This is a genomic window from Entomomonas asaccharolytica (assembly GCF_016653615.1).
Taxonomy (GTDB): domain Bacteria; phylum Pseudomonadota; class Gammaproteobacteria; order Pseudomonadales; family Pseudomonadaceae; genus Entomomonas; species Entomomonas asaccharolytica.
On record NZ_CP067393.1, the window covers coordinates 288,358 to 749,730 of the forward strand.

At 36.7% G+C, this 461,373-nt stretch carries 387 protein-coding genes, 10 tRNA genes, 9 rRNA genes, 2 pseudogenes and 1 riboswitch (2 of these 409 cut by a window edge); of the genes and pseudogenes, 233 read left to right on the forward strand and 175 right to left on the reverse strand.

Features of this window, described 5'->3' with window-relative positions:
* The 3 genes from alr to JHT90_RS01330 form a co-directional block, all read right to left on the reverse strand.
* Nucleotides 1–29 carry the start of an alanine racemase gene (alr, locus tag JHT90_RS01320; protein ID WP_201093153.1) on the reverse strand. 1,042 nt of this gene lie to the left of the window's left edge, so 29 of the gene's 1,071 nt are visible here — the first part of the coding sequence; its start codon is at nt 27–29; its stop codon lies beyond the left edge, outside the window.
* A gap of 73 nt (nt 30–102) precedes the next feature.
* On the reverse strand, nt 103–456 hold the full coding sequence (locus JHT90_RS01325; RefSeq protein ID WP_201093155.1) for a RidA family protein: 354 nt from the start codon (nt 454–456) through the stop codon (nt 103–105).
* Nucleotides 457–468: 12 nt separating this feature from the next.
* Nucleotides 469–1,725 carry a D-amino acid dehydrogenase gene (locus JHT90_RS01330; protein ID WP_201093157.1) on the reverse strand — a complete coding sequence of 419 codons (1,257 nt, stop codon included), beginning with the start codon at nt 1,723–1,725 and terminating at the stop codon, nt 469–471.
* A gap of 144 nt (nt 1,726–1,869) precedes the next feature.
* On the opposite strand from JHT90_RS01330, the gene JHT90_RS01335 reads away from it, so the two are divergent.
* Entirely contained in the window at nt 1,870–2,358 is a 489-nt protein-coding gene (locus tag JHT90_RS01335) for an Lrp/AsnC ligand binding domain-containing protein (RefSeq protein ID WP_201093165.1), read from the forward strand.
* A gap of 278 nt (nt 2,359–2,636) precedes the next feature.
* Nucleotides 2,637–3,698, forward strand: a complete 1,062-nt coding sequence (locus tag JHT90_RS01340) for a sterol desaturase family protein (RefSeq protein WP_201093167.1) — start codon at nt 2,637–2,639, stop codon at nt 3,696–3,698.
* Between the two features lie 237 nt (nt 3,699–3,935).
* Here JHT90_RS01340 and rpsT read toward each other — a convergent pair whose 3' ends face one another.
* Nucleotides 3,936–4,205, reverse strand: a complete 270-nt coding sequence (gene rpsT, locus JHT90_RS01345; protein ID WP_201093174.1) for a 30S ribosomal protein S20 — start codon at nt 4,203–4,205, stop codon at nt 3,936–3,938.
* Nucleotides 4,206–4,466: 261 nt separating this feature from the next.
* On the opposite strand from rpsT, the gene murJ reads away from it, so the two are divergent.
* A complete protein-coding gene (murJ, locus tag JHT90_RS01350) occupies nt 4,467–6,038 on the forward strand; it encodes a murein biosynthesis integral membrane protein MurJ (RefSeq protein ID WP_201093176.1) in 1,572 nt (523 codons plus the stop codon).
* Between the two features lie 46 nt (nt 6,039–6,084).
* Here murJ and JHT90_RS01355 read toward each other — a convergent pair whose 3' ends face one another.
* On the reverse strand, nt 6,085–6,915 hold the full coding sequence (locus tag JHT90_RS01355; protein WP_201093178.1) for an aldo/keto reductase: 831 nt from the start codon (nt 6,913–6,915) through the stop codon (nt 6,085–6,087).
* A 244-nt stretch (nt 6,916–7,159) separates the two neighbouring features.
* Here JHT90_RS01355 and JHT90_RS01360 point away from each other — a divergent pair, with 244 nt between their 5' ends.
* The 4 genes from JHT90_RS01360 to JHT90_RS01375 all read left to right on the forward strand — a co-directional run bounded on the left by JHT90_RS01360 (nt 7,160) and on the right by JHT90_RS01375 (nt 11,286).
* Nucleotides 7,160–7,597, forward strand: a complete 438-nt coding sequence (locus tag JHT90_RS01360) for an FxsA family protein (protein WP_201093179.1) — start codon at nt 7,160–7,162, stop codon at nt 7,595–7,597.
* A gap of 179 nt (nt 7,598–7,776) precedes the next feature.
* On the forward strand, nt 7,777–8,070 hold the full coding sequence (locus JHT90_RS01365; protein ID WP_201093181.1) for a co-chaperone GroES: 294 nt from the start codon (nt 7,777–7,779) through the stop codon (nt 8,068–8,070).
* Nucleotides 8,071–8,104: 34 nt separating this feature from the next.
* Nucleotides 8,105–9,751 carry a chaperonin GroEL gene (gene groL / locus JHT90_RS01370; RefSeq protein ID WP_201093183.1) on the forward strand — a complete coding sequence of 549 codons (1,647 nt, stop codon included), beginning with the start codon at nt 8,105–8,107 and terminating at the stop codon, nt 9,749–9,751.
* A gap of 161 nt (nt 9,752–9,912) precedes the next feature.
* Entirely contained in the window at nt 9,913–11,286 is a 1,374-nt protein-coding gene (locus tag JHT90_RS01375; RefSeq protein ID WP_201093184.1) for an OprD family outer membrane porin, read from the forward strand.
* A 10-nt stretch (nt 11,287–11,296) separates the two neighbouring features.
* On the opposite strand, the gene JHT90_RS01380 is transcribed toward JHT90_RS01375, so the two are convergent.
* The 7 genes and pseudogenes from JHT90_RS01380 to lptM form a co-directional block, all read right to left on the reverse strand.
* Complete coding sequence (locus JHT90_RS01380) at nt 11,297–11,557, reverse strand: hypothetical protein (protein ID WP_201093186.1); 261 nt, start codon at nt 11,555–11,557, stop codon at nt 11,297–11,299.
* A gap of 231 nt (nt 11,558–11,788) precedes the next feature.
* Nucleotides 11,789–12,070, reverse strand: coding sequence for a hypothetical protein (locus JHT90_RS01385; protein ID WP_201093188.1), 282 nt, complete (start codon nt 12,068–12,070; stop codon nt 11,789–11,791).
* A 140-nt stretch (nt 12,071–12,210) separates the two neighbouring features.
* Entirely contained in the window at nt 12,211–13,113 is a 903-nt protein-coding gene (gene xerC / locus JHT90_RS01390) for a tyrosine recombinase XerC (protein ID WP_201093189.1), read from the reverse strand.
* Between the two features lie 8 nt (nt 13,114–13,121).
* Nucleotides 13,122–13,802, reverse strand: coding sequence for a DUF484 family protein (locus tag JHT90_RS01395; protein ID WP_201093191.1), 681 nt, complete (start codon nt 13,800–13,802; stop codon nt 13,122–13,124).
* Nucleotides 13,799–14,629, reverse strand: coding sequence for a diaminopimelate epimerase (gene dapF / locus JHT90_RS01400; protein WP_201093193.1), 831 nt, complete (start codon nt 14,627–14,629; stop codon nt 13,799–13,801). The genes JHT90_RS01395 and dapF overlap by 4 nt, the downstream gene beginning before the upstream one ends.
* Nucleotides 14,630–14,638: 9 nt before the next feature.
* Nucleotides 14,639–15,886: a diaminopimelate decarboxylase gene (gene lysA / locus JHT90_RS01405; RefSeq protein ID WP_201093195.1), complete on the reverse strand. Its 1,248-nt coding sequence runs from the start codon at nt 15,884–15,886 to the stop codon at nt 14,639–14,641.
* A gap of 119 nt (nt 15,887–16,005) precedes the next feature.
* A pseudogene (gene lptM / locus JHT90_RS15190) lies at nt 16,006–16,110 on the reverse strand (LPS translocon maturation chaperone LptM); the annotation flags it as partial.
* Between the two features lie 124 nt (nt 16,111–16,234).
* On the opposite strand from lptM, the gene cyaY reads away from it, so the two are divergent.
* The 9 genes from cyaY (at nt 16,235) to cysN (ending at nt 27,021) form a co-directional block, all read left to right on the forward strand.
* Nucleotides 16,235–16,573 (forward strand): iron donor protein CyaY, encoded by a 339-nt coding sequence (cyaY, locus tag JHT90_RS01415; RefSeq protein WP_201093199.1) that lies wholly within the window; start codon nt 16,235–16,237, stop codon nt 16,571–16,573.
* Nucleotides 16,574–16,695: 122 nt separating this feature from the next.
* A complete protein-coding gene (gene gcvT / locus JHT90_RS01420) occupies nt 16,696–17,778 on the forward strand; it encodes a glycine cleavage system aminomethyltransferase GcvT (protein WP_201093201.1) in 1,083 nt (360 codons plus the stop codon).
* Nucleotides 17,779–17,802: 24 nt separating this feature from the next.
* The gene (gene gcvH / locus JHT90_RS01425) at nt 17,803–18,186 is read left to right on the forward strand and encodes a glycine cleavage system protein GcvH (RefSeq protein ID WP_201093203.1); all 384 of its coding nucleotides are present in this window, start codon (nt 17,803–17,805) and stop codon (nt 18,184–18,186) included.
* 156 nt (nt 18,187–18,342) lie between these two features.
* On the forward strand, nt 18,343–21,036 hold the full coding sequence (gene gyrA / locus JHT90_RS01430) for a DNA gyrase subunit A (RefSeq protein WP_201093204.1): 2,694 nt from the start codon (nt 18,343–18,345) through the stop codon (nt 21,034–21,036).
* Nucleotides 21,037–21,086: 50 nt separating this feature from the next.
* Nucleotides 21,087–22,172: a 3-phosphoserine/phosphohydroxythreonine transaminase gene (gene serC / locus JHT90_RS01435; protein WP_201093206.1), complete on the forward strand. Its 1,086-nt coding sequence runs from the start codon at nt 21,087–21,089 to the stop codon at nt 22,170–22,172.
* 2 nt (nt 22,173–22,174) lie between these two features.
* Nucleotides 22,175–23,272, forward strand: coding sequence for a prephenate dehydratase (gene pheA / locus JHT90_RS01440; RefSeq protein ID WP_201093209.1), 1,098 nt, complete (start codon nt 22,175–22,177; stop codon nt 23,270–23,272).
* 61 nt (nt 23,273–23,333) lie between these two features.
* A complete protein-coding gene (locus JHT90_RS01445) occupies nt 23,334–24,092 on the forward strand; it encodes a Nif3-like dinuclear metal center hexameric protein (RefSeq protein ID WP_201093216.1) in 759 nt (252 codons plus the stop codon).
* A 114-nt stretch (nt 24,093–24,206) separates the two neighbouring features.
* The gene (gene cysD, locus JHT90_RS01450) at nt 24,207–25,124 is read left to right on the forward strand and encodes a sulfate adenylyltransferase subunit CysD (RefSeq protein ID WP_201093218.1); all 918 of its coding nucleotides are present in this window, start codon (nt 24,207–24,209) and stop codon (nt 25,122–25,124) included.
* Between the two features lies 1 nt (nt 25,125).
* Complete coding sequence (gene cysN, locus JHT90_RS01455) at nt 25,126–27,021, forward strand: sulfate adenylyltransferase subunit CysN (RefSeq protein WP_201093220.1); 1,896 nt, start codon at nt 25,126–25,128, stop codon at nt 27,019–27,021.
* 159 nt (nt 27,022–27,180) lie between these two features.
* On the opposite strand, the gene JHT90_RS01460 is transcribed toward cysN, so the two are convergent.
* The 11 genes from JHT90_RS01460 to tkt all read right to left on the reverse strand — a co-directional run bounded on the left by JHT90_RS01460 (nt 27,181) and on the right by tkt (nt 40,085).
* On the reverse strand, nt 27,181–27,627 hold the full coding sequence (locus JHT90_RS01460) for a hypothetical protein (RefSeq protein ID WP_201093222.1): 447 nt from the start codon (nt 27,625–27,627) through the stop codon (nt 27,181–27,183).
* A complete protein-coding gene (locus JHT90_RS01465; protein WP_201093224.1) occupies nt 27,620–27,949 on the reverse strand; it encodes a hypothetical protein in 330 nt (109 codons plus the stop codon). Before JHT90_RS01465 ends, JHT90_RS01460 begins: the two co-directional genes overlap by 8 nt.
* Before the next feature lie 102 nt (nt 27,950–28,051).
* Nucleotides 28,052–28,738: a response regulator transcription factor gene (locus JHT90_RS01470; RefSeq protein WP_201093226.1), complete on the reverse strand. Its 687-nt coding sequence runs from the start codon at nt 28,736–28,738 to the stop codon at nt 28,052–28,054.
* Nucleotides 28,739–28,740: 2 nt separating this feature from the next.
* The gene (locus JHT90_RS01475; protein ID WP_201093228.1) at nt 28,741–30,264 is read right to left on the reverse strand and encodes a sensor histidine kinase; all 1,524 of its coding nucleotides are present in this window, start codon (nt 30,262–30,264) and stop codon (nt 28,741–28,743) included.
* Between the two features lie 155 nt (nt 30,265–30,419).
* Entirely contained in the window at nt 30,420–31,748 is a 1,329-nt protein-coding gene (locus tag JHT90_RS01480; RefSeq protein WP_201093230.1) for a vWA domain-containing protein, read from the reverse strand.
* A gap of 399 nt (nt 31,749–32,147) precedes the next feature.
* Nucleotides 32,148–33,500, reverse strand: a complete 1,353-nt coding sequence (locus JHT90_RS01485) for a DUF945 family protein (RefSeq protein WP_201093232.1) — start codon at nt 33,498–33,500, stop codon at nt 32,148–32,150.
* 18 nt (nt 33,501–33,518) lie between these two features.
* On the reverse strand, nt 33,519–35,177 hold the full coding sequence (locus JHT90_RS01490) for a DUF945 family protein (RefSeq protein WP_201093234.1): 1,659 nt from the start codon (nt 35,175–35,177) through the stop codon (nt 33,519–33,521).
* A 130-nt stretch (nt 35,178–35,307) separates the two neighbouring features.
* Nucleotides 35,308–36,372: a class II fructose-bisphosphate aldolase gene (gene fba, locus JHT90_RS01495; RefSeq protein WP_201093236.1), complete on the reverse strand. Its 1,065-nt coding sequence runs from the start codon at nt 36,370–36,372 to the stop codon at nt 35,308–35,310.
* A 51-nt stretch (nt 36,373–36,423) separates the two neighbouring features.
* Nucleotides 36,424–36,759: a hypothetical protein gene (locus tag JHT90_RS01500; RefSeq protein ID WP_201093238.1), complete on the reverse strand. Its 336-nt coding sequence runs from the start codon at nt 36,757–36,759 to the stop codon at nt 36,424–36,426.
* A gap of 131 nt (nt 36,760–36,890) precedes the next feature.
* A complete protein-coding gene (locus JHT90_RS01505) occupies nt 36,891–38,060 on the reverse strand; it encodes a phosphoglycerate kinase (RefSeq protein WP_201093240.1) in 1,170 nt (389 codons plus the stop codon).
* A gap of 30 nt (nt 38,061–38,090) precedes the next feature.
* Nucleotides 38,091–40,085: a transketolase gene (tkt, locus tag JHT90_RS01510; RefSeq protein WP_201093242.1), complete on the reverse strand. Its 1,995-nt coding sequence runs from the start codon at nt 40,083–40,085 to the stop codon at nt 38,091–38,093.
* A gap of 313 nt (nt 40,086–40,398) precedes the next feature.
* Between tkt and JHT90_RS01515 the strand changes: the two genes are divergently transcribed.
* The 10 genes from JHT90_RS01515 (at nt 40,399) to JHT90_RS01560 (ending at nt 51,081) form a co-directional block, all read left to right on the forward strand.
* Nucleotides 40,399–41,517, forward strand: a complete 1,119-nt coding sequence (locus tag JHT90_RS01515; RefSeq protein WP_201093244.1) for a glycosyltransferase family 4 protein — start codon at nt 40,399–40,401, stop codon at nt 41,515–41,517.
* A complete protein-coding gene (gene rfaP / locus JHT90_RS01520) occupies nt 41,517–42,323 on the forward strand; it encodes a lipopolysaccharide core heptose(I) kinase RfaP (protein ID WP_201093246.1) in 807 nt (268 codons plus the stop codon). Before JHT90_RS01515 ends, rfaP begins: the two co-directional genes overlap by 1 nt.
* Nucleotides 42,323–43,057, forward strand: coding sequence for a lipopolysaccharide kinase InaA family protein (locus JHT90_RS01525; protein ID WP_201093251.1), 735 nt, complete (start codon nt 42,323–42,325; stop codon nt 43,055–43,057). The genes rfaP and JHT90_RS01525 overlap by 1 nt, the downstream gene beginning before the upstream one ends.
* Entirely contained in the window at nt 43,054–43,812 is a 759-nt protein-coding gene (locus JHT90_RS01530; RefSeq protein WP_201093253.1) for a lipopolysaccharide kinase InaA family protein, read from the forward strand. Before JHT90_RS01525 ends, JHT90_RS01530 begins: the two co-directional genes overlap by 4 nt.
* Nucleotides 43,809–45,230: a lipopolysaccharide kinase InaA family protein gene (locus JHT90_RS01535; protein ID WP_201093255.1), complete on the forward strand. Its 1,422-nt coding sequence runs from the start codon at nt 43,809–43,811 to the stop codon at nt 45,228–45,230. Before JHT90_RS01530 ends, JHT90_RS01535 begins: the two co-directional genes overlap by 4 nt.
* 461 nt (nt 45,231–45,691) lie before the next feature.
* Nucleotides 45,692–46,906: a bifunctional phosphopantothenoylcysteine decarboxylase/phosphopantothenate--cysteine ligase CoaBC gene (gene coaBC / locus JHT90_RS01540; protein ID WP_201093256.1), complete on the forward strand. Its 1,215-nt coding sequence runs from the start codon at nt 45,692–45,694 to the stop codon at nt 46,904–46,906.
* Nucleotides 46,906–47,361 carry a dUTP diphosphatase gene (gene dut, locus JHT90_RS01545; protein WP_201093258.1) on the forward strand — a complete coding sequence of 152 codons (456 nt, stop codon included), beginning with the start codon at nt 46,906–46,908 and terminating at the stop codon, nt 47,359–47,361. Before coaBC ends, dut begins: the two co-directional genes overlap by 1 nt.
* Nucleotides 47,362–47,639: 278 nt before the next feature.
* Nucleotides 47,640–48,629: an OmpA family protein gene (locus JHT90_RS01550; RefSeq protein ID WP_201093260.1), complete on the forward strand. Its 990-nt coding sequence runs from the start codon at nt 47,640–47,642 to the stop codon at nt 48,627–48,629.
* A 309-nt stretch (nt 48,630–48,938) separates the two neighbouring features.
* On the forward strand, nt 48,939–50,324 hold the full coding sequence (locus JHT90_RS01555; protein WP_201095714.1) for a TolC family outer membrane protein: 1,386 nt from the start codon (nt 48,939–48,941) through the stop codon (nt 50,322–50,324).
* Nucleotides 50,325–50,367: 43 nt separating this feature from the next.
* Nucleotides 50,368–51,081 (forward strand): alpha/beta fold hydrolase, encoded by a 714-nt coding sequence (locus JHT90_RS01560; RefSeq protein WP_201093262.1) that lies wholly within the window; start codon nt 50,368–50,370, stop codon nt 51,079–51,081.
* Nucleotides 51,082–51,104: 23 nt separating this feature from the next.
* Here the strand turns inward: JHT90_RS01560 and zapE are convergent, their stop codons facing one another.
* The gene (gene zapE / locus JHT90_RS01565; RefSeq protein WP_201093264.1) at nt 51,105–52,193 is read right to left on the reverse strand and encodes a cell division protein ZapE; all 1,089 of its coding nucleotides are present in this window, start codon (nt 52,191–52,193) and stop codon (nt 51,105–51,107) included.
* Nucleotides 52,194–52,368: 175 nt separating this feature from the next.
* Between zapE and JHT90_RS01570 the strand changes: the two genes are divergently transcribed.
* The 3 genes from JHT90_RS01570 to JHT90_RS01580 are packed head-to-tail and all read left to right on the forward strand — an operon-like array spanning nt 52,369 to nt 56,070.
* A complete protein-coding gene (locus JHT90_RS01570; RefSeq protein WP_201093266.1) occupies nt 52,369–53,580 on the forward strand; it encodes a pyridoxal phosphate-dependent aminotransferase in 1,212 nt (403 codons plus the stop codon).
* A 56-nt stretch (nt 53,581–53,636) separates the two neighbouring features.
* Nucleotides 53,637–54,836 carry a hypothetical protein gene (locus JHT90_RS01575; protein ID WP_201093269.1) on the forward strand — a complete coding sequence of 400 codons (1,200 nt, stop codon included), beginning with the start codon at nt 53,637–53,639 and terminating at the stop codon, nt 54,834–54,836.
* Nucleotides 54,837–54,852: 16 nt separating this feature from the next.
* Nucleotides 54,853–56,070 (forward strand): hypothetical protein, encoded by a 1,218-nt coding sequence (locus tag JHT90_RS01580; RefSeq protein WP_201093271.1) that lies wholly within the window; start codon nt 54,853–54,855, stop codon nt 56,068–56,070.
* 37 nt (nt 56,071–56,107) lie between these two features.
* Here JHT90_RS01580 and gltX read toward each other — a convergent pair whose 3' ends face one another.
* Complete coding sequence (gene gltX / locus JHT90_RS01585; protein WP_201093273.1) at nt 56,108–57,592, reverse strand: glutamate--tRNA ligase; 1,485 nt, start codon at nt 57,590–57,592, stop codon at nt 56,108–56,110.
* A 128-nt stretch (nt 57,593–57,720) separates the two neighbouring features.
* On the opposite strand from gltX, the gene radC reads away from it, so the two are divergent.
* The gene (radC, locus tag JHT90_RS01590; protein WP_201093275.1) at nt 57,721–58,395 is read left to right on the forward strand and encodes a RadC family protein; all 675 of its coding nucleotides are present in this window, start codon (nt 57,721–57,723) and stop codon (nt 58,393–58,395) included.
* A gap of 49 nt (nt 58,396–58,444) precedes the next feature.
* Here radC and trkA read toward each other — a convergent pair whose 3' ends face one another.
* On the reverse strand, nt 58,445–59,818 hold the full coding sequence (gene trkA, locus JHT90_RS01595; protein WP_201093277.1) for a Trk system potassium transporter TrkA: 1,374 nt from the start codon (nt 59,816–59,818) through the stop codon (nt 58,445–58,447).
* 479 nt (nt 59,819–60,297) lie between these two features.
* Here trkA and JHT90_RS01600 point away from each other — a divergent pair.
* The 6 genes from JHT90_RS01600 (at nt 60,298) to panS (ending at nt 66,707) form a co-directional block, all read left to right on the forward strand.
* A 16S ribosomal RNA gene (locus tag JHT90_RS01600) occupies nt 60,298–61,818 on the forward strand.
* Nucleotides 61,819–61,911: 93 nt separating this feature from the next.
* A tRNA-Ile gene (locus tag JHT90_RS01605) sits at nt 61,912–61,988 on the forward strand.
* A 6-nt stretch (nt 61,989–61,994) separates the two neighbouring features.
* A tRNA-Ala gene (locus tag JHT90_RS01610) sits at nt 61,995–62,070 on the forward strand.
* Nucleotides 62,071–62,319: 249 nt separating this feature from the next.
* Nucleotides 62,320–65,218 (forward strand): 23S ribosomal RNA (locus tag JHT90_RS01615).
* Between the two features lie 187 nt (nt 65,219–65,405).
* A 5S ribosomal RNA gene (rrf, locus tag JHT90_RS01620) occupies nt 65,406–65,521 on the forward strand.
* Together the 16S, 23S and 5S rRNA genes with 2 tRNA genes alongside form the textbook arrangement of a ribosomal RNA operon.
* A 244-nt stretch (nt 65,522–65,765) precedes the next feature.
* Entirely contained in the window at nt 65,766–66,707 is a 942-nt protein-coding gene (gene panS, locus JHT90_RS01625) for a ketopantoate/pantoate/pantothenate transporter PanS (RefSeq protein WP_201093279.1), read from the forward strand.
* An 81-nt stretch (nt 66,708–66,788) separates the two neighbouring features.
* Here the strand turns inward: panS and JHT90_RS01630 are convergent, their stop codons facing one another.
* The gene (locus JHT90_RS01630; protein ID WP_201093281.1) at nt 66,789–67,364 is read right to left on the reverse strand and encodes a TetR family transcriptional regulator; all 576 of its coding nucleotides are present in this window, start codon (nt 67,362–67,364) and stop codon (nt 66,789–66,791) included.
* Nucleotides 67,365–67,478: 114 nt separating this feature from the next.
* On the opposite strand from JHT90_RS01630, the gene JHT90_RS01635 reads away from it, so the two are divergent.
* On the forward strand, nt 67,479–68,990 hold the full coding sequence (locus JHT90_RS01635; RefSeq protein WP_330893032.1) for a SmvA family efflux MFS transporter: 1,512 nt from the start codon (nt 67,479–67,481) through the stop codon (nt 68,988–68,990).
* A gap of 46 nt (nt 68,991–69,036) precedes the next feature.
* On the opposite strand, the gene JHT90_RS01640 is transcribed toward JHT90_RS01635, so the two are convergent.
* On the reverse strand, nt 69,037–69,939 hold the full coding sequence (locus JHT90_RS01640; protein ID WP_201093288.1) for a zinc ABC transporter substrate-binding protein: 903 nt from the start codon (nt 69,937–69,939) through the stop codon (nt 69,037–69,039).
* Between the two features lie 62 nt (nt 69,940–70,001).
* On the opposite strand from JHT90_RS01640, the gene JHT90_RS01645 reads away from it, so the two are divergent.
* Genes JHT90_RS01645 through znuB form a run of 3 tightly spaced genes read left to right on the forward strand, consistent with a single transcriptional unit; the run spans nt 70,002 to nt 72,044 of the window.
* On the forward strand, nt 70,002–70,487 hold the full coding sequence (locus JHT90_RS01645; RefSeq protein ID WP_201093290.1) for a Fur family transcriptional regulator: 486 nt from the start codon (nt 70,002–70,004) through the stop codon (nt 70,485–70,487).
* 5 nt (nt 70,488–70,492) lie between these two features.
* Nucleotides 70,493–71,260 (forward strand): zinc ABC transporter ATP-binding protein ZnuC, encoded by a 768-nt coding sequence (gene znuC, locus JHT90_RS01650; protein ID WP_201095716.1) that lies wholly within the window; start codon nt 70,493–70,495, stop codon nt 71,258–71,260.
* On the forward strand, nt 71,253–72,044 hold the full coding sequence (gene znuB / locus JHT90_RS01655) for a zinc ABC transporter permease subunit ZnuB (protein WP_201093292.1): 792 nt from the start codon (nt 71,253–71,255) through the stop codon (nt 72,042–72,044). The genes znuC and znuB overlap by 8 nt, the downstream gene beginning before the upstream one ends.
* 52 nt (nt 72,045–72,096) lie before the next feature.
* Here znuB and panC read toward each other — a convergent pair whose 3' ends face one another.
* The 4 genes from panC to ssb all read right to left on the reverse strand — a co-directional run bounded on the left by panC (nt 72,097) and on the right by ssb (nt 75,375).
* The gene (gene panC / locus JHT90_RS01660) at nt 72,097–72,927 is read right to left on the reverse strand and encodes a pantoate--beta-alanine ligase (protein WP_201093294.1); all 831 of its coding nucleotides are present in this window, start codon (nt 72,925–72,927) and stop codon (nt 72,097–72,099) included.
* A gap of 170 nt (nt 72,928–73,097) precedes the next feature.
* Nucleotides 73,098–73,436, reverse strand: a complete 339-nt coding sequence (locus tag JHT90_RS01665; RefSeq protein WP_201093296.1) for a zinc ribbon domain-containing protein YjdM — start codon at nt 73,434–73,436, stop codon at nt 73,098–73,100.
* 163 nt (nt 73,437–73,599) lie between these two features.
* Nucleotides 73,600–74,622: an alcohol dehydrogenase AdhP gene (gene adhP, locus JHT90_RS01670; RefSeq protein ID WP_201093303.1), complete on the reverse strand. Its 1,023-nt coding sequence runs from the start codon at nt 74,620–74,622 to the stop codon at nt 73,600–73,602.
* A 213-nt stretch (nt 74,623–74,835) separates the two neighbouring features.
* Complete coding sequence (gene ssb / locus JHT90_RS01675; RefSeq protein ID WP_201093305.1) at nt 74,836–75,375, reverse strand: single-stranded DNA-binding protein; 540 nt, start codon at nt 75,373–75,375, stop codon at nt 74,836–74,838.
* 756 nt (nt 75,376–76,131) lie between these two features.
* Here ssb and JHT90_RS01680 point away from each other — a divergent pair.
* Nucleotides 76,132–76,440: a hypothetical protein gene (locus tag JHT90_RS01680; protein WP_201093307.1), complete on the forward strand. Its 309-nt coding sequence runs from the start codon at nt 76,132–76,134 to the stop codon at nt 76,438–76,440.
* 86 nt (nt 76,441–76,526) lie between these two features.
* Here JHT90_RS01680 and argH read toward each other — a convergent pair whose 3' ends face one another.
* Nucleotides 76,527–77,921: an argininosuccinate lyase gene (argH, locus tag JHT90_RS01685; RefSeq protein WP_201095717.1), complete on the reverse strand. Its 1,395-nt coding sequence runs from the start codon at nt 77,919–77,921 to the stop codon at nt 76,527–76,529.
* 87 nt (nt 77,922–78,008) lie between these two features.
* Here argH and JHT90_RS01690 point away from each other — a divergent pair, with 87 nt between their 5' ends.
* Together JHT90_RS01690 and JHT90_RS01695 are read left to right on the forward strand one after the other, a co-directional pair.
* Entirely contained in the window at nt 78,009–78,965 is a 957-nt protein-coding gene (locus JHT90_RS01690) for a glycosyltransferase (RefSeq protein ID WP_201093309.1), read from the forward strand.
* A 303-nt stretch (nt 78,966–79,268) separates the two neighbouring features.
* Complete coding sequence (locus JHT90_RS01695) at nt 79,269–80,306, forward strand: amidohydrolase family protein (RefSeq protein WP_201093311.1); 1,038 nt, start codon at nt 79,269–79,271, stop codon at nt 80,304–80,306.
* A 45-nt stretch (nt 80,307–80,351) separates the two neighbouring features.
* On the opposite strand, the gene JHT90_RS01700 is transcribed toward JHT90_RS01695, so the two are convergent.
* The gene (locus JHT90_RS01700) at nt 80,352–80,882 is read right to left on the reverse strand and encodes a DMP19 family protein (protein ID WP_201093313.1); all 531 of its coding nucleotides are present in this window, start codon (nt 80,880–80,882) and stop codon (nt 80,352–80,354) included.
* A gap of 138 nt (nt 80,883–81,020) precedes the next feature.
* Complete coding sequence (locus JHT90_RS01705; RefSeq protein ID WP_236254003.1) at nt 81,021–81,398, reverse strand: hypothetical protein; 378 nt, start codon at nt 81,396–81,398, stop codon at nt 81,021–81,023.
* Between the two features lie 254 nt (nt 81,399–81,652).
* Here JHT90_RS01705 and JHT90_RS01710 point away from each other — a divergent pair, with 254 nt between their 5' ends.
* Nucleotides 81,653–82,234 (forward strand): DJ-1/PfpI family protein, encoded by a 582-nt coding sequence (locus JHT90_RS01710; protein WP_201093316.1) that lies wholly within the window; start codon nt 81,653–81,655, stop codon nt 82,232–82,234.
* Nucleotides 82,235–82,354: 120 nt separating this feature from the next.
* Nucleotides 82,355–82,627: a GNAT family N-acetyltransferase gene (locus JHT90_RS01715; RefSeq protein ID WP_201093318.1), complete on the forward strand. Its 273-nt coding sequence runs from the start codon at nt 82,355–82,357 to the stop codon at nt 82,625–82,627.
* A 46-nt stretch (nt 82,628–82,673) separates the two neighbouring features.
* On the opposite strand, the gene JHT90_RS01720 is transcribed toward JHT90_RS01715, so the two are convergent.
* Nucleotides 82,674–83,744, reverse strand: a complete 1,071-nt coding sequence (locus JHT90_RS01720) for a 3-deoxy-7-phosphoheptulonate synthase (RefSeq protein ID WP_201095719.1) — start codon at nt 83,742–83,744, stop codon at nt 82,674–82,676.
* 258 nt (nt 83,745–84,002) lie between these two features.
* On the opposite strand from JHT90_RS01720, the gene hrpA reads away from it, so the two are divergent.
* The 32 genes from hrpA (at nt 84,003) to JHT90_RS01880 (ending at nt 129,572) form a co-directional block, all read left to right on the forward strand.
* Entirely contained in the window at nt 84,003–87,935 is a 3,933-nt protein-coding gene (hrpA, locus tag JHT90_RS01725) for an ATP-dependent RNA helicase HrpA (protein WP_201093325.1), read from the forward strand.
* A gap of 18 nt (nt 87,936–87,953) precedes the next feature.
* Nucleotides 87,954–88,466: an adenylyl-sulfate kinase gene (gene cysC / locus JHT90_RS01730; protein ID WP_201093326.1), complete on the forward strand. Its 513-nt coding sequence runs from the start codon at nt 87,954–87,956 to the stop codon at nt 88,464–88,466.
* Nucleotides 88,467–88,567: 101 nt separating this feature from the next.
* Nucleotides 88,568–89,500, forward strand: a complete 933-nt coding sequence (locus JHT90_RS01735) for an STM4015 family protein (RefSeq protein WP_201093328.1) — start codon at nt 88,568–88,570, stop codon at nt 89,498–89,500.
* Nucleotides 89,457–90,650, forward strand: coding sequence for an STM4014 family protein (locus JHT90_RS01740; protein WP_201093330.1), 1,194 nt, complete (start codon nt 89,457–89,459; stop codon nt 90,648–90,650). Before JHT90_RS01735 ends, JHT90_RS01740 begins: the two co-directional genes overlap by 44 nt.
* On the forward strand, nt 90,643–91,425 hold the full coding sequence (locus tag JHT90_RS01745) for an STM4013/SEN3800 family hydrolase (protein ID WP_201093332.1): 783 nt from the start codon (nt 90,643–90,645) through the stop codon (nt 91,423–91,425). Before JHT90_RS01740 ends, JHT90_RS01745 begins: the two co-directional genes overlap by 8 nt.
* Nucleotides 91,422–92,738 (forward strand): STM4012 family radical SAM protein, encoded by a 1,317-nt coding sequence (locus JHT90_RS01750; RefSeq protein WP_201093334.1) that lies wholly within the window; start codon nt 91,422–91,424, stop codon nt 92,736–92,738. Before JHT90_RS01745 ends, JHT90_RS01750 begins: the two co-directional genes overlap by 4 nt.
* A gap of 3 nt (nt 92,739–92,741) precedes the next feature.
* Nucleotides 92,742–93,596, forward strand: coding sequence for an STM4011 family radical SAM protein (locus JHT90_RS01755; RefSeq protein WP_201093336.1), 855 nt, complete (start codon nt 92,742–92,744; stop codon nt 93,594–93,596).
* A gap of 475 nt (nt 93,597–94,071) precedes the next feature.
* Nucleotides 94,072–94,398 carry a hypothetical protein gene (locus JHT90_RS01760; protein WP_201093338.1) on the forward strand — a complete coding sequence of 109 codons (327 nt, stop codon included), beginning with the start codon at nt 94,072–94,074 and terminating at the stop codon, nt 94,396–94,398.
* 216 nt (nt 94,399–94,614) lie between these two features.
* The gene (tssA, locus tag JHT90_RS01765) at nt 94,615–96,204 is read left to right on the forward strand and encodes a type VI secretion system protein TssA (RefSeq protein WP_201093346.1); all 1,590 of its coding nucleotides are present in this window, start codon (nt 94,615–94,617) and stop codon (nt 96,202–96,204) included.
* Nucleotides 96,205–96,249: 45 nt separating this feature from the next.
* Complete coding sequence (gene tssB / locus JHT90_RS01770; protein WP_201093353.1) at nt 96,250–96,792, forward strand: type VI secretion system contractile sheath small subunit; 543 nt, start codon at nt 96,250–96,252, stop codon at nt 96,790–96,792.
* A complete protein-coding gene (gene tssC, locus JHT90_RS01775; protein ID WP_201093359.1) occupies nt 96,792–98,270 on the forward strand; it encodes a type VI secretion system contractile sheath large subunit in 1,479 nt (492 codons plus the stop codon). Before tssB ends, tssC begins: the two co-directional genes overlap by 1 nt.
* Before the next feature lie 13 nt (nt 98,271–98,283).
* A complete protein-coding gene (tssE, locus tag JHT90_RS01780) occupies nt 98,284–98,706 on the forward strand; it encodes a type VI secretion system baseplate subunit TssE (protein ID WP_201093361.1) in 423 nt (140 codons plus the stop codon).
* Between the two features lie 23 nt (nt 98,707–98,729).
* On the forward strand, nt 98,730–100,526 hold the full coding sequence (gene tssF, locus JHT90_RS01785; protein ID WP_201093370.1) for a type VI secretion system baseplate subunit TssF: 1,797 nt from the start codon (nt 98,730–98,732) through the stop codon (nt 100,524–100,526).
* Nucleotides 100,527–100,545: 19 nt separating this feature from the next.
* Nucleotides 100,546–101,580: a type VI secretion system baseplate subunit TssG gene (gene tssG / locus JHT90_RS01790; RefSeq protein ID WP_201093378.1), complete on the forward strand. Its 1,035-nt coding sequence runs from the start codon at nt 100,546–100,548 to the stop codon at nt 101,578–101,580.
* A 12-nt stretch (nt 101,581–101,592) separates the two neighbouring features.
* The gene (locus tag JHT90_RS01795) at nt 101,593–104,328 is read left to right on the forward strand and encodes an AAA family ATPase (protein ID WP_201093386.1); all 2,736 of its coding nucleotides are present in this window, start codon (nt 101,593–101,595) and stop codon (nt 104,326–104,328) included.
* Nucleotides 104,329–104,336: 8 nt separating this feature from the next.
* Nucleotides 104,337–105,824: a sigma-54 interaction domain-containing protein gene (locus tag JHT90_RS01800; protein ID WP_201093388.1), complete on the forward strand. Its 1,488-nt coding sequence runs from the start codon at nt 104,337–104,339 to the stop codon at nt 105,822–105,824.
* Nucleotides 105,825–105,843: 19 nt separating this feature from the next.
* Nucleotides 105,844–105,984 (forward strand): hypothetical protein, encoded by a 141-nt coding sequence (locus JHT90_RS01805; protein WP_201093390.1) that lies wholly within the window; start codon nt 105,844–105,846, stop codon nt 105,982–105,984.
* Nucleotides 105,985–105,995: 11 nt separating this feature from the next.
* A complete protein-coding gene (gene tagH / locus JHT90_RS01810; RefSeq protein ID WP_201093392.1) occupies nt 105,996–107,216 on the forward strand; it encodes a type VI secretion system-associated FHA domain protein TagH in 1,221 nt (406 codons plus the stop codon).
* Between the two features lie 12 nt (nt 107,217–107,228).
* Entirely contained in the window at nt 107,229–107,738 is a 510-nt protein-coding gene (gene tssJ, locus JHT90_RS01815; RefSeq protein ID WP_201093394.1) for a type VI secretion system lipoprotein TssJ, read from the forward strand.
* Nucleotides 107,739–107,758: 20 nt separating this feature from the next.
* Nucleotides 107,759–109,090: a type VI secretion system baseplate subunit TssK gene (tssK, locus tag JHT90_RS01820; protein ID WP_201093400.1), complete on the forward strand. Its 1,332-nt coding sequence runs from the start codon at nt 107,759–107,761 to the stop codon at nt 109,088–109,090.
* Nucleotides 109,091–109,107: 17 nt separating this feature from the next.
* Nucleotides 109,108–109,977, forward strand: coding sequence for a type IVB secretion system protein IcmH/DotU (gene icmH / locus JHT90_RS01825; RefSeq protein WP_201093407.1), 870 nt, complete (start codon nt 109,108–109,110; stop codon nt 109,975–109,977).
* Nucleotides 109,978–109,991: 14 nt separating this feature from the next.
* Nucleotides 109,992–113,573 (forward strand): type VI secretion system membrane subunit TssM, encoded by a 3,582-nt coding sequence (gene tssM / locus JHT90_RS01830; RefSeq protein WP_201093414.1) that lies wholly within the window; start codon nt 109,992–109,994, stop codon nt 113,571–113,573.
* Between the two features lie 2 nt (nt 113,574–113,575).
* Nucleotides 113,576–114,295 (forward strand): PP2C family protein-serine/threonine phosphatase, encoded by a 720-nt coding sequence (locus tag JHT90_RS01835; RefSeq protein ID WP_201093415.1) that lies wholly within the window; start codon nt 113,576–113,578, stop codon nt 114,293–114,295.
* Nucleotides 114,292–115,317, forward strand: a complete 1,026-nt coding sequence (locus JHT90_RS01840; protein ID WP_201093416.1) for a serine/threonine protein kinase — start codon at nt 114,292–114,294, stop codon at nt 115,315–115,317. The genes JHT90_RS01835 and JHT90_RS01840 overlap by 4 nt, the downstream gene beginning before the upstream one ends.
* A gap of 339 nt (nt 115,318–115,656) precedes the next feature.
* Nucleotides 115,657–116,175, forward strand: coding sequence for an Hcp family type VI secretion system effector (locus JHT90_RS01845; protein WP_201093417.1), 519 nt, complete (start codon nt 115,657–115,659; stop codon nt 116,173–116,175).
* A 518-nt stretch (nt 116,176–116,693) separates the two neighbouring features.
* Complete coding sequence (gene tssI / locus JHT90_RS01850; protein WP_201093418.1) at nt 116,694–119,150, forward strand: type VI secretion system tip protein TssI/VgrG; 2,457 nt, start codon at nt 116,694–116,696, stop codon at nt 119,148–119,150.
* A complete protein-coding gene (locus JHT90_RS01855) occupies nt 119,147–119,923 on the forward strand; it encodes a DUF4123 domain-containing protein (protein ID WP_201093419.1) in 777 nt (258 codons plus the stop codon). Before tssI ends, JHT90_RS01855 begins: the two co-directional genes overlap by 4 nt.
* A 53-nt stretch (nt 119,924–119,976) precedes the next feature.
* Nucleotides 119,977–124,809 (forward strand): hypothetical protein, encoded by a 4,833-nt coding sequence (locus JHT90_RS01860; protein WP_201093420.1) that lies wholly within the window; start codon nt 119,977–119,979, stop codon nt 124,807–124,809.
* Entirely contained in the window at nt 124,806–125,837 is a 1,032-nt protein-coding gene (locus tag JHT90_RS01865) for a hypothetical protein (protein WP_201093422.1), read from the forward strand. Before JHT90_RS01860 ends, JHT90_RS01865 begins: the two co-directional genes overlap by 4 nt.
* Before the next feature lie 168 nt (nt 125,838–126,005).
* On the forward strand, nt 126,006–126,524 hold the full coding sequence (locus tag JHT90_RS01870) for a hypothetical protein (RefSeq protein ID WP_201093424.1): 519 nt from the start codon (nt 126,006–126,008) through the stop codon (nt 126,522–126,524).
* Between the two features lie 1,402 nt (nt 126,525–127,926).
* Entirely contained in the window at nt 127,927–128,133 is a 207-nt protein-coding gene (locus JHT90_RS01875) for a helix-turn-helix transcriptional regulator (RefSeq protein WP_201093427.1), read from the forward strand.
* 122 nt (nt 128,134–128,255) lie between these two features.
* Nucleotides 128,256–129,572, forward strand: coding sequence for an AAA family ATPase (locus tag JHT90_RS01880; RefSeq protein WP_201093429.1), 1,317 nt, complete (start codon nt 128,256–128,258; stop codon nt 129,570–129,572).
* On the opposite strand, the gene JHT90_RS01885 is transcribed toward JHT90_RS01880, so the two are convergent.
* The 4 genes from JHT90_RS01885 to JHT90_RS01900 all read right to left on the reverse strand — a co-directional run bounded on the left by JHT90_RS01885 (nt 129,573) and on the right by JHT90_RS01900 (nt 133,791).
* Nucleotides 129,573–129,809 (reverse strand): Arm DNA-binding domain-containing protein, encoded by a 237-nt coding sequence (locus JHT90_RS01885; RefSeq protein WP_201093431.1) that lies wholly within the window; start codon nt 129,807–129,809, stop codon nt 129,573–129,575. It lies immediately after the preceding gene.
* A gap of 550 nt (nt 129,810–130,359) precedes the next feature.
* Nucleotides 130,360–130,845, reverse strand: a complete 486-nt coding sequence (locus JHT90_RS01890) for an MPN domain-containing protein (protein WP_201093433.1) — start codon at nt 130,843–130,845, stop codon at nt 130,360–130,362.
* 3 nt (nt 130,846–130,848) lie between these two features.
* Entirely contained in the window at nt 130,849–132,492 is a 1,644-nt protein-coding gene (locus tag JHT90_RS01895; protein WP_201093435.1) for a ThiF family adenylyltransferase, read from the reverse strand.
* A 9-nt stretch (nt 132,493–132,501) separates the two neighbouring features.
* The gene (locus JHT90_RS01900; RefSeq protein WP_201093437.1) at nt 132,502–133,791 is read right to left on the reverse strand and encodes a nucleotidyltransferase domain-containing protein; all 1,290 of its coding nucleotides are present in this window, start codon (nt 133,789–133,791) and stop codon (nt 132,502–132,504) included.
* Nucleotides 133,792–133,895: 104 nt separating this feature from the next.
* Here JHT90_RS01900 and JHT90_RS01905 point away from each other — a divergent pair, with 104 nt between their 5' ends.
* The gene (locus JHT90_RS01905) at nt 133,896–135,521 is read left to right on the forward strand and encodes an SAVED domain-containing protein (RefSeq protein WP_201093439.1); all 1,626 of its coding nucleotides are present in this window, start codon (nt 133,896–133,898) and stop codon (nt 135,519–135,521) included.
* 186 nt (nt 135,522–135,707) lie between these two features.
* Here JHT90_RS01905 and JHT90_RS01910 read toward each other — a convergent pair whose 3' ends face one another.
* Genes JHT90_RS01910 through JHT90_RS01930 form a run of 5 tightly spaced genes read right to left on the reverse strand, consistent with a single transcriptional unit; the run spans nt 135,708 to nt 141,423 of the window.
* On the reverse strand, nt 135,708–135,995 hold the full coding sequence (locus JHT90_RS01910) for a PAAR domain-containing protein (protein WP_201093441.1): 288 nt from the start codon (nt 135,993–135,995) through the stop codon (nt 135,708–135,710).
* Between the two features lie 58 nt (nt 135,996–136,053).
* Nucleotides 136,054–136,968: a hypothetical protein gene (locus tag JHT90_RS01915; RefSeq protein ID WP_201093443.1), complete on the reverse strand. Its 915-nt coding sequence runs from the start codon at nt 136,966–136,968 to the stop codon at nt 136,054–136,056.
* A gap of 18 nt (nt 136,969–136,986) precedes the next feature.
* Nucleotides 136,987–138,612, reverse strand: coding sequence for a hypothetical protein (locus JHT90_RS01920; RefSeq protein WP_201093444.1), 1,626 nt, complete (start codon nt 138,610–138,612; stop codon nt 136,987–136,989).
* Between the two features lie 55 nt (nt 138,613–138,667).
* A complete protein-coding gene (locus JHT90_RS01925) occupies nt 138,668–139,486 on the reverse strand; it encodes a DUF4123 domain-containing protein (protein ID WP_201093447.1) in 819 nt (272 codons plus the stop codon).
* The gene (locus JHT90_RS01930; RefSeq protein ID WP_201093449.1) at nt 139,483–141,423 is read right to left on the reverse strand and encodes a type VI secretion system Vgr family protein; all 1,941 of its coding nucleotides are present in this window, start codon (nt 141,421–141,423) and stop codon (nt 139,483–139,485) included. Before JHT90_RS01930 ends, JHT90_RS01925 begins: the two co-directional genes overlap by 4 nt.
* Nucleotides 141,424–142,316: 893 nt before the next feature.
* On the opposite strand from JHT90_RS01930, the gene JHT90_RS01935 reads away from it, so the two are divergent.
* The 8 genes from JHT90_RS01935 (at nt 142,317) to JHT90_RS01970 (ending at nt 153,594) form a co-directional block, all read left to right on the forward strand.
* On the forward strand, nt 142,317–144,515 hold the full coding sequence (locus JHT90_RS01935) for a type VI secretion system Vgr family protein (protein WP_201093451.1): 2,199 nt from the start codon (nt 142,317–142,319) through the stop codon (nt 144,513–144,515).
* Nucleotides 144,516–144,521: 6 nt separating this feature from the next.
* Entirely contained in the window at nt 144,522–145,274 is a 753-nt protein-coding gene (locus tag JHT90_RS01940) for a DUF4123 domain-containing protein (protein ID WP_201093453.1), read from the forward strand.
* A 14-nt stretch (nt 145,275–145,288) separates the two neighbouring features.
* The gene (locus JHT90_RS01945) at nt 145,289–149,395 is read left to right on the forward strand and encodes a hypothetical protein (RefSeq protein WP_201093455.1); all 4,107 of its coding nucleotides are present in this window, start codon (nt 145,289–145,291) and stop codon (nt 149,393–149,395) included.
* Nucleotides 149,392–150,453, forward strand: a complete 1,062-nt coding sequence (locus JHT90_RS01950) for a hypothetical protein (RefSeq protein ID WP_201093456.1) — start codon at nt 149,392–149,394, stop codon at nt 150,451–150,453. The genes JHT90_RS01945 and JHT90_RS01950 overlap by 4 nt, the downstream gene beginning before the upstream one ends.
* Before the next feature lie 153 nt (nt 150,454–150,606).
* Nucleotides 150,607–151,086 carry a hypothetical protein gene (locus tag JHT90_RS01955; RefSeq protein WP_201093458.1) on the forward strand — a complete coding sequence of 160 codons (480 nt, stop codon included), beginning with the start codon at nt 150,607–150,609 and terminating at the stop codon, nt 151,084–151,086.
* 302 nt (nt 151,087–151,388) lie between these two features.
* Nucleotides 151,389–151,712, forward strand: a complete 324-nt coding sequence (locus tag JHT90_RS01960; protein ID WP_201093460.1) for a helix-turn-helix domain-containing protein — start codon at nt 151,389–151,391, stop codon at nt 151,710–151,712.
* Between the two features lie 792 nt (nt 151,713–152,504).
* Nucleotides 152,505–153,059 (forward strand): hypothetical protein, encoded by a 555-nt coding sequence (locus JHT90_RS01965; protein ID WP_201093462.1) that lies wholly within the window; start codon nt 152,505–152,507, stop codon nt 153,057–153,059.
* A complete protein-coding gene (locus JHT90_RS01970; RefSeq protein WP_201093464.1) occupies nt 153,052–153,594 on the forward strand; it encodes a hypothetical protein in 543 nt (180 codons plus the stop codon). The genes JHT90_RS01965 and JHT90_RS01970 overlap by 8 nt, the downstream gene beginning before the upstream one ends.
* Nucleotides 153,595–153,904: 310 nt before the next feature.
* Here JHT90_RS01970 and JHT90_RS01975 read toward each other — a convergent pair whose 3' ends face one another.
* The 6 genes from JHT90_RS01975 to JHT90_RS02000 all read right to left on the reverse strand — a co-directional run bounded on the left by JHT90_RS01975 (nt 153,905) and on the right by JHT90_RS02000 (nt 160,440).
* Nucleotides 153,905–154,786, reverse strand: a complete 882-nt coding sequence (locus JHT90_RS01975) for a site-specific integrase (RefSeq protein WP_236254006.1) — start codon at nt 154,784–154,786, stop codon at nt 153,905–153,907.
* A complete protein-coding gene (locus tag JHT90_RS01980; protein ID WP_201093466.1) occupies nt 154,779–155,006 on the reverse strand; it encodes a hypothetical protein in 228 nt (75 codons plus the stop codon). Before JHT90_RS01980 ends, JHT90_RS01975 begins: the two co-directional genes overlap by 8 nt.
* An 848-nt stretch (nt 155,007–155,854) precedes the next feature.
* Entirely contained in the window at nt 155,855–156,994 is a 1,140-nt protein-coding gene (locus tag JHT90_RS01985; RefSeq protein ID WP_201093468.1) for an alpha/beta hydrolase, read from the reverse strand.
* A 184-nt stretch (nt 156,995–157,178) separates the two neighbouring features.
* Nucleotides 157,179–157,937, reverse strand: a complete 759-nt coding sequence (locus JHT90_RS01990; protein ID WP_236254008.1) for an aldo/keto reductase — start codon at nt 157,935–157,937, stop codon at nt 157,179–157,181.
* A 239-nt stretch (nt 157,938–158,176) separates the two neighbouring features.
* Nucleotides 158,177–159,286 (reverse strand): cupin domain-containing carboxymuconolactone decarboxylase family protein, encoded by a 1,110-nt coding sequence (locus tag JHT90_RS01995; protein ID WP_201093472.1) that lies wholly within the window; start codon nt 159,284–159,286, stop codon nt 158,177–158,179.
* 77 nt (nt 159,287–159,363) lie between these two features.
* The gene (locus tag JHT90_RS02000; RefSeq protein WP_201093474.1) at nt 159,364–160,440 is read right to left on the reverse strand and encodes an alpha/beta hydrolase; all 1,077 of its coding nucleotides are present in this window, start codon (nt 160,438–160,440) and stop codon (nt 159,364–159,366) included.
* A 114-nt stretch (nt 160,441–160,554) separates the two neighbouring features.
* On the opposite strand from JHT90_RS02000, the gene JHT90_RS02005 reads away from it, so the two are divergent.
* On the forward strand, nt 160,555–161,466 hold the full coding sequence (locus tag JHT90_RS02005; RefSeq protein WP_201093476.1) for a LysR family transcriptional regulator: 912 nt from the start codon (nt 160,555–160,557) through the stop codon (nt 161,464–161,466).
* A gap of 966 nt (nt 161,467–162,432) precedes the next feature.
* Here the strand turns inward: JHT90_RS02005 and JHT90_RS02010 are convergent.
* Entirely contained in the window at nt 162,433–163,458 is a 1,026-nt protein-coding gene (locus JHT90_RS02010) for an STY4528 family pathogenicity island replication protein (protein WP_201093477.1), read from the reverse strand.
* A 435-nt stretch (nt 163,459–163,893) separates the two neighbouring features.
* Here JHT90_RS02010 and JHT90_RS02015 point away from each other — a divergent pair, with 435 nt between their 5' ends.
* Entirely contained in the window at nt 163,894–164,409 is a 516-nt protein-coding gene (locus JHT90_RS02015; protein ID WP_201093484.1) for a restriction endonuclease, read from the forward strand.
* A 252-nt stretch (nt 164,410–164,661) separates the two neighbouring features.
* Here JHT90_RS02015 and JHT90_RS02020 read toward each other — a convergent pair whose 3' ends face one another.
* The 3 genes from JHT90_RS02020 to JHT90_RS02030 form a co-directional block, all read right to left on the reverse strand.
* Nucleotides 164,662–165,921, reverse strand: a complete 1,260-nt coding sequence (locus tag JHT90_RS02020; protein ID WP_201093492.1) for a tyrosine-type recombinase/integrase — start codon at nt 165,919–165,921, stop codon at nt 164,662–164,664.
* Between the two features lie 390 nt (nt 165,922–166,311).
* Entirely contained in the window at nt 166,312–166,689 is a 378-nt protein-coding gene (locus tag JHT90_RS02025) for a hypothetical protein (RefSeq protein WP_201093494.1), read from the reverse strand.
* The gene (locus tag JHT90_RS02030) at nt 166,661–169,936 is read right to left on the reverse strand and encodes a peptidoglycan recognition protein family protein (protein WP_201093496.1); all 3,276 of its coding nucleotides are present in this window, start codon (nt 169,934–169,936) and stop codon (nt 166,661–166,663) included. Before JHT90_RS02030 ends, JHT90_RS02025 begins: the two co-directional genes overlap by 29 nt.
* A gap of 322 nt (nt 169,937–170,258) precedes the next feature.
* Here JHT90_RS02030 and JHT90_RS02035 point away from each other — a divergent pair, with 322 nt between their 5' ends.
* Entirely contained in the window at nt 170,259–170,951 is a 693-nt protein-coding gene (locus JHT90_RS02035; RefSeq protein ID WP_201093498.1) for a JAB domain-containing protein, read from the forward strand.
* Nucleotides 170,952–171,111: 160 nt separating this feature from the next.
* Here JHT90_RS02035 and JHT90_RS02040 read toward each other — a convergent pair whose 3' ends face one another.
* The 10 genes from JHT90_RS02040 to JHT90_RS02085 form a co-directional block, all read right to left on the reverse strand.
* A complete protein-coding gene (locus tag JHT90_RS02040) occupies nt 171,112–173,349 on the reverse strand; it encodes a S8 family peptidase (protein WP_201093499.1) in 2,238 nt (745 codons plus the stop codon).
* Entirely contained in the window at nt 173,349–174,407 is a 1,059-nt protein-coding gene (locus JHT90_RS02045; protein ID WP_201093501.1) for an ATP-binding protein, read from the reverse strand. The genes JHT90_RS02040 and JHT90_RS02045 overlap by 1 nt, the downstream gene beginning before the upstream one ends.
* 153 nt (nt 174,408–174,560) lie before the next feature.
* Nucleotides 174,561–175,430 (reverse strand): integrase domain-containing protein, encoded by an 870-nt coding sequence (locus JHT90_RS02050; protein WP_201093503.1) that lies wholly within the window; start codon nt 175,428–175,430, stop codon nt 174,561–174,563.
* A 1,134-nt stretch (nt 175,431–176,564) separates the two neighbouring features.
* Nucleotides 176,565–177,860: a tyrosine-type recombinase/integrase gene (locus JHT90_RS02055; RefSeq protein WP_201093505.1), complete on the reverse strand. Its 1,296-nt coding sequence runs from the start codon at nt 177,858–177,860 to the stop codon at nt 176,565–176,567.
* Between the two features lie 758 nt (nt 177,861–178,618).
* The gene (locus JHT90_RS02060) at nt 178,619–179,326 is read right to left on the reverse strand and encodes a hypothetical protein (protein WP_201093507.1); all 708 of its coding nucleotides are present in this window, start codon (nt 179,324–179,326) and stop codon (nt 178,619–178,621) included.
* 15 nt (nt 179,327–179,341) lie between these two features.
* Nucleotides 179,342–181,099: a hypothetical protein gene (locus tag JHT90_RS02065; RefSeq protein WP_201093509.1), complete on the reverse strand. Its 1,758-nt coding sequence runs from the start codon at nt 181,097–181,099 to the stop codon at nt 179,342–179,344.
* 128 nt (nt 181,100–181,227) lie between these two features.
* Entirely contained in the window at nt 181,228–181,686 is a 459-nt protein-coding gene (locus tag JHT90_RS02070) for a hypothetical protein (protein ID WP_201093511.1), read from the reverse strand.
* A gap of 45 nt (nt 181,687–181,731) precedes the next feature.
* Nucleotides 181,732–181,935: a PAAR domain-containing protein gene (locus tag JHT90_RS02075; protein WP_201095723.1), complete on the reverse strand. Its 204-nt coding sequence runs from the start codon at nt 181,933–181,935 to the stop codon at nt 181,732–181,734.
* Nucleotides 181,936–182,094: 159 nt separating this feature from the next.
* Complete coding sequence (locus JHT90_RS02080) at nt 182,095–182,820, reverse strand: PIN domain-containing protein (protein ID WP_201093513.1); 726 nt, start codon at nt 182,818–182,820, stop codon at nt 182,095–182,097.
* Nucleotide 182,821: 1 nt separating this feature from the next.
* Nucleotides 182,822–183,460: a hypothetical protein gene (locus JHT90_RS02085; protein ID WP_201093515.1), complete on the reverse strand. Its 639-nt coding sequence runs from the start codon at nt 183,458–183,460 to the stop codon at nt 182,822–182,824.
* 360 nt (nt 183,461–183,820) lie between these two features.
* On the opposite strand from JHT90_RS02085, the gene JHT90_RS02090 reads away from it, so the two are divergent.
* The 9 genes from JHT90_RS02090 to JHT90_RS02130 all read left to right on the forward strand — a co-directional run bounded on the left by JHT90_RS02090 (nt 183,821) and on the right by JHT90_RS02130 (nt 194,511).
* The gene (locus tag JHT90_RS02090; protein ID WP_201093522.1) at nt 183,821–185,995 is read left to right on the forward strand and encodes a type VI secretion system Vgr family protein; all 2,175 of its coding nucleotides are present in this window, start codon (nt 183,821–183,823) and stop codon (nt 185,993–185,995) included.
* Between the two features lie 13 nt (nt 185,996–186,008).
* A complete protein-coding gene (locus JHT90_RS02095; protein ID WP_201093524.1) occupies nt 186,009–186,905 on the forward strand; it encodes a DUF4123 domain-containing protein in 897 nt (298 codons plus the stop codon).
* Nucleotides 186,905–190,573 (forward strand): toxin VasX, encoded by a 3,669-nt coding sequence (locus JHT90_RS02100; protein WP_201093526.1) that lies wholly within the window; start codon nt 186,905–186,907, stop codon nt 190,571–190,573. The genes JHT90_RS02095 and JHT90_RS02100 overlap by 1 nt, the downstream gene beginning before the upstream one ends.
* On the forward strand, nt 190,566–191,672 hold the full coding sequence (locus JHT90_RS02105) for a DUF6708 domain-containing protein (RefSeq protein WP_201093528.1): 1,107 nt from the start codon (nt 190,566–190,568) through the stop codon (nt 191,670–191,672). Before JHT90_RS02100 ends, JHT90_RS02105 begins: the two co-directional genes overlap by 8 nt.
* A gap of 106 nt (nt 191,673–191,778) precedes the next feature.
* Entirely contained in the window at nt 191,779–192,885 is a 1,107-nt protein-coding gene (locus JHT90_RS02110; RefSeq protein ID WP_201093530.1) for a DUF6708 domain-containing protein, read from the forward strand.
* 2 nt (nt 192,886–192,887) lie between these two features.
* Complete coding sequence (locus JHT90_RS02115) at nt 192,888–193,115, forward strand: hypothetical protein (protein ID WP_201093532.1); 228 nt, start codon at nt 192,888–192,890, stop codon at nt 193,113–193,115.
* A 331-nt stretch (nt 193,116–193,446) separates the two neighbouring features.
* Nucleotides 193,447–193,665, forward strand: coding sequence for a hypothetical protein (locus JHT90_RS02120; RefSeq protein ID WP_201093533.1), 219 nt, complete (start codon nt 193,447–193,449; stop codon nt 193,663–193,665).
* The gene (locus tag JHT90_RS02125; RefSeq protein ID WP_201093535.1) at nt 193,659–194,003 is read left to right on the forward strand and encodes a hypothetical protein; all 345 of its coding nucleotides are present in this window, start codon (nt 193,659–193,661) and stop codon (nt 194,001–194,003) included. The genes JHT90_RS02120 and JHT90_RS02125 overlap by 7 nt, the downstream gene beginning before the upstream one ends.
* A gap of 223 nt (nt 194,004–194,226) precedes the next feature.
* A complete protein-coding gene (locus JHT90_RS02130; protein WP_201093537.1) occupies nt 194,227–194,511 on the forward strand; it encodes a helix-turn-helix domain-containing protein in 285 nt (94 codons plus the stop codon).
* A gap of 226 nt (nt 194,512–194,737) precedes the next feature.
* On the opposite strand, the gene JHT90_RS02135 is transcribed toward JHT90_RS02130, so the two are convergent.
* The 3 genes from JHT90_RS02135 to JHT90_RS02145 form a co-directional block, all read right to left on the reverse strand.
* Nucleotides 194,738–195,283 (reverse strand): hypothetical protein, encoded by a 546-nt coding sequence (locus tag JHT90_RS02135; protein ID WP_201093539.1) that lies wholly within the window; start codon nt 195,281–195,283, stop codon nt 194,738–194,740.
* Nucleotides 195,284–195,610: 327 nt separating this feature from the next.
* The gene (locus tag JHT90_RS02140; RefSeq protein WP_236254009.1) at nt 195,611–196,492 is read right to left on the reverse strand and encodes a site-specific integrase; all 882 of its coding nucleotides are present in this window, start codon (nt 196,490–196,492) and stop codon (nt 195,611–195,613) included.
* Nucleotides 196,485–196,712, reverse strand: a complete 228-nt coding sequence (locus JHT90_RS02145; protein ID WP_201093545.1) for a hypothetical protein — start codon at nt 196,710–196,712, stop codon at nt 196,485–196,487. The genes JHT90_RS02140 and JHT90_RS02145 overlap by 8 nt, the downstream gene beginning before the upstream one ends.
* A 914-nt stretch (nt 196,713–197,626) precedes the next feature.
* Here JHT90_RS02145 and JHT90_RS02150 point away from each other — a divergent pair.
* On the forward strand, nt 197,627–197,986 hold the full coding sequence (locus JHT90_RS02150) for an MmcQ/YjbR family DNA-binding protein (RefSeq protein ID WP_201093547.1): 360 nt from the start codon (nt 197,627–197,629) through the stop codon (nt 197,984–197,986).
* A gap of 390 nt (nt 197,987–198,376) precedes the next feature.
* A complete protein-coding gene (locus tag JHT90_RS02155; protein WP_201093549.1) occupies nt 198,377–199,738 on the forward strand; it encodes a hypothetical protein in 1,362 nt (453 codons plus the stop codon).
* 1,012 nt (nt 199,739–200,750) lie between these two features.
* Here JHT90_RS02155 and JHT90_RS02160 read toward each other — a convergent pair.
* The 4 genes from JHT90_RS02160 to JHT90_RS02175 all read right to left on the reverse strand — a co-directional run bounded on the left by JHT90_RS02160 (nt 200,751) and on the right by JHT90_RS02175 (nt 203,769).
* The gene (locus tag JHT90_RS02160; RefSeq protein ID WP_201093551.1) at nt 200,751–201,893 is read right to left on the reverse strand and encodes an STY4528 family pathogenicity island replication protein; all 1,143 of its coding nucleotides are present in this window, start codon (nt 201,891–201,893) and stop codon (nt 200,751–200,753) included.
* 239 nt (nt 201,894–202,132) lie between these two features.
* Nucleotides 202,133–203,374: a tyrosine-type recombinase/integrase gene (locus JHT90_RS02165; RefSeq protein ID WP_201093553.1), complete on the reverse strand. Its 1,242-nt coding sequence runs from the start codon at nt 203,372–203,374 to the stop codon at nt 202,133–202,135.
* Nucleotides 203,375–203,612: 238 nt separating this feature from the next.
* Nucleotides 203,613–203,688 (reverse strand) — tRNA-Gly (locus tag JHT90_RS02170).
* A gap of 6 nt (nt 203,689–203,694) precedes the next feature.
* Nucleotides 203,695–203,769, reverse strand: a tRNA-Glu gene (locus JHT90_RS02175).
* A 202-nt stretch (nt 203,770–203,971) separates the two neighbouring features.
* On the opposite strand from JHT90_RS02175, the gene JHT90_RS02180 reads away from it, so the two are divergent.
* Nucleotides 203,972–205,345, forward strand: coding sequence for an MATE family efflux transporter (locus JHT90_RS02180; protein ID WP_236254011.1), 1,374 nt, complete (start codon nt 203,972–203,974; stop codon nt 205,343–205,345).
* Here JHT90_RS02180 and tusA read toward each other — a convergent pair.
* From tusA to speB, 7 genes are all read right to left on the reverse strand, one after another.
* On the reverse strand, nt 205,342–205,593 hold the full coding sequence (gene tusA, locus JHT90_RS02185) for a sulfurtransferase TusA (RefSeq protein WP_201093557.1): 252 nt from the start codon (nt 205,591–205,593) through the stop codon (nt 205,342–205,344). The genes JHT90_RS02180 and tusA overlap by 4 nt on opposite strands.
* 9 nt (nt 205,594–205,602) lie before the next feature.
* Nucleotides 205,603–206,655 (reverse strand): 23S rRNA (cytidine(2498)-2'-O)-methyltransferase RlmM, encoded by a 1,053-nt coding sequence (rlmM, locus tag JHT90_RS02190; RefSeq protein WP_201095727.1) that lies wholly within the window; start codon nt 206,653–206,655, stop codon nt 205,603–205,605.
* A 92-nt stretch (nt 206,656–206,747) separates the two neighbouring features.
* A complete protein-coding gene (locus JHT90_RS02195) occupies nt 206,748–207,644 on the reverse strand; it encodes a sugar nucleotide-binding protein (protein ID WP_201093564.1) in 897 nt (298 codons plus the stop codon).
* Between the two features lie 122 nt (nt 207,645–207,766).
* Nucleotides 207,767–208,405: a glutathione S-transferase family protein gene (locus tag JHT90_RS02200; RefSeq protein ID WP_201093566.1), complete on the reverse strand. Its 639-nt coding sequence runs from the start codon at nt 208,403–208,405 to the stop codon at nt 207,767–207,769.
* 69 nt (nt 208,406–208,474) lie between these two features.
* Complete coding sequence (locus tag JHT90_RS02205; protein ID WP_236254013.1) at nt 208,475–210,793, reverse strand: DUF3141 domain-containing protein; 2,319 nt, start codon at nt 210,791–210,793, stop codon at nt 208,475–208,477.
* Between the two features lie 264 nt (nt 210,794–211,057).
* Complete coding sequence (locus JHT90_RS02210) at nt 211,058–211,498, reverse strand: surface-adhesin E family protein (RefSeq protein WP_201093572.1); 441 nt, start codon at nt 211,496–211,498, stop codon at nt 211,058–211,060.
* A gap of 167 nt (nt 211,499–211,665) precedes the next feature.
* Nucleotides 211,666–212,616: an agmatinase gene (gene speB, locus JHT90_RS02215; RefSeq protein WP_201093581.1), complete on the reverse strand. Its 951-nt coding sequence runs from the start codon at nt 212,614–212,616 to the stop codon at nt 211,666–211,668.
* 148 nt (nt 212,617–212,764) lie between these two features.
* Here speB and JHT90_RS02220 point away from each other — a divergent pair, with 148 nt between their 5' ends.
* On the forward strand, nt 212,765–213,661 hold the full coding sequence (locus JHT90_RS02220; RefSeq protein WP_201093583.1) for a LysR family transcriptional regulator: 897 nt from the start codon (nt 212,765–212,767) through the stop codon (nt 213,659–213,661).
* 34 nt (nt 213,662–213,695) lie between these two features.
* Here the strand turns inward: JHT90_RS02220 and JHT90_RS02225 are convergent, their stop codons facing one another.
* A complete protein-coding gene (locus JHT90_RS02225; RefSeq protein WP_201093585.1) occupies nt 213,696–215,102 on the reverse strand; it encodes a sodium:solute symporter in 1,407 nt (468 codons plus the stop codon).
* A 363-nt stretch (nt 215,103–215,465) separates the two neighbouring features.
* Between JHT90_RS02225 and JHT90_RS02230 the strand changes: the two genes are divergently transcribed.
* The 3 genes from JHT90_RS02230 to JHT90_RS02240 all read left to right on the forward strand — a co-directional run bounded on the left by JHT90_RS02230 (nt 215,466) and on the right by JHT90_RS02240 (nt 217,892).
* Nucleotides 215,466–216,077 carry a CDP-alcohol phosphatidyltransferase family protein gene (locus JHT90_RS02230; RefSeq protein WP_201093587.1) on the forward strand — a complete coding sequence of 204 codons (612 nt, stop codon included), beginning with the start codon at nt 215,466–215,468 and terminating at the stop codon, nt 216,075–216,077.
* Nucleotides 216,078–216,338: 261 nt separating this feature from the next.
* Entirely contained in the window at nt 216,339–216,953 is a 615-nt protein-coding gene (locus JHT90_RS02235; protein ID WP_201093589.1) for a lysophospholipid acyltransferase family protein, read from the forward strand.
* Nucleotides 216,954–216,956: 3 nt separating this feature from the next.
* Entirely contained in the window at nt 216,957–217,892 is a 936-nt protein-coding gene (locus tag JHT90_RS02240) for a phosphatidate cytidylyltransferase (RefSeq protein ID WP_201093590.1), read from the forward strand.
* A gap of 56 nt (nt 217,893–217,948) precedes the next feature.
* On the opposite strand, the gene glsA is transcribed toward JHT90_RS02240, so the two are convergent.
* Nucleotides 217,949–218,983 carry a glutaminase A gene (gene glsA, locus JHT90_RS02245; protein ID WP_201093592.1) on the reverse strand — a complete coding sequence of 345 codons (1,035 nt, stop codon included), beginning with the start codon at nt 218,981–218,983 and terminating at the stop codon, nt 217,949–217,951.
* Nucleotides 218,984–219,383: 400 nt separating this feature from the next.
* On the opposite strand from glsA, the gene JHT90_RS02250 reads away from it, so the two are divergent.
* From JHT90_RS02250 to JHT90_RS02270, 5 genes are all read left to right on the forward strand, one after another.
* Complete coding sequence (locus JHT90_RS02250; protein WP_201093594.1) at nt 219,384–219,968, forward strand: hypothetical protein; 585 nt, start codon at nt 219,384–219,386, stop codon at nt 219,966–219,968.
* A 46-nt stretch (nt 219,969–220,014) separates the two neighbouring features.
* Nucleotides 220,015–220,347: a phage holin, lambda family gene (locus tag JHT90_RS02255; protein ID WP_201093596.1), complete on the forward strand. Its 333-nt coding sequence runs from the start codon at nt 220,015–220,017 to the stop codon at nt 220,345–220,347.
* Between the two features lie 102 nt (nt 220,348–220,449).
* The gene (locus JHT90_RS02260; RefSeq protein ID WP_201093598.1) at nt 220,450–222,666 is read left to right on the forward strand and encodes a LamG-like jellyroll fold domain-containing protein; all 2,217 of its coding nucleotides are present in this window, start codon (nt 220,450–220,452) and stop codon (nt 222,664–222,666) included.
* Nucleotides 222,667–222,784: 118 nt separating this feature from the next.
* Nucleotides 222,785–225,460 carry an RHS repeat protein gene (locus JHT90_RS02265; protein ID WP_201093600.1) on the forward strand — a complete coding sequence of 892 codons (2,676 nt, stop codon included), beginning with the start codon at nt 222,785–222,787 and terminating at the stop codon, nt 225,458–225,460.
* Between the two features lie 461 nt (nt 225,461–225,921).
* Nucleotides 225,922–226,131, forward strand: coding sequence for a hypothetical protein (locus tag JHT90_RS02270; RefSeq protein ID WP_201093602.1), 210 nt, complete (start codon nt 225,922–225,924; stop codon nt 226,129–226,131).
* A gap of 103 nt (nt 226,132–226,234) precedes the next feature.
* Here JHT90_RS02270 and nfi read toward each other — a convergent pair whose 3' ends face one another.
* On the reverse strand, nt 226,235–226,936 hold the full coding sequence (gene nfi, locus JHT90_RS02275; RefSeq protein WP_201093604.1) for a deoxyribonuclease V: 702 nt from the start codon (nt 226,934–226,936) through the stop codon (nt 226,235–226,237).
* 22 nt (nt 226,937–226,958) lie between these two features.
* Nucleotides 226,959–227,876: a DMT family transporter gene (locus JHT90_RS02280; RefSeq protein WP_201093606.1), complete on the reverse strand. Its 918-nt coding sequence runs from the start codon at nt 227,874–227,876 to the stop codon at nt 226,959–226,961.
* A 383-nt stretch (nt 227,877–228,259) separates the two neighbouring features.
* Here JHT90_RS02280 and JHT90_RS15370 point away from each other — a divergent pair.
* From JHT90_RS15370 to mnmC, 4 genes and pseudogenes are all read left to right on the forward strand, one after another.
* Nucleotides 228,260–228,627, forward strand: a pseudogene (locus JHT90_RS15370) (FAD-binding oxidoreductase); the annotation flags it as partial.
* The gene (locus tag JHT90_RS02285; RefSeq protein WP_330893077.1) at nt 228,628–229,542 is read left to right on the forward strand and encodes an FAD-binding oxidoreductase; all 915 of its coding nucleotides are present in this window, start codon (nt 228,628–228,630) and stop codon (nt 229,540–229,542) included.
* A gap of 316 nt (nt 229,543–229,858) precedes the next feature.
* Complete coding sequence (gene glnA / locus JHT90_RS02290; RefSeq protein WP_201093608.1) at nt 229,859–231,262, forward strand: glutamate--ammonia ligase; 1,404 nt, start codon at nt 229,859–229,861, stop codon at nt 231,260–231,262.
* Nucleotides 231,263–231,441: 179 nt separating this feature from the next.
* On the forward strand, nt 231,442–233,454 hold the full coding sequence (mnmC, locus tag JHT90_RS02295; protein ID WP_201093610.1) for a bifunctional tRNA (5-methylaminomethyl-2-thiouridine)(34)-methyltransferase MnmD/FAD-dependent 5-carboxymethylaminomethyl-2-thiouridine(34) oxidoreductase MnmC: 2,013 nt from the start codon (nt 231,442–231,444) through the stop codon (nt 233,452–233,454).
* A 14-nt stretch (nt 233,455–233,468) separates the two neighbouring features.
* Here mnmC and JHT90_RS02300 read toward each other — a convergent pair whose 3' ends face one another.
* The 3 genes from JHT90_RS02300 to JHT90_RS02310 all read right to left on the reverse strand — a co-directional run bounded on the left by JHT90_RS02300 (nt 233,469) and on the right by JHT90_RS02310 (nt 235,834).
* On the reverse strand, nt 233,469–234,293 hold the full coding sequence (locus JHT90_RS02300) for a glycosyltransferase family 2 protein (RefSeq protein ID WP_201093611.1): 825 nt from the start codon (nt 234,291–234,293) through the stop codon (nt 233,469–233,471).
* On the reverse strand, nt 234,286–235,341 hold the full coding sequence (locus tag JHT90_RS02305) for an O-antigen ligase family protein (RefSeq protein WP_201093612.1): 1,056 nt from the start codon (nt 235,339–235,341) through the stop codon (nt 234,286–234,288). Before JHT90_RS02305 ends, JHT90_RS02300 begins: the two co-directional genes overlap by 8 nt.
* A gap of 316 nt (nt 235,342–235,657) precedes the next feature.
* Entirely contained in the window at nt 235,658–235,834 is a 177-nt protein-coding gene (locus JHT90_RS02310) for a hypothetical protein (RefSeq protein WP_201093613.1), read from the reverse strand.
* A gap of 105 nt (nt 235,835–235,939) precedes the next feature.
* On the opposite strand from JHT90_RS02310, the gene JHT90_RS02315 reads away from it, so the two are divergent.
* The gene (locus tag JHT90_RS02315; protein WP_201093614.1) at nt 235,940–236,239 is read left to right on the forward strand and encodes a helix-turn-helix domain-containing protein; all 300 of its coding nucleotides are present in this window, start codon (nt 235,940–235,942) and stop codon (nt 236,237–236,239) included.
* Between the two features lie 410 nt (nt 236,240–236,649).
* Complete coding sequence (gene acnB / locus JHT90_RS02320) at nt 236,650–239,247, forward strand: bifunctional aconitate hydratase 2/2-methylisocitrate dehydratase (RefSeq protein WP_201093615.1); 2,598 nt, start codon at nt 236,650–236,652, stop codon at nt 239,245–239,247.
* A gap of 41 nt (nt 239,248–239,288) precedes the next feature.
* Here acnB and JHT90_RS02325 read toward each other — a convergent pair whose 3' ends face one another.
* Together JHT90_RS02325 and JHT90_RS02330 are read right to left on the reverse strand one after the other, a co-directional pair.
* Nucleotides 239,289–240,107 (reverse strand): EamA family transporter, encoded by an 819-nt coding sequence (locus JHT90_RS02325; RefSeq protein ID WP_236254015.1) that lies wholly within the window; start codon nt 240,105–240,107, stop codon nt 239,289–239,291.
* 178 nt (nt 240,108–240,285) lie between these two features.
* Nucleotides 240,286–240,636, reverse strand: a complete 351-nt coding sequence (locus JHT90_RS02330) for a winged helix-turn-helix transcriptional regulator (RefSeq protein ID WP_201093617.1) — start codon at nt 240,634–240,636, stop codon at nt 240,286–240,288.
* A gap of 117 nt (nt 240,637–240,753) precedes the next feature.
* Here JHT90_RS02330 and JHT90_RS02335 point away from each other — a divergent pair, with 117 nt between their 5' ends.
* Entirely contained in the window at nt 240,754–241,308 is a 555-nt protein-coding gene (locus JHT90_RS02335; protein ID WP_201093618.1) for an NAD(P)H-dependent oxidoreductase, read from the forward strand.
* A 111-nt stretch (nt 241,309–241,419) separates the two neighbouring features.
* Here JHT90_RS02335 and JHT90_RS02340 read toward each other — a convergent pair whose 3' ends face one another.
* The 3 genes from JHT90_RS02340 to JHT90_RS02350 form a co-directional block, all read right to left on the reverse strand.
* Nucleotides 241,420–241,995 carry a hypothetical protein gene (locus tag JHT90_RS02340; protein ID WP_201093619.1) on the reverse strand — a complete coding sequence of 192 codons (576 nt, stop codon included), beginning with the start codon at nt 241,993–241,995 and terminating at the stop codon, nt 241,420–241,422.
* Nucleotides 241,996–242,072: 77 nt separating this feature from the next.
* Nucleotides 242,073–244,334 carry a heavy metal translocating P-type ATPase gene (locus JHT90_RS02345; RefSeq protein WP_201093620.1) on the reverse strand — a complete coding sequence of 754 codons (2,262 nt, stop codon included), beginning with the start codon at nt 244,332–244,334 and terminating at the stop codon, nt 242,073–242,075.
* 76 nt (nt 244,335–244,410) lie between these two features.
* Complete coding sequence (locus tag JHT90_RS02350) at nt 244,411–244,617, reverse strand: heavy-metal-associated domain-containing protein (protein WP_201093621.1); 207 nt, start codon at nt 244,615–244,617, stop codon at nt 244,411–244,413.
* A gap of 95 nt (nt 244,618–244,712) precedes the next feature.
* On the opposite strand from JHT90_RS02350, the gene cueR reads away from it, so the two are divergent.
* Entirely contained in the window at nt 244,713–245,102 is a 390-nt protein-coding gene (gene cueR / locus JHT90_RS02355) for a Cu(I)-responsive transcriptional regulator (RefSeq protein WP_201093622.1), read from the forward strand.
* A 32-nt stretch (nt 245,103–245,134) separates the two neighbouring features.
* Here cueR and ilvA read toward each other — a convergent pair whose 3' ends face one another.
* The gene (gene ilvA / locus JHT90_RS02360; protein WP_201093623.1) at nt 245,135–246,649 is read right to left on the reverse strand and encodes a threonine ammonia-lyase, biosynthetic; all 1,515 of its coding nucleotides are present in this window, start codon (nt 246,647–246,649) and stop codon (nt 245,135–245,137) included.
* A gap of 480 nt (nt 246,650–247,129) precedes the next feature.
* Between ilvA and JHT90_RS02365 the strand changes: the two genes are divergently transcribed.
* On the forward strand, nt 247,130–249,625 hold the full coding sequence (locus JHT90_RS02365; RefSeq protein WP_201093624.1) for an autotransporter outer membrane beta-barrel domain-containing protein: 2,496 nt from the start codon (nt 247,130–247,132) through the stop codon (nt 249,623–249,625).
* A 159-nt stretch (nt 249,626–249,784) separates the two neighbouring features.
* Nucleotides 249,785–252,310: an autotransporter outer membrane beta-barrel domain-containing protein gene (locus tag JHT90_RS02370; RefSeq protein ID WP_201093625.1), complete on the forward strand. Its 2,526-nt coding sequence runs from the start codon at nt 249,785–249,787 to the stop codon at nt 252,308–252,310.
* Between the two features lie 64 nt (nt 252,311–252,374).
* Here the strand turns inward: JHT90_RS02370 and JHT90_RS02375 are convergent, their stop codons facing one another.
* A complete protein-coding gene (locus JHT90_RS02375; RefSeq protein WP_201093626.1) occupies nt 252,375–252,806 on the reverse strand; it encodes a DUF1289 domain-containing protein in 432 nt (143 codons plus the stop codon).
* A gap of 86 nt (nt 252,807–252,892) precedes the next feature.
* On the opposite strand from JHT90_RS02375, the gene msrB reads away from it, so the two are divergent.
* Both msrB and JHT90_RS02385 read left to right on the forward strand, forming a co-directional pair.
* Nucleotides 252,893–253,297: a peptide-methionine (R)-S-oxide reductase MsrB gene (gene msrB, locus JHT90_RS02380; protein WP_201093628.1), complete on the forward strand. Its 405-nt coding sequence runs from the start codon at nt 252,893–252,895 to the stop codon at nt 253,295–253,297.
* Nucleotides 253,294–253,821, forward strand: coding sequence for an O-acetyl-ADP-ribose deacetylase (locus JHT90_RS02385; protein WP_201093630.1), 528 nt, complete (start codon nt 253,294–253,296; stop codon nt 253,819–253,821). Before msrB ends, JHT90_RS02385 begins: the two co-directional genes overlap by 4 nt.
* A 29-nt stretch (nt 253,822–253,850) precedes the next feature.
* Here JHT90_RS02385 and JHT90_RS02390 read toward each other — a convergent pair whose 3' ends face one another.
* Nucleotides 253,851–254,906, reverse strand: coding sequence for an alkene reductase (locus JHT90_RS02390; protein ID WP_201093632.1), 1,056 nt, complete (start codon nt 254,904–254,906; stop codon nt 253,851–253,853).
* Nucleotides 254,907–255,005: 99 nt separating this feature from the next.
* On the opposite strand from JHT90_RS02390, the gene JHT90_RS02395 reads away from it, so the two are divergent.
* Together JHT90_RS02395 and JHT90_RS02400 are read left to right on the forward strand one after the other, a co-directional pair.
* The gene (locus tag JHT90_RS02395) at nt 255,006–255,881 is read left to right on the forward strand and encodes a LysR family transcriptional regulator (RefSeq protein ID WP_201093634.1); all 876 of its coding nucleotides are present in this window, start codon (nt 255,006–255,008) and stop codon (nt 255,879–255,881) included.
* A 119-nt stretch (nt 255,882–256,000) separates the two neighbouring features.
* The gene (locus JHT90_RS02400; protein WP_201093635.1) at nt 256,001–256,924 is read left to right on the forward strand and encodes a branched-chain amino acid transaminase; all 924 of its coding nucleotides are present in this window, start codon (nt 256,001–256,003) and stop codon (nt 256,922–256,924) included.
* A 140-nt stretch (nt 256,925–257,064) separates the two neighbouring features.
* Here the strand turns inward: JHT90_RS02400 and JHT90_RS02405 are convergent, their stop codons facing one another.
* Complete coding sequence (locus JHT90_RS02405) at nt 257,065–257,295, reverse strand: hypothetical protein (RefSeq protein WP_201093636.1); 231 nt, start codon at nt 257,293–257,295, stop codon at nt 257,065–257,067.
* 293 nt (nt 257,296–257,588) lie between these two features.
* Between JHT90_RS02405 and aspS the strand changes: the two genes are divergently transcribed.
* The 19 genes from aspS (at nt 257,589) to JHT90_RS02500 (ending at nt 275,106) form a co-directional block, all read left to right on the forward strand.
* Nucleotides 257,589–259,376: an aspartate--tRNA ligase gene (aspS, locus tag JHT90_RS02410; protein WP_201093639.1), complete on the forward strand. Its 1,788-nt coding sequence runs from the start codon at nt 257,589–257,591 to the stop codon at nt 259,374–259,376.
* Nucleotides 259,377–259,590: 214 nt separating this feature from the next.
* Nucleotides 259,591–260,343 (forward strand): YebC/PmpR family DNA-binding transcriptional regulator, encoded by a 753-nt coding sequence (locus JHT90_RS02415; protein ID WP_201093641.1) that lies wholly within the window; start codon nt 259,591–259,593, stop codon nt 260,341–260,343.
* A 137-nt stretch (nt 260,344–260,480) separates the two neighbouring features.
* The gene (gene ruvC, locus JHT90_RS02420; RefSeq protein WP_201093643.1) at nt 260,481–261,011 is read left to right on the forward strand and encodes a crossover junction endodeoxyribonuclease RuvC; all 531 of its coding nucleotides are present in this window, start codon (nt 260,481–260,483) and stop codon (nt 261,009–261,011) included.
* A gap of 272 nt (nt 261,012–261,283) precedes the next feature.
* Nucleotides 261,284–261,895 (forward strand): Holliday junction branch migration protein RuvA, encoded by a 612-nt coding sequence (gene ruvA / locus JHT90_RS02425; protein WP_201093645.1) that lies wholly within the window; start codon nt 261,284–261,286, stop codon nt 261,893–261,895.
* Between the two features lie 2 nt (nt 261,896–261,897).
* On the forward strand, nt 261,898–262,941 hold the full coding sequence (ruvB, locus tag JHT90_RS02430; protein WP_201093654.1) for a Holliday junction branch migration DNA helicase RuvB: 1,044 nt from the start codon (nt 261,898–261,900) through the stop codon (nt 262,939–262,941).
* Between the two features lie 56 nt (nt 262,942–262,997).
* Entirely contained in the window at nt 262,998–263,426 is a 429-nt protein-coding gene (locus JHT90_RS02435; protein WP_201093660.1) for a YbgC/FadM family acyl-CoA thioesterase, read from the forward strand.
* A 26-nt stretch (nt 263,427–263,452) separates the two neighbouring features.
* Entirely contained in the window at nt 263,453–264,145 is a 693-nt protein-coding gene (gene tolQ / locus JHT90_RS02440; protein ID WP_236254017.1) for a protein TolQ, read from the forward strand.
* Nucleotides 264,146–264,195: 50 nt separating this feature from the next.
* Complete coding sequence (tolR, locus tag JHT90_RS02445; RefSeq protein ID WP_407926488.1) at nt 264,196–264,609, forward strand: protein TolR; 414 nt, start codon at nt 264,196–264,198, stop codon at nt 264,607–264,609.
* The gene (gene tolA, locus JHT90_RS02450) at nt 264,602–265,543 is read left to right on the forward strand and encodes a cell envelope integrity protein TolA (RefSeq protein WP_201093662.1); all 942 of its coding nucleotides are present in this window, start codon (nt 264,602–264,604) and stop codon (nt 265,541–265,543) included. Before tolR ends, tolA begins: the two co-directional genes overlap by 8 nt.
* 2 nt (nt 265,544–265,545) lie before the next feature.
* The gene (gene tolB / locus JHT90_RS02455; protein ID WP_201093664.1) at nt 265,546–266,820 is read left to right on the forward strand and encodes a Tol-Pal system beta propeller repeat protein TolB; all 1,275 of its coding nucleotides are present in this window, start codon (nt 265,546–265,548) and stop codon (nt 266,818–266,820) included.
* Between the two features lie 57 nt (nt 266,821–266,877).
* Entirely contained in the window at nt 266,878–267,396 is a 519-nt protein-coding gene (pal, locus tag JHT90_RS02460; protein ID WP_201093666.1) for a peptidoglycan-associated lipoprotein Pal, read from the forward strand.
* A 13-nt stretch (nt 267,397–267,409) separates the two neighbouring features.
* Nucleotides 267,410–268,150: a tol-pal system protein YbgF gene (gene ybgF / locus JHT90_RS02465; protein WP_201093668.1), complete on the forward strand. Its 741-nt coding sequence runs from the start codon at nt 267,410–267,412 to the stop codon at nt 268,148–268,150.
* A 111-nt stretch (nt 268,151–268,261) separates the two neighbouring features.
* Nucleotides 268,262–268,903 (forward strand): 7-carboxy-7-deazaguanine synthase QueE, encoded by a 642-nt coding sequence (gene queE, locus JHT90_RS02470; protein ID WP_201093671.1) that lies wholly within the window; start codon nt 268,262–268,264, stop codon nt 268,901–268,903.
* A gap of 1 nt (nt 268,904) precedes the next feature.
* A complete protein-coding gene (queC, locus tag JHT90_RS02475) occupies nt 268,905–269,591 on the forward strand; it encodes a 7-cyano-7-deazaguanine synthase QueC (protein ID WP_201093684.1) in 687 nt (228 codons plus the stop codon).
* A 158-nt stretch (nt 269,592–269,749) separates the two neighbouring features.
* Entirely contained in the window at nt 269,750–271,426 is a 1,677-nt protein-coding gene (locus JHT90_RS02480; protein ID WP_201093686.1) for a Na+/H+ antiporter, read from the forward strand.
* Between the two features lie 102 nt (nt 271,427–271,528).
* Entirely contained in the window at nt 271,529–271,975 is a 447-nt protein-coding gene (locus JHT90_RS02485) for a hypothetical protein (RefSeq protein WP_201093687.1), read from the forward strand.
* 104 nt (nt 271,976–272,079) lie between these two features.
* A complete protein-coding gene (locus JHT90_RS02490; protein WP_201093689.1) occupies nt 272,080–273,255 on the forward strand; it encodes an FAD-dependent oxidoreductase in 1,176 nt (391 codons plus the stop codon).
* Complete coding sequence (locus JHT90_RS02495) at nt 273,246–274,052, forward strand: aldo/keto reductase (protein WP_201095733.1); 807 nt, start codon at nt 273,246–273,248, stop codon at nt 274,050–274,052. The genes JHT90_RS02490 and JHT90_RS02495 overlap by 10 nt, the downstream gene beginning before the upstream one ends.
* 97 nt (nt 274,053–274,149) lie before the next feature.
* Nucleotides 274,150–275,106 carry a PDR/VanB family oxidoreductase gene (locus JHT90_RS02500; RefSeq protein WP_201093691.1) on the forward strand — a complete coding sequence of 319 codons (957 nt, stop codon included), beginning with the start codon at nt 274,150–274,152 and terminating at the stop codon, nt 275,104–275,106.
* Nucleotides 275,107–275,237: 131 nt separating this feature from the next.
* Here the strand turns inward: JHT90_RS02500 and JHT90_RS02505 are convergent, their stop codons facing one another.
* The 3 genes from JHT90_RS02505 to JHT90_RS02515 all read right to left on the reverse strand — a co-directional run bounded on the left by JHT90_RS02505 (nt 275,238) and on the right by JHT90_RS02515 (nt 277,782).
* Nucleotides 275,238–276,146, reverse strand: a complete 909-nt coding sequence (locus tag JHT90_RS02505; RefSeq protein WP_201093692.1) for a hypothetical protein — start codon at nt 276,144–276,146, stop codon at nt 275,238–275,240.
* A gap of 39 nt (nt 276,147–276,185) precedes the next feature.
* On the reverse strand, nt 276,186–277,121 hold the full coding sequence (gene paaX, locus JHT90_RS02510) for a phenylacetic acid degradation operon negative regulatory protein PaaX (RefSeq protein ID WP_201093701.1): 936 nt from the start codon (nt 277,119–277,121) through the stop codon (nt 276,186–276,188).
* Nucleotides 277,122–277,185: 64 nt separating this feature from the next.
* On the reverse strand, nt 277,186–277,782 hold the full coding sequence (locus JHT90_RS02515; RefSeq protein WP_201093703.1) for a phenylacetic acid degradation protein PaaY: 597 nt from the start codon (nt 277,780–277,782) through the stop codon (nt 277,186–277,188).
* A gap of 360 nt (nt 277,783–278,142) precedes the next feature.
* Between JHT90_RS02515 and paaG the strand changes: the two genes are divergently transcribed.
* The 8 genes from paaG to paaZ all read left to right on the forward strand — a co-directional run bounded on the left by paaG (nt 278,143) and on the right by paaZ (nt 286,398).
* Nucleotides 278,143–278,934: a 2-(1,2-epoxy-1,2-dihydrophenyl)acetyl-CoA isomerase PaaG gene (gene paaG, locus JHT90_RS02520; RefSeq protein WP_201093706.1), complete on the forward strand. Its 792-nt coding sequence runs from the start codon at nt 278,143–278,145 to the stop codon at nt 278,932–278,934.
* Nucleotides 278,935–279,080: 146 nt separating this feature from the next.
* Nucleotides 279,081–280,382 carry a phenylacetate--CoA ligase PaaK gene (paaK, locus tag JHT90_RS02525; RefSeq protein ID WP_201093709.1) on the forward strand — a complete coding sequence of 434 codons (1,302 nt, stop codon included), beginning with the start codon at nt 279,081–279,083 and terminating at the stop codon, nt 280,380–280,382.
* A gap of 94 nt (nt 280,383–280,476) precedes the next feature.
* A complete protein-coding gene (gene paaA, locus JHT90_RS02530; protein ID WP_201093710.1) occupies nt 280,477–281,475 on the forward strand; it encodes a 1,2-phenylacetyl-CoA epoxidase subunit PaaA in 999 nt (332 codons plus the stop codon).
* 14 nt (nt 281,476–281,489) lie between these two features.
* Complete coding sequence (gene paaB / locus JHT90_RS02535; RefSeq protein ID WP_201093711.1) at nt 281,490–281,771, forward strand: 1,2-phenylacetyl-CoA epoxidase subunit PaaB; 282 nt, start codon at nt 281,490–281,492, stop codon at nt 281,769–281,771.
* A gap of 7 nt (nt 281,772–281,778) precedes the next feature.
* Nucleotides 281,779–282,537: a 1,2-phenylacetyl-CoA epoxidase subunit PaaC gene (paaC, locus tag JHT90_RS02540; RefSeq protein WP_201093720.1), complete on the forward strand. Its 759-nt coding sequence runs from the start codon at nt 281,779–281,781 to the stop codon at nt 282,535–282,537.
* Nucleotides 282,524–283,057, forward strand: a complete 534-nt coding sequence (gene paaD / locus JHT90_RS02545; RefSeq protein WP_201093724.1) for a 1,2-phenylacetyl-CoA epoxidase subunit PaaD — start codon at nt 282,524–282,526, stop codon at nt 283,055–283,057. The genes paaC and paaD overlap by 14 nt, the downstream gene beginning before the upstream one ends.
* Before the next feature lie 25 nt (nt 283,058–283,082).
* Nucleotides 283,083–284,159 (forward strand): 1,2-phenylacetyl-CoA epoxidase subunit PaaE, encoded by a 1,077-nt coding sequence (gene paaE / locus JHT90_RS02550; protein WP_201093732.1) that lies wholly within the window; start codon nt 283,083–283,085, stop codon nt 284,157–284,159.
* Nucleotides 284,160–284,352: 193 nt separating this feature from the next.
* Nucleotides 284,353–286,398: a phenylacetic acid degradation bifunctional protein PaaZ gene (gene paaZ / locus JHT90_RS02555; protein ID WP_201093740.1), complete on the forward strand. Its 2,046-nt coding sequence runs from the start codon at nt 284,353–284,355 to the stop codon at nt 286,396–286,398.
* A gap of 123 nt (nt 286,399–286,521) precedes the next feature.
* Here the strand turns inward: paaZ and JHT90_RS02560 are convergent, their stop codons facing one another.
* Together JHT90_RS02560 and JHT90_RS02565 are read right to left on the reverse strand one after the other, a co-directional pair.
* Nucleotides 286,522–287,877 carry an OprD family porin gene (locus JHT90_RS02560; RefSeq protein ID WP_236254019.1) on the reverse strand — a complete coding sequence of 452 codons (1,356 nt, stop codon included), beginning with the start codon at nt 287,875–287,877 and terminating at the stop codon, nt 286,522–286,524.
* A 55-nt stretch (nt 287,878–287,932) separates the two neighbouring features.
* Entirely contained in the window at nt 287,933–288,298 is a 366-nt protein-coding gene (locus JHT90_RS02565) for a hypothetical protein (RefSeq protein ID WP_201093742.1), read from the reverse strand.
* 284 nt (nt 288,299–288,582) lie between these two features.
* Between JHT90_RS02565 and JHT90_RS02570 the strand changes: the two genes are divergently transcribed.
* On the forward strand, nt 288,583–290,037 hold the full coding sequence (locus tag JHT90_RS02570) for an SLC13 family permease (protein ID WP_201095738.1): 1,455 nt from the start codon (nt 288,583–288,585) through the stop codon (nt 290,035–290,037).
* Nucleotides 290,038–290,098: 61 nt separating this feature from the next.
* On the opposite strand, the gene glpQ is transcribed toward JHT90_RS02570, so the two are convergent.
* From glpQ to JHT90_RS02605, 7 genes are all read right to left on the reverse strand, one after another.
* Entirely contained in the window at nt 290,099–291,160 is a 1,062-nt protein-coding gene (glpQ, locus tag JHT90_RS02575; RefSeq protein ID WP_201093743.1) for a glycerophosphodiester phosphodiesterase, read from the reverse strand.
* A gap of 268 nt (nt 291,161–291,428) precedes the next feature.
* The gene (gene gss / locus JHT90_RS02580) at nt 291,429–293,309 is read right to left on the reverse strand and encodes a bifunctional glutathionylspermidine amidase/synthase (protein WP_201093744.1); all 1,881 of its coding nucleotides are present in this window, start codon (nt 293,307–293,309) and stop codon (nt 291,429–291,431) included.
* A 272-nt stretch (nt 293,310–293,581) separates the two neighbouring features.
* Nucleotides 293,582–293,671: transfer RNA gene (locus JHT90_RS02585), tRNA-Ser, on the reverse strand.
* A gap of 166 nt (nt 293,672–293,837) precedes the next feature.
* On the reverse strand, nt 293,838–294,554 hold the full coding sequence (locus JHT90_RS02590; RefSeq protein ID WP_201093748.1) for a dienelactone hydrolase family protein: 717 nt from the start codon (nt 294,552–294,554) through the stop codon (nt 293,838–293,840).
* Between the two features lie 73 nt (nt 294,555–294,627).
* Complete coding sequence (gene htpG / locus JHT90_RS02595; protein ID WP_201093750.1) at nt 294,628–296,532, reverse strand: molecular chaperone HtpG; 1,905 nt, start codon at nt 296,530–296,532, stop codon at nt 294,628–294,630.
* Nucleotides 296,533–296,749: 217 nt separating this feature from the next.
* Nucleotides 296,750–297,112 (reverse strand): VOC family protein, encoded by a 363-nt coding sequence (locus tag JHT90_RS02600; protein WP_201093752.1) that lies wholly within the window; start codon nt 297,110–297,112, stop codon nt 296,750–296,752.
* Nucleotides 297,113–297,191: 79 nt separating this feature from the next.
* Nucleotides 297,192–297,884, reverse strand: a complete 693-nt coding sequence (locus tag JHT90_RS02605) for a helix-turn-helix transcriptional regulator (RefSeq protein ID WP_201093754.1) — start codon at nt 297,882–297,884, stop codon at nt 297,192–297,194.
* A gap of 231 nt (nt 297,885–298,115) precedes the next feature.
* Here JHT90_RS02605 and JHT90_RS02610 point away from each other — a divergent pair, with 231 nt between their 5' ends.
* Nucleotides 298,116–299,144, forward strand: coding sequence for an AGE family epimerase/isomerase (locus JHT90_RS02610; RefSeq protein ID WP_201093762.1), 1,029 nt, complete (start codon nt 298,116–298,118; stop codon nt 299,142–299,144).
* A 57-nt stretch (nt 299,145–299,201) separates the two neighbouring features.
* Here JHT90_RS02610 and JHT90_RS02615 read toward each other — a convergent pair whose 3' ends face one another.
* Complete coding sequence (locus tag JHT90_RS02615) at nt 299,202–299,735, reverse strand: DUF2569 domain-containing protein (RefSeq protein WP_201093764.1); 534 nt, start codon at nt 299,733–299,735, stop codon at nt 299,202–299,204.
* Between the two features lie 80 nt (nt 299,736–299,815).
* On the opposite strand from JHT90_RS02615, the gene JHT90_RS02620 reads away from it, so the two are divergent.
* The 14 genes from JHT90_RS02620 (at nt 299,816) to JHT90_RS02685 (ending at nt 311,724) form a co-directional block, all read left to right on the forward strand.
* Nucleotides 299,816–300,160: a HopJ type III effector protein gene (locus JHT90_RS02620; RefSeq protein WP_201093766.1), complete on the forward strand. Its 345-nt coding sequence runs from the start codon at nt 299,816–299,818 to the stop codon at nt 300,158–300,160.
* A gap of 121 nt (nt 300,161–300,281) precedes the next feature.
* On the forward strand, nt 300,282–300,500 hold the full coding sequence (gene infA, locus JHT90_RS02625; RefSeq protein ID WP_201093768.1) for a translation initiation factor IF-1: 219 nt from the start codon (nt 300,282–300,284) through the stop codon (nt 300,498–300,500).
* A gap of 175 nt (nt 300,501–300,675) precedes the next feature.
* Entirely contained in the window at nt 300,676–301,863 is a 1,188-nt protein-coding gene (nhaA, locus tag JHT90_RS02630; protein ID WP_201093776.1) for a Na+/H+ antiporter NhaA, read from the forward strand.
* Nucleotides 301,864–302,049: 186 nt separating this feature from the next.
* A complete protein-coding gene (gene rpsF, locus JHT90_RS02635) occupies nt 302,050–302,484 on the forward strand; it encodes a 30S ribosomal protein S6 (protein WP_201093778.1) in 435 nt (144 codons plus the stop codon).
* A gap of 28 nt (nt 302,485–302,512) precedes the next feature.
* Nucleotides 302,513–302,743 (forward strand): 30S ribosomal protein S18, encoded by a 231-nt coding sequence (gene rpsR, locus JHT90_RS02640; protein WP_201093780.1) that lies wholly within the window; start codon nt 302,513–302,515, stop codon nt 302,741–302,743.
* Between the two features lie 106 nt (nt 302,744–302,849).
* Nucleotides 302,850–303,299, forward strand: a complete 450-nt coding sequence (gene rplI / locus JHT90_RS02645) for a 50S ribosomal protein L9 (protein WP_201093781.1) — start codon at nt 302,850–302,852, stop codon at nt 303,297–303,299.
* Nucleotides 303,300–303,400: 101 nt separating this feature from the next.
* Nucleotides 303,401–304,792 carry a replicative DNA helicase gene (dnaB, locus tag JHT90_RS02650; RefSeq protein ID WP_201093782.1) on the forward strand — a complete coding sequence of 464 codons (1,392 nt, stop codon included), beginning with the start codon at nt 303,401–303,403 and terminating at the stop codon, nt 304,790–304,792.
* Between the two features lie 19 nt (nt 304,793–304,811).
* Nucleotides 304,812–305,756, forward strand: coding sequence for a 4-hydroxy-3-methylbut-2-enyl diphosphate reductase (gene ispH / locus JHT90_RS02655; RefSeq protein ID WP_201093783.1), 945 nt, complete (start codon nt 304,812–304,814; stop codon nt 305,754–305,756).
* A 297-nt stretch (nt 305,757–306,053) separates the two neighbouring features.
* Nucleotides 306,054–307,576 (forward strand): 16S ribosomal RNA (locus JHT90_RS02660).
* A gap of 93 nt (nt 307,577–307,669) precedes the next feature.
* Nucleotides 307,670–307,746 (forward strand) — tRNA-Ile (locus JHT90_RS02665).
* Nucleotides 307,747–307,752: 6 nt separating this feature from the next.
* A tRNA-Ala gene (locus JHT90_RS02670) sits at nt 307,753–307,828 on the forward strand.
* A gap of 249 nt (nt 307,829–308,077) precedes the next feature.
* A 23S ribosomal RNA gene (locus tag JHT90_RS02675) occupies nt 308,078–310,975 on the forward strand.
* A gap of 187 nt (nt 310,976–311,162) precedes the next feature.
* Nucleotides 311,163–311,278 (forward strand): 5S ribosomal RNA (gene rrf / locus JHT90_RS02680).
* A 116-nt stretch (nt 311,279–311,394) separates the two neighbouring features.
* The gene (locus tag JHT90_RS02685) at nt 311,395–311,724 is read left to right on the forward strand and encodes a hypothetical protein (RefSeq protein ID WP_201093784.1); all 330 of its coding nucleotides are present in this window, start codon (nt 311,395–311,397) and stop codon (nt 311,722–311,724) included.
* A 195-nt stretch (nt 311,725–311,919) separates the two neighbouring features.
* On the opposite strand, the gene JHT90_RS02690 is transcribed toward JHT90_RS02685, so the two are convergent.
* The 8 genes from JHT90_RS02690 to JHT90_RS02725 form a co-directional block, all read right to left on the reverse strand.
* On the reverse strand, nt 311,920–312,717 hold the full coding sequence (locus tag JHT90_RS02690) for an AraC family transcriptional regulator (protein WP_201093785.1): 798 nt from the start codon (nt 312,715–312,717) through the stop codon (nt 311,920–311,922).
* 12 nt (nt 312,718–312,729) lie between these two features.
* A complete protein-coding gene (locus tag JHT90_RS02695; RefSeq protein WP_201093792.1) occupies nt 312,730–313,326 on the reverse strand; it encodes a LysE family translocator in 597 nt (198 codons plus the stop codon).
* A 138-nt stretch (nt 313,327–313,464) separates the two neighbouring features.
* Nucleotides 313,465–314,193 carry an amino acid ABC transporter ATP-binding protein gene (locus JHT90_RS02700; protein WP_201093794.1) on the reverse strand — a complete coding sequence of 243 codons (729 nt, stop codon included), beginning with the start codon at nt 314,191–314,193 and terminating at the stop codon, nt 313,465–313,467.
* Nucleotides 314,190–314,882, reverse strand: coding sequence for an ABC transporter permease subunit (locus tag JHT90_RS02705; RefSeq protein WP_201093796.1), 693 nt, complete (start codon nt 314,880–314,882; stop codon nt 314,190–314,192). The genes JHT90_RS02700 and JHT90_RS02705 overlap by 4 nt, the downstream gene beginning before the upstream one ends.
* Entirely contained in the window at nt 314,882–315,625 is a 744-nt protein-coding gene (locus JHT90_RS02710) for an amino acid ABC transporter permease (protein ID WP_201093798.1), read from the reverse strand. Before JHT90_RS02710 ends, JHT90_RS02705 begins: the two co-directional genes overlap by 1 nt.
* Before the next feature lie 63 nt (nt 315,626–315,688).
* Nucleotides 315,689–316,585: a glutamate/aspartate ABC transporter substrate-binding protein gene (locus tag JHT90_RS02715; RefSeq protein WP_201093800.1), complete on the reverse strand. Its 897-nt coding sequence runs from the start codon at nt 316,583–316,585 to the stop codon at nt 315,689–315,691.
* Nucleotides 316,586–316,815: 230 nt separating this feature from the next.
* Entirely contained in the window at nt 316,816–318,819 is a 2,004-nt protein-coding gene (locus JHT90_RS02720) for a TonB-dependent copper receptor (RefSeq protein WP_201093809.1), read from the reverse strand.
* Between the two features lie 111 nt (nt 318,820–318,930).
* The gene (locus JHT90_RS02725) at nt 318,931–319,329 is read right to left on the reverse strand and encodes a DUF2946 domain-containing protein (protein ID WP_201093811.1); all 399 of its coding nucleotides are present in this window, start codon (nt 319,327–319,329) and stop codon (nt 318,931–318,933) included.
* A 354-nt stretch (nt 319,330–319,683) separates the two neighbouring features.
* Here JHT90_RS02725 and leuA point away from each other — a divergent pair, with 354 nt between their 5' ends.
* On the forward strand, nt 319,684–321,354 hold the full coding sequence (leuA, locus tag JHT90_RS02730; protein ID WP_201093813.1) for a 2-isopropylmalate synthase: 1,671 nt from the start codon (nt 319,684–319,686) through the stop codon (nt 321,352–321,354).
* 32 nt (nt 321,355–321,386) lie between these two features.
* Here the strand turns inward: leuA and JHT90_RS02735 are convergent, their stop codons facing one another.
* From JHT90_RS02735 to JHT90_RS02745, 3 genes are all read right to left on the reverse strand, one after another.
* Nucleotides 321,387–321,863 (reverse strand): hypothetical protein, encoded by a 477-nt coding sequence (locus tag JHT90_RS02735; protein WP_201093815.1) that lies wholly within the window; start codon nt 321,861–321,863, stop codon nt 321,387–321,389.
* A gap of 91 nt (nt 321,864–321,954) precedes the next feature.
* Nucleotides 321,955–322,404, reverse strand: a complete 450-nt coding sequence (locus JHT90_RS02740) for a GNAT family N-acetyltransferase (protein WP_379971880.1) — start codon at nt 322,402–322,404, stop codon at nt 321,955–321,957.
* Nucleotides 322,405–322,486: 82 nt separating this feature from the next.
* Nucleotides 322,487–323,374: an SMP-30/gluconolactonase/LRE family protein gene (locus JHT90_RS02745; protein WP_201093819.1), complete on the reverse strand. Its 888-nt coding sequence runs from the start codon at nt 323,372–323,374 to the stop codon at nt 322,487–322,489.
* Between the two features lie 261 nt (nt 323,375–323,635).
* On the opposite strand from JHT90_RS02745, the gene JHT90_RS02750 reads away from it, so the two are divergent.
* The gene (locus JHT90_RS02750) at nt 323,636–324,535 is read left to right on the forward strand and encodes an SDR family oxidoreductase (protein ID WP_330893047.1); all 900 of its coding nucleotides are present in this window, start codon (nt 323,636–323,638) and stop codon (nt 324,533–324,535) included.
* 149 nt (nt 324,536–324,684) lie between these two features.
* Nucleotides 324,685–326,058 (forward strand): amino acid permease, encoded by a 1,374-nt coding sequence (locus JHT90_RS02755; RefSeq protein ID WP_201093820.1) that lies wholly within the window; start codon nt 324,685–324,687, stop codon nt 326,056–326,058.
* A 34-nt stretch (nt 326,059–326,092) separates the two neighbouring features.
* Here JHT90_RS02755 and recD read toward each other — a convergent pair whose 3' ends face one another.
* The 3 genes from recD to JHT90_RS02770 form a co-directional block, all read right to left on the reverse strand.
* Entirely contained in the window at nt 326,093–328,126 is a 2,034-nt protein-coding gene (gene recD, locus JHT90_RS02760) for an exodeoxyribonuclease V subunit alpha (RefSeq protein ID WP_201093822.1), read from the reverse strand.
* Nucleotides 328,123–331,776 (reverse strand): exodeoxyribonuclease V subunit beta, encoded by a 3,654-nt coding sequence (gene recB, locus JHT90_RS02765; protein WP_201093824.1) that lies wholly within the window; start codon nt 331,774–331,776, stop codon nt 328,123–328,125. The genes recD and recB overlap by 4 nt, the downstream gene beginning before the upstream one ends.
* A 96-nt stretch (nt 331,777–331,872) precedes the next feature.
* Entirely contained in the window at nt 331,873–332,181 is a 309-nt protein-coding gene (locus JHT90_RS02770) for an antibiotic biosynthesis monooxygenase family protein (protein ID WP_201093826.1), read from the reverse strand.
* A 250-nt stretch (nt 332,182–332,431) separates the two neighbouring features.
* On the opposite strand from JHT90_RS02770, the gene JHT90_RS02775 reads away from it, so the two are divergent.
* From JHT90_RS02775 to JHT90_RS02785, 3 genes are all read left to right on the forward strand, one after another.
* Entirely contained in the window at nt 332,432–333,010 is a 579-nt protein-coding gene (locus tag JHT90_RS02775) for a HutD/Ves family protein (RefSeq protein WP_201093828.1), read from the forward strand.
* A 46-nt stretch (nt 333,011–333,056) separates the two neighbouring features.
* A complete protein-coding gene (locus JHT90_RS02780) occupies nt 333,057–334,127 on the forward strand; it encodes an enoyl-CoA hydratase/isomerase family protein (RefSeq protein ID WP_201093830.1) in 1,071 nt (356 codons plus the stop codon).
* 245 nt (nt 334,128–334,372) lie between these two features.
* Complete coding sequence (locus tag JHT90_RS02785; RefSeq protein WP_201093832.1) at nt 334,373–334,891, forward strand: hypothetical protein; 519 nt, start codon at nt 334,373–334,375, stop codon at nt 334,889–334,891.
* Here JHT90_RS02785 and JHT90_RS02790 read toward each other — a convergent pair.
* Entirely contained in the window at nt 334,885–336,033 is a 1,149-nt protein-coding gene (locus JHT90_RS02790) for a MalY/PatB family protein (protein WP_201093840.1), read from the reverse strand. The two genes, JHT90_RS02785 and JHT90_RS02790, sit on opposite strands and share 7 nt — an antisense overlap.
* A gap of 92 nt (nt 336,034–336,125) precedes the next feature.
* Here JHT90_RS02790 and purT point away from each other — a divergent pair, with 92 nt between their 5' ends.
* The 12 genes from purT (at nt 336,126) to JHT90_RS02850 (ending at nt 348,045) form a co-directional block, all read left to right on the forward strand.
* Nucleotides 336,126–337,307, forward strand: coding sequence for a formate-dependent phosphoribosylglycinamide formyltransferase (gene purT / locus JHT90_RS02795; RefSeq protein ID WP_201093843.1), 1,182 nt, complete (start codon nt 336,126–336,128; stop codon nt 337,305–337,307).
* A gap of 8 nt (nt 337,308–337,315) precedes the next feature.
* A complete protein-coding gene (locus JHT90_RS02800) occupies nt 337,316–337,714 on the forward strand; it encodes a gamma-butyrobetaine hydroxylase-like domain-containing protein (protein WP_201093846.1) in 399 nt (132 codons plus the stop codon).
* Nucleotides 337,715–338,023: 309 nt separating this feature from the next.
* A 16S ribosomal RNA gene (locus JHT90_RS02805) occupies nt 338,024–339,549 on the forward strand.
* 93 nt (nt 339,550–339,642) lie between these two features.
* Nucleotides 339,643–339,719 (forward strand) — tRNA-Ile (locus JHT90_RS02810).
* 6 nt (nt 339,720–339,725) lie between these two features.
* A tRNA-Ala gene (locus JHT90_RS02815) sits at nt 339,726–339,801 on the forward strand.
* Between the two features lie 249 nt (nt 339,802–340,050).
* Nucleotides 340,051–342,954: ribosomal RNA gene (locus JHT90_RS02820) — 23S ribosomal RNA — on the forward strand.
* Between the two features lie 187 nt (nt 342,955–343,141).
* Nucleotides 343,142–343,257 (forward strand): 5S ribosomal RNA (gene rrf / locus JHT90_RS02825).
* 243 nt (nt 343,258–343,500) lie between these two features.
* Nucleotides 343,501–345,525, forward strand: coding sequence for a ribonucleoside triphosphate reductase (locus tag JHT90_RS02830; protein ID WP_201093847.1), 2,025 nt, complete (start codon nt 343,501–343,503; stop codon nt 345,523–345,525).
* A 31-nt stretch (nt 345,526–345,556) separates the two neighbouring features.
* On the forward strand, nt 345,557–345,724 hold the full coding sequence (gene nrdD, locus JHT90_RS15310) for an anaerobic ribonucleoside-triphosphate reductase (protein ID WP_201093849.1): 168 nt from the start codon (nt 345,557–345,559) through the stop codon (nt 345,722–345,724).
* A gap of 28 nt (nt 345,725–345,752) precedes the next feature.
* Nucleotides 345,753–346,502 carry an anaerobic ribonucleoside-triphosphate reductase activating protein gene (locus tag JHT90_RS02840; RefSeq protein WP_201093851.1) on the forward strand — a complete coding sequence of 250 codons (750 nt, stop codon included), beginning with the start codon at nt 345,753–345,755 and terminating at the stop codon, nt 346,500–346,502.
* A 142-nt stretch (nt 346,503–346,644) separates the two neighbouring features.
* Nucleotides 346,645–347,382, forward strand: coding sequence for a carbonic anhydrase (locus JHT90_RS02845; protein WP_201093853.1), 738 nt, complete (start codon nt 346,645–346,647; stop codon nt 347,380–347,382).
* Nucleotides 347,383–347,490: 108 nt separating this feature from the next.
* Nucleotides 347,491–348,045: a GNAT family N-acetyltransferase gene (locus JHT90_RS02850; protein ID WP_201093855.1), complete on the forward strand. Its 555-nt coding sequence runs from the start codon at nt 347,491–347,493 to the stop codon at nt 348,043–348,045.
* Here JHT90_RS02850 and pabB read toward each other — a convergent pair.
* Nucleotides 348,037–349,746: an aminodeoxychorismate synthase component I gene (pabB, locus tag JHT90_RS02855; protein WP_201093857.1), complete on the reverse strand. Its 1,710-nt coding sequence runs from the start codon at nt 349,744–349,746 to the stop codon at nt 348,037–348,039. The two genes, JHT90_RS02850 and pabB, sit on opposite strands and share 9 nt — an antisense overlap.
* Before the next feature lie 9 nt (nt 349,747–349,755).
* Nucleotides 349,756–350,535: an exodeoxyribonuclease III gene (locus tag JHT90_RS02860; RefSeq protein ID WP_201093859.1), complete on the reverse strand. Its 780-nt coding sequence runs from the start codon at nt 350,533–350,535 to the stop codon at nt 349,756–349,758.
* Between the two features lie 400 nt (nt 350,536–350,935).
* Here JHT90_RS02860 and pyrE point away from each other — a divergent pair, with 400 nt between their 5' ends.
* Complete coding sequence (gene pyrE, locus JHT90_RS02865) at nt 350,936–351,577, forward strand: orotate phosphoribosyltransferase (protein WP_201093861.1); 642 nt, start codon at nt 350,936–350,938, stop codon at nt 351,575–351,577.
* Between the two features lie 98 nt (nt 351,578–351,675).
* On the opposite strand, the gene JHT90_RS02870 is transcribed toward pyrE, so the two are convergent.
* The 6 genes from JHT90_RS02870 to thiC all read right to left on the reverse strand — a co-directional run bounded on the left by JHT90_RS02870 (nt 351,676) and on the right by thiC (nt 359,121).
* Nucleotides 351,676–352,005, reverse strand: coding sequence for a DUF3325 family protein (locus JHT90_RS02870; protein WP_201093863.1), 330 nt, complete (start codon nt 352,003–352,005; stop codon nt 351,676–351,678).
* A 3-nt stretch (nt 352,006–352,008) separates the two neighbouring features.
* Nucleotides 352,009–353,583: a PepSY-associated TM helix domain-containing protein gene (locus tag JHT90_RS02875; RefSeq protein WP_201093865.1), complete on the reverse strand. Its 1,575-nt coding sequence runs from the start codon at nt 353,581–353,583 to the stop codon at nt 352,009–352,011.
* A complete protein-coding gene (locus JHT90_RS02880) occupies nt 353,583–353,882 on the reverse strand; it encodes a hypothetical protein (RefSeq protein ID WP_201093867.1) in 300 nt (99 codons plus the stop codon). Before JHT90_RS02880 ends, JHT90_RS02875 begins: the two co-directional genes overlap by 1 nt.
* Nucleotides 353,883–353,888: 6 nt before the next feature.
* On the reverse strand, nt 353,889–356,126 hold the full coding sequence (locus JHT90_RS02885; RefSeq protein WP_236254021.1) for a TonB-dependent receptor: 2,238 nt from the start codon (nt 356,124–356,126) through the stop codon (nt 353,889–353,891).
* Nucleotides 356,127–356,366: 240 nt separating this feature from the next.
* Nucleotides 356,367–357,011, reverse strand: coding sequence for an oxygen-insensitive NAD(P)H nitroreductase (gene nfsB, locus JHT90_RS02890; protein WP_201093869.1), 645 nt, complete (start codon nt 357,009–357,011; stop codon nt 356,367–356,369).
* A 229-nt stretch (nt 357,012–357,240) separates the two neighbouring features.
* Nucleotides 357,241–359,121 (reverse strand): phosphomethylpyrimidine synthase ThiC, encoded by a 1,881-nt coding sequence (gene thiC, locus JHT90_RS02895; protein ID WP_201093871.1) that lies wholly within the window; start codon nt 359,119–359,121, stop codon nt 357,241–357,243.
* A gap of 94 nt (nt 359,122–359,215) precedes the next feature.
* Nucleotides 359,216–359,316, reverse strand: a riboswitch (TPP riboswitch).
* A 226-nt stretch (nt 359,317–359,542) separates the two neighbouring features.
* Between thiC and JHT90_RS02900 the strand changes: the two genes are divergently transcribed.
* From JHT90_RS02900 to JHT90_RS02910, 3 genes are all read left to right on the forward strand, one after another.
* Entirely contained in the window at nt 359,543–362,233 is a 2,691-nt protein-coding gene (locus JHT90_RS02900; RefSeq protein ID WP_201093873.1) for a cation-transporting P-type ATPase, read from the forward strand.
* A gap of 94 nt (nt 362,234–362,327) precedes the next feature.
* The gene (locus JHT90_RS02905) at nt 362,328–363,104 is read left to right on the forward strand and encodes a hypothetical protein (protein WP_201093875.1); all 777 of its coding nucleotides are present in this window, start codon (nt 362,328–362,330) and stop codon (nt 363,102–363,104) included.
* Nucleotides 363,105–363,833 (forward strand): tRNA-uridine aminocarboxypropyltransferase, encoded by a 729-nt coding sequence (locus JHT90_RS02910; RefSeq protein ID WP_201093876.1) that lies wholly within the window; start codon nt 363,105–363,107, stop codon nt 363,831–363,833. It abuts the gene before it with no gap.
* On the opposite strand, the gene JHT90_RS02915 is transcribed toward JHT90_RS02910, so the two are convergent.
* Nucleotides 363,830–364,735: a DMT family transporter gene (locus JHT90_RS02915; RefSeq protein WP_201093877.1), complete on the reverse strand. Its 906-nt coding sequence runs from the start codon at nt 364,733–364,735 to the stop codon at nt 363,830–363,832. The two genes, JHT90_RS02910 and JHT90_RS02915, sit on opposite strands and share 4 nt — an antisense overlap.
* A gap of 124 nt (nt 364,736–364,859) precedes the next feature.
* On the opposite strand from JHT90_RS02915, the gene JHT90_RS02920 reads away from it, so the two are divergent.
* Nucleotides 364,860–365,513, forward strand: coding sequence for a response regulator (locus JHT90_RS02920; protein ID WP_201093878.1), 654 nt, complete (start codon nt 364,860–364,862; stop codon nt 365,511–365,513).
* A gap of 28 nt (nt 365,514–365,541) precedes the next feature.
* Here the strand turns inward: JHT90_RS02920 and erpA are convergent, their stop codons facing one another.
* The 3 genes from erpA to argC form a co-directional block, all read right to left on the reverse strand.
* The gene (gene erpA / locus JHT90_RS02925) at nt 365,542–365,898 is read right to left on the reverse strand and encodes an iron-sulfur cluster insertion protein ErpA (RefSeq protein ID WP_201093879.1); all 357 of its coding nucleotides are present in this window, start codon (nt 365,896–365,898) and stop codon (nt 365,542–365,544) included.
* A gap of 116 nt (nt 365,899–366,014) precedes the next feature.
* Nucleotides 366,015–366,773, reverse strand: coding sequence for a DUF6776 family protein (locus JHT90_RS02930; protein WP_201093880.1), 759 nt, complete (start codon nt 366,771–366,773; stop codon nt 366,015–366,017).
* Between the two features lie 2 nt (nt 366,774–366,775).
* The gene (gene argC, locus JHT90_RS02935; protein WP_201093881.1) at nt 366,776–367,810 is read right to left on the reverse strand and encodes an N-acetyl-gamma-glutamyl-phosphate reductase; all 1,035 of its coding nucleotides are present in this window, start codon (nt 367,808–367,810) and stop codon (nt 366,776–366,778) included.
* A gap of 215 nt (nt 367,811–368,025) precedes the next feature.
* Here argC and JHT90_RS02940 point away from each other — a divergent pair, with 215 nt between their 5' ends.
* The 12 genes from JHT90_RS02940 to JHT90_RS02995 all read left to right on the forward strand — a co-directional run bounded on the left by JHT90_RS02940 (nt 368,026) and on the right by JHT90_RS02995 (nt 381,482).
* Entirely contained in the window at nt 368,026–369,771 is a 1,746-nt protein-coding gene (locus tag JHT90_RS02940) for an O-antigen ligase family protein (protein ID WP_201093883.1), read from the forward strand.
* Nucleotides 369,772–369,815: 44 nt separating this feature from the next.
* Entirely contained in the window at nt 369,816–370,688 is an 873-nt protein-coding gene (gene tesB, locus JHT90_RS02945) for an acyl-CoA thioesterase II (protein ID WP_201093885.1), read from the forward strand.
* A gap of 27 nt (nt 370,689–370,715) precedes the next feature.
* The gene (pcsA, locus tag JHT90_RS02950) at nt 370,716–371,417 is read left to right on the forward strand and encodes a phosphatidylcholine synthase (protein ID WP_201093887.1); all 702 of its coding nucleotides are present in this window, start codon (nt 370,716–370,718) and stop codon (nt 371,415–371,417) included.
* Nucleotides 371,395–371,733: a GIY-YIG nuclease family protein gene (locus tag JHT90_RS02955; protein WP_379971806.1), complete on the forward strand. Its 339-nt coding sequence runs from the start codon at nt 371,395–371,397 to the stop codon at nt 371,731–371,733. The genes pcsA and JHT90_RS02955 overlap by 23 nt, the downstream gene beginning before the upstream one ends.
* Before the next feature lie 12 nt (nt 371,734–371,745).
* Nucleotides 371,746–372,366, forward strand: a complete 621-nt coding sequence (locus JHT90_RS02960) for a CoA pyrophosphatase (RefSeq protein WP_201093889.1) — start codon at nt 371,746–371,748, stop codon at nt 372,364–372,366.
* Nucleotides 372,367–372,431: 65 nt separating this feature from the next.
* On the forward strand, nt 372,432–373,394 hold the full coding sequence (locus JHT90_RS02965; protein ID WP_201093891.1) for a metalloregulator ArsR/SmtB family transcription factor: 963 nt from the start codon (nt 372,432–372,434) through the stop codon (nt 373,392–373,394).
* A 55-nt stretch (nt 373,395–373,449) separates the two neighbouring features.
* Complete coding sequence (gene metK / locus JHT90_RS02970; protein ID WP_201093893.1) at nt 373,450–374,643, forward strand: methionine adenosyltransferase; 1,194 nt, start codon at nt 373,450–373,452, stop codon at nt 374,641–374,643.
* A gap of 181 nt (nt 374,644–374,824) precedes the next feature.
* Nucleotides 374,825–375,826: a sulfate ABC transporter substrate-binding protein gene (locus JHT90_RS02975; RefSeq protein ID WP_201093895.1), complete on the forward strand. Its 1,002-nt coding sequence runs from the start codon at nt 374,825–374,827 to the stop codon at nt 375,824–375,826.
* Nucleotides 375,827–375,845: 19 nt separating this feature from the next.
* Nucleotides 375,846–376,700 (forward strand): sulfate ABC transporter permease subunit CysT, encoded by an 855-nt coding sequence (gene cysT, locus JHT90_RS02980; protein ID WP_201093897.1) that lies wholly within the window; start codon nt 375,846–375,848, stop codon nt 376,698–376,700.
* Nucleotides 376,701–376,709: 9 nt separating this feature from the next.
* Nucleotides 376,710–377,561: a sulfate ABC transporter permease subunit CysW gene (cysW, locus tag JHT90_RS02985; RefSeq protein WP_201093899.1), complete on the forward strand. Its 852-nt coding sequence runs from the start codon at nt 376,710–376,712 to the stop codon at nt 377,559–377,561.
* A complete protein-coding gene (locus JHT90_RS02990; RefSeq protein ID WP_201093901.1) occupies nt 377,558–378,541 on the forward strand; it encodes a sulfate/molybdate ABC transporter ATP-binding protein in 984 nt (327 codons plus the stop codon). Before cysW ends, JHT90_RS02990 begins: the two co-directional genes overlap by 4 nt.
* A gap of 316 nt (nt 378,542–378,857) precedes the next feature.
* Nucleotides 378,858–381,482 (forward strand): autotransporter family protein, encoded by a 2,625-nt coding sequence (locus JHT90_RS02995; RefSeq protein WP_201093910.1) that lies wholly within the window; start codon nt 378,858–378,860, stop codon nt 381,480–381,482.
* 72 nt (nt 381,483–381,554) lie between these two features.
* Here the strand turns inward: JHT90_RS02995 and glmS are convergent, their stop codons facing one another.
* The 6 genes from glmS to JHT90_RS03025 all read right to left on the reverse strand — a co-directional run bounded on the left by glmS (nt 381,555) and on the right by JHT90_RS03025 (nt 390,148).
* Nucleotides 381,555–383,408: a glutamine--fructose-6-phosphate transaminase (isomerizing) gene (gene glmS, locus JHT90_RS03000; protein ID WP_201093912.1), complete on the reverse strand. Its 1,854-nt coding sequence runs from the start codon at nt 383,406–383,408 to the stop codon at nt 381,555–381,557.
* 1 nt (nt 383,409) lies between these two features.
* On the reverse strand, nt 383,410–384,183 hold the full coding sequence (locus tag JHT90_RS03005; RefSeq protein ID WP_201093914.1) for a DeoR/GlpR family DNA-binding transcription regulator: 774 nt from the start codon (nt 384,181–384,183) through the stop codon (nt 383,410–383,412).
* 68 nt (nt 384,184–384,251) lie between these two features.
* Nucleotides 384,252–384,668: a protease inhibitor I42 family protein gene (locus JHT90_RS03010; RefSeq protein ID WP_201093916.1), complete on the reverse strand. Its 417-nt coding sequence runs from the start codon at nt 384,666–384,668 to the stop codon at nt 384,252–384,254.
* Nucleotides 384,669–384,762: 94 nt separating this feature from the next.
* Nucleotides 384,763–387,156 carry an endopeptidase La gene (lon, locus tag JHT90_RS03015; RefSeq protein ID WP_201093918.1) on the reverse strand — a complete coding sequence of 798 codons (2,394 nt, stop codon included), beginning with the start codon at nt 387,154–387,156 and terminating at the stop codon, nt 384,763–384,765.
* A gap of 88 nt (nt 387,157–387,244) precedes the next feature.
* The gene (locus JHT90_RS03020) at nt 387,245–388,699 is read right to left on the reverse strand and encodes a TrkH family potassium uptake protein (RefSeq protein WP_201093920.1); all 1,455 of its coding nucleotides are present in this window, start codon (nt 388,697–388,699) and stop codon (nt 387,245–387,247) included.
* A 192-nt stretch (nt 388,700–388,891) separates the two neighbouring features.
* The gene (locus JHT90_RS03025; protein ID WP_201093922.1) at nt 388,892–390,148 is read right to left on the reverse strand and encodes a Glu/Leu/Phe/Val family dehydrogenase; all 1,257 of its coding nucleotides are present in this window, start codon (nt 390,146–390,148) and stop codon (nt 388,892–388,894) included.
* 393 nt (nt 390,149–390,541) lie between these two features.
* Here JHT90_RS03025 and ffh point away from each other — a divergent pair, with 393 nt between their 5' ends.
* From ffh to rplS, 5 genes are all read left to right on the forward strand, one after another.
* On the forward strand, nt 390,542–391,921 hold the full coding sequence (ffh, locus tag JHT90_RS03030) for a signal recognition particle protein (protein ID WP_201093924.1): 1,380 nt from the start codon (nt 390,542–390,544) through the stop codon (nt 391,919–391,921).
* A gap of 154 nt (nt 391,922–392,075) precedes the next feature.
* Nucleotides 392,076–392,327 carry a 30S ribosomal protein S16 gene (gene rpsP, locus JHT90_RS03035; RefSeq protein ID WP_201093932.1) on the forward strand — a complete coding sequence of 84 codons (252 nt, stop codon included), beginning with the start codon at nt 392,076–392,078 and terminating at the stop codon, nt 392,325–392,327.
* A 14-nt stretch (nt 392,328–392,341) separates the two neighbouring features.
* Nucleotides 392,342–392,863 (forward strand): ribosome maturation factor RimM, encoded by a 522-nt coding sequence (gene rimM, locus JHT90_RS03040; protein ID WP_379971804.1) that lies wholly within the window; start codon nt 392,342–392,344, stop codon nt 392,861–392,863.
* Between the two features lie 17 nt (nt 392,864–392,880).
* Nucleotides 392,881–393,639 (forward strand): tRNA (guanosine(37)-N1)-methyltransferase TrmD, encoded by a 759-nt coding sequence (gene trmD, locus JHT90_RS03045; protein WP_201093934.1) that lies wholly within the window; start codon nt 392,881–392,883, stop codon nt 393,637–393,639.
* Nucleotides 393,640–393,666: 27 nt separating this feature from the next.
* Nucleotides 393,667–394,044 (forward strand): 50S ribosomal protein L19, encoded by a 378-nt coding sequence (gene rplS / locus JHT90_RS03050; RefSeq protein ID WP_201093940.1) that lies wholly within the window; start codon nt 393,667–393,669, stop codon nt 394,042–394,044.
* 122 nt (nt 394,045–394,166) lie between these two features.
* Here the strand turns inward: rplS and JHT90_RS03055 are convergent, their stop codons facing one another.
* The 6 genes from JHT90_RS03055 to JHT90_RS03080 form a co-directional block, all read right to left on the reverse strand.
* Nucleotides 394,167–397,982: a YhdP family protein gene (locus JHT90_RS03055; protein WP_201093947.1), complete on the reverse strand. Its 3,816-nt coding sequence runs from the start codon at nt 397,980–397,982 to the stop codon at nt 394,167–394,169.
* An 11-nt stretch (nt 397,983–397,993) separates the two neighbouring features.
* Nucleotides 397,994–399,454 carry a ribonuclease G gene (gene rng / locus JHT90_RS03060; RefSeq protein WP_201093949.1) on the reverse strand — a complete coding sequence of 487 codons (1,461 nt, stop codon included), beginning with the start codon at nt 399,452–399,454 and terminating at the stop codon, nt 397,994–397,996.
* 15 nt (nt 399,455–399,469) lie between these two features.
* Nucleotides 399,470–400,063 (reverse strand): Maf family protein, encoded by a 594-nt coding sequence (locus tag JHT90_RS03065; RefSeq protein WP_201093951.1) that lies wholly within the window; start codon nt 400,061–400,063, stop codon nt 399,470–399,472.
* Nucleotides 400,063–400,560: a rod shape-determining protein MreD gene (mreD, locus tag JHT90_RS03070; protein ID WP_201093953.1), complete on the reverse strand. Its 498-nt coding sequence runs from the start codon at nt 400,558–400,560 to the stop codon at nt 400,063–400,065. The genes JHT90_RS03065 and mreD overlap by 1 nt, the downstream gene beginning before the upstream one ends.
* Nucleotides 400,557–401,405: a rod shape-determining protein MreC gene (gene mreC, locus JHT90_RS03075; protein ID WP_236254084.1), complete on the reverse strand. Its 849-nt coding sequence runs from the start codon at nt 401,403–401,405 to the stop codon at nt 400,557–400,559. Before mreC ends, mreD begins: the two co-directional genes overlap by 4 nt.
* A 139-nt stretch (nt 401,406–401,544) precedes the next feature.
* Nucleotides 401,545–402,600, reverse strand: a complete 1,056-nt coding sequence (locus JHT90_RS03080; protein WP_201093956.1) for a rod shape-determining protein — start codon at nt 402,598–402,600, stop codon at nt 401,545–401,547.
* A gap of 203 nt (nt 402,601–402,803) precedes the next feature.
* On the opposite strand from JHT90_RS03080, the gene gatC reads away from it, so the two are divergent.
* The 4 genes from gatC (at nt 402,804) to JHT90_RS03100 (ending at nt 407,492) form a co-directional block, all read left to right on the forward strand.
* A complete protein-coding gene (gene gatC, locus JHT90_RS03085) occupies nt 402,804–403,091 on the forward strand; it encodes an Asp-tRNA(Asn)/Glu-tRNA(Gln) amidotransferase subunit GatC (protein WP_201093958.1) in 288 nt (95 codons plus the stop codon).
* A 15-nt stretch (nt 403,092–403,106) separates the two neighbouring features.
* Entirely contained in the window at nt 403,107–404,558 is a 1,452-nt protein-coding gene (gene gatA, locus JHT90_RS03090; RefSeq protein ID WP_201093960.1) for an Asp-tRNA(Asn)/Glu-tRNA(Gln) amidotransferase subunit GatA, read from the forward strand.
* Between the two features lie 12 nt (nt 404,559–404,570).
* Complete coding sequence (gatB, locus tag JHT90_RS03095) at nt 404,571–406,016, forward strand: Asp-tRNA(Asn)/Glu-tRNA(Gln) amidotransferase subunit GatB (RefSeq protein WP_201093962.1); 1,446 nt, start codon at nt 404,571–404,573, stop codon at nt 406,014–406,016.
* A gap of 318 nt (nt 406,017–406,334) precedes the next feature.
* A complete protein-coding gene (locus JHT90_RS03100; RefSeq protein WP_201093963.1) occupies nt 406,335–407,492 on the forward strand; it encodes a response regulator in 1,158 nt (385 codons plus the stop codon).
* On the opposite strand, the gene JHT90_RS03105 is transcribed toward JHT90_RS03100, so the two are convergent.
* Both JHT90_RS03105 and JHT90_RS03110 read right to left on the reverse strand, forming a co-directional pair.
* The gene (locus tag JHT90_RS03105) at nt 407,489–408,367 is read right to left on the reverse strand and encodes a metallophosphoesterase (protein WP_201093964.1); all 879 of its coding nucleotides are present in this window, start codon (nt 408,365–408,367) and stop codon (nt 407,489–407,491) included. The genes JHT90_RS03100 and JHT90_RS03105 overlap by 4 nt on opposite strands.
* Nucleotides 408,368–408,425: 58 nt before the next feature.
* Nucleotides 408,426–408,500, reverse strand: a tRNA-Glu gene (locus tag JHT90_RS03110).
* Between the two features lie 691 nt (nt 408,501–409,191).
* Here JHT90_RS03110 and JHT90_RS03115 point away from each other — a divergent pair.
* A complete protein-coding gene (locus tag JHT90_RS03115; protein WP_201093965.1) occupies nt 409,192–410,412 on the forward strand; it encodes an RtcB family protein in 1,221 nt (406 codons plus the stop codon).
* A gap of 97 nt (nt 410,413–410,509) precedes the next feature.
* Here JHT90_RS03115 and JHT90_RS03120 read toward each other — a convergent pair whose 3' ends face one another.
* From JHT90_RS03120 to JHT90_RS03160, 9 genes are all read right to left on the reverse strand, one after another.
* On the reverse strand, nt 410,510–411,025 hold the full coding sequence (locus JHT90_RS03120; RefSeq protein WP_201093966.1) for a type 1 glutamine amidotransferase domain-containing protein: 516 nt from the start codon (nt 411,023–411,025) through the stop codon (nt 410,510–410,512).
* Between the two features lie 276 nt (nt 411,026–411,301).
* Nucleotides 411,302–412,426, reverse strand: coding sequence for an ABC transporter permease (locus tag JHT90_RS03125; protein ID WP_201093967.1), 1,125 nt, complete (start codon nt 412,424–412,426; stop codon nt 411,302–411,304).
* A gap of 3 nt (nt 412,427–412,429) precedes the next feature.
* Complete coding sequence (gene rbbA, locus JHT90_RS03130) at nt 412,430–415,189, reverse strand: ribosome-associated ATPase/putative transporter RbbA (RefSeq protein ID WP_201093969.1); 2,760 nt, start codon at nt 415,187–415,189, stop codon at nt 412,430–412,432.
* 9 nt (nt 415,190–415,198) lie between these two features.
* A complete protein-coding gene (locus JHT90_RS03135; RefSeq protein ID WP_201093975.1) occupies nt 415,199–416,284 on the reverse strand; it encodes an HlyD family secretion protein in 1,086 nt (361 codons plus the stop codon).
* Between the two features lie 171 nt (nt 416,285–416,455).
* A complete protein-coding gene (locus tag JHT90_RS03140) occupies nt 416,456–416,938 on the reverse strand; it encodes a GNAT family N-acetyltransferase (RefSeq protein WP_201093977.1) in 483 nt (160 codons plus the stop codon).
* 189 nt (nt 416,939–417,127) lie between these two features.
* A complete protein-coding gene (locus JHT90_RS03145) occupies nt 417,128–418,642 on the reverse strand; it encodes a 4Fe-4S binding protein (RefSeq protein ID WP_201093979.1) in 1,515 nt (504 codons plus the stop codon).
* An 18-nt stretch (nt 418,643–418,660) separates the two neighbouring features.
* Entirely contained in the window at nt 418,661–419,512 is an 852-nt protein-coding gene (locus tag JHT90_RS03150; RefSeq protein WP_201093981.1) for an FTR1 family iron permease, read from the reverse strand.
* Nucleotides 419,513–419,540: 28 nt separating this feature from the next.
* Nucleotides 419,541–419,873, reverse strand: a complete 333-nt coding sequence (locus JHT90_RS03155) for a cupredoxin domain-containing protein (protein WP_201093983.1) — start codon at nt 419,871–419,873, stop codon at nt 419,541–419,543.
* Nucleotides 419,874–419,964: 91 nt separating this feature from the next.
* Nucleotides 419,965–420,495 carry an iron transporter gene (locus JHT90_RS03160; RefSeq protein WP_201093985.1) on the reverse strand — a complete coding sequence of 177 codons (531 nt, stop codon included), beginning with the start codon at nt 420,493–420,495 and terminating at the stop codon, nt 419,965–419,967.
* Nucleotides 420,496–420,954: 459 nt separating this feature from the next.
* Here JHT90_RS03160 and JHT90_RS03165 point away from each other — a divergent pair, with 459 nt between their 5' ends.
* Both JHT90_RS03165 and JHT90_RS03170 read left to right on the forward strand, forming a co-directional pair.
* On the forward strand, nt 420,955–421,440 hold the full coding sequence (locus tag JHT90_RS03165; RefSeq protein WP_201093987.1) for a hypothetical protein: 486 nt from the start codon (nt 420,955–420,957) through the stop codon (nt 421,438–421,440).
* Between the two features lie 200 nt (nt 421,441–421,640).
* On the forward strand, nt 421,641–422,384 hold the full coding sequence (locus JHT90_RS03170; RefSeq protein WP_201093989.1) for an amidotransferase: 744 nt from the start codon (nt 421,641–421,643) through the stop codon (nt 422,382–422,384).
* A 34-nt stretch (nt 422,385–422,418) separates the two neighbouring features.
* Here the strand turns inward: JHT90_RS03170 and JHT90_RS03175 are convergent, their stop codons facing one another.
* From JHT90_RS03175 to JHT90_RS03185, 3 genes are all read right to left on the reverse strand, one after another.
* Nucleotides 422,419–422,826, reverse strand: a complete 408-nt coding sequence (locus tag JHT90_RS03175; RefSeq protein WP_236254086.1) for a bacteriohemerythrin — start codon at nt 422,824–422,826, stop codon at nt 422,419–422,421.
* 186 nt (nt 422,827–423,012) lie between these two features.
* A complete protein-coding gene (gene pta / locus JHT90_RS03180) occupies nt 423,013–425,109 on the reverse strand; it encodes a phosphate acetyltransferase (protein ID WP_201093993.1) in 2,097 nt (698 codons plus the stop codon).
* Between the two features lie 18 nt (nt 425,110–425,127).
* Nucleotides 425,128–426,318, reverse strand: a complete 1,191-nt coding sequence (locus tag JHT90_RS03185; RefSeq protein ID WP_201093994.1) for an acetate kinase — start codon at nt 426,316–426,318, stop codon at nt 425,128–425,130.
* Between the two features lie 346 nt (nt 426,319–426,664).
* Between JHT90_RS03185 and JHT90_RS03190 the strand changes: the two genes are divergently transcribed.
* A complete protein-coding gene (locus tag JHT90_RS03190; protein WP_201093996.1) occupies nt 426,665–427,150 on the forward strand; it encodes an FKBP-type peptidyl-prolyl cis-trans isomerase in 486 nt (161 codons plus the stop codon).
* A 142-nt stretch (nt 427,151–427,292) separates the two neighbouring features.
* On the opposite strand, the gene JHT90_RS03195 is transcribed toward JHT90_RS03190, so the two are convergent.
* The 3 genes from JHT90_RS03195 to JHT90_RS03205 all read right to left on the reverse strand — a co-directional run bounded on the left by JHT90_RS03195 (nt 427,293) and on the right by JHT90_RS03205 (nt 429,148).
* A complete protein-coding gene (locus JHT90_RS03195; RefSeq protein WP_201093998.1) occupies nt 427,293–428,168 on the reverse strand; it encodes a DMT family transporter in 876 nt (291 codons plus the stop codon).
* An 8-nt stretch (nt 428,169–428,176) separates the two neighbouring features.
* Complete coding sequence (locus JHT90_RS03200) at nt 428,177–428,914, reverse strand: YciK family oxidoreductase (RefSeq protein ID WP_201094000.1); 738 nt, start codon at nt 428,912–428,914, stop codon at nt 428,177–428,179.
* 63 nt (nt 428,915–428,977) lie between these two features.
* Complete coding sequence (locus JHT90_RS03205) at nt 428,978–429,148, reverse strand: DUF2897 family protein (protein ID WP_201094001.1); 171 nt, start codon at nt 429,146–429,148, stop codon at nt 428,978–428,980.
* A gap of 107 nt (nt 429,149–429,255) precedes the next feature.
* On the opposite strand from JHT90_RS03205, the gene JHT90_RS03210 reads away from it, so the two are divergent.
* From JHT90_RS03210 to JHT90_RS03235, 6 genes are all read left to right on the forward strand, one after another.
* Entirely contained in the window at nt 429,256–429,774 is a 519-nt protein-coding gene (locus tag JHT90_RS03210) for a hypothetical protein (protein ID WP_201094003.1), read from the forward strand.
* The gene (locus JHT90_RS03215) at nt 429,771–430,811 is read left to right on the forward strand and encodes a tetratricopeptide repeat protein (RefSeq protein ID WP_201094005.1); all 1,041 of its coding nucleotides are present in this window, start codon (nt 429,771–429,773) and stop codon (nt 430,809–430,811) included. The genes JHT90_RS03210 and JHT90_RS03215 overlap by 4 nt, the downstream gene beginning before the upstream one ends.
* Nucleotides 430,812–430,919: 108 nt before the next feature.
* Nucleotides 430,920–432,371: a toxin-antitoxin system YwqK family antitoxin gene (locus tag JHT90_RS03220; protein WP_201094007.1), complete on the forward strand. Its 1,452-nt coding sequence runs from the start codon at nt 430,920–430,922 to the stop codon at nt 432,369–432,371.
* A gap of 232 nt (nt 432,372–432,603) precedes the next feature.
* On the forward strand, nt 432,604–433,158 hold the full coding sequence (locus tag JHT90_RS03225) for a ferritin-like domain-containing protein (RefSeq protein WP_201094009.1): 555 nt from the start codon (nt 432,604–432,606) through the stop codon (nt 433,156–433,158).
* A 243-nt stretch (nt 433,159–433,401) separates the two neighbouring features.
* Entirely contained in the window at nt 433,402–433,986 is a 585-nt protein-coding gene (locus JHT90_RS03230; RefSeq protein ID WP_201094011.1) for a hypothetical protein, read from the forward strand.
* Between the two features lie 12 nt (nt 433,987–433,998).
* Entirely contained in the window at nt 433,999–434,313 is a 315-nt protein-coding gene (locus tag JHT90_RS03235; RefSeq protein WP_201094013.1) for a hypothetical protein, read from the forward strand.
* 70 nt (nt 434,314–434,383) lie between these two features.
* Here the strand turns inward: JHT90_RS03235 and relA are convergent, their stop codons facing one another.
* From relA to cysM, 3 genes are all read right to left on the reverse strand, one after another.
* Nucleotides 434,384–436,627: a GTP diphosphokinase gene (relA, locus tag JHT90_RS03240; protein WP_201094015.1), complete on the reverse strand. Its 2,244-nt coding sequence runs from the start codon at nt 436,625–436,627 to the stop codon at nt 434,384–434,386.
* 63 nt (nt 436,628–436,690) lie between these two features.
* Nucleotides 436,691–438,049, reverse strand: a complete 1,359-nt coding sequence (gene rlmD, locus JHT90_RS03245; protein WP_201094021.1) for a 23S rRNA (uracil(1939)-C(5))-methyltransferase RlmD — start codon at nt 438,047–438,049, stop codon at nt 436,691–436,693.
* Nucleotides 438,046–438,951 (reverse strand): cysteine synthase CysM, encoded by a 906-nt coding sequence (gene cysM / locus JHT90_RS03250; RefSeq protein WP_201094023.1) that lies wholly within the window; start codon nt 438,949–438,951, stop codon nt 438,046–438,048. The genes rlmD and cysM overlap by 4 nt, the downstream gene beginning before the upstream one ends.
* 550 nt (nt 438,952–439,501) lie before the next feature.
* Here cysM and JHT90_RS03255 point away from each other — a divergent pair.
* The 4 genes from JHT90_RS03255 to recR all read left to right on the forward strand — a co-directional run bounded on the left by JHT90_RS03255 (nt 439,502) and on the right by recR (nt 445,176).
* Nucleotides 439,502–441,982 carry an autotransporter outer membrane beta-barrel domain-containing protein gene (locus JHT90_RS03255; protein WP_201094025.1) on the forward strand — a complete coding sequence of 827 codons (2,481 nt, stop codon included), beginning with the start codon at nt 439,502–439,504 and terminating at the stop codon, nt 441,980–441,982.
* A 177-nt stretch (nt 441,983–442,159) separates the two neighbouring features.
* Nucleotides 442,160–444,103 carry a DNA polymerase III subunit gamma/tau gene (gene dnaX / locus JHT90_RS03260; protein ID WP_201094027.1) on the forward strand — a complete coding sequence of 648 codons (1,944 nt, stop codon included), beginning with the start codon at nt 442,160–442,162 and terminating at the stop codon, nt 444,101–444,103.
* Between the two features lie 98 nt (nt 444,104–444,201).
* On the forward strand, nt 444,202–444,528 hold the full coding sequence (locus tag JHT90_RS03265; protein ID WP_201094029.1) for a YbaB/EbfC family nucleoid-associated protein: 327 nt from the start codon (nt 444,202–444,204) through the stop codon (nt 444,526–444,528).
* 54 nt (nt 444,529–444,582) lie between these two features.
* The gene (gene recR / locus JHT90_RS03270; protein ID WP_201094031.1) at nt 444,583–445,176 is read left to right on the forward strand and encodes a recombination mediator RecR; all 594 of its coding nucleotides are present in this window, start codon (nt 444,583–444,585) and stop codon (nt 445,174–445,176) included.
* Between the two features lie 111 nt (nt 445,177–445,287).
* Here recR and JHT90_RS03275 read toward each other — a convergent pair whose 3' ends face one another.
* Entirely contained in the window at nt 445,288–446,232 is a 945-nt protein-coding gene (locus tag JHT90_RS03275; RefSeq protein ID WP_201094033.1) for a 2-hydroxyacid dehydrogenase, read from the reverse strand.
* A 146-nt stretch (nt 446,233–446,378) separates the two neighbouring features.
* On the opposite strand from JHT90_RS03275, the gene folX reads away from it, so the two are divergent.
* The 4 genes from folX to cysS all read left to right on the forward strand — a co-directional run bounded on the left by folX (nt 446,379) and on the right by cysS (nt 450,475).
* Nucleotides 446,379–446,750, forward strand: a complete 372-nt coding sequence (folX, locus tag JHT90_RS03280; RefSeq protein ID WP_201094035.1) for a dihydroneopterin triphosphate 2'-epimerase — start codon at nt 446,379–446,381, stop codon at nt 446,748–446,750.
* 129 nt (nt 446,751–446,879) lie between these two features.
* Nucleotides 446,880–447,206: a hypothetical protein gene (locus JHT90_RS03285; RefSeq protein WP_201094037.1), complete on the forward strand. Its 327-nt coding sequence runs from the start codon at nt 446,880–446,882 to the stop codon at nt 447,204–447,206.
* Between the two features lie 204 nt (nt 447,207–447,410).
* Nucleotides 447,411–449,087: a glutamine--tRNA ligase/YqeY domain fusion protein gene (locus JHT90_RS03290; RefSeq protein ID WP_201094039.1), complete on the forward strand. Its 1,677-nt coding sequence runs from the start codon at nt 447,411–447,413 to the stop codon at nt 449,085–449,087.
* A complete protein-coding gene (cysS, locus tag JHT90_RS03295; protein ID WP_201094041.1) occupies nt 449,087–450,475 on the forward strand; it encodes a cysteine--tRNA ligase in 1,389 nt (462 codons plus the stop codon). Before JHT90_RS03290 ends, cysS begins: the two co-directional genes overlap by 1 nt.
* Nucleotides 450,476–450,523: 48 nt before the next feature.
* Here cysS and JHT90_RS03300 read toward each other — a convergent pair whose 3' ends face one another.
* The 3 genes from JHT90_RS03300 to JHT90_RS03310 form a co-directional block, all read right to left on the reverse strand.
* Entirely contained in the window at nt 450,524–452,161 is a 1,638-nt protein-coding gene (locus JHT90_RS03300) for an AAA family ATPase (protein ID WP_201094043.1), read from the reverse strand.
* Nucleotides 452,162–452,247: 86 nt separating this feature from the next.
* Complete coding sequence (locus tag JHT90_RS03305; RefSeq protein WP_201094048.1) at nt 452,248–452,538, reverse strand: hypothetical protein; 291 nt, start codon at nt 452,536–452,538, stop codon at nt 452,248–452,250.
* Between the two features lie 1,086 nt (nt 452,539–453,624).
* The gene (locus JHT90_RS03310) at nt 453,625–454,287 is read right to left on the reverse strand and encodes an alpha/beta hydrolase (protein ID WP_201094049.1); all 663 of its coding nucleotides are present in this window, start codon (nt 454,285–454,287) and stop codon (nt 453,625–453,627) included.
* Nucleotides 454,288–454,475: 188 nt separating this feature from the next.
* Here JHT90_RS03310 and JHT90_RS03315 point away from each other — a divergent pair, with 188 nt between their 5' ends.
* The 4 genes from JHT90_RS03315 (at nt 454,476) to JHT90_RS03330 (ending at nt 459,300) form a co-directional block, all read left to right on the forward strand.
* Nucleotides 454,476–454,697, forward strand: coding sequence for a YgdI/YgdR family lipoprotein (locus JHT90_RS03315; RefSeq protein WP_201094050.1), 222 nt, complete (start codon nt 454,476–454,478; stop codon nt 454,695–454,697).
* 218 nt (nt 454,698–454,915) lie between these two features.
* Nucleotides 454,916–456,331 (forward strand): acetyl-CoA carboxylase biotin carboxylase subunit, encoded by a 1,416-nt coding sequence (locus JHT90_RS03320; RefSeq protein ID WP_201094051.1) that lies wholly within the window; start codon nt 454,916–454,918, stop codon nt 456,329–456,331.
* Between the two features lie 17 nt (nt 456,332–456,348).
* Nucleotides 456,349–458,154, forward strand: coding sequence for a sodium-extruding oxaloacetate decarboxylase subunit alpha (gene oadA, locus JHT90_RS03325; protein ID WP_201094053.1), 1,806 nt, complete (start codon nt 456,349–456,351; stop codon nt 458,152–458,154).
* A gap of 114 nt (nt 458,155–458,268) precedes the next feature.
* Nucleotides 458,269–459,300 carry a YiiG family protein gene (locus tag JHT90_RS03330; RefSeq protein WP_201094055.1) on the forward strand — a complete coding sequence of 344 codons (1,032 nt, stop codon included), beginning with the start codon at nt 458,269–458,271 and terminating at the stop codon, nt 459,298–459,300.
* A gap of 64 nt (nt 459,301–459,364) precedes the next feature.
* Here JHT90_RS03330 and JHT90_RS03335 read toward each other — a convergent pair whose 3' ends face one another.
* The 4 genes from JHT90_RS03335 to metG all read right to left on the reverse strand — a co-directional run.
* Entirely contained in the window at nt 459,365–459,988 is a 624-nt protein-coding gene (locus JHT90_RS03335; RefSeq protein ID WP_201094057.1) for an NAD(P)H-hydrate epimerase, read from the reverse strand.
* A 58-nt stretch (nt 459,989–460,046) separates the two neighbouring features.
* The gene (locus JHT90_RS03340; protein WP_201094066.1) at nt 460,047–460,382 is read right to left on the reverse strand and encodes a hypothetical protein; all 336 of its coding nucleotides are present in this window, start codon (nt 460,380–460,382) and stop codon (nt 460,047–460,049) included.
* Between the two features lie 2 nt (nt 460,383–460,384).
* Nucleotides 460,385–460,882, reverse strand: coding sequence for a hypothetical protein (locus JHT90_RS03345; protein WP_201094068.1), 498 nt, complete (start codon nt 460,880–460,882; stop codon nt 460,385–460,387).
* A gap of 112 nt (nt 460,883–460,994) precedes the next feature.
* Nucleotides 460,995–461,373 carry the 3' end of a methionine--tRNA ligase gene (gene metG / locus JHT90_RS03350; RefSeq protein WP_201094070.1) on the reverse strand. 1,652 nt of this gene lie beyond the right edge of the window, so only the last 379 of its 2,031 coding nucleotides appear in the window; its start codon lies off the right edge, out of view; it ends in the stop codon at nt 460,995–460,997.

A 461,373-nucleotide genomic window follows, 5' to 3' on the forward strand; every position in this document is an offset into this window, starting at 1 on the left:
AGATCAATAATAGCTTGAGCAGGGCGCATGATTAATTCTCAATCATATTTAACAAGAGGATCAAAAAGATGATTAGCTATCAAAAAGTGATAGCTAACTAGTTTAAGGTAATGTGGCAACTATACTGATTTCAATTAATAGTTCAGGCTCACACATTTTTGCTTCAATGGTGGCTCTTGCTGGTGTAACACCTTCAGGTAGCCATGTGTCCCAGACACGATTCATGTTTTCAAAGTCTTTTTCAATATCTTTTAGATAAATAGTAGCTGAAAGAATACGTGTTTTATCAGTACCTGCTTCGCCTAATAATTTTTCAATAGTTGCTAAGGTTTGTTTAGTTTGCTTTTCAATATCACCTTGTACATCTTCACAAACTTGGCCTGAAAGATAAGCTAGACCATTATGGATAACTACTTGGCTCATGCGTTTATTAGCATGTAGACGTTTAATTGACATAGTAACTCCTAATTATTTTTTATAGCGTGAAATATCAAAGCCTTCGGTGCTAATTTCAGGCTTTTGGCCTGCTAATATATCACTTAAATAGCGACCAGAACCAGCCGCCATTGTCCAACCCAAGGTTCCATGCCCTGTATTTAGATAAAGATTTTTGATAAGCGTTTCACCAATAATAGGTGTTCCATCTGGTGTGGCTGGTCTTAGACCCGTCCAGAACTCAGCTTTGGAGATATCTCCACCTTGCGGATAAAGGTCTTGTGTCACCATTTCTAAGGTTTCTCTGCGTTTAGGATTTAATGATAAATCAAAACCAGATATTTCAGCCATGCCGCCCACACGAATTCGATTATCAAAGCGCGTAATAGCTACTTTGTAGGATTCATCTAAAATAGTAGAAACAGGTGACATTTCAGCATTGGTAATAGGTATAGTGAGTGAATATCCTTTTAATGGATAAATGGGCACGTAAATACCAATTGTGGCTAGAAATTTTGGTGTATAGCTACCCAAGCATAAGACATAACGATCTGCTTGGATAAGTTCATCATTAACCCAAACGCCATTTATACTATTATTGCTTATATGTAATCGATTGATAACACTATTGAATTTGAATTCCACGGCTAAGTCTTTTGCCATGTTAGCAATACGTGTAGTAAATAAATAACAATCGCCTGTTTCATCATGGGGTAATCGTAAAGCCCCCATAAGTTTGTCAACCACAGGAGCAAGAGCAGGTTCTACTTGCACAATACCTGCTCGGTCTAGGACTTCATAAGGTACACCAGACTCTTTAAGTACTTTGATGTCTTTAGCCGAAGCATCCAGTTGTTGTTGGGTACGGAATAATTGGGTAGTACCTAGGGTTCTTTCTTCGTAGGTTAAGCCTGTCTCATTGCGTAATTGATCTAGGCAATCACGGCTATATTTGGAGAGGCGTACCATTCGTTCTTTATTGACGGCATAGCGACTGGCTGTACAGTTACGCAGCATCTGTATCATCCAGCGGTACTGTAGCGAATCTGTTGTGGCATGAATAGCTAGTGGTGCATGCCGTTGTGGTAGCCATTTTAATGCTTTAAAAGGTATTCCAGGGGCAGCCCATGGTGAGGCATAGCCTGGAGAGATTTGCCCCGCATTACCATAGCTCGTTTCTAAAGCAGGGCCAGATTGGCGATCTACTACGGTAACTTGCATGCCTTTTTTCGCAAGATAATAAGCGAGTGTTGTACCAGTAACACCACTACCCAATATAAGTACCCGCATAAATTACCTCTTAATATCAATAGTTATTTTTATAAACAAGATTAATAACTAGTATATAAGGAAATATCTAGTTTATTTTTCTGTTTGATTATAAATATTTAGTGTTTATTATGGTATTTATTAATACAAATAGTGGATATTGTGATGAGAACTCAAAAAGAAAGTCGTCGCGATTTAGATAAAATTGATCGCCATATTTTAAAGATCCTGCAACAAGAAGGGCGTATCCCTTTTACGGAGCTCGGTGAAAGGGTAGGCTTATCTACTACACCCTGTACAGAAAGAGTGAGAAGATTGGAGAGAGAAAAGGTAATATTAGGTTACTACGCTCAACTTAATCCTAAGCATTTAAAGTCTAATCTGTTAGTTTTTGTGGAAATTAATCTTTCTTATAAGTCAGGTGATATTTTTGAGGAGTTTAGAAAGGCAGTTATTAAATTACCTCAAGTACAAGAGTGTCATTTGGTATCGGGAGATTTTGACTATTTACTCAAGGCGCGAATATCAGAGATGGCCTCTTATCGAAAGTTGTTGGGAGATATTCTATTAAAATTACCCCATGTTAGAGAGTCTAAAAGTTATATTGTGATGGAAGAACTAAAAGAAACATTAAATTTGCCTATTATGGAGTGATAGGTTGTTTAAGAGAGATACTGTAAATAATAATTTTTTAGGCGTGTATCAAAGAAAATGTATTTAATGATGCTAACAGTATCTATAAAACAGTCACAAATGTTATATTTTCAGGGCTATAAATAGATAAAGAATATATTAAAAAATTGAATTAACTATTGATAAATATTTTAAATTTAAATCAAGTTTATTAGGAAGCTAATAGTTAGTTATAAGATGGTATGGTAATCATCATCTGTCATTTGCTTGATTAGCTATTTTAATTAGAGGGACTTTTTATGTCTTTTTCATTTTGGAGTGATTGGTCAGCGTGGTTAGGTATTCAGGTAGTAGAACCTGTGCTGACTTTTTTACATTTGAATGGACTAACAGATACACCGCAAGAAATTGCTTCTGCATTTATGACAGGGGCTTTACAGCTTTGTTTAATAGCAATTTTATTTAGACCACTAGAAAATTGGTTTCCAGCAGAAAAATGGGAACATAGACGCTATGCAAACAAGGATTTCCACTTAACATGGATTATGATTGTGGGATTATTCCCTCTCTTTATGTTTCTAATATTAACCCCATTAGTAAATCTATTAACAGGTGGTGTTACTACTGCTGGAGATGTAGAAGGTTGGAGTCTAAGATCGCAGTTTCCTTGGTTTGAGAATAACGTAATTATATTTTTCTTAGCATATTATCTAGCTTATGATTTTGTTTATTATTGGATGCATAGGGTAGCGCACTTTTTGCCTTGGTGGTGGGCTATGCATAGTGCGCACCACAGTCAGAAGCAACTAAGTTGTTGGTCTAATGATAGAACGATCTATTTAGATGGTATTTTACAATCGTTTATTTTAGCTAGTGTAGGTGTGTTTTTTGGGGTTAGAGCCGATGAATTTGCATGGTTTATGTTGTTTAGTGAGCTAGTTCAAAATCTTTCCCATGCGAATGTGCGTTTTGGGTTTGGGCCTATTTTAAATAAAGTTTTTATTGATCCAAAATTTCACCGTTTACATCATATGCGCTTTAATCCTGATCGTCCATCCTTACATAATTGTAACTTTGGCCAGTTGTTACCTATCTGGGATATTATCTTTGGTACAGCGCTTTATAAAGAGCCGCCTCATCCTACAGGGGTAGATGATCCTATGGTGGACAAAGATAATGAGCTAAATATATTACAATTTCAAATCGAGGGGCATAAACGCTTTTGGCATGCGGTAAGGAAAAAGGCTGGTTGGAAGTTTGGAGAGGTGATTTTTAGTGAAAAATATGAACCTATCCATGTGGACAACTCAGTTCCCCATGCAGCAGCTGATGAGTTAATTAAGCATAAAGCAACCGATTAACTATATATAGTTTATTATTTTCTATAGTGTATAAAAAGCCAATAGTACGTAGTGTATGTTGGCTTTTTTATCCAATAGCGATTGGACAAACTCTCTTGGAGCAATAGAGAAATATATTGTTTGTACAGTTAATATAAGAGGATGGATAATAAAAAGGACAACACTTTTTAAATATATTATTTTAATAAACAACAAAACCGACAATAGAGTCGGTTTTATTTTAAATCTTTTTAAAGATTAAGCAGCGCTTAATGCTTTTAAGTGCGCGTTTAAACGGCTCTTATGACGTGCAGCTTTATTCTTGCTGATAATGCCTTTGTCTGCAATACGATCAATAACAGGAACTGCTTTCTCATAAGCGGCTTTAGATTTTTCTAAATCTTTAGTTTCTAAAGCTTTAACTACGTTCTTGATATAAGTACGAACCATAGAGCGCAAGCTGGCATTGTGAGCGCGTTGCTTTTCAGCTTGTCTTGCGCGTTTTTTTGCGGAAGGGGTATTTGCCACCTTTCAACTCCTCGAAAAAACTTGATTAATAAAATTAAGGGCGGCAATATTGCCCTTTTTAGAGGGTAATGTCAAGCATTTTGTCCTGACTATTATAAATACTTAAAGCATAGGTTAATATACGCCATATTAACAATTAAATAAAGTTTGCTGTGGGTAAAGAACCTTCTTAAACTTTATGCCTCTAATTGGTTTTAGCTATAAAAAGTAAATTGATGATAAACCTATTATATAGGGTATTACTAGGAACAATTTTCCATTATGACAACAGAGCAAGTGCCAAAAAAAGCAAACAGCAGTGGGTTATTGCGATCTAGTATTATTGTTAGTTTGATGACTTTATTATCTCGTGTATTAGGTATGGTGCGAGATATTATAGTTGCTCGTTATTTTGGTTCAGACTCTGCCGCAGACGCTTTCTTTGTAGCTTTTCGCATTCCTAATTTTTTACGTCGATTGTTTGCTGAAGGGGCTTTTGCACAAGCCTTTGTCCCTGTTCTTTCTGAGTATCGTACCAAGCGTAGTTTAGAGGAAGTTAAAATACTGGTTGATCGCACGATGGGGACATTGGGATTAGTCCTCTCTGGTATCACAATATTTGGTGTGATTTTTGCGCCTTATATTATGATGGTGTTTGCTCCAGGCTTCTACAATGATCCTTATAAAATGGAGCTGGCTGGAGAGTTATTACGAATAACATTTCCCTATTTAATGTTAATTTCATTAACTGCATTTTGTAGTGGTATTTTAAATAGTTATGGTAAGTTTGCAGTACCTGCTGTAACCCCCGTATTATTAAATATTAGTATGATTGCGGCCACTATCTTAATGTCGCCTTATTTTAAAGAGCCTGTCATGGCTCTGGCATGGGGTGTGTTTATAGCGGGTGTTGCACAGTTTTTATTTCAACTTCCTTTTCTAATAAAAATAAAATTATTACCTCGCCCTCGCTTGCATAAAGATGAAGGGGTAAAACGCATTCTATTATTGATGTTACCTGCATTATTAAGTGTTTCTGTTAGTCAGATCAATCTATTATTAGATACCATTTTGGCCTCTTTCTTAAGAGAAGGTAGTGTGTCATGGCTTTATTATGCTGATCGTTTATCTGAGCTGCCATTAGGCGCTTTTGGTATCGCTATAGGTACTGTTATTTTACCTAGCCTGTCAAGACAACATGCTGGCGAAGATCCCAAGGCGTTTTCTGCGACCTTAGATTGGGCGATTAGAATGGTTTTATTAGTAGGCGTTCCTGCTGCATTAGCGTTAGGCTTATTAGCAGAACCATTAATTGCCACACTTTATAATTATGGCAAGATGACAGATTATGCGGTTGAACAATCAGCGATGGCGCTACAAGCTTATTCATTAGGGGTTTTAACCTTTATGCTAATTAAGGTATTGGCACCAGGTTACTTTGCCCGTCAAGATTTAAAAACACCTGTTAAAATAGCCATTGTTTGTATGGTTGCTAATATGGGTTTTAATTTAATCCTTATTTGGCCATTGCAACATGTTGGCTTAGCGTTGGCTACTTCTTTATCTTCTGTACTAAATACATGGTTATTGTTATGGGGGCTTCGTAAAGCTGGCGTCTATGTGCCAAGCGCTGGTTGGCGATTATTTATTCTACGCTTGATCGCTGCTTGTGCTGTTATGGCAACACTTATTTATTGGCTTAATGCGCCATCCGTTGAATGGTTTGCTTGGGGCTGGAAAAAACGTGTATTTGAAATGAGTATTCTGGTGATTGCAGGGATTGTGGTGTTTTTTGCTGCCTTGGGAATATTCGGTATGAGACCAAAACATTTTAGACAAACAGTATCTGCTTAAGAGTTAGCCATCTAATTAGTTAGATGGCTAAGTTAAAGAAGAAATCCTATTCTTCTGTATAGGTATCAGGGTCTTGTTTCGGTTTTATATGTTTATCTAATGTAGATATTAAAACCATATCTTCTTTATCTAGTTCGAAATCAAAAATATTTAGATTTTGTTGCATACGTTTTGGGTGGGACGACTTAGGAATAATACTATTGCCAAGTTGTAAATGCCAACGTAATACAATTTGCGCTGGCATTTTATTATGTTTGGCTGCTATGTTGGTAATAATGCTGGTATTGAGTAGATCAGTGCCTCTACCTAATGGACTCCATGCTTGGCAAACAATATTATATTTAGCCATCCATAAGCGAGTTTCTTGTTGCGGTAAATAAGGGCTTAGCTGAATTTGATTGACTGCTGGAATAATACCTGTTTCATCAATAATGCGGCTTAGATGTGCTATTTTGAAATTTGATACGCCAATGGCTTTAATTAACCCTTTATTGTAGAGCGTAATAAAAGCTTTCCAAGTTTCTACATAGAGGTTTTGACTAGGTAAAGGCCAATGAATAAGGTATAAATCAAGATAATCTAATTGTAGGTCTTTAAGAGTTTGGTAGAATGCATCAATAGTCTTCTGGTAACCATGGGCACTGCCACGAAGCTTGCTAGTAATAAATAATTCTTCTCTAGCTACCTTGGATTGTTTAATACCTTTACCAACAGCTTGTTCATTACCATATCTGGCGGCTGTATCTATAAGCCGAAAACCTTGCTCGATAGCGGTGGTAACAGTTTGTGTACACTCATTTCCTAGTAAAGGCCAAGTGCCTGAACCAATAATGGGCATTGTTACACCATTATTTAATGTTATTGTTTTACTTAGCATATAACTCTCCCTTTAATGTGGAGTTTAAGTTTAAGATAATTGTTTTGGACTTATATTAATAATAATGGTTTAGTACAGGGCAAATATATTATGTAACCCAATATAATGTTAATAGGGTTAATTTAAAATTTTGTAATGTGTTGGTTGATAATTTTAAATATTTATATATTCGTGTTATTAAGTATATGGCATAGTATGGTTATGGTATAAAAAGGATAAGTTATAGCACTAGATAGAGGTTGGTATGCGTTTTTTTGGTATATATTTTATTATTGAGATAGTGCTGTTAGTTGTAGCAGGTAGATTCTTAGGTATTGGTTTAACACTTTTTATTATTTTAGCCACTACTATTTTAGGTGTGTTAATTTTGCGTTTGGCAGGTATTACCACATTAATGGGGATTCGTCAGAAGATTAATCAAGGGGAAACCCCTGATGGCGAAATGATGAATGGTATGCTTTTAGGTTTGGGTGGCGGTTTATTATTTTTACCAGGTTTATTGGGTAATGTAGTTGGTATCCTGCTAGTTATTCCTGCCTCTAGGGGGTTATTTATCCAATTCGCTAAAAAAATGTTAGCTAAATACAGTGTGCGTACACAACAGACTTATGGTTCATCAGATCAATATCAATCACATAAGCCAGATATTATTGAGGGTGAGTGGGAAAGAAAAGATAAATAAAAAAATAATAAATTGACCCTTGAATTATTTTTTTTTGCCCTTATTTAATTTACCAGTTTATTTAATACTTAGTTTTACCTACTAAGTATTTGTTTATTTAGTCGCCATTATTGGTTAAATGACCAATAAGGGTATTTTTAATTTAAATAAGTAATAATTTGTTCAGGAGAATTTTGGATATGAAACTTCGTCCATTGCATGACCGTGTTGTCATTCGCCGTAGCGAAGAAGAGACAAAGACTGCTGGTGGTATCGTATTACCAGGTTCAGCAGCTGAAAAACCAAACCAAGGTGAAGTGGTAGCTGTAGGTACTGGCCGTGTTTTAGATAGTGGTGAAGTTCGTGCAGTTGCTGTTAAAGTTGGCGATAAAGTTGTGTTTGGCCCATATTCAGGTAGCAACACCATTAAAGTGGATGGTGAAGACCTATTAATCATGGGTGAGAACGAAATTCTTGCTGTTATTGAAAAATAATTTAACGGTTTTATAAGATTTGAGGAAAAGATAAATGGCTGCTAAAGAAGTTAAATTTGGCGATTCTGCCCGTAGAAAATTACTAACAGGTGTTAACACCCTAGCGGACGCAGTAAAAGCAACTTTAGGCCCTAAAGGTCGTAACGTAGTATTAGAGCGTAGCTTTGGTGCACCTTTAATCACTAAAGACGGTGTTTCAGTTGCTAAAGAAATCGAATTAAAAGATAAAATTGAAAACATTGGTGCACAATTAGTTAAAGACGTAGCTTCTAAAGCGAATGATGCTGCTGGTGACGGTACTACTACTGCTACTGTACTTGCACAATCAATCGTTACTGAAGGCTTAAAATCAGTAGCTGCTGGCTTAAATCCAATGGATTTAAAACGTGGTATTGATAAAGCGACTATTGCTATCGTTGAAGAACTTAAAAAATTATCTAAGCCTTGTGAAGATACTAAATCTATCGCACAAGTAGGTACTATTTCAGCTAACTCTGATGATTCAATTGGTAACATCATTGCTGAAGCAATGGAAAAAGTAGGTAAAGAAGGCGTTATCACTGTTGAAGAAGGTTCTGGTTTAGAAAATGAACTTTCTGTAGTAGAAGGTATGCAGTTCGATCGTGGTTACCTATCTCCATACTTCATCAACAAACCAGATACTATGGCTGCTGAAGTTGATAGTCCATATATCCTATTAGTTGATAAGAAAATCTCTAATATCCGTGAATTATTACCAGTATTAGAAGCAGTGGCTAAATCAGGTCGTCCTTTACTTATCATTGCTGAAGATGTGGAAGGCGAAGCATTAGCAACGTTAGTTGTGAACAATATGCGTGGTATCGTTAAAGTGGTTGCTGTTAAGGCTCCTGGCTTTGGTGATCGTCGTAAAGCTATGCTACAAGACATCGCTATCTTAACGGGTGCAACTGTAATCAGCGAAGAGGTTGGTTTAAGCTTAGAAAGCACTACTTTAGAGCATTTAGGTACTGCTAAACGTACTGTTTCTAACAAAGAAAACACTACTATTATCGATGGTGCTGGTTCAGAAGCTGATATTGATGCGCGTATCAAGCAAATCCGTGCGCAAATCGAAGAAACTACTTCAGATTATGACCGTGAAAAATTACAAGAACGTCTTGCTAAATTAGCAGGTGGTGTTGCTGTAATTAAAGTAGGTGCGGCTACTGAAGTTGAAATGAAAGAGAAGAAAGCACGTGTTGAAGATGCATTAAGTGCTACTCGTGCAGCGGTAGAAGAAGGTGTGGTACCTGGCGGTGGTGTTGCGTTAGTACGTGCTTTAGAGTCTATCAAAGACCTTAAAGGTGCTAATGAAGAACAAACTGTTGGTATAAACATTTTACGTCGTGCAGCGGAAGCTCCATTACGTCAAATCGTTGCTAACTCTGGTGATGAAGCCTCTGTAGTACTTGATAAAGTAAAACAAGGTCAAGGTAACTATGGTTACAATGCGGCTACTGGTGAATACGGTGATATGATTGAATTCGGTATTATTGATCCTGCTAAAGTAACACGTAGTGCATTACAAGCAGCAGCTTCAATTGCTGGTTTATTAATCACTACTGAAGCAATCGTAGCTGAATTACCTGAAGATAAATCTGCTCCTGCAATGCCTGATATGGGCGGTATGGGTGGAATGGGCGGTATGGGCATGATGTAATATCAGCTCATTAAGCTATCTTCAAAAACCCACCTATTTGGTGGGTTTTTTTATGTTTATCGTTTAATCTAATAGAAAAGGCTCTATACTTAATAAATTATTTTGTGTAAGCTAAAGTTTCTAAAATAATTATATTTAACAAAAATAAAAAAGGTAAAACAATGATAAAAGCTTTATTGCCTATGGCTACTATAGGTATTGGTTTGGGCATAGGAGTGATAAGCCCAGCACAAGCAGTGCAAAGTCAACAAGATGCAAATGGTTTTCTCGAAGACTCTCAGTTTAAAGGGTTATACAAAAATTTTTATTTCTACAGAAATTTTCTCAATGAGCCCAGTAGTAGGCAAAATTATGCAAAGGAATGGGCGCATGGCATTATGTTGGATTATTCTTCTGGCTTTACACAAGGAACAGTAGGCTTTGGTTTAGATGTACAAGGCTTTATGTCGCAAAGGCTGGATAGTGGTAAGGGGCAAGCTGGTGGTGGTATTGGATTAGTCCCTTATAAAGAAGGAACAGATCCTAAACATGGTTATGGTCGTGTGAATGCGGCTGTTAAAATGAGAATCTCTAAAACTGTTTTAAAATATGGCGATATGTATCCAGAGAATCCCATATTCGGTACGGCTAATAACCGACTCTGGCCGCAAACCTCTACTGGGTTTCAGCTAATTAGTAATGAGCTAGATAAAGCTGTTTTTGAAGTAGGCTATTTTACCGCTAAAAATGCTAGAACATCTTCTCATCATACAGGTGATATAGGGTTCTGGAATTTATTGGCAGTTAATCCTCAAACAGGCAAATTAGTGCGTGCTAGAAATGTTAAATATGCAGGGGTTACTTATCGACCATTTGATGGCTTAAGTCTGATTTATTATGGGTCAGATTTTAAAGATGTTTATCGTCAGCATTATGCAGAAATTACTTATAATCAACCATTTAATCCAAAGCTAGCATGGTCGACTACGGGTAATGTTTATCGTACATTGGCGAGTGGTAACGATAAGGCTGGCCGTATTAATAACACAACATGGGGATTAAAAACTTCACTAACCTATGATGTGCATAAATTTACCTTAGCTTATCAGCAATCTAATGGTAATCAGGCAATGCCTTTTGAAGGTGCATATCCAGGTGAATATTCTTATAAATGGTTAGTTAATGCATCTATGTACAATGACTTTGATGCGGCTAATGAAAAATCAGCGCAAGTTCGTTATGACTATAATTTTACCAATTGGGGTATTCCAGGCTTAAGTTTTACCACCCGTTATGTAAAAGGATGGGATGCTGATTACAGCCATAATAATGCAAAAAATACTGCCTCATATATGGGCTATAAATATAAGCATTGGGAATATAATGCTGAAACTAAATATGTGGTGCAATCTGGTAAAGCAAAGGGGTTATCATTTCATGTACGCTATGGCAAGCACCGTACTGAAAACAATTCACCCTTACGAGACTTTGATGAAGTGAGAATAATTACACAGTATCCGTTTGATATTTTGGCAATGGGCAAGGCACTTTTTTAAGTGCCTATTTTTATTTACTAGTATGTTGTTTTAAGATAAGTAATGCTTGTTCGGTTGTAGCAATACAGTTTTCGATATCACCTTGTTTTTGGTATTCTTCTGCTTGTAAGCGTAGTTCATGAACGCGTTCTTTATTGGGTGAACCCATAGTAATAGCTTCAGTGGCTTTATAGCGTTCAATTTTTTTTAAGTTGGTGCTACATAGGTCTGACTCCGCAAAAGCAATCGATGACATCAATGCGGATAGAATAAAAACAATGATTGTTTTCATAATAATTACCTCTTATGTAATTGTTAATTAAATAGATTCCAATTTTTTACAAGAAAGCACTTTTGACTACTAAGGGCTTTTCTTGATGTATATTCTGACTAATGAGTGGCTACAGAAAAAAATATAAATTTAGTAAATGGTCTTAGTATTAGGAAAGCTTTTATTAAAAACTTTCCTTTAGCTAAGTAAATATTTATAGTGTTAGCAAGTAATTTAAAAAATAATCAATTTTTATTTATTGCTATGTTGAGCAATGATAGATAGTGCTTGTTCTGATGTTGCTATACAGTTTTTAGTATCACCCGCTGCTTTATATTCTTTTGCTTTTTCATGTAATTCTTTAAGTTGAGTATTCTCTGGCTCACCCGTAGTCATTGAAAACTGTGCTCTGTAGTTATCAATTTTGTTCAAATTAATATCGCAAAGATTGTGGTCTACTGTTGATGAATGGTTATTGTTAGATGAACAGCCGATAGCCATAAGTGCTAGCGAAATAATAAGTAAGTTTCTCATTTTAATCCCCTCAAATAATTTTATATTTAACCAATAGACAGATTAGTTAATTAATCGTTCAACTATACTTTTTTATTATTAAAACTAAAAAAAGTATATCAGCTTTGATTCAGTAAACTATTAGTCTTTAGATTGAAGGCTTATTTTTTGTTTTTGTGGTGGGCGCGAGGATGAGCCTGATCATACACAGCAGCTAAATGTTGAAAGTTTAGATGAGTATAAATTTGGGTGGTAGATATATCAGCATGGCCTAATAATTCTTGTACTGCACGTAAATCTTGCGAAGACTCTAAAAGATGACTAGCAAAACTATGGCGTAACATATGGGGATGTAAGTGTTGCCCTAAGCCTTTGGCTCCTGCTTGTTGTACACGTAATTCAACCGCTCTTGGTGATAGCTTTGTGCCACGTTGACTGATAAATACAAAATCATCTTTAGGATTTGCTTGTAAACGGATAGTTAACCAAGCTGTTAAGGCTTGTTTGGCTTTTGTACCTACAGGGAGTTCTCTGGTTTTATTGCCTTTACCTAATACACGAACGCTATTGTTGTTTAAGTCTAATTCAGTGAGTGTTAAATTTACTAGCTCAGAAAGTCTTAGCCCAGAAGAATAAAATAACTCTAACATGGCATGATCACGGCAATTTATAAATTCATTATCACTACTAGCTATCGGTGTATCTAGCAACTGCTGTGTACGATCTATATCTAATAGTTTTGGTAAACGCTTTTCTGTTTTTGGAGGCATAATACCTGTACTAGGATCTTTGCTACATAATTGCTCTTTGATAAGATAGCGATAGAGCCCACGTAGCGAAGAGAGTAGTCGTCCTAGGCTGCGCGCAGACAATCCTTGTCTATGAAGTTTACTAATAAATAAGCGAACTTGATGGGTAGTTAGTTCTGCCCAGTTAGTTACATGGTGTTCTTCACATAGGACTATTATTTTTTGAATATCACGTTGATATCCAGCCAGTGTATGTGGTGATACTTGCCGTTCGGTTTGCAAATGTCTTAAGTAGTTTTCTAAAGCAACTTGCATTATTAATCCTACAATAGACGAGGTAGAATACGACAAAGAATATCGCTTATTTGTTGTAAGAAAATAGTGCCCGTTTCTCTTTGATAACGATATTGATCACTACTGCCTAATGCTAATAAGCCTAGTGTATTATTATTTCTGAGGGGTACTAGTGCCGCTGAGTGCACGTTATGATCGTTACCAAATAAAAATTCTAAGGCATTATCTCTAAATTGGCCTGTGGTGATTTTATCTGTATTAATTAAACTACCTAATTTGGTTTGAGCTTCTTCAAGTTTACAGAAACGACCAGCGGGCAAAGTGCTTTCACTAAACAAAATAAAGCTAATTTTTTCTATTTTAAAATCATGTCTTAGGCTGTCTTCTAGGGTAGCAACTAAGCTTTCAAGGGAGGTTGCTTCCAGTAGTTCAAGGGTTAAGCGTCGCGCCTTTTCGAATAGGCGATCATTTTCTCTTGCCATTTCGAGTAGATGATTGAGTTGCTTTTGCAAATCTTGATTGCGAGAACGTAACCGATTAAGTTGGTGTTCAATTAAAGAAATAGCTTTACCTGACTCATGGCGAATACGTATGGTTTGTAATACATCATCATGTTTAATAAAAAAATCAGGATGTTGTCTAATATACTCTGCAACTGCTTCAGCTGTTAACTCATTTGAAGTTTGTTCTGATGGAGTAGGTTGACTCATAATTGTATTTTTCCTTCATAAACGCTTACTGCATTGCCTGTCATGAAAACAGGAGTATCGCCACCTTTCCACTCAATGGTTAATTTACCACCTAGTAATTGTAAGTGCACAGGTGACTCCATCCAATTATTTTGAATGGCAGTTACAGCCGCTGCACAAGCGCCTGTGCCACAAGCTTGTGTTTCACCTGCACCGCGTTCCCATACACGCAATTTAGCATGATGACGATCAGTAATTTCTATAAAACCCACATTAACACGATTAGGAAAAAGGGGATGATGTTCGATTTTTGAGCCTAGGGCTTGTACAGGCGCAGTTTTTAGATTGTCAGTACGAATAACCGCATGGGGGTTACCCATGGATACAGCTGATATGTCAATAGTCTGCTCTTCAACTACGAGAGGATATGTAGTAGCTTGTTGCTCGGCTAGAAAAGGGATTTCTTTAGGGGTAAAGCGAGCTTTACCCATGTTTACCTTCACTTGATGATCTGGCAGAACATGTAGCTCAATAATGCCACTGCTAGTTTCTACAATAATATGTTTTTTGGCGGTTAAGCGCTTGTTGCGAACAAAGATAGCAAAGCAACGCGCACCATTACCGCACTGTTCAACCTCTGAACCATCCGCATTAAATATACGATAACTAAAATCAACGTCTGGTTTGTTAGGTGGCTCAACCAGTAGTAGTTGGTCAAAACCAATACCTGTATGGCGATTACTCCAATGTTTAACTTGCTTAGGCGTAATATGGGCATGTTGCGTGACGAGGTCAATGACCATAAAGTCATTGCCTAGCCCGTGCATTTTAGTAAAATGTAAAAACATGCTTACTCCTTAGGTTGGTAATAAGTACTCATCTGCATAAAGAGAGGCCAATGTTTCACGTTTACGTACAGGATAAACTTTGTCGCCATCTACCATTACTTCAGCCGCTCTACCACGTGTATTATAGTTAGAGCTCATAACAAAACCATAAGCACCTGCTGAGCATACGACTAATAGGTCACCCTCTGCGATGTTTAAGGAGCGATCTTTACCTAGAAAGTCACTGGTTTCACATACTGGGCCTACAATATCATAGCTAGTTGCTTGGCCTTGTTTTTGGATAACAGGCTGTATATCCATCCAAGCATCATAAAGTGCAGGGCGAATTAGATCATTCATTGCTGCATCAACAATAGCAAAGTTTTTATGGGTAGTATGTTTTAAATACTCTACTTGAGTTATTAAAATACCTGCATTAGCAATAATATAACGGCCAGGCTCAAATACTAATGCTAGGTTACGATCTGTTAAGCGTTCTCTTACCGCTTGAATGTAATTTTGTGCTAGAGGAGGTTGCTCATCATTATAACGTACACCTAGCCCACCCCCTAAATCGAGATGCTCAATGGTAATACCTTTGCTCGCTAATTTATCAGTGAGCAATAACAATCTGTCTAGAGCATCTAAAAAAGGTGATAAAGTAGTTAATTGTGAGCCTATATGGCAGTCAATTCCTTTAATCTTTAGGTTTGTTAATGTGGCAGCATACTCATAAACTGATTCAGCTTCAGCGATATCGATACCGAATTTATTCTCTTTTAATCCTGTAGAGATATAAGGGTGAGTTTGAGCATCTACATCAGGATTAATACGTAAAGAAATAGGGGCAATTTTACCCATTTCTGCGGCTATTTTCTGAATACGATCTAATTCATTAGTGGATTCAACATTGAAACAATGAACACCTACCTGTAATGCTGTTTGAATATCATCTACTGTTTTACCAACACCAGAAAATACGATTTTATCTGCTTGTCCACCTGCTGCTAAAACCCGTTCTAATTCGCCAAGGGAAACAATATCAAAACCTGCACCTAACTTAGCAAGGACATTGAGCACAGCAATATTGGAGTTAGCTTTCACAGCATAACAAATTAAATGAGAAGTACCTTGTAAGGCATTTTGATAGCTTTTAAATTGTTGCTCAATATGTTGTTTTGAGTATACATAGGTCGGTGTACCAAACTGTTTGGCAATATCTGTAACAGCTACTTGCTCAGCGTATAACTGGTCATTTTGATAAGTAAAAACAGACATTATTGAGCTGCCTCATTGGTGTATTCTGGTGACGCTTGATCTTGAGTCGTAGCCTCTGTCTCGCTGGTAGCTTGAGAATTAGTCACATTAGTTCGCGTTGGCTCAGTGGTAATCAATGGTGCTGTTTGCTTTTCAGGTAAATAAAGCGGACCTTTTTGACCGCAACCCGTTAATGCAAATGCATAAGTAACTACAATAACAATAGGTAAACGTAATAGTTTCATTATATTAATTCCAGATTAAGCTTTTTATTATATAAAAGTATACCGACCAATTAGCTGATTGACTATTGGTTGTGTGAGCTTTCGTTTAATATAATGGCAATATAATATGACTAGGTAGCCGTTTATGATGTTAGAAGAAACAAAATATCATCAACTTATTGATGAATTACAACAACAAGTAGAAGATATATTAGAAGCTGTAGATTTTGATGTGGATATGGATAATGCTAATGGTGTATTAACCATAGAATTTGAAAATGGCAGTCAGATTATTCTAAGTAGGCAGTCCGCTTTACGTCAATTATGGGTTGCTGCAAGGTCTGGAGGTTACCATTTAGACTATAATGCAGAACTGGCAAATTGGTTGGTGGTCAATAGTAACGAGACAATTAATGAATTGTTACAACGATTATTAAAAGAGCAAGTAGGTGAGCTGGTTAGCTTTAATGCATTACAAAACTAATAGCTAATAGTTGCCATGATTTAAATTCATATATTTTATTTGAAATCATTAGATAATATATAATATATAAATTCATCATCAACCCAACGTAAGTTATCATTAATTAATAAAAAGGAGTGCTTATGGGATTGCATACCCCTTTGTATGAGCAACATTTGGCTCTTGGGGCGGAAATGGCAGAACTCAATGGATGGGACTTGCCTTTGCATTTTGGGTCACAAGTAGAAGAACATTTTCAAGTTAGAAAAGATTGCGGTATGTTTGACGTCTCTTTTATGACAATTGTTGATATAACAGGTAAACAGGCTAAACAATATTTACAGTATATACTTGCAAATGATGTATCTTTGCTAAACGATCAAGGGCGTGTTCTGTATTCAGTCATGCTAAATGATCAAGCAGGCATTATTGATGATATTTTAGTTTATTTAACTAAAGATGGTTATCGCTTGATGTTTAATGCGGCTATCCCTGAACAAATCCTTGATTGGATGGAGCAGCACAAAGGCGATTTTGATGTGAGCTTTTGTGTTCAATCAGATGTTGCCGTACTAGCTATTCAAGGGCCAGAAGCAGTTAATAAATTATTAAAACAGTTGCCGAAACAGTATGTAGATCAGTTATCTGAATTAAAGCCACTCTATAGCTGTTTTGTGGGCGATTGGTTTATCTCTCGCACAGGTTATACGGGGGAGGATGGCGTTGAAATCGTATTGCCTAAAGCGGATGCTGAGCAGCTATGGTTAGAGCTGATAGGCGCTGGTATTATGCCAATAGGTATGCGTGCTAGAGACACGTTGCGCTTGGAAGCAGGCCATAGTATGTATGGCTTAGATATGGATGCTGAAATCTCTCCTCTATCGTGTAATATGGATTGGACAATTGCTTGGCAGCCAGAGGATCGTCAGTTTATTGGTCGTGCTGCATTAGAGAATAAATTGCAGGCAGGCTTACGTAATAAATTAATTGGCCTTGTTTCAGAAGAAAGAGGCACTTTGCATAATGGTCAGCTAGTACGTATTGAAAATGTGGGTGACGGTATTATTACTAGCACTAATTTTTCTCCTACCTTAGGAAAATGTATTGCATTGGCTAGAGTGCCTGTTCAAACAGGGGCAAGAGCGGAAGTGGAAATCAAAGGGAAATGGTGTCCTGTAAGAGTCGTTCCGCCACGATTTGTTTGGCATGGTAAAATTTTAATTTAATGATTGAAAAGGAATAGGTTAAGCATGAGCAATATCCCTAAAGTGTTACGTTATACAGAGAGCCATTCTTGGGTAGGGGTGTTAGAGGATGATATTTTAATGGTAGGGATTACAGACTATGCCCAAAATTCTTTAGGGGATATTGTATTTGTAGAACTGCCAGAAGATGGTATGCATTACCAACAAGACCAACAAATTGGCATGATAGAGTCTGTTAAAACAAGTTCTGATATTTATGCGCCTGTAACAGGTAAAGTCGTTGAAGTTAATCAACAATTAGCCGATAACCCTGAGCTAATAAATGATGATCCTTATACCGCATGGATATATAAAATATTACCTGCTTCTTTAGTAGAAGTTGAGCAGTTGTTAAAGGCGCAAGATTATCAAGACTTAATTGGTGAGTAGCCTGTAAAAACTGGTCATCTATTTGTTTTATCTTGTTATAAAAATGCCTTAAAAAATAAGGCATTTTTATTGTCAAAATACAGTTTGTTTATCTGTTTTGTGGTATCATATTCGGCTTAATCTGTAGATTGTCGCAAAACAAGGAACAGGCTTCTTATGGGCACTGAAATCGCCAAAGAAATTCTCCCCGTCAGAATTGAAGATGAACTAAAACAGTCGTACCTCGACTATGCTATGAGCGTTATTGTTGGGCGCGCTTTGCCCGATGTGCGTGATGGTTTAAAACCAGTGCATAGACGGGTGCTATTTGCTATGAATGAAAATAGCAACGATTGGAATAAACCTTATATGAAATCTGCCCGTATCGTGGGTGATGTCATCGGTAAGTATCACCCGCATGGTGACTCTGCTGTTTATGACACCATTGTACGGATGGCTCAGCCTTTCTCAATGCGTTATATGTTGGTAGATGGGCAAGGTAACTTTGGTTCTGTAGATGGTGACTCAGCTGCTGCAATGCGTTATACCGAAATACGTATGCAGAAATTAACCCATGAAATGTTAGCTGATCTTGATAAAGAGACCGTTGACTGGGTGCCTAACTATGATGATTCCTTAAAAATTCCAGCAGTATTACCCACTAAAATCCCCGCCTTATTGGTAAATGGTTCTAGTGGTATTGCGGTGGGTATGGCTACTAATATTCCGCCCCATAATTTAACGGAAGTAATCAATGGCTGTTTGGCTTTAATTGATGATGAAAATTTAACCATCGATCAGTTAATGGAGTATATTCCTGGTCCTGACTTCCCTACCGCAGGTATTATCAATGGCCGTGCAGGTATTATTGAAGGCTATCGTACAGGTCGTGGTAGAGTTTATATTCGTGCTAAAACTCATATTGAGCCGATTGAAAATGGCCGTGAACAAATAGTTGTTACTGAATTACCTTATCAAGTTAACAAAGCCAGACTTATTGAAAAAATTGCTGAGTTGGTTAAAGAAAAGAAAATTGAAGGTATCAGTGAACTACGTGATGAATCTGATAAAGACGGTATGCGTGTTGTTATAGAGTTACGTCGTGGTGAAATGCCAGAGGTAATTATTAATAACTTATATACCCAAACTCAATTACAAAATGTATTTGGTATTAACGTAGTGGCTTTAGTAGATGGCCAGCCAAGAATTCTAAATCTGAAAGAGATGTTAGAAGCTTTTGTGCGTCATCGTCGTGAAGTGGTTACTCGTCGTACTATTTATGAATTACGTAAAGCACGTGAACGTGGCCATGTGGTAGAAGGTTTAGCTGTTGCATTAGCTAATATTGATCCCATTATTGAGTTGATTAAAAAATCACCAAGTCCTGCTGAAGCTAAAGAAAAACTATTGGCTACTGCATGGGAAGCAGGTCCTATCCAAGCAATGGTAGAGCGTGCTGGTGCAGAAAGTTGCCGCCCCGATGACTTGGAAGAGCAATATGGTATTCATGATGGTAAATACTATTTATCACCAGTACAAGCGCAAGCCATTTTAGATTTACGCTTACACCGTTTAACGGGCTTAGAACATGAGAAGTTAATTGGTGAATATAAAGAAATTTTAGAGCAAATCGGTGAGTTAATCCGTATTTTGACTATTCCAGAACGTTTAATGGAAGTGATTCGTGAAGAGTTAGTCAAAGTACGTGATGAATTTGGTGATGAGCGTCGTACTGAAATTATTGCTTCGCATATGGATTTAACCACAGCTGATCTTATTCCAGAAGAAGAGCGTGTAGTTACTATTTCTCATGGCGGTTATGCCAAGTCACAACCTTTAACAGCTTATCAAGCACAACGTCGTGGTGGTAAAGGTAAGTCTGCCTCAGGTGTGAAAGATGAAGATTATATTGAGCATCTTTTAGTGGCTAATAGTCATGCTACTTTATTGTTGTTCTCTACTAAGGGTAAGGTTTATTCCCTTCGTACCTTTGAAATTCCAGAAGCGTCTCGTACAGCAAGAGGTCGTCCTTTAATAAATATCATCCCATTAGATGAGGGTGAAAAAATTACTACCATGTTGCCAGTGGATGAATTTACTGAAGGCCGCTTTATCTTTATGGCAACCGCTAACGGTACAGTGAAGAAAACCCCATTAGAACAGTTTAGTAAAGTGCGTAAGAACGGTTTAATTGCCCTAGGTTTAAAAGAGGGTGATTTATTAATTTCTGCTGCTATTACTGATGGTAATAGTGAAGTAATGCTGTTTACTGATGAAGGTAAAGTAATCCGTTTTGAAGAGTCAAAAGTCCGTGAAATGGGACGTACAGCTAAAGGTGTACGTGGTATTCGCTTACCTAAAGAAGGTGAAAACGATACCACTGATGATGACGAAAATGCAGTAGTTATTGAAGAAGATAATGATGATGACAATAGCATTGAGTTATTCAGAAGCCATGTTATTGCCATGATTATCCCTGAGGATAATGCCTATATCTTAACGGCTTCTGCACGTGGTTATGGTAAGCGTACAGCGATTGATCAATATCCTTTACGTGGTCGTGGTGGTAAAGGTGTTATTTCCATGATTACCAGTGATCGTAACGGTAAAATTGTTGGTGCTGTGCAAGTACAGGATGGTGAGGAAATTATGTTAATTTCTGACCAAGGTACTTTAGTACGTACCCGCGTAGATGAAATACGTCCAATGGGTCGTAATACCCAAGGTGTTACCTTAATTAAACTATCTACCGATGAAACCTTAGTAGGTTTAGAGCGTGTTCAAGAACCATCTGAAACGGAAGAAGATTTAGATGAAGTTGATCTTGAAAATAATGCAACTAATGATGAAGATAATCCCACTATTCAGTAATGAATAGTGTGGTAAATTAATAAAATCATAAATCGATTGAGTATAAAGCCATGACTAAGCGAGTTTATAATTTCTGCGCAGGCCCAGCAGCATTACCTTTAGAAGTTCTACAACAAGCCCAAACTGAATTATTAGATTGGCATGGTAAAGGCTTGTCGATTATGGAAATGAGCCATCGTGGTGCTGACTATACAGCAGTAGCTGCGGAAGCTGAGCAGGATTTACGTGACTTACTATTAATTCCTAATAATTATAAAGTGTTATTTTTGCAAGGTGGTGCAAGTCAACAGTTTGCACAAATCCCCTTGAATTTAATGCGCCACGATCAAAAAGCTGATTATATTGATACAGGTATTTGGGCAAAGAAAGCTATTGAAGAAGCTTCTCGCTTTGCTGCAGTTAATGTGGCAGCTACGGCTAAAGACTATAACTATTTTGCTATTCCTGGTCAAAATGAATGGCAATTATCTCAAGATGCTGCTTATGTCCATTACACAGCTAATGAAACAATTGGTGGTGTAGAGTTTGATTGGATACCAGAAGTAGGGGATATACCTTTAGTAACTGATATGTCATCTAATATCTTGTCACAACCTATTGATGTGTCTAAGTTTGGTTTAATTTATGCAGGTGCACAAAAAAATATTGGGCCAAGTGGTTTAGTGGTATTAATTATACGTGAAGATTTATTAGGTAATGCTCGTAGTGATTGTCCTACTATGCTCAATTATAAAGTAGCGGCTGATAATGATTCTATGTATAACACACCACCAACGTTCTCTTGGTATCTTGCAGGCTTAATCTTTAAATGGTTGAAAAAACAAGGTGGTTTAGAGGCCATGAAAAAGATTAATGAGCAAAAGAAAGAGTTGCTTTATGGGTATATTGATAGCACAGAGTTCTACAATAACCCAATTAATCCCTCTAACCGTTCTTGGATGAATATTCCATTTAGATTAATTGATGAACGTTTAGATAAAGTGTTTTTAGAAAAAGCAGATGCAAATGGACTATTAAATTTAAAAGGTCACCGTACTGTAGGTGGAATGCGTGCTTCTATTTATAACGCAGTTGGTTTAGATGCAGTACAAGCATTGGTAGACTTTATGAAAGCGTTTGAGAAGGAGCATGGTTAAACATGGCAGTAGAACAAGAATTACAAGCATTAAGGGTGCGGATTGATAGTTTAGACGAGAAGATACTTGATTTAATTTCTGAGCGTGCTCGTTGTGCTCAAGAGGTGGCGAAAGTTAAAACAGCTAACCTTGCAGAAGGCGAGTCCCCTGTTTTTTATCGTCCAGAGCGTGAAGCTTTTGTGCTTAAACATATTATGGAACGCAATAAAGGCCCTCTGAGTAATGAAGAGATGGCTCGTTTATTCCGTGAAATAATGTCCACCTGCTTAGCTTTAGAGCAACCATTGCGAGTGGCTTATTTAGGCCCAGAAGGTACTTTCACCCAAGCGGCAGCCATTAAACATTTTGGTAATGCTGTGGTAAGTAAACCAATGGCGGCTATTGATGAAGTATTTAGAGAAGTAGCAGCTGGTGCGGTGAATTTTGGTGTAGTACCTGTAGAGAACTCTACTGAAGGTGCAGTAAACCATACCTTAGATAGTTTTTTAGAACATGATTTAGTGATTTGTGGTGAGGTAGAGTTACGCATTCATCACCATTTATTAGTGGGTAAAAATACCAAGCAAGATCGCATTACTCGTATTTATTCACATGCGCAATCACTAGCACAGTGCCGTAAATGGTTAGACGCCCATTATCCAAATGTTGAACGGGTAGCTGTTTCCAGCAATGCAGAAGCGGCTAAGCGCGTACAAAGTGAATGGAATAGTGCAGCTATTGCTGGTGATATGGCGGCGAGTTTATATGATCTAACTATTTTGAATGAGAAAATAGAAGACCGTCCAGACAACTCAACCCGTTTCTTTATTATTGGTAACCAAGAAGTACCACCTACAGGTGATGATAAGACTTCTATTATCGTTTCAATCCATAATAAACCAGGTATTTTGCACGAGTTATTAGAGCCATTCCGTAAAAACAATATTGACCTTACTCGTATTGAAACTAGACCTGCACGTAGTAGCAAGTGGAGCTATGTGTTCTTTATTGATTTCTCAGGCCATCATCATGACCCATTGATTAAAGCTGTTTTAGAAGAAATGGGTAGAGGTAGCGTAGGCTTAAAAGTATTGGGCTCTTATCCTCAAGCAGTTTTATAAGACATTAGGCGCTTATATTGTATAATGTAAGCGCCTGATTGTTATTATAGAGGACTGTAAAATGGCTGTTACCCTTACTCAGCTAGTTCAATACCTTGATTATTATCTAAGTTGTGACCAAATCAAAGACTACTGTCCCAATGGCTTACAAGTAGAAGGTAAGCCAGAAATAAATAAAATAATTACGGGTGTAACAGCAAGCCAAGCTTTAATAGATGCAGCTATTGAACAGCAAGCAGATGCTATTATTGTCCATCATGGTTACTTTTGGCGTGGGGAAGAACCTACCATTGTGGGTATGAAGCGTAATCGCATAAAAGTATTATTGGATAATGATGTAAGTTTATTAGCTTATCATTTACCCCTCGATGTGCATCCCATGCTAGGTAATAATGCACAATTGGCTAAAATATTAGGTATTACAATAGATACTACTTTAAATCCTAATGATCCTACCATCATAGGCTTACAAGGCCACCTTGCTATGCCTCAATCTGTAACAGAATTTGCTAGCCGAGTAGAACAAGAACTGAATCGTAAACCAATGGTGGTTGATAGTGGTAAACCAGTGCAAAAAATAGCTTGGTGTACAGGTGGTGGACAAGGTTATATAGATCAAGCAGCCGCTATGGGGGTTGATCTGTTTTTAACAGGTGAAGCCTCGGAACAAACTTATCATAGCGCCATAGAAAATGGTATTAGTTTTATTGCAGCAGGCCATCACGCAACAGAGCGTTATGGTATTAAAGCTTTAGGTGAGCATATTGCTAAACTGCATGGTATAGAGCATGAGTTTATTAATATTGATAATCCGTTCTAACTAAAAGTTCTAAGTAAATAAGTTTTTATTCTCAAAGTAAAACTTTAATCTATGTTAGAGTGTTTACCATTTTCAATAAGTAAACAATCTATAAAGATAAGGTTGTGAGAAATCATGCTTGATAAACTAACTCACTTAAAGCAACTAGAAGCTGAGAGTATACATATTATTCGTGAAGTAGCCGCAGAGTTTGATAACCCTGTAATGCTCTATTCGATTGGTAAAGATTCTGCCGTAATGCTGCACTTAGCCCGTAAGGCATTCTTTCCTGGTAAATTGCCTTTCCCTGTACTGCACGTGGATACCCGTTGGAAGTTTCAGGAAATGTATCAGTTCCGTAGTCAAATGACGCAAGAAATGAATCTTGATTTATTGGTGCATATTAACCCTGATGGCGTTGCGCAAAATGTTAATCCTTTTACCCATGGTAGCGCAAAACATACCGATATTATGAAAACCCAAGGCTTAAAACAAGCCTTAGATAAATATGGTTTTGATGCTGCCTTTGGTGGTGCTCGTCGCGATGAAGAAAAATCACGTGCGAAGGAACGTGTATATTCTTTCCGTGATACTAAACATCGTTGGGATCCTAAAAATCAACGTCCAGAACTATGGAATATCTATAATGGTAAAATTAATAAAGGTGAATCAATTCGTGTATTCCCTCTATCAAATTGGACAGAATTAGATATATGGCAATATATCTATTTAGAAAAAATACCCATCGTACCTCTTTATTTTGCGGCTGAACGTGATGTTATTGAAATGAATGGTACGCTGATTATGATAGATGATGAGCGTATTCTTGAATACTTAACTGACCAACAAAAAGCAAGTATTACTAAGAAAATGGTACGTTTCCGTACCCTTGGTTGTTATCCATTGACGGGGGCTGTTGAATCAAAAGCCACCACATTACCTGAAATTATTCAGGAAATGTTATTAACCAAAACATCAGAACGACAAGGTCGAGTAATTGACCATGATGCTACTGGGTCGATGGAAGAGAAAAAACGGCAGGGGTATTTCTAACATGTCACATCAATCAGAATTAATTAGCCAAGATATTTTGGCTTACTTAGCACAACACGAACGTAAAGAACTATTACGCTTTTTAACCTGCGGTAATGTGGACGATGGTAAAAGTACCTTGATTGGTCGTTTACTGCATGATTCAAAAATGATCTATGAAGATCAGTTAGAAGCTATTACCAAAGATTCTAAAAAAGTAGGTACCACAGGTGATGATGTGGACTTGGCTTTATTAGTAGATGGGCTACAAGCAGAGCGTGAGCAAGGCATTACCATTGATGTAGCTTATCGTTATTTTAGTACAGCTAAGCGTAAATTTATTATTGCAGATACCCCTGGCCATGAACAGTATACCCGTAATATGGCGACAGGTGCTTCTACCTGTGATTTAGCTATTATCTTAATAGATGCTAGACACGGTGTCCAAACCCAAACTAGACGTCATAGTTTTATTGCCTCTTTACTAGGTATCAAGCATATTGTCGTTGCCATTAATAAAATGGATTTAATGGGATATGGGCAATCAGTATTTGAGAAAATAAAAGCCGATTACTTAGAATTTGCGAAGCAACTTAATGTAAATAGTGAAGCGATTTACTTTGTGCCTATGTCTGCTTTAAAAGGTGACAACGTAGTAAACCATAGTGAGCATACACCTTGGTATGATGGTAAATCACTTATGGAAATTTTGGAGACAGTGGAAATTGCAGCAGACCGTAATTTAACTGACTTACGTTTCCCTGTGCAATATGTTAATCGTCCTAACTTAAACTTCCGTGGTTTTGCAGGTACATTAGCTAGCGGTATTGTGCGTAAAGGTGATGAAGTTTTAGTATTGCCTTCTGGTAAGTCCAGTAAAGTAAAATCAATAGTAACCTTTGCAGGTGAATTAGAACAGGCAATTCCGGGTGAAGCTATTACCTTAACCTTAGAAGATGAAATTGATATTTCTCGTGGTGATTTGTTAGTGCATGCAGACTCGGTACCGCAGGTTACGGATAGCTTTGAAGCAATGTTAGTATGGATGGCTGAAGAGCCAATGAGGCCAGGTAAGAAGTACGATATTAAACGTGCTACCAGTTATATTCCTGGCACTATTGCCACTATAGAACATAGCGTAGATGTTAATACCTTAGAGCATAAAGCAGCGAGTGAATTAAAGCTTAATGAAATTGCTAAAGTAAAAGTAGCATTAGATGCCCCTATAGCTTTAGATGGCTATGAGCAAAATCGTACTACAGGTGCATTTATTATTGTTGATCGTTTAACTAATGGTACTGTAGGCGCAGGCATGATTATTGCTGCACCTACAGGCACGGGTATTAATCGACATGGTAATAATGCTCATGTGAGTGTGGCTGAACGTGTACAGCGTTTTGGTCAAAAACCTGTTACTATTTTATTTTCTGGCTTATCAGGTGCAGGTAAAAGTACGCTGGCTTATGGGGTAGAACGTCGTTTATTTGATCGTGGCCGTGCAGTTTACGTGCTAGACGGTCAAAATCTACGCCGTGATTTAAATAAAGGCTTACCACAAGACAGAGCAGGACGTACTGAAAACTGGTTACGTGCTGCTAATGTAGCACGCCAATTTAATGAAGCAGGGTTAATTGCTCTAGCTGCGTTTGTTGCCCCTGATAGCGAGGGGCGTGAGCAGGCAAAAGCAATTATTGGTAGTGATCGGTTAATTACAGTCTATGTAAAAGCTTCTTTAGAAGCCTGTAAAGAACGTGATCCACAAGGATTATATGCGGCAAGTGAAGATAATATTCCTGCTATTTCCTTCCCTTATGATGAGCCTTTAGATGCAGATATTATTATCGATACCCAAACCACTTCAATAGAACAGGGTGTAGAGCAGATAATAAAAGCACTATGGGAAAAAGATTTTATTTAGTTTTAGTTTAAAAATATAAAGTGGCTGTATTTGGTTAATGTTTCTGTTAACCTAATATAGCCATTATTTTTATAAAGATTATTATATTTACTTTTACATAGGGAAGTATAAAAATTACATAATCTTCACTTTTAAGAGAGGTTTGCTATAAAGAAAAGACTATTTAATTTTTTCACCAAGCGCATTATTAAGCACTAGCAATAATCTTTGTTTTTCAGATTCTTCTAATATATTTAAAGCAATGATTACTTTCTTTTCTTGAGCGTTCTGTTCACCATGTATTTTATAAAAAATAGTAATTTTTTTTAGCTCTTTGGTTACAGAAGTAATTTCACTGAATAGAATATTAACTCTACTTCTTGCAGGCGCAGGCTTTACTGCTATATAGTCTTCACCTATGATTACATAATGCATATTATAAGTCATGATAGTGATAATAATAAATAATATACCAATGCCAATAGGCGCTCCACCAGCACCTACCATGGAAACAGCGAAAAGACCTACTATAATTAATAGGATAGCAACCCCTATATTTAATCCAGTATATTTTCGAGCATAAAATATATTGGTATTTTGAGGGGTTTCTGGAGTTGTATTAGTCATTATTATTTTCCTGTAGGTTAGCAGCAGCTTGACGACGGGTTTCTAAGTCAATTTGGGTGGGTTCTTTTATTCTTATTGCACCAAAAATAGCTACCATTCCAAGTGGAACAAAAATAACACTTCCAATAATAACAAGTATAGAACCAACCTTACGCTTACCCATTGCTGCTAAGCCACCACCAATTAGAGATAGCAGCCAGCAAGCTAATACGACCAATATCAAACCTTCTGCACCAGAGGAAGGACTTAGTTCTGTAACATAGTAATAGATATAAAAAACACCAAGTAGATTTAAACCAATTCCAGTAAACATTAATCCCATTGTGGGAACTCCTTTCGTTACTTGAGGATGATGGAAACAATTATATAAATTAACACTTAAAATAAAATTAAATTTTTAATTATTAAACGAAAAAATAACTATTTAATTTTTTTGATATCGATATCCCATACCATGCACGGTTTTTATAAGCTGTGGATTATTGGCATCTAACTCAATGGTTTTTCGTAAATGGGAAATATGTTGATCTAATGTTCGGCTATTGGGGATATGTTCATAGCCCCATGCTGCATTAAATAGCATATCTCTGGTGACTACTTGATTGCGGTAAGTATAAAGACATTCTAGAATTTTTATTTCTCTTAGTGATAGCTCTAGTCGTTGTTCACCTCGCGTTGCACAAAGTTCATTTGGGTAAACAATTAAGTCGCCAAAGGGAAAATGATTATCTGTTTTTTCTGTTGTATTACGTAAACAACGGCGAGCAATGGTTTTTATTCTCGCTCTTATTTCATGGATACCAAAAGGTTTACTAATATAATCATCTGCACCTAATTCTAAACCGACTACACGATCAATTTCTTCATCTTTAGCGGATAAAAATATTATAGGGATATGGTCGTTATGTTTACGAATTTCTCGACATACAGAATAGCCATCTAATTCTGGCATCATAATATCAAGAATAATAAAGTCAGGTTTTTGTTGTTGATATTTTTCTAAAGCTACTTTTCCATTTTCTGCGGTAATTAGTGTATAGCCTTCTCGTGCTAATGCTTTTTCTAAACCTAGGCGAATATTAAGATCATCTTCAGCAATAAGAATTTTCATTATTAATTACCTGTTCCTTGTGAGTCTGTTAGTTGCCAAAGTCGTAAGGTAAAGCATACCCCAGGATTAGTATTTGTAATAAGAATTTCAGCTTGTAGGCTAGTAGCTAATTGTTTGGCAATGGTAAGCCCAATGCCTGTACCAGAAACACCTTCTGTAATAGTAGATTTAATACGATAGAAGGGAGTAAAAATAAGTTTATGTTCTTTATTGGCTATACCGTTACCATAATCGCGTACTTGAATATCAATATAATTAGTATGTGGCATTAAACTAAGATCAACTTGCTTTCCCTGAGCTGCATATTTTTCAGAATTGCTAAGAAAATTACAGATAATTTGGGTAACACGGTCAATATCAGAAGTAACCTTGATATTATCAGGAATAGTTAAAACTAAGTTTATTCCTTTACTCTTAAAGGAGGGTGAGAAAGTATGGGCGATTTGAATAAGTGTTTCACTTAGATTAAAAGTGGTTAAATGTATTTTGGGCGTTTTAGTAAAGCTAAGAATATTTTGTATTAAGCGTGATAAACGCTGACTCTCATTAATAATCACTTCAGTATAAGCTTGTTGATCTGTATTCTCTGCTTCTTGTTCTTCTTTTAATAATTCTGCATAAAGGGTGATATTGGTAAGGGGCGTTTTTAACTCATGAGAAACTTGGCTAACAAAGTTTACTTGTTGCATTGCTTGGCGTGTGGTACGCATATACTCTCTGTAGAGGTTATACAAAATCAAACCAATAGCGATAAGTAGTAATAGGATAATTACTATACCCCATAGATAGATGGCTAAGGTGTGAGTGGGTTCTCCATAATAACTAATTTGCCAATTAGTAAGAGGGTAGGCTAAGTTTTTATTGGCCAGTAGATGTAAATTATTTATATCGGTAGTGCTTTGATAAAGTAGTCGATCATTTTCAGTAATTTTTAAACTACCATTGTCATAGCTAAGGTTTGCGTTATTAATTACATCAGCTAAAAAGTTGACATAGGAAATGCAGAAACCAATCGTTAGACTATCTTTATTAGACCAGTATATAAGTAAGGGTGTTTGATTACTGTAGTTAATATACCAACCCGAATGAGGTCTAATATTTTCATTAGTAATACTTGGTGCATAAAGCGAGTTAGGGTCGTTAATAAGGGGAGTGATAGTAGCGATTAGTTGTTGTTGCTTTTGAGATAAATCTGTTTGTTGGTTAGGGTAGGTAAGTTGGTTATTTTGTAAAATAAACAAGTTATCAACGTCTGTATCATTATCAGTAAATTGTTTTAATGAGTAATCATCAAGTTGTAGAAAATTAGCAATTGCATCAAGACGAGTTGCTTTTTGATTAAGCAGATTTTTAATAAATTTATCTGCTTCATTAATACGGCTTTGGGCAATTTCTTCAATTTGGTAATGTTTTAAAAGTGCTTGATGTTCGATAGTGCGAAAACCAAGATAACCTACTAATCCAAAAATTATTAAACCAATAATTAGGAAAAAAGCATAACTTTTAGGTGCTTTGCTGGTAGTCATCTTTAACCCTTACCGTTGACATATAGCTATTACTCTACCATTTTATACTTTGTTGAGTGGCTTAGACGTACTATTTGTATCGTCGTCAGCCACTTGCCTTGTCTAAAATCTATGCAAACAGCTATAGTTTGTCTATCGACGGTATTATAACTGAATTATTGCTGTTGTTTTTGAGTCTTGTAGTTAGACTCTTTTAATGCTTTCCTTGATGATGCTTTACTTTCTGTACTAACTTTATCAAATAGTTGTTTATTAGCTGCTGCACTTTGCTCGGCTTTCATTCTTGCAGCTGGCGCAGTAACAGGTAACGCTTCCATTTGTGCCGCATTGGTTTGTAGTACTGCTTTAGCTTCTTCCACTTTGCCTTGATCCATTAATTGAATAGCACGTTCATTTTCTATAGCGGCTTTTTGGATTGCTGAGTCAACAACAATTTCATCAACTTGAGCTTGTTTTACTACATCAGCAGATTTGCTATAACGAACAGCTATTTTTTCATCATAGTTTTCAAGTTTTTTACTGCTAAGGTTGTTATAAGAAACCTGTACTTTTGCTAAGTCTTTTTGTTGTTCTGCTGAACCTTTCGCAGGAATAACTTCAAGTAGTACATATTTTTCTTGGTTAGAATACAGTTGGTTTAGTTTTACAGTGATAGTATTACCTGTGATTTCTCCATCTCTACCTAATAGACGAACGGGTTTAACCCCATCCGCTGTTTTAATAATAACTTCTACATCTTGTGCTACTACAGACATAACATCTTTAAATTCTTTGGTGAAGATTTTTTCTAAATCAGCTGAATGGGCTACAAAAGCATGGTTGCCATCGCTATAACCCGCAATCGCTGTCATTAAATCTTCATTATAACCTTCGCCTATACCTATGGTGCTAATGGTAATACCTTTTTTGGCGGCTGTTCTGGCTAATTCAGAAAGTTCTTTGATAGAGGTAGGGCCAACATTGGCTTGGCCATCAGATAATAAAATAATACGGTTAATTTGTTCTTTATCAAGGTGTTTATTAACTTGATTAATGCCTTTGCTAACACCAGCGAATAGCGCAGTCATACCGCGAGGATTGATATTTTGCTTAATTTTAGCAATTAACTTTTCTTTGTCTGTTACTTTGGTGGCGGGAATAATCACTTCCGCAGAACTGTCGTAGGTAATAACCGATAATGTATCTTCGCTACTCAGCATATTAACTGTCATAATAGCAGCATCTCTAGCCTTTTCTATACGATCACCACTCATTGAGGTAGAGCGATCAATAACTAATGCTAAGTTAATTGGGCTGCGTTTTTTTACATCTAGTGGAAAACCAGTTAAAGAGATTTTTAGATAGTTTTTATCTTGTGCATTTTCTAATATCACAGGCGAAGCTAATTCCGATTTAATAATAATTTTAGGTGCAGCCGTAGCACTAACTATTGTCATAAGTGACAATACAGGGATAGCAAGTAGTGAAAATAGTGTTCGTTTCATGATGGTACTCCTTGTGTGTAATGATAGTACCATTATCCCGTTTATGTTTTAATGAGTTGTTTGTTATCTGTATAAGATTGTAAAAGAATTGTAAAAATAAACGGATATGTATTTAGAGTATTGATGAGTGTATTAATTGAAGAAATCAGCGTCCCTGCTATTATTTGTGGGGTTACAAATAATTTTCATCAGCACATCCGTGTAATACAATGTTTTCCTTAGGTGTAATGAATGTATATGAATAGGAAACATTCTAATTACAAGAAATATCATAGAATAATTAAATTAATTTAAGCTTAATTTATAGGTATAAGTTGTTAATTAAAAAACGAGGAAAGGGAACAAGAAGAGATGGATAAAACTAGAGGCTACAAGTTATGTAGCCTCTGTAATATGAAACTAGAATAGGCCGCTAGGTAATATATAATATATATTTTGTTGTAGCTCTGGATCAGGTTGACCATTGCTATAGAATTGACCTTGTTTGAATTCGAACTTACCGGAGAACTTACCATTATTTAAAATAAAACGGTTGTTCTCAGTAATACCCATAATAAATTCATCTTTATTTATACGTAGTTGGCCTTCATTTACTACTTCATCTAATAAACTTTCAGAGAAGCTTGGAGTAACGGTTATTTCTAAGCGATTCATAGCATTCATGGCTAGGCTCATCATGTCCGTTGCCGTATCAGCGGTTGCTAATTTAGCTTCTGCATTTATATTTGCATCACCTTGTTTACTAGTAATTAATGCATGGGCTGTAATGCTAGGTGTGCCTTGTAATGCAGCAATAACAAAAGGTTCTCCTATACGCATTACTTCGCTGTCTGATGGTGTTCTACCTTGTTGTTGAATTTCATCTACTTTCTTGAGGAAATCAACAAAAGGTTTTTTAGGAATACCATTAAAACCAATGCCAAACTCTACTAAATCACTATCTGCTGTAGTAATACGAAGGTCTTGAGGTACTACAATATTAGTGAATTTTAAAGTAGAGTTATAACCTAGATTAGCTTTGTCATCAGTGGAAACTGCATTAAGTGCAATTTTTGAGCTATATATGCCTTCTGGTGATTGTACCAAGAACTTGTCAATATTAAGTGAGGCGTTTCCTGCCCAGTTAATAGCTGCCAATTTATCTTTATCATTACTATAAGCACTATCACCTTTTATTGTAAGGCCAAGTATTTCTACAGATTTTCTAGTTTGGGTAAGTGAGAATTTCGGTACGTTAACATCGGTGATTATGCGATCTCCATTGATATTAAAGTTACCAGTCATTCCTCCCCAGTTTATAGTAGTTGAAGGGTCGGTAGGGTCTGGCTTATTATTAATTTCAGCAGAGTAAAGTTCAATAGATTTCACTCCAGAAAAACCAACATTAGTAGTGACTAATATAGGTTGTTTACCTGCAAATAAACTATCAACAACTTGTTTCTGTTGGTCATTAAATACAATGTTCGTTTGTATTTTTCCTATGCCAAAATAGCTAAAAGGACCATGAGTAATTTTATGTTCTAAAGGAATTTTTTCGCGATCCACAGTTAGCACTGTTTTTGCTGTAGAGGAAAACCACCCTTTTGAATACTCAGTTTTTTCTAATGTTAGGCTTGGATCCATTTGTTTTAAAGCTACTTGAAACTCTTTTATTTGGTTATCAAATTTGCTTTCAATAGCGCTACCACAAAAATATGGGCTGGCAGCACCAACTAAAACAACGATCCCTCCAATAATAATACCCTTATTCAAAATATATGCTCCTATATATTAAAACTGTCTAAATTCTTGTGAATATTTTTGTAAAAAAGTGGGGTCAAGTACTCCGTTGACATGGAAGTCGCTATCTTTAAATTCAACTTCTACGGAGTATTGGCCATTATTATCAATAATAGGAAAACGCTGTTTAGCTTCGCGTTTTAAATCAACTAACTGTTCTTCATCAAGTCCAACTAGTAATGCAATAGCATCAATAAGTGACTCAGCAATATTTATAGAAAGCTTAGCATTTATGCGAGGTAAGGCTCCTATGACTAGCTGTTGAATATTAGTAGTGCTAGCGTCAGGTTTAACAAGGGAAGCTTTAAAACTAATATTCGCATCCCCTTTATTACCCTGTAATTTAAAGTCAGCAGTAACTTCTGGTGTGTTTTGTAAAGTAGCCACTGCAAGATCTTGTCCTGATGATATAAGTTTACTTTGATATTGCATCATAATTGCATAAGTATCATCAGTGCTGTATTTATCAAATCCTTTATTAAAGTTTGATATAAAACTGTGTTTGATAAAATCAATATAGTTCGCTAAAAGGATAGACAGTTGCTCTTTTGGCAAGCCATTAATTTGATAGCTTAATTCACTATTATTAATAAAGTTGTCATAGTTAGCAGCTTGAATATTAATATTAGAGGCTCTATAAAGTTCACGATAGCCTATTTTTTTATCATTATCCATTGATTGCTGTTCTTGATGGTAATCAAGCGCAACTTGGATTGCTTCTTCTGGGTTGTTAAATTTAATATTCTTTGCTGATGCAACTATCTTGGAACTCCAATCTGCTTCTTTTAGGTTGCTTCTTAAGATCCAGAAGGGGTCAACAGCGTCACTATTTATATTAATGCTGTTAGTAGAAAACGAGTAAACATCAGCTTTACCCATAATATTTTCAATTGCAAAGTTACTGGTGTAATTATTATTGTTAGTTTTTATCTGAGTAGTAATATTATTTATTTGAATATTTACAGGTTGGCTTTCATTTAAAAGATCAAAGGTTATTTTGCCAATGCTTGCGTCACTATCCATTTTGAAGTTTTTAGATAATACTAAGTTTAACTCATTATCAAGAAAGCGATCACCTTTACCTTGACTCTTAATATTTTCAATTGAGAGAGTACCATTACCCTCTTTGAAAACAAATTTAGGCAGTGAAAAAGTAGAGCTTACAGTGTTTTTGGTAATATCAGAAGAAAACTCTAGGCCCTGCCAAACAATTTTTACTTTGGGATTATTTGGTAATTCTTTTTCACCAAAAGCAGGAGATTGAATATTTAAATGAGTAGTACCTGAGAAACCTAATTTAGTGGTAATGGAATAAGGTTTTTTACCATCAAATAAGGTCGCTAGTTCCTTTTCTGCTTTTTCTGATATTTTAAATGCACTATCAATTTGCGCTACACCAAAAGTACAGTATGGGCCATGTGTAATATGATGGTTCATTACCACATCACCCACTGTTGTTTTAGCGGATGAGCTAAACCAACCCGAATGGTATTCTAGTTTAATAAGATCTTTTTGGTGAAAAACTTTTTCTAGTTTACTGTTTACAAGCGCTACTTTATTCTCAAATTGTTTTTCTATTATCTTCCCTGTAATAAAGGGCGCAATAATTATTGCAGCAACGATAACTAGTATAACAACTATCTTTTTCATGTCATATCGTCCTTTGGATGGTAAAAAACTAAATCCAGCCTAGGGGCTGGATTTAGACATACCTTATACTATAGCACAGAGCGTTTTTCTTGTTTAAGGTTTTATATACGATATCTGTGCATATTAAGCTTTAATTAATCTTGGGCTTTAAATCACCTTTTGCATAACGATTAGCCATTACTTCTAGAGTCACAGGTTTAATTTTTGAGCCATTTCCAGCTGAACCAAATGCTTCATAGCGAGCTATACAGATATCGCGCATAGCTTCTATGGTTTTAGCAAAATATTTACGTGGATCAAACTCACTAGGATGTTGTGCTAAGAAACGACGAATAGCCCCAGTTGAGGCTAAACGCAGGTCTGTATCAATGTTGACTTTGCGTACCCCATATTTAATACCTTCAACAATTTCTTCTACAGGTACGCCATAAGTTTCAGGGATTTCTCCACCAAACTCATTAATCACTTTTAACCATTCTTGAGGTACAGAGCTAGAGCCATGCATAACTAAGTGGGTATCAGGAATGCGCGCATGAATTTCTTTAATGCGCGCAATAGATAAGGTATCACCAGTAGGTGGTTTAGTGAATTTATAGGCTCCATGACTGGTACCAATCGCAATAGCTAAAGCATCTACTTCTGTAGCTTTTACAAATTGAGCTGCTTCTTCTGGGTCAGTGAGTAATTGGCTATGGTCTAAAACACCTTCTGCACCAATACCATCTTCCTCGCCTGCCATTCCTGTTTCTAAACTACCTAAACAGCCAAGTTCACCTTCTACTGAAACACCACAGGCATGTGCCATATAGACAGTTTGTTGGGTTACACGAACATTGTAATCATAATCTGTTGGGGTTTTGCCATCTTCGCCTAATGAACCATCCATCATGACGGATGAAAAACCTAATTGGATAGAACGTTGGCAAACAGCAGGACTAGTTCCATGATCTTGGTGCATCACAACAGGGATATGTGGAAATTCTTCTACAGCGGCTAAAATAAGGTGTCTTAAAAAAGGAGCACCTGCATATTTTCTAGCACCTGCTGAGGCTTGAACAATAACAGGAGAGTCTGTTTTATCCGCTGCTTCCATAATGGCGCGCATTTGTTCAAGGTTATTTACATTAAAAGCAGGAATGCCATAGCCATATTCTGCTGCGTGGTCTAGCATTTGTCTCATACTAATTAATGCCATCTTTAAAGTATCTCCTACATTTGAAATCTATTATTTAGTAACTGGTCTTATTTATCTACAATTTTGACCAATTATCTCATCATTACCAGCCCAAAATATTTCACCAGTTTGATTTTTAACTCTAAAGGCAAGTTCGCCATTGGAGTAAAGTGTACCAATATCTGTAGTGTATATTTTATTTAGAATATATAGTTTTTGACCATTATCTAAACGTAATTGGATTTTGTTAGCGGTTAAGTCTTCTGCTTTCCATTCTACAATAGTCCCTGTATCACAGGTCCATTGATAATTAGGTACAGTGGTAGGTGTTGTTTCTGTTTCATCATGGCTACAGCTAAGCAAAAATATGACACTTATTACTAAGCTGATTAACTGTAAAATTTTCATCTATTGTTCTCAACGATTAGTATGATTCATTAATAGAGATCATTTGTTAAGTCGAAGTAACTTTATGATTAAAGCTACTTTTTTACCATTAAATAGCAAAACAGTATTATTACCTATTCACTTTTCGTATATCATGCGTTTTTTGCCCGTTGCTCTAAGATAGCTACGGCTGGCAATACTTTCCCCTCCACGAACTCTAAGAAAGCCCCGCCACCTGTTGAAATATAAGATATTTGTTCTGTTACACCGAATTTATCGATTGCGGCTAAGGTATCACCACCCCCTGCAATGGAGAAAGCGTTACTTGTTGCAATTGCCTTGGCAAGTGTTTCAGTACCTTTGGCAAATTGATCAAATTCAAATACACCAACTGGGCCATTCCATAAGATCGTTTTACATGTACTTAATAGCTGTGCAAAATGAGCCGCTGTTTTTGGGCCAATATCCAAAATCATATCATCATCAGTTACATCATTAATGTCTTTAACAGTTGCTTCTGCATCAGCAGCAAAAGCTTTCGCCACAACAACATCAGTAGGTAATGGCACATTCACTTGTTGCGCTATTTGCTTAGCCGTATCCACTAATTCAGGCTCGTAAAGTGATTTACCAACAGGATAACCAGCAGCAGCTAAGAAAGTATTAGCAATACCTCCACCTACAATTAATTGATCACAAATCTTAGCTAAAGAATTAAGTACATCTAATTTAGTGGAAACTTTAGAACCTGCCACAATAGCAGCCATTGGTTTAGCAGGATTGGATAATGCTTTAGCAAGCGCTTCTAGTTCAGCGCTTAATAAAGGACCTGCTGCGGCTATTTTGGCAAATTTTGCTACCCCATGAGTAGAGGCTTGTGCGCGGTGAGCTGTACCAAAGGCATCCATTACAAAGACGTCGCACAGATTAGCATATTGTTGTGCTAACTGATCGTTGTCTTTCTTTTCACCTTTGTTAAAGCGTACATTTTCCAATAAAACAACTTTACCTGCTTCAATTTTAATAGGCGTTTCTAAATAGTCTTTAATTAATGGTACAGGCTGCTTTAAAGCGATACTTAGGTAATTTGCCACAGGAGCAAGACTATTTTCTTCAGAAAATATACCTTCTTCTGGTCGCCCTAAGTGAGAACATGCAATAACAGCCGCACCTTGCTTTAATGCTTGTTTAATGGTGGGTAATGAAGCTACTAATCTCGCGTCACTAGTAATGATACCGTTTTTAACAGGAACATTAAGATCTTCACGAATAAGTACTCGTTTACCCGTTAAATCAAGATCTTCCATTTTTAAAACATGCATAGTGTTAAACCTTTTTTATTAAGTACAGTATTAAAGTAATTGATTGGCAATAGCTACTACGTTTTCAACGGTAAAACCGAATTCTTTAAATAACATAGGAGCTGGCGCTGACTCACCAAAGGTTGTCATACCGATAACACGACCATTAAGACCTACATATTTATACCAGAAATCTACGTGAGCAGCTTCTATCGCTACTCTTGCTGCAACATCACTAGGTAATACAGCTTCTTTATAGGCCATTTCTTGACGATCAAACACAGAGGTACATGGCATTGCAACAACACGTACTTTTTTACCCTGTACTGTTAATTCTTCGTAAGCTTGTGTAGCTAGTTCTACTTCAGAACCTGTAGCAATTAAAATAAGCTCTGGTTTACCTTGGCAGTCTTTTAGGATATAACCACCTTTCTCAATATTGGCAATTTGCTCATTAGTACGTATTTGATGTTGTAGATTCTGACGTGAGAATACTAGGGAAGTAGGGCCATCTTCACGAGCAATCGCTAATTTCCAAGCAACCGCAGATTCAACAGCATCACAGGGGCGCCAAGTATCTAAGTTAGGTGTTAAGCGTAAACTGGCTAGTTGCTCGATAGGTTGATGAGTAGGGCCATCTTCGCCTAAGCCAATAGAGTCATGGGTGAACACGTAGATGACGCGTTGTTTCATCAATGCTGACATACGTACAGCATTACGTGCATACTCCATGAAAATGAGGAATGTTGCGCCATAAGGGATAAAACCACCATGTAAAGCAATACCATTCATCATGGCGCTCATACCAAATTCACGAACACCATAAAACACATAGTTGCCACTGGCATCATCTGGGCCAATGCCTTTACAACCTTTCCATAATGTTAGGTTGGAACCTGCTAAGTCAGCAGAACCACCTAGTAGTTCAGGTAATAAAGGACCATAGGCATCTAAAGCGTTTTGGCTCGCTTTACGGCTAGCAATGGTTTCTGCTTTATTAGCAATTTCAGCAATATATTGATCTGCTTTTTCTAAGAAATCTTCGGGCAATTCACGCCATACTCGGCGTTCAAATTCTGCCGTTAATTCTGGGAATTGCTTTTTGTATTCAAAGAATAAGGTATTCCAAGCTTTTTCTGCATCAGTGCCTGCGTGTTTGTGATCCCAAGCGGCATAAATATCATGAGGGATATCAAAAGGTGCGTGTGGCCAATTTAATGCATCACGGGTAATTGATATTTCATCAGCACCTAGTGGAGCGCCATGACTGCTTTCTTTACCTTGTTTATTAGGCGAACCAAAACCAATAATAGTTTTACAACATATAAGTGTAGGTTTAGTTGTTTCTGCCTTGGCTGTTTCAATGGCTATTTTGATTTCTTCAGCATCATGTCCATTTACATTGCGAATTACTTGCCAGCCATAAGACTCAAAGCGAAGAGCGGAGTCATCAGTAAACCAACCTTCAACTTCTCCATCAATAGAAATACCATTGTCGTCATAGAAAGCGATTAATTTACCTAGCTCTAAGGTGCCTGCTAATGAGCTGGCTTCATGTGAAATACCTTCCATAAGACAGCCATCACCTAAAAATACATAAGTATGGTGATCAACTAATGGGAATTCGGGTTTATTAAATTGGGCTGCCAGTACTTTTTCAGCAATTGCCATGCCTACAGCATTAGCTAATCCTTGACCTAAGGGGCCTGTAGTAGTTTCCACACCAACTGTATAGCCAAACTCTGGATGGCCTGGTGTGCGAGATTTAAATTGTCTGAAATTTTTTAGATCATTAATAGATAGGTTATAACCTGATAAATGAAGTAAAGAATAAAGCAACATTGAGCCATGACCATTGGAAAGCACAAAACGGTCACGGTTAAACCAATCAGGATTTAAAGGATTATGCTTTAAAAAACCACGCCATAAAACTTCTGCAATATCGGCCATTCCTAGGGGGGCACCTGGGTGACCACTATTGGCTTTTTGAACAGCATCCATACTTAAGGCTCGGATAGCATTAGCGCACTCACGATGGCTTGGCATCTTTAAAGATCTCCTACAAACTAATCATTAATATCAAGATAGGTGGTTATTGTCGCCTAGTCTTATTAATAAAAAAAGCCTAAAAGACAAATAACTTTATATAATAAAGTCGCCTATTATACCTAGAATATAACTAGACTGGTTAGCATCTTTGTTTTTGATAGTAATTTGTTTTTAAATCAATATCTTATTATGTTTTTGGGGAGAGATTGGTTATTGTTTGTTGTAAAACAATGTTATGATTTATTCAGACAAATAGACGTATCTGAATTAAACTACTTGGTATAAAGTAGTATGTTTTTTGGAGTAAGTAATGCAATTAGCCTTTATCCTGTATAAGTACTTTCCTTTCGGGGGGTTGCAGCGTGATTTTATGCGCATTGCACAGGAATGTAAGAGGCGCGGCCACAGTATTCGTGTTTATACAATGATCTGGCAAGGGGATATTCCTGAAGGCTTTGAAGTATTAATTGCACCTGTTAAAGCTTTTTTTAATCATAATCGTAATGAAAAGTTTAGAGCTTGGGTGCAGTCAGATTTAGCTAAGCGTCCTGTTGATAAAGTGATTGGCTTTAATAAAATGCCAGATTTGGATGTTTATTATGCCGCCGATCCTTGCTTTGAAGATAAAGCACAAAATTTACGTCATGGATTTTATAAAAAAACGGGTCGTTATCGTCATTTTTATGAGTATGAGAAAGCAGTATTTGATGTTCACTCTAAAACGCATATATTAATGATTTCAGCATTACAACAACCTTTGTTTGTAAAACACTATAAAACTCCTGCTGAGCGTTTTCATTTACTTCCACCTGGTATCGCCACAGATCGTAAAGCCCCTGCAAATGCAGCAGATATTCGTGCTGAGTTTAGACAAGAATTTAATATTAAAGATGATGAGTTATTGATAGTGCAAATAGGTTCAGGCTTTAAAACTAAAGGGCTTGATCGTTCTTTAAAAGCTTTAGCAAGCCTGCCTGCTGAGTTAAGAAAACGGACTAAATTTATTGTAATTGGGCAGGATGAACCGCGTAATTTCTTATTAATGATTAAGAAATTAGGCTTGTCAGAACAAGTTACTATTCTAAAAGGTCGTAGTGATATCCCACGTTTTCTATTAGGAGCTGATGTGCTTATTCATCCCGCCTATAATGAAAATACAGGGACTATTTTATTAGAAGCAATGGTGGCAGGATTGCCTGTATTAGTCACAGATGTTTGTGGATATGCTTATTATATTAAGGAAGCAGAGTGTGGCATTGTTATTGAAAGCCCCTTTGAGCAAGCTAATTTAAACCAAGCATTACAAACCATGCTAGCTGATGAGTCAGTACGCGCTAAATGGCAACAAAACGGCCTAGCATATGCCAAAGATGCTGATATTTATAGTATGCCAGAGCGTGCTGCAGATATTATTTTGGAAGCCAGTTAATGAAGTTAGAGCTATCAGAACCTTTTAAAAGTTTGTGGTTAAACAAGGATCCATTTACTGAAGTAGAAAACTTGCAAGGAGAGGTTTATCGTGAACTAAGTGGACGTAAAACATTACGTACCGAGGTTCAGGGTAAGGGTTACTTCGTCAAAATTCATCGTGGTATTGGTTGGCCTGAAATTTTTAAAAATCTTATTACAGCAAAACTACCAGTTTTAGGTGCTGGACAAGAGTTAATGGCTATTAAGAAACTACAGTCAGTAGGGGTTGATACCATGACGGCAGTGGCTTTTGGTGAAAAGGGTGCCAATCCAGCAAAACAATACTCTTTTATTATTACAGAAGAGCTAGCACCTACGATTAGTCTAGAAGATTTTAGCATAAATTGGATCAATGAGCCTCCTCAGCTAAAGCTAAAATGGGCGTTGATTAATCGGGTTGCAGAAATGGTAGGGAAAATGCATCGTGCGGGTGTAAATCACCGTGATTGTTATATCTGCCATTTTTTATTGCACACAGATATGCCCGTGACAGCAGAACAATTTAAATTATCAGTGATTGATTTACATCGTGCGCAGATACATAGTCAATTACCAACGCGCTGGCGTAATAAGGATTTGGCTGCACTTTATTTTTCAGTGTTAGAGATTGGTTTAACGCGACGTGATTTATTACGTTTTTTAAAAGTATATTTTCAAAAGCCTTTAGCTGATATTTTTAGGGATGAAAAAGAGCTTCTACAGTGGCTTGAAGAAAAAGCGGCAAAGCTTTATAAGCGTAAGCAAAAGTATGGTGAGGCGATTTAATGGCTGAGTGGAAGTTAAATCCTGATTATCAGCATTTACACAATAGCTTTGGTAATCTGGAAGCTGTATTTGCTCTAGAGGGGGAGCGTATTACTAAGGATCGTGTTTCTGAAGTAGTGCGTGTGGAAATAGAGGGAACTCGCTATTATGTAAAGCGTTATTGGGATGCAGGTAAAGGTATTCGTAAGTACCTTGGTAAGCCACGTATTAAACGAGAATGGCAGAATATGCAACGTTTTAAAAAGTGGGGTATTCCTACTGCTGAAGTGGTTGCTTCAGGTTTGGAACGTCGCAAAGGCTTATTTGTGCGCGGTGCTATGGTCACTAAAGAAATTCCTAACACTACAGATTTATCGCAAATGGTGGAGCAAAAGGATTCTCGCCTACATGATTATCAATGGGTAAATAATGTTAGCCTACAATTGGCTAAAGCTACCCGTAAAATGCATGATCATAATTTTGCACATAATGATTTGAAATGGCGTAATTTATTAGTGGATGATCAACAAAATTTATTTTTTATTGATTGTCCTACAGGGGCTTTTTGGTATGGTTATATATTTAGTTTCCGTCGTGTCAAAGATCTAGCTTGTTTAGATAAAGTAGCCAAATACCAGCTTACCCGTACTCAACGTCTGCGTTTTTATCTGCAATATCGTGAGCGTGAACGTTTAAATGATAAAGATAAACAGCGTATTAAACGTATTGTACGACTTTATGAGGGAAGAGAATGAGTGTTTTCATTGCCTCTACTGATGAACAGTTATTAGCTGAAAATGGTCTAAATAGCTTTGAAGCATTATGGGATATTCAATTAGAAAATGTCGATGAGCCCAATAGTGAGCGTGGTGGTTGGAGTACAGTTAGTTATCTGAAATTAGGTGATAGAGGGTATTTTTTAAAACGCCAGTCTAATCATCTAACACGCTCACTGTATGTACCTTTTGGTGAACCTACATTTGCGCGCGAGTTTCGTAATATTGAATACTATCAACGATTAGGTATTCCTGCTGTAACAGCTGCTTTTTTTGGCACTAGAACATTACCTAATGAAAAACAAGCGATATTACTTACCCACGCGTTAGACGGTTGGCAAGATTTAGAAAGTTATTTGCCAGATTGGTTTACGATGGCAGCAGAAACGCAACAAATGATTATTAAAGCTTGTGGCTTGTTATTAAAAAAGTTACATGATAAGAAAGTGTTACATGGTTGTTTCTATCCTAAACATATCTTTCTAAAACCTAGTATTGATGGTTTTGATAGTTGCCTTATTGATTTAGAAAAAACCAGACGATTACATTTTGGTAAACGTGACCGCTTAAAAGATATTGATACCTTAGCACGACGCACCAAAAATCAATGGCGAGAAGACGATTATCGTTTGTTTCTTAGCGCTTATCTTGATAAGTCAAAAGACTCCTTAAAAGTAACTGAATGGTTAAATCGACTTATTAAGCGTAATCAACGCAAGGAGAGTCGTACTTGAAACTGATTGAGCTTACTAATGCAGGCCGTACCCCTGAGTTACCAATATCTATAGTGTTAGATGATGTTAATAGTTTACTAATAGAAAGTTTACTACGTACTTTGCCTAATCAGCGTTATGTAGCAAGAGCTCAATGGCAGAATAAAGTAGTATTAGCCAAGTTATTTGTAGGTAGCAAGGCAAACAAGCATTATCAAAGGGAATTAAAAGGCGTTAATTTATTAGCACAGCAACAAATCAATACGCCTCAATTATTGGCTCACCAAATCACTGAACAAGGTGGCTATTTATTATTTGAGTACCTAGAGAATAGCCAAACCCTTGACCAACAATGGCAATTATTTATTAATCAGCCATTGCTTAATGAACAGCAAAAAACGGTTTTACAGCAGGCATTAGCAGCTATCGCACAACTTCATTTAAAAGGTTTGTGGCAGCAAGATCTACATTTAGATAACCTGTTAGAGCAAAGTGGTATTTTATATTGGATTGATGGTGATGGTATATCTGTAGAACAAGCTGGACAACCATTATCTATTAATAAAGTAATAGATAATTTAGCCATTTTCTTTGCTCAGTTACCTCCGCAACTAGATGACTTTTTACAAGAGTTTATTGAGTTTTACCAAACACAAAATACATCAATTAATTTATCAGTGGCAGATTTACAGCAAGCTATTATTAAAGTAAGAAAGTGGCGAGTTGAAAATATACTAAAAAAAATTAGACGAGACTGCACATTATTTAGTGTAAAAAATACCGCAAATGGTTTTTATGGTGTGGTTCGTACTGAAGAAGAAATATTAGCGCCACTCTTAGCAGAGCCAGATTATTATATTGACCAAGGGCGTTTTATTAAGGGATTTGGTACTACTAATGTGGCTGATACTACTATTAATGGGAAGCATGTTTTAATTAAACGTTATAACATTAAGAACCTTAAACATAAGTTAAGCCGTTGCTGGCGGCCAACACGTGGTTGGCATTCATGGCAAGAGAGTTTTAGGTTAATGATATTGGGTATTCCTACCGCTAAGCCACTTGCCTTATTAGAAGAACGTCGTTGTTGGATGCGTGGTAGAGCTTGGTTTATAACAGAGTATTTAGCAGGGCCAGATTTATTAACCCATTTACAGCCTTATGAATATAGTAGACCGCCAGAGGCGGAGTTAGTGGCTTTAGATAACTTATTTATTAGCCTTATTAAACATCGTATTAGCCATGGTGATTTAAAAGGAACTAATTTGTTTTGGGTAAATAATCAATGGACGTTAATTGATCTTGATGCGGTTAAACAACATAAGTGTATTCATTCTTTTAAACGCGGTTATGCAAAAGATCGTGCTCGCTTTTTACGTAATTGGCCTAAAGATTCGAGTTTATATAAGCTCTTTGATGAGCGTCTTCCTAAATTATAGCAATAAATCAATTAGCCTAACCGTGTTGGTAAAATTAATCCTTGATAAACAAGTATTGAATTAGAAATATTGGTTATAGAGTTAAACAATGCAATAAGTATAAATAAGACAGACAACCGTAAAATATTAATTTTGTATTTGCTGGTATTATCAGCTTTTTAGATAATGTCATAGCAAGCAACCTTAAAAAGGGGCTAGCAACATAACACTTAACAAAGTGAAGGTTTGGCAATTACCACACACTAAAGAATTTGTGTGACTGTTATATTTAATATCACTTTAACAAAGATCTATTTCTGCATTATTGCAACCTTTTATCGAAAAGCTTAAGAAATAGATTAAATACATAGCTGTGACACAAATACACACTAGTTATTGAATTACAGTATAATAAATAGAAAATAATGGTTGTTAATGTGACATTAGCAAAACTGTGAAAACTTATAGATTGAGAGTGAATAATGCAGCGATTACACAGTAAACGTATTGTTTTGGGTGTGGGTGGTGGTATTGCTGCTTATAAAAGTGCAGAATTAGTTCGTAAGCTTAAGGAATATGGGGCAGAGGTTCGCGTCGTTATGACTAAAGCGGGACAAGAGTTTATTACGCCTTTAACGTTGCAAGCATTATCTGGAAATCCTGTTCATACAGATTTGTTAGATCCTCATGCCGAAGCGGCAATGGGACATATTGAATTAGCACGTTGGGCTGATCTAGTGCTTATTGCGCCAGCAACTGCTGATTTATTAGCAAGAATTGCTGAAGGTAGAGCAGATGATTTATTAACCACTTTAATTTTAGCAACAGATGCCAAAATTGCTTTAGCGCCCGCTATGAACCAAGCTATGTGGCGAGACGTGGCGACCCAAAGTAATGTGGAAAAGCTAACAGCAAGAAATATTTTATTGTTTGGCCCTGATGTCGGTTCACAAGCCTGCGGTGATGTAGGGCCTGGTAGAATGTTAGAGCCTAGTCATTTAGCTGAGTTAGTGGCTAATTGTTTTGAAACTAAACTGTTAACAGGTAAAAAAGTAGTAATTACAGCAGGTCCTACTCAAGAAAATATAGACCCTGTGCGTTATATCACCAATCATAGTTCTGGAAAAATGGGCTTTGCTTTAGCAGAAGCTGCTGCAGAACAAGGAGCAGAGGTGATATTAGTGAGTGGTCCAGTTAATCTGGCAACACCTGATAGGGTTGAACGAGTTGATGTTATAAGTGCCAGAGATATGCTTGCTGCATGTGAATCGGTTTTACCCTGTGATATTTTTATTGCTGTAGCAGCAGTGGCAGATTTTAGACCACAAGTTATTGCGGAGCAGAAATTAAAAAAACAAGACTCTAATCAGCATGGTGTGCTATTAGAGTTAATACGCAATCCTGATATTCTAGCCTCTATTGCTAATAGAGATGATAGGCCTTTCTGTGTGGGTTTTGCTGCTGAAACAGAAAATTTATTAGCGTATGCATCAAAAAAATTAAAAGATAAAAATTTAAATTTAATTGTAGCTAATGATGTGGCTAATCCTACGATTGGCTTTAATAGTGATAATAATGTAATTACGGTGATTGATCGGGAGTTGAAAGCTACTCGTTTTGATTTAACCAGTAAGTCAAAGATTGCGAGACAGCTTTTAGCGCTGATTGCTGATTGTTTTTTAAAAGAGAAAAACTAATGTATAAATTACAAACTAAAATTTTAGATAAACGATTAGGTACAGATTTTCCTGTTCCTGCCTATGCAACTGTCGGCTCTGCTGGCTTAGACTTACGCGCTATGCTGCAAGAAGATTGTGTGCTTGAAGCAGGTCAAACGATTTTGATTCCAACGGGGTTGGCTATCCATATAGGTACATCAGAATTAGCAGCGATGATTTTACCTCGTTCAGGTTTAGGGCATAAACATGGCATTGTATTAGGCAATCTGGTAGGGCTGATTGATTCAGATTATCAAGGTGAATTGATGGTTTCCTGTTGGAATCGTGGCAATACAGCCTTTACTATTACTGTAGGAGAGCGTATTGCTCAATTGGTATTGGTGCCTGTTGTACAAGCAGCTTTTGAGTTTGTTGATGAGTTTACTGAATCAGAACGTGGTGTAGGTGGTTTTGGGCATTCAGGTCGCCATTAATTAAATAGTTTATTAACTGAACGTTAGAAATGTTTTTTTACATTCTAAAATATCCTTAAAAAAACCATAAAAAAGCCAGCGAAAATGATCATAACTCCCATTTTTTAGTATAGTTTTCTTAGACTTAAGGCTAAGAAATGGGGGGTTTTCCTGAACGTCAGATGACAGAACGCATAGTTGGGGCTAGCCTAAAATTGAACTCTGTTAAAATCTGCTCATCGAAATTATGTCGGTTAATATGTACTTTAAAATATTCCATATTTATTGGGGATTTAATAATGAAAATGAAAAATAGCTTAGCACTTGTCGCAGGTTCTTTAATCGCAGTAGTTTCTACTGGTGCCTTTGCTCAAGGTCAAGGTGCTGTAGAAGGTGAAGCATTCGTAAAACGTTACTTCACAGACAGCGCTCGTCACATGGATAACGGTCAACTATATGGTGGTAGCTTAGGTTACTTCTTAACTGATGACGTTTCTCTTGCATTATCATATGGCGAATATCACGATATTCGTGGTGATAACCAATATGGTAATAAAAATATTAAAGGTTCATTAAGCTCTTTAGACGCTTTCTATCACTTTGCACAACCAGGTGATTTAGTTCGTCCTTATATTTCTACTGGTGTTGCTCACCAATCTATCAGCAATGCTGATCGCTCTGGTCGTGACCGTGATACTATCCTTAACTTAGGTGTAGGTGCAAAATTATACTTTACTGATAATTTCTTTGCGCGTGCAGGTGTTGATGGTATGTATGGTTTAGGTAATCACCAAGCAGAATATATGTTAACAGGTGCTGTTGGCTTTAATTTCGGTGGTGGCAAGAAAGTTGAGCCAGCTCCAGAGCCAGTACCAGTAGTAGTTGAGCCAACTCCAGAGCCAGAAATTGTACGTGTACAATTAGACGTTAAATTCGATTTCGATAAAGCAACTATCCGTGAAGGTAGCTACGATGATATTAAACAAGTAGCTGATTTCATGAAACAGTTCCCACAAACTACTACTGTAGTTGAAGGTCACACTGACTCTATTGGTTCAGAAGCTTATAACCAAACATTATCAGAAGAGCGTGCTAATGCTGTTCGTAATGCGTTAGTTGATACTTATGGTGTTGAAGGTAGTCGTGTACAAGCAGTTGGTTACGGTGAAGACAAGCCTATTGCTGACAACGCTTCTAAAGAAGGTCGTGCTATGAACCGTCGCGTTGACGCTACTGTAGAAGCACAAGTTGTTCCTCCTCAAGAAACTACTACTGGACAAGCTCAGTAATTAGTTATCCTACGGTAGGTTAAACTATAAAGAATGCCCTGAATTATCAGGGCATTTTTTTATCTAGTTAAAAAATGAATTAACTGATGTTTTAAGTCTCTATCCAAACAGTTTAATAGTCACAAGTCACTAATAAGGAAATTAAGTATTAGACATTGTGATAACTATTTTCTAAACACGTTGTTGAATATATTAAACTACAGTCTTTTAAATAGAAGTAGATAAGTATTACTTTATAATTAACTATTATTTGAGATAGAGGATATGAAACTATTGTGTCAACGTTTGTTTATTTTTTGTATAGCGTTAATGGTGGTTTATGTTAATGCACAAAATAACAGCGCACGTGTTTCATTGAAAAAGACAGGGTTAGTTAGTATTTATTACGATGCAGTTAATAATAATGCTGATTTGGCATCTGCTAAAGCCCAGTATAAAGCAAGACAAGAAGTAGTGCCTCAAGCACGGGCAGGGTTATTACCACAAATTAATGCAAATGCTAATTATGAAAATATAAAAACAGTATTGGATAGACCTGCTACTACAATAAAACGCAATGCCCATGTATATGCAGTAAATTTAACCCAACCTGTTTTTCGTGTAGATCGCTGGTTTCAATTACAAGCAGCCCATGCTGCTAATGAACAGGCTTATTTTGATTTTGCTGTAACACAACAACAACTGATTTTACAAACAGCACAGGTTTATTTTAATATTCTGCAAGCACAAGATGATTTGGCAGCTAATCAAGCAGAAGAGAATGCCTATAAACGTCAAGCAGATGAAGCTAATGCACGTTTTGATTTAGGTTTAGCTGATAAAACAGATTATTTACAAGCAAAAGCTGCTTACGATATGTCACGGGCTAAAAGGATAGTATCAGAGAAAAATGTTGAAGATGCTTTTCAAGCTTTAACAACATTAACTAATCGATATTATGAAGCTATCGAAGGTATTCGTCATAATTTACCTATCAGGCATCCTATACCTAACAATGCAACTGCTTGGGTTGATAAAGCTGTTACACAGAATCTGAGTTTACGTGCTGGGTTTTATAGTGTTGCTGTTGCTGAAGAAACGCTAAAACAACGCAAAGCAGGACACGCCCCTACTGTGGATTTTGTTGCATCTTATCAGCGAGGGGATAATGACGCCTTTAATCTTAATAACTCAGCAGCTAGTCTTGCTCATTATGGTTCAGATGTGGAGCAAACCAGTGTCGGAGTACAATTACAAATGCCCCTGTATTCAGGCGGAATGACTTCTTCTCAGGTGAGGGAAGCGCGTTCCAACTTGATGATGTCTGAGTATGATCAAGAAAGTTTGCGACGTAAAGTTGTACAAAATACGCGAAATTATCATCGAGCTGTTAATACAGATATTGAACAAATTAAAGCATTACGGCAGACTATTATTTCTAGTCAAAGTGCAGTGGAAGCTACTCAAATAGGGTTTCAATCTGGCACACGTAATATTGTGGATGTATTAGATGCACAGCGACAATTGTATGATGCTGTACGAAATTATAATAATGCACGCTATGCATATATTATTGATAGCTTGAGTTTAAAGGAAATGGTAGGTACTTTAAGTCCATTAGATTTACAGGAGCTAGAAGCTTATTTAAATCCTAACTATGAGCCGAGCAAAGATTTTTTACCACCTGAGCTATTAAGAAAGGGTAAATTAAATTAGTTATCCTATTGTTGTTAAATGAAATAATTAAGTTGAAAAGAGAATGATAAGTAGTGAATTACCAACACTAGTATTAATACCTGGTTTATTATGTGATGAGCGATTATGGCAGCATCAAGTTGTTAATTTAGCAGATGTTTGTAAGCCTTGTGTGGCTGATATATCACAAGATAACTCGATTAGAGCAATGGCAAAGAGAGTTTTAGAGAAAGCGCCACAACGTTTTATATTAACAGCCTTATCAATGGGTGGGTATGTTGCTTTTGAAATTATGCGGCAAGCACCTGAGCGTGTTATTTGTTTAGCCTTGATTGATACCATGGCGCGTTTGGACGACGATGAAAGTATAGCGTTGCGTAAAGGGTTAATTAAACTAGCTGAAGAAGGGCGCTTTGTGGGCGTCACACCAAGATTACTACCAAATATCATTTACAAAGATAAATTAAATACGCCTATTGCAGATGAAATTATTAATATGGCGGCACGGTTAGGTAAAGAAACTTTTATTCGCCAACAAACAGCGATAATTACTCGTGATGATTCACTACCTACTTTATCAACCATAAATGTACCTACACTTATTATTGTAGGAGAGGAAGATAAACGTACCCCGCCTGAGGAATCACGTATTATGGCTGAAACTATTGCTAATGCAGAGTTGCATATGTTACCTAAATGTGGCCATTTACCACCATTAGAACTACCACAAGTAACTACTACCTTGTTAAAAGAGTGGATAGTAAAGAATACGCAGTAGTGACTAGGTCACTACTGATATTATTAGGTTTTATGAGGTCTGGTTAAGAATTCATGAGATTGCATTTCTAATAAGCGACTTAGTGTCCTTTGAAAGGCAAATTCAGAGCGAATACCCACATAAAGATCTTTTAATGGTACTTCAGCGGATAAGATAAGTTTAACATTACGATCGTAAAACTCATCCACTAAATAGATAAAGCGAGTGGCCATATCTTCTTTATTAGTATCTAATTGCTCAACATTAGAGATAAGCACCGCTTTGTAAGCTTTAGCAATATCTATGTAGTCATTTTGGCTTCGGGGGCCATCACAAATATCTCTAAACTCAAACCAAACAGCTGTGCTACAAGCTTTTTTAGCATGAATTAGACGATTCTCAATGGTTAAATCAATATCTTCTTTCGCATCAGTAGGATCAAGAATTAGGTTAGCAAAAGTGTGCTCTAATTGTTTCTCCGCTTCCGCATCATTGGGGCAGTAATATAGATTAGCTTTTTCTAAAACGCGTAGTCGATAGTCTATACCACTATCAACGTTAATCACTTCAGTATTTTCTTTTAATAGTGCGATAGCAGGTAAAAAACGTGCGCGCTGTAGACCATCTTTATAAAGACCATCTGGAACAATATTTGAAGTGGCTACCAGTGAAACACCACGCTTAAAAATCTCTTCGAATAATGTGCCTAGTATCATTGCATCTGCAATGTCTGATACAAAAAACTCATCAAAACAGATCACACGCGTTTCTTTTGCTATACGTTCTGCAATAAGGGTAAGTGGGTTTTTATGCCCTTTTAGCTGGGTTAAATCTTCGTGTACTCGTTTCATAAAACGATGAAAGTGGGTACGCATTTTTTCTGGGAAAGGTAAGGCATCATAGAAAATATCCATTAAATAGGTTTTTCCACGACCTACGCCACCCCAAAAATAAAGGCCTTTAATCGGTTTGCGTTTATGGAAGAGTTTGCTAACGAGATTGTTGCTTTTGTTGTGTGCGGCAACTAGATCATCAAAAAGTCTTTGTAAATGGTTTACAGCATTTTCTTGAGCTGGATCTTTAGCAAAGTCTGGACGTTTTAAATCAGCATGGTAACGTTCAAGAGGAGTCATAACTTCTTATACTAATTAAATTTATTAAAAAGGGAATGGTAAATTATACGCTATAAACAAGGAAAAAAGTAAAGAATACTTTTCTATTAGGTTATCTAGTCGTATGATATAAAGGTTTTCTACTATGAAAGGTAGAGTTAATTCTAATATTAAATGTAATCTAAGGGATAATCCCATGAGCTTTGAAAAATCCAACAAACTGGCAAATGTCTGTTATGACATCCGTGGACCAGTTTTAGATCACGCTAAACGCCTAGAAGAAGAAGGTCAACGTATCTTAAAATTAAATATTGGCAATCCTGCCCCTTTTGGCTTTGAAGCACCTGCCGAAATGCTACAAGATATGATTAAAAATCTTCCATCGGCGCAAGGTTATTGTGATTCTAAAGGATTATTCAGCGCCCGTAAGGCAGTCATGCAATATTATCAACAAAATCTAGTAGAAGGTGTGAGTGTTGATGATATCTATATCGGTAATGGTGTTTCTGAACTTATTGTGATGTCTATGCAGGCATTATTAAACAATGGTGATGAAGTATTAATTCCTGCTCCTGACTACCCATTGTGGACAGCTGCTACTACATTGTCAGGTGGCAGGGCTGTACATTATTTATGTGATGAACAAGCAAATTGGTTCCCAGATGTTAATGATATTAAATCAAAAATCACTGAAAACACGAAAGCGATCTTATTAATTAACCCTAATAATCCAACAGGTGCTGTTTATTCTAAAGAGTTACTATTAGATATTATTGAGGTTGCGCGCCAACATAATTTAATTATTTTCTCTGATGAAATTTACGATAAGATTCTTTACGATGATGCTAAGCATACTATTATTGCTTCCTTAGCTTCTGATGTGGTTTTTGTTACCTTTGGTGGTTTGTCAAAAGTTTATCGAAGTGCTGGCTTTAGATCTGGCTGGTTGGTGATTTCAGGTGCTAAACATTTAGCCAAAGGTTATATTGAAGGCATTGATATGCTATCAAATATGCGTTTGTGTGCTAATGTGCCAGCACAAGGAGCGATTCAAACAGCTTTAGGTGGTTATCAGACGATTCAGGATCTAGTAAAACCTGGTGGACGACTATACGAGCAACGTAATAAAACATGGGAAATGCTAAATGCTATTCCAGGGGTTAGCTGTGTTAAACCTATGGGGGCGCTTTATGCCTTCCCAAAATTAGATCCTAAAGTTTATCCTATTCGTAATGATGAAAAATTTGTATTAGATTTATTATTACAAGAGAAAATTTTAGTTGTGCAGGGTACGGCATTTAATTGGATACATCCTGACCATTTTAGAATTGTCACTTTGCCGAGAGTAGATGATTTAGAATATGCTATTAAACGTATTGAAGTTTTCTTAAAGGGCTATAAACAGTAGCCTGTGTATTATAAAGCGACCAAAGTGTCGCTTTATTATTTATATAAGGGAATATTATGAAAAAAAAAATATTATTAATACTATTAATGGTATTTTGCTTACCTACTGTCGCTTCAACAGAAGGTTATCCTGTTGTTTACCGTATTAGTAATTACTATGATACTTCTTTAAAAGTAAAAGTTGATGTAGTAACTAAGCATTTAGGAACTTTTATATTAACAAACTCTAAGACATCACTTTCAAAAGTACCTCAGCCAAGAAAGCAAGTCTATTGCGCTGATGATAATAGACTAGTGGAATATAATAGAACACAACGTTGTAGTTCAATATATTGGTATATAGAGCTTAAGCGTCAGCCAATGGATGGAATTAATGGAGCAGGGCAAGATGATTATTATTTAAATAATGGTCAATGGTTAATTACCGAAGCTTATAACTTTCCACGTTTTCATAATATTTCCAAAGCATTAGTATGTGTTAATGATAAAACTTGTCAGCCCATACCTGTTGATGGGTTACCTTTATTTTTTATTTGGGGTAAGCAACCTACCACCATAAAATTACCTTCTCTAACGGTCAATATTTTTACAGATAGACAAGGGGATACTTTATTAGATAAACAAAAGCTAGTGAAGTGGTTGGAACCGAGGTATGAATATATTGCTCAAGTATTCAATACTGATAAAGGCTATCCTATTAATATTGTTTGGTTAGCCCGTGATACTAATGCCAAAGTTTCTGGTGGCTTGGCAGGCTATCATTCTTTTTTAGCAAATTATTATGTTGAAAATAACCAGCTTGTAAAAAATACGGAAACTATACTATTACATACTTCTTTACATGAGTATGTACACGTGGCCTCTCCCTATCGATATGCAACTTGGATTGAGGAAAGTCTAGCAGAATACTATGCGAATAAGGCAGTAACGCTACCAGAGTTTAATATAAATTCGTTAGCACGTTGGCAAAAAGTTGCTGTAGCACATCCCTCTTTTGCTACAGGCTTATATGAAGCAAATCAAAAATTATTAAATGGCGCTGTAAGTTATTATAGTGTTTTGTATATAAAGGGATCTGCATTCTGGAATGAAATAGATCAGCAGTTATTAAAACAGAATGCTTCGTTAGATCAATTTATTCCTTACTTAGCTGGAACAAATAATAATATTGAATTACCTAAGGTATTTATTGAAAAAGTAGAACCTATCATAGGTAAAGATAGGCTTGACCAATTAATAAAACAATATCTACGTTAGTTTAGATTAAATTTTTATGAGAAATAGGATTTTTTTAATAATATTAGGTTTGGTTATTTGTTGCATTGCAAAGGCAGAAGACAATCAAATTATTTATCAATTAAAAAAAGAATTTTATCCTTCTTTAAGGGTTAGAGTTGAAGTCAATACCAAGCCATTAAATAGTTTTGTATTAGAGCAATCGAGGTATTATCATGGAGATAAACGTCCTGTAAAACAGGTATATTGTGCCGATGATAATTCTAAAATTAGCTATGGTCAGCCCGCTCATTGTGATTTAATTTATTGGTATATTGATGTTAAAAGACAATCTCTTACAGGAATTGGTGCAAGATCTTTAGAAGATTATTATTTAAATAATGGGCAATGGACTCTTGCTGAGAGTAAAAATTTTCCAAGAATTTTGGGTCAGTCAAAAGAGTTAGTCTGTGTTGATGAACATGGTTGTAAACCATTGCCTACAAGAGAACAACCATTTTTATTTTGGGTGTGGGGGAAAGCACCTACTCATGTCACTGTAGCCAATAAACAGTTTGAAGTATTTTCTGATAAAAGTGCTGAACCTATCAATAAACGCATGTTAATGGTTAAAGTTGAACCTAATCTACGATATTTAAATCAAGTTTTTACTTCTCAATTAGGTGATTATATTAAGAAGCCTATCTCTCTAGTGATGTTAGAGCGAAATGATAGAGTCATGGAAGATGCAGGTGGTGTTGCTCAAGATCATGTGGCATTGGTTAATTACTATACGTATGGTTATCAACTTGCCGAAGATTGGGAGGTTCGTTTTCATAAAACCATGTTACATGAGTATGTGCATTTACTAGTGCCCTGTGAGACATTTGCAAGGTGGACATGTGAGAGTCTAGCAGATTATTATGCTTATAAAGCTTTAACGGTTGGTAGATTAAATACAACTGCTATTCATCGTTGGTATAGGCAGAGTATGAGCAGGCCTAATAAATTGGGTATGTATCAAATAGATAAAAGATTTTGGCAAACGGGCAGTTGGAGTTACTATAGTCTGTTTTATGTAAAGGGAGCAGCTTTTTGGAATGAGTTAGACAGCTTGTTGCATAAGAAATATCGTAATTTAGATAGTTATTTGCAGTTATTGGTAATGGAGCCAAATCACTATCAAACAGATTTACCTCAGCCATTTGTAAATAAAATGATAGAAATCATTGGTGAGCAAGACTATAAAAAACTATCAGCAAAATATTTAGAGTAATAATTAAAAAGGGGCTATAAAGCCCCTTAAATAAAACTTAACCTGCGATAGCGGGTAATAGTTTTTCCCATGCTTTAATCTCTTTCTTTGAAGCTCCGCCTAAAGCTTCTAGTGCTTGACGAAAACGATAGCGAGATAAGTCAGGGCCTAAAATTTCCATTGCATCCAGTACAGGTAGCGAACTGGTTTTACCAGTGATAGCCACAAATACCATTGGCATAATATCCCTGAATTTAACTTCAAAGAAATCAGCAATGCCTTGTACACAGAGACTAATTCGATCTTTTTCCCAATGTCTTAACGCTTCTAATTTCCATAACAGTAATTGCATGGCTTGGCGTACTTGTTCAGGAGAAAGCTTTTTATTTTCAAACAGGTTAGTATCTATAGTGACTCCACCCATAAATAAAAAGTCAGCTAAAGGAACGATTTCGCTAAATGTTTCCACTCTATCTTGTAGTAGCGGGATGATTTTAGTGAAATAGGCTTTATTAAATCCCCACGTTTGGACTTTATTAGCAAACTCTTCTACAGATAAGTCGCGAATCCATTGACCATTTAGCCAAGAAAGTTTTTCAATATCAAAAATAGGGCCACCTAAAGAAACACGCTTGATATCAAAATTTTCAATCATTTCACTTAGGGTGAATTTTTCACGTTCATCAGGCATAGACCAGCCCATGCGACCTAAATAATTAAGCATGGCTTCTGGTAGAAAACCCATACGCTCATAGAAATTAATAGAGGTAGGATTTTTACGTTTTGATAATTTACTTTTATCAGGATTACGTAATAATGGCATATAGCAAAGTTCAGGTTGCTCCCAGCCAAAATACTCATAAAGCTTAATTAGCTTTGGGGCAGAGGGTAACCACTCTTCACCACGTAGCACATGAGTAATACCCATTAAGTGATCGTCAACTACATTGGCTAAGAAATAAGTAGGCAAACCATCTGTTTTCATTAGCACTTGCATATCCATACGATCCCATGGAATTTCTACTTCACCACGGAGCATATCGTTAACTACACATATTCCATCACTTGGCACTTTCATTCGGATAACATTTGGCTCATTAGCAGCTAATCTGCTATTTACCTCATCAGGGCTTAAGTGCATACAGTGGCCATCATAGCGTGGCGTCTCTTTATTAGCCATTTGCTCATTACGTACTTGCTCTAAACGTTCAGCAGTGCAAAAACAATGAAATGCATGGCCTTTTGCTACAAGTTCATTGGCATATTTTTTATAAATATCACCACGCTCACTTTGTCTATATGGGCCATGTGGACCTCCAACATCAGGGCCTTCATTCCATTCAATACCTAACCAACGTAATGCATCAAATATTTGCTGTTCAGATTCACGGGTTGAGCGTACTTGATCAGTATCCTCAATACGTAAAATAAATTCCCCGCCATGTTGACGAGCAAAACAAAGATTAAAAAGAGCAATATAAGCGGTGCCCACATGAGGATCACCTGTTGGAGATGGTGCAATACGTGTACGAACAGTAGTCATAGGACTCTCAAATAAGAAAAAATAATGTTAATAAGTTTATTAATGTAAAATTAGCGTAAATAAGGATTATTATCCAATTAAAATATTTTACTATAACCATTACAACAAAAATACCGTAAGGACTAAAGATGAGTATTAAAAATTGGCCTGCAACGGAAAGACCAAGAGAAAAATTATTATCTCAAGGAGCTGCCTCTTTAACAGATGCAGAATTATTAGCAATATTTTTAAGAACGGGTGTAGCTGGTAAAAGCGCTGTAGATTTAGCAAGACAATTGCTTTCAGAGTTCGGTAGTCTACGTGCACTATTAGAGGCAGATTTAAAAACTTTTAGCTCACATCTTGGGTTAGGTGTAGCAAAATATACTCAATTACAAGCTATTATTGAGATGGGCAAACGCCATTTAGCAGAAAAGCTACAAAAAGGAACGGTAATGGATAATCCACAAGTAGTGCGGGATTTTCTATGTACACAGCTACGCGGAGAACCTCATGAAGTGTTTGGCTGTTTGTTTCTAGACAGTAAGTATCGTGTTATAGCTTATGAAAATCAATTTTATGGCAGTATTAATGAATCCACTGTTTACCCTAGACAGATAATTAAACGAGGTCTTCATTTTAATGCGGCAGCTATAATTTTTACTCATAATCATCCATCAGGTATTGCTGAACCAAGTAATAATGACAAAGTTTTAACTAAAGAGTTAATAAAAGCTTTGTCTTATGTTGATATTAAAGTATTAGATCACTTAATTATTGGTGAAGGAGAACCCTTTTCGATGGCCGAGTGGGGGATGATTTAAATAGGTTAACTTAAATAAAATAAAATAAAAAAGCCCAAATAATGGGCTTTTAAAAGAAACCAATACTTACTTCAAATAATCGTTCAACATCACGGATATATTTTTTATCTACTACAAATAAAATAATATGATCCTCTGATTGAATCAATGTATCATCATGGGCAATAATTACTTCATCACCACGTACAATCGCACCAATTGTTGTGCCTGGTGGTAATCCTACACGCTCCACTGTTCTACCCACTACTTTGCTTGACTTTTCATCACCGTGAGCGATAGCTTCAATGGCTTCAGCAACCCCTTGATGTAATGAATGTACACTTACCATATCACCACGTCTAACATGAGTTAGTAAACTACCAATAGTAATATTCTGTGGGCTAATGGCAATATCAATGGTATTAGCTTGAATGAGTTTTACATAAGCTGGGTTATTAACAATAGTCATCACCTTTTTAGCACCCAACTGCTTAGCTAATAATGAAGACATAATATTTGCTTCATCATCATTGGTTAAAGCTAAAAATACGTCAGCTTCAGCTATGTTTTCTTCTACTAACAACTCCTTATCAGAAGCACTACCTTGTAACACAATACTTGTATCTAATTTCTCTGAAAGCTCTCTACAACGAGTAGCACTGTGTTCAATTATTTTTACTTGATAACGGGTCTCTACCGCTTCAGCTAATCGTTCACCAATATTACCACCACCTGCAATGACAATACGTCTATTAGCAGATTCAGCGCGTCTTAACAAATTAATAATAGAACGTACATTACTTTTAGCCGTAATAAAAAAGACAATATCATCTACCTCAATAATTGTTTCACCGTTGGGTAAAATAGGATGGTCGTGTCTATAAATAGCTACTATACGGGCATCAATATTAGGTAAAAGAGTCTTGATTTGTTGTATCTGTTGACCAATTAAGCTACCACCATAATACGCTTTAACTGCTACTAATTGCGCTTTACCTTCAGCAAAGTCAATAACTTGGAAGGCACCGGGATATTCAATAAGACGTTTAATATAATTAGTTACCAACTGTTCAGGGCTAATTATTACATCAACGGGAATGGCTTCATCAGCAAATAATTCATCCCTACTTAAATAAGCAGAGTTACGAATACGAGCAATACGTGTAGGTGTATGGAATAATGTATAAGCTACTTGGCAGGCAGTCATATTCACTTCATCTGTATTAGTAACTGCTACCAATAAATCAGCGTCATCTGCCCCTGCTTGCCGTAAAACTGTTGGAAATGATGCCATACCCTTAATCGTACGAATATCTAAGCGATCACCTAAATCACGTAAACGATCAGCATCTAAATCCACTACAGTAATATCATTTGCTTCGCTGGCTAAATGTTCAGCAAGTGTACCGCCAACTTGACCAGCTCCAAGAATAATAATCTTCATTTATTTATCAATAAATAGTGAGAGTTAAAAATATAAAGGAAATAATACACCTTTATAATCATAATATATATGGCATGCTATATAACAATAGTCATTCTTGCTAGTTATGCTTTCTTAAATAAATCATTTAACTTTTTAAAGTTTGTATAAAAACTAAACAATTAGAAGTTAGATAAAAAATAAACTTTATTTAAATTAGTCGAAAAAAGCTTTTGTTTGCAGAGTGTTAAAAGAATACACTAAAAATAATTTAAAAAAGTAATTGACTGTATGTTGTGATGACGTATAATGCGCGTCCTCGATAGGCAGTAAGCAAAAAGTTGGTTACCAAACTATCACTGTTCTTTAACAATATAAATCAAGTAAATCGTGTGGGTGTTTGTAGTACTGGTAAGAATTATCAGTAATATAAATAACTCGTCATGAATGAGTTTTTAGATTACTGAGCCGTTTTGGCTTCTTATGAAGCAAAAGATTTAAAACTGAAGAGTTTGATCATGGCTCAGATTGAACGCTGGCGGCAGGCCTAACACATGCAAGTCGGGCGGTAACAGGTCTTTCGGGATGCTGACGAGCGGCGGACGGGTGAGTAAAGTCTAGGAATCTGCCCATTAGAGGGGACAACGCGGGGAAACTCGCGCTAATACCGCATACGCCCTACGGGGAAAGGTGCTTAATTGTACCGCTAATGGATGAGCCTAGATCAGATTAGCTAGTTGGTGGGGTAAAGGCCCACCAAGGCGACGATCTGTAGCTGGTCTGAGAGGATGATCAGCCACACTGGGACTGAGACACGGCCCAGACTCCTACGGGAGGCAGCAGTGGGGAATATTGGACAATGGGGGCAACCCTGATCCAGCCATGCCGCGTGTGTGAAGAAGGTCTTCGGATTGTAAAGCACTTTAAGTTGTGAGGAAGGGGTAGTGTAACGAACTACTTTTGACGTTAGCAACAGAATAAGCACCGGCTAACTTCGTGCCAGCAGCCGCGGTAATACGAAGGGTGCAAGCGTTAATCGGAATAACTGGGCGTAAAGCGCGCGTAGGTGGTTTGTCAAGTTGGATGTGAAATCCCCGGGCTCAACCTGGAACTGCATCCAAAACTGACTGACTAGAGTACGGTAGAGGTTAGTGGAATTTCCTGTGTAGCGGTGAAATGCGTAGATATAGGAAGGAACACCAGTGGCGAAGGCGACTAACTGGACTGATACTGACACTGAGGTGCGAAAGCGTGGGGAGCAAACAGGATTAGATACCCTGGTAGTCCACGCTGTAAACGATGTCAACTAGCCGTTGGAGTCCTTGAGGCTTTAGTGGCGCAGCTAACGCAGTAAGTTGACCGCCTGGGAGTACGGTCGCAAGATTAAAACTCAAATGAATTGACGGGGCCCGCACAAGCGGTGGAGCATGTGGTTTAATTCGACGCAACGCGAAGAACCTTACCTAGCCTTGACATGTCCGGAATCTTGCAGAGATGCGAGAGTGCCTTCGGGAATCGGAACACAGGTGCTGCATGGCTGTCGTCAGCTCGTGTCGTGAGATGTTGGGTTAAGTCCCGTAACGAGCGCAACCCTTATCCTTAGTTACCAGCACGTAAAGGTGGGCACTTTAAGGAGACTGCCGGTGACAAACCGGAGGAAGGTGGGGATGACGTCAAGTCATCATGGCCCTTACGGCCAGGGCTACACACGTGCTACAATGGTTGGTACAGAGGGTTGCCAAGCTGTGAAGCGGAGCTAATCTCAGAAAACCAATCGTAGTCCGGATTGAAGTCTGCAACTCGACTTCATGAAGTCGGAATCGCTAGTAATCGCGAATCAGAATGTCGCGGTGAATACGTTCCCGGGCCTTGTACACACCGCCCGTCACACCATGGGAGTGGGTTGCTCCAGAAGTAGCTAGGCTAACCTCGTGAGGCCGGTTACCACGGAGTGATTCATGACTGGGGTGAAGTCGTAACAAGGTAGCCGTAGGGGAACCTGCGGCTGGATCACCTCCTTAAACGAAAGCTGGTACTACAAATACCCACACGAATTACTTGATTTATGATTGCGAAGAACGAATTGGGCGAAGGCCTGAGAAGTTAACAGATTAGGGTCTGTAGCTCAGCTGGTTAGAGCACACGCTTGATAAGCGTGGGGTCGTAGGTTCAAGTCCTACCAGACCCACCAAATGAAGGGGCCATAGCTCAGCTGGGAGAGCGCCTGCCTTGCACGCAGGAGGTCAGGAGTTCGATCCTCCTTGGCTCCACCAGATACCTAATCGAAACAAAAAGCTAGAAGCTAATTCTTTTAAATAAAGAGACTTACCTTCTAACTTTTAAAGTTAGACTGTTCTTTAACAAATTAGATATGCAAAGAAGTAAAGATTAATTAATAATTACTGGTCTAATTATTAATGCTGAGGTGAAAATATTGCGAACTCAAGCGCAAATTTTCGGCGAAACAAATGTCGATTCTTTGGTTGTGTAGCATTAGATTACTAGATAATTTAGGGTTATATAGTCAAGTGAATAAGCGCATACGGTGGATGCCTTGGCAGTCAGAGGCGAAGAAAGACGTGATACCTGCGAAAAGTTACGGGGAGCTGGGTACAAAGCATTGATCCGTAAATGTCTGAATGGGGAAACCCAACTGAGAGAACCTCAGTTATCCAGTACTGAATACATAGGTACTGAGAAGCGAACCAGGGAACTGAAACATCTAAGTACCCTGAGGAAAAGAAATCAACCGAGATACCCCAAGTAGTGGCGAGCGAACGGGGTGCAGCCAGTGTTCAGAAGCATGAGTATTAGTGGAATGGCGTGGGAAAGCCAACCATAGAGAGTGATAGTCTCGTACACGAAAATGCACATGTGGATCTAAGTACACAAAAAGTAGGTCGGGGCACGAGAAACCTTGACTGAAGACGGGGGACCATCCTCCAAGGCTAAATACTACTGACTGACCGATAGTGAACCAGTACCGTGAGGGAAAGGCGAAAAGAACCCCGAGTAGGGGAGTGAAATAGAACCTGAAACCGTATGCGTACAAGCAGTGGGAGCGGACTTGTTCCGTGACTGCGTACCTTTTGTATAATGGGTCAGCGACTTATATACAGTAGCAAGCTTAACCGAATAGGGAGGCGTAGCGAAAGCGAGTCTTAATAGGGCGCCTAGTTGCTGTGTATAGACCCGAAACCAAGCGATCTATCCATGGGCAGGTTGAAGGTTAGGTAACACTGACTGGAGGACCGAACCGACTACCGTTGAAAAGTTAGCGGATGACCTGTGGATCGGAGTGAAAGGCTAATCAAGCTTGGAGATAGCTGGTTCTCCTCGAAAGCTATTTAGGTAGCGCCTCATGTATAACTTCTGGGGGTAGAGCACTGTTTCGGCTAGGGGTCATCCCGACTTACCAACCCGATGCAAACTCCGAATACCAGAAAGTTTTAGCATGGGAGACACACGGCGGGTGCTAACGTCCGTCGTGAAAAGGGAAACAACCCAGACCGTCAGCTAAGGTCCCAAAATTTTGGTTAAGTGGGAAACGATGTGGGAAGGCATAGACAGCTAGGAGGTTGGCTTAGAAGCAGCCATCCTTTAAAGAAAGCGTAATAGCTCACTAGTCGAGTCGGCCTGCGCGGAAGATGTAACGGGGCTCAAACCAAATACCGAAGCTACGGGTTCATCTTATGATGAGCGGTAGAGGAGCGTTGTGTACGCCTGTGAAGGTCAATTGAGAAGTTGGCTGGAGGTATCACAAGTGCGAATGCTGACATGAGTAACGACAATGGGTGTGAAAAACATCCACGCCGAAAGACCAAGGTTTCCTGCGATACGTTAATCGAAGCAGGGTTAGTCGGCCCCTAAGGCGAGGCTGAAAAGCGTAGTCGATGGGAAATAGGTTAATATTCCTATACTTCTAATAACAGTGATGGAGGGACGGAGTAGGCTAAATCAGAGTGGCGTTGGTTGTCCACTTGAAAGGCTGTAGGTAGATCTCTTAGGCAAATCCGGGAGATTATTACTGAGAACTGATGACGATTCATTTATTTTAAATGGAGAGTGATTGATGCCATGCTTCCAAGAAAAGCTTCTAAACTTATGTTATTAGGAACCGTACCCCAAACCGACACAGGTGGTCAGGTAGAGAATACCAAGGCGCTTGAGAGAACTCGGGTGAAGGAACTAGGCAAAATGGCACCGTAACTTCGGGAGAAGGTGCGCTGGTGGTAGGTGAAGTTCCTTGCGAATGGAGCTGAAGCCAGTCGAAGATACCAGGCCGCTGCAACTGTTTATTAAAAACACAGCACTCTGCAAACACGAAAGTGGACGTATAGGGTGTGACGCCTGCCCGGTGCCGGAAGGTTAATTGATGGGGTTAGCTTAGGCGAAGCTCTTGATCGAAGCCCCGGTAAACGGCGGCCGTAACTATAACGGTCCTAAGGTAGCGAAATTCCTTGTCGGGTAAGTTCCGACCTGCACGAATGGCGTAATGATGGCGGCGCTGTCTCCACCCGAGACTCAGTGAAATTGAAATCGCTGTGAAGATGCAGTGTATCCGCGGCTAGACGGAAAGACCCCATGAACCTTTACTGTAGCTTTGCACTGGACTTTGAACCTGTTTGTGTAGGATAGGTGGGAGGCTTAGAAGCTTAGACGCTAGTTTAAGTGGAGCCGACCTTGAAATACCACCCTGACATGTTTGAGGTTCTAACTCTGGCCCGTAATCCGGGTTGAGGACAGTGTATGGTGGGCAGTTTGACTGGGGCGGTCTCCTCCTAAAGAGTAACGGAGGAGTACGAAGGTGCGCTCGGCGTGGTCGGAAATCACGCTAAGAGTATAAAGGCAAAAGCGCGCTTGACTGCGAGACAGACAAGTCGAGCAGGTACGAAAGTAGGTCTTAGTGATCCGGTGGTTCTGTATGGAAGGGCCATCGCTCAACGGATAAAAGGTACTCCGGGGATAACAGGCTGATACCGCCCAAGAGTTCATATCGACGGCGGTGTTTGGCACCTCGATGTCGGCTCATCACATCCTGGGGCTGAAGCCGGTCCCAAGGGTATGGCTGTTCGCCATTTAAAGTGGTACGCGAGCTGGGTTTAGAACGTCGTGAGACAGTTCGGTCCCTATCTGCCGTGGACGTTTGAGATTTGAGAGGGGCTGCTCCTAGTACGAGAGGACCGGAGTGGACGAACCTCTGGTGTTCCGGTTGTCACGCCAGTGGCATTGCCGGGTAGCTATGTTCGGAAGAGATAACCGCTGAAAGCATCTAAGCGGGAAACTTGCCTCAAGATGAGATCTCACTGGGGATTTAATCCCCTAAAGGGCCGTTGAAGACTACAACGTTGATAGGTTGGGTGTGTAAGCGTAGTGATACGTTGAGCTAACCAATACTAATTGCCCGAGAGGCTTGACTATATAACCCCAAGTTATTTGGTTAAGAATCGAAGAAAGACATAAAGTAAAAGTTGAAAATGAGCAAATGAGTTCGTTTGCCGAAGCTAAGAGTAGACACAAACGTTAATTAATCAAATACTTTGCAACAAGCATATCTAATTTAGGTGATGAGTATAAATAACCAAACTACTTACACCATAAAGAATTGCTTGAGGAAAATAGAGCGTTGGAACCACCTGAATCCTTCTCGAACTCAGTAGTGAAACGACGTATCGCCAATGGTAGTGTGGGGTCTCCCCATGTGAGAGTAGGTCATCCTCAAGCTCCTAAATCAAAGCCCCCTGATCTTATAAAGATAGGGGGCTTTTTAGTTATTGAGACTTTTAAGTCAGAATAGTAAATAGGATTTACAGGCTTTAACACTCCCAGTATATTATTCTTATGCTTAGGTAGTCTTTTGCTGATATAAATAGAAAAATAAATAATGTTTACATTGAATATTTATGATTCTATTTATATTATCTGCATTTGTTTGGGATTAGCTAATTAAATAGCTTGAGGCGATGTTTTGCTAAAAGTTTTAAGTAAAGTTTGTCAATTATTTCCTTTATGGGCAATTGCTATAGCTGTTGTTGCTTGTTATGCCCCTATTCTATTTACACCCTTTAAACCCAATATTGGCTATTTGTTAATGTTTGTTATGTTTACTATGGGTGTATCTTTAAGTTTTGCAGATTTTAAATATGTCTTTTCCAAACCTAAAGCAGTTATTGTGTGTACGGTATTGCATTATATTGTAATGCCATTTACTGCACTAATTTTATCCAAGATTTTTCAGATGCCTACTGATTTGGCAGTGGGGTTGATTTTGGTGGGTAGTGTTTCTAGTGGAACTGCTTCTAATGTGATTATTTATTTAGCTAAAGGTGATGTAGCACTTTCAGTAACTATTTCTGCTGTATCAACTTTAGTGGGGGTTGTAGTTACCCCTTTACTTACGCTATTGCTAGTAGGTCAGTCAGTACAAGTAAATGCATGGGAGATATTTGAGCATATAGTTTTAATAGTGCTTGTACCTATTATATTGGGTTTAATTGTTCATTCTTTACTTAATAAAGTGGTAAAAAAAGTTGAACCAATACTACCCTTTTTATCTATGTGCTGTGTAATATTTCTAATTGGCATTGTGGTTGCAGCTAGTAGAGATCAAATTGCTAATGTGGGAGTTATTATTATGCTAGCAATTATATTACATAATGCAATTGGTTTATTAGGTGGCTATTGGGGAGGAAGAGTATTTGGTTTTGATGAGTCTACTTGTAGAACAATGGCTATTGAGGTAGGGATGCAAAATTCAGCTTTAGCGGCCACTTTAGGACAAACTTATTTCTCTGCATTAGCCTCTTTACCTGGTGCCATTTTTTCTGTTTGGCATAATATTTCAGGTTCGATATTAGCAGGTTATTGGCAGGGGAGACCTGTTAACAAAAAGAATAAAAAGGAAATATGATAGGAGCGATTATTACCGTAGGATCTAATTGGGTTAATAACTTTAAAAGAAATAGATTTGAGTAACTGTTTAATTATAATTTTATTCTTTTTGACAAATAATTTTGATAATGTGTTTTTTTATTGTATCAATATCAAATCTAAATTCTTCTATCACGGCTAAACTATCAAAACCACAACTAAGGGCGATTAGTTGCCATGCTAGTTCAGAGCAGTTCCTAGTGGTAATAAGTTGTTGTTGTTTAGCTTGTCCAATTAGTTTGGTTGTAGCTTTGTGCCATTCTTGAATGGATTGTTTGTAAGCTAATTTTATATCTGGATCACGTTCTGCAAGAAAAACAGCTTCATTCCATAGTCTTCTCATTACAGAGCCTATTTCTCCTTCAATAGGGCTAATGATATTAGTAATTTGGTTAATAATGGATTCATTTTGATGCGTTTGTTGGGCTTTTGTAATTAAGTTTTCTGTTACCTTTGCTAAGGCTTCAGCTTTTAGTTGGCCTACCGATTTAAAATGGTGGTGGATTTGGCCTACGGCAATATTTGCATCATGCGCAATACGCCTAGCTGTTATTGCAGCTATGCCTTCTTGGGTAATTATTTTCATGGCAGTTTCTAAAATAGCATTGTATCTTTCATTTTTTTTTAGGTAAGCCATTTCTATCTCCAACATCTTATGGGGTTTGATAATTATGCAATAAATATGGACGTATGTTCAACTTTTATATAGAATATCTAAGTTGAACTTATGTTCAGAAAATTTTAAGAGGGTATGATGAGTAATAAATGGCTAATTTTAGCGTTGATTATCCTTATGTATTTACCAGTATCGATTGATGCTACCGTTTTGCATGTGGCTGTACCAACATTGAGTTTGGAGCTTGGATCTTCGGCGAATGAATTACTTTGGATTATAGATATTTATTCACTGATTATGGCAGGTTTGTTATTGCCGATGGGGGCTTTGGGAGATAGATTAGGCTATAAAAAATTAGCTATTTTGGGATTGGTTATTTTTGGTTTTGCTTCTATTAGTGCGGCATTCGCTGCAACTTCAATGATGCTAATTGTTGCTAGAGCTTTGTTAGCTATTGGTGCAGCTATGATTTTGCCTGCTACTTTGGCTGGGGTTCGTAAAACATTTTTAAATGATGAAGAAAGAGCTGTTGCTTTAGGTATTTGGACTACTGTAGGGGTGGGAGGAGCAGCGATAGGCCCTTTAGTTGGTGGTTATTTATTACAGTATTTTTATTGGGGATCAGTATTTTTAATCAATATTCCTATTGTTATAGTTACTATCATTGCTATTGTGTTTATTGTTCCTAAGCAACCACAGAATAATCAACAAAAATGGGAAATTGGTAAAGCCTTAGTACTTATTACAGGTATTTTATTGTTGATTTATGCTATTAAATCTGGATTAAGAGCAAATAGTTCGTTAGGGATCATTGTTTTAATCGGAGTTGTTGGTTTTGTTATTTTATTTATTTTTATCAGAAAAGAGTTAGCGAGTTTAACACCTATGGTGGATTTTAAATTGCTTAAGCAAAGAGTGATGGCGATAGGTGTGGTAATGGCGATGACTGCAATGATTAGTATTGTGGGATTCGAGTTATTAATGGCACAAGAGTTGCAATTTGTTCATGGCAAAACGCCCTTACAAGCTGGTTTATTTATGTTGCCTTTGATGTTGGCGAGTGGATTAGGTGGGCCATTGGCTGGTTGGTTAGTATCAAGGCTAGGGCTTCGTCTAGTAGCCACGGTTGGTATAGGGGTGAGTGCTTTAAGTTTCTTTGGTTTGTCTTTATGTGACTTTATGCGTTTTCCTTATTTAGCTTGGTCATTAATGATTTTATTAGGGTTGAGTATAGGTACTGCTTTGTTAGCTTCAACTGCAGCTATTATGTCATCAGCACCTTCTAATAAATCAGCATCAGCAGGAGCAATCGAAGGGATGGCCTATGAGTTGGGTGCTGGCTTTGGGGTTGTGTTATTTGGGGTGATGTTAACTATTATTTTTAGTAATAATATAGTTATTCCAACAGGCATATCACAAGAGTTAGCCATACAAGCTACTAATTCTATTAATGAAGCCTTATTGGTAGCTAGTAGATTAGAAGGTGAAAAAATATTGAGTGATAGTCTGATTATGGCTGCAAAAGAGGCTTTTATTAATGCGCATGTGGTGGTATTGGCAACTGCAGGTTTTCTATTAACTGTATTAACCTTTTTTGTTTGGAGGTTTTTACCCGTGAAGATAGATCCTAGTATGCAGAATCATTAATAGAGAACTATAGATAAGGTAATCGCTTATCTATAGTTATGTAGGGCTATTGTTTACATGTTTGTAATTGTTCTGCTAGAGATACTAGAAGTTTTGGATAACCTTGGTTATTCATTGCTATTTCAGCACCCATTGCATCAAGCATGTATACATTAACAGGTAAACCTTGAGTTAATGTATCCGCTAGTTTTGGCTTTACAGGTGGTTCATAAAAAATACAGCTATTACCTGCTTTTGCTAGCCGTTGTTTCATTTCTGCAACATGCTTTACGCTAGGTTGAATGCTGGCATTTAAACTAAATACACCGCTGTGTTTTATATCGTAAGTTTCTTCGAAATAGTTGTAAGTTTCATGAAATACGAAGAAGGGTTTTAGTTTGATATTTGTAAAACTATGACGGATAGCCTTGTCTGTAGTATTTAGATCTTTTCGAAATTCTCTTAGGTTTTTTTGATATTTATCTTTATTAGAAGGATCTAGGGTAGATAGATCTTCAGTCATTTTAGTAGCAATAGTTATGGCATTAGTAGGGTTTAACCATAGATGAGGGTCTAAACTACCTGCTTGGTGTTGGTGGTCATTGTCATCATGTTCTTCGTGTTGTTCACTAAAATGACGTAGTTGAATGTTTGCAAGTTGCTGAATAGCAACAGTTGGCTTGGTGCGTTTTTGCACTGTTTTGGTTAAAAAAACTTCCATATTAGGGCCTATCCAGTAGAATAGGTCTGCATCTTGAATGCGTTGTAGGTCGTTAGGTTTTAAGGAGTAATGATGGGCAGAAGCGCCAAGTGGAAGTAGAACATCTGGCTCGTTAATTCCATTTTGAATAGCTGCAGCAATAAGCTGTAAAGGTTTAATGCTAGTGAGTAATTTAATTTCTTTAGCTTGTGCAGTAATGGATGTACTTATAAATAATAAACTAAAGAAAAAAAGTTTAATAGTGCGCATGTAGCTCCTCCCAATAATATGTTATATAATAACATAACAAAATATAGCATTGAACTTTCTTTATGAATACTCCATTTAAATCGCATGACAAACACGATCATCAACAATGCATTGATAATGCTTTGCAACAAGCAGAGCAGTTATGTCTTGAACGTGGAGTTCGTTTAACTTCTTTGCGGCAAAGAGTATTGGCACTTATTTGGCAAAGTCATAAGCCGTTAGGAGCATATGATATTCTTAATGTGTTAGCCACAGAGGATGGGCGTAATGCTGCACCACCTACAGTATATCGTGCATTAGATTTTTTATTAGAAAATCAGTTAATTCATCGTTTAGCTTCACGAAATGCATTTGTAGGATGTTCTCATCCTGCACATATTCACGAAGGTTATTTCTTGATTTGTAGTCAATGCAATAATGTACTTGAGTTGGAACAGACTACTATTAATAAGGCAATAGAAACAGCAGCAAAGAAAGCTGATTTTTTAATTACAGGCCAAACTGTAGAAGTCGTTGGACTATGCAATAATTGCCAAGAGCGTAATTGATAATGATGAAAGAGTTATTGGTTGAGCTTAAGCAAATTAATGTTAAGCTACGAGAACAAAGTATTCTCGATCATATTAGTTTATCTATTTATGCAGGACAGATTGTTACTATTATTGGCCCTAATGGCGCAGGTAAAACAACTTTATTACGAACCCTGTTAGGGCTAGTTAAACCTACATCTGGTAGTATATGGAAAAAAGAAGGGCTAACTATTGGTTATGTTCCTCAAAAATTACAACTTAATCCTAGTTTGCCATTAACGGTTAAACGATTTTTAAAGCTAATACCCCATGTCTCAAATGAACAAATTAGTTCAACTATGGAAGAAGTTGGCGCTTCCCATATTTTGAATCGTTCAATGCAAAGTATCTCTGGTGGTGAATTACAGAGAGTTTTATTAGCAAGGGCATTATTACGTAAACCGCAATTGTTAGTATTAGATGAGCCTACTCAGGGTGTTGATATTAATGGTCAAGTGGAGCTTTATCATTTAATAACTCAAATATGCAATCACTATAATTGTGGTGTATTAATGGTTTCCCATGATTTACATTTGGTAATGGCTAATACCAATCAAGTAATTTGTTTGAATCAACATATTTGTTGTTCAGGCTATCCAGAGCATGTGAGTAATGACCCTGCCTTTAAAGAGTTATTTGGGGTTAATGCGAATAGTTTTGCTATCTATCACCATCACCATGATCATCAACATAACTTGCATGGACAGGTTATTCAAACACATCAGTGTGGGGATGGTTGTAAACATGCCTGATTTTTTACTTTATGCTTTAATTGCTGGTTTATCTTTGGCGGTTGTTGCTGGGCCACTAGGTTCTTTTGTGGTGTGGCGAAAAATGGCTTATTTTGGTGATACTTTGTCCCATGCCTCATTGTTAGGGGTAGCGTTGGGGTTTATGCTAAAAATAAATCTTACTTTTGCGGTGATTGTTTGTTGTATATTAATCGCTATTTTATTAGTCAGTTTACAACGTAAACAGCCTTTAGCATCGGATACTTTATTGGGGATATTAGCACACAGTACTTTATCATTAGGTTTAGTGGTATTAAGTTTTATGCCTGATGTTCGTGTAGATTTAATGGATTATTTATTTGGTGATATTTTGACTATTACCCCTATAGATTTATATTGGATTGTGGGTGGTAGTTTATTTGCTCTGATCCTTATTATTTTATTGTGGCGTCAGTTGTTATCTATTACAGTCCATGAGGAGTTGTCAGCAGTAGAAGGCATGCCAGTTACAGTGATTAGGTTGGCATTAATGTTATTGGTGGCTATTGTGATTGCAGTGGCTATGAAAATAGTAGGGGTGTTATTAATTGCTTCTTTATTGATTATTCCAGCCGCCACTGCACAGCGTCATGCAACAAGTCCTGAACAAATGGCTATAGGGGCTAGTATATTAGGTATGTTAGCGGTGTGTTTAGGGTTAACTTTTTCTTATTATTCTAATGTACCAACAGGCCCTGCTATTGTGGTTTCAGCAGCAGCGTTATTTTTATTGAGCTTTTTATTCCCTCGACGTGTGCTTGCTTAGTATTATTTTATAAGTATTAATTTGCACTAGCTGTGACTAGTGCAAATCGATGTTATAAAGTGATTTCAATATTGTCAATTAAGCGTGTTTTACCTAAACGGGCAGCAGCTAGAATCACTAAGTTTTTATCTTCTGGTTTAGCAGCTTGTAAGGTATTTGCATTACGAAGTTCAATATATTCTACTTGCCAGCCTGAATCATTAAGTTTTTGCTTAGCATCAGCTAATAGATTTTGGTAATGATTACTGCCAGCTTTGATTGCCTGCTGCAAGCCTGTTAATGTTTGATAAAGAGTGGGTGCTTGTAGTCGTTCAGCATCGGTTAAATAACCATTACGGCTGGATAAAGCAAGACCATCTTTAGCACGACCTGTATTTACGCCTATAATTTGCACAGGCATATTTAGGTTTGCTACCATTTCTTTAATAATAAATAATTGTTGATAATCTTTTTTGCCAAAACAAGCTATATTAGGTTGTACTATATTAAATAGTTTATTGACGACAGTAGCAGCCCCTCTAAAATGTCCAGGCCGTGTGATGCCACAAAGTTCATTTTGGATAGTTGAGGGTTCTATAAAAACAGTTTGTGGAATAGGGTAGAGTTCTTTTACTTCTGGGGCAAACACCACAGAAACACCTGCTTCTACTAACTTTTCCATATCCTGATCGAGGGTTCTTGGATAAGAGTCAAAGTCTTCACCCTCCCCAAATTGAATTGGATTAACAAAAATACTAACTACCACATAATCAGTTAGTTTTTTTGCTTCTTTAACGAGCTGTAAATGACCGTCGTGGAGATTGCCCATCGTGGGTACGAAACCAATAAATCCTTTATCTTTGCGCCATGTGCGTAATTCTTTGATAGTATGAAGCAATTGCATAAAAAACCTTAGATAATGCTGAGCTATAATTATTGGATTCTGCTATTTATTAGAAGAAAGAGTGCGTATTGTACTCCTCTTCTAATATAAATTGTACGACAAGGATTAGAATAACTACCTAGCGTTTAGTGTAATAGTATTCTAATTATTTTTTAGAATAGTATTAAAAATTAAGCCTTTTTCATAAATTCTGATTTTAATTTAAGACCAACACCATCTACTTTACAATCTAAATTATGGTCACCTTCACAAAGGCGGATATTTTTGATTTTTGTGCCTTTCTTGATGACTAAAGAAGAACCTTTTACTTTAAGGTCTTTAATTAAAATAACAGCGTCACCATCTTGTAGGATATTTCCATTAGAGTCCTTTACTTCTAGCTCACCCGATGGGGCTGAACTTTCTTCGCCTGCTGCCCATTCATGGGTACAGTCGGGGCATACAAATAATGTACCATCAAAATAGGTGTTATCCATGCTACATACGGGACATTGAGGAGGCGTATTCATAATTATTCCTTATCAGTCATAAAAACAAATTATTATAGCTGAAATAACACTAAATGAGTGTTATTTAGTAGGAAATAGCAGGAGTTTGTTAGGCTGGTTACGAGTAAATGGTAATCGTGAGGCTAAGTAATTTTTAACCTCACAGCAAAGTAAATAGAAATAATTAATGTTTATGCATATCTACGACCATACGGCCTAAGATTTCACCTTTTTCCATTTCTTCAAAAATATTATTCACTTCATCAAGGCTACGAGTCTTTACAATAGGTACTACTTTGCCTTCTGCTGCAAATTGGAAAGCTTCTTCTAAATCTTTACGTGTACCCACTAAGGAGCCTATTACTTCAATACCATCTAATACTGTTTTTACTATAGAAAGATCCATGGTTTCTGGTGGTAGCCCAACAGCCACAACTTTTGCGCCTGCACGTACTGAATTTACAGCTTGATTAAAAGCTGTTTTAGAAACCGCAGTCACTATAGCAGCATGGGCTCCGCCTGTTTTATCTTGAATAGCTTGAGCTACATCTTTTTCTTTTTTAGCATTGAAAATTAGGTCTGCACCAATTTCTTTAGCAAGTTTTAATTTATCATCATTAATATCAACAGCAATAACCTTAGCGTTAAATACATTCTTTGCATATTGGATAGCTAAGTTACCTAAACCGCCACATCCTGAAATAAGAATCCATTGGCCTGGTTTAATATGAGATACTTTCACTGCTTTATAACAGGTAACGCCTGCGCAGGTAACACTGCTTGCTTGTGCAGGGTCTAAGCCATCAGGTACTTTTACTGCATAATCAGCTTCCACAACACATTTTTCAGCCATTGCGCCATCTACTGAATACCCAGCATTTTTGGCTTCACGACAAAAGGTTTCTCTACCTGTTAGACAATATTCACAAATACCACAACCATGATAAAACCAAGCAATACTTACCCGATCGCCTATTTTTAAATGAGTAACGTCAGGTGCTACTTGGGAAACAATACCAATACCTTCATGACCGATGATGCGACCAGGTACTTTTCCAAAATCACCCTTCGCCACATGTAAATCGGTATGGCAAACGCCACAGTATTCAACATCAACTAATGCCTGACCTGATTTAATCTCAGGATCTTTTACTGTTGTTATATCTACATGACCAGGATTAGTTTTACTAACAATAGCAGCTTTCATGGTAATTTCTCCATAGGGGTTATTTTTAGATGTAAGTAAGTTGTTATTTTTAGGTAATAACAGCAGATACTAGCCTATGCCTGTTGATTAGAAATAAATACTATACGATGGGATAAATTAAGAAGTTTAGGTGTAGGTAATTGTAAGAAAAGAAAGGATTTATTTAACCTTCTTCCACTATAACTTAGTGGAAGAAAGAAGTGGTAGTAAAATCTAGAACGGAATATCGTCATCAAAATCGTCAAAGTTTGGTGCAGGTTGTTGTGGCTGCTGTTGAGGACGATTTTGTGGTTGTTGCATAGGTTGTTGTGCTGGCGCAGGCTGCCCACCATATTGATTACCTGCAGCTGCTTGTTGTTGATAAGGTTGTGGTGGAGGTTGATAACCACCAGCATCGCCACCTTGGCGGCTATCTAGTAATTGCATTGTGCCGCCCATATCAACAATGATTTCTGTAGAATAACGATCTACACCTTGTTGATCCGTCCATTTACGGGTTTGTAAACGACCTTCTACATAAAGTTTAGAACCTTTATGTACATACTGACCAACAATTTCAGCTAGTTTGCCAAAAAATACTACGCGATGCCATTCTGTACGCTCTTGTTGTTCACCAGTATTTTTATCTTTCCATGTGTCAGATGTAGCTAATGAAACAGTAGCTACAGCATTGCCATTAGGCATATAACGCATTTCTGGTTCATTACCAATGTTGCCTACTAAAATAACTTTGTTAATACCTCTAGCTGCCATGATGGTTCCTTTTACTTGCTATATTTTGAATATAATTAGACGACATATTACATTACTCTGAATAAGCAGCCAATCAAAAAATAGTAATGATATATGTGCTAATTTATATCAAGGTAGTTGATTGTACTACTATGTTGGTTAGTTCTTCTCTAGCTGTTGTGACTTAGCTAAGCGTGATTCTTGGTTAGCAACTTGTGAGCGGTATTTCTTTGGATAGTTCTGTAATTAATAGGATGATTTTAAGGGTTAGTTAGAGTGTGCATAGTTGAGTGTTTAGCATTTGTTGGTTAGCTCAGATAGAGTAAACAATGAAATGCTTATTCTAGATAAGAACTATTATAGTCATGAAAAAATTATAATACGGTAGTGATTTATATAGCTTTCTATTTGATTATAGAGGATTATGTCATGGTTATGATTAGATAGAGTAAAAATTATGATTAAGTCAATAGTTCATACCACTACTTAAGTCTAATCAACATAGTAAAAAACTTGCTGATTAGTGTTATCTAGTCTTACAATAAAAAAGACTATAGCAAAATCTATAGCATGGGCGTCGCGGCCCTTTTCTTTCACACACGACCCACTGCTAGGGCTATCTAGCAGTAGGATGTATAGCTTTGCCTGATTTATGGCGGACTATGCACGGGACATCCTTCGGGATGTGCCGATTCCGTGTGTGTCGGTCCGCGAACCTGTGCATGGTTCCGCCTCCTTATCGGGTTAGGGAGGCTAAACAATTACAGGAGTTAACCGATGAGCAAAGCGACGAACGTCCCCCCTTGTTTTATTCCCTTGAACTTTACTTCACAGTCAAATAAAGAGAATGTACTTTACTATAATGCTAATGCAGCTGCTGAAGATATTTTTGAGTGTGCAACAGGTAGGTTGCTGGCAGTAATTAATTTACTGGAAAGTCTTTATGAGTTTGATAAGTGTGAAGCTACAGCAGTACAGGCAATATGTTCTGCTTCAAGTTTATTGTTAAATGATGCTTTTACCCTTTTACAAGAAATGAATCCCGTTGCTACTAGACTGAGAAATGAGAATAGAAAAGATTATTGAAGAAGACTAGCCTTAAATATTTTATAAGCTGAAGAATACTACAAGTTAAGGACTATTTTTACTGGAATAGTCCTTTTGTTAATAGGCTAACGATTAGCTAATAACTCTTTAGCTTGTTCAATAGCTGCTTTAACTTGGGCTGGTGCGGTACCCCCTAAATGGTTACGAGCATTCACTGAACCTTCTAGAGTTAGCACGGCAAATACATCTTGTTCAATCTTATCACTGAATTGTTTTAATTCAGCTAGGCTCATTTCTGCAAGGTCTTTGTTATGCTCGACACCATAACGTACCGCATGGCCAACGATTTCGTGACAATCACGGAATGGTAAGCCTTTGCCTACTAAATAGTCGGCGAGATCTGTAGCTGTGGAAAAACCACGCAAAGCAGCTTCACGCATATTTTCACGACGGGCTTGGATGGCGGGTACCATATCAGCAAAAGCACGTAGAGAATCTGCTACAGTGTCTACTGCGTCAAATAGTGGTTCTTTATCTTCTTGGTTGTCTTTATTATAGGCTAGTGGCTGGCCTTTCATTAAGGTTAATAAACCTGTTAAGTCACCAAAAACACGTCCTGACTTACCACGGATCAGTTCTGGTACATCTGGATTTTTCTTTTGAGGCATAATTGAGCTACCTGTACAGAAACGATCAGGTAATTCAATAAAACGAAATTGTGCACTAGTCCATAAGACTAACTCTTCTGAGAAGCGAGAAAGGTGCATCATAATTAAGCTAGCAGCGCTACAGAATTCAATAGCAAAATCTCTGTCAGATACGCCATCTAACGAGTTGCCAGAGACAGCTTCAAAGCCAAGTAAGTCACAGGTAATTAAACGGTCAATTGGGTAGGTTGTACCTGCCAATGCAGCACTACCAAGTGGCATACGATTAACACGCTTACGGCAATCTACTAAGCGCTCAAAGTCACGGCTTAACATTTCAAACCATGCTAATAAGTGATGACCAAAAGTAACAGGTTGAGCGGTTTGTAAATGGGTAAAGCCAGGCATAATAGTATCTGCTTCTCGCTCAGCTAGCTGCAGGATACCTTGTTGCAGTCTGGTTACTTCAGCTTTAATGCGATCAATTTCATCACGTAGCCATAAGCGGATATCTGTGGCAACTTGGTCGTTACGACTACGCCCAGTATGTAGTTTTTTTCCTGTTACACCAATGCGTTCAGTTAGTTTAGCCTCGATATTCATATGAACATCTTCTAAATCTACACGCCATTCAAACTGGCCTGCTTCAATTTCTTGTTGAATTTGGCTAAGCCCTTCAATAATAGCATCGCGTTCTAAAGCAGTTAAAACACCTACTTCAGTAAGCATTTTAGCGTGGGCAATTGAGCCCATAATATCGTGTTTATAAAGACGTTTATCAAAATCAACGGAGGCTGTAAAACGAGCAACAAAGGCATCTACTGGCTCATTAAAACGACCACCCCATGACTGATTTGTTTCTTTAGTCATAATTAAACTCTGCAATTGGATTATTTTTCAGTACAATTGTCATATGATACCAGATGTGTTTTTACGACGCAGATTTTTAGTAAGGTGATTATGAAAGTTTTATTTCTTGTTCAAAAAGAGCAGCGAATTATTTTAGATAGACTGTATGAAAGTATAGAAGCTAATTGTGATTGTGATACTCGCTGGTTAACAGATGATGAGCAAGCAAATTTAAAAAGTTACTTTAAAGAGAAGGTAGATATTGCCCAGTATGATCGTATTTTGTTTTTCTTACGCTTTAAAAAAGAAATAAAACAAGTGGGTTTTATACGTTCTGTACCTAATTTAGTTATTTTAGAGCATGATGCTTGGCAGAATTTTGCTACTGGTAAGTATCATGGCAAGTTTAGTCAATATTATCGTCATTTACCTTGGGCTAGAGTATTAGTTTCTGGTTATGGTATTGCTAAAAAACTACAGCAAGAAGGTGTGGATGCGGTTTTTGTACCTAAAGGCTATGATGAGCAATTGCTTTGTAATAAAGGGCTAGAACGTGATATTGAATTAGGCTTTGTGGGGAGTATTCGCAACGAAGCCTATAGTTTACGCAAGCAAACATTAGAGGCTGTAGCGAAAGCTGAAAATTTGGTTATTACTAAAACTAAATCAGGCGAAGACTATGTTAATACATTAAATCGTATTAAGTTTTTTGTAAGTGCTGATGTTGGTTTTGGCGAGTATATGATTAAAAACTTTGAAGCAATGGCCTGTGGTTGTGTACTTATTGCTTATGATCAAGGCGTTGATGAAAACCAAGCGTTAGGTTTTATAGATATGCAGAATATTGTGTTGTATCGTAATCTACAAGATATCCAACAAAAATTAAAATTGTTAAGGGCAAATCCACAACAAGCAGAACAAATAGCTAAAGCAGGACAGCAGTTGGTAGAAAGTCGTTATAGTTATAAGCAATTAGGTAAAACAACGGTAGAAGCAATGGCTACTCCCTTACGTGAACGTTCTAAAGACAGCTTTTGGAAAAGACTATTTTATAGTTTAAGGGGTTAAGTATTTAATTGACTTTAATATATAAGACAAGGTAGCAACTGAATGGCAATGATCACTACGAAATACAAAAGTATCACGCTATTCTTTTTCAAGCTACTAATTACCATAAACCTAGGGCATACCTTTATTATTCTTGCCTAATAGTATGAGCACTATATCTATTTGATTTATCGAGTGCACATGGATTTTTGCAAAGAAAAGGAACAAATTAAACCTAATATACAATAGTAATTAAAATAACTTAACGTAATACTGAAGTAAGTATACATTTGTTAGTTATTGTAAATTTCTTAGGTTATATTTATGTTCAATTTGACTAAGTATAAAAAAATAGCTCATTTATTATTTACCATTTTTTTATCTTCTTTTATATTTTCTGTAAATGCCCGCGATTATCATTATGCAGATGCTCATTTACATTATGTGGACTTTTTCCAAGATACAGATGGTATGGATAAATTGCTTAAAGCAATGGATAAGGGAAAGATTGATCATGTAATGATTAGTGGTGTGGCTGTGGCTAAAAAATGGCATGAAGACGAACCACAGAAACCACGCTATTATGCGGGTGATGACGCGGCTGTATATTGGTATAGTGCGACAGACATTATTATAGTTGATGCCGTTAAAAATTTACCTGAGCAACAAAGAAAGCGTTTTCATCCGTTTTTAACAGGATTTAATCCAGTAGATAAATTAGCCGATCAACATATTGAGCGTATGTTGCAGATGAACCCTGGATTTTGGCAGGGAATTGGTGAGATATTTACCCGCCATGACAATTTAACGGCTCTAACTACTGGCGATATACCGCGCGCTAATAATGAGGCATTAGATCGTGTTTATAATTTAGCGGCAAAATATGATTTGCCCGTTATGCTACATAGCAATATTACTTCTCAGCGAGAGCGTAAGCCTCTGTATTTAGAAGAGCTAGAGGAAGCAGTAAAAAAACACCCAAAAACACGATTTATTTGGGCTCATGCAGGTACGAGCGCAGAAATCCATCGTCATCAACAGAAGTTGGATTTTCTATTGCCAGAGTTAAAACGTTTATTAAAAACGTATCCTAATCTCTATATTGATTTGTCATGGACTGTGTTAGAACCTTATCTTCTTAATAAAAATAAAAAGCCTAATTCTAATTGGGTAGCCTTAGTAGAAGAATACCCAGATAGATTTTTATTAGGTTCTGATGTTGTGGGTAAGTTTGATAATTTACCTAGCTATTTGGAAAGTTTTAATCCCTTTTTGGATGCATTGTCTGAGGATGTTGCGCATAAAGTAGCAAAGGATAATTTTTTAGCTATTCTTCCTAAAGCTGTAAAGGCTCAACAGTAATAGTTTTATAGGCTATGTACTACATAGCCTATACATTGCTTTTTGTTATTCTCGATTAATTTCTTTGCCTAATATTTTTTCGGCGGCTTGGAACATTTGTTCAATCGATAATACAGTAAGATTAGGTAGACCTTTTAACCAATTAGCATTTAGCTCTATTAAATTTTCTTTGATATCAAAGAAATCGTCATTATTTAAAGCATCACGGGTTGGGTTTTTACCAAAATAATCACCATCTAAGAATCTGGCTAGTTCAAATTCATCGTAGGTGTCTACTACAAGCGCTTGCTGATTAAAAAAAGCTAAATGATCCATAGCTTGCATTTTTTCAAGACCATCACGTATAACGGCATTCAGTTCATCATTCCAACCACTGTTATAAACAAACTGAGAAAACCCACCATTTTTAATTTGTGAGCAATAGTAGTCTACATAGTAACTAGTCTGTGCTTCTGGACAAAGTTCTCCAGCAAAGCCTTCCTCCCTTAATAAGTTGATAAAACTGATATTGGAGTCAATAATATCGTAGGGATCAATGCTATTAAAACTATTTTCAGAAACAATAACTTTGTCCATTTCTTTTCCTTGGTTGTGTAAAGTAAGATGGTTTATTGTGGATAACTGATTAAAAAATGTAAAGATATACAATACATAACAACATAAAGTAAAAAGTATGGCTAAATTTAAGAAACTATAGGAGTAGTTTGGTTATTTTTAAAGAGAAGAAATTTCTTCTGCATCTTTATACTTTTCAATAATATTATTTATTTGTAGCTTCAGCTCTTGGAGATTGATATATGCATCATCACAAAATTCTTGTGAAGGTTGGTAATCGGGCTGGCCAATTTGTTTGATTTCTGCCGCATACTTTTTCTTAAAAGAGGCTTTTGGTTTTATTTTGCTGAGTTCAGTTACTGCCGCATGATTTTTTTTATTAGTAAATTCACTAATATAGTTCGATATTTCCCGTAAATATTGACTATTTGCCTCCTCAATAGCTTGTTGTGAGCAAATTTGTGTTGATTCTGCTACAACTACAAATGGAGTACACAAGCTAAAAAAGGTAATGAGGGAACATAACTTATAACGCATTAGAACAATACCTTGCCTTAAAATAATCTCTACACGAAACATTCTTTTAAATAGGGTTAGCTTCATAATATCATTGTTTAAATAAATATGGCTGAAAGGAATACAAGTCATTTAGTTATCGTTCATGAATATATCTATGCTGTTATTTTTATTGATATTATTTTTATGTGATGAGTATAGGGCTTTCTTTTTTAGAAGATTGGCTTCAGTATATAGAAAGGGTTAAGACTTTATATTATGGTTAGGAGAAACACATGTCTGATAAAAAATTATTAATGATTGTAGGTGATTATGTTGAAGATTATGAAACAATGGTGCCTTTTCAAGCCTTATTAATGTTAGGTTATACAGTGCACGCTGTTTGCCCAGATAAAAAATCAGGAGATAAGGTAAAAACAGCTATTCATGATTTTGAAGGAGATCAAACTTACAGTGAAAAACCAGGTCATGGTTTTGCATTAAACTATGATTTTGATAAAGTAGATGTAGCTGAATATATTGCTCTAGTGATACCTGGAGGACGTGCGCCAGAATATTTACGCCTTAATAAACGGGTTATTGAAATTGTTCAGGAGTTTGCAAAAACTAATAAACCTATCGCGGCTGTATGTCATGGTCCACAATTGCTGGCGGCAGCAGGTGTGTTACAGGGTAAAAAATGTAGCGCTTATCCAGCCTGTGAGCCTGAAGTTGATTTAGGAGGTGGCAGTTATCAAAATATACCTGTTGATCAAGCGGTGGTTGATGGGAACTTAGTGACTGCACCAGCTTGGCCTGCGCATCCTGATTGGTTAGCTAAGTTTATTAAACTTTTAGGGGCAGGTATAGTTATTTAAATAAATATCCTACTATTTATAGGTGAATTATTAGACATAGGTCTCATTATTCACCTTTTTCGGTTCTCTTTCTATCAAAATACATCATAATACTGAAAAAAATGATAGGGGGATTGTGGCATGACTGATAGCGCAGTAGAAATAATACATGATGCAATTGAACACCAATTTAAAGTAAATATAAATGAGAAGTGTGCTTATCTAGCCTATGCTAATATGGGAGATAGGACAATTGACTGCTATCGAACCTTTGTTCCTGAAACGTTAAGAGGTAAAGGAATTGCTGCTAAATTAACCAACGCAGTATTAGATTATGCTGAGCAGAACAGTCTAAAAATTATTCCCACTTGCTCTTATGTGGAAAAATATATGCAGAGTAAGGGATTGATTTAATAGCATAAGTTAGATGGCAAGCGATACCATCTAACTTGATAAAGCATTAATTACGTTTTGGAAGTATATCTTTCAAACGATTATGCATTGAGCGAATTGATTTTTCAGTGGTTTCCCAATCAATACATGCATCAGTGATGGAAACACCATATTTTAATTGCTTTAAGTCTTTAGGAATAGGTTGACTTCCCCAGCCTAAGTTACTTTCTACCATGAGTGAAACGATAGATTTATTCCCTTCAACGATTTGATTGGCTACGTTTTCCATTACTAAGGGTTGCAACGCGGGATCTTTATTTGAGTTAGCATGGCTGCAATCAATCATAATATTTGGTTTAATTTTTGCCTTAGCTAATTCTTGCTCACACAATGATACGCTCACAGAATCATAATTAGGCCGACCATTACCACCACGCAATACTACATGACCATAAGGGTTGCCACGAGTGGTAACAATAGATACACCACCTTTTTGGTCAATACCTAAAAAACGGTGTGGATTAGAGACAGATTGCAACGCATTGATTGCCACAGTCAAACCACCATCTGTACCATTTTTAAAGCCAACCGCAGAGGATAGACCAGAAGCCATTTCACGGTGAGTTTGTGACTCAGTCGTTCTAGCGCCAATAGCTGACCAGCTAATAAGGTCTTGTAAATACTGGGGTGAAATAGGATCCAATGCTTCCGTAGCAGTAGGTAAGCCCATATCAGCTAAGTCTAATAGTAATTGACGACCAATTTTTAGACCATCTTCAATTTTGAAAGAATCGTCTAAATAAGGATCATTAATTAAACCTTTCCAACCTACAGTAGTACGTGGTTTTTCAAAATAAACGCGCATAATAAGATAAATTGTATCTTGCACTTCTTCAGCAAGTACTTTTAGGCGCTCAGCATATTCTTTAGCCGCTTTTAAATCGTGAATAGAACAAGGGCCAACCACAATAAATAAACGGTGGTCTTTACGGTCTAAAATATCACGTACAACTTGACGACCAGTAGAAACAGTTTTTAAAGCAGTAGCCGTTAATGGCAACTCTTTTTTCAGTTGTTCTGGTGTGATCAAAGCATTATTTGATACAACATTTAAGTCTTCAATTGGTAAGTCAGTCATCATATTACTCATTGGGCATTTTTATGCACACAAAAAATCCATTAAATAGTAGTTGAAAGATATAGACAATAACATATAACTAACATTTTCCTCTAGTATGCTGTAGCAAGAAAATTATTTTTATTGATGGAGTTAATAGATTTTTTAATAAAATAGTTAAAAGCTTTAGCAATAATATAATAAATTATAAAGTTTATTTTTATCAGTATCTGTAAAGGTATTATAATAGTTGCTTTTGCATTACTTGATACTCGATAGATGACTACTGAACAACTACTAGATAATTCTTTATTAAAACGTATCGAGCAAGCTATGGTGGTTGACCGTCATTTTTTGCGTAGGGAGTTTTTTGCTTTAAAAAAACAGCCTGATGAAGCAAAATTGGTACGTTGGACTGAACGTTTGCAATGCTCCTGTCAAACAGTGGCTAATCGCCAGCAAAGTATACCTAAAATTAATTATGATGATGCTTTGCCTATTGCGGCTAAAAGAGATGAAATAAAAAAAGCCATTTTAGAAAATCAAGTAGTGGTAATAGCAGGGGAAACAGGTTCAGGGAAAACCACCCAACTACCTAAAATTTGCTTAGAAATAGGCCGTGGTATTCAGGGGATGATAGGTCATACTCAACCAAGAAGAATTGCAGCCCGCAGTGTGGCTAGTCGAGTTGCTGAAGAGTTAGCCAACCCTTTAGGTGAGTTAGTAGGTTATCAGGTAAGGTTTGAAGATCAAAGCACTGATAAAACCCTGATTAAGTTAATGACAGATGGTATTTTACTATCAGAGACACAGCATGATCGTTTTTTAAATCGTTATGACACCATTATTGTGGATGAAGCTCACGAGCGTAGTCTAAATATTGATTTTTTATTAGGCTTTCTAAAAACGTTATTACCAAAAAGACCTGATTTAAAACTAATTATTACTTCTGCTACTATTGATTTGGAACGTTTTGCCAAGCATTTTGATAATGCGCCTATTATTGAAGTATCTGGCCGTACTTATCCTGTAGAAACTTGGTATCGCCCTCTTGTGAGTGAGTTAGATAGTGAAGGTAATCCTTTAGAAGATGATCTAACAGTCGATCAAGGAATTTTAGCCGCTATCACAGAGTTAGAACAATATGAAAAAGCTAATCAACGAGCCTTAGGTGATATTCTAGTATTCTTACCGGGTGAAAGGGAAATTCGCGATGCAGCAGATATCCTGCGTAAAGCTAATTTACGCCATACAGAAATTTTACCACTTTATGCGCGACTAACACCTGCTGAACAGCAGCGTATTTTTCAATCTCACGCAGGGCGACGTATTATTCTTGCCACCAATGTGGCAGAAACTTCAATCACTGTAACGGGTATTCGTTATGTAATAGATAGTGGTACAGCAAGAATTAGCCGTTATAGTTATCGGGCTAAAGTACAACGTTTGCCTATAGAGGCTGTTTCCCAAGCGAGTGCTAACCAACGTAAAGGACGCTGTGGGCGAGTAGAAGCGGGTATTTGTATTCGGTTATACAGTGAACAAGATTTTTTAAGTAGACCTTTGTTTACTGATCCAGAAATATTGCGTACCAACCTAGCGGCTGTTATTTTACAAATGCTTCATTTGCGTTTGGGCAAAATTGAGGATTTTCCTTTTATTGAACCGCCAGAAACAAAAGCCATTAAAGATGGCTTTACCTTATTGCAAGAAATCTCAGCAGTTACTTTAAAGGGAGAGCTAACTAATTTAGGTAAACAATTGGCGCGTTTACCTATTGATCCACGTTTAGGTCGTATGCTAATTGAAGGGGCAAGACGTAAAGTATTGAATGAGTTGTTGATTATTAGTAGTGCTCTTTCTGTACAAGATCCAAGAGAGCGGCCAATGGAAAGGCAGCAAGCAGCTGATCAAGCTCATGCTCAATGGAAAGATCCAGATTCGGATTTTGCTGCATTAATTAATCTTTGGCGAGGCTTTGAAGAAAAGCGGCAAGAGTTAGGTAGCAATCAATTGCGTAACTGGTGCCGTAAAAATTTCTTAAACTATCTGCGCCTAAGAGAGTGGCGAGATGCCCATCGACAATTATTATTAATTTGTCGAGAAATGAAGTTGTTAAATCAGCAAAAACATGCAGATAACGAACAAACAAATTTAAATTATGAAGCAGTACATCAATCAGTCCTATCTGGTTTATTAAGTCATCTTGGCCAAAAAACAGAAGATAATGATTACCTTGGTGCTAGACAACGACGATTTTGGATACACCCATCCACAGGCCTAGCTAAAAAACGCCCACAATGGATTATGGCGGCTGAGTTGGTGGAAACGACGAAACTGTTTGCCCGTATAGTCGCTAAAATAGAGCCAAGTTGGTTAGAAACTCTAGCAGCCCATCTATTAAAGCGAACTTATCTTGAGCCTCATTGGGAAAAAAGGCGTGGTCAGGTGGTTGCCTATGAGCAGGTTACATTATATGGTTTAATTATAGTTGGAAGACGAGCTGTTCATTATGGCCCCCATGATCCACAAGCTGCTCGAGAATTATTTATTCGTGAAGGCTTAGTACAAGGTGAAATTTTATCCAAAGCAAAATGCTTAAAAGCTAATCATCAATTAATGGAAAAGTTAGATGATTTAGAAGCTAAAGCTCGTCGTCGCGATATCATCGCTGATGAAGAAACCTTGTATCAATATTATGATAAATATATACCCCAAGATATTTATCAAACAGCAAGTTTTGATAAATGGTATCAAACAGCTAGCAAGAATAATCCTCAGTTATTAATAATGACTGAAGTCGACATTTTAGCAAGGGAAGCTAATGAAGTAACTGCAAATCATTTCCCAGACCACTTACAGCTAGGTGATTTAACGCTACCACTCAGTTATGAGTTTGAACCCGGTAATCCTCGTGATGGTGTTACAGTAAAAGTTCCTGCCCCACTATTACCGCAGTTAGCGAAAGAGTGTTTAAATTGGTTAGTGCCTGGCTTATTAGAGCAACGTTGTATTGGGCTAGTACGTAATTTACCTAAAGCCATTCGTAAAAACTTTGTACCTGTTCCTGATTTTGTTAAAGCCGCATTGGCAACTATTAACTTTGCTGAGGGGGATTTATACCAAGCGTTAGCTCAGCAATTATTAAGAATGACAGGGGTACGAATAAGTGATGAGGCTTGGTTAGAGGCAGAAGCTAATCTTGCTGATCATTTACGAATGAATATTGAGGTAGTAGATGCACAGGGTAAGTTTTTAGGTGAAGGTAGGGATTTAACAGCACTGATAGTTCGTTTCAGTAAAGAAAGTCAAGCAGCCTTAGCGCTTCCTAAACAAAAACAAGCTACCAAAGCTATTACTGCGGATGAATTTGATAGTTTGCCGACCACGCAACAACATAAAGTGGCAGGATTAACTATGACAGTTTATCCTGCGTTATTTGAGGAAAATGGCGTTGTAAAAGAAGAACGTTTTGCCACTCAAGCAGAGGCAGACTATCAACACCGCCAAGCGTTACAACGATTGTTATTACAACAGTTAGCAGAGCAAGCAAAGTTTTTACGTAATAAACTACCTTTGCAAACAGAATTAGGGCTTTATTTTAAAGATATTGGTCGAGTAGATGCTTTACTAGAAGATATTTTATTAGCCAGTGTTGATGAAACCATCCTAGCTGATCAAAAAATACTGCCCCGTGATGCAGCTAACTTAGCTAATTTGGCAGAAGCTAAACGTGGTAGTTGGTTTGATAATGCAGACCGCTTAGTAAAGCTTGTGTTAGGTATTTTAAAGTTACATCATAGCTTACAAAAACGCTTAAAAGGTAAAATAGATTTAACTCAAGCCGTGGCTTTAGCGGATGTCAAACAACAGTTAGCTAATTTAGTTAATCTACATTTTGTTAGAAATACACCTGTTGAATGGTTAAAAGAGTATCCACGTTATTTAAAAGCGATTGAACAACGCCTTGATAAATTAGCAGCACAGTTACAGAAAGATCGAGTTTATAGCAGTGAACTGAGCGAATATTGGCAACAATATCAAACACGTTTAACTAAACATTTAAAAGAAGGCAAACGAGATGTAGCCTTGCAGCAATACCGTTGGATGTTAGAAGAATATCGCGTCTCACTTTTCGCTCAGCAATTAGGTACTAAAATGCCTATTTCGGATAAACGATTAGCCAAACAATGGCAGTTAGTAGAGAGCTAAGATTAAGTTGAGTTAACTATGGATATATCACAGAGTAAACCACAAGCATACTGGATAACTGGACTTTCTGGAGTGGGTAAAACAACGTTGGCTAATGCATTAGCAGCAAGTCTTACAGCACTTAATATTGAAAACAAAGTATTAGACGGTGATGAGTTAAGGAAAACCTTATGTGCTGATTTGGGATTTTCTAAACAAGATCGTGACACTAATATTCAGCGCATAGCCGAGTTAGCTTATTCTTTACAGCAACAAGGAGTTGTTGTTATTGTGAGTGTGATTAGCCCCTATCTTGAAGTGCGCCAACAAGCCATTAAAAAACTACAGGCAACCGAAATTTATTTAGAAGCACCTTTAAGTGTTTTACAAAAACGAGACTCGAAAGGATTATATGCCAAAGCCATAGCAGGGGAGTTATTAGATTTTACAGGAGTGAGTGCGCCCTATGAAGTTCCTAAAAACCCAGCATATTTTTTTAGAACAGATTGGCTAACGGTTGAGGAGTGTGTCAATAAAATATTACTGTCATAATATTGCGATAAATTAATATATTATTAAGTATAAATTTATACACTAGCACAATTATTTTTAATAACAATAGTAGGATTTTATTCAGCAGGAAGGGGATTATTATGACTATAGGTAACCATTTAGATAAATTTGCTGGCTATAAAGTTGAAGATTGGCAGGCAGGACAACCACTTAAAAATCTAGAAAATACTATTTATCGTATTGCTGTTGATTACGACGACAAGCAAACTTGGGATGAAAAATTTCAGCAATACCTAGCAGAACCCAATGCTAAAGAAACGAGGGGATTAGTATTAGGTGCTTATTCAGAAGAAATGTTTGAAGTAAGTTGCGATGATCCAATTAATGCTGTGATTGCAGCGAAAGACCAATTACCTTTATTAGATACCTTATTTGTAAATGATATTACCTATGAAGAAAATGAAATTTCATGGATTGTTAATACTGATAATGCTCCTTTAATTCATGCTTTTCCTAAATTAAAACATTTTGGTACTCGTGGTGGTAATGATTTAGGTTTTACTAATTTAAACGCACCAGAGTTAGAAACATTAATTGTTCAATCAGGTGGTTTAGCTTCTGAAACAATTAAAGAAATAGCCAATGCTAATTTACCGAAACTAAAACATTTAGAAATTTATTTAGGCACAGAAGATTATGGTTATGGTGGTTCAGTAGAGGATTTACAGCCAATTCTACAAGATCGTTTTAATCAACTAACCTATTTAGGCTTAGTGAACTGTGATGAGCAAGATAATATTGCTAAAGCAGTAGCTAATGCACCTGTAGTCACTCATTTAGAAACTTTAGATTTATCGTTAGGTACATTGGGTGATGAGGGAGCGCAAGCTCTATTGGATTCTAAAAATTTAGATAACTTAAAACACCTCGATTTAAATCATAACTATTTATCAGAAACAATGGTTGAAAAATTAGAAGCTTTTGCAGCAGCTAAAGGCTTTACTATTGATGTCTCTTCTGATGCTGATTATGACGAAGATGATGACTGGCGTTATGTCAGTATTGGAGAATAATCCTCAGCAGGTGGTGCTTATTGCACCACCAACTAGCCGACGTGTTACAGCCTTCCAAAACTCTTTACAACAGATCAATTGGCCGCCAGCAAAGGTTATTGGTTATAACCATATTATTGAGTTTCCTGATTTATTAAAAGAAACAATAGCTGAAGGTGATGTAGTACGGATTGAAACATCAGGCGAATGTTGCACTACAGATCGTTTTTTATTGCAGCTAGCTAGGCAAAATGATCCATATAAGTTTGATGCAGATATAGCAGATTTGCAACTGGAACAGGGCGAAATTATTCCTTCTAATCATTGGTATGCAGGACTACAGTCGTTTTTTGCTAGTTTACAAAAACAGCTTGCACAAGCGGCTAAACATTTTTGTACCATTGATTTTAACGAAGGATTGCAGTTATTCGATAAAAGGCAAACAGCGAAAGTTTGGCAACAAAAGGGTTTGGCGATACCAAAACAAATAACTGAACCAATAGTAAGTTTTGAACAGTTATTAGCTGTATTAAAGCAACAAGGCTTAAATCGTGTTTTTATTAAGTTGGCTCATGGTAGTGGTGCCAGCGGTGCGATAGCATTAGCGATCAGCAAAACCAATATGCAAGCTATCACTACAATTGAAATGGCGGATACTAAACAGGGGCTACGTTTTTATAATAGTAGTAAGTTAATTCGCTATAATGACTGGCAAACTACCGCTATGATTATAGATAAGCTAGTTCAGTGGCATGATTTACAAATAGAAGCTTGGATTCCTAAAGCCAATTATCAAGGCAAGGTGTTTGATATTCGAGTCGTAGTCATTAATGGTCAAGCAAAGCATACTTTAATTCGTTTAGGTAAGCAGGCTATTACAAATTTACATTTAGGTAATGGACGGGGAGATCTTGAACAAATTAAGAACTATTTGGGTAATAGTTGGCAATTAGTACCAGAGTTGGCTGAACAAGCCATGCACTGTTTTCCTAATAGTTTATATGCAGGGGTGGATATTTTGGTTAGCCAAAATAATAAAAAACCTTATTTATTAGAGGCAAATACGTTTGGTGATTTTCATCCTAATACTTATTATCAGGGGCTAGATACTTATCAAGCAGAATTATTGGCATTGCTAACACGTCATAAAATTGGAACTAATAATGATTAATGTAAAAGAATTGGTAGCAAATAAAGTAGATATCATTTTTATTACTTTTGATAGTTTACGATTTGATGTATTACAAAATGCCAAGCTGCCTCAGCTAGATAAATTTGTAGCTAATTGGGAAGCAAGACATTCACCTGCTACTTTTACTTATGCGGCACATCATGCTTTTTTTAGTGGTTTTTTACCTACCCCTATTGATAATCCTACTGCCCCCAGATTGTTTGCCTCTGCATTTGCAGGCTCGACTACCACGCAATCTAATACCTTTACTTTTGCAGAAAGTACGTTGCCTAAAGCTTTACAGAGTTTGGGTTATACCACCTGTTGCATAGGTGGCGTAGGCTTCTTTAATAAACAAACAGAATTAGGGAGTGTGTTGCCTAATTTATTCCAACAGTCATATTGGAATATAGAAATGGGAGTGACTGGCAAAGATTCTACTCAATTGCAGGTTGAACAAGCTCTCAAATTTATGCAGCAAGATAATACGCCAAAGTTTTTATTTATTAATGTGGCTGCCACACATCAACCTACTTGTATCTATCATCCAACTTTGCAAGAAGATTCAAAGGAAACACAGCAGGCAGCCTTAGAGTATGCCCAACAACATATCGCTTATTTATTAGCAGAACAGCAAAAGCGTTGTAAAACATTGGTTATTTTAACTTCAGATCATGGTGAAGCGTTTGGTGAAGATGGTTATTATGGCCATCGTTTAGCACATGATACAGTTTGGACAGTACCCTATACAGAATTTGTTTTGGATGTAGTATGAGTTTACAAGCATTAATAGAGCAAGGTGAGTATTACAAAGGCTATACCTATGCCTATCCCCATAAAACCAGTTATCGTCATTTTGAACCTATATCATTAGAAAGTGCTTGGTCTGTGGAAGATAAATCACAATTGTTTCTGTATGCCCATATACCCTTTTGTGGTATGCGTTGTGGTTTTTGTAATTTATTTACTACTGCTAACCCTAAATTAACCTTAACCAAAGCTTATATTGAAGCGTTAACTATACAGGCAAAAGTAACTTATGAGGCATTAGGTGAGCAAGCAAGGTTTAGCCGTTTTGCATTAGGTGGCGGAACGCCTACTTATTTATTGGCTGAGGAGTTACAGCTGTTGTTTGATGCGTTAGCGGTCTTTAAGTTGGATTATGCCGCTATTCCTTCTAGTGTGGAAACCAGTCCTGCAACAGTAACCTTGGATCGCTTAGCTATTTTAAAAAATTACCATATCAAACGTATTAGTATGGGCGTGCAAAGTTTTTCTGAGACCGAAATTAAATCCGTAGGACGTGGGCAAAGTAACCAAGAAGTAATACAGGCGATAGAAAAGATTAGAAAATTTGATTTTCCTCTATTAAATTTAGATTTAATTTATGGTTTAGCTCATCAAGATCCAAAGAGTTGGGCAAAGTCTTTGCAAACAACATTAAGCTTTGAACCAGAAGAAATTTTTTTATATCCACTTTATGTAAGGCCTTTGACGGGTATCGGGAAATTTGGTTTTAGTTGGGATGATGAACGGTTAAGACTTTATCAGCAAGGACGCGATACATTACTCAACGCAGGCTATGAACAAATAAGTATGCGCTATTTTAGAAAGCCAATGGTAAATCAAATTGAACCGGCTGATTATTGTTGTCAACAAGATGGCATGGTAGGTTTAGGTTGTGGCGCGCGGTCTTATACTAGAGAATTACATTACTCCAATGAGTATGCGGTAGGACGTAAAGGTATTAAAGCTATTTTAGAAAGTTATAACAGCAGAACAGAAGCTGATTTTAAGCAAATAAGCTATGGTTTTAAAATGGATGAAGATACCCAAAAACGCCGTTTTATTTTGCAATCCATTTTGCATATGTCAGGGCTATCTATCGAACTTTATCAAAAATGTTTTGCTAGCTCACCTTTTACAGATTATCCACAATTAGCTAAGTTAGTAGCATTACAACTGATTGAGGATAAACAAAGCTGTTGGAAATTAACCCAAAGAGGTTTAGAACTCGCTGATTTAATAGGCCCATGGTTTTATGCGCCAGATATTGAGCAACGTATGAATAGCTATCAGTTGGTATAGTAAATGATTAACTTAACTGTTATGTACCGTGGTGCTTTAGAAACATGTAATTACGCTTGTGATTATTGTCCTTTTGCAAAGCGTAAGGAAACGAAGCAGAAGAAAATAGAAGATATTGTTGGATTAGATAACTTTATTAATTGGATAGCCAAGCAAACAGATATCAACTTTAATGTTTTTTTTACACCTTGGGGAGAAGCATTAGTCTTTAAACGTTATCAACAAGCAGTTAAACAATTAACAGTAATGCCGCATGTTAATAAGGTTATTTTTCAAACTAATTTAAGCGGTAAGTTAGATTTTTTAGCTGAGATCAATAGTTTAAAACTTAGATTATGGTGTACTTATCACCCAACAGAAGTACCTAGAAAAAAGTTTATTGATAAAACTAAACAATTAGACTGTAACAATGTTAAATACAGTGTAGGAATGGTAGGGAAACCTAATTTATTTGATGAAATTAAACAGTTACGTAATGAGTTAAATCCTAACACCTATTTATGGATTAATGCTTATGTTGATAATAACCAGCATTATATCTATACAGAAGAGCAAAGGTTGTTTTTAAGCACCATTGATTCATTGTTTTCATTTAATAAATCTTATGTTTCAAAAGGCTTACTTTGTTTTGCTGGTGAAAATGCAATTGTTGTAGATGAGTTTGGTAAAATTTATCGTTGTCATTTTATTAAACAAGCCATCGGCAGTATTCATGACAATAATTGGCAGCAGATATTACAAGAAAGACCATGTACAAGAGCTAATTGTGATTGTCATATAGGCTATATTTTTGTTAAGTCACTTGATTTTAAAAGAATATTTGGTGAGCAAACACTTGAACGCATTATGTTAGATTGATGAATGCGTTTTTATATGAGTAAAACTCATGATTATATATTTATTTATTCATGCTTAATGGTGGCAGCTAGTAAGTAAAATTTGATTATTTTGGTTTATTTTAAGGAATAATTAATGTATTTACTCTATTGTTGTCATAAGGGATTAGTAATTAGGTTAGTGATGTTTAGGTAACCTTTTTTGCTGGTTTGTTAACTTAAATTAACAAAACTTAATTTAAATGTGGAAGTATTATTAAAAGTAAGGATATACTATTACTAAATAATTAAGCCTATTGTCTAATGGAAATTTAAAGAAATTAAACAATAGTTGAATGGTTTGATTTCATAGCAACATGGGCCTATGAAATACATGAGTAATAACTTTATTCAAATTTGGTCGAGTAGTAGTGATTGATATTAATAATGGAATAGCAAAACTTTATGGGAAGATATTCTATCTTTTGAGTAAGTTATTTTGTATTAGTATAGTATTAATGTTAACTGCTTGCAGTTTATGGAATAAAACACAACAAGATGAGTTTGTTCATTTAAAAGGGCAACATATTTTAGTAGTGATTGATAGTTTTAGTAGAAACCCTGATGTAATTGAAGATTGGGTTGATTATAAACGTTATACATGGCACCAATGTAAAGCCACAGGTCGATCTTCTATTGAGGTTAGGGATAATGGTACATATTATTTAAAACCTGGAGTCATTTGTTGTGATGTCCAGTTTGAAACCGATAGGAAGAATATTGTTTTTGGCTATAAGGGTCTGAATACATGCCCCGTTAATAATAGTTTAAAACAACAAAAATGAAAGCTTAGTGGCAAGGTATGATTTAAATAATGAAAGATTGTTTTTAAGATCATAAAGTTATAGTAGCCAAGAAAGGATATATTATATGATAGCTGTACATATAAATTATAAAAGATACAAAATTGATGTATTGGGCCATGTTGCTATACAGAAAATTAATAATATGATGTTGGTTATCAATTAATAATCTTTATTTTTCAGGGAAGCAGGGTAAAGATGTCTTTTGTTAACCCGTTACTTAAAAATTATTCATCTCTATTAGAGCCTATCAGTTCTCACAGCTTTGTAGGTGAAGACGTTCGTTATTCTGCTACTTTCGAAGAAGTTGAAAGCATGTTATCAGGATCAACTTCACTTTTTAGTAGCACAGGAACTGATTGGCAGAGAATAATTGAATTAAGTGAAAAAATATTGACTACGCAAGCAAAAGATATGCGCGTGCTTGCTTGGTTCTGTTGGGGACTTTTTAAAACTGATACGTTTACTGGATTGCATGCAGGTCTTTATTACCTCAATGAATTAATTGTTAAGTGTTGGGATGACATATTTCCTAGTAAACAAAGAACGAAAATGTCAGCTGTTGAGTGGTTAAGCTCTAGATTGGAGCAGCTTTTTCAAGAGACTATAGATGTTAAAGAGCAGATTTCTTTATTTGAAGCAGTATTGGCAGAATTAATACGTTTAGATGCGTTTTTAACAGATAAGTGGCAGGATAAGTCTCCTTTATTATTACCTACTTGTCGCCGTATTGAGAGGATGATTGCAGAGACTACCAAAGTTGCTGATAAAGATAAAGAATCCAAAAGTGTAGTAGAAAAGGTTATTACGCAAGCTAAAGAGATAGTCACAGGTACAGCAACTCCTCAATCAACCGTTACAGCACTAGATAATGAACGAGATGCTAATAAATTATTACGTAATTTGCAGGATAATGGTCGTACACTCTGTATATGGTGGTTAAACCAACGTTCAACGGATATTAAAGCGTTACGTTTAAATCGTACTTTATTATGGATTGCTATAGAAGCATTACCTGATAGTAAAGATGATGTGACTACATTACGACCTGTGCCTTTAGATAAAGTGAATAGTTATAAAGAGAGGCTAGCACAAGGGCGTTATTCAGATTTAATAATAGATGTAGAAATAAGTATTTCGAAAGCACCGTTTTGGTTAGATGGCCAATATATAGTTTGGCAATGTTTACAGGCACTTCGTATGGATGTTGCCATGTTAGAACTAGAGGTACAGTTAGCATTATTTTTACAACGAGTTCCTCGCGTTACTGAATTAAAGTTTCATGACAATACACCTTTTGCTGATGAAGCTACAATCGCTTGGATTAATGATTATGTATTGCCAAGATTAACTAATCAAGCTGGGCAGATTAATGCTCATATTATTTCAAGTGGTACAGGTCAAGATAGTTGGGATGAAGTGCTACAGGAAAGTATTACTAAACTATCACGAGAAGGTTTAAAAGAGTCAATGGCACCTTTAGTAGCAGGTTTAAAGGCAGCTACTGGAGGGCGAGAAAAGTTCTTCTGGCAGTTATGTATGGCTAAACTCTGTTTTGCTAATAAGAAGTATGAGTTAGCAAAAACTCAATTGGAAAATTTGGATGAGCATATTTATCAGTTGGGAATTGATCAGTGGGAGCCCTCATTAGCTTTAGAAGTAGTTTACTTGTTATATAAGTGTTGTGAGCTGTTACCACAATCCCAACAAGTAAGAGAGTCAAAAGAGAGATTATATAAAAGACTATGTTTTTTGGACATGGATTTAATTGTGGATGAAGGTCAATGATTTTATTGTTTTTTATCCAAAGTTTAGTAACCAATGGAGAGATTTATGGCTAAGAAAGAAAGCTCAGTAGCACCTAAAGAGCGGATTAACGTTACATTTAAACCTGCGATAGGGGATGCTCAAGAAGAAATTGAAATTCCTTTTAAAGTGATGGTATTAGGTGATTTTACTCATCGTCCTGATGACCGTGTTTTAGAAGAAAGAAAGCCGATTAGTGTTGATAAAAATACATTTAATGATGTATTGGAAAAACAGAATTTAAGTTTAGATATATCCGTACCTAATCGTCTGCAAAATGAAGATCCAGATAGTGAATTAGCAGTAAGTTTGAAGTTTAAGAATATGAAAGACTTCGATCCTGCAAGTGTTGTTGAGCAAGTGCCTGAGCTTAAAAAGCTAATGGAATTAAGAGATGCGTTAGTAGCATTGAAAGGTCCATTAGGAAATGCGCCTGCTTTCCGTAAAGCAATTGAGAGCGTGTTATCTGATGATGACTCTCGTGAAAAAGTGCTTAAAGAGTTGGGCATGGCTGCAGAAGCTGCGGCTAATGGAAAAGACTCTGGTAAAGATAAGAAAGGAGATAAATAATGAGTGCTAGCTCACAAGAAGCGAAGTCCAAGTCAGTTGCTACAGAACTTGGTATTCTTGACCGTATTATTGCAGAAACAAAGTTAACCCCAGAGGATGAAGCGTATAACGTTGCGAAACAGGGGATTGCTGTATTTATTGAGGAGTTGTTAAAACCTCAAAATAAAAATGAACCTATTAAGAAAGCCTTAGTTGATCGCATGATCAGCGAGATTGATGAAAAATTAAGTCGGCAAATGGATGAAATTCTTCATCACTCTGAAATGCAAAGTTTAGAATCAACATGGCGTGGTTTAAAACTATTAGTTGATCGTACCGATTTCCGTGAAAACAATAAGATTGAAATCTTAAATGTTTCTAAAGAAGATTTATTAGATGATTTTGAAGATGCTCCTGAAATCTTTAAATCTGGTCTATATAAACATGTATATACAGCTGAATATGGACAATTCGGTGGTATGCCAGTAGGTTCTATTGTTGGTAACTACTATTTTGGCCCAAGCTCTCCAGATGTTAAGTTAATGCAATATTTGTCCGCAGTAGCTTGTATGGCTCATGCTCCATTTATTGCTGCAGCTGGTCCTCAGTTCTTCGGTTTAGAAGCTTTCACTGGTTTACCAGATATGAAAGATCTTAAAGATCATTTTGAAGGTCCATTGTTTACTAAATGGCAAAGCTTTAGAGAGCAAGAAGATTCTCGTTATTGTGGTTTAACATTACCTCGTTTCTTATTACGTAATCCTTATGATCCAGAAGAAAATCCTGTGAAAAGCTTCTGCTATAAAGAAAATGTATCTGAAAGCCATGAGCATTATCTATGGGGTAATACTGCATTTGCTTTTGCAACACGTTTAACAGATAGCTTTGCTAAATACCGTTGGTGTCCAAATATTATTGGACCACGTAGTGGTGGTGCAGTTGAAGATTTACCATTACATCATTTTGAAAGTATGGGTGAAATCGAAACTAAGATTCCTACTGAGGTATTGGTTTCTGACCGTCGTGAGTATGAGTTAGCAGAGTCAGGCTTTATTGCATTAACCATGCGTAAAGGCAGTGACAATGCTGCATTCTTCTCGGCTAATTCTGTACAAAAACCAAAATTCTTTGGTATCAGTGAAGAAGGTAAAACAGCAGAGCTTAATTATAAGTTAGGTACTCAATTACCATATTTATTCGTAATTAGCCGTCTTGCGCACTATGTAAAAGTATTACAACGTGAACAATTAGGATCTTGGAAAGAGCGTACAGATCTTGAGCGTGAACTTAATAAGTGGATTAAACAGTATATTGCTGACCAAGAAAATCCAAGTGCTGAAGTACGCGGTCGTCGTCCTTTACGTGCAGCGCAAATTATTGTGACTGATGTTGAGGGTGAACCAGGCTGGTATCGTGTGACTGTTAATGTTCGTCCTCACTTTAAATATATGGGGGCTGATTTTACCTTATCGCTAGTTGGTAAATTAGATAAGGAATAATGAGGGTGATGGAATGAGTAAATATGGTAGTCTCTTTGAGCGTTTAGCAGGTGTCCCTGAAACCAGAAAAAAGCTTGATGATGAGACTGCCATTACTCTTTCTATTGCTGATCATTTGGCAAAGATGCTTAGTACCAGAGCAGGTAGTGTACAAACATTACCTGATTATGGTTTGCCTGACTTAAATGATTTAAATCTCTCATTACATGACTCGTTACAACAGTCACGAACAGCGATTGAAAGGTTTGTTGAGGCCTATGAGCCTAGATTGTCTGAAGTTAGGGTTGTTCCTTTACCTAGAACTCATGATCCATTAAACCTATCTTTTACTATTGAGGGAATGATAGATGTAGGTGGGATGAAAAGAGAAGTATCTTTTTCTGCTGCTTTGAATGGTTCAGGACAAGTGAAAATAAAGAAACGTTATTATAGTTAATAGAAGGTTTCCAAGGAGTTTCAGTGTCGTTTAATTATTATTACCTACAAGAGTTAACAGCCCTGCGTCGTATGGGCAAGCAGTTTGCGCAAAGAAATCCTGCGTTAGCTCCCTTTATTGGTGATGGTAGTCGTGACCCTGATGTTGAGCGTTTATTAGAAAGTTTTGCTTTTTTAACTGGACGTTTAAGACAACGTTTAGATGATGAACTTCCTGAGTTAGCTCACTCACTAATGAATTTATTATGGCCCAACTATATGCGGTCATTACCTGCATTTAGCATCATAGAGTTTGATGCTGTGCAGGAAACAGAAGATTGTATAACCTTACCGCGGCAGTCTATGGTTAATTCTGTTCCTGTTGATGGTACTGTTTGTCAATTTCAAACCTGCTTTGAAACAAAAATATATGCCTTACAATTAGATAGCGTTGATTATGCCATTAAAAATGGTGGGGCTATTTTTAGTCTAAAGTTACTATTGAATGGTGAAGGTGATTTAATTGGTGCGCCCCTTGATAGTTTAAGACTACATTTGTCTGGTGAGCGTTATATTAGTCAAATGTTGTACCTTTGTTTATTACGTCATCTTGAAGATATACAGTTGATTCCTTTAAATGAAAAAGGTGAACCTTTTACAGATAGCAACGGCAATATTTTAGGCGCTAAAACAATAGGGCCTGAGAATATTAAAGCTGTAGGGTATGCTGAAAATGAAGCCTTATTACCTTACCCAGCTAATACTTTTCGTGGTTATCGCTATATTCAAGAATATTTTGCATTTCAAGATAAATTTTTATTTGTTGATCTTGAAAAGTTAAATGTCTTAAAGACATTACCTGAGGATATTTTAGAGCGAGCAAAAGGAATAATGGTTCGTTTTAATATTCGTAAAGCCAATATGCAGCGCATTCAGCCGACCACAGAAAATATTCGGTTGTATTGTACGCCTGTGGTTAATTTATTTTCACACAGTGCGATGCCTATTAACTTTACAGGTACTGATAATGAATACCATATTCTTCCAAGTATTAATACACCTGGCCACTATGAAGTGTTTTCCGTTGATAAAGTAGTTGGTTGGAGTAATACCCGTAATGAATATAAAGATTATGTGCCATTTGAGTCTTTTGAACATGACGCTAGTTTTGATGTAGATGAAGTAAAGCCGTATTATTTTATTAGAAAAGAAAAATCTATTACCCATGACGGGTTAGATACGTATTTACGTTTTGCTAGTAAAGATAGCACTATTTTCTCAGGTGATACCTTATCAATTGATTTAAGTTGTACCAATCAAAACCTTCCTAAGCAATTAAGAGTAGGTGATATTTGTGTAGCTACTGAAAGTATTCCAGATAATCTAGTGTTTAGAAATATTGTTCCTCCTACTACTAGTTATGCACCACCAATAGAAACAGGTTTCTTATGGCGTATTATTAGTAATATGTCATTGAATTATTTGTCATTAGCAGATGTAGAGCCCTTAAAGGTTGTATTAGAAACCTATGACTTCCCACGTTATTACGATCAACAAAGAGAACGGGTTAGTCGTAGATTATTAGCAGGTTTAAAAGACATAAAATATAAGCCTGTTGATCGATTACATAAAGGGTTACCTTTACGCGGTATTAGAACAGAAATAACCATCGATCCAGAAGGTTATATTGGTGATGGCGATTTATTTTTGTTTGCTTCAATGTTGAATGAGTTTTTTGTGCTCTATGTTAGCTTAAATTCATTCCACGAATTAGTAGTACATAGTACCCATAACCAAACTTATAAATGGCCATTACGTATAGGGCAGCAGGCATTATTATGATGTTAGGAATGGTAAGGGCATGACTGCTAAAAATATTTATTATCGGGAAAATGTTAAAGAACATCTTCCTGAATTGCCTTTGTGGCATAAACAAAATGTTAGGAAGTATTCGTTATTTCAAGGTGTGTTATTAACGATAGATTATTTACGTAGTATTACATCTGATACGGTTACTGATGAAGAATTATATGAGCGTATTGAGTTTGTAGCGAATCCTAGCTTGGGATTTCCTACCTGTGATATTGAATATATAGAATTTTTTATTGAAAACGAACAAGTTCGCGTAAAAATGAGAATCAATCCATTAGGGTTGATTGGTGCTAACTCACCAATGCCAGTGTTCTATAGTGAGCAAGCGCTTGGAGATAGTACAGAGGAAGATAATACTACACGAGATTTTTTAAATTATTTTAATGATCGTTTACAAAGATTGCTTTTGCCTATTTGGAAAAAATATCGTTATTACGCTTTTTACCAATCAGGCGCAATGGATGTTTTTTCAGCAAAGTTATTTTCATTAATAGGTTTAGGACATGAGGCTTTTAGAAAATCAGATAATCTAAACTGGAAACGATTATTACCTTATTTAGGAATGATCAGCTTACGGGCACATTCAGCAGTATTGGTTGAGGCAGTATTAAGATATTACTTTAAACACTCAGATATTTTTGTAGAGCAATGTATTGAGCGTAGAGTAAATATTGCAGAAGACCAATTAAATAGGTTGGGTTTAAGTAATAGTGTAATGGGAGATACTCTCGTAATAGGTACAGAGGTACGTGATAGAGGCGGTAAATTTCGTATTCATATCCTGAAACTGACGTGGGAACGCTTTCATCAATTTTTACCTATTTATAAAGAATATGGACAATTAAGCACACTGGTCGGCTTTATATTGCGAGATCCTTTAGATTATGACATTAAGTTGCAACTATTAAAGGATGAAATAAGAGATTTAACAATAGGTGATCAAAGTGATTGCCTCTTAGGTTGGACAAGTTGGCTAGGCAAAGAAAAGGCCGATGGCGAAATTTTATTAAAGAACCAAATGTAAAAGGGATTATTGATGATTAATATCGATTTGCAACAGTTAATCCAAGCATTAGATGCTCAAACAAGAAAAGACCTTGAAAAAGCTGCTGAAGGTTGTGTAGTGCGTGGAGGAAGTAAAGTACTGATAGAGGACATGCTGCTTAGTATGGTAGCTACACCTGAAAGTTTAATTAATAAAGCAATAGTGGATGCTGATATTGAATTAGGTGAGTTATTATCTGTGTTACAACCGCGTGCAGAGTCAAGTGAAACACAAAATCCAGTATTTTCAGTTGAGTTGGTGCAATGGCTACAAGATGCCTTATTGCTTGCTAATTTAGAATTAGAAAGAAATTATGTAGATCAAGCTGCCCTAATTTTAGCCTTATTACGTAATAGTGTACGTTATGTAGGTACTAAATATTACAAACTGCTTGCTACGATTAATGAACAACGTCTGAAAGATTTCGTATTAGCTGATCAAGTGGAACAGCAAAGTTCTGCTAATATCATTAGAGAAGGTGCTGAGTCATTTTTAAAGAAGTTTACCCATAATTTTACTCAGTTAGCACGTGATAACAAATTAGATCCAGTGCTATGTCGAGACGATGCCATTCGCCAAATGATAGATATTTTGGCACGTCGGCGCAAAAATAATCCAATTATTGTGGGTGAAGCTGGTGTTGGTAAAACAGCAGTGGTAGAAGGTTTAGCTATTCGTATTGCAAAAGGCGATGTACCTGAAATTTTACAGAATGTTGAATTGTTAACGCTAGATATGGGGTTATTACAAGCTGGCGCTAGTATGAAAGGCGAGTTTGAGCGTCGCTTAAAAGGTCTAATTGATGAGGTAAAAGCCTCACCCAAGCCTATTATTCTGTTTATTGATGAAGCACACACAATGATCGGTTCAGGTGGTGATGCTGGTGGTTCTGATGCTGCTAACTTATTAAAACCTGCACTAGCTCGTGGTGAGCTTTGTACCATTGCAGCAACGACATGGTCTGAATATAAAAAATATTTTGAGAAGGATGCAGCGTTAGCGCGTCGTTTCCAAGCAGTTCAATTACATGAGCCAACCATTGAAGAAGCCGTGACTATTTTACGTGGCTTGGCACCTGTTTATGAGCATAGTCATGGGATTTATTTAAGAGATGATGCTGTTGTTGCGGCGGCAGAATTATCAGCACGTTATTTAGCAGGTCGTCAATTACCAGATAAGGCTGTTGATCTACTAGATACAGCCAGTGCGCGTGTGAAAATTAGTCTTGCTTCAGCACCAGAGCAAATTGAAACCCTAAGTAATCGTATTTCCATTGATGAAAGACAATACGAAGCATTAACCCGTGATAAATTAGCAGGCATTAAAACTGATCAAGATGTGCTAGATGCTTTAGAGAAAACCTTAGCAGAAAATAGAGCTAAGCTCGAGCAATTAAATGAGCAGTGGCAATATCAAAAAGAGCTTGCTGAGCAACTGTTGGGTTTAAGAAAACAATACAGTCAGTTGCAGAAAGTTAAAGCTGATTTAGAAAGTGAATTAGCTAAAGAGCAACAAGAAGTCGCTATTACAGAAGTAACAGATACCATTACTGATGAAATTACAGAACAAGGCGAACATATTGTTGAGGAAGTAATAGAGGCTATCACAGTTAAGGTGACGCCAGAACAAGTTGCAGAGCAATTAAAGCAAGTGCAAGAGGAGCTTAATAAGACTCATGACTTACTTGATAAGGCGCAGGAAATTGACAGTCTAGTTAGTTTTGAAGTATGTCCAAGATTGATTGCAGAAGTGATTAGCAATTGGACGGGTATTCCAGTTGAACAATTAGCTAGAGAACATAACGCACGAGTAATGCAATTTGCTGATGATTTAAGAGAAAGGGTAAGAGGACAAGAACAAGCAGTCGTTGCCTTAGATAAAGCTATTCGTACTTCAGCGGCAGGCTTAAATCGTCCAGAAACACCTGTTGGTGTATTCTTATTTGTTGGTCCTAGTGGTGTAGGTAAAACAGAAACAGCATTGGCACTCTCTGATTTACTTTATGGTGGTGATCGCTTCTTAACAGTTATTAATATGTCAGAGTTCCAAGAGAAGCACACAGTTTCTCGCTTAATTGGTTCGCCACCTGGCTATGTGGGTTATGGTGAAGGTGGCATGTTGACGGAAGCAGTGCGTCAAAAACCTTATTCAGTTATTTTGTTAGATGAAGTAGAAAAGGCAGATCCTGATGTAATGAATCTGTTTTATCAGATTTTTGATAAAGGTATGGCTAATGATGGCGAGGGCAGAGAAATTAACTTTAGAAATACCCTGATTATTATGACTTCCAATCTTGCAAGTGACCGAATTGTAGCCCTCTGTAAAGACGGGGCACGGCCTTCTCCAGAAGCGTTAGAGGATGCTATTAGACCTGCCTTAAGCCATCATTTTAAACCTGCATTGCTGGGTCGGATGAAAGTTATTCCTTATTACCCTGTAGATGGTGCAGTGCTACATGAGTTGATCGAATTAAAATTAGGTCGTTTAGCCCATCGCATGCAACAGCGTAAACTTGAGTTAACTTATGATAAGCCATTGGTTGATGTATTAGCAGAACGTTGTACTTATAGCGATAGTGGTGCTCGTCTTATTGATTCGTTATTAGATCAATATATTGTGCCTCATATTACTGATCGTTTACTGTCAGCAATGGCAACTAAGGAAGAATTAAAACGTGTCAATATTGTGGTAGGTGAAGATAAAGCTGTGGTTTGTGAGTTTTATTGAGATTAATTATGGATAATGTAGCTGCTAAATTTTATTGCTCATTAATTGAGGCAGAAAGTACACAAGATTTAATTGCTTGTGTACTTGCTGTGGCTACTACATTAACATCAGCAGAATTAGCACAGCTATATTTGTTAGATCAAAGTAAAACTAAATTAAATCTTTACGGGCAATCCTTTGTAGGTAAGCTGCTATTAAAACAAGATATTGCCTGTGATTATTACAATGATGTATTACTTCACTATTGCTTAACTCAGAATAAGTCGATTATTACAGAGGATCTAAATACTCTGCTTTTAGAACATAATTTTTTACCACCCAGCACAGTAAAAAGTTGGCGCAGTTTATTAGTAATACCATTACTGAATAAGCAACAGCATATATATGGCTTGCTAGTTTGTGCAGGTTATAAGGTTATAGATTGGCATGATAAGCTGGCATCTTTAGAATCTTTTTGTCGGTTAATGTTAATTCAGTATAATCGACTAATAACATTGCAGGTTAAACAACAACAGCCTCTAAAAGTTGAGAAGGAAAGTGCAATAACTAATAACCACTATGGTTTAGTGGGTAGTAGCCAAGCAATGAAAAAAGTTTATTCATTGATTAGTAAAGTGCTGCATACACCTTATACTGTGTTAATAACAGGTGAAACAGGAACAGGGAAAGAGCTTGTAGCGAAAGCTATTCATCAATACAGTTCGAGAAAGAGTAAACCTTTTATTGTACAGAATTGTGCTTCTATGCCAGAAGCCTTGTTGGAAAGTGAGTTGTTTGGTTATTGTAAAGGGGCTTTTACTGGCGCAGATAAAGATTATTTAGGTCTATTTAGAGAAGCAGATGGTGGTACCTTATTTTTAGATGAAATAGGGGATATGCCGCTAGTGTTGCAGGCTAAATTATTAAGAGTATTGCAAGAAAGTGAAGTAAGACCATTGGGAAGTAGTAAAACGTATAAAGTAAATGTACGTATCATTGCTGCGACTCATCGTCATTTATTAGATGAAATCAGTAAGGGAAATTTTAGAGAAGACCTTTATTATCGTTTAGCTAAGTTTCCAATAGAGTTACCCCCATTAAGAGATAGGGATGATGATATTGTTGAATTAGTTGATTTTTTTATAAATAAAACCTGTCAGTTTTTAGATCGAAAGAGAAGCGTTGTCACTCAAGATTTTATGGATAAATTATTAAGTTATTCTTTTCCAGGAAATATTCGTGAGTTAAAAGGATTATTAGAAAGAGCTATTTTATTAGCTGATGATGAGCTATTAGAAGAGCAATATTTACAATTGGATGTTAATAAACAGCGAAATGATCAGGATAATAATTTTAAAGACAGTGTTGCTAATTATGAGCGTGAGCATTTACTAAAAAGCTTACGAAGTAATCAAGGAAATCAGACTAAAACAGCTAAACAGTTAGGAATTTCTAGGCGTACGCTGATATATAAATTGCAGAAATTTAATATATCAAAAGAAGAGTTTTTGGTTTAATAAGAGGGTAATAGATCCAATGGTTACTATTAATAAATTAATCATGTTGTTGTTATTAGGTGTTTTTATCAGTGGTTGTGCTGGTAATTATAAAACGAGTGATGATAGATATCGACCTATCGGTCAGCCACCTATAGTCATTGATAACAAAACAAAATAAAGGTAATTATTGTGGAACTTATTTTAGAGATTGTCAGTGATCAGCAGTTTGCTGATAACACTGTAGTGAGCAAAGAGTTTAAAAGTGCAGGTGGGGTGATTGGTCGTGCACCTGATTGTGATTGGATTATTGCTGATCCAAAACGTTATGTGTCAGGTCATCACGCATTAATTTCTACAAAAAATAATCAGTTTTATATTACGGATACCAGTAGTAATGGCACTATTCTAAAAAATACGGGTTCAAAATTGCCTGCAGGTGAACCATTTCTTATTGAGCATGGCGCTGTGTTCTCTATGGGGGACTATGATATCCGTGCTCGTTTAGTTTATGATCCTGAAGTATTTGAGAATGTTGTGGGGAAACCCGTAGAGGCAGGTAGTATTATTCCTGATGATGCTTTCTTAGATTTGGATCCAATTAAAGCGATTGAACAACAGCCATTCCAATATGTAGATATGGATGAGTTGGCAGACTTTATGAAGGCTAATGATCAGCAAGATGGAGAACAGCGTAAGGATTATGCAAGAGTGGATATTGAGAGTTTAGAAATCCCTCAATTAGTAGAGGATAAAATGCCTGAGCCAGTAAAATCTGTACCGACTCCTGCATATGTTCCACCGCCAGCTACTCCGACTAATTTTTCCAGTGATTTTTGGGATAAATTTGCAGCAGAGTTAGGGATTGATATAGCAAAATTAGATGAGACTGAAAGAGAACAATTAGCTATTCATACGGCTAAATTATTTAAACAGTGCATTGCAGGTATTCAACAAAGTTTGCGGACACGTTCTGATTTGAAAAATGAGTTACGCTTGCCTATTACTACCGTACAAGCAACAGGTAATAACCCATTACGTTATACCGTTGATGCAGAAAGTGCTATTAATGATTTATTGAAAAAGCATAATCCTAATCAATTAACCCCTGAGCAAGCCATTAATCGTGCTTTCAGAGATTTGCAAGCACATCAGGTGGCTTTATTAGCTGCTTGTCGTGGTGCTGTACGTACTGTTATTCATCAGTTTTCACCTGCACAATTAATTTTAGCTTTTGAGCAACGTGGTGATAAGGGAGTAATCAAAGGCAGTGCTTGGAAATGGCGAACCTATTGTCGTTATCATAACTTGTTGCAGCAAGATGCAGAGTGGAGTGATCGTTTATTTAGTAAAGACTTCACCACTTATTACGAAGAACAAGTACGTTTATTAGCTTCATTGAATGATGATTAAGGAGTAATACAGATGGCAAGATTGAGAATAATGAGCTTATTGTTGATGGCAGTTTTATTGTCTGGTTGTTCTTGGATGAATCCTTATTCAGATATTACTAAAGTTAATATTCGCTTGAATGGTAGTGATTATCTTAACCCTGATTTAAGAGGCAGACCATCACCAGTCGTAGTACGCATTTTTGAGTTAAAAAATGCAGTTAACTTTACCAATGCTGATTTTTTTAGCCTATATAATGACGCAAAAAATGTATTGGGTGATGATCTAGTTGCTGTAGAGGAAATGGAATTAACACCGAGACAAAAAATACATCTACGTTATCGTATAGCAGAAACAAGCCAATATGTAGGTATTATTGCGGCATACCGTGATTTATCAACAGCTACTTGGCGTTATGTGGTGAAAACTGTACCCAAAGAAAAGCTTTATGTGAATGTAGTGTTAACTAGTGATGGTATTTATCAAAATACAGATCCTAGAGCCTATAAGGTTAACGAAACATTGCCAATGAATGAAAGATAATTGAGGCAGGCATTATTATTATGAGTATCCAAAAAGTAGTTTGGCGAGAAGGGATGTTGTTAAGACCTCAGCACTTTCAACACAGTGACAGGTATTATAATCATCAATTAGCGGTGCGCACTCAGTTATTATCCAGTAATACTTGGGGATTTATTTCTTTGCAGATTGATCCACAGTATTTAAATATGGGCAAGATCGTTGTCAATGAAGCAAAGGGGGTATTACCTGATGGTTCATTTTTTGATATTAGGCAGGAGTTAGAGCCATTAACTTTAGATATTCCTACTAATACCAATAATAAACCTGTTTATTTGGCATTACCCTTAACCACAGACAATCACATCGAGACTAGAGAAGCTGCACAGACTGATGTATTAGCACGTTATGTTATGCGTGAAGTGGAAGTGGTTGATTCAAATACAGCGGATTCTAATATTATTACTATTAACTGTTGTCAGCCTGATTTTAGATTAATTTTAGGTGATGAAGAAAACAACAGTGCCTTTGTCTGCTTGAAAATTTGCCATATTTTAGACTGTAGTTCAGATAAAACTATTGTGTTAGATAGTGAGTATGTACCTACTTATTTAAATTTACATGCCTCTTCAGTTTTATTGTCATCTCTAAAAGAGGTGATCAGTATGTTGGTTCATCGTGGTGATCGTTTAGCAGAACGAATTAAAGCCAGTGGTAAAACACAAAGTGCTGAGGTGGGCGATTTGTTAATGTTGCAATTAATTAATCGGGTTGAACCATTATTACGCCATTATTTAAGAGCAGATAAAGCACACCCAGAAGATGTCTATAAAGAGTTGCTTTATTTATATGGTGAATTGGCTACCTATGCGAGTGAAAGTAAGCGTCCTAGTGTTGATTACTACTATATGCATAGTGATCAAGGATTATGTTATAGAAGGTTAATGGAAAGGCTTCGTCAAGTATTGTCAATGGTTCTTGAACAACATGCTATTGAGTTGTTATTACAGCAACGTGCTTATGGTATTCAAGTATCACCATTACACGATCATACTATGTTGAGTAATTCGAAATTTATCTTGGCGGCAAGCGCTTCTTGTGATCCTGAATATTTACGTAAAAATTTACCTGCATACTTGAAGTGCGGCCCTGTGGAACGTATTCGTCAGTTAGTGAATTTGCATTTACCAGGTGTGAAGGTGAAGTCATTACCTGTAGCGCCTAGACAGATACCTTTCCATTCAGGAAAAATTTATTTTGCTTTAGAGCTAAGTTCTGATGATCTTGCACAGTTTGAAAGTTCAGGTGGTTTTGCTTTCCATGTGTCAGGTAGTTTTGACAATCTTGAGCTTAAATTCTGGGCAATTCGTAACTAAATCAGAGAAGAAAGTATATGGAAAGAGATGATAAAACGGTCATTAGTAGCAGATTTAATGACAGCAATACCAGTTCAGTACCATTATTAACTGATATTTCTGATGCACCAAACTATGCCTCACTTGATGACAAAATGGTGTTTGCAGCAAGATTGCGCCCTGTTGATGAAAATATTGTAGGGTTAAATCCTCTTATTTCAGCAGGTGCTCATATTCTTTCTGAAGTAGTACGGTTACGTAATAATGCGCCACCTGAAGATTTAGAATCATTACAGCATAATTATATTGAAGCGATTAAACGTTTTGAACGTGTAGCGTTACAAAGTGGTGTGGAAAATAGCCAAGTAATGAGTGCGCGTTATGTAATGTGTACCATATTAGATGAAGCGGTTGTTTGTACTAGTTGGGGGGTGGAAAGTGCTTGGGCAAAATATAGTTTACTTGCCTCCTTCCATAACGAAACCTTTGGTGGTGAAAAAGTTTTCCAGTTATTAGATCGTATTACACGTAACCCTGTTAAATATTTACCATTAATTGAGTTAATTTATGTTTGTTTATCTTTAGGTTTTGAAGGTAAGTATCGAGTAATGAACCGTGGTACTCTGGAACTTGAAGCTATAAGAGATAGCTTGTACCGTCAAATTAAGCAACTACGTGGTGATGTGCCAAAGGCTTTGTCTCCACAGTGGCAAGGGCTACAACCATACCGTAGAGGTTTGATTAAAATTGTACCTTGGTGGATGGTGGTTATCTTTACTATTATTTGTTTAGTTATTATGTATTCTGGTTTTGCTTTTGTGTTAAATCAAGAGCGTAAGCAAGCATTAGAACCTTACCATACGCTAGATACTACGTTAACTTCAGAAACTAAAAATAACACACAGTGATAAGGGACCTTTCGATGAAAAGATTTTTTAGAAAATTAGCTGTATTTTTCAAAAAGAGATGGGTTTGGACACTGTGTATTGCACTATTTTTAGCATTACTTGTATGGTTCTTATTCCCCTATTTTGGTTTTGGAGAGTCAAAGCCATGGGAGTCAAGCACATCTCGTTTAGTGACTATTTGTATTATTTTCCTATTATGGGGACTGCTATTAGTTTTCCTAAATTGGCGAGAAACGGCTAAACAAAAGAAAAAGCTCACTTCTGATCAAGTTCAAGAGAAGTTAATTGTTGAAGAAAAAATATATGAAGAACGTCAAGCAGTAACTTCTTTATATAAAAAGGCGATGCAAACGCTTAAGAAGTCGAGTATTTATAAAGGTAGAAGTCAGGGATGGAAACATGATTTACCTTGGTATTTATTAATAGGTCCTGAGTCTAGTGGTAAAACTAGTATATTAGATTTCTCTGGATTAAATTTTCCACTTAATCAAATTGAACAACGTCTCACTAAAAATATTGAAGGTACACGTTATTGTGAATGGTATTTTGCTGAGAATGGTGTAGTAGTAGATACTTCTGGTCGCTATTTTTCACAAGAAAATAGTGAAGTTGATAGTGCAGGTTGGTTGACACTCCTCAATTTATTACGCCGTCGTAAAAGAAGTAGACCGCTGAATGGTGTGTTAGTGAATGTACCCATTGATGATTTGCTAAGTCATGATGAAGTTCATTTAGAACGTATTGCTCGCCAAACACGTGCAAGGTTACATGATATACAGCAGCGTTTAGGTACAGAATGCCCTGTTTATATTTTGTTTAGTAAAGCTGATCATATCATTGGCTTTAATGAGTTCTTTGATAATATTTCGCAAGAGGAAAGTGCTCAAGTATTAGGGGTAACTTTCACTAAAGACCAAAAAGTAGTTAGTGCTGATCTAACTCGTTTTGAATTTGAAAGATTATTGGAGCGTTTGAATAAACAAGTTGTTAATAATTTACATCAAGAGCGTGATATTCAGCGTCGTGGCAAAATATTAGATTTTCCTTATCAATTTAATTTGATTGCTGAACAGCTATGTTTATTTATTGAATTGGCCACTACAGGCAATCGTTATCAAGAGGCTAGTCATTTACGCGGTTTTTATTTCATGAGTGTTCCTCATGTGATAGAACATCTTGATGAGCATACGGTTAGAATTGGTAGAAATTTAGGGCTTTCTAGTAAAGCATTACCTGTTTATCGTCAAGGCAAACCTCGTTTCCTTTATCAATTGTTTACTTCAGTTATTTTCCCAGAGTCAGAGTTAGCGACGCTGGATGAAACAGAAAGAAAACGTCTTAGTTGGAAACAAAGAAGTTTATATATTGGTTCTGTAGCTACTTTGGCTGGCATTGGGTTACTTTGGGGATATAGTTTTTCAGCTAATAATAATTATTTAAAGGAAACTAATGAGCTAGGTGTGATGTTAACTAAACAACATGCTGAATTAATTCCAAAAGGTGATTTAGCGCAGTTAGAGTCTGTATTAAATACCAGTTATAAAGCTTATAAAGTATTTCCTAGTGATAAAGATTTATCAATCAGTCATCAACTAGGGCTTTATCAAGGTGAAAAAACAACACCTGCTGTTTTAGCAACATATAATGATGAGTTATTAAAACAAATGTTGCCTGCGGTAGCTCGTCAATTGGAAACGCAGATTAGATCAAATTTTACCAATAGAGATAAACTGTTAAATAGTTTACGTGCGTATCTCATGTTAAATTATGAGCAGCATCGTGATAGAGAATATTTAGCAGCAACAATGAGTGACTATTGGGCGAATATCTATCCTAATAATACAGAGCTACAAGATGACTTAGAGGGTCATTTTGATAGGCTATTAGCGCTAGATTTTATTTATCCACTTAATGATGAACTCGTTGCACAAGCTAGACGTATTCTAAGTAATGAACCTTTAGCTAATCTTGTTTATAACGCAATGAAGCAAGATGCAAAAATATTACCTGATTATGTGTTATCGCAGCATCTAGGTTCTCAAGGCTATTTGATTAAAGGCGCTGATAAAAAGATAGCAGGCTTCTTTACTAAGTCTGGTTATAATCAATATTTCTTATCTAAGAAAGCACTGGATTTTATTACCAAGACATTAAGGGATAATTGGGTCTTAGGTAGTGCTGATACTTTATCACCTGCTGAACTGCAAAAAATATTGGTACAAGTAGAACAGTTATATTTTATTGATTATACAGATCAATGGAGTAATACAATTGGTGGTTTAAAAGTAGCTAATGTTAACTCTTTCCCAGAAAGTGATTCACAGCTAACAGGTTTAACTGCTGCTAATAGTCCGTTCTTATTATTGTTAGGTGAAATTAAGGAGCATACCAAATTACCAGGTATTATTCCTGAGCCTGATGAAGATGATAAGGATGTTATTGCTGATAAAACGGGTGACATTAATACCAATAGTTCTGCCAAACAAATGGCTAAACAGGCCACTAAAAAAGCAGCTATTAAAGGGGTTAATGCTGGTATAGATGGAGCGAAGAAATTAGCAGCAGCAGCTGTGCCTGAACAAGGTAAGAAGCGGATGGTGCAAATGTTTACACCTTATCATCGGTTACTATTAGATGATGGTTCTCCTAGTTCAGACTATGCCGCTGCTTCGCAAGCGCTGAATGAGCTCAACCAAAAAATATCAATGCTTTCTAGAGATAGCGCTCCTGAGCAAGCTGCGCTAGCATGGGCAAAAGATCGAATGGAAGGGCAACAAGATGCTTTATCAGCTGTACAAAATGCTGTTAAGCGTTTACCTGCGCCGTTTGATAAGTGGTATACCCAAATAGCTGATGATAACTGGCGTATCATTTTGGCAAGTTCTTATAACTACATTAATCAAGCTTATAAGGCTAATGTGTATACCTATTACAACAGCTCTATTAGAGGTCGCTATCCATTTAATGGGAAAGCTAATACAGATGTAGCTATGTCTGATTTTGTTCGCTTCTTTAAAGTAGGCGGCATCATGGACAGTTTCTATGAAAGTAATTTAAAGCCTTTTGTATCAACAAATGGTAGTTACTATCAAGTGAAAACGATTGATGGTCGTGGTTTACCTATTAGTAGTGCCTCATTAGCTCAATTTAGAGTTGTTCGCGTGATACAGGCTGGCTTATTTAGCGAAAATCCAGAACATCCAACAGTAAGTTTTAAACTTGAGCCGCATTTCTTAGAGGTAACATTAAGTCGAGTTATTTTACAAATTGGAGATCAAAAAATAGAGTATCGTCATGGTCCTATTTTATCTAATCGCTTTACTTGGCCAACGGAGAATGCAGATACCAGTATAGTGTCTGAGAAATTTGAAGATTTATCTGGTAATCGTACTTTATACCAAACAGAACCTGGTGCATGGTCACTGTTTAGATTTATTGATCAGATGGAAATCTCTTATGCCTCTGGACGTGATGTGATGATCTTAAAAACTAACGTAGATGGTAAATATGCTAACTACTTGTTATCAACACAACGTTCACCTAATCCATTTGATGTAAAAATATATCGTGCATTTGCTCTAAGGGATAATTTATAGGAATGTTACTACGAAGTGCAGCAAGGACAGATCAAGGCAAAGTAAGAGAAAAAAATGAAGATGCTTTTATCAACTACCCAGATCGAAAAATCTGGGTAGTTGCTGATGGTATGGGAGGACATGATAACGGTGAGATAGCTAGTCGCATGGTGGTTGAGGCACTAGCAGATCTCGAGTTGAGTCAGGATTTTGATGAGCGTGTTAAACAAATAACCCGTTGCTTAAGGTACGTTAATAAGCAGCTTACTCAGCAGGATAAAACCGTTGTTAAAGGGCAACTACCACCTATAATGGGTACAACGGTTGTTGCTTTATTGATAGAAGATTATCGAATGGCCTGTATTTGGGCTGGGGACAGTCGTTGTTATTTATTTAGAAAAGGTAATATCTATCAAGTCACAAAAGATCATGCTGTTTGGCAAGAGCTAATGGATGAGCAACAACTTTCTATGCAGGAAGCACAACAGCAAAAAGGTAGCTTTGCATTAACGAGAGCTGTTGGTGCTGATGAAGAACTAAGTCTAGGAATAGTAGAAATGGAAATTGCGGCTGGTGATAGATTTTTGCTTTGTTCAGATGGAATTTATCAGTATGTTAGTTATGATCAACTCTATCAAGCGATGAGTAAAGCATCACCTCATTTGGCCATTGAGCAACTATTTCACGACGTATTAGCTACAGAAGCAAAAGATAATTTAACCGCTATTATAGTAGTTCCATGAGCGAGAAAAGTGAATTAACATCAATGGCTAACGATCAGCCAATTTTACTGATTGAGTCAGCAAATAAAGCTGCTGATGAAGAAATAACAGGCTCTTTATCTATTAGTGAAAATCCTATCATTAGCAAAGATGATGTTAAGCAGCCAGTAATAACTACCAATGAAATAAAAGCCAAAGCACTGCCTGATACTTTAGCAGGACGGTATAAACTGGAACGTATTTTAGGTGTGGGTGGTATGGCTGTTGTATATCGTGCCTATGACAAGTTAGCAGCACACTTTAAACATCCTTACCCTTATGTTGCTTTAAAAATGTTTAAAGAGGAGTTTGCAGGTTTTGCTGACGCGAGTTATTTACTTTATAGCGAATATGCATTGCTGACATCTTTAAATCATCCACACATTGTTAGAGCTTATCAATTTGATATTGATGCTGAAAGTGAGCGTGCTTTTTTAACTTTAGAATTTTTAAGGGGGTTAACACTTGATCAATGGTTGATGGAAAATCCATTAGGGGTTAGTTTTAAAAAAGTACAACCCATGTTATTAGAAATTATTGATGCCATGTGTTATGGCCATCAACATCATACTATTCATGGTGATCTTAAGCCCAGCAATATTATGCTAACTAATCAAGGTTGTATATTATTTGATTACGGTTTAGGACAAGTATTAGTTGGTGAACTTGCAGAATTACCTAAAATATCTAGAAAACGCTTTAATGCGTGGACACCCAAATATGCTGCGCCTGAGCTGCTAGAGGATGTTTCATTAACAACAAAAACAGATATATTTGCTTTATGTTGTATAATTTATGAATTGCTAACAGGCAAAAATCCTTACTATATTGATAAAAAAACTAAATACTCTGTTAGCCCCTCTAAACCTAAAGACTTATCAAAAAAACAATGGCAGGCATTAGCTTGTGGTTTAGCCACTAGACCTGAAGATAGAACAGTAACTGCAGAAGAGCTTAAAAAAGTTTTTCAATCTACTGCTAAAAACTTCTTTTTTTGGTCTTAATACTATTGTGCAATAAGATGCACGTAAACTCTACAAATAGTCTTGATTTATATTTAACCTATTGAAATTATTGCGTTTAATGTGTTGTGCAAGCTTTTGTACGTTATGTGAAAAGAATTGCTCAACTTTTCTTGTTTTTGTTGGAAGTTTTAGTAAAAAATACTTTTTATTCTTTATTTAATGATTGGAAAATAAAATTTACCTTTATTTATCAATAAATTATGTTCTGCTAAATGTTATTTTTAAAAGATGGCATAGGCTTTGCTTTATAGATAATACCCTTAATTCAAAAACAAGTACTTTTTTATTTCATTCATTTAATTAATTTAGGAGAATACTATGCCAACTCCCGCGTATGTAACACTAGTCGGAACTAAGCAAGGTTTAATTACAGCTGGTACATTTACTGAAGACTCAGTAGGTAACATCTATCAAGAAGGTCATGAAGACGAAGCACTTGTTCAAGCGTTTAGTCATGAAATTATTATTCCACGTGACCCGCAATCAGGTCAACCTACTGGTCAACGCGTACACAAACCATTAATGATCACTAAAGTGTATGACAAATCATCTCCATTGATTTTCAATGCATTAACTTCAGGTGAGCGTTTAAGCGAATGTACAATTAAATGGTACAGAACTTCTTCAGCTGGTGTACAAGAGCATTACTTCACAATTAAATTAGAAGATGCTGTGATCGTAGACGTAAAAGCATACATGCCTAACTGTCAAGATCCTGCGATGTCTCATTTCACTCACTTAGAAGATGTGTATATGACTTATCGTAAAATCATTTGGACTCACGAAGTTGCAGGTACTTCAGGTTCAGACGATTGGAGAGCACCTATCTCTGCTTAATTGTCAGAGTAGTACTTCTATAGAACTAAACTCCAGAAGAAACCCTCTTGCAGTTAATTTAACTGTAAGGGGGGTTTCTGTTATAGGTAACCAGTAATAGTGAAAAAAACTAATAAATATTATTAGTGAATAAAGTTTTGAATAGTGTTAACAGAAATCTAAAAGTTTTTTTATAAGAAATTAATATAGATTACCAGTCTATAAAGAAGATTAATGTTCTTAGTAATAGTGTATATTTTCACTATTTGATAGTTAGATTGTGAGATTAGTTAAAGAAAAGTTCACCTAAAAATTAAAGAGTTAGTTAAGTGTCATGAGTATTTTTCTATATATTAATGAGTATTAATCAATATAAAACAATGGTTTGCTTATTTAGTAATAAAGTAATACTAGCTATACTAACGTCTAATAAAAATATTATTTAAAGCATAATTAAGCTTATTTTAAGTATGTTTATTTACAATAGAACAATACCAAAACTAGGCTTAATTGAAGTTACTGTTTAAAGGAGTTGCAGTATGTTTTCCCAATCAAACGTCACACATTTCCAGCTGTTTTGGGATGAATCAAGTACATCAAAATCAACTAACAACTCACCTCAAACATTATCTAACGCCCCTTTAGCACAAAGCACTGTATCATCAAACAATACAGCAGATCTTAGTGAAGCATTAGCAGGTATTAGTGATAAGTTTTCTAGCTTGTCAGATGGTATTAAATCACTGGATCCATTTTCCACATTAGCAGCAGCTAATGAATTAAAAGCTTCATTAAGTAATAGTAATGAAGAGACAGCCCAAACAGCCCTAGACAAACTCCAGATATTATCCTTTACAGGAATAGAAGGCATCTCCACACCCTATGCCTTTGAAATAACCTTAATCAACAAACATATTCGTTTTGATATCACCCAACTCCTTAGCAAACCAGTATTTCTAGGATTTACCCCACAAGGCAAATCAGGTAATGGAGTGCATGGTGTAGTACAGGCAGTTAAGCGTGGGCCTATTAGCCAACACTATGCTATATTCTCCATCGTCATAACCCCTCGTTTTAGCCACCTAATGAAACGAGTCAACCAAAGAAAATTCCTTGCCAAAACAGTACCAGAAATTATCACCACCATACTTTCAGAGCACGGTATGCAACAAGGCTCAGAATCAGGTTTTGAATTCAAACTCAAAGAAACCTATCCCCCTAGAGACTTCTGTGTTCAATATGATGAAACAGACTACCATTTTGTGTCGCGTCTTTGTCAAGAAGAAGGGATAGCTTATCACTTTCAACATACGCCAAATAACCACAAAATGATCTTTACCGATGCTATGCCATTCTTCCCAAGTGTGGCAGAAGCTGTAAAATTTATGAACGACACAGGCATGGTAGCTGATAGCCAAGCCCTTAAATACTTTGACGTATCCTTAGCCTCTAGAACTCAGACAGCGGCATGGCGTGACTACAACTTCACCAACATGAAAATCCCTGAAGGTACTAGTCAAGGCCAACAAAGTCAAAAGGGTAATGAAGCCACAGAACCAAATCTAGAACATTACGACTATCCAAGCTCTGGCATGGACAAAGCTAGAAATGAACAACTAGCCAAAATAGAAATAGAACGCCTAAGAACAGACCATCTACTAGGCGAAGGCTACAGCGACATACCAGAACTACACAGTGGCTACTACATCACCATCCAAGACCATCCTAGTCTAGACACCATGGATGCGGAAAAACCTTGGCTAATTACCCAAATTAGACACAAAGGCTACCAGCCACAAGTACTAGAAGCCTTTGCAGGGGCAGGTAGTGCAGCCAGTACTACACTACCAAGTCAACTGCATAAATACCTCGATATAGATACAGAGTTAGAATTCCCTGTACAAAACCAACAACAAGGCTACTTCAACGTCTTTAATGCCATTCCACAAGAAATAACCTATAGACCTGCTAGAAGACATCCCAAAAGCAGAATCAGAGGTTCACAAACAGCTATTGTAACAGGCGCACCAGGTGAAGAAATCTACTGTGATGAATATGGACGAATCAAAGTTCAATTCCATTGGGACAGAGAAGGAACGATGGACGAAAACTCAAGCCATTGGATACGAGTAGCTAGCAATTGGGCGCATAATGGTTATGGCACGGTAGTAATCCCTAGAGTAGGTATGGAAGTGATGGTAGACTTCTTAGAGGGAGATCCAGACCAACCACTCATTAAAGGAGCAGTGCATAATGGAGTGAACAAAGTACCTTATGAGCTACCTGCTAACAAAACTAGATCAGTATTCAAAACCAGTTCAAGCAAAGGTGGTAATGGTTCTAATGAGTTAAGAATAGAAGATAAAGCAGGCCAAGAACAAATCTTTGTGCAAAGCCAAAAAGACTTTGATCAACTAACAAAAAATAATCACACAGTACAAGTAAATAATAACAGTCATCTACAAGTTAATAATGAGCACTCAGAAACTATCAAAAAGAATCGATACACCAAAAACGAAAGTGAAGAACATCATTTAACCCAACTGGATCGTAAAACCCAACTACTAACCAATGATCATACAACCATCGGAATAAGCCAACATACAACTATTGGCACAGTACAAACTATCGAAGCAGGCCAAGAAATTCATCTTAAGGCTGGGATGAACCTAGTTATAGATGGTGGTCTTTCCCTTTCCTTAAAAGCAGGTGGTCAACATGTAGTATTAAACCCAATGGGTATTTGGATGACTACTCCACAATGGACAGATGGTGTACCAATGGAAGGAACTCCTGCTGCACCTTTGTTACCACTAAATCAGGATAAAGCCGTTGAAGTAACTTCTGCGCCTGTAGTAAGCCATAAAATAACACAGGCTCAGCAACAGCATACTCCTATTGTTCTGTTATGTGGTAAGAAACAAGGTGGTACCCCTGCTGATTGTCCATTAAGTGACTGTCCTTGTCGTAAAAAGGAACAAGGAGCAATGGCATGACCCAATATTTATTACTAGATCAACAAAGTGGTACATTAGAAAAAGTCTTTAGTGGTAAATTTCAAAAGCCACAAGTAGATTATTTATTTAAAGATACGGAGCTTGCCGATTATAAAGAGCAAAGCCCTTTATTAATTGAAGATACCACTGCTACTAGTAATTATCGTTCTTTTTTAGAAAAGAATGCGGGTCTTATAGTGACTAGTAGTTTTCCAAAAGAAAGGGTTATACAACAGCTAAAGCATATACTTGTAGTTTATGTAACTACTGAGCACAAGGGGTTATTTCGTTACTATGATCCTTACATATCCAGTTATTTTTTCACAAGTTTAGGTGAACAAGAGACAGCTCAATGGTTAGGGCCTATAAGTCGTGTTGATTGGTACAACATTACATGGCGTAATAGAGTTTTTGAATCTGATAAATGGCAGTTTTGGGATAATAAATTGGTTAATGATTGGCAAATTAACCAACAAAAAGCACAGCCAACGCCCATTTTAGGAAAAAACCAACACCTAGCTTTGCAAGATATGCAGGAAGAAAAGTTTGCCTATCATTGGCAACAAAACTTAACAGAAAATACCAATAATGCTGGTATAGACCAAGTTATTTTATGGGTTAAACAAGGTATACAGGATGGTTTTAATTCTGAGGTTGATTTAAAGCAATATCTAGCTATCAGAGCAAAATATCCAACTAAAAGTAAGCCAGAAGAATGGCCAACGGATAATTTAGAGCATCGATTAATTTACTTAGAATATTATTTTGCATAAGGCACTAAATAATATAGTAAAAGCTTAAATGAATTAAAAATGGAAGTACAACAATGAATGATAAAGTTAATGGTTACTGTACAGAAATAGCTTGTGATGACCCTAGTTTTATAATCCAAGTAATGGGTAAAGATCACCCAGAAGAACAAAAGCTGTTTGTAATGGATGATCAAGGTAATATATATTATCCTGATAATAAAGAATTATTGGAAGAAGTAAATCCCACACCTACAACCTATGCTAAAGGCAAACTACTTAGTACCTTGCATATGTGGAGTTGGGAAAATCTAAAAGATAAAAGTGGTTTAAGATCTTATTTAGAAATTACTAATACAGGAGGCGCTCCAATTATTTTTGGATTAAGTATGGATGTTGTGAAAACATTAAAGAAAGAAGATAAACAAATTAATCAAATAGTTCCTATCATGCCATGTACTCAACTGTATAATGTTGATAACAGTACAGTAAGTATCCCTGACTCAGGTGCTCCAGTATTAGCTCGTGAAGGATACCTTTATATTTTAGTAGCAGGTAGTTTTTACCGTGAAATAAAAATAGAGCAAGAGGAAGGAACATTATGTCCTATTTATAAAGATGTACCATTATTTAATCAGCAATACTATGATAATGAAGAGCTTATTATAAAAGCAGATGAGCGACAAGCAACAGGTGCTCCATTAAAAGAAATTTGGGTACAAAGTGTTTGTAACAATATTGATATATCAAATGAAGTTAGCTTTTTTTATTCAGAGGTTCAATTAAGCGCTGCACGGCTAAATTTATTAATTATTACAGGAGGGAGTGCAAATCATCCAAAGACAACAGTAGCCCTTGCACAAGAATGGTCAACGGTTACTAGAGACCTTTTCAAAGGTAATGAACTACTAGAGGCATCAGCACTAACCTATGTTAGGCGTGGTTTTGGTAATTATGCAGGGGCTGTACAAAGCAGGCATGCAGATCTACCAAGAGTCCGTACTACAATACAAAAAATTAAAACCACAGCTTTTCCCGCCACAGAGATGGCACCACAGCGGGGAAGGGATCATTTATTTGAAAATTTATTAGATTTTCCTAGTAAATATATTTATGACGAGCAAAATAGCTACCTAACAGACGCTATAACTTTTTCTAGAGAGTTTTTAGATCAAGCCAAAGAAGGTAATGAATTACCTAATGGCAAAACATTAGAGTTGGGGGCATTACAATATACCCTAGAACAACGTACTCGAATCAAAGCAATGGTAGCTAAACTGCTTAGTACACAGTCAATTTTTAACTCTTCAATGGTACCTAATTCTCCTACAGCGAATACAACAAATTCGCCAGTATCAAATGAAAATCCAAATGAACAGGAAAAGCCAGAGTCAGTTAGCTACTTTATGAGTTCAATCAATAAGGTAATAGGTGAAATACAACGAGAAAATCCTGCTATATTTAATGATAAAGAAGACAATTCAATATGGGATGCGCCATCTGCACAACCTTTTATTAATGCTTTACAAGATGCCCAAGATCGTAAAATATACTGTGTATGTGTAGATGATAGTCACTATCGTATACGTCATTCAGTACAAGCCGCTAGTCGTAGTCAAGAAGTAATGGGTAAAATGATAGCTGATATAGCGCAACGTCAGTATTTTGATAGTGCTTTACTGATACAACAAGTAATATCTCCCAGAAAAATCAATGATAAAGACAATCCCCATAGCAGTGCACTAAATAAATTAGATGCAGAAGGTGAGAAAAAATTAGCTTATCATAGTGGGGTACTTGAAAGAGCGGTGATTGCGGCACGTTACGATGAAGTTATGCACTATTTACTGACTTCATTTCAATCATCCTGTCAGCTCAGTATATGGGCAGACCACCTAAGTTTAAATAGCAAAGAACATTATGCAGGAGCCTATTGTTTTCTAGCTACCACATTGGGTATGTTAGGGACACCAACGCCAGAAATTGACCCCTATATGAGCCCAGACCATCGTATCTATTATGGTAAAAGATATATAGCCATGACTACCAAAGATGCTAAGGCAAATTTTAGTTTTCTTAGGGCAGTAATTGAAAATCCACAAATGACATTACATAAAATGTTATTTGCACCTTTAAATAGAGATGATCTAGCAGATACAAAACAACAAGTAGCGGCCACTCCAAACTATGGATTAGGTTGGGCTAGACCAGATTTGCTAGCAGAGTGTATAGAAAGTGGTAATATTCCACAGGATAAACAAAATACCATAGATACAGCAACTATTGTACTAATCTATGGCAGTGAAGCTTCTGCAGGACAAACAGGAACTAGCAACACAGATACAACAATTGCAGTAGCAAAAGGCCTAATAGGCGCTGTTAGTAATGCAGCTAATATTCTTGATGGTTTATTTGTTAAAGCATTTAAAGAACTTGATGCACTAAATAAAACGTTAAATAATATCACCCCACAATTTAATACTGCATTAGCCAGATACACCTCAGCACAACAAAACTATGATCAAAAATTACAAGAGGTTCAGAGTCGACAGCAATTAGTAGCTAATCAACAAGTTGATATACAACAACAGGAACAGCAAACAACTACTAGAAAAGCTGAGTTAGACGGACCAATAAATGATCAAAAACAGCAAATAACAGAACTAAATCGACAAATTTATCGTCAAGAAATCAGTATTTATGCACAAAAACAATGGTTAGTTATTCAAAATATATCAGAGCTAATTGGCGAAGCATCAGCAAATACACGTAATACTACTCAAGCATTCGCTGCTAGAATACGTCTGTTTGATGGTCAAGGTACAATACCAGTATGGCGTGCGTTACTATTCGAAAACCAACGAAATATTCTTGGTGGTATGTTAAAAGATGCCTATATAGCGCCATTCAAACGCTATATAGATGGCTCTATGGTTGACGGTGTGTTAGTGAGAATGCCATTAAAAGGGTTACATTTTGATGACTTAAAAACCCTTGGCGGAATAGTGCCAGATGGACAAGGGGGAGTAAATGCAGGTACTACTCGTTCCTCTGTAGGCGGTGTATCAGCAGATATTATGCCTGAATATGAGGGTGTTATTTTTGCCCGTAAAGGCAGCGAATTAGAACGTCTTATCTCTGAACTAAATGAAGGTGACACAAGTACCCCCATTGTTTCTAGTTTAAATCGTGATGAGCAAAGACAAGCAATCGAGCAGGAAAGAATAAGAGTAGAACGTGCAAGACAGCAAAATCTGGCAGATCAACAACAAATTAGAACTAGCCAAACTGAATATGGTCGAGCGCTAGCCGAAGAACAACGAATCCGTGCTGAATTGGCTGCAGAAATTAGCAAAGGCAGTGGTGCTAACCAAGTAGAAATAGCAAGATTAAATGATGCTTTAAAACAAGCTGAGCAAAATAGACTTTATCAAGAACACCTTGTTAATAATCCAGTTGAACGGCTAAGAATTTCTGAACAACATTTAAGGGTATTAGATGCAGAAAAAGCGTTGGCAGAAGCAAAAACAAGAGTGTTGGAAACACAACAAAGCACAGATCGGGTAGCTATTAGACATGCTGAAGAGGACTTAGATGTTAAACGAAGCCAATTAACAACGGCTCAAGCAGAATTACAAACAGCTATTAATGCAAAAAAGGCACTAAGTAATGTATTAGCAGGAGAAAAAGCTATTTATGATCGATATCTAAACGATATGAGTATTGTTAGTCGAGATATTATGCAACAACGACAAAATATGCGCCAAGTATTGGAGCATCGCCTTTACCGTATTGCTAATACAGGCTATTTTAAAGCGGCTATTGTAGGGTTTCAGGTTTATAATTTTGCTAGGGCGTGGGAAGCATTATTTAATGATGCAACAGGCAGAAATGTTTCAGGAGCACTAGCAGCAGGTATTGATTTAGCTTTTGCAGTAGAAGATTATGTAGCCTTTTTAGCTAAACAAAATATTAATGAAACAGGATTACGTAAAGTAATTTGGAATATAGATACTAATAATGTTCCGAGGATTTTTGGCGCTAAATCCCCTTTTGCTTTAGGCTCAGCTATTTCTCGTTTAGCGGTTGCACAATCTATATTAGGTGTATTTGCTTTAGGCAATAGTCTCTATGATGTAATGACTACTGCCAATCGGCGTGAAGATAGCCTAGTACGGTTTGCTCGTTGGCTAATGGTCGCTTCCAGTGCGCTTGCTATCATTGCCCCTTATTTTGCAGGTGCTACTTTCTTACTATTAACCCCTATGATGTGGGCAGCACTTATTATTGGTTTAATAGCTGCAGGGCTAATTTATCTATTCCAAGATACGCAATTAGAGAGTTGGCTAAAAAATGGCCCCTTTAGTGCCAGTGGTACCTCAATGACTCATCTGCTGGATCCTACTGAAGCTTATTATCGGTTAATAGGTTTATTTGCAGGCATTAATATCGATATTTACCGTATCCATCGCACTGTTTCCACATATGAAACACGTTCTGGCATGATGCGTCAAGTAGGTGTTTCTGATGATATTAGAGTGAATAATCATCTGGTTAGCTTATTAGGCGTGAAAGTGGATTACAAAATAGAATGCCGTTATGTAGGCAGAGCATTAGCCTTTGGGGTGGATGATAAAATAGAAAGGGTGGTAGAAACCCATGATACCCAATATGGTCGTCGTTTTATTACTGCCCCCCATTTAGTGGGCAATGGCGCACTTAGTGAACAACTTTGGACTAAGTTTAAAACCAAGGTACAACTAGCTGTTAATTATCAAGGTAAACGTTTTTATTTCCCAGCGCCTAAAATCGAAAATAGTAATGTACGTTATACGGATGGGTCACGCTATAATACACCTGATTTTAACAATAGTAGTCAACCCTTTTGGCAAGAGAAAGAACGTTCATGAGTAATTATTACGCCCCTACTGCCTATAACTCGCAAGCTATCCCTGATCAACCAGTGGCTACTCAATGGTTAGGGTTAGAAAAATCAACTGCCACTCGCTTACCATGGGGCAATACCCAGCCAGTGGCTTCACAAAATATGTTTGATATTCTGCCACCCTCTCTGTTACGGCGTAATGTGGCGGATTGGCAAGAAGAAAAACAGCTACGGGCAAAGGGTGAGGCTATTACTAGTCGTTTAGATTTAGGTGGCAATTTAACCGAAGAAGTATTTAGTTATGCCCCTTTAGCGATTCGTACCCGTTTTTGGCTATATGCCCATGTTGCTGGTGAAACATTAACTAAATGGTTTCCAGCTATTTTGATTCCAACATATTTAATTTTATTACCAGCTGCTAGAAGTTGGACGGCTTTAGAACTATTCTTTTTTCTTGCACTATATTGGCTACCTTTCCCTATAATTTGGTTAATTAGTTATGCAGTTAAGAACTGGCTACCCTCTAGTTGGTGGTTAGCTACAGGTAGAAAGGGCATCGTATGGGAATTTAACCGTCGAACAGGCATGGTTACTATTGTTAATCACCGTAAAGGGGATTTTAGCGCCCCTTTTTATGAATGGGATGCTTATTTAGGTATGGTACCTACCAGTTCAGGGGTAATGTATTATAAGCTCTCGTTAATTCATCGTTACCAACCCAAAAAGATTATTGATTTAAGCCATATTGCTCCCCTGGGGCCAGATCAAGCTAACGCGTTAGCTGCATGGGATTGTTTGCAAAACTTTATGGATATTAGTCAACCGTTACCCGATATTCCTGCATGGGATTACTACCGCAAAAATGATCCTATGACTGTTAAACATGATCAACAGACGGGTCGAGACCCTGACTACTGGATGGGAATGAGTGATGAACACTTTCAACAACTTTGCAGTGACATGCGTTTACAAGCCCGCCAATTAGATACCATAGGTCGCCCCGATCTAATGAGCTATCATGTACAGGGCTTGCCGCAAAGTAGCAATAAATAACTAGCCATCATAAACTAAGGATAGTGGTAATAAATGATAAATAATAACTACTATATGACTACTGCCTATAACTCCGAAGTGATACCCCCTCAAGCTAAGCCCCAAACAAGGGACTAGCTAAAGCAATTTGCACAAATTCCGCTGCCTTGGGGCTATACCAAACCCGTAGTGCCTAACTTATTTTTTCAAGAGAATTCGCCAGACCATTTGCGTCGCAATGACTATAATCAAACACTACAAAAGCAAATGGAACAAGGCATTAAAGCAGGTACCTATAGCCTAGATCAAACAGGTAACGCCATAGACCAACAGGCTATTCGTTATGCGCCTGTGGCTTTGCGTACCCGTGTTATTGCTTTTAGTTATGGAACGAGCAAGTTTTTAACTTTTTTTGTTGGTATTATTGGTTTCATTGCCGCCATAATGACCACTTATGCTCCAGATATAGTATGTATTAATCATCTGATTTTGTTAACTAATTACTTTATAAAAACGCTTATAATTTATTTTTATTTTTCTTATAAGTTACTTGTTTTTTTGTTTTCTCGCGTTTCAGCAGCTTTGTTTCGAACACGCTGCCATTTTAACCATGCAACTAAATTAGTTAATCCTAATATCTGCATTTGTTCAATAAAACGCTTACGCCAGTTTATAATAGTTCCTAAGCCTAATTTAAGTTTATGTTGATTAGAAAGGGTGTTTAAAATCTCTTCATTATTTTTGCCTTGACAAAGTTCTTTAATAAAAGGTATCCAAAAATCCTTGTGGCGTAGTCTATTAAGTGGAGCTTCTTTAAATATACTAAATTTATAAGCACATTTACCATATTCAAAATAAGGTCTATTTTTATGTACACCTTCTTTTTATTTCTTAAATTGATTCGTTGTTTTATAAAGTGTCCACATTGAGGACAGGTTGCTGTCTGCTGGTTTATACGCTCTTTAACCCAATTGACAATAACTTTCTGCTCTTGGGTAATTTCGGCTGTTAGTGTGTGATCAGTATAATCATGATGCGGTTTCCACCACTGGTAAAGCTTAGGAAAAAGGTCTTGCATCATTTGGTTTAATCTTCTTTCTCTAACAATACAAGCATGTTGCGAAATATTCAGTTGCTGATGAATCTTTTTAATAGGCAACCCTACCAGTCAATACATAATAAAATCAGGCCATAACTCCATACGAGTCATACGTGCAAAGTAAGTCCCAGTCAATTGGCTAAATTCTTTTTTACAAAAATAACACTGAAAACGAGGTTCATCTACAACATTTCTAGTTGTTAATTGTTTAAAGCTACCGTACTCACAATGAGGACATTTAGTTGGAAACTAATAGGGAAAATAACGTATGTAATTTATGAGTGCGTCAGCATCGGCTAATAAATGTTGTGGAATGATTTTATAGTAATCAGGTTGTTGTTTCTTGGTCATGGCTATTTAGCAGAGGTAAGAGGCTTATGTTTTATTGTAAGTTGTTTGAGTGCCTTAAAAGGATCAAGCGCTAATAACTGAGCAATATACATAAACTCCACAATATCTAGTCGTCATGACAGATATTTATATTAAGTAACAGTAAACAACCATAATGGCATTAACTTGTTTGTATTTAAAAGAAACATACTATTACCGTTTACGGTAATCGTCAGTGCCTGCCGTATGCTTAACTGACTTTTGGGTTAACCTATCCATACATGGATACATAGCCTTTAAGGTTATAGCTATCTGGGCATGATGTTATCAACGATAACGATTCATGTTTTTAATTTTATATATAAACAAATAGATGTAAAGCACTTATTGCAAGTGCTTTATATATCAAAATATTTCAATAAAATCAGATAAAAATAAGCCTATCACTGACCTATCACTTAAAATATTTCTCTATACCTATTGACTACCAGAAAATACAAAATACTGTCACTGCGTAAAATAATTTTTCTAGTCTTCAAAAATAAAAAGAGGAAGCTAAATAAAAATGACCAATTTTTATTTAACTAGTCAAAACCCTATTTACTTTATATAGATTTATTGACGGCTATTGAAAGGTTTATTCAAAGCTATATTCATTTTATTTTTTTATTTGGAGTTTTTATGAATAACAAAGAAGAACGCCGTCTTATTAAATTACCAACTGTAATGGAGTTAACGGGATTAGCTAGACCAACTATTTATCTTTATATAAAAAAGGATAAGTTTCCTCAATGTATTAAGGTAGGGAGTAGTAGTTTTTGGGAGTATAACGAGGTTCAGCAATGGATTGCAGATCAAATTAATAATCGAAATCAGCTTAAGCGTTAGTTTTAGCTAATTATCTAACAACATTTAGTTGTCTCCAATGTAAGGAGGCAACTAAATGTATTAATCATTTTATACAAACAAAGTATTGATTATTAATTTTATATATAGGATATAAAATACATATGAATAATTGTGATCATTTAGATTTTTTAGATACTGATAATGAACGATCATTGGTTGATTTATTAAAGCAACTGAACCATAAAAAGATAACTCATCAAGAAAAGGAAAAAATAAACTATATAATAGAGATTGCTCATCAACAATTGATAGCTGGAACTAACTTGTCAAAGAACGATTTTATAAGTTATTTACAAGCATTAGTGATGTGGCATAAAAAATCATTGACTCCTTTAGCTAATAATACTTCTGTTTCAGTAACAGATAATGATAATAACTCATCTATTTATAAAGCATTACTAGTTAATGCCTCAACAGTAACACCACAGAGTATCAGATGGATATGGCCTAACTATTTAGCCAGAGGTAAATTACATATTTTAAGCGGTCAAGCAGGCACAGGTAAAACTACCTTGGCTTTAGCTATTGCAGCAACTATAAGTAAAGCAGGGACATTTCCTGATGGATTTTGTTGTCAGCAACACGGACAAATACTTATCTGGTCAGCCGAGGATGATTTAAATGATACATTATTACCTAGACTTCTTGCTTTACAGGCTAATACAAAAACTATCCATATTATTCAAGGCAGAAAAAATCATTTAACGGGGCAAATAGAACCTTTTGATCCTGCCACAGATATTCATTTATTAATAGACACAGTAAAAGACATTGGTTTTGTTGATTTAATGATTATTGACCCCATTGTATCTATGGTTAAAGGTGATATGCATGAATCAACTGATGTTAGAAGCTCATTACAACCATTAGTAGACTTTGCTAATAGAATTGATTGTGCCATTTTAGGAATTACGCATTTTTCTAAAGGTACCCAACACAGTTCACCTTTAGAGCGTGTAACAGGTTCTTTAGCTTTTGGAGCATTACCTAGAATCGTCTGGGTAACGGCTAAAGATCATGATGAAAATAAACATCTATTGGCCATCGCTAAATCAAATATTGGGCAAGATAATATAGGGATTTATTACCACCTTAAACAAGTAGATTTACCAGAAGGCTTTAGTGCTAGCTGTGTTAATTGGGGAGAGTCTGTCAATAAACAAGCATTACGACAATTAAGCCAACTGGAACAAAAACTAGACCAAAGAACACATACTGAACCAGTCACTACATTACAAAGCATTTTGCAACAAGGCAAATTACCCAGTAATCAAGTAAAACAACTAATGAAAGACAATGGCTTTACTGAAAAACAAATTAGAACTGCTAGAGAAAAACTCAATATACAAATTATTCAAGAAGGCTTTGGTCAAGATATTAAAACCTTTTGGCAATTACCTCATATTTGCCCTGATTAGTCATATATGCCTATAAATACTATGGGCATAATATCTTAGTATTCTAGCATCTCTTAAGCCAAGTTCTGGGTAAGTACCGAGGGAAATACGTACGCCTTTATTTTTAAATTGGTATCTAAAATGCCAGCTTTTTGTGTTATTGGGTGCAATAAAGAGATAAAGCCCGTCAAAATCTTTTAGTGTGTATGATTTCTGTTTGGGTTTTGCTTGACGAACAACAGCATCTGTTAAGGCCATTAGATATCCTCCTTATTATCATGGTAAAAACTTAAAAACCCTTGATTAACAAGCCCATGAATGTAACGAAGATAACATAGATTCGATGTACAAACATAAAATTCTGATGTACAAAATAATGTACAAAAAAACTGTAGTTGGAGGTAGATGTGTGTAGATTTATAAGAAGTGAAATTGGCTATAAAAGCAATATATTTCAAGATGTTATAGCTATACTTGGCTATATGTAAACTTAGAATTGGAGCGGGAAACGTACTCCATACTTGAACATTAAGTCATTGACATATCTACAACTTTTTAAAACTTGAACATCGCAAAGTGCCAATTGCGATGCCAAACTATCATAGTTAAATATTTATAAGTGAGCAAACGAAATTATCTTTATTTTATGCAAATTCTTATAGAAGAATTCATAATTAATCAATCTATATTAACATTCAAAGGATTTGATAAATATTAACACCAATTATTAGTTATCAAATATCAATATAATAATTACAACAAAAAAGGTTATATTTTAAATGACTTTATGCATTTATAAATCTAATATTTAATTAGATATTAAAGTATGCCATTGATAATTTTTACGTTCCAAATATTCTACTGATAATATAGGAAACTTACCTCCATTTCCCATAGTAATAAGTAAAAAACCTTTATATACGGGATCTAGCAATTGTAAATGTTTTTGCCCTGTCATTCTATCTTTTGAAGATGACTTAGGTTTTAACTCAGGATGAGTATGCCAGAGACCTGCAATATAAAATCCTTTTCCAAATAAAAGCTCTCTATCATTAGACATTTGTTTCACATCTGGGATCCAAGAATATCTAGACCTTTTATCTGTTGGGTATGGACCTGTAATCTCATCAATGATAATGTTAGCGTCATCCGGATTTTTGCAAAAGATTTGTCCTCCAGACTCTGTCATATATGGCTTGTTTTGTGCCAGAGAAAACATATATGTCAGAATTTTTTCTGAAAAAATAATTTTTGTCTTCTTATCTGGTAAGATATAAGAGTGGTTATTAATCATTATCTAAAATAGCCTTTTAATTATTATGCAATCAAGTTCTTCAGGAACTTGTGCCCAACTTGCTCTTTCCTTTGCCTTATATTCCTGCTTGAGACAAAAATCCTCACCTCTTACTAAGCTGGTAACCTCTATTTGAGAATGGGATGAAGACTGATTATAATTTAAAGAGTCAATGCAAGCTTCGGCGATAATACTGACAGCTTTAAATGTTTCGATTCCCGAATATGACTGAAATCGACTACTACACCCTGGCTCATTTTGTAAGTAATTATCAGGCCATTCTTGGAACGCAGCTATCTCTTCCCATAAGTCTGTTTCGCAACAACTCCAATATTTATCATTAGGGAAATAAACGACATGAGCAGCAGTAACAAATGGTTCCATCCAACCAGCGATTAATGGTATGGAGTATTCTTTTCGTACTTCATCCAAAATATTTCTTACATTCTCACTACCAGTAAGATCTATCAAAAGATCAAATTTATTTAAGAGACTTTTGTTCTTTTGTAACCAACGTTGTGCTGTAATACGCTCATCTATAATATTGCACGTAGGTAAATAGCGGTTAATATAAACTTTTAACTCAGAAACTTTATATTTATATAATGAGTTCATGCCTAATAAATGTCTGCTTAAGTTAGGTGTATCAAATTTATCATGGTCAACAATGGTAATCTCATTAACACCTTCTCTAACCAATAAGGGAATAATTTGACTACCTAAAGAACCGGCACCGAAACAAACAATTTTTTTGCCTTGATTAGTAATAACTTTATTATTTTTATAGCGTCCATATATCCACTCTATGTCAGCTTTATCACATTCTAATGGTATTAATTTATTGGTTTCATGAATAAAATAAGCATAATTACAATTTGGTGCCCGTAATATTATTAGTCTGTTAGCTTGAATATATTTTTTTGCCAAGTTATCACTAGTGAAAATTGATACAGTGTTAAACAATTCTTTTTTATTTTTAGGCCATTTCTTAGGCTGATAGCTCATATTAATTGGAATTTCTAAAGTCATTAATTTTTTCTGAGTGTTACGATAGTTTTTCAGAATACTCGTTTTATAATTCGAATCTGTCCCCGCAATTATTTGCTTTTTCTCAATTAACGTAGAGTTGTATTCAACAAAATGAGAAGTTCTTTTATCTAAAAGTATTAATTCACTTGGATAATCAATAAGACCGAAGATTTTATTTTTTAATTTGTTTACTCTAATTTTTTTGCGGCGATTCAGATTATCGAACTTATTTACATAGATGGCCCAATAATGTTCTGGCTCAACGTAAAAATCATCTTGAATTGTTCCTAGAATAATTTCTTTTAAGAAATTACCACAAAAACAATCAATTAGCTGATTGATAAATTCTTTTGCTGTTATATTGATATATGGCTCTGTCTGCAAACATACTTTTCCATTATATTCAACATGAGGATATTTTAAAACGGCATCCTTACTTAATTGTATGTAAGGCTCAATAATTTCATTATTAGAAATAACAAGATCAGCGCTAAAAAAAAACTGTTTATACAAGGAAGGTATAAAAGGGATTAAAAGATTTCGTCTAGCATCAATACGCCTACTATCCCAAAGTAGACGTTCATCTGTTTTTAGCCAACTGTAGTTGTCTGTACGCATACACTAATATTAGGCTAACCCATCTTTTGGCACTCGTGCGCTGCTAGTTGTTGGCTTGCTACTGGTTATTCCTATCCCTATTCCCAAACCAACACCACTATTATTTGCTTTATCATCAGCGAGGATCATTTGAGTTGTTCCAAATAATTCATCTAATTTTTCTTTAGATTTTTTTGCTACTAATTCGTCAAGATCACGTTGTAATAAGCTAATCCATCTTGCAAATGTTTCTTGTCTTTTACCACCATCCTCAGGCCAACGATCTGCAAAATTTTCATCATAAGCAGTCGGATTTGGAATGATAGGTAAACCGTTTTTATCAAAATCAATCAGATGAGGTAATTTAAAAGCAATATCCTGTAAAAGATCGAGTAATGATGTAAAAGTACGATTATTTTTTACTAACGCTTCTATACATTGGCCTAAAAGGGTAGAAATAATAACAGATATGGGTTTAGATTCTTTATCAATCAAGTTATCACGTACTTTGATATCACGATGTCTTTTAAAAAGACGAATAGCTAATAACAAAAAATCATTTTGTGAAATAGTTTGATCAGGCACATCCTCTACGCTAGCAGTGACGTTCCTTTCAGAAAACTCGCTTAATGAATCATTACAGACAGCCATTCTTTGTACCAAGGATTTTGAAACTTCGTTTTGTTGTTCAATCCATTTGGCAAACCCTTTTGGATTGCTGGACTTCCAACACTGAAGAGAACAGTCTACAACTAAAACAGCGCTATCTTTATAGGCTTCTAAATAACTAAACCTTTGAGCTGATATTTCGGAATTTACAGGTATTGCAGGCGTTAAATCAATATAAAATCCAGAAGATGGTTTCAATATACGCCAACAACGTTTTTTACTTATAACCTCATATCCAGTTTCTTTAAGAGTATCACCAATTTGCTCAAAGAAAGTAAGAGGAGACCTTTTAGGTGTTTGATACGATTCAATCTGACAAATTGCATCAATATCAAATAAGTCACGGGTTGGCATTCTAATTAAAGTTCGCGTTTTAGCTGAGCCTTGAGTATGTATATCTATTTCACTTTCGGTATAAGGCAAATTACCTGAAAGTGCTTTTGCAATTTTATGATAATAAGACTCAGCTTCTTTTACTTTCTCCTGATCGATTGCGATAAAATTATCAACCCTTATTAACTTTTTATGTAATTCGAATAAAGAGCGACTTTCAGAAAAGTTGGCTGTCAGCGCATCCATTCCAATGCCAGACTTCTTGGCTTTCAGCGTTTCAGCACGATTTTCAAGATCAAGATAATCAACACGATACATATTTAAAACCTCACCATAATAACCTCTTTTTTATTGTGCCAATATACTATATATTAGGTATAATGTAAATTTTAAATACTATATATTGTGTTATGGATGATGGTATGTGTAATAAAATCTTAGTTGAGGCTAAATGTTCAGATGAACTTTTTAGCAGCTTAACAACGTGGAAGAGTTGTAATGGTAGCAAGAAGTTAATTTTTATATACGATCCTAGAGATAATGGCTGGCGGTATAGGATAGTGTTATTCATTGATAGCGTTATAACTAATGCTTTGCATGGAGAGCTGGAACCAAGTAAGCGAACAGATAAAATCAATCCGTTAAAACTGTTGCTAAAAATAGTTAAGCAAGCAGATATAGAAAGTCATTACTGTAAATATGCTAATGATATATGGCCACTAACGGGAAGTGAGATTGCCATTGATCAAATGTTCTTAGAAAATGAAGAATCCACTAATATTGAGACAGTATTATCGAATTTTGCCGAAAAAAGAAAAAAAATATTAAAAACCTTCTTCGATAAAAGACCTAAACTAACATCAAGAGCAATTAACTATATATTTTCACGATCGATGGGTTGTTGTGAATTTGATGGCTGTGCTGAACCTCTCTTTATGGGGAAAGAGGGAGAATATGGAAACTATGGTTATTTAGCCCATATCATTGGTGCCAGTGGTAATGGGCCAAGAAGTGAGCCGTTGGTTTCTAATGATGAAATTGCAGACCCTCAGAACTTTTTATTCTTATGTGATAAACATCATAGGCTTATAGATAAAGTTGATCCTGAATTTTATGATAAGCATGTTCTTCGTAGAATGTTAGAAAAACGCAAAAGACAAAGAGAACTATTAAGTAAAATTCTAAAATACGAAGAAGCAAATAGCTTAGCCATTTTAAGCGATATTGCCGGAATTCCATGTGGTATTAGTAGTGATGAGATTTTAAAAGCAATGCTGGATCATAAACTGCAGCCATCGTGCATTACCCCACATCAAACTTATATTGGCGATATAAAAAATGGTCATGAATTACTAGAAAACAAAGCAGATATATACTGGTCTAACTTTCTAAATACTTATGAACATGAAATAAAAACACTACATAACCTTTTCACTAGTGACTCGTCTAATCTTAGCAGACACCAAAAAGTAGCGATTTTTCCATTAGGTAATATTCCCATGTTATTTCTAACTGGTCATATTATAGGAGAATCCAGACCAATTACTTTATTTCATAGAGATAGAAATCGTGATGGAGGAACTTGGTGTTGGAATAAGGCTGAGACAGTAACTAGCTTTTCATGGTCTCATAATACAGGTGGTTCTCAAGATAATTATTCTGAAGTAGTTCTTACTTTAGAAATTACAGCTAAGTTAAATGATAAATTAATTCCTGAAGGCATAGCTAATCTACCTCGTATTTCTATTACTGCTGATGAGCCACAACAAAATCCTTTTGGCTCTATTAATGACTTTGATTCACTTAGAATTAAGTATCAAGAAGCTATCAACTTTGCCCAAGACAATTTAAAAGCTGAGCATATTCATATTTTATGTATTGCCCCAGCTATAACTGTTTTTGCTTTAGGACAAAAATTTCAACCAAGAAATTCAGCTCAATTGCATATTTACCAAACTGGCAAAGATTATCCTTATTATCCAGTCTTCTCATTTAATCGACAGATAATATCAATGACAAAAAATTCAGATATTAAGATTGAATTTTAATATTAGCGAAGTAGCAGCTTCATCATGTAAAAATGGAAAAACAGACTCTTGCCAAGCATACAGATAAGCAGGACTCATACTGTCAGTTATTTTATTATGAGCCAGTATGTCTAATCTCAATTGCTTAAAACGTTTTTCCACTTTATTTATCCCTTTCAATATATTTATGATTGCACCCTATCATGTTCAACCAATATTAACTGTACCATCAGTGGCAATTAAAACACCGCCACAATCAACCTTACTGCCTTCTATAGCAACTGCTTTTCCGTTGATAAATACTGAAGAGGAACCTGTTGCAATTCTTCTGGTATGAGGTAAATGGTTGGCGTCTGAATGTGGCGCTAAAGCGTCACCAACGCGAGCAACTTTTCGCTTATTAATAGTGACATTTGAGGAGCCTTCGATTACCTTACTTTTATGATAACCATTATGACCCGTTCCAATATCACCGACTAAAATGACTTTTGGCATTTATATTTTCCTTAACTTAACAATTATAAGCCGGCCAAAGGCCGGCTTTTATTTCCATTTACCGTGTAATAATCATCTTGCCGTCAATCAGAGAAAAATAAGGGTTGTAAGTTGAGATACGTTTACCATTTTGGTTTTTAAAACCTAAAGGTGAAAAACCTTTACTATCTTCAAGCTTAACCAGTCGTCCTTTATTCAATACGATGAGTTTATAATCATCCCAATTAATTGGCATCGCTCCAATACTATTTTTGAAATCATCATCTAAATCCAGCGATTTATACCAAGAACCTGGATAATTGGTGGCAGTTTCTTTTTCACTAAATGAAATATGACTCAACTCCAGAAATTTCTTTTCGTTGCCACTATTGATCGTATTCCACACTTCTAAATAAGCCTGACGCAATTTCTCCATATTTACTTCAGTTGGTTCAAATGGGGTTGCTTTAACCCATTTCCATTCAGATAGGCCGCTAACTTGAAACGTCTTACTTACTTGGTAAAACGGGGTGCCAGCGATGGCTTGTTCTTTGACCTGATTTTTTTCATAATCGGCAGTAGTCAATCCTGTAGGTTTAAGATCTTTATCTACACTACCAATCAGTTTAAATAGTTCAAATTCGTCTTTACCTTCTTTATGAAGGTTTACTTTCCTAGCTGTTAGTTGACAATAAGCATTAGGTTCATACTTATTAATACCTTCATTCACAGAAAAGGGTGCCATTTCTAATGCCACTGTATTAGTACCATTTTCAAGAAAGGCAGACACAGTTAAACCTCCCATAACTGGGCCTTTAAAGTGATCATTTCCAATTGCTCTTGCACCATTCACCGTGATGTTACATATTGTATTATTAGCTTTATACCTAACCTCATATTTAACAGGCTGCATTGAATAGGCTCCTTGCATTGAAAAAAATAGAAATAATGATACTGTTGAATTGATTAAATACTTTAATCGTTGTTTCATCATAAGGTTCCTTAGACATATTTAAAAAATGCTTACTTTGTAAGTTGAATCTTCTTTTTTAATTGGTGGTTCAATCTCCCAAATATATTCCACCAACTTACTTCCATCTTTGTTTTTCTGAACACTTGTATTAGATTGATTAGTTATAGCTCCCTTATCATTAATAGTCGTAGTACTATCTTCGTCCTGTTTTTTTTCTCCAAAACCAGCATCGGCCATAAATTTGGCTACAACACCATTATGGTAAAATACTAAGTCTAACCCTTCACTCTCTGTAGGGGTTGCCGCTTCTCTTCTTTCTAAGCCACAACATCCTTCCGCTTCAATTGAACCACCTGCTGATAAATAGCAGGATATATTTAACAATTTACCTCCAACCTCTAAAGATATTTCTCCTCCCAGAGCTAACTTACCTTCGATGTTATCTAAAAGTTTAAAATCAAATTTAGATTCATTGTCATAAAAGAACGATACTCCTACATCAATCGCACCTTCTATCCACAACTCGAATGCTCCTTCAACATAAGCACCATTATCACCTCTTTTGACAGCATCTTTGCCATACGCTGCCATATCTCTGGTAGCAGATACGATATACTGTAAGCCATAGGCTGCGGCAAATGCCTGAATAAGATCGACTTTAAATTTAACGCCTATTAATGGTTCAAGTGATAAATCGACTTTACCCCTCATCATAGGTTTACTGTCAGTTTTATTAACAGCCAGTTCAACACCGCCCGCTACAATGGCAGTAGGTAGTAAAATTTCGGAGTCAAAAATACGATGAGAGGTATCTTGTGCGGATGCCGTAAACAGATCCTCAACCGTTGAAACTACAGCTTCCGCCTGATTTAAAATAGAAAGCTTATTTTTATATTCAATAAACTCCTTCTTTAACTGGTCAGTTTCAGCCTTAATGGAAAGTTTACCTATGTTGTATTCGCTAAACCCTGAAATAGTTAATGCACGAGTAATTGAATGTGAACCCGTTTTTTTAGTCCAGCCAGTATGGCTATCGCGATGACCTGAACTCTTGTGGTGTTGACGCATTATTCCACGACGGGCGTCTTTATCCAGTTTTTCAACCGCCGTTTCTGTGCCAATAACGACGCCCAGCTTTATACTGTATTTGGGGTATACGGTAATATAGTTGACGGTGCTGGGAATGCCTAACATCAGTAAGATATTCTGATAAGAATAATCGGTGGTTCTTTTTTGCTGATCTTTACACTCATCGACTATTAAACGATAACGGGTGTAATCAATGCCGCTATACATATCCTTTATTAGCATCAGGATAATAGCGACAATATTGTATTTGCTGCTTAGTTTAAGTTCACCGTCTAAAGGATCAACATATTTTAGATTACAGGACTGCGGTGTTGAATGAACGAGTTTATATTCAGCTTTTTTTCTGTCAATGCGATGTAAAAAACCCGACGGACAGTCACTTAACCCGCTGACACAGCCTTTTGGTGTAATATTGATTTTAACATCAACGCCGTCACCATCCTCATCCTGAACGCAGATGTTTGGTAACCAGCCCCGTTGTTGATAAATATAGGTCTTTTCGTCTGCTTCAACTGTTACCATACATAAGCACGTATCTGGTTGTTCACAGTTACAGATGGCTTTTCCTACTGTCATAGCAATGTCCTTATCGATTTATCATAAAACTTAAATTGCTTAAAAAATACCGAGATTACTTATCCAATAAAGGTACTGAACCAAACTGTTCAACCAACAACAATTCAGCGTTCATTAGCGCAGATAATTCTTTTGCTTCAAGGCGTGATTTAATCCCGTTGGGAATATCATCAAAACAATAGTAATGGTTGGTTAAACAAAGCTTACCTATCCCTCTGATAATTCGGTCATCGGTAATGTCCAGCGATTGCAGGTAATTAAATATATCGTGGGCAAACTGTGGGTAATCCACCGTCTCTTTGTGATGCCAGCGCTTTAAGACAGCGGCCAGTTTTTGAATATAGCTTTCACTCAAATGACGTTCAAATATCGCCATTTGCCCTAAAGTAAAGGTCAGCATTTTTTTTCGTGAAATCGCATCGTGCGGGAACTGTTCCCGCCGCTCTTTAAAGTCTTTCGTAACGGTAATACCATCCATATCGGTAGTAATCGACTTAATTGGTCCTAAAAAGTGGTAAAGCTGCCAGTCAGTGAGTAAATCGCATAAAACCCAGATATTGCGTGGGTCATAAAAACGAAAAAATACCGCCTTTTCTTCGCCTTCAATCATGGCCTGTAAATGCTTACGCAAATGATGACGAAGCTCTTTTAAACTGGCCGCAGAGGTGCAGTAAAATCCCCAAAAGCTGTCGCGCGTCGTTAGCCACTGTTTAACCTCATCCGTTACCTGAACCAGATAAGGCGCAATTGCAACTAGCTCGTCCTGTACAGGCTCGGCATACAGGCACGATACTGGCGGGTCAAAGGCTTTTAGCATCGGTAACAACTCATCTTCAGCAGCACCATCGATAATGGCATACAGTTTTTCTGTCATAACTGCGCCTCGGCTTTATCTTTATAAGGGCAATGCGAAACAAAAGGTGTACCGTTAGCGGCGGCTACTTTTAAAACCTGTGGATTGGTCGGTGCTACAAATCCGGCAGGTATACCTTCATTTAAATCAATACGGGGAGCGAACATCTTTATACCGCCGGCATCGATGGTAATAAAACTGCCACCTACCCGAAGCGTTAATTTATCTTTACTCTGTACCACAAAGTCATTATTAGCATTGATACCGGCATAACCGCTAACGTGTTGAACAAAATCACCCTCAACGCTAAGATTCTTATCGCCTTCCACCAGTTCAATAAAATTGCCCGTTGTTTTATGCTCCTGCATTCCCTCAACGGTTAACGTCATATTATTGGCAACGGCAATCTGTTCATCGTTACCAATGCTGGTTGTGCGGTCAAAATCAATGCGCTCGCTTTTGCTGTTCAGAACCCGAACGTCCATATCTTTTTGGGCATGAATAAAGATTTGTTGCTTACCGTTTTCATCCTCAAAACGCAGTTCGTTAAACCCTTCGCCTTTGTGGGTTTTGGACTTAATTGACATCTGCGTTTTCGATTGGGGCAATCTCAGCGGCGGTCGGTTGTAACCGTTATAAACAGTACCCGTGATGACGGGCCTGTCCAAATCACCGTTAAGATAGGAGATAATGACTTCCTGACCAATGCGCGGCGTGGCTAAAAAACCATAGCCGTCACCATTCCAGTTTTGTGCTACACGCACCCAACAGGAAGCGTTTTCATCTGGCTGGTCATAATAGTTCCAGTGGAAATGAACCTTAACCGCGCCGTCTTCGTTTACGTAGATTTCTTCCCCTTCCGGGCCGACAACGGTAGCGATTTCGTCACCGTCGGCAAGCGGTTTATGGGTAAACTGCGGCCGCCACTGAGTTTTAGCGGGAATAAAAGTGAAACGGTTAGTTAAACTGGCTGGCCTATCGTCGCTTTCATTACCTAACGACTGCGGTAACGTACCGTGATGTTGAATTCTGACGATTTGCCAGCGGTTATTCATGGCGGAAGAAGGATGTTCACTTATCTCAAAGAACTGGCCGGGCATCAACTCAATACAGTTACTAACCGCTTCACCTGACTCACTTTCTGCCCGTAATGCCTCTAAGCGATACTGGCTAAACTGCTTTGCCGTTGCTTCATCGTGATAACGGCCATAGCTGTCATAAACGGAGTAAAGCGGCAAATCTTTGGTGGTTTTGCTTTTGGCATCTAAAGTTACCAGTGGATGAGAATAGCGGTAATCTTTAACCTTCATTTCGGTTGGTCGCATCTGCGCGCCAAAGGTAAGCTGAGAGATAACCGATTCTTTAGTGGCAGGCTGCGGCTGCGCGTTATAGATTAATTCCGGTCCCAGCTTCATACCCAGCCGGCTGTCGCTGTAAAACAGCTTATCTTCTTCAAACCAGAAAGTGATACCTTCTTCTGCCATTAACCGGGATATAAAGTCAAAGTAAGATTCGCGCTTACAGACCGTATATTCCCGCACTGAATGCGTGTCCATCAGTTGCTTATCAAAGGCAATACCAAAGTCCTGCAAAATCTCATCAACAATATCGGGAACGCTTTTAAAATGATAAATCCGGCTGTCCTGAGTTAGTGTTAACTGCCAGAGCAAGGGCTTAACAACTACAGAATAGAACGTCCGCTTAAAGCCGCTGTCGCCACGATTAAAGGCGGCAACAATGCCGTTAATCGTCCGTTGTTTTTGCCCGTTGCTGTCAACGGTAAAAGTCACTTTTTGTAATAACTGTTCACTGAGATTTATATTCGCGTCGAAACTTGATAAGGTTAAATTCAGTGTATATAACTCAGACAACGCCTCATCCAAATTAAACTCAACCACATCAAATGTACTCTCAGGCAAATTGCCGACTCGGACTGAAAAATATAAGCCCGTTTTCATATAATATCCTTATCATAATAATCTTAATTGCTAGAAATAGCGTTTATTAACACCTGACTTGATTAATAACTAAACTGATGGTCTTTTTCAAATACCTGATAGATAAAAAATAAACACATAATAAATCCCATAGCTATTGAAAGAGATCCCAATAACTATCAACTTAGTATTACTTTTATCTGTTTAATTAATGACGGCCATATTGTTTTTATTTAACAGCCAAATTATTAACACCTTTAACTCTTACCAAAAACGACAAATAGCAAGGAAATCACTTCAAAATCAACTAAATTATCGTTATTCCATTTAGCAATTAAAAATTAAATTTTGTGGTGAAAAATATAACGTAAAAAAAACATTGTCAAATTAATTTCTGAGAGTCATTTACAAAGAAAATATATTATTTTAGAAAAACCCTATTAAAATTTAATTTATTCAAACAATGCAGAATAAATAACTAAAATAATGAACACATACCTTATAAAATTCTAAAAAATAATATTATATCTCGACTACTCATCCATCTGACTAATAATTAATTCCAGAACAAATATTAGACACAACAAAATAGACGACCAGAGGGAGGTATGATCGCCAAACATTTGTTGCATAACTATTGTTCATTTATGTTTCAAAACATACTCTCACAACCTTCATGTATTTTAAAAAAATCCAAAAAATTTTAGTTATCTCGCTCATCAACTAAGCTTTATAGCGAAATAACATCCCGTCTATTTTTACTATAAAAATCATTAAACTAAAGATAACATTTTATCCCCTGAAATATTTTGAAATAAACTCCAAGGCTATACCTTTGTATAACTGTATAAATAACCAGTAAAATCCAATAAATATTACAGAATATTACAAGCTATAAATGGGGGAGGGATAGGATGTTTAGCCCAGCTAATGAAGTCCACTACACATTGGATGTAGGGGGTTTAGGGAATTCTGGACTACAGGTTCTAAGTTTCGACGGAATTGAGGGGATAAATGCTGAGTATGCATTTGAAATAACACTTGTCCATAACCATCTACGGTTTGATATAACCCAACTGCTATCCAAACCTGCTTATCTTTCATTTAACTCAGACAAAAGCCAAGGCGTACATGGCGTAATTCATTCCGTCAAGCGTGGTGCAGTTGGCAACCATTATGCTCAATTCAAAGTAATCTTAGCGCCTAAATTCTCCCACCTTTACAAAAGAGTTAATCAAAGACGTTGGGTCGAAAAAACTGTACCACAGATTATAACTAGCATATTAACTGAGCATGGAATGCAAGAAGGTGACAAGAATGGCTTCGCCTATAAGCTAAAAGAAACTTATGAACCACGGGAATTCTGCGTTCAATATGATGAGAACGATGCTGACTTTATTCATCGCCTGTGCGAAGAAGAAGGATGGGGAATCTCTTATGCTTTTACCAACAGTTCTCACCAAATGGTATTTACGGATGCACAACCATTTCTACCATCATTAGCAGAAGCAATTCATTATGCCAGTGATACAGGTTTTGTAGCAGACTACCCAGTAATCAAACGGTTTGATATTAACCTGAGCAGCGCAACTAAAACGGCTAGTTATAGAAACTACAACTTTACCAATATGAAAATCCCCGAAGGCACTGCCGAAGGACTACTCAGTAAAAAAGCCAATGACGCCACTGAGCCAAACTTAGAAAGCTATGATTACCCTAACCCACATCTAAATAAAGCCAAAGCCGATCACTACTCTAAAATAGAGATTGAACGTTTAAGAGCCAGTCATATTCTAGCGGAAGCGCTTTCAGATATACCTACTCTTCATGCTGGTTATTTCTTCAGTGTTAATGACTATCCACAACTAGATACACTTGATACAACCCAACCTTGGTTAGTTAAACAAATTAGACATCAAGCAAGACAGCCACAGGTACTAGAAGCATGGGGAGGAGAGGGATCAGCTAGCACAACTACTTTAGAAATTATTCAACAAACCCTACAAAAATACTTCCGACACCCTATTGCTGAAGAATTAGAATTTCCTTACGAGGACTATAAACAAGGCTATCGCAACTGCTTAGTAGCTACTCCTCAAGAAGTCACCTACCGCCCTGCCAGATTACATAAAAAGCCACAGGTACTAGGCTCACAAACGGCTATTGTTACCGGCCCTGCTGGAGAAGAAATCTACTGTGATGAATACGGCCGTGTCAAAGTACAGTTTCATTGGGATCGTGAAGGAAACTACGACGAAAACTCAAGTTACTGGGTACGAGTTGCAAGTAACTGGGCGCATGATGGCTATGGTACAGTCGTAATACCTCGAGTAGGAATGGAAGTATTGATTAACTACCTTGAAGGCGACCCCGATCAACCAGTGATTTCTGGTGCGGTTCATAATGGTGTGAACAAAGTCCCTTATGATTTACCTGCCAATAAAACCAGAAGTGTATTTAAAACCTCAAGCTCAAAAGGCGGTATAGGTTCCAATGAACTCAGAATTGAAGATAAAGCGGGTGAAGAACAAATCTTTGTACAAGCCCAAAAGGACTTTGACCAACTAACAAAGAACAACCATACCATACAAGTTTTAAATAATTCCCACCTACAGGTTCAAAACGAACATTCAGAAACCATTGTTAAAAATCGTTACACCAAAAATGAAGCTGAAGAACACCATCTAACACAACTAGATCGTAAAACTCAAATATTGATGAATGACCATAAAACAGTGGGAATGAGTGAACATGAGACGATTGGAACAATCAAGACCACAGAAGCAGGTATGGAGATTCATTTAAAAAGTGGACTACAAACAATTATTGATGGTGGTTTAAGTCTAACCTTGAAAGCAGGCGGTCAACATATTGTATTAAATCCAGCAGGTATTTGGATGACTATGCCACAGTTTACTGGTGGTGTACCTATGGAAGGTGCTCCTGCTGCACCACTACTTCCAATGAATATAGAAAAAACTGTAGCTCCTTCATTAGGGCCAATATTAGGAAGCGGTATGCCATTTGTACAAATGTGTCAAAAACCACAAGGTGGTAGCCCTGCTGATTGTCCATTAAGTAATTGTCCATGTCGTGCAAAACTACTGGGATAACTGATTATGCAAAATTATTTTTTATTTAATCAGTATCAGAACAAACAAATACTAAAAAGGATTTGGCGATATTCTGCGACACCAAAAATAGAATACCTATTTGCCCAAACTGATTTAGACCAAGACAAAACATCAGGTCCGATACTGGTATATGGTGATTTAATAAAACTACTAGCAGAATACAATAACAACCCTACTGATTGGCCTGGACTCTATATTGATAGTAATGCTACTCCAGAGCAGCTACTAAAACATCTGCGGGCATTACTGTTAGTCACATATCCACCAGAAAGCAAAGGCGTATTAACCTACTATGATACACGTACCTTGCATTACTTTTTTAATTTCACAGAACCAGAAATGTTAGCCACTTACCTTGGACCAATACAAACCCTAAAATGGTATGGCAACACATGGATTGACCAACAAAATCTGCAATGGCATGAAATTAATAATTCCACTCAGTTAGAAACACTGCCACCACTACAACCATACCAAGTAATAACGGAACGGCAGCAGGAAGGGCTAAGCTTAGCGAGACAGCATAAATATATTTATGACTGGTCTCAAAAAATGCAAATTTCCATTCAAGAAGTAAACCAATATTTTAACCAAGCAATAGAACTTGGGTTTGATCGCATTGACCACTTAGCGCAATACATGACCTTAAGGAAAAATAATCCACATAAAGCTTTACCAGAAAGCCTAACAGGCAATGCACAACAAAAAATAAATTATTTGCAAAATATTTGGATGTAAGAAAGGGAGTAATCATGAATGACTCAATTTTAGATGGTTCAGGCCAACCAATTTGTAGCAGTGAAAGTGAATTAGCAGTACAAGTAACAGGTATTGGCCATGTTGCGAATCAACTACAAAAATTAGCAATAAGATTTTATGGTCGAGGTGACTCAAAATACTCCAATTGTAATGAAGAAATAAACATAGGCGAGGAGCAAATAGCGAGTACCATTTTCAAATGGCCTGAAGATGTTGCCAACAGTGCAAACCAAAAACAACTAGTGCTAGAAGTACCAACTAAACAAGGCAGTAAAATTACCCTTCCAGTGATAGATAATCTACTAACCTGTGGTAGCCAACCTGATATTTATTTTTTAGGGAATCGTCTTTATTCCATTATGCCTTTATACCATTTTGGACACTATGTGGACGATGAACAAAAAAAGTATACACAATATTATGGTGCCGCACGTTTAGGCTATATCTATATTTTTGTGGGTAATACCTTGTGGCGTGAATTACGAGTAAGCCGTGACCAAGAAGGCAAAAATATTTTTGAAGATATTAACTTAGCAAACTTTAGAGATAGTAATAATCACTATAAAGACAGTAAAAGAAGCCCTGAGGGTGTCGAGTTAAAAGATGTATGGATACCAGGTAGCTTTTATAACAATAGTACACCAAAAGTAAGAATCGCCTTTTCAGACGTACAATGGTCTGGGTCAAGAATTAACTATCTACAAAATAATCAAGCGGCTTGTGAGCAACGATCAATAGCGATAATGCAACTAGAGCAAAATTTACTAGCACAGCTCGAATCAACAAAAGATCAAATGGCACCTAAAATACAAAATAATATAACGCCATTAGTTTCTTTAACATTATTACCCAAAACCAGGGCAAGAAATGAGGCGGTAGAATTTTTAATAGATCATCCCCCTAGATATTTAATAACAAATAACTATATCTCGACACATCAGCAGCAAACACAAACAGCCATTAAAAGTTATTTAGCTGACCAAGATACATCAAGACAGTTTAACTTAGCACCTAATCTCAAGTCAGGTTTTGATACAAGTGCTTGGCAATACAACCAACTTGCTAATAAACAACCCTATGTAAAACCAGAACAGGGTGTGCAACCGCCTGCCAACCAACGTACCATTGATGAAGAAAATATCTACAATAGCCTTCAAGAAGTATGGACAGATCAAACCCCTTTTACTGACACCTTACAAGAAGCGCGTAGCAGAGGGGTTTTAGGTGTTCTTATAGAGGATCCTAATTACCAAATAACCCATGCTAAAGAACGTATCAAATTCCTAACCACTGCTTTTATTAGCGCAACGCAACAAGCACAACAAGATCCAAATTTCCGTATCGCCAGTTTAATTGAAAAGCAGCGTAAAATAGTAGAAGACTTTGAAAAAGGCATTACAAAACAAATGAGTGCTACAGGGCGTCAGCTATTTGATGACGCAGTAGCAGGACCTATCAGAAGAGAACTACATCGTCGTGTAAATCATTTTAAGGCAGGGTTAAGATATGAGCTTAGTACAAATTACATACAACACTATATAGCAGATTATTTTAGTAACTATGATAACCCAATAGACCTAATAGGGCATTTTGCTCACATAGTAGAAACATTAAATGTCATGTCACTGTCTATGGCGAGTTATGATCCACTACTGCCAATAGAAGCAGAAAATGATCCAACTATTTTTAGTGGTAAAACACCTAGCCAAGTCGTACAAGATATTACTACAGATATTAAAAACCCACTCCATCAAATGCTCTACCCAAGTGTTGAGTTTAACAGCCTGCAAGATTCCTATACCCCAATAGCACAAACAGAAAATAAAGGAGATGGGCAATTTAATGAAGGTTTATGGCAAACCATAAGCAATAACGACAGCATCTTAAACCAAGAACCAACCACCTTAAATGGTGCGGCTATCAGTAAAATTAGAGAACAAGGCGATGTTCTGCTTACCACAGGCCAATTCCCTAACTTTAAAGTGATGAATGCAGCTATCTATAGCTTAATTGCGCAAATGGCTGATGCACGTAAAAGAGCGCAAGACAATATTTTAGCGCAACAAACGGAATACCAAACAGCCCAAAAAGAACTACAAGCCGCAGAGCAAGAACTTAATGTTTATAAAAAAGATCAACAACGGGTGGTTAATAGCCAAAATATAAAATTAAGAGATTTAGAAAAACATCAAACTAGAATTGCTAACGCACAAAAAGCACTCCAAGAAATTGAACAAGTCTTTCAAAATAAACTACAACAACTGGGCGCAATAAAAGCCAGAATACCGCTTAAAGAACTACAACTTTTACGTATTACAGGGGGAGAGTCTTTCCATAATCTACAAATAAAATTAGAAACAGACATTAGAATTAATGGCTCAACCAGCAAAAGATACTATGTACTGGGCAATATCAACCATGTTCCTAAACCAACAGTCGATGTGGGTCGTAAATTTAGCTTATTTGATGAAAATGTACTCTTTGATAAAAATACCCGAGGTCGTCGTACTGATATTTACCTAGTGGTTATGCCAGATAATGACCCCTATGTGGTACAACGTAAACAACAACTAGCCCAACAAATCCCCGAACTAGAAGCAGATATTAGGAAAAGCAGCTATGCCGTAGCCCATATCGAAGGTCAACTACTCGACCTCAATGACAAACATATTATAACTACTCGCTCGGTGAACAATGCCAGTACCCAAGTGGCTACCAGTCAAAGCAAAGAACTGCAAACCGGTACTTTATTTAGGCAATCGGAAAAAACCATTAATAGCCGCATTAATGCCATTGCACAAAGAATTGAAAGATCAGGTAGAGTACCGCCTGTTTTATTAGGCTTAGAGTTAATTAATATAACTATTGTAACAAGTAGCTTGTCAGATACTGTTAGGACTAGGGGTGGTTGGCGTGCAGGTTTAGGATTTGGCGTGGCATTAGCTGATACCACAATGGCAACTATTGCAGTATTAGAAACCTTACAAGCACAACATAAGCTTTTTGCTGAACATACCCCTATTGCACGTGGGTTAAAAACGTTAGGTGATAAAAATAGCTTTCTCGTTGCGCGAGGGCTATCAAAAGCGGTTAATCGGATGATTCCCCTTGGGATTTTTGCCATTGCCAATACCCTATTAAGCGCTTGGGATGCTTATAATGCCTTTAAATATGGTGATGGCGCCGTCTATGGTCATATTGCCTTTGCTTTGGCAGGTGGTGCTACGGTAATGAGTCTTCTAGCCGGTGCAGGGGCTTCGGTATGGCTTGGTCCAGGCGGCTGGATTGCGGCTTCTATTCTATTCATTGCTGCCGGTATTGTTCTATTATGGAAACTTGCTGATACCGAATTAGAACAATGGTTTAAACAAGGCCCCTTTGGCGCTCAACAAAACTACCCTGCCTTAAAACAATCCGATGAAGCCTTAGCCGTATTATTAAATATGGTTTTTCAACCTGATATTGGTATTGAAGCAAACCCCTTCCAAAGAGAGGCGCAAAATCGCTTAAAAGAAGATTCAGTGACACAACTAACGCCAGCACAAATTGCCATTTTAAGCAATGTTAGTAAGGCCAATACTTGTATTATTTTAAACTCAGCATTAATGGGCTTTGCTAATACCGATACAGTGATTCGTTATGCCTGTCGCTTATACCAATACCGACAAGAGACTAAAACGACTAAAATAACCACTTATATAAGAACGTATACCCCTATTAGCCATGAAATATTGCATACTGAAATCACTCCTAACGGCGCTATAATCTTTACCCATACTCCTAAAGCAAGTACCCATCGATCAGGTCATTTTAATATCTACCAAATAGGCTATTTATGGCTAGGGGCCACTCAAGTAGTTAGTGAATTTGTTAAAACAGAGGACGAAACCCTACCACGTTTTTACTATTTCCCTGCGCCCCCTTTTACCGATAAAGTACAGTATAATCCCGCCCAAGACAGTCAGTTATCATTAACTATGCCCGCCACTGATAATGGCATTGTAACAGTCAGTGGTGGCGGTGAACTTACTCGGTGGACACAACGACTAAAACAAAATTTTTGGAAAAAATTACTGATTGATGGAAATAATATTCTATGACGGAGATAGCTAACTATTATGGGAAATATGCTTATCGTAGCAGCCACCCCAGACAACAACCAGCGCAAACCGCACCACCCAAATCAACGTATGGTTCTCGGCTACCTTGGGGCTATACTGAACAGCATATGCCCCTTGATATGCTCAGTAATGGCGAGCAACAACTTGCCTTAGAGGAAGAGCAGAAATTAGCCCCTTATCAACCCAATATTCCCCCTGAGCATTGGACTATCTATAACCATGAGTATTTACAAAATCATGGTTATCGTAAAATCTCAGTAGTGCTGCACTATATATTGGGTTCTTCTAAAATGATGGCTATATTTGTCAGTTTCTTAGCGATAGTTACATTTTTTGTGATGTATTTTGCACTTAAACCTGAATATTCATTTATAGATTGGTTTTTAACATTTTTGCCAGCAACTTTAGTTTTCCCTGGTATTTTCTATTATCTTTGGGGTATTGCTCTATTAGTTAAAAAATACTGTCCACAAATCCTAACCTTAAAGGCTAAAGGCAACGCCGCTTTAAAATGGCGTTTAAATCGCCGCACAGGTATGGTCAGTAAATTTGAATTGGATAATGGCAAACTGGTTGAAAAAACTGCCCCCTTTGATGAATTTGATGGCTATTTAATGGTTATTCCTCACCGTCATGGTTTTGCTTATAACTTCATCTTTAGTCATCGTTATCAAGGTTGGGAAGTGGATTTAGGGCAACTAGTCGGCTTTTTTACCAATCGAGGCACACTACAAAATGGTTGGGAGTTTCTGCAAAACTATATGGATATTAGCAAACCACTACCTGAATACATAGCATTAGAAGTCTATCGTCACTTAGACCCAGTAACAGCAGAGCATGATAAACAAACAGGTCGTAATCCCCGTTATTTAAGAGATATGCCCAAAAAAGAGCTAATCGACTTTGCCGCCAAAGTCGCCTATCCCTATAATGATGCCATGGATCATCGCCCCTGTTTATTTGCTGAAAAAGGCTATGTTAAATATCTAGCCGCCTGTGGTTGTTACTTAGATACCCTAGAACCCCAACAGCCATAAGACCAATGATAATAAAACAACTACCAATAAATAACTACTATGGGGAATTTGCTTATCGTAGTACCCACCCCAGAAAACAACCTGTGCAAACCTCTCTTTACAGAATACCATAAGGTTACTTTACATCTATATTTAACAGACATGAGAAATAAAATGAAAAAAATCATTCCAATTTTAATAACATTATTTTTTATAACAGGTTATGCACATAGCGAAGATTTTTCAATAACAGGAGGAGATAAACTAGATAAGTATGTAAATGATTCAAAGTTTATTAAAGTAAAACCTAGTGGTGAAGAAGTTACATATGTATTTAATGCAAAGCCTAATGCTTTTTTTGGTGTAAAGGTTGGAGATTTAGAAGTTTTAGGAGGATATGTTTCATTTAGAAATGAAAAGCTGTGTCATGCCACACTCTCTATAAACAAAAGATCAGCATTCGATACTTTATTAACAAGATTAAAGGGTTCTGATCTTATTAAAAATACAGATAAAAGAGAAGGGCTTTTTGAAAAGGGTACTAGTTATATATTTTTATCACTTGAGGGGGATACTCGTATGGTACAGGTTATTTATGATAGATTTGTAGATAATGTTATGTTTGCAGTCTTAGACGCTAATTTCTGCCCTTAATGGTATTTTAATCATAAGTGGAGCATGCGAGTTAACAGGTTGAGCGCAAAAGTAAGAATCAAGGTAGGAAACATACCATTAACTTTTTATAAATCTACCCTTGCTTAATCTCCACCAAAGGCTTTGTAAAATAGCTTCCTGAAGTCGAATACTATTCTAAACCAAGCAAATAGTAGCTATTTATCATATTAGCTACTACATTCCCTGTATCATAAATATGAAAAAAGGCGATCAGGGAGAGGGATCGCCAACACAGTACATAGATTTTCATTTAACATTTTAGTTTGAACTGACAGATTACATTGAGCCGTAGTTGGGGTCAACAAGTTAATAAAGGAAGATATTTCTTTTTTAATCTAATTAATTATTGGCTAGTTATGGTTTCAACACGAACAACTGCGTATCACGACATGATTAAGTTGCTTAAAAAAGCGCGTGAGACGAAAAAATTATCTCAACGTGAATTTGCACAAATATCAGGCTGGGGACAAACCAGCATATCAAAATATGAGCGCTGTGAAATTCGATTGGATATTATCGACTATTATAAATTAGCCCAATTATTAGAAGTTGAAGATGATGAAATCCTGAAAGTGCTTCATAAACATTGTAAACAAGCCAAATAAAATTACTCAAGGATACCCCATCAAAACTCCCATTCTCCGCACCCTATGACAACAATAGTTAAATCAACGATCGGTATAAACGATCAATAACCCAAAATTGATCTGTAAAACCAATTTTTAATTTATTGACATTTTTAGTATAAATAAGCCACACATTTACTGTGTAACCTAAAAATAATATGCATTCACTTCCCACCCGCTGCTGTGGGCTTTTTTTAGGTTATTGAATCACATCAAAAAACTAATATAAAATACGTTTATACTTTAAAAGCCGAAAGAAATATTCTCTTATAGGTTCAAAACGCTCTTATTACAGGAAAGATGATTATGTCATTCCGGGCTTTTACAGGTACTTGCGTTTTTACTGTTATTAGCTATATAAACGGGTTTATTCTTAATAGCTTATTTTACACAACGCTCATCAAATCTATCGTGAATAGAATGCATATCTATAATATAAGGAAATAACATGGTAAGGGATGCTAAACACAAGACTCTTATTCCTGAATCTTTTCATCAACAAGTAGATGAGCTAATCGCTTATCTTGATTTTTTCCATTTGAAACCGTCAAATGCTGTCCGCATTGCGATTCTACCAACTTTTATGAGACAGGTTTTTTCACACGCCCCGATAAGCAATTTCCTCAGTACTATTGCACTGATTGTAAGACCAATTTTAGTCAATTAACCAATACCATTTTTTTACGTTCATGGCATCTGGATCAATGGGGTAACGTTGGTAGGCTTTATTTGTCTGGAGCGCCAGTCAGTGAAATAGCAGACCTATGCGAAATGTCTATGAAAGCCGTCAGGCATCGCTTTAAAGCCATTAACCAGTTAATGCAAGAAAAATATCCAACGCTTTATCACTGGTGGCATAACCATACAGAACGAACAGATCTATCTTTCGCCAACATTCAACAACAACAAGCAACTTACTTTTTAAAATGGCTGGAAGAGATCATCAACCGACAAGATTACACCTGTCCCCACTGCAACAAACAATTATATAAAGCCCACTCTAAAAGCCCCAGACCTCAGTTTGTTTGCTATCACTGCAACTATCATTTTAATGCAATTAGTGCAACGCGATTTAAACGTATGCACCGTATTGATTTATGGATACCTTACGCAAAAGCATTATGTATAGGTTATAGTAATAGTGATATTGAAAAGCTTATTAACTTGCCCAATAAAATGACCAAACAATGGCGACCTGTTTTTATTCAGCAGATGCAAGATCTTAAATTAAACGAATTAGTCCAGTGGCTAATCTGGCAACGTAAACGCCGCTATGCTCAAATAACTAAATTACAACAAAGGTTTAATGGCTTTCTCTATGATTAAAGATATTATACCAGGACTTATGTGGGCAATGCCTTTCATCATGTTAATAAGCTTTGGTAGTGTGTTCAGTGAGAAAGATAATAGAATTATTGAATTTTATAAACGAGTTTTTATCATTCGCCCAAAATTGCTAGCCAGTCTGGGATTAATTTGTCTCACTCTTATTTTTTTCTTATCACCACAGCTTTATTACGATAATAGTCATGGTTTTACAACAACCATTTTCACTAAAAGTAGCTATGTAACAGTAACAGGCAATCCACGCTATTCAATTCTGATGTGGGCTGGCGTAATATTAGTATTGTTTCCTGTATTATGGCTTTATATAAATCTATTCATTGATAAGTTTGTACTAAAAAGACAACCTACTAAATATCAGGTTATAAAAAAACTACTTTATAAATCTCGAGATAAAAAACTGATTGAAGAATCACTAAAAGCAAATAAAGATATAGCTAAGTATCTTGACAAAAAAGATCTAAAAAATCTTAAAGAATTAATGAAGCAGTATGAAAAAGATAAAAAGACTAATTGATTTAAACATAAATAATCTCTTTTACTTAACAACGTCAATTAGCCATTTTCCCTTATCCTATCATTACCTATACTCTAATAGGAAAAACATTATTGCTCTTATTTCCACATATTATAAAAAATACTTGATATCAAATTAGTCTAATTTTAACCAATATTTTTCATTAACAGCTTGTCGGAAAGGCTTAAATTACCCTAAATTAACTTTCTCAAAGTCATCCCGAATTCCCGCTATGTTAGACTCTCAAAATCGTCTAGACATAGCGTGAATTCTGCATCAGCTCAATATTACGCACTTTTTTGACGCACATTTAGCGCAAATAAACTTCCGTGATACTAGGTCTAAAATGCCCCATCTCCTGACTTACCGTTTGTAATGCTTGTTCTCTGTTTAAACCACAGTGTACTTGCAGCTCCACCATCCGCCTTTTCGCATAACTATGCCGTAATCCATGAGCACCGTTTGACCAACCTAATGCCCGTTTTGAGGCCGTCGAGAAAGAACTGGACCAACGATTGCCACCATTAATCCCATAGTGCTGTTGATAGTGAATATGCCTATCCGTTATGGTTATTGGCTCAGCTAATCTTAGTTCCTCTAAGCGATTAGCTAAATGGTAAGGTATTACTACTTCCCGTATCAGGCCACCTTTACCCTGTACCGTATAAAGCACACCTTCACGTCCTACAAACTTACTGGCTAAAGCAGGTCGCGTATCAGCAATTCTCTCAGTAGCAGGGAGGAGGGTAAAGAGTTCATGAGCACGTAAGCCACTACTGTAAGCTAACTCAGTTGCCATTGCATTAGCGGGAGATTGTGCTTCAACAATTAATTCAACCTGTGCCTGACTGTAGGCACGCGAATTAAGCACTTGGGTATATTCAGACTTAATTACAGGTAATCGCTTATCTGGTTCAAGTAAATGACTAACCTGTTGCATCATCAACTGAATAGCCTGACGCTCCATATCCAGTGTTTTTTGTCCTACATCCTCAGCTCGTTGCTCCAAATAAACTAACGCCATAGCAGGTGTTAACTGACGCAGACTAATACGACTATCAATACAATACTGTGCAACCTGTTTTAACGCTCCCTCATAATTACGTACCGAACCAATTGAACGAACAATAGAACCCTGTAACTGCTTCATCACAGAACCAGCTTGTTTATCTGCATTAGCAAATTTACCCATGCTGCTTAGCTAACCAACGGCTAATCGTACTAGGCGCTACCTTAATATGACGTTGCTGTAACCAACGCTGTAAATCAGCCACACTTGCACCATTAGCATACAAAGCCAATAAAGCACTTTCATAACGTATCAACTTAGAAACACGTCGCTTACGTCTAATACCTTGTTGCTGTTTTAAATCAGCCACCACAACCTCAGCATCAAATACCGTTATAACCATAAAACCCTCTCTTTATCTCTTCCTCTCTTTACTCATCTTTTTCTTCTTTCAACCTTGTAAGAACAACAAAACCTAAACAACAGATTCAGCGACTACTTAAAGCCTATTCGCCCCAGTTTCACCTTAACGTAGTGCGGCTCGGACCGTTCACGCCTTAACGTTTCGTTTTGAGAGAACGAACAAACTCAACTAGCCGTTGCAGCGGCCTATAAAAAGTCTCCTAAGAAAATTAGTGATAAAAAAACATGCCAAAAAAAGCAATAAAATACGCACCCCAAAAATAGGCTTATACAATTGCTTGGCTTGTTTAATTAGTATGCGGAAATATAGCAATAGAGAATCGAATTAGCGTTAAGTTATAAAGCTAACTAACAAAGATAATGACAAATAAAAAACGTATTACTTAAAAAACTACTACTTAAATTAAGTAATCACCTTGACAAAAATAACGCTCCCTCTGTTAAAAAAACAGCCCACGTAAACGGGAGTTGGATCGTGGGAATCCCGTTCAGATAATACTAAACAGAATGGTACAATACCCTCAAGGGGTTACGCGCACACAACGGGTGCATAACGTAACTATTATTATAGACAGGCAAAACCAAAATGCAATAGTAAAATTATAAAATAACAATTATAAACAACAGGTTATACTTTAATTTTAAACGACATTGGAGGTTAACGGACGATAATGAAGCTTGATAGGCGATAAAAATATTTTTTGTTTCAGCCTCTATTTTTTTAATTTATTTATTAACGTTTAGGATCTTATATCTAGTAAAAAATACCGTCTAATAGGTTCTTTAAACGGTATCTTTATAAAGAAAATTGTTTGTATATCAAAAATCCTACTTATCCAAGCCTTTCTCTTGCAACCAACTCGCTAAATGATCAGCCACTTCGCTATTGTTCAGATCCTGCATCATAAAATGCGTGTTACCTTTAATACCGACTTTGGGCAGATGCACCACACGCACATCACCACCATGGTTATTAATTATATCAGCCCATTGGTTTGCTAGTGCTAAACGAATTCGCCATTGATCTTCGCCTTGAATTGTAGACGGGGTATCGGCTATATTGTCGCCAAAATAAATTATAATCGGCATCTTAGTGAGCTTGGCAAAATCTGCTTGGCTTACTTTGGCAGGCATGATATCGCCAAATGCACTTTCAATCGTTGCTGGCACTTCTCCTTCAGGAAATGGAAAATTTCCTGGCTCGATGGCAACGATAGCTTTCACGTTTTTAGTCGCTTTAATACCTGCAAACCAACCAGCAATACCTCCTTGTGAATGGGTAATCAATACACCATTGCCAATACGTTTAAACAAAGCTTTCAGGCTATCGGAAATGATATCCACATCAAACGCTCCCGTGTTCGGGGTCATTTGCCGGAAAAATTGATCTAAGCTTATCGCATCCTGTGGGAAAGCAACACCGTTGAAAAACTTAGGATACTCACCCATACGAAATTGAGCGAACCAAAACTGATCGTCAGCTATAGCTGAAATAAAACCGTCTACGGTGGAGCGACCAGACCAACCGCGACGGGGCTGATCAACTAAATACACGGCATAATTTTTGCGTAAGAAAATATTGTTCCAACCTTCACGCCCATCAGGAGTAGTTTGCCAAGTCCTCATTGACTGCCCAGCTCCATGCAAGAACACCAACGGCAACTGTTTGGCATTACTTGGAATTTGGTAGGCTATTGTGGCGTGATCACCGTGCAAAGTTTGTCCACCGTTGGTAATATTGGCTTTAAACACATCCATAAAATCATTACTGGTTTTACCTGTGGTGATATCAGGACGAGGATTGTAAGTACCTTCACTTGTTTTTACTGTTCCCCCTACCGCAAAACTGCCTTGTTGTTCAATAAGTAAAGGATTTAAAGTTAAAGGCTCCGCTGTAGCGTAAGAAACTGTCAGAGCCAGTATAGTTGTAGTGGCAAATTTTTTGATTAGAGTGTCAGTAAGTCTCATCAATTTCCATTTCCTCAGTTTTTTAATCAACCCCACTTTGCTGCCGCAATAAGGATACCAAGCACATTACACATCAACTGGTGGAGCATTTGTATTTATTCCCTTAAGCAAAACTCTAACTGACCAAACAGGTAATCAGTATCAGAGCTTTTTAAATTCCATTGATCTATACTTTCATCAAAAATTATACTTCCATTTTATGGTTAGCTAGCCACTTCACCATTTCAGGGTCATGGTGACTAAAGAATTGGCTAGTGGCGGTATCAAGTGTAGCGATTTGTGCCATATCATCCGCAGACAGTTCAAAATCCCAAATAGCTTGATTTTCAAGCATACGTTCCTTGCGAACAGATTTTGCAAGGCTTGCTATACCGCGTTGTGCCAGCCAGCGTAATACCAATTGTCCTATCGTTTTACCGTATTTTGCGCCGATTTGGTTTAATACAGGCTGCGTAAACAAGCCGTTTTTACCTTCGGCGAATGGTGCCCATGCTTGTGCTTGAATATTTTCTTTTTGCATATAAGGCACCGCATCAAATTGCTGTTGAAATGGATTCACTTCAATCTGATTGACTGCTGGAGAAACCTTATTGAATGCTGTCAAATCAGCCAAACGGTCTGAGTAAAAATTGCTCACACCAATAGCGCGAATTTTACCTACCGCTTGCAATTCTTCCATCACCCGCCATGCTCCATGCACATCACCAAAAGGTTGATGAATCAAATACAAATCTATGTAATCCAGTTGTAAACGATTCAGGGAGCGTTCAAACTGTGCTTTCGCTCCTTCGTAATTAGTATCTTGCACCCATAGTTTAGTGGTTACAAACAATTCGCCACGATTAATATCGTGGTTGCGAATAGCATTCCCAACTTGAGTTTCGTTCTGATAACTCGCTGCGGTGTCAATCAATCGATAGCCCGAATCGATGGCGTCACGCACTGCACGTTCACACTCAGTGGGTTCAGCCATTTGAAATACACCGAAACCTAAGACTGGCATTTCGATACCGTTGTTTAATGTGATAACTTGCTTCATTTTTTAATTCCTTAGTTTGTTTATATAAAGCTATTGTGACCAAACAAAACTATGATGATTAGATAGATATAAGTAGTCACGGAGCTCAGTATTTACGTTTAGTTGTTGCAACGGGTAGATACGCCTACCCGCTGGTTCAATTCTTACAATCTATTTACTTCCGCCCACACGTTGCGCAAGTTCTGTGCTTGCGATGAATTCACTGTTTCTGTAAGTTGCTTAAAACTAGTTTCTGTCAGACCCAGATTTTTCATTAAGCTCAAATGTGAGCGTAGTTGGGCATTTACACTTTCGCCTAAGCCCACTAAGCTACCAATGGTAGTAAGCTCACGTTCCACATCGCCTAAATTGTCACGGCTAAATTGATAGCCGAATAATTGAGCCTTGATTGCATAATCCACTACTGGAGCAAACTCAAAAATTGGTGTTTGGGTTGGACGATTGGTAAGGCTAGCCAATTTTTCGGTGCCAAGTTGGTAATAATCCACATTGCCCAATTCGGTAGCTAGTTTACCTTGCGGATCGTTAATACCCTGTTTAGCACGATTCTCAAGCACAGATTTTAGTGTAATAAGTCCATTCAGTGTTTTTGGTGCGCCAATATAAGCAAACTGGTGTGATACTGCTTCTTTCAGTTCACTAACCGTCAAGCCGGCTTTTAGGCCCTGCTCAATAGCCGTTTTTACTGTTGCTTGATCGCCTTGGGTAACAGCAATTGCCAACGGTATAATGGAGAGTTGTTTGGCGCTAAGATGATTGCCTGAAATTTTGTCAGTTTTTACTATATTTTCAGCTTTTTCAGGCTGTACTTTTTCGAGCCAGGTTACTGCATTTCCCTGCACAGGGCTAATAGCGATATGGCTCATTGCGGTAAATTCGCCTGCGCCGTGCCAATGTTTCACATTCGGTGCAATCCAAACAACATCACCTTTAGTAATGGTTTGCATCGGTTTGTCCCATTCCTGAAAACGTCCCGAACCGTCGGTAACAATCAAATACTGGCCTTGACTGTGGGTATGCCAATCGGTAAAGCTGTTTGTTTCAAAATGCACAATGGCTGGAGCAACATCACCATTACTAGGAAGCGTTGGCAAACGGGCAAACGCTGCTTTGCCACTAAAATGACTACTATCTACCGACTGTAGTGTTTGCTCGGTTTTAGGCGTAAGTTGAGTGTGGATAGATTCTGCCATGGCAAACTGAGTGGATGACGCAATAATAAACGCGGTCAAGATATTGATTGCTTTACCCATTTTTTTATCCTATGTTGTTTCTTATTCAATGAACGCCACCTCAAATTTTTCAGATGGCGTTGCTTATTTTCCAATCATTACTTTAAATTTTTACCGTAGAAACTGGTTAATTTATCGGTAATTTGCTGCACATAAGGTTGTTTCCAATAAGTCTCTATATGGCTTGCATTGGGGACTAGGAATAACTCTTTATTATCCGTACCACTTGCATTAGCGAAAACCTCTTGAGTCATATACAGCGAATCTGCTTTTTCACCTGCGATCATTAACAACGGTTGGCTAATCAAATCCACGTTGGTATTGACATCGAATTCCATTAAATCCTGAAGGCTGTCTACGGTATTATTGGTTTGCGAATTAGGGTGGGCGTGGGTTTGAGCATAATACTCATAGCCCTGGCGATACATTTCAAACGGCAAGGCGGCCACTTGTTCCCGTGTCATATTTTGACCAAAAGCAGGAGTATATTGAATTTCACCACCCGCAGCTTCTGTAGCACGAACTTTGGCAATATCTGCTAATCTTTGTTGAGTCGAATCCATCTGACTACGCATAAAGCCATTACGACGCGCATCGCCTGTATTGAACATGCTTACAGTTGCTATGGATATAAAGCGTTTGTCGGTTTGTGCTGCTTTGATGGAGTAACCACCACCGCCACAAATGCCTAGCAAGCCTAAATGATTGGCGTCTACGCCCGGATATTGTGTGATGTAATCTGCTGCTGCACGTATATCTTCAATACGATTTTGCGGTTTGTCAGTGTAACGTGGTAAACCTGAGCTACCACCTTGATATGCTGCATCAAAGGCAATAGTGATGTAACCTTGTTCTGCTAGCTTTTGTGCATATAAGCCGGCTACCTGTTCTTTCACTCCTCCATTCGGGTGGGCAACGACAATAGCAGGATATTTATTTGCAGGATTATAATTAGCAGGTGTGTAAATGTTGGCTACCACTTCGATACCCGTTTGATTTTGGGTGTATTTTACGGTGTGAATATTCACCCGACCTGCCACGTTTTCAGTAATGGCATTATCGTAAGTTAGTGTGAACGGGTTGCTTTTATAATCTGCGGCCATGGAATGACCTCCTAATGTTACGCTTAATACACCTGCCAGAAGGGTTGTTTTTAGGGGATTCAATATCTTCATTAATCTGTCCTTTATTATTAGTCGATGTGTTTTATTTTAGGCGGACAGTATTAGAATGATAAGATAAGGGAATCACAATGACTTTGTGAGAAAAATTCACTAATGAGGTAAGCTATGGATGACAGCAAACAATTCAATGATCTATACGCCTATGTGCAGGTGGCTACATTCGGTAGTTTTACCCAAGCAGCAACTATATTAGGCGTGCAACCTTCTGCGCTAAGTCACCGAATAAAAGACTTGGAGAAGCGTTTAAAAATAAAACTGTTAAATCGCACTACCCGATCTGTTTCTACCACCGAGGCAGGCCAACAATTACTGGAACGAACAGCCCCGATGTTTGCCACCATTCAGCAAGAACTAAGCGCGCTTTCCGATTACACCAATAAAATGAGTGGTAAGATCCGTATTAATAGCCCAGAGCGCCCTGCATTTGAGTTGATATATCCCAAAATTAACGGCTTCTTGGCAGAAAATCCTGACGTGGAGTTGGAGATTTTTATTAACAATCGTTACTGTGACATTGTTGCTGAGCGTTTTGATTTTGGTGTACGGTCAGGACAGGATGTGGCACAAGATATGATAGCAGTGCGTATTTCAGATGAAAATACGATGACAATGGTAGCTTCACCTAGCTATATCGATCAATTTGGCAAGCCAAAAAGCTTGAAAGAGCTCATCCATCATCGCTGTATCGTACTGTCATTCAATCCAGAGTATCGTTTGAGTGAATGGGAATTTATCGAAAATAATCAACTAATTAAAATCAGAGTGCCCGAAAAACTGATTTTCAGCTCAATAAGCCTGGTCAAGCAAGCTGCAATCGATGGCTTAGGAGTAACATGGATACCAAGTACAACTGTGCAAGCCGATGTAGAGGCGGGGCAATTAGTTGAACTCTTTGCAAAATCAAATATTACCTACCCCCCAACGTATATTTATTATCCAAAAAACAAACATAAAACAAATGCAATGGCAGCACTGATTGACTTATTACGACAGGAAAACCATAAAAGCAATGACTAAAACTGACATTTCTAAATGATTAAAATAGTCATAACGTCTGTAGTTATTTGTACTAGCTCAAATCTGATATTGTTAAGCACTTTCTTTTTTCTTTGGGCTTACCTTTACACAATGTCTGCTATTTGCATTGAGCCAACTGTAAGTTCTGATTATAACCAGAATAATAAAGAGGCCAGATCCAATAATAAGTATCCTTTTATCCTTTTTTATAAACCTTTTAAGCCTTTTCAGGATAAGCGACATTGCAACAGCAATGTCACCTTTGCCCTTAAAATCCCTTACCTTTACAAACCATTAATAAAACTCTTACCCTTATAGTTTATTTAGAGTCGCCTTTTATTATCCCTTCAAGAAACCGACTTATTACCCATATCAATGATAATTTAACAATAAGGTTTACCTAGTTTGAAAGCAATCAAATCAAAAGATATATTCGTTTATTAACCATTACATAAATTTTTCAGATAAATAGTCATATTCCATACTAATTAGATAACAATACATTTATTGATGGCTTGGTGGAAGACTATGGAAATATTGAAACCATATGGTTTCACCTTTTCTATTAACGTCTTTTATCGTTATATTTCACTATTCATCAGTAAAAACTCATAGCAATTTCCTTAATAGAGACTAATAGAAAATGTGACTCTATATAGAGTCAAAATTTCCATAAAAGGCTATTGCAGTCAACCTATTAAATTTACTGATAAAATTGATAATAGTTACCTTAAAGAATACTAACAGTTTTATTTAGTACAGCATTACTAAACATGTTCATTAAGCAAATTACCCATCACTGATTTATGGACTTTCAAACCTTTTCCTTGCCTTTATAATGAAGTGAAAAGATTATGGTTGATTGCTGTTAAGACACATAATATGCCTAACAGCCACCTATCCTATAAAATACATTGTTCAATCACTAAACGCTTATAAACAATTATTTTATTGCCTTATACCCAATCAGCTTTTAGTGTGAGAGGCGTTTTTAAGCATCTGCTTAATCTCTTTTAAATAGTGCTGTGCCTGTATTCTATCCGTAGGCTTTGCACAAGATACAACAGGCGCTGGTGTAGCAATACACTCACTTGTTCGAAGTTTAGACTGCAACAACTTAGACTCTATAGAACCAGACTTAATGTTAGAGGGTGATTGGGTGGATACAGAGTGTTGTGAACTACGCAGCAAATTCAATTCACCCTGCAAAGCTTTTTGAATAATCCCATGCAAATAAGCGGCAGGATTACGAATAGCTTGCTGTTCACAACGCTGTTGCCACTCATCAAGTACCTGTTGCTGTTGAACAGGCTCAAGGGTACTCAAAGCCAATAAACCACTATCTTGTTGAGCCGTGCTCAGTGCTAAAAAACGCGCAGGTAATTTTAAATTATCTCTTAACCCTTGTAGTAGTATATTTTTATCTTTACTACTACTAATATACTTCCGATGACGAAGACTATTGCTATCACAGCTTTTCAAGCTTGCTTTTGATTTCGTATAAGGTTGTTTATTATTCCGAAGCAAGTCCTTATCGCCATCTTTGGTATTGGAAGTTGTGGATAACTTTTTTGCTCCCGCTTCGTATTGTCTTAACCGTTCTGTTAAAACTTCTAAACGTGTCGGTAATTTCCTTTCAGCCACATGAGGGTCATTAATTAACTCATTTAATGTATACTCAGCCACTTTTTGAATGGTTTTACTCTGATGAGTGGTCGCATTAGATAATAAAATCAGATAATCAGCATCCGTTTGTAAACGCTCATAGATAGACAAAGGCTCATCATGTAATAAATAAACATTGCCCTGAATCATCCCTTTGTCATGGCGACGCTTACTCGTCAAACTTAGCCAGCCAGTAAGTCGCAAAATAGTTAAGGCTCTTGCTACCGTCTCCGTAGAAGCTTTACCCGTTAACGGACTAGTGGTTAAATAAGGCTGTAACTGCTCATAAGTAGCTAAACTAGTCACTCCATCAGCTTCCAACAACATCCTTAACACCTACCAAGCATTACGCTCTATCGGCGTTAAGCGATTATCCAACAACAACGCTCTGGGAACAGATTCATAACCCTTACCATCAAAAATATAACTGTCTGTACTCATCATCTTATCCTTTATAACTGTTAAAAACTAAGTAATAAAGGACGATAAATAACCAACACAAAGCGATCAGCAGAAAATCCGAAACACAGCCTGCTGTATTTATTTAGGTAAGATAAAACTTAAATAAAGGACGTTGTGGAATTCGTTATAATTTGATTGCGATATGAGTAAAATATTTTGTACGATGTTCTTTTGTATTCTGTTGTAATCAAATCTGATAGTCTGTTCTGTGTCAAAAGCGGATGTTACGATCACCCTAGACATCTTATTTATCTGAAACATTAGACATTATCTTATAAATATCGATTTAGGGAACAAAAAATGAGAGGTATAGGTAAAATTTTAACAAGTGGTGAGCTTTTTGTTGACTGGAGCAAAAATACGTTTCAGGTTATTAATAATAATGAACTCATTTACATTCAATCATTAGATATTTTGGATGTCCATGGTTGGGGAAGTTTGTATGAAAAATATGTCGGTCAACTTTATCAAAAACAGGGATATGAAGTTATTTTTCATGGACTTAATAAAGGTCTCCATGACAAAGGAATAGATCTCATAATGAATAAGGGAAATGATGTCATTTATGTACAGTGTAAATATAAAGCACATTCCAAAATATCTCAAAATTTGATTGAAAAAATTTTGTATAGTGCAGGAAATTTTATCAGCAGAACACACAAAAGTGGCCAAGCATTTCTTTGGCTTATCGTGCCTGATGAAAATAAATGTTTTACAATTAACACCAAATCAAAACTCAGTTCTCGTGCTTACTTTGAACATCATAATAAGACACAAAACAAAGTAAAATTGCGAGTAGTTGAAATAAAAATGTAAGTTAAATTACATTGTATTATATGGCCGTTATAGGTTCGTCATGAGAGCAGCTGTATTTAAACATAATATCCCTAATCGCTCCCAGCAAACTGTCAAACCAAGTGGCGACTATTACAAATCATAATAAAACTCTATCTAATAAAAAATGCCCTTTATTAAAGGGCATTCAAAGATTTACTTTATTTTAATATATTTCGATCAATCAATTAGTTATGAATTCACATCAATATATTGTAACTCTTAGTCCTATGTCTAACACATACCCAACTCATTTAACTTATTAGCCCAATCCTGCATCATCTTTTTCCGTTGTTCAATATACATAGCGTGATTATACGTAGTACTAACACTGTCCTTATCTTTATCAGAATGGGACAATTGCGCTTCTATCCATTGATGTTCATATTGCATTTCATGTAAAGCTGTTGAAATAGTGGCTCTAATACCATGTCCTGTTAACCTATCCTTATATCCCATACGTATCAATGCTGAATTCAGCGTATTCTCACTCACCATCAACTCAGGATGATAGCGATGGCATAACAAATAAGATTGTGAAGGATACCTTGAACTTATTAGCTTTTTGACAACCTCTTGAGCCTGTGTTGATAAAGGAACAATATAAGGAGGTATTTCAGATTTATGAGCCCCTGTTCTAATTAACTTATTAATCTGTTTTAAATTTTCAGGGGGAACACACCAGATACCTTTAGCCAAGTCAAACTGCTCAGGTTTAGCTGCACGTAATTCTCCTGTTCTAACGCCTGTTAATAACAACAGCTTGATACCTAACAAAGTTTGTTGCAGACCTTTATAATGACTAAATGCCTCAAATAATGCAGGTAACTCCTCTAACGTGAGGAATGGATTATGCTTAGTTCGACGACTACCACGTGCTAACATATCCAAATCAGCAGCAGGATTAGTGTCTATAATACCCTCAGCGATAGCCAGTCGAAACATCTCATTAAACCAAGCCCTGACTTTCTCCGCGACACTTAACGCATCTCTTGACTCAATATTCTGCTGAATGAGCAACGTATGCTTCTTAGTAATCAAATCTAAAGGTAAATCCCCTATAACAGGATTAATATCGTTTTTCAAAGCCCTATCAATTTGCTTACAGGTACTTTGTCTTTTGGCTGTGATTGATGACACCTCATCGCCATAAAGCTTACCAAACTTCCATGACTTCCAGTGTTCAGCAAACTCTGAAAAAATAGGTGCCTGAGAACTTGCTAACGCATCAGAATCTAATGATTCTGATGGATCATGGATTAAATCATTTTTATATAAAAACCGCTTATCTTCAGCTAATTGCCTAGCCTCTTTTAAGCTCAAGAATGGGTATTGACCCAAGGTTAAATTACACCTTTTACCCTTCTTCATAATTCTGAACTTAAATGATTTGGTTCCTGCGGGGGTAATATTAATAGATAATCCCTGAATATCGTATAATTGATAATCGGTTTTTCTAGGTTTAGCGTTACGAATAATTGCATCTGTAAGCATGATAAATGTCCTCAAAACAAAATAAGTAATGTTTGAATTATCAAGCTTAAAAAGTTGAAAACACTGAAAAATGCAAAATGCCAATTGCAGATTTCAAAATGCCAAATGAAGTGCCAAATTGAGATGGTATCCCTTGGATTCTAATAGAAGTTAATGGTGTTAAAGCTGCCAGAAAAATCTCTCGAACCTCGGAGTTACTTGACTTAATGGACTTTAATGGAGTTCTTCATAAGAAGATTTGGAGCGGGAAACGCAACTCACAAATACCTTCACAACATGATGAAATATTAGAATTTTTAATTCATCTTTCCCAGTGAGTGGACTTATTTTAGTCTTGTTTCGCCTTTACTTCAAGTCGCGTTATATTATGGTTGATTTCCAACGTTACTATTAATCTTCTTCATACTCTTCATAGTGTACATATTCTAAACATTTTCCTTTTCTACAGCCAAATCCTTCTTGTTCTTTTCCAAAACCATAGATAAAACCAGAACCACCAAGATTTATACTATATTTTCTTTTAACATCATTAATTAAAAGATACCCTTTTGTTTCACAAGGATAAATATCAAAATAGCTCATCTCAGCCCCAGTTATAAAAGGCTCTGCTGTTAGAAAAAAATCTTTAATATTTTCTTTATTTAAATCCCATGCATTACATAATTTCTTTGAGTATTCATCACTCTCTTTTATTTTCTTTTCTATAGTTAATATCTCTATCTTTGGTATAGATTCTGCATTAGTAATTTCTGGAATCAATATTGCCATTACTATCAGCAGGAGGATAAAGACCTTTACCTTCCCCACTTGTTTTATAGGCAATACATTGATGTTGGTATAAGTCTTCGTCATTTAAGTTAAACTCCGCTTGTAATATTTTCACTATTTTCTTGATTGATTTTAACTGTTCTGGTGTGGCATCATCCCATAGTTTTGTAACTTTATCCCACCAAGCAACAACTTCGATACCTATACTATCAGAATTATAAGGGTAACGTTCAGGGTAGGATTTTTTGATTTCCTCTCGATGTTTTTCTGTAAAACTTTTAGTAGCATAATTAGAAGGACAACTATTTGATAGCTCACAACGAGGTCTGATTTTTCCAACATGATTAGCATATTTTTTTAAACTAACTACTTGATGAATAGTACCATCTTTATCAATAACAAAGTGCGCGCCAATATTGTCTGTATTACTAGTCGATTTCCATGTATTTTCTATCACATTCAATGCACCGCCTTTAGAATAAGTTCTATGAAGCACGATAGCATTTGGTCCTATAATAGGTCCTCGTTCCAATTTAGTGACCTGACTTTTAATAACCCCTGCATCTTGTATAAACCCATCACTATCGACATAGTAATGATAAGTTTCTTCAAAATTATCTATGAAGGCTATCGGATGAAAATGAAAAGCCAACGCCTTACCTTTTAGCTCTGGCACCTCATCCCAAAAGACAAGCTTTGTAATGCGTTCTTTTTCATGTTCAACCAGTTTTTGACTTTCCTTATCTGCCAGTATTTCAGTGCCTAACCGCTTCCATTTATCAGCGGTTCCTTTGGCTTGCCATTCAGTAGGATGATAAGCAATTAACTTTGACCATTTATCGCACAGTACAGGGTCTTTTAAAGCATTCCTTAATTCTGATAACGAGAGTTTACCGTCGCCATCACCCCCATTTTCTTTACTGTCCATTTCTTTACAGATATCTTGATAGAAAGGTGTCATGTCCTTTTGGTCAATAAAACCGTCTGTTTTAGTGCTGACAGAACCATCGGTAGCGATATTTTCTTCCTTAACGATTTTAAAGCCAAGCTTTGTCCAGTCATATTGGCTAATAGCCTGAGTTTTAGCAGGGGAGAGGTAGCCTGTTATAGATTGTCGATTTTCATGGAGTGTGATTTGATACTGCCCATTAACCTGTTTAATATTATCAGGAGAGAGAATATGTGTTTGCTGGGTTTGATAATAGGCTTTTTCTAGTTCTGCGGTTGTCTTGGGTTGCGCTGCTATGCTGTCTTTACTGAGCGCATTTTTCTGTAGTACGGTTCCTTGCGGGATTTGGATATATTGTTTGCCACCTGTTAAACCTGCTTCATTATTTAGAAACTTTGTTAGTTCGGCTTCATCAGTGGTAGTAAAGACTTCAATATGGACTTGTTTCCTAGGTTTATCACTTTTATCCCCTGTAGGCGAAGAAGGAACCTCATACAATCCTAAATAACCTATCGGGTCACCTGCACTGATTTTGACAGGGTAAGCAGTTTCTACTGTTTCAAAACGAGTTGGCTCTGCCTTAATCGTTGACATATGTTTACTATCAACTATTGCCCAAAAAGTATTAATACCTTTTTCGGTAAACTCCTTTTTATCCTTAGTTAGCTTACACTCAGCCATCAGATAGATTGTTTTATCTAAGGTGACTTCTTTTATCTTTTGATTGATATAAGTAACTTCATCACCCACGGCTAATTTAACACCTAATGTAGCCCCTGCTATGCCTTTACTGGTGGGTGCTTGCCGAACATCCATTGTGGTGATTGCACTGGCAGTGACTTGTTGTGCCCAGTAACGGGGATATTCCCGTTTAGGTGAAGGTAATTCTTGTGCATAAATATCCCTTTTACCTGTACTGATTTCCTTATTAATCGCCAACCAGAAACCATCTTCCCCTACAGTCACCTCTTTTTCATTTAAAGTAATATTTCCTGAGTTGTCTGCTATGGTGCCTTGTATTAAGCAATATTTACCATCTTCGGTTTCTTTAGGCTGACCAATAAGGTTAATAATAGCGTCTTTACTAATAGAACCAAGTACCGTGTCTTTATCTTGTGCTGAGTCCTCAAGGTCTTTCGTTTCCATAAATTTATTACGGACTCTGATACTTTTCAGCATTTTATACTGTTTGGTGACTTCACCTTGTTTTGTAGGATACTCTTCATAAGGCAATAAATGCATATACAAACTATAAAAGGTCAGCTTATTGGTTTTAGGCACTGGAGGTGGCGTAGTATCCGTATAAAGTTCTTTGTTGTCTGTGGTTACAGGTACATAACCCTCTTCATCGGTAAGTGCTATCCAGAATTCTTTATTAGCTAACCATATACTACTCAGTAATTTATTATCTGCACTTTGCATTTTTAAAGCGGTCGAAGCAGTGACTTTACTGTAGTGATAGCCATTAATCACTTCTGTTTGAACTTCTTTTATCTGTAATGCTGTTTTCTCAGGGACTATGATTTTTTCACTGTTCTTTTCGCTAGCATCACCCACAGTTTTATAGCCTGTATAAGCTTTGGCTAACGTAATGGTTTTATCTGTCCAGTCCTGTGGGCTAATATCATTGAATAAGTCAGTTTTTTGTTCAGTACTGGCTTGAACACTGCCATCTTTTTTAAAGCCTGCAAACCAAATTTCTTCATCTTTGGCATAGGCATTTGTTTGAGGTTTAATGGTAGTATTTGCTTCTACGGCTTTTAGTACTTTAGCCTTGGTTAAGTAATACTCAGTACTTCCTATCTTCTTCGTAGTATTATTAACTTGCAGTATTTCTAACATCAACCCTTTAGGCATCACCTTTCTGTCTTTACTATAGGCATCATCACTATAAGAGGCAAAACCTGTAGCCTGCGTTCTAATATGCTTACCCTGCCATATATCATTCAACTTAGTGGGGTCTTGTGTTGCCTGTTTAACAGGTTCAGAAGGAGAGACATACTCGTGCTTAACCAAACAAAAGGAACTGGAATATTGTAAGGTTGTAGTATTCAGTATACTTTCTGGATACTTTTGATTAATGCGATAAGCAATAACCTCGCCATCCGCTATACAACGAACTGGCTGCTCCAAAACACAATGAGCAATAGTATTATTAGTAAAATGAATACCACCATGCCAGAACTGATAACTACCCAATAAATAATGCCCTGATGTTTCTTGAGATAAAATACCGTAAAGCTCTGCGGCTTTATAATCACTGCCATCTTCTTTGCTTATTGGATATTTAACATTCATTATTTGCCCTATTAGTTCTTTATATTCCTTAAACCTTAATTGACTGAGCAAACCTAGCTCTACACAACAAAGGAAATACCAACTCATAAGGACTTTAAAGGCTATCAACAACTCATGGAAATTAGACTAAAGTCTAATAAATTAAAAACATCTGAATTAAAGCCGAATAGATACTGATTAACTGATACAAATAAACTTCTACTACCAAACTACGGGTAAATTATACTTTATAAACAATGATTTTTAATCAAAGCCTGTTACTTACAATACCCTATAAACTGTGTTATATTTTTGATAAATACTCCTAACAAAAAATGAACTTATGGATATTAAGCTCGGTAAAAACGATAAGCGTTATGTACATGGAACAGAAGATGTTTATGACATAATGCAACGCATTTTGCGCCGTGAAAACAAGATAGACAGAGAAAAAGAACACTTCTGGATTATCGGTATGAACGAAGCGGGTTACATCCTCTATATCGAACTGATTGCGTTAGGTACTGTAAGATCTGTTGATGTAGAACCCATGAATGTATACCGCGTTGCTGTGATGAAAAATGCAACACGAGTAATTGCTATCCACAATCACCCATCAGGACGTCTTATTCCGTCTAAATCCGATTTAGACATCACTGACAGACTGATTCAAGTAGGACGTATACTAAATATTCATCTCATAGATCATCTAATTATCAGTACAGAAAACTACGAAAGTTTCAAATCAATGGGTGTCATGGACGAATTAGAGAAAAGCCTTAAATATGTGCCTACTTATCAGGTAGTGGAGCAGATTAGGAAAGAAGAGAAGAAGATTGCGAGGGAAAAGTTAGCATTAGAAAAGGATAAGACAAAAGCTGCTAAAGAAGATGCAAAAATAAAAAAAGAAAGACTAGAAAAGCTTCAACTGATTATGGTAAAAACTCTTCTTGATAAAGGTGTCTCAACTGAAAATATCGCAAAAATTATGGAAGTTACTCCAAAGACAATTGAGAAAATTATCTCTAACTTATAAAAAGCATAAGTTTAGTAAAATAATTTAGCACAATGCATGAGTGTTACCTCATGCTGCTTTAGTTAAAATTTGAGCTAGTACAACTAAAATACAAAATTCTTAGTATTTTTTACTATTAAACTTTATTTTAGATTATATAAACAATTCATATAGTTAGTCATTATTCAAATTCTATATCTTGGTTCATTGTTTGATGAATATCAACTTTAACATTAACATCAAGTTCATTGACTATCCAACCATTCAAATTACAGTTTTTAATAAATTCATCTATTCTATTTATACCATTAATTTCTTTTAATGTAACAACTACACCAAAGCGAACACCTTCACCATCTTTAGGGTTTAGTCTATTATTAGTTTTAATTTCCATTCCCCAGTTTTTATTCTCATACGATTTTCTTGCTTGAGTACCCTTTTTTTTCTTTTCAGCTACATATTTAACATTATCCCATTTTCGAAAATTTGACCTGGCATCAGATTCCAACAGATAACATTTTTCTGAGCTTTCCTCAGCATCTTGATTCTGCTTATCACCTTTAATATCTTGAATTTTTCCTTTATCATTAATTCTTCCAAAATGGAGATTTAACTCAGTATTTGTATAATCAACGCCTTGAGTTCTATTGCATTTAGGAAAATAGCACATTGTTGCTTTTGCAATATATGGATATTTATCATCTTTTATTGGAACAGGAAAATTATAATTATAGGTATTCCACTTTTCACTAACATCTGACACCAAAAATTTAATCTCATCATTTTTTGTCTTAATAATATCTTCTATTCTTATCGGTACTATTCCATGACCGTACAATGCTATTTCATCAAAGGTAGGTTCATCATCCCAACTTCTAGCTGAATCAATAATAATTGCTTTGGCTAGCTCCCTATTAATATTTAAAATATCAATTAAGTAAGATAGTTTTCTAGCAATCCAAGGTGCAGCAAAAGAGGTTCCTGAAACCTTCGTTTCTCCTAACGGTTCATAAGCTCTAATATATTTTTCACGACTTCCACCGTAGTAGCTGACATCTGGTTTGGCAAAAAATGATAAAACAATTCCTTTTCTTGTATATTTTGTTGATAACCCATCTTTTGTTACTGCATTTACTACTATACTATTAATTGAATCTGCTGGAGAGCCTATTTTATTAACATCTTCATTAGATTTATTTGTTCCAGCAACGACAAAAATAACATCATTTTCATATTGAATTTGATCTAATATTGCGGCTTCTGCTGAGATAAAATTATCATTGATTTCTTGATTGCTACCTAATGAGATATTCCAAACTTTAATATCCTTATTCTTTGCTATAATTTCTTTAATCTGTTTTATAATAGTAAAAGAGGAGAATTGTGAGCCAGTTGATACACCAAAATGTCGCACTTTGAATCTTCCACACCCATCATCAAGCCAAGGATTCAGTCTTGGTCCATCAACAATAATAGATGATACTGCTGTGCCATGCTTATAATCATTGAGATTCCTTGGAATACTGTCGTCAACCATATCGTAATATTCAACCCAATTGTTAAAATAAACACGATTGTCAAATAAGGTGTCAATGACTCCTATAGTCGGTTCTATAGTAGGGTTAGGAATGCTAAATGAGTTTTCTTTATACTCTTTAATAAATTCTTCAGGAGATAGTTGAGATAAATCCGTCGTTGCCATTGAAATGAGATAAGGTGCTTTTTCAAACAAGAGTTCTGTTTGGTTTCTATCCAAAAATACTGTTTGATTATCTAATATTCTACTTGATAAAACTTCAATCCCTAGCTTTTTTAATAATTCTTTTGTATCTGTTTTCGTATCATATAAAGTAATGATACTTTGCGCTGTTTGTTCTTCAGGTTTTTCTATTTCAAAATTATCGATATATGAAATATCGGCAATCACTTGTTTAAATTTAGATTTACTGATGGAAAATTTAGAGAATGGTATGCTGTCAATTCTCTTTCTATTCTCAAAAATTGCCTTATCTATTTTCCCTTCAAATACTTCATTTAAAATAATATTTACTTTATTAAGTAAAGTAATACTTTCTTCTAAATCATCAATATTTAGAAAATAAGTGATAATATGTTTAGTTCTATCGCTATTAAATTTAGCCCCAACAATAGCATAATTAGGGTTATCTTCTTTAAATAGTCCAGATATTCTATTGCTTTTTGCTGCAATTTTATTATACAAAACACTAATTAGAATACCATCAAATGGTCTTGTTTCATTTATCCAAAAGTTTTTAATTTGTTCTATTTTTTTTTGTAACCTGAGTAGGTGTTCACTAGTGACTATTTTGTGTCCATTCATGCTAGCACCACCACCACCGCCGATTCTAGATGCTTGAACAAATCTTTTTCCTTTTAATTCCAACACATTATTTGCCATTATTTATTTTCCTTGCTTAACTTTCTTGCTACTGTACTTTTAGGTTCACCTTTCAGTTTTTCAATATCTCTTATTGTAAAGCCTTGTGCATGTAATTTTTCGAAGGTGATTTGTTCAAGATTCCCAATTACACTATTGTATAGCCTCCTCAAGTAATCATAACCATTATTCTCATCACTAAACGCCAAAGAAGTTTTGATAATATTTTTTAGTTCACCAGGATATGGTATTTGATTCGACATATTTAGTATTTTCTTAAATAGCCGGACATCTTTAGAAATACTCTTAAAATTCTTTGAAAAAGCTGAAAAATAAAATTCAGCAACTTCTATTAAATCTTCTTTGCTATATCGATTAAAATTAATTATGGCATCAAACCGTCTGGAAAGTGCTTTATCAAAGTTTTTGTATAAATTGGTTGTTGCAATGATTACAATTTCTTTATTTAGATCGGTCAGTCTATCTAGTTCCCTTAAAATAGCAGAGGTCACACGACCCATTTCACGCACATCATTATTATTTACTCTATCTAATGCAATAACATCTATTTCATCAAACAAAATCACAGTTTTCTCAGGGAAAGGAATTTTATTAATCTCGCTAAATACATTTGCAATATTTTTATTAGTCTGACCTAATTTACTATCGACCAAATTATCAAAATCCACATAATACAATTTTCTATCAAGCAATCTAGCAATATGCTTTACAGCTTCCGTCTTACCTGTACCTGGAAAACCTTCAAATAAAAATTTGTTTATACCAATTTTATGATTAATCGCATTAATTACTCCTTTGATGTCATCCGTTATTTCAATCGGCAAATTAAGTGGCTCTATTGCTTTAACATTTATTGATTTTAAAAATTCACTTTCGAAATCACTTGCCTGTGGAATATAAAGATTAGACTCAGCAATTAATCCCATAATATATTCAGCTAATTGATCATCACCAATGCTATCGAAGCTTCGGGCAATTTCTATTGCTTCATTTCTAAAGGCATTTTCATTTCTTTCAATATGATATTTGATCAAATTTAATACATTCTTTTTTTTCACACAACACATCCTTCATCTTCAATAGCTCACCACTGCTTTAGATTACAACAGAAAATGGGACAAAATAAATATTTATGGGACAATTATTATAAAAAAATCTCAAAATAAAGTAAAGTGCATATCTAAAAATAATTAAGTAAAAATGTGCATTTATTATAATGCATAAACTCTCTTCACATACCTCCCCCTACCATCACCATGTCCCAAATCCATTGAAACCATAGCAAGAGCTTCTTTCTCTGAGTATCCTTGCTCCTGATAGTGCTGCATACCATCATGAGCATAAGCATATCTCAAGCTATGAGGTGATATTGTTCCTCTTAATCCTAATGCTGCTGTGTGATTGCGCCAGTAGGTCATAGCTTGCTTAAGGCTCGGTTTATCAATCAATTTACCGTTTTGTTGATTAGCAATATTTATGGCATAGTCAACAGCTTGTTTTACCTTATCTTGATTAATAATCCTTGTTTGTCGAGGTCTACCACCTTTTGTACCATAAACAACTGTAACGGTATCTTTGCCCTGACTAATCGCTTTCTGCCATGTTTTTAAAGACTGAATACTTTGTACGGCTTCCTCACCTCTTAAACCTAAATAACGTGAAAGCTGTAAGCATGCGGCAATCCCTAATTGATCCTTTTCAATGGATGTTTTGACTATTTCGTAAAACTGCTCATCCGTAATAGCTGTTTTAGTTCCTTGCCGACTAGTATTATGAATATTCAGACTTTGATTAGATAATCGTTCTGAGTTAGCTAATTTCTCTCGTCCTGCCTGTGTTAATGTTTTTCTGATAGCAGACATTTCATTTTGCAAAGTACGTTTACTAATAGCTTGTTCCTGTCTACTTTGTATATAGCCTTCAATATGTTTAGTTTTGATATGGTCTATATGCTTAATCTGAATATTATTAGCTTGCAGATAATCAGCCAACCGTTTAACAATCACCTCACGGTCATGTACCGTTTTAAAACTACCTTTTGCCTGTCTGGCTAACTGTTGTAATGTTCGTTTAATCTTCATTTTGTTTTTCCCTTTCTAACCTTTTCTTTCTATCCCTTTAACCCATTAGGCAAATAAAGGAACGCTTTGTACTCTGATGCCTGCTAATTTGAAAAAGGATACTAATTACTTAGCAACACACTCCCTGTTTACTGCCTTTTTCTTGAACGATACCTGCACCAGAGCGAAACAAAGTTGAGGTGTAGGGGATACGGTGATGTACTCAGTACAACCGCCTGTTAAAAACAGGTAATTCCCACTGGTTTAGGTGACCAGCCTAGGTATCGGTCAAATACTCCTTTTATGAACAGAGAATCTATTGTGAATCAATAAACGGTTAAAAATGGGTGTCAGAATATAGCAAAACAGCATAAAGGCTCATTTGCTAAGGGCTGAAACAGTATTGATTAGCGGCGTCACTTTCTAGCTCTACGCTTAAAAGTGACGCCTTAGTGTAGTGCCAGTCTTAAACTTCAGTGTTATTGATAAGCATCAAAAAGAAAGTAGCAGCTAACGGGACTAAGCTTGCGCAAAGTCCCATAGCTTCTTCGGTTTATTTTGCGGAAATAGCCTGAAGATTGAATGGAGCTAGCTTTGACATAAAAGCTAACTATTAGAGATATAACAAAGCATGGTTAGTTTGTTTTAAAACCGACCAATGCCTTTTTTTGAATAAAAAGCGAATGACTTAAGTAATTATTAAATTAAGCAATCGCATTGACTACAATAATGCTTCCTACTGTTAAAACAGCCCACGCGCAGACGGAAGTTTGGGTCACGTGGGTTCTATCAGCTTGACGCTGAACAGAGACTCCTAAGAACCTGTCTCCCTGCCCCCATTGAAGGGGACTACACGCGTTCCACGAACGCCATGCGTATTTTTATTATAAACAGGCAAAAGCAAAATGCAACCCTATTTTTTATATAATAGCCATTATAAACAACAGGTTATTGTAAATTTTTGAACGGCAATAAACGTTAATGTACGTTATTAAACATACATAGAAGATAAAAAATAGGATGGTTTTATAGGTAACTGTTTATGTTTGATAGGGTAGTCACTACGAACTCTAAACCTCTTATGCGTCTCCCTAGTAGAGTGAGAATTAATTCTCACTCTACTAGGGAGAGATATTAAAACGATTAAACAGCTAATTAGCCAACGTTTAACAACAGAACGTTATTCGGTACTGTTACTGCTGTTTTTTCCATTTGCCAGTTATCTAATCTATCCGCCCATTCCTGCATCATCTTACGTCGTTGCTCAATATACTCTGCATGATTATAGGTTGCCCTGATTTGGTCTTTATCGGAATGGGATAACTGCGCTTCAATCCATTCTTTAGGATAGCCTAACTCATTTAAAGCCGTTGAAATGGTGGCTCTAATACCATGCCCTGTCAGTCGGTCTGTATACCCTATACGCTTTAAGGCCGTATTTAAGGTATTCTCACTGACCATCTGTGTTAAATCATAACGATGCGCTAACAGATAGCGTTGTTTATAAAAACGGCAAGCTAACAGTTCTTCAATAATAGCAACTGCTTGTTTAGGTAAAGGCACAATATAAGGCGGTATCTCTTTAGCACTATTCCTGACACGCTTTTGTAACTGTTTGACTTTATCAGCAGGGATTAACCACAGATTGTTTTTTAAATCAAACTGCTCAGGCATGGCCTGTCTTAACTCACCTGTCCTTACCCCTGTTAGTAACAGTAAATAAATCCCCAGTTGCGTTTGTCTGGCGCCCTGATAGCCTTTTAAAGCCCGTAGAAACTCAGGTAACTCATCCAGTTTCAAAAAAGGATTATGCAGAGTAGGCCGTTGTGGTAAAGCCACAATATCTAAATCCCCTGCGGGATTATGCTCAATATAACCCTCAGCAATCGCATGACGAAAGATTTCATTGAGCCAGCTTCGGCACTTCTCTGCAATAGATAACGCCCCTCGTTGTTCTATCTTACGCTGTACTGCTAAAACATCGGCACGGGTAATATCAATTAATGCTTTTTTACCCAATACAGGTAACATATCCTTATGCAGATAACGTTCTATCTGAATATGTGTGCTTTGCCTCTTACTTGCCCGTTCTAAACCTAACTTCCTAAACTTAAACTCCTTCCACGTTTGCGCATACTCAGCAAAGGTTAACCTGTTTCGTAAAACTTTTGCCTCTGGTTTAATAATGCTTTTTCTGCCTGTGCGTGGGTCAATGCCAGAAGCAATTAAATCCTGAGCCTGTTGCCGTAAAGAACGCGCTTTCTTTAAATCCACATCAGGGTATACCCCAAAAGAGATTCGTTTCTGTGTGCCTTCCCAGTAAAAGCGAAACAGCCATTGTTTAGTGCCGTTATGCTTAACGTTAAGGTAAAGACCTGCGCCATCTTTAAGGGTATAGGCTTTAGCGGCAGGCTTGGCACGTCGGATTGATAAATCGGTTAGCAGTGTCATCGTGCTATATCCTCTTGTTCGTTGTTTAAAGGGTTGTAATGTCAAACTGACTAGGAACAAGGAAACAGCACGGTGTAATAACTGAATATTTACCTTACCTAAAACATATCATAGGAAATAAGGTAAAATACCCAATCAAACTGCTGTCTAAGATGAATATAACGGTGGACTTACTACCGCTCGCCGATGGACTTATCGGTGGACTTAAATGTACTTGCTTTAAGTAGATTTTAATAGTCGGTAATAGAAGAAAAAACGCTGATTAGTTCTATTATTTCAAGGAGTTATAGACTTTATTAGAAGTCTTTGGAAGAAGATTTGGAGCGGAAAACGAGACTCGAACTCAGCTTATAACATGTTGTTTTTACTTAAATTAATTTTTACCATAATGCACTTTGGTGCCATTTATGGTGCCACCTATAATATTTTATCTAATAGGAGATTGTCAATGCATTAACTGTATATTACTTTTAATATTATTTATATAAACCAGTTCATTATTATAGACTTCAAGACTAAATATTAAGCACTTCACAATCTTTCTTAAATACAATCTTCATTGAACTACGATTAGTGATTAAAATACCATCAAAATAAGATAAGAAAATGATATTTTATATTCCAGATGAAAATTTAGTAAGTAAATTTGATTTTCTAAGATTAAATTGGATTAATCATTATTGTTTCTATGATTCTTCTATTTCAAGACACGATTAAGTCTAATAGTCAGCAAGAAGCAGACGTTTACTTTTCAAAAATCAGCACAGCTTTAAATTTTTTAGTATTCTGAGTTCTACGATATCTTCTGGTTTCACAGGTATTGACTGATATCCATCTTGGTCGATTCGATAAGCATTAGGATTAATTAATGCATGAAAAGAGGAAACCAATATTTTTCCCCAAGGATATTCTATAAAAGTTTTCACTTCGTTAGGATCAAGTGAACATCTAACAACCAGTGATTCACCAATTGTTCCAAACTTGAGTCCCAGTGGCTCATCTAGTTCAAAACACATGCTGACTTGTTCTCCACCATACAATCCAAGTAAATATTTGGTCCCACTACACCCAAGTTCAATTTCTGTAAAATTGAAAAAAATGCGGCCATTTCTTGCAGAGCATTGGCTATGATCATAGTAACGTTCCCATCTTTCCTCAATAATTAGAACTTCCTCTTGTGAAAATAGATGCCCATGCTCCCTCAAGAACGTTTCCCTTATTTCCTTACCATTTCGAATCAACAATCCCTTTGAGCGAATGCTTTCAGGTACAGCCCTTGTGTAATGAACACCTATTATTCGATTGTTTCTACAATACAAATCAATGTCTTTAACCAAAGCAGAAATATTACTTTGTTCGACTAATGATTCTGAGAAATCTTGAGAAATACATGAGTTTTCAATTGCCCTAAGCCGAGCAACAAATTCATCAGGAAGATCTAAGGGCTTACAAAGATCTATATTCATATCTGACTCTATCCATTATTCTTTTGGTTTTTCAAACAACAATTTTCCTATCAACCAAATTGATTGTCCAAAGTTTGAAATCAATTGTTCACCCTGTCTCATATATGACTTGCTATCATCAATTCCAGCAAGTTCTATAGCATCTTTGATTTTTGAACTAGTTGGATGTGCATCACCTACACGCATATCATATGCACCAACAATTGGCCCAAAAACTTTACGAGCATTCTCCTCTCCAACTTTCTGGCTTAAAACATCCTGTAACAGCTTGTTCGAACCAAGGTTTTCTTTATTTGAATGTGTTGATAGATTACGGAGCTCACGCACATTAAGTCGATCAGAAAAAACTCGAACCAGTTCTTTAGCTAATCGAAGCAATGATGCTTGATCCCTACTTGCAAATCGGGATATGTTTTTAGTCGCATTAGGATAATCGATCTCATGCGAGAAAAGAGAAACTGCATACTCTTGACGAAACCCATGCTCTAACATTGTCATAACCTTATAAAGTAAATTTTCAACAGCATAAGTAGATGCTACTTGCGCTTTTACTTGCGCCTCCAAGAGTTCACTCGATACCTTACCATCTGGTACAACATTATGGGCGGCCCAAATATGCTGCTCCCATGCAGCAAGGCGAGCAATATCACATGCATAAACGGTAATAAGGTCTGAAGTATTTAATCCAAAATGAATACGATTCCCAGATGTGGATCTGATACCACCAGTTTCTGCTGTATACCAATCGAGAGAAAACCCGCGAAAACTTAGAAGTTCGTTCACAACACTTGAGCGAAACCAAAGCCACCGTCCTATATCTTCATTATTTAAATCGGCTGACGCCATACGTGTTCCATCGGTCTCAACAATGAATTGGGGAAGATTTAAATCTGCATCTCCCCGAACACGTATACTTTGACCTTGATGTTCGATCCATTCATCACGCCAAAACTGGCCTTCAATTTGCACACCGTCAAAGCCACTACGATGCCCCTGCGATTTTTCATAATCGGTATTATTATCATCTTCTGGACCCATGACTGGAGCATCATCGTCCTCATCAATATCAGTTCGCCATGTACGAAACAAAGCCCAGCTCCCTCCAAAGATATCATTTAAACTGCGAATGAGGAGCCCAAACCGTCCATTGTCTCGTTGTTCTTGATGGTTAATTAAATTCGCGTACTCACTATTCTCAATAGAGGCTACATTTTCTACTCTTTGACGGTAGTATGAGAGGCGAAGGGATAGATTCCTTGCTGCCAAATAATCAATGAGAAACTCTCGCTTAATTTCAATGAGCTGCTGTTTACCTTTTTCATCAAGTACCTCCCGGATCACTACAACGAAATTCTCTTCTGGCCTAACCCAATTGTTTCCCTCTTTTATCAGTCGAAGTGCAACAATTAAATCAGGATTTAACACCCATAGACTTTCTCCAATTACTGGCTGAGGGTGATCAAATACAAGGTGAGTTCCGATTGGTTCTTTGTCATTGTATTGGTATTGTTCAATAGAGGAATAATAACCATCTTTGTAAGCATAGGGTTGGGCCGTACAACTTATTCCAATATCCTCCCAACTAAGCTGTTCGGCGATTTCTTTATGTTCTGGAGGAAAAGCTACTGATGCACATAAAAACAACTCACAAACATATCCTATTTCTTTTATATCACCTTGCTCATCATTGATAGATGCTCTTAAAGGAACCCAAGTTGCATTCGAAAAAAATCGGCGAGTTTCTTTTTTTTGAAGAATCCAATCTTGATTCATTTTTTATTTTTCCTTAAAACAATTATTACAACACCATGCAAACAGTAATTGTACTATACAATATCAAATGAACATCCAAGAATTCTAGTTGTTTTTTGTGATTAAACGAAAAGGTTTACTGAGGCTAACTAGAATGATTCGGTCAACAAAATATCTTCTTTATTGAAAGGATAAAAAATATAACTAGCTTCTGAAGGATGCTTACCTTCATCCAATAAGGTATTCCAAAAATCACTATTAAAGCAATCAGACAGATATAAATAACGGCATATACTGATTAACTTAGCTCGCCCGTATTGCTCATCAAACTTACCACCAAACGAACGTTCTAATTCATAGAATGTTTGATATTTTTTCTTCATCGCTAATAAATTAAGATGATTTACTACTGTCAGAACAATTTCTAAAGATATATCAAATGAATCAATATATTCATTTATTGCATGACCAAACTCAGCAGCTTCATCATCGTGTAAAATTGGAAAAACAGAATCATCCCAAGCATACAGATAAGCTGGACTCATATTGTCAGTTACTTTACTCTGAGCCAGTATTTCTAATCTCAATTGCTTAAAACCTCTTTCCACTTTATTCATCTCCTTCAACATATTTATGATTGCACCATATCATGTTCAACCAATATTAACTGTGCCATCACTAGCGATTAAAACACCACCACAATCGACCTTACTACCTTCAATGGCAACCGCTTTCCTGTTAATAAATACTGAAGAAGAACCTATAGCAATTCTTCTGGTATGGGGCAAATGATTAGCATCTGTGTATGGAGCTAAAGCGTCACCAACACGAGCAACTTTTCGCTTATTAATGGTCAGTCACATTTTAAGAGCCTTCGATTATAGATAATGAACCAGAGTATTTAAATGAACTCAGAAAAATCTCCAATATCCATTCGCTGAACCATGTAACTAATTGAATTACCAAGGTCAGGTGGTCATTCAAGTGGTCTCCTCTTTCTATAAAAAATATAGTGATTACAATGTCTTATTTTTATTGTTCCTACATTCAATTACTATTCTATAAAGATGTTCTATATTAGTAATTAACTCTGCATGTACTGAGTTAAATTGGCTATCAAGTGGTGGCTTAATGTCTTTAAAACTACCAAAATCACTTTTATTAGCTGTAAAAAATATTATTTTTTGACTAAATCCTTTGTTCCGCAGTACATTACATAAATCGAGGAAGCATTCGATAATTTCACAATCTTTTGGTTCAGATTTTCCTCTTTTTGCTGGAGCCTCACATTTCCGAACCCTATTCATTGCTTTTATGGAATACTCACCTATTCTCTGAATTAAAAAAGAAGTCTTAAGAAAGTCATCGGATAACTGTTTTATTTTATTTGCTATATTTAACTGTTCTATAGGTGGTGTAATATGTGATGTGCCTAAAAAAGAGTTAGCCGTTTTTAAAATGACATTAACATTCCTATCTACTCGCTTTATTTCTTTATTTAGAGTTTCTGTCACAGCATTAATATTATCTTTCCATTCTTCGTAGACATTTTCGCAACTGACTAACCAACAGTCATTCTGATGTTGCTCTAGCAAAATTAATATTATTTCTAAATAATGCTCAGGAAGGTAATCTATATGTATCGAATTTAGCATATTCAATATTGAGCATGTATCAAAGAATAATACTGGTAGCGATTTTTCTTTGATTTCATTACTAATATCTTCAACATTACGGTACATATTATTCTTGTTCCATAAACTCAATTAAACTCTGAGCAAATTCAAATTCTATAACAAGTTCATTGGCCATCCTTTCGCTCCATCCTTGTTCAAGTAATACTCTCTCCAAATAACCACTATCAATATCTTTTTTAGTTCGACATACTTCAATGATAAAACTAAACCATCTCTTTTGATCGAGAGGATGAGAACTCCCCGTTGATTGATTGGCACAAGTTGAAAATGTTCTAAGTAACTTAGCACCGTGCTCACCAAAAACATCAATATCTTCAATTTCCCCTGATGTTACCTCAATATCCACCCTTCTTTTTTTAGCAACTTTTGATAGATATGAACTATAAAATTCATCTAATATCCCATTATATTCTTCATAGCTCAATGAGCCTGATACAATTGGAACGATGTTAGGCACATACCAACAATTGTCTTCCTTTTTGAGAATAACTAGCCCTGCTGATGGTAAATGTTCAGTTTCGCTACGTTCAAAACAATACATTTTATCCTTATTCAGAAAACTGAATTGCTCCTCTTTCTCTGGTACTCGTCTCCAAGGAAACACTATTTGCTCTGATAATTCATTGATAAACTCTACTAACTCAGAATCAGCTAATTTAATATAAAGATCTTTAAACCTCTTCATGTCTTCCTCCATTCAATAAATGCTAGATTCATTATGAAATATTAAAAAATAAAATAGAAGTAACATAGTAACTTATACTCATTACCAACAAATATTTATAGAACTATTATATATAGTTTAGTTTGAATATCACTAAAACAAGATTTGCTTAATTTAACTGTAAATTTTTTATTTTAATGGAGCTCGAAAATAAGTTTCACTGATCAAATTCTTAATTAAAAATAACAAGGTATGGAATTAATTATTTTTTATGAAATATTTTGTAATAAGTTAATAAATAGACTTTTTGTCTTACTGTTTAAATAACCAGTATCATTCCGCTAGAACGAAAAATATTAAGTTACAAAGGGGATTTGGCTGATGTTTAGCACCGCTAATGAAGTCATCTATACGCTGGACGTTCAGGGGTTAGAGGAAGCAGGACTACAGGTCCTAAGTTTTGATGGAATAGAAGGGATAAATGCCGAATACGCATTTGAGATTACCTTAATTCATAATCATCTTCGGTTTGATATTACAAAATTACTTTCCAGATCTGCTTATCTTTCATTTACCGCAGATAAAAGCCAAGGCGTGCATGGCGTAATTCATTCCGTCAAGCGTGGTGCAGTTGGCAACCATTATGCTCAATTCAAAGTAATCTTAGCGCCTAAATTCTCCCACCTTTATAAAAGAGTTAATCAAAGACGTTGGGTCGAAAAAACCGTACCACAAATTATAACTAGCATACTCACTGAACATGGGATGCAAGAAGGTGACAACAATGGCTTCACCTATAAGCTAAAAGAAATCTACGAACCACGAGAATTCTGCGTTCAATACGATGAGAGCGATGCTGATTTTATTCATCGCCTATGTGAAGAGGAAGGATGGGGTATCACCTATAATTTTACCAATAGTTCTCATCAAATGGTATTTAGCGATGCACAGCCTTTTTTCCCATCAATCACTGAGTCAATTGATTATGCCAGTGACACAGGTTTTGTAGCAGACTACCCAGTAATCAAACGTTTTGATGTTGGATTAAGTAGTGCTAGTAAATCAGCTAGTTTTAGAAACTACAACTTTACCACTATGAAAATCCCTGAAGGCACGGCGGAGGGACTACTCAGTAAAAAAGCCAATAACGCTACTGAGCCAAACTTAGAAAGCTATGATTACCCTAACCCACATCTAAATAAAGCCAAAGCCGATTACTACGCTAAAATAGAGATTGAACGTTTAAGAGCCAGTCATATTTTAGCGGAAGCGCTTTCAGAAGTACCTACTCTTCATGCGGGTTATTTCTTTAGTGTTAATGACTATCCACAACTAGATACACTTGATACAACCCAACCTTGGTTAGTTAAACAAATTCGCCATCAAGCAAGACAGCCACAAGTTTTAGAAGCGTGGGGAGGAGAGGGGTCAGCTAGCTCAACCAGCTTAGAAATTATTCAACAAACCCTACAAAAATACTTCCGACACCCTATTGCTGAAGAATTAGAATTTCCTTACGAGGACTATAAACAAGGCTATCGCAACTGCCTAGTGGCTACCCCACAAGAAGTCACCTACCGCCCGCTACGGCTACATAAAAAGCCACAAGTACTTGGTTCACAAACAGCTATAGTCACTGGACCAACAGCAGAAGAAATCTACTGTGATGAATACGGCAGAGTAAAAGTTCAGTTTCATTGGGATCGTGAAGGAAACTACGACGAAAACTCAAGTTACTGGGTACGAGTTGCAAGCAACTGGGCGCATGATGGCTATGGTACTGTAGTCATTCCTCGTGTAGGAATGGAAGTAATGGTCAGCTATTTAGAGGGAAATCCCGATGAACCAATGATAGTGGGAGCCTTACATAACGGTGTTAACAAAGTCCCTTATGATTTACCTGCCAATAAAACCAAAAGTGTATTTAAAACCTCATCTTCCAAGGGAGGAGTGGGATCAAACGAACTACGAATAGAAGATAAAGCAGGTGAAGAACAAATCTTTGTACAAGCCCAAAAGGACTTTGACCAACTCACCAAAAACAACCATACCGTACAAGTTTTAAATAATTCCCACCTACAGGTTCAAAACGAACACAGTGAAACCATTGTAAAAAACCGCTACACCAAAAATGAAGCTGAAGAACATCACCTCACCCAACTAGATCGTAAAACTCAAATAATGATGAACGACCATACAACGGTAGGTATGGCACAACATACCACAATAGGTACTGTGCAAACCATCCAAGCAGGTCAGGAAATTCATATTAAATCTGGCATGAATTTAGTGATAGATGGTGGTCTTAGCCTTACCTTAAAAGCAGGTGGACAACATATAGTGCTTAATCCTGCCGGCATCTGGATGACCATGCCCGTATGGACAGGTGGTGTACCGGTGGAAGGTACACCCGCAGTACCATTATTACCAATGAATAAAGAAAGAGGCATTGTTGCTACAGTTTCACCGAAAACCCAATTAACTTCATTAATGCAGAAAAAATCACGTTGTTTAATTTGTGAAGCTGCTGCAAAATCTTCTGAATGGATAAGTTAATGAGGGAAATTAAGTGAACGAATTATCATTATTAGGCATGAAATATCAGGAAGTATTAAAAAACTTACCTTGGCAAAAAGAGACGATTAGTTTATTGCTAGATGGTATTAATGTAAAAAATATTTTTAAAGTAATATTTTCAGTACAACCAGTTGCAAAATTTGAAGTATTATATCTGCAAACACGTTTTCATGAGTTAAAAGAAGTTTCACCTTGTTTAATCAAAATTGATAGCCCAGCGAGTCCCTACTTACAAAAGTTTTTTGCTCATTTAGATGATGAGTGGGGCTATATAGTTACTAGTGACCGACCTTGGGACGAACAAGTTAAACATCTAAGAGATTTATTAGTTGTTCTAATGCCGCCAAATAATCAACAGGTTATGTTAAAGATAGCAGATCCGTTGGTTGCAACAGAATTGTTTAAAATAGCACAAGAAACAAATAACCAACTATTTGGTCCTTTTAATCATATTCTAACCACAGATATTCTCAACCAAGAATTTCATCATTACCAAAAGTTAACTAAAAATATAATACCATTAACCCTGCCATACACACTTACTGAGTCAGAAAATAACGCACTTGATAAAGTAGATATTAAACGCAGTCAACAAAACCTTTATCAGCATATGCAAACCTATTTTCCTGATTTTTTAAATCATTACCCTAAAAAGCAACGTAGATTAGCAATTAATCATATTATCGAAGAAGCTGAACAGCTAGGTTATAACAGCCCAATGACACAAGCGTTTTATCTAAATATTTATGGCTATTTAGGCGATAACGCACTGCAAGATCATCCCCAAATAACACAACTCATTAAAGAGCAGAATATTGAGTCACTAAAATTAGCTGCACAACGAGCACAGCAAATTTCAGTACAACAAGCAAGTAAAGGAATAGCATAATGACTACAGATGTAGAAACCAAATTAGACACAACTAAGCTAGATCCTAATGAAGTAGCAGCAGGGCTAGATGCAGGGGCAACTACAGAGCCAGCTAGTTGTCCATTAATGGCCGATACAGTTCAACTATTGCCTATCCGTTATGCTTATGTCGAGAACTTAGATCCTTTTAAAGAGGCAAGAAAAAAGCCACTACCAGAAACAACTACAAATACTAATGAGACATCAACAAAAGTAACTACAGAAAATACAGAGTCAGAGCAAACATACTTTGGAGCTAATTTAGAAGAAATTGTTGTTTATCCGCGCCCTCATCCAATAGGTTATCGTTTAATTAGAGATGGATGGTTATATATTGTAGAAGTAGCAACAGACTCTCGTATTTATGAATATGTATTAAAAGATGGTGTGGTTACCCAAAGAACTTATAAGGGAGGAACGATGAGCAATGCCAATCGTTCAACTTATGAAGGTATTGAACAACGCACTGGTAAAGATAAAGCACTTGTATTTAAAAAAGATAGAGTACTGTATGTCGCTTTTTCAGAAGTGCAATGGACTAACAGAAAATGCAATCAAGTGCTAAAAACGGAAGAAAGAAAACTATTGATGCAAGAAATTGACCTAAGGGGTGTTAATTGTGAGCATCAAAATGATCATTTAATCACTAAAGAAATAGCAGAAAAATACATCGCAGAAGTAGCAGAAGAATATAAAGCACCTAGCTATGATGTAGAATTTAAAGAAGAAAAAACAGCTTACAGTTGGGAAAATAAAGATATTTCCAACTTTAAAAAAGTACCAATAGGCAAACTTACAGCCCAAGTTGTTCCAGAATGTCAAAAAGGTAACTACCTATTTATGGTAGTAAATGACTATATAGGAATGATGCAAGACCTAGCTAAAGAACAAGATATGGTGACAGATTGGTTGGGTGATTGGTCAGAAAAAAATGATAACTCATTAAAATATAACGTCGGCAGCTATATAGATTCTACCTTAACCATTACAGCAAATAATGCTACCAGTAAAGGCGCAAGCGATTGGATTAATGAACTGACACCTGAACAAAAAGAAAAACTGTTCGACTATGTAAACTACAAAATAGAATTTGACAGAATAGAGCCATTTCTATGGCACTACAAATATGATGAAACCTATGATCGTTTCGAAAAAGATGGCCGTACTGACAAATTCTATGAAATGGATGCTGAATTATCAGCAAAGAAAAAGGCCATGTTAGCTTCTATAGGAGAAAAACAATACAAAGAACATGAACAAGAAATAGAAGCATTAGAAGAGGCACAAATTAAATACCTACATGGAACATTTTGGGGAACTCGAGGCTTAAATCAGCTTGTAGATACAGTCAAATTAAAAAAATATCTTGATATCGAGCGCCCAAAATATAAACGCTGGCAGAATCGGTTAGGTACAATAACAGCCGCTCGTGTAAAATTATTTACTGAACACTTTTACATGACCACATGGTATTTTGACAGTGATGTAGATGACCAACACAAGGATGTACTATTAATCGAGCAAAGCTGCACACATAATATACTGCGTAATGATTACAGTATTGATACAATAGCCAAGTATTTTAATGAACATCCCTACTATATTTTCCCTGCTTTTCAAACTAACTACACAGCAGAATATTATAATAAAACACGACCTAAAGTAGCTAAATGGCTTAGAGATACAAAGAAAGTGTTGGATGCCTATACCTCAGGGAAAGGAACAGATTTCCAAGAGCTAGAAAAAATCATGGACAAAGCTTACTGGAAAAAAATTCTGGAAGCGCCTGTCTCTATTCAGGATATTCAAAAACTACGACAACTTAATTATAGTCAGGCAATCTACAATACCTTAACAGATATTCTTGATGATCTCAGTAATCCACGTGCTACAGCAGCGGCACAAAAAGCCATCACCAGTAATTTACAACAGTTAGAAAATATGGTGAACAAACTGTCATTAGCACAACGTGCTAGTTTTTTAATTGATATTAAACAACATGGTTATGTTGAAATAAATGAGTCGCCTATGGCGACTAAAAAAGCACAAGCGCATATTGATGTTAGCTTAACAATCCTTAAAAATATCCAAGCGAATAAACAAAAGATTGCCCAATACACTAAACAACGCAAACAGCTTTATAATCCTAATTCTATGGAATCTAAAGGTCTATCCTATAAGGTAAGAAAAGATAAAATAGCCAGTTTAAAAGCAACCATTGCTAAACTGCAAACAGAAAATACTAGCTATATCAAAGCACTAGATAATCGCCAAGCACAACTACAAACATTGGTTAGCCCCCTACAGGCGGGAGAAGTACCCTTTAGCCTGCGCTTTACTGTACCTGCCGAACAGCAAAAAATGCTAAATTATGAAAAACAAATTCTGGCCAGTAAATTTTATGGCAATGATGCAAAAGGAGTATATAGCGCTGTCAAAAGCACCAATGTGCCAATAATTCTTTTATGCTTAAATGTTAAAAATTTAATTACTGTTTGGAATAAATATGAAAAAGATAAAGAGTTAGGGGAAATAGTTAGAGGACCATTAACAGCTAGTATTCTAGGTACTATTAGTGCAACTTTATCTGTAATACAAACCTTTCATACCAGTTTAATTAAACAAGCTATTACTCAGGTAGAGGGTATTTCTTCTAAAACCGCTGGTGCTGTATTAGCTTCAAAATTAAGTAAAGTCAGCTTATTACTTACAGGTTCTGCACAAATTATAGGCGGTATTGCTAGCTATATTACCTTAATTGCCACCCATCAAAAATGGATAGAAGCTATTTACGATGGTGATACCGCCAAAGCCGCCGCTGCAATTAGCGTATTAGCAGGTAACTATGGCAATGCAGGGGTAAGCACTGTAGGAACTATTCATACCGCAATAGCCGCCCGTGGTCTTTATAAAGATATAAAAATAGCTAAAATGGCTGTGCGTACTGCTTGGGCAGTAAGGGGAGCTAAGTTTGCCACCAGTATTGCTAGGTTAACCCCAGTAGGCTTGGGTTTTACGGCGCTGCAACTCATTGGCGAGTTTGCCTATAATTACTATAACCTCTCCGACTCGCAAGAGTGGTTTGAGCGTTGCTATTGGGGGCGTAAAAATAAAGGTTGGAACCAACAGCAACATAACCAAAAATTAGCGGAAGCACTACTAAAACCCTCTATTGCTGATCAAGGTGTAGTAGTAGATAATGGTCAACATTGGCGAGTATTACAACTTATTATTCCTGGCCAGCTAAGTCAAAGTTTACAAGATCGCCCCATTGAATGGGAAGCTATGTGGTTTCAAAATGGTATGGATTACCCTCATAAAGATACCCAAATAGGCGAATACCTTTGGCAACACAGTAAAATTATTAGCCCAGCACCTTTAACTATTGAATGGCGTTTACCTTGGATCGATAAAGCTGATTGGTCAGAAATCTATCATAGTAATACCCTCTTTATTAGGCTCTACCATACCCCAGATATGGCAACGGAACCTTTAAATAGTGATAAGCAAGCTATTGCTTATCGTATCCCTTTGCGCGCATGGGATAAGAAAAATAAAGAGCAGACAGACTTTATAAAACCAGAAAAAGGCTCTAAAATCCCCAAAATTGCTGAAAAAGTAACCTATAAGGGAGAGATTAATGGCTAATACACAAGTACCTATTGCAGGGGATTATAAAAAAACGCCTGTTACTGAGTATTGGTGCTTAGCACCTTTACCTATTCCTACAGGTTATCCTGCTATTCCCCAACAAGTAGATATAAAAAAGGCGACTAAAACTACCTTAGATCATGGTAAAGCCGATTACTGGAATTTTGAGTTTGGTACTCGCTTTGATTTTACTATGTGTTTTGTAGTATTTATAAGTTTTGTGATAGTACATATCTTTTTCTTGTTTACTGATATGAGTTTTTATGGAGGTTTTCAGATAACTTTTATAGAAGTTTCTTATAGTATGTTACCTTATTATTTTTTTGGTGTTGGTGGCACATTTTTATTTTTATTAATAATCACTATTTATTGTTATTTTAAGCAAGCCACCCAAGTACCCTTACGTTTTAATCGAGAAAAAAGACAAGTCTGTGCAGTAGTAGGTAAGCGTATATTAATAGCGCCATGGGAACAAGTAAGCGCCCAAGTAGAATCGGCGTTATTAGTTACTCCCTACAGTGCCACCGAAAATAGTAGTCTAATTATTCAAATACCTGATACTGAGCAAGGTGAAGTAGCCACCTTTACCATGGGCTATGCAGTAGACGCTTTAGCTATTGCTGATTGGGAAGCTATTCGGGTATTTATGGAACAGGGTTTAGATACCCTTAAGCAACAAGCTAAAACCCCTGAACAACTAACCCCCGATGCCCTAAAAAAATTAGAACAAAATCCACAACCAACAGCCGAATACTATGAAAAGCTAACTGAACAATACCAAGAAGGCAGCATAAAATACTTTTATGCCCTTAAAAATCTAAAGAAATACCAAAAAAATGGTTATTGGTTTTGGATTATCTGCCATATTTGCAGTGGTTGGACAATACCTTGTCATGTAGCTGAATGGCTAAATCGCCACCCCTATATTAAGCGCCCTGCGGCAATGAAAAAATGGTCGCAACCCATCCCTCAAGAGCAATGGGCAAAACCTTCAGAAGACTTATTAAAACAAACTCAAACCTTAACCATGGCCTATGGTAAAAAGGGCGTGAACAACTTTCAGGATTATTTTGTTAAACAAACTAAAGAGAAATAACTGTATTAGGTTAAAGCTTAGAGGCTATGAAATTTGTTGTTATTTGCTATAGAAATTTCTTAAGGCACTAAAACTCCTAAATAAGTAACCTATAAAAGAGAGATTAATGGCTAATACACAAGTACTTATCGCAGGGGATTATAATAAAACGCCCGTTACTGAGTATTGGTGCTTAGCACCTTTACCTATTCCCACAGGTTATCCAGCTATACCACAACAACTGGATATAAAAAAGGCGACCAAAACTACACTTGATCATGGTAAGGCAGATTATTGGAATTTTGAGTTTGGTACACGTTTGTCTTTTACTATGTGTTTTGTAGTATTTATTGATTTATTGATATCACATATAGCTATAATATTTGCTTCCAAAGCTTCTTATGGGAGTTTACAAAGAGCCTTTATTTACACGTTTGATGGTTTTTTACCTTATTATATTTTTGGTGTAGGTGGCACTTTTTTATTTATGGTTGTTGTAGCCATTTATATGTATTTTAAACAAGCTAGTCAAGTACCCTTACGTTTTAACCGAGAAAAAAGACAAGTCTGTGCAGTAGTAGGTAAGCGCGTATTAATAACCCCATGGGAACAAGTAAGCGCCCAAGTAGAATCGGCCTTATTAGTTACCCCCTACAGTGCTACCGAAAATAGTAGCCTAATTATTCAACTACCCGATACCGAACAAGGTGAAGTAGCCACCTTTACCATGGGCTATGCAGTAGACGCTTTAGCTATTGCTGATTGGGAAGCTATTCGGGTATTTATGGAACAGGGTTTAGATACCCTTAAGCAACAAGCTAAAACCCCTGAACAACTAACCCCCGATGCCCTAAAAAAATTAGAACAAAATCCACAACCAACAGCCGAATACTATGAAAAGCTAACTGAACAATACCAAGAAGGCAGCATAAAATACTTTTATGCCCTTAAAAATCTAAAGAAATACCAAAAAAATGGTTATTGGTTTTGGATTATCTGCCATATTTGCAGTGGTTGGACAATACCTTGTCATGTAGCTGAATGGCTAAATCGCCACCCCTATATTAAGCGCCCTGCGGCCACGATAAAATGGTCACAACCCATCCCTCAAGAGCAATGGGCAAAACCTTCAGAAGACTTATTAAAACAAACTCAAACCTTAACCATGGCCTATGGTAAAAAGGGCGTGAACAACTTTCAAGATTATTTTGTTAAACAAACTATAGGAAAATAACCATGTCATTCCAAGCCTTAATTGCCGCTTTTGTATTCGCTGCTATTAGCTATGTAAATTTCTTTGTGCTTACTAGCTCTTTTTTTACTATTCTTACAGGTATAGCTACAGCTATTATTGCCCTATTTGCGTTAGTGGCAAGTATTATGATGTTACTCTCTAAACCTCAAGAAACAGAAGAGGTTAATAGCACTGAGCAAGCTACTCCCAATATTAATAATAAAGAATAATGCCCATTGTATTAGATAAAGCTAACTATAAAACGTTTATTCCTAAGAAGTTATATAAAGAGCTAGAGTAGCTAGTTAATTATTTGGAATTTTTTGCTTTTGAACAACCTAGTTTTTGTCCTCATTGTGCTTTCATCAGCTTTTATCGAGCGGGAATCCAACAACGGCTAGATTTAAAACTAGAACGCTATCATTGTGGTCATTGTAAGAAAAATTTTACTCAATTGAGCAATACCATTTTTCATCGTACATATGATTTGGAAAATGGGTCGAAATAGGCTAACTTTACTTTGTTGGCCTTACAAAACGAGAGATTGCCAGTAGTCTTAATATGACCTATAAGTCTATTAGCTTTCGCTGCCATGCTATTGATCGTTATATGCAACAAAACTATCCTAAGCTCTATGACTGGTGGCGTAAATGTCAGGAACGAGAGGATTTGGCCTTTACTAAAGACATTGAGCATCAAGCAACGATTTTTTTAAACTGGTTAGATGAACGCATCAACAAAAAAGACTATTCCTGCCCAAATGCCATAAGCCTATGCTGAAATCTAGCAAAACCGTTCTGCGTCCATTATTTGTCTTTAACCGCTGTCGGGTTTATCACAACGCTTTAGAAGGAACTCGATTAAAAGGACCACCGCAAATTCATTTTTGGTTACTTTATGCTCAGCAGTCTATAGAAGGTAATGGGTGTAAAGATATAAATAGGCTTATTAAACTTGGTAATGCCGCCGCTCAATCTTGGCGACCTATATTTATCCTTCAAATGCAAGATTTAGGACTGACTAAGCTAGTACAATGGATAGATTGGCAGCGTAAAAGACGCTGTGCTCAAGTATTAAAAATCAATAAGTGGCTTAACAGTTTTGACAAGCTAGCCTAAATTCATCCATTAACTCGCAAATTCCCAGTACAGCGACTACATTCAATAAATATAACTTACCTGAAAATTTACAACGAAAAAAGACGGTCATAGGGAGGCATAACCGTCAAGGAGCAAAGAATTTATCGTTTTTCGTTTTGAGTGTTTAGAGTAGTGTTTTAACTCAAAATGTAAATAAGGAAAAATGAATTATTTGCGCTACCTCTAACTTTTGAGCAAATAAATGGTTTCCACCAGAACGACTCCCTATCAGGCGATGATTGCCCTATTGAAGAAAGCTCGAATTCAAAAAAAGCTTTCCCAAAGAGCCGTTGCCAAACTATGTGGCAAAAGCCAATCCTACGTTACCCAATATGAACGCTGTGAAACCCGTTTAGATATTATTGATTACTATGGCCTAGCCAGACTGTTAGACGTCACTGATGAACAAATAATAAAAACACTCCATAGATACTATGATGAACATCCTATTGATAAGATTCTCAATGACCAGAAAAAAACCAACTAAATTTTAGCAACTAATAGTTCACTTAGTCAGATGGACACCAAAATTGCTAAATTCCAATTAAGCGGCAAAACTGAGCTAAAGACCTAATATGTTGACTACAGCAATGTTAGATCCTTCAAAATCTTTAAATAGTGTTTTAATAGCCTCTATTTAGTATTTGGGAACTATCTATCGTCCAAGCGGTTAAGAGAAATAAATTATTTTTGGATAGCACTTTGAATTTTCTTTAGCCTTCGAATTGTTTATCTTCAAAAATATTTAACTGTCTAAAGTTTTCACCTATGAGGTTCTGCACTTCTTCAAAGCTATGTGACAACAATTGCATTTGATGTTCTGATTCTGCCTTATTTTCTGAAAGAGTAACTTTCAAAGATATGCTATTAAAAGTGTCTAAGCATTTTCTAAGTTTTTCATCTTCAATACGAGCTTTTAATTTAATAAGCTTTGCTTTAGTTGCTCGTAATAATTCATCTAAATCATCTGGAACGCTAATTTTTTTCCACTCTGTCCCTTGATTATAATTATGTATATCGTTGAGCTGAATTTCCGCAGTTTTTCTACTTATATTGTCTATAACATCTTGTAATTGAATAAGCGTTTCACGTTGAAATTCTATTCTTTTTAAATAAAGTGTTGCATATTGCTGTTCTTTTCTAGCAGTTCGTTCTCTTTTTAAGAGTCTAAAATCAGCCAAATAACTTGCAAACATTGTCAATAAAGCACCTATTATCAAAGATAATACAGGAAGTAAATCTTTAAAAAACTCCCACATAGTCACTCCCCTGTAGCTATTTTGTCCAAGTATTTTAATGTTTTATTAAACTATGCTAGCATTATTTCAATTTTCTTTATACAAACTGCATTATTTAATTAAAGGCTTGTTTAAGCTATTTTCAGTTAATAACTTACCTATAGCTTAATTAAATAATCTAGCTAATGACTTATCAGCAATAAAAATGATAAATAAGCATAATCAAAAACCTAATTAATTAGTTTTATATATCTATCCCGAATTCCCGCTATGTTAGACGCTAAAAATCGTCTAGACATAGCGGGAATTCTGTATCAGCTCAATATTACGCACTTTTTTGACGCACATTTAGCGCAAATAAACTTCCGTGATACTAGGTCTAAAATGCCCCATCTCTTGACTTACCGTTTGTAATGCTTGTTCTCTGTTTAAACCACAATGTACTTGCAGCTCTATCATCCGCCGTTGTGCATAACTATGCCGTAATCCATGAGCACCGTTTGACCAACCTAATGCCCGTTTTGAGGCCGTCGAGAAAGAACTGGACCAACGATTGCCACCATTAATCCCATAGTGCTGTTGATAATAAATATGCCTATCCGTTATGGTTATTGGCTCAACTAATCTTAGTTCCTCTAAACGATTAGCTAAATGGTGAGGTATTAATACTTCCCGTATCAGGCCACCTTTACCCTGTACCGTATAAAGCACACCTTCACTCCCTACAAACTTACTGGCTAAAGCAGGTCGCTTATCGGCTGTTCTTTCTGTAATGGGGAGGAGGGTAAGAAGTTCATGAGCACGTAAACCAGCGTTATAAGCTAATTCTGTTGCCAGTGCGTTTGGAGGTGTTTGTGCTTGGACAATCAATTCTACTTGTGCTGATTTATAAGCACGGGAATGAAGAATTTGCGTATGTTCAGACTTAATAACAGGCAAACGCTGGTCAGGTTCAAGCAAATGGGTAACCTGTTGCATCATCAACTGAATAGCCTGACGCTCCATATCCAGTGTTTTTTGCCCTACTTCCTCAGCACGCTGCTCCAAATAAACTAACGCCATAGCAGGTGTTAACTGACGCAGACTAATACGACTATCAATACAATACTGTGCAACCTGTTTTAACGCTCCCTCATAATTACGTACCGACCCAATAGAACGAACAATAGAACCCTGTAACTGCTTCATCACAGAACCAGCTTGTTTATCTGCATTGGCAAATTTACCCATGCTGCTTGGCTAACCAACGGCTAATCGTACTAGGCGCTACCTTAACATGACGTTGCTGTAACCAACGCTGTAAATCAGCCACACTTGCACCATTAGCATACAAAGCCAATAAAGCACTTTCATAACGCATTAACTTAGAAACACGTCGCTTACGTCTAATAGCCTGCTGCTGTTTTAAACCAGCCACCACAACCTCAGCATCAAATACGGTTATAACCATAAAGCCCTCTCTTTATCTCTTCCTCTCTTTACTCATCTTTTTCTTCTTTCAACCTTGTAAGAACAACAAAACCTAAACAACAGATTCAGCGACTACTTAAAGCCTATTCGCCCCAGTTTCACCTTAACGTAGTGCGGCTCGGACCGTTCACGCCTTAACGTTTCGTTTTGAGAGAACGAACAAACTCAACTAGCCGTTGCAGCGGCCTATAAAAAGTCTCCTAAGAAAATTAGTGATGAAAATACATGCCCAAAAAGCAATAAAATACGCACCCAAAAAATAGGCTTATACAATTGCTTGGCTTGTTTAATTAGTATGCGGAAATATAGCAATAGAGAATCGAACTAGCGTTAAGTTATAAAGCTAACTGACAAAGATAATGACAAATAAAACAAAGCATAGGTTATTTTGATTTAGACGAATGCTTATTTTTAAATAAAAAACGTATTACTTAAATCAAGTAATCGCATTGACAAAAATAACGCTCCCTCTGTTAAAAAAACAGCCCACGTAAACGGGAGTTGGATCGTGGGAATCCCGTTCAGATAATACTAAACAGAATGGTACAACACCCTCAAGGGGTTACGCGCACACAACAGGTGCATAACGTAACTATTATTATAGACAGGCAAAACTTAAATGCAATAGCAAAACCGAAAAATAACAAATGTAAACAATAGCTTGCTTTAAATTTTTAAACAACAATGTATGTAAAAAGACGCTAATAAACCCACATAGAAGATAAAAAATAATTATTGAATGATTAACTAATACAAATAAATAGATGACTACACTAACTAAACACAAATTTAAAAAAGAAAAATACAAAACACATAGCTAAGGAAGATAATATACTTATCAATTAATTGGAATAAATATACTGTTTGGTCAGCTAAAAACTGAAGGGGATAGCTATGACAAAGCGTAATAAAATCTTTAAATATGCAAAAGAGAAATATGGTAGCAAACTTGACTATCCTTGGAAGAAATACCCAGACTATGCCGTGTTAAGACACACTAACACCCATAAATGGTATGGACTAGTGATAAATATCCAAAAGAAAAAGCTTGGGCTTAAAGGCGAAGATAGTATCGATATAGTAAACTTAAAAATGCCACCTGAGCTTATTGGCTCTTTGCAGCAAAGCAAAGGCTTCTTACCTGCTTACCATATGAACAAAGAACACTGGATAACCATTTTACTAGACGGCACTGTAGCTATGGAAGAAATTTATAATCTAATCGACATGAGTTATAAACTAACAAAAAAATAAGTAAGTGCTTAAGATTACTCTTCAGCAAAAATAGAGGCTGTTAATTAGATTTGCATAGACTATAACTAACACTACTCCATAATGAAATACGATCAAACATGATAGGCAGCTAAGAGCGAGAAGCGGAAACAACAGGCAGCTTGAAAAGCGACTCATTAAATAACTGATTGACAATGAGTATCACTAATTTCACACTCCACCAGTAACGTTATTAGCCAAAATCCCATAACCAGAAGTGGCAGGATATCAACGACAGGCAGCTGGGGCAAACGTCTCAAGATGAGATTTTCCAGGTCATCTACAGCATGTGTAATAAAACAGTTCATCCATCGACTGATGTATATTACTGACTTATAATGTTCTTGTCTTTAGCAAAATGGATGGAAACAAATGGGAAGTTATGCATATGATTATCTTAATGACTCACTGCTTTTAGACGGTACTCTAGTTACACGAATGTACCATGGCATATCAGATGCAGCATTAGAGAAAGAGTTACGTGATTATCGAGAATATTGTCTAAAAGTACTTCCAGAAGTGCGCGAAACCGTAAAGACAGTTAATGGCTCGGTTAGTTGCATGGCGACTAATACAATGTCACTTATTACATATCTTAAGCAAGCAGCATTGTACTTAGAAGAAGCCATTGTATCTGACCCTATCTTTGAACTAACAGATTTCAGAACATCTTCAACAGAAGCCATAACTTCATTCATGGGTATGGCGACAACCCCAAAGATTGACCGTCAAAAATTAGCTGAAGCTGCTATCAGGCTCATTGAATTGCGTCCATTGGTAGCAGGTAGTTACGTTAAACTATATCCTGTAAGCTTCGAATTGGAACGTGGTACAGAGCTCCCCCTTCTCTACTCTGAAGTTGGTTTCGAAGATTGCCTACCACCAAATATCTTGAAGCAATATAAATTAAGTGCCAATGTACATAGTGTTGAAAACGACAATGGACGTATGCTTGTGATGAGAGATTTGTATCTCTGCCGTAACATCAGCATTCATTTTGAAGGTATGAGAGGCGGGTTTGCAATGGGATATATGCTTAACCCTACCGAAGTTAAACCAACAAATAAAAAAAATGTGTACAATTTCATACAAGAGAAAACATCAGAGCCACCATCAAAAGAACTTTTTAATGCATGGGTAAATCAATCCATAAATCAAACAGCTATGAGGCACTACATCGACCTGAGTAAACGGATTGCTTTATGCGATTACATTGGCTGTATGTTTAGTACTGAGTATCCGTTTGAAAGTAATTTACTGAACACTAACCTTGATTCCACCAATATCAAAGCTAATACCTTAAACTGCACACTTCAAATGGATGTTCCATTTCTGGAACAGATATCATCAGGTGATTTAATGTCCATTAGAAATAATGATGGTGAAGCATTCCAATCGTTCCGCTTGGAGCTAGAGAAAGGTTTTCGAGAGGCTAGACATGAATCAGATCCAAATCGTGTACGTGCGATTATTGAAAACACGCAACATGAACTATTTGAAGTTCAAATGAGCCAGATTGCACCACAAGTGAAGCACATCAAAAACACACATTATACTGACGTTGCTATCGCGGTTGCTGGATTAGGATTTAGTGTATTAACAAGCGGTGTTAGTCTACTTGCCACTATGATGGCTTTCGCACATGGCTATAAGTCTTATAATGACTATAAATCGAAAATTACAGCTAATCCATGTCATTTTTTATGGAATGTTAAGCAGAAAGCAAAGATTTAGTTAATGGTGTGTTTACATATATAGGTTGTACTAGCTCAGACCTGATCTGACAGTTACCAGTTTTTATGGGCGCCTGTCAGATTATATCTGGTTAAGATTCATCTCTTAGCTGATAGTTCGCATGAACAGCAATAAAGTACCAAGTTGGACATTTGCCAACATCTGGCTTGGCATTTCACCGACAGCTAAGCCTGATTATAACCAGAATTGCAAAAATATCAGATCGAGTAATAAGTGTCCTTTTATCCCTTTTTATAAACCTTTTAAGCCTTTTCAGGATAAGCGACATTGCAACAGCAATGTCACCTTTGCCTTTAAAATCCCTTACCTTTACAAACCATTAATAAAACTCTTACCCTTATAGTTTATTTAGAGTCGCCTTTTATTATCCCTTCAAGAAACCGACTTATTACCCATATCAATAATAATTTAACAATAAGCTTTACCAGATTTGAAAGTAATCAAATCAAAAGATATATTCGTTTATTAACCATTACATAAATTTTTCAGATAAATAGTCATATTCCATACTAATTAGATAACAATACATTTATTGATGGCTTGGTGGAAGGCTTTGGAAATATTGAAACCATATGGTTTCACCTTTTCTATTAACGTCTTTTATCGTTCTATTTCACTATTCATCAGTAAAAACTCATAGCAACGTCCTTAATAGAGACTAATAGAAAATGTGACTCTATATAGAGTCAAAATTTCCATTAAAGGCTATTGCAGTCAACCTATTAAATTTACTGATAAAATTGATAATAGTTACCTTAAAGAATACTAACAGCTTTATTTAGTACAGCATTACTAAACATGTTCATTAAGCAAATCACCCATCACTGATTTATTGACTTTCAAACCTTTTCCTTGCCATTGTAATGAAGTGAAAAGATTATGGCTGATTGCTGTTAAGTCACATAATATGCCTAACAGCCACCTATCCTATAAAATACATTGTTCAATCACTAAACGCTTATAAACAATTATTTTATTGCCTTATACCCAATCAGCTTTTAGTGTGAGAGGCGCTTTTAAGCATCTGCTTAATCTCTTTCAAATAGTGTTGTGCCTGCATTCTATCCGTAGGCTTTGCACAAGATACAACAGGCGCTGGTGTAGCAATATATTCACTTGTTCGAAGTTTAGATTCCACCCCCTTAGACGCTGTTGACTCAGACTGAATGTTAGATTGTGATTGAGTGGATACAGAGTGTTGTGAACTACGCAGCAAATTCAATTCACCCTGCAAAGCTTTTTGAATAATCCCATGCAAATAAGCGGCTGGATTGCGAATAGCTTGCTGTTCACAACGCTGTTGCCACTCATCAAGTACCTGTTGCTGTTGAACAGGCTCAAGGGTACTCAAAGCCAATAAACCACTATCTTGTTGAGCCGTGCTCATTGCTAAAAAACGCGCAGGTAATTTTAAATTATCTCTTAACCCTTGTAGTAGTATATTTTTATCTTTACTACTACTAATATACTTCTGATGACGAAGACTATTGCTATCACAGCTTTTCAAGCTTGCTTTTGATTTTGTATAGGGTTGTTTATTATTCCGAAGCAAGTCCTTATCGCCATCTTTGGTATTGGAAGTTGTGGATAACTTTTTTGCTCCTGCTTCGTATTGCCTTAACCGTTCTGTTAAAACCTCTAAACGTGTCGGTAATTTCCTTTCAGCCACATGAGTGTCATTAATTAACTCATTTAATGTATACTCAGCCACTTTTTGAATGGTTTTACTCTGATGAGTGGTCGCATTAGATAATAAAATCAGATAATCAGCATCCGTTTGTAAACGCTCATAGATAGACAAAGGCTCATCATGTAACAAATAAACATTGCCCTGAATCATCCCTTTGTCATGGCGACGCTTACTCGTCAAACTTAGCCAGCCAGTAAGTCGCAAAATAGTTAAGGCTCTTGCTACCGTTTCCGTAGAAGCTTTACCCGTTAACGGACTAGTGGTTAAATAAGGCTGTAACTGCTCATAAGTAGCTAAACTAGTCACCCCATCAGCTTCCAACAACATCCTTAACACCTGCCAAGCATTACGCTCTATCGGTGTTAAGCGATTATCCAACAACAATGCTCTGGGAACAGATTCATAACCCTTACCATCAAAAATATAACTGTCTGTACTCATCATCTTATCCTTATTACCGTTAAAAAACTAAGTAATAAAGGACGATAAATAACCAACACAAAGCTATCAGCAGAAAATCCGAAATACAGCTTGACGTATTTATTAAATAGGATGATAAAAATAAACCATGTATATAAACTACTAAAACAACTAAAAAGTAAAACCCATAAAAATGCCCTACAATGTAGAGCATTTAACAGTAATTCATAGACTACGGCAAAAGTACGGGTAAAAAGAACCTGCTAACACATACCTAACTCATTTAACTTATTAGCCCAATCCTGCATCATTTGTTTACGTTGTTTCACATACTTGGCGTGATTATAGGTGGCTCTTATACTGTCTTTATCAGAATGTGATAATTGCGCTTCAATCCAATCTTTAGGATACTCCAATTCATTAAGAGCAGTTGAAATAGTGGCTCTAATACCATGCGCTGTTAATTTATTTTTATAGCCAATTCTATGTAAACCTGTATTTAACGTATTCTCACTTATCATCAGTTTAGGATCAGTACGATGACATAATAAGTAGGGCTGATTTTTATAAGCTATACTTTTTAGCTCCTCTACAACCTCAATAGCTTGTTTAGATAAAGGAACAATATAAGGAGGAACAGCATTATTTTCATTTCTAACAATGCTTTTAAGCTGCTTTACTGCTTCAGCAGGAATAATCCATAAACCATCTTTTAAATCAAATTGACTTAGATTAGCTTGCCGTAACTCACCTGTTCTAACACCTGTTAAAAACAAAAGTTTCAGCCCCAGCTTGATTTGATACTCGCCCTTATAGTTATTCAGTGCCTCAAAAAAATCAGGTAATTTATCAATAGTCAAATAAGGATTGTGGAATGTTCTACGATGGGGTAAAGCTAAAATACTTAAATCCAGCGTAGGATTGACATCTGTAACCCCTTCAGCAATCGCATAGTCAAATATCTCTTTAATCCACGCCCGATATTTTTCGCTAATTGAAAGTGCGCCTCTGTCCTCAATGTTACGTTGAATTAATAAACAATCATACTTTGTCACTTTACAAATCGATCTTTTCCCTATCACTGGAAAGATGTCATTTTTGAAACATCGTTTAATTTGAATATAAGTACTGTTTGTCCTTTCCATTTCGGCATTCGTATGTCCGAGTTTTTTCATTTTCAAAGCTAACCATCTTTCTGCATAAACGTTAAATGAAGTAGTTGATGTAGGTATTTCTTCTCCATCTTCACCTTTTCTCAATTTGGGCAAACCATATTTGAGTATGATTATTTCTTCAGGACAACGGTCTCTTGCCTCTTTTAAAGAAATTTCTGGATAAGGGCCAAGACTAGTTTTGCGACGTTTTTTATTGACTTGTATTCTGATAGTCCATGTAAGCTTACCAGTAGGATGAACCGCTATATAAAGACCATCACGATCAGCAACATAGTAGGTTCCAGTTGAAAGTGGTTTAAGTGCTCTGATTTTTGTATCGGTTAATGACATATCTATTTTCCTTTTGTGAGAAACAGATGTCATAATCGTGAGTTATTCAACTGAAAAAACTGATAAATACAAAAGTGCCACTTACTGTTTTTTTGGTGCCATTTTTGGTGCCACTTGCCCTTAGATTTCAATAGAACTTAGTGGAAGCTAACAGAAGAAAAAACAGAGCTAAGTGACTGATATAACAAGTTTTCAGTGATGAATACGGAGGCTCGTGGAACTCTATAGAAAAGAGAAATGGAGCGGAAAACGAGACTCGAACTCGCGACCCTAACCTTGGCAAGGTTATGCTCTACCAACTGAGCTATTTCCGCTTAAATTGGCGTCCCCTAGGGGACTCGAACCCCTGTTACCGCCGTGAAAGGGCGATGTCCTAACCACTAGACGAAGGGGACAATTACTACTTCGTCTATCAAAGAAGTGGCGCGCATTCTATTAAGATTTTAGAAAGTCGTCAAGTAAAAATTGAAAAAAAGTTAAATTATTTTCTATTTTATAGAAATTTAAATTATTTTTTAAAAGCGCTTGTTCTTATTATTTAAGTTTCGTAAGCTGTAATGTCCTTTTATTCATTTGTTAGTTGAAAGTATGCAAGCTATGTCAAAGAGACAGTTTATTCCTGAGGTAAAAGCATTATTCGGGTTAACAATGCCTATTCTGATTGCTCAATTGGCTTATACGTCAATGGGGTTTGTTGATGCAATTATGGCGGGGCATTTTAGTAAGCATGATTTGGCAGCAATTGCTTTGGGTAATTCTATATGGGTGCCTATTTATTTATTGATGACCGGTGTTATTTTAGCCACTACTCCTAAGGTTGCTAATTTATTTGGTGCACGTAATAACAAGGAGATAGGGCCATTACTAAGACAGTCGTTGTGGATGGCTGCATTGGTGGTTGTGGTGGTTATTGCATTGCTTGTGAGTGCCCATCCATTGTTACTGGTGATGGGGGCAACAGAAGATACTGCTGCCCTTACTATGAAGTTTATTTATGGCATAGCAGGAGGAATGCCTGCTATTGCATTTTATCAGGTGTTTCGTTGTTTAAGTGATGGTATAAGTAGACCTAGACCAAGTATGGTGTTAGGTGTTATAGGGTTAATTTTAAATATCCCTGTTAATTATGTTTTAGTATTTGGTAAGTTAGGATTTCCTGCGATGGGTGGTGCTGGTTGTGGAATAGCTAGTGCTTCGGTAATGTGGTTTATGTTTTTTGGTTTTTTATGGTGGGTTTCTTATGGGCCTGCTTATAAAGAATGTGAAATTTTTAAACGTTTTGATATGCCTGATTGGAAAGCAATAGGAGATTTATTACGAGTAGGCGTGCCTATTGGTATTGCTGTTTTCACTGAGGCCAGTATTTTTAGTATTATTGCGTTGCTAATTGCTAAGTTGGGTGATGATATTATTGCTGGACATATGATTGCACTGAATTTTTCGTCATTGGTGTTTATGGTGCCTTTATCTATTTCGATTGCAATTACTGTTCGTGTTGGTCAAGCAATGGGACGTAAAGATCCTATAGCGGCTAGGTTTTCAGCACATACAGGTATTTTACTGGCTTTCTTACTTTCTTGTGTGTCAACTGTGCTGATGTGGATTTTTAAGGAGTATGTGGCAGGGTTTTATACTACTGATAAGGCTGTATTAATTTTAGCGAGTCATTTAATTATTTTTGCGGCTATTTATCAGTTACCAGATGCTATTCAGGTTACTTGTGCTGGCGCATTACGGGGCTATCAAGATACAGGAATTATTATGTTAATTACGCTTATGTCCTATTGGGTTATTGCTATGCCTATAGGTTATACATTGGGGTTAACTAATTATTGGGGAGAGCCAAGCGGACCAGTAGGTTTTTGGATTAGTTTAATTATTGGATTGGCATTTGCTTCGGTTATGTTGGGCGCACGTTTTGTCTATCAAAGCCGCTATCAAATCAGTAAGTCAGTTGTGGCTAATGGTTAGCTATTAGCTTTTTTACGTATCCAATAGTAATAGGTGGTTTCGTCATTATCTTGAGCAATGAGTTGATGTTCTAAAAAATTACAGAACTTAGGAATATCCCTTTGTGTTGATGGATCAGTAGCAATTATTTTAAGTAGTCCACCAACAGGTAGGTCTCTGATTTTGTTGTGTAGTAGCATGATAGGCTCTGGGCAGAGTAACCCTGTAGCATCTAATATATCATCTGGTTGTAGTGTATCTTGAGTCATTCTGTAGCCTTAGTTTAAGCGTTGTAAATGGCAGGTGATTTCTTCTCTATCATGATAAAGTTGTTTGCAGGTAATTTTAACTTTTATTTGCTGGTTAATAAAATGATCCTGCATTTTTTCCACTAGTCTAACAACTTCTTGATAACGTTGCTTCATGGGTAATTTTAAATTGACAATAGCTTCTTTGCACCAGCCTTCAGCTAACCATGTTTGCACCATTGCAGCAGTACGTGCTGGTTTTTCTACAATATCACAAACCATCCAATTTACTGGTTTGCGTGGCTGATAGGTAAAGCCATCTGCACGTATATGTTCTACTTGTCCTGTTTCCATCAGTTGTGGCTGCATGGGACCGTTATCAATGGCTGTTACATACATATGCCTTTTTACGAGTTGCCATGTCCAACCACCTGGTGCTGCTCCTAAATCTACTGCTTTCATGGCAGGAGCCAATCGTGTATCCCATTGTTTGCTAGGGATGAATTGGTGCCAAGCTTCTTCTAACTTTAGTGTAGATCGGCTGGGAGCTTCCCGTGGAAATTTTAAACGAGGAATTCCCATCGGCCATTTAGCACTGTTATGAGGGAGTGCATATCCTACAAAAACTTTTTGTCCTGTAAAAAAGGTAAGGAGTAGTCTAGGTTTATTAGGATCATCTATTAATTTACCTGATTTTTTCAGGTGGCTAATAAGGGGTTTCTCGAATTTTCGACAGAAGGTAGATAGGGCTTTTCCTTCATTGGTATCAAGCATTTCAAGCCAGACACTACCAAATAATGGATACTGTTGTAATGTGTTGAGTATGGTTGAAATTCGATCGCTTTCTGGAAGTTCTATGTATTGACCAATAGCCCATTGTCTGGGAAAGATAAGATCACTGAATAGTAATTTGTTAATTAGTAGACTGGCCTGTATTGAGTCTTGGCAAATAAATTCGGCATAAGCATTATTGGTTTTGCCTCGGGCATAGCCTATAACTCCAAGGGAGTTAGCTTTTTCTGTAATTTCTGCGCAGACTTCACTTTCAAAACCAGCCCGACAATGTAGTAAAAGGGTATTGATCACTGTTAAAACTCTTTTAAGTTGTTGTTTTGTATTTTAGCAGTTTTTGACTAATTACTCGCAATAACATCGTTTACAGTTAGCTTATACTGTTATTTATTAGGTTGTGAGTGGTTGTAGAATAGTTTAAATAATTCAGGAATAGCAGCACGCCAAGCACGCTGTTTAATACCAAAGGTATGAAGAATTTTTTTGCAGGCAAGCACTGCGTATTGGGGTTCTACTGTTGCGTCATTAAAATCTGTGTGTGGTTTGGCAATGATATTTTCGGTTAAATTTTTATCATAGAGGCGGGCTTCCGCTAAGGCAACTTGACCCCATGCTAATGAGGAGGTAGCTTCCATTCCCCCATAGTGATAGGTTCCCCATAGTTCAAATTCGCAATCAAGCTGTTGTAAAATACCTAAAATAACACGCGCAGCATCTTCAACGGGTGTTGGATTGCCACGACGATCATCTGCCAGTTGTACTTCTGGAAGTGTTTCGGCACGTTTGATTAATCGGCCTACCTTACCATCGTTACTGTAATCTAACAGCCAGCCAAAGCGTACAAGTACGTGTTTGGGGCATTCTTCAGCAACGATTTGCTCCATCTGCCATAGTGCTTGCCCTAATATTGAAATAGGTAATGGCTCGTCTTCTTCGTTATAGGCGGTAATACGTGTGCCACCAAAAACACGATAGCTTGAGGGTTGAAATAGAATAATCGATTGTTGATGGCATAGTTTGGCTAAATGTTCTATGGTGTTTATTTGCAAGCTGAGTTTGGTGGTATCTACTTCCCTTGTTTGAAACCAGTCAAAATAATAGGCTAAGTTAACCACGCAATTAGGTTGCACTTCTTGTAAAAGTGTTGCTAAGTTAGCAGGCGTCCAGCCTTCTTTAGGTGGCATAGGTGTGTGAAATTCAACGTTTTCTAAAGCACCCTGTTCCAGTAGGGACTGTCCCAGTAAATTACCACCACCTAATAAGAGTAATCGCATTCGCATAATAACTAGTTTGTCTGTTCGCAGCCATTAATAAAATAATATCAACATTATGCCATGTTACATTAGATTTTGTTAATGGCGAAAGCAAAATTACAATTTGCTTTTATTTTGTGATAATGAATCTATTTTTGGAAAACGACTCTACCTGATGGTCTTTCTTTCATATTAGTTAAGTAGGGTAGAAGATTTTTGGTGTTATTAAATAGGGCTTCAGATTCAGGTGTTTGTGCTACATAGTCAAGCATAGGTGTCAAAATAGCATCTGCCATACTATAAAATGTACCACAGAAAAAAGGCTTATCAGTCAGTTGCTTATCTAATAATTCTAATGTTTCTATTACTTTAGGTTTTATCTCATTAATTGCTTGTTGTCGAATAGTTTTATTGGGCCCTTTAGGAAAGGCAAACTCTACAACATATTGGCGAATGAGTATTTTGTCGATATAAAGGCTCAAGGCATTAGCCCATTCATCAACAAGCGCGATTGTCAAAGGGTCTTTAGGAGTTAAGTTATTTGGCTTAGAAATATTATCTAGAAAGCGGCAAATGGTTGTTGTTTCAAAAATGGCTGTATTATTGTAGATCAATACAGGTACTTTTTTAAAAGGGTGATATTGTTTTAGTGCTTCACTGCCTAAAGTAATGTTTTTACCATCAATTTCTAGGCCATAAGTGTAGTTAATAGCTAGCTCTTCACAATAGAGGCGGACAGTACGTAAGAAGCTACTAAATTCAGGCCCTAAAATATGTGGTGTTAGCATTAATATTTCTCCATTATTTTTAATAAATATTCCTTGCTATATAGATTTCATAGCAAGGAGTATGTTCCATTAAACATTAAGAATATGTTTGATTTTTTCTACTAAACGTTGTTGCTGGGCGCATAGTTTGCCTGTGGTGGTAGCTTTTGTGTCTTCCGCAAGTAGGCTAAAGAATTTTATATAGGTTTCTTTATCTTTAGGTTTGCTAAGCAGTTTAGGTAGTGTTTGTAGTGATTTTTCTGGGTAATAATAGCAGAGTAATTCTTCTCTACCTCTAATTTGGCGGACATCAGCGATTTCAAATGAACCAAGCAGGTGTAGGTATTTTTGTACACTTTCTTTTTTGGTTTCTAAATAGTCAAGGGTAATGTGTTCACCGTCTTTTTCTAAAAGAAGTATGGTTCTCACGACTGCTGCGATTAAACCACCTTTATTAATATCGAGTAGTGCTTGTTGCACAACAGGTTGTTTGGTGGGGTCTTTAATCTTATGCGGTTCTCTAGGTTCCATACTCTTGTTGTCTTTTTGGATAAGGTATATGCCAAAAGGTGAGGTATAGATTGAGAAGAATAGAGATTCTGTGATGGTATCGCGAATATCTCGATAAAGATTTAAGTTGGTTTCAATGGTTTCTGAAATGGCTTCTTCTAATATGGCAAAAGGATTATTAGAGCGATCAGTAGGTAGTCTATTAGCCCTTACTTTAGCAGCTATAGGTTGTAGCATATTCATAAATGGGTTAAAAGCACTAGATACAGCCCATTTTTCTATCCTTGAGGGATGCATTTCACGAATTAATTCTGCCGTATTCTCACTGGCATAAGCTTGAACAATAGGTTGTGCAAATAACTCGTAAGCTTTTTGGTTAAATTCGGAAATGACTTCAACAGCCTTAAAGGGTTGTTCATCCACGCGTTCATATTTATTGAGTTGTTTTGCAATATCTTCTAAACGATATTCTACAAAGGATACTTCATATTCAGGATCTTGTCCGTTTTTGACTGATTTTTCAGTAATCTTCATCCCATATAAACCAGGATTTAGTGCTTCAATGTTATCAAGAACAGGTACCAGTTCTTTGTATTCTTTACGAGCTACTTTACCAGAAACAAAAACACCCAAATGTCCAATACTTTCATGAAGCAGACCTACAATGACTTGACCTCTTGCTTTAATTTCGTCTGTGGATGAATAAATATCAGCTATCCAATTAAAGGCTTGTTGTGGTGGTGTAATATTGTCGCCTAGTGATGCAAAGATAACGATAGGGCAATGTACATTACGAATATCTAACGGACGCCCATCATTGGCGCGGATTTTTCCTGTCCATAAGTCATTGCCAACGAATAGGTTTTGAACAATCCAATCCATTTCCTTACCATTCATTAGGGATAGAGACCCCCACCATTTTTCAAAGTCTAGAAAGCGCGGTGGTTCAGTATCAATTTTGTTATAAACCGCACGGTATTTTGTCCATAGAGTATTGGCAGGATTTAGGTTTTCAAAGTTTTGAACAAGGTAAGCGCCATCAAAATAGCCATTACCAAGATCAGCGGCTAAGGATGACATCCAACTACCACCCATAAGGCCACCTGCATAACGCATGGGGTTGTTACCTTTGCCACTTGTCCAAGCGCCTCCCCAGTAAGAAAGAGGTGAGCCACTTAGTAATAACACTCCAACGTCTTTCGGATTAGCTGCTGCCAACATCATAACAGCCCAGCCGCCTTGACAGTTACCAATAATGATTGGTTTAGAGCTATTAGGATGGAGTTCACACACTTTTTTTACAAAGATATCTTCTACATCTGTTACGTCTAAAATAGTTTGATTAGGTTCTGGTGTAGGAAAGAAAATTACAAAATAAACTGGATGTCTGGCTCTAAGTGCGACACCAACTTGTGAGTCATCTTTAAAGCCACCAATGCCTGGTACTTGGCCTGCTCTTGGATCAATAATGATATAAGGGCGTTTGTTGTTGTCTATAGTTATTCCATCTGGTGGAAGTATACGAGCCAGTGCATAGTTTACAGGTTTATCAAATTTGCGTGCATCCAGTAATATTTCATAATCAAAGTGCAGCAATGGCGGATTACCTTCATCTTTTAGGGCGAGGTAGTTATCACCCCGTTGTCTTAAGGTATCCCAAAATAGAATGCTACGTTCTGTAGAGTCAATAACATAGTTTTGCCATGCTTGGCAAAGCTGCATTGGTTGATAAAAGAAACTGGTATTGATTAAAGGTTTAATATTTCTTTCATAGGTTGATTTTAAACTATGAGAGAATGTTTGTTCGGCGTCTGTTATACGTTTTTGTAATAAAGTTGAGATTTTGCCAGCTGCTACTTGCGAAATGGTAAAAGGTTTGGTGCGCATATCGTTTTTCATTATTTAACTCCATACTCTTTAAGTTTGTTAGTAAGAGTGACTGCTGCAAAGGTTTATTGTATATATGACTACAAAAAGTATTAAAAATTTACTTTTAAATAACAGTTAATAGCTATGAATATCATAGTTTCTTTCATAGTGATATTTATTGTTTTTATTATCAAATAAATAATTATAACTATTTGTGAATAAATGGCGTGCTAAAAGTTATTCAGCTAGGACAAATAAAGGGGCTCTAGAGCCCCTTATAAGATTCTGAAGATATTAGGAACTAGATTGTTCTGGGCTACAAGTAACTTCCCATATTTGCTTTGCATCTGGCCCTTCCAATGGAATAAATTGAGCATGGGGGTCGGCATCTGCCTGCTCTAAGACTTTTCCTTGACCAAAAAAATTCTCATGTAAGTGTTGTTCGCCCATCTTTGCCGTTTTATCTTGGCAATTTATAGTGAATTTTGTGAGGTAAGATAATGGGTAAGGATTAGTTAGTTTGGTTTTTGTAGGGTTGGCTTTTCTATCCTGCATGGATGGAATATTAACGGATATGGTAACTGTTTTAAGATTAGGATTTTCTTTATCGATGGTAATACTGTCTTTGTTGATAAAGATATGGGATTCTTTTTGTGTTTCTAGCCAGTTCGCATTTTCTGCAAGTACAAATGATGAGGTTGTGATCATTAGTAATGTAATAAATACCTTATTCATAAAATAGCATTTTCCTAATATTTTATTTAAGCCTTTACTTTATTATAAGTTAATTCTTTTTAACAGTAGAAAACGTGACTAATAGCACAATTAATGATTTTACTAATAATGTATAGGATTATAGATAATAAAAAAGGCTTATTTTCATAAGCCTTTTTTATTTTTAATTATTTGGTTTTTACACCAGGAAGAACACAAAGCATTTCATAGAGTAAATTAGCACCTAATAGCGCCGTATTACCTGTAGTGTCATAGGGAGGTGACACTTCTACTAAGTCTCCACCAATTAAATCAAGCCCTTGACAACCACGAATAATTTCCAGTGCTTGAATAGTGGTTAAACCTCCTACTTCTGGCGTTCCAGTGCCAGGTGCCCAAGCGGGATCTATACCATCAATATCAAATGATAAGTAAACAGGGCCCCCTTGTACTTGTTGCCTTACTTCTGCCATTAATGGTGCTAATGATTTATGCCAGCACTCTTCTGCTTGTACAACTCGAAAGCCCTGTCTGCGGCTCCAATCAAAATCATCTGCTGCATAGCCTTGGGCGCGTAGTCCTATTTGTACAACACGTTTGCTATCTAATAAACCTTCCTCTTGAGCGCGACGGAATGTAGTACCATGCGCTATTTTTTCACCAAACATATTGTCATTAACATCTGCGTGCGCATCTACATGAATTAAACCAACTTTACCGTATTTTTTATGCATTGCTCTTAGGATAGGCAAAGTGAGAGTATGATCGCCACCTAGTGTTAAAGGAATAATATAGTGTTTTAGAACATTATCGTAATGTTGTTCAATAATTTTGACAGCATCAAGTAGGTTAAATGTATTAATGGCTACATCGCCAATATCAGCGATTGATAAGGAATCAAAAGGAGCTGCCCCTGTGGCCATATTGTAAGGGCGAATCATGACTGATTGGCAGCGAATTTCTCTAGGCCCAAATCTTGTGCCACTACGTAAAGATGTACCTATATCTAAAGGTATGCCAATAAAACCAACGTCTAGACCATTTAAATCTGTAATATGCGGAAGACGCATCATTGTTGCAATACCACCAAAACGTGGCATTTCATTACCACCTAAAGGTTGGTGTAATGTTTTGTTCATCTAATTACCTCATCCGATATTTTTATATTTGTTATATTGTGGGTAATTTTTATAATATGAAAAATGGTGATTAGTAAATAAATAGTTCAGTATTTTATGAAGTTTGTTGTATTATAGTTTTATTAAAACGAATATAAGAGTGGTCATTATGAAAGTACCTAGTTTGAAGTTAATAAATATATTTGTTACTGTGGTGCGTTGTCAAGGATTTGCGCCAGCACAACAAGAGCTTAACTTATCTACTTCAGCGATTAGTAATTATATGACACAGTTAGAAACAGAGCTAGGTATGTTATTGTGCCATCGAGGTCGTGGTGGTTTTAAATTAACCAGTAAAGGTGCTTTATTTTATCAAAAAGCGCTTCATTTACTGGGAGAAGTAGATAGTTTAGGAAATTATTTATCTAATTTAAAAGGTGAGTTAATTGGTAGCCTAAGGATTGGATTGTTGGATGCGATGGTAACTAATGCTCAATTCCCCTTACCAGATATTATTGCAGCTTTTAATAAAGAACATGCTAATGTTCATCTTACCTTACAGATACAGCGTCCTTACGAAATGCAAATGGCTATTTTAGAGGGACAGTTGGATGTAGGTATAGGTGCTTTCCCTAATAAAATGAATGGACTATGGTTTCAACCATTATATGAAGAACAGCAGCGTCTTTACTGTAGTGATTTGCATCCATTATATACACAACAAGAAATATCAAAAGAAACGATAGCTAATCAGCGTGTTGTCAATAGAAGTTATTGGAGTGATGCTGAGCTAGCTAGACAGGGCTTTAAAAGCAGTGCTGCCACAATTGATAGTATGGAACCACAGTTAATACTTATTTTATCAGGCGCTTATATTGGTTATTTGCCAGAGCATTATGCACAATCATGGGTAGATAGTAAAAGACTTAGGATGTTAGACCCAGATTCTTATGGATATAAAGCCCCATTTTCGTTAGTGGTAAAGCGTAGTGGCTTGCATGAGCCAGTTATCCGAGCTTTCCGTAAATTACTAGCTGAGCATTATGGCGCTTCTTTAGAGGGGTAATAAAAAGGCATAGAATTTCTATGCCTTTTTAATATTAAATAACTTCTTTTTCAGTGTTGATTTGTTCTTGTTGAAAAAGGGCAACAGTATTTGTTTTAGTCATATAGCTGCCAATGATGAAACTTAAAAGTCCAATGGCTAAGCTATAGTAAATAGGGCTATTGGCATCTAGTCCATCTTTAATAATAAAGATAATAACCGTAATAAAGCCAAGCGCCATACTTAACATTGCACCAAATGTAGAAGCACGTTTCCAGTAAACAGCACCAATTAATGGGATTAACATACCACCTACCAGTAGGTTGTAAGCGAGAGTTAATGCACTAATTACATCATTTACCATCATAGATATACTTAAAATTAAAACACCAAATATGAAAGTGGCAATGCGATTTAATGTAACACTGGTTTTATGGTGTGTTAAGCTAGGTAATAAGTCTTCAGTAAATACTGTGGATGAAGCAAGTAAGGCGGCACTAGCAGTAGACATCATGGCTGCTAAAGTGGCTGCAATAATAAGGCCGCGAATTCCCATAGGTAGTGCAGATTCTAATACATAGCCAAATGCGTTATTGGCGTCCGCTAGATCTGGCACAATAACTCTTGCACACATACCAATAATTGCGCAGATCAAGCCATAAATCACACAATAAACACCCGCAGCAGTACCTGCATATTTTGCTACTTTTATACTGCGCGCAGTAAAAACACGTTGCCAAATATCTTGGCCAATTAAGATACCAAAGAAGTAGATAAGAAAGTAGGTGATAATGGTTGATATGCCAATGGTTGTAAAATCAAAACTACTGGCAGGTAACTTTTCTGCTAATGCGGACCAACCGCCTGCTTGGTAAAGGCAAATAGGCAATAAAATAAACATTAAACCAATGGTTTTAATGAGGAATTGTACAATATCAGTTAGCGTTAATGACCACATACCACCAATCGCTGAGTATACAACCACTACGCCACCACCAATCAGAACGGCCATCCAGTGATTTAAACCAAATAAGGGTTCTAGAATTTTGCACATAGCAATAACTGAAGTTACTGCTAACATAAGTGCGTAGGCAAGCATAATGATGGCGCTAATTTTTCTAACAACAGGGTTATAACGTTTTTCTAATACTTGCGTTACCGTAAAAACACGCAGTTTTAAAAGAGGCTTAGCAAGTAGAACATTAATTACTATAATACCTGCACCTAGTGCTGCACAAAGCCAAATGCCAGATATTCCATAAGTATAGCCAAGTTTAACAGTGCCTACAGTAGAAGCGCCTCCTAAAACAGTAGCTGCCATGGTTCCCATGTAAAAACTAGGTCCTAAGTTACGGCCAGCCACTAAAAATTCTTCATTATTTTTAGTTCGTTTGAGGCCAATGTAACCTAGAAACAGCATGCTCATTGCATAAATTACAACAATTATAAAATCTAATACCATGGAAAGCCTCTTATAAGTTAATTGTTATATCAAAGAGGTTACTAGCTAACTAGAGAGTATTATAATTATTAACTATCATTATTGAATTAATAAAGTTTTTATAATTATCTCAGTAATCAATTATAACCTTTCTTTGAGAAATATTAGGCAGAATATGAAAGTAATACCTTTATTTTTATAGGTATATTTGAGTTTACCTATGTGTTACTTAATGAAAAATAATAATAAATAAATATTTACTACAAAAAATTATGAAGTATCTAGTAAGTTGTTAGATAATGTAAGTAGTCGACAATAAAAATTTGAGTTATTGTGTGAGCTAAAATAATTGTTCTTTTTTAATAGAGATAAGGATGTAAAAGCATGATATCTGTTTATCAGCTTAAACCTAAATTTCAGGCGTTACTTAGACCATTAGTACAAAAATTATTTGATGCAAAAATAACAGCCAATCAGGTAACTATTGCTGCTTGTATAGGTTCGTTATTAGTAGCATTAATCGTTGTTTTAGCAAGTAGTCATTTGTGGGTATTTTGGTTAATCCCTCTATGGATGTTTATTCGTATGGCGCTTAATGCAATTGATGGTATGTTAGCGAGAGAGTTTGGGCAAAAGTCAAATTTAGGCGCTTATTTTAATGAACTGGCAGATGTAATTGCTGATAGTGCTTTATTTCTGGTTTTTGCTTTTGTTATTTCTGTTAATCCGATGTTAGTGGTATTTGTTGTTATTCTTTCACTGCTTACAGAATATGCAGGCGTGATGGGGCCATTAGTAGGGGCTTCCCGTCGTTACGATGGGCCAATGGGTAAAAGTGATAGGGCATTGGCTTTTGGTGTAATTAGTGCAGGTATAGCTATAGGTTGGTTACCATTAACATGGATTAATCCACTGTTATGGATTATTGCTGGATTGTTAGTTTATACATTAGTAAATCGTATTAGACAGGGTCTAAAAGAAGTTGCTAATAATTAAAAAAATATACTAGCCATGAGGAAATGGAATTCTTTTACTGTGCTTGGTCGGCAATAGTAAATAGTTCTAAAGATAAGGCACTAGTAATTGTAATTAGTAGCAAGTTATCCGTTGTTCAATGTAAGTTATTTTTGTAATGATGAAGTCAATGATAGGGTTATAATTAATAACTTAAATGGAAACTAGGCTAAATCTAATTATATGGTAATGTTAAATAGGTTATTAATAGCCTTAAAGTAATTATTCAGAGGTGTTTCTGGTATGTTGGCAAAGGTTTGTTCCAAGTTACTAATAGGGTTTGCAAAAGCCTTAACAGGGGCGCGTTGTGTATGGAAGGGATGTAATCCTGAGCCAAAACAGCGTATTTATTATGCTAATCATACAAGTCATGCTGATTTTGTATTAATTTGGGCTGCTCTCCCTCCCAAATTACGTAATAAAACTAGACCTGTAGCAGCTGCAGATTATTGGTCAAAAACTAAGTTGCATCGTTTTATGATTCATAAAATGTTCAGGGGAGTATTAGTGGATCGTATTCGTAAAGAAGACAGTAATCCATTAGAACCTATGTTAAAGGCTTTGGCGGAAAGTGATTCACTGATTATTTTTCCAGAAGGAACACGCAACAAAGAAGAGCAGTTATTACCTTTTAAAAGTGGTATTTATAATTTAGCAGAGGCTTACCCTAACGTTGAGATAGTACCTGTTTGGCTGGATAATTTAAAAAGAGTAATGCCAAAAGGACATTTAATACCATTACCTGTTCTCTGTTCATTAACAATGGGTGAACCTATTCAAGTCGAAGAAAATGAAACACGTCAGGCATTCTTAGAGCGAGCTAGAGATACTTTAATTGCACTAGGTAAAGGAGAGTAAAAAATGATTAGTTATGATAAAGATACTTTACTCTTATTTTGTGGAATCGGTGGTATTTTAGTTTTTGCTTCTGTAGTTGGTTTTGTTTTAAAAGTCGTTAAAGGTAATAGCACAGTTATTGAAAATCTTAATGCCCGAATTAATGCATGGTGGGTAATGGTTTTAGTAATAGGTTGTACTTTCTGGTTAGGAAATACAGCGGTTATTATTTTATTCTTTTTAATATCAGGCTTTGCTTTAAGGGAATTTATTACTATAACACCTACCACTTCTGATGATTATTATGCATTGCTATTTGCATTTTATATTGCCTTGCCAGTGCAGTATATTTTTGTGGCTATGAACTGGTATGGTATGTTCAGTATTTTTATTCCTGTGTATGTGTTTTTACTCTTACCTATTTTAGCTTCTATTAAGGGATGTACTAAAAACTTTTTAGAAAGAACAGCAAAGGTACAATGGGGCTTAATGATTACAGTATACTGTATATCCTGTGTGCCTGCTTTATTAACATTAGATATGCAAGGTTATGAAAACCGTAATTTATTATTAATTGCTTTTTTAGTAATAGTGGTTCAAATATCTGATGTATTGCAATATGTATTTGGTAAGTTATTCGGAAAACGAAAAATAGCGCCTAATTTATCACCCTCTAAAACAGTAGAAGGATTTATAGGAGGAATTATTTCAGCTTCATTAATTGGTGCATGCTTATATTGGATTACACCCTTTAGTTTTGTACAGGCAGCAATGATTTCATTAATGATTACCTTACTTGGTTTTATGGGTGGATTAGTAATGTCTTCTATTAAACGAGATCAAGGTATTAAAGATTGGGGATATATGATTGAAGGACATGGAGGAATGTTAGATAGGTTGGATTCTGTATGTTTTGCAGCACCTATTTTTTTCCATGTGGTACGTTATTGGTGGGGATAGTTAGCTTGATATAATTTTAAAAAAGGCTGTATCACTACAGCCTTTTTTATTGGTTTTTAATATTGTTGTGGCGTTTGATTAAATATATTGAGATTGAGAGATTTAGTTATATCTCTTACGATTTGTTGACCACGTACACTATTACCTGCTTCATCTAAGGGCGGGGAAAATACAGCAATTGCCATTTTGCCTGGAGCAATAGCTAAAATGCCACCACCTACACCGCTTTTGCCTGGTAATCCTGTCCAATATAACCAATCACCACTGGTTTCGTATAATCCATTTATTGTCATAATAGCTAAAATATGTGCTACTTCTTCTTCTGTTAATAAACGTTTATTAGTAATGGGATTTACACCATTATTAGCTAGCACAGAGCCCATTACAGCTAGATCATTAGCGGTTATATTGATTGAGCAGGCTTTCGTATAAACATCTGTAGTTGTGAAGGGATCATCATAGAGTCTGTTATAGGATCGAAGTAATATAGCAATTGCTTGATTGTGTTGATTAGTAACTGCTTCTGATTCATAAACTTCTTTATTTAAAGATAATTTGTGGCCTGCAAAATCAGACATAGTATCAACAATACGTTTGTATTTTTCTTCAGCATTATTTCCTTTTACTAAACTTGTGGTTGCAATAGCTCCTGCGTTTACTAAAGGATTCATAGCCGCTTTGCCTGTTTGGTTTTGCTCAATAGCTAATACAGAGTTAAAAGGTAATCCTGTGGGGTTAGCACCAATTTTATCAAATATTTCTTTAGGACTATGATCCTTCATCGCTAAAGCCAGAGTAAAAACTTTAGAAATGGATTCAATGGCAAAGGGTGTTTTGTAATCCCCTAGGTTAATAACTGAGCCATTGACTGTTACTATACTAACCCCTAGTAGATTGGGATCCACTTTTGCTAATGCAGGAATATAATCAGCATTTTTACCGCTATTATTTTGTTGCGCACGACTATAAGCAATTTGTGCTGCTGTATGGATAGAGGTTTCTGAAACACGTGCATAGCTAATAGATGTAATAGCTAGATTACTAGCGATTAAAAGTGTGTAGCATATTCCTTTAAAAAATTTAATAGACATAAAAATTCTCTATATTAAATAAGGTGATTTTAATATTTTTGTTTGGCTAAAATACAATTAACAAAGTTTTATTAAGCTTAAAGAGTCCTATCTGTTAAAACATCTTATGGTGTTTTTAATGTTTAGTTATATTAGTGTAACAAATACCTGATGTAGTAACTAAAATTATTCTTATCTTAGCTGCATTATATGACAATAAATATTATGGCATTGTTCCAGCCTTTCTAACTATTAGCTAGAAATATATTAGATTTATGAAAATAACTTCACAACTTATAGTAAAGATCAAAACTAGAAAACTGCTAGAAAATATCAGTAAATTTATTCTTGTTAAGGCAAAAATACTTTCATAGAAAATCGCTGTAATCTTCTATCATCAGCCTAGTTATAAGTGAAGAAGATGAGATTAATTAATAGTAGACAAGCATGGCATGATGCTTATTATCCTAATATAAAATCCACCACAGCATTTGGTTTAGAAGCATTAAAGTTAGGAATTGTATTAAAGCATCCTTTAAAACACCATAATCATTATCAACTCATTCATCAATGGTTGGCAGGTAAAGTACAGCATAGTATAGATGTATTACCGATACCTTTACAGTGTTTTGGACATTACCTCTATTCGCCGATAGCTACTGTTTATGATTTAGATGTGGCACATGAATTAGTTTGGAGTATTTTGTCTAAACAATTTTCTCAGCATACTTTTAGCAAAGGCAATCAACAAAAAGCTTACTGGCTAGTTAGAGTTGCTTTGAAAGGTTATCAAATGTTAGTGGTTAATAAAAAAGATCATTTAAAGACACCACGAAAAATTATCAAGTATATTAAGGAAAATTATCAAATTGAGTTGCAATATGCAGACTGGAAAAAAGTTTGGCAGCCTCTTTATAACAATATGCTTTTTATTTGTAATGAATTAGATAAACAAGCATTGATGCCGATTGATAAATTAATAGAACAGTTTAAAAAGACTAATTAATAGCTTTCAAAAAAAGTTATTACTTAAATTATTTATGGAATGAAAAATGTCTGATAAAGACCCAAGCTTTTGGCAAAGCTTATATCTTTCGATTTCTATAAGTCCTATCGGGCAGGGCTCAACTTTAGCTACGATTATTGCAGCATTAAGAGTGCTTTATGATGACCAAGAAACAAAAATGATCAGAGTAATATTAGAGGCCTCGCTTTGTGGTTCATTAGCGCTTTGTGTAAGTAGTATTGTGGAAATGTTGAACTTGCCGACAAGCGCAACCGTAACTATTGGTGGCACTATAGGATTTATTGGTGTAACAACATTAAGAGATAAGCTATTAAAAATTATTAATAGAAAAATAGATAACGAAGAGGAGAGTAAATAATGTGATTTTATAAAATTTATTAAAAATTAACCGCCTATAGGCGGTTTTTTTGTATCTAGTAAAAATTATTTGCAGTTTTTAATTAACAACAGGTATTAATTTATGAAAATTAAAAAGTATATACTGCCATTAGTATTAGCTGTTTCTGCTAGTTCAGCTATGGCAGATTATAAATGGTATTACAACCCACAAGCTATTATTGGACCGTTTGACTCGCCTTATGATCTTTGCAACTCTTTAGGTGCGGATATTAAAGATATGAATCCAGTCTATTTAATCACTTGGGGAATGACCTCTCCTGGTCGATGTAATAACCCTGGAGGGACAGGTTTCTTTCGAATCGGTAGCGGTTGTGATTCAGGTAAGAGTTATGACTCTAAACAAATGTCATGTGAACCAGATGAATCTGACGGACCTAAAGGTACTAATAAACGCCCAGAACAATGTGAGGGTGGAGGCATTGCTGATATTAAGGGACAATGTAATCCACAAGCTAATCCAGAAACAAACTCATGTAATCCTGAAACTTTAGGTAATCCTATTTTAATAGCAACAGGTCAGAAAGTAGAAATAACTACCGATATTGAATTACCAAATTCACTTTTAACTTTCTCACGTAACTATTGGAGTAGTAGATTGTTTGCTGATAATTTAGGATTAGCATGGCAACATAATTGGCAAATGAGAATTGAAACACTTCAATCCCGAGATAGGATAAAACTATATCGGAATAATGGTCGAGGTATAATTTTTACCCCGCGTAATGGTCGTTGGGAAAGTGACAGTAGCGATACTGAGGTGATCACAAAGCTAGCTAATGAGCAAGGTTGGGAAGTTCAGTCAAAGGGTGGCGTTATAGAGCTTTACAACAATCTAGGTCAACTGATTAATTATAGTAAAAGAGGCTATCCAACTGTAACGCTTAACTATAATACTATGGGGCAACTCACTACGTTAACAGAAACAAGTGGAAGAAACTTAACCTTGACTTACAATACAAATGATCAAATTACTAAAGTAGCGAGTAATGCAGACCTATCGGTTAGCTATATTTATGATAGTCAGAATCGTCTTACAGGACTAACTAAAGCGGGTAGTAGTAAAACTTACCACTATGAGAATATTCAATATCCAAACTTATTAACAGGTATTACTGATGAGCGAGGAGTGCGTTATGCTACTTGGACTTATAATGATAAGGGGCAGGCAATCAGTAGCGAACATGCGGGTGGAACAGATAGATATCAATTTGAATATTTGCCTGATAATAAAACACGAGTAACGAATCCTTTAGGTAAGTCTGCAGTCTATCATTTTCAAGATATTCGTTTAGAAAAGAAAATTAAAAAGATAGAGGGAGAACCAATAAATACTTGTATAGCTACTGCAAGTTCGTATACGTATAATGCCGAAGGTTTACCAGTTTATGAATACACTAAGAATAATGCTACTATCAATTATGAATATAATGGCCGAGGACTACAAACAGCAAGGAAGTTTTCAGCACAAGGGTTGAAGTATAATATTTATACAAAGTGGCATGATACATTACCATTACCTGTTGAAATTAATCACAATGGACAGAAACAAACCTATCAATATGATAATGATGGAAGATTAATTCAATTTACTGATGGATTTAAAGATTTCAGTCATATAGGTCAAGGTTATGATGTTGCATTATTGCAATTTGATGATTTTATTGATCCAGCAGGTAATGTGTGGAATTTGATTAATAATCCACAAATAGTACAAGATGACGAAGCTGTTGCAAATAATACCCTGTATCTTGATGGAAATGCTTATCTAACAACCAATAATAATGGCGTATTTGACTTCGGTAGAGAAGATTTTACTATTGAAATGTGGGTAAAACCAGAGGCCAAAACGGATTATTCTGCCACTTTATTAGATGGTACTTTTAGACAAGGAGATGGATCTTCATTTTCAACGTATATCACTACTCAAGGATATGTCTATTGGCAAGGTTACAATCATGGTACTAATGAAATGGTTTATTTTAGAGCTAATAAAAAAATATTGGATAATCAATGGCACCATATTGCCTATAGTAGAGAAAATGGAGTTTTAAGAATATTTATTGATGGTCAATTATCAAATTATCAAACAGATAAAAATAATTATTTATTAGATGAAAATGTAGTTATTGCTATTGGTGCAAGTGCAAGCGAACAGAATTATCAATATAATTACAAAGGTAAAATTGATCAGTTACGTGTTACTAAAAAAGCCTTATATACAAAAAACTTTACTCCAAGTCACGAGCCCTACCTTTTTAATGGTAGTCCTACTGAGTAAACATTAATTTAATAACTAAATTTTAATCTTTTAAATAAGACAAAAAGTATCAAGCGCATGATTTATAAATTATGCACTACGGATTGCTTTTGTCTTTTAAATAGTCAAAGGAACTACAATGAAAAAACAAGTGATACCGATGCTGCTTGCATTAGCAGTATCTACAATTCATGCAGAGCAAACAATAAAGTATACCTATAATGATATGGGGCAAATAACGAATATTGATGGACCACGTTATGATGTAGAAGATATTACACATTATAACTATAACAATGATGGGCAATTAACAAGTATTGTAAACCCATTAGGTCATACTGTAATTTATAGTAATTTTGATAACTATGGTAATCCTCAAATGATTACTGATGAAAATGGCATTGTGAGTACACTAACCTATACAACACAAGGTTGGTTAGCCAGTATTACTACATCTGCTTCAAAAACAAGTTTTACTTATGACGCAATAGGACAAATAACTAAAGTCACTTTTCCTGATAATAGTATACTAAGTTATACATGGGATGATGCTAAACGATTAACATCCATTAAAAATAATCTTAATGACAGTATTCATTACACCTATGATGCAATGGGTAATCGTACAGAAGAAGTAATAAAAAAAGGAACAACCATTACTTATCAATTTAAGCGTCAGTTTGATGAATTAGGACGTGTGTTAGCATTGGTTGGATCGAGTAATCAAGTGTATCAATATAGCTATGGTACACATGGTAAACCACTATCAGAAACTGATCCAAAAGGCACACAAATTACCCATAGATATAATCCCGATAATTATTTAACAATGGATACTTATGGTAGTAACTATACTTATCATGATCGAGATGTACATGGCAATGTTACGAGAGCAAAAGATTTTGGTTCTAGTAGTACATGGTATACTTATAGTGACCTTAATCAAATTGTTGAAGAGCAAAGTAGTGCAAGAGGTATTACAAATTACAGGTATGATAAAGCAGGTAATCTACTTAAAGAAACTAATGCTAGAGGGTATATTACCCAGTACAACTATGATTCACTTAATCGCTTAATAACTCAACTATATCCTGATAATACAGAGTTAAATGTAGAATATATTTATGATCAACCTGAAACAGGTTTTTATAATATAGGTTATTTAACAACTATTAATGATAATAGTGGTACTACAGAATATAACTACAATAATTTAGGATTAGTTGCTCAAGAAAAAAGACAATTAAAACTAGATGGAGTGTTATTAGGTAACCAGCAAATAATCAACTATACCTATGATATAGCAGGACGGGTATTAACTACAGATTATGGGTTAGCTACCCTAAAATATACTAGAAATACAGGAGGACAAATCACAGCCATTACTTTAGTTCAAAATGGCAGAACACTTACTTTAGCTAACTATATTACCTATCAGCCATTTGGTACAGGAATTACAGGGTTAAAATGGAAAAATGACTTAACTTTAAATCGTAGTTATGATTTAGATGGACAACTTACCCAACAAATCATAGGATCAGTCACTACTGATTATCAATATGATGTTAATGGTAATATTACACAAATAGCAGATAGTCAATTTGGTATTGTAAACTACCAATACAACGAACTCAATAGACTCACCCAAGAGCAAGCAACAGACACGACCAATTACACCTACAATGTTGTGGGTAATCGAACTAATCGTGAAAATAGCCAAGGCTCTTTACCTATATGGTTCGATGATAGTGGCAATATTTATAATATTTATAGTATTTACTATGCCAAGGACGTAATGAACAATATTACGGGTTACAAAGACAGAACTAAACGTTTCGAATACGATGAAAGTAACCGTTTTTCAAAAGTGATAAAAACAGAAAATAATATACAAACTACATTAGCTCGTTATATTCATAATGCTTATGGTGAACGTACTATTAAAGTAAAAGAAGATAGCAGTATTAGTACTTTTATGTATAACGATATTGGTCAACTGATTGGTGAGACTCAATATAATTCTGCTAAAGAAAAAGTGAAAGAAATCTACTGGGCATGGTTAGATACTTTACCCATTGCACAAATAGAAGTTCCTTTTACGAATGGTATTGCGGGTACACAAATAGTTTATTATATTCACAGCGATCATTTAGATACTCCCAGATGGGCTACTAACCAAAATGGACAAAAAGTCTGGAGTTGGCAAAGTGATGCTTATGGTACTACAATGGCAAACGAAGACCCATTAGGTACAGGCATAAATACTACTATCCCATTACGCTTTGCAGGTCAGTATTTTGATCAAGAAACAGACTTTCACTATAACTATTTTAGAACCTATATTCCAGATTTAGGTAGATACAGCCAAAGTGATCCTATTGGGCTTGATGGGGGATGGAATACTTTTGGATATGTTGAGGGTAATCCTTTGATGAAGTCTGATAAGTATGGTCTATGGGGGATATTTAGCAAAAAATCAAGTAATTGGCTTACTCAAGAGTTAATGGACAAAATAAAAGATTTGGGTGGAGAAAAACTAGCTGATTATGTATCTGGTAGAGCAGATTTGTCTTGTACTGCCAGATGTACTTCGGCAAGTTTGTGTTTAATATGTTGTCAAGTTAATGGTGATTGTAGAGCTGAGTGTGCTCGTAGTTGTACAGGAAATAGTGATTCACCATTATGTAAGGGATTTACTGATTGGATTGATGGTAATAAGTCTTTTTCAAATGAGGAAAGGGTACGACTAAGAAAAGCAGCTCATCAATTAGAAAAGACTCTTGAAGCATATAAATCTAATAGTCCAAATAAATAGATTTACTCTATATTAATACTTAAGAAGTTGAAACTAAATGATGATAATTTAGTTTCAATTTTTTTAAGTATAAATGAGCAAGAAAATTAAAAATGCTTATTGATATAGCATAAAAATATCCAGTTTTGATACAAATTAAATTAAAAATCAAATAAGAAAAAATACTTAAGACCAAACTCTAAATTTACTAAAAATTAGGTAGCTAAATACTGAGTATACGTATTAAGAAATCTATGGGATAGTAAAAAATAAAAAAATCTTCTAATTATTTAGTAACTAACTTTAAGGATATAAGGCAATTGTATATAAATATTTAGAGTTTATCAGAAGTTCATAATTATTTAATATTTATCTAATCATGTTTATTGACTTTATTAATATTTTGGAGATAAGAGTATTGCATTTATTTCCCATTATGTTAAAAATAACAATTAGATTAATAAAAAAGGTAACAAGTAGCTATGAAGATTGGACGACGTGTTAGACGTTCGAGGCTTTTAATTACATCAGGGATTCGATTGGTTATTGTTTGTTTAGTGCTAATTGTTGTTGCATTATTTTTTAATATGATATGGCTAATGGAAACGGCAGCTATTGTAGCTATTCTCGTAGCTATTTTTACTGCCTTTGAATATTGGTCTGTTAAACGTTTGAAATTAAGAAAACGTTAATTTATAGCTATTATGCTATAATTTTATACGTTGTTAAATGTCCTGTTCTTACTGCTTGTACTGTCTTCGTCCATTTGCCTAGTCTAAAATTATATAGAAACAGCTATTCTATATTCCATTCTTTAAAGATACGTTCTTCTACTACTCGTCGTGAGGCTAAACGATCTGCTTGTCTAGTGGGTTCAGGAAGTTTGTATTTTGTTAAGCAATTAGTTACCCAACTAATCGCAGTATTTAAGCAAACACGGTGCCCTATAGAGATAAACAGTGGGTTAATATTATCTTTTGAACGTAATACAGCACCAATTGTTTCTCCTTTATCTTCTAATGGCGTCCAGCTTCCTTTGTGTTCAGGTACAGTTTGATATTTTCCACAGAGTCTTTTTTTAGCTACGCCGATGGTAGGTTTATCTAACCATAACCCTAGGTGAGAGGCTACTCCTAAATGACGAGGGTGAGCAATACCTTGTCCATCTACCATAATTAAATCGGGTTGTTGTTTAAGTTGTTGAAAAGCAGCAATAGCTGCAGGCACTTCTCTAAAAGATAATAATCCAGGTATATAGGGCATTCTGGTTACTTCGCGGTGTAGAGCATAATCCACAACTTTAAGTGAGGGGTATTCTAATACTACGATAACAGCACGGGTAAAAGTGGTGTCATTTTGTTGCTCAAACCCTATATCTACGCCTGCAATATAGTTAATAGTTGCAGGCAGTCGATCTGTTCTTTCTATTTGTGAAGCTAGTTGTTTTTGTATAGCAATTGCTTCTTGAGGATTTTTTGTCCATTGATGTAATATCATTATTCCGCCTTTTATCTTTTATTTAGTTTAAACGTTTGATAAAGCGTGTTAACGCTGCTTCGCCACTTACTAGAAGGATACCTAGTAAAATAAGCATTGCGCCTATAATAAAGTTAATTGTAAGCTTTTCGCCCAGTATTAATACGCCAAAGGTTACACCAAACATGGGGGTCATAAAAGAGAAGACTGCTAAATTATTTGCTAGGTATTGGCGTAATAACCAGAACCAGACTAAGTAGCTAACAAAAGAAACAATAACGCCTTGGAACAATAAACTACTCACTGATATAGCAGTCAAATTAAAGGTAGCAAATTGCCCTGTTGCCAATGCAATAAGTAGTAGTGAAATAAAGGCAATAAATAGTTGATAAAATAAAGTTAAACTGGCTGGTGCTTCAGAGAGTTTAGTTGAGCGCACTACTACAGTAGTCGCTCCCCATGCAATACCTGCAAGTAATCCAAATAAGTCGCCTAATAATATAGTAGTATTCATTTCATTAAAGGAAATGCTACCACCAAAAGCCACTACTACGCCAATAAAACAGACAGTAATACCAAGCCATTGCAAAGGTTTTAAGCGTTCGCTGGCAACAAAAAAGTTCAAACCTAATGCAGAGAAAATAGGCGCTGTATAAAGAAATACTGCCATATGTGAGGCAGAGGTGTATTGTAAACCAAGGGCTATAAATAAGAATTCACTGGCAAATAATAGTCCTACAACCATACCTGCTCTAGAAGTACCTTGCCATGAGGGCTGCCAACCTCCTTTAATAACTAATACAATAGCTACTAAAAAAGCAGCGATACCTGAACGTAGGCTAGCTTGTACAATAGTGGTAATATCTCCCACCACTAGTTTAATAGCGATTTGTTGTAACCCCCACGTAACACAGAGTATTAGCATTACTTGAAACATAAAAAAATCAGCAGATTTACGCATGGCACGCTCTAATGTTTGTTTTAAAAGTGGGAATACTAAAGAAGTCAGCTATAAGTTATCTGATCGTAGTTGGCTGTTAGTATTTGTTTTTACAAAGAGTTATTATGATAACTCTGTTTTATTGTAAAGACGATAGTACCAATAAGATTATTAAGCAAATGGTCATCATCTTTTAAGGTGCTTTGCTTGCAGGAAACTAATGATATTAACTATCGTCTTAGCTTTGTGTTGTTTTAATTATTAATTATCTTAGTAGGATAAAAATGAATACTCATGCTAGAAAACCGCTGCCTAACCTCTTTTTAAATGCATTGAAATTAAGTTTAGGCGATCAAGTATCTACTGCGCAGGCCATAAGAGAACATCATGGGCGTGATGAATCAATGTATGATATTTGTCCTCCTGATGCGGTAGTATTTGCGCGCTCCACAGAAGATGTAGTGAAGGTAGTTAAGTTATGTAATGAGTATGATGTACCCGTTATTGCTTTTGGCGCAGGTTCTTCCATAGAGGGGCATGTATTACCTTTTTCAGGTGGCATAACTATTGATTTTTCTGAAATGAATCAGGTTGTAGCCGTTAATGCCGAGGATTTAACCGCTACTGTACAAGCTGGCGTAACCGTAAACAATTAAATCAAGAAATTCGTCATACTGGTTTGTTTTTCCCCATTGATCCAGGTGCAGATGTTTCTATAGGTGGTATGGCTGCTACACGTGCTTCAGGAACCAATGCTGTCCGTTATGGAACAATGCGTGATAATGTGCTTTCTTTAACAGTAGTTACGGCTGAAGGTAAAGTAATACGTACTGCTAGCCGCGCTAAAAAGTCTGCGGCAGGTTATGATTTAACTGCTATCTTTGTTGGTAGTGAAGGGACTTTGGGTATTATTACAGAGGTAACGGTGAAATTGCATGTGCAACCTGAGGGGGTATCTGCCGCTATTTGTAGTTTTCCCTCAGTACAAGATGCTGTGCAGTGCGTATTTAGCACTATTCAAATGGGCATTCCGATTGCTCGTGTAGAAATTATGGATACTGCTGCGGTTAAAGCAGTTAATCAATATAGTCAACTTTCTTTACAGGAGTCCCCTGTACTATTGTTTGAGTTTCATGGTACACCAGCAGGTGTTGAAGAGCAGGCCATTATGGTACAAGAAATAGCCAAAGAAAGTGGTGGTTTGGATTTTTGTTGGGCAACTCAAACTGAAGACCGTAATAAATTATGGACTGCTCGACATAATGCCTTTTTTGCTTCTATGCAATTAAAACCTAGTTGTCGTGGAGTAAGTACAGATGTTTGTGTGCCTATCTCTAGGTTGGCGGAGAGTATTGATATCACTATTCAGGAATTAGCTAAGTCGACTATTCCTTACACTATTGTTGGGCATGTGGGAGACGGTAATTACCATGTTATTCTACTAATTGATCCACATAATCCAGATGAAATTGCGGAGATGGAGCGTATTAATCACGGTATAGTGCAACGTGCTATAGCAATGGATGGAACTTGTACTGGTGAGCATAGGGTAGGCGTGCATAAAATGGCTTTCTTAGTAGAAGAACATGGTGAGGATGCTTTGGATATGATGCGTGCATTAAAACGGGCTTTTGATCCAAAAAATATCTTTAATCCAGGAAAAATAGTGAGTTTAAGAAATCCATAAGGTTTGTTAGCTATTAGTGGAAAAACCCGTCTACTGTTTATGTTTAACCATGTTATGATAGTCAGATAATTTTATGCACTTATTTGATGCATTATATTCTTTATAAGTATTATTTTGGTGCATTATTTGGTTTTGTTATTAATAGATAAAGTGATGTAATTATCTATGTGGGTGATTCTCTATTAATAATTCAGGATGGCATATAAATTGCTATTCATTAACTAAAGTTAGTACAGGTTAATAGCCTAACAGTTTACTTGGTGTTAGATTTGCTGGGACTGCCTAAATAATCCAGCTATACTTCTTGGAGAATAATATGTCAAAAGCGGTACAACTAATTAAAGAACATAATGTAAAGTGGGTTGATTTGCGTTTTACAGATACTAAGGGTAAACAGCAACACGTTACTATTCCAGCTCATGTTGTTGATGAGGACTTTTTTGAGTCTGGACAAATGTTTGATGGTTCATCTATTGCAGGTTGGAAAGGAATTGAAGCTTCTGACATGATTTTAATGCCAGATGATAGTACCGCAGTAATTGATCCATTTACTACTGATCCTACTCTTATTTTAGTTTGCGATATTATTGAACCTTCTACAATGCAAGGTTATGAACGTGATCCACGTGGTATCGCTAGACGTGCAGAAGAATACTTAAAATCAACAGGTATTGGTGATACAGTTTTTGTTGGTCCAGAGCCAGAGTTCTTTATTTTTGATGAAGTGAAATACAAATCTGATATTTCTGGTTCAATGTTTAAAATCTATTCTGAACAAGGTTCTTGGAATACAGATTCTGATTTTGAAGATGGTAACAGAGGTCACCGTCCAGGTGTAAAAGGTGGTTATTTTCCAGTGCCTCCTGTTGATCACGACCATGAAATCCGAACAGCGATGTGTAATGCCTTAGAAGAAATGGGTTTAGAAGTTGAAGTTCATCACCATGAGGTGGCGACAGCAGGCCAAAACGAAATTGGTGTTAAATTTAATACCCTCGTTAATAAAGCAGATGAAGTACAAACTTTAAAATATGTAATCCATAATGTAGCCGATATTTATGGTAAAACAGCTACCTTTATGCCTAAGCCTTTATATGGTGATAATGGTTCAGGTATGCATGTTCATATGTCTATTGCTAAAGACGGTAAAAACACTTTTGCTGGTGATGGCTATGCAGGTCTTTCTGATACTGCTTTATACTTTATTGGTGGTATCATTAAACATGGTAAAGCATTAAATGGTTTCACTAACCCATCTACTAACTCATATAAGCGTTTAGTACCTGGTTTTGAAGCGCCTGTAATGCTTGCTTACTCAGCCCGTAATCGTTCAGCTTCTATTCGTATTCCCTATGTGAATAATCCTAGAGGCCGTCGTATTGAAGCACGTTTCCCAGATCCAGCAGCTAACCCCTATTTAGCATTTGCAGCATTATTAATGGCTGGTTTAGATGGTATTCAAAATAAAATCCACCCTGGTGATGCGGCAGATAAAAACTTGTATGACTTACCACCAGAAGAGTCAAAAGCAATTCCACAAGTGTGTGGTAGTTTAAAAGAAGCATTAGATGCATTAGATGCTGATCGTGCTTTTTTAACAAAAGGTGGTGTATTCACAGATGAGTTTATTGATGCATTTATTGAACTAAAATCTGCTGAAGAAATCAAAGTAAGAACATTCGTACATCCATTGGAGTACGATTTATACTACAGCGTTTAAGCATTTAGTTGAAATAAAATTATAGTATAGTTTTCAAGGACAATAGTTTTGCAAAAGACTAAATAAAGCAAAACCCCATAAAGTGATTTATGGGGTTTTCTTTTTTAATCATTCTCATCAATCCCATTTAAATTATTCCATGTATAATTAACGGCATATATATTTGAATATTAATAGCAATGACTAAAACAACCTATGCTAACTTAACTTGGGATGAACAAGGTCAACCTGTTTCAACTGAGTTTGATGATATCTACTTTTCTAAAACATCTGGTTTAGATGAAACATATTATGTATTTCTAAAACATAATAATTTATTAGAACGTTTTAGAAACTTAACAAATAATCAGTGTTTTGTTATTGGTGAAACTGGTTTTGGTTCTGGGTTAAATTTTTTATCTGCTTGGCAATTATTTGAAGAAACAGCACCTTATCAGGCTCGATTGCATTTTATTAGTGTTGAAAAATATCCTTTAACTAAAAAAGATTTACAACAAGCATTAAGTTTATGGGATGATTTGGCTGACTACAGTAAAGAGTTAATCAACCAATATATTGCCATTCATGAAGGTTATCAAAATTTTGTTTTTGCAAATAGCAGAGTAGTATTAACCTTATTGGTAGGTGATGTACATGAACAATTACCTAACTTAAATGCTAAAGTAGACGCATGGTTTTTAGATGGTTTTTCTCCTGCAAAAAATCCACAAATGTGGACAGATAATTTATTTAAACAGTTAGCTCGGTTATCTAAACCAGCTACATCCTTAGCTACTTTTACCAGTGCTGGTTTTGTGCGTAGAGGTCTACAGCAAGTAGGCTTTGTGATTGAAAAAGATAAAGGATTCGCTAATAAACGAGAAATGCTTTATGGCTATTTTCAAGGAATAGTAGAGACTAGACCTAACCGTCGTAATATAACACCACCTTGGTATAATCGTCTTACTGAAACTCATTTTGATAATCGAACGGCTATTGTTATTGGCGCTGGCGTGGCTGGCGCTGCATCAGCCGCTAGTTTGGCTGTTAGAGGTTGGCAGGTTACTGTACTAGAGCGTAATCATGATATTGCTTTAGAAGGATCAGGTAATGCGCAGGGAATACTCTATTTAAAATTATCAGCTCATCAAACATTGCAGTCTCGTTTGTTAATAGAGGGCTTTGGTTATACCAGACGTCTACTTGAATATTTAACCAATCAAGGTAAGTTAATTAAGGGAGAAGATTGGCAAGATTGTGGTGTATTACAGTTAGCCTTTGATGATAAAGAGCAAAAACGCCAACAACAATTAGCAGCAGCTTTTTCATCTTCATTGTTATATCCAGTGGATCAACAACAAGCAAATCAGTTAGCAGGCTTAACGGTTAATAATAATGGCTTATTTTTTCCAGAGGGTTGTTGGGTTAAGCCACGTAAGCTATGCCAAGCCTTATTAGACCACCCAAATATTAAAGTGTTGTGTAATCAAAATGTTGTATCGTTGGATTATCAAGCAACAGATTGGCGTGTTTTAAATGATGAAAATATTTTAGCAACTGCTGATATTGTTGTTTTAGCAGGGGCGGCTGATACTAAGCAATTTACAATGACTAATCAGTTGCCTATTAAAGCGATTCGAGGACAAACTACAGAATTACCTATGACGAATTGTAGTCAAGCATTATCAACGATAGTATGCAGTGATGGTTATATTTCTCCAGCTAGAGATAGTAAACATTGTTTAGGTGCTACCTTTAATTTTCATGCTACAGATTTAGTGTTAAGTGTTAAAGAACATCAAGAGAATATTCAAACACTAAAAAAAATCTCTTTGGATTTAGCTGATCGATTACATGTAGATCAGTTAGATATAAATAACTTAGCAGGACGAGCAGCTTATCGTTGCACTGCTACCGACTATTTGCCTTTAGTTGGACCTGTTGCAAATAAAGATACTTTCTTAAAAGACTATCAAGTTTTAATTAAAGATTCTAAAAAGATACCTGATATTCCTTGCCAGTGGATTAGAGGATTATTTTTAAATATAGCACATGGTTCTAGGGGGTTAATAACAGCCCCCTTATGTGGTGAAATATTAGCGAGTTGGATAGAAAATGAACCTTTTCCTATAGAGCAGGATTTAATGGAAGCATGTCATCCTAATCGATTTTATCTAAGAGAACTTAAGTATTTTAGACGTAATCAAGAATGACCTTAGGTAATTAATTATTTTGTTATTATGCGATAAGGGATTTTAAAGTTTTTCCATTTTTTCTTTTGAGATTTACTAAGAAAAAAGGTTATAGGGCTTTTTAAGATTTTAAAAAGTTTGTTAATTGAGTTAATTATTTTTACTTTTTTATAATACTTGGCGTAAAGCGTTTGATGTTTTTGTCTGATATAAGTATAAATATAGTGATAGTCGTTCTGGTTAATTATATTATTTCTTGAGTTAGATCTAATTCTATAAAAGAATAGTGACTCATCTACTCTATAAAATTTTTTATTGTCAGCAAAAAAATTTAACCAAAATTCCCAATCTTCATAACCTTTATGACACGCTAGGTCATAACCCCTATATTTTTGCCAATCAGATTTTTTATAAAGAGCAGAGCAAACGACAACATTGCGTTGTATCATTTCTTCAGGAATAGCCTTTGGAAGTTTAAAAATCCCTGTTTTTGCACCAAAAAACTCCACTTGCGAATAAATTACATCATAATCATTGGTTTCTATTATGGTTAACAATTTTTCCAAGCAATTAGGATGAATTTTATCATCCGCATCCAAAGGAAAAATATATTCAGCTTGAGCAATCTGTATAGCATTATTTCTGGCTATCACAACACCTTTATTGGTCTGCTTTATTAGTTTAATACGAGAATCTTTATTAGCCCAATTTAAACATTTATTATAACTAGCATCTAATGAACCATCATCTACAATAATAATTTCAATGTCCGTCAAAGATGATGATAAAACACTAGATAATGTTTCATCCAAATAATCTTCACAATTATAGACAGGAATGATTACCGATATTTTAGCCATAGTTAGGGTAACTTCCTTTATTTAATTGCAGCTGGGGATATTGAGAGTATTTCTTAGTGGCTAGATAAAAACTTATGGCTATAGGTAGCCATGTCATTAGCCAAATACCATTAGGTTTATCCCATAGGTAGACGCCATCAAATTGCAAAGCTATTGAGGAAAAAACAAAAATACCTAATAACGTTTTACCTAAGGTGGTATTACGATTTTTCCAAGCCTGCCAACCTGTGTGAGCCCATAAAAGTAGGTATAAAAAAAGTCCTGGTATCCCTAGACCAATACCAATATGGAGAAATAAATTGTGACTATGGGAAAATACTAATTGCTCTGATGTTGTTATTTCGTAAGGCGTGGCCAATCCAATACCAGTTAAAGGATTTTCAATGACCATATGCAGTGATGTTAAGAGAATACTAGGTCGGTAAGAAAAGCCTCTTTCGAGAAGTAAGCCATTGAAATAAATTACAAATAAAACACAAGTCAATAAAGTGAATAGGAGAAGCCAATACTTTTTGGCTGTTTTAAAATATAAAGGACTGAACAATAATAAATAGATAGCTAAACTACATATGGCTCCTCTACTTTTTGTCCAGAAAATAAAAGCTAATAATGTAAATAAAGCTAAAAAACGAATACTTTTGATAGAGTTATTTTTATTGTAGGTATAGAGATGTATTACGATAAACGCAATTCCCATTGCATAGCTAGCAATAATGGGGTTTTCTAGTGTGTTAAACCCTGCCATACGATCAGCAATAAGCGGATTGCGTATCGGCCAAAGTAACATGGCAATAAGAGCACAACCAGTTAGCAATAAACTGCTTATAAAAAGTGTATTTTCTAGTTGTTTAGGATTTTTCAGTGCCCATAGTAAATAGCCAAATATAAATAACGTAAGGTAAACAAGTCTTTTAACTGCTCTGAATTCTTGTACATTATCTGCCCAAGTAACAGTAACAGCTGCCCAAATAATTAATAAAATAAAAATCCATATTGCAGGTGTTGTTTTAATGGTTTTAATTAATAAGTGATGTTGACTAATAATCAAACAAAGGGCAGGGAGATAAATAAAAAAATTCAATAATAGGTAATAAAATTTATGGTGAATTATTGCCAATCCAAAAGTAAATATTATTAACCCATACTTAAAAAGATTATTTATAAAGGTTAGTCTTTGAGTATTACTCACCAACGATTTACTCCTTTTTTTGCGAAAAAAGACCGCTAGGGATGGCTAATGAATAGCATCCATATAAATATAGGTATTTGTTTAAATTGGTTTTATTAGGTAATGGCTATAAATATAAAACCGTTATGTCAAAATACTTTTAATTTCTTTAATAGTACTAAGTATTTTTCCCATATTATTCGTTAGAAGGTTTGTGGCACTTCATTTTTTCAAGAATTAATAGCCGCATATAGGTTCCCCCTTTTAAACCTTTGTCTTTTGCTTCTTTATCAAAGCGAAGTGCATCATCTAAAGACAAGCGTACTAAATATTCTTTATATGGTCGCTTTGCTTGTTTCAATTGAGTCGACATGACATAATTTCCTTAAGTGTTGTTAGGTTTTGTTATGTTGTAAATTATCCTATTTAATAGATTTTATTATTCATTTGAATAACAATCAAGGCAAATATATTCCTTATGAGTGTAGGGACGCGTTTAAAAGAAGAAAGATTACGTTTAAAGCTTTCTCAAGAAGAGTTTGGCCAATTAGGCGGAGTAGCGAAAATCGCTCAATTCAATTATGAGAAAAGTAAGCGTAGACCAGACATAGATTATTTAGAAAAAATTTATAAAAATGGTGTTGATATTTTGTATGTGGTTACAGGTAGAAGAGATGATTTTTCTAAAGATGAAGTAGAGTTAATTAATTTATTTAGAGAAGCCCCTCTAAAGAAGAAAATAATTATCCTCAATCTTTTATCAGAAAGTAGTGATTAGTATTTTATAGGTTTTTTGTTTAAATCATTAAAATCATACTAATAAATAATAGTTACTATATAAAAAATTAATAATAGATCAGGGAATTATTAGAAAATTTGTTGTCTATTAAGATGTCTCACTGTTTGTAGGCAAAATCATATTATTTTAAGTGTAAGGATTTTCAATAATACGAAGAAGAGTCTATTGTTATGCTTACTTAACTTTATTTGCATATTGTACTAAAATAGTAGAGATCAGGTTCTTTTGTAGCATAGAAGCTGTTTTCAAAGCGTCACGAGTATTAGCTTGGAACCCTCTTTATTCCACGTAAAACTTTGAAAGCAGCTTCCTAGAAAGGGTCTTAATGGGAAAGTTGGAAATCCTAATCATAAATTATCCAGCCTAAGAATCACAAAGAGGGTAAAACCGTGCTAGAAGCTTATCGTAAACATGTAGCCGAACGTGCTGCAATGGGAATTGTTCCTCAACCACTAACTGCTGACCAAACAGCACAGCTAGTAGAATTATTAAAAAATCCGCCAAAAGGTGAGGAAGCGTTTTTAGTAGACTTAATCAGTAATCGTGTACCACCAGGGGTGGATGAAGCAGCTTATGTAAAAGCTGGATTTTTATCAGCTATCGTTAAAGATAAAACAATTTCGCCATTAATAAATAAAGAGTTAGCTGTTAAGCTCCTAGGTAGTATGCAGGGTGGCTACAACATTGGTACTTTGGTTGAGCTTTTAGATGATAAAGAGCTTGGTGAATTAGCAGCAGAGCAATTAAAAAATACTTTATTAATGTTTGATGCATTCCATGATGTGGCTGAGAAAGCAAAAGCAGGTAACGCAAATGCTAAAGCCTTATTAGAGTCTTGGGCTAATGCAGAATGGTTTACTTCACGTAAAGCATTACCAGAAAAAGTAACTATTGCTGTATTTAAAGTACCTGGTGAGACTAATACAGATGACCTTTCACCTGCTCCTGACGCATGGTCTCGTCCTGATATTCCTTTACATGCCTTAGCCATGTTAAAAATGGCTCGTGATGGCATTGAACCTGTTCAACCAGGTAGTGTTGGCCCTTTAAAACAAATCGAAGCTGTTAAAGCTAAAGGCTATCCAGTAGCTTATGTGGGCGATGTGGTAGGTACTGGTTCTTCTCGTAAATCAGCTACTAACTCAGTGTTGTGGTATTTTGGTGAAGATATTCCTTGTGTACCTAATAAGCGTGAGGGCGGTTTCTGTTTTGGTACTAAGATTGCTCCTATTTTCTATAATACAATGGAAGATGCTGGTGCGTTACCTATTGAGTTCGATGTATCAAATCTTAATATGGGTGACTTAATTGATCTTTATCCTTACCAAGGTAAAGTAACTAAGCATGACAGTGAAGAAGTAATAGCAACTTTTGAGCTAAAAACTCCTGTATTACTAGATGAAGTACGCGCAGGTGGACGTATTCCATTGATAATTGGTCGCGGCTTAACAGAAAAAGCGCGTGCAGAATTAGGCTTAGGCCCTACAGACGTATTTAAGAAACCAGAAGTACCTGCTGATTCAGGTAAAGGTTTCTCTTTAGCACAAAAAATAGTAGGTCGTGCCTGTGGTTTAGTGGGAGTTCGTCCAGGTACTTACTGTGAGCCAAAAATGACAAGTGTAGGTTCACAAGATACAACTGGTCCTATGACCCGTGACGAGTTAAAAGATTTAGCCTGTTTAGGTTTCTCTGCTGATTTAGTGATGCAATCATTCTGTCATACAGCAGCTTATCCAAAACCAATTGATGTAACAACTCAACATACCTTACCTGATTTTATTCGTAACCGTGGTGGTATTTCATTACGTCCTGGTGACGGTATCATCCATAGTTGGTTAAATCGTATGGTATTGCCAGATACTGTAGGTACAGGTGGTGACTCTCATACTCGTTTCCCAATGGGTATTTCTTTCCCAGCAGGTTCAGGTTTAGTTGCTTTCGCTGCAGCTACTGGGGTTATGCCATTGGATATGCCAGAGTCTGTATTAGTTCGCTTTAAAGGTAAAATGCAACCTGGCATCACCTTACGTGATCTTGTACATGCCATTCCTTATTATGCAATTCAACAAGGTTTATTAACTGTTGAGAAGAAAGGTAAGAAAAATATCTTCTCTGGTCGTATCCTAGAAATCGAAGGTTTAGATCACTTAACAGTAGAGCAAGCTTTTGAACTTTCTGATGCTTCTGCTGAGCGTTCAGCAGCAGGTTGTACGATTAAACTTCCAGAGTCAGCCATTGCTGAGTACCTAAAATCAAATATCACTTTATTACGTTGGATGATTGATCAAGGTTATGGCGATGCACGTACTATTGAGCGTCGTGCTAAGAAAATGGAAGAGTGGTTAGCTAACCCAGAATTATTAGAAGCAGACAAAGATGCTGAATATGCAGCCGTGATCGAAATTGATCTCGCTGATGTTAAAGAGCCTATTCTTTGCGCACCTAATGATCCCGATGATGCTCGCCTATTATCAACAGTAGCTGGCAATAAAGTAGATGAAGTATTTATTGGCTCATGTATGACTAATATTGGTCATTTCCGCGCGGCTGGTAAATTACTAGAGAAAGTTAAACACATTCCTACTCGTTTATGGATTGTGCCACCTACCAGAATGGATCAATATCAGTTGATTGAAGAAGGTTACTATAGTATCTTCGGTCGTGTAGGTGCGCGTACAGAGGTTCCTGGTTGTTCATTATGTATGGGTAACCAAGCACGTGTTGAACCAAATAGTACCGTAGTTTCTACTTCAACCCGTAACTTCCCTAATCGTTTAGGTGATGGTGCTAATGTGTATTTATCTTCTGCTGAGTTAGCTTCTGTAGCTGCTACATTAGGTAAATTACCAACTGTAGAAGAGTATATGCAGTATGCAGATACTATTAATACAATGGCGCCAGAGATTTATCGCTATTTGAATTTTGATCAAATGACTAGTTATGTTAAAGCGGCTGAAAATGCCAAAATCGATGTAAAAATAGCCTAAATGATAAGCTACAAAAAATGGCGACTATAAAGTCGCCATTTTTATTGGGGGCGGTTAAAGAAGAAAAATAATCGATATCCAAATACATTTATACACAGACCAATCATAACAGCAATTGAACCTATAATTTCAAGGGTAGTCAGATGTTCATTTAAAAACCATGCACTACTACTCATACCTATTATGGGTACTAATAGTGAAAAAGGTGCCACAATACTGGCTGCATAACGCGACAGCATTTGCGCCCATAACCCATAGGCTAATAAAGTGGCGATAAAGCCTAAATAAAGAACAGCCAGTATTGTAGTGAGATTCATATTCAAAATAGTGGCTTTAATGGTTGTAACACCTTCAAATATTATTGAGCAGATAATTAACGGAATAACGGAAATAACGCCACCCCAAATAGTTAAGTGTAAGGTATTTACTGGCTGTAGTTTCTTAATTAAGATATTGCCTGTTGCCCATGAGAAACCAGCACACAGGGTTAATAGTAGTCCTACAAGTGTAGCATTAGCTCCAGCATCACAGCCAATAATAATCAAGCCAATCACAGCGATGGCTAAACCTAATAGGGTTTGTGGTCTAATAAATTCTTTTAATAAAAAAGCACCCATAATAATGGTAAAAAAGGCCTGAGATTGCATCACTAAAGAGGCAAGTCCAGCAGGCATACCAAAATAAATGGCAGAGAATAGAAAAGTAAATTGGCCAAAACACATCACCATTCCATAGATGATTAACCAAGAAAATTTAATTTTAGGCAATGGAAAGAAAAATGCAGGAATAATCAGGGTGGCAAATCTTAATGCTCCAAAAAGAAGAGGAGGTATAGATAATAGCCCCCATTTAGTAGCCACAAAACTAAAACCCCAAGATAAAATAACTATAAAAATTAGCATTAGATGGCGTAGGGGCATTTAATAAACCTGAATTAAATAAAAAGAAGCTGCTTAATTTACTCTTTATATTATTTTATAAAAAGCTTTTTTAAAAATATTTAGATATTTTATTAGCTTAAGTAAATAGCGAAAAATTCTAAATGTTTGGAATGGCTTTTGCCCATATTGAAATAGCTTCTAAAACAGGCTTAAAAGAGTCTCCAAATTCAGTTAATTTATAAATCACCTTGATAGGTGGTTTTTCACCATATACTTCTCTAAAAATTAAACCATCTTTTTCTAATTGTTTAAGTTGAAGGCTTAAGGTCATTTCTGTGATATTAGGCATATCTTTTTTTAGTTCACTGAATCTTTTTTCGCCATCTTTAAGGTAGTAAAGAATTACACTTTTCCACTTACCACCAATTAAATCCATAGCCATGCTAACAGAGCATGGGTACTGTTTACCATTAAAGAATATTTGACAATTATTTTTTGTAACTGACATTTTGATACCTACTATCTATTTTGATAGATATTGCCATTCATAAATAACATTATAAACTATTTATAGTAACTATAATTTTTATAGTCACTAATTTCAAATAGTATTAAGGAGAAATAAATGGCGTTAATGATACTTGCACATCCTAACTATAAACAATCGATTGCTAATAAGACTATCGCTGAAACACTGCAGAAAAGTGTAGATGATTTGGAACTACGTAATATTTATCAACTGTATCCTGACTATCAAATTGATATTGAGGCTGAACAAGCTGCATTGTTAAAGCATGATTTGATTATTCTGCAGTATCCAATGTACTGGTTTAATATGCCAGCTATTCTAAAAATCTGGTTTGATAAAGTTTTTACTTATCAATTTGCTTATGGGTCGCAAGGAGATAAGTTAAAAAATAAGAAATTACTACCTAGTTTAACAGTAGGACAACCTGAACAAAATTTTCAGAGTGATAATCATTTTTTAATAGATGACTTTATGTGTTCCCTAAAGAAGACAGCAGAGTATGCACAAATGAATTATCTAAAACCAGTGATATTGTATGATATTTCTATAGTAACAGGTCATACTGAATTAGAGATAACACAAAAAGCAAAAGCACATAGCCAAAAATTACATTTGCTTATCAAACAATATGATTCAGTTAAAAAGCATTGAAGCTATGTAGTGTAATTTAGTAATAGTTATGGCTACAAAGAAAATTATCTATGATATTTAGCCTTACCTCTATTTTAGGAGAATATTGATTTTCTAATTATTGTAATTTATTTAGTAAATATCACTTAATTTAAAGATAAGTAAACAACAGGCAGTATCAATTTTATTATATAAAAGCTCTTCTTGTTTTCGAATAGTGGCGGAATATATATATCCCTTATCAGTATTAGAAGGTTCTTTATATAATAGTTGTTGATGTTCCTCGCATAGTTTTATCAACCGCTGAATATCATCCTTAAAAGATACTTTTAAATCTGCATGGCGTAATAGTATATCAATGGTATCTAAACGATGTTGGCAAATATCTAGAAAATGTGTAATTTCAAGATCATTAATTTGATTAGTTTGAGATTGTTGAATTAGCATATTTATTTTTCTATATATATCTAGTAATTGGTCAATGCGTTCTACAATAAGTGATTTTTTTTCATGGGTAATTTTTTGTCTTTTTTCTACTACTTCAGGTATATAGACAGCCAAGAAAATAGTGGTAACTAATGTGGCTATATCAATAATATTAATGGTTTCGACTTCAGCAAGATTAAAGTATTGTGGAATAATAATACCTATCGAGATGATAATAGCGATTAACAGTAAGTATATAAAATATTTTATGACTTTATGCATAATATTAAACCCTCATTGTTAATAAATAGTGGTTTTATTACTTATAGGGATATATATGTTATACATAGCGATATATCCTAACTTAAAGAAATACGTTTGAGTCGTAAAGCATTACCTAATACAAAAATACTGGATAAAGCCATTGCTGCTGCTGCAATAGCAGGCGAGAATAAAATCCCAAAGAAAGGATAAAGAATACCCATTGCAATAGGAATTAATGCCGTGTTGTAGGCAAAAGCCCAGAAGATATTTTGGTAAATATTACGGATGGTTGCTTTAGATAAACTAATCGCTTTAACGACTCCCATTAAATCGCCAGACATCAATACTACATCTGCTGCTTCTATGGCAATATCAGTACCTGTACCAATAGCAATACCAATATTAGCTTCAGCTAGTGCAGGCGCATCATTAATACCATCACCTACAAATGCTAAGCTGCCTTGTTGTTTAAGTGCTTTAATAGTGGCTACTTTACCATCGGGTAATACTTCTGCTACCACTTGGTCAATGCCTAGTTGTTTGGCTATAGCCTGTGCGGTATGCTTGTTATCGCCTGTAATCATAGCTACTTTTAAACCTAAATTATGCAGCGATTTAATAGCGTTTGGTGTTGTTTCTTTAATAGGGTCTGCTACAGCCGCTATAGCTACTAACTGATCATTAATGGCCATATAAAAAGGAGTTTTGCCTTGTTTGGCTAGCTGTAAAATATTTTCACTAAAATGTCCTGTAGCAATACCTTGCTGTTGCATAAAATAGGCTGTACCTACTTTTACAAATTGTTGATTGATAGTAGCTTGTAAACCTTGCCCTGTAATTGTGGTAAAGTCTTCTACAGGTAATAACGGGATATTTAGCTGTTTAACATATTGAATAATAGCTTCAGCAATAGGGTGTTCTGATTTAGCTTCTAAAGAAGCTAGTAGGGAAAGAGCAGTATTTTTATCATAATTTTCGATACAGATAAAATCCGTTAATTCAGGTTTACCTTTGGTTAATGTACCTGTTTTATCTAAGGCAACTATCTGAACATCTCGCAATACTTGTAGTGCCTCACCTTTACGTATAAGAATGCCAGCTTCAGCTGCTCGCCCTGTGCCTACCATAATTGACACAGGTGTTGCTAAACCCATTGCACAAGGACAAGCAACTATAAGAACTGCGACAGCATTTACTAAAGCAAAGCTAAGCGCAGTTTCTTTGGCAAAGAATAGCCAGATAATAAAGGTAATAACAGCAAGTGCCATCACAGTAGGCACAAACCATAGAGTTACCTTATCAATAATGGCTTGGATAGGGAGCTTTGAACTTTGTGCTTGTTCAACCATACGGATAATTTGAGCTAAAACGGTATCACTGCCTACTTTGGTAGCTTTAATGGTCAAAGCACCTTTCTGATTTACCGTGCTTCCAACCACAGGATCATCTATTTGTTTTTTTACTGGGGTAGGTTCACCTGTAATCATTGACTCATCAATGTAACTATTTCCTTCAACCACCACGCCATCAACGGGAATTCGCTCACCTGGTAAAATATCAATCAGATCATTTGGCTGTACCTGTTCAATCGGTATTTCTACTAGTTGACTAGCACGATATATTCGCGCATGACTTACTTGCAGTTGCACTAATCGTTTAATAGCTTGAGATGTGCGCCCTTTTGCTTTTGCCTCCAGTAAGCGACCTATTAAAATTAAGGTAATAATAACTGCTGCCGCTTCATAATAAACGTGAACAGTACCGATAGGTAGTAATTGAGGGATAAAGGTAGCTATTACTGAATAACAATAAGCCGCTAATGTACCTACAGCTACTAAAGAGTTCATATCAGGCGCTAATCGGAGTAAAGCAGGTATTCCTTTCTTATAAAAATTAAAACCAGGAATAAGCATCACAAGGGTTGTTAAAAACCATTGGGTGTACCAGCTATTTTGTTGACCGATAGTATTGTCTACAAAGTGGTGTACAGTTGTAGAAATATGCCCACCCATTTCTAATAGAAAAACAGGTACGGTAAGACAAATAGCAACTAATAAAGCAAACTTAAGTTTATTTATATCTTGTTGTACTTGCTTACTATCATCAATGGCTGATTGGTTTTCTTTAATAACCTGTGCTTCATATCCTGCTTTGCTGACTGCAGTAGTTAATAAATCATCAGCTAAAGGTTTGGCAAGAATAATATGTGCTTTATGAGTGGCTAAATTAACTGTTGCTTCAGTAACACCATCAACTTTTTTTAAAGCTCTTTCAACACGACCAACACAGGCAGCACAACTCATACCTTGAATATTAAGATCAATTTGATGAGAATTAGATAACTTTTGCTGTGTCATAACTCACTCATAAATACAGGGTTAAAATAATAGTAACATTTTAGTTGTTTCAGCTATGTAAGACTTAAGAAGAGTTTTATATTGGTTGTGGTGTAAAGCCTGCTTGTTTAATAATTTGTTCAATATCAAATGGTTTAATAGTACTCTTAATAGATAGTTGATGTTTAGTTAAATCTATCTCAACTTGTGCATTCGGCTCTTTATTCTGTATAGCCGTAGTCAATGTTTTAACACAATGGTTACATGTCATATCAGCAATATAAAATTTAATAACAGTTGTCATAATTTACTCTCCCTCTATAAAAATGTTAGAGTAATTTTAAAGATTACCATCATGGTAAGGTCAAGTATTTTTATAATTGGAATAGTATAGTGGTTATGAATATAGGGCAGGTTGCGAGCGAGACTGGTATTTCAGCCAAAATGATCCGTTATTACGAAACAGTAGGTTTGTTAAATACTGTTCAGCGAACGGAGGCGGGGTATCGGATTTATACAGAGAATGAGGTGCAAACACTGTATTTTATACGTAGTGCTAGAGACTTAGGTTTTTCTGTGAGTGAGATTCAGGAGTTATTAGCTTTATGGCGTGATAAAAATAGGGCAAGTGAGGATGTTAAACGACTTACCCAACAACATATTAACGACTTAGAAAAAAAGGCTAAAAGTTTACAAGAAATGGCAAATACATTGCGTCATTTAGTTTGTCATTGTCAGGGTGATGATCGTCCTGACTGTCCTATTATTCAAAAGCTAGCTAGCAAATAGTCAGTGCAGACTACTTGCTAGCAATGAATTAATTAGGATAAAAATAGTTTGTAGGCATCATTATTGGTTTCATCCCAATAAGGATAACCAATGTTGTTTAGCGCTTCTTTAAATTGTTTCATTTCCTCTGGCGGTACTTGTAAGCCAGCAAATATACGGCCTTCTGCAGCACCATGATTACGGTAGTGGAACATGCTAATATTCCAACGACCTCCTAACTTATTTAAGAAGTTGAATAATGCGCCAGGACGTTCTGGAAACTCAAAACGAAATACATGCTCGTTATTAATAGCTTTATTACGACCGCCAACCAAATGGCGAATATGCAATTTGGCCAATTCATTATCAGTTAAATCCACGATTGGAAAACCTTTTTCTTGTAAGGAGGCAACCAATAGATCACGTGGATCATTTTCTGGATGGGTTTGAACTCCCACAAAAATATGTGCCTCTTTACTGCTGCTGTAACGGTAGTTAAATTCAGTAATTTGACGTTTTCCTAATGCTTCACAGAAACGTTTAAAGCTACCAGGCTCTTCTGGAATGGTCACAGCAATAATAGCTTCTCGTTTTTCACCAATTTCAGCACGTTCAGCTACATAGCGTAAACGGTCAAAATTAATGTTAGCACCTGAATCAATAGCCACTAAGGTTTGACCTTTTACGCCTGTTTCTGCACAGTATTTTTTAATGCCTGCCACACCCAATGCACCAGAAGGTTCTGTGATTGAACGGGTATTATCATAAATATCTTTTAAGGCAGCACATATTTCATCTGCTGTTACGGTAATAACATCATCCACATATTTTTTACAGATTTTAAAAGTTTCTTCACCAATTTGAGTTACTGCCACACCATCTGCAAATAAACCTACTTGGTTTAAGGTAACACGTTTACCAGCTTTCATAGCTGCTTGTAGACAGTTAGAATCACAAGGTTCAACACCAATTACTTTAATTTTAGGGCGTAAGTATTTTATATAAGCAGCTACGCCAGCAATTAATCCGCCTCCACCAACAGGCACAAAGATAGCATCTAAAGGTGCATTATGTTGACGCAGAATTTCCATGGCTATAGTGCCTTGGCCAGCAATAGTATCAGGGTCATCATAGGGATGAACAAAAGTAAAACCTTTTTCTTCCACTAATTTTAAAGCGTGGGCTAATGATTCTGGAAATGCATCTCCATGTAAAACAACACGAGCACCATAGGATTTGACAGCCAATACTTTAATTTCTGGTGTTGTTTTAGGCATTACGATAACTGCTTTAATACCTAATTTTTTGGCAGAAATAGCAACTCCTTGTGCATGATTACCTGCTGAAGCAGCGATAACACCTTTTGCCTTTTCTTCTTCAGTAAGGCGAGCAATTTTATTATATGCCCCACGAATTTTAAAAGAGAACACGGGTTGTAAATCTTCTCTTTTTAGTAGCACAGTATTAGCTAATTCTTCCGATAAATTAAGGGCTTGCTGTAATGGTGTTTCGATAGCGACATCATACACAGGTGCCGTTAGGATATTTTTAACATATTTTTCTAACATGACCGTTCCTATAGCATGTAGTGTAGTAATAAGATGCTAAGTTTAAACTATTTTAGAAAAAATGTTTTATAGAATAATAAAATTATGGGCAATACGTTGTACTAAGTGGTGTTTATCATACAAAAGTAATATTTAAAAAATGTCAATAGTTGTTATTATAAAATTACTGTCAAGTAAGTATTTATTCATAAGGGCAAGTTTTACTCGCAACAGAAATTCTTTATTTTAAGCTACTGTAAGACAACGGTTGTAGTTTTTTTTCTAATAAAGATAGGATGAGTATTTATGTTTTTAGCAAACTTAATACTAAAAGTTATCCATCGAAATTTATAATGGCATTATTCATTGTTTAGGATTGTTAATAAAACATATCACTTGTTTCTTTTACTAAAAGAAAGAGGGGATTAAGTAGCTAGGAAGTTGCTTTATAGTAGTCAGCTACTTATGTCTTTTTGTACTAATAGGAAAGGACAAAGTATTGTGGCAATCATAAATGTAACACCAAAATTTTTATCTTTTATTCTAAGTAGTTCATTTCTAAGTATTACCTGCCAAGCAACTAATTATATTGCTAATGATGGCAATCATCATGACCTGAGCAATGATAGTTACTATTCCACAAATTCTGGTTGGGGAAATGGTGCTATTGTCTCAACCAGTTCAACTGTAGCAGGTGATAATCTTTACCTTGAGTCATCACATTCTCAGTCTGTTGTAGCTTATGCTGCGCAAGGGGGAGAGATTCATCTAAGCAATAGTACTATTAATCACACATCACCTGCAGCCAGCCAGACATATGCCCTTTATTCTCAAGGAGAGCATGTAACCCATGGCTCATCTTATATTACTATCAGTAATAGTACGATTACTACAGCAAACAACTCTATTACTGCTGTCCATGCTGAACATGGTGGGAAAATACATTTAAAAGACAATACCGCCATTAGCACAGGTGGAAATTATGCGTATGGCATTCTAAGTCGAGGAACGGGTAGTAATACTGGAGATGGTTCTAAAATTACTGCGGATCAACTAACAGTCATTACTACGGGTGATAATGCATACGCTATCCATGCAGTAGACTTAGGTGAAATTGATATAGCAAATGCTAATGTATCTACTACTGGTGCTAATAGCATGGGGCTTTATGCTAGCAATGGACTTTTAAATGCTTCTAATAGCTCAATTAATACAACTGGCAGTGCAGCTCATGGCGTTTCTGCTGTAAGTACTACCGTTGAGCTTGATAAAGTAAATATCACTACCAGTGGTAATCTTGCTTATGGTGCAAGAGTAAATAATGCATCTTTGGTAGTCAAGAATTCAACTATCAACTCATCTGGAACAAGTGCTGCAGCATTGGCCAGTTTAGAAAGTAATCAAATAGATATTTCTGCCAGTCACCTTATTGCAGATGATTGGACAGCCATTTGTTTTAGTCATGGTGGTGACTCTACTTTAAATCTCACTGATGGTTCTACAGTTAATAGCAATATTGGCCAAGCTATTTTAGTAGAAGGTTCAACTACAACAGCTCAGGTAAATCTCGATAACAAAACAGTAATAAATGGCACAGCATCAGCAGCCTCAGGTAGTACCTTAGATTTATCTATTAATAATAGTTCAGTGTTAAATGGTAATACCAGTAATGTGAACCAACTTAATTTAGCTAGTTTAGGTAGATGGATTTTCGATACCAACAACTCAATAGCTGCTATGGATAACTCAGGGGGTATAGTTCAATTTAATTCCAGTTCAGTTAACCCTATTAGCCTCACTATCAAAGATTTATCAGGTGCAGGTACTTTTGTTATGAAAACAGATATAGCTAACTTAACAGGTGATTTGCTGGTAGTTACAGATAATAGTGCTGGTTCTCATAAAATCTCTATTGCTAATAATGGCACTAGTATAACGGATGGTACAGAAGTATTAACGGTAGTAGAAACCACTGATGGTATAGGTAAATTCTCACTCACTAATAGAGTTGAGGCGGGAGGCTATGAATACAGTCTACTTAAAGATGGTACAAATTGGATACTCTACAGTGGAGGCAGATTATTAACCAGTACAGCCAATGCAGCTATTGGTTTCTTTAACACGGGTTATCTGTCCAACTATATTGAAAATCAAACCTTATTACAACGATTAGGTGATTTACGTAATCAATCTGAAAAGACCAATACAGGCTTTTGGATAAGGAGTTATGGCGGTAAATTAAATTCATTTAGTGGTCAAGGAACACGTGGTTTTGATATGCCTTATGTAGGAACTCAAGGGGGTATTGATAACAAAGTTGAATTGGCTAATGCAGATTTAATAGTGGGGGGCGTATTAGGTTTTACGCGAGGTAATCCCAACTATGATGGTGGTAACGGTACCATAAAAAACTACCATCTAGGGATGTATGCTACTTATTACCATAATAATGGTATCTATGTGGATGGACTAGTCAAATATAACAATACTCATAATCATTTTAGTGTTAATGATACTGCGGGAACGAGAGTTAAAGGTACAGCTAAAACGCAAGGTTATTCTGTTTCACTAGAAGCGGGTAAGCGTTTTATGGCTCAACCAAAGCTAGGAATCTATATAGAACCCCAAGTTCAAGTTACCTATGCCTATCAAAACGGTGATCGTATGCATGCTAGCAATGGACTCAAAGTAGACCTTAAAAACTACAACTCCACACAAGGTAGAGCAGGTGTTAATTTGGGTTATCAGAGCATGGGGAAATCACCCATTAATATTTATTTGAAAGGTAATTTTACGCGAGAAATGGATGGTCGTACGGCTTATAAATTAAATGGCAGTAAGCATAAATATAGTCTTAGAAGTAATTGGAAGAGTGGTGGTATAGGAGGCAGTATCAACCTAAACAAAAATCATAATATTTATGCAGATGCAGAATATACAAAAGGGGGACGGTTTAATCAACGGCAGCTTAACTTAGGTTATAGCTATCGAATTTAGCAAAGCTTAATTTTCTTATCTGGGTCGTTTAAAGGTATTAAATAAGGCTTCTATATTTTTAACTTGATAAGAATATTTGTTCATTTGATTAATAATTTAGAGAGTCATTATGTCAGCTATTTATGACTTTTTTAAAAAGAGACGTAAGGATAAATTCTTATGAAAGATATAAATAAGAAGTTTGTAATTTCCACCCTTGCTATAAATATTGTATTGATTAATAGCTTATGTTTTGCAACAAATCATATTGCAGATGATGGTAATACCCACATACTAGATACTAACAGTTATTTAGCTACTAATGCAGGTACCTATAATTCTGCATTGGTTTCAGACTGCTCAGAAATCAATGGTTCAAATTTGAGTTTGACTACTGAACACCATCAAGCTGCGGCTGCTTATGTAGCAAATGGTGGTAAAATTACTTTATCAGACAGTACTATTTTTGTTAATGCAGCTATACCTGTGACATCTGCTGCTGTGGCAGATCATACGCATGGTATTTGGGCAACAGGTAGTGATGTTAATGGCGTATCAACAGTGCTTGTTGAAAAAACCGATATTATTGTGCAAAGTGCTCGTAATCATGGGGTATTTGCCCAGAATGGTGGCTATGTTGAATTAAAAGATGTCAATATAAACACCTTAGCATATGGCACAAATGCTCTTTTTGCTCAAGGAAAAGACAGTACTAGTGGCGCTATGGCTACAATTATAGCTGATAACGTTAACATAGAGACAGAGCAAAGCACAGGCTATGGTGCTGAAATAAGAGACAATGCTCAAATGTCGATGAGTAATGCTCAGATTACTACTAAAGGTACAAGTGCATCAGGAGTAATTGTTCAAGTTAATTCAAATGCCAATATTACTAATACAAGTATTAAAACAAGTGGTAATAATGCGCAAGGGGTTTCTTTACTGACTAATTCAGAAATGGCTTTAGATCAAGTAACTATTGAAACATCAGGAACCAACTCCCATGCGGTTTCGATTAGAAACTCAAGTAATATGTTAATTAATAATTCAAAAATTCAAGCCGCTGGATCTGGTGCTCACGCACTTAGACTTGAAGGACAGAATGTAAATGTTGATGTAGTAAATAGTGCTTTATTAGCAGAAAATCATACTGGAATTATCGTATCAGGGAAAAATAATGTTATCAATTTTGATAACTCAACTATTAACAGTGGCACAGGCGTAATCCTTGAAACCACAGGTGATGGCGAGGCCTATTTTAATTTACATAATGGTACGATGATTAACGGTATTATTAAATCAGCAACAGTCGATACAGATAAAATTTATTTAGCCATACATAATAATTCTATCTATACAGGTAACACGGAAAATGTTAATGAAATTAATCTCACCACATCAGGCAAATGGATATTTGATCAAGATAATACAATAGGTTCTATGGATAATACAGGTGGTATAGTTCAGTTTGATTCCAGTACATACTCAGCTCCCTTAACATTAACTACCAATAATCTATCAGGCGCAGGTAATTTTATAATGCAAGCTGATATCGCTAACTTGGTGGGTGATTTATTGGTAGTGAATGACAGTAGTGCTGGTTCACATACGCTCTTCATTGCCAATGATGGAGCCAGTGCCACTAATGGTACAGAAGAGCTTGTGGTAGTACAAACCCCTGATGGTGCCAGCGATTTTGCATTGGCTAATGATGTTGAAGCAGGTGGCTATCGTTATAGAATCATTAAAGATGGAAACAACTGGAAGCTCTATAGTGCAGGCAGATTATTAACTACTTCTGCAAGCGCAGGTGTTGGATTCTTTAATACGGGGTATCTTTCTAACTATATTGAAAACCAAACCTTATTACAAAGACTAGGTGATTTACGGAACCAGCCTGAAAAGACTAATACAGGATTTTGGATAAGAGGCTATGGTGGTAAACTAAATTCATTTAGTGGGCAAGGCGCACTTGGTTTTGATATGGCCTATGCAGGTACCCAAGGTGGTATTGATGGCAAAGTAGAGTTAACCAATGCTGACTTAATAGTAGGTGGTGTAGTAGGTTTTACTAGAGGTAATCCTAACTATGAGGGAGGGAGTGGCACTTTAAAAAACTATCATGCAGGTGTCTATGCAACTTATTATCATGACAATGGTATCTATGTTGACGGACTAGCTAAATATAATAATACCCGTAATCACTTTAGTGTTAACGATACAGCAGGAACAAGAGTTAAAGGCACAGGTAAAACTCAAGGTTACGCTGTTTCACTAGAAGTAGGTAAACGTTTTATGCTTAGCCAAGCCAAGCAAGGTGTATATTTAGAGCCGCAAATTCAAGCAACCTATGGCTATCAATACAGTGATCAAATTCATGCTAGTAATGGCCTTAAAGTAGATCTTAAAAACTACAATACCACCCAAGGTAGAGCAGGTCTTAATCTAGGTTATCAAAGTGTTGGTAAAGCTCCTGTTAATATTTATTTGAAAGGTAATTTTACCCGTGAAATGGATGGTCGTACCGCTTATAAATTAAATGGCAATAAGCATAAATATAGTTTTAAAAGTAATTGGCGAAGCGGTGGTATTGGAGGCAGCCTCAACTTAAAGCAAAATCACAATATTTACGCAGATGTGGAATATGCTAAAGGGGGGCGATTTAATCAACGACAACTTAACTTAGGGTATAGCTATAGAATTTAGTTGTGTATAAGTGCTTATTGATTTGGTGAAAGCTAAATCAATAAGTATCTCTAATAAAGGGATATTAAATATTATATTGCTTCTCTGAAATTTCAAAGAATTCACTATCAATCTGTTCACGTAATTGCCACAAAGGTACTTGATCATAAGGGGCAATTAAACAAATACCATAAGCGTCAATATTTTTAATAAGACGTGAGCCTTTTAGCAATAAGTGATAAGCCCAATAGTAACTAGATTGGTTAGCGCGAAAACGAATATTGTGCTTTATTAATTTTTCTTTTAAGAGTTGTTGGTCTGTAATAATTAATTTATCTTTCATTACTTGTTCAAGTAGTTTTTCTAAACGAAGCCACACAGATTGCTGTTGTTCTTCATTATAGGTATTCCAGTCAATTATCTCATAATCATAGCGTTTACAGCCACGACATACGGTATCACCATACACGGTGGAACAAAGACCAACACAAGGAGTTTTTAAAACATGATTAGACATAAGTTAAGTTTAATTAAATAAGTTTTCAGAATATCATTAATACTTGATAATTTTACTAAGTTACTGACTAAGGAATTATAAACCTTATGACTAAAAAACCAAAAACTTTAGAAGAATGGCAAGCACAATTAACACCTGAACAATTTGCAGTATGCCGCATGCAAGGTACAGAACATCCGTTTTCTGGTAAATATTTTAAAGTACCAGAAAATCCTGGTGTTTATCATTGTGTTGCCTGTGATAATCCTTTATTTGAAACGGCTACTCAGTTTGAAGCAGGTTGTGGTTGGCCAAGTTTCTATCAGCCTATTAGACCTGATGCAGTAGAAGAAAGAGAGGACTTTAGCCATCATATGCATCGTATTGAAGTGGTTTGTAGCGAATGCCAATCTCATTTAGGCCATGTTTTTCCAGATGGGCCTCCGCCTACAGGATTGCGTTATTGCATTAACTCAGTAGCACTAAAATTGATTGAGACTGAAAAGAAATGACAGTAAGACTGGCGGCTGTTCAAGATGATATTACTACTTTACAAGTCGATGCTATTGTTAATACAGCCAATAGTTCTTTACTGGGTGGTGGCGGAGTAGATGGTGCAATCCATAGAGCAGCAGGTAAAGAGTTGCTACATGAGTGCCGCTTACTGGGTGGTTGTAAAACAGGACAGGCTAAAATCACTAAAGGTTATAATTTACCTGCTCAATATATTATTCATACCGTGGGGCCTGTATGGCAAGGTGGCCAACATAATGAAGCTGAATTGTTAGCCAGTTGTTATAGAAATAGTCTACAGATAGCTTTGGATAATAAGTTAGAAAGTGTAGCTTTTCCTTGTATTAGTACAGGTATTTATCATTATCCAAAATTACAGGCAGCAGAAATAGCCGTGCATACTGTTAAAGAGTTTTTAAAAAATAATAATACTTTACAATGTGTTATATTTTGTTGTTTTGGTGAAGAAGATTATTTAATTTACCAAAAGTTACTGGATAATCCTACTCCTCTAACTCTATAGTATTTTAAAGTTAGAGGAGTTTTTGCTTGTTATCCTAAGGTTGGATAATCAATGTAACCCTCAGCGCCACCGCTGTAGAAAGTATCTTTGTCTGGTGTATTTAAAGCTGCATTCTGTTTAAAGCGTTCTGGTAAATCAGGATTGGCTAAGAAAGCACTACCGAATACCACCGCATCTGCTTGATTGTTAGCGATATAATTTTGAGCCGTTTCTTTGGTTAAACCAGAGCCTATTAAATAAGCATTATCAAATAATGGCTTTAGTAAACCATGATAATCTACAGGTGTACCAAAAAGAGCTACATGCAAATAAGCAAGATTAAGTGGATTAATTTGCTTAACTAAATAACTGTAGGTTTGTTGTGGATTATCATCATGGATATCATTAAAGTTCATTTCAGGTGATATTTTAATACCTACACGATTACTGCCTGCTTCTGCAATCATTGCTTGTAATGTTTCTATAACAAAGCGACAACGATTTTCTACAGAACCACCATAATTATCTTGGCGTTGATTACTGCCAGATGATAAAAACTGTTCTGCCAAATAGCCTGAGGCTGCATGTAATTCAACACCATCAAAACCTGCTTGTAAGGCTAACTTGGTAGCTTGGCGATATTCATTAATAACCTGTTTTATTTCCGTCTCTGTCAGTTCATGGGGCGTTACAAAATCTTGCAAGCCTGCATCTGTCCAACTTTGCCCTGCTGGTTTAATGGCTGATGGAGCCACAGGTGTTGCTTTATTAGGTAACAATGAAGGGTGTGAAATGCGGCCACAATGATTAATTTGCATAAATATAAGGCCACCTTTGGCATGTACAACATCTGTAACCTTTTTCCAAGCAGCTACCTGCTGTTCATTACAAATACCAGGACTACGAATGTAGCCTTTACCCATTGCTGAAGGGTATACACATTCACTGATAATTAAACCAGCCGAAGCTCTTTGTGCATAATAGGTAGTTACTAAGTCTGTAGGTACACCGTTATTATCTGCTCGTGCACGTGTCATAGGAGCCATTACTAATCTATTTTTTAGATTATAAGGTCCAATTTTTACCGTATTAAATAAAGAATTCATAATATTCTCCTAAGGTTAATTGCAACTACTGTAGTTTATTTTTAAATTGGAATAAATAGGCTAAAATAGAAATGATTGATCCATATATGGAGCATTGTAATGGAACGTTTAGCAAATATAGGGTTATTTGTTGAGGTGGTTAAAGCTAAAGGGTTTAGGCGAGCTGCTGAGGTGTTAGGAATACCGAACTCCACCTTATCACGCAAAATCGCTGAATTAGAGCAAGACATTGGATTACGTTTATTACATCGTACAACCCGTAAAATAGAGCTGACGGAAGCAGGACGTAACTATTTTGAGCGCTGTAAAAATATTATGGCAGATGTACAGTCAGCTCATGAACAATTAGCGGATATGAGCCAAAGACCTAGTGGCAAGCTCAGGGTTTCACTTCCTACCGACTTTGCTAGTAATTACCTAGTACCGATTATTGTAAATTTTGCTAATAAATATCCAGAAATTAGTTTTGACTTTGAGTTAACACCAAGAAAAGCAGATTTAGTTTCTGAGCCTTTAGATATGGCTATTCGTATAGGTCATCTACCAGATTCAAATTTAATTGCAAGACAAGTGGCTAGCTTACCTATGGGATTATATGCTTCGCCTGATTATTTAAAACGGGCAGGTGAGCCTTTACATCCTAAAGAGTTGAGTTTACATGATTGTATTTGCATGACAGCTAAAGCAAATAGCCATATATGGGTATTACAGCGTAAACAAGAAAAACTAGAAGTCAGAGTTGGTGGCCGTTTTACACTAAATAGTGTTGGTATGTCTTGTAGGCTAGCTGCTTTAAATATGGGTATTGCTTTATTAGCAGAAGAAGTTGTACGAGCAGATTTATTAGCAGGAAATTTAAAACAAATATTACCTGAATGGAAATTGGCGCCATCCCCTGTTTATGTGGTTACTGAAACACGTCTTTTACCCGCCAAAGTTCAATGTTTTATTGATTATTTGACGAGTCGATTGTAATTAAATGCTTTTATTATAGGTAGCTTATTATTAATATGGAGTTGTTTTATAGAACTATTTGATTTAATAATCTCTAATAGAAATATATTCTTGATATTTATTACTAGGAGAACAATAAAATGTCGATGGCAGATAGAGATGGACTTATCTGGTATAACAATAAGTTAGTTGACTGGCGCGATGCACAGACCCATGTGCTGACTCACACATTACATTATGGTATGGGTGTTTTTGAAGGTGTACGTGCTTATCAAACGGCTAACGGACCAGCAATTTTTCGCTTACATGATCATACAAATCGTTTTTTTAATTCTGCTCATATTGTCAGAATGAAACTGCCATTTGATAAAGACATTATTAATCAAGCACATATTGATGTGGTAAAAGCCAACAAATTGCAATCTTGCTATTTCCGTCCAATGGCTTTTTATGGTTCAGAAAAGTTAGGGGTAGCCCCTGCCGTTAATGATGTAAATGTAATTGTTGCTGCTTGGGCTTGGGGTGCGTATTTGGGTGAAGAAGGAATGCAAAAAGGTATTCGCATTAGAACCAGTTCTTTTACCCGACATCATGTAAATATAACCATGTGCAAGGCCAAAGCGAATGGTAACTATCTAAATTCCATTATGGCTAATATGGAAGCAACCAGTGATGGTTATGATGAAGCCTTATTGTTAGATGCGAGTGGTTATGTAGCCGAAGGCTCAGGTGAAAATATATTTATTGTACGAAATGGTAAGCTTTATACACCAGATGCAACCGTAGCATTGGAGGGCATTACCCGTGATACAGTAATGACTATTGCGAGTGATATGGGATTACAAGTTATTGAAAAACGTATTACCCGTGATGAAGTTTATTGTGCTGATGAGGCTTTCTTTACAGGTACTGCCGCAGAAGTAACACCAATTCGAGAGCTAGATCAACGGCAACTTGGGCAAGGTTCAAGAGGACCTATTACTAAAGAAATCCAACAACGCTTTTTTGATATTGTAAGTGGTAAAAATAGCAAATATGAGCATTGGCTTACTTATGTGAAATAATTGTGTATATAGGGCAGTATCTATAACTGCCCTATATTTTCATAGTTAAATCAACTATTCAAATTTTTCTTTAAATAATTGATATCGCCATTTTCTTAAGACTTTAATAACTATCCTGTCTGTGCGTTTAGATAGTAAACCTATAGGTGAATATTCGCAGCTGCAATACCATGCCCATAGAGCCTATGAAAATTCTGGTAGAAGTTGGTTTCTGGGAGGCCTATTAGTCGAGTACTAAAATCAACAACAATACCTATACCATCCAGATCAGGAACTAATCCTGCTAAACACACTATTGCTTTATCACGGTTATTTTTTAGACTAGGTTCAAAGCAAGCCCAACCAACTAAAAAATGAGTAATAGGACTCATAAAAATTATTCCTTTAAAAGTTGTGTACCATAATATGTTTTTGGTGAAGATAAGCAAAGAGATTTGCTCAATAAGGGAGTGGGGTAATGACTTTTCATCGTAAGGTCTATAATCCTGACCATAAAAAGGTATATAATTACTCGTTTATAATTATTTTTAGTTTAAGTTATCCTTTTTAGCAGATTTTATGCTGTAAAATAAGCGATAACAACAGGATATTATTATTTGAGTGGTTTATTCTCAGGTAATCAACATATTAGAATCTATAGTTAATTAAAGAGAAGCGAAAGTTTATGATGCGCAGTCACTATTGCGGGCAATTAAATAAGAGTTTAGAAGGCCAAGAAGTTACTATTTGTGGTTGGGTTCACCGTCGCCGTGATCATGGTGGGGTGATTTTCTTTGACGTGCGTGATCGTGAAGGTCTAGCTCAGGTGGTATTTGACCCTGATCGTGAAGAAACTTTTGCTAAGGCTGACCGTGTACGTAATGAATATGTAGTGAAAGTAACTGGTAAAGTACGCCCACGTCCAGCAGGTACTGTGAATACTAATCTTGCTTCAGGTGAAATTGAGATTTTAGGCTATGAGCTAGAAGTGCTTAATGCCGCTGAAACACCTCCATTTGTATTGGACGATTATTCAGAAGTAAGTGAAGAAACACGTTTACGCTATCGTTTCTTAGATTTACGTCGTCCAGAAATGGCTAATAAGTTAAAACTACGTGCAAGTATTACTTCTAGTATTCGTCGTTATTTAGACGAACATGGTTTTTTAGATATTGAAACGCCTATTTTAACTCGTGCTACACCAGAAGGTGCGCGTGACTATTTAGTGCCTAGCCGTACCCATCAAGGTCATTTCTTTGCGTTACCGCAATCGCCACAGTTATTTAAACAATTATTGATGGTGGCTGGTTTTGATCGTTATTATCAAGTAGCTAAGTGTTTCCGTGATGAAGACTTAAGGGCAGATCGTCAACCAGAATTTACGCAGATTGATATTGAGACTAGCTTTCTAGATGAAAACGATATCATGCAAATTACTGAGGGTATGATCCGTAAACTCTTTAAAGAAGTATTAAATATAGAGTTCGCTGAATTACCACGAATGACTTATGCAGAAGCTATGCGTCGCTATGGTTCAGATAAGCCAGATTTACGTAATCCTTTAGAGTTAGTAGATGTTGCTGATCAATTAAAGGATGTAGAGTTTAAAGTATTTGCTGGCCCTGCTAATGATCCTAAAGCGCGAGTAACTGCTTTACGTGTACCAAACGGTGCTAGTATGCCTCGCAGTCGTATTGATGAGTACACTAAGTTTGTAGGCATTTATGGCGCGAAAGGTTTAGCTTATATTAAGGTTAATGAGCGTGCAAAAGGAGCTGAAGGCTTACAATCGCCTATTGTGAAGAATATCCCAATAGAGAACTTAAACAATATTCTAGATCGTGTTGGTGCGGTTGATGGTGATATTGTATTCTTTGGTGCAGATAAAGCAAAAATTGTAAGTGATGCTTTAGGTGCATTACGGGTGCGTTTAGGTGAGGATTTAGACCTATTAACCTGTAAGTGGGCGCCAATGTGGGTGATTGATTTCCCAATGTTTGAAGAAAATGATGATGGCAGTGTTAGCGCTTTACACCATCCATTTACTGCACCAAGTTGCAGTGCCGAAGAGTTAGAAGCTAATCCTTTAGCTGCCCTGTCTAGAGCTTATGATATGGTGCTAAATGGTGTTGAGCTAGGTGGTGGTTCTATTCGTATCCATAATAAGGAAATGCAACAATCTGTATTCCGTGTATTAGGAATTAGTGAAGAAGAGCAACAAGAGAAATTTGGCTTCTTATTAGATGCATTAAAATATGGTGCGCCTCCACATGGCGGTTTAGCGTTTGGTCTAGATCGTTTAGTGATGTTAATGACTGACTCTAGTTCGATTCGCGAAGTGATAGCCTTCCCTAAAACCCAAAGTGCGGCTGATTTAATGACTGATGCACCAGGTTTAGTAGATGCGAAAGCCTTACGTGAGTTACATATTCGCTTACGTGAGCAACCAAAGCCAGAAGGGCAAACTAATTAAGAGCCTACCTCATTAGGCTATTTTATTTGTCATTTTGAACGAGAGCAGTGCTCAAAATCCTCACATACTAAGTGTATGCTGCGGTTTTTCCGCGCTGTTCCTGTACAAACTGACTGCAACAATTGCGCCTACTGCGATAGGTTCTAAGCTTTAATTTGTGGTACTATTTTAGTAACACATTCATTTTTAAACAGATAAAAATACGGAGTTGTGTATGGCTGGACATTCCAAATGGGCCAACATTAAACACCGCAAGGGTCGCCAAGACGCTAAGCGCGGTAAAATTTTTACCAAGGTTATTCGAGAATTGACAGTAGCTGCCAGCCAAGGCGGTGGTGTTCCTGCTGATAATCCACGTCTTCGTTTAGCCGTTGACAAAGCATTAGCTGTGAATATGACACGGGACACCATTGATCGTGCTATTGCTCGTGGGGCAGGTACTAACGAAGCTGAAAACATGGAAGAGTTAACCTATGAGGGCTATGGCCCTAACGGGGTGGCTATTTTTGTGGAAGCTATGACGGATAATCGTAATCGTACCGCAGCAGAAGTACGCCACGCTTTTAGTAAAGCAGGTGGTAATTTAGGTACTGATGGTTCTGTAGCTTATTTATTTGAGCGTAAAGGCCAAATCTCCTATGAGTCAGGTGTAGACGAAGAGAAATTATTAGATGTTGCATTAGAAGCGGGTGCTGATGATGTAGTAACTAATGATGATGGTTCTGTAGATGTATTTACTACCTTCCAAGATTTTATTTCTGTTAAAGAAGCATTGGTTGAGGCAGGTTATACACCAGCAAATGCTGAGGTGGCGATGATCGCTACCACAGAAGCTGATTTAACAGATGTAGATTCTGCACAAAAGATTATGCGCTTAATTGATGCATTAGAAGATTTAGACGATGTACAAAATGTTTATTCTAATGCCAATATTGCGGATGAAATTATGGAGCAATTGGGCGACTAATTGTTGTATAGCTATTGCCCTATATTTTTATACGTCGTTGAATGGCTTTGCCGTACTAGTTGTACTTTCTTCAGCCATCCACCTCGTTTAAAACCGTATAGCAACAGCTCTATAAAGAGAGATAGAGAGGTAGTAGCGTGACAATTATTTTAGGGATTGACCCTGGGTCACGCATTACTGGCTTTGGGGTGATTAGGCAAGTAGGCCAAAAGGTAGAGTATATTGCCTCTGGTTGTATTCGAACTCCTGAAGGAAACTTAGCAGATAAATTACAAACTATATTTCGTGGTGTGCGTGAGGTTATTCAAACCTACCAGCCTACTACTATGGGTATTGAGCAAGTTTTTATGGCTAAAAGTGCTGACTCAGCACTTAAATTAGGGCAAGCCCGAGGTGCCGCCATTGTAGCAGGTGCTGAAGAAGGCTTGGATATAGCTGAATATAGTGCAAGACAAGTTAAAAAGACAGTGACGGGCTCTGGGGCAGCAGACAAAGAACAAGTAATGTTAATGGTGATGCATTTACTGAAATTAGAAAAACGTCCACAAGTGGATGCTTCTGATGCATTAGCTATTGCTTTATGCCACGCTCATCATAGGCAAACCTTAATTCCACTAGGCTTAGAAAAAGCCAAAAGAAGACGTGGTCGGTTACGTTTATCATTATAAGAATAAGAAAAACAATAGCTCTAATTGCATGTTCTTTTCTATAAGATTTTCGATTTCTAAAAAAATACCTTAATTAAATAAAATATCTATTTATCGCTTAAAAAATTATTTATATTTATCAAAAGGTCAGTTGTAATAACTCTATAAAAGGGTAGACTATAGGGTTTATAAGTTTTGTGTAGCTATCTTGTGGCAATAGTACCTTATATCCTACTTAGTTAGCTTATAAATAATATTATTAGTCATTAGTTTTTTATAGTAAGAGGTTTATTTTGATAGGTCGTTTACAGGGTATTTTAGCTGAAAAGCAACCGCCCCATCTATTAATAGATGTAAATGGTGTGGGTTATGCTGTAGAAGTACCTATGAGTACCTATTATCAGCTTCCTAATATTGATGAAAAAGTCACATTGCATATTCATCAAGTGGTGCGTGAAGATGCTCATTTATTATATGGCTTTTATGAAAAGAAAGAGCGTGAGCTATTTCGTGAACTTATAAGACTCAACGGTGTTGGCCCTAAGTTAGCATTAGCATTAATGTCTACCTTATCTGTTAATGAAATGATAGAAACTGTTCGCCAGCAAAATACTGCTGCCCTTGTAAAAGTGCCTGGGGTGGGTAAGAAAACGGCAGAACGATTATTAATTGAGTTAAGGGATCGCTTTAAGGCTTGGGAAGGTGGCACAGAAGCAACCACTCCATTATCGGCTGAAGTAGCGATGACAAATCCAGCATCTAATGCTGAAATGGATGCAGTAAGTGCTTTAATTGCGTTAGGTTATAAACCACAGGAAGCCAGCCGTGCTGTAGCAGCAGTAGAAAATAAGGATGAGTTAACCAGCGAAGAATTAATTCGTCGAGCATTAAAAGGTAAAGGTTAGTTATGATAGAGCCTGATCGCATATTAGCTGCTGGTGCTCGAGATCGTGAAGATCAACAAGATCGTGCCATTCGTCCGCTTACTTTATCGGATTATATAGGTCAAAAAGTAGTACGCGAACAAATGGAATTGTTTATTAAAGCGGCAAGAGGTAGACAAGAATCGTTAGATCATACATTAATTTTTGGCCCTCCTGGTTTAGGCAAAACGACACTAGCCAATATTATTGCTAATGAAATGGGTGTTTCTGTTAAAAGTACTTCTGGTCCTGTACTAGAAAAAGCAGGCGATTTAGCGGCTTTATTAACCAATTTAGAACCGGGCGATGTGCTGTTCGTGGATGAAATTCATCGGCTTTCACCTGTGGTGGAAGAAGTGCTTTATCCTGCTATGGAAGATTTCCAGTTGGATATTATGATAGGTGAGGGGCCTGCGGCACGCTCTATTAAGTTAGATTTACCGCCTTTTACCTTGGTAGGGGCTACCACAAGAGCAGGCATGTTAACTAACCCTTTAAGGGACAGGTTTGGTATAGTACAGCGCTTAGAGTTTTATGATATTGCTGATCTAGCCACTATCGTAGCTCGTTCTGCCAAGATTCTTGGTATTCCTATTGAACCAGAAGGTTCTCATGAAATTGCCAGACGTTCTAGAGGAACGCCACGTATAGCCAATAGAATTTTACGTCGGGTACGTGATTATGCTCAAGTCAAAGGGCAAGGAATTATTACAAAATATATGGCAGATCAAGCACTTAATATGCTCGATGTGGATGAGCGTGGTTTTGATCATTTAGATAGGCGATTAATGCTAACCATGATTGATAAATTTGATGGTGGCCCTGTTGGCTTAGATAACTTAGCGGCAGCAATTAGCGAGGAACGCAATACCATTGAAGATGTTTTAGAGCCCTATCTAATTCAGCAGGGATTTATTATGCGTACCCCGCGTGGTCGGATGGTAACTCGACATGCTTATTTACATTTTGGTTTAAATATTCCTAAGAAAATGGTTGAATCCTCTACTCCTGATCTATTTAATGAGTAAAATAGCATTCTAATAATTTATTTTTATTCATTACTAAAATTACGGTTTTTTTAAAAATGCAAAGTGACAATAATAATCCAGTTTTTAGTCAGGTATATCGTGTTTATTATGAGGATACAGATGCGGGAGGCGTCATTTACCATAGCAATTATTTAAAGTTTATGGAGCGAGTGCGCACTGAGTGGTTACGCAGTTTTGGTTATTCTCAACACGAATTAGCTAAAGAGGATTTATTGTTTGTTGTGCATTCTGCTTCATTACGTTATGTAGCGCCTGGTAGATTGGATGATGAGTTATTAGTAACAGCTACTATTAAGGAAGTAAGAAGAGCAAGTTTTGTATTTTTCCAACAAGTTTATAGAAAACTTGCAAATGGAGAGAAACTATTGCTTTGTGAGGGGGATATTAGGCTTACTTTAATCGATAAAGTTCTTTTTAAAAGTAAACCTTTGCCTGCTGGTTTTATAGATAAATTCTTAAATTAATTATTGAATATGTGTAGGAGATAACCGTGCAGCCAACTGTTCATGATATGTCTGTGTGGGGTTTAGTTACCCAAGCTACTTGGGTTGTGCAATTAATTATGTTGGCATTATTAGCGGCTTCATTACTGTCGTGGATTATTATTTTCCAACGCAGTAAAGTAATGAATACAGCTAAAAAAGGCTTAGATGAGTTTGAAGATCAGTTTTGGTCTGGCATGGATCTATCAAAACTCTATCGTCAAGTTACTGCTAACCCAGATCCTGATTGTGGGGTTGAGCAAGTTTTTAAATCGGGTTTTAAAGAGTTCTCACGGTTAAGCCAATTACCAGGTATGGAACCAGATGCAATTACGGTAGGTACTCAACGAGCAATGCGAGTGGCTATTGCAAGAGAAGAAGAGAAGTTACAAAACCACTTACCGTTCTTGGCAACTGTTGGTTCAACTAGCCCTTATGTGGGTTTGTTTGGTACTGTTTGGGGTATTATGCACGCCTTTATGGGATTAGCGAATGTACAACAGGCAACACTTTCTACGGTTGCACCAGGTATTGCAGAAGCTTTAATTGCCACAGCGATTGGTTTATTTGCTGCTATTCCTGCGGTAATAGGTTATAACCGATTTGCAGCACGATCAGAAACTTTGTTAGGGCGCTATGAAACTTTTGCAGAAGAGTTCCAAGCTATCTTACACCGTAAAGTGCATTCATTTAACGACTAAAGAGGCATAATAAGGTGTCTAGACGTAATAAGCGCAAACCTGTTGCTGAGATGAATGTAGTACCTTACATTGATGTAATGTTAGTGCTATTAGTTATTTTTATGGTAACTGCACCCATGTTAAACCAAGGGGTAAAGGTCGACTTACCAAAAGTAACCAGTGAACCACTACCTTCTGATACAAAGCAGAAGATTCTTACTGTATCAGTGAAAGCAGACAGTACCTACTACCTTTCCTATGGTGAGGGAGTAGATAATACAGGGGCTGGTAACAAAGCAATTTCATTGCAAGATATGACTAGCCAAGTGACTAAAATTATTACTGCACCAGGCAATGCAGGTAGCCAAGTATTTATTCGTGGTGACAAAACAGCGAGTTATGGATTAGTGATGGCAGCTATGTCAGCTTTACAACAAGCAGGCGTTAGCAATGTTGGATTGATAACAGAGTCTCCTAATGGCTAAGCGTTTCATTTCATCAGAAAACTACACTATCCCTATCATATTAGCTGTGGTAGTTCATGTGCTAGTATTGGCTGGTTTTTTTATTGGTTGGACAAATCATCCTGATATTCCTGCGGCTAAACCCACAATGGTAGCTACCTTATATGAGATAAACTCAAAAAGCCCTGCTACCACGCAAACCTCAGAAAAGTTAGCAGGTGAAGCAGCAAAAACTAAAGCACCCTTATCAAAAGATGATCAAACAGCAACTCAACGTGAAGAACAAAAGAAAATAGCAGAACAGCAAGCCAAAGCAAAAGCAGAAGCTGCTGCTAAAAAGCAAGCTGAAGAGAAGGTTAAAGCAGATCAAGCTAAGGCAGATAAGGCAAAGGCTGATGCTGAAGCAAAAAAAGTAGCAGATGCTAAAGCGAAAGCAGCGGCTGCTAAGAAACAAGCGGATGAAAAAGCGAAAGCAGAAAAGGCAAAAGCTGACAAAGCGAAAGCCGATGCAGAATCGAAAAAGAAAGCGGCAGCAGATGCAAAGGCCAAAGCTGACGCAGCAGCACGAAAGGCTCAAGAAGATAAAGAGGCGGCTGCACTTGCAGATCTATTAGGCGATAAAGTAGAACATGCGGCTACTAAAGGCGATCAAGCAGGTAGTCAAGTAGTAGGTAGTATTGATGATTTGATTAAACGCTTAGTACAAGAAAATTGGACTGAATTAGGTAATCCTGTACCAGGTACTACCGTAGAGTTAATGATTCAGATGTTACCTGATGGAACTATTACCAATGTAACTGTCAGTCGTAGCAGTGGTAATGCTGCATTTGATACTTCGGCAGTGAATGCCGCTAAAAATCTTGGAAGAATACCAGAAATACAGAAATTAGATGCAAATACATTTAATCAGCTTTACCGACAAAGAAAATTCATTTTTACATCGAAAGGTTTATAACAGTGAAAAAGTTTATTCACATTCTCATCTTATATGTCATTGCTTTTATGGGCGCTGCCAATGCGGCAGATGCAATTGTTATTGATGGTGGCAGTAATAAAGCTATTTCTATTGCTGTAGTGCCCTTTGGGGACTCTGGTGCACCTGATATTGCCACTTTGGTAGGCAATGATTTATACAATACAGGTATTTTTGAGCCATTACCTCGCCAAAATATGTTAAGCACCCCTCATCGACCTAACGAGGTTGCTTTTAGAGATTGGAGTGCTGTTAATGCTCAGTTCTTGTTAATAGGTAATGCAAGTAATGTGGGAGGCAAAATACAAGTGCAATATTATTTGTATAATGTTGCCTCACAACAGCAAATTTTTACTGGTACTGCTGTGGGTTCACCTAATCAAACTAGAAAGCTAGCGCATTATGTGGCTGATCAAGTATTTGAAAAGTTAACAGCTATCAAAGGTGCTTTCTCTACAAAATTACTGTATGTAACTTCAGCTGGCAATAATAGTTATACGTTACAAATGTCTGACTATGATGGTGCTAATTCAGTTACCTTGTTAAATTCAAAAGAACCTATTCTTTCGCCACGTTTTTCTCCAGATAATAGAAAAGTGGTTTATGTATCTTTTGAGAGCAAACGCCCACGTATCTATATGCAGGATATTGCGACAGGTACCCGCGATCAATTAACTAATTACGTGGGGTTAAATAGTGCGCCTTCTTGGTCTCCAGATGGTCAAAGATTAGCTTTTGTATCCTCTAAAGATGGTAACCCAGAAATTTATACGATGCGTTTAGATAGCAAGTTAGTACATCGTTTAACTAATAATAATGCGATTGATACTGAGCCTTTCTGGAGTAAAGATGGTAGAAGCATTTATTTTACCTCTGACCGTTCAGGCAGCCCGCAGATTTATAAAATAAATGTAGCAACAGGTAGTACAGAGCGAGTAACAAGTACAGGTAACTATAATGCTAATCCTAAGTTATCTGCAGATGATGGTATGTTGGTGATGGTACATCGTCAAGATGGCTATCGTAATTTTGTGATTGCAACACAAAATTTAGTAACCAATAGAGTGAGTATCTTATCTAATACTAATTTAGATGAGTCACCTACTATTGCACCCAATGGAACAATGGTAATCTATGCAACACGTAAACAAGGTAAAGGCGTTTTGATGTTAGCTTCTATTAACGGACGCGTTCGCATTGAGTTACCAATTGATAATGGAGATATACGTGAGCCTTCATGGTCACCTTTTATAAAATGAGTTTTGCTATAGTTTAATAAGTTTTTTAATGAATATTAATTTTGGAGTTTTAATCAAATGAAAATTACTAAGTTTGCTATTTGTGCATTAATGATGGCCTTTGTAGTAGGCTGTTCTTCTAATAAAGCCAATGATACCTCAGGTTCAACTGATGGTAACTCAGGCTATGATTCTACTGCTGGAGTAGGTGTTGGTACTGGTGATACCAGTGGTTTTAATGGCATGAGTGCTGAAGAAGTAGCTGCTTTAAGAGCGATTACTACCTTCTATTTCAATTATGATAGTTCAGATTTACAACCCGATTCAATGCGTGCTTTAGATGTGCATGCCCATGATTTAATGCAAAATGGTAAGCATGTTGTTTTACAAGGCCATACTGATGAACGTGGTACTCGTGAGTATAATATGGCATTAGGTGAGCGTCGTGGTAATGCGGTTAAACGCTATTTAACTATGCAAGGTGTTTCTCCTTCACAGTTAGAAGTGGTTTCTTATGGTAAAGAACGTCCAGCAGTGAGCGGACATGATGAAGCAGCATGGGCTCAAAATCGCCGTGTTGAGTTAATATTTCAATAAAGGATAGTGACTAATGAGATTGAGGATTTGGCAATTAAGTGTACTTGCATTATGTGGTTTCCCTTTATTAACTTTGGGACAGACAGCAGGCCAGAATAATTCCAATTCTTCTGCTCTGTCAGGTCAAGCACAAGTATTTATGCAGTTACAGCAAATGCAGAATCAGATTAATCAGTTGCAAGGTACTGTAGAGGAACAGCAACTGTTAATTAAGCAATTGCAACAAGAAAGCTTGGATCGTTATCAGGATTTGGATAAACGTTTATCAAATGCTAATAGCCAACCAGCAAAATCAGCCAGTAGTGATAATAGTAAAGCCATTGATGCTAGTCAGCCATTAACACCGCCAGCTAAGCAAAATACTGCAGCAGCAGATCCTGAACAGGAAAAAATTTATTATAATGCTGCTTTTGGTTTGATTCAAAAAAAGGATTATGCAAAAGCTGAACAGGCATTTACTGCTTTTTTAAATAAATTTCCAAATAGCCAATATGCAGGAAATGCTCAATATTGGCTAGCAGAAGTTAATTTAGTACAGGGTGACTCACAAGGCGCTAGTACTAGTTTTAGTAAAGTGATACAGCAATATCCTAATCATTCTAAAGTACCTGATGCGATGTATAAATTAGCAACAGTACAACAGAAATTAGGTAATAATGATAAGGCTAAAGAGTTACTTAATCAGTTAGTAGCAAAATATCCTAATAGTTCAGCAGCTACTTTAGCCAAACGTAGTTTACAAACTTTAAATTAGTTATTGTTTGTATTAAGTAAGGTATAGCTATGTTTTCTCGTAAAATATAGCTATTATTTTTTGTGCATCGGAGTCGGATGGCCTGTTTCGCTGTTACGACCGGGGCTTATTATGAAATTACGCATTACAGAGATTTTTTATTCATTACAAGGTGAATCTCGTACTATTGGTTTACCGACTGTTTTTATTCGTTTAACAGGTTGTCCCTTGCGTTGTCAGTATTGTGATACGACTTATGCATTTAAGGGGGGAGAGTTAGTTGAGCTAACAGCTATAATGGAAAAAGTAGCTTCTTATAACCCACACTATGTCTGTGTGACTGGTGGTGAACCTTTAGCCCAACCAAATTGTATTATGTTACTTAAGCAATTATGTGATGCAGGTTATCAAGTTTCTTTAGAAACGAGTGGTGCATTAGATATTTCAGCGACGGATACGCGGGTGAGTCGAGTGGTAGATTTAAAAACACCTGACTCACAAGAAGTAGCACGTAATCTTTATGAGAATATTAATTACCTCACGAAAAATGATCAGATTAAGTTTGTGATTTGTTCAAGAGATGATTACGATTGGGCAAAAACAAAATTGATTCAATATGATTTGTCTAATCGCGTGGATGAAATTATCTTTTCACCGAGTTTTCAACAAGTAAAACCACAGCAATTAGCTGATTGGATTATTGCTGATAATTTACCTGTACGTTTTCAATTACAGTTACATAAAATTCTTTGGAATGATGAGCCAGGTCACTAATATGTCTACTACAAACTCAATTAAAAAAGCGATTATTTTATTATCAGGTGGCTTGGATTCAGCCACTGTTTTAGCCATGGCCAAAGCTGAAGGTTACCAATGTCATACTATTAGTTTTGATTATGGGCAACGCCATAGAGCGGAACTTAATGCAGCTGAACAGGTCTCTAAACAACTAGGTGCTGTTTCTCATAAAGTAATAAAGTTAGGATTAGGGGATATAGGTGGTTCAGCGTTAACGGATGAATCCATTGATGTGCCAGAAGCTCCTTGTGAGGGTATCCCTATTACTTATGTACCTGCACGTAATACGGTGTTTTTATCGTTAGCACTAGGTTTAGCTGAAGTGACAGAAGCACAGGATATTTTTATTGGTGTGAATGCAGTTGATTATTCAGGTTATCCTGATTGCCGTCCAGAGTATATTGCTGCTTTTGAAAAAATGGCTAATTTAGCCACTAAGGCTGGTGTAGAAGGTAAGCCATTTCATATTCAAGCACCTTTACAGAATTTATCAAAAGCACAAATTATTCAGCGTGGTATAGCTAGTGGTGTAGATTACGCGTTAACTATTTCATGTTATCAGGCTGATGAACAAGGATATGCTTGTGGTAAGTGCGATAGTTGTCGCTTAAGAGCAGAAGGTTTTAAACAAGCTGGGGTTGCAGACCCAACACGCTATGCATAGCTATTGTTTTATACTGTTATAGATTGTTAAATGTTTTGCTGTACAGGTTGTGTTGTTTTCAGCCATTTGTCTGGTTTAAAACTTTATAGTTACAGCTATAAAATAGCAAAGGGATCTAATTGAGAAATTAACTATAGTGTAAAAAGGAGTTAATAATTATGCAGAGTGCTTATATGGTACTCACTTTGTTGATGTTAGTTGGGGTTTCTCAATTAGGGAGTCGTTTATTACCTTTTATTCCTGTTCCTATTTTACAAATAGTTTTAGGTACTATTGTGGCATGGCCAGCTTTAGGGGTGCATGTTGATTTTGAACCTGAACTTTTTTTAATGCTGTTTTTACCACCCTTACTTTTTTCTGATGGTTGGCAAGTACCTAAACGGGATTTATGGAAGTATAAAGGCCCTATTTTTCTACTAGCTGTAGGTTTAGTGCTTTTTACAGTGATTATTGCTGGCTATTTTATTCATTTTTTAATTCCTACCATACCGTTAGCCGCAGCTTTTGCGTTGGCTGCAATGCTTTCACCTACCGATGCGGTGGCTGTATCGGCAGTTACCAGAGGTAAACTGCCCACACCATTAATGCGGCTGTTACAAGGCGAGTCATTAATGAATGATGCTTCTGGTCTTGTAACCTTTAAGTTTGCATTAGCTGCTGCAATCACGGGGGTTTTCTCTCTATTAGATGCTAGTGTAAATTTTGTTATCGTAGCTTTAGGTGGTTTGGCTGTAGGGGTTATATTAAGCTGGTTGTTAGGTCAGCTACGTAGCTGGATGATTGGTCGTGGTTGGGATGACCCTGCTACCCATGTAATGTTCATGCTGTTATTGCCTTTCTTATCTTATGTGGTGGCTGAACACTTCCATGTTTCAGGTATTTTGTCTGCTGTAGCTGCAGGGATGATGCAGAGTTGGGTAGATTTATTACCTAAGCAGACATCAACTAGATTATTAAATCGAAGTGTTTGGACCCTTTTAGAGTTTGTGTTTAATGGTTTGATTTTTATTTTATTAGGTTTGCAATTGCCTGATATTATTAAAAAAATGATAGCTCGTATAGGTCCTGAAAATCAGTTTTCTACAATGATACAGCAAATATTCGTAATATTTCTTATCTTTTTTATTTTGATAGTACTTAGATACCTTTGGGTGCAAGGGAATTGGTATTTAATAAACCGCTTAAATAAAGTGCGCAAAAAATCAGCTAAAGATATGCCTCAGACTAAAAGAGCAGCATTACTTTTAACGTTAGGTGGTGTACGAGGTGCGGTTACTTTAGCAGGTACATTGTCAATACCTTTATTTATAGATGCTAAGCTAGGTATACCTTTTCCTGAACGTGATTTAATGATCTTTATTGCGGTAGGGGTTATTTTATTATCCTTAATTACCGCTTGTATCTCCTTGCCTCTATTATTACGTGGCGTTGAGATGAAAGTTGATGAGGGGCGTAGAAAGGAGTTTCGTGAGGCGTGGCATAAAACAGCAGAGGCTGCTATTCATGCGCTTGAAACCGAGGAAGTAACTTCTGACCCTAGTATTTCCCAGAATGCTGCTTTAGCCAGTATGGTTGCAGAAACTAAGGCTAGAATTATGGCAGAGTATAGGGAACATCTAAATGCTTATGATAATAATACAGAGGAAATGCAAGTTCGTGCTGATCAAAATGATAAAGTAGAAAAAATGCTTCGGTTACGCGCATTACGTGCGCAACGTTTAGAGTTATATCGTTTACGACGTCATCGAGCAATAGGTGATGATATTGTTAGACAAGTGTTAGATGAATTAGATTTGCAGGAAGCTACCTTGAGTGGAGCAACATCCGCTCATTAATTGTTGCAATAACATCAAGCGATTAGGGAGAGATTGTTTTATAATCTACCAATCTTCTCCTTAGTTAGCGTAAAGGTTATTGTAAAGAGGGTGTATAATTAAATGAATCAGCAGGATTATTTTATATTATGGTCAATATATGCCGTAGCTGCATTCATATTGTTGTTAGCTAGTATCTTTTTTACTAATTTCTTATGGCGGCTTATTAAAGAGCCTATTGTTTTAGTCATTGCGATTTTATTATTTTCTCCTACCTTGATTAACCCTGAACCTGCTCAATATGCACCTGCCATTGCAGTAATGGCAATGGATTTTCTAATGCAAGTTGGAGATCATCAAGTAGCTATTGCTAATGAATTATTTTATAGAGTCGAAATAGCATTAGTTATCTATTTTATCTTTGCTATTTTTATTCGTTGGCCACTTGAATATGGTTTTCGTAAGTGGCGACAAAAACGTCAAAGTAATCAACAACAGGTAAACATTGATTCTGTAGAGGAACAGATTGATCAGCCAAGGTCATCTTTCCAAGCTGAAGAGAAACTTTAATAAGTGTAATTAAAGCGTCGTCTGGTAAGTTGTGAATATAGGTACTGTTTTAGTACTAACGAAAGTTTGTTTATATTGTACCCATTATTTTCTAAGGTCATTATATGTCTCAACAAATAGTTACTGATATTGTTATTATAGGTGGTGGAATTGCTGGCTTATGGCTTAATGCACGACTTCATCAATTAGGTTATAGTGCTTTGGTAATTGAGAATAATACGTTAGGCGGTGGGCAATCGGTAAAGTCACAAGGTATTATTCATGGAGGCACTAAGTATGCACTAAATGGTGCATTAACAGGTGCTTCTGAAGCAATATCAGGTATGCCGAAGCGTTGGCGAGACTGTTTGGTAGGAAAGGGTGAACTAGATTTAACAGGTGTTAATATTCTGAGCCATTACCATTATTTATGGTCACCAGGCAGTATTGCAGGTAATTTAATGAGTTTCTTTGCGAGTAAAGCTTTAAGAACTCGTGTAAAACAAGTAAAAAATAATGAATTACCAATAGCCTTGCAAGATAAACAGTTTATGGGTAAAGCCTATCAGTTAGACGAGTTAGTGTTAGATGTTCCTACGTTGATTAGTAGATTGGTGGAGTTGTCAGAAAACCGTGTTTTGGCTGCAAAGTCAGTATCAGCTATTAGTGTAACTAAAGATAAAACAGTTATAAAAGCAGATGATTTTACTATAGAAACACAAGTTTTAGTTTTATCAGCAGGTGAAGGTAATGAAGAACTGATAAAAAGTTTTAATCTTACTAAACCAGCAATGCAACTTAGACCGTTGCATATGGTGATGGTTAAATCACCCAATATTAAGCCGTTGTATGCGCATTGTTTAGGGGCTGGGGTAAAACCTAGATTAACGGTTACAACTCACTATCACCAAGATAGTACGCCTGTTTGGTATTTAGGGGCAGAGCTATCTGAAGCAAGTGGTGTTGCAAGAAGTGAAAGTGAACAAATTGAATTTGCAAAATCAGAAGTAGCGAAGCTTATTCCGTGGATTGATTTATCAAATGCTGAGTGGGCAACACTAAGGGTTAATCGTGCTGAGCCTGCACAAAATAGTTTGATGCGTCCTGATAATGCATTTATAGCAGAACAATTACCTATTATTGTAGGTTGGCCCACAAAATTAGCGTTAGCGCCTGATTTTGCGGATCAATGCATTCACAGTTTACAAAAAAATAATATAAAACCACTTTATCAGCAATCATTGCCTGAACTGCATAAACCTTGTATTGCAAAAAGAGTGTGGGATGAATTATTGCCATGAAAACGTTACACGAGCTACACAGACCTTTAGGTAGTACAGGTATTAAAGTTTCACCAATAGGTTTAGGAACAGTTAAGATTGGTCGTGATCAAGGGGTTAAATATCCAACGCAATTCACTATCCCTAATGATGATGAAGTTAAAAAATTATTAAGAACAGCCCGTGAGTTAGGTATCAATACCTTAGATACAGCTCCAGCCTATGGTAATAGTGAGCAGCGTTTAGGTGAATTATTAACTGATCGTGAGCAATGGATCATCGTGAGCAAAGCGGGTGAAGAATTTATAAATGGCAGCTCTTCTTTTGATTTTAGTGTGGCTCATATTATTTCCTCTATTGAACGCAGTCTTAAACGTTTGCAAACAGATTATATTGATGTATTGTTAATTCATTCCGATGGTAATGATTTATCAATTGTAAATAATCTAGAGTTGTGGGACACTCTAAAAGAGCTAAAACAACGAGGCCTTATTCGTAGTTTTGGTTTGTCAGGGAAGACCGTTGAAGGTGGGATTAAAGCATTGCAGCACAGTGATTGTGCAATGGTAACTTTTAATTTAAAGGAACAGTCTGAGAAAGCAGTTTTGGACTATGCAGCAGAAAATAATAAAGGTATATTTATCAAGAAAGCGTTAGCTAGTGGTCATGTATGTGCTAATACTGATAAATCTCCTGTCGAAGCTAGTTTTGATTTAGTTTTTTCGCAACCAGCAGTTTCATCAGCGATTGTTGGTACAATTAACCTTCATCATTTAAAACAAAATGTAGATGTAGCAATTGCTTGTTTAATTAAGTAGTTATGGCTTATAGCTAAGAATGTAAAAGAATAAACCGATTTAATACGTTTATTAGTAATTAAATATAAAAAAATATTACTGAAAGGGCGGATTGAGCATGACAAAGCAAAAAGCATTTGTATCTGATTTACAAAAAGAAGCAGAAGGTATCTTAGGAATAAAACTAAGACCCATCAAGGGTACCTATTTAGCACCATTTACACCTGGAGCACATATCGATCTGTACTTGCCTAATCAATTAGTACGAAGTTATGCACTGGTTAATTCACCAGATGAACGAGATCACTATAGGCTTGCTGTATTATATGATCGGTATAGTCGTGGTGGTTCTGCTTATATACATCAGTTGATGCATATTGATGAGCAAATAGATATTTCTTTGCCTAGAAATAATTTCCCTTTAAATGAGCAAGCAGAGCATACCGTGTTAATTGCAGGGGGTATTGGTATTCCTCCTATTTTTTGTATGTTAAATAGACTTTTGAAATTAGGTCGTTCAGTTGAATTAGTTTATTGTACAAGATCACGCGCCGAAACAGCTTTTCTTGATGAGTTGGAAAAGTTAAATGTCAAAATCACTTGGCATTTTGATGATGAAATGCAAAGTTATCCTGATTTTGAGAAGTATTTAGTTGGGCATTCAAAAGATACCCATTTTTACTGTTGTGGGCCTGTTTCAATGCAAAGAGCATTTGATCAAGTTTGTAAAAAATTTGGTTATATGCATCTGCATAATGAATTATTTACTGCAGGTGATTTAGTGGTAGGAGACAGCAAGAAGATACCCCATAGTTATCAAGTTTATTTAGCAAAATCCAATAAAACATTTGAAGTAATGGTAGGTAAATCCTTATTAGATACATTTTTAGAGAATGGTATAGAGTTAGATTATGTGTGTCGAGGAGGTGTCTGTGGTAGCTGTAAAACCACAGTGTTGGAAGGCATTCCTGATCATCACGATGGGGTCTTGAGTGATGAAGAAAAACAGGCAAATAATGTCATGATGATCTGTGTGTCTGGTTGTAAAAGCGGTAAGTTAGTGCTTGATTTGTAAGCTAGCTAATTTATATATAGTTTCAATAAGGCTTAATTTAAAAAAGTTAAGCATATTAGTAGTTAAAATTTTCATTTAATCTACTAATATGTTTTGCTCATCTGTAATAACTTGAATAGTTTTTTGGTAAGTTAGATTTTAATCTCGCCCACTTTCTTAGTATTAGTGCAGTGTAGTAATAAATCTCCAGGGAAAACATACATACTCAGTTGGTTTTCAAATGTTTTCATTGCCTCTAGAACATTATCTGTTTCGGTATGTGCTAGTGAAAATGAGGCAATAGCATCTGTTAGCTGATTATTAATAGAGGTAGAAGTAGTTGAATCTTCTCCTGTATTTGCCAATTCTTGTTCATTAAATTCTAAGGCCTCTTTTAACTCTTTACATAAGGTCTCGGCATCCTCTTTTATGGTTGTAGCGATTGCATTATTGGTATCAAAAATATAATCACTAGTTACTTCTAGCTGTTTAATAGCTTGTTCTAACAGAGAGGATGAGTCATTTGCTTGTAATACACTATTCTTAAATTTTAATTGATAGTTAGCACCTGCATCAGCAAAACACTGTGCTACAAACTGAGAACAAACCATTGGCGTTTTGCCTGGTGTTTTATGCTCATGTATATAGTTCGTAATAGAAGCGGTGAGTTTTTTTAAGATGCGTATAACGACTTTTTGAGCTCTAGTATTAAGGGATACTTTTTTATAAATAAGTAATAAACCTACTATATAAAGTCCATATTTGTCATAGGGTTCTGCATTGTTTAAATAGTTTGTCGCTTTATCAATAACAGGTTGCAGGGGAAGATTTGTATCTAGGCGTTGTACATAAATAATGCGTTCTTTAAAACGTTTTGCTGCGTCATTAATAGCAACTTGTGGCGGTGTTTCTTCAATAATTGATTGGTTGTTAGCGTTATAGTACATAGCTGCGTGGCTAACTGGAGCATTAGTAAGAAATGTAATGGCCCAAGAGATAAAGCTACCTTTTTCAGCAGAGAATAATAAAATATCTCCTTCTTTTAAATCATTGATTTGCATAATGTTGTCCCTCTTTTGTTTATGAAAGTTAAGTTGTCTTTATTCTTTAGATATATCGATACCTCCAAAACGCTGATAGAAACTCCTATTTGCTTCTGCAAGTAATCCATCTGCATTTTCTAGATTTTGATGAATCCATTTCTCTGTTGAAGAGGATATTAGGCGATAGATATTTCGACATAATTGTCTAGCGGCTCTCCCTTCCCAATCAGTTGGTAGTAGTTCATCAGGTAGTTGTGGATCACGTAGCTGTAATTTTCGATACTCATGAATAAGCAGTAATCTTATTAAAAAAGCATCAATAGGTTTTATGGTTTTTGCTAGTGTTAATTCTTGCAAGAGAGGGCGAAATGATTGTACAAAAGTTTGATATCCTTGTTTTAGCAAATCAATATCCCAACTATCAGTAACTTGTTGTGTTAATGCTTTAGAGGCTAATATTTCTTGCTGTGTCGTAAAGAAAATAATGCAATCGTCAAGAACTTCTAACTCTTGTAAGGTAGCAAAAATATCAGTGCGATCATATTGTGGGCTACCCATGGTATTAGGTGCTAATAATGCGAAACCTAACCATTCTAGTTTTTCACGAACTATTTTTCGTCGTTCTACAGGTAGTTGCGAGGATATTATTATACACCATGTGCCATCCCATGAAGGTGGATTGCTTGAGTAGACACGTTTAAAGGCTTTTTCAAAACAACTACGCCCATAATTTGTCAACGTATAATAGCTTTTTCTGCCTATCTTAACATTTGTTAGCCAATTATCTTGGGTAAGCCGAAAAATTGAAGTCCTTACTAAACGCTCACTGATACCTAAAGGCTGTAATGCCTGAATTAAACTACCTAACCATATACTACCACCATGGGGTTCAATCACATCTCCAAACAACGTAATAATAAGTGAACTAGCTCTTACTGTAGTTTGTTGTTGGTAATTTTCAATAAGTTGGTCAAGTGTCGTAAGTGATTTCATAAATAATAGTATAAGTGATTGTGAAATAAGTAACTTGCAAGCTAATGACTATATCAGTTTTTATTTACGAAAGAAATTTAGGCTTTAATAATGGGTCTTCAGCCGTTAAAGGTCTGTTTTCTTCTATTGCAGATAAGGGTTCACAAATTTCTATATTTGTTAAGCAACGTTTAGCTAATTCTTGATATTCCTTAGTACCCCGTTGCTTCCATGTTATTTCTTGATCAGTTAGTTTTCGCTTGACCTTAGCGGGAGTGCCCATGATCATTGACTTTTCTTGACAACTAAAACCCGCTTTAACAAAAGAGGTAGCCGCAATAATGCAATGTGCGGCAATGTGTGCACCATCCATAACAACGGCATTCATACCTACTAAGCAATCTTCTTCAAGAATACAACCATGTAGTATGGCACCGTGACCAATATGGCCATTTTTGCCAACAATAGTTTCTGAACCTGGAAAACCATGCATCACGCAAGTATCTTGAAAGTTACTACCTTCCTGTACAATAAGACGACCAAAATCACCCCGCAAACAAGCAAGAGGGCCTATATAGCACCCTGCTTCAATAATAACATCACCAATCAATACAGCTGTTGGATGAACATAAGCTGTTGGATGTATTACAGGAATAAGGTTTTGATAACGATAACAAGTCATAATATATTCTTATTTTAAATTATTAATGAGAAAAATATATAATATATGATATTTATAAAAAAATAATATAAAAATTATGTAATGTATTTTATTTTCATTAATGACTTTATTTTAAAAGCTATAATTCCTATAAATACACTATCTTAAGTGGTTTGTATATACTACTTTTTTAGTATAAACATATTTTTAAAATAGGAATACAATACATTTTTGATGACTAATATCAATATTTTGTATCTAATTAGATAATCTTGATTGATGAATTTATATAAATAATAAAACAGCTGGTATAAACTGTAATCCGTTAACAGCAATTAGTATTAAAATAATAAAAAATTTATTGATAAGAGGGTGATCAAAATGTCTTTTGAACATATTATTTTTAGTCTTGAAAATGGCATTGCAAAGCTAACATTAAATCGTCCAAAGCAATTGAATAGTTTTAATGAAGCTATGCATAAGGAAGTTAAACAGGTTCTAGATAGTTTGCAATGTAATGATAAAGTAAGAGTATTGGTATTGACGGGCGCTGGACGGGGCTTTTGTGCTGGTCAGGATTTAAGTGATCGTAACGCTAAAGCAAGTTCAGAGGCGCCAGATTTAGGTTATTCAATAGAGCAATTTTACAATCCGTTAGTTTTACAGTTACAAGATTTACCCATACCAACTATTTGTGCTGTTAATGGTGTGGCAGCAGGAGCTGGCGCTAATATTCCATTAGCTTGTGATATTGTGATTGCTGCAAGGTCAGCAAGTTTTATTCAAGCTTTTGCAAAAATAGGATTAGTTCCTGATTCTGGTGGTACATGGATATTGCCTCGCTTAGTTGGTTTGGCAAGAGCAAAAGCATTAACTTTATTAGGTAATAAGCTAACAGCCGAGCAGGCTGCAGATTGGGGATTGATTTGGCAATGCGTTGATGATGATAAATTGCTTGAAGAAACAGATAAATTAGCCAATCATTTTGCTACTCAGCCTACCTATGGCCTAGCTTTAACAAAACAAGCGTTAAATGTAAGTTTCGATAATACATTAGAACAACAACTTAATATTGAGCGTGATTTACAACGTTTAGCAGGACGTAGCGAAGATTATAAAGAAGGCGTTGCAGCGTTTATAGAAAAACGTACGCCGTCATTTAAAGGCAAGTAATTGTTAGGGATAAGGGGTTTTTATGAATTAATAAAGCTGTAATTAATAAGCTATTACTTTTTAAATAAATAGTAAGAATAACAATAATAAATGTAAAAACTAAATTAGTTTCACTGTAAAACAAGTACAAAAGAGAGTGTGTAATTATGCAAAAAGTACCATTAGACCCTATTGAAACAGCTAGTATTGACGAATTACGGGGTTTACAAATTAAGCGTTTAAAGCAGAGCGTTAAATACGCTTATGATAATGTTCCGTTTTATCGTCAAAAATTTGGAGAGCTGGGTGTTCATCCTGATGAATTAAATTCTTTAGAGGATTTAAGTAAATTTCCTTTTACAGTGAAAACTGATTTACGTGATAACTATCCCTATAGCATGTTTGCAGTGCCAATGGACAAAATTGTTCGTTTACATGCTTCTAGTGGCACTACAGGTAAGCCAACGGTAGTAGGTTATACGCAAAATGATATTGATGCTTGGGCTAATGTAGTAGCCCGCTCTATTCGTGCGGCAGGGGGCAAACCAGGCGATAAAGTACAAGTTTCCTACGGCTATGGCTTGTTTACAGGTGGTTTAGGCGTTCACTACGGTGCAGAGCGTTTAGGCTGTGCGGTTATTCCCATGTCTGGTGGTCAAACGGAGAAACAGGTGCAACTTATTCTCGATTTAAAACCAGATATTATTATGGTGACGCCTTCCTATATGCTCAATATTGCAGATGAGTTAGAGAAGCAAGGTATATCGGCAGATGAGATTAATTTACGGGTTGGAATTTTTGGTGCTGAACCTTGGACAGGTGATTTACGTCGCGCCATTGAAAAGCGTCTTGGTATTAATGCCTTAGATATTTATGGTTTGTCAGAGATGATGGGGCCAGGCGTGGCTATGGAATGTATTGAGACAAAAGATGGACCAACGATTTGGGAGGATTATTATTATCCTGAAATTATTGATCCTGTCACTTTAGAAGTATTACCCGATGGTGAAATAGGGGAGTTAGTTTTAACAGGTTTGCAAAAAGAAGCATTGCCTATTATTCGTTATCGTACCCGTGATATAACGCGGTTGTTACCAGGTACAGCTCGACCCATGCGTCGATTAGAACGAATCACAGCACGAAGTGATGACATGATGATTATCCGTGGTATTAATGTTTATCCAACGCAAATTGAGGAATTGGTATTAAAAATTCCGCAACTTTCTGAAACCCATGAAATCCATTTAACCCGTAAAGGTAATTTAGATAGCTTAAGCCTGCATGTGGAGTTTAAACCTGATTATCAAGGTTTATCTGATGAGGTTAAAAACAGAGCACTTAGAGAGCTTGCTAAACACATTAAAAATTATATAGGTATTAATGCAGAGATTGTGGTAAGGCCTTGTTATAGCATAAAACGTTCAGAAGGGAAGGCTGCTAAGGTATTTGACCAGCGAAAAGCATCTTAAATTTAAAAAAACCTTAATATGATACTTTTTTAGAATTTTAATTAAAAATAATGTATCATATTAAGGTAAACAAAAATAACAAAGGAGACATCCCATGTATGCACAATTAGTTGATACTGGTGTAAGCAATGTTAAAACTTTTGAAGAAATGTCTGACGAAGAAAAAGCTTTTCAATTGCGTATAGACGAAGAGATTAAAATTGAGCCAAAAAATTGGATGCCTGAGGCTTATAGAAAAACACTGATACGTCAGATATCTCAGCATGCTCATTCAGAAGTAGTGGGTATGTTGCCAGAGGGAAATTGGGTGACACGAGCCCCTTCTTTTAAGCGTAAATTACAGCTAATGGCAAAAATTCAAGATGAATCTGGACATGGCTTATATCTATATAGTGCTATGGAAACCTTAGGTGCAGACCGTGATGAAGAGGTGGCAAAGCTCCATGCAGGTAAAGCTAAGTATTCCAGTATTTTTAATTATCCTACTTTGAATTGGGCAGATGTAGGGGCTATTGGTTGGTTAGTTGATGGAGCAGCTATTGTTAACCAAGTGGCTTTACAGCGTACTTCTTACGCTCCTTATTCAAGAGCAATGATCCGCATCTGTAAAGAGGAGAGCTTTCACCAACGTCAAGGTTATGAAATTTTATTAATCATGATGCAACAAGGTAATGCTGCTCAAAAAGAAATGGTGCAGGATGCTATTAATCGTCTTTGGTGGCCATCATTAATGATGTTTGGCCCTAGCGATCATGATTCGCCTAATAGTGCTCAGTCGATGGCATGGAAAATTAAACGTAAAAGTAACGATGACTTACGCCAACAATTTATTGATCAAACAGTACCTCAATTAGAGTTTTTAGGTTGTACTGCGCCTGATCCAGCATTGAAATGGAATGAACAACGTGGCCATTATGATTTTGGTGAGATCAAATGGGATGAATTTTATGAAGTGATTAAAGGCAATGGCCCTTGTAATCATGAGCGTATTGCAACAAGACGTAAAGCTATTGATGATGGCGCGTGGGTTCGTGAAGCCGCAGTCGCTTATGCAGCAAAACAAAATATGAAAAATAAAAATCAAGTTGCTTAATGAGGAGAATAATAATGTCTGAGTGGACTTTATATGAAGTATTTGTGCGTAGCAAACATGGTCTTAATCATAAACATGTAGGTAGTATTCATGCCGCTGATGGGCGCATGGCGATTGAAAGCGCACGTGATTTATATACACGTCGGAATGAGGGCGTAAGTATTTGGGTTGTTCCATCTACAGATATCACTGCTTCTTCTCCTGATGAAAAAGAAGCCTTATTTGATCCATCAGAAGATAAGGTGTATCGCCATGCTAGCTTTTACGAGCTACCTAAAGAAGTTGGGCAAATGTGAGGTGGCTATGTCAAAAGATAGTTTAGTGAATTATTTATTACACTTAGGTGATAGTGCATTAATTACAGGACAACGGCTTTGTGAGTTATGCGGCAGAGCACCAGCCTTAGAAGAAGAAATTGCATTAATGAACATTGGTTTAGACTTGGTAGGTCAAGCAAGAAACTGGATGGATTATGCCGCTGAAGTTGTGAATGATGGACGTAGTGCAGATGACTTAGCTTTTAGACGTGATGAACGTGCTTATCGTAATTTATTATTAGTAGAACAGCATAATGGTGATTATGCAGTTACTACCTGTAAATTATTTTTCTACGATGTGTGGCACTATCATACTTTGCAAAGTTTAACTAACAGCAACGATAAAAGAATCGTAGCTATTGCAGCCAAGGCGTTAAAAGAAGTTAGTTATCACTTACGTCGCTCTAGTGAATGGGTAAAACGTTTTGCGGATGGTACAGAGGAAAGTAGAAAACGTCTGTTAGTAGCTATTAATGACTTATGGCGCTTTACTTATGAATTAGAGCATCCAAATGAAACAGCCAAACAACTATATGCAGAAGGGGTTATAACAGATCCTCAGCAAGTGGCTAACAATTGGCGTAAAACTGTGACAGAAGTATTCACCAGTGTTGATATTAAAACACCAGAACCAGCTAAATATATGTATTTGGATGGTAGTGAAGGAATGCACACAGAGTTATTAGGTATTATCCTAGCAGAAATGCAGTTTTTACCAAGAGCTTACCCAGATGCAGTTTGGTAATTTGATTGCAGGTGATGCTGGAGCCCGTATGGGAACTTCAGCAGATATCGAGCGTGCGTGGAAGATATTAGAGCAGGTGATGGATCCAGAAGTGCCTGTCGTAAGTGTGGTTGATCTAGGCATTATTCGTCATATTGATTGGCAACAAGGGCATCTATCGGTGGGAGTAACGCCTACTTATTCTGGTTGTCCTGCTACTGATTTTATCGAAGAAGAAATTAAACTGGCGTTAGAAAAGGCAGGATTTATTAAACCCAAATTAGAACGTCAATTAAGCCCTGCATGGACAACCTCTTGGATTACTACAAGGGGCCGTGAAAAACTAGAGGCCTTCGGTATTGCACCACCTGTAGACAGTCCTAATAAAGGAACGCTTTCTCATAATGAACCAACAGTTCGATGTCCACAGTGTGCTAGTACTCATACTGAGGTAATTAGTCAGTTTGGATCTACTGCATGTAAAGCACTCTATCGTTGTCATGCATGTGCTGAACCCTTTGATTATTTTAAGTGCATATAATGAAAAGAATAAACGGAGAATAATAATGAAAAAAAAGTTTCATCAATTAACGGTCACCGATGTGCGTCCAGAAACACGTGACACAGTATCCATTGCTTTTGATGTACCCGAAGATTTAATAGATGATTTTCTTTTTAACCCAGGGCAATACCTTGTGTTAAAAAAAGATATTCATGGCGAAGATGTAAGACGTTCTTATTCCATTTGTAGTGGTCTTTACGATAATGAATTACGGGTAGCTGTTAAAAAAGTAACCGATGGTTTATTTTCTACTTATGCTAATGAACAATTAAAGATTGGCGAAGTTTTAGAAGTTATGCCACCTGATGGTAATTTTTATATTGAGTTAGATGCCAATCGTACTGCTAATTATTTGGCAATAGCCGCAGGTAGTGGTATTACACCCATTTTATCGATTATTAAATCTACCTTAGAGGCAGAGCCAAACAGTACTTTTACCTTAGTGTATGGTAATCGTTCTACGCCTAATACTATTTTTAGAGAGCAGTTAGAGGATTTAAAAAATACTTACCTAGAGCGCTTAAATCTTATCTTTATCTTTAGTCGAGAGCCTCAAGATATTGATCTTTATAATGGCCATGTTGATTCTGAAAAATGTCGAATATTTTTCTCACGCTGGATTGATTTAGCCAATACCACAGCGGCGTTTATCTGTGGGCCACAGCAAATGACAGAGGTTGTTAAACAGCAATTACTTGACGGTGGTATGAGTAAAGAAAATATCCACTTTGAGTTATTTGCAACATCAGCACCCCAGCAAAATGTGAGAGAACGTTCTACAGTTAAGAGTGCTGATAGGCAAATGAGTCAGGTTACGGTAGTGGTTGATGGACGTAGTCAAACAATCGACTTGCCAAGAAATACGGAAAGTATTTTAGAAGCAGCAAATAAGCAAGGAGCTGATTTACCTTTTTCTTGCAAAGCAGGTGTTTGCTCAACTTGTAGGGCAAAAGTGGTTGCAGGTGAAGTAGAAATGGATAATAACTTTGCCTTAGAAGATTACGAAGTAGCGGCTGGTTATGTCCTATCCTGCCAGTGTTATCCACTGAGTGATAAAGTTGTTTTAGATTATGATCAATAAATTTTATTTTATTGCTATTAAAAATTAATTATAACGGTTTCTTAATACAACAATTAATAAACAAATTTTACAGTGACTAGATAATGGAGTGATATAAATCGCTCCATTTTAACTGCAATAAATATATCTAAAAACAATTTAAATAAACCTTAGCACCCTTGTTGTGAGTGTAGGTAATTCGGAGAGTTTGTTAATGTCTGTCATACAAAGTTTTATTGCTGGGCAATGGGTTGGGCAAAAAAAATCACAAGCATTGAGTAGTGCTATTAATGGTAAAGTTATTGCTTATACTCATGAGGAGCTGTTAGATTTTAATGAAGCGTTGGATTATGCTTATAAACATGGACAGTGTTCATTACGCAAATTTGACTTTCAACAGCGGGCTGCACAATTAAAAGCATTAGCTACTTATCTTAATGAGCATAAAGAAGAATTATATAAAGTCTCCTATCATACAGGGGCAACGCGTAATGATAGTTGGATTGATATTGAAGGTGGTATAGCTACTCTTTTTAGCTACGCAAGCATCGGGCGAAGAGAATTGCCATCAGGTAATTTAGTTCATGAAGGTCCTGTTATTCCATTAGGAAAAGAAAATCATTTTGCAGGCACACATATTCTAGTACCTCGTTCTGGTGTAGCTGTACATATTAATGCGTTTAATTTCCCTGTATGGGGCTTATTAGAAAAATTTGCTGCTAATTTTTTAGCAGGTATGCCCTGCATCGCTAAACCAGCTACTGCAACTTGTTATTTAACAGAGGCATTAGTTAAGTTAATAGATAAATCCGATTTTTTACCTGTTGGTAGCTTACAGTTGATTATAGGTTCTACAGGAGACTTGCTAGATAATTTAACTGAGCAAGATGTGGTAACTTTTACAGGTTCAGCGACAACAGCCAACAAGTTACGTAGTAATATCCATTTAATTAGTCGTTCAATTCCTTTTAATGCTGAGGCAGATTCATTGAATGCAGCGATTCTTGCTTCTGATATTACACCTAATGATGCTGAATTTGATATTTTTGTTAAAGAAGTAGTACGAGAAATGACAGTGAAAGCAGGGCAGAAATGCACTGCTATTCGTCGTATTATTGTACCTAAACAATATATCGATGAAGTAGCTAATAGGATTAAGGAAAGACTGGCTAAAATTAAAGTAGGTGATCCTGCAATAGAGGGAGTCAAAATGGGGCCTGTTGCTTCGTTAGAACAAAAACAGGATGTTGAGCAAAATATTGCTAAATTACTAAAAACAAGCGAATTAATTTATGGTGGAAATACAGATTTTTTACCTGTGGGTAATAATCTACAACAGGGTGCATTCTTGCAGCCTACTTTATTATTAAGTAAACAGTCTGCCGCTGATGCCAGTGTTCATTCAATAGAAGCATTTGGACCTGTTAGCTCTCTCATTCCCTACTCATGTGATATTGAAGAAGCGGTTACTATTGCTTCCTATGGCCGAGGAAGTTTAGTGAGTACGCTAACGACTAAAAAACCAGGACTTGCTGCTCAGGCAGTACCAACTGCTGCCCGATGGAATGGACGTATCCTAGTGTTGGATAAAGAGGCAGCATTAGAATCCACAGGGCATGGCTCCCCTTTACCTGTATTAAAACATGGTGGGCCTGGTCGTGCAGGTGGTGGAGAGGAGTTAGGTGGATTACGTGCAGTTAAACATTATTTGCAGCGCACCGCTATTCAAGGTTCGCCTACTATGTTAGCTGCTATTACCAAAGAGTATGTAAGAAATTCAGAGGTTATTGAAACACCTATACATCCTTTCCGTCATTATTTCGAAGATTTACAAATAGGTGAATCATTATTAACCCATCGTAGAACAGTGACAGAAGCTGACATTGTTAATTTTGGTTGTTTATCTGGCGATCATTTTTATATGCATTTTGATGAAATTGCAGCTAAAGATTCACAGTTTGGTAAGCGCATAGCCCACGGTTATTTTGTATTATCTGCGGCAGCTGGATTATTTGTATCAGCAGCTCCTGGCCCCGTATTAGCTAATTATGGCCTGGATAATTTACGTTTTGTTAATCCAGTAGGTATTGGCGATACCATTCAAGCACGTTTAACCTGTAAACGTAAAATAGATCAAGGTAAAACATCACCTGATGGGACAGGGCAGGGTGTGGTAGCTTGGGATGTACAGGTAACTAATCAACATGATGAGTTAGTCGCTAGCTATGATATTTTAACGCTAGTCAGTAAGAAAGAATAATGTAGAAAATACTCACTATCATATCAATTAGATACAGTAGTGAGAGTGGGGGTTAGTTAATAAATGAATAGATTTAACAAAGATGTGTGAGATAATTTTAGTTATCTCACACACTAAAAAGGTTTATAGAATGCTTAATGGGTATTGTACAGTTAAGCGTACTTCATTACGATCATCTAATGCTGATGAACGATAAGTGGCATGACGTACACGGAAGCTTAAATCTTTAGCAGGACCACTTTGTATGGTGTAACGTGCATCTAGATTATATTCCCATTCCTTACCTTTGCCGCTATGTCTGCCATTTGTCCATGAATGGGCAATGTGTCTACCATTAACATATTTGTTAGTAATGCTTAAGCCTGGAATACCATAATCATCAAATTTAATAGTATAGGCCGCTTGCCAAGATCTTTCTCCTTCATTATTGAAGTCAGATACTTGGATAGAGTTACCTAAGTAAATAGCATCTTTACCATCAATTCCATAAGGCATACCTCCTTTTCCTGAAGAGCTTTGGTAACCAACTAGGAAGGTATGGGCACTGATAGTATAAGCACCTGTTAATGACCATGTATCAGAGTCGATTTTATAGACATCTTTCATATCTCCTTGTGCTTTTACCCGATAGTAATCAAAGTTGAACTTAACATTTTGATTATCAGCTATAGGGATGTTATAGCCTACATTAGCGTATTGTTTTTTCCAAAAATCTTTAACATCAGAGGCAAAAACACTCGTGGATAAATCATTAGTGATTTGATATGTAGCACCACCAAAGTAGATTTGTTTTAGACCTTTACCATTGTGTTGCTTATAGCCTAAGATGCCATTACCTTGTGAGTCGTATCCGCTTTGGTTACGCGATGACAGCGCAGTAAAATGACCCAGTGTTAATTGAAGTTTTTTTATCTCATTACTTTCGATCAATAACCCAGTTGCAGACTCAGGTAATAAACGCCCATCATTGGTGTCAAACACAGGTGTGCTAACAAATTGTTCACCATACTTGAAAGTGGTGTTTGAAACTCTTGCCTTTGCTGCTACGCCTGCTCTACCAAAATCTTTTTCTGGTCTGCCATCGCTATCACGAGGGAATAAGTGGCTGCCTGCTCTGCCTTTGCCAGAATCGAGACGCCAAGCATACATACCAATCGCATCAACCCCAAATCCTACTGTACCTTCAGTAAACCCTGAATTATAAGTACTAATAAAACCTAGCCCCCATTCCTCTTGGTAACTTTGTGCTTTTCTAGCTCCATAGGCATTACGACTTGAGTTTCTATAATCACGGTTCATATAAAAACTGCGTGTTAATACATTTAGTTTACTACCTTCTATAAATCCTTTAGCTGATGCTTGAGCACTTTCATTAAAGATACTTTTTTCAGCATCATTATTGGTTTCAGCCGCACTTGCGATAGACATAAAAGATAATGCTGAAATAATAATGGCTATTTTAGTTGGCTTATTAATCATAAAAATCCCCTAATTGCTAATGTTTTAAAAAAGTAAGAATGTCAGACATTTATAGTTATGCCTTTTTTATTAAGATAAGATTGTTATAATCTGCTTTATTGAAAATTCTACTATCGGAAAACGGCAAATTTTTATCATTTTCTACAGTAATATGATTTAAATCAGAAATATTGATATTCTCTACAGTGAAGAACGCTAACTTGTATATCTCTTGATTGTTTAATAATTTGAAATAGGCTACTTGTCCATTATTTTTAATTTTGTTTTTATTTATCAATTGAGCAAAATAAGTTTGTTTCAATGCCACAGAATTAATATTGGCAAAATTATATTCTTTTGCAAATACTTTAGGACTGGTAATAAAAAAAATTAAAGCAAATATACAAAAACAAATACTGTAAGTATATTTGATTGAATTCATATAACACTCCAAAGTTGTTTGCTAACGATTCCAATATAATGACATATTTTTGTTACAAAATAATGACAGAGCTTAATATTCTTACTATTAAGTAAGTTACGAAAGGGTCATGGATACTGTTTGTGATTTTTATTTTACGCTCGAGGCTAAGGTATACTTGCTATATATCTATTTTTTTAAAATAAAATATTGACAGACTACAATTTTTAACATAAGTTCCATTTTGTATTAAAAATAAATTTTAAAAAAATATTTAGGCTGTTTAAAGGTAAATAATTATGACAATGCAAATACCTTCTGCAAGCCATATGAGTAATAGTGCGTGGGTTGGTTTTTTTCTAGGCCCCATATTATTGCTTATATGTGTTTTAACTCCACCTCCAGCGGGGATGACCGTGTCCGCTTGGATGACGGTGGGCTTAGTGTTGCTCATGGCTGTTTGGTGGGCAACGGAAGCTATTCCTATTCCAATCACTTCATTACTACCTATTATTCTAATCCCCTTATTAGGGATTGGTAATATTGGTGTTGCAACAGCACCTTATGCTGATCCAACAATTTATCTCTTTATGGGAGGCTTTGTTATTGGGTTAGCATTGGAGCGCTGGAATTTACATAAACGTATTGCATTGATTATATTACTGGCTGTAGGCAGTAATCCTCGTGCACAAGTTGCAGGTTTTATGATAGCTACTGCTTTTATTAGTATGTGGGTAAGTAATACAGCAACCGCTATTATGATGTTGCCCATAGGTTTATCTATTATTGGCATGCTAACACAAGATAGTGATGAAGAAGAGGGAAGGCGTTTTTCAGTGGCTTTGCTGTTAGGTATTGCGTATGCTGCTAGTATAGGTGGCGTCGCAACTTTAATTGGAACACCGCCTAATGCATTCTTAGCAGGTTATATGAGTCGTGAACATGGTGTTGATGTAGGCTTTGGAACTTGGATGTTACTTGGTTTGCCTGTTAGTATCGTGATGTTGATATTGGCTTGGTGGTGGTTAACACGTAAAACTTTCAAATTATCAACTAATGATTCATCAGAAGCACTACGTAAAGAATTACGAGATTTAGGTCCAATCACTAGGGCAGAAATACTAGTAGGGATAGTTTTCTTGTGTGCCTCAATGAGTTGGATATTCCGTGTTTATCTAGCTAAATTTATACCTGGATTAAATGATACAACAATTGCTATTGCAGCAGCAGTTGCATTATTTATTATTCCTGCCAACCTTAAAAAACATATATTTTTAATGGATTGGGATACTGCAAAAAGACTACCATGGGGTGTATTGCTGTTATTTGGGGGTGGCTTATCATTAGCCGCGGCTATTAAGTCTAGTGAATTAGCTACATGGATTGCTACCCATTTAGGAGCGAACCTTGTGGGAATGTCGATATTGGTTATGATGGTGATTGTTGTTACAGTTATTCTCTTTTTAACAGAAGTAACTTCTAATACTGCGACAGCAGCAACTTTTGTTCCTTTAATGGGCGCATTGGCGCTGGGACAAGATGCATCACCCATGTTATTAGCTATACCGACTGCAATTGCAGCGAGTTGTGCATTTATGATGCCTGTAGCTACACCACCAAATGCTATTGTATTTGGCACAGGTTCGATGAAAATAACTGATATGATGAAAGCAGGATTATTCTTGAATCTTGTAGGTGTTGTAGTAGTGACAGGTCTCTGTTATTTATTGATTGGTATGATTTGGAGTACTGTTGTTTAGCGTATCTTTTAATAAAAAAGGCATGGAGTTTCTATGCCTTTTTTATTTCATCTTATAACGATTATTGCTGATTTTTTAGATAGTTGACCGTCAGATCAGGAAAGTCAGTAAATACGCCATCACTTTTAGCAATATCAAAAATAATATGATGTAACTGATCAAGGCTATTAGCATAATTAGGTAGCCTATCTTTACGTAGAGTATATGAATGCACAACTAATCCATTGCTATGAGCTTCATTTACAAGAGGTGTTAGTTTAATATTTTTTTTAGTTGAGCTTTTATCTACTAGCATAGCGTAGTGTGGACTAATACCATCCGCATATTCAGCAATTTTTTGCATGGCATTAGGTTTGAACATCCAATCATAATTGTAGTTTATTAAGTTTCCATTGTTATCTTTTTTAAACGTTTCTCGCCAACTGGTTTCAGCAATAAGTTGTACTAGTTTTAAGTCCATATTGAGTTGTGGCAGTAATTCCATTTTGATTCTTTTTAATTCATTAGGGTCAAAGCATTGTAGATAGATAAGATCATCTTTGCTTGTGTAGCCATATTGTTTAAGTATTTTTAATACTGCAAGTGAAATATCTTTACCTTCATTGTGATGAAACCAAGGCGCTTTTATTTCTGGATAAATCCCTATGCTTTTACCTGTGGAGTGATTGAGACCCTGAATAAATTCTATTTCTTCAGCGAAAGTATGAATTTTGAATGTTGATTTTTCCATGGGGAAACGGTTGGGATAGTCTTGTTTTTTTATACCATTTCTCATGGTCCAACCTTCAGTAAAATTTAATTGTTTAATTTCATCAAGGGTGAAATCAATAGCGTAATAACGTCCATCTTTTCTAGAACGATTAGGAAATTGCTGATCAACATCAGTCACTCTATCTAAATAATAATCATGTAATACTATGATTTGATCATCTTTAGTCATCACTAAATCTTGCTCTAGATAATCCGCCGCTTGTGCATAGGCTAGCGCTTTTGCAGGTAAGGTATGTTCAGGTAAATAACCGCTAGCACCTCGATGGGCGATAACAATTTTAGCTTGCGCATAACTCAGTATAGGCATAGTTAGCAAACTGATAATTAATAAAATGGAGTTAAGTCGTAACATTGTAATCCTTTATGATGTATTAAATTGTTATATATCATACTGCCTAATAAGAATAGATTAGTTTAATCTTACAACAAAATATGGATTAATCATGTTGTGTTATATAAAGCACGAAACCTTGTAATTTTATTTAAGATTAAACTGTAGATGATTAGGTAAAGTAATAAACTTAGGATTAACTATCATCACTATCTGATAGCTTTCAGGTAGCTAATTAATTTATCCGCCCTATCAAAGTTGATAGGTTTGATTTTAGCATAAGCAAATACTAGCGGGTAATAAATGCTTTATCGTCTATAATTCGTAAAGGTTGCATATCACTGGCTCCTTTAATCACTAGTGAGCGATCAGAACGTAAACAGGCTCCTCCATAATGGCCACCTGCTGCAAAAGTGCTTATTTGTACATAGCGGTTGGCTATTTGTGGTAAACACCAAAGCTGCTGATAGATATTTTCTTGTTCAGCAAATTTTCCTGTGGTTTTATCTAATACTTGTTCATTATGATTAACTAACTCAATGTTACTGCCACAGCGTCCAGCAATAGGTTTAATAGCATAACCGTTTTCTATTAAGTGGTTATTTAATTCAAAGGTAGATTCTAGTAAGTAGCGATGATTAGGAAATAATGACCAAAGTACAGGTAAAATAGCTTTATTACTGGGTATAACAGTCCATAATGGTTCAAATACAAGCACTTCAGGACGCAATAATACATCAATAAGACGAACATGGTTTTCAGGGTGTCCTGTACGAATAGGAGGCGCAATCACTTGTTCTTCACTTTCTTGACGTAATTGCTCCAATACTGTTTCCCATGCCCAAGTTTTCCATACGCATTTAACAGGGTGATTAGTATCATCCACTAAGCGACCTCTTTTATCCCAATGTAGATCATCTAAACCATGTAAAATTTTACTTTCAAAGCCTGCTTGAGTTAAGGCACGTTGCATAAATAGTGCATGATAATTCTCTTCAATATCATTATCTTGCATAATATGCACAAAAGGTTTGGCATCACTGTGTTTCCAAACTTCACTCAAGGCATCAAGCAAATCTTCTGCTGGATTTTTACCTTGGATTAATCCCCCTTGTTCTGCCCATTTTTGTAAAATATAGCCAGCCTCGGTATGGCATGAAGCTGAGTCTGCATTGTATTCATAGACTTTTAAGCCGCGTTCATCCATACAAAGATCTAGCCGACCTGTAATAGTCTGATAGCGACGATTTTTCCAAGAAAGCCGTAAACGAGGCCATAGAATACTGGGAATATTAAAATGTTTGAGCAACTGATCTTCTTTCAATACCTTATCAGTTGCGTGTAGATACATTAAATGTAATTCATTGGTGGCACGAACCAATTCTCGCTCTGCACTTTTAGATATAGTGAAATATTGGTAGGGATCATCGCTATTAATGGTATGTCCATTGGCAGCAATATAGGCGTGTTGTATAGGATCATTTTTATTAAGCCATTCACCACTAAATTGTCCATGTTCAGTTAAGCGGTTACTGTGAATAGCTAAGTATTCAGGTGCGGTGATAGGTTGAGGTAAACTATCTTGAGTATCCTCTGTTTGAATCATCCAACCTAGAATATGGGTATCATTAAAGGTATCTTGTAAAGTATAGCCATTATCTCTAACAACTAATGGTAGCTCTCGAGTCCATTGTTGCCCAGCAGGTAAGCGAGTATGTATAACATTTTGTTCAACGATCCTCACTTTAGACTCTAACACTTCTGTAATAATGGCAACATGGCCTGTGCCTTTAAACTCTCCACCTTCTTGCCAGATCAGTAAGGAACCAGCAACAGGAGGACGCTTACTACCATTGGCAAAAGCCTGTAGTGGTAAGATGGCATCATTAATCACCTGGCGTAAGAAGCGCAGGGAAAAGATCTCATGGGCATTGCCAACATCGGTGAAAACGACACCATAGTTAAGGTAAAGAAAGCGTCGCGCGAATTCTACGCATTGCCATTTATGCCCCATGTACTCATGGCCTAGGTAGCTACGAAAAGAGGAGAAATCAGGATAATCCTTTGGATCCGCCGTTGCGTAATCTGATGAATAAATAGCAACACCGCCAGGAGCATACCCTAATAATGTGCCAAAAGGTTCACTTTTGTTTGTCATTTCTGCTGACATAATATTTGACCTTGTAATAACTACCTATCAAAGTGCTATATCATAAACCAATCAATGACTGGCCTCTAGCTGGAGGAGAGTATTATAAAAATATGCACAATAAATATTGTAATGTTAGAAAACAGTAACTTATTAGATAACTTAACTAATTTTGAGTTCAAGATAACTACAATAATAATTATGAAAAAGAATAGTCTTTGTTAGATGGGCTTGATACTAGCTCAAATGATTTAGAAAAGGGGATGATTGACTGTGTTTAAATTTTATATATTTGGCGGTTAGAGAGGGATTCGAACCCTCGATACGATTTCTCGTATACACGCTTTCCAGGCGTGCTCCTTCAACCGCTCGGACATCTAACCAATTTGGCAAGCTAATTATACACTGATTAGCTTTTTAAGGTGGGCTAATTTAACGGAATCATTAAAGAAAATCAAAGACTTTTTAAGCTTCTTGATAAATTAAATAATTTAATGAATTTTTCAACGATAAATAGCAGGGACTTAGTATTAAATCCCTGCTCATTAATTATTTAAACAATTCATCAAGGAGTGTATTCATAGCGTTAAAAGCACGCTTAGAAACTTTTTCATTATATTGTTTTACTTTAGGATCATTAGCCGTTACATCAGTAAAACCATGAACAGCACCACCATAGTTAAGAAATTGCCAATCTACAGAGGGGGCTGACTTCATTTCATTAAAGAAATCTATTATTTGGTCATCAGCAATCATTGGGTCATTAGCGCCATTAAGTACTAAGATTGAGCCTTTGATATTTTGAGCATCACTAGCATTCGGTGTGTCTAGGTTACCATGAAAAGAAATAGCTGCCTTTATATCTGCTCCACTGCGCGCTAGCTCTAAGGTACAACAACCACCAAAGCAAAAACCAAAAGCAGCAATTTTTTGTTTATCTATATTGTTTTGATTTAATAATATATCCAATGCTTTGTTCATACGTTGCCGAAGCTCTTGACGGTTTTCTTTAAGGGGAGTCATTGCTTCACCAGCTTGTTGACTATTTTGTGGGCGAACTGTTTTTCCATAGAGGTCAACAATAAATACGATATAGCCTTTTTCAGCTTGTTGTTTTGCTAGATCAATGGCTTCTTTGGTGATACCAAGCCAATTTGGTGTCATAAGTAGTGCTGGCAACTTATTGTTAACATTATTAGGGGAAACTAAGACACCTTCAAATGTTTGGTTGTTATATTGATAACTAATATTACTTTGGCTAATCATTATCTAATCCTTTTACTCTGTTAAATAATAGGAGCAAAAAATAAGGCTCTTGGAGAGCCTTATTTTAGGGATATTAGTTGGACAGTTCGATTAGTAATTTGTTTAATCGTTTTACATAGCTTGCTGGGTCTTTTAAATTATTGCCAGCGGCTAATGCTGCCTGATCAAATAACACATGGGTTAGATCATTAAAGCGATCTTCATCGGCTTCTTGGTCTAATTTTTGTACCAGAGGATGGTCAGGATTGATTTCAAAAATAGGTTTTGATTCTGGTATGGCTTGACCTGTTGCTTGTAATATTTGGCGCATTTGTAAGCCCAAGTCTTGATCGCCAATCGCTAAAATAGCGGGTGATTCTGTAAGACGATGAGAAACTCTTACTTCACTAACTTGGTCGTTGAGTGCTTTTTTAATACGCTCAACTAGCGCTTCTTTTTCCTTAGCTACTTTTTCTTGATGTTGTTTATCTTCTTCAGAATCTAGTTTACCTAGGTCTAAATCACCACGGGCAATATCAACAAATTGTTTACCTTCAAATTCAGGTAAATAGTTCATTAACCATTCATCAATACGATCAGTTAATAAAAGTACTTCAATCCCTTTTTTACGGAAGATTTCTAGGTGAGGGCTATTTTGAATTTGCGCATAGCTTTCACCTGTTAAGTAGTAGATTTTATCTTGATCTGATTTAGCACGGGATAGATAATCAGCAAGTGATACTTTTTGTTCTGTGCTATTTTCATTGGTTGAAGTAAAGCGTAATAAACCAGCAATTTTCTCACGGTTTGCATAATCTTCTGCTGGACCTTCTTTTAATACTTGACCAAAAGCTTTCCAGAAGGTTGTGTATTTTTCTGGTTCATTTTTAGCTAATTTTTCTAACATATCAAGCACGCGTTTGGTTAGTGCTGATTTCATGTTATCAATAATAGGATCTTTTTGAAGAATTTCTCTTGATACGTTTAACGAGAGATCATTAGAGTCAACAATACCTTTTACAAAACGAAGGTAAAGTGGCAAGAACTCATCTGCTTGATCCATGATAAATACACGGTTTACATAAAGTTTTAAACCGTGGGTCATATCACGTTGATAAAGGTCGAAAGGAGCACGTGAAGGGATATAAAGTAGCGAGGTATATTCTAGTTTACCTTCAACTTTATTGTGACTCCATGCCAGTGGATTTTCAAAATCATGGCTAATATGTTTATAGAATTCTTGGTAATCTTCTTCAGTAACTTCGGTACGTGGGCGAGTCCATAAGGCACTGGCACGATTAACTACTTCCCATTCAACTTCATCTTTGTTATCTTCTTCTTGATCAAGTTGTTGTTTAGGTAGTTCAATAGGTAGATCAATATGATCCGAATATTTTTTAATAATATTACGTAATCGCCAGCCATCAGCAAATTCTAAATCATCGTTTTTTAGATGTAATACAATGCGTGTACCACGTTCTTCTTTGGTGATATTGGCTATATCAAACTCACCTTCACCTTTTGATGACCAGTGCACACCTTCGTCAGCATTTAAACCAGCACGACGGCTATATACATCTACTTGGTCTGCTACGATAAAAGCACTGTAGAAGCCTACACCAAATTGACCAATAAGTTTTGAGTCTTTCTTTTGATCACCAGATAAGTTTTTGAGAAATTCTGCTGTACCAGATTTTGCAATGGTGCCTAGATTAGCAATAACATCTTCGCGACTCATGCCTATGCCATTATCATCTAAAGTGATGGTTTTGGCCTCTTTATCAAAACTAATACGAATACGTAATGAAGCATCTTTTTCTAATAACTCAGGTTTGGCAATAGCCTCAAAACGTAATTTGTCGCTAGCATCAGATGCGTTAGAAATAAGTTCACGTAAGAAAATCTCTTTATTTGAGTAAAGAGAATGAATCATTAAGTTTAATAGTTGTTTTACTTCTGTTTGGAAACCTAACGTTTCTTTCTGTGCTTCTACACTCATCTAAAATCTCCACTATTGTTAAATCAAAATTGTTAATTCGAAAGATGGTTAACAAAATGGGGATTAGTTGTTCACTTTTCAAGGGTAATTGAGCAATATAGCTATTGCTCTACAGTTTTATACTTCGGTGAATGACTTTGCCATACTAATTGTATTATCTTCAGTCATTCGCCTCCTCTAAAATGGCATAAAAATAGCTATATAGTATTAGTTATCTTTAGTCGTTACTGGCATAGACACGAAGTCTATTTTGGTTATTATCAAGTGCCAGAAAGGCATAACCAAAACAAAGATCAGTAGGCTCTTGTACTATCTTAAGTTTTCCTTGCCATTCTTTAAAGCACTGATCAACAGCTTCTGGAGAGGGGAGCTGAAAAATTAATTCGCAGGCATTATTAATACCTGTTGCTTTGGGTTGTACTTCTTGAATACTCCAAAAAGCCAGCAAATAACCTGACTCTAGTTGAAAGCAAGCATAATTAGGATGGCTCTCAATTGGCTGACATTTGAAAATATCGCTATATAACGCAACAGTTGCGTTAATATCTTCAACGTATAAGATGGTTTGATTAGGTTGCATAGAAAAACTCCTTGTTTGTGGTCTATAAATAGATAAGGAGTATTCTAGTAAGGTGATGTGTCAGTTTCTGTCAGTAGTATTAAAAAAGAGGTTTAGGTATTTGCTGGAAATGATGCCAAGCAGTTAATAAGTCTTCTCGTTTTCTTGGAAATTTTTCATTTAATAGTGCTAATGAAGCAATGCGATCTATACGAAAGTGACGGAACTCTTCTCTTAACTCGCACCACCCACAGATAACAAGGGTATGATGAAAAAAACCAACAGCAAAGGGCCATATAGTGCGTTGAGAGTTTTCTTGATTAGCATTGATGTATTCAATGGTGATTTTTAAGTTTTGGTTAATGGCTTTGCGTAACGTAATTAGTTGTTCATCATAAGGCTTTGTTAATTTAGGATAACCAATTAATAGTGAGGAGTTTAACGTCTCCTGTAGAGGGGCAGGAAGTATAGTACAAATCTTAGTGATTGCTTGCTGAGCAGCATTTGCTAACTGGCTATCAGTCTGACTAACAACCCAACGACTCCCTATAAGCAATGCTTCTACTTCTTCTTGAGTAAACATAAGAGGTGGTAAAGTAAAACCTTGTTGTAATTGATAACCTTTACCTGTCTCACTAGTAATGATAGCGCCTTGCTGCTGTAGCGTGGCAATATCTCGGTAAAGTGTTCGTAAACTAATACCTAATTGTGAAGCAAGTGTTTTGCCAGCCACAGGATGGCGATACTTATGGAGTATTTGTAGTAGTTCTAAGAGGCGTTGTGAGCGAGTCATAAAAAAACTTAATGAATCAATAAAGGTTATATACGTTATCTAAATCTGAACAAGATTAGAAGAATAATTTGTTTTTCTGTAAGATATAGCTATTTCCCTAGCGTTTTATACGTCGTTGAATGACTTCGCCGTACTAGGTGTACTGTCTTCAGCCATCCGCCTCGTCTAAAAAACTAGGGTAACAGCTATATTAAGCTATGAATTATTTTAATAATTAAGGTATTGTTGGTTATGGACATAACTTCCACAAAGCAAAGTATGGTGTCTTTATTGGCTAATTACCAGCAGTTGGTTATTAGCCAATTAGCAGAATATGGTTTGGTTAGTGAGTATTTGAATGAGCCACTTGAAGAAAATGTTCGTTTACTGTGCCAAATGCGTACTATTATTTTTCTTGTAAAAACCGCTAAATTATCAAAAGATAATAATATTGATCTTGCTGAGCAGTTATATGCCAACACAGAGGCACATTATTTAAAAACGGATAAATGGTTACAGCAGTTAAATAATAATAAAGAGGCTAATTTATATAGCTATGCTTTTGTCATTTTAGCGCAAAGTTATCTTTATAAAGCCACTAATAATCCTTTATATACTATTGCTTTAGCTGAAACTTTTAGTCTGGTTGAGGAAAAATTTAAGGGAGTAGATATTTTTAAACCTTTGGCAGATTTAGATTGTCTAGAGCAAAATTCAGCGATGCATTTATTTGAAGCATTAACCTTTGCTTATTATCAAGCTGATGCGATTTATATGCAGCCAGCTATTATAAAGTTAGAGCAGTTAATAACAGAACGATTTTGGCAAAGTGATAAGCAATTATTAGCTGAAAAGGTAACGTTATCAGGTCAGGTATTAAGTTACGAAGCAGGCCATTGGTTTGAGTGGGTTTCCCTAATATGGCGAGTAAAGCAACAAGGGGGAGTGTCATTTACTAGTAGTAATAAACTATATGCTGCTGCGCTAACTCACACTCATTTTTCTGAACAAGGTTTAGTATTAAATGAAATGGACGCACAATTTCAACCATTAGACACCCAGCAAATACGTATTTGGCCAAATTTAGAATATTTGCGAGCAAAAACTTTTATTGAGCAACAAGTACCTGTTAAGGAATTAAATACGTTTATAGCGTTGTTTTTTGATCAGCAAGGTTTACCTAAAGAATATTTAACCAAAGAGTTAGTACAAACTGTTAAATCAACCACGGGATATCATATAGCCGAGAGTTTTATTGATATTTTAGAGACAATTAAATAATAAACGGATCTTATTACAATAAAAACCAATCTATAATAGGATTGGTTTTTGTGTTTTTTAATGAATAAAAGTATTAGCAACTCGTTGCGATTTTAATGTATAGCTAGTCCATAAGATGGCAGCAAAACACATTTGGAAAAGAACTTTGCCTGTTTCAGCATCAAATGCAGGAGCGTTCATAATGGTTGAAACTAAAATAGAATCAAATATTATAGCTATGGGAGTAGCAACTAATATTCCTATAAAAACGGCTTTAAAAAGTTTTTTCTTCGTAAAAAATAAAATGATGACAAAAAACCATGTGACAATCATTAATAAATTAATAATAAACTCTATAGTAATGGCATGCTTAAAGAAAGGTATATAGTGTTCACTATTAGGATCAGTAAGTAATGACCAAGCATCCGTTGTAAAAATAGGCTTATAAATATCTACATAAATTGTATTTGCTATGCGAAATGGAGCTATACAAACAATAATAGCTACTAATATTAGCCAACCGCCAATTCCTTTTGGAGCATCTTTATTATCATTTTGTATAGTTGCTCTAGATTGGCTAGTAGGTGGGGTATAAGGATTATCATTAGACATAATATTCTTCCATGTAAATAAAAATAAGTAATAATCTATAAAATATTCTATTATAGTTGAGAACTATAATAGGAGTAAGCATGAAAGTTACAGATTTCCGTCAGCAATTACAAAATCCTAACCATCAATTTGCAGATACATTGGCTTTTATTGAGCAAAATTATACTTTTCAGCCTACAGCTTTTAAAAATGGTGATGTAGAAAATGCCAAAGGGCAAAATGAGGGCTCTTGTAAAGTATTAGCGCTTGCCATATTAGAGGGATTAACTGATCAAGAGGCTTTATTGGCCTTTGCTGAGCATTATCGCAGTGTAGTAGCTACCCCTGATAATAACGATCATCAAAATATTCGTTCATTACAAAAAAATGGCCTAAAAGCAGTAACTTTTGAACAGTTTCCTTTGCAAAAGCTGAATAATAAGTAAAAAAGTAGCATTTTTTATTGCTTTTTATGGAATAGCTTGTCTTTTTTGGGTAGAATGCGACCGCCCAAGTTATACTTAGGGTTTTTATTTTATTTATTTTTTAAAGTTGAGGTTTTATTGCATGTCTAAAGAAGACAGCTTTGAAATGGAAGGAACTATTATTGATACGCTTCCTAACACTATGTTTCGTGTAGAGTTAGAAAATGGTCATGTTGTGACTGCACATATTTCAGGAAAAATGCGTAAAAATTATATTCGTATTTTGACAGGTGACAAAGTTCGTGTTGAATTAACACCTTATGATCTTTCCAAAGGTCGTATCACCTACCGAGCGCGTTAATTTTTAAACAAATCTTATCGTCTTTACATTTTATAGTAAGGTGGTTTTTTGCTACCTTAACTTTCTCGTATTAACATTTTTTTGCTTGTTATAATTATCTTTGCTAGATAATAATAGACCTTTATATCGCTAGTATATCAATAATAAATCAGTCAAGGATAATTAGTAATCTATTATGAAACAATTACTTATTAGTTTTTTTAGATTGGAAGCGGCATCAGGTATCTTATTAATTATTGCTACAGTTTTAGCATTAGTAGCTAATAATAGTCTGCTTAGTGACTGGTATAATAATTTTTTAAATATACCTGTTATGTTGGCAATTGATAAACTGATTATTGATAAGCCCCTATTGTTATGGATTAATGATGGATTGATGGCTATCTTCTTTTTACTCATTGGCTTAGAAGTAAAAAGGGAAGCATTACAAGGCCAACTCTCAAAAGTGTCACAAGTGGTTTTGCCAACAGTGGCTGCCTTTGGTGGGATGATTGTGCCTGCTGTCATTTATTGGGCATTTAATCATAATGATCCACAAGCCCACAGTGGTTGGGCTATCCCAATGGCAACCGATATTGCTTTTTCGTTAGGTATTTTAGCATTACTGGGAAAAGCTGTGCCTATCTCTTTAAAGTTGTTTTTAATGACATTGGCTATTATTGATGACCTTGGGGCTATTCTAGTAATTGCATTATTTTATTCGGGTGATGTATCAGTAGCTGCATTAGGCTTGGCAGGTATCTGTTTAATTGTATTGATTACGTTGAACTTATTGAAAGTTAGAAGCATAGGTCTTTATTTAATTATTGGTTTTATTTTGTGGGTTTGTGTACTCAAAAGTGGTGTTCATGCCACTATAGCAGGGGTTGCCTTAGCCTTTACTATACCTTTAAAGCTTAGAATGACAAAAGCGGAACATATTCATCCACCACTTATTAAATTAGAACATGCACTCAGCCCATGGGTCTCTTATGTAATTTTGCCCTTATTTGCTTTTGTTAATGCGGGTGTTTCTTTTGCTCAGGTGACTCAAGATCATTTATTAAGTACCGTTACATTAGGTATAGTATTAGGGCTTTTATTGGGTAAAACCATTGGTATTTTTGGCTTTACATGGGTTGTTGTGAAATTAGGTTTTGCTAAACTACCTAAAGATTCTGATTGGTCTCTGCTTTTTGGAATCTGCATACTGTGTGGTATAGGTTTTACCATGAGCCTCTTTATTGGTGGTTTATCATTCCCACCTAATAATGAATATGTAGGCATTGATAGAGTAGGGATTTTGATAGGTTCTTTTTTATCTGCAGTAATTGGTTATTGTGTTATGTATAGAGCGCTTAAAAAGAAAGCCAAAGCATCATGATTTATTAGAGCATTTTGCTTGATAACTTCCTTATTTAGATAGCTTAAATTTTTAGTTGTTGTACTTAATAAATTTTAGTATAATCCCGCCCCTTGCTCTATATGTGAGCATGTGAAACTGAAAATTAACTCCTTGCTTGATACTTGCTGATTACAAGTACAGGCTATTAACCCGTAAGGAGCAGCTATGCGTCATTACGAAATCGTATTTTTAGTGCATCCAGACCAAAGTGAACAAGTACCTGGTATGGTTGATCGCTATAAAAAAATTATTGAAGAAGATGGTGGTAAAGTTCATCGTCATGAAGACTGGGGCCGTCGCCAACTAGCTTACTCTATCAACAATATTCATAAAGCACACTACGTGTTATTAAATGTTGAATGTGGTGCTAAAGCATTAGCAGAAATTGAAGACAATTTCCGTTATAACGATGCGGTTATTCGTAATTTAATCATCCGTCGTGATGAAGCAATTACTGAACAATCTGATATTGTTAAGGCTGAAGAAAACCGCAACTCTCGTGGCGATCGTCGTCGTGATGATGTGATTCTTGAAGATCAAGATGACATTGAAGAAGATGATGATATGTTAGAAGAAGTTGACGCTTCTGACGAAGAGTAATTCCCAGATTAAATGAGGAGCCACTATTATGGCACGTTTTTTCCGTCGTCGTAAGTTCTGCCGCTTCACTGCTGAAGGTGTGCAAGAGATCGATTACAAAGATTTAAATACATTAAAAGCATATATTACTGAAACAGGTAAAATTGTTCCTAGCCGTATTACAGGAACTAAAGCTAAATACCAACGTCAATTAGCGACAGCAATTAAGCGTGCTCGTTACTTAGCTTTATTACCTTATACTGATGGCCACGATCGTTAATATTTAACCCTATCAGTTAATATTAGCTATTATTTATAGTTTTAGATTAAAGCTAATTTGTTTTAACTAACACTAGAAAAGATTGAAATGACGAGGTAAGACTTAAATGGAAGTCATCCTATTAGATAAAGTTGAAAATCTTGGTAACTTAGGTGACAAGGTTAATGTAAAATCTGGTTATGGCCGTAACTACTTACTTCCACAAGGTAAGGCTACAATGGCTACGCCAGAGAATATTAAAGTATTCGAAGAGCGTCGTGCTGAGCTTGAAAAACAAGCTGCTGACAAATTAGCTGCTGCGCAGGCGCGTGCTGCTAAGTTAAATGAGCTTGAAATTTCTATCACTGCCAATGCGGGTGATGAAGGTAAATTATTTGGTTCTATTGGTACTCATGATATTGCTGAAGTTTTAACGAACAATGCTGGTATCGAAGTTCATAAGAGCGAAGTACGTTTACCTAATGGTACTATCCGTAATGTAGGTGAATACAGCATTGATTTACATCTACACTCTGATGTAGATGCTACTATCAAATTAATTGTTGTAGCTGGCTAATTTATACTACTTATTTATAGTCAGTATAAAATATAATAGGCACGTTAGCGTTTTTACGTTAACGTGCTTTTTATTTTTTGATGGTTTGAAAGTAGGCGCAGATGGCAAATATAACACCTGAACAACATGATTTAGAAATAGCAGCTTTAAAAGTGCCTCCTCATTCTATTGAGGCTGAACAGGCTGTGTTAGGTGGAATAATGTTAGAAAACAACACATGGGATCGTGTTGAAGATGTTGTTTCAGATAATGACTTTTATCGTCATGATCATCGTTTAATTTTTAGGGCGATTGCAAAACTAGCTGAGCGTAATCAACCCTTTGATGTGGTTACCTTATCAGAGCAACTAGATAAAGAAGGTGTATTAGAACAAGTAGGTGGTTTAACCTATCTAGCAGAACTGGCTCGTAATATCCCGTCAGTAGCTAATATTAGAGCTTATGCACACATTGTAAGAGAGCGAGCCACATTACGACAGCTTATTAGCGTCAGTAATGATATTGCTGATAGTGCCTATGTTACTAAAGGGCGTACAGGCGATGAAATACTTGATGATGCCGAACGGATGATTTTCCAAATTGCAGAAGGTCGACCCAAGACAGGTGGCCCTGAAGTTATTAATAATATTCTTGCTAAGACCATTGATCGAATAGATGAGTTATTTAATTCCAATAATGCACTAACAGGTATCTCTACAGGCTTTGCTGATTTAGATAAAAAAACCAATGGTTTACAAGCCGCTGACCTTATTATTGTGGCGGGTCGTCCCTCAATGGGGAAAACTTCCTTTGCCATGAACCTAATAGAAAATGCTGCCCTAAGAACAGATAAAGCCGTACTTGTTTACTCTTTGGAAATGCCTGCTGAATCATTAGCCATGAGAATGCTCTCCTCATTGGGGCATATTGAACAAGGTAAAATTAGAACAGGTCGTTTAGATGAAGATGATTGGCCTCGTTTGACTTCAGCAATAAACCTACTCAATGAATGTAAATTATTTATAGATGATACCGCGGGTATTAGTCCTTCAGAAATGCGTTCAAGAACTCGTCGCCTAGCACGTGAACATGGCGAAATAGGTTTGATTATGGTCGATTACCTGCAATTAATGCAACTAGGCAATGGTGGTGGTGAAAATAGAACCAATGAAATTTCTGAAATTTCTCGTTCATTAAAAGCGTTAGCTAAAGAATTTAACTGTCCTGTGATTGCTCTATCACAGCTAAATCGTTCGCTTGAAAGCCGTCCTAATAAAAGACCAGTCAATGCCGATTTACGTGAGTCTGGTGCTATTGAACAGGATGCTGACGTTATTATGTTTATCTATCGAGATGAAGTCTATCATCCAGAAACCGAGCATAAGGGTGTAGCAGAAATTATTATAGGCAAACAACGTAATGGCCCTATTGGCACAGTAAGATTAGCCTTTTTAGGTAAATATACCCGCTTTGAAAATTTAGCAGCAGGTATGTATGATTTTGATGACGAATAGAATATAGGCAGTATGTATTATGCAAATTAAGTTGGCTAATCCCCGTGGTTTTTGTGCAGGTGTTGATAGAGCAATTGAAATTGTCAATCGTGCACTTGATCTATTCGAACCGCCCATCTATGTTCGTCATGAAGTAGTCCATAACAAATTTGTAGTAGAAAATTTAAAAGCCCGTGGTGCAGTATTTGTTGAAGAACTAGACCAAGTTCCTGATGATAATATTGTAATTTTTAGTGCGCATGGTGTTTCCAAAGCAGTTAGAAAAGAGGCAGAAAATAGAGGGCTAAAAGTTTTTGATGCAACCTGCCCATTAGTAACCAAAGTCCATATGGAAGTAGTACGCTACAGCCAAAAAGGGCAAGAATGTATCCTTATAGGCCATGCGGGACATCCAGAAGTTGAAGGTACAATGGGGCAGTATGATTCCAGACAAGGTGGCGCAATCTACCTAGTAGAAAATGAACAAGATGTACAACAACTACAAGTTAATAATCCCTCAGCTTTAGCCTATGTTACTCAAACTACCTTATCTATGGATGATACGGCTAAAGTGATTGATGCATTACGAGAAAAGTTCTCTGAAATTCAAGGGCCCCGTAAAAATGATATATGCTATGCCACTCAAAATCGGCAAGATGCAGTAAAAACATTAGCTGCTGAATGTGATCTAGTACTCGTGGTAGGAAGTCCAAATAGTTCTAATTCAAACCGTTTACGTGAGTTAGCAGAACGCATGGGCACTAAAGCTTACCTAATAGATGGCGTGCAAGATTTAAATCAAGCATGGTTTAATGGTATCACCAATATTGGTATTACTGCAGGAGCGTCGGCTCCAGAAGTACTAGTTCAAGAAGTTATTCAACAACTACAAAACTGGGGGGCGACCAACCTAATAGAATTGGATGGACAGTTAGAAAATATTACTTTTTCTATGCCAAAAGAACTTAGAATAAAAGAATTATAAATATGTATAAAAATACTCATCTTGTATGCCTTGCAAATACAGGGTTTGTTAATTTAATTAAAAATAGTTAAAAAAAGTAATTGACTGTATATTGTGATGACGTATAATGCGCGTCCTCGATAGGCAGTAAGCAAAAAGTTGGTTACCAAACTATCACTGTTCTTTAACAATATAAATCAAGTAAATCGTGTGGGTGTTTGTAGTACTGGTAAGAATTATCAGTAATATAAATAACTCGTCATGAATGAGTTTTTAGATTACTGAGCCGTTTTGGCTTCTTATGAAGCAAAAGATTTAAAACTGAAGAGTTTGATCATGGCTCAGATTGAACGCTGGCGGCAGGCCTAACACATGCAAGTCGGGCGGTAACAGGTCTTTCGGGATGCTGACGAGCGGCGGACGGGTGAGTAAAGTCTAGGAATCTGCCCATTAGAGGGGGACAACGCGGGGAAACTCGCGCTAATACCGCATACGCCCTACGGGGAAAGGTGCTTAATTGTACCGCTAATGGATGAGCCTAGATCAGATTAGCTAGTTGGTGGGGTAAAGGCCCACCAAGGCGACGATCTGTAGCTGGTCTGAGAGGATGATCAGCCACACTGGGACTGAGACACGGCCCAGACTCCTACGGGAGGCAGCAGTGGGGAATATTGGACAATGGGGGCAACCCTGATCCAGCCATGCCGCGTGTGTGAAGAAGGTCTTCGGATTGTAAAGCACTTTAAGTTGTGAGGAAGGGGTAGTGTAACGAACTACTTTTGACGTTAGCAACAGAATAAGCACCGGCTAACTTCGTGCCAGCAGCCGCGGTAATACGAAGGGTGCAAGCGTTAATCGGAATAACTGGGCGTAAAGCGCGCGTAGGTGGTTTGTCAAGTTGGATGTGAAATCCCCGGGCTCAACCTGGGAACTGCATCCAAAACTGACTGACTAGAGTACGGTAGAGGTTAGTGGAATTTCCTGTGTAGCGGTGAAATGCGTAGATATAGGAAGGAACACCAGTGGCGAAGGCGACTAACTGGACTGATACTGACACTGAGGTGCGAAAGCGTGGGGAGCAAACAGGATTAGATACCCTGGTAGTCCACGCTGTAAACGATGTCAACTAGCCGTTGGAGTCCTTGAGGCTTTAGTGGCGCAGCTAACGCAGTAAGTTGACCGCCTGGGAGTACGGTCGCAAGATTAAAACTCAAATGAATTGACGGGGCCCGCACAAGCGGTGGAGCATGTGGTTTAATTCGACGCAACGCGAAGAACCTTACCTGGCCTTGACATGTCCGGAATCTTGCAGAGATGCGAGAGTGCCTTCGGGAATCGGAACACAGGTGCTGCATGGCTGTCGTCAGCTCGTGTCGTGAGATGTTGGGTTAAGTCCCGTAACGAGCGCAACCCTTATCCTTAGTTACCAGCACGTAAAGGTGGGCACTTTAAGGAGACTGCCGGTGACAAACCGGAGGAAGGTGGGGATGACGTCAAGTCATCATGGCCCTTACGGCCAGGGCTACACACGTGCTACAATGGTTGGTACAGAGGGTTGCCAAGCTGTGAAGCGGAGCTAATCTCAGAAAACCAATCGTAGTCCGGATTGAAGTCTGCAACTCGACTTCATGAAGTCGGAATCGCTAGTAATCGCGAATCAGAATGTCGCGGTGAATACGTTCCCGGGCCTTGTACACACCGCCCGTCACACCATGGGAGTGGGTTGCTCCAGAAGTAGCTAGGCTAACCTCGTGAGGCCGGTTACCACGGAGTGATTCATGACTGGGGTGAAGTCGTAACAAGGTAGCCGTAGGGGAACCTGCGGCTGGATCACCTCCTTAAACGAAAGCTGGTACTACAAATACCCACACGAATTACTTGATTTATGATTGCGAAGAACGAATTGGGCGAAGGCCTGAGAAGTTAACAGATTAGGGTCTGTAGCTCAGCTGGTTAGAGCACACGCTTGATAAGCGTGGGGTCGTAGGTTCAAGTCCTACCAGACCCACCAAATGAAGGGGCCATAGCTCAGCTGGGAGAGCGCCTGCCTTGCACGCAGGAGGTCAGGAGTTCGATCCTCCTTGGCTCCACCAGATACCTAATCGAAACAAAAAGCTAGAAGCTAATTCTTTTAAATAAAGAGACTTACCTTCTAACTTTTAAAGTTAGACTGTTCTTTAACAAATTAGATATGCAAAGAAGTAAAGATTAATTAATAATTACTGGTCTAATTATTAATGCTGAGGTGAAAATATTGCGAACTCAAGCGCAAATTTTCGGCGAAACAAATGTCGATTCTTTGGTTGTGTAGCATTAGATTACTAGATAATTTAGGGTTATATAGTCAAGTGAATAAGCGCATACGGTGGATGCCTTGGCAGTCAGAGGCGAAGAAAGACGTGATACCTGCGAAAAGTTACGGGGAGCTGGGTACAAAGCATTGATCCGTAAATGTCTGAATGGGGAAACCCAACTGAGAGAACCTCAGTTATCCAGTACTGAATACATAGGTACTGAGAAGCGAACCAGGGAACTGAAACATCTAAGTACCCTGAGGAAAAGAAATCAACCGAGATACCCCAAGTAGTGGCGAGCGAACGGGGTGCAGCCAGTGTTCAGAAGCATGAGTATTAGTGGAATGGCGTGGGAAAGCCAACCATAGAGAGTGATAGTCTCGTACACGAAAATGCACATGTGGATCTAAGTACACAAAAAGTAGGTCGGGGCACGAGAAACCTTGACTGAAGACGGGGGACCATCCTCCAAGGCTAAATACTACTGACTGACCGATAGTGAACCAGTACCGTGAGGGAAAGGCGAAAAGAACCCCGAGTAGGGGAGTGAAATAGAACCTGAAACCGTATGCGTACAAGCAGTGGGAGCGGACTTGTTCCGTGACTGCGTACCTTTGTATAATGGGTCAGCGACTTATATACAGTAGCAAGCTTAACCGAATAGGGAGGCGTAGCGAAAGCGAGTCTTAATAGGGCGCCTAGTTGCTGTGTATAGACCCGAAACCAAGCGATCTATCCATGGGCAGGTTGAAGGTTAGGTAACACTGACTGGAGGACCGAACCGACTACCGTTGAAAAGTTAGCGGATGACCTGTGGATCGGAGTGAAAGGCTAATCAAGCTTGGAGATAGCTGGTTCTCCTCGAAAGCTATTTAGGTAGCGCCTCATGTATAACTTCTGGGGGTAGAGCACTGTTTCGGCTAGGGGTCATCCCGACTTACCAACCCGATGCAAACTCCGAATACCAGAAAGTTTTAGCATGGGAGACACACGGCGGGTGCTAACGTCCGTCGTGAAAAGGGAAACAACCCAGACCGTCAGCTAAGGTCCCAAAATTTTGGTTAAGTGGGAAACGATGTGGGAAGGCATAGACAGCTAGGAGGTTGGCTTAGAAGCAGCCATCCTTTAAAGAAAGCGTAATAGCTCACTAGTCGAGTCGGCCTGCGCGGAAGATGTAACGGGGCTCAAACCAAATACCGAAGCTACGGGTTCATCTTATGATGAGCGGTAGAGGAGCGTTGTGTACGCCTGTGAAGGTCAATTGAGAAGTTGGCTGGAGGTATCACAAGTGCGAATGCTGACATGAGTAACGACAATGGGTGTGAAAAACATCCACGCCGAAAGACCAAGGTTTCCTGCGATACGTTAATCGAAGCAGGGTTAGTCGGCCCCTAAGGCGAGGCTGAAAAGCGTAGTCGATGGGAAATAGGTTAATATTCCTATACTTCTAATAACAGTGATGGAGGGACGGAGTAGGCTAAATCAGAGTGGCGTTGGTTGTCCACTTGAAAGGCTGTAGGTAGATCTCTTAGGCAAATCCGGGAGATTATTACTGAGAACTGATGACGATTCATTTATTTTAAATGGAGAGTGATTGATGCCATGCTTCCAAGAAAAGCTTCTAAACTTATGTTATTAGGAACCGTACCCCAAACCGACACAGGTGGTCAGGTAGAGAATACCAAGGCGCTTGAGAGAACTCGGGTGAAGGAACTAGGCAAAATGGCACCGTAACTTCGGGAGAAGGTGCGCTGGTGGTAGGTGAAGTTCCTTGCGAATGGAGCTGAAGCCAGTCGAAGATACCAGGCCGCTGCAACTGTTTATTAAAAACACAGCACTCTGCAAACACGAAAGTGGACGTATAGGGTGTGACGCCTGCCCGGTGCCGGAAGGTTAATTGATGGGGTTAGCTTAGGCGAAGCTCTTGATCGAAGCCCCGGTAAACGGCGGCCGTAACTATAACGGTCCTAAGGTAGCGAAATTCCTTGTCGGGTAAGTTCCGACCTGCACGAATGGCGTAATGATGGCGGCGCTGTCTCCACCCGAGACTCAGTGAAATTGAAATCGCTGTGAAGATGCAGTGTATCCGCGGCTAGACGGAAAGACCCCATGAACCTTTACTGTAGCTTTGCACTGGACTTTGAACCTGTTTGTGTAGGATAGGTGGGAGGCTTAGAAGCTTAGACGCTAGTTTAAGTGGAGCCGACCTTGAAATACCACCCTGACATGTTTGAGGTTCTAACTCTGGCCCGTAATCCGGGTTGAGGACAGTGTATGGTGGGCAGTTTGACTGGGGCGGTCTCCTCCTAAAGAGTAACGGAGGAGTACGAAGGTGCGCTCGGCGTGGTCGGAAATCACGCTAAGAGTATAAAGGCAAAAGCGCGCTTGACTGCGAGACAGACAAGTCGAGCAGGTACGAAAGTAGGTCTTAGTGATCCGGTGGTTCTGTATGGAAGGGCCATCGCTCAACGGATAAAAGGTACTCCGGGGATAACAGGCTGATACCGCCCAAGAGTTCATATCGACGGCGGTGTTTGGCACCTCGATGTCGGCTCATCACATCCTAGGGCTGAAGCCGGTCCCAAGGGTATGGCTGTTCGCCATTTAAAGTGGTACGCGAGCTGGGTTTAGAACGTCGTGAGACAGTTCGGTCCCTATCTGCCGTGGACGTTTGAGATTTGAGAGGGGCTGCTCCTAGTACGAGAGGACCGGAGTGGACGAACCTCTGGTGTTCCGGTTGTCACGCCAGTGGCATTGCCGGGTAGCTATGTTCGGAAGAGATAACCGCTGAAAGCATCTAAGCGGGAAACTTGCCTCAAGATGAGATCTCACTGGGGATTTAATCCCCTAAAGGGCCGTTGAAGACTACAACGTTGATAGGTTGGGTGTGTAAGCGTAGTGATACGTTGAGCTAACCAATACTAATTGCCCGAGAGGCTTGACTATATAACCCCAAGTTATTTGGTTAAGAATCGAAGAAAGACATAAAGTAAAAGTTGAAAATGAGCAAATGAGTTCGTTTGCCGAAGCTAAGAGTAGACACAAACGTTAATTAATCAAATACTTTGCAACAAGCATATCTAATTTAGGTGATGAGTATAAATAACCAAACTACTTACACCATAAAGAATTGCTTGAGGAAAATAGAGCGTTGGAACCACCTGAATCCTTCTCGAACTCAGTAGTGAAACGACGTATCGCCAATGGTAGTGTGGGGTCTCCCCATGTGAGAGTAGGTCATCCTCAAGCTCCTAAATCAAAGCCCCCTGATCTTATAAAGATAGGGGGCTTTTTATATTCTATTACAATTAATTTGCTAATATATTATATTTTTCATCAAAATTATTAAAGATTAGGTAAATAATATGGTATATGAATTATTGATTAGTATTGTATTGAGTATAATTACAGGGATATACACAGGATTGGTGATTACTAGGTATACAAAATTTCAATATGCAAAAGATGAAGCATTAAGAAATATTAGGATGATTAGTTGGTATACAAATGAAGATGGCAGTTTAATATTTCAAAGGGTAATAGACCCATACATCCTTACTTTAATAACTGGTGAATTGTTACAAAGTGGTCATAAAAACTCAGTGATCGAATTAGCTTCAATTAACCAACAGATAATTAAATACATGAATATAAAAAATAATAATGAAATGGTTGAAAAATTTGAAGGTATTTAAATAAAAATAAAAGGTTTAAAGCCAAATATGTTTAGAATAATTAGTCTATGTCCTAGATTGTAATTGGGAATATTTGCTATAACTTTTAAAGAAAATTTAATATCTTTTATATGCTACTTGATTATTTCAAGCAGATTTTAAGTATAAATAATTTTATTTAATTTTTATAATTACTTTCTTTTTTGATTTAGTTTTCTATTTATGAATAATTTTCAGCCATTGTGCTGGGGATAAGCCAAAGGTTTTTTTAAAGTGGCGTATCATATGGCTTTGGTCAAAGAAACCTGCATGGATTGCGCTATTTGTAAAACTTTCGCCTTTTATAAGTAGTGATTTGGTAAATTCTAAGCGTCTCATCGTAATATAGCGATGGGGACTTGTTCCAAAAAGTAAGCGAAAGTCTCGAGAGAGACTCCATTTGTCTTTATTTACTTGTTGAGCTATTTCATCTAGTGTTAGTGGATTGGTCATATTATCGGCCATATATTCTTTGGCGAGTAGTGCACTTTTATAGTCAATAATTTTGTTGGAAGTGTGGAATTTACTAGATGATTTATCAAGCATATTGGCTAAATCATACAGTGCGTCTTGAATTGCTAAATCTTCTTGAAGATTTATGGCTTTAATAAGGTTGTAAATAGCCATAAATAGTTGAGGATTTTTTGATATTCCTTCCTTAATAAAAGGTAAAGGTTTGCCTTTTAATATTTGTTGTATTTGTTCTGGTTTAATATAGAGCATATGGTATTGAAAACCGAGTTCAGTACCAGCAAAACCGTCATGTATTTCATCAGGGTGTAGGATCATAGCATGACCAGGCAGGCTATGTTTGGTAGAACCTCTATAATGAAAACTTTGTACTCCTGATAATGTAATACCAATCGCATAGGTATCGTGCCTATGGGGGCTATAGCCACCAGTGGCGAAGAAAGCTTCTATATATTCTATATTGTGACTGGTATTAGGTCTTTTTATCCATGTTTGTTTTTTCATTTGTTAAAGTTCCTAATTGACAATATATTTGTAAAAGTCATAGAACATAAATATACCTGATATAAATAATAGTATACCCATCATTTTATTAAATAAACTGAAGTAATGATGATTGGTTATTTTATTTTTAATAATGCTGCCTATTATTGAATAAGCTAAAGGTGCTCCACCCCCAAAGAGGGAAATGCATAAGGATACGATTAGAATTTTTATACCTATAATATTGGATGTTGGAAACATGATGGTTGTGATAGGGATAACAGCTGTTATATTTTTGGGGTTTAGAAATTGCATTATTAAACCACTCCAAAAATTTAACTTAATCGTTAAGTTACTTTTATCAAAGGAAATGGTGTTTTTTAATATTTTGATTGATAAGTAGAGGATATAACAACTGCCTATTAAAGAAATATAGGGAAGTAATTTTGGAGTAATAAATAGTTCGCCTAAATAGCCTAAAATAATAAATGTTATAAACATGGCTATACTAACCCCTAAGCAGAATTTTATAGATTGTTTGGTGTAGTTATTTAAGCCAGCTATTAAACTGGTAATATTTACTGGGCCTGGGGTATAGGTGATAGCAAACGCGTATATGAAAATTTCCATTATAAACCTTATTTTTTATTGCTTGTTATTTGTAAGTTTATAAAGGTTAAGTGTTTTTGTATTGTACGTTTGTGATTTATATGGAGTTAATGAGTTGTCCTTCAAGTAGTAAGTTACCTTGAAGGACAATATAGTTATTTAATGGCAAAGAATATTTTCAAGAAATTGTTTTGCTCTATTGGTTGAGGGGGTATTAAAAAATTGTTCTTTGGGGCTGTCTTCTAAAATTTGTCCTTGATCCATAAAGATAACTCGATTGGCTACTTTTTTAGCGAAGCCCATTTCATGGGTTACTACTAACATGGTCATACCTTCTTTGGCTAGTTCAACCATTACATCAAGTACTTCATTAATCATTTCTGGATCTAAGGCGGAAGTAGGTTCATCAAATAGCATGCAGATAGGATCCATACATAAAGCTCTGGCAATGGCTACCCGTTGCTGTTGACCACCTGATAGTTGGCTTGGGTGTTTGTGAGCATGATCTTTTAGGCCTACCCGTGTAAGTAGAGTGTTTGCTTTGTTGACTGCTTGTTGTTTGGTACGGTTGAGTATTTTTATTTGTGGGGTGATAAGATTATCAATAATGGTCATATGGGGAAATAGTTCAAAGTGTTGGAATACCATACCAACTTTGGAGCGAAGTTTGGGTAGGTTGGTTTGTGGATCATTAACTTTAATATTATCGATGATTATTTCACCTGATTGTATTTCTTCTAAGGCATTAATCGTTTTTATAAAGGTTGATTTACCTGAGCCAGAAGGGCCACAAATAACGACTACTTCACCTTTTTTAACATCTGTTGAGCAGTCTTTAAGTACGTGGAAACTGCCATAGTATTTATTTATTTTGTTAACGGTTATCATGAAAGTCTCACTTTTCTACTTAGGCGTCTTACTAGTTTTGACGCAATAAAACAAATAATAAAATATACAAAACCTGCAAATAGAATTAATTCTACTAATCTACCATCACGATCTCCCACTTTGTAGGCGGTGCTAAAGAAGTCGGATAAGCCAATGACATATACCAGTGAGGTATCTTGGAAAAGAATAATTGCTTGGGTTAGTAGGATTGGGATCATTTTGCGAAAAGCTTGGGGTAATACAACTATTCGCATGGTTTGTAGTTTGGTAAAGCCTAGCGCATAGCTAGCATTGATTTGACCTTTAGAGATACTTTGAATACCTGAGCGTATAATTTCTGAGTAGAAAGCGGCTTCAAATAGGGTAAAACCGATTAGTGCAGAAAGAAAGCGGATATCTAATGTAGGGTCATCTAGTAGGTTTCGTAGTAATCCTGGAACAATCAGGTAGAACCAGAGTAGTACCATGATTAGGGGAATAGAGCGAAACAGGTTTACGTAACTTTTGGCGAGTAATGCTATGCTTTTTCCTAGAAAGGTTTTGCTGTCATTTAGGCGAGCTAAGGCTAATAGTGTGCCTAAAATAATACCTGCAACAATAGCTACAGCTGTAATTTCTAGGGTGGTTATCATTCCTTTTAATAATAGATGGCGCGCATCGTATATTACATTCCAATCAAACTCGTACATTATTTGTCTCCTGTTATATAACCAGGTATTTGTAATTTTTTCTCTAGCTTATGCATTAGTAACATAACGATAATGTTGACGAGCATGTATAGGGCTGTAATTACTATAAAGGCTTCATAGGGTTGTGCAGTGTAATCAACTAGTTGTTGAGCTTGTCGAGATAGTTCGATAAAGCCAATGGTAGTGGCTACAGAGGAGTTTTTAAAAATATTTAGAAACTCTGAGGTCAGGGCTGGCATAATAATTCGAATAGCTTGGGGGATTCGAACGGTGAAATATATTTGTAAAGTGGTAAACCCTAAGGCTAAACCTGCCGCTGTTTGTCCATCTGGTACAGCTTGAATACCTGTTCTTACTTGTTCTGCGATACGTGCAGAGGTAAATAGTCCTAGGCATATCCAAGCAGTTAGAAACTGGGAATAAAGAGGCGGCATTTGAAACAGAGCATCTCTGGCTGTTTGAGGTAAAAATTCAGGTATAACAAAAAACCAGATAAATAATTGCACCAAAAGAGGGATATCTCTAAATAGTTCAATATAGCCGCTAGCAATGCTTGAGATAATAGGATTTTTGACAGTGCGTAAGGTACCTATGATACCGCCCATTATTAGTGCAAGTATCCATGCTGTAATAGAAAGTACGATGGTTCCAATTAAGCCTGCAATAATCCAATCAATATAGGTAGCATCGCCTGAAGGGACGCTTTGGAAGAACACACTCCAATTCCAACTATAATTAGTCATGATTAATTCTCTTATAATAATTATGTTAGGCTTAGTAGTGTTACTAAGCCTATTTAATTTTTGTTATTCGAAAGGTTTATCGTTGGGTGCTTTGAAGAGAGCCTGCATTTTTTCTGAGAGTGGAAATTCAAGATTTAAGTTTTTAGGTGGAATAGGTTTATTAAACCATTTATCATAAATAGTATTAATTTCTCCTGAGGTCATCAGTTTTGCGATGGTTTCATCTGCGATAGCTTTGAACTCTGGATCGTCTTTACGTACGATGCAACCATAAGCTTCATAGGACTGTGGTTTTCCAACTACTACCCAATCTTCTGGGTTTCTAGCTTTAGCTCTTTCACCGAATAATAATGCATCATCCATCATAAAGGCTACTGCTCTTCCAGACTGTAACATAAGGAATGCTTCACCATGATCTTTGGCACTAATTATGTTCATATTCATGTCTTTATCATTATCCATTTTTTGCAGAATACGCTCTGAAGTTGTGCCTGCGGTAGTAACAACATTTTTACCTGCTAGGTCAGGAAAGTCTTTAATACCTGAGTTGTTTTTAGTCATTAAACGTGTACCAATAATAAAGATAGTATTAGAGAAGCCTACTTGTTGAGCACGTTCTTTATTATGGGTAGTTGAACCACATTCGATATCAATTGAACCATTTTGGAGCAAAGTAATACGGTTTGCAGAGGTTACAGGCAACATTTTTGTTTTTAGGTCTGGCAGGTTAAGTTTAGCTTTAATAGCATTAACTATTTTCATTTCAATTTCTTGTGAATAGCCAATTACATTTTGATTATTGTCATAATACGAGAAAGGAACAGAAGATTCGCGATGGCCTAGTAATATTGTGTTAGTTTCTTTAATTTTATTGAGTGTAGCAGAGTCAGCTAAGGCTACGGAAGATAAGCCTAATGCAGAGATCGTTAGTACAGCAAGGGAAGTTTTTAGTAAACGCATAAAAGCACCTTTTTATATTTCTAAAATTGAGTCATTATTATTTTAAATAGCAAACTTTGTGCCATTGCGATTACTATAAATGGCTTATAAGAGGGCGGTAAACACGACGAAAGTATAGAAAAATACAGCTATTTTATTATTTGTTAGGTTGGGCCGTAGTCGCGAAACATTTGTAGATTATTTTAAGATAAAAAAGGTTAGTAATATCATTACTAACCTTTAGGTTTGAGTTAGAAGTCGAAACTTAGTTTTGTCCAGACTGTTCGACCTGGTTCGGGTATTTGCTGATCTGCTGTAAAACCAAACATATTGGCGCCACCTCTGTTTAGATGTTCTACATAATAGCGATCAAATAAATTATCTACACCTGCGGTTAATTTTAAGTTTTTATTGATTTGGTAGCCTCCGTTAAAGGAGAAAATACCAAACCCAGAGCTTTTACCAAAGTCTTTACCAATAACATTACCTTGGTTGGTAGCAACACGGCTTTGGGAGTCAACAATACGCATTAATGCATCAGCCGACCACTTATCATATTGGTAGTTAAGTCCTAACCTTACTTCTAAAGGAGGGATTTGTGGAAGGGCGCGGCCATCACTACTATTTTTACCCCATGAATAGGCAAGGCTTGCATCGGTTGTCCAATGATCTGTGAGCTTGTAGGTAGCTCCTAATTCACCACCCATAATGCGAGCATCAACATTGCTTACATTATTAGCAGCACCTTGTTGAGTGAAGATAATATAGTCACCTACCCAGCCTACATAACCAGATGCCCAAGCACTTAGGCGTTCATTGTTGTACTGTAAGCCAAAATCGATTTGAGTTGTTTTCTCAGGAGCTAGCTTTTTAAATGCTGTATTTTTATTGGCACCACTAAATAGCTCCCAATAGTCTGGAAAACGCTGAGTATGACCAATACCAGCATAAAGGGTAGTTGGTGAATCTGCTAAGTCATATTCAAAACGCATAAAACCACTAGGCAAGGTTTTGGTTCTTTCTTTACTTAGTTGTTCCGCTCTGGCTCTATAGTGATCGACTCTCGCACCTGTGATAAATCTACTTTGTTCAGTGGTGTACCAAGTTAGTTCACTAAAAGCACCATAGTTACTAATATAGGCGTTTTTAGTCCAACCATCTGTTGTTAACATCATTTGTCTATTTTTTGATCGATGAGTATCGCGTTTGCCATCTATCCCTGCTTGTAATTTAAAATCGGTCCATTCCCAAGTAGCATTTACTTTACCACCCATAGTGCGACGATCAGGATTAGATTCCATCCAGCTTGAAGGGAGATTCATATGACGTAAACGAAAATTATCCATCACATGATTAATATAGTTGTAATAGATTTGTGCTTCTACCTTATCCAGTACTTCACCTATATTGGACTTTTCAAAACGAGCACCATAGGATTCTCTTAGAAATCTAGAGCCATCCATCGTACGATCTGCATAACGGGCTTCACCGTTGCCACGACCTGCGGTTAGTTCTAATAGAGTATCTTGATCAGGTGTTATGCCTACAGCAATATCGCCATTCCATTTACTCCATTTGGAGTGAATACGATTACCATCACCATCATGGTAGTCACCTGCTTTAGATTGATTACCCGTAAAGCGAAGATAGCCATATTGATTACCGCCAACGGCATCTAGGTTCTTATCGAAGCGCCCATCAGTACCCACCAATATACTACCATTAACATGTCCGCCTAGCTCATGAAAACGATGTGGATCACGTTCGAATAAGATAGTACCAGCAGAACCAGTTGGTCCCCAAATTACGGTTTGTGGGCCTTTAATAAGGGTAATACGATCGTAGGTTTCGGGAGAAATATAAGAGGTAGGGGTATCCATTCGTCCACCACAGCCTCCTAAAATTGTTCCTCCATTGGTTAAGATATTAAGGCGAGAGCCAAACATACCACGAAAAACAGGATCGCCATTAGAACCACCTTTACGCACTACAGAAAAACCGGGAATTGTTTTTAGGTAATCAGCTCCATCACTGGCTGGCACTGGCTGACGAGGTTGTTTAGGATCTGTAACTACAGTGAGTGGGGAAGTTTGAGGCGCAGCAGTTATTACAATGGTATCTAAGGTAATATCTGAATTATTTTTTTGCTTATTTTTATCTGATTCATTTGCATAGGCAGGTTTATAACCTAATCCTACAGATAAAATCGTAATAACACATGCTAGATAAGCATGCTTATTGCGAAACATAGCCATAACACTTTATCCTTCTTAATTTAAAGTAATATCTATCCAGCAAATAACCAATTTTTATCCTTAAACAAAAGGACTACTTACACTGCAAGATAATATGTTTTTATAGATAAGTTATATAAATAAAGAAGGAGGAGCACGGCTCAAAGGGCTATTATACAGGGGTGAGAAGATATCACTGAAAAAATAAGGTGTGATATATTGATGTATAACGGGAGCTTGTAAGGCAACTGTTACATTGGTAGTTAGAACAGGTGTATGGAGTAAATCACAATAACCACACAAGTTCATTTGGTGATGGTTGGTTTGTGACTCTGTTTGGTCTGTGTTGGTAGGGTTATGGTGATTAGAGTGATCCATTGCCTCATGTTGAGACATGGTTGTAGAATGAGAGGCAAAAGAAACCATGGCCAATATTTGCGAGGTAACAGGCCCAATAGTGAGCATTAATACTGCAAATAGACCAAGACAGGTTAGGTAGTGCTGTTTTGCTTTGCGACTAAATAACCGCATAACCCCATTATCCCGATATAATATGTTACATTATAGGTTAATGGCTGCTTTCATCAAGCGACATAATGCAGCAGTTATAAAGTTTATTTTATTGCTACTTAATTGAGTTATCTTTTGTTAAATTGCTTATATATCTATTAAATAAGTTATTCTGCTAAATTTTAAAAGATGTTTGCAATTATATTTTAATTATTTTATGGTATGCGCATGAAAACATATCAAACATTGATACTTTATCGCCAATATTGCTGCCTTAATTTAGTTGCGCAGCGACTTAGTCAGTTCTGCTAAAAATAAAACCAAAACTATTTAAGAACTCACTAATTTGATAAGTATTTTGAAGGAATTTTAATTATGTCTATGCAACAAATACCAGCCCATAAATATCGTGCATTTCCTATGGTGGATATCCCAGATCGTACATGGCCATCAAAAACTATTGATAAAGCGCCTATTTGGAGTAGCTCAGATTTGCGTGATGGTAATCAATCATTGATTGAGCCAATGGATGCTGATAAAAAGATGAAGTTGTTTAAAACTTTAGTGGGTGTTGGTCTTAAAGAAATTGAAGTGGCTTTTCCCTCAGCTTCACAAACAGATTATGATTTTGTGCGTGAGTTGATTGAAAATAATCATATTCCTGCTGATGTTTATATTCAAGTATTAACTCAAGCACGTGAGGAGTTGATTCGTCGTACGTTTGAATCATTACGTGGGGTGAAAAAAGCGATTGTACACTTTTATGTGGCTGTTTCTCCTTCATTCCGTCGTATTGTTTTTAAACAAGATAAAGAATCTATTATTCAAACAGCAGTTAACTCTGCAAAATTATTTAATGAGTTGGCAGCGCAGCAACCAGAAACTGAGTGGGTATTTGAGTTTTCACCAGAAACATTCAGTATGGCGGAGTTACCCTTTTCTGTAGAAATTTGTAATGCTGTGTTGGATGTTTGGCAACCAACTCCTGAGAAAAAAGTCATTTTGAATTTGCCTGCTACTGTAGAAAGCTCTATGCCTAATGTGTATGCGGATCAAATAGAATGGTTCTGTCGTCATGTTAATCATCGTGACAGTGTATTAGTGAGTGTGCATTGCCATAATGACCGTGGTACAGGAATTGCAGCCACAGAATTAGGTTTGTTAGCTGGCGCTGACCGTGTTGAAGGCTGTTTATTTGGTAATGGTGAGCGTACAGGTAATGTGGATATTGTTACCTTGGCGTTAAATATGTATACACAAGGTGTTGATCCTAAATTAGACTTTTCTGATATTGATGCTGTACGTAAAGTGGTTGAAGAATGTAATCAAATGACAGTACATCCTCGTCATCCTTATGTGGGTGATTTAGTACATACTGCATTCTCTGGTTCACACCAAGATGCTATCCGTAAAGGATTTGCTGCTCAAACTGAGGATATATATTGGGAAGTACCTTATTTACCGATTGATCCAAGTGATATTGGTCGTAGCTATGACGCAGTTATTCGGGTAAATAGCCAATCAGGTAAAGGTGGTATTACTTACTTATTGGAACAAGAATATGGTATTAGCTTACCACGTCGTATGCAGATTGAGTTTAGCCAAGTAGTACAGAAAGAAACTGATCGTTTAGGGTTAGAAATGACGGCTAAACAGATTTATGACTTATTAAATACTGAGTATTTACAAGCTCATCAACCGTTTCAATTAATAAAGCATCGCTTACAAGAAGAGAATGATATTAGTACGGTTGATTTAGAAGTTAATGTTGGCGGTAAAGTTGAACATTGGCAAGGTTCTGGTAAAGGTCCATTAGAAGCAGTGGTTTCAGCCTTACCCGTTAAAGTAGAAATCATGGATTATAATGAGCATGCTATAGGTGCAGGTAGTACAGCTAATGCAGCAGCTTATATTGAAATTCGTATGGAAGGACAACGCCCATTACATGGTATTGGCATTAATGAAAATATCACTACTGCTAGTTTTCATGCGTTATTTAGTGCAGTAAATCGCGCTATGCAAATAGCTAATGGAAAAGCGGCATAACAGTTATTTAATAGGCAAGGCTAATCCCTTGCCTATTGTTTATTAGTTTCTTCTTTTACCTTTCTTTGTTCTTCATTAATATATTTCATCACATCGCCAATGGGGTTGGATGATTTATTTAATCCTTTAACACAACAGTATATTTTTTTACCGTAAATAGAGTTAGTTTTTAATTCAATTATGGCATCATATACGCTAACTCTTGTTAAAGCTGGAGTGCCAGAGGAAAATAAGCCAACTTCATGTATATTTCTTATATTTGTTATAGGCGTAGTAATTTCACCCTTTTTACCTATGATTATTAGGTTGCCATTTTCAATATATATTTCTTTAATTCTAGAGTAACTAAATAATAAGTAACTACAGATAAAAATATGAATTATAACAGCAGTAATTATATCTATATCACCATCATAGTAAAAAAGTAAAGGAAGAGCAAAACAAGCACAAATCATTATCAATTTATGATGAAGATATTCTTTTTTAGTTAGAAAGTAGCTTCCATCCATATTTATAGCCTTCTTGTTATATATTTATTATTGTACCAGCATATTTTATGATTATTTTTGAATAACAGGGCAGTTATTTTTTAGTTTCAGACTAACTTTTTAAAACCATTTTTATATGAGGTATTCCATCCTCATCATAAACATCTCCCTCAGCTATAAAACCAAAAGAGCTATAAAATTTTTGTAGGTGGGCTTGTGCTGATAAGTAGATAGCTAAATCCTTTGCCCAATGTTTTTTGCAGCTATTGATGGCTTGTTCTAATAATTTATAACCAATACCAGAGCCTCTGGCATTGGGTACTGTGATAACTCGACCTATTGATAAGTAATTATGATGATTTAGAATACGAGCATAGGCACATAATTGATTATCTTGCCAAGCCATAATATGCCGATTTTCAGCCATTAAATCTTGGCCATCAATATCTGGATATACACAATTCTGTTCTACAATAAATACTTCATTACGCAGTTTTAAGATCTGATAGAGTTGTTCACAAGTAAGTTGGCTATGGTGTAAGTCTTGCCAGTTCATTCTAATGCTCGTTATATTAACTAAATTTGATTAGTTAATATAACGTAGCATATTTTTATTTTCTAATATTTTTTGAATTAGCTATTTATTAACCTTTGAAGAGAGGTTCTTTATTGCCAACCACATTAATTTTAGTAGCAAATAAATTTCCTGATTGCGGATTATTATTCAATTGTTTGGCTGTCAGATCTTCTCGTGAAGAGGTTATAAATAGTGTCTTTAATTCATCACCACCAAACGCTACCATCGTAGGCCATTTCACAGGTAATTCAATCTGTTCAAGTATTTCACTTTGTGGTGATAGTTTTACGATAAGTCCATCACCAAATTGTGCTGACCAATAGTTACCTTCACTATCAAAAGCAGCACCATCGGGTTGTCCTTGATAATTATTGCGATCAAAGCGATGAAAGATTTCAGGTCCACCTATAATAGTGCCGTTGTCAGGATTAAGCGGCTGACGGTAGATAACATGATTAGGGGTATCTGAATAAAACATCCATTTTTTATCAGGGCTAAAAGCAAGCCCATTAGAGGTAGTTAATCCCTCAACCACAATTGAAAAGTTTAGGTTAGTGTCAACACAACAAAGTTTTGCATGAGGGGCATTATCAGTTTCCCATACTGTACCACACCAGAAACGACCCCAAGGATCAACCCTACCATCATTAAAACGGCTATCTTCAGTATCAGTTGGATTTTCAGCAATTTTTTGGGTCACTTTACCTTCACTATCAAGTAAGAAAATACCTGAACGCATCGCAGCTATAAAACCACCTTTTTCTCTTAAACCAAAACACCCTACATGTTCATGGGTGGGAATAATGGAGTGTTCTTCTGTTTTGGGATCAAAACGGTGGATAGCTTGCGAAAGGATATCCGTAAAATAGAGTACTTGCTCGGTAGAAGACCAAGTGGGACACTCACCTAAATGAGCATGAATATCAAGAATACTTTTTACAGTTTTAGTAGACATAACGATCACTTCATTAGCAATTTAATAATAACCAGTTTAATACGTTTATGGCTTACATAATCACTTCTAATACTAATTTATTAACCAACAAAATCTTATTGTTAGCCTATTTTGTTGGTTGTTATTTTTTGTAAAGGTTTACTGATGTAAGTGACCAAAGGTCGTATAGGTCGACATAAAATTTAGATGTTAAGTTAAAAATCTAACTATAGCTAAAGGTTACAGAATTCTTTTTTATTTTTAGATATTTGGAGTGTCATCATGTCAGATAAAGATATTTACAAAATGCAAGATCCAACTAAACAGTTTTTTACAGGTGAAATGCCACAACAGGAACAGCAAGAACCAGGTCTGCAAGCTAAAATGCAACCCATTCCAGATTGTGGTGAAAAAACCTATAAAGGACATAATCGTTTAGTAGGTCGTAAGGCATTAGTAACAGGTAGTGATTCAGGTATTGGTAGAGCAGCAGCAATTGCATATGCCCGTGAAGGTGCTGATGTTGCGCTTAACTATTTACCTAGCGAACAAAGCGATGCTGAAGAAGTGGCGAAATTAATAGAAGCGGAAGGTCGCAAAGCGGTTTTAATTCCTGGTGATTTAACTGATGAAGCCTTTAACAAACAAATGGTTGATAAAGCCAGACAAGAGTTAGGTGGACTCGATATTTTAGCATTGGTTGCAGGTAAACAACAGGCAGTGGAAGATATTATGGATCTTTCCACTGAGCAGCTCCGTGAAACTTATGAAACTAATGTATTCTCAATGTTTTGGACGGTGAAAGCTGCATTGCCTCACCTACCAAAAGGAGCAACTATTATCACTACATCTTCAATTGAAGCTTATCAGCCTGATTTATTTTTATTGGATTATGCATCCACTAAAGCAGCTATTTTAAACTTTACCAGAGGCTTAGCTAAACAGCTTGCTCCTAAAGGGATTCGTGTTAATAGTGTAGCACCTGGCCCAATTTGGACAGCTTTACAAATAGCAGGCGGACAGCTACAAGAAAATATTCCAGAGTTTGGTAAATCTACCCCAATTGGCCGTGCAGGGCAACCAGTGGAATTGGCAGGTGTTTATGTATTTTTAGCGTCCCAAGAATCTAGCTATGTTACTGCTGAGGTTTATGGCATAACAGGGGGTACTCACTTAGGTTGATCTGCTTAATATCAATTAAAACATACAGTTTAAGGGAGCATTAGCTCCCTTAAATTTATTTAGTATTCATAAACTATATCAAGAGAATTGGTTAGATAAATGATATTATAACGCGCTTAATTATTAGCGACTGTTTTAGGATAATATGAATGTCTAACCAATCCACCCAGTTAGCACGTGGCTTAACAGCTCGTCATATTTTATTTATTGCGCTCGGTTCTGCCATTGGTACGGGTTTGTTCTATGGCTCTGCCAAAGCTATTCAAATGGCTGGCCCTGCTGTCTTATTAGCTTATTTTATTGGTGGCGCTGCTGTTTTTATCATGATGCGAGCGTTAGGAGAAATGGCTGTACGTGACCCAGTTTCAGGTTCCTTTAGTCATTATGCCACTAAATACCTAGGCCCTATGGCTGGGTTTATAACAGGTTGGACCTATACCTTTGAAATGATAGTCGTCTGTATTGCGGATGTGACTGCTTTTGGTATTTATATGAAGTTATGGTTCCCCCATGTGGATCAATGGATATGGGCATTAGCTATTATTCTAGTTATTGGCGGTATAAATTTATTTCATGTAAAAGCTTTTGGTGAAATGGAATTTTGGCTTTGCTTAATTAAAGTGCTAGCCATTATTGCGATGATTGTAGGTGGTGGTATTTTATTATTAGTAGGCACTAATTTTGGTTATCCAATAGGCGTTAGTAACTTATGGGAGCATGGTGGCTTTATGCCTAATGGTCTTGAAGGTGTTATTGCTTCTCTAGCTATTGTTATGTTTGCTTTTGGTGGAGTAGAAGTTATAGGTGTAACTTCTAGCGAAGCAGATAACCCAGAAAAATCTATTCCTAAAGCCATTAATGCAGTTCCTTTTAGAATTTTATTTTTCTATGTATTTACGCTATTTATTTTAATGTCGCTGTTTCCTTGGAATGAAATAGGTTTGTCAGGTAGTCCGTTTGTGACTATTTTTGAAAAGTTAGGTATTCCTTATGCACCGCATATTTTGAATGTAGTAGTTATTGTGGCGGCTGTTTCAGCGATTAATAGTGATATTTTTGGTGCAGGTCGTGTCATGTATGGTATGGCACAAAATAAACAAGCACCTAGTGCCTTTTTACGTATTAATAAACATGGTGTGCCTTGGGTAACTGCTATTGTTTTATCTATTACTTTAGGTATTGGGGTTTATCTAAACTATCTAATTCCTAAAAGTGTTTTTGTATTAATCGCTTCAATTGCTACTTTTGCTACGGTATGGGTATGGCTGATGATTTTATGTTCTCATCTAATGATGCGTCGTAAAATGACTAAGCAAGAAGTAGCTGAACTGAAATTTCCAATACCTTTCTGGCCCATCGCTCCTATTTTAACAACGCTATTTATGGTGTTTGTAGTGGTGTTATTAGGTTTCTTTAAAGAGACAAGAGTTGCTTTATATGTAGGTATTATTTGGGTTGTATTACTTGTTATTGCATATTATCTTTTTGTGAAGTCTAAACATGTCTCTGCAATAAAATCATAATTTAAAAAAGCCAATTATCTAATTGGCTTTTTTATTAAAATTTTAGACCACTTAATCGCACAGTTAGTCTTTTAATGGTTTCATCAAAAATACGCTGTTCGCTTTCAATTAGTGTAAATTTATGGCGAGCGCGGGTGATGGCAGTATAAAGTAGTTCGCGGCTTAAAACGGGGTTAAGATGATCGGGTAGTATTAGTGCGGTATGAGAAAACTCTGAGCCTTGTGATTTATGCACAGTCATGGCAAAAACTGTTTCCGCTGAACTTAAACGGCTAGGTAATACTTCTCGCAAATTTTGAGTTCCGTCGTTGTAGGGAAATACTACTTTTAATACCGTTTGTTCAGGTGCATTTTCTATAGGAAAAGCGAGAGTAATACCAATATCACCATTCATTAAACCTAGCGCATAGTCATTGTGTGTCATCAGCACCGGGCGACCTTCATACCAGCCTTCAAAATGAGAAATATAGCTATAGCGATACAGTATATAAGCAATGGTATTATTTAATTGATTAATACCCCATTGTCCTTCGCGTAATACGGCTAGTAATTGAAATTGATTAAAGGCAGTTAATACTTGATTAGCCCATTTTTTCCATGCAGGATCATAGACTGGAATATTAGCATCAGGTCGTTGCTTTTTTAAAACGGTTAAATAATGACTATAACCATCCTGCACGTCGCTCCCTGTTAAAATAAATTTTTCAAAGTTAGGGTCTTTGGGTTGGTTAATAGTTAAATGCCCCAGATCAGGGAGAGTTTGTGTTAATAGTTGACGGGCTTGTTTAATATTACCTGCATTTACCCATTTTGCTAGTTGACCAATTCCACTATCACTAGCAAAGCGTCGCGAGTGGCGTAACATAACGGTTTGTTGTGCTAATGGATTTTGCTCATTACTACCTAGCTGTAAATGTACATTATTTAATTGTTCACCTGTTATTGCAGTTAACCAGTTAACTGTTTGTGGGTTATATAAACCTAGTTCTGCATTTCGGCATAAATCACCTAATACTGCCCCTGCTTCTACAGAGGCTAATTGGTCTTTGTCACCTAATAAAATTAATCGTGCATGGCTAGGTAGTGCTTCTAATAGATGGGCAAAAAGCTCTAAATCGATCATGGAGGCTTCATCAATAATAAGAATATCTAAAGCCAATGGATTGGTTTTATTATGTATAAAATGGCGTGTATCGGGGCGACTGCCTAGCAAACGATGTAAGGTACTTACAGTAACTGGAATATAGTTTCTTACATCATCATCAATCGTTAATGAAGCAACTTGTTTCCCAATAGATTCTGTTAGGCGTGCGGCTGCCTTGCCTGTGGGCGCAGCTAGTTGAATATTTAGCGGTTTACCTGCTTTCACCGCAGGAGTTTGTAATAATGCTAATAGGCGAATAACAGTGGTTGTTTTACCTGTGCCTGGCCCGCCAGTAATAATACTAAAAGCGGTTCGCGTAGCAATAGCACAAGCTATTTTTTGCCAATCTGGTGATTCGTTATTATCTTTGAACAGTTCATTTAATCTAGTGGATAAATCATCAGGTATGTCTAGTTGGGTATTTAAACGTTGCTTAATATGGCTGCTTAGCAATTTCTCATAGTACCAGTAGCGCCACAAGTACAACCTACCTTCTTGCCAAACCATAGGGGTTTGGCTTTCACCTTGTGAAGTTAAATCACTGTTGATAATGGCTTGTTGCCAATCAGTAAGATTAAGTTGTGCTAATAACTGAACTGGATACCAAGGTTGTTGTTGATAGCTATAACTTAAGGATAAAGACAGTTCAGGATGTTGTAGGGTTAGTGCTAAATCTAAACATACATGACCATGACTTAATTGATAACTGGTTAATGCTGCGGCTAATAATACACTAGGTTCAGTATTTGGCGATTGTTCTGCTAAGAAAGCTGCAAAAGCATGATCTAATGGGCGAAGCCAACCTGCTGTTACCCATAGCTGTAGCACTATCAGCATATCTGTAGTAGAGGTTAATGGCCGTAAAGTTAGCCATTGTTCAGTTTGTTCAAGCTGTTGTTGGCTAATCGGCAGCAAGGGGTTCATGCTCGCTCCTTAGCATTATTGCTAAATAGATTATCTAGTTTATCAATCAGTTCAAAAGGCACACGTTCATAAAATATACCACCTGTTTCACTTTGATAACCACGTAAAAATAAATAGAGTACGCCGCCTGTATGTTGTTCATAATTATAATCAGCTAAACGAGCCTTAAGCTGACGGTGTAGGGCTAATTGATAAAGTACCAGTTGTAAATCATAACGGTGGCTAAGCATGGCCTCATTCATCGCTGATTGTGTGTAGGCTTGGTTATTTTCTCCTAGCCAATTAGATTTGTAGTCAGCAATATAGTAACGATTATCTTGTGCAAATGTTAAATCAATAAAGCCTTTAAACATGCCATTAAGCATACCTTTTTCTAAAGGTGGGCGAATTTGATTAGGTAAAATATAGCTTTTTACTAAGGTATCTAATTGTTCAAGATTAAGCCAATGGCTAGCGAACATAAACTCCATTTCTGAAAGATAGTGAGTAATCTCAAGCAGACAACTGGTTCTATTAAATAACGGTAGTTGTTGTCTAATAAAACCTTGTAACCAGTCCTGTAATATATCAATCCAGTGTTCCCAACCGCGAATATTACAACGTCTTGCAATAAAGTCTCTGCTTTCGGCTGGGTTGTTTGCCACTTCAGTAAAGCCTCTATTAGCAGCCCAATCCAGTATGCTATGGAGAAAAGAACCTGCTAATGCGCCTCTAGGAAATCCATGAATATCATGGCTAATGGGTACATTGCTTAAGAAGCTACTGGTGTCGTCATCAAATAGATTTTGATTAGCGGCTGTTTCTGGGATAGCTAGCGACTCTATTGACGCTTGTTCTATAGTGGCTGAAGCTAAACGTAATGAGCTATAAGAGGAGATCCACCAAAAGCGAGGAATATTTCTGGCCATTTCTCGCGCTTGAGGTTTTATAACGGTTAGCTGTTGTTCATTAAAGCGTTGTGGGTTACTTTCTGGTAATAGTTGTACTTGTATACTTGGGCAATCTTCTGCAAATTTTTCTAAGCAGCTTTGTACATGACCAGACTCGGTGAAAGGTAAGCCATTATTTAATAAGTAGCCAATAGCAGAAAGGTGTAATACAGAAGCTTTATTGTTGCCATATTTTAAATCAGCAATACCGAGCCAACAGTTATATTTAGCGCGTGTTAGTGCTACATATAATAAACGTAAATCTTCGGCTAAACGTTCTTTATCTGCTTGATTAATAATTTTGGTATTTCTATGTAAGGAAAGTTGTAAATTACCTTGTTCATCGTGATAGCGAATAGGTAAAAAATTTCCATTTACTGCTTTAAATGAACAAATAAAGGGTAAAAATACTAATGGGTATTCTAAACCTTTGGATTTATGAATTGTAATGACTTTAACAAGCTGTTCATCACTTTCAAGACGCACTATATATTCATCACTTTGTTTTTTGTTTTCAGTAAGACGTTCAGCTAAATAACGAATCAATGCTTGCTCGCCATCTAACTCAGTAGCGGCTTGTTGTAATAGTTCGGCGAGGTGTAATAAGTTGGTGAGCTTTCTTTCGCCTTCTTGGTAATTACTTAATAACCGTTGTGGTAGTTTAAAGTCTTGCAAGAAGCGACGTAACATGGGGAGTACCCCTTGCGTGTTCCACAATTCTTTATAGAAACGAAATTGTAAAATACGTTGTTCCCAAATATTTTCATTTTGATTGTAGCTGTCTAATTCTTGTAAGGTTAGATCAAGGGTTGCAGTTGCTAAAGCGGCTCTCAATAGGGGCTCATTTTCTGGTTGACCACAGGCCTCTAACCAGCGTAATAAATCTTGTGCTTCTAGTGTGTCTAATACAGAATCTTTGTCAGATAAATAAACACTTCGCACATTACGAGCAGCTAGTGCATCACGTATTGCTTTTGCTTCTTTACCACTACGAACTAATATAGCAATATCAGAAGGGCGCAGTGGTAATAAATAACCTTGTTGTTGAAAGCCTGCTTTATTTTGTTGACCTAGATTTAATAAACGGACAATTTCACTGGCACAACTTGCAGCAAAATGATTGTAATATTCTGTTATGCTAATAGGTGCATCGCTAGGTTGATACCAAAAGTTTAAAGCAGCTTGTTGTTGATTATTAATAACGAAAGCGTCTTTTTTGCCTTGTGCTTTAACAGGGTAAAAAGGTAAAGGATTATGCTGTGCTGTTTTAAAGTGAAAAGCACCTGTAGCGTTGTGCTGTTCCGCATAATCAAATAAACAATTAGTGGCAGTTACCATCGCTTGACTAGAGCGGTAGTTAGTATCTAATTGGTGTAAACGTTTTTCAATATGTTGGCGAGCTTGCAAATAAGTATATATGTCAGCTCCACGGAAAGCATAAATAGCCTGCTTGGGGTCACCAATTAAAAATAGCCCTACATCTTCTTCTTGTTCTAAATAAACTTTAGACAGAATACGATATTGGATAGGGTCTGTATCTTGAAATTCGTCAACCATTGCTACAGGAAACTGTTGTCGAATAAGTTTAGCTAATCGGTTGCCTGAAGGTCGTTGTAATGCATCATCTAAGCGAGTTAATAAATCATCAAAACCAATTTCAGCACGGCGTACTTTCTCTTGTTCAAAACGTTGTTTCACCCATTGTACGGCATGAGTTAACACAGCTAAGGTTGGATTAGGCAGATTATTTAATGCGATGACTAATTCAGGCATTGCTTCTAAAGCAGGGTGATTGGGAGGTGAGCCTTGTTTCCAAATTTCAGCAAAACCTTCTGTGGATAGCCGTTCAAATCCTACACCCAGATCAAGTTCTATTTGTTGTTGATCTGTTGCCCATTGTTTAAGCTTATTACACCAACCGTCATAAAAACGTTTTTGTAATTTACGTCCATCTACTTGTTTTTTTGCAATGGCTTCATCACAAATCAATCGAAGTTGTTCTGCCCACTCAGCCCAAGGTTGTTTTAATTCAATAATTTTTTGCTGACGTAAATTAAGTTGTTGTTCTAATAGTTCAGCAGGTGGCATTGTCTGTGCTGGTAAGTCTGCTATTAATAAATCAGAGAGTTGATTCTGTAAATTTTTTGGCGTTTGCCAATTTTCTCTTACCCAATCAAAGGCAATGCCTGTTAATGGATAACAAAAGATACGCCAATAATCACGAATAACATTAGCAAGTAATTCACTATGGTCTGGCTCTAAATGCTGGCGGAATAAATTACCACTGTCAAATGCATGCTCTTTAAGCATCCGTTGACACCATGAGTGGATGGTGGATACTGCTGCTTCATCCATCCACTGTGCAGCAATTTCTAATTGCTGGGCACAGGTAGGCCATTCCATTTCTAAATAGTCATTACGTAAACTAATTAGTATTTCATCAGGCTGGGCTAGTTCATCACGAAAGTAACGAGCCGCTTCTGTTAAACGTGTACGAATACGATCACGTAATTCTTGGGTTGCCGCCTCAGTAAAGGTCATGACCAATATTTCAGGCGGCAGTAATGGTCGTCTGAATTTAGTTTTTTCACTGCCATGCCCTAGTACCAACCGTAAGTACAATGTAGAAATGGTAAACGTTTTACCTGTTCCAGCACTGGCCTCGATCAGTTGACTCCCCTGTAAAGGGAAATTTAGGGCAAAGGGTAGTTGATTGGTCATTAGTGATTTATTAATAATCAGGTAAGGTAGTTATTCATTCTACAAAATATTTACTTGTAATGGCTGATTTATTTAATAGCAATCACTAATAAATAGTTATATAACAGCAGTAAAGCATTCTAACTGTGGTGGACCTAAGTAAATTTCACGGGTACTTGGATCGCCAGCATTGGCATGTGCTTTACGAAATGCTTCTGAGTGTGTCCAGTTTTTAAAAGCTTCTTCTGACTGCCACTCTGCATGGGAAGCAAATAATGTGTAACCATCTTGAGTAGAACCTTGTAAAAGATTAAATTTAATAAATCCAGGTACTTCTTTTAAATGGCTATCACGATTTTGCCAAATATTAATAAAGCGTTGCTCTTCACCTTGCTTAATTTTAAAACGATTCATAGCAATGTACATAATGGTGGCCCCTTTTATTTTTAAAAAATATTGATTATTTTATTTAGCAGGAAAAATTAGAAAATAATTGATAACTTGAATTTTATCAAAATATTGTTTGTGTAAACATATAATAATTGTCAACTGATATTATTACTTAAGAAAATGTTAATAAAGAGTTAGTATAATTAGCCTGTAAACCATGTAAGTATTTAAAAAAGAGCTGAGATTATTGGCTTTATTTAATAAATAAAACAGAGAATAGAAAACAATGGGAACAATCAAAAAATTAAAAGATTATCAACAAATGGATTGGCCATGTACTTCTGGTATCAGTACAGAAATTGCTAGAAATGAAGATTCTCCCAGTAAAGAGGTTTTTGATTGGCGTTTAGCAATGGAAGATGTACAAGGCGGCACGTTATCACCCTTTAATGGCTTTATCAGAATATTTTCTGTGTTAGAGGGTGCGGCTGCTAATGTAGTAATTAATGGCCAGTATGAAAATACTTTAAAGACTTATGATCTAGTGCGTTTAGAAGCGGGTAGTGTCACGAATGTAAATTTACTTGCAGGCCCAGTAAAAGATTTAAGCCTTCTGTATAACAATGAGCTTTATACTGGGGCTTACCAATGGTGTCAGGTTGGTAATGAACCTCAAACGTTCAACTCTATGGCCGACACAGTGTTAGTTTTTTCAGCAGCTCCACAAGTAACGGTTATAACAGGTGGCTCTGCGCAAACGTTAAGTCGTTATGATACATTAATCACATCAGGTGGACAGGATATTAGTGTATCAGGTTCATCATCAGCAGATTATGCTTGTATAGTAGAGTTATTAAGACATTAATTTAAGTTAAATACACCTAATTATAGAGAAAATAGAGGTATAGAAAATGCCTGTACATTTTGAAGAATTACCTTGTTTAGATAACTATAAAATAGGTGTAATTACTTTAAACTCACCTAAAAACCTTAATGCACTAAACTATCAAATAACCAAAGCTATGTATCAGCAGTTAGAAAAATGGGCTATCGATACTAAACTAGCTTGTGTTTTCTTACATAGTTCTTCTGCTAAAGCTTTTTGTGCAGGTGGCGATGTTAGGCAAATTGTTGAATCATGTTGTCAGCATTTAGGTGAGCCTGACGAAGTTGCTCACAGGTTCTTTTCCCAAGAGTACCAATTAGATGCCTTTATCCATCATTATCCTAAACCTATTATAGGTTGGGGAGAAGGTTATGTATTAGGTGGTGGAATGGGACTGCTACAGGGTTGTTCAACTCGAATAGTTACTCCAACAAGCAAATTAGCAATGCCTGAAATTAATATCGGTTTATTTCCAGATGTAGGCGCTGCTTGGTTTTTATCTCGTATGCCACAAAAAATGGGGTTGTTTTTTGCGCTAACAGCTAGTCAATTAAATGCTAATGATGCTTTGTATTTTGGTTGGGCAGATCGTTTTTTATTAAATGAACAGAAAAACGATTTATTACAGAGCTTTCAACAAATTAGTTGGGCATGTAATGCGGAGCAACAGTTACAGCAGTTATTGAAGTCACTTGAGCAACAAGCACTTTCACAACTACCCAATGCTGTTTGGCAGCCAAGATTAAAGATTATTAAAGAAGCTTTAGATCAACCTGATTTACCAAGCATATGTAATGCGATTATTAACTTACAAGATAGTAATGATGAAATTTTAACGCAGGCAGCTACAACTCTTGCTAATGGTTGCCCGATGACAGCATGGTTAATTTGGGAGCAATTAAAACGTTTATCACATTGCTCAATTACTGAAGTACTAGAAATGGATTTAGTGATTAGCCAAAACTGCTGTAAGAGAAAGGACTTTATTGAAGGTGTTAGGGCAAGATTAATCGATAAAGACAATAAGCCGAATTGGCGTTGGAAAAGTATAGAGGAAGTTCCCTTTAAAGAAGTGGATAAACATTTTTGTCTATAACAATAAAAATACACTAGTAAAAGAAGATCAATAATTTAATGCAAACAGAAGTGCTTACCAAAATATCTACCTATATTAATAATTAATAGAAGCTATTAGTTTATAATAGTTTTTGATAGGCGTTAGCATTCACCGCATAACTAATAATATTGTCTTATAGTTTAGGCATGGAGAGAGTAAAAAATGATTAAAAGAAAAAATTTAATAGTTTTATTTGTTCTGTTTTTTTTATACTTTTCTCAACAGTGATATATGCTCAAAAAACTGAACGCACCGAATTCGATGTTTGTCTTGATATGGTTGCTCACTTTAACAAACAGGCAGTTGCTACGTTATTTGATGTAGATGATGTTGTGGTTATCAGAGCTGATCAATATCTTAGACCAGGCTGTAATGTGCTAGTGAGAGCAGGTGCTAACTTTAATGAAAAAAATTTGCTTGAGATTTTAGTGTACAAACAAAATAACGCATATGAAATTTATAAGAAAGATTTGCAATCTAGTAAATCTAAAACGGCGGTACAGGTTTTTAATGATAGTAAATCTTCTTGGTATAATGCCTTTTCATGGGCTAAAGAAGGTTACTATGAGTACGTATCAGGCAAATTCCAGTTATTTCATTTTTATACCCAGCAAGGTGATTATATAACCTTTACTTTTTATCTCACTGTACCCAGTAAGTCAGACAAGCCTAACAAGCAAGAGTTAGATGATAAAATGCAGTCACTTATTAATATCATAGCTAAGCAAATGGCTTATTATTGATTATGCAGTTTAGAGCAAGCTATTTTCATTCGCTCAATAGCTTGTTCTAATAATATTCTTGGACAGCCAAAGTTAAGCCGTAAAAATTTATCACAACCAAAATCATTACCGTCTGATAAACCAACACCAGCTTCTTCAAAAAGACGATGAGGATTCTCAATGGGGAGTTGGGTGGCATCAATCCATGCTAAATAGCTAGCCTCGATGGGTAATAATTTCAAGCCTTCAATACTATTAATTTGTTGATAGAGATAATCTCTATTATTTCGTAGATATGCTAATTGTTCTGCTAACCAGCCACTTGTATCTGTATAGGCTGCAATTGCAGCGGTATAAGCCAAAATATTTAAATGGGGAACTATATCCTCCATTGTTTGCATAAATTTTTGACGGAGTTGGGGATTAGGGATAACAGCAATAGATGCACCAAGCCCAGCAATATTAAAAGTTTTAGAGGGTGCCATTAAAGTAATAGAACAGTTAGCTGCCTCATCATTAAGGGAAGCAAAAGGAATATGTTTTAAATTAGGTTCTAATAAAAGGTCACAGTGTATTTCATCACTACAAACGATTAGATTATGTTGCTTAGCAAACGCAAGTTGCTCTAATAACTCCTCATGACTGTAAACAGTACCACCAGGATTTTGAGGGTTGCAGAGCATTAGTAATTTTTCGTGGCCATCTAATTTATTTTCAAGCGCATTCAAATCCATAACCCAACGATTATTTTTATTTACTAAATTAGCATAATATTGCTTACGATTCAGATGCTTAGCTGCTGCCATAAAAGGAGGGTAAATAGGAAAAGGACAGATGCTAGACTCTGAGTCATTGGTAAAGGCACGTAAACTAATGTTTAAACCTGTTACTAATCCTGGTAAAAAGACTAGCCATTCAGGTCGTATTTGCCAATTATAGTGCTTATCAGCCCAATTGATAAAAACCTTAGCTAATTCTTTTGGCTGTCCACCGTAGCCATAAACGCCTTCTGCAACACGCTCTTGTAATGCTTTCATAATAGAAGGTGGTGAAAGAAAATCAGTATCAGCTATCCATAGCGGAATAATATCTCTAGCAGCATATTTTTGCCATTTAAGACTATCTGTATTCGCTCGGTTAATAACTTGATCAAAATTAAACATGCCAATTCCTATTTTATTTCGCTACTAGGTAAGCTCATCATTATATGGCAATATATACATTATTAAAAACTTACCTACAATGAGGCTAACCTATGCTAACACTTGGTACTCCATTATCAGCTACAGCCACTAAAGTTTTGCTTTGTGGTTCTGGAGAATTAGGAAAAGAAGTAGTCATCGAACTACAGCGCTTAGGTTGTGAAGTAATAGCTGTCGATCGTTATGCAAATGCACCTGCTATGCAGGTTGCTCATCGTAGCCATGTCATCAGCATGTTAGATGGAGAAGCATTAAGAAAAGTAATAGCACAAGAAAAACCTCATTATATAGTGCCAGAGATTGAGGCCATTGCTACAGATACATTAGTGGCGTTAGAAAAAGAAGGCTATAACATTATTCCTACAGCTCGAGCTACCCAACTTACTATGAATAGAGAAGGTATACGTCGTTTAGTAGCTGAAGAATTAAAATTACCTACTTCACCTTATTGCTTTGCTACCAATGAAAATGAATATAAACAAGCTATAAAAGAGTTAGGTTTTCCTTGTATTGTTAAGCCTGTTATGAGTTCGTCTGGGAAAGGACAATCCTTAATTCGCAGTGAAGCTGATATTGATACTGCTTGGAAATATGCTCAAGAAGGAGGCAGAGCAGGTGGTGGTAATGTAATTATTGAAGGTTTTATAGATTTTGATTATGAAATTACCTTACTTACTGTTCGTCACATTAATGGTGTGTCCTTCTGTGAGCCAATTGGTCATCGACAAGAAAAAGGAGACTATAGAGAGTCTTGGCAACCACAACCAATGACAGAAACAGCCTTATCACTTTCTAAAGAAATTGCTACCAAAGTAACTGAAGCTTTAGGTGGTAGGGGGGTATTTGGTGTTGAATTGTTTATCAAAGGCGATCAGGTATGGTTTAGTGAAGTTTCACCAAGACCCCACGACACTGGCATGGTTACTTTAATTTCACAAAATTTATCCGAATTTGCGCTGCATGCCCGTGCCATATTGGGACTACCTATTCCTTATATTGAACAATATGACCCCTCTGCTTCATCAGTTATCTTAATTGAAGGGGAGTCTAAACAAGTGAGTTTTTCTAACTTAGAACAAGCACTCAGTGAACCATTAACAGATTTACGCTTATTTGGTAAACCAGAAGTATCTGGTCAAAGAAGAATGGGAGTAGCACTTGCAAAGGCAACAACTATAGAGCAGGCTATTAATAAAGCAAAGCATGTATCACAGCAAGTTAAAGTACAGCTGTAGGACTTATCATGCAAATCCCAGAAACTATTAAGTTAAAAAAAACATCTAACCTACTAGAGCTGGCTTATCAAGGCCAGCTCTATCAACTATCTGCTGAATATTTAAGAGTAAACTCACCGTCAGCTGAAGTACAGGGGCATGGTAACCCTATTCTGCAATACGGCAAAAAAGAGGTGAAACTCATTAAAATAGAGCCTGCTGGACAATATGCTCTTAAATTAACGTTTGATGATGGTCATGATACAGGGCTTTATACATGGGAATATTTATATAAATTAGCCACAGAACAGAAAAATATATGGGATGATTATCTAAAACAATTAAATGAACAAGGAAAGTCTAGAGACCCCAATGAGTCAATAGTTAAACTAGTCAGCCCTAGTCAAAAAAACAATCAAATTAATTGACAAAGCTAAGTAAATCTATATAATTTTGATCCCTTTGTTATTATTTATAGACTTTTGGTTAATTTTGCAGTTAAAAATAAATCGAAAATATCTTAAAAAAGACATTGACAAAGAGATTAAAAGGCGTAGAATGCGCGCCTCATCTGAAGAGTAAAGCTCCAAAGATACAAGTTCTTTAACAATATAAATCAAGTAAATCGTGTGGGTGTTTGTAGTACTGGTAAGAATTATCAGTAATATAAATAACTCGTCATGAATGAGTTTTTAGATTACTGAGCCGTTTTGGCTTCTTATGAAGCAAAAGATTTAAAACTGAAGAGTTTGATCATGGCTCAGATTGAACGCTGGCGGCAGGCCTAACACATGCAAGTCGGGCGGTAACAGGTCTTTCGGGATGCTGACGAGCGGCGGACGGGTGAGTAAAGTCTAGGAATCTGCCCATTAGAGGGGGACAACGCGGGGAAACTCGCGCTAATACCGCATACGCCCTACGGGGGAAAGGTGCTTAATTGTACCGCTAATGGATGAGCCTAGATCAGATTAGCTAGTTGGTGGGGTAAAGGCCCACCAAGGCGACGATCTGTAGCTGGTCTGAGAGGATGATCAGCCACACTGGGACTGAGACACGGCCCAGACTCCTACGGGAGGCAGCAGTGGGGAATATTGGACAATGGGGGCAACCCTGATCCAGCCATGCCGCGTGTGTGAAGAAGGTCTTCGGATTGTAAAGCACTTTAAGTTGTGAGGAAGGGGTAGTGTAACGAACTACTTTTGACGTTAGCAACAGAATAAGCACCGGCTAACTTCGTGCCAGCAGCCGCGGTAATACGAAGGGTGCAAGCGTTAATCGGAATAACTGGGCGTAAAGCGCGCGTAGGTGGTTTGTCAAGTTGGATGTGAAATCCCCGGGCTCAACCTGGGAACTGCATCCAAAACTGACTGACTAGAGTACGGTAGAGGTTAGTGGAATTTCCTGTGTAGCGGTGAAATGCGTAGATATAGGAAGGAACACCAGTGGCGAAGGCGACTAACTGGACTGATACTGACACTGAGGTGCGAAAGCGTGGGGAGCAAACAGGATTAGATACCCTGGTAGTCCACGCTGTAAACGATGTCAACTAGCCGTTGGAGTCCTTGAGGCTTTAGTGGCGCAGCTAACGCAGTAAGTTGACCGCCTGGGGAGTACGGTCGCAAGATTAAAACTCAAATGAATTGACGGGGGCCCGCACAAGCGGTGGAGCATGTGGTTTAATTCGACGCAACGCGAAGAACCTTACCTGGCCTTGACATGTCCGGAATCTTGCAGAGATGCGAGAGTGCCTTCGGGAATCGGAACACAGGTGCTGCATGGCTGTCGTCAGCTCGTGTCGTGAGATGTTGGGTTAAGTCCCGTAACGAGCGCAACCCTTATCCTTAGTTACCAGCACGTAAAGGTGGGCACTTTAAGGAGACTGCCGGTGACAAACCGGAGGAAGGTGGGGATGACGTCAAGTCATCATGGCCCTTACGGCCAGGGCTACACACGTGCTACAATGGTTGGTACAGAGGGTTGCCAAGCTGTGAAGCGGAGCTAATCTCAGAAAACCAATCGTAGTCCGGATTGAAGTCTGCAACTCGACTTCATGAAGTCGGAATCGCTAGTAATCGCGAATCAGAATGTCGCGGTGAATACGTTCCCGGGCCTTGTACACACCGCCCGTCACACCATGGGAGTGGGTTGCTCCAGAAGTAGCTAGGCTAACCTCGTGAGGCCGGTTACCACGGAGTGATTCATGACTGGGGTGAAGTCGTAACAAGGTAGCCGTAGGGGAACCTGCGGCTGGATCACCTCCTTAAACGAAAGCTGGTACTACAAATACCCACACGAATTACTTGATTTATGATTGCGAAGAACGAATTGGGCGAAGGCCTGAGAAGTTAACAGATTAGGGTCTGTAGCTCAGCTGGTTAGAGCACACGCTTGATAAGCGTGGGGTCGTAGGTTCAAGTCCTACCAGACCCACCAAATGAAGGGGCCATAGCTCAGCTGGGAGAGCGCCTGCCTTGCACGCAGGAGGTCAGGAGTTCGATCCTCCTTGGCTCCACCAGATACCTAATCGAAACAAAAAGCTAGAAGCTAATTCTTTTAAATAAAGAGACTTACCTTCTAACTTTTAAAGTTAGACTGTTCTTTAACAAATTAGATATGCAAAGAAGTAAAGATTAATTAATAATTACTGGTCTAATTATTAATGCTGAGGTGAAAATATTGCGAACTCAAGCGCAAATTTTCGGCGAAACAAATGTCGATTCTTTGGTTGTGTAGCATTAGATTACTAGATAATTTAGGGTTATATAGTCAAGTGAATAAGCGCATACGGTGGATGCCTTGGCAGTCAGAGGCGAAGAAAGACGTGATACCTGCGAAAAGTTACGGGGAGCTGGGTACAAAGCATTGATCCGTAAATGTCTGAATGGGGAAACCCAACTGAGAGAACCTCAGTTATCCAGTACTGAATACATAGGTACTGAGAAGCGAACCAGGGGAACTGAAACATCTAAGTACCCTGAGGAAAAGAAATCAACCGAGATACCCCAAGTAGTGGCGAGCGAACGGGGTGCAGCCAGTGTTCAGAAGCATGAGTATTAGTGGAATGGCGTGGGAAAGCCAACCATAGAGAGTGATAGTCTCGTACACGAAAATGCACATGTGGATCTAAGTACACAAAAAGTAGGTCGGGGCACGAGAAACCTTGACTGAAGACGGGGGGACCATCCTCCAAGGCTAAATACTACTGACTGACCGATAGTGAACCAGTACCGTGAGGGAAAGGCGAAAAGAACCCCGAGTAGGGGAGTGAAATAGAACCTGAAACCGTATGCGTACAAGCAGTGGGAGCGGACTTGTTCCGTGACTGCGTACCTTTTGTATAATGGGTCAGCGACTTATATACAGTAGCAAGCTTAACCGAATAGGGGAGGCGTAGCGAAAGCGAGTCTTAATAGGGCGCCTAGTTGCTGTGTATAGACCCGAAACCAAGCGATCTATCCATGGGCAGGTTGAAGGTTAGGTAACACTGACTGGAGGACCGAACCGACTACCGTTGAAAAGTTAGCGGATGACCTGTGGATCGGAGTGAAAGGCTAATCAAGCTTGGAGATAGCTGGTTCTCCTCGAAAGCTATTTAGGTAGCGCCTCATGTATAACTTCTGGGGGTAGAGCACTGTTTCGGCTAGGGGGTCATCCCGACTTACCAACCCGATGCAAACTCCGAATACCAGAAAGTTTTAGCATGGGAGACACACGGCGGGTGCTAACGTCCGTCGTGAAAAGGGAAACAACCCAGACCGTCAGCTAAGGTCCCAAAATTTTGGTTAAGTGGGAAACGATGTGGGAAGGCATAGACAGCTAGGAGGTTGGCTTAGAAGCAGCCATCCTTTAAAGAAAGCGTAATAGCTCACTAGTCGAGTCGGCCTGCGCGGAAGATGTAACGGGGCTCAAACCAAATACCGAAGCTACGGGTTCATCTTATGATGAGCGGTAGAGGAGCGTTGTGTACGCCTGTGAAGGTCAATTGAGAAGTTGGCTGGAGGTATCACAAGTGCGAATGCTGACATGAGTAACGACAATGGGTGTGAAAAACATCCACGCCGAAAGACCAAGGTTTCCTGCGATACGTTAATCGAAGCAGGGTTAGTCGGCCCCTAAGGCGAGGCTGAAAAGCGTAGTCGATGGGAAATAGGTTAATATTCCTATACTTCTAATAACAGTGATGGAGGGACGGAGTAGGCTAAATCAGAGTGGCGTTGGTTGTCCACTTGAAAGGCTGTAGGTAGATCTCTTAGGCAAATCCGGGAGATTATTACTGAGAACTGATGACGATTCATTTATTTTAAATGGAGAGTGATTGATGCCATGCTTCCAAGAAAAGCTTCTAAACTTATGTTATTAGGAACCGTACCCCAAACCGACACAGGTGGTCAGGTAGAGAATACCAAGGCGCTTGAGAGAACTCGGGTGAAGGAACTAGGCAAAATGGCACCGTAACTTCGGGAGAAGGTGCGCTGGTGGTAGGTGAAGTTCCTTGCGAATGGAGCTGAAGCCAGTCGAAGATACCAGGCCGCTGCAACTGTTTATTAAAAACACAGCACTCTGCAAACACGAAAGTGGACGTATAGGGTGTGACGCCTGCCCGGTGCCGGAAGGTTAATTGATGGGGTTAGCTTAGGCGAAGCTCTTGATCGAAGCCCCGGTAAACGGCGGCCGTAACTATAACGGTCCTAAGGTAGCGAAATTCCTTGTCGGGTAAGTTCCGACCTGCACGAATGGCGTAATGATGGCGGCGCTGTCTCCACCCGAGACTCAGTGAAATTGAAATCGCTGTGAAGATGCAGTGTATCCGCGGCTAGACGGAAAGACCCCGTGAACCTTTACTGTAGCTTTGCACTGGACTTTGAACCTGTTTGTGTAGGATAGGTGGGAGGCTTAGAAGCTTAGACGCTAGTTTAAGTGGAGCCGACCTTGAAATACCACCCTGACATGTTTGAGGTTCTAACTCTGGCCCGTAATCCGGGTTGAGGACAGTGTATGGTGGGCAGTTTGACTGGGGCGGTCTCCTCCTAAAGAGTAACGGAGGAGTACGAAGGTGCGCTCGGCGTGGTCGGAAATCACGCTAAGAGTATAAAGGCAAAAGCGCGCTTGACTGCGAGACAGACAAGTCGAGCAGGTACGAAAGTAGGTCTTAGTGATCCGGTGGTTCTGTATGGAAGGGCCATCGCTCAACGGATAAAAGGTACTCCGGGGATAACAGGCTGATACCGCCCAAGAGTTCATATCGACGGCGGTGTTTGGCACCTCGATGTCGGCTCATCACATCCTGGGGCTGAAGCCGGTCCCAAGGGTATGGCTGTTCGCCATTTAAAGTGGTACGCGAGCTGGGTTTAGAACGTCGTGAGACAGTTCGGTCCCTATCTGCCGTGGACGTTTGAGATTTGAGAGGGGCTGCTCCTAGTACGAGAGGACCGGAGTGGACGAACCTCTGGTGTTCCGGTTGTCACGCCAGTGGCATTGCCGGGTAGCTATGTTCGGAAGAGATAACCGCTGAAAGCATCTAAGCGGGAAACTTGCCTCAAGATGAGATCTCACTGGGGATTTAATCCCCCTAAAGGGCCGTTGAAGACTACAACGTTGATAGGTTGGGTGTGTAAGCGTAGTGATACGTTGAGCTAACCAATACTAATTGCCCGAGAGGCTTGACTATATAACCCCAAGTTATTTGGTTAAGAATCGAAGAAAGACATAAAGTAAAAGTTGAAAATGAGCAAATGAGTTCGTTTGCCGAAGCTAAGAGTAGACACAAACGTTAATTAATCAAATACTTTGCAACAAGCATATCTAATTTAGGTGATGAGTATAAATAACCAAACTACTTACACCATAAAGAATTGCTTGAGGAAAATAGAGCGTTGGAACCACCTGAATCCTTCTCGAACTCAGTAGTGAAACGACGTATCGCCAATGGTAGTGTGGGGTCTCCCCATGTGAGAGTAGGTCATCCTCAAGCTCCTAAATCAAAGCCCCCTGATCTTATAAAGATAGGGGGCTTTTTAGTTATTGAGACTTTTAAGTCAGAATAGTAAATAGGATTTACAGCATTTAATGATTGCAAGAAAACTGAATTTTTATAAGAAAAATAATAAAAAGGGTGCTGAGAGGTGGAGTATAGAAAGTTGTAATGAAAGGGTAAAATTATGATTGTAAAATAAGGGATGTGTATAAAAGACAGCTATATATAGAGTTTATTCCCATGAATGATCAGCAGCTCAGACTTCCTAGTAATATTCGTAAACGTGATGGTCATATTGCCATTTTTGATGCTAAGAAAATAGAAAATGCTGTAGCAAAAGCAGGTAAGGCTACAGGTGAGTTTGATGAATCAATAGCTTATCAGGTAACTGTAAAAGTATTAGAAAAAATCTCAGGGAATGATTTATTAAATATTGAATCTGTACAGGACTATGTTGAGCGCACGTTAATGGAAGCAGGATATTTCAATACGATGCGTGCTTATATTGTTTATCGTGAGCAACATAATCGTTTAAGACAAGATCATAAAACTGTAGTTGATGTATCTGCTTCAATGAATGAGTACTTAAATCAGGAAGATTGGCGAGTAAGAGCAAATGCTAATCAAGGTTATTCATTGGGTGGATTAATTTTAAATGTATCTGGGAAGATTACAGCTAATTATTGGTTAGATGAGGTTTATGCACCAGAAATAGGTGAGGCTCATAGGGTAGGTGATTTACATATTCACGATTTGGATATGTTAGCAGGTTATTGTGCTGGTTGGTCATTACGTACTTTATTATTTGAAGGTTTTAATGGTGTACCAGGGCGTGTAGAGGCAGCTCCACCAAAGCATTTGTCTAGTGCATTAGGGCAAATGGTTAATTTTCTGGGAACCTTGCAAAATGAATGGGCAGGGGCGCAAGCATTTAGTTCATTTGATACTTATTTAGCTGCTTTTATTCGTAAGGATAATTTAAGTTATGATAAGGTTCGTCAGTCTATTCAAGAGTTTATTTATAATTTAAATGTGCCTTCTCGTTGGGGTACACAAACGCCTTTTACTAATTTAACCTTTGATTGGGTCTGTCCAGAAGATTTACTTGAGCAAGTGCCTGTGATTGGTGGTGAAGAAATGCCATTCACTTATGGTGATTTGCAAGCAGAAATGGATATGATTAATCGTGCTTACATTGAGGTTATGCAAGCAGGTGATGCCTATGGGCGAATCTTTACCTTCCCTATACCTACTTACAATATTACCCATGATTTCCCTTGGGAAAGTAAAAATGCTACGCGTTTGTTTGAAATGACTGCTCGATATGGATTACCTTATTTCCAGAATTTTTTAAACTCTGATCTTGCCCCTAATTTAGTGCGTTCAATGTGTTGTCGTTTGCAATTAGATGTACGTGAGTTGTTAAAGCGAGGTAATGGTTTATTTGGTTCAGCGGAACAAACAGGATCACTGGGGGTTGTTACTTTAAATTGTGCGCGTTTAGGTCACTTATATAAAGGTAATAAGCAAGCACTATATCAACGTTTAGATGAGCTTTTAGAGTTATCTCGTGATAGTTTAGAAGTAAAACGTAAGGTTATTCAGCGGCATATGGATAATGGTTTATATCCTTACACTAAACGTTATTTAGGTACTTTACGTAATCATTTCTCAACGATTGGAGTCAATGGTATTCATGAGATGATTCGTAATTTTACGGATGATGCTGAAGGTGTCCATACAGAACAAGGGCATAAGTTTGCTGTTGAGTTTTTAGATCATGTTCGTGCTAAGCTGGTAGAGTTCCAAGAACAAACTACTCATTTATATAATCTTGAAGCGACACCTGCAGAAGGAACTACTTATCGTTTTGCTAAAGAGGATAAGAAACGTTTCCCTAATATTTTACAAGCAGGTACAGCAGAAGCACCTTATTATACAAATTCATCACAGTTGCCTGTAGGAATTACGGATGATCCGTTTTATGCATTAGAAATGCAGGATGATTTACAGACTAAATATACAGGTGGCACAGTATTGCATTTATACATGGCTGAACAAGTTTCTTCAGCAGAGGCTTGTAAAAAATTAGTACGTAATGCATTAACTAAATTTAGATTGCCTTATTTAACAGTTACACCAACGTTTTCAATTTGTCCTGTGCATGGTTATTTGGCAGGCGAACATGAATATTGTCCAAAATGTGATGAAACTTTATTACAGCAACAAAGTGCTGAAGTAGCAAAAAGTTGTAGTAGCTGCTAAGCAATAAACTTATTTTTTTAAGAGGTATTATATGACTAAAGAGCAATTACCCATAGAGCAAAGACAACGTTGTGAAGTGTGGACGCGAGTAATGGGTTATCATCGTCCAGTGAGCGCGTTTAATTTAGGTAAGCAGTCAGAGCATAAAGAGCGTCAACACTTTACTGAGTGTGCAGCTGGTAAAAATTGTCATCAATAATTAACAGAATTAACTCGTGGGAGTAAGAATGAGCGCTTTAACTCATCCCTCAATAGCCAACTCTATTACTCCCATTGAGTTATACCCTAACCTGCATGTTGGTGGCTTTGTGCCATTAACTACATTAGATTATCCCAATCATTTAGCATGTGTTATTTTTTGTCAAGGTTGTGCTTGGCGTTGTCGTTATTGTCATAATGTTAATCTTATACCACCCAGAGCAATTAATGAAATAGCTTGGCAAGGTATTATAAGTTTCTTAGAAAAACGTAAAGGACTACTGGAAGGTGTTGTTTTTAGTGGGGGAGAACCCACATTGCAACGGAGTTTGTTGCAATGTATTGAACAAGTAAAGGCAATGGGCTATTTAGTAGGATTACACAGTGCAGGGATTAAACCAAAACTATTTGAACAGGTGGTGAGTAAAGTTGACTGGGTTGGTTTTGATATTAAGGCCTTACCCGTAGATCATCAGCAAATTACTTGTGTGCAAGGAAGTGGTGAAGCAAATTGGTTAAGTTTAAAGCATTTATTAAACAGTGGTACAAACTATGAGGTGCGTACCACTGTTCATTGGCATTTATTTACTATTGAGAAGTTAAAGCATCTAGCTAATAAATTACGAGCGGAAGGTGTTGAGAAATTCGTAGTACAGGTAGCACGACATAAGCATATGTTAGATGCTGAATTAGCTGTAACCCTTCCACCGTTAGAAAAACAACAACTATGGGATTATTTAGCTAGTTTATTCCCTAGCTTTATTGTCAGAGAAGCATAAGGTATAAAATTATTGTTTTTAATATATAAATATTCTGAACAATTACTTAACTACTTTTAATTGTTGTTATTTTTTGCCTGAACAAAATAAAACCTATTTTTTCTAATATTTCACAAAAATATTTTTACCCAAGGAAATTATCATGAAGATAGGTTTATGTATATTATTGGTTGCTCTATTTGTGAGCGGTTTTGTATTAGCCGATGAACAATGGGGATATGAGGGAAAAGTTTCTCCAGAGCATTGGGGCGAGTTATCTACTGATTTTACCACCTGCAAAGTAGGCAAACATCAATCACCTATTAATATTGTTGATTCTAAAAAAGTACATCACGAAAACCTTAGTTTTTATTATGCGTTAACGTCAGAAGAAATTGTGAATAACGGTCATACTGTACAGGTAATTATTAAGAGTGATGATGACTATTTAATTTATAAAGATAATAAATATTACTTAAAACAGTTTCACTTTCATACACCCAGTGAAAACTTAATACACAATCAATCCTTTCCTTTAGAAGTTCATTTTGTACACGCAGATAAACAAGGTAATTTATTAGTATTAGCTGTTATGGCCCAAGAAGGTAAAAATAATACTGAGTTAGCGAAGGCATGGCAGATGGTTTCACCGCAGCAGAACCAAGTGGTGACTGTTGAAGATCCTTTTGATATTAATAAATTTTTACCTAAAGAGAAAAGTTATTATCACTTTGAGGGTTCTTTAACTACACCACCTTGTACAGAAGGGGTGAATTGGATAGTGTTGAAGCATTCTGTAGAAGTGTCCAAGGAACAAATACAGCAGTTTGAAAAATTAATGGGTCATCATAATAACAGATCAGTACAACCTATTAATGACCGACAAGTGGATGACGATTAGCTATTGTTATTAAGAGATGTTTCCATAAAAGAAACATCTCTTATTGTCTGTTAAGATAAATTAGTGATAGCCTTAGTATTGATAACAAAAAATTAAGGTTATAACAAAATGCTAATAGAACCTATTACTAAGCGTTTGAAATTACGCCAATGGCAAGATAAAGATTATCAGCCTTTTTTTAGCCAGTTAAGCGCAGACCCAAAAGTAATGGAGTATTTTCCCAGTACTCTAGATAGGGCAAGTAGTGACGCAATGGCTGATAAAATTCGACAGCTTATAGACAAACAAGGGTGGGGAATTTGGGCCGTTGAATTAAAAGCTACTGGTGAGTTTATAGGCTTTGTTGGGTTACATAAACCTATAGCTGAGCTACCTTTTTCCCCCTGTGTAGAAGTGGCTTGGCGTTTAGCGACCAAATTCTGGGGCAATGGTTATGCACCAGAAGCAGCACAAGCTGCGTTGGAATTTGGTTTTGAAGAGTTAGCTTTAGATGAGATAGTATCTTTTACTACCCTACAAAACCAACGTTCTCAAAGGGTAATGAAAAAATTAGGGTTTGAGTTTTCAGAGGAGTTTGATCATCCTGCTTTACCTGCAGACTCGCCATTACTCAGACACTGTTTATACCGTTTAACAAAAGCAAAATGGCAAGCTTTAGCTTAAGATAACTTTTCTAGCACCACGTACACTGTTAATAAAGAGTATTTGTTGTGCTTGTTGAATATCTTTTTTATAGAGTATTTGTTCAGTTATATATTTTTTATTAAGTAACCATTGTCTGAGTGTACCAGCTAATAAACCACTACTAATAGGTGGTGTTAGCCATTTTCCATTGCTTAAAATAACCAGATTACCATTAACAAATTCAGTTACTTCGCCTTTTTCATTGGTCATTAAACATTCGTATTCAGGCTTTACTTTAGGAAAAAAATCTCTACTTGTGGTTTTATGGTAAAGCAAAATATTTTGACTGTTCATAATGGTATCTGACCATCTAGCTTGTAGAGGGGCAGTGTCTAAAAAGAGTGTAGTTGCTTCACAGTCGATCTGACCTATGCTATTTAATAGTAATCGTACTTTGTAATAGCCATTAGCATAGGTTGCTGCGAGTTGTTGCAGACGAACAGTAATTTGCTGATAACTAAAAGAGAAATTAAAATAATTAGCAGAGTTTTTTAGACGTTTTAAATGTAGCGAAAGTAAAAAGTATTTACCATCCACCAATAATAAACTTTCTAATAACTGTTGTGGAAAATGCTGTGTAGTTAATACTTTAGCCTTGGTAAGTACTTCTTTATATTCATTACTTGCCGTGGAATCCCATGTAATACCTCCACCCACACCATAGCTAGCAATTCTTTTACTGGTATCTACTTTTATAGTACGGATAGCTACATTAAATGTGGCCTCATTATCGGGTGTTACAAAACCGATGGCTCCACAATAAGCTTCCCTTGCTGTGGCCTCTAGTTGTTTTATAACTTCCATGGCGCTAGCTTTAGGCGCTCCTGTAATTGAACCACAGGGAAATAAGGCTTTAAATATATCAAATAACGTGGTGCTAGGTTTTGTTTGTGCGGTAATGGTTGAAGTCATTTGTAGCACGGTAGGATACTTTTCAATAGTAAATAATTTAGGTACTGTTATGGAGTCTAAATTGGCTATTTTACTTAGATCATTGCGTAGTAAATCTACAATCATTAAATTTTCAGCTTGATCTTTTGTAGAGTTGGCTAAGGTTTCTGTTTGTAATTTATCTTCAGCTAATGTTTTTCCTCTAGCAATAGTACCTTTCATAGGTTTAGTGGTGATAGTACCTTGCTGCCAATGGAAAAAAAGCTCTGGAGAAGCTGATAACAGCTGAAATTCTCCCATATCCAAATAGGCACTATAACTAGCCTGTTGGGCTTGGTGAATTTTTTGGTAGTAAGCATAACTTTCAGCGGGATTAAACGCTGTATTTAAACGAACAGTATAGTTCACTTGATAAACATTACCTTTACTAATTTCATGATGGATCGTTTGTATAGCTTGTTGGTAATCACTACGAGAGGTATCTATTTGCCAACCAGCAACTGTTGTTTGTGCATACTGAGTAAATAGTTGGGCTTTTTCAATGGGTTTTTCGAATACCCCAAACCACAATAAAGGCATATCGCCTTTAGGGTGAGTAGTAAAATAAGGAGTAAATGCAGCAGCGGCCTCATATGAGACATAACCTGCTATATAGTAGCCTTGTTTAATGGCCGTTTGTAGCTGATGAAAACAGCTAATAACTTGATCAAGTTGGTGAGTTTGAATGATTTGGAGAGGATGGCAAAAGGTTAAGCTTTTGCCATTAAAATCGAACTGCAAATGAATCAACAATAAAACCTATATTTCAAGCGTCCAGTTATAATCTATTGTTAAAGGCGCATGTTGTGAAAAGCGAGGCTGACGAGATAAGTTAAAGTTTCTAACAATACGACGTAAACCAGGGGTTAGTAGTTGATAATCAAAACGCCAACCAAAATTAAGTGCTTCGGCTTGTTCGCTATCAGGCCACCAGCTAAATAAATCAGTTTCGCGAGTAAGCTCTCTCATTGCGTCAACATAGCCAAGATCTGCAAAGATATCGTCTAGCCAAATACGTTCATCTGTTAAAAAGCCAGGTAATGATTGGCAATCACGCCAGTTTTTAACATCTAATTTTTGATAGGCAATATAAAGGGAAGCACAATAAATATATTCACGGCGTTTACGACGCTGTTTAATAAGGTGTTCAGTAAAATTCTCCATAAACGAGAATTTTTCATCCAATTGCTCTTCACTTTCACGTCCAAATGGAAGGAGTAGAGAAGAAATACTGACTTTATCAAAATCTAATTGTAAATAACGTCCAAAATGGTCAGCTTCTGGAAAGCCTAAACCAAAAATTACTGCTTTAGGTTGCAAGCGAGAGTAGATAGCTACACCACCTTTTTCTGGTTCGAAAGAATCACAGGTGAATAGGTTAAAGCCTTCTAATTGAAACTCAGGTGCTTCCATCTCTCTGTTGGTTGTACGAGTGTCTTGCAAACAAATAACATCTGCAGCTTGCTCTCTGAGCCAGTCAAATAAGCCTAGTTCAGCAGCAGCTTTAATACCGTTAACATTAACACTAACAACTCGCATAATATAAAATGACCTCTTCAAAAACTAATGGGTATCATACTCCAGTTAGGTATATTTTTTTAGGTAAATTCATCAAAATAAGCCTAATTTATGCTCTAGGGCAAATTAGGTTATACAACGTAATATGAAATAGAGAAAAGATATCTAAAAAAATAAACCAATTGCCTAAATCTTACAGCAAAAGATGTTTCTCGATAGCTGAGGGGTATCAATGAGTATCCATCTAGGGCGCGTATTTTATGCTTTATACAAGCAAATTGCAAAGAAAACAAAAGATTATCAGGGTTTTTATTCAGTTGTTGTCAAGTTTTGTGAATTAACGAAGACGATCACGGTAATTATCGTTAAAATAGCACAAATTTTTTGTCATTATCATTATTGGTTTATTATCGGGTGAAGCATGCAAGATTATCAGCGGGATTTTATTCAATTTGCTATCGAACAAGGTGTATTAAAGTTTGGTGAATTTACTTTAAAATCAGGTCGAGTGAGTCCTTATTTTTTTAATGCAGGGTTGTTTAATAGTGGTTTAGCTATTTCTCGTTTGGGGCAGTTCTATGCAGCGGCTATTGTTGAAAGTGGTTTAGAGTTTGATGTGTTATTTGGCCCCGCTTATAAAGGTGTGCCACTGGCTATTGCCACAGCTATTTCGTTAGCAGAGGATTATGAGCAAGATTATCCTTGGTGTTTTAATCGTAAAGAAGCTAAAGATCATGGTGAAGGTGGTGTATTGGTTGGCGCTCCGCTAAAAGGTGATGTATTAATTATTGATGATGTGATGACAGCAGGAACTGCTATCCGTGAAGTAATGCAGATTGTGAAAGCCGAAAAAGCGATTACAGCAGGCGTGATTATTGCGTTAGATCGTCAAGAGCGAGGCAAGGGTGAGTTGTCAGCTATTCAAGAAATTGAAAATGATTTTAGAATGCCCGTTCTAAGTATTGTTACTTTAGATATGATTTTACAATACTTAAGTGAAGATAAAACGCTTAAAGAGTATTTACCATCCGTTAAAAAATACCGTGAAGAGTATGGCGTCTAATTATTAATAGTTAGTTATTGAAAATACTAAAAATATACAGCCCTATAAAAGTAATTTTGTAGGGCTTTTTATGATTAGTTGTTTATTAAAAACACTAACTATGATGTATGGGGTGGTATAGGTTGTTGTTTAAATAGCCAATAAAAACCAGTGATTATGCTTAGTTGCTTGGGTAAGTAGCAGATTAATATAATCACCAACAAATGAGTTAATGTTATAAAACCTAGGTAATAAACAATACCCATACCAACACCTAAGTGTTTTATAGCAACTACAAGCGCTATTACTAATAATAAACAGCCTACACTAATGGCGCTAATATTATTATGGTGCAGAGTACTAGCCAAGGCTTGTATATAATGCTTTTTAATCCCCATACACAGATAGCTAAGCCCCAAAAAAATAATTAAAAATAACATCAAAACCATTTGTTATTTATCCATCACAAGTTGTTTAGGGTTAAGGTTTGCATATACTTTATGATTATTAAGGGAATGTTTGTGATAAAAAATCATATAACTTAACCATGCAAATAATAGAGCAAAAGTAATTGCTATTAATTCAACACTGGCTAGCTGCCAATTACCTTGAGCGATAGACGTTAATAATGAGTCTGTAGTGGTTAGTGCATTAATGATAGGAATGGCTAAACAAGTCATAGTGGCTAATGCAAAAAGTTCATACCATGCTTTTTTATAGGGTCGAATAATACTATAGAGTAAGGTAAGCCCCCATATAATGAAAAAAATATGTGCTTCCCATCTTTGACGTTGCGCTAGTAGCGTAGGTAATAAACGATTTGCTAATAACACACTCGGTAGTGCGACACACAAGCCAGCGATGGTTGTAACATTGAGTATTTGTACTAGACGATGGCTGAAAGATTGTTTATTAGGGGATGCTTTTTTCAATCTTGCTTGTTTTTTGATAGACCACAAAATCAAACCACTGGCAGTCATAAAACAGCCTGCAATACCTGATAAGAAGTATAACCAACGTAACCCATAATTAGCATAGTGACCACGATGAAGTGAGCTGAGGGTATTTTGAGTAGCGGCTGCGGGGCCATTAGCTTTGACTTCAGTTACTATTTCAGCTTGGGTGTTAAAAACTAAACCCAGTGGATTAACAGTATTTGCAGTATCCGTAGTGAGTACAATTTTACTATTGGTTTGATTGGGGCGATAAATGGTTATAAAGCTAAGCTGTTGGTTTGGATATAGCTTATAGAATTGTTCAAGCAGTAAGCTAATTGATGGCATAGGCTGTTTAATACCACTGATTGGCTCACCAAAATCTGGGATGTTAAATGCTTCCTGATATATTTTACCTCGTTGCTGGCCATAGACTGCATCATTACCCCAAGGCATAAAGAAGCCAATTAAAATAATCAGCCCACTAAAGGTTATCATTAAATGAAAAGGTAATGCTATTACGCCACTAATAATATGACCATCCAACCAAGAGCGTTGTCCTTTACCAGTACGCAGCACAAAGAAGTCTTTAAATATCTTTTTATGAGTAATAATGCCTGTGATAAGTGCAATTAACATACAGAGTGTTACTGCACAAATAATAAGACGTCCTGTAAAAGGGGATAAATACCATAATTGATAATGCATGCGGTAATAAAAATTACCCCCCACAGTTGCTCTTGGTTTAATAACTTCACCTGTTGTTGGATCAAATACCAAGTTACCTCGTTGTTTAGAAGCAAACCAATTAACTTTTAAAGTAGGATTGCGATCTGATGGTAAGGTAATAGCTAAAAAAGAAGCCTCTTCTATTTGAGGGGTGAGTTGTTTGAAAACTCTTTCTAGTAGTACAGCTTGATTTTCATCTTTAGGTAACGAGATGGCGTGTAACTCTGGTTGCATCCAATAGGTAATTTCTTCCCGAAAAAAACTGAGTGTTCCTGTGGCAAAGATCATAAACAATAGCCAGCCTACTATTAGGCCAGACCACGTATGTAACCAAGCTTGTGATTGTCTAAAACCTTCTTTCATTAAACGCTACCTGATTGATGAAGGCTGTTAAATAACAAACATAATAGGGTGGGTAACAATACACCTAATAATGCTTTCCAATTCTTATCAACACTAAATACCCAGCAGACAGCTATACAAAGGATAACTAAACATAATAAGTTAGACGTTATGACGGCTTCTGAAGGTGTAAGTGGTAAATATAATGCCAGAAAAATATTACTTGTAGCGGCTAGTGCATAGCCTCCAGCAATAGCAATAAGACATCTAATAGCTACCGTTATACGGTATTTAGTTAAGCTTTGTTGATGTATTTTCATAGCTGATTAAAAATCTACATCAACAGAAAGCATATAAGTACGAGGGTTACCCATGGTTAAATAGTTAGCACCTGCGAAACCGCCTACAGAAGCCCAGTATTTACGGTTTGCAATATTTTCTACTTTGCCTCTAAGGGTTACTTTTTGTTTACCTATATTGATTTGATAACGTGCACCTAAATCCATTCTTGTCCATGAAGGAACATGTAACGTATTGCTTGCATTAACATATTGTTTATCGGTGTACATAAGCTGACTATTAACAGCTAATCCTTCAACATAAGGAATATCCCATTCAGCATTAAGATTTGCCCTGTATTTTGGAACACCAATTACCTTTTTATTTTTAGTGGTATCATCCGCTACTTTGATTTGTTTGGCTTCTATATAAGTTACACCGCCTAATAATCTAACCCCTGTTATAGGCTCGCCAAATAACATTAACTCGATGCCTCTGTTGCGCTGTTTACCGCCTGCCGTAAAATAGCCATTTTCAACCATGCTAAAAGGTTTTTTAGTGGTAAAGAAAGATAAACTACCGCCTATATTGCCACCATCGTATTTAACACCAAACTCAGTTTGTCTGGAGCGGTAAGGCGCTAATGCTTCTCCTGCATTAACAACAGGAGTGCCCCCACTAATAGAAGGAGCAACATCACCCTTAGTCAAACCTTCAATATGGTTGGCATATAAAGAAATTTCAGGGTTAAATTTATACACCACCCCATACATAGGTGTAGTAACACTTTCATCATAGGATGAAGCTCTGTCACCTGTATTATAGTTATAGCTTTTGACCTTTAAATTTTGACGACGCGCACCTACTGTTACTAAAAATTGATCTTCAAAGAAACCCAATGTATCCACTATGGCTGTACTCATCATCTCTGTACGATCAGTCACATGGGGCGCTGATAGATCACCACCAACAATAGAGTTATCGGTAGGCATACTACTGCCAATAGGATTATAGATATTACCTGTGATTGATGCAGATGACCAAGCATAAGCATTACGAGAACGTAAGTTATAACGATTGTGGGAGACAGCCCACTGATGGGAAATAGGGCCTGTCATAAAGTTGCCCATTAACCCTATATCTCCTGAAAAAACTGAGTCTTCCCGTGTGAAAGTAGAACGTCTGGCGCTAAAGGAGCCATCTTCTTGTGCCGTTGGACCCGATAAAATACTGTGTTCAGTTCCTTTACGCATACCTACTGCTGCCCAACCAGTCACATTATCCAGTAAATCCCACTCGCCACGGAAAGTACCAAATGTTTGGCGCTCCATAGAGTAAGTCCAAGGTTGTGCAAAGTTATCTTTGGCATTTGGTACACTGGGGACGCCATTGCCTGTTGGTGTTACACTTGGGCGAGGATCATCAAGACGTTGATCTTGATAACCAAAGTCACTGGAGAGTCTAATATTATCAATTCGATAATCCAGTCCTAATGAAAACACATCAAGTTTACGGTGTTCATCTTCAATACTGGTTTCACCTTTATGGCGAGCAGCGTTTAATCGAATGCCTAATTGTTGTTCGTCACCTAAGCGTCTACTAATATCAGTAGCTGTATACCATTGGCCACCACTCTCAATACCAGAGGATAATCTGGTCAATGGCTCATTACCTGCTCTTTTGGGTAATAGATTGATGGCGCCACCTATACCACTTCCACCAGGGGCAGCACCATTTAAAAAAGCATTAGCACCACGAAATACTTCAACCCGTTCTACAAGTTCAGTGGCTACAAATTGGCGGGGTAATATGCCGTATAGTCCGTTATACATCATATCGTCTGAATAAATAGGAAAACCACGTATTACATAAACTTCTTGAAAGTTACCAAAGCCTCGCGCCACCTGTACACTAGGATCATTGCGTACCACATCAGCAACACTACGGGCCTGTGTATCTTGGATCATTTTAGAGGTATAAGCTGTGCTTACAAATGAGGAATCCATCATATCTTGATTACCCAAAATGCCCATACGAGCACCACGAGCTATTTGTCCACCTGTATACGCTTCGCTTAAACCGCTAGAAGAAGCATCTGCGCTGATGGTAAAGGTATCCATTTGTAATGTATCTGCAGAAGTGTCTGTGGTGTTTTCTAATAGAATCTGTTGTTCAGCTTTAGCTATACCTCCCCATAAAAAGGGCTGAATAAGTATTCCTAATAAAATTCCCTTTGTTATAGAGCTGTTTTGAAGCCTAGTTACTGAATTGATAACACAAGACATGAGGAGGGTAACCTTACCTTGAATTTTGAAGAGTAATAAAAAGCGTGTATTTTAAATGATAATTATTATTGTTTTCAATAGATATTGAATATCATTCTCTATAAAGATATGTTTGGATTGATAAATTTTTATTGGGGCTAAGTTCAGAAGCTATTTAAGTGCAGGGGTTAGAATAATAATGAAAAGAGGATTTATTAAGGGAATAATAATAAGCCACTTTTAAAGTGGCTTATTTAGGTATTACATAAAAGTGAAGATTTTTTCTTCAGGGAAGCGAGACTTAGGTAATTTACTATTAAAGTCATCGGCTGCATGATAACCAAGACTGGCTATAACTACACTAGAAAGCCCTTTTTCTTTTAAGGCTAATACTTCATCTAGTTTTTGTTGATCGAAGCCTTCAATGGGTGTTGAGTCTATACCTAAGGTAGCCGCTGCTAACATTAAGTTGCCTAAAGCAATATAAACTTGTTTACTTTCCCAATTAAATAATTGCTCTGGTGTATTATTATTCAAACCTACGAAAAAGTGGCGACCGCCATCGTTAGCTTTCTTAACCTCTTCATTGGCAAATCGGCCATCTTTATCTTCTTGAGCCAAAATAGCCTGTAAATGTTCTTCTGGCATTGAAGTTTTTGCGCAGAATACGACTACATGAGAAGCATCTGTAATACGTGGATGATTAAAATCACTTACACCAGGTAGGATTTTTTGTTTGCCTTCTGTACTACTAATTACAAAAAAATGCCATGGTTGTGAGTTTACTGAAGAAGGACTATTACGTAGCACAGTAAGTAGTTGCTTTAGTTGATCCTCAGGGATTTTCTTACTGCTATCATAGTGTTTAGTGGTAAAGCGTTTTGCTGAGATTTCACCAATATTCAATTTTATCTCCTCATTGTGAGTGATATTAAATAGTTAAACTTAAATTATAACAGTCTAAAGATTAGCTTTTTAGATTATTTAGCGCTGAATATATTTCTATTAATGTAAATAAAGAAAGTTCTAATGAGAAAAACAGATAATTTTTAATTTAGGTTTGACTATGGTTTTAATCGCTACTGATTAATAGCATGAAAGAGAGGGTTATCCCTCTCTTTCATAATGGGACGTATTAAATTTCTGAATAAATTTTGCCACCTTGTTGTTTAAACTCTGCGGACTTTTCCTGCATTTTCTGTTCTATTTCTGTCACTGCAATTGTTTCCTGTTTAGCAGCATAATCACGCACTTCTTTAGTGATTTTCATAGAGCAGAATTTAGGGCCACACATCGAACAAAAGTGAGCCACTTTAGCAGAATCTTTAGGCAAGGTTTCATCATGAAAACTTCTAGCAGTATCAGGGTCTAATGCTAAATTAAATTGATCTTGCCAACGGAACTCAAAACGAGCCTTAGATAATGCATTATCTCTTATTTGTGCACCAGGATGACCCTTCGCTAAATCGGCTGCATGAGCTGCAATTTTATAAGTAATAATACCTGTTTTTACATCTTCTTTATTGGGTAATCCTAAGTGTTCTTTAGGGGTAACATAGCAAAGCATTGCACAGCCATACCAACCAATCATGGCAGCCCCTATACCAGAGGTGATATGATCGTATGCAGGGGCAATATCAGTAACCAGTGGGCCTAACGTATAAAAAGGCGCTTCATCACAGCAGGCTAATTGTTTATCCATATTTTCTTTAATTAAATGCATAGGGATATGACCAGGCCCTTCGATAATCGTTTGTATATCATGTTGCCATGCAATTTTAGTTAATTCGCCTAGTGTTTCCAGTTCACCAAATTGAGCTGCATCATTTGCGTCTGCCACAGAACCTGGACGCAAACCGTCACCTAATGAGAAGCTAACATCGTAGGCTTTCATGATCTCACAAATATCTTTAAAGTGAGTATAAAGAAAGTTCTCTTGGTGATGGGCAAGACACCATTTGGCCATAATAGAGCCGCCACGGGAAACAATGCCTGTTAAGCGTTTCGCTGTTAATGGGATATGATGTAACCTTAAACCTGCATGAATGGTAAAGTAATCAACCCCTTGTTCGGCTTGTTCAATTAAGGTATCTCTAAATAGCTCCCATGTTAAATCTTCTGCTATTCCATCTACTTTTTCTAGCGCTTGGTAGATTGGTACAGTACCAATAGGTACTGGGCTGTTGCGAATGATCCATTCACGGGTTTCATGAATGTATTTACCTGTAGAAAGATCCATAATGGTGTCAGCACCCCAACGAATCCCCCATGTTAGTTTTGCCACTTCTTCTTCAATAGAAGAGCCTAATGCACTATTGCCAATATTACCGTTGATTTTTACTAAAAAGTTACGGCCAATAATCATCGGTTCTAATTCAACATGATTAATATTGGCAGGGATAATGGCTCTGCCACGGGCGATTTCTTGACGCACAAATTCAGGTGTTATTTGTTTTGGAATGCTGGCGCCAAAACTTTGCCCTGCATGTTGATTATTATAAACGCCAGCTTCTAACTGTTGTTGCAGCTTTAAATTTTCGCGAATCGCTACAAACTCCATTTCATCAGTGATAATACCTTTTCGAGCATAGTGCATTTGGGTTACATTTTGGCCTGATTTAGCTTTTCTAGGTGTACGACTAAGCCCAAAGCGCATAGCTTGTAATTCAGCATTAGCTAATCGTTGTAGACTAAATTGTGAGCTAAGGGTGGTTAATTGCTCAGTATCTTGACGACGCTCTAGCCATGTTGAGCGAATATTTGCTAATCCTTTACGAATATCTATGCTGATAGTTGGATCTGTATAAGGGCCTGAAGTATCATAAACAGTAACAGGCGGATTATATTCATTGCCTGATGCAGTGGGTGTTTCTGCCAGAGAGATTTCTCTCATGGGAACTTTAATATCTGCTTTTGAACCTTGTACGTAAATTTTCTGTGAGTTGGGAAAAGGCTGTACGGAGTTAGTATCAACTTGCGCTGATTGACTTAAAGGGTTTATAGAAGTTTTTTGCATTATGGTCACCACCTATCGTTTATTGTTAATCATGGAGGTGAACCTGAAAAGTGAGCAAGGCAAGCATACAACCAATAGATTGAAAAAATCCATGTCATTGTATTTACTTGTTCCCTCCGCAGGTATTATCCTGATCAGGTTCAACGGGACAAGGCAACTGCCAATCTCAGCCAAAAGGCGCCCCGACAAGAGTGTTTATAAGTTTACAGACTTACACTAATTAATCAATAACCTTAATTGTTATAAAGCTAATTAATAAGTAATTAGGTTACATATAGGGTTACAATTTATTAGATGTATTTTTTCTATTAATACAATTGGTTATTGGCATATTGATCAATCTAACTAATAATTCAAATATGCAAGGTAACAAAAAACGTATAATTTAATCATAAACAGAGTGCTTGATAGATTGGTATTTATGAAAAAAATGACTCAACAAAATACTGATAAGACATGGTATCAAATTGAAACAGAAGAAGTCGTGCAACGACTCAATACTTCTAAACAGGGGCTAGCTATAAGTCAAGTGGATGATTTATTGCAAGAATATGGTAAAAATAGCCTACCCGAGAAAAAGTCTAAGCATCCTATACTACGTTTTTTAGCCCATTTTAATGATACCCTAATTTATATTTTGCTGGTGGCAGCAGTTATTACCTCCATTATGGGGCATTGGATAGATACAGCTGTTATTCTTGGGGTCACTGTTATTAATGCATTGATTGGATTTATTCAGGAAAATAGTGCTGAACAGTCATTAAAAAGTATTCAGGGTATGTTATCTAATACTGCAACCGTGATTCGCGGTGGTGTTGTCCAAGAAATTGATGCAACAGGGTTGGTGCCAGGTGATATTGTCTCTTTAAAACCAGGAGTGAAGATTCCTGCTGATTTACGTTTAATTGATGTGCACAACTTGCAGGTTGAAGAAGCTATTTTGACAGGGGAGTCTATAGCGATTACTAAACAAGCGGATCTGATAACACAAGAGTCTTTATTGGGTGATCAGTTAAATATGGCTTTCTCTGGTACAACAGTTAGTGCTGGTACAGCCATAGGTGTTGTTGTTGCGACTGGTAGTCAAACGCAACTTGGTTTAATCAATCGGATGATGGATGAAACAACCAGCTTACGTACCCCCTTATTACAGCAGATGGATCAGTTAGCTAAGAATATTCTTTATGCGATTGTAGGGCTTATCATTATTCTTTTTGTTTTTGGTTATTTCTTACACAACATTTCATTGGGGGAATTATTAATTGCCCTGATTAGCTTGGCAGTGGCTGCTGTTCCCGAAGGTTTGCCTGCTATTATTTCGATTATTCTATCGATTGGTGTACAGAATATGGCACGCAAAAAGGCCATTATTCGCAAAATTCCCACTGTAGAAACATTAGGTGCTGTAACGGTTATCTGTTCTGATAAAACAGGTACGTTAACGATGAATGAAATGGTGGTAGAAAATATCATTTTAGCTGATGCGGAATATCAAGTAACAGGAAATGGTTATGAGCCTGTGGGTGATATTTTTAATGAAGCTTCGTTACAACAAGTTGATCTTAACCAAGATATTTTGTTGAGTCGTTTTTTACAGGCTGCTTTGCTATGTAATGACAGTGAGCTTAATCAAGATAGTCATGGGCACTGGCATATTATTGGTGGTCCCACAGAAGCGGCTTTAAAAGTATTAGCGCTTAAATCAGGTATTCAAGTTGAGAATGAAAGGATTAGTAAAATACCCTTTGATTCATTGTATAAGTATATGTCTACCTGTAATCGAGTAGGAGATAACATATTTATCTTTCTAACTGGCGCACCTGATGTGTTGTTTAAACTGTGTGATAAACAATTAACTGCGCAAGGTGTAGAGCGTTTCAATCAAGATTACTGGGATAATGAAATAGCTATGTATGCTCGTAAAGGGCTACGTATGCTAGGAGTAGCTTACAAAGAACAAGCAGAACCAGTGGTTAAGTTAGAACATAGCCATGTACAAGAGGGAATGGTATTTCTTGGGGTTGCTGGAATTATGGATCCGCCTCGTTCGGAGGCTATCGAAGCAATAAGGCAATGTCAGAGCGCAGGTATAAAGGTCAAAATGATTACAGGAGACCATCCAGAAACAGCAATGGCTATCGGTGCTATGCTAAATATTGGAAATGGTAAGGATGTGATTACAGGGCAAGAGTTAGAGCAAATAGATGATCAAGCTTTAATTGCGATTGCTGAACAATATGATGTATTTGCCCGTACCAGTCCTGAACATAAGCTGCGTTTGGTGCGAGCATTGCAAGCAAGCGATGAGATAGTAGGCATGACAGGGGATGGAGTTAATGATGCGCCTGCACTTAAACAAGCCGAAGTTGGCATAGCGATGGGTATTAAAGGAACTACTGTTACCAAAGAAGCGGCTGATATGGTGCTGGCAGATGATAATTTTGCCACCATTGCTAATGCTGTTAAAGAAGGCAGAAGAGTCTATGATAACCTTAAGAAAACAACCTATTTTATTTTACCCAGTAATCTCGCGCAGGGGTTAATTGTTGTTATAGCCATTATATTGGGTATGGGAATACCCTTAACACCGCTACAAATTTTGTGGATGAATATGGCAACTTCCATCACCCTTTCTTTTGGGCTAGCTGCTGAGTTAGCTGAGCCTAATGTTATGTCACGACCACCACGTAATGCCAAGGCCTCTATTTTAGATGGCTATGCCATTTGGCGAATCATCTTTGTTGGTATTTTATTAGCAACCAGTGCCTTTATCTTAGAAAGTTATTTAGCCAGTAAATATGACAATGTGAATCTTGTGCGTACCATTATTTTACAGACATTAGTCGCTGGGCAGTGGGTATATATGTTTAATTGCCGTTTCCAAACAAAATTTCCTTTTGATAAGACGATTTTTCAGAATAAATGGCTTTGGGGTGCGACAGGGGCGTTGATAGTATTGCAATTGGCAATTACTTATTTACCCTTTATGAATCGGATTTTTTCAACAGAGCCTTTGCCTTTATTGTATTGGGGAATTATTTTACTGTTAAGTGTAGTAATTTTTATCATAATTGAGTTAGAAAAGGTTATTATGAGTCGTTTTAAATCTTAATAAATTTATTACACACTATTAGCTAAGTATTTTTTATTTATTTAACTAGAGTATACTAAGCCACCTTGTAATTTTTGCGGTTTTGAAGTGATTTATGCGTAATGATCTTAAAGATGAACCTATTGATGTACCAAGTTTAACATTGGATGAGCATGACCAGTTTGAGAATACTGATCATGATTCACGCGATAGAGCAAGGAGTACAAAACTGTCTAGATTATCAAATAGAACCGTTGTTTATATGTTGTTGTTCTTGTTTGTAGTCTATTCTATTGGTATGGTTGTATTGTTCTGGGTATTTAAGCAGGCAGCAGATGATGTGAGATACCAATTAGATGAGAAAACACATACCACCTCTACAATTACAGAAAATAATATGGGCCGATTGCAAGCCATTACAGAACAGTTTAATAGTCAACAAACAGTCACTAAAAATCAGCTTGAAAATATTCGTGCGCAGAATAAGCAATTAGTCACTCAATTAAATCGTGTTTTAGAAACACAGCAAACAATTACCACTAAACAAGAAACTCAAGAAAAGCGTTTAGCTAAGTTAGAAGAGCAATTAGTGGCATTAGCTAAGACTACTAATCAAATAGAGCAAGTAAAACAGTTGCAAAATGAAATAGCTGAATTTAAAAAGATGCAACCAACAATCACTCGTTTAACCAATGATGTTGATGGATTAAAAAAACAAAATGGATCGCAAACGCTTAAAAGCGTTCAAGATGATTTATTGTTATTACGTAGTCAACTAGATAATGTTGCTACTAATAATGATAGCAAACAACAATTAGAAGCATTGCAGAATAAAGTAGATAATCAGCTACAAAAAATGCAACAACAACTCGATAATCGTTCTCCTTATTAAATGACAGAATATCCACATGCGGTAGCTAAATTACGCGCTATTCGAAAAGCGATTAGTACTCGTCCTTTTTTAGCAAGGGGTAATCTAGTTAAGCGTTGTCAGCGTTGTCGTCTTGACGAGAATTATTGTATTTGTAATTGGCAACCCAAGGTTAATACGGCAGTAGGTGTTTGTTTACTGATGTATGATAGCGAACCTTTTAAACCAAGTAATACAGGTTGGTTAATCGCTGATATTGTGCAAGATACATATGCTTTTAGCTGGACTCGAGTAGGTGATATGCAGGCAGTTATAGACTTACTGGATGATGATAGTTGGCAGCCGTATGTGGTATTTCCAGGCGAATATGCTACACCAGATCGAGTTCATCAACAGCTAATTGAAACAACAACAAAAAAGCCCTTATTTATTTTATTAGATGGTACTTGGCCCGAAGCTAGAAAGATGTTTCGTAAAAGCCCTTATTTAGATAATTTACCTGTTTTAAGTTTAACGCCTGAACAATATTCACGTTATCAGTTGCGGCGCTCTACCAATAATATGCATTTATGTACTGCAGAAGTAGCTGCGCTTTGTTTAGAATTAGCAAATGAAAGTCTCGCAGCTTCTGCACTAAATACATGGTTAGATGTTTTTACACAACATTATTTGGCTGCGCGTGAGTGTAGAAAAATTAGTGTAGATGATTTATTACATCAGCAAGCCTTAACATTTCAAATGCAGTCTTAGCTATTGTTCGTTGCTGATGGTTGTTTTTTTGTTGGCCAAATTTGCGCAATAATCATCCCTATAAACATTAATATACAGCCGATATAGCCACGAGTTGTTAATGATTCATCTAAAAATAGCGCACCAAAAATAGCAGCAAATACGGCTTCTAAAGATAAGATAACAGCAGCATGTGATGGAACTGCATCTTTCTGAGCAATGAGTTGTAGGGTAAAACTAATGGCAACTGAAACAATCCCTGTAAAGAAAATAGCCAATAATGCTGGTTGAGTGAAACTGATTTGTAATCCTTCGAAAGGGATTGCCAGCAATAAACTAAATATTGAGCAAACTAAACACTGCATAAAAGCAACAGCAATTGGATCATAACGACTGACTAGTAAACCAGCAATTAATACATGAAGTCCCCATGCAAATGCGCTGCTTAATGTAATTAAGTCACCAAAACCCATAGTAAGATGATCTGTTATGGTAAGTAGAGCCATACCAATAACCGCTAATATGGCACCAATCCATATGCCTAGCCCTGTTTTCTGACCAATTATTAGACCAAGTATAGGAACTAGAATGACATAAAGACCCGTAATAAACCCTGCATTAGTAATAGTAGTATATTTAATGCCAATTTGTTGTAAGTTGATACCTATGGTTAATATGATTCCTAGTAAGAATCCGCCTATAATAGTTCGTTTTGAAAATATTTGTAATAATGTAAGTTTATTTTTTTTTAGATAAAAGATGATAATAGGTAAGAGGGTTAAGGTACCTAAAAGAAAACGTACTCCTGAAAAAGTTAGCGCACCCATGTAGTTCATAGCGACATTTTGTCCAAGGAATGTGCTTCCCCAAATCATGGCAGTGATTAGCATTAGAATATTGGCACGGAGTTTATCGGTTTGCATGATGTTCCATTTATACAAAACGAATAACTTTGCCTGAAAATATGATGATTCGCTAGTGTTATTTATGAAAATATAGTTAAATTGTACAGTCAGTAATCATAATTAAAACATAGGAAGATAGCACGTGAACAAATATGATATCTTAATTGCAGATGACCATCCGCTGTTTAGAAATGCCCTGCGTCATACCCTAGTGTTAGGCTTGGGCTCTGATACTAAATTGGTGGAAGTGGATACTATTTCTAATTTAGAGAAAAGTTTAACGGATAAGTCTGATTGGGATTTAGTATTACTCGATCTGAATATGCCAGGCGCTTATGGCTTTTCTGGATTGGTATTATTACGCGGCCAATATCCTAAAATTCCTGTAGTTATCATTTCTGCTCAAGAAGAACCGTCTATTGTCAATCGTTCTAGGGAGTTTGGTGCTGTAGGCTTTATTCCTAAATCTAGTCCATTAGAAACCATTCAGAAGGCAATTCAACAAGTATTAGATGGAGATACTTGGTGGCCTTATCCTGAAAATACGGATGATGGTATGGAAGAGGAAGCTAAAGAGACCAGTGCTAAACTAGCTAGTTTAACCCCTCAACAGTTTAGAGTATTAACGATGGTGTGTGATGGCTTATTAAATAAGCAAATTGCTTATGATCTAGATGTATCAGAAGCAACAGTCAAAGCACATATTACAGCTATATTTCGTAAGTTGGGAGTGCGAACACGTACTCAAGCAGCTTTGTTATTACAACATATGGAGTCGTTAGCACAATCCAAGTAAAAAGGTGTATTTGTGGTCATCTTTCTAATTAAGCGATAGAGAAAGATGAACCACAACCACAGGTTGTTACGGCATGTGGATTGTTTTTTACCACAAAGCGAGAGCCTTGTAGGCCTTCTTCATAGTCAATTTCTGCACCTGATAAGTATTGGAAACTCATAGGGTCAATAACTAGATTTACACCATTTCGTTCTATAAGCGTATCATCTTCAGCTGTTTCTTCGTCAAATGTAAAACCATATTCAAAGCCAGAACAACCACCACCTGTTACAAAAACACGTAATTTAAGGCGTGCATTGCCTTCTTCTTCAACTAATGATTTTACTTTGTTAGCCGCACTTTCAGTGAATTGAATAGAACTAGGAGTAAATGTTTCTATACTCATTTTTTTTGATGTCTCCTTGGTATTTTTAGCTAATAAAAATACCAATATAAATAAAATACCTAATTATTATCTTATTAACCCACTGAAACAGTCAATTATTATTTGATGACAAACTATTAACTATTTGGAGGTTCTACATCTTTGATGGGAAGGGGTTGTACTGTCCAACCGAAAGTATGGCTAGTAGGTTTTGTTTCATCAGTTAGATAGGCTGTTATTTTAATGGTTTTGGGTATGAAATCCTCTGGTAATGTCATCTCACCAAATTCATTAGTATCTGGAATCATTGCCATATATCTAAATGAAAAAGGAATATTATCTTTTTTATGATCTGTTGCTGTGGTCACTGCTGCTAATGATATGGTGTGAGGTTGGTTATTGGTTGTTCCAATAATATCAATATGCAGTGAGCCTTTTAATAGTATATTGGCTTGATCTAAACGAGTTAATATTAATTTATAGCGAAAAGTTTGCGGTTGTTCCGTTGCCTGAATAATTAAATCTCTAAAAACCAATGGATTGGTAATTTTTTGTTTTGAGATAATGGCTTTATAAGAAATAATATCTTTTTGCTGCTGATAAATTTGTTGCTCTAACTGTAGAATAGTCTGACGCGTTTGTTCAAGGGTTTGTGCATTAATTTTATTGGTATTTTCTGCCATCGATAGGCGCGTTTTAGTGCTATTTAATTGCACTTCAAGCAATTTATACTGTTTTAATGAGTCACTATTAGCAGTATTAGAAGCATTATTAGCAACTAATTTACCTGTGTAATAACTCGCGATAATAATTAATAATATAACGATAATAATCGTAGAAAGCTGTAACCCAAACCAAAGTTGATTTGGGTTAGATGGGGTAGTATTGTTATTCATAATTATGGCATTAATGCTGTGTGTGTTAAACCTAATGTTTCGTCTAAACCAAACAGGATATTCATATTTTGAATGGCTTGTCCTGACGCACCTTTAACAAGGTTATCAATGACTGATAAAATAACTACTAAATCACTATTTTGTGGACGATGAACAGCAATTCGACACATATTCGCACCTTTTACACTACGCGTTTGAGGATGGCTACCTGCGGGTAATACATCAACAAATGGTTCATTAGCAAAGCGTTGCTCAAATAATTTCTGTAAATCTGTAAAATGATCCTTAACTTTCACATAGAGGGTGGCATGAATACCCCTTATCATAGGTGTCAAGTGAGGAACAAAAGTAAGGTTAATAGGTTGTTGTGCAGCTAATTCTAGCCCTTGCTTTATTTCTGGTAAGTGACGATGACCACTAACACTATAGGCCATCATATTTTCAGTCGATTCACAAAATAATGAGCCTATTTTAGCAGAGCGTCCAGCACCACTGACACCAGACTTGCAGTCTGCAATTAGTTGTGAGGTATCAGCAATGCCTTCCTCTAATAAAGGTAAAAAACCTAATTGTGTTGCGGTAGGATAACAACCAGGTACAGCAATTAAACGAGCTGTTTTAATTTGTTCACGATTAACTTCTGGTAAACCATACACTGCTTCTTTTACTAGGGTAGGTGCACCATGGGGTTGGCCATACCACTTTTCCCATTCAGCAATGTCTTTGATGCGAAAATCAGCAGATAAATCAATAACTTTAGTGCCAGCCTCTAATAGTTCACCTGCTAAAGAATGGGCTACTCCATGAGGGGTTGCAAAGAAAACAACATCACAAGCGGCTAATTTTTGGGTGTCAGGTGCTGTAAAAGTAAGGTTGCTATAGTGGTCTCGTAGGTTAGGATACATATCTGCTACATGGATACCTTCTTCAGAACGAGAGGTGATAGCTACCACTTCTGCTTCTGGATGGGCAGCAAGTAAGCGTAGCAGTTCTACACCTGTATAACCTGTTCCTCCAATAATACCTATTTTTAACATAACGCTTTACCTTCAATCTGTGTAAATCAACCTTATAAGTAATCAATAATAAAGCCAGAAGATTAAACAAACAATAGTATCTGTGAATTATCTTGATTATACTTACACGCTAATAAAGCGATTTATCACAATAAGTTGAGTGGATTGATAATATTATCTGTTATTTTGTAATGGCTTAACTTATGGTTTATGAGTATTTTAAGGAGAAAGTTATTTTGACGTTGAGAAAGGATTTATTAGTTACTTTGTTATTAATTACAGTAGCTCCTTTTTGTGTATTTATCCATTACGCTCCTTTGGGTGATTTTTGGCCATTTTTTATTGCCTGCTCAGCTGTTGTAATATGTGCTGTGTTCATATTAGGAATTAATAACGTTAAGCAAAGTCATTTGCTTGTTTCTCCTTTAGTAGGTTGTTTAGTTGGCTTTTTTGCTGTCCTTTGTTTATTAACAGTGGTACAAAATAGCAGTTTGTCAGATAAAGCTACATTAGTTATTTATAGTGTCGTTGTTATCCTAACAGCTCTGTTAGCTATTCAATTAGCACATAACAATGAAACCCAATATTATGATTATTTAGCTTTTATACTGTTTATAGGCGGAGTAGTTGAAGCATTAGGTGCCATTGCTATTCAATATCGTTTAGCAGGTATTGATTATTGGATGGTGCCAATGAGTGATCGCCTTATAGGCTTTATTGCACAATCAAATCAATTTGCTATTTATATGATGGTCGCTTTTTTAGCACTATGCTATTTGGCTTTCCGTAATATATTCCATATTGTGGTGGTGATTGTTTTTGCCTTATTGTTCGGCTTTGTATTGTTAGGTAGTGGTTCTAGGGCGGTATTGGTTTATCTGGTACTGGCATGCATTACAGCTGTGTTCTGTTTAGTTAAAAGCAAAGATAAAACTTACTTAAAGTTTATTATTTGCTTAGTTGCTCTTATGGTAGGTGCTTTAATCTATTATTTTTTACCTGTTGTTCTACAGCTATTCAATGATGACACAACGCAAGTTGCAACAAGCAATATCGCCAGCTCCTTAAACCGTTCTGCGGCTAGTGAATCATTCCGTTTATCTGAAATAAGCAAAGCGTTTGCTATGGTTAAACAGTCACCTTTGATAGGGGTGGGATTTGGTAACTATGCTGTTCATGGCTTTTGGGTTGGAGTGAATGATCCTAATTACACTATTATTGGTGATTTAACATTACATAGTCATAATCTATTTACACAAATAATGACTGAGTTTGGTTTAATAGGTTTGCTAGCGTTATTAGCCTTATTGGCTTATATAGTTTTTTGTTTTTGGAAAGCACCTAAAACTTTACAGTGGTGGTTAGTACTCACAATATTCTTAGTGTATTTTATTAACTCTATGCTAGAGTATGTAATGTGGCGTATGCAATTTGTACCATTGATTATTTTGGTTTTAGTTCCTTTATTATCAAAAGATATAAAATTATTTATACCTAAAATAATAACTAGCGTATTTTGGATAGCCATTGCAGGAGTATTTGTTGTTATTGCTAACAGTTCATTAAATACTTATGCAAAAAGCTTTTTCTACAATAATAAGGTAGCGGTATTTGATAAAGGTGATTATAACAAATTTAAATCTGCTACAAGAGATTTACTCTGGGGACGTGAGGTACAGCTACAAGAGTTTGCTAATTTGTCCCCTACAGTGAATGATTTTGCTTACCAGCAAAGAGTAACTGATGAAATGCTGGCATGGCGTCCATATGCGCCAGTTATTGCAAATAAAATACAGTTATCGTTATTATCTGGACAAATAGGTGATTTAGATAAGTTATCCCATGCACTAGCTAGAGCTTATCCTACTATGGTACCAATGGTATGTAATTATTTTAAAGAGTTTAATAATATACCAAACCTTCAGGGATTACGTATTGTCAAAAAAGAATTAAATTGTAGAAAGTTATCTTCATCACAGTAATAGGCATGTTGGTGAGTTTGTTTCAATAAAGAGGCATTATAATAATGAGTAATCAGTTATTGGGTGAGTTAATTACTTTATTAAACTTAGAACCTATAGAAGAAAATATTTACCGTGGTCAAAGCCAAGATTTAGGGTTTCGTCAATTATTTGGTGGGCAAGTATTAGGTCAAGCATTATCGGCGGCTAGTTATACCGTTCCTAAGGAGCGAGTTGCGCATTCACTACATGGCTATTTTTTACGCCGTGGTGATCCCTCTATACCTATCGTATTTACTGTTGACCGAGTTAGAGATGGTAAAAGTTTTAGTTCTAGACGGGTAACTGCGATTCAGAAGGGTAAAACAATCTTTTTTTGTAGTGCATCATTTCATGATCCCGAAACGGGTTTTGAACATCAAGAACAAATGCCAGATGTACCAGGACCTGAAGGTCTAGAAAATGAAGCTAGTTTAATTTCTAGGCAAATGGAAACGTTGCCAGAAAGAGTGTTAGAAAGAGTAAAGCGTGGTCGTCCTATAGAAATAAGACCAGTTTCAGACTTTAATCCTTTTGCACCAAAAAAAGGTCCAGCTATTCGTCAAGTATGGTTTAAAGCTGATGGTGATGTACCAGATATTGCTTCATTACATCGTTATCTATTAGCCTATACTTCTGATTTTAATTTACTAACGACGAGTCTATTGCCTCATGGTAAAGGATTTATGGATTTAGATATGGAAGTGGCGAGTGTCGACCATAGCATTTGGTTTCATAGCCAACCTAAGATGAATGAATGGATGCTTTATTCTATGTATAGCCCTTGGGCGGGTGATGCTCGTGGTTTAGTTCGTGCGGAAATTTTTACCCAAGATGGCAAATTAGTAGCATCCGTTTGTCAAGAAGGGCTCATTCGTCAAGTTAAGGCAAATCCTTAATCTATTCAGGAAATAGTTATTGTGCTAATGGATATAAAGAAGCTTAAAGCTTGGGGTGTTCATGCATTTACTGCCAGTGGTGTAGTATTTGGTTTATTAGCACTGCTGGCTATTTTGGATGGTAGTCCACAAATGTTTTTTGTATGGATGGGGGTTACTTTATTAATTGATGGTATTGATGGCACATTAGCACGTCGTTATGATGTGAAAAATCAAGTACCAGAATTTGATGGCAGCATATTAGATTTAATCATTGATTATTTAACCTATGTTTTTGTACCTGCTATCTTCATTTATTATTTTATACCCTTACCTTATGGCACAAAAATAGTATCCATAGCCATTATTTTATTATCATCCTTTTTCTGTTTTTGTAATGTAAATATGAAAAGTGAGGATAATTATTTTGTTGGCTTTCCTGCTACATGGAATATTGTCGCCTTATATTTTGTAGTCATTAATCCACCAGCTTTTTTAACATTTTTGGCCATTATAGGACTCGCTGTACTGTCAGTTATACCTGTTAAGTTTTTACATCCTTTTAGGGTTCGTAAAGCAATGGTATTAAATATACTATTTAGTTTAATATGGTTAGTGACCAGTGGTTTTTTAATCGCACAGTATGGTGATTTTAAAACGTGGACGTTGATATTATGGTGGATTTCAGGCCTTTATTTTATTGGTTTTGGTGTGTGGCAAACAATTAGTGATAGACGTAGTCAAAATTGAACAGATTTGGTATGTTTACTTAGTACGTACTGAGCATGGCAAGCTTTATTGTGGTAGTAGTAATGACCCTGTAGCTAGGTTTTATAAACATTGTCACGGGCTAGGAGCTAAGTTTTTTTCTACAAGTAAACCGTTAGCATTAGTTTATATTGAGCAGTGTGAGTCTAAGTCCCATGCTTTAAAAAGAGAAAGTGAAATAAAGCGATTAACTAAACATAATAAAGAACAGTTAGTTAATGATGGTTGTAAAGGGTTCCGATTACCTATTTTAAATAAAGAGCCTCTTTTATCATTAGCTGATATTTTACAGGTATGAGGAAGTAAGGTTATGTGGCAAGATATTGAAAAACGCCTGAAGCTTTATCAACCAAGTTCTCCTTTGTTTCCCAGTTCTTTGCAAGAAGCAGCTGTATTAATACCTATTATTAAAAAAGAGCAACCAGAACTACTTTTAACATTACGTTCTGATAGGTTAACATCACATCGTGGAGAAGTAGCTTTTCCAGGAGGCAAGCGAGATCCTGAGGATACAAGTTTATTACATACAGCTTTGCGTGAGTCACAAGAAGAAATAGCCTTATTACCTGATAATGTAGAGATTATAGGTTCTTTACCAACATTAATTTCTAAAAATCTTTTAAAAGTTAAGCCTTATGTCGGTTTTGTTGACGATTCTCTTTCTTACGAAGCTAATTTAGATGAAATAGCATTAATTTTTACGGTGCCCTTGAGCTATTTTAGAGAGGATCCACGCATTGTTACTCACCGTATTGATTATTTAAATATTGAGTGGTATATCCCTTGTTATCAATACCATCAATTTAAGATATGGGGATTAACCGCCATCATGATAGCAGAACTAGTAAATATAGTATTTGATACTAATATTTCCTTTCATGAGAAACCTGCTGATAGTCTTCTAATAGACTATACTCAGTTAAAAAAATAAATCTATATCAAAAAAAATTGATATAGACTTGTTGTTTTGTGATTTTCTGGGTAGACTGCGCAGCTATGACAGCTTCTAACCTAACTATTGATAATTTTGCCAATCTCTGTAAAGCAGTGAGTGAACCGCTGCGAGTTATGGTGTTAAGGGTTTTATTGCATAATTCGTTTGGTGTTTTAGAGCTTACCCAGTTGTTTAATACCACACAGTCAGGAATGAGCCATCATTTAAAGGTGTTATTGCAAGCAGGCCTAGTGGTAACTAGGCGTGAAGGAAATACTATATTTTATCGTAGAACACTTTCTGTAGAGCACTCTTTGAGTAGATTTCATCAAAGCCTATTGGATGAAATTGATGGATTAGCCATACCAGACGAACTGCAACACAACCTCAATATTATTTATGCTGAAAGAGCAGAGGCTAGTCGAATTTTCTTTACTAATCTTGCAAAAGGCGATGGTTTAGATCAGCAAGATGTGATTGTTGACCTAAAACATTATCAAGATAATGTTTTAAAGATTATTGATAGTAAAGGTTTTAATAAAGAGGCTATTGCTTTAGAGGTGGGGCCTGGTGATGGCAAATTTTTACCATTACTGGCTAAGCGCTTTAAAGAAGTAATTGCAGTTGATAATAATGCGGAAATGCTACAATTAGCAGAGCAATATTGTCAGCAACAAAAGCTGCCTAATGTTATTCTAAAGAAGGCAGATGCTACTAAGCTACAGCTAACTAACCCGTTAGATTGTATAGTGGCTAATATGGTGTTACATCACTTACCAGCACCAGCTGATGCTTTCCAACATTTTAAAAGTTGTTTAAAAGAATCAGGTAATTTATTAGTGGCAGAATTATGCCATCACGAACAAGACTGGGTTACTAAAACCTGTGGTGATTTATGGTTAGGTTTTGAGCCAGATGAATTAACTCATTGGGCTAGTAGTGCAGGGTTTAAGCCAGACGAAAGCCTATATATTGGTTTACGTAATGGTTTTCAACTACAGATAAGATGCTTTTGTGCTGTTTAGCGATTCTTTAGTAATAAAGTGATCAGTTATATTATTTTACAAGAGGAGTTTTGTGATGAGTGAATATGCACTCTTTACTTCAGAGTCAGTTTCTGAGGGTCATCCAGATAAAATTGCAGATCAGATTTCTGATGCGATATTAGATGCTATTATTGCTCAAGATAAACTTGCACGTGTGGCTTGTGAAACTTTAGTAAAAACAGGTGTGGCAATTATTGCTGGTGAAATTTCCACAAATGCTTGGGTGGATTTAGAAGAGTTAGTTCGTCGTGTTATTTGTGATATTGGTTATACCTCATCAGATGTTGGATTTGATGGTGCGACTTGTGGCGTACTTAATGTAATTGGTAAGCAGTCAGTTGATATTGCACAAGGTGTAGATAGACAGAAACCAGAAGATCAAGGTGCAGGTGACCAAGGTTTAATGTTTGGCTATGCGAGCAATGAGTCTGATGTATTAATGCCAGCGCCTATTTGTTTCTCTCATCGTCTAGTTGAACGTCAATCAGAAGCACGTAAAAGTGGTTTATTACCTTGGCTTCGCCCAGATGCTAAATCACAAGTTACCTGTCGCTATGAGAATGGCAAGGTGGTGGGTATCGACGCAATTGTACTGTCTACCCAACATAATCCTGATGTCTCACAAAAAGATATTCAAGAAGCAGTCATGGAATTGATTGTTAAACACGTTATTCCAGCAGAACTATTACATAAAGATACCCAATTCCATATTAATCCAACAGGTCAATTTATTATTGGTGGACCAGTGGGTGACTGTGGTTTAACAGGTCGTAAAATTATTGTGGATAGTTATGGTGGTATGGCGCGCCATGGTGGTGGTGCATTCTCTGGTAAAGATCCTTCAAAAGTAGATCGTAGTGCTGCCTATGCAGGTCGTTATGTGGCTAAAAACATCGTAGCTGCTGGGTTGGCAGATCGTTGTGAAATTCAGGTATCTTATGCTATTGGCGTGGCACAACCAACTTCAATCTCAATAAATACATTTGGTACAGGTAAAATTAGTGATGATAGGATTGTGCAACTAGTTCGTCAGCACTTTGATCTTCGCCCCTATGCGATTACTAAAATGTTAGATTTATTGCATCCAATGTATCAAGAAACAGCGGCCTATGGTCACTTTGGACGTATTCCACAACAAAAAACAGTAGGTGATGATACATTTACTACCTTTACTTGGGAACGTACTGATAAAGCAGATGCATTAAAAGCAGATGCAGGTATTAAATAAGTTATGCTAACTTAATAAAAAGGCAGATTTTATTCTGCCTTTTTTGTTGATTAAAAAAATAACAAATAAGTTTATATATTCCATAATTGCATAAGCACCTTATTAAAAATTCTTTTTAAGAATAAAAAAAGCTCGTTAGAATGCTACCCAACTATCTAAACTAAATTGGGAAGAGGCCATTATGTCTACTTTAAAGAAAACAATTGCAGGTGTTGTGGGAGTATTATTAACAACTCAAGTAATAGCTGCTGAGTTGCTTAATGTGTCTTACGATCCAACCCGTGAGCTTTATCAGTCTTATAACGAAGCATTTAAAAAGCATTGGAAAGAAACAACAGGTGAAACGCTCACCATTAAAAACTCCCATGGTGGTTCAGGTAAGCAAGCAAGGGCAGTTATTGATGGCTTACGAGCCGATGTAGTGACTTTAGCGTTAGCAGGTGATATTGAGGCAGTTAATTTAAAACAACCTTTAATCCATAAAGATTGGCAAACAAGATTACCTAATAACAGTACTCCTTACACCTCAACAATTGTATTTTTAGTACGTAAAGGTAACCCTAAAAATATTAAAGATTGGGATGATTTAGTTAAAAATGGCGTCCAAGTTATTACACCAAACCCCAAAACATCAGGTGGCGCGCGTTGGAATTTTTTAGCGGCTTGGGCTTATGCTAAACATAAATATGGCAGTGATGAGCAAGCCCGTGATTTTGTCAAAAAGATTTTTGCTAATACCCCTGTACTAGATACAGGCGCTAGAGGTTCAACCGTTACTTTTGTGCAACGTGGTTTAGGTGATGTGCTTATCGCTTGGGAAAATGAAGCCTACCTTTCTTTAAAAGAAGAAGGCGGTGATCAATTAGAGATTGTGACTCCTTCTGTATCAATTCTTGCTGAGCCACCCGTTGCTGTAGTCGACGCTAATGTAGATCGAAAAGGTACACGTAAACAAGCTACTGCGTATTTAGAATATTTGTACAGTGAACCTGCGCAACGTATTATTGCTGAAAATTTTTATCGTCCTCGTAATGAAAAAATAGCAGCAGAATTTAAAGATCAGTTCCCTGCGTTAAAGTTAGTAACTATTGACGAAGAGTTTGGTGGTTGGGGTGTTGTGCAACCTAAATTTTTTAATGATAACGGTATATTTGACCAAATTTATAGTGAAATAAACCATTGATAGTTGGATTATGTAAGTAATGTCTTTTCGTCAAAAATCAGTTATTCCAGGTTTCGGGCTCACATTAGGTTATACCCTAATGTGGCTTTCTCTTATTGTATTGATTCCACTGGCTGGTATGTTTTTTTATGCTAGCCAAATTACCATGGAACAATTATGGGCTATTCTTAATAGTAGACAATTACAATCAGCCTTAAAGTTATCTCTTTATACTTCTTTACTGTCTGCTTTTATTGTTTCTATTATTGGTAGTTTATTAGCATGGGTATTGGTGCGTTATACTTTTCCAGGGCGTAAGTTAATTGATGCAATGGTTGATCTACCGTTTGCTTTGCCTACCGCTGTAGCAGGTATTGCATTAACTACTTTATACGCTCCGCAAGGTTTAATAGGTTCATTATTGCCTTTTAAAGTGGCTTATACACCTATAGGTATTACCTTAGCATTAGTGTTTGTGACATTACCTTTTGCAGTACGTACTGTGCAACCTGTGATTAAGGATATTCCACGTGAAGTAGAAGAAGCCTCCCGTAGTTTAGGGGCAAATACATTTCAAACCTTTTTATTTGTTATCTTTCCTATTCTATTTCCTGCTTGGCTAACAGGCTTTTCTTTAGCGTTGGCAAGAGGAATAGGTGAGTACGGGTCAGTTGTTTTTATCTCTGCTAATATCCCTTTTAAAACAGAAATATTGCCTTTATTGATTATGTCTAAGTTGGATCAGTTTGATTATATAGGTGCTACGGCAATTGGTGTTTTAATGCTGATTATCTCTTTTGCTATGTTATTAGTTATTAACCTAATCCAACGTTATTTAAAACCTACTTATATTTTAAATATATTTTTGAAATTATTTAATGCAGTAAGGGCATAGGATAAAGTGATGATTCGTAATAAATACACCGATAAGTTTTCATGGCCAGCCCTTATTTTAATTATATTGGCGTGGTTAATTTTTATTTTAGTGTTACTTTTACCCTTATGGGCAGTTGTTTCGCAAGGTTTAGCTAAAGGCTTAGGAGAGTTCTGGATTGCCATTAAAGAGCCTGATGCTATCTCAGCCTTTAAACTAACATTAGTAGCAACAGGCATTTCTGTACCATTGAACATTGTATTTGGTATTGCTGCTGCATGGTGTGTCACTAAATATGAATTCTGGGGTAAAAGTATATTAGTTACTTTAATAGATTTACCTTTTTCAATTTCACCTGTGGTCGCTGGTCTTATTTATGTTCTATTGTTCGGTGCACAAAGTTATTTTGCCGATTTTTTTAATGAACATGATATCCAAATAGTGTATGCCGTACCTGGTATTGTGTTAGCTACTATTTTTGTGACTTTTCCTTTTGTGGCGCGTTCACTTATTCCGTTAATGCAAGAGCAAGGTACACAAGAAGAAGAGGCTGCTCGCTTACTGGGTGCTAGTGGTTTTAAAATTTTTTGGTATATCACCTTACCTAATATTAAGTGGGCATTGTTATACGGTGTGGTGTTGTGTACAGCGCGAGCGATGGGTGAGTTTGGTGCTGTATCTGTGGTATCTGGTCATATTCGTGGTTATACCAATACCTTACCGTTACATATCGAAATTCTTTATAACGAATACAATATTGTTGCTGCATTTAGTGTAGCTATCTTATTATTAATGATGGCATTGGTAGTGTTATTGCTTCGTCAATGGAGTGAATCGCGCTTGAATCGCTCTCGTCAACGTCCAGAGGGTCCTGCTGTATGAGTATAACGGTTGAAAATGTTACTAAAAACTTTGGTAATTTTAGGGCATTAAATAATATTAATTTAGAAATTAAAAGTGGTGAGTTAGTTGCTTTACTAGGGCCTTCAGGGTGTGGTAAAACAAGTTTATTGCGCATTATTGCAGGTTTAGAAACACCCGATACAGGCAGCATTATTTTTCATGGTGAAGATGTTAGTGGCCACGATGTACGCGATCGTAATGTGGGGTTTGTGTTTCAGCACTATGCTTTGTTCCGCCATATGACAGTATTTGATAATGTGGCTTTTGGTTTAAGAATGAAGGCACGTAGTGAACGTCCTTCTGAAAAAATAATTAAAGAAAAAGTACATTATCTATTGCAAATGGTACAGCTTGATTGGTTAGGTGATCGCTACCCTGATCAGCTCTCTGGTGGACAGAGGCAGCGTATTGCTTTGGCGCGTGCCTTAGCGGTTGAGCCAAAAGTATTATTATTGGATGAACCTTTTGGTGCATTAGATGCGAAAGTTCGTAAAGAGTTACGTCGTTGGTTAGCGCGTTTACATGATGAAATTCATTTAACCAGTGTATTTGTAACCCACGATCAAGAAGAAGCAATGGAGGTTTCAGATCGTATTGTGGTAATGAATAAAGGGGTTATTGAGCAAGTAGGTTCACCAGCAGAATTATATGATAAACCTGCCAATGACTTTGTATATCATTTCTTGGGGGATTCAAATAGTTTCACTTTAGGAGATAAGGAAATACTTTTTAGACCTCATGAGGTCATTATTTCTTCACAACAAGAAGTCGGTTTTTTTGAGGCAGAAGTATTTGATGTTAGACCTTTAGGGGCGATTACGCGAGTTACGATTAAACCTACTAATCAAAAGGATTTTTTAGAAGTTGAGTTGAATAAAGATAATCCTAGCTTAAGCAATTTACAACGTAGTGATATCATCTTTTTCAAACCTAATCCTCAAATAATAACAACAAATTAATCACTTAAAATGCATAAGAGGCCAACTGTTTCTTATGCATTTTTCATCTGTTTTTAGTCCTATAAAAAGTTAAGTATGTCACAAATTGGAATAAAAACTTAGTTTTTCATGAATATAGCTTAACCAAAGCTAAATGTTTTCTGAAAAATTTTTTATTATGTGCCACATTCATAGTTTTGGTGAACAATACAATCTATGTTTTAACAACATGGGGGGAAATTATTTTTTTCAAAATTGGCAAATTGTTCAGTTTTGAAAGAAGAAAGGAAAATATATTCCTTTGATTTTCTGAAGTTATAGGGAGGAGGTATCTCGGATGAACATGAAGTATGCTATTTGCTTTTTAACACTTACTATATCATTAAATTCTTCAGTTTTTGCTGCTGATGGTGTGGTAGGTGCAGCAGATAATAATTTAACGCAAGGATTATGGCAGGGAGGTGATGCAACACCAACATTCGGTGTAGGTGGTAATGGTTTTCTACTTACTATAGATGGTGGCACCAATGCTGATAGCGTTATCGATAACACAACTAGTTATGTGGGTGGAAAAGGTTATAGCACAGGCGGTGGTCATGGCTTAGAAATTGATAATAGCAGTGGTATCGGTTTAAATAGTTTAACTAATAATGGTACTTTACAAGGTGGTGAAGGAGCTGATAGTTCTGCAGCAGGTGCTGGTGGCGGTAATGGCATCATTCTAGAAAACATAAATATCACAACGCTTACCAATAATGGGGATATATTGGGTGGAAACGCTCGCATGGGCAGCAATGGCCTGTATTTATTTAGTAATGCTAATGTAGGCACAATTATTAATACAGGAAATATTATAGCTGGTGATGATATCTATGGTAATGCTAATGGTAGAGGTGGCGCAGGTATTGCTATTGAATCTAATAGCTCAGCTAGTATTCAAAACAGTGGTTTTATCTCTGGTGGTAATTCACTAGGAAGTAATAGAGCAGGCCATGGTATTTATACAACCAATAGCAATGGTACTGTTTTAATTGAAAACACAGGTATCATTCAGGGTGGTAATGCAGTATCAGGAAATGGTGGTAAGGGTGTATTTGTTGATAGTAATACTACAATTCATTTAATCAATGCAGGAACTATAGCTGGTGGTACGGGTGGAGCAAATCCTATAGCCGTACAACTAGGGACTAGTGGCAATATAATAGAGCTACATAGTGGTGGAGTTTTTATAGGTGAAATATATGCTATTTCAGGTAACCAGACTTTTATTGTCAATGCTACACAAGACAGTGTAGGTAATACCCTAGATCTTAGCCAAATTACAGGTACTGGCTGGAATAATTCTACTTTTGAGAAGCAAGGTAGTTATGATTGGATACTTAGCAACACCACCGCTACGAATGTTAGAACTAACTGGAGTATTACAGATGGTAATTTAATAGTAGGTGCTACTAATGACGGTACTACTATTAATGGCACGGTAGATGTTAATAGTGGCACATTAAGTGGTCATGGTATAGTAAAAGGTAGAGTAACAGTTAATAGTGGGGCTGCAATCTCACCCGGTAATAATTCATTAGGTACCTTGACTGTAGGGGATATAACTTTTGCAAGTGGTTCAACTTATATAGCTCAAGCCAATCCTGATAATAATAATGACTTAATTAAAGTAACAGCAACAGGCACTAGTGGTACAGGAACAGCAACTATTAATGGTGGCACAGTAGTTGTTAAGGCTGGCGCAGGAACATGGCAGGCAAACACCTTATACACTATTTTAGAGGCAGATAATAATCTGACCGCTACAGATAGATTTGATGGGGTGACTGTAGATTTAGCTTTCTTAAACGCTTCTTTAGATTATAGTGTGTTAAATCAGGTTAATTTAATTTTAACGCGTAATGGTAGAGGCTTTGCAGACATAGCTATTACTCGTAATCAAAAGCAAACGGCAAAAGGTATATCTACTTTGCCTGCTACCCATCCAATTGTCACCGAGATATTGTCAATGAGTGCTTTAGGAGCACGTAATGCTTATGATAATTTGAGTGGTGAAATTCATGCAAGTGCTCAAGCAGCTTTGATAAATGATCGCTATGTAAGAGATGCTATTAATGAACACTTATTAGATCGTTTTGAAACGAAAGGGGCAGGTCTATGGCTAGCTACATGGGGTGCTACAGAAAACTTACGTAGTGATAATAATGCTGCTAAGCTAGGCAATAACGTATTTGGAATGATGGTCGGTTATGACAAAGCCTTCGATGAAACCACTCAATTTGGTTTAGCGTTAGGTTATCAGCATAATAATATTGATCTCAATAAAGGACGTCGTAGTAATGCAGAAATTGATAGTTATCATGTTGCCGCTTACTTAGGTAAAGAATTTGATCATGGTATTAGTTTAAGAACGGGATTAGATTATGCCTATTTAAATCTTCGTACTGATCGCCGTGTTGAAGTGGGTAATATTAAAGAGAAAAATCAAGATAGTTATCATGGACATTTAGTGCAAGGTTTTGTTGAGTTAAGTAAAAATGTTAATGTTACTAATCAGCTACAGGTTGAACCTTATTTGAATGTGGCACATGTTTATGTAACTACTCGTCTTAATGAAGGTAATAATGTTACTGCGTTAAAAGGCAGTGGCGAAAACCAGGTTACTTTTTCTACAACAGGCTTTAGAGCTAAATTTAAAGCTACAGATAAAGTAAAATTAGTTTTAGGCACAGGCTGGCAGCACGCTTTTGGTAACCTTAAGGCCGATACTGATCTGAAATTTAAGGGCAGTGATTATTTTAATATCAATGGCGCGCCTATTACTCGAGATGCAGTTATTGCTGAACTAGGAGCTGAATACAATTTATCACCAAACACGACAATAGGTATTAATTATCAGGGACAGTTTGGTAATAAATTAGAAAATAATGCTATAAAAGCGGGTATAAATTATAGGTTTTAATAGATAGCTGTAAAAAAAAGGGATTCACTGGTTATCAGTTAATCCCTTTTTTATTTAATGATCCTACAATACTTATTCTACTGTGACACTTTTGGCTAGGTTGCGAGGCTGATCTACATCGGTTCCTTTTAAAATAGCAACATAATAAGAAAGAAGCTGTAGTGGAATAGTATAGAGAATGGGTGATAATACATCATGGATATGGGGCATATTCACCACATGAGTAAATGGATCTTCTTTGATATCAATGGTTTCATCAGCAAATACAAAAAGTTCACCACCACGAGCACGTACTTCTTGTAAATTTGATTTCAGTTTTTCTACTAGTTCATTATTAGGGGCAACTGTAATAACAGGCATATCAGCGTCAACGAGTGCCAATGGACCATGTTTTAATTCACCTGCAGGGTAAGATTCAGCATGAATATAGGAAATTTCTTTTAACTTTAAAGCCCCTTCCATTGCTACTGGATATTGAGCGCCCCTACCTAAGAAAAGTGCATGGTGTTTTTCTGAAAAACATTCAGCTATCTTTTCAATGGTCTTATTGGCGGCTAATGCTTCATCAATACGACTGGGCAAACGTCTTAGTTCTTTTACTAATGTTTCTTCTAATTCAGGCTTAAGTGTTTTTCGCGCTTTGCCTAGCGCAATTGTTAGTAGTAATAAAGCAGTTAGTTGCGTTGTAAAAGCTTTAGTAGAGGCTACACCAATTTCTGGCCCTGCTTTAGTAAGTAATGTTAAACCTGACTCTCTAACAAGAGAACTGGTAGGGTTGTTGCAAATGGTTAAGCTATCTAAATAGTTACCTGAGGCATATGTTTCAGCAAAAGCATTACGTAAGGCGGCTAAGGTATCTGCTGTTTCACCTGATTGGGAGATAGTAATAAATAATGTATCAGGTTGTACAGCTACTCGACGATAGCGGAATTCACTGGCTACTTCTACTTGGCATGGAATGCCAACCAACGCTTCTAACCAATAACGAGCCACTAAGCCAGCATGATAGCTAGTACCGCAGGCAACAATTTGTATATTTTTAAGTTGTGTAAAAAGTTGTTCTGCATTAGGACCAAAGCTTTGTATATTGACTTCATTGTCAGTAATCCGACCATTAAGCGTTGTTTGTATGACGGTTGGTTGCTCATAAATTTCTTTCATCATAAAATGACGAAATTCGCCTTTATCCGCTGCTTCAGCATTTTCTTGGGCTGCTATAATCTCGCGGTGGACTTCTCGCCCTTGTTGATCCCATAATTTGACTGTATCACGGGTTATTTCAGCAATATCACCTTCTTCTAGGTAAATAAAACGATCAGTAACTTGTCTTAATGCTAACTGGTCAGAGGCTAAAAAGTTCTCGCCTATACCCAGACCAATAACTAATGGGCTACCGCTTCGAGCGGCAACAATACGGTCGGGCTGTTGTACACACATAGCTGCTAAACCATAAGCACCATGTAGTTCTTTAACAGTTGCTTTAATGGCAGCGGTTAGATCTCCAATTTCTGTTAGTTTATAATGCAGTAGGTGAGCAATAACTTCTGTATCCGTTTGTGAAGTAAACTGATAACCAAGACTGATAAGACGTTCTCTTAAATGTTCATGATTTTCTATAATACCATTATGTACGATAGATACTTGATTATGTGAAAAGTGTGGGTGAGCGTTTTGTTCAGTAGGTGCACCGTGAGTAGCCCAACGTGTATGGGCAATTCCCACTTTGCCAGTAAAGCTAGGGTCTTGTTGTAATGCTTGTGCAAGTTGGTTAACTTTACCTGTGCGACGAACTCTTTGCAGATTTTGTTTATTATCAATAATAGCTAATCCAGCACTGTCATAGCCACGATATTCCAATCGTTTTAATCCTTCAATTAAAAGTGCGGTAACATTACGCTCAGCAATAGCACCTACAATTCCACACATGTTAAATATCCTCTGAGTCTGGTAGCGTAGCACATAGAAGTTGTACACCACATTTTGTGATTTGTTTTTGGATAGTTTTATCTAAACGGTCATCAGTGATAAGAATATCTATCTGATCCCATGTTAATTCAATATTTGGTATCTTACGGCCAATTTTATCAGCTTCTAGCATAACTATAACTTGATGGGCATTCTTTGCCATCGCTCGTGATAGTGTTAATAATTCATGAAAACTTGTTGTTCCATGCGCTAAATCTAAACCATCTGCACCAATAAAAAGTTGGTCAAAGTCATAATATTCCAATACTTGTTCAGCAATTTTTCCTTGAAAAGATTCAGAAATTGGATCCCATGTACCACCCGGCATTAATAAGGTAGGTTCTGGTTCTAAGGTAAGTAGTTGATTAGCTACTTTTAATGAATTGGTCATTACCAGCAGATTTTTTTTCTCTGCAAGCAAGGGAACAAGGGCTGATGTAGTATTACCACTATCAATAACAATGCGACTATTGTTTTTGATAAGTTGACTGGCTAGTTGGGCAATAGCTTGTTTATATTGGGAAACTAATAATTCTGTGGTATGACTAGGGAGACGAACAGCGCCACCATAACGCCTTAGTAATTTACCCTCATTTTCAAGGACATTCAGGTCTTTTCTAATGGTGACTTCGGAGGTGTTAAATTCTGCGGATAGTTGTTCAACAGATACTTCTCCTCTTGAAGTTATTTGATCAATAATATAATTGCGGCGTTGTTGGGTATTACGTTGTGGCATTTGTATATTTCGATTCGAAAGATATATGTTTCATTTATACCATATTTCGAAAGATAAAATACAATAATTTAATTGTTGTTCACTTTAATTTCACATTGTATGCGTTGATTATCTTCTATATTGCTATCCCAATCTAGTTGATAAATAAACGAGAGGGTTTCTGTGCCTGCATCAATTGCTTTGAATTTCCAGATAGTTTCTTGTCTATGTAGGCGGTTTTCTGGGTTTTCATCATTTATGATATGACTTTTCTCAAGTTGTAAAATAGTGGCTGCATTATTCTCAAGTTGCCATTTATAACCGCTATAAGCACTGCTAGGTAGAACAACATTAAATTCTTGGTTCTTTTTTAAAGTGAGAGGATTACACAGTGACTGATAATTCTTATTAGTAATCGTTTTAGTGGTTGAAATGGTGGTACAAGCACCTAAAGAAAAGGTGAGTAATGCCGTAGTTATTAAACGAAATATTATTCTTTTGATCATAGAGGTTAAGATAAGCCATATTAAAGTAGCGCTTATCTTAACCAACAGATCGTAACTTTTGTATTCTGTAGATCAATAAAAATGTAATAAATTATTAACTGAATAATACCTTCGCTACATCTTTATAGGTTTTAACAAAGTGGATAGTTAATCCTTGTTTTAAATAATCTGGAAGTTCTTCATAATGTCCTCGATTAGCCTCAGGCAATATAAGCTCCATGATCTTTTGCCGACGAGCTGCAATCACTTTTTCTCTCACACCACCAATAGCCAAAACTTGGCCAGTTAAGGTTAATTCTCCTGTCATTGCTATCCCTTTTTTAGGGGCTTGGTTACGGGCGAGTGATAGCAGTGCGCTTGCCATAGTAACCCCCGCACTAGGACCATCTTTAGGTGTTGCACCTTCTGGAACATGCAAGTGAACAAAGGCTTTATCAAAAAACTCGGAGTTTGCCTTATATTCATTTAAATGAGAAGTAATATAGCTGTAGGCAATTTCAGCGGATTCTTTCATTACATCACCTAATTGCCCTGTTAGTTTAAAACCTCTATTCAAGGTATGTACACAGGTTGCTTCAATGGGCAAGGTAGCTCCTCCCATACTTGTCCAAGCTAATCCAGTAATAATACCTACACCAGATAAAACTTGTTCATTATGGAAAATGGGCATACCCAATAGTGGCTCGAGGTTTTTATGGGTGATTTTGATAGTAAGCTCAGGTTGTTTTAGCAGACTCACAACACTTTTACGAATAACTTTAGCTAAACGTTTTTCTAATTGGCGAACACCTGCTTCACGCGCATAACCTTCAATAATAGCTTTTAAAGCACTGTCAGTGATGGTGATCTTTCCTTTGGGTACTCCCGCTTTAGCTAATTGCTTAGGCCATAGATGTTTTTTAGCAATGGCTAGCTTTTCTTCAGTGATATAACCAGCAAGGCTTATCACCTCCATACGGTCTAATAACGGCCCTGGAATAGAATCTAGAGTATTTGCGGTACAAACAAACAGTACTTTAGATAAGTCGAGTCTTAAATCAAGGTAATGGTCTAAGAAGTTAATATTTTGTTCTGGATCTAATGTTTCTAATAACGCAGAAGCAGGATCACCTTGATAGCCTTGACCCAACTTATCAATTTCGTCCAACATAATGACGGGATTGATAACTTGTACTTCTTTTAATGCTTGTACAAGTTTACCAGGCTGTGCACCTATGTAGGTACGACGATGTCCTTTAATCTCTGCCTCATCTCGCATACCACCTAAACTAAAGCGATAAAACGGACGACCTAATGATTCAGCAATAGATTTACCAATACTAGTTTTACCCACACCAGGTGGGCCAACCAGGAGAATAATGGAGCCATTAATTTCACCTTTATAAGCTCCTATCGCTAAAAACTCTAAAATACGATTTTTAACATCTTCTAAACCTGCATGATGTTTATCCAGTACTTTTTGAGCATGCTTAAGGTCTAGCTTATCCTTACCCATTATACTCCAAGGTAAAGCAGTAGCCCAATCAAGATAGTTGCGTGTAACAGCGTATTCAGGTGAACCCGTTTCTAATAAAGATAGTTTATGCAACTCTTCATCGATGCGTTTTTGCGCCTGCTCAGGTAGAACTTTATCTTTTAAACGCGCTTTAAATTCATCTGCATCGGCACTTTTATCATCTTTAGTGATACCTAGTTCACGTTGGATAATTTTAAGCTGTTCTCTTAAGAAAAAATCACGTTGATTTTTACTGATCTTTTCGTTTACTTCAATCGATAGTTTATTTTGTATGTGAGCAACTTCTACTTCTTTACGTAGTAACGGAAGCACTTTTTCCATTCGCCTTAAAATAGGAATGGTATCTAATACTTGCTGTAATTCTGGGGCAGGTGCAGTAGTAAGAGCAGCAGCGAAATCAGTTAAAGGAGAGGGCTCATTAGGACTAAAACGATTAAGATAGTTCTTTAACTCTTCACTGTATAAAGGATTGAGTGGTAGTAGTTCTTTGATGGCATTAATAACAGCCATGCCATAGGCTCTTACTTCATTGCTAGAGTCTTCTATATTTTTAGGATACTCAACTTCTGCTAAATAAGGTGGCTTATGGCTTAAGAAGCCCTTAATTTTAACACGCGTAATACCTTGCGCAACAAATTGTAATTTATCGTCTTCTTTGCTTACATGGTGAATTTTTACTAAAGTGCCACATTGAGGTAAGCTTTCTATATTAAAGTTCTCATCAAAAGGCTCCTCTGTGTAGAAAATAGCAACGTAGTGGTGTTCTGTTTTTGCCACTCGACGCAGCGTTTTTTCCCAAGGGTCCTCATTGACTAAGATAGGTAATACTTGGGCAGGGAAAAATGGCCTATTATGAATAGGAATAATATATAGTTTTTCAGGGTAAGAAGGCGTAGGCACAGCGATTTGCTTGCTTGGCTGCGTATGTTCTGCTTCTATAATTACTTCATCCGCTTGATTTTTGTCAGTCATAACGTATCCGTATCTAAGATTATTGTTATATAGATGGGGTATTATCTTTAAAATTCAATAGATGGAATTTTGGGTAATACAAGTTACATTAATAACGCCAAAAGCTAGGTGTTAGCAATACTAAAATAGTAATAATTTCTAACCGACCTAATAACATACCAAAAGAAAGTACCCATTTAGCTATATCAGGTAATGTGGAGAAGTTGCCTGCAGGGCCCACAATTTCACCGAGTCCAGGCCCAACGTTACAGACGGTAGCTACTGCCGCACTTAATGCAGTCACCATATCATAGCCTAGAAAGGCCAAGAATAAAGCAATAATAGCGATAATAAAAGCAAAAAAGAATGTAAAGGTTAAAATAGAACGAACAATTTCTTCATCAAGGTTATGACCATTATACTTTTGTGGAATCACTGCACGAGGATGAATAAGTTGTTTTAAGTTGGCAGATAGTAATCTTAAGGTAACTTGAAAGCGGAAAGTTTTTAGACCACCTGTTGTTGACCCAGAACAACCCCCTAAAAAGGTAAGGTAAAAGAAAATAATCATGGCAAAGCTACCCCATTGACTATAATCATTTACAGCAAAACCAGTGGTAGTGATAACAGAAACTACACTCACTGAAGCAATGCGCACCGAATCAATAAATGAATTACCACTGTTTTTCCAGAACCAGAAACTCAGCATTACACAACTAATCACTAGAATAGTGATAAAGCCACGCACCTGTTCATCTTTAAATAATGCTGTGTAATTGCCACGTAGTGTACTTACATAGAGGGTAAACGGTAAGCTACCTAACAGCATAAGAATAATAGCAATCCAGTGGGTAGCGGGTAAGAATTTGCCTAAGGATGCATCAGAAGTTGAAAATCCACCTGTGGCAATTGAACTCATGGCGTGGTTGACAGCGTCAAACACAGGCATACCTGCTAACCAGAAGGCTAAGATGCCTACCATAGTAAAACATACATAGATAACAAGGATATATTTGGCAATAACATGGGAGCGGGGTAAGACCTTTTCTGACCAATCAGAAGATTCGGTTTGGAACAGTCTCATACCACCAATACGTAACATAGGTAAAACGGCTACTGCCATGACGATGAAGCCAATACCACCAATCCAATGTAGCATAGAGCGCCACATTAATAATGCAGGTGCTGCATTGTCTAAGCCAGATAAAACAGTCGCGCCCGTTGTAGTAATACCAGACATTGCTTCAAAAAAAGCATCGGTATAGCTAATATGACTAATCATGGTCATCGGTAATGCTGCAAATATGCACACTACAATCCAACTACTGGCGGTAAGAAAATACATATCTCTTGGACGTAATTGTATTTGTAGTGACCCTTTTTGCTTAATCATTAAAAAGCCAGCAAAAAAGGTAACGAGGGAAGACCAGAAAAAGGCAGCAATATCGTTGGCGGTGTGTTCAAAAATAAAAGAAGTAGCCAGTGGCACTAACATGCTAACTGAGAGTGCAACAAGAAAAAAACCGACAATGTAGGAAATACTGCGTATTGTTTGCCGAGTCATACAGGCTAACTACTACCTTTGGTGGTATTTGAAAAGGGCTATTATAGTGATTAGTTTGTAAATAGTAATCTCATTTTACACGTTTGTTAGTGGTTGTTATGTTTAACTTATAGCTAATTAGCTATTTAGAAATAAGTTGAGTAAATAAAAAAGGCTACTATTAAGTAGCCTTTTTAAAAGTGAGTAGGATAATTATTTTACCCAGCCACGTGCTTTAATAGCTTTTGCAAGACGATCAATAGAAACCATATAAGCCGCCATACGTAAAGTAGCTGCTTGGTTATGGTTCTGGTACATGTTCCATACATTGTTGAAAGAACGAACCATTGCTTCTTCTAAACGATCGTTAACTTCTTTTTCAGTCCAGTATAAACCAAAGCGATTTTGTACCCATTCAAAGTAAGAAACAGTTACACCACCTGCATTAGTAAGAATATCGGGAGCTACAACAATCCCCCTAGCTTGCAGAATTTCGTCTGCTTCTGGGCTAACAGGGCCATTAGCGGCTTCTGCAATCACTTTTGCCTTAATGTTGTTAGCATTGTCCTCAGTAATTTGATTCTCTAATGCCGCAGGTACTAGAACATCACACTCTAACTCAAGTAGTTCTGCATTGGATATTTGAGTTACACCTTCAAGTGTTTGAAGTGTTTTATTATCAGCGATGGCTTGGTCTAAATTATTAGGATCTAAACCATTTTGATTATAGATACCACCGTTACTATTACTAACTGCAATAATTTTTGCACCTAACTCGTGTAGGAAATGTGCAGTAAAAGAGCCTGCATTACCATAGCCTTGAATAGCAACGGTTGCTCCCTTAATATTAATATCAAGTCTTTGTAATAGTTCTCTTACAACAATACTTGTTCCTTTACCTGTAGCCGCCACACGACCTTCAGAACCACCTAATACAAGAGGTTTACCTGTTAATACACCAAAGTGGTTGCCACGGATTTTGATATATTCATCAACCATCCAGCCCATAATTTTTGGATTAGTATTTACATCAGGTGCAGGAATATCCTCTAGCTCACCTATTACAGGTGCTATCGCTTGAATATAACCACGGGTTAAACGTTCTAACTCACCTTTAGAAAGCTTTTTAGGATCTACAATGATGCCGCCTTTACCTCCCCCATATGGTAAATTCAACACACCGCATTTAAATGTCATCCAAATTGATAACGCCTTAACTTCATCCATTGAAACATCAGGATGGTAGCGAATACCTCCTTTACCAGGACCTATAGCATTGCAGTGCATGGAGCGAAAGCCTTTGAAAAGTTGTACGGATCCATCATCCATAGTAACTGGGATAGATACTTCTAAACAACGTTGTGGCTCTCTTAAAATAGTATGAATGGCAGGATCTAATTTAAGAAAAGAAGCGATTTTATCTATTTGTTGATGGGCCATTCCTAAGGCAGATGTTTCATGTTTACTCATAACTTAATCCTAGTGATTTATTTTTAATTGCTTTTATAAAAGTTTTAAAGAAAGGGAATGCATTATATGTTTATTTTTATGATATGCAAATAGTGTATGTGATATGCATATTTTGCATAGTAATGATATGGCGATTTATATAATCCATGTTTTGTTAAAAATATTAATAAAATTAATAACAAATAAATTATTTAAAAAAAATTGATCGTGTATTTTTTATAAATTAAATACTAAAAAATTGATTAAACTCAAAAGCAATATTTTCCTAAATAACCATAAGAAAGTTGTAAAATTGATCACAACTTATTAATAAGTTCAAGATAATGCTTTCAGCAATTAGTAATTACCTACTATAATAGTCGTTTATATGTTTGGCATCACTGGACGAGTTTCATGTTTGATAATTTAACCGAACGCCTTTCCAAGACACTTCGTCATATAACTGGGCAGGCAAAGCTAACTGAAGAAAATATTCAAGGTACTTTACGTGAAGTAAGGATGGCTTTATTAGAAGCTGATGTGGCATTGCCTGTTGTAAAAGACTTTATAGAAAAAGTTAAAGAGAAGGCAATTGGTACTGAGGTATTAAAGAACCTATCTCCAGGTCAGGCTTTTGTTAAGATCGTACAGGCTGAATTAGAACAGTTAATGGGCTCAGCTAATGAAGATTTAACGCTTAATGCTACGCCTCCTGCTGTAATTTTAATGGCTGGTTTGCAAGGGGCTGGTAAGACAACTACAGTTGCAAAATTAGCCCGTTTCTTAAAAGAGCGTAAGAAAAAAACAGTATTAGTGGTTTCTGCTGACGTTTATCGCCCAGCAGCGATTAAACAGCTTGAGACACTAGCCAATGAAGTAGAGGTAACTTTTTTCCCTTCTACCACCGAGCAAAAACCAGTAGATATTGCTAAAGCGGCTATTGCAGAAGCTAAGTTAAAATTTATTGATGTTGTATTAGTGGATACAGCAGGTCGTCTTCATATTGATGAAGAAATGATGGGTGAGATTAAAAGCCTTCATGCTGCCATAAATCCTGTAGAGACGTTGTTTGTGGTTGATGCCATGACAGGACAGGATGCTGCTAATACAGCAAAAGCCTTTAATGATGCGTTACCTTTAACAGGGGTAATTCTTACCAAGGTAGATGGTGATGCACGTGGCGGTGCAGCTTTATCTGTACGTGCTATTACGGGTAAACCTATCAAGTTCTTGGGGATGGGAGAAAAAACAGAGGCGTTAGAACCTTTCCATCCTGAACGTGTTGCCACCCGTATTTTAGGTATGGGTGATATGCTCAGCTTAATTGAACAAGCTGAACAAAAATTAGATAAAGAAAAAGCTGAAAAATTAACGCGTAAAATCAAAAAAGGTAAAGGTTTTGATTTAGAAGACTTCCGCGATCAACTACGCCAAATGAAAAATATGGGTGGTTTAGGTAGTTTAATGGATAAATTACCTATGATGGGTGGCGTTAATTTAGCAGCGATGGCTGATAAGCAAGATGTTGCTGATAAGCAGTTTGTGCAAATGGAAGCGATTATTAACTCGATGACCATGGCAGAACGTAGAGATCCTGAGCTTATCAATGGTTCTCGTAAACGTCGTATTGCACAGGGTTCTGGTACTCAAGTGCAAGATGTTGGTCGGTTAATCAAGCAGCATAAACAAATGCAAAAAATGATGAAAAAAGTAATGGGTAAGGGCGGCTTAGCGAAAATGGCTCGTGGTTTGAGCAATGTATTACCAAAAGGTAGTGCTGGTCGTCGTTTTTAACTCATTGTTAATTCGGTGGAATTAATAAAAGAATGAGATTTTTGTGAATGAATTGAAAAAGCCATTTGCAAAAATCTCAACTTCCTATAAAATATGCCACCTTTTATATGCTATGTATTTTTACATAATTAACTAATTTAGGAATAATATCTTCATGGTAACTATTCGTTTAGCACGTGGCGGCTCTAAAAAGCGTCCTTTTTATTATATTTCTGTAACTGACAGCCGTAATGCACGTGATGGTCGTTTCATTGAGCGTGTAGGTTTCTTTAACCCAATCGCTGCTGGTGGTGAAGTAAGATTAAACGTTGATCAAGAGCGTGTTGCTTACTGGAAAAGCCAAGGTGCACAAATTTCTGATCGCGTTGCTAGCTTATTAAAGGAAGCTGCTAAAACTGCTGCTTAATCAATAGCATTGTCATGCTTGAGAAAGAGTTAGTTGTATTAGGTAAGATTGTTTCTGTACATGGTATTCGTGGTGCAGTAAAGGTTTATTCATTTACCGACCCTATTGATAACATTCTAGATTATAAGAACTGGATATTACGTAGGGAAAATGAACAAACCACAGTTAAACTACTAAGTGGTCGTATACAAGGCAAAGTGCTCGTAGCCGAATTACAAGGGCTAACTGATCGAGATGAAGCTAGAAGTTTGATAGATTCTGAAATTTGTGTTTATCGTGATGAGTTACCTGAACTGGCAAGTGACGAGTATTATTGGTACCAATTACAAGGCTTAAAAGTCATTACGCAACAAGGCCAATTGTTAGGTCAAGTTGATCACCTGTTAGAAACAGGGGCTAATGATGTATTAGTGGTTAAACCTTGTGTTAATAGTATTGATGATAGAGAGCGGTTGCTCCCTTATATAGATCAATGTGTATTGAATGTTGATCTAACAGCAGGTGAACTTCAAGTTGATTGGGATGCAGAGTTTTAACAAACAGGCAACTGGCCATGCAATTTGAACTCATCACCCTTTTTCCTGAAATGTTTGAGGCTATTACTGGCCATGGCATTACAGGTCGTGCTGTAAAACAAGGACTAATGACCCTAAATTGTCATAATCCTAGAAGCTATACCCATGATCGTCATCATACGGTTGATGATCGTCCCTTTGGTGGTGGACCAGGTATGGTAATGAAAATAGCACCGCTTGAAGCGGCGTTATTAGAAGCAAAAAAACATGTACCACCAACAACAAAAGTAATTTATTTATCACCACAAGGTAATAAGCTAACACAGGTAGCTGTGCAACAGCTAGCTAAGGAACAAGCATTAATATTGATAGCAGGTCGCTATGAAGGTATTGATGAACGGTTTATAGAAAGCTTTGTGGATGAAGAATGGTCGATTGGTGACTATGTATTATCAGGCGGTGAGTTACCTGCTATGGTAATGATAGATGCCATTACACGTCAGTTACCAGGTGCATTGGGGTGTAATGAATCGGCAGAGCAAGATTCATTTATGAATGGCTTGCTAGATTATCCTCATTATACACGACCTGAAGTATATAATGAGCAACGTGTTCCAGCGGTACTACTTAGTGGTAACCATGAACACATCCGGCGCTGGCGTTTACAACAAGCTTTAGGGCGAACTTGGCAACGTCGGGCTGATCTTCTGGATAGCCGCTCGCTTTCTGGAGAAGAACAACAGCTGTTGGCTGAATACCTCGACCAACAGAACGATAGTAAACGTATCGATGGTTAGCCAGTTGGCAACCTTAGGAGCATTAACATGACGAATAAAATTATTGCTCAGCTAGAAGCTGAACAAATGAACAAAGAAATTCCTGCATTTGCGCCAGGTGACACAGTAGTTGTACAAGTGCGTGTGGTAGAAGGTGAGCGTACACGTTTACAGGCTTTTGAAGGCGTTGTAATTGGTAAGCGTAACCGTGGTTTAAACAGTGCATTTACTGTTCGTAAAATTTCTAGTGGTGTTGGTGTAGAACGTACTTTCCAAACATATAGCCCAATCGTTGATAGTATTACTGTTAAACGTCGTGGTGATGTGCGTAAAGCGAAACTTTACTACTTACGTGAGCTTTCTGGTAAAGCAGCTCGTATTAAAGAAAAATTGGCTAAGCAAACTCAACAGCAAGCTGCTGAGTAATAATCGCTTAGTTACAAAGAAAACCCGCTTTATAGCGGGTTTTTTTATGAGTAGAATAAGTCTATTGAAGATGTGATTAGTAAGATAAACGGTAAAGATTAGCTTATAATAATTAAAGATGGTTAATGGCTTCCTAAGGTGATGGTAGGATTGTTCCAATTACCTTGAATACTGTAGTTAACTGCTACTAATTTCATCAGTTCATTGCCAAGAAAGTAATCTACTATCAGCATCGCTCCACCAACTGGTGGCGCAACCGCTAGGGTAGCGATAGAAATATTAGAACCTAAGGGAATACCCACTTTAAGATTAGCATCTACTTGTTGGTTTTGCAGATTAATATGTCCAGTCATGGACATAATCATAGAAGGCCCTTCAAACACAAAAGGTTTGTCAATTTGGAGCACACCATTATTACCTTTAAATTCACCTTTAATACTGTCGTAAGTAAGTCCAGTTTTATAGAGGTCGGTAAAATCTAAACGTAAGCGTCGGCTGATGGCTTCTGAATTAAGAATACCAAAAATACGTAATATATTAGTGGAAGATCCATCAACACTCAGTAAACGACCAGATTTTAATTCTGGTGCTAGCGTTCCATTGAAGTGTTCTGGGGAAAAGTCGGCAGGTGTACCAAGCCATGAGCCATTAATCGCTACTTTAAAAGATTTAGCAGTAACACTGGGTTTTATATCCCAACTAGCTAAAATCTCTTCGAGATTTTTTCCTGATAGTGTTCCATTAAAAGAAGTTTGTTTGCCTATTTGCCAATCTAAATCTCCATTAACATGTAACCCTTTAAGATTTAGAGCAATATTTGAAATGGTTAATCCTCTTTTAGAGGTGTGGTTGTTAAAATTAACAGTACCAATTAATTCCTCATCTAAAAATAATTGATGAATAGATAGGTTTAGATCAGGGATATTATCTGCACTAAAGTTATTGATAGGATTTTGTTCTTTTAATGAGCTAACAAGCGTTTTGGGTACTTTTAAATATTTCAAATCAACATAATAGGGCAGGTTGTTAACTTGTGGAGCTGTAACGCGCCCTGCTATTGATGGGCTGTCAATATCAAGCCTCCAACCTTGCTCACCTGTTGGTTGTAAATAGAGAGCAGCTTGTTGGGAAGGAAGGTTGAAACCTGTAACCTTGCCTATACGCAGATCTATACTTCGTAGTGTATTAGTATTAACACTGGTTATTTTATTATTCTGTTTGGATGTATAGTTTGATAAATAGTTGTCGTAAAGTTTTTTCCACTGTTCGAGATTTACTTGGCTTAGATTGCCACGAACTTGCAGTCCTTTTTTAGTTGAAAAATCAGCTTTTCCTTGATTTATTAATAATTCACCCTGCATATTTTGCTGGCTTTCATCCATATTAATGGCAGCGCTAATAATAGAGCTATAGTTGAATTGTAGTCGTGTATTTTGCTGTTTGCCAAAATCCATTTGGTAGGTGAAGTTCTGCTCTTGTTGGACTGATTTTGTAAAAGGAGCAGGAAGATCTAAAGCAATTCCTTGTAGATTAGAAGAAACTTTTAATTGATTATTTTCTCCTATCCAAATTTCTAAGTCATAAGGTGCTTTTCCTGAAAAAGGCCATTTTTTATGCGGCATAAGATACCAATCGGCCAGTTTGATAATATCAATATTACCTTTCAGCTTTATATAAGAAAGCGGTTCACCATGACTGCCTTTAGCTGTGATAGTACCAGTAACAGGGTTACCTAAAGCAAACGCACTAACTGATTGGCTGCTTAAGCCTTGAGTGCTGTCATAATGGAAGCTACCTGATATATTGGTTAAGGGTGGGATAGGATGTTGTAGATTTAATTGTGCCCCTTTTGTAGTAAAGCTAGTAATAACAACTGGCTGATGATGTTTTTTGAAAGGAATATCTAATTTTAAATTGCCTGTTAGCTTACCCGAACCTTGCCATTCGTTAAATACATGAGATATTTCAGGGGGAGCACTTTTTAATACATGTAGTGTGTCATCAAGTGTACTATTAATATTAGCCGCTAAATAGAGATGGGTAATTTTTGGATTAGCCACATGGGGAATATTGATTTTAATATCAGTTAATTGGCTGTTACTAATAACCCCTTTGTCGGCTAGTATGCGTACCCCAGAAGGTTCTACGAAAACCTCACCATCGACTTGTTTGATAGGTAGCCATGGTGCTTGGTAATTAATTTCAGCATTTTTAGGCTTCATATACAGTAATAAACTATGCGCTGTGGCAGGTGTTCTTTTATCGAGTGAACCTTGATATTGGAAAAAGCCTGTCTCAATATCACCACTTTTGATCCCTGTATTTAACCAATGTACTAATTCAGGATCAATATCTGCTTTTGAAGGAATATATTTTGAGGTATAGCTAGCATCACCATTGGTAATATTAACCCGTAAATCCATGTAGTCTTTAATACCATCATAGGGATGAAGACGAATCATCATATCACCAGCTAAATCGCCTTCATCACCTTTAAGTTGCATTAGATGACTAAAAATGCTGACAATATTACCATCGAATGACCAATTGAGGGTGGTTTTGGCATGCTTGTAGAGCCAAGGCTTGCTGTATATCTTTGCAATAAAAAGTGAAAAGTCATCTGCATCAAGATCAAGGTGGCCGCTATTAATACCTCCCTGAATTTTTCCAGTAATGTTACCTGCACCTACCGTATCTTTATAAGGGTTAAAAGATAGATCTTTAACATCAGCTATAAAACTTAAACTTTCAATCAGTGGTTTTTCAGGTAGCCATTGTATATTTAAATTTTGAATAATCCCTTTAGGAGATACTGTATTAATTGCTTCTTGTATCTCTTTAGAAAGAGGGGCTAGTGCTAGTACTGGAGGAATAAATTGCTCAATATTAATGCTGTTTGCCTGAGCGTTCCATTGTTGTTGATTATCAACTGTATGACGGGTTAATAGCAGATCAAGACCTGTGAACGGGGTTTTATCAAGGGTAAAAGATAAGTCTTTAACCTGCAATCCTATATATTCTTGTCGATAAGCATCAAACCATGCTTGCATGGTAAGGTCTTTAATTGCGACAGCTTGACTCTTCTCTTGCTGAACAACTAATTGGCTATTTTTAGTATCTATAGTGGCTGAGCGTAATTGACCATTTTTTATAGTAGCCCACAGTTGACCGCCTATGGTTAATTTTTTCAGCTCTTGTGGTAATTCGATTTCTTCAGGTAACCATGTATGCCAATCAAGATAAGGAATATCAGCGTACAATGTACCCTTTAAATTCTGCCAATCTTCAGGGACTATAGTAGCTGTTGTTGAAAGAATAAGAGGCTTATCATCATTCACATAGAGTATGCCATCTAAGCGCATTTTTTCATCAGTGAAATGAGTTAAAGTAGCATTTACATGGGTAAAGGTACGGGTAGGGTAGCGGTAAGGATGGACACTAATTGTACTATTATTAATAGATATTTTGGTAAAGCGTTGCAGTTGTGTGAGTACTATCTCAGGTGTAATAGGGTCTTTTTGTCTAGGGATACCACCTATTGACCAGATATCAGGTTTATTTTCACGGATTTGTAGTTTTAAATTTTCACCATGGGCAGTAGCGATGCGCACTTGCCAATTTAAAATGGTTTGTGGAACGTCGATTTCAAGTGTTAGTTGATCAACTTCTAGTTTTTGCTCATGGTCGCCAATGTGAACATTATAAGCAGTTAGGGTAGGGGAAAAAATGTCCCAACTACCTTTTAGCTCACCGATAGTTACAGGGGTATGTAAAGTTTCAGAAAGTTTGTTTTGTAGGTGAAACTTATAGTCACTTACCCAAACAACTAGCTGCCTAGCAATACTGACGTACAGGGTTACGAGTACCAATAACAACAATAAGCAGCTAGTAATTAGCTTGCGTACTTTAGTTGTGATTTTTGGATTACTCTGCGTCATTGTTTATGCCATTATTGTGGTACAACATCATATTGATCTTGTGTGTAGAGATTTTCTACTTGAAAACTAATGGTTTTGCCAATCAATGTTTCAAGATCTGCCACATTGTTAGATTCTTCATCAAGTAAGCGATCAACAATTTTTTGGTTAGCGAGTATTAAATAACGATTAGTGGGGTAAGCCCTAGCAATTCTCATGATTTCTCTAAAAATTTCATAACAAACTGTTTCTGAAGTTTTTAAGGTACCTTTACCATGACACTGAAAACAAGGCTCACAGAGGGTTTGCTCAAGATTTTCACGGGTACGTTTGCGTGTCATTTGAACGAGTCCAAGTTCTGTAAATCCAAGTACATTGGTTTTGGAGTGATCTTTTTCTAGCTCTTTTTGTAGTGTTTGTAAGACTTGATCGCGGTGTTCTTCAATTTCCATATCAATAAAGTCAATTATAATAATACCGCCTAAATTACGTAGTCTTAGTTGGCGAGCGATAGCTGTGGCAGCCTCAAGATTGGTTTTGAAAATAGTTTCTTCAAGGTTCTTATGCCCTACAAAGCCACCTGTATTGACGTCTATGGTTGTCATTGCTTCTGTGTTATCAATGACTAAGTAACCACCTGATTTAAGAGATACTTTTCTTTCAATCGCTTTTTGTAGTTCTTGCTCTATGCCGTAAATATCGAAAAGAGGAGGGTCATTCATATAGAGTTTTAGACGATCACTAAGCTCAGGCAGAAACTCTTGCAAAAATTGTTCAGCTTTTTGGAAAGTTTCTTGGGAGTCTATATATACTCTATGAATAGTAGGATTCATAAAATCACGTACTATACGTAGATTTAGAGGTAAATCTTCATAGATCAATGAAGAGGCTTGAGCTTTGACAATATTGCTTTTAACTTGACTCCATAGTTTATTGAGATAACGAATATCTGTTAATAATTCTGCTTTAGTAATACCTTCAGCAGCAGTACGAATAATAAAACCGCCCTCTATTTGTGATTCTTCTTTAATGCATTCAGTAACCAATTGTTTAAGGCGTTCTCGTTCAAGTTCATCTTCGATACGAAGGGAAATGCCAATATGTTCTGTTTGTGGCATATATACGAGATAATGCGATGGTAGGGACAGTTGGGTTGTTAAGCGGGCACCTTTGGTTCCTATGGGATCTTTGGTAACTTGTACCAGTAGATGCTGACCTTCTTTCAATAGTTTGGTAATGTCTTCTTCTTGTGGTTGGTCAATTTCACGGTTAGTAAGCTCTGCGACATGAATAAAAGCAGCTTTATCTAAACCTATATCCACAAAGGCCGCCTGCATTCCAGGCAGTACACGAATAACTTGACCTTTATAAATATTACCAACAATACCTCGTTTAAGGGTACGCTCCATATATACTTCTTGTAGAATACTGTTTTCTACAAAAGCAACTCTCGTTTCCATGGGGGTGACATTTATAAAAATCTCAGTGCTCATGAGTTGTCCTATTCATTATTCTTTATTGAGTGGATAAATACCAACTTGCTTTAATAATTGAGTCGTTGCAAATAGTGGCAAACCAACCACAGAATAGTAATCACCTTGTATCTTTTCTATAAACATAGCTGCTAGTCCTTGAATAGCATATCCACCTGCTTTATCGTTAGGTTCCCCTGTCTGCCAATAAGCTATAGCCTCTTCTTCAGAGATGGCGCGCATGGTTACCTCAGTGGTAATAACCTGATTAATAAATTGATTTTGATAGTATAAAGTGATTGCGGTAAAAACTTTATGAGTTTTATTGGATAACTCAGCTAACATGGCTATAGCTTGTTGTTGTGAGTGCGGTTTGCCAAGAATTTTGTTGTTTATACTAACAGTGGTATCGGCTGCTAAGATACAAGCTGTTTGCTGTTGTTGGTCAGATAGTAGGGTAAAAGCTGCTTTAGCTTTAGCAATAGCTAAACGCTGTACATAGTCTGCTGGTAATTCATTGTTATACGGTGTTTCGTCTATATCAGTGTTAATAATTGAAAAGGTTAAACCTATTTGCTTTAGCAGTGCTTGCCGACGGGGGGATGCTGAGGCAAGATAAAGGGTAGTCATTAGTTAATCCCCATTCTTATCCGTAAAGCTCTTAACGCTGCAGCTAACCATGGCCATATAATAGCACTGGTGATAATAGGGAAGATATAATCAAAAATACTGAAATTACTCGGATAAATCCCTGTTAAAACATTAATCCATAGTTGAATTAATTGCCCTAATATTAATATAACAGAGATCATTATGGTTTGTCTGAGAATAGGTTGTGGTCTAATTTTATGTTGAAAGAGTAAGCTAAAATACACAGTTAACACTAAAACAAGCGAATTTTGACCTAGTAAACTGTTTACCATAACATCTAGTAGTACACCAAAAATAAAGGCGGCTACCATGCTCACTCGATGGGGTAGGAATAAGGACCAATAAATAAATACTAAAGCAACCCACAATGGGCGAAAGGCATTAAGGGCTTGAGGAAGAGGTGTAATGCTTAGTAATAAAGCAACAAGTACACTGGTCCAAATAACCCAGCCACCTCTAAGATGATGTGCTGTCATGGCGTTATCTCTTCCTGTACAGGTGTTTGTTGGGATTCTGACGTATCAGTGTCATGATTATTATCGAGTATTTGCCGTGAAGTAAATATTAATAATACATAGCGGCTACGATTAAGCGCCGCAGTTGGTTTGGCGTAAACAGTGGCAAAGGGCGTACCGTTATCATGTTCAATTTTAGAAACAATAGCTACAGGGTAACCAGCAGGGAAGTTGCCACCTAAACCAGAGCTTACTAAAAGATCATTAACTTGAATATCTTCATTATTGGGCACATAGCGAATTTCTAGTAAATCTTCACCTGTGCCTGTGGCAATCGCTCGTAAACCATTACGATTGACCATAATAGGGATACTATGATTATTATCAGTGATCAGCAATACCCATGCACTATGAGGCATAACATCAACTACTTGACCCATAATACCTTTGGCATCTAATATGGCTTGCCCTATAAAAACGCCATCACTACTGCCTTTATCAATTAAATAACGGAAGGTGCTAGGGTTTGGATCAATACCTATAAGTTCACTAACTACCGCTTTTTCATCAACTAAACTAGTAGAGTTTAATAATTCCCTTAAACGGACATTTTGCTCTGTAAGCGAGGCTAATTTTTGTAGTTTTTGTTCTAATAATAAGGATTGTGCTTTTAAACGTTCATTTTCAGCCAGCAATTCACTGTGACTTGAAAATTGTTCTTGAATAGTACCCCATATTTTATTAGGGATATTAGTAACAGCATACAGTTGAGAGGTGACTATACCTATTTTATTGCGTACAGGTGTAAGAACTTCAAAGCGAGCGTCTATAACCATAGCAACTATAGCCAAAATAGACAATGCTATGGCTTTAAATCTTTTGGAAAGTCCCCTAGGGAATAAAGATTTAATAATAATCCCCCTCTATAAAATAGATAGAGAGTATAGCTCTACTGATGGAATAGTGTAGATATATTTTTGTTGAAAAATATATCTACATGTTAGATTAAGGATTAGTAGATAATAGATCCATTGCATGACGATCTATCATTTCTAATAATTTACCACCACCTCGAGCTACACAAGTGAGTGGATCCTCTGCCACAATAACAGGAAGACCAGTCTCTTGAGAGATTAATTTATCTAAATCACGTAATAATGCGCCACCACCTGTTAACACCAAGCCACGCTCAGCAATATCGGAGGCTAGTTCTGGAGGAGACTGTTCTAAAGCACTTTTTACAGCTTGTACAATAGTAGCTAAAGATTCTTGTAAAGCTTCTAGCACTTCAGCTGAAGTAAGTGTGAAAGAACGTGGGATACCTTCGGCTAGGTTACGGCCTCTTACTTCAATTTCACGAATTTCACCGTTAGGGTCAGGGAAAGCAGAACCAATTTGCTGTTTAATATGTTCCGCAGTAGACTCACCAATAAGGCTGCCATAGTTACGACGTACATAGGTCACGATGGCTTCATCAAAACGGTCACCACCTAAGCGCACAGATTCGGCATACACCACGCCATTTAATGAAATAAGAGCGATTTCAGTAGTACCACCACCGATATCAATAACCATAGAACCACGCGCTTCTTCTACTGGTAAACCTGCACCAATAGCGGCAGCCATAGGCTCTTCAATTAAATAAGCTTCACGTGCGCCAGCGTGTAATGCTGCGTCGCGAATAGTACGTCTTTCCACTTGAGTAGATTTACAAGGAACACAGATTAAAATACGAGGGCTGGGAGGTAATAAACTTTTTTCATGTACTTTATTGATAAAGTATTCAAGCATACTTTCACATACTTCAAAGTCGGCAATAACACCATCTTTCATTGGACGGATAGCAGAAATATTACCTGGAGTACGACCAAGCATTTGTTTTGCTTCAGTACCAACAGCAACAATAGTTTTTTGATTACCTTGATGACGAATTGCTACAACAGAAGGTTCATTTAAAACAATACCACGATCACGAATATAAACCAGTGTATTAGCTGTGCCTAAATCAATTGATAGGTCACTGGAAAAGAAACCACGTAACTTTTTGAAGACGTTAAACATAAAAGTAAGAACTCTAGTTTTTAATTAAAAAGAATAATCTGTACAATAGATCAACAATTGTAAAACGAAATTTATTCCATGATGATTAAGGAATAGATTTAGCGAAAATCAGTATTGTGATAAATTGTAATGGTTTTTGTGTAATTTATACATGGGGAAATTGTATCCCATTTAAAAAAAATTATATATAGCTGGAGATATTAATGGCACTTGAGCAAACAGATGTTGAAAAAATTGCCCAGTTAGCGGCCTTGAAGCTAAATGATAATGATTTGGCGGAAACGACAACGACCTTAAATAATATTTTGAAATTAATTGATCGTATGCAGGCCGTTAATACCAATGGAGTGGAACCATTAGCACATCCATTAGAAGCAACTCAGCGGTTACGCCCAGATATGGTGACAGAAGAAAATCACCGTGACGATTATCAGACAATTGCCCCTGCTGTAAGTGATGGGCTTTACCTTGTACCTAAAGTTATTGAATAATTAAGGCAAATAGTAATGCATCAATTAACCTTGTCCGATATTTCTAAGGCATTAATAGCCAAAGAGTTTAGCTCTGTAGAAATTACGAGCTATTTATTAGAAAGAATTAAGCAGTTAGACCCACAATTAAACAGTTTTATTACGGTGACAGAACAATTAGCACTTGAGCAAGCGAAAGCTGCTGATGAAAGACGTGCTCAAGGTAAATATCATGAGTTATTAGGTGTACCTATTGCTCATAAAGATTTATTTTGTACAGAAGGTGTGCGTACTAGCTGTGGCTCTAAAATGCTAGATAACTTTTTTGCACCTTATAATGCAACAGTTGTGCAAAAATTAATTAATGCTGGTTGTGTTACTTTAGGCAAAACTAACCTTGATGAATTTGCCATGGGTTCATCCAATGAGTCTAGTTACTATGGTGCGGTTAAAAATCCTTGGGATACTAGTCGTGTTCCTGGTGGCTCAAGTGGTGGTTCAGCCGTAGCAGTGGCGGCTAGATTAGTACCTGCTACTACGGGTACAGATACAGGTGGTTCTATTCGCCAGCCTGCTGCTTTAACAGGCGTAACAGGCATTAAACCTACTTATGGTCGAGTTTCTCGCTGGGGTATGATTGCTTATGCTTCTAGCCTTGATCAAGGTGGCCCTATTGCCAGAACAGCAGAAGATTGTGCTTTATTACTACAAGCGATGGCTGGCTTTGACCCTAAAGACTCTACTTGCATGAGTGAAGCTGTACCAGACTATTATGCAGACTTGGATAAAAAGTTAACAGGTTTAAAAGTAGGCTTACCCAAAGAATTTTTTGGCGCAGGGTTGGATTCTCGTATTGCTAGCTTGGTTGATACTGCTGTTAAAGAGTTAGAAAAATTGGGCGCAGTGGTTAAAGAAATTAGTCTTGCAAATATGGAGCAAGCTATTCCTGCCTATTACGTTATTGCGCCTGCGGAAGCTTCTTCAAATCTTTCTCGTTTTGATGGGGCGCGTTTTGGTTATCGTTGTGAAAATCCAAAAGACTTGCAAGACATGTATACGCGCTCAAGAACAGAAGGTTTTGGAGCAGAGGTAAGACGTCGTATTATGGTAGGTACTTATGCCCTATCAGCAGGTTATTATGATGCTTACTATTTACAAGCACAAAAAATCCGTCGTTTGATTAAAAACGATTTTATGCAAGCCTTTAATGAAGTAGATGTGATTTTCAGCCCTACTACACCAAATCCAGCATGGAAAATAGGTGAAAAGGCTGGTGATCCAGTGGCTCAATATTTAGAAGATGTGTATACCATTACTGCTAACTTAGCGGGATTACCTGCTTTATCTATGCCAATTGGCTTCGCAGATGGTTTACCTGTAGGTGGACAATTATTAGCACCTTATTTTGAAGAAGGTCGTTTACTGAATATTGCCCATCAATATCAACAAGTGACTGACTGGCATCGTCAAGTCCCTACTGGCTTCTAAGGAGTTTAACTGATGCAATGGGAAATGGTGATTGGGCTAGAAATTCACGCTCAACTTTCAACGAATTCAAAGATTTTTTCAGGGAGTAGTACCACCTTTGGTGCAGAACCTAATACGCAGGCAAGTTTGATCGATTTAGGTATGCCAGGAGTGTTACCAGTTCTTAATGGGCAAGCGGTCAGAAAAGCTGTTAAATTTGGTTTAGCAATAGATGCACATATCGGTAAAACCAGTGTGTTTGCTCGTAAAAACTATTTTTATCCTGATTTACCAAAAGGGTATCAAATCAGCCAGTTTGAATTACCTATTGTTGGTAAGGGACATCTAGAAATCGCTTTAGAAGATGGTACAGTCAAATCGGTAGGCGTTACTCGTGCTCATTTAGAAGAAGATGCGGGTAAAAGTTTACATGAAGATTTTCAAGGAATGACAGGTATTGATTTAAACCGTGCAGGTACTCCCTTATTGGAAATAGTCTCTGAGCCTGATATGCGCAGTGCTAAAGAAGCAGTAGCGTATGCTAAAGCTATTCATGCACTCGTCCGTTATTTGGATATCTGTGATGGTAATATGGCTGAGGGGTCGTTACGTTGTGACTGTAACGTTTCAGTTAGACCTAAAGGTAAAACTGAATATGGCACGCGCTGTGAAATTAAAAATGTTAACTCTTTCCGTAATGTGGAAAGGGCTATAAATTATGAAGCACAGCGGCAAATCGAAATCTTGGAGGATGGTGGACAAATCGTTCAAGAAACCCGTCTTTATGATCCTGTAAAAGATGAAACCCGTTCTATGCGTAGTAAGGAAGAGGCGAATGATTACCGTTATTTCCCTGACCCTGATTTACTCCCTGTGGTATTAGATGATGAGTTAATTGAAGAAGTTCGTGCTCAATTACCAGAATTACCAAATCAAAAACGTCAGCGTTTACAGCAACAGTTTGCTTTATCAGCTTATGATGCTACTGTACTAACAGCAAGTAGAGAGTTAGCTGATTATTTTGAACAGGTACACAGTATTTGTGGCGATGCTAAGTTAGCCGCAAACTGGGTAATGGGAGAGTTAGCGAGTTTATTAAATAAAGATAATTTAGATATCACAGAATCCCCTATTTCAGCTGAATTATTAGGTGGGCTATTGGTGCGTATTAAGGATAATACTATTTCTGGTAAGATTGCTAAAACAGTATTTGAAGCCATGGCTGCTGGCGAGGGTACTGCTGATCAAGTGATTGAAGTCAAGGGATTAAAACAAGTTACCGATTCTGGTGCTATTGAGTCTATTTTGGATGAAATGTTAGCTGGCCTTGTTAAGGATGTGGAAGAATATCGTGCGGGTGATGAAAACAAACGCAAAAAAATGTTTGGCTTCTTTGTTGGGCAGGCGATGAAAGCTTCTAAAGGTAAAGCTAATCCACAACAAGTAAATGAATTACTTAAGAAAAAGCTAGAAGGATAACGACCACACAATGAGTATTCACTTTAATAGAGGTGAATACTCAATAAGTTAGTTTTCAATGTTTTGGGTACAATTATTTGTTTGCTGTGTTGTATGTCCTTTTGATATAGCACAATGAATATCTAAAATAATTAACCTCCATTAAGGCTTTTTAAGTATTTATTTGATTTTTCTTTTATTTATTTATTCCTCTAAAGTTGGCTATAGGCAATATAGGGGTTACAATAGACTACTAGTTATTTATTAGTGATAGAAAGTTGAGTCAGTGTTAAATATTGCTTAATTTTCTAGAAAAAATGAGATTGAAGGTATTAATATATGAATCAATCAGAGCAAGAATCCTCACAGGTTTTTGATTTTCATAAACGAAAAAAACAACCTGAGGAAGTGGGCAAAGATAATAGTAATTTAGATGCTAACCTTCAAGAAATACTTGCCAAGGTCGAAAGCAGTCAAAAACTAAAAATAGTTATATTTGATGTCGATGTTAAAGCAATGAGTGCCCTAAGTTCGATATTAAAACCACAATATGATGTTTATTGTGTAACAAATCCAAAAGATGCGTTTAAAATTATTAGTACTAAAAAAATAGCCTTGGTTATTAGTGATCAAGCGCTACCTAATATAGATATTTCAGGTGTTGATTTCTTACTTAAAGTAAAAAAAATGGCACCTAATACTAGTAGAATTTTATTAGCAGGATCTTTAGATTTTGGTAAGGCTAAGCTCTCTTTAGAAAAAGGAGATGTTTTCAAACTGATTAAAAAACCTTTTGAAGATAGTCGTTTAATAGAGTTTGTTAATGCTGCCTTAGAACTTTATCTTGAGCAATCAGGTAGTATGGCGAATGCAGCAGCAAGATTACAACAAAATTCACCAAATTTTGATAAAGAAATTGCCGTCACTAAAACAATTCCTGCTTCAGCTAATCCCGTATTAGTTAAATGCAGTAGTGATGAAATGTTTGAAGAAATAAAAGCGAGCTATAAAGATAAGGCTTTGTTTATTCGGGCTGAAGATAGAAATGCAGCTATTAAGGTTTTGGAAACTACGATTGTTAAAGTAGTTATTTATTTCTTTGAACGAACTAATATTCTTGAAGATCATGAAACAATATTTTTAAGTCAGGTAAAACGAGAACTTCCCCACTTATCTATTATTGCAATATTGAATAAGGATAAAACAAGTTATCAAGAAATTATAAGTTTATTAAGGGAACAAATTATATATAGTTATTTTCCTTTTAATACACGCGCAGAAAAAATCTGTCAGCAACTATTGCCAGCTATAGAGAAAGCTTCTAGGTTATATGAAGGGCCTATCTATCTAAAATGGCCACCTCCTGAGCGGGTAGAAGAAGTTGAAGAAGATGAAGGCGCTTTGACGGATAAATTAACTGAGATATCATCTAAAGTTAAAGATGGCGTGTTATCAGGCATTCGTTCAGTAAAAGGCCTTTTTAGCAAAAAGGATTAATAACGAAGGTGCAGGACATCAATAGTTGGTGGATTAAAGAGCCGTAATGGTAAATTATTTTCACCAACGCCTGCTGTTACAAAGACAGGAGTGCCTGTAATACTTGCATCATAGTATCCACATACTAAACCATAGCGTGTTTTTACTATAAGTTTGTTGCTAAGAGGTATACGCACTTGTCCACAATGGGTGTGTCCTGCTAGTAGTAATGGGACATTGTAAGCAGACAATTTATCACTACTGTCTGGATTATGGGCGATCACTAGAGTAGGTTTATTTTTTGCTGCTTTTTTAAGAAAGTCAGTATCATCAAAAGATTCAACCCGATCTTTTAAACCTGCCAATTGGTAACTGTTCAAATCAATAATTTTATCTTCAATGATTTTAACATTATAGTTTTCTAAAACTTTGGGAAGATTTCTATTAATATATCGATAATCGTGGTTACCACGTACCGCATAAACGGGTTTATTTATTTTTGCTAAGGGTGCAAAGTGAGTGTTGTAGTATTTTTCATCACTTTTATATAAAAAGTCTCCTGCTATCACCACGTAATCAGCGGGAATGTTATTAATTTTATCAATGATACGTTGTAAATAGTGTTGATCTTTATAATAGCCTAAGTGCAGATCAGCGATTAAGATAACATCAGCATTAAAGCCTAATTTTGCAATAGTCGTTTCTTTTACAAGAATAATTTGTGGTTCAATATAATGAGCCCAAAAGAATGCTAGACTTAGTATAAGTATTAGAAAACTAGATTTTTTATAACGACGCTTTTTTATTAAATAAATGCAAAGGATAATAACTGGAAAACAAAGCCAGCCAAAATAAACTGCTAGAAATTCTAAAAAAGTAACACTAAGCGAAATCATACTAAAATTTTGGCAATAAAAAAGGCAGCTAGAAACTAGCTGCCTAGATTAACATAAGTGGCGTCCCCTAGGGGACTCGAACCCCTGTTACCGCCGTGAAAGGGCGATGTCCTAACCACTAGACGAAGGGGACAAAACCTTCTAACAAACTAACTTGTATAAGTCGATGAAGTTAAGCAAAATTGAATCTTTAAACCTTTGCTTTAACAAAATAGGCGCACATTCTAATATTTTGTAAACGTATTTGCAAGGCTTTCAGATATTTTTTAAGAGCTAACTATTTATATAATAATAGATATAACATTATAAAATATTATATTTATTTAAGGGGCTTATAATAAATATTTTTGTTTAAATAATCTTCTTGATAAGTAAATAATTTTATTTTTCAATGTCTTATTATTTTTTTATAAGGATTGGCACAACTTCTGCAATATAGATTGTGTAAATAAATTTGGCGAATAATGATGAAATTACATAGCTAACTGCTAGATTGTGGGTTCAAGACCCCATCTCCTTTACCAATGTGGGAGTAGCTCAAAAGGTAGAGCAAGCACAGTAAATATCTCATTATTTCTTGTCGCGAATTTATTTAATTGGTTTGTGATTTTGTTAAGATCCTAAACCAATTAGCAGTTTTGTAGTGAGTGCTTGATGGAATTACACTTGTAATGTCGTTGTCGGGGGTTCGAATCCCTTTCTTTTGCGAACAAAAGGTAGCTCAGTTGGTAGAGCACGAATATTTCATCGCCCCTAGTCACTGCACCCTATAACCTTGGCAAATATTAAGTGGTTTGTAACGTATTAATTAGTAGGAAATAAAGATGGAAAAGAAAACATATAATTTATTAGAAGTTGCCAATGGGAAGCCGATTAAAATGTGGACACAAGGTGTACCTGTGGAAGATGATGCGCGTCAACAACTAATGGATACTGCCAAAATGCCCTTTATTTTTAAACATCTTGCAGTTATGCCAGATGTGCATTTAGGGAAAGGTTCTACGATTGGTAGTGTTATTCCTACAGTTGGCGCTATTATTCCAGCTGCAGTGGGTGTTGATATAGGTTGTGGAATGATTGCTGCACGTACTTCATTGATGGCCAGTGATTTACCAGATAATTTATTGGGGATTAGAACAGCCATTGAAAAGGCTGTACCACATGGAAGAACAACTGGAGGTAATGATAGAGGCGCTTGGTCTAATGCTCCAATTGAAGTGGATAACTCATGGCAGTTTTTAGCTGGTCGATTTAAAGTAATTACAGATAAATACCCTAAACTAGCGGATACTAATAATCGTCTACATTTAGGTACTTTAGGAACAGGTAATCATTTTATTGAAGTCTGCTTAGATGAAGCCGAACATGTATGGTTTATGTTACATAGTGGTTCACGTGGTGTAGGAAACGCTATTGGTAGATTGTTTATTGAATTAGCGCAAGAAGATATGAGAGAACACCTTGCTAATTTGCCCAATAAAGATTTGGCTTATTTAAAAGAAGGAACTAAACATTATGATGATTATGTTGAAGCAGTAAGCTGGGCTCAAGATTTTGCACGCTTAAATCGTGAGTTAATGATGCTAAATGTTATTAAAGCAGTTAGAACGATCATTACTAAACCATTTGAGACACATTTAGAAGCGGTGAACTGTCATCATAATTATGTGCAAAAAGAGCAACACTTTGGGCTAGAGGTATTAGTTACTCGTAAAGGTGCAGTATCTGCTCATAAAGGGCAATTAGGAATTATTCCTGGGTCTATGGGAGCAAAAAGTTATATTGTTCGGGGTTTAGGCAATGAGGAAGCGTTTTGTTCTTGTAGTCATGGCGCAGGACGTACGATGAGCCGAACTAAGGCTAAGAAAATGTTTACAGTCGCTGATCAAATTAAGGCAACTGCCCATGTAGAATGCCGAAAAGATGAAGATGTGATTGATGAAATTCCTATGGCTTATAAAGATATTGATGCTGTGATGGAAGCTCAAAGTGAACTTGTAGAAGTATTGCATACTTTAAAACAAGTCGTTTGTGTTAAAGGATAACTAAACGAGCTTCTAAAATTTGCGCTGTACCTTTAAAGTGGGTTTTATAACCAACTTTTGGGGTACAGTGCAAAAACTAAGGGGATTTCGTTAAATATTACTTATTTAAAATTCTAACGATTTCACGGTTGAAATCAGGTAAATCATCAGGGGTACGACTAGTAACAATAGTATCGTTATCAATTACTACTGATTCATCATGAAAATCAGCCCCAGCATTTTTTAAATCAATCACCACAGGTTTTACTGTGGTCATTTTTTTACCTTTAACAATGCCTGCATTAATCATTAATTGGGGACCATGACAAATTGCAAAAATAGGCTTGTTAGTGCTAGCAAAATCTTTGGTGAAGTTTACAAAGCGATCATCGCCACGTAATGAATCAGGTGAAAAACCACCAGGGATTAATAACGCATCAAACTCTTCTGGTTTAACCTCATCAATAGATTTATCAATGGTCACTTTAGTATCATGTTTACCTGTTACTGTGTTTCCTGCTTGTTTTTCAATAGTTATAATTTTATGACCAGCTGCTCTGATAGCTTCAGCAGGAGAAGTGAATTCTGAATCTTCAAATTCATTAGTAATTAATACGGCTACTTGCTTGCTCATTGTTACCTCCAAAAGAGTAAAATTAAACGGTATATTTACTATTTATTGAGCAATTAGTAGTTAGACACAATGCCACGAAGGTATAAACAACAAAAATCTACAAGGTATATTGTTCATGGTAGTTAAGTTATACCCTAAGGTATGGAGATATAAGACGTTAATTAACTATTATTCGACAAGGTAAGGTAATTACATGATGATATGTAAATGGATATTTAAAAACATGTATTTTTATTTCCAATAGGTATTATTTAACATCAACTTTAATAAATTATATTAGGTCATTTGAGTAATGGTTTTTCTAAAACGAGTCAGTGCAAAAATAAAGAAACCTGTACCTAATGTAATTAGCCATAAAAAAGGTTTCCAAACAGTTTCAAGACCTGCACCACGGTATAAGATGGCTTGACCTAATTCTACAAAATGAGTGGTAGGTGCGATTAACATAATTGTCTGAACCAGTTCTGGCATACTTTCGCGAGGAGTACTACCACCCGATAACATTTGTAATGGTAATAAAATTAACATTAATAACATACCAAACTGTGCCATGCTACGAGCAACTGTTGCCAAGAAAATACCCATGGAGGTGGTAGCAAATAGATGCAGCACAGCACCCCATAAAAATAACCATTTAGAGCCAGTAATAGGTACTTTTAATGCACCCTCTACAATAAGCAGTAATGAGCAAGCAGTAGCGATCAGTACCACTAACCCCATTGACCAAACTTTTGACGTCATAATTTCAAAAGGAGTAACAGGCATGGCAAGCAGATGTTCAATAGTACCATGCTCACGCTCCCTCATAAGGGCTGCACCTGTTAAAATAATCGATAGGGTAGTAACCATATTAATGATTTCTGTAACCGAGCTAAACCATGATTGCGTCAGGTTTGGATTAAAACTAGTATGTACTTCTAAATTAACAGGCAAAATATCGGAACTACGGTAACGCTTAACAAATTCATTCACTTCATCTATAACAATTTGTTGGATATAGCCATTGCCTGTAAATGCTTGACTCATTCTTGTGGCATCAACATTAAGCTGAATAGTAGGAGAATCTCCTTTTAGTACATCTCGTTGAAAGTTTGGTGGGATATTGAGGACAAAGGTATATTTATCTTCATCCATGCCTGGGTCCATTTCGTTTAAAGAAATCTTAGCAGGTTTATTAAAGAGGGGTGGATAGAAAGCACCAATAATTTGTCTAGATAGGGGTGAATCATCCTCATCAACCACCGCTACTGAAGCTAAGTTTAAAGAATCAGGCACAGCTGTAGCTGCTGTATAGATAGAGGCTGTAAAACAATACACAATTAAAATCAGCATTACAGGGTCACGGGCTAACCCCCATAACTCTTTGATACCTAGCCGATAAATGTTAGTAAACTTTTGCATAGATCAGCTTTCCTGTTTTTTCAGTAATAAAATACTAATGCCTAATAACACAGGAATCATGGCCAGTAGCATATTAATTGAAGTATATAAATCTGAAAAAGTCAGTGCTTTGTTAAATATGCCACGGGTAATTAATAGCATGTAGGTAGTAGGGAAGTATTCACCAATTAACCTTCCTCCGCCTTGCAAAGAGGATACTGGATTGATTACGCCAGCAAATTGAATAGCAGGTACTAAAGTTAAAATTACCGTTAAGAAAATAACAGCCACTTGGCTACGGGTTATGGTTGAAGCAAGTAAGCCATAACTAGTGGCTACTATACAATATAGGAATATAGCAAAACAGAGTGTTAAGAAACTGCCTTTAATGGGTACATTAAAGATAGTTAAAGCCATAATTACTAATAGGAAAAAACTTAGCATGGAAAGCAGGATATAGGGTATTTGCTTACCAATTAAAAATTCTACCCGTGACATAGGGGTTACATACAGATTAAGGATTGAGCCTAGTTCTTTTTCACGCACAACTGATAATGCCGAAACCATAGCTGGCAACATCAATAATAGGATAGGAATGACCGCAGGCACCATGGCGGGTAAACTTTTAACATCAGGGTTATAGCGATAACGTGTTTCTATACTGGCATTACTGATGGTATCGTAACCTTGTCGTTCTCTAGCTTGCTCTGCCAGCCAACCTAAATGCAGCCCTTGTACATAACCGCGAATAGTTTCTGCACGCATTGGCATAGCACCATCAATCCATACACCAACCTCTGCTTGATCGCCACGTTCTATTTTTTTTGCAAAGTTAGGTGGAATTTCTACCGCAAGGTTAATATCACCCCTGCGCATGCGTTGATCCATTTCTTGATGGCTAGCAAGTGGTGGTTGTTCTATAAAGTAGCGAGAACCTGCAATATTTAATGTATAGTTTTGACTTAGGCCAGTTTGATCTTGGTCGAGTACCGCAAATCTTAGATTTTCTACGTCCAAAGTAATACCATAACCCATTACTAGCATAAGTATGGCGGCACCTAATAACGCTAGGGTTGCTCTAATAGGGTCACGTCGTAATTCAAGCGATTCGCGCCACATACAACCGATCAGACGGTTTAAACTAAAAACACTGGGAGGTTTATGATTGCTACTCGTTTGTTGAGTTGTAGGTTCTGTAGTAGCAGAGGTTGTTTCTATCTCAGCTGTTGAAGTACCTGCACCTGCATCTAATAGATATTCTATAAAGGCTTGTTCAAGTGTTGCTGCATGGCGTTTTTCCATCAACTTAGCAGGAGTATCGCTATCCAACACTTTTCCTGCATGCATAAGTGACATGCGATCACATCGTTCTGCTTCGTTCATAAAGTGAGTAGTGATAAAGATCGTCACATTATCTTTACGAGATAACTCTACCAATAAATGCCAAAAATTATCACGGGCAATTGGATCCACACCTGAGGTAGGTTCATCCAGAATTAAAATATCAGGATCATGAATAACCGCAACTGCCAACGATAAGCGTTGACGTACACCTAACGGAATATTATCAGGTAAGCTATCTCCTACATTTTCTAGACCAAAGCGCTGCAACATTTCATTGACACGGTTTGGTATTTTATCTTCAGCAACACCAAATAACCGCGCATGTAACACAAGGTTCTGTTCAACTGTAAGTTCGCTATATAAGGAGAATGCTTGCGACATGTAGCCTAAACGTTTACGGGTGTTAAGATCATGGGCATCAATTTCATTACCAAATAACCATGCTTGCCCCTCAGTAGCAGGTAATAATCCTGTTAGCATTTTCATGGTAGTGGATTTGCCACAACCATTGGAGCCTAGGAAACCAAATATTTCTCCTTGGGCAATTCTAAAATTAACATGATCTACCGCTACAAACTTACCAAAACGTTGGGTAAGCCCTTTAGCCTCAATAGCAATGGGGGTGTTTTGATCAATTTGCAAAGGAGGAATAACAACAGGTTTATAGCCTTGTTTTTTTTCTTCTGGCATTAATTCAATAAAGGCTGCTTCTAATGACTCTTGCTGGGTCTTTTGTAATATTTCAGTAGGTGTGCCCGTTGCAAGTATTTTACCAGCATCCATTGCTACTAACCAATCAAAGCGTTCTGCTTCGTCCATATAGGCCGTGGCTACAATAACACTCATTTGTGGTCGTTGCTTACGGATATTATTGATCATATCCCAGAATTGAGCACGGGATAGAGGGTCAACACCTGTGGTAGGTTCATCTAGTATGAGTAAATCTGGATCATGAATTAAGGCAGAACATAAGCCAAGCTTTTGTTTCATACCGCCAGAGAGTTTGCCAGCAGGTCTATCTAAAAAAGGGTAGAGGCCAGTACTTTTGGTAAGCTCGTCAATTCTACGACGACGTTCTGCTGCATTATGACCAAATAAGCGCGCAAAAAATTGTAGGTTCTCTTCAACAGATAATGTTGGGTATAAATTTTTGCCTAATCCTTGTGGCATATAGGCAATACGTGAGCAAACTTGAGTACGATGCTGTTTGCTACGCATATCTCCATTTAGTGCTTCAACAGTGCCTTGTTGAATAACATGGGCACCAGAAATTAAAGATAATAAGCTAGATTTACCCACACCATCTGGGCCAATTAACCCTACCATGCATTGAGCAGGTATATCTAAACTAACATTATCGAGTGCTAATGTTTTGCCATAACGCAGTGAGACATTTGCCACGTGTACGACAGTCTGTGAAAAATCAATAGGGTTGGCCATATTAAGCCCCTAATCTTTATTACACATGGGTACTAAATTAGATAATTCAGCTGGCCATGCCGCTTGTTTATCTAATTTTAACCAAGCGACTCCTGGTACACCTGTTTTAATTTGTTCTAAATAACAGTTTAAAAGTTCTGGTTTAATTTGCGCTTTAACTCGGAACATGAGTTTTTGACGTTCACTTTTTGTTTCTACGGTTTTAGGTGTAAATTGTGCAACACTAGCTACATAGGACACATAAGCAGGGATTGCTAGGTCTGGGAATACATCTAACACCATTCTGACTTCATCACCCAGTCTGACTTTACCTGCTACTGTTTCAGGTAAAAAGAAAGTAAGGTAAACATCATTTAGATCCACTACATTAAGTACCTTTCCGCCTCCCCCTAATACTTCACCGACTTGGGAGATTTTATATTGCACACGGCCATGAACTGTAGCAATTAATGTGCTGTCATTAATATCTGCCTGAATACGATCAATAGTTGCTTGGGCAGCTTTGCTGGCATAGCTGGCGCTAGTAACATTGGCTTCAGCTGCTTGAATAGCTGCTTCTGCTACAGCCACTTGTGCTTCAGCAGCAGTAACTGCAGCTTTTGCACTGTTAACAGAGGCTAGATCGTCATCATATATTTGCGCGGAAACAGCACCACTACGGTGTAAGGGTGTAGAACGTTTAAGCCGTCTATTAGCTAAATCTAGGTCACTTTTACGTTGTAGTACAACAGCTTCAATAGCAGCTTTATCACTCATTTTTAACGCAAGCTGTGCTTTAGCATTTACTTCATTACTAATAGCTTGTTGTAATTGTGCTCTAGCTTCATTAAGTTGCTGTTCTAACACATCGGTTTGCATAATTACTAAAGGTTGTCCTTTTTCGACAAAGTCACCTTCTTGTACTAGTATTTTTTCAATACGTGCAGCCAATTTCGTAGAAACATTAATTTCCGTAGCTTCTATACGACCATTACCATTGACAAAGCCTTCACCAAAATCTTTAGTTGTTAGTTGTGTCCATGCTAGATAACCCACAATTAGAAGGACTACAATGATGATGACTATTAATAACGGTTTTTTTATTTCAGTTTTCATGGTGTAGAGTCTCTATCTATAAAAGATGTTCAACTATTCAAACAGTTGTTAGTGTCGATATGGTTATTTGATCTTTTCTAGCAGAGAAAGTCAATGTATATCATCGTTAATAACAGTACATATCCATAGTAGTTCAGTTATACCTGTAAGAGTCATTACTTCTTAAAAGGGTTAGTCACTAAAGATTAAGAACTGTTGTCCATTAAAGATAAATTTGGCTTTTTCAGTAAGTCCTAATTTTTGATGGGCATGGATAGATTCTATATTGTCCTCTCCTATAAAAAGTAGAGGATGAAACTCAGGCAATAGCTGTTGTAATTTTTGATACATTAATTCAATAACACCTTGGTTGCGAAACTCTTCATCAATACAAACAGGCCCATAAAGGTAGTTATCTGCTGTAATCGGATGAACGGCTAACATAGCTTGAATAATGGGTGGTAAATCTTCTTGGGGAGGTGCAGCAAACACTACGCCTATTACTTTAGAGTCATGGCAAGCAATCACTACAGTAAGTGCTTCATTCACCATTGCAGTGGTCTTTTTTAGTGAAAAATTACTAAATAGGCCGCCATTTTCATTCTGCTCATATTTCTGTAGTAGTTTGGTTATTGCAGGGATATCATTTGTTTCAGCAGTGGTAATTGTAAACATAATGGTAGACTCCTAATTTATTTAAAGAAGCAGCGTACTATATCGTTCAAGAAATAATGACTTAGCCTAGCTATTTTCTTTGGTAATAGTTAACGCGATACTCTTAAAAGGGTGATAAAAGGTATATTAAGGAGAATGAATAGAATAAAACAATAGGACAATTAGCGTAATACCAATTGTCCATCCCTATTAATGTAATGAGGTTTGTTTAGAGGAAGGATTTTTTGTCAATAATTTTGATATAATTAGTTTTACTATAATAAAAGCAAGAATAAACAAGGCAATATGTGAAGCCAGTTGAATGGTAGATGCTTTAATGAGACGGGCATCGCTCCAACCCCAGAACATTAAATACCAATTATAAAGTACAAAAGCACAAATACTACTAAAACAGATTAAAACAGCTAAACGTTTAAAGCCAAAGACTTGTTGTCTATTAAGTACTTTCCAAGCTAATACCAAACTCCACACTAAAGCGCCCACTAATAAGAGTAAGCGCATATCTTGTACCCATGTAATAGCAAAACCATTTTGTCTAACCAGTTTAACAGTAGTTGCTGTTAAACCAAGAAATAGACCAACACCGCCAATAGGGATTAATGCTAAACAAATATGTGTATAGAAAGTTTTTCCTTTATTAGCGATTTTACTGGCAAGATGCATGATTAAACTAAATACAGCACCTAGCCCAATGCCATGGCCAACAATATAAGCAACTACACAAAAACCATCTACCCAGTTAAAGGCATCGTTATTTTCTGGATAATGGGTAAACAACCACCAAGGCGTATTTTGATTAAGTGGCCAGAAGATGTCATGCATTACTAACCATTCTGCAATAGTCTGCTTAGCATAAATAAACCACGGACTTACCGTCCAAGTGAAGGCGCCAATAGCTAAACCGAGAATACCATATAATAAAAGATGGATTAACCACGGATTTGATTCTTCTTGCCCATAATCTACCACTTCCTCATTAACTGAACGGATAGATAGTCTCACCGCATCTCGTTGCCCACTACAGCGACCACAAGCATGGCATGCTGAAGCACCATGCATTCTACGTATATCTATTAAAGGGGCACAGTTAGGTACAGGTAAATGAGGCTGTGGGTTTTCTTGCCAGCGTTTTTCGTCAACTTTGAAATGGACAGGTGCTAACCTTGCAAGTAAAGAAAATACGCCACTAACAGGGCAAAGGTATCTACACCAAACCCGTTTGTTACGCCCGTATAGAAGTCCTATTCCCACTGCGGCTACGGTAGAACCACCTAGAATAAGCAAGGCAGGTTTTGCATAGTCGTAAACACTAATCATTTGTCCATAAAGGGTAGTTAGAGCAAAGGCTATAGCAGGCCAGCCATTCCATTTAAGCCAATTAGGAACACCTTTATTTTTACCATGCTTACTAGCCCATTCAGCTAATGCACCCTCAGGGCAAAAAATACCGCACCATGCTCGACCAAATAATACCATAGAGACTAGTACAAAAGGCCACCAAATACCCCAAAATACAAACTGAGCAAATAGCGAGATGTTGTTTAGTGCCCTTGCTTTATCAGGTGGTAATGACAGAAAAGCAGGAATAGTTAATAGCACAAGATAGAACAGAATAATAAACCATTGTATACCTCGAATAACTCCCCCATAGCGGCGCATAGCATCGCCAAGTTTGGAAAGGGGGGTGACAGGTAAACTACTCATAATATCTGTCCTACAAATTTATTGCTTAATACGGTTATTGTATTGTGTCCATATAATAGCAATAATCCAATAAAGAGGGATTAGAATTATACCTAATAACATAGGTTGTGCACGATAACCCGTTATACTTGCGATGAAACTACCCATAGTGGTGGTGTCTGATAGGATAAAAGAACTATCCCATACAGGATCAAAGAACGTATAGCTCCACTCAGGGGCATCAGCATTGGCAAGCATATCAATGATAAGACCACTTGATTTATCTAAGGCTGACATTAATAAAGCACCACCTAACAATAATAAGATAACGGCACTCACATTAAAAAATACCCGCCATGAGATAATATGGCTGGTAAGCTGCAATAACATAAAGGTTGCATAGCCTAAGATAAAGCCTGCAATACTGCCTAATGTCAGTAACCAGAATGCTGTACCTTGTGCAGCAGCAAAATTGCTATAAAGGAAAATAACAATTTCAGAGCCTTCACGGGCAATTGCTAACATGGCTAGCAGTAAAATGCCAATGCCACCACGCTGAGCAAAACTTTGTGCTGCCTCTGTTTCTAAGTTCTTTTTCATTGCACGGCCATTCTTCTGCATCCAAATTACCATCTGAAAAATCAGAATACTGGCTACGGCCATCATAATAACTTGAAACCAATCACCACCTGTACCAGAAAACCATTCGCCTGCTAAAGTAAAGCCAACCGCTAATGCACAGGCAAATAAGATACCTAATGCTGTGCCTATCCATAGCATTTTTTTAGTATGACCAGAATTTGCTTGATGGTTAATCCAAGCATATAAAATTCCTATTACTAGTAATGCTTCAACGCTTTCTCGCCAAACAATAAATAGAGCTTGCCACATTTTAAATTGTAACTCCTAGCAGAATAGGTTATTTAACATTGATGGTGAAACCAGCCATATCCAGATGAAATTCATCTATAAAATGATAAGAACCTGGTTTTAACGGATGAATAACCACAAAAGAGCTAACGCCTGCAGCTAATACTTTTTCTACACGCATTGATAAGTTTTCAAACTCAGCAGGGCCACTACCAATATTTTTGATAATAATTTTAAAACGTTGTTTAGCAGGTACTTCAATTGAGCTTGGGGAAAAGACACCATCTTTAATAGTTATTTCATAGGTGGGTAATGGTGCAGCTATAGCAGTAACAGTGATAAACAATAAGGCAATAAGGGTAAGAAATTTTCTAGTTAACATAGCTTGTCTCACAAAATTTGAAACGCAAAAAGCCAATCAAGTGAGTGATTGGCTTTTACTTAAAGAAAACTTTAAGATAAATATAGAGTTACTAATAACCACCTTTTTTGCCTATACCTGCATAAACAAAATCATAACTTGTTTCACACTTTTCAAACCAAGGTGCTACGCCCGTTTCTTTATCGGTGTGACGGCCAAACATGCTATTTTTACCTGGAGGTAAGATAGTAAATTTTAAATTGTATTTGCCAGGGCCTAATAATTTAACATTATCACCATAATGTGGACCGTCATTAGCAACCATAGGGTGGAAAGTACCTTCTACTTTTTCAGTACTGCCTACTTTAGTTAATACAAAATTAACTTGTAAGTAAGGAATCCAACTACCTTCTTGGAAACCATTTTGGTTATCTTCCAATGCGGTTATGTCTGCTTCTAAATGAACATCTGAATCTTTGGCAGGACGCATCATTCCTGGAGGATCCATTTCAATGGGTTGTAAATAAACAGCCGCAATTTCCATTCCACCACATTGCTGTGGTTTACCAACAGGGTATTCCTTAGCCATGCTGATAGAAGTAGTACAAAGTAAAATAGCGGGTAGAATAAATAAAGAACGCATAAATATCTCCATATATTAAACTCAAATAACAAGCGAGTTAAATAATAAGTTAGGTACTACATAAAGCATGAAAATTTAGATATTACTTATTTGCTAATAGTAATCATTATTAAATAGATTGGCAATAGCATTATTAAACCTTTAATGCAAAAAATCATAATTTAGTTTTATAGAAGGGAGATAAATGAATCATTGCTGAAATATTTTGATAAATATCACAAAATATTATCTTTCGAGCATTAGCTAGGCTAACAAATATTTGCTGAAAAATATAACAATGTTATCATTTAGCCAGCTATATTATTAGTAATCTTAATTGGAGCTTAAATTTTGATATACTTTTTAGCTCAAGGACTGTACATAATGTAGTTATAATGGTAGGATTTTGCTACCGTTATTATTTGCGGAACTGTATTTCAATTGGAATAAAATTCTAAAATTCGTATGAAAGGAAAAAATATGCTTAAGTCTATTAAATTTGCTGCATTAGCAGGTGCTGTAGTAGTTGCTGCTGGTTGCCATAGCTTTAACACTAACAAACCAAGTGCTACTTTAAGCCCACGTTTAGTTACTAATGAATTACGTGCTGACATCAAAGTTGGTGAGAAAGTAACTGGTGAGTCTAGCTTAAACGTTTTATTCGGTTTCATCGCTTTTGGTGGCGACAGCAATTTTGCTGATGGCGTAGGTTATGATGGCATTACTGGTGGTGGTTTATTACCTGCTAACCCATTAGACAAAACTCCACAAGTTCAATCAGCTGCTGCTTACAATGCATTAGCTCCAGTTAATGGTGATGTATTAATCTCTCCACGTTACGAAGTAACTGTAGATGATTTCTTTGTATTCAAAACAATTCACGTTAAAGTAACTGGTTACAAAGGTACTGTAAACAGCATTACTAGCACAAACAACTACAATGTTTGCTGCACAGTTGGTAATTAATTCTTAATTGAATTAATTAAAAGCCAGCAGTTTTACTGCTGGCTTTTTTTTGTCTTTAATTTACGCATAATAATAAACAATTAAACGATTTAGAAATTCTATAGATAGAACTAAGTGCTATAAAAAAAGTATTTTTTATAATGTATAATTTAAAAAGGAAAGGTATATATTGTTGTTGGTAAGACGAGGTTGTATTAGAAATGGTTTTAAGAATTTGTATTTTGGAAACAGACTTTATTCGGCCTGAGCTAGTGGCAGAGTATCATGGTTATGGTGCGATGTTTGAGAAAATGTTTTCTACGCAACCTATTGCTGTTGAATGTAAAGTATACAATGTTGTTAATGGGGATTACCCAAGTGCAGATGAACAATGGGATGCTTATCTAATTACGGGTAGTAAAGCGGATTCTTTTGCTAATGATCCTTGGATAGAAACATTAAAAGTTTATGTGAAAAATTTATTTGATCAAGGAAAGATTTTATTGGGCGTATGCTTTGGCCATCAATTACTGGCATTAGTATTCGGTGGTAAGGTAGAGCGTGCTATACAAGGCTGGGGAGTAGGCTCTCACCATTACGATGTCAACCATAAAGCTGATTGGATGACACCTGCATTAGATAAATTGACGTTATTAATCAGTCATCAAGATCAAGTAACCTTATTACCAGAATCCGCTACATTAGTTGCAAAGAGTGATTTTTGTCCAAATGCTGCATTTACTATAGGAAAGCAGGTTTTATGTTTTCAAGGGCATCCTGAGTTTGTTGTAAATTATGCCAAAGCTATATTTGATAGTAGAGAAGAGCAATTAGGGAAAGAGTTATATGCTAAAGCTATCAGTAGCTTATCTGCAGAACATCAAGGTGTTGTGGTAGCAGAATGGATGGCAAGGTTTGTACAAGAAGGGTTAACTCAACAAAATAGTGCATTAGAACAAAGATAAAAAAAGGGGATTAACTAATCCCCTTCTAAAAATATTAAACAACATTTTTCTCACGAAAAAATTCAATGTAATCTTTATCTGTTTTCATAATGTGATTAGTTAGCCAATTTTTAAGTAACTCTAATGTTTCAATACTAGCCACACTGTCATCACCAGCTTCATGTCTCTCTAAAAGACTATATACTTTATGAGTAAACATATTGTGTTGTTTAACATGGCTAGTTGTTTCAGGATAGTCCAAATTAGCAAACAATGTTTCTTCAGCAATAAAATGGTTAATGGTATAGTCCACTAATTGCTCTAAAATATTACCAATTTCTGCAGAGTCGATTTGGCCATCATTGCTCATTGATTCATAAAGTTTATTGGTAAGATCTACCAACCACTTGTGTTGCTCATCAATCTGAGGAATACCAGTTTCTAACTCTTTCGTCCACGGCATAAAAGTCACGTTAATCAATCTCCTCTGGGTTTTATTATTGATAGGCTAATTATTTAAATCATTATACTCCACAAATTTCGCTTAGAACATGATTTTAAATTGTGAGTTTGTTGATAAAAAACAATCAATTGATAACATAAGGAGGAGCTAGAAACGCTAGCTCCCTATAAATTTAATATCAAAAACCTATTTTTTACTATTTGCTTGAATGGCAGTGAGCGCAATAGTGAATACAATATCCTCTACTAAAGCACCTCTGGATAAATCATTAACAGGTTTTCTTAAGCCTTGTAACATTGGGCCAACACTAATTACTTGCGCACTACGTTGTACTGCTTTATAAGTAGTATTACCTGTATTTAAATCTGGGAAAATAAATACGGTGGCTTTACCTGCAACTAGGCTATCAGGTGCTTTTTGCTTACCGACACTTTCAATGGCTGCCGCATCGTATTGCAGTGGACCATCAATCAATAAATCAGGGCGTTTCTGTTTGGCAAGCTCAGTAGCTAGCCTAACTTTTTCCACATCTTCACCACCTCCAGAAGAACCTGTAGAATAACTGATCATGGCAACCCGTGGAGTGATACCAAAAGCGGCAGCTGATTCGGCACTTTGAATAGCAATATCAGCTAGCTGTTCAGCGCTAGGGTCAGGGTTGATAGCACAATCACCATAGACTAAGACTTGGTCAGGTAAAAGCATAAAGAATACAGAAGATACTAAATTGTATTCAGGAGATGTTTTAATCAATTGTAACGCAGGGCGTACTGTATTAGCTGTGGTATTAACAGCGCCTGATACTAATCCGTCTACGTCATCAGTAGCAAGCATCATAGTACCTAATACAACGGAATCACCTAGCGATTGTTCAGCAATTAAAGGGGTCATACCTTTATTTTTACGTAATTCTACTAAAGGTGCTACATAGTTTTGGCGGATACTATCAGGATCAATAATCTCTAAGCTATCAGGTAATTGTAAGCCTAAGCCTTTCGCTACATTATTAACTTCTTCAGGTTTTGCTAAAAGTACACAACGTGCAATGTTACGTTGGTGACAGATAATTGCAGCTTGAATAGTTCTTGGCTCATTGCCTTCAGGTAAAACAATGCGCTTATTGGCTTCTTGCGCGCGTTTAACCAATTGATAACGAAAAGCGGGTGGTGATAAACGAGCTTCTTGAATAACACCACAACGTTGAAATAACCATTCTTCATCTAACTGTTCAGCAATAAATTCAGTTACTTGCTTAGCACGATCTTGGTCGTCTACAGCAATACTTTTATCTATATGTGATAAGTTAGTGGCAGTATCATAGGAACCTGTTTTAACAGAAAGAACAGGTAAGCCACCTTCTAATGCTGCTTTACAAAGGGTCATAATCCGTTTATCAGGTTCAAAGTTACTACATAGTATTAAACCTGCCAGTGGAATACCGTTCATGGCCGCTAAACTGGTTGCCATGATAATATCATCACGATCACCAGGCGTAACAATCAAAACACCAGGTTCAAACAGTGGGATAGTATCAGGTACAGCTCTGGCACAAAGCACAATTTTGTGAACACGACGTGTATCAAGTTCGCCTTTATTGATTATTTGGGCATTAAGCTGTTTAGCTATATCTTGTAAACGTGGTGCATTTAATTCTTCACGCCAAGGATTACAGCCTAATATTTTAAAGTCGTCTTTAAATAGCTGTGGTGCAGCGTTTTGTAAATGCTCTTTAAATGCATCAGGGCCTTCAAGCGCTTTAATTTTATTAAGTATTACACCTATTAGTTTTTTGTTACGTGGACCACCAAAGGCATGGGCTTGAATTTCGATAGCATCAATAAACTCTTCTGTAGTTTCATGCTCTTCTTCAGGAGCCGCCACCATAATAATATCTGCATTCAAACTTTTAGCCAGTGCTGCATTAATAAATGTAGCATAGTTTGATTGCAGAGTAGGTACCATGCCTTCGATTACTATCACATCTTTATCAATAGAGGCTTGCTGAAATAGATTAATAGCATCTTCTAACAGTATATCTAATTGATCATTACTTAAACGCTGTTCAACATAATTTCTTGAAAGGGGCTTAGGTGACTTTATACCAACTGTTTTTTCAATTAGTTCAGAAGAGTAATCTGGTAACTGTTCTCTATCATGATGTTGGGCAATTGGTTTACAAAAACCAACTTTTAATCCTTTATTTTCTAGTGCTCGAATAAGGCCTAAGCTAATAGAAGTAAGACCAACACCAAAATTTGTAGAAGTTACAAAAAAAGCATGCATATATAATCTATCCTATTATTACTTATCTTCTACAAATAAAAGCGTATCCAATGCTATTTGACGTTCTTCATTGGTCGGCATAACAATGATACGTGGTGTATTTGGTTGGCTAATTAAGCCCGCTTTACCACGCACAAATTTAGCATTAGCTTCGCTTTCAATTGCAAAACCTAATAATTTTAACCAAGATACAGTACGCGCTCTAATTAATGGTGAGTTTTCACCAATACCACCTGTAAAAATAAGACCATCAATACAGGGTAAAGCACAAGCCATGCTAGCCAATGATTTAGCTAAGCGATAGCAGAAAACTTCAATTGCCATCGTAGCGCCTTTATGGCCACGGCTTCTAGCTTCTTCTAAAGAACGCATATCATTAGAAAGCCCCGATAAGCCTAATAAACCACTTTGTTTAGTAAGTAGATTATCAACTTCATCAACAGTCATATTTAAGATACGTACTAAGTGACCATGTAAACCAGGATCTACATCACCACTGCGGGTACCCATGCATACACCTTCTTGAGGGGTTAGCCCCATACTGGTATCTAAGCTTTGTCCATTAGCAATAGCACAAGTAGAACAACCATTACCTAAATGGGCTGACAGCCAATAACTATCGCCTGCGTTTAAATCACAAAAATCAGCTGCTTGCTGACTTACATAACGATGGCTGGTGCCATGGAAACCATAACGACGGATATTATGTTTAGTATAATATTCTTCGGGTATACAATAGCGGAAAGCATGATCTGGCATTGTTTGGTGGAATGCTGTATCAAATACCACTACTTGTAATAAATCAGGATATACCTCTAATGCAGCACGCATACCTTGTAAGGCAGGTGGGTTATGTAATGGTGCTAGGGGAGATATACGTTCTATTTCAGAAATAACTTGTGGCGTAATTTTGTGAGGTGCAGTGAAATGTCTACCACCATGTACCACCCGATGCCCAATACCATCTAACTCACCTTGGCAAACCTCTTGTACACGGGGCATAATTTGTGAAAGGGCTGTTTTGTGATCACCGTTAGGGATCATTAAACTGTTTTTGTCACTACCTGTCTTCCAAGTAACAATAGCTTCAGGTGTATTTAAACGTTCTGCTAAACCTGAAATAGCAAATTCGCTTTGTTTAGGGTTTACTAAAGCAAATTTTAGAGAAGAACTACCACAATTAATGACTAAAATATTACGCGAGGTCATACATTTTTACCTGTTGTTTATACAATAATTAAAACGGGTCACATTATAGTTGATGTGGGTAAATTAAGTAACTTTAAATAAGATTGTTTAGTAGTTATATTGATTAGTGTAAAAAAAACTTCAATTGTTCATTAGTTTTATGGCTTTATTTTCAATTGAATAGTTAATTGCCATTAAAAAATATTAAATCATTAAATATCATGGCATTAGGGTTTTATTTGAATTTTTATTAGAAAGCAAAATACTTATATATATACAATTTTAACTATTTTTTAGTCGATATCTTTAACTAAGCAATGTAAGATTAACGTTTATTTTAAATTTTGAAAAGAAAGGCCAATAGACCATGCAAATTGAACCTAAAAAAGCAGTATATATTGAATACACATTAACTAACGATGCAGGTGATGTTTTAGATAGTTCAGAAGGACATCCACCGCTAGCTTACTTGCATGGTTTTAATAATATTATCCCAGGTTTAGAAAGTGCCCTTGTAGGAAAAAAAGCAGGCGATGAATTGGATGTACAAGTTGAACCTGAAGATGGCTATGGCGAATATTCTGTTGATTTAGTGGCGGTAGTACCTCGTAGTGCTTTCCAAGGTGTTGAGCAATTAGAGCCAGGTATGCAGTTCCATGCATCAGCTCCAGATGGTGGTATGCAAGTAGTTGTTATACGTGATATTGAAGGTGACGATGTAACGGTAGATGGTAATCACCCACTAGCAGGCCAACGTTTAAACTTTAAAGTTAAAGTAGCAGATGTACGTGAAGCTACTGCTGAAGAGTTAGAACATGGTCATATTCATGGTGAAGGCGGTCATCAGCACTAATTATAGTTATTAATCTGCATTTTTATACATCGTTAAATGACTTTGCTGTACTAGTTGTAGTAACTTCAGTCATTTGCCTCGTTTAAAATTGTATTGCAACAGCTATATGTATAATAAAGGTAGGATTATTTCCTACCTTATTTTATTCAGTCACTAATTTTGTAGTGGTTGCTTGTTTCTGTAAACCAGCCCAAATCACTGCTAAGATAATCACTAAACCACCAATAATTGTTCTAATGGTCGGTTGCTCACTAAATAATATCCATGCCCCAACAATAGCATAGACAGGTTCTAAGGCAATAATGATTGAAGCTGTTTTGGCATTAATAGCGGTTAGGCTGCTGATAAAAAGATAATAAGATAGCCCTGTACACAATAATCCTAAACATGCAATCCATAACCAATCCATTTGTGAGACAGCAGGTAAGCTAGTCACCGTAAAAGGAAATAAGATTACAAATACAACCAGACATTGCCACCAACAAATTTGCACACCTGTTGTGAGTTTTAGCGTGTAGCGATTAATAACAACACTTGCACCATAAAGAATACCTGAAATTGTTCCCCAAATAAGTCCCATGGTACCACCATCACTTAAATCAAAAGAGGGTGTAACCATAATAAGACCAGCAGAAACACAAAACAGTAAACAATATTCTACTTTGGTGATTTTGTCTTTAAAAAACAACATTTCAAATAAAGCTACACAAGCAGGAAAACAAGCAAAACCTAAAGTAGCCATTGCCACATTGCCTACTTTAATGGCATAGAAAAAGGTAACCCAATGGGCGGCTAATAAAATACCTGCCACCACTAGACTATAAAAAGCTTTTAATGGAATACGCCAAGGTATATAACGGAAATGCAAGCTAAGTAATGTCATGGCAAAAATAGCAAAAATAGAGCGACCCATACTAATAACAAATGAGTCGCTGGCAATAAGATTGCCAAAAATGCCAGACACACCAAATAAAATGGCAGCGATATGCATTTGAATTAAAGCAGTTTGTTTAGTCATTATATAAATTATTGTGCATTAAGTGCTTGACCGTTAACACCTATACTATCAGGGCCTAAAAGGTAAAGATAAACAGGCATTATTTGTTCTGGTAGTGGATTATCAGTTACAGTTTCCTGTGGATAAACATGGGCACGCATCGCTGTTCTAGTTGCACCAGGATTAACACTATTTGTTCTAATTGTAGTATCTTTTAATTCCTCTGCCACGCATTGCATAAGCCCTTCTATAGCAAATTTGGAACTAGCATAAGCACTCCATAGCGCACGTCCTTTACGACCAACAGCGCTTGAGGTAAAAATGATAGAAGCATCAGGTGCTTTTTGTAAAAGAGGAAGTAAATATTTAGTTAATGCAAAAGTGGCATTTACATTAACTTCCATAATTTGTTGAAACTCTTCAATAGATAGCGCTGTAAATGGTTTTAAGTCAGCGGCAATAGCAGCATTATTAACTAAGCCATCTAATTGATTGACTTGATCAGCTAGTTGCTTAGCTAACTGCATATAATCTTGCTCTTTAGCTGTAGCTAGATCAAAGGGAATAATAATAGGCGATAAATAACCTTGTTCTATTATTTGTTTACTCACTGCATCCAATTTACTGGCTGTTCTTGCCAGTAATATAACCTTTGCTCCCAGTGCTGCACAATTTAATGCAAGAGCCTTTCCTATACCTTGTCCAGCACCAGTGATAACAATAGTACGATTTGCTAATAATGATGGACGAGCAGTATAAGAATACATATAAGACCTACCAGAGTTGTAAAAAATTATTTTTGTCTTGTAAATTAAAAAGCAAAGACTAGGTTACTCTTTGTCTTTTTTTTCCATTTCATCCCATTTAACATTACGTTCGCGAATACGCTTTTTTTGTTCTTCAGTGAGTTGAATTTTTTTGTTTGATTTTAACAAAGAAAATAGTGGACTAATTATAGCAGAAAGGGCTAAAAAGAGAATTATCCAACCATACCAAGGCATATTTCTAGATCCAATATTACATTAATGAATTATTAGTATAATTTATTTAATAGCTAATAGATAATACAATATTAAGTTAATGGTAATAGGTAACAATTAGTGTAATAATGGTGAAATTGATTAAAAAACGTACGCTATTTATTATTGGATTTTGGGTTATTTTTGTTGTGCTATTTATTGCTAGCCATAAAATATTATCCCAGGTTATTTTGCACTATCAAAAACGCCCGGCATTAGAAACACAACAAGCTTACCAATTAATTAAACAATATCAGCAGCCACTTATCAGCTTTTATCAAAAATATAAACGTTGTCCCACCATGGCAGATAAACAACAGCTTATTGCTCAGGTAGAAGCCCACGAATATGTTAAAACTATCCGTTTTTTAGCAGATGAACAGTCTAATACCTGTTTTATTACTGCTGTTATGCGTAGTGACACACCAAGCAAAGATGTAAAAAATGGTTTAATTGCAATTACTTATGATGTACATCAAATGCCACAACAAGACTGGCCTTGTTATACTAATATCACCAATATTTATACTGTTGAAGCTTGCCGTAATAATCCCTTGCCTGAAAATTTACAACGTGTCCTCACTGAATATACTAGGAGCATACAATGATTAAAAAATATGACCGCTTAGACGAGGCCAGTAAAGCCAGTGATATGGGGAATTATAAAAAAGCTTATCGTTTATTTAGTGAGTTAGCTAATGAAGGCAATGTTCATGCAATGAATGCGTTAGCCATGATGTACCACAATGGTGAGTATGTTAGAAAACAATATAAAAAATCCATTTACTGGGATTTAGAAGCGATCAAGCAAGGTGAAAATACAACTAATTTAGCCATTACCTATCGTCAATTAGGCGATATGCAACGCTATAAATATTATTTAGAAAAAGCGATGGCGCAAGGGGATGATAGTGCTGCATTTAACTTAGCAAAGTTATACAGTGTATCCACTCAAGAACGTTTACAAGTGCAATCGTTATTACTATTGGTAGTAACCCGTGATAATACTTATCAGGATGAAATTGAACAGGCACAAAAAATTTTAAACAATTTGGAAAAAGAAGAAAAATTAGAAAGTTTTGCGGGTTTATTTAAATCCGTTAAGCCTGTGGTTAAGAAAATAAAATACCCCACTAATTATCAACAGGACTCAAAAAAAGTAATAAAGCAATTAGCTAAAGTAACTGAATGTCTAGATCGCCAAAAATATAAAAAAGCGCGCAAGTTGCTTGAGCAATTAGCGGCTGATGGTTGTGCTAAAGCGATGGATATTTTAGGTGGTATTTATCTTTATGGGATAGGGGTGGTTGTCAATATTACAGATGCTATCAAATGGTATGTGAGGGCGATAGAAAGTGGCTGTTTTACAAGCAATCTTAACCTTGCTATTGCTTATCGCCATACCCATGATATTTTGCGCTACAAGCATTATTTAGAGTTGGCTTTGGCAAAAGGTGATGATAATGCAGCCTTATTACTTGCTCAACTTTATAGTATTTCTGAGCGTGAGAGCGAACGGGTAGAGGCTCTACTAGAACAGGTTGTAGCGAGTGATAAAGTTAATGCAGATGCAATTTATCAAGCAGAGATGATGTTGAAAAACCTATTGAGTCCATTCAATAAGATAAAGCAACCACTGATTTAATATTTTGTGAGAATAATAACTCGCATATTATTCGATAATCATGACTAACTGATGTATAGTATAAGGTTGATATTTCACTTTAGCTGTTACTAGTACTGAACCTAATTCATGACCTCCAAAATACTCCATCTTGCTGCTGTTAAATCTTTTACTCGCCAGTTAATTGAAAGAAGTACTGAGGGTTGCTTGGTGCAAGATTTTTATGTGTCAGGTGAAAAACGTACAGATCCTTTTTTAATCATGGGTAACAAATCTGTTATTCCAGTTAGTTTTGATTATGAGTTATTGCCTATAGATGGACTGCTAACCCTTTATTATAAAACAGGTGCGAAAGAACAACAGGTTAATTACCAAGCTGGCAAGCGTAATGGTCAGTGGAATAGTTGGTATATCCATGGTCAAAAGGCTGGCGAAGGATATTTTTTAGATAACCATAAACAAGGTTGTTGGCGAAAATATTGGCCTGATGATGAGAACTCCTATATTGAATCACATTACCAGGAAGGTTGGCTACATGGTGAGCATAAAGTAATTGATGAAGGTCGATTAGTACTTGAGGGTGCTTTAGAGCAAGGTATGCGTGCAGGTGTCTGGTCATCTTATTACGAGAATGGTCAGAAATCTACGGAAAAGCATTATCAAAAAGGATTAGAAGAGGGCATATTTATTACGTGGTATGAAACAGGTAATAAATGCATTGAAGGCTATTTTCATGAGGGTGAGCGTGAAGGTTGGTGGGTTACTTATTACGAAAATGGCCAAAAAGAACAACAACAATGCTATGTGCGAGATATTTCCCAAGGTGTGTATCAAGCGTGGTATGAAGATGGTGAAAAACAAACTGAAGGTTATTATCAACAAGGAGAACGTCATGGTGCTTGGCGCAGTTGGTACAGGAACGGGAAGTTAAAAACAGAAGATCATTATGATGCGGGTGTTAAGCATGGCTTTTGTCAATCTTGTCACCCTTTAACAGAGCAACGTGTTGCTGTTTATTTTGATGAAGGAACACCTGTAGAAGATATTGTTTGGTTAGAGTGGCATGAAAATGGCAAAATTGCCTTAGAAGCTCCTTATGTTGATGGCCTTGAAGAGGGTTATTGGCGGCTTTGGTACGACAATGGTCAGAAAGATCAGATAATTCCTTACCACGAAGGGTGTTTTCATGGTCGTGGAGCATGCTGGTACAAAAATGGCCAAAAGGAAAGAGAAGGCCAATATTATCAAGACAGCTTAAATGGTTCAGTTCAATATTGGTATGAAAACGGTCAACTTAAAACCCAATTGACTTATGAGCATGGCATAGAAAAAGGCCCATGCTTGGAGTGGTATGAGTCAGGACAACAAGAAAAAGAATGCTTTTATAAGCAGGGTAAGTTAACAGGTAGTTATACAAGTTGGCATGAAAATGGTGCTAAATCAGTACAAGGCAGTTATTCACAAGGATTGCAAATAGGCTTTTGGCAATATTATTTAGAAGACGGCCGTCTTTATGATGAAATACTGTACGAACAAGGTGTATCCAGTACAGGTGTTGATCGTGTTTTTGAAACAAGCTAATTAATAAATATTCTCTTGCAAATAGCCCTTAATTGTTAGACTTAATGATAGTACCTCTGGCTAGTATTAGTCTTTACTATATTTAAAAGTTATAACTTATAAGATTTTGTTGTAGTTAACTTTATTGAGTTGTCTTAAAGAAATCTACCTAAAAATCGTATTAATAGCCTAATAGATATAAGTAAAAAAGTGTGAAATTTATTCATACTCTAAAATTAAGAGGAGATTTACCATGTCGCAAGATAGAGAATATTTTCAGTTTACTTCAACAGAAGAATTACGTGCCAACGCTAGAAAAAATATTGAAGATGGTGCAGTTACTGAATCCTATACATTAGACCGTAAAAAAGTTATTGAACTGTTAAATGCTGCTTTAGCTACCGAATGGGTATGTATTTTACGTTACTATCGCCATTATTATATGGCTGCAGGTATGCTTGCAGATGCAGTTAAAGGTGAGTTTCTTGAACATGCTAAGCAAGAGCAAGAACACGCTGATATGCTATCTGAGCGTATCGTACAATTAGGTGGTGAGCCTGATTTAAATCCAGATACTTTAACTAAACGTTCACACGCAGAATATCAAGAGGGTGTAACCTTAAAAGATATGGTTAAAGAAAATCTAATTGCGGAACGGATAGCTGTTGATAGTTATAGAGAGATGATTAACTATATTGGTAATGCTGATACTACTACAAAACGTATTCTTGAAAGTATTCTAGAGCAAGAAGAGGAGCATGCGGATGAGTTCTCAGATATGCTAGAAGGTTGGATTGGTGAGAAGTAATTAACTCTCTGTTATTTAACACGATTTAAATATTAACAAATTAAATCGTGTTAAAAGGGTGGATAAGTATTACTTATTTTAAGAATAATGTAATTATTAGTTTTCATTGATGTGAGCTTTTTCAGTAAAACCCTACCCATGCAGGTATAGCTGTTTTACACAGTTTTGTACAAATTTGACAAAAATAAATTAACTATCTATGGTAGCAACAAGGTAAGTTGATAAAGATAAACAGGGATTTTTATGAGAAAAATAATTTATTTTCTAATAGTTTGCTGTATGCCTATTTTAGCACTAGCTAATAATCAGCACGTATGTAAGCCTCCCATTAATAAACAAACATTAACCTATCAAAAAAGCACTAACACTCCCGTTTTTTTTGCGGGGTTTATTATTGAGCTTCCACCACCTAAAGATATAGGTTATTTCAACGATAATTTAATTTTTAAGTATGAACAAGATAAAACCATATACCTAACATTTTCTACCAATATGCTAATTGATGGGCGTGAGGCAGATTATGATCCTGTAGTGGTTTTTAAAGAGGCTTTTGGAATATTGCCAAAGCAAGCGAAAAACAACAGTGAAATTAACGCTATTATTAGGTTACAGCGTTTATGTGAGAATGAGTTAATTAGTTATCAAATTAATAATATTGATTACGATGTGATTAGAACTAAGTACCACAATTCTTTTAGTGATAAAAGTACTATTGATACCTTTATATTGGGTGAACCAAAAGAAGTTTATATGATAGGTTTTAAAGGGTTCACCAATAAGGAAATAGATCAACTATTATCAACAATACATAAAAAAAATAAAAAATAAGGGACATTATTTATGGACGAAAGTATGCGCGATGATGTTAGGCAAACCTTGGTTAATCTTTATGGTTACCATGTTGTAAAAAATTGGCAGATTAATGAAGCGGTTGCAAATGTGCTATTGGAATATATAGCTGAAGTTGGTGATTGTAATAATGCAATGGCTTGGGTTCCTCGCCCTTTGGCACCAGGGAAGAAACCGCTAACTGAGTTAGGCAAATATGCAGCAGGTAAACTATTTAAATCTACTGCTGATAGTACACCTGGTTGTATGAATCAAGCAAAGAATACATATCGTCGTAGATTTGATGATGCTAGTAGTAGCTATTAAGAAATTTATAATCTGTTTATAGCTCTTTTTTCAGACAAATAAACGGTTAGTAAGAATAAGTTATAATATATTAGCCATTTAAACTACGTTTAACTTCGATAATATTAGGTAACTGAGAAATACGGCTTAATAGTCTACCCAATGCATCTAAACCAGTAATCTCAATGGTTAATCTCATAGAGGCGGTATTATCTTCTTTATTTGATAACGTATTGACTGCCAGTGCATTAATTTTTTCATTTAATAATAATTGTGATATATCACGTAATAAACCTGAACGATCATAGGCTTTGATTTGAACATCCACAGGGTAGGTCTTAGCGGGTACAGGACCCCAATCTACTTGGATCATGCGTTCAGGTTCACGACTGGCTAGTTGTAGAGCATTAGGGCAGTCTTGACGATGGATAGTTACACCACGCCCTACGGTAATATAACCAATAACGGCATCACCAGGTAGAGGATGGCAACAGTTAGCCATCTGAGTCATCAGATTACCCACACCTTGAATTTGAATTTCGCCAGGGTTATTACCAATCTTGCTAGGGCGACGTTGAATCAATTCCAGTTGTTCAACTTCATTACTGGTAGGCTCTATTAATTGATGGGCAAGGTTTACGATATGGGCTAAACGTAAATCACCAGCACCAAGTCCAGCAAAAAGGTCTTCAGCATTTCTTACATTCGCTTTTTCTGCCAGTTTTTCAAAATTAACATGGTGTAAGGCTAGCCGTGATAATTCACGTTCAATCATGCTCTTACCCGCAGCAACGTTTTGATCACGGTCTTGTAGTTTAAACCAGTGAATAATTTTGGCACGTGCTTTAGAAGTGTTGATATAGCCTAAGTTAGGATTTAACCAGTCACGACTAGGGCCCCCTTCTTTACTGGTTATAATTTCAACTTGTTCACCTGTTTTAAGATTGTAGTTAAGCGGTACGATACGACCATCTATTTTAGCTCCTCGGCAACGATGTCCTACTTCGGTATGCACACGATAAGCAAAATCTAACGGAGTAGCGCCTTTCGGTAGATCAACTGCATGGCCCTCAGGGGTAAAGACATAGACGCGATCAGGTTCAGTATCCAACCTTAATTGGTCTGCAATTCCCATAAAGTCGCCAAGTTCTTCTTGCCACTCTAAAACTTGACGTAACCATGCAATCTTTTCCTCATAATGATCAGATTTGCTTTTAACATCAGTTCCTTTATAACGCCAATGGGCACAAACCCCTAACTCAGCTTCTTCATGCATGGTTTGGGTACGGATTTGTACTTCTAGCACTTTTCCTTCAGGACCAATTACTGCTGTATGTAATGAACGATAGCCATTTTCTTTTGGGTTGGCTATATAGTCATCAAATTCTTTAGGAATATGACGCCATAAGGTATGTACAATCCCTAAGGTGGTGTAACAGTCGGCTAATTCAGGTACTAATACTCGTACTGCACGCACATCATAAATTTGGCTAAATTTTAACCCTTTACGCTGCATTTTTCGCCAAATTGAGTAGATATGTTTAGCTCTACCACTGATATCAGCTTTGATATTGGCTTCTTCCAGTTTTTCACGAAGTTGCTGCATAACATCAGCGATATATTGTTCGCGATCTAAACGACGCTCATGTAGTAGGGTAGCGATTTGTTTATATTGCTCTGGCTCTAAATAACGGAATGAAAGGTCTTCCAATTCCCATTTAATATGACCAATGCCTAAACGGTGAGCAAGAGGAGCATAAATATCAGCCACTTCACGGGCAACTTTTATTTTACGTGCATTATCAGCATTTTTTACCGCACGAATGGCACAAGTACGTTCTGCCAGTTTTATAAGAGCTACTCGCACATCATCAATCATTGCCACAAGCATTTTGCGTAGGTTTTCTACTTGTGTTTGTGGGCTTAGCATATCAGATTCTACGGGGTTGTTAGCAAAGCTAATAGCAGCCATGCGTAGCACACCCTCAATCAATTTAGCAACAGTTACACCAAACTTTTCTTGTACTTGTTCTAAGGTAATATAATTTTCACGTACTGCACGATAGATAATAGCGGCGGTTAATGTTTCTTGGTCAAGGTTTAAATCAGCTAAAATTTCTGCGATATCTAAGCCAACATGAAAACAAGAAATATCTTCATTCCAACCTTTATGGGTTGGCTTACTGGTGTTAACAACGTTGGACACATATTCACAGACTTTGCGTAAAGTAGCAATATCTAAGCCCGAAACCATGGCATTAATATGTTCTAGCCAAGCATCTAAATTGATACTACCATCTTCATTAATAGATTGATGTGCTTTAACTTGTACCATGAAACTACCTTATAGGGTGTTCTTTAAGAAACTGCGTAATTTACTATTGTACTAAGATTGCTATTATCGCTCAAACAATACCATGACTTCACAATGTGAGGTTTGTGGAAACATATCTATTATACCTGCTTTTTTAATTTGATAACCTTGTTCTATCAATAGTTTGGCGTCCCTTGCTAAGGTGGCTGGATTACAAGAAACATAGAGTAAACGATTTGTATCTAATTTTTTCATCTGTTTTATTATTTCCATTGCTCCATCTCTGGGTGGATCTAATAATACAGCAGCAAACTTCTCTTGAGCCCATATTTGGCCAGCAATAGGTTGTGTAAGATCAGCTTTATAGAATAAGGCATTGTCGATATTGTTTTGTTTGGCATTTTCTTTAGCTAAATCTACCATTCCTTCAACAGCTTCAACAGCAATTACCTGCTTAGCTTGTTTTGCTAATGGAAGGGTGAAGTTACCCAATCCACAAAAAAGATCTAATACTGATTCGTTAGCTTGTATTTGTAGCCAATCTAATGCTTGTTGCACCATGGCCTGATTAATTTCAGCATTTACCTGTATAAAGTCTCCCATACGATAGTTTAGTTTAAGGGACTGTTGATTAGCTATTAAGTGGTAGCTTAAAGATAAATCAGTTTGGTAAGGCATAGGGAAAGCTTTACCCTGCAACCATAATTGGCATTGTTGGGTTTGGCAAAAAGTATGTAGCGTATTAATATCTTTATCAGTTAGTGGTGCTGTATGGCGAACCAGTAGAGCATACTGATTGCCAGAAAATAATTCTATATGGCCAATATGACGAGGTGCTGTTAGTTGCGTTAAACAATCAGGTAATTGTTGTAATAACTGGTTAAGCGATTCAGTTAATACCAGACAATTGTTAATAGCAACGATTTGTTGACTAAAAGCCGCCCTAAAGCCTATTTCTAATTGTTTAGTTTGTTCGTTAAAGCGAGTGGCAATGCGCGCTCGACGACGATAAGCAAAAGGTTTATTAATTAAAGGTGCTTGCCAATCTTGTAATGTAATATTCGCTATTCGTTGCAATTGCTCAATAACAGTATTTTGTTTGAACTGTATTTGTTGTTCGTAGGAAATATGTTGTAACTCACAACCTCCACAAATTCCTGCATATTGGCATGGGGGAGTTTGACGTATAGCTGAAAGGGTAATTACTTGCTCACATTTAGCATTTACCCATTTGCTTTGGCTTGAAACTACCCTTACATTCACTTGTTCAGAGGGTAGGGCACCTGCTACAAACCATGTTTTATTGTGCAAGGTAGTAATACCCCGCCCATCATGAGAGAGTCGGTCAATGGTTAAGGTTTGTTTTTTACCTACAGGAATAGTCTTACTATTGCTTGGTTTACGGTTGCTTTGAAAGCGCAAACCTTGGTTTTGTTTACTCATGCTTGAGGTTCGTCATAAATACCTGTTGATAGGTAGCGATCACCACGATCACAGATTATAGCAACAATAGTTGCATTTTCCACTTCTTTAGCTAAGCGCAATGCACCTGCAACAGCTCCACCTGATGATACACCACAAAAAATGCCTTCCTCACGTGCTAAACGACGCATAGTGTCTTCTGCTTCTCGTTGTTCCATATCAATAATACGGTCTACACGATTGGCTTCAAATATTTTGGGTAAATATTCAGGGTTCCAGCGACGAATACCAGGAATAGAAGCGCCTTCTTTAGGTTGTAAACCAACGATTTGAACAGCAGGGTTTTGCTCTTTAAGATAACGAGAAACGCCCATAATAGTACCTGTTGTACCCATAGCACTAACAAAATGAGTAATCTTACCTTGCGTTTGTTGCCAGATTTCTGGGCCAGTACCTACATAATGAGCTTGTGGGTTATCAGTATTGGCAAACTGATTAAGTACAATACCTTCACCTTTGGCTTGCATTTCTAATGCTAAATCTCTAGCACCTTCCATGCCGATCTCTTTTGTAACGGTTACTAACTCAGCACCATAAGCCGTCATCGCTGCTTTGCGCTCAGCACTCATATTATCAGGCATAATAAGCACCATTTTATAGCCTTTAATTGCGGCTGCCATAGCCAATGCAATGCCTGTATTACCAGAGGTAGCTTCAATTAATGTGTCCCCTTGTTTAATCGCGCCACGTTGTTCGGCTAGGTTAATCATAGATAGTGCAGGCCGATCTTTTACAGAACCAGCAGGATTATTGCCTTCTAATTTGACTAAAATGGTATTGCTAGTATTACCTGCTAGCCGTTGTAATCTCACTAAAGGCGTGTTGCCAATTACATCAGCAATAGTTGGGTAATGTGTATTCATGGTTAGTGACTCTCTACAAATCAATAATTTTCATAACAGGGGCACATCATACACATAAAAATCAAAAAGCTGGATAGTTATTAAAGGGTTTGATGTGTTTTTTGTTTATATAGATATGTAGGAAAATTATAAAAATAGTTTGCTTATTAATTACTTAGTGTGAGCTACATCACAAAAATGATATTTGATACCCTTAATTTTTTCTTTTATATGTTTGTAATGGCTATTGAATTTTTGCTAAGGAAAATCAAATTTAGTGAATAAATACAAGTAGAATCAGAAAGTTAAAAATATACTAAAAATAACACATTTTCTTGAGTGAAAAGTATTGTCTGATAAATCTTTTTTTGGGTAAAAACTAACAAAATATGTCAATTGACGCTAGTGTTTATAGGCGCTCTAATAGGATTAGGGGTAAATATAACACTAATTTATAACCGTATTATATAAGTGTCCTTTTAAGTAGTTAAACGCTACTTAAGTTTAATGGATGATACTTATTGCGTTGACCTTTTTATGTAGTAAAGGGAGAGGAGGAGAAGGAGTAATTATGAAGTACTCAAAAGTTGTTTTATATTCTCATATATTTTTCACATTTGGCTTAAGTAGTTCAGTGGTTTGGTCTGATAGTGCTAGTTGTACATACAATGCTGTGACCGACACTAATACTTGTAGTGGTCAATATGCAGTATGGGATGGCAGTCGCCTTAACTATACAAATGTTGTTATTAATAATACGGGTTTAAATTTTGGGACTTCACCTGATGTCAAAGGTGTAGGTATTTATGCCTCATCACAAATGACAGCTAATAATTTAACTGTAACTAGCAGTGGTTGGGTTGCTACCGACGCTATTAGAACACAAGGTAATGGTGGCTTAACAGTTAATGGCAAATTAATTGTAAAAGCAAATGGTGTATCAGGTGATGCAATTAATGTAACTATTACCAGTAACTCGACAGTTAACACAGGTGACAATAGCGAGATTTATTCTAATTCTGGTGTAGCTGTTCGTGCTAATTTATCAAGATCTGGTAATAACTTAATTAATGTAGGTGATAACGCTATTATTCAGACTGCAGGAAGTGGAACTAATAATTCATCTGCTTCAGGATACGCTGTTTATGCAGGCAATCGAGATCGCGAAACAGAAGGTAATCCATCAGGAACTGCTAAAGTAACTATTGGTAATAATAGTCAAATATCTACTAAGGGTAATAATGCCTATGCTGTTTATGCTAATAAAACAGGCCATATACAGTTAGGTAGTACTACTATCACAACAACAGGAACAAGTGCTCATGGTATTGTAGCTATGGATGGTTCAGTTACAAATACTAATAACAACAATGTTGTAAACTATGCAGGTGGAAAGGTTGATTTACTAGGCGATACCTCCATTATAGTAGACCCTACGAAAAATAGTCTTTCTATCTATGCCAGTGGAGCGGATTCTGTTATTTCCTCCTATAATACAGATACCAGTACACAAACCGCTGCTAAGTTCTATGTAATTGGTGATATGAAAGTTGATAGAGAAGGTAAAATTGACTTACGTATGACTGATAACTCTTACTTTGAAGGTAATACTACAATTACAGATACAGGTAGTGTGTTAAACCTTAATATTGCAGGCGCTAATAGCACTTGGCAAATGAGTAAGAATTCACAAGTAACTGATTTGTCATTAAGTAATTATGCTAATGTTATTTTAGGTAATCAAGCTACAGCCGTAGATTCCAGCAATAGGGTAGTCTTAACCGCAGATAATTTAAGTGGCAATGGGCATTTCCAAATGCGTACTGATGTGATTGGTACGGGTTTAGGAGCTAACAATATTGGTGATTTATTAAGGGTTACAGGTGCTTCTTCTGGTAATCATCTTATTACTGTCACCGATTATTATAATGGTTCTGCTACTGTAGATGGTACTGAACGTTTAAAAGTGGTTGAAACCACAGATGGTAATGCTACATTTATATTAAAAAATGCAGGCCAGTATGTTGATATAGGTGCTTATAAATATTACTTAGGTAAAGGGGATACTAACTATGCTGAAGATGCAAACCATTGGTATTTAGGAGCTGCACGCGCAGTTCCAACTACATTAACGAATACAGCAGATCGTTCAGTTAATATTCTAAATATTAATTACTTGTTAAATTATGCAGAAACACAGACGTTACTACATCGTATGGGAGAATTGCGTCAATCACGAGATAATGATTGGGATTTCTGGATGAGAGGATTTGCTGGACGTATGAGTTCATTTAGTGGCAAATTCTCCAGTTTTGATATGGATTATCATGGTCTGCAAGCAGGTTTAGATAGACGTTTTACGATTAATGGTGATGATCTTTATGCAGGTATTATGGTTGGTACAGCCACAGCAAAAGCTGATTATGATATAGGTCATGGCGATACTAAAAGTTATCATGTGGGATTTTATGGTACTTATAAAACCCAAAATGATTTTTATGTAGATGCTATAGCTAAATACACAGTAATGAAAAATGATTTCAATACACAGACAGGTGTTGGTTATCAAGTTAAGGGTGATGGTACTACTAGAGGTTATACTTTGGGTATTGAAACAGGCAAACGTTTCTATATTGATCAAGCTAAAGTAGGTTGGTATGTTGAACCTCAGGCACAATTAACTTATTCACATCAAAATAGCACCAAAATTCATTCTAGTAATGGTTTAAAAACTAAATTAGATGACTTTGATTCTATTTTAGGACGAGCCAGTGCCATTGTCGGCTACAGTATTAATGAAGGTAAAACACCCATTGATGTTTATTTCAAAACGGGTTATGTAAAAGAGTTTGATGGTAAAACTGGTTATTCGTTTAATGGTGTTGCCTCTACTCATGATACTTACAAATTTGATGGTGGCTGGTGGGATAATGGTGTAGGAATCAATGCAAGAATTAATAAAAAGCATAATGTCTATGCAGAAGTTGATTATGCCAAAGGTAATAAATTTAATAACAAAAGTATTAAGGTTGGTTATCGTTTAGAGTTTTAAGCCAACTAAGGCTTTATAGCCGAAGAATATAAAAGTCTTCGGCTTTTTTTATTAAATAGTTTGTATATTCTTTATGCTTTAACTTTCTTAGTAATGAAATTAATCCTTTCTACTTATTGTCTTATACCTTTATAATTCATTGTTATTTACTATTGAGTACTTATTAGAATCATCCATATGAGTTATCAAGTTCTTGCTCGCAAATGGCGGCCGCATAATTTTCACGAAATGGTTGGGCAAACCCATGTATTACGTGCGTTGATTAATGCATTAGATACAGGTAGGTTACACCATGCCTACTTATTTACGGGTACTAGGGGTGTTGGTAAAACCACTATTTCCCGTATCCTTACCAAGTGTTTAAATTGTGAACAAGGTGTAAGTTCAACGCCTTGTGGCATTTGTGCTACCTGCGTAGAAATTGATGAAGGGCGTTTTATTGACCTAATTGAGGTGGATGGAGCAAGTCGCACCAAGGTAGAAGATACCCGTGAGTTATTAGAAAATATTCAATATGCACCAACTAGAGGGCGTTTTAAGGTTTACTTAATCGATGAGGTGCATATGTTATCATCTCATAGTTTTAATGCTTTACTTAAAACTTTGGAAGAACCGCCTCCTCATGTAAAATTTTTATTAGCAACCACTGATCCACAGAAATTACCTGTAACTATTTTGTCACGTTGCTTGCAGTTTGCACTTAAAAACATTGCTGCTGATCGTATTGTGGAACACCTTGCACATGTCTTAGAGGCAGAAAAAATACCTTATGAAAAAGAAGCGTTGTGGTTATTAGGTAGGTCTGCTCAAGGCTCTATGCGTGACGCAATGAGCTTAACGGATCAAGCCATTGCTTTTGGTGGTGAAAAAGTAAATACAGCTGATGTAAGGGATATGCTAGGTACTCTCGATCAAAATCAAGTGTACGAGTTGTTATTTGCATTATTAGAAGGTGATGCTAAACAGCTATTAGTTATTATTAAGCAATTAGCAGAGCAAAGCCCTGACTGGATAGATGTATTAGCGGAGTTATTAAACGTTTTACATCGCATTGCAATTGCGCAGATATTGCCTGATGCGGTTGATGACAGTATAGGCGATAAAGAACAAATTATAGCGTTAGCACAAGCGTTACCTGCTGAAGACGTACAGTTTTATTATCAAGTGGGCTTGGTAGGGCGTCGTGATTTACCGCTAGCTGCTAGCAGTCAGCAAGGTTTTGAGATGGTATTGCTAAGAATGTTAGCATTCCGTCCTGCTAATGCGGAGCGCGCTCCAATTACCCCATTAAAAAAAATTGAAGTAGCTCAGGTTTCTGAACAGATACCTGAAACAGCAGAAAAAAAAACACTAGATAATGTTAAAGCCACTCAGCAAACGGAGCAAGTTGTTGCTAAAGCAGTAGAACCTGAGTTAAAAAAGGATGTACAGGAAGTACCAGTAGCTGTTGATGCAGAAACTAAACCACAGCCAATAATTAGTAGTCCTGAGCCACTCTTAGAAAAGCCAGCAATAACAACGCCCGCGAAGATAGAAGTAGAGCAGCAGACTACACAACCAAAAGTAGTTGCTCCTTCTCTAATAGATGAGCAAGAAGATAATGCTACAGAAAGTGAAGATGAATATCTGTCTATTGATGAGTACCAGTCGTTTTTAGATCAAGGTTTTGTTGAGTCAGATGTAACAACAAACATAGCAGACAAAATAGATTTACTAGATAGTTTACCTCCGCCAGCTACAGGATTAGCTGCTGAGTGGATAGAGCTATTTGCTGCGCTTAAATTAAGTGGTATTACTGCCAGTATTGCTTCAAACTGTAGTTTGATCAGTAAAGACAATCAGCAATGGGTTCTACAGTTAGATCCTACACAGCAAGCATTGTTTAGCGATAATCAGAAAAAAAGAATTAGCGAGGCCATTAATACCTATTTAGGCCATAACGTTAATTTGAAAATTATCATTGAAAAACCTGCGCAAGAAACACCAGCGCAAAGAGAGCAACGTAAAAAAATAGAATTACAAAAGGCTGCAGAGCGAGCTATTTTAGAAGATCCTATTCTCCAACAGTTAATGGATAAGTTCTCAGCAAAACTGGATGAAGAAAGTATTAAGCCTTTGTAATAAAACGAAGTAAAGTAACTAGATAAGTAATTTATAAAAGCAGTATAACCGCTTATAATAATGCACAATTAAGATTAATAAATTAAGGAGTATCTCCAATGTTAAAAGGTGGAATGGGCGCTTTAATGAAACAAGCGCAAGAAATGCAAGAAAAAATGCAGAAGATGCAGGAAGAGTTAGCTAATGCTGAAGTAACGGGGCAATCAGGTGCTGGTTTAGTGTCTATTGTGATGACAGGTCGTCATGATGTTAAGCGAGTGACCATTGATCCTAGCTTAATGACAGAAGAAAAAGAAGTATTAGAAGATTTAATTGCAGCCGCTATTAATGATGCTGTCCGCAAAGTAGAGCAAAATACCCAGCAACAAATGGCTGGTATGACCGCAGGCATGCAATTACCACCAGGCTTTAAAATGCCTTTCTAATTAGTTATTTATTACTGCTGAGCTAATAATTATTAGCTCAGTTATAAGAGAATCATGAGTTTTAGCCCCCTTATTAATCAGCTTATTGAGTCATTGCGTATTTTGCCTGGTGTGGGTAAAAAGAGTGCGCAACGTATGGCTTTGCAATTGTTAGAGCGTAATCGACAAGGTGCTTTGAAATTAGCAGATGCATTAAACCTAGCAATGGATAAAGTAGGCTATTGCAAACTTTGCCATACCTTAAGTGAAGAAGAGCTTTGTCCACAATGTGCTTCACCTAACCGTGATGATAAATTATTATGCATAGTTGAAGGGCCGCTGGATGTATTTGCTATTGAGCAAACGGGTTATCAAGGTCGTTATTTTGTCTTAAAAGGCCATTTATCACCCTTAGATGGTTTAGGGCCAGAAGCGATAGGTATTCCTGAATTACTGAAACGTATTGAAAATGCTGAGTTTGAAGAAATTATTTTAGCCACTAACTCAACAGTAGAAGGTGAAGCAACAGCTCATTATATTGCTCAGTTATTAGCACCTAAAGGCTTAACCGTTTCCCGTATTGCCCATGGTGTTCCTCTAGGTGGTGAATTAGAGTTGGTAGATGGGGGAACATTATCTCACGCCTTAGCAGGTCGCCGCCCTATTTAATATAGCTATCCCACTAGTTTTTATACTTTGTTGAATGACTTAGCCGTACTATTTGTACTGTCTTCAGTCATTCGCCTCGTCTAAAAAATAGGAAAATAGCTATAATTGACTCTAGACCACAGGAGTGATAGCGCCTTTACCCTCTAAAAAACTTGTTAAGTTAGCAAAAACTAAATCACTCATTGCTTCTCGTGTTTCATAGGTTGAGCTACCGATATGGGGTGTCATCACTACATTATCCATTTGCCAAAGCTCTTTTGGGGTATTAGGCTCATGCTCAAAAACATCTAAGCCTGCACCAGCAATAACACCTTGTTGCAGTGCTTTAACTAATGCTTGCTCATCTACTACAGAACCTCTAGCAATATTAATTAAAAACCCTTTAGCCCCTAAGGCAGCTAACACTTGCTCATTAATAATATGATTGGTTTCATTTGTAGCAGGTAACGCCAGTACTAAAAAGTCGCTGGCTTTAGCTAATGCTTGCAAGTCATTATAGTAATCGTAATTTACATCAGATTGCTGATGGCGGCCATAATAGGCAATTTTCATATCAAAGGCTTCAGCCCGTTTAGCAATGGCTTTACCAATACGACCTAACCCCACAATACCACAGGTTTTATCACCTATTTTATGGCCAAGCCTTACAGACCTGCTTTTCCATTGCCCAGACCGAATATAACGATCTGAATAACTAATATAACGAGCGCAATCAAGTAATAGAGCAAGAGCAGTATCAGCAACACAATCATTAAGCACATCAGGGGTATTCGTTACACAAATACCATGCTGTTTAGCGTAATTAATATCCAGTGCATCGTAACCTACACCATAACTAACCACTATCTTAAGGTTAGGCAGTGCGCTCATTAATGTGGTGCTGGCTCCATAAACAGCGCTGGTGGCTACAGCAGTAATCTCGTGTCCATGTTGTTCGAGAAATGCTTGTTGATCGGGTTGTTCCCATAAATGATAAGTTTTATAGTTATTTTCAATATTGGCATGTAAGCTTTTAGTAACTTTACTAGTGATTAAAACAACTGCAGCGGAGTTCATAACAACCTCTATTATTATTTAAAATACTTTACTATCATGAGTAGTTTTACGCTATAGACTACATAGTCTATAAGTAGAATGCTGTTCATCATAGTGAAAGCCTTTTATACTAGCAAATAATAATTAGTGAACAAAGGGGAGCCTATATGCCAATACTTGATGTGGGTACTGCAAAAATTCGAGTTAAAAATCTACGGTTACGAACATTTATCGGAATTAAAGAAGAAGAAATCAATAACCGTCAAGATGTTATTATTAACCTCACCATTTTCTATTCAGCCCAAGCAGCGGTACAAGAAAATGAAATAGAATATGCATTAAATTATCGTACTATTACTAAAGCAATTATTAATCATGTGGAAAATAATCGTTTTGCATTATTAGAACGACTAACGCAAGAACTAGTAGACTTAATAATGGAATATAAAGAAGTGCAATATGTAGAAGTAGAAGTGGATAAACCACAAGCACTGCGCTATTCTGATTCAGTTTCTGTTACTTTATCAGGTAAAAGATAAGATAGTTAGTAAGTACTAAATTAAGTAATAATTAAGAAAAAAACTTTAATATAAAAGTAACTATATTATGTGTTTGTATAAATTTTTACATTCACCAACACTTTGCTTGATAAACTAAGGAACGATGTTGTGTTAGAAGCTATTTTCTTTTTAGTTATCTATATTTTTCCTTTACATTGGGCTGCTGAATTTGCCGAGGCAGAAGAGTCTAATTACTTAAAGTGTTTTATATTAAGTATTGTTACTACGTTTGTAAAAATTACCTCGTTAATTCTTTTTGCCAACAACGCACTTATTGCGCTGTTAATCTCAATGCTTGTTTCTATCTCAATTTGTATGAATGTATTAAAAATACCAGGCAGTAATTTTTTAATGTTTGCAGTAATGTTAGGCTTTTTAAATATTGTGATTACTGGTTCTGCCAGATTAGTATTTAACGGTATAACAGGTAGCTAGCTAACAGATTTATTAATAACGAATTACTAGACTAATAGCTGTTTAATTCATAAATAATCTACTGCGCTATAAATTAAAAAAGACAGTAATTTCCTACAAATAAAACTCCCCTTAATAGGTTACTTTAGGTATCATAAACAGTTCAGTTAATTTTAATGGCTGCATATTAGCAGTCCTTTATTTTATCGCTATGGTTAGGAATATATGAGCAATTCAGAAACAACAGCATCTGCAAATAATTTTATTCGTCAAATAGTTAAGGCTGATTTGGAAGCAGGGCGTTGCCAGAAAGTGATTACCCGTTTTCCGCCAGAGCCTAATGGCTATTTACATATAGGCCATGCTAAAGCTATTTGCTTAAATTTTGGTTTAGCTAAAGAGTTTGGTGGTGATTGTCATTTACGTTTTGATGACACCAACCCAACTAAAGAAGAGCAAGAATTTATTGATGCCATTAAATACGATGTGGAATGGTTAGGCTTTCATTGGACAGGTGAAGTGCGCTATGCCTCAGATTATTTTGATCAACTCCATGCATGGGCGATTGACTTAATCAAAGCAGGCAAAGCCTATGTATGTGATCTTTCACCAGAAGAAGCACGTGAATACCGTGGTACATTGCGTGAGGCGGGTAGAAATAGCCCTTATCGTGATCGTAGTGTAGAAGAAAACTTAGATTTATTTGCCAGAATGAAGGCAGGCGAATTTAAAGACGGTGAAAAAGCCTTAAGAGCTAAAATTGATATGGCCTCACCCAATATGAATATGCGTGATCCAATCCTATACCGTATTCGCCATGCAGAACACCACCAAACAGGTAATAAATGGTGTATCTACCCAAGCTATGACTTTACTCATGGCCAATCAGACGCAATTGAAGGTATCACACATTCAGTATGTACCCTAGAGTTTGAAGACCATCGTCCGCTGTACGAATGGTTTTTAGCAAACTTACCCGTGCCAGCAACACCGCACCAATATGAGTTTGCACGGTTAAATTTAAACTACACTATTACCAGTAAACGTAAGCTTAAACTGCTAGTAGAAGAAGGTCATGTAGATGGTTGGGACGACCCACGTATGTCTACTATTTCTGCTTTCCGTCGTCGTGGTTATACCCCTGCTTCAATTCGTGACTTCTGTGAGCGTATAGGCGTAGGTCGTGCTGATGCAGTCGTAGATATGGGTGTTTTAGAGTTTTGTATTCGTGAAGACTTAGACGCCAATGCACCGCGTGCTATGTGTGTACTAAAACCACTAAAAGTAGTAATTACCAACTACCCAGAAGATAAACAAGAAATCTTAGAGCTTTCGCGTCATCCTAAAATAGAAGAACTAGGTAAACGCCAATTGCCTTTTGCCCGTGAAATCTATATCGACCAAGGTGACTATGACGAAAACCCACCAAAAGGTTACAAACGTCTAGTGCCAGAAGGCGAGGTAAGACTACGTGGTAGCTATGTTATCAAAGCAGAAAAAGCTATTAAAGATCAAAACGGCAATGTAATAGAACTGCACTGCACTTATGATCCAGATACCCTTGGCAAAAATCCAGAAGGCCGTAAGGTAAAAGGTGTTATCCATTGGGTGCCTGCTAAAGAAAGTATCGAATGTGAAGTGCGTTTATATGATCGTCTCTTTAAAACAGCCAACCCAAATAAAACGGAACAAGAAGAGGGTAGTTTCTTAGAAAATATCAACCCAGATTCTTTAGTAGTGTTAAAAGGCTGTCGAGCAGAACCTTCATTAGTGCAAGCAACTTTAGAAGATCGCTTCCAATTTGAACGTGAAGGTTACTTCTGTTTAGATAACAAAGATAGCAAGCCAGAAAGTCTAGTATTTAACCGTACTATTACCCTGCGTGATTCATGGGGGCAATAATGGCACTCTCTATCTACAATACACTTAGTAAAACCAAACAGCCTTTTAAACCATTAAAAGATAACCAAGTGCGTATGTATGTATGTGGTATGACAGTCTATGACTACTGCCATATAGGCCATGCAAGAGTAATGGTAGCCTTTGATGTAGTCACCCGTTGGTTACGCTACCTAGGCTATGATGTAACCTATGTACGTAATATCACAGATATTGACGATAAAATTATCAACCGTGCTCATGAAAATGGTGAACCCTTTACAGCATTAACCGCCCGTATGATTGATGCCATGCACGAGGATGAAGCCAAACTCAGTGTATTACCACCAGATATAGAGCCACGTGCTACCGACTATATTGAGGGTATGCATAAAATGATTGGCAATTTAGTGGAAAAAGATTACGCCTATGCCGCCAACAATGGCGATGTCTATTACCGTGTGGGTAAATTTAAAGACTATGGCAAACTCTCTCGCAAAAAAGTAGAAGATTTACGCAGTGGTGCAAGGGTAGAAGTAGACGAAGCTAAACAAGACCCAGTCGACTTTGTACTTTGGAAAGGCGCTAAAGCAGGTGAACCCAGTTGGACATCCCCTTGGGGAGAAGGTCGCCCAGGTTGGCATATTGAATGTTCAGTAATGTCTACCTGCTGTCTAGGGGAAACCTTTGATATACATGGCGGTGGCCCTGATCTAGTATTCCCTCACCATGAAAATGAAATCGCTCAAAGCGAAGCAGCCACAGGTAAAACCTATGCTGAAACATGGATGCATGCAGGAGCAGTGCGAGTAGATGGCGAGAAAATGTCTAAATCACTAGGCAACTTCTTTACCATTCGCGAAGTGCTAGCAAAATACCCTGCCGAAGTCGTGCGCTATCTACTAGTCGCTAGCCATTACCGTAGCCCAATCAACTACTCAGAAGATAACCTAAAAGAAGCCCGTGGCGCATTAGAGCGTTTCTATTTAGCACTAAAAGGCTTACCAGAAGCACAACCTGCTGGCGGTGAAGCCTATATAGAACGCTTTACTAACGCCATGAATGACGACTTTAATACCCCAGAAGCCTGTTCAGTACTGTTTGATATGGTGCGCGAAATTAACCGCCTAAAAGATAATGATCTACAAGCAGCGGCTGGTCTAGCTGCGCAACTAAAACAACTAGCTGGTTTACTAGGTATATTACAATTATCAGCCGATGACTTCTTACAAGGTACAACCGCTAATACCGATGTAGATGTGGCTAAGATTGAAGCACTTATTAATGCTCGCCTAGAAGCTCGCGCCAATAAAAACTGGGCAGAGTCCGACCGTATTCGTGATGAACTTACCACGATGGGAGTAATTATCGAAGATGGTAAAGGCGGCACTACTTGGCGGATGGGGAGTTAGCTTATTTGGTATGATGAGGGATGGGATAGCCCTCATCATATATTAAAGTTATTTTTCTTGGTATATATCATTATATAATGTATTAAATAATGTTCTCGTGAAGTCCATAGCCTTAGAATCTTTTGTTAGGCAAGTAAGCAGGCATTGTTCATAATCTTTTCTATTACTGAATTTTAGTGATGATGCGATTAAGTCTAATGCTCTTGTTTCACGTAACGGATATTGAGTAATTAATAATTCTATATTTTGTTGTTGAATAGCATCATCTATAATTTTTTCTTCATTAGTATAGTAGGAAGGTACATCAATTGATTTAGTAGCATATTCTTTGTCCCAAGCTATATTTTTTTTTGTAGGTTTTAATTTTTCAAACTCATTTCTGATTTTTTTCTCAGCAACTCTTTTGATTAAATAATCCTTACTTTCTTTGACTGCTTTAATGGTGAGTTTTTTTGCCTCTTCTAATGATATACTCGAATCTGAGTTATCTAATTCTGATCGAAATTTAGCAACTATCTTTTGTAGTTTAGGGTGGTAATAAATAGATTCTATAGTATGTACATTTAAGGCATAAATTCCCTTTTCTTTGAATTCTTCAATTTCATTCTGCGGCCTTCTATCATGGTCTATAATACCAAAAGCTTTTATCCAATTAAGTCCTTCTGTGTCTCTTATAGCGTTTACAGAATGTATAACATCTATACAAGATATCTTAGGAATGATTGAAGTATTAGGAAAAATTAAACTGTATAGAGGTTTATCTAAGCTTTCTTGATTATTACCTTCAATAAAAATGATTTTTTCTCTTGCTCCTAAGATGTCTTGTTTTATTGTATCTTCTATTTCAATTGTTGAGGATATATAATTTGCATGCCATTTTATAACATCTTTATTTTGTTCTTTTTGGTAAGTACAATTTCTAATTAAAAGAATAGATGAAAACTTATTGTCTGATGGAAGAGTAATATCATGAGTAGATATTACAAATGAACAATCAGGGCGCTGCTCAAATAAATTTGCTAACAAAGGTGTAATAATTGAACGATGTAAGTGTCGTTCAGGTTCATCTATAAGTAATATGGCATTTTCTGGGGCTGTTAATATTTCAGCAGCTAACAAAATGGCATTACGTTCACCATCAGAAAGTTTAGCAATACTATATAAAGCATTATGGTTAATTTTTCTAGCGAAAAGGTTGCTCCCATTCAGATCAATTGTTACAGGAATGTTAGATAGTTGTAATAGATCATTAATTAATTGAAGTTTGCTTATAGTATTTGTTGCAATCTTTTTAGCGTTATTTAGGTCATTTTCTTTTACTGCCTTACTAATTTCTCTATCGTATTTATGTTCAGCTTCCACGAGATCATAAAGTGCTAATTGCGGCCTCTCTCCGTCAAAATCTATTTTCCATCTTCTATCCTCCCATGTACTTCTATCCATTATATCTTTTTTATAGGTTTTAACTTGAGAAGGTGAAAGATTTAAATTTTCTGAGTTGAGCCATGTACGACGGATAGCTGAAATACGATATGCATTGTTTTTATGATCTTGATTAAACTTATATAGTAGACTGGACTTACCAGTACCATTTGCTCCCAAGATATATAATATCTTCCCTGAGTCTAAATCGATTTCTAGTGGGGTTTCTGAATCAATTAGTGGAATAGATAATATAAAGCGCATATTAAAATCCTTTTACTTAATACATGATAAATAAGTTACCATTCTAGTTTTTAATGATTAAGAAGGCTAGCAACGCTAGCCTTTTTTTATTTCTGTTTTCTTAGCTCCATAGCGATAGGTTCTAGGGATTCTAGCAGGGTGGTGGCGTCGTTTAGGAGTAGAGAGGTTACAGAGGCAACGGCGGTTACGGTGCTTTCTTGGGTTTTTAGTTCGTAGAGGTTTTCTAGTAGGTTGATTACCGCGTGTAACCTAGCTGTTGCGCATTCGTAGATGGCATCTAGTGAGGCGTTGGCATCGTAATAAAGTACACTTTCACTATTGCTTTGTGAAGAGGTGTTTAGGGCGATAAAATAGGGTTGGTTGTTTTTGCTGGTCATCGGTTTTACTCCTGTATCCTTGTTTTGGCCTCCCGATTTAAGAGGTTGGGAGGCGGAACTGTGCACAGGTTGGCGGACCGAAAACCCAAGGAATCGGCACTTCCCGAAGGAAGTCCCGTACACAGCCCGCCATAAAAATTCAGACAGAGCCATGCCGCCCGCAGACTAGAAACCTAGTTGCGGCCTTGGGTTTAATGGGCCGCCAAGCCCATACTATAGATTTTGCTATAGCTCTTTTAGTTTAGCCTTACCTTATAAGCCTAGCAAGTTATTTTATTGATTTGTTTAGTTCGTATTTTGGCGGATATTTTTATTTTTAGTAATTTATTTTGTTTGTAATTATGTTGGTTGATTTCTATAAGTGTATATATTTATTGATAATAAATTCAAACATGAGTTTTTATTATGAGTGCTATGAGTTATTTAAGCTTTTTGTAATTACATTACTAGCGTTAGTATTGTAAGATACCAACATAAGCAAATAGTGATGTTTAGCTTTGCTCATATTGTGTATGTAAAACCGTAAGTCAATATATATATTTTAGTTTAGAAAAAAGATGGGAAGTTATTAAAGAGGGGGAGTAGTAGTTTATTTATATAAAATACACAAAATTTCTAAGAATTATAATTTATAAAATTTAAAATAAGAATCATAAGTATGGCAAAAGAAGGCTAGATATCTAGCCTTTCTTAATTTCTCTTCTTAAGTGTTTTTCAATAAAAAATGGTGGGACTGTCTATAGTTTGGTCGCCACATACTTTCACATTTGGAACACCTTACGGTGTTTAATACACAGCCCACCGACAGTATTATAATAAAAAGTAGCGAGTTTTACACTATATATTGGTTTAATAACCACTTAGCAATAAGTATTAACTCCCCAATTTGCCATAGGCATAGTAGCTATTTGATGCTTGAAAGAAGTAACAATATTTTTTAGGACAAATATTAGTAGGTCGTGTAACTGTAGGATTGCTTTGTTTCATTGTTATATAAAGTAAGTATTTATAATAGTATTTAGAGAGGTTGTATGTTAGCTGTCACTAAAGCGTTATGCAAAATTGTTAACGCTTTAGTGGGGGGTGTTATTTAATTAGTTTTTCATGTAGCCATTTGGCTATATCTGATATTTCTTCATTACAGACTTCGTGCATCATTGGGTAGTCGTGCCATGAGGCGCTAATACCATTATTTTGTAAGAAGTCATAGGCGGCTTTGCCGAGGCTAATATCAACTACATTATCTTCTGTGCCATGTAGGTGCAGTGAGGGGATCGCTTGTTTACCTTCTGCAAAGGTTGTTTCTGTGGTGAAGGTAGGGGCATATGTGGAAAGCGCCAGTACGCCACCTACATTTTCAGGGTAGGCAATATAAGCTGTATGCATAACTACTGCACCGCCTTGGGAGAAACCTGCAAGGATAATGCGGTTTAGTGCTATACCTTGTTTACGTTGTGCTTCTATTAGTTCTATAACACTTTGTGCTGATTCTTCTAACTCTGTTAGGTTTATTTCTCTGGGTATTGTTAGGTTGCTAATGTCATACCATGAAGGCATGGACATTCCCATGTTTAAACTTACAGGTCTGCTTGGTGCTTGTGGCAGTATAAAACGCGTATTGCGCAGTAGTTGTTGCTGGAGTATTTGTGCTACAGGTTGAAAGTCATATTTATTGGCGCCTAAGCCATGTAGCCAAATAATAGCTGAATCAACAGGAGCAGGTGGGTCAAGAATCAAAGGTTCTAGCATGGTTATTATTCCAGTGTATTAGTATTGAATGGTGTTTAGCCTATCATATTTTGGTTGGCGAAGAATAGAAAGTGAATGTTATAGACTAAGGTAGTGAGGATGTTAAAAAGAATGAACTTTATAATGGGGAGTATATCGAAAGAAATGCAGTTAGATTAAGTATATTTTTTATTAAAGGGGTATTACCTATGAAATTGAAAGCATTAATTGCTTTATTATTAGTTGGAAGTTTAGGTGTTTTAGCAGGTTGTTCAACACCCTCTGTTATTACATTAAAAGACGGTCGTCAAATTCAAACAACTGACAAACCAAAATTAGATGCTGATGCAGGTTTCTATAGATTCCAACAATTAGATGGTAAAGACAACACTATTAATAAAGATGATGTTTTAACTATTAAAGAATTATAAGTTCAAATATAAGCCACACAGGTATTTTCTGTATTTGTGTGGTTTTATTTTTCCCTCTATATCAGTTAGTTTATATAATTAAAATTATTAGTTAATGTATATAAAAACTGACTTCTCTCTATAAAACTTGTAATTATTACAAAGTTTAATTGTACCTGTATTTATTAATCAGTTAAATTATTACATCTTTTTATAACAATAAGTGCATGGGAGTCTATGTGATAAAAAAAATCCTAATTGCTAATAGGGGAGAGATCGCTGTACGGATTATCAGAGCCTGTGCCGAAATGGGCATTGGTTCGGTAGCTGTTTATAGTGAGGCTGATCGTCATGCATTGCACGTAAAACGTGCTGATGAGGCTTATAATATTGGCGAAGAACCTTTAGAAGGTTATTTAAATCCCCAAAAATTAGTTGATCTTGCAGTTGAAGCTGGTTGTGATGCATTACACCCAGGGTATGGCTTTTTATCAGAAAATCCTGAGTTAGCTAGATGCTGTGCGGCAAAGGGAATCCGTTTTATTGGCCCTTCGCCTGAGGTTATTCAGCTAATGGGCGATAAAACCCAAGCGCGTAATGCTATGATTAAAGCTGGTGTTCCTTGTACCCCTGGTACAGAGGGTAATCTTAAGGATGTAGATGAGGCTTTAAGGGAAGCTGAAAGGGTTGGCTATCCAATTATGTTAAAGGCAACCTCTGGTGGTGGTGGGCGAGGTATTCGTCGCTGTAATAACCCTGAGGAGTTAAAGCAAAATTATTCTCGCGTAATTTCTGAAGCTACGAAAGCCTTTGGTAGTGCTGAGGTGTTTTTAGAGAAATGCATTATTAATCCTTGTCATATTGAAGTACAAATTTTGGCTGATAGCCATGGCAATGTGATTCATTTATATGAGCGCGATTGTTCGATTCAACGTCGTAATCAGAAGTTGATTGAGATAGCGCCTAGCCCTCAGTTATTAGAAGCACAACGCCAATATATTGGTGGCTTAGCGGTGCGTGCTGCGCAGGCAGTAGGCTATGAAAATGCAGGCACAGTGGAGTTTTTGCTGTCAGATAACAATTTCTATTTTATGGAAATGAATACCCGTGTTCAGGTAGAGCATACTATTACTGAAGAAATTACGGGTATTGATATTGTCAGAGAGCAAATTAGAATTGCTGCTGGTGAACCTTTATCGGTTAGGCAGGAAGATGTTAAGTTTAGAGGTTATGCCTTGCAGTTCCGTATTAATGCGGAAGACCCGAAAAATAATTTCTTACCAACCTTTGGTAGAGTAAGCCATTATTATGCGCCTGGTGGCCCTGGTGTAAGAACAGATACAGCTATTTATACAGGCTATACTGTGCCACCTTATTATGACTCGATGTGTCTTAAATTAGTGGTGTGGGCGTTAACTTGGGAAGAGGCTGTTAATAGGGGCGCACGTGCTTTAGATGATATGCGCTTGCAAGGGGTTAAAACCACAGCCACTTATTACCAAGAAATTTTAAAACACCCTGATTTTAGATCAGGCCATTTTAATACTAGCTTTGTTGATTCTCATCCTGAGTTGAGTGAATACTCAAGTAAACGCAGACCTGAAGAATTAGCAATAGCAATCTCTGCAGCTATTGCTGCTTATACTGGTTTATAACAGCAAGGTAGATATAAATGACTAAAAAAATTCTTATAACAGATACTATCCTTCGTGATGCCCATCAGTCTTTATTAGCAACTCGTTTTCGCACTGAGGATATGTTACCTATTTGTGATAAGTTAGATAAAGTAGGTTACTGGTCTTTAGAAGTATGGGGTGGTGCTACCTTTGATGTTTGTGTACGGTTTTTAAAAGAAGACCCTTGGGAGCGTTTACGCCAATTAAGAAAAGCGTTACCTAATACCCGTTTGCAAATGTTGCTACGGGGTCAGAATTTATTAGGCTATCGTCATTATAGTGATGATGTGGTGCAAGCCTTTGTAGCCAAAGCAGCAGAAAATGGTATCGATGTATTCCGTATTTTTGATGCGATGAATGATGTGCGTAATCTGCAAGCAGCTATTGATGCTGTCAATAAAGCAGGTAAGCACGCACAAGGTACTATTAGTTATACCACTAGCCCTGTGCATACTATTGAGTCTTTTGTAGAGCAAGCAAAACAAATGGCTGATATGGGTGTGCAGTCGATAGCTATTAAAGATATGGCTGGCTTACTTACACCTTTTGTGACAGGTGATTTAGTCAAAGCATTAAAAGAGGCTTTAGATTTACCAGTGTTTATCCATTCCCATGATACGGCTGGTTTATCTACTATGTGTCAGTTAAAAGCGATTGAGAATGGCGCTGATCATATTGATACCGCAATTTCTAGTATGGCATGGGGTACGAGCCATCCTGCTACCGAGTCAATGGTGGCGGCTTTACGTGATACGCCTTATGACACTGGTTTAGACTTGGAACTAATTCAAGAAATTGGTATGTATTTCTACGAAGTGCGTAAAAAATATCACCAATTTGAAAGCCCATTTACTGGGGTTGATACACGTGTACAAGCAAATCAAGTGCCTGGCGGTATGATTTCTAATCTTGCTAACCAAATGCGTGAGCAAGGTGCTTTAAATCGTATTAATGATTTATTTGAGGAAATTCCAAGGGTGCGTAAGGATTTAGGTTATCCTCCATTAGTAACGCCAACTTCACAAATTGTGGGTACTCAGGCGTTATTTAATGTGCTTTCTGGTGAGCGTTATAAGACCATTACGAATGAAGTTAAACTTTATTTAGAAGGTCGTTATGGTAAAGCACCAGGAGAAATTAACGAGGAGTTACGCTTCCAAGCAATTGGTAATTCATTTGTGATTACTACACGCCCTGCTGATTATTTAGAACCAGAGATGGAGCAGTTAAGAACTGAAATTGGTGATTTAGCTACTTCTGAAGAAGATGTATTAACTTATGCTATGTTCCCTGATATTGGTCGTAAATATTTAGAAGAACGTGCTGCTGGCACTTTAAAACCAGAAGAGTTATTGCCTATTCCTAGCGCAGGTAGTGCAGGTGCTGCTGTATCTAGTGAAGGTGTAAGTGAGTTTGTGGTGGATGTACATGGTGAAAGTTACCGCATTGATATTAAGGGTGCTAGTGCTAAGGCTAAGGGAAAACGCCACTTCTACTTAACGGTAGATGGTATTCCGCAAGAGGTTGTATTTGAGCAATTAGTTTCTGGTGAGAGTGCTTCTGGTGGTCGTAAGCAGGCTTCTAAAGAGGGTGATGTATCGGTTGGTATGACGGGTACGGTTGTGGATGTATTAGTAAAAGAGGGTGATACTGTTAAAAAAGGTCAAGCACTCTTTATTACTGAAGCAATGAAAATGGAAACAGAAATTCAAGCCCCTATCGATGGCGTTGTTAAAGCCATTTATATTAAGGGTGGCGATGCCGTTAACCAAGGTGAGTTACTGATAGAAATTGAGGGATAATTATTAAACCATAAATGTGACTAACAGCACTAAACCATTATTGATAGGCTGCTAAAATACAACTTGTTATATTTTATAACGGATTTAATTTGTTGAATTAATAAGGTAATTAATATGAACAAGGGACGAATTAGTAAAACTAATCTATTAATAGGTAGTGCTTTAGTTGCAGTAATGCTTTATGGTTGTGGTGGTGGAGATGATAAAAAAGCATCAACCACTAATGGGGCAACAAAATCAACAGCCTCTTCTGCTTCATCTTCTAAACAAAAATCTGGTTCTTCAGCCGAAAATTTAGATAAAAAACTTGGTGTTTATATTAAATGCTATAACTCATCAAGAAGAATAGATAATTCTATTAATCGTTATACTGGTTGGGTTAAAGATATGGAACAAGGCCCAACAGGTAAAGAAAGAAATGTATATGGGTTATACAGTGTTGATTTGAAAGGTATTACTGAGTGTAAAACCAAAATTACTGATGTGGCTGCATTAGCCCCTGTTACTGATTTAGATAAAGCGGCTGTGGCTTTTGCTAACGATGCAGAAACTGTAGGTAAATTAATCGATGAGCTTTATAGTTACTACGATCAAAAAGACTATAAAGATGATGAGTTTAAAAAAGGTAAAGAGCTTCATACGCCATTTGCTAGCAGTGCTAAGCAATATTTAATAAGTGCCAACACATTTGCTGCTTTGATTGATGTAGAAAATGATAAAAGACAAGTTGAACAATTAGCAGAAATTGAAAAGCAACAAGGTAAGAATGCTAATTACTATCGACTATCCATTATGGTTCAATCTAAGAAAATAGCTAATTTATTGTATCAAGACAATTTTTCTGTAGATCAGGCAAAAGAGTTAATTGATCAGTATAGTAAAACTGTAGATGCCGCTTCAGATTATTATGATGATCCAAACAATAAAGACGCTATGAAAAAATTAGGCATGATGACTGATTCAAAACTTCGATCAGTTATTAGTGCGGCAAAAGATTTTAATAAATTGGCCAAAGAACGTTATAGAGGTGTGCGTGATAATAAGCCTGTTAGATCATCAAATCCTAGTACCGCTAAACACACTACGGGTACAGTACAAAATGTACAAGCTAAGTATAATGATTTAGTAAATACATTTAATCGTTAATTTATTATTGTACTAATCTTAAGGGTAATACTTTACAAGTATTGCCCTTATTTTTATTTGAAAGTTAGGTGGGAATCATGTTTTTCGGTAAATCTAAAATATCAACAATTACTTCCCCTGCTAGTTTTTTTCCTTGCTCTGTGTGCAAAGCTGGCTTATCACCTAAAAAAGTTAGCGTTGTTGTTGCCTTAATTGCTGCACCATAAATTGTACCTGTATAACTATCTAGGCCTGATGGAGTATCCAAAGCTAACGTGGGTAAATTAAAAGCATTTAATTGATTTATAACCTGTTGCCAGTTATTAGACAGTGGTCGATTAAGACCAATACCAAATAAGCCATCTATTATTAGTGTAGGTTGAGTTGTTAACTGATCTAAATGAGTAATTTCAGGTAGCTTATTAATATGGCATAGCGCTAAGGCTTTTAAAGCAGCAGGGCTTGCCACTTGCTCTGGAATAAAAAGCGTAATTTGATAATCTCGCGAGTGTAAATTTAACCCCGCCCATAAAGCATCCCCTCCATTATTTCCTGTACCTACAGCAATTAATATATGGCTAGAAGTGGGGTAGTGGATATTCACCCAATCAGCAGTAGAGCGTGCAGCACGCTGCATTAAATCAATCCCTGCTTTATCGGCAGTTTGTTCTATTTGGCGGAGTTGGGAGAGGGTGTAGGTTGGATTCATATTATTTGCTGATACTTTTTATTATTAGGGGAAATGATTCTATTTTCTTACTTCTTGATTAAATACCATCTCTAGCCATTGTAACCTGTGAACGCTTCTTCCATGCTATAGTTTTTAAACACGCAATTGCATGTTCATCATCTGCAAGGTTTTTTATTACACTTTTGATTTCACTAATTGCTACAGATGTTAATGATCTTGCAGTCCCTATAGGACCAGACGGTCTAGGAACATAATTGAATGTTGTGGTACAGGATTTGCTATCAGCTACCATTTGATAAACTAATAATACAAGGTCTTCGCTTATATTCCATTGTTTAGCTGCTTGTCCATACCACTTAGATAATATTTTATGCATATTTTCAGTGGTATATAAATCAACTAATTGTGACATACTTACTCTCCCTGTTTTATAGTGGATAAAATTCGTTTTATCTCTGAATCAGTAAATCCTGTAAAGTCTATTAAATAATAATAATCTTTCTTATCATTAATAAAGAAAACACTTTTATATATTTTGTTAGCTGCTTTAAACTCATCATCAATGATTAATATTTGATAATCCTTAGTTATTAATTCAATAACTGGTGTATTGCATGGAAACTCCCATTTATTAAATAATTGTTCCGCTCTTTTTTCTTTATCTCCAAAACTTTCTGGAATTAATTGAAAGCCAATATATTTATTTTTATCATAGATTAATATAGGGGAATCAGAACCATAAAGCATTTGCTTGGGTGGTGGAACATCAAAGGATAACTTATTCAATAATCTATTGTTAAAGGTAAGTTCTTTTGATTGTTGATACTTTAACTCTTGCGAAACTATTTTACATTCATTAGCAATAACAAAACTACTATATAAAAGAGCAATAAATAATATAATCTTTTTCACGCATAACTCCTTTTACTAGTTGTGTTTTAAGCATACTAAAATAAAATGCCCTCAACAAGAGGGCATATTTGTTTTACTTTAATGATGAGTTGAGGGGTAATAATTATAATGGCTATTTAACCCTTTGCCCTGGTATTGCACCGCTATCTGGACTTAGTAAGTAAATTTCTTCACCACCAGGACCAGCAGCCATTACCATACCTTCCGACATACCAAAACGCATTTTTCTTGGTTTTAGATTGGCTACCATTACTGTTAAACGACCTTCTAATTTACTGGGGTCTTTATAAGCACTTTTAATCCCTGCAAAGACATTACGTTGTTGGTCACCAATATCCAAGGTTAATTGTAATAGTTTATCTGCACCTTCTACATGTTGTGCTTTGATAATTTTTGCCACACGCATATCTACTGCAGCAAAAGCATCATATTCAATTTCAGGGGCTAATGGGTCTTTTGTTAACTCGCCATTGCCTTTAGGCGCACTTTCT

What these genes read in the sequence shown, in the direction of transcription:
- JHT90_RS01325 (WP_201093155.1), bottom strand. Translation starts at nt 456, where the DNA reads ATGTCAATTAAACGTCTACATGCTAATAAACGCATGAGCCAAGTAGTT.
- JHT90_RS01330 (WP_201093157.1), bottom strand. Translation starts at nt 1,725, where the DNA reads ATGCGGGTACTTATATTGGGTAGTGGTGTTACTGGTACAACACTCGCT.
- JHT90_RS01335 (WP_201093165.1), top strand. Translation starts at nt 1,870, where the DNA reads ATGAGAACTCAAAAAGAAAGTCGTCGCGATTTAGATAAAATTGATCGC.
- JHT90_RS01340 (WP_201093167.1), top strand. Translation starts at nt 2,637, where the DNA reads ATGTCTTTTTCATTTTGGAGTGATTGGTCAGCGTGGTTAGGTATTCAG.
- murJ (WP_201093176.1), top strand. Translation starts at nt 4,467, where the DNA reads ATGACAACAGAGCAAGTGCCAAAAAAAGCAAACAGCAGTGGGTTATTG.
- JHT90_RS01355 (WP_201093178.1), bottom strand. Translation starts at nt 6,915, where the DNA reads ATGCTAAGTAAAACAATAACATTAAATAATGGTGTAACAATGCCCATT.
- JHT90_RS01360 (WP_201093179.1), top strand. Translation starts at nt 7,160, where the DNA reads ATGCGTTTTTTTGGTATATATTTTATTATTGAGATAGTGCTGTTAGTT.
- JHT90_RS01365 (WP_201093181.1), top strand. Translation starts at nt 7,777, where the DNA reads ATGAAACTTCGTCCATTGCATGACCGTGTTGTCATTCGCCGTAGCGAA.
- groL (WP_201093183.1), top strand. Translation starts at nt 8,105, where the DNA reads ATGGCTGCTAAAGAAGTTAAATTTGGCGATTCTGCCCGTAGAAAATTA.
- JHT90_RS01375 (WP_201093184.1), top strand. Translation starts at nt 9,913, where the DNA reads ATGATAAAAGCTTTATTGCCTATGGCTACTATAGGTATTGGTTTGGGC.
- JHT90_RS01380 (WP_201093186.1), bottom strand. Translation starts at nt 11,557, where the DNA reads ATGAAAACAATCATTGTTTTTATTCTATCCGCATTGATGTCATCGATT.
- JHT90_RS01385 (WP_201093188.1), bottom strand. Translation starts at nt 12,070, where the DNA reads ATGAGAAACTTACTTATTATTTCGCTAGCACTTATGGCTATCGGCTGT.
- xerC (WP_201093189.1), bottom strand. Translation starts at nt 13,113, where the DNA reads ATGCAAGTTGCTTTAGAAAACTACTTAAGACATTTGCAAACCGAACGG.
- JHT90_RS01395 (WP_201093191.1), bottom strand. Translation starts at nt 13,802, where the DNA reads ATGAGTCAACCTACTCCATCAGAACAAACTTCAAATGAGTTAACAGCT.
- dapF (WP_201093193.1), bottom strand. Translation starts at nt 14,629, where the DNA reads ATGTTTTTACATTTTACTAAAATGCACGGGCTAGGCAATGACTTTATG.
- lysA (WP_201093195.1), bottom strand. Translation starts at nt 15,886, where the DNA reads ATGTCTGTTTTTACTTATCAAAATGACCAGTTATACGCTGAGCAAGTA.
- cyaY (WP_201093199.1), top strand. Translation starts at nt 16,235, where the DNA reads ATGATGTTAGAAGAAACAAAATATCATCAACTTATTGATGAATTACAA.
- gcvT (WP_201093201.1), top strand. Translation starts at nt 16,696, where the DNA reads ATGGGATTGCATACCCCTTTGTATGAGCAACATTTGGCTCTTGGGGCG.
- gcvH (WP_201093203.1), top strand. Translation starts at nt 17,803, where the DNA reads ATGAGCAATATCCCTAAAGTGTTACGTTATACAGAGAGCCATTCTTGG.
- gyrA (WP_201093204.1), top strand. Translation starts at nt 18,343, where the DNA reads ATGGGCACTGAAATCGCCAAAGAAATTCTCCCCGTCAGAATTGAAGAT.
- serC (WP_201093206.1), top strand. Translation starts at nt 21,087, where the DNA reads ATGACTAAGCGAGTTTATAATTTCTGCGCAGGCCCAGCAGCATTACCT.
- pheA (WP_201093209.1), top strand. Translation starts at nt 22,175, where the DNA reads ATGGCAGTAGAACAAGAATTACAAGCATTAAGGGTGCGGATTGATAGT.
- JHT90_RS01445 (WP_201093216.1), top strand. Translation starts at nt 23,334, where the DNA reads ATGGCTGTTACCCTTACTCAGCTAGTTCAATACCTTGATTATTATCTA.
- cysD (WP_201093218.1), top strand. Translation starts at nt 24,207, where the DNA reads ATGCTTGATAAACTAACTCACTTAAAGCAACTAGAAGCTGAGAGTATA.
- cysN (WP_201093220.1), top strand. Translation starts at nt 25,126, where the DNA reads ATGTCACATCAATCAGAATTAATTAGCCAAGATATTTTGGCTTACTTA.
- JHT90_RS01460 (WP_201093222.1), bottom strand. Translation starts at nt 27,627, where the DNA reads ATGACTAATACAACTCCAGAAACCCCTCAAAATACCAATATATTTTAT.
- JHT90_RS01465 (WP_201093224.1), bottom strand. Translation starts at nt 27,949, where the DNA reads ATGGGATTAATGTTTACTGGAATTGGTTTAAATCTACTTGGTGTTTTT.
- JHT90_RS01470 (WP_201093226.1), bottom strand. Translation starts at nt 28,738, where the DNA reads ATGAAAATTCTTATTGCTGAAGATGATCTTAATATTCGCCTAGGTTTA.
- JHT90_RS01475 (WP_201093228.1), bottom strand. Translation starts at nt 30,264, where the DNA reads ATGACTACCAGCAAAGCACCTAAAAGTTATGCTTTTTTCCTAATTATT.
- JHT90_RS01480 (WP_201093230.1), bottom strand. Translation starts at nt 31,748, where the DNA reads ATGAAACGAACACTATTTTCACTACTTGCTATCCCTGTATTGTCACTT.
- JHT90_RS01490 (WP_201093234.1), bottom strand. Translation starts at nt 35,177, where the DNA reads ATGAAAAAGATAGTTGTTATACTAGTTATCGTTGCTGCAATAATTATT.
- fba (WP_201093236.1), bottom strand. Translation starts at nt 36,372, where the DNA reads ATGGCATTAATTAGTATGAGACAAATGCTAGACCACGCAGCAGAATAT.
- JHT90_RS01500 (WP_201093238.1), bottom strand. Translation starts at nt 36,759, where the DNA reads ATGAAAATTTTACAGTTAATCAGCTTAGTAATAAGTGTCATATTTTTG.
- JHT90_RS01505 (WP_201093240.1), bottom strand. Translation starts at nt 38,060, where the DNA reads ATGCATGTTTTAAAAATGGAAGATCTTGATTTAACGGGTAAACGAGTA.
- tkt (WP_201093242.1), bottom strand. Translation starts at nt 40,085, where the DNA reads ATGCCAAGCCATCGTGAGTGCGCTAATGCTATCCGAGCCTTAAGTATG.
- JHT90_RS01515 (WP_201093244.1), top strand. Translation starts at nt 40,399, where the DNA reads ATGCAATTAGCCTTTATCCTGTATAAGTACTTTCCTTTCGGGGGGTTG.
- rfaP (WP_201093246.1), top strand. Translation starts at nt 41,517, where the DNA reads ATGAAGTTAGAGCTATCAGAACCTTTTAAAAGTTTGTGGTTAAACAAG.
- JHT90_RS01525 (WP_201093251.1), top strand. Translation starts at nt 42,323, where the DNA reads ATGGCTGAGTGGAAGTTAAATCCTGATTATCAGCATTTACACAATAGC.
- JHT90_RS01530 (WP_201093253.1), top strand. Translation starts at nt 43,054, where the DNA reads ATGAGTGTTTTCATTGCCTCTACTGATGAACAGTTATTAGCTGAAAAT.
- coaBC (WP_201093256.1), top strand. Translation starts at nt 45,692, where the DNA reads ATGCAGCGATTACACAGTAAACGTATTGTTTTGGGTGTGGGTGGTGGT.
- dut (WP_201093258.1), top strand. Translation starts at nt 46,906, where the DNA reads ATGTATAAATTACAAACTAAAATTTTAGATAAACGATTAGGTACAGAT.
- JHT90_RS01550 (WP_201093260.1), top strand. Translation starts at nt 47,640, where the DNA reads ATGAAAATGAAAAATAGCTTAGCACTTGTCGCAGGTTCTTTAATCGCA.
- JHT90_RS01555 (WP_201095714.1), top strand. Translation starts at nt 48,939, where the DNA reads ATGGTGGTTTATGTTAATGCACAAAATAACAGCGCACGTGTTTCATTG.
- JHT90_RS01560 (WP_201093262.1), top strand. Translation starts at nt 50,368, where the DNA reads ATGATAAGTAGTGAATTACCAACACTAGTATTAATACCTGGTTTATTA.
- zapE (WP_201093264.1), bottom strand. Translation starts at nt 52,193, where the DNA reads ATGACTCCTCTTGAACGTTACCATGCTGATTTAAAACGTCCAGACTTT.
- JHT90_RS01570 (WP_201093266.1), top strand. Translation starts at nt 52,369, where the DNA reads ATGAGCTTTGAAAAATCCAACAAACTGGCAAATGTCTGTTATGACATC.
- JHT90_RS01575 (WP_201093269.1), top strand. Translation starts at nt 53,637, where the DNA reads ATGAAAAAAAAAATATTATTAATACTATTAATGGTATTTTGCTTACCT.
- JHT90_RS01580 (WP_201093271.1), top strand. Translation starts at nt 54,853, where the DNA reads ATGAGAAATAGGATTTTTTTAATAATATTAGGTTTGGTTATTTGTTGC.
- gltX (WP_201093273.1), bottom strand. Translation starts at nt 57,592, where the DNA reads ATGACTACTGTTCGTACACGTATTGCACCATCTCCAACAGGTGATCCT.
- radC (WP_201093275.1), top strand. Translation starts at nt 57,721, where the DNA reads ATGAGTATTAAAAATTGGCCTGCAACGGAAAGACCAAGAGAAAAATTA.
- trkA (WP_201093277.1), bottom strand. Translation starts at nt 59,818, where the DNA reads ATGAAGATTATTATTCTTGGAGCTGGTCAAGTTGGCGGTACACTTGCT.
- JHT90_RS01630 (WP_201093281.1), bottom strand. Translation starts at nt 67,364, where the DNA reads ATGGCTTACCTAAAAAAAAATGAAAGATACAATGCTATTTTAGAAACT.
- JHT90_RS01635 (WP_330893032.1), top strand. Translation starts at nt 67,479, where the DNA reads ATGATGAGTAATAAATGGCTAATTTTAGCGTTGATTATCCTTATGTAT.
- JHT90_RS01640 (WP_201093288.1), bottom strand. Translation starts at nt 69,939, where the DNA reads ATGCGCACTATTAAACTTTTTTTCTTTAGTTTATTATTTATAAGTACA.
- JHT90_RS01645 (WP_201093290.1), top strand. Translation starts at nt 70,002, where the DNA reads ATGAATACTCCATTTAAATCGCATGACAAACACGATCATCAACAATGC.
- znuC (WP_201095716.1), top strand. Translation starts at nt 70,493, where the DNA reads ATGAAAGAGTTATTGGTTGAGCTTAAGCAAATTAATGTTAAGCTACGA.
- znuB (WP_201093292.1), top strand. Translation starts at nt 71,253, where the DNA reads ATGCCTGATTTTTTACTTTATGCTTTAATTGCTGGTTTATCTTTGGCG.
- panC (WP_201093294.1), bottom strand. Translation starts at nt 72,927, where the DNA reads ATGCAATTGCTTCATACTATCAAAGAATTACGCACATGGCGCAAAGAT.
- JHT90_RS01665 (WP_201093296.1), bottom strand. Translation starts at nt 73,436, where the DNA reads ATGAATACGCCTCCTCAATGTCCCGTATGTAGCATGGATAACACCTAT.
- adhP (WP_201093303.1), bottom strand. Translation starts at nt 74,622, where the DNA reads ATGAAAGCTGCTATTGTTAGTAAAACTAATCCTGGTCATGTAGATATA.
- ssb (WP_201093305.1), bottom strand. Translation starts at nt 75,375, where the DNA reads ATGGCAGCTAGAGGTATTAACAAAGTTATTTTAGTAGGCAACATTGGT.
- JHT90_RS01680 (WP_201093307.1), top strand. Translation starts at nt 76,132, where the DNA reads ATGAGCAAAGCGACGAACGTCCCCCCTTGTTTTATTCCCTTGAACTTT.
- JHT90_RS01690 (WP_201093309.1), top strand. Translation starts at nt 78,009, where the DNA reads ATGAAAGTTTTATTTCTTGTTCAAAAAGAGCAGCGAATTATTTTAGAT.
- JHT90_RS01695 (WP_201093311.1), top strand. Translation starts at nt 79,269, where the DNA reads ATGTTCAATTTGACTAAGTATAAAAAAATAGCTCATTTATTATTTACC.
- JHT90_RS01700 (WP_201093313.1), bottom strand. Translation starts at nt 80,882, where the DNA reads ATGGACAAAGTTATTGTTTCTGAAAATAGTTTTAATAGCATTGATCCC.
- JHT90_RS01705 (WP_236254003.1), bottom strand. Translation starts at nt 81,398, where the DNA reads ATGCGTTATAAGTTATGTTCCCTCATTACCTTTTTTAGCTTGTGTACT.
- JHT90_RS01710 (WP_201093316.1), top strand. Translation starts at nt 81,653, where the DNA reads ATGTCTGATAAAAAATTATTAATGATTGTAGGTGATTATGTTGAAGAT.
- JHT90_RS01715 (WP_201093318.1), top strand. Translation starts at nt 82,355, where the DNA reads ATGACTGATAGCGCAGTAGAAATAATACATGATGCAATTGAACACCAA.
- JHT90_RS01720 (WP_201095719.1), bottom strand. Translation starts at nt 83,744, where the DNA reads ATGACTGACTTACCAATTGAAGACTTAAATGTTGTATCAAATAATGCT.
- hrpA (WP_201093325.1), top strand. Translation starts at nt 84,003, where the DNA reads ATGACTACTGAACAACTACTAGATAATTCTTTATTAAAACGTATCGAG.
- cysC (WP_201093326.1), top strand. Translation starts at nt 87,954, where the DNA reads ATGGATATATCACAGAGTAAACCACAAGCATACTGGATAACTGGACTT.
- JHT90_RS01735 (WP_201093328.1), top strand. Translation starts at nt 88,568, where the DNA reads ATGACTATAGGTAACCATTTAGATAAATTTGCTGGCTATAAAGTTGAA.
- JHT90_RS01740 (WP_201093330.1), top strand. Translation starts at nt 89,457, where the DNA reads ATGACGAAGATGATGACTGGCGTTATGTCAGTATTGGAGAATAATCCT.
- JHT90_RS01745 (WP_201093332.1), top strand. Translation starts at nt 90,643, where the DNA reads ATGATTAATGTAAAAGAATTGGTAGCAAATAAAGTAGATATCATTTTT.
- JHT90_RS01750 (WP_201093334.1), top strand. Translation starts at nt 91,422, where the DNA reads ATGAGTTTACAAGCATTAATAGAGCAAGGTGAGTATTACAAAGGCTAT.
- JHT90_RS01755 (WP_201093336.1), top strand. Translation starts at nt 92,742, where the DNA reads ATGATTAACTTAACTGTTATGTACCGTGGTGCTTTAGAAACATGTAAT.
- JHT90_RS01760 (WP_201093338.1), top strand. Translation starts at nt 94,072, where the DNA reads ATGTTAACTGCTTGCAGTTTATGGAATAAAACACAACAAGATGAGTTT.
- tssA (WP_201093346.1), top strand. Translation starts at nt 94,615, where the DNA reads ATGTCTTTTGTTAACCCGTTACTTAAAAATTATTCATCTCTATTAGAG.
- tssB (WP_201093353.1), top strand. Translation starts at nt 96,250, where the DNA reads ATGGCTAAGAAAGAAAGCTCAGTAGCACCTAAAGAGCGGATTAACGTT.
- tssC (WP_201093359.1), top strand. Translation starts at nt 96,792, where the DNA reads ATGAGTGCTAGCTCACAAGAAGCGAAGTCCAAGTCAGTTGCTACAGAA.
- tssE (WP_201093361.1), top strand. Translation starts at nt 98,284, where the DNA reads ATGAGTAAATATGGTAGTCTCTTTGAGCGTTTAGCAGGTGTCCCTGAA.
- tssG (WP_201093378.1), top strand. Translation starts at nt 100,546, where the DNA reads ATGACTGCTAAAAATATTTATTATCGGGAAAATGTTAAAGAACATCTT.
- JHT90_RS01795 (WP_201093386.1), top strand. Translation starts at nt 101,593, where the DNA reads ATGATTAATATCGATTTGCAACAGTTAATCCAAGCATTAGATGCTCAA.
- JHT90_RS01800 (WP_201093388.1), top strand. Translation starts at nt 104,337, where the DNA reads ATGGATAATGTAGCTGCTAAATTTTATTGCTCATTAATTGAGGCAGAA.
- JHT90_RS01805 (WP_201093390.1), top strand. Translation starts at nt 105,844, where the DNA reads ATGGTTACTATTAATAAATTAATCATGTTGTTGTTATTAGGTGTTTTT.
- tssJ (WP_201093394.1), top strand. Translation starts at nt 107,229, where the DNA reads ATGGCAAGATTGAGAATAATGAGCTTATTGTTGATGGCAGTTTTATTG.
- tssK (WP_201093400.1), top strand. Translation starts at nt 107,759, where the DNA reads ATGAGTATCCAAAAAGTAGTTTGGCGAGAAGGGATGTTGTTAAGACCT.
- icmH (WP_201093407.1), top strand. Translation starts at nt 109,108, where the DNA reads ATGGAAAGAGATGATAAAACGGTCATTAGTAGCAGATTTAATGACAGC.
- tssM (WP_201093414.1), top strand. Translation starts at nt 109,992, where the DNA reads ATGAAAAGATTTTTTAGAAAATTAGCTGTATTTTTCAAAAAGAGATGG.
- JHT90_RS01835 (WP_201093415.1), top strand. Translation starts at nt 113,576, where the DNA reads ATGTTACTACGAAGTGCAGCAAGGACAGATCAAGGCAAAGTAAGAGAA.
- JHT90_RS01840 (WP_201093416.1), top strand. Translation starts at nt 114,292, where the DNA reads ATGAGCGAGAAAAGTGAATTAACATCAATGGCTAACGATCAGCCAATT.
- JHT90_RS01845 (WP_201093417.1), top strand. Translation starts at nt 115,657, where the DNA reads ATGCCAACTCCCGCGTATGTAACACTAGTCGGAACTAAGCAAGGTTTA.
- tssI (WP_201093418.1), top strand. Translation starts at nt 116,694, where the DNA reads ATGTTTTCCCAATCAAACGTCACACATTTCCAGCTGTTTTGGGATGAA.
- JHT90_RS01855 (WP_201093419.1), top strand. Translation starts at nt 119,147, where the DNA reads ATGACCCAATATTTATTACTAGATCAACAAAGTGGTACATTAGAAAAA.
- JHT90_RS01860 (WP_201093420.1), top strand. Translation starts at nt 119,977, where the DNA reads ATGAATGATAAAGTTAATGGTTACTGTACAGAAATAGCTTGTGATGAC.
- JHT90_RS01865 (WP_201093422.1), top strand. Translation starts at nt 124,806, where the DNA reads ATGAGTAATTATTACGCCCCTACTGCCTATAACTCGCAAGCTATCCCT.
- JHT90_RS01875 (WP_201093427.1), top strand. Translation starts at nt 127,927, where the DNA reads ATGAATAACAAAGAAGAACGCCGTCTTATTAAATTACCAACTGTAATG.
- JHT90_RS01880 (WP_201093429.1), top strand. Translation starts at nt 128,256, where the DNA reads ATGAATAATTGTGATCATTTAGATTTTTTAGATACTGATAATGAACGA.
- JHT90_RS01885 (WP_201093431.1), bottom strand. Translation starts at nt 129,809, where the DNA reads ATGGCCTTAACAGATGCTGTTGTTCGTCAAGCAAAACCCAAACAGAAA.
- JHT90_RS01890 (WP_201093433.1), bottom strand. Translation starts at nt 130,845, where the DNA reads ATGATTAATAACCACTCTTATATCTTACCAGATAAGAAGACAAAAATT.
- JHT90_RS01895 (WP_201093435.1), bottom strand. Translation starts at nt 132,492, where the DNA reads ATGCGTACAGACAACTACAGTTGGCTAAAAACAGATGAACGTCTACTT.
- JHT90_RS01900 (WP_201093437.1), bottom strand. Translation starts at nt 133,791, where the DNA reads ATGTATCGTGTTGATTATCTTGATCTTGAAAATCGTGCTGAAACGCTG.
- JHT90_RS01905 (WP_201093439.1), top strand. Translation starts at nt 133,896, where the DNA reads ATGTGTAATAAAATCTTAGTTGAGGCTAAATGTTCAGATGAACTTTTT.
- JHT90_RS01910 (WP_201093441.1), bottom strand. Translation starts at nt 135,995, where the DNA reads ATGCCAAAAGTCATTTTAGTCGGTGATATTGGAACGGGTCATAATGGT.
- JHT90_RS01915 (WP_201093443.1), bottom strand. Translation starts at nt 136,968, where the DNA reads ATGATGAAACAACGATTAAAGTATTTAATCAATTCAACAGTATCATTA.
- JHT90_RS01920 (WP_201093444.1), bottom strand. Translation starts at nt 138,612, where the DNA reads ATGACAGTAGGAAAAGCCATCTGTAACTGTGAACAACCAGATACGTGC.
- JHT90_RS01925 (WP_201093447.1), bottom strand. Translation starts at nt 139,486, where the DNA reads ATGACAGAAAAACTGTATGCCATTATCGATGGTGCTGCTGAAGATGAG.
- JHT90_RS01930 (WP_201093449.1), bottom strand. Translation starts at nt 141,423, where the DNA reads ATGAAAACGGGCTTATATTTTTCAGTCCGAGTCGGCAATTTGCCTGAG.
- JHT90_RS01935 (WP_201093451.1), top strand. Translation starts at nt 142,317, where the DNA reads ATGTTTAGCCCAGCTAATGAAGTCCACTACACATTGGATGTAGGGGGT.
- JHT90_RS01940 (WP_201093453.1), top strand. Translation starts at nt 144,522, where the DNA reads ATGCAAAATTATTTTTTATTTAATCAGTATCAGAACAAACAAATACTA.
- JHT90_RS01945 (WP_201093455.1), top strand. Translation starts at nt 145,289, where the DNA reads ATGAATGACTCAATTTTAGATGGTTCAGGCCAACCAATTTGTAGCAGT.
- JHT90_RS01950 (WP_201093456.1), top strand. Translation starts at nt 149,392, where the DNA reads ATGACGGAGATAGCTAACTATTATGGGAAATATGCTTATCGTAGCAGC.
- JHT90_RS01955 (WP_201093458.1), top strand. Translation starts at nt 150,607, where the DNA reads ATGAAAAAAATCATTCCAATTTTAATAACATTATTTTTTATAACAGGT.
- JHT90_RS01965 (WP_201093462.1), top strand. Translation starts at nt 152,505, where the DNA reads ATGTCTATGAAAGCCGTCAGGCATCGCTTTAAAGCCATTAACCAGTTA.
- JHT90_RS01970 (WP_201093464.1), top strand. Translation starts at nt 153,052, where the DNA reads ATGATTAAAGATATTATACCAGGACTTATGTGGGCAATGCCTTTCATC.
- JHT90_RS01975 (WP_236254006.1), bottom strand. Translation starts at nt 154,786, where the DNA reads ATGGGTAAATTTGCTAATGCAGATAAACAAGCTGGTTCTGTGATGAAG.
- JHT90_RS01980 (WP_201093466.1), bottom strand. Translation starts at nt 155,006, where the DNA reads ATGGTTATAACGGTATTTGATGCTGAGGTTGTGGTGGCTGATTTAAAA.
- JHT90_RS01985 (WP_201093468.1), bottom strand. Translation starts at nt 156,994, where the DNA reads ATGAGACTTACTGACACTCTAATCAAAAAATTTGCCACTACAACTATA.
- JHT90_RS01995 (WP_201093472.1), bottom strand. Translation starts at nt 159,286, where the DNA reads ATGGGTAAAGCAATCAATATCTTGACCGCGTTTATTATTGCGTCATCC.
- JHT90_RS02000 (WP_201093474.1), bottom strand. Translation starts at nt 160,440, where the DNA reads ATGAAGATATTGAATCCCCTAAAAACAACCCTTCTGGCAGGTGTATTA.
- JHT90_RS02005 (WP_201093476.1), top strand. Translation starts at nt 160,555, where the DNA reads ATGGATGACAGCAAACAATTCAATGATCTATACGCCTATGTGCAGGTG.
- JHT90_RS02010 (WP_201093477.1), bottom strand. Translation starts at nt 163,458, where the DNA reads ATGTTGTTGGAAGCTGATGGAGTGACTAGTTTAGCTACTTATGAGCAG.
- JHT90_RS02015 (WP_201093484.1), top strand. Translation starts at nt 163,894, where the DNA reads ATGAGAGGTATAGGTAAAATTTTAACAAGTGGTGAGCTTTTTGTTGAC.
- JHT90_RS02020 (WP_201093492.1), bottom strand. Translation starts at nt 165,921, where the DNA reads ATGCTTACAGATGCAATTATTCGTAACGCTAAACCTAGAAAAACCGAT.
- JHT90_RS02025 (WP_201093494.1), bottom strand. Translation starts at nt 166,689, where the DNA reads ATGGCAATATTGATTCCAGAAATTACTAATGCAGAATCTATACCAAAG.
- JHT90_RS02030 (WP_201093496.1), bottom strand. Translation starts at nt 169,936, where the DNA reads ATGAATGTTAAATATCCAATAAGCAAAGAAGATGGCAGTGATTATAAA.
- JHT90_RS02035 (WP_201093498.1), top strand. Translation starts at nt 170,259, where the DNA reads ATGGATATTAAGCTCGGTAAAAACGATAAGCGTTATGTACATGGAACA.
- JHT90_RS02040 (WP_201093499.1), bottom strand. Translation starts at nt 173,349, where the DNA reads ATGGCAAATAATGTGTTGGAATTAAAAGGAAAAAGATTTGTTCAAGCA.
- JHT90_RS02050 (WP_201093503.1), bottom strand. Translation starts at nt 175,430, where the DNA reads ATGAAGATTAAACGAACATTACAACAGTTAGCCAGACAGGCAAAAGGT.
- JHT90_RS02055 (WP_201093505.1), bottom strand. Translation starts at nt 177,860, where the DNA reads ATGACACTGCTAACCGATTTATCAATCCGACGTGCCAAGCCTGCCGCT.
- JHT90_RS02060 (WP_201093507.1), bottom strand. Translation starts at nt 179,326, where the DNA reads ATGAATATAGATCTTTGTAAGCCCTTAGATCTTCCTGATGAATTTGTT.
- JHT90_RS02065 (WP_201093509.1), bottom strand. Translation starts at nt 181,099, where the DNA reads ATGAATCAAGATTGGATTCTTCAAAAAAAAGAAACTCGCCGATTTTTT.
- JHT90_RS02080 (WP_201093513.1), bottom strand. Translation starts at nt 182,820, where the DNA reads ATGTACCGTAATGTTGAAGATATTAGTAATGAAATCAAAGAAAAATCG.
- JHT90_RS02085 (WP_201093515.1), bottom strand. Translation starts at nt 183,460, where the DNA reads ATGAAGAGGTTTAAAGATCTTTATATTAAATTAGCTGATTCTGAGTTA.
- JHT90_RS02090 (WP_201093522.1), top strand. Translation starts at nt 183,821, where the DNA reads ATGTTTAGCACCGCTAATGAAGTCATCTATACGCTGGACGTTCAGGGG.
- JHT90_RS02100 (WP_201093526.1), top strand. Translation starts at nt 186,905, where the DNA reads ATGACTACAGATGTAGAAACCAAATTAGACACAACTAAGCTAGATCCT.
- JHT90_RS02105 (WP_201093528.1), top strand. Translation starts at nt 190,566, where the DNA reads ATGGCTAATACACAAGTACCTATTGCAGGGGATTATAAAAAAACGCCT.
- JHT90_RS02110 (WP_201093530.1), top strand. Translation starts at nt 191,779, where the DNA reads ATGGCTAATACACAAGTACTTATCGCAGGGGATTATAATAAAACGCCC.
- JHT90_RS02115 (WP_201093532.1), top strand. Translation starts at nt 192,888, where the DNA reads ATGTCATTCCAAGCCTTAATTGCCGCTTTTGTATTCGCTGCTATTAGC.
- JHT90_RS02120 (WP_201093533.1), top strand. Translation starts at nt 193,447, where the DNA reads ATGACCTATAAGTCTATTAGCTTTCGCTGCCATGCTATTGATCGTTAT.
- JHT90_RS02125 (WP_201093535.1), top strand. Translation starts at nt 193,659, where the DNA reads ATGCTGAAATCTAGCAAAACCGTTCTGCGTCCATTATTTGTCTTTAAC.
- JHT90_RS02130 (WP_201093537.1), top strand. Translation starts at nt 194,227, where the DNA reads ATGGTTTCCACCAGAACGACTCCCTATCAGGCGATGATTGCCCTATTG.
- JHT90_RS02135 (WP_201093539.1), bottom strand. Translation starts at nt 195,283, where the DNA reads ATGTGGGAGTTTTTTAAAGATTTACTTCCTGTATTATCTTTGATAATA.
- JHT90_RS02140 (WP_236254009.1), bottom strand. Translation starts at nt 196,492, where the DNA reads ATGGGTAAATTTGCCAATGCAGATAAACAAGCTGGTTCTGTGATGAAG.
- JHT90_RS02145 (WP_201093545.1), bottom strand. Translation starts at nt 196,712, where the DNA reads ATGGTTATAACCGTATTTGATGCTGAGGTTGTGGTGGCTGGTTTAAAA.
- JHT90_RS02150 (WP_201093547.1), top strand. Translation starts at nt 197,627, where the DNA reads ATGACAAAGCGTAATAAAATCTTTAAATATGCAAAAGAGAAATATGGT.
- JHT90_RS02155 (WP_201093549.1), top strand. Translation starts at nt 198,377, where the DNA reads ATGGGAAGTTATGCATATGATTATCTTAATGACTCACTGCTTTTAGAC.
- JHT90_RS02160 (WP_201093551.1), bottom strand. Translation starts at nt 201,893, where the DNA reads ATGATGAGTACAGACAGTTATATTTTTGATGGTAAGGGTTATGAATCT.
- JHT90_RS02165 (WP_201093553.1), bottom strand. Translation starts at nt 203,374, where the DNA reads ATGTCATTAACCGATACAAAAATCAGAGCACTTAAACCACTTTCAACT.
- JHT90_RS02180 (WP_236254011.1), top strand. Translation starts at nt 203,972, where the DNA reads ATGTCAAAGAGACAGTTTATTCCTGAGGTAAAAGCATTATTCGGGTTA.
- tusA (WP_201093557.1), bottom strand. Translation starts at nt 205,593, where the DNA reads ATGACTCAAGATACACTACAACCAGATGATATATTAGATGCTACAGGG.
- JHT90_RS02195 (WP_201093564.1), bottom strand. Translation starts at nt 207,644, where the DNA reads ATGCGAATGCGATTACTCTTATTAGGTGGTGGTAATTTACTGGGACAG.
- JHT90_RS02200 (WP_201093566.1), bottom strand. Translation starts at nt 208,405, where the DNA reads ATGCTAACACCACATATTTTAGGGCCTGAATTTAGTAGCTTCTTACGT.
- JHT90_RS02205 (WP_236254013.1), bottom strand. Translation starts at nt 210,793, where the DNA reads ATGAAAAACGATATGCGCACCAAACCTTTTACCATTTCGCAAGTAGCA.
- JHT90_RS02210 (WP_201093572.1), bottom strand. Translation starts at nt 211,498, where the DNA reads ATGAATAAGGTATTTATTACATTACTAATGATCACAACCTCATCATTT.
- speB (WP_201093581.1), bottom strand. Translation starts at nt 212,616, where the DNA reads ATGAACAAAACATTACACCAACCTTTAGGTGGTAATGAAATGCCACGT.
- JHT90_RS02220 (WP_201093583.1), top strand. Translation starts at nt 212,765, where the DNA reads ATGAAAGTACCTAGTTTGAAGTTAATAAATATATTTGTTACTGTGGTG.
- JHT90_RS02225 (WP_201093585.1), bottom strand. Translation starts at nt 215,102, where the DNA reads ATGGTATTAGATTTTATAATTGTTGTAATTTATGCAATGAGCATGCTG.
- JHT90_RS02230 (WP_201093587.1), top strand. Translation starts at nt 215,466, where the DNA reads ATGATATCTGTTTATCAGCTTAAACCTAAATTTCAGGCGTTACTTAGA.
- JHT90_RS02235 (WP_201093589.1), top strand. Translation starts at nt 216,339, where the DNA reads ATGTTGGCAAAGGTTTGTTCCAAGTTACTAATAGGGTTTGCAAAAGCC.
- JHT90_RS02240 (WP_201093590.1), top strand. Translation starts at nt 216,957, where the DNA reads ATGATTAGTTATGATAAAGATACTTTACTCTTATTTTGTGGAATCGGT.
- glsA (WP_201093592.1), bottom strand. Translation starts at nt 218,983, where the DNA reads ATGTCTATTAAATTTTTTAAAGGAATATGCTACACACTTTTAATCGCT.
- JHT90_RS02250 (WP_201093594.1), top strand. Translation starts at nt 219,384, where the DNA reads ATGAGATTAATTAATAGTAGACAAGCATGGCATGATGCTTATTATCCT.
- JHT90_RS02255 (WP_201093596.1), top strand. Translation starts at nt 220,015, where the DNA reads ATGTCTGATAAAGACCCAAGCTTTTGGCAAAGCTTATATCTTTCGATT.
- JHT90_RS02260 (WP_201093598.1), top strand. Translation starts at nt 220,450, where the DNA reads ATGAAAATTAAAAAGTATATACTGCCATTAGTATTAGCTGTTTCTGCT.
- JHT90_RS02265 (WP_201093600.1), top strand. Translation starts at nt 222,785, where the DNA reads ATGAAAAAACAAGTGATACCGATGCTGCTTGCATTAGCAGTATCTACA.
- JHT90_RS02270 (WP_201093602.1), top strand. Translation starts at nt 225,922, where the DNA reads ATGAAGATTGGACGACGTGTTAGACGTTCGAGGCTTTTAATTACATCA.
- nfi (WP_201093604.1), bottom strand. Translation starts at nt 226,936, where the DNA reads ATGATATTACATCAATGGACAAAAAATCCTCAAGAAGCAATTGCTATA.
- JHT90_RS02280 (WP_201093606.1), bottom strand. Translation starts at nt 227,876, where the DNA reads ATGCGTAAATCTGCTGATTTTTTTATGTTTCAAGTAATGCTAATACTC.
- JHT90_RS02285 (WP_330893077.1), top strand. Translation starts at nt 228,628, where the DNA reads ATGCGTGATAATGTGCTTTCTTTAACAGTAGTTACGGCTGAAGGTAAA.
- glnA (WP_201093608.1), top strand. Translation starts at nt 229,859, where the DNA reads ATGTCAAAAGCGGTACAACTAATTAAAGAACATAATGTAAAGTGGGTT.
- mnmC (WP_201093610.1), top strand. Translation starts at nt 231,442, where the DNA reads ATGACTAAAACAACCTATGCTAACTTAACTTGGGATGAACAAGGTCAA.
- JHT90_RS02300 (WP_201093611.1), bottom strand. Translation starts at nt 234,293, where the DNA reads ATGGCTAAAATATCGGTAATCATTCCTGTCTATAATTGTGAAGATTAT.
- JHT90_RS02310 (WP_201093613.1), bottom strand. Translation starts at nt 235,834, where the DNA reads ATGTCGACTCAATTGAAACAAGCAAAGCGACCATATAAAGAATATTTA.
- JHT90_RS02315 (WP_201093614.1), top strand. Translation starts at nt 235,940, where the DNA reads ATGAGTGTAGGGACGCGTTTAAAAGAAGAAAGATTACGTTTAAAGCTT.
- JHT90_RS02330 (WP_201093617.1), bottom strand. Translation starts at nt 240,636, where the DNA reads ATGTCAGTTACAAAAAATAATTGTCAAATATTCTTTAATGGTAAACAG.
- JHT90_RS02335 (WP_201093618.1), top strand. Translation starts at nt 240,754, where the DNA reads ATGGCGTTAATGATACTTGCACATCCTAACTATAAACAATCGATTGCT.
- JHT90_RS02340 (WP_201093619.1), bottom strand. Translation starts at nt 241,995, where the DNA reads ATGCATAAAGTCATAAAATATTTTATATACTTACTGTTAATCGCTATT.
- JHT90_RS02345 (WP_201093620.1), bottom strand. Translation starts at nt 244,334, where the DNA reads ATGACACAGCAAAAGTTATCTAATTCTCATCAAATTGATCTTAATATT.
- JHT90_RS02350 (WP_201093621.1), bottom strand. Translation starts at nt 244,617, where the DNA reads ATGACAACTGTTATTAAATTTTATATTGCTGATATGACATGTAACCAT.
- cueR (WP_201093622.1), top strand. Translation starts at nt 244,713, where the DNA reads ATGAATATAGGGCAGGTTGCGAGCGAGACTGGTATTTCAGCCAAAATG.
- ilvA (WP_201093623.1), bottom strand. Translation starts at nt 246,649, where the DNA reads ATGTTAGAAAAATATGTTAAAAATATCCTAACGGCACCTGTGTATGAT.
- JHT90_RS02370 (WP_201093625.1), top strand. Translation starts at nt 249,785, where the DNA reads ATGAAAGATATAAATAAGAAGTTTGTAATTTCCACCCTTGCTATAAAT.
- JHT90_RS02375 (WP_201093626.1), bottom strand. Translation starts at nt 252,806, where the DNA reads ATGTCTAATCATGTTTTAAAAACTCCTTGTGTTGGTCTTTGTTCCACC.
- msrB (WP_201093628.1), top strand. Translation starts at nt 252,893, where the DNA reads ATGACTAAAAAACCAAAAACTTTAGAAGAATGGCAAGCACAATTAACA.
- JHT90_RS02385 (WP_201093630.1), top strand. Translation starts at nt 253,294, where the DNA reads ATGACAGTAAGACTGGCGGCTGTTCAAGATGATATTACTACTTTACAA.
- JHT90_RS02390 (WP_201093632.1), bottom strand. Translation starts at nt 254,906, where the DNA reads ATGAATTCTTTATTTAATACGGTAAAAATTGGACCTTATAATCTAAAA.
- JHT90_RS02395 (WP_201093634.1), top strand. Translation starts at nt 255,006, where the DNA reads ATGGAACGTTTAGCAAATATAGGGTTATTTGTTGAGGTGGTTAAAGCT.
- JHT90_RS02400 (WP_201093635.1), top strand. Translation starts at nt 256,001, where the DNA reads ATGTCGATGGCAGATAGAGATGGACTTATCTGGTATAACAATAAGTTA.
- JHT90_RS02405 (WP_201093636.1), bottom strand. Translation starts at nt 257,295, where the DNA reads ATGAGTCCTATTACTCATTTTTTAGTTGGTTGGGCTTGCTTTGAACCT.
- aspS (WP_201093639.1), top strand. Translation starts at nt 257,589, where the DNA reads ATGATGCGCAGTCACTATTGCGGGCAATTAAATAAGAGTTTAGAAGGC.
- JHT90_RS02415 (WP_201093641.1), top strand. Translation starts at nt 259,591, where the DNA reads ATGGCTGGACATTCCAAATGGGCCAACATTAAACACCGCAAGGGTCGC.
- ruvB (WP_201093654.1), top strand. Translation starts at nt 261,898, where the DNA reads ATGATAGAGCCTGATCGCATATTAGCTGCTGGTGCTCGAGATCGTGAA.
- JHT90_RS02435 (WP_201093660.1), top strand. Translation starts at nt 262,998, where the DNA reads ATGCAAAGTGACAATAATAATCCAGTTTTTAGTCAGGTATATCGTGTT.
- tolR (WP_407926488.1), top strand. Translation starts at nt 264,196, where the DNA reads ATGAATGTAGTACCTTACATTGATGTAATGTTAGTGCTATTAGTTATT.
- tolA (WP_201093662.1), top strand. Translation starts at nt 264,602, where the DNA reads ATGGCTAAGCGTTTCATTTCATCAGAAAACTACACTATCCCTATCATA.
- pal (WP_201093666.1), top strand. Translation starts at nt 266,878, where the DNA reads ATGAAAATTACTAAGTTTGCTATTTGTGCATTAATGATGGCCTTTGTA.
- ybgF (WP_201093668.1), top strand. Translation starts at nt 267,410, where the DNA reads ATGAGATTGAGGATTTGGCAATTAAGTGTACTTGCATTATGTGGTTTC.
- queE (WP_201093671.1), top strand. Translation starts at nt 268,262, where the DNA reads ATGAAATTACGCATTACAGAGATTTTTTATTCATTACAAGGTGAATCT.
- queC (WP_201093684.1), top strand. Translation starts at nt 268,905, where the DNA reads ATGTCTACTACAAACTCAATTAAAAAAGCGATTATTTTATTATCAGGT.
- JHT90_RS02480 (WP_201093686.1), top strand. Translation starts at nt 269,750, where the DNA reads ATGCAGAGTGCTTATATGGTACTCACTTTGTTGATGTTAGTTGGGGTT.
- JHT90_RS02485 (WP_201093687.1), top strand. Translation starts at nt 271,529, where the DNA reads ATGAATCAGCAGGATTATTTTATATTATGGTCAATATATGCCGTAGCT.
- JHT90_RS02490 (WP_201093689.1), top strand. Translation starts at nt 272,080, where the DNA reads ATGTCTCAACAAATAGTTACTGATATTGTTATTATAGGTGGTGGAATT.
- JHT90_RS02500 (WP_201093691.1), top strand. Translation starts at nt 274,150, where the DNA reads ATGACAAAGCAAAAAGCATTTGTATCTGATTTACAAAAAGAAGCAGAA.
- JHT90_RS02505 (WP_201093692.1), bottom strand. Translation starts at nt 276,146, where the DNA reads ATGCAAATCAATGATTTAAAAGAAGGAGATATTTTATTATTCTCTGCT.
- paaX (WP_201093701.1), bottom strand. Translation starts at nt 277,121, where the DNA reads ATGAAATCACTTACGACACTTGACCAACTTATTGAAAATTACCAACAA.
- JHT90_RS02515 (WP_201093703.1), bottom strand. Translation starts at nt 277,782, where the DNA reads ATGACTTGTTATCGTTATCAAAACCTTATTCCTGTAATACATCCAACA.
- paaG (WP_201093706.1), top strand. Translation starts at nt 278,143, where the DNA reads ATGTCTTTTGAACATATTATTTTTAGTCTTGAAAATGGCATTGCAAAG.
- paaK (WP_201093709.1), top strand. Translation starts at nt 279,081, where the DNA reads ATGCAAAAAGTACCATTAGACCCTATTGAAACAGCTAGTATTGACGAA.
- paaA (WP_201093710.1), top strand. Translation starts at nt 280,477, where the DNA reads ATGTATGCACAATTAGTTGATACTGGTGTAAGCAATGTTAAAACTTTT.
- paaB (WP_201093711.1), top strand. Translation starts at nt 281,490, where the DNA reads ATGTCTGAGTGGACTTTATATGAAGTATTTGTGCGTAGCAAACATGGT.
- paaC (WP_201093720.1), top strand. Translation starts at nt 281,779, where the DNA reads ATGTCAAAAGATAGTTTAGTGAATTATTTATTACACTTAGGTGATAGT.
- paaD (WP_201093724.1), top strand. Translation starts at nt 282,524, where the DNA reads ATGCAGTTTGGTAATTTGATTGCAGGTGATGCTGGAGCCCGTATGGGA.
- paaE (WP_201093732.1), top strand. Translation starts at nt 283,083, where the DNA reads ATGAAAAAAAAGTTTCATCAATTAACGGTCACCGATGTGCGTCCAGAA.
- paaZ (WP_201093740.1), top strand. Translation starts at nt 284,353, where the DNA reads ATGTCTGTCATACAAAGTTTTATTGCTGGGCAATGGGTTGGGCAAAAA.
- JHT90_RS02560 (WP_236254019.1), bottom strand. Translation starts at nt 287,877, where the DNA reads ATGATTAATAAGCCAACTAAAATAGCCATTATTATTTCAGCATTATCT.
- JHT90_RS02565 (WP_201093742.1), bottom strand. Translation starts at nt 288,298, where the DNA reads ATGAATTCAATCAAATATACTTACAGTATTTGTTTTTGTATATTTGCT.
- JHT90_RS02570 (WP_201095738.1), top strand. Translation starts at nt 288,583, where the DNA reads ATGCAAATACCTTCTGCAAGCCATATGAGTAATAGTGCGTGGGTTGGT.
- glpQ (WP_201093743.1), bottom strand. Translation starts at nt 291,160, where the DNA reads ATGTTACGACTTAACTCCATTTTATTAATTATCAGTTTGCTAACTATG.
- gss (WP_201093744.1), bottom strand. Translation starts at nt 293,309, where the DNA reads ATGTCAGCAGAAATGACAAACAAAAGTGAACCTTTTGGCACATTATTA.
- JHT90_RS02590 (WP_201093748.1), bottom strand. Translation starts at nt 294,554, where the DNA reads ATGATTAGCCAAAGTAATATTAGTTATCAATATAACAACCAAACATTT.
- htpG (WP_201093750.1), bottom strand. Translation starts at nt 296,532, where the DNA reads ATGAGTGTAGAAGCACAGAAAGAAACGTTAGGTTTCCAAACAGAAGTA.
- JHT90_RS02600 (WP_201093752.1), bottom strand. Translation starts at nt 297,112, where the DNA reads ATGCAACCTAATCAAACCATCTTATACGTTGAAGATATTAACGCAACT.
- JHT90_RS02605 (WP_201093754.1), bottom strand. Translation starts at nt 297,884, where the DNA reads ATGACTCGCTCACAACGCCTCTTAGAACTACTACAAATACTCCATAAG.
- JHT90_RS02610 (WP_201093762.1), top strand. Translation starts at nt 298,116, where the DNA reads ATGGACATAACTTCCACAAAGCAAAGTATGGTGTCTTTATTGGCTAAT.
- JHT90_RS02615 (WP_201093764.1), bottom strand. Translation starts at nt 299,735, where the DNA reads ATGTCTAATGATAATCCTTATACCCCACCTACTAGCCAATCTAGAGCA.
- JHT90_RS02620 (WP_201093766.1), top strand. Translation starts at nt 299,816, where the DNA reads ATGAAAGTTACAGATTTCCGTCAGCAATTACAAAATCCTAACCATCAA.
- infA (WP_201093768.1), top strand. Translation starts at nt 300,282, where the DNA reads ATGTCTAAAGAAGACAGCTTTGAAATGGAAGGAACTATTATTGATACG.
- nhaA (WP_201093776.1), top strand. Translation starts at nt 300,676, where the DNA reads ATGAAACAATTACTTATTAGTTTTTTTAGATTGGAAGCGGCATCAGGT.
- rpsF (WP_201093778.1), top strand. Translation starts at nt 302,050, where the DNA reads ATGCGTCATTACGAAATCGTATTTTTAGTGCATCCAGACCAAAGTGAA.
- rpsR (WP_201093780.1), top strand. Translation starts at nt 302,513, where the DNA reads ATGGCACGTTTTTTCCGTCGTCGTAAGTTCTGCCGCTTCACTGCTGAA.
- rplI (WP_201093781.1), top strand. Translation starts at nt 302,850, where the DNA reads ATGGAAGTCATCCTATTAGATAAAGTTGAAAATCTTGGTAACTTAGGT.
- dnaB (WP_201093782.1), top strand. Translation starts at nt 303,401, where the DNA reads ATGGCAAATATAACACCTGAACAACATGATTTAGAAATAGCAGCTTTA.
- ispH (WP_201093783.1), top strand. Translation starts at nt 304,812, where the DNA reads ATGCAAATTAAGTTGGCTAATCCCCGTGGTTTTTGTGCAGGTGTTGAT.
- JHT90_RS02685 (WP_201093784.1), top strand. Translation starts at nt 311,395, where the DNA reads ATGGTATATGAATTATTGATTAGTATTGTATTGAGTATAATTACAGGG.
- JHT90_RS02690 (WP_201093785.1), bottom strand. Translation starts at nt 312,717, where the DNA reads ATGAAAAAACAAACATGGATAAAAAGACCTAATACCAGTCACAATATA.
- JHT90_RS02695 (WP_201093792.1), bottom strand. Translation starts at nt 313,326, where the DNA reads ATGGAAATTTTCATATACGCGTTTGCTATCACCTATACCCCAGGCCCA.
- JHT90_RS02700 (WP_201093794.1), bottom strand. Translation starts at nt 314,193, where the DNA reads ATGATAACCGTTAACAAAATAAATAAATACTATGGCAGTTTCCACGTA.
- JHT90_RS02705 (WP_201093796.1), bottom strand. Translation starts at nt 314,882, where the DNA reads ATGTACGAGTTTGATTGGAATGTAATATACGATGCGCGCCATCTATTA.
- JHT90_RS02710 (WP_201093798.1), bottom strand. Translation starts at nt 315,625, where the DNA reads ATGACTAATTATAGTTGGAATTGGAGTGTGTTCTTCCAAAGCGTCCCT.
- JHT90_RS02715 (WP_201093800.1), bottom strand. Translation starts at nt 316,585, where the DNA reads ATGCGTTTACTAAAAACTTCCCTTGCTGTACTAACGATCTCTGCATTA.
- JHT90_RS02720 (WP_201093809.1), bottom strand. Translation starts at nt 318,819, where the DNA reads ATGGCTATGTTTCGCAATAAGCATGCTTATCTAGCATGTGTTATTACG.
- JHT90_RS02725 (WP_201093811.1), bottom strand. Translation starts at nt 319,329, where the DNA reads ATGCGGTTATTTAGTCGCAAAGCAAAACAGCACTACCTAACCTGTCTT.
- leuA (WP_201093813.1), top strand. Translation starts at nt 319,684, where the DNA reads ATGTCTATGCAACAAATACCAGCCCATAAATATCGTGCATTTCCTATG.
- JHT90_RS02735 (WP_201093815.1), bottom strand. Translation starts at nt 321,863, where the DNA reads ATGGATGGAAGCTACTTTCTAACTAAAAAAGAATATCTTCATCATAAA.
- JHT90_RS02745 (WP_201093819.1), bottom strand. Translation starts at nt 323,374, where the DNA reads ATGTCTACTAAAACTGTAAAAAGTATTCTTGATATTCATGCTCATTTA.
- JHT90_RS02750 (WP_330893047.1), top strand. Translation starts at nt 323,636, where the DNA reads ATGTCAGATAAAGATATTTACAAAATGCAAGATCCAACTAAACAGTTT.
- JHT90_RS02755 (WP_201093820.1), top strand. Translation starts at nt 324,685, where the DNA reads ATGTCTAACCAATCCACCCAGTTAGCACGTGGCTTAACAGCTCGTCAT.
- recD (WP_201093822.1), bottom strand. Translation starts at nt 328,126, where the DNA reads ATGAACCCCTTGCTGCCGATTAGCCAACAACAGCTTGAACAAACTGAA.
- recB (WP_201093824.1), bottom strand. Translation starts at nt 331,776, where the DNA reads ATGACCAATCAACTACCCTTTGCCCTAAATTTCCCTTTACAGGGGAGT.
- JHT90_RS02770 (WP_201093826.1), bottom strand. Translation starts at nt 332,181, where the DNA reads ATGTACATTGCTATGAATCGTTTTAAAATTAAGCAAGGTGAAGAGCAA.
- JHT90_RS02775 (WP_201093828.1), top strand. Translation starts at nt 332,432, where the DNA reads ATGGGAACAATCAAAAAATTAAAAGATTATCAACAAATGGATTGGCCA.
- JHT90_RS02780 (WP_201093830.1), top strand. Translation starts at nt 333,057, where the DNA reads ATGCCTGTACATTTTGAAGAATTACCTTGTTTAGATAACTATAAAATA.
- JHT90_RS02790 (WP_201093840.1), bottom strand. Translation starts at nt 336,033, where the DNA reads ATGTTTAATTTTGATCAAGTTATTAACCGAGCGAATACAGATAGTCTT.
- purT (WP_201093843.1), top strand. Translation starts at nt 336,126, where the DNA reads ATGCTAACACTTGGTACTCCATTATCAGCTACAGCCACTAAAGTTTTG.
- JHT90_RS02800 (WP_201093846.1), top strand. Translation starts at nt 337,316, where the DNA reads ATGCAAATCCCAGAAACTATTAAGTTAAAAAAAACATCTAACCTACTA.
- JHT90_RS02830 (WP_201093847.1), top strand. Translation starts at nt 343,501, where the DNA reads ATGAATGATCAGCAGCTCAGACTTCCTAGTAATATTCGTAAACGTGAT.
- nrdD (WP_201093849.1), top strand. Translation starts at nt 345,557, where the DNA reads ATGACTAAAGAGCAATTACCCATAGAGCAAAGACAACGTTGTGAAGTG.
- JHT90_RS02840 (WP_201093851.1), top strand. Translation starts at nt 345,753, where the DNA reads ATGAGCGCTTTAACTCATCCCTCAATAGCCAACTCTATTACTCCCATT.
- JHT90_RS02845 (WP_201093853.1), top strand. Translation starts at nt 346,645, where the DNA reads ATGAAGATAGGTTTATGTATATTATTGGTTGCTCTATTTGTGAGCGGT.
- JHT90_RS02850 (WP_201093855.1), top strand. Translation starts at nt 347,491, where the DNA reads ATGCTAATAGAACCTATTACTAAGCGTTTGAAATTACGCCAATGGCAA.
- JHT90_RS02860 (WP_201093859.1), bottom strand. Translation starts at nt 350,535, where the DNA reads ATGCGAGTTGTTAGTGTTAATGTTAACGGTATTAAAGCTGCTGCTGAA.
- pyrE (WP_201093861.1), top strand. Translation starts at nt 350,936, where the DNA reads ATGCAAGATTATCAGCGGGATTTTATTCAATTTGCTATCGAACAAGGT.
- JHT90_RS02870 (WP_201093863.1), bottom strand. Translation starts at nt 352,005, where the DNA reads ATGGTTTTGATGTTATTTTTAATTATTTTTTTGGGGCTTAGCTATCTG.
- JHT90_RS02875 (WP_201093865.1), bottom strand. Translation starts at nt 353,583, where the DNA reads ATGAAAGAAGGTTTTAGACAATCACAAGCTTGGTTACATACGTGGTCT.
- JHT90_RS02880 (WP_201093867.1), bottom strand. Translation starts at nt 353,882, where the DNA reads ATGAAAATACATCAACAAAGCTTAACTAAATACCGTATAACGGTAGCT.
- JHT90_RS02885 (WP_236254021.1), bottom strand. Translation starts at nt 356,126, where the DNA reads ATGTCTTGTGTTATCAATTCAGTAACTAGGCTTCAAAACAGCTCTATA.
- thiC (WP_201093871.1), bottom strand. Translation starts at nt 359,121, where the DNA reads ATGCAAAAAACTTCTATAAACCCTTTAAGTCAATCAGCGCAAGTTGAT.
- JHT90_RS02900 (WP_201093873.1), top strand. Translation starts at nt 359,543, where the DNA reads ATGAAAAAAATGACTCAACAAAATACTGATAAGACATGGTATCAAATT.
- JHT90_RS02905 (WP_201093875.1), top strand. Translation starts at nt 362,328, where the DNA reads ATGCGTAATGATCTTAAAGATGAACCTATTGATGTACCAAGTTTAACA.
- JHT90_RS02910 (WP_201093876.1), top strand. Translation starts at nt 363,105, where the DNA reads ATGACAGAATATCCACATGCGGTAGCTAAATTACGCGCTATTCGAAAA.
- JHT90_RS02915 (WP_201093877.1), bottom strand. Translation starts at nt 364,735, where the DNA reads ATGCAAACCGATAAACTCCGTGCCAATATTCTAATGCTAATCACTGCC.
- erpA (WP_201093879.1), bottom strand. Translation starts at nt 365,898, where the DNA reads ATGAGTATAGAAACATTTACTCCTAGTTCTATTCAATTCACTGAAAGT.
- JHT90_RS02930 (WP_201093880.1), bottom strand. Translation starts at nt 366,773, where the DNA reads ATGAATAACAATACTACCCCATCTAACCCAAATCAACTTTGGTTTGGG.
- argC (WP_201093881.1), bottom strand. Translation starts at nt 367,810, where the DNA reads ATGTTAAAAATAGGTATTATTGGAGGAACAGGTTATACAGGTGTAGAA.
- tesB (WP_201093885.1), top strand. Translation starts at nt 369,816, where the DNA reads ATGAGTAATCAGTTATTGGGTGAGTTAATTACTTTATTAAACTTAGAA.
- pcsA (WP_201093887.1), top strand. Translation starts at nt 370,716, where the DNA reads ATGGATATAAAGAAGCTTAAAGCTTGGGGTGTTCATGCATTTACTGCC.
- JHT90_RS02960 (WP_201093889.1), top strand. Translation starts at nt 371,746, where the DNA reads ATGTGGCAAGATATTGAAAAACGCCTGAAGCTTTATCAACCAAGTTCT.
- JHT90_RS02965 (WP_201093891.1), top strand. Translation starts at nt 372,432, where the DNA reads ATGACAGCTTCTAACCTAACTATTGATAATTTTGCCAATCTCTGTAAA.
- metK (WP_201093893.1), top strand. Translation starts at nt 373,450, where the DNA reads ATGAGTGAATATGCACTCTTTACTTCAGAGTCAGTTTCTGAGGGTCAT.
- JHT90_RS02975 (WP_201093895.1), top strand. Translation starts at nt 374,825, where the DNA reads ATGTCTACTTTAAAGAAAACAATTGCAGGTGTTGTGGGAGTATTATTA.
- cysT (WP_201093897.1), top strand. Translation starts at nt 375,846, where the DNA reads ATGTCTTTTCGTCAAAAATCAGTTATTCCAGGTTTCGGGCTCACATTA.
- cysW (WP_201093899.1), top strand. Translation starts at nt 376,710, where the DNA reads ATGATTCGTAATAAATACACCGATAAGTTTTCATGGCCAGCCCTTATT.
- JHT90_RS02990 (WP_201093901.1), top strand. Translation starts at nt 377,558, where the DNA reads ATGAGTATAACGGTTGAAAATGTTACTAAAAACTTTGGTAATTTTAGG.
- JHT90_RS02995 (WP_201093910.1), top strand. Translation starts at nt 378,858, where the DNA reads ATGAACATGAAGTATGCTATTTGCTTTTTAACACTTACTATATCATTA.
- glmS (WP_201093912.1), bottom strand. Translation starts at nt 383,408, where the DNA reads ATGTGTGGAATTGTAGGTGCTATTGCTGAGCGTAATGTTACCGCACTT.
- JHT90_RS03005 (WP_201093914.1), bottom strand. Translation starts at nt 384,183, where the DNA reads ATGCCACAACGTAATACCCAACAACGCCGCAATTATATTATTGATCAA.
- JHT90_RS03010 (WP_201093916.1), bottom strand. Translation starts at nt 384,668, where the DNA reads ATGATCAAAAGAATAATATTTCGTTTAATAACTACGGCATTACTCACC.
- lon (WP_201093918.1), bottom strand. Translation starts at nt 387,156, where the DNA reads ATGACTGACAAAAATCAAGCGGATGAAGTAATTATAGAAGCAGAACAT.
- JHT90_RS03020 (WP_201093920.1), bottom strand. Translation starts at nt 388,699, where the DNA reads ATGACTCGGCAAACAATACGCAGTATTTCCTACATTGTCGGTTTTTTT.
- JHT90_RS03025 (WP_201093922.1), bottom strand. Translation starts at nt 390,148, where the DNA reads ATGAGTAAACATGAAACATCTGCCTTAGGAATGGCCCATCAACAAATA.
- ffh (WP_201093924.1), top strand. Translation starts at nt 390,542, where the DNA reads ATGTTTGATAATTTAACCGAACGCCTTTCCAAGACACTTCGTCATATA.
- rpsP (WP_201093932.1), top strand. Translation starts at nt 392,076, where the DNA reads ATGGTAACTATTCGTTTAGCACGTGGCGGCTCTAAAAAGCGTCCTTTT.
- rimM (WP_379971804.1), top strand. Translation starts at nt 392,342, where the DNA reads ATGCTTGAGAAAGAGTTAGTTGTATTAGGTAAGATTGTTTCTGTACAT.
- trmD (WP_201093934.1), top strand. Translation starts at nt 392,881, where the DNA reads ATGCAATTTGAACTCATCACCCTTTTTCCTGAAATGTTTGAGGCTATT.
- rplS (WP_201093940.1), top strand. Translation starts at nt 393,667, where the DNA reads ATGACGAATAAAATTATTGCTCAGCTAGAAGCTGAACAAATGAACAAA.
- JHT90_RS03055 (WP_201093947.1), bottom strand. Translation starts at nt 397,982, where the DNA reads ATGACGCAGAGTAATCCAAAAATCACAACTAAAGTACGCAAGCTAATT.
- rng (WP_201093949.1), bottom strand. Translation starts at nt 399,454, where the DNA reads ATGAGCACTGAGATTTTTATAAATGTCACCCCCATGGAAACGAGAGTT.
- JHT90_RS03065 (WP_201093951.1), bottom strand. Translation starts at nt 400,063, where the DNA reads ATGACTACCCTTTATCTTGCCTCAGCATCCCCCCGTCGGCAAGCACTG.
- mreD (WP_201093953.1), bottom strand. Translation starts at nt 400,560, where the DNA reads ATGACAGCACATCATCTTAGAGGTGGCTGGGTTATTTGGACCAGTGTA.
- JHT90_RS03080 (WP_201093956.1), bottom strand. Translation starts at nt 402,600, where the DNA reads ATGTTTAACGTCTTCAAAAAGTTACGTGGTTTCTTTTCCAGTGACCTA.
- gatC (WP_201093958.1), top strand. Translation starts at nt 402,804, where the DNA reads ATGGCACTTGAGCAAACAGATGTTGAAAAAATTGCCCAGTTAGCGGCC.
- gatA (WP_201093960.1), top strand. Translation starts at nt 403,107, where the DNA reads ATGCATCAATTAACCTTGTCCGATATTTCTAAGGCATTAATAGCCAAA.
- gatB (WP_201093962.1), top strand. Translation starts at nt 404,571, where the DNA reads ATGCAATGGGAAATGGTGATTGGGCTAGAAATTCACGCTCAACTTTCA.
- JHT90_RS03100 (WP_201093963.1), top strand. Translation starts at nt 406,335, where the DNA reads ATGAATCAATCAGAGCAAGAATCCTCACAGGTTTTTGATTTTCATAAA.
- JHT90_RS03105 (WP_201093964.1), bottom strand. Translation starts at nt 408,367, where the DNA reads ATGATTTCGCTTAGTGTTACTTTTTTAGAATTTCTAGCAGTTTATTTT.
- JHT90_RS03115 (WP_201093965.1), top strand. Translation starts at nt 409,192, where the DNA reads ATGGAAAAGAAAACATATAATTTATTAGAAGTTGCCAATGGGAAGCCG.
- JHT90_RS03120 (WP_201093966.1), bottom strand. Translation starts at nt 411,025, where the DNA reads ATGAGCAAGCAAGTAGCCGTATTAATTACTAATGAATTTGAAGATTCA.
- JHT90_RS03125 (WP_201093967.1), bottom strand. Translation starts at nt 412,426, where the DNA reads ATGCAAAAGTTTACTAACATTTATCGGCTAGGTATCAAAGAGTTATGG.
- rbbA (WP_201093969.1), bottom strand. Translation starts at nt 415,189, where the DNA reads ATGGCCAACCCTATTGATTTTTCACAGACTGTCGTACACGTGGCAAAT.
- JHT90_RS03135 (WP_201093975.1), bottom strand. Translation starts at nt 416,284, where the DNA reads ATGAAAACTGAAATAAAAAAACCGTTATTAATAGTCATCATCATTGTA.
- JHT90_RS03140 (WP_201093977.1), bottom strand. Translation starts at nt 416,938, where the DNA reads ATGTTTACAATTACCACTGCTGAAACAAATGATATCCCTGCAATAACC.
- JHT90_RS03145 (WP_201093979.1), bottom strand. Translation starts at nt 418,642, where the DNA reads ATGAGTAGTTTACCTGTCACCCCCCTTTCCAAACTTGGCGATGCTATG.
- JHT90_RS03150 (WP_201093981.1), bottom strand. Translation starts at nt 419,512, where the DNA reads ATGTGGCAAGCTCTATTTATTGTTTGGCGAGAAAGCGTTGAAGCATTA.
- JHT90_RS03155 (WP_201093983.1), bottom strand. Translation starts at nt 419,873, where the DNA reads ATGTTAACTAGAAAATTTCTTACCCTTATTGCCTTATTGTTTATCACT.
- JHT90_RS03160 (WP_201093985.1), bottom strand. Translation starts at nt 420,495, where the DNA reads ATGCGTTCTTTATTTATTCTACCCGCTATTTTACTTTGTACTACTTCT.
- JHT90_RS03165 (WP_201093987.1), top strand. Translation starts at nt 420,955, where the DNA reads ATGCTTAAGTCTATTAAATTTGCTGCATTAGCAGGTGCTGTAGTAGTT.
- JHT90_RS03170 (WP_201093989.1), top strand. Translation starts at nt 421,641, where the DNA reads ATGGTTTTAAGAATTTGTATTTTGGAAACAGACTTTATTCGGCCTGAG.
- JHT90_RS03175 (WP_236254086.1), bottom strand. Translation starts at nt 422,826, where the DNA reads ATGCCGTGGACGAAAGAGTTAGAAACTGGTATTCCTCAGATTGATGAG.
- pta (WP_201093993.1), bottom strand. Translation starts at nt 425,109, where the DNA reads ATGCATGCTTTTTTTGTAACTTCTACAAATTTTGGTGTTGGTCTTACT.
- JHT90_RS03185 (WP_201093994.1), bottom strand. Translation starts at nt 426,318, where the DNA reads ATGACCTCGCGTAATATTTTAGTCATTAATTGTGGTAGTTCTTCTCTA.
- JHT90_RS03190 (WP_201093996.1), top strand. Translation starts at nt 426,665, where the DNA reads ATGCAAATTGAACCTAAAAAAGCAGTATATATTGAATACACATTAACT.
- JHT90_RS03195 (WP_201093998.1), bottom strand. Translation starts at nt 428,168, where the DNA reads ATGACTAAACAAACTGCTTTAATTCAAATGCATATCGCTGCCATTTTA.
- JHT90_RS03200 (WP_201094000.1), bottom strand. Translation starts at nt 428,914, where the DNA reads ATGTATTCTTATACTGCTCGTCCATCATTATTAGCAAATCGTACTATT.
- JHT90_RS03205 (WP_201094001.1), bottom strand. Translation starts at nt 429,148, where the DNA reads ATGCCTTGGTATGGTTGGATAATTCTCTTTTTAGCCCTTTCTGCTATA.
- JHT90_RS03210 (WP_201094003.1), top strand. Translation starts at nt 429,256, where the DNA reads ATGGTGAAATTGATTAAAAAACGTACGCTATTTATTATTGGATTTTGG.
- JHT90_RS03215 (WP_201094005.1), top strand. Translation starts at nt 429,771, where the DNA reads ATGATTAAAAAATATGACCGCTTAGACGAGGCCAGTAAAGCCAGTGAT.
- JHT90_RS03220 (WP_201094007.1), top strand. Translation starts at nt 430,920, where the DNA reads ATGACCTCCAAAATACTCCATCTTGCTGCTGTTAAATCTTTTACTCGC.
- JHT90_RS03225 (WP_201094009.1), top strand. Translation starts at nt 432,604, where the DNA reads ATGTCGCAAGATAGAGAATATTTTCAGTTTACTTCAACAGAAGAATTA.
- JHT90_RS03230 (WP_201094011.1), top strand. Translation starts at nt 433,402, where the DNA reads ATGAGAAAAATAATTTATTTTCTAATAGTTTGCTGTATGCCTATTTTA.
- JHT90_RS03235 (WP_201094013.1), top strand. Translation starts at nt 433,999, where the DNA reads ATGGACGAAAGTATGCGCGATGATGTTAGGCAAACCTTGGTTAATCTT.
- relA (WP_201094015.1), bottom strand. Translation starts at nt 436,627, where the DNA reads ATGGTACAAGTTAAAGCACATCAATCTATTAATGAAGATGGTAGTATC.
- rlmD (WP_201094021.1), bottom strand. Translation starts at nt 438,049, where the DNA reads ATGAGTAAACAAAACCAAGGTTTGCGCTTTCAAAGCAACCGTAAACCA.
- cysM (WP_201094023.1), bottom strand. Translation starts at nt 438,951, where the DNA reads ATGAATACACATTACCCAACTATTGCTGATGTAATTGGCAACACGCCT.
- JHT90_RS03255 (WP_201094025.1), top strand. Translation starts at nt 439,502, where the DNA reads ATGAAGTACTCAAAAGTTGTTTTATATTCTCATATATTTTTCACATTT.
- dnaX (WP_201094027.1), top strand. Translation starts at nt 442,160, where the DNA reads ATGAGTTATCAAGTTCTTGCTCGCAAATGGCGGCCGCATAATTTTCAC.
- JHT90_RS03265 (WP_201094029.1), top strand. Translation starts at nt 444,202, where the DNA reads ATGTTAAAAGGTGGAATGGGCGCTTTAATGAAACAAGCGCAAGAAATG.
- recR (WP_201094031.1), top strand. Translation starts at nt 444,583, where the DNA reads ATGAGTTTTAGCCCCCTTATTAATCAGCTTATTGAGTCATTGCGTATT.
- JHT90_RS03275 (WP_201094033.1), bottom strand. Translation starts at nt 446,232, where the DNA reads ATGAACTCCGCTGCAGTTGTTTTAATCACTAGTAAAGTTACTAAAAGC.
- folX (WP_201094035.1), top strand. Translation starts at nt 446,379, where the DNA reads ATGCCAATACTTGATGTGGGTACTGCAAAAATTCGAGTTAAAAATCTA.
- JHT90_RS03290 (WP_201094039.1), top strand. Translation starts at nt 447,411, where the DNA reads ATGAGCAATTCAGAAACAACAGCATCTGCAAATAATTTTATTCGTCAA.
- cysS (WP_201094041.1), top strand. Translation starts at nt 449,087, where the DNA reads ATGGCACTCTCTATCTACAATACACTTAGTAAAACCAAACAGCCTTTT.
- JHT90_RS03300 (WP_201094043.1), bottom strand. Translation starts at nt 452,161, where the DNA reads ATGCGCTTTATATTATCTATTCCACTAATTGATTCAGAAACCCCACTA.
- JHT90_RS03305 (WP_201094048.1), bottom strand. Translation starts at nt 452,538, where the DNA reads ATGACCAGCAAAAACAACCAACCCTATTTTATCGCCCTAAACACCTCT.
- JHT90_RS03310 (WP_201094049.1), bottom strand. Translation starts at nt 454,287, where the DNA reads ATGCTAGAACCTTTGATTCTTGACCCACCTGCTCCTGTTGATTCAGCT.
- JHT90_RS03315 (WP_201094050.1), top strand. Translation starts at nt 454,476, where the DNA reads ATGAAATTGAAAGCATTAATTGCTTTATTATTAGTTGGAAGTTTAGGT.
- oadA (WP_201094053.1), top strand. Translation starts at nt 456,349, where the DNA reads ATGACTAAAAAAATTCTTATAACAGATACTATCCTTCGTGATGCCCAT.
- JHT90_RS03330 (WP_201094055.1), top strand. Translation starts at nt 458,269, where the DNA reads ATGAACAAGGGACGAATTAGTAAAACTAATCTATTAATAGGTAGTGCT.
- JHT90_RS03335 (WP_201094057.1), bottom strand. Translation starts at nt 459,988, where the DNA reads ATGAATCCAACCTACACCCTCTCCCAACTCCGCCAAATAGAACAAACT.
- JHT90_RS03340 (WP_201094066.1), bottom strand. Translation starts at nt 460,382, where the DNA reads ATGTCACAATTAGTTGATTTATATACCACTGAAAATATGCATAAAATA.